Origin of the sequence: Sphingomicrobium lutaoense (assembly GCF_014195685.1) — a bacterium.
Classification (GTDB): domain Bacteria; phylum Pseudomonadota; class Alphaproteobacteria; order Sphingomonadales; family Sphingomonadaceae; genus Sphingomicrobium; species Sphingomicrobium lutaoense.
This window is the reverse complement of the sequence record NZ_JACICF010000001.1, coordinates 957,676-1,397,467: the sequence shown is the minus strand read 5'-3', so window position 1 is coordinate 1,397,467 and position 439,792 is coordinate 957,676. Positions and strand designations below refer to the sequence as shown.

Genomic DNA, 439,792 nt, shown 5'->3' with positions numbered 1-439,792 from the left:
CAGGGCCGAGCCCGAGAACAACCAAAACGCGCCCTCTCCGGGCCTGAGCGATTTCACGCTGCCCTCGGCTGCTGCCGCGGCGCAGCATTCGCGCGTCGAGAGCGTCTCCCTGCCTCCTGCCGAGCGGCAGGAGCCGCGGCGTCCGGCCTCGTCGCGACTAGCGGGGATCGACGAGGCGCTCGAACGGCTCCCCGCGCAGGGTTCGCAGCCGCGCACCGAAGTCCCGCCTGCGCCGCGTCCGCGCTACGAGCCGCCGCCCGCGCCGCGCCCGCGCTTCGAGGCGCCGCGCGCGGAACCGCAACGCGCTGCGCCGCAGCCCGCACCGCAGCCCGATATCGGGGTGGCGGGCACCTATTGGGTGCAGCTGGCGGGCGGATCGCGCAAGGACGCCATGCCCTATGAATGGCGGCGGATTTCGCGGCAGGCAGGCAATGTTCTCAATGGCCAGACCGGCCATGTCACGCAGGGGGTCGATTTCTTCCGCCTGCTGGTCGGGCCTTTCCGGTCCGATGACGAAGCGCAGGAAATGGTCAACAAGCTGCGCGCCGAGGGTGTCGACAGTTTTACATGGCAACGGCGCCCCGCGCTGCTCCGGATCGAGAAAATCGGGAGTTGATGCGCGCGCTGGGGGCACTGGCCGCGGATCCCGCACGATCGCGCGGCCGTCGGCATTGCGAGGATGATCGCGGCCCGCGCGGCCCGCGCGATGCCTTCCAGCGTGATCGCGACCGGATCATCCATTCGGTGGCCTTTCGCCGCTTGCGTCACAAGACGCAGGTTTTCGCCGCGCCCGATGGCGACCATTTCCGCGTCCGCCTGACCCACAGCCTCGAAGTCGCGCAGATCGGCAGGGCGATGGCGCGCACGCTGGGGCTCAACGAGGATCTGACCGAGGCGCTGTGCCTCGCGCACGACCTTGGCCATCCGCCGTTCGGCCATGGCGGCGAGGATGCACTCGAGCGCGAACTGGAGAGCGCGGGGGGCTTTGACCATAATGCCCATTCGCTTCGGTTGGTGACGCTGCTCGAGACGCCTTATCCGGGCTTCGACGGGCTCAATCTCACCTGGGAAATGCTCGAGGGGCTGGCCAAGCATAATGGCCCGATTTCGCAGCCGAGCTGGGCGATGGCCGAGGCCGACGCCGGGCACGGGCTGGAATTGGGAAGCTGGCCCTCGCTCGAAGCGCAGGTCGCGGCGATTGCCGACGATATCGCCTATGACAATCATGACGTGGACGACGGGTTGCGGGCGGGCATTCTCGATCTTGAGGCGCTGGTCGAAGGAGTGCCGCTGGTAAAACGGCACTGGGATGCGATCGAGGCGCGCCATCCGGGCATCGCGCCGCCCCGCAAGCAGGCGGCATTGGTCCGCGACATGATCGGAACGATGGTGAGCGACGTGCTGACCGAAACGAAGCGGCGGGTGCGTGAAGCGGGCGTCGAGACGCTGGACGATGTCCGGGCCGCGGGTCGCCAGCTGGCGGGTTTCTCACCCGAGATGGAAGCGCAGGAGCGGCAGCTGAAGCGCCATCTTTACGCGCATCTCTACGATAGCGAGGCGCTGCGGCCCATCCGCGTCGAGGCACAGCGGATCGTGGGCGACCTGGCACAGAAGTTGAAGGACGAGCCGGGACTGCTTCCCAAGGGCTGGCAGCGCGGCGAGGGCGAGGAAGCTTTGCTGCGCGGAATTGGCGATTATATTGCAGGCATGACCGACACTTTCGCCATCCGCCGCCACGAGGAGTGGATCGGGCCGGTGGACCTTCCGGACCGGTTCTAGGTGCGGATCGCACTCATCGGCGCAACGGGCCTGATCGGCCGGTCGCTGGTGCCCATGCTTGCCCGGCACGATCTCCTGACGCTGGGACGGCGAGAAAGTCTGCCTTTCATGCCGCATCATCGCGAGAAGGTCGGGCCGATCGAGGATTGGCCCGGGCTGCTCGAAGGCGACGGAGTTGATGTCGCCATCGCGGCGATCGGGACGACATGGGCGAAGGTGCGCGACTGGGAGAAGTTCGAGGCGATCGACCGTCATGGAGTGACCAGCTTTGCGGAAGGAGCGCGACGCGCAGGCGCGCGGCAACTGATCGTGATCTCCTCGGCGCTCGCCGATGCCGACAGTCGCAATCGCTATCTTGCGATCAAGGGTCGGATGGAAGCCGATGTGCGCAAGCTCGGGTTCGAGCGGGTCGATGTCGTGAGGCCCGGCCTTTTGCGTGGAAAGCGGGGAAGCGACCGCAGACCGGGCGAACGGTTCGGCATTCTCATTTCGCCGCTGCTCAACCTCCTGCTGCGCGGACCGTTGGAGAAATATCAGGCAATCGATGCCGAGCAGGTCGCGCGCGCCGTCGCGGCGCTGGTGGGCAAGGCCGGTGGCGGCGTCTTCATCCATCACAATCGCGAGTTGAAGGCGCTGGGGGAATGATCCGGCCCTTCTCGGCGCGACGTCCGATCATCATGGGCGCGATCTTCGGTTCCTATCTGGGACTGTTCCTGTGGGGAATGTTGCTGGTGGCGCGCGACATGGTACCGAGCGGACCGGCCTGGGCGCTGCCCCTCATGATATTGGTCTATGGTGCCTTCATCGTTCCGGTCGCCGCGCTGGGGCTTCTTCTTTTCGGATTGCCCGCCGCGCGCGCGGTGGGCGGCGACTTTCGTGCGCCATGGCTTCCGCTGGCGGCGGTCGTGATGGGAGCGATCGCGGGCAATCTGCTGGTCGCGGGCGTGCTGATCCTCACTACCGGGAGATGGGGGACGCCGGGGGGAATCGATCCCCTGGGACCGGGTACGCTGATCGGGGCGGCGACGGGCCTCGCCTTCTGGTGGTTCGAGCGACAGTGGCGTGCCGACGACGCCGATCGGCGCCAGCGCGAGGGCGAGTGGAGCGGTGATTTCGACCCCGACGACCTATAAAAAAGGGGATTTTTCGTACATTTTGCCCACACAACTATTCTGGAGCGGAAAAACTTTCATGATGCCAACGGTCGCCTCCAAGCGGCACACCGTTCTGTTTTCGGACGATTAATTCCTAGGTTTGAACGACTCGTTTAACTTATGTTATACGGCGGGGTCTTTTGCGGAAGGGGCAGCGAAGATGTTTATGGCATTGGCGATGCTGGCGGCGGCAAGCGAAACGGACAAGAAGGTGGAGACCGACTGGGGCATTCGCCTGGTCGGGCGACCCGAATATGTCGATCCCGCCCTTGCGCCCATTCCGGCGGCATTCGACCTTGGTGCGGTGGCCAGTCTTGGCGGACAATATGGCCGCGTGACGAGCCTGCGCCGAAGCCCCGAGCATAACCGGCGCGTTGGCGGGGTTCCCAACAGCCATCACATCCGTGGCCGGGCGATCGACATCGCGCGGCGGGCAGGCGTGACCCATGGCCAGATCGATGCCGCCTATCGCCGTGCGGGATACCGGCTGATCGAAAGCCTCGACGAAGGCGATCATAGCCATTTCGCCTTCGGCGACCCGCTGGCGCCGCGGCCCAGCGTGCAGATCGTCGGCGGGAACGAACCGACCAAATGGCGGATCATCACGCCGCCGTCGTCGGGACGCTGAAGCTTCCATCTCTTTGCACGGGTGACGAATGGCGAGGGCTGCGCTAGAGGCGCGCCTGACCTTGAATCGCTTTGGAAAAATCCATGTCGCTTTATGCCCGTTTCGCCACCGCGCTGGACGCCATTCTCGATGACCTGACCGCCGCGGGGACGCTGCCTGCCGACCTGCCGCGCAAGAATGTCTCGGTCGAGCCGCCGCGCGATGCCTCGCATGGCGACCTTGCCACCAATGCGGCGATGGTGCTGGCCAAGCCCGCCGGGACCAATCCGCGCGCGCTTGCGGGCGAGATCGCTTCGCGGCTGGAGAAGGTAGAGGGCGTGACCGCGGTCGAGATCGCCGGGCCGGGCTTCATCAACATCCGCCTCGACGAGGTCGCGTGGCGCGACGAACTGGCGGCGATCCATGCCGCCGGTGCCGATTACGGGCGCAGCCGCACCGGTGAGGGCGAAGCGGTCAATATCGAATATGTCTCGGCCAATCCGACCGGCCCGATGCACATGGGCCATTGCCGCGGCGCGGTGGTGGGCGATGCGCTGGCGAGCCTGCTCGAATGGGCGGGCTATCGCGTGGTGCGCGAATATTATGTCAACGATGCAGGCAGCCAGGTCGATACGCTCGCCCGCTCGGCGCACCTGCGTTACCGCGAGGCATTGGGCGAGGACGTGGGCGAGATCCCCGAGGGCCTTTATCCCGGTGACTATCTGAAGCCCGTCGGCGCGATGCTCGCCGAGGAATATGGCGACCGCTGGGTGGGCAAGGCCGAGAGCGAGTGGCTGCCCCTGTTCAAGAAGCGCACCGTCGCCGCGATGATGGATCTCATCCGCGTGGACCTCGCGCTGCTCGGCATCCATCACGACGTCTTCGCGTCCGAAGCCGAACTGCAGGAAGCGGGCAAGGTCGACGAGGCGATGCGCACGCTCATGGACAAGGGGCTGGTCTATGAAGGCACGCTGGAGCCGCCCAAGGGCGAGGTTCCCGACGATTGGGAACCGGTCGAACTGACGCTGTTCCGCTCGACCCGCTTCGGCGACGACCAGGACCGGCCGATGAAGAAGTCGGACGGCAGCTGGACCTATTTCGGCGCCGATGCCGCCTATCACCTCCAGAAGGCGAAAGGGGTCGATCATCTCGTCAACATCTGGGGCGCCGATCATGCCGGGACGGTGAAGCGCGTCCAGTCGGCGGTCACCGCGCTCACCGACGGCAAGGTCGATCTCGACGTCAAGCTCGTCCAGATGGTCAAGCTGATGCGCGCGGGCGAACCGATCAAGATGTCCAAGCGGTCGGGCAATTTCGTCACGCTGGCCGACGTGGTGCGCGAAGTGGGCAAGGACGTGGTGCGCTTCATGATGCTCACCCGCAAGGCCGACGCGATGCTCGAATTCGACTTTGCCAAGGTGGTCGAGGCTTCGAAGGACAATCCGGTCTTCTATGTCCAATATGCCCATGCGCGCATTTCGTCCCTGCATCGCAAGGCCAAGGCTCTGGGGCTCGACAAGGGCGAAGCCGACCTTTCGCTGCTCGACGGCGAGGAACTGGCTCTGGTGCAGAAGGCCGCGCAATTCCCGCGCATCGTCGAGCAGGCCGCGCTAGCGCATGAGCCGCACCGCATCGCCTTCTATCTCTACGACCTTGCCGCGGCGCTGCATGCGGCGTGGAATCGCGGTAACGACCATCCCGAAAAACGCTTCCTCATCGAGGACAATCCCGAAGTGAGCAGATCGCGTCTGGCATTGGCGCGCGGCATCGGGCAGGTTCTTCGCAACGGGCTCAAGATCATGGGGGTCGAGGCCGCCGAGGAGATGCGCTGATGGTCGAGACGCGGACGGGCTATGACGAGGATCGGCTTCCCTGGCTGGAAGCGGTCGACGACGAGGATGCGCCGCGCGCGATCAGCGCCGGCAAGATGACCGCCTTCATCGCGGTCGTCCTGGTCGCCATGGGTCTGGTTGCCGCGACCATGTTCTGGCTCGGGCGCAATGACGAAACGGTGGGCGGGGCTCCCGAACTCATCGCCGCGCCCGACACGCCGATCAAGGTCAAGCCCGACGATCCGGGCGGTCTCGACGTCGACGGCGACAGCGAAACCGCCTTCGCCACCTCGGCGGGCGAGGAGCCCGATGCGCGGATCGACGAGGAGAAGCTGGTCGAGGCACCGGTAATCGCGGTCAAGGAACCCGCGCCGGCACCGCCCAAGCCCGCTCCGCGCGCCGCGCCGAGCGAGCCCGAACCCGCTGCTCCCGCCGCCGCCGCGCCAAGCGGGCCGCAAGTGCAGCTGGGGGCCTATTCGACGCTGGCCAAGGCCGAAACCGGCTGGGTGCTGCTGTCGAGCAATTTCCCCGAAGTGGCGGCCCTGAAGAAGAATATCGTCGAGGCGCGCGTCAACGGGCGCAAGCTCTACCGCCTGCGTGCCGTGGCGCCTGACCGGGCCGCGGCGCAGGCCGCCTGCGATGCCTTGAAGGCTGACGGCGAAAGCTGCGTTCCGGTGAATTGATGCGCGCTGCGATCTACGGGCTTTCGGGCCCCAAACTGACCGACGCCGAACGATCCTTTCTGAAGGATGCCGATCCGCAGGGGATCATCCTCTTCGCGCGCAATTGCGAGACGCCCGACCAGCTCCGGCGGCTGACCGACGATCTGCGCTCGCTTTCGGGCCGCGACAATCTGGCTATCCTCATCGACCAGGAAGGCGGTCGGGTAGCGCGGATGAAAGCGCCGTCCTGGCCTCTTTTTCCGCCGATGGGCGACTTTGCGAAACTCTATGCCCGCGCGCCGTCGAGCGCGATCGAGGCGGCGCGGGTCAATGCCCGTGCACTGGGCCTCATGCTCCGCGAGGTGGGGATCAATGTCGATGCGCTGCCGCTTCTCGATGTTCGCCAGCCCGATGCCGACGAGATCATCGGCGACCGCGCGCTGGGTGACGATCCGATGCAGGTGGCGGCGCTGGGCCGGGCCGTGCTCGACGGGCTGGCATCGGCAGGCGTGTCGGGGATCGTCAAGCATATCCCGGGGCATGGCCGCGCCCTGGTCGACAGCCACAAGGAATTGCCCGTGGTCGAAGCGACGGGCCCGGAATTGGATGCCGATCTCCAGCCCTTCGAGACGCTCAACTGGGCGCCGGTGGGGATGATGGCGCATGTCGTCTATAGCTGCTGGGATCCCGACCACCCCGCCAGCCAGTCCGAAACGGTGATCCGCGATATCGTGCGCGGGCGCATCGGTTTTACCGGCTGGCTGATGAGCGACGATATCGGGATGGAAGCACTCGATGGCGACATGGGCGCGCGTGCGATGGGCGTGCTGCGGGCAGGCTGCGATAGCGCGCTCCATTGTTCAGGCAAGATGGACGAGATGGAGTTGATCGCGGGCCATGTGCCGCCTGCCAGCGCGGCCAATGTGAAGCGCATGGAAGCCGCACTCGACTGGGCCGGGCAACGGCTGGTCGAGGACGAGCGCGAACCCGACCTTGCGGCGAGCATGGCCAAGCGCGACGAACTGCTGGCGCTGGCCTGAAAATGCGCTAGGCTGGCGGCATGGGGGAGCCCTTATTCGCCAGCGAACGCAGCCGCGAGGGACAGCTGCATCTCGACCTAGACGGGTGGGAAGGTCCGCTTGACCTTTTGCTCAGCCTCGCGCGCAACCAGAAGGTCGATCTGACCCAGATCTCGATCCTCGACCTCGTCGAGCAATATCTGGCTTTCGTCGAGAAGGCCAAGGAAGTGAAGCTCGAGCTGGCGGCCGACTATCTCGTGATGGCGGCCTGGCTGGCCTATCTCAAGAGCTGCCTTCTCCTTCCCAAGGATCCCGAAGCCGATCCCAGCCCCGAGGAACTGGCGCTTCGCCTGCAGCAGCGGCTGATGCGGCTCGACGCGATGCGCGATGCGGGGGCGCGCCTGCTCGCGCGGGACCGAGTGGGGCGCGATGTCTTCGTGCGCGGGGCGCCCGAGGGTTTGAAGCTCATCCGCCGCGCGGCCTGGCAGTCGAGCGCCTTCGATCTCTATGCCGCCTATGGTCGCGTCCGGGCGCGCACCCAGCCCGCGGTGCACATGGTCCATGACCGGCGCGTGATGACGCTCGAGGATGCGATTCACCGGGTTCAGCAGATGCTCGGCATCGCGGTCGAATGGACCACGCTCGAAGCCTTTCTGCCCGCGACCGACGACCCCGCTTTCCGCAAGTCCTGTCTTGCCTCTTCCTTCCTCGCCGCGCTCGAACTGGCGCGGCAGGGCAAGCTGGCGCTCGAGCAGGAGGAAGCCTTTTCGGATATCCGGGTGAAGGCTGCCTGATGGAAGACGTCACCCGCGCGGTCGAGGCAATTCTCTTCGCCAGCGAGGAGCCGCTCAGCGTGGAGGCGATCGAGGGGCATGTCGGCGAAAATCTCGCGGTCGAGGGCGCGGTGAAAGAGGCGCTCGGCGCGCTTGCCGAACATTATGAGGGGCGCGGCATCGAATTGGTGGAGCGGGGCGGCCGCTGGCATTTCCAGACCGCGCCCGATCTTTCGCACCACCTTCGACGCGAGCGCGAGGAGCCGCGGCGGTTGAGCCGGGCGGCGACCGAGACGCTGGCGATCATCGCTTATCACGAGCCGGTGACCCGCGCCGAGATCGAAGCGATTCGCGGTGTGCAGATTTCCAAGGGGACGCTCGACGTGCTGATGGAAGCCGAGTGGGTCCGCACTGCCGGACGGCGCGAGACGCCGGGACGACCGCTGCAATATGCGACCACTCGCGAATTCCTCACCCATTTCGGGCTGGGCAGCCGCCGCAACCTGCCGGGGATCGACGATCTCAAGGCGGCGGGGCTGCTCGATCCGCTCGACGAAGAAGCGCTGCAACTCGAACTGGAATCGGACGAGACGCTGGCAAGTGAGGACGAAGAGGACTAAGTTCTCCGGCAACTGCATTTTCGGAGATTAGTCATGAGCCAGATCGGCCTCCCCGGTATCCTTATCCTGGCATTGCTGCTGCTGCTCCTGTTTGGGCGCAACCGCTTTTCCAACATGATGGGCGATGTTGCCAAGGGTTTGAAAAACTTCAAGAAAGGCCTGTCCGACGAGGATGAGGCCGCCAATCACCAGGCGCCGCCGCGCCAGCTGCCGCGCGAGGACAAGGCCATCGATGCCCAAGTGACGGGCGAACGCGAGCGCGAACAGCGGTAGGAAAGACGGGCCGATGTTCGGCGTCGACGGTGTCGAAATCCTTGTCGTGGCGATCGCCGCGCTGCTTGTCATCGGACCCAAGGACCTGCCGCTCGCGATGCGGACGGTCGGTCGCTGGGTGGGCAAGGTGCGCGGCTATGCCCGCCATTTCAACGCCGGGATCGACGCGGTGATGCGCGAAGCCGAACTGGAAGCGATGGAAAAGGAATGGCGCGAGCAGAATGCCCGCATCATGGCCAAATATCCGCAGGTCGAAAGCGGCGACCCCGGCACAAGCGGGGACGTGCCGCATGGCGAAGATGGCAAGGGTCAGACGCGCCTTCCGCTTGACGAGGAAGCCGACAAAAGGCCGCCCGGGGAGCGCGAGCTTCCGTGAAAGATCTCGATAATACCAAGGCGCCGCTACTCGACCATCTGATCGAGTTGCGAAAAAGGCTGCTGCTGGTGGTGGCGACGCTGTTCGTGACCTTTTTCGCCTGTCTCTATTTCGCCAAGCCGATCTTCGCGATGCTGGTGCAGCCCCTGCTCGAGGCAGGGCAGGGGCGGCTCGTCTTCATCGACCTGTTCGAAGCCTTTTTCGTGGAGATGAAGGTCGCTTTCTTCGCGTCGCTGATGATCACCTTCCCGGTGCTGGCGACCCAATTGTGGCGCTTTGTCGCGCCGGGCCTCTATGCGCGCGAGAAGAAGGCATTCCTGCCCTTTCTCTTGCTCACGCCCTTCTTTTTCGCGGGCGGCGCAGCCTTTGCCTATTTCATTGCGATGCCCTGGGCGCTGCATTTCCTCCTCGGCTTCGAGGGCAATATCGGCGGGGTCGAGCGCGAGGCGCTGCCGGGCGTGGGCAATTACCTGTCCTTCGTGACGCGCTTCCTGTTCGGCTTCGGGGTCGCTTTCCTACTGCCGATCCTCATTCTCGTTCTCGAGCGGGCAGGTCTGGTCACGCGCGAGCAGCTGGTGCGGGGGCGGCGTTATGCGCTGGTCGCCGCATTCCTTCTCGGCGCGATCCTGACCCCGCCGGACGCGGTGAGCCAGGTGATGCTCGCGCTACCGCTCTATGCGCTCTACGAGGGCGCGATCCTTGCCATCCGCCTGACGCGGCCGCGTCGCGAAGCCGAGGCCGCCTCGCAGGACGAAGCACTCTCTTAGCTGGAAGGATTTCTCTCGGGATTTCGGGCAAAAAAGTGGGCCCGAAATCGCCACCGGGGGGGGGGAGGGTTGGCAATTCCGGGCCCATGTAGTTGGATAGCGAGAGCGGGGGGGCAAAAGGTCACTATCCGTGTGATTAAACGCCCATTTTTCGGGGACGGTTCCTTGGAAAAGTGAATTTTTTTTGACAGGGCCGTAACGATCCCGCTTTCCTCTAATTTTCGGGGAAAATCGGGAGGTCCACGGCATAGCTGCCGAGCCGCTTGTCCAGGGGCGAACGCAGCTGCCGCGCCAACCCCGCGACGATGCGATCGAATTGCAGCCGCTGTGTGTCGTCATCGGCATCGTCGACCAGCGCCTCGCTGGCGATGGTGAGGCGGGCGGTAAGCTCGGTCACCTTGCGCAAGCTGATCTCGATCGGGGTCGGCTGGTTCTTGTTGATGATATATTCGACCACCTCGGTAATGAGGAAGGCCGCCGCGACGGCCACGTCCTGCGTGGTCGATACCGCGTCGAGTTCGAGATCGAAGGCCGAGCTGGCGCTGCCCGGGGGAGCGCTCGACCGCAGGCTCGACGCCAGTTCGGTGACGAGGGGGCGCATCTGGATTCCGCGGCTTTCCTCGACTTCGGCAAAATGGTTGCGGTGGACAACCGCGAGCGCCTCGACTCGGCGGCCGATGCCCGCGTAGGCGGCCTGTGCTTCGCCGCCTTCGGCGCCCCGCGAATGGATGTTCAGCAAAGAGGCCACGACCTGGAGATTGTTCTTCACCCGGTGATGGACCTCGCGCACAAGCTTGCGCTGGCCTTCGAGTGCGCTGGCAGTGACCTGCTCGGACTGTTCGATGCGGCCGACGGTGTGGACGAAGGCATCGCCGAGATCGCGGATCTCGGTCGCGGGACCGAGACGGGCGGGCAGGTCGAAGCGATGTTCGTCGGGATCGTAATTGGCGACCGCGCGGCGCAATTTGCGCAGGGGCCGGATGAGAAGGCGGTCCATCAGGAGCCAGCTCAGGAGCAGGGCGATGGCGAACATCAGGACCGGAAGGAAGATGAGCAGCCGGTCCGACACGGTAAGGTCGGCGACATCGACTGCCATATGCGCCTTCAGTCGGCCGCTTGCGATGTCGCTGCTGCCGGTGCGCTGTTCGCCCGAGATGATCGCCCCGTCGCCGATGAGGGTGAGCGAGCCGTTGCGTCCCGCGAGTGTCATCATGTCGATGCCCGGCGCGGCGGCTTCGACCGTGTCGCGCAGCTGGTCGATGGGTACGAGGCTGGTGGCGCTGCCGCCGGGAACGCCGACGCGGGTGACGACGCCGTCACCATCTTCGGCGAGCCAGACCGCGATTCCGCCTGCGGGTACATCCTCACCGCGGCGCACTTCGCCGATTTCGCTGTCGTTGCACAATTGCCGGCCGTCGGCGGAAGTGAGGATGAAACGCTGGCTGAGCGCGGGGGTGATTTCGAGCGATTTGGCCGCCGCGGTGCAGGGGTCGGAGGTGTTGGCGGCAAAGGCGCCGTTGGCCGCGACGCGAAGCGCCAGGGCGTTGCGCGCGATGAGGGCATCGACGGCGCGGGCCGCGCTGACCATCTTGCCATCGGCCTGGCCGAGGATTGCGCGCTGGGTCTGGCGCACCTCGCTGACCGCGGACCATGTCAGCAGCGCCCCGATCGGCGCGAGCGCAATCGTCAGGTAGAGCAGCAGTTTGACCGGCGTCGAAAGGGCCGCCGCGCTTGCTGCAAGGCGCGAAGTCATCGAAGGACGCCCGTCCTAGCTGAGCTTGCCGAGAAGGTCCTTGAACTCATCGGGAATTTCTTCGCGAAGGGTATCATCATAGACCGAACGCAAAGCCCGGCCCACCGGGTCCGGACTTTGTGCAGCCTTTTTCGAAGTCCCCTTTTTCCCGTCGGAAGAAGTGGCACGCCGAGCCTCATCACTTTTCTTGCCACTCAACCCATCTTCCCCTTCGCGCGGGTACTCGCGCGCCATAAACCGCTCCATTACGAACGCGAACCCTGTGGCGGGCGCGCAAAATCGCGTGTCACTAAAACCATTGCGACAGCAAGGTCAACGCAAAGGCTTCAGGCGGTGAAACCAAAGTCCGCCTGCTTTGTTCCATATCCGAACGAGGCGGTGCCGGGGTGGGTCGCATCAGCGCAACAACTTGGCCCCAGCCTACTTGAAACATTGCCGCGAGGGTCCCAAAACAGCCCGGACGGTGCCTGAGGAGATTAGTATGTCGCTTGGTGATAAGCTCGCCCCCCACCTGCCTTTCCTGCGTCGTTATGCGCGCGCATTGACCGGCAGCCAGCAGCATGGCGACAATTTCGTTCGCAGCACGCTGGAAACGATTATCGCCAGCCCCGAGGATTTTCCTTCCGACGTCGATCCCCGGCTCGGTCTCTACCGGACGTTCCACGCCATCTGGTCGACCGCGCATCTCGAAGATAGCGGCGAGCCCGGCGGCGACGATGCCGAAAGCATCGCGCAGGCGCGCCTTTCGCGGATCACCCCGCTGTCGCGCCAGGCGCTTCTCCTCACCAGCCTCGAAGGCTTCTCCAACGAGGACACGGCCTATCTGATCGACGTGCCCGCCGAGGATGTCGAAAAGCTGGTGTCCGAAGCGACCAAGGAAATCGAGCGCCAAACCCATGCCGATGTCCTCATTATCGAGGACGAGCCGATCATCGCGATGGATATCGAGACGATCGTCCGCGACCTGGGGCATAATGTCACGGGCGTTGCGGTGACTCGCGACGAAGCGGTGGCGCAGGCCAAGGCCGACCGGCCGAGCCTCGTTCTGGCCGACATCCAGCTCGCCGACGACAGTTCGGGCATCGATGCGGTCAAGGACATCCTCAAGGACTTCAAGGTGCCGGTGATCTTCATCACCGCCTTCCCCGAACGTCTCCTGACGGGTTCGCGTCCCGAGCCGACCTTCCTGATCACCAAGCCTTTCCAGAGGGCAACCGTGAAAGCGGCGATCAGCCAGGCGCTCTTCTTCGACGCGGCCACCGTTCCCGCCTAAGGGTCTTTTCGCACGCAAATCCTTGTGAAGGTGGCCATGGCTACCTACATTCATTTCGCTGTCATGATGATCGCGTAACATGGCGCCCATGTCGCGACGCCACAGTTTGGGGGTTTCCTTGGCCAAGAAAAATCCTGCAGAGCCGCCGGCGGAAAGTCGCCCGGATCCGGTTCCCTTGCCGGATGACGAATTCAAGGAGCAGTTGGCGCAGGTCATTCCGCACCTGCGTGCGTTCGGCCGCAGCCTTTCGGGCAATCGCGATACCGCCGACGACCTGGTCCAGGAAACGCTTCTGAAGGCATGGGCGGCGCGCAAGCGCTTTCAGGCCGGCACCAATATGCGCGCATGGACCTTCATCATCCTTCGCAATCTCTTTCTCAGCCAGATGCGCCGGGCGCGCTTCAAGGGCGAGTGGGACGATGTCACCGCCGCCAAGATCCTCGCCGCACCGGCCGCGCAGGACAAGCATGTGGACCTGGGCGATATGCAGCGCGCATTGCTCCAGCTTCCCCAGCCGCAGCGCGAAGCGCTCATTCTCGTCGGGGCGGGTGGCTTTGCCTATGAAGAAGCGGCGCAGATCTGCGGTTGTGCGGTGGGGACGATCAAGAGCCGCGTCGCGCGTGGCCGCGTCGCGCTCGACAATCTGCTCGAATCCAACGACCTGCCTTCGCGCCGCCAGCAGGGCGGCGATCCCGAGCGTTCGGCGCTCGAATCGATCATGAACGAGGTCGACCAGCTGTCGGGCGACAGCGAGAATTAACCGCTACAGGCGTTCAGCTTTTCGAGAAGGTGCGCGAAAGGGTCTTCGCGGTCGTCCACTTCGGGCTCCGCGAAGGCGCGGTGCAATGCGGCCGCGATACAGGCATCAGAGGGTTCAGCTTCGATGCGGATGACGCTTTCAGCGTTCTCAGAACCCTTCCCTGCCACCAAGGCGCTTTCCTGTTCCATTCTCGGACATAACGACCCAAAGCCGTTCAGGTTTCGCCTTTGCGTCAAATCGTGCATCAGCGAAGGATGAATCGTTCCGAACGCCTCCACGCCCTCGAAAGAGCGCGGGAAAACGCGCCTTTTCTGCGCGGTGCGGCGTCGCGCTGGCCCGAATGTGTCGACCTATTTGTCGAACAGGGGCCCGATGTCGCGCTGGCAGGGTTCGAAATCGACGGAAATCTGCCGCTTTCAGCGCAATTGCGGCGCCGCCGCGATGCCTTGGCGCTTGTCACCGCGCTTGCCGACCTGTCGGGCGACTGGACGCTCGAACAGGTGACGCGCAGCCTGTCCGATTTTGCCGACGGAGCGATCGACCGGGCGTTGGGCGCGGCAATCGACGAGCGGGTGCCGGGCGCGCCACTTCTCGGCTTTTCGGTGATTGCGCTGGGCAAATTGGGGAGCCGCGAGCTCAACTACAGTTCGGACATCGATCTCATCCTTCTTTACGATCCCGATCATCTGCCGAGGCGCGAGAAGGACGATGCGGGCGAGAGCGCGGTGCGGATCGCGCGGCGTTTCGTGCAACTGCTCCAGGAACGCGATGCCGATGGCTATGTCGCGAGGGTCGATCTGCGCCTGCGCCCCGCCAGTGAAGTCACGCCCATCGCCTTGCCGGTCAATGCCGCCATTTCGCATTATGAAAGCCAGGCACTCGGCTGGGAGCGGGCGGCCTTCATCCGCGCCCGCGCGGCGGGTGGCGACATGGCGCTGGGACAGCGGTTCTTGGAGTCGATCCAGCCTTTCATCTGGCGGCGGGCCATCGATTATGGCGTGATCGAGGAAATCCGCCGCGTGGGGCAGCGCATCCGCGACCATTATGCGGGCGGGCAGAATTTCGGGCCGGGCTATGATCTCAAGCGGGGCCGTGGAGGCATCCGCGAAGTCGAATTCTTCCTCCAGGCCCAGCAGCTGATCCATGGTGGACGCGATCCGTCGCTTCGCCAGCCCGCGACGCTCGACGCCGCGGCGGCGCTGCGGCTGGCGGGGCATCTCGACGGGCATGGAGCAGAGGTGCTTTCCAATGCCTATCGGGCGCTGCGTAGCGCCGAACATCGGGTACAGATGATCGGCGACAAGCAGACGCACGAACTGCCCAAGCGCGAGGAAGCGCTCGACGCGGTGGCGCGGCTCGACGGCTGCGGCGATGGCAAGGCCTTCATCGAGAGCCTGCGGCCCCATGTCCATGAGATCGCACAGCGGTTCGACCGAATCGTTGCCGACGGCCCCGCTCACCTTCCCGCCAATCCCGAGCGGCTCGCCGAGGCGCTGAAGCGCTATGGCCTCGATGATCCCGAGGCGGCGGTGCGCCTTATCGGCAACTGGCGCTCGGGGCGGGTGCGCTCCCTGCGCTCGGGCCCGGCGCGCGCGGCCTTCGAGGCGATGCTGCCAACCATGGTCGAGGCAATCGCGGCGGCGCCCGACCCCGTCCATGCGCTCAACCGCTTTGCCGACATCGTAGAGGGCATCCCGAGCGGGATCAATTTCTACCGGCTGATCGAGGCGCGCCCCGAACTGGCGCGGCTGCTCGCGCGGATCCTGTCGCACGCGCCCGCGCTGGCGCAGCAATTGGGGCGGCGTCCTTCGCTGCTCGACGGGCTGCTCGACCGCTCGACTTTCGACCCCTTGCCCGATGCCGAGAGCTTTGCCGAGACATTGGAAGAGGAAACCGCGCCGCTCGAATATGACCTCGCGCTCGACCGGGCGCGCGCGCTGGTAGGGGAGAAAAGGTTCGCGCTGGGGGTGCAGCTTATCGACGGCAAGGCCGACCCGCTCGAGATCGCGGCGGGCTATTCGCGCGTTGCCGAGGGCGCGATCCAGGCGCTGGCGGCGCGCACGATCCGCGAATTCGAAATCCAGCATGGCCGGTTCGACAATGACGGGCTGGTGATCCTTGGGCTGGGAAGGCTCGGAGGCGAGACGCTCACCTTCGCTTCCGATCTCGACATCATCTTCCTTTTCGACGCGCCGACCGGGGAAGCCTCGAACGGGGCGCGTCCCCTGGGCCCGAGCGACTATTACAACCGGCTGGCGAGCCGCATCATCTCGGCGTTGAGCGTGCCGACCGCCGCCGGGCCTTTGTACGAAGTCGACACGCGGCTGCGTCCGCAGGGCGTGAAGGGCAGCCTCGCGACATCGATCCATGCCTTCCATGCCTATCAGCTGCGCGAAGCCTGGACCTGGGAGCATATGGCGCTCACCCGTGCGCGGCCGGTGTTCGGCTCGGCCGCCGCGCAGCAGAAGGCCTGCGAAGTGCTGGCCGATATCTTCGGCGCCGAGCGCGACCCCGCGAAGACCATCGCCGATGCCGCCGCGATGCGCGAGGAGATGGCGCAGCACAAGCCGCCGCGCGGCAAGCTCGACCTCAAGCTGGGGCCTGGCGGTCTAGTCGATGGCGAATTCGCCATCCACACCCGCCAGCTCATCAGCCGCGAAGGGCTCGATCCCGATCTCGAAGTCGTGATCAACGCTCTCCATGCAAGGGAATTGGCGCCCGACAGCCTGCTCGACGACATGAAATTGCTGACCGGGATGCTGGTGATCCTGCGGCTGGTCGCGCCCGATACGCGCGGGCCGTCGCGCAGTGCGCGGGAGCTTCTGGCCGAGTTGACCGGTTATCCCGATTGGAAAGCGCTCATGGCAGCGCATGATGCGGCGCGATCGCGGATCGCGGACTATTGGAAACAGGTGAAGGAAGATCGATGATCAAGGAAGGTGAGCGGGCTCCCGCTGTGACCATCAAGACCGTGCGCGGGGACGAGATCCGGGCCGACCGTCCGGGGATGCCGCTGGTCGTCTATTTCTACCCCAGGGACGATACGCCGGGCTGCACCACCGAGGCCAAGGATTTCACCGAACATCTCGCTTCCTTCGAGGAAGCGGGAGTGCGCGTCGTCGGAGTGAGCCGCGACAGCGAGGAAAAACACCGCAGGTTCATCGACAAGCATGACCTGTCGGTGCCACTGGCGAGTGACGAGAAAGGCAAGATTTCGGACGCGTTCGGGACCTGGGACCTCAAGAAGTTCATGGGCCGCGAATTCATGGGCATGATCCGATCGACCTTCCTCATCGACCGAGAAGGAAAGGTCGTGCGCGCCTGGCCCAAGGTGCGGGTGAAGGGCCATGTCGAGGAGGTGCTCGAAGCCGCGCGATCGCTCTAGCGGGCAGGGGCATCGCAACCCACTTGGAAAAGCCCGCCGTCTCATGCTAGCGCGGCGCGCGACCATATTATCGAAGGATCATCACGTGGCCGAATTCACGCTTCCCGCCAATTCCAAGATCATGAAGGGCCGGAAATATGCGGCGCAGGAAGGCAGCCGGCTGAAGCAGTTCAAGATCTATCGCTACGATCCCGATACCGGCGCCAATCCGCGCTACGACACCTATACCATCGATCTCGACAAGTGCGGCCCGATGGTTCTCGACGCGATCATCAAGATCAAGAACGAGATCGACCCGACGCTGACCTTCCGCCGTTCGTGCCGCGAAGGTATCTGCGGTTCGTGCGCGATGAACATGGAAGGCAAGAACGGGCTGGCCTGCACCACCGCAATCGAGGATTACAAGGGCACGATCACGATCACGCCACTGCCGCACATGGAAGTGGTCAAGGACCTCGTTCCCGACTTCACCCATTTCTACGCCCAATATGCGAGCGTGCAGCCCTGGCTCCAGTCCGCGACGCCCGAACCCTCGGGCCGCGAGCGGCTGCAGGCCCCCGAGGACCGTGCCAAGCTCGACGGGCTCTACGAATGCATCCTATGCGCCTGCTGCTCGACCAGCTGCCCCTCCTACTGGTGGAATTCGGACCGTTTCCTCGGTCCGGCGGCGCTGCTCGCGGCCTATCGCTGGCTCGCCGACAGCCGCGATGAAGCGACCGGTGACCGGCTCGACTATCTCAACGATGCCTATCGCCTCTATCGCTGCCACACGATCATGAACTGCGCCAATGCGTGCCCCAAGGGTCTCAACCCTGCCAAGGCGATCGCCGAGACCAAGAAGCTGATCGCCGAGCGCGCGGCTTGACCGAGGCGCGGGTTCCCGCGGGGGCCGAGCCGCACCCCGACCATGACGGCTGGTATTGGTGGGGTGGCTGGCGCGATCCTGACAGTTTTGCCGCGCAGGTCGGCCCGATGCTGTTTCGCCCGGGCGAGAAGGAAGGCACCGGCGTGGTGCGGATGTTCCCCGAGGAACGCCATCTCAATCCCGGCGGATCGATCCATGGCGGCTGCGTGATGAGCTTCATCGACATGGCGCTGTTCGCGGGCGCTTTCTGCGCGGGGATGGAGCGGGCGCATTATGTCACGCTTGACTGCCATACGCGCTTTCTCGCGCGGGGGCGCGCGGGCAGTCCGCTCGATGCCCATGTCACCATGCTGCGCCAGACGCCGGGCGGACTGGTCTTTCTTTCGGGCCATGTCGAGCAGGACGGACAGCCGCGCTATGCCTTCAGCGGCAGCCTGAAGCGGGTGCGCGATCCCCGGGAAAAGGGCGATGACGACCGTAAGTGATGCCTATCGTGCGCTGGTCGCCGCGGGCGAATTGAAGCCCGATGCCGACCAGGAGCGCGCCGCGCACGCCCTTGACCGATTTGCTGCCGACCTGGGGCGGACGCGCAAGGGCTTTCTTTCGCGATTGTTCGGACGCGAGACCCCCGCGCCCTGCGGGGTCTATATGTGGGGCGGAGTGGGGCGCGGCAAATCCATGCTGATGGATCTTGCCTATGAAGCGATTCCGGCGAGCCCCAAGCGGCGGGCCCATTTCCATGCCTTCATGCTCGAGGTACACATGCGGTTGAAGGCGCTGCGCGACCAGGGCGCCGAGGATCCGCTGATCCGCGCCGCCGAGGAAATCGCGTCCGAGGCGCGCTTCCTCGCTTTCGACGAGATGCAGGTCACCAACACCGCCGACGCGATGATCATGGGGCGGCTGTTCACCGCGCTGATCGACGAGGGCGTAGGGATCATCACCACATCGAACCGGCCGCCTGCCGATCTTTACAAGGACGGGCTCAACCGCGAGCTGTTCCTGCCCTTCATCCGGCTCATCGAGGCGCAGATGAAGGTGATCGAGCTCGACGGGCCGACCGACTATCGGCTCGACCGGATGAAGGGGCTCGACCTGTGGCACGTGCCCAACGGGCCCGAGGCCACCGAGAAATTATCCGAAGCCTTCTTCCGCCTGACCGACCATGAAGTGCGGCGCGAGGAAGTGCCCTCGATGGAGCTGGACGTGGGCGCGGGGCGCAGCCTCCATGTCCCGAAGGCATTGAAGGGCGTGGCGGTGTTCAGTTTCAAGCGACTGTGCGGGCAGCCGCGGGGCGCCGCGGACTATCTGGCGATCGCGCAGAATTTCCACACGGTGATCATCGTTGGCATCCCGGTGATGGGGCCTGAAATGCGCAACGAGGCAGCGCGTTTCGTTACGTTGATCGATGCGCTCTACGAGCATCGCGTGAAGCTGCTGGCCTCGGCCGACGCCGAGCCATCGGGGCTCTATCCCGCGGGCGACGGCAGTTTCGAATTCGAGCGGACCGTGAGCCGCCTCGAGGAAATGCAGAGCCGCGATTATCTCGAGGCCGGGCACGGACAAGCCGAGGACCAATGAAAAGGGCCGCCCCCCGGGCACGGGGGACGGCCCTCATGAAGGGCGGTTGCACTCGCCCTTTTAAAGGATCGCGTTGAGCACTTCGCGGACGATCCGCGTGGTCGGGTCGACGCGGTAGATGTAATTGTTGTCGTAGATGTAGCGATCGCGCGGATCGAGATCATAATGACGACGCAGGTCGCGCGGGATGCGGTCATAGGCGGTGTAGCCCGAGAAGGTGCGATCGAAGCGATAGCCCTGCTCGTACATCTTCTTCGCCTGGCCCGGCGGCATGCAGCCATTATGCTTCTTGGCGAGGCCGGGAGGGCAGGCCTTCATGGCATGACCCTTCATCTTGTGGCCCTTGTGCATCTGGGCATGGTTCGCCTTGCCTGCCTTGGCGTGCGAGGGCGGACCGGCCAGCGCCGGAGTGGTCGCAAAGGCGAGGGCGGCCCCGCCGAGAATGAGAAACTTGTTCATCACGAAACTTCTCCTGTTTCTTTTGCCCTTTTTTACGTTTCAATCGCTGAATTGTTGCTGACCAGTCCGGTCAGGGAGGCCTTAACCATCTCGCCTCGTCGGCCTTGGCCGTCAGCTGGTCGATAACCGCGCACTTTCAGGGGTTTGACGCGGAAGGCGGGATCGGCTGAAAAGAGGGGGGTGAGGCGCCCATCCCGGCGCTGACGGGAGAACTTTCATGCTTGCACCCATCCTGGCCCTCTTTCTTTTCGCCGCGCATCCCGGCCATGACGGCGGTCTCGAGGAAGTGCCTACTCAGACGGCTTTGGAGCATGCGGCCTGGATGGAAGGACGCTGGGTCGGGACCGGCATGGGGGGCGATGTGGAGGAAGTCTGGTCGCCGGCGCAGGGCGGGCAGATGGTCGGGCATCTCACCTATGCGCGCGACGGCAAGGTCATCTTCTACGAGCTGATGCTGCTTCGCCCCTCCGAGGGCGCGCTCGAAATGCTGGTCAAGCATTTCGACGGCGATTTCACCGCCTGGGAGGAAAAGGACGAGTGGATCCGCTTCGCGCCTGAAACCACCGATCCCGGCGTGCTGCTGTTCAAGGGGCTGACCATCTTCCACGATGCGGGGCGGATGGACGCGACGGTGCGGATGAAACAGGCCGACGGAAGCGTGAAGGACGTCCTTTTCCAGCTCGAACGCGCCGAATAGCCCTTTTGTCGATGCCCTTGGTGCGCTGGTCGATGGCTGGCGGCCTGACCCTGCTCGGCAGGACGCGGCCATGCTATGAGCCTTCCGACAAGCCCGCGTGGCCCCCTCGCGGGCAGGAAGGAGAGGGCATATGATGGCACCGGCAATCCTGGTCGCCGTCCTGGGACTGGCGACAGCCCAGGCGGACGCGGTGGACGGCAAGCGACAGTTGGAGCGGCTGGAGACACAAGATCCCGCCTATTTCTCGGATCCGGTCTGTCCGGGCATCGGCGGACTGCCCGCCGATCTTGCCGTCGCGGTGCTCGGGGAAGCGCGCTCGCTGCTCGATCAGAATGGCGTCGAAACCGGGGCCGACGGACAGTGCGAGCCCAACCTTTTCATCATCGTCACGCCCGATACCGGCGAAGCGGTGAAATCGCTGAAGCGCAGCCAGCCGACGGTGTTCAACAACATGTCGGCCCCCGACGTGCGCCGCCTGACCGACGGGAGCGCGCCGGTGCGCGCTTTCCGCAGTTCGATCCTGCGCGGGGCCGACGGGCGGTCGATCCAGACCGGCGGCGACCAGGTGCATGGCCAGTCGGGCGCACGGGGCGGAGAACAGTTGAGCGTGACCAGCTCCTCGCGGATCAGCGGCACGACCCGGCGCGATGTCGAACAGAGCTTCGTCTATATCGAGGCCGAAGCGATCAAGGGCCTCACGCTGCGGCAGATCGGCCATTATGCCGCGATGGTGGGGACGCTTCCGCTGGCCTCGTCGCGGCTGGACGATATCGACCAGCCGTCTATCCTGACGCTGTTCAGCGATCCCGACGATCGGCAGGCCGAAGCGACCGCGTTTGACAAGGCTCTGCTGGCCGCCGCGCGCTGAGGGTAAATCCGCCCGCAAATTGACTGCAAAAAGGGCAATGCCGGTTGCCCTTCCACCAGTGCGCCGCTAGGTGCAGCGCAACACGGCGCGATGCGCCCGATTCAAGAGGTGGAAGGACCCCCATGGCTCGCAAGAAAATCGCTCTGATCGGTGCCGGCATGATCGGCGGCACGCTCGCCCATCTGGCCGCCAAGAAGGTGATGGGGGACATCGTCCTGTTCGACATCGCCGAGGGTCTGCCGCAGGGCAAGGCATTGGACCTGTCGCAATGCGGTCCGGTCGAGGGTTTCGACGCCAAGATCACCGGCACCAACGATTATGCCGACATCGCCGGCGCCGACGTGGTGATCGTCACCGCGGGCGTTCCGCGCAAGCCCGGCATGAGCCGCGATGACCTTCTCGGCATCAATTTGAAGGTAATGAAAGCGGTCGGCGAAGGCATCAAGAACAATTGCCCCGATGCTTTCGTCATCTGCATCACCAACCCCCTGGACGCGATGGTCTGGGCGCTGCGCGAATTTTCAGGGCTCCCGCACAACAAGGTCGTCGGCATGGCGGGCGTGCTCGACAGCGCGCGCTTCGCGACCTTCCTCGCCTGGGAATTCGATGTCTCGGTGAAGGATGTGAACGCCTTCGTGCTGGGCGGGCATGGCGACACGATGGTGCCGGTGCTGAGCTATTCGACGGTCAACGGTATTCCGGTCAACGACCTCGCCAAGATCAAGGGCATCAGCGAAGAGCGCATCGACGACATCGTCCAGCGCACCCGCGGCGGCGGCGGCGAGATCGTCGGCCTCCTGAAGACCGGCAGCGCCTATTACGCCCCGGCTACCAGCGCGATCGCGATGGCCGAGGCCTATCTGGGCGACCAGAAGCGCGTCCTGCCCTGCGCGGCCTATGTCGAAGGCAAGTACGGCGTCGACGGTCTTTATGTCGGCGTGCCCGCGATGATCGGCGCCAATGGCATCGAGGACGTGATCGAGATCGAACTGTCGGACGAAGAGAAGAAGAATCTCGGCGTCTCGATCGATGCGGTCGAAGAACTGGTGGATGCCTGCAAGAAGCTCGACGAAAGCCTCGCCTGATCCACTGCCCTTGGCCCCGGCTGGCCCCTGCTGAACAGATTTCGGAGAAGAAGTAGATGAGCATTCTCGTCGACAAGAATACCAAGGTCATCACCCAGGGGATGACCGGCGACACCGGCACTTTCCACACCCAGCAGGCCATGGATTATGGCACGCAGATGGTGGCGGGCGTGACGCCCGGCAAAGGCGGCACCGAGCATCTGGGCCTGCCGGTTTTCGATACCGTTGCCGAAGCGCGCGACGCGACCGGCGCCGATGCCTCGGTCATCTATGTCCCGCCGCCCTTCGCCGCGGATTCCATCCTCGAAGCCATTGCCGCCGAAATCCCGCTGATCGTCGCGATCACCGAGGGCATCCCGGTGCTCGACATGGTCAAGGTCAAGCGCGCGCTGGAAGGCTCCAAGTCGCGCCTCATCGGGCCCAACTGCCCGGGCGTGCTGACGCCGGGCGAATGCAAGATCGGCATCATGCCGGGCAAGATCTTTAAGAAGGGCAGTGTCGGCGTGGTCTCGCGCTCGGGCACGCTCACTTATGAAGCGGTGTTCCAGACCACCAATGAAGGCCTTGGCCAGACCACTGCGGTCGGCATTGGCGGCGATCCCGTCAACGGCACCAACTTCATCGACGTGCTCGAGCTCTTCCTCGCCGACGATGCGACGGAAAGCATCATCATGATCGGTGAAATCGGCGGCGACGCCGAAGAGCAGGCCGCGCAATTCCTCGCCGACGAAGCGAAGAAGGGCCGCTCCAAGCCGACCGTCGGCTTCATCGCGGGTCGCACTGCGCCTCCGGGTCGCCGCATGGGCCATGCCGGCGCGATCGTCTCGGGCGGCAAGGGCGGTGCCGAGGACAAGATCGCCGCAATGGAAGCAGCGGGCATCCGCGTATCGCCGAGCCCGTCGGAACTGGGAACGACTCTCAAGGCGCTGTTGAACGGCTAGGGAACCGGTCGATAGCCCCCGTCATTCGCTAATGTAGCGAGGAAGGCGAATTATGGACGCGATGAGCGTGGAGCGTGAGGAAGGTCCGAGCTGGCAGCGGGACAATTGGCCGCTGTCGGTACTCGACGATGTGAACCTGGGCCTCGACCCGACGCAGGCGGTCATCGAGCAGGCGCGCGAACAGGCCGCCGACGCGATCGTCCGCGCGGGCGGCGGCTCGCTTGACGATCCGGCGGTGCAGCATGCTGCCGATGCCTCGAACCGGGCGATGATGCTCATCCGCACCTATCGCGTGCGCGGGCACCTGGCCGCGCGGCTCGATCCGCTGGGCCTCAGCCACCATGATTTTCCCAAGGAACTGACCCCCGAATATCACGGCTTCACCAACCTCGAGGAAGAAGTGTGGCTAGGCGGGGTGCTCGGCTTCGACCGCGCGACGATCCGCCAGATCGTCGGGGTGCTGCAGAATAATTACTGCGGCACGGTCGGTACCGAATATATGCATATCAACGACCTGGAGGAGCGTCGCTTCATCCAGGACCGGGTCGAAGGCAAGGATGCCGAGATCCATTTCACCCCCGAGGGCAAGCAGGCGATCCTGCAGAAGGTCATCGAGGCGGAGGAATGGGAAAAATTCCTCGCCAAGAAATATGTCGGGACCAAGCGGTTCGGGCTCGACGGCGGCGAAAGCGCGATCCCTGCCCTCGAAGCGGTGATCAAATATGGTGGCCAGCTCGGCGTCACCGAGATGACCATCGGCATGGCGCATCGCGGGCGTTTGAACGTGCTCGCCAATGTCATGGGCAAGCCCTACCGCGCGATCTTCCATGAATTCGCTGGCGGAGCGACCAATCCCGCCGATGTCGGCGGCTCGGGCGACGTCAAATACCATCTCGGCACTTCATCGGACCGCGAGTTCGACGGCAACAAGGTGCATCTCTCGCTGGTCCCCAATCCTTCGCATCTCGAGGCGGTGGACCCGGTGGTGCTGGGCAAGTGCCGCGCGGTGATGACGCTGCGCGGGGACAAGCATGGCAAGACCGTCATGCCGATCCTGCTGCACGGCGATGCGGCCTTCGCCGGACAGGGCGTGGTCGCCGAATGCCTGATGATGAGCGGGCTTCAGGGCTATGCCACGGGCGGCACGATCCACTTCATCATCAACAACCAGGTGGGCTTCACCACGAGCCCGCAGTTCGCGCGCTCCTCGCCCTATCCCTCGGACATCGCCAAGTCGATCCAGGCGCCGATCCTCCACGTCAATGCCGACGATCCCGAAGCGGTGACCTGGTGCTGCAAGCTGGCGATCGAATATCGCCAGACCTTCGGCCGCGACATCGTGATCGACATGTGGTGCTATCGCCGTTTCGGCCATAACGAGGGCGACGAACCCAAATTCACCCAGCCGCTCATGTATGACGCGATCCGTTCGCAGCCGCCGATCAGCAAGATCTATTCGGAGCGGCTGATCGAGGAAGGCGTGGTCGACCAGGGCTGGATCGACGGCGTGCGCCAGCAATTCATCAGCCATCTCGACGAGGAGTTCGAGGCGGGCAAGGCCTATGAGCCCGACAAGGCCGACTGGTTCGGCGGACGCTGGTCGAAGCTGCGCCTGCCCGACGAGGATGTCTCGGGGCGGCGCAATACCGGCACCGCGATCGATGCCGAGACCTACGACAAATTGGCCGATGTCCTCACCCACGTCCCCGAGGACCTGGCGATCCACAAGACCTTGAAGCGCATCCTCGCGGCCAAGAAGAAAGTGCTCGAGGAAGGCGAAGGGATCGACTGGGCGACCGGCGAGGCGCTGGCGTTCGGTAGCCTGCTTCTCGACGGGATGGGCGTCCGCCTTTCGGGACAGGATTCCGGGCGCGGCACCTTCTCGCAGCGTCATGCCGCATGGCTCGACCAGCAGACCGGCGAGAAATTCATTCCCTTGCGCGAGATGCGCACCGGTGGCCCCCGTTTCGAGGTGCGCGACAGCCCGCTTTCGGAATTCGGCGTGCTCGGCTTCGAATATGGCTTTTCGATCGCCGACCCGATGACCCTGGTGCTGTGGGAAGCGCAGTTCGGTGATTTCGCCAATGGCGCGCAGGTGATGATCGACCAGTTCATCTCCAGCGGCGAAGCCAAGTGGCTGCGCGCCTCGGGCCTCACCATGCTCTTGCCGCACGGCTATGAAGGGCAGGGGCCCGAACATTCCTCGGCGCGCCTCGAGCGCTATCTGCAGCTGTGCGCCGAAGACAATATGCAGGTGTGCAATATCACCACGCCCGCCAATTATTTCCATGTGCTTCGCCGCCAGATGATGCGCGATTTCCGCAAGCCGCTCATCATCATGACGCCCAAGTCGCTGCTCCGGCACAAGCTGGCGGTGTCGAGCCGCGAGGAATTCATCGGCGAAGGGCATTTCTTCCGCATCAAGTCGGATCTCAATCCGCCCGCGCCCGAAAAGACGCGGCGCCTCGTGCTTTGCTCGGGCAAGGTTGCCTATGACCTCATCGAGGAACGCGACAAGCTCGGGCTCGACGATGTGCAGATCGTGCGGATCGAGCAGCTCTATCCCTTCCCCAGCGAGCCGCTGGTCAAACGCCTCGAGGCGATGACCAACCTCGAGGAAGTGATCTGGGCGCAGGAAGAGCCGAAGAACCAGGGCAGCTGGTTCTTCGTCGAACCCTATCTGGAAGAATGTCTCGGCGAGGCCGGGTTCAAGGGCATGCGGCCCCGTTATGCGGGGCGCGCGGCGTCGGCTTCGCCCGCCACCGGGCTTGCCACGCGCCATGCCAAGCAGCAGGCAGCCTTGATTGCCGAGGCTTTGGGGCATAGCAGCCCCGATACGAAGTAAGAGAAAAGGAACGTCATGGCCACCGAGGTCAAGGTCCCCACGCTGGGCGAATCGATTACCGAAGCCACTGTCGGCGAATGGCTCAAGCAGCCGGGCGATGCGGTTGAGGCCGACGAGGCGATCGCCAGCCTCGAAACCGACAAGGTGTCGGTTGACGTGCCTTCCCCCGTCGCGGGCGTGATGGGCGAGCAGAAATTCTCCGAGGGCGACACCGTCGAGGTCGGCACCGTCATCGCGACGATCAAGGATGGCGAAGCCGCCGAAGCGCCCGCCGCCAAGGCCGAGCATGAGCCGGGACCCGGTGAGAATATCGCGGTCGAGGACGAGGTCGCCGAGGACAATGAAGAAATGGAACATGGCGCGGGCACCGAGCCCGTGACCTTGTCGCCCGCGGTGCGCCGCGCGGTCCTCGAACATGGCGTCGATCCCTCCAAGATCAGCGGCACCGGCAAGGACGGGCGCATCACCAAGGATGACGTGATCGCGGCCGCCAAGGCCAAGGACGCCGCCCCCAAGGCCGACAAGCCTGCCGCCACGCCTGCGCCCGCCGCGCAGCCCGCGCAGAAGCCGTCGCCTTCGGCCAAGGGCGTGTCGGGCGAGCGGCGCGAGGAGCGGGTCAAGATGAGCCGCCTTCGCCAGACCATCGCCAAGCGCCTCAAGGATGCGCAGAACACCGCGGCGCTGCTCACCACCTTCAACGATGTCGACATGACCGCGGTGATGGAAGCGCGCGCCAAATATAAGGACGAGTTCGCCAAGAAGCATGGCATCCGTCTCGGCTTCATGGGCTTCTTCACCAAGGCCGTCGCGCTGGCCGCCAAGGACGTGCCCTCGGTCAATGCCCGCATCGACGGGGACGAGATCGTCTATCACGACTATCTCGATGTCTCGGTCGCGGTATCGGCGCCCAAGGGGCTGGTCGTGCCGGTCATCCGCTCGGCCGACCGGATGAGCTTCGCCGAAATCGAGACGACCATCGCCGACTTCGGCGAGCGCGCCAAGGAAGGCACGCTCAGCATGGAGGAAATGCAGGGGGGGACCTTCACCATCTCGAATGGCGGAGTGTTCGGCAGCCTGCTTTCGACCCCGATCATCAACCCGCCCCAGTCGGCGGTGCTCGGCATGCACCGGATCGAGGAGCGCCCCGTCGCGGTGAATGGCGAAGTCAAGATCCGCCCGATGATGTATCTCGCGCTGAGCTATGACCACCGGCTGGTCGATGGCCGCGAAGCGGTGACCTTCCTCGTCCGGATCAAGGAAGCGATCGAGGATCCCACGCGCCTGTTGATTGACCTTTAGGGCAGGCCCATTTGGCAATTGCACGGCGGGCCGCTAGTGACGCCCGCGAACGACATGGATCGGCGCCGCGACGCGCCAGAGGGAAATGAGAATGGCTGAATTCGACTATGACGTCCTGGTGATCGGTGCCGGACCCGGCGGTTATGTGGCGGCAATCCGCGCCGCGCAGCTGGGGCTCAAGACCGCTTGTGCCGAAGGGCGCGAGACGCTGGGCGGGACCTGCCTCAACGTCGGCTGCATTCCCTCCAAGGCGATGCTGCATGCGTCCGAATATTATGACGCCGCGGCGAACGGCACGATGGAGAGCATGGGCGTGGAAGTGAAGCCCAAGCTCAACCTCGACAAGATGCACGGCCAGCGCCGCGATGCGGTCAAGCAGCTGACCGGCGGGATCGAATTCCTGTTCAAGAAGAACAAGGTCGACTGGCTCAAGGGCTATGCCACCTTCAAGGACGCGCACAGCGTCGAAGTCGCCGGCAAGACCGTGACCGCCAAGAATATCGTGATTGCGACAGGTTCGTCGGTGACCCCCCTTCCGGGCGTGGAAATCGATGAGAAGATCATTGTCTCCTCGACTGGCGCGCTCGAACTCGAGAAAGTGCCCGAGCACATGGTCGTCATCGGCGGCGGCGTGATCGGCCTCGAACTCGGCAGCGTGTGGCGCCGTTTGGGCGCCAAGGTGACCTGCGTCGAGTTTCTCGACCAGATCCTGCCCGGCATGGACGACGATATCCGCAAGGAAGCGCACAAGATCTTCAAGAAGCAGGGCATCGACTTCAAGCTTTCGACCAAGGTGACCGCGGTCGAGGTCAAGGGCAAGAAGGCGACGCTGACGATGGAGCCTGCCAAGGGCGGCGACAGCGAGACGCTGGAAGCCGACTGCGTGCTCGTCGCGATCGGGCGTCGCCCGAACACGGAAGGCCTGGGCCTCGAAGCCATCGGGCTGGAAGTCAACAAGCGCGGCCAGATCGAAACCGATCATGACTTCCGCACCAAGGTCGACGGCGTCTGGGCGATCGGCGATGTCGTGCCGGGCCCCATGCTTGCCCACAAGGCCGAGGATGAAGGCATTGCCGTGGCCGAGAATATCGCGGGCCTGACGGGCATCGTGAACCACGACATCATTCCGGGCGTGGTCTACACTTTCCCCGAAATCGCGGGCGTTGGCCTGACCGAAGCCGAGGCGAAGGAAAAATATGGCGAGGTCAAGGTCGGCAAGTTCCCGATGCTTGCCAACAGTCGTGCCAAGACCAATCACGAACCCGATGGTTCGGTGAAGATCATCGCCGATGCCAAGACCGATCGCGTGGTCGGCGTGTGGTGCATCGCGGTACCTGCCGGCACCATGATCGCGCAGGCTGCCCAGGCAATGGAATTCGGCGCAACGAGCGAGGATATCGCCTATACCTGCCACGCACATCCGACGCATTCGGAAGCGATCAAGGAAGCGGCGATGGCAGTTCAGGGCAAGCCCATCCACATCTAGCGGACTTGGCAAATGGGCTCCCGCCGCTCTAGCAAGAGGGGCGAGGAGCATTGCCGATGATCAATCGCAAGAGACTGCGTAAATGGCACCTCTGGCTGGGATGGCTGGTCGGGGTGCCATTTCTCATCTGGACCGTCTCGGGCCTCGTGATGGTCTGGAAGCCGATCGAGGAAGTGCGCGGCACCGACCTGATCGCGCCTGCAACCGCCTTCCAGCTTGAAAGCGAACCCGTCCTGCCTGCAGCGGCGCGGGGCGTTCCCATCGAGGGCGCGCGGATCGAGCATCGCATGGGCGGGCCGCGCTGGGTCGTGGGATTGAGCGACGGGTCCGAACGGCTCGCCGATCCTGCGACGGGGCAATGGCTACCGGCCTACGGCGCCGACGAAGCTTCGGCCGAAGTGATGGCGCGTTACCAGGGCGACAGCCGCATCCGGAGCGTTTCGCGCACCGATCCCGACGACCCGCCGATGGACTGGCGCCGCCCGGTCGCGGCGTGGCAGGTCGAGATGGAGAATGGCGACCGCTTCTATGTCGACGAAGCGACCGGGGCGATCAGCGCGCGGCGCACCAGCTGGTGGCGGGTGTTCGACTTTTTCTGGGGGCTGCACATCATGGACCTCCAGACCCGCGAGGACACCTCGAACCTTTGGATCAAGAGCTTTGCGATCTTCTCGATCGTGATGACCGTGCTCGCGCTCATCCTCCTGCCCATGTCGACGGGCCGCAAGAAGCGCCGCAAGCGGCGATCAGCCGGCGAATAAGCGAGCGAGCCAGCCCCGAGGCGGCGGCGATGCGGGGCGCGCCTGCGGGCCGCAGTCGAGACAGCGCAGCTGGATCGTCGGACCCGACAGCATTTCCTCGACATCGGCGAGCGCCTGGCGAACCAGCGCTTCGGGGGCGGGCGCGAGCAGCGCGAAGGCATCGGCGGAGCGCTCGGCGTGCGCGTCGCTGGCGAATATTCCGAGAAGGCTGTCGGCAAAGGGGCTCTTTCGCTCGATATAGAAAAGCTCGCCATCCTCATCGTCTGCCAGCTCACGGGCGAGCGCGATGGCCTCGTCCATTCCGCCGAAGCGGTCGATCAGGCCGACCTGATGCGCCGATCCGCCATCCCATACGCGGCCACCGCCGATTGCGTCGACCCGTTCGACCGGAAGGTCGCGCGCCTCCGAAACAATGGTCAGGAAGCGTTTGTAGACATCCTCGACGCCAGCCTGGAGAAAAGCATTGGCCGCGGGCGAGAGGCCTTCGAGAAGATCGGGCTGGCCCGACAGTGGGGTGGTGGCCACGCCGTCCGCGCCGATTCCCAGCTTTTCGAGGCTTCCCTCGAAGCTCGGCAGCATGGCGAAGACGCCGATCGAGCCAGTGATGCTCGAGGGTTCGGCAACGATCTTGTCGGCGGCAGTGGCGACCCAATAGCCGCCCGAAGCCGCGACGTTGCCGAAGCTGGCAACCACCGGAACGCCCTTGGCCTTCACCGCGAGAATGGCCTGGCGGATGCGCTCCGAAGCGAGGGCCGAGCCGCCCGGGCTATCGATGCGGACGATCAAGGCGTCGAGATCGCGCTGCGCGGCGGCCTCTTCGATTGCCATGGCGATGCTCGCGCCTGCCGCGGTGCCGGGGCCGGCGGTGCCATCGACGATCGTGCCCGCGACCGTCACCACGCCGATCTTGCCCGAAGGCTTTTCGACCATGCGCGCGGCATAATCCTCGACGAGGGTGTGGCGGAAACCGCCCTTGCCATCCTCGCCGCCCAGTTCGGCGAGGCGCTTTACATAATCGGTGCGGCTGGCCAGTTGGTCGACCAGCCCCGCCATGAGCGCCGCGCGGCTGAGGTCGCCGTCGGCGGCCTCGATCATGCCGACCGGGTCGTCGAGCGCGAGATCGAGCTGTGCCTTGGGACGCGCGGCCGCGACATCCTCGCGCCAGCTTTCGAGAAGCGCGCCCGCCAACTGGCGGCGGTTGGCGCGCGATTCCTCGCTCATGTCCGAGCGGGTATAGGGTTCGACCGCGCTCTTATAGTCGCCCGCCCGGTAGACATTGGCGGTGACGCCGATCCGGTCGAAGAATTCGCCATAATAGAGGCTGCTCCCGCCGGGGCCGGCAAAGGCCACCGCGCCCATCGGGTTGAGCCAGATTTCGCTGGCATGGGAGGCAAGCTGGTAGGCATCGTCCGAATAGGCAGTGGCGAAGGCGATCACCGGCTTGTCGTCCTTGCGCAATTCCTCGATCGCGTCCGCCAGTTCGCCAAGCGCCGCCTGGCCGCCGCCCAGGAAACCGTCGAGATCGAGCGCGACCGCCTTGATGCGGTCGTCCTCGCGCGCTTCGCGGAGTGCCTCGACAAGGGTGCGCAGACGATATTCGCCCGCCCGGTTCGACAGGCCCGTCGCCATCAGGAGGGGATCGGGCGCCGAAGGCTCCTCGACCACCACGCCGTCGAGATCGACCCAGAGCACGCCTTCGCGCACCTGCGCGGGGGCTGCGGACAGCGCGACATAGAGAAGGCCGAAGAAAAGGATCATGAAGATGAGCACCAGCCCGTCCTTGATCCCGACCAGCAATTTCCACAATGCGCGCGCGAATGACATTGAATGGGCCTCTCTTCCGGTGTTGGGCACAAGATAGGGAGGCGGGGGCGTTGCGCCACCCTTATTCGCTGGACGGCGGGGGCAATGGCCGATAGCGGGTCGGGACGATGAGCGGAGCGGACACTTCCCTTCACGGATGGAAGCGCGAACTTCGCGCCACGCTGCAGCTTGCCTGGCCGCTCATTCTCGCCAATCTGACGATGGCCTCGATCCAGGCAATCGACACTTTTTTCCTCGGCCGCCTCGGGGCGCATGAACTGGCGGCGGCGGCTCTGGCGCTCAACCTCGCCTTTGCGCTCAACCTCATCGCACTCGGGCTGATCACCGCGGCATCGCCGATGATGGCGAGCGCGCTCGGGCGCGGGCGGGGACGCGTGAAGGAAGTGCGGCGCAGCTTCCGCCAGTCGCTTTGGCTCGCCGTCACCATCACCATCCCGATCTGGCTTCTGCTCATCAATGCCGAGACGCTGATCGGCTGGCTGGGGCAGGAGCCCGAACTGGCGCGCGATGCGCAGGTCTTCCTCTGGGGCTATCTGTGGTCGACCTTTTTCTTTCTCCTGTTCAACGCGCTGCGCAATTTCCTTGCCGCGCTCGAACGGCCGGGCTGGATGCTGCTCATTTCCATTTCGGGCATCCCGATCAACAGCCTGCTCGATTACGGGCTGATCTTCGGCGGTTTCGGGCTGCCCGCGCTGGGCCTGTTCGGTGCAGGGCTGGCCTCGACGATCACCTGGATGCTGATGGTCGGCGCGATGCTCTTCGTGGTGCTGCGCGACCGGCAGTTCCGCCGTTTCCACTTGCTCGCGCGGCTGTGGCGGCCCGACTGGCCGCGTTATCGCACGATGTGGGCGCTGGGTCTGCCGATCGGGCTCGCAATGGGGTTCGAAGGCGGGGTCTTCTCGGCGGCGGCCTATCTGATGGGGCTGGTCGGTGCCGACGAGCTTGCCGCCCACGCCATTGCGCTCCAGATCGCGGCGCTGTCCTTCATGGTGCCCTGGGGCATTGCCCAGGCCGCGACCGTGCGTGTCGGGATCATGGCGGGGCGCGGCGACAAGGCCGGCATTTCGCGGGCGGGCTGGACGGCATGGACGCTGGGCGTCGGCTTCATGAGCGTGATGGCGATCTTCCTCTGGCTGTTCCCGCGCGAACTCATCGGCCTGTTCCTTGCCGACACGCCCGAAAATGCGCATGTGCTCGCGCTCGGGGCATCCTTCCTCGTGGTCGCCGCCATCTTCCAGATCGTCGATGGTGCGCAGGTCGTGGGCGCAGGCGTGCTGCGCGGGCTGCACGACACTAAGATCCCGATGGTCTTCACCTTCGTCGGCTATTGGTTGATCGGCATCGGGGTCGGCGCCTGGCTCGCCTTCGAGGCGGGATGGGATGGCGTCGGTATCTGGACCGGGCTGGCCGTGGGTCTCGCGATCGTCGCGATCCTCATGCTCGCTCGCTGGATGATGCGGGAAAAGCTGGGCCTGACGCAGCCGCGCTGAGCGTCAAAAAATTTCGCGTGCGAACCGTTGACTCCGCTCGCCCTCCATCCCACATCCGCCGCGACGTTGGCACTCTCTTTGGAAGAGTGCCAGTCGTGAACATTGGACCAACACTAGAACAGAAGAGGGGCCCCATGGGTTTCAAACCGCTTCACGACCGTGTCCTCGTCCGCCGTGTCGAGGCCGAAGAAAAGACCGCTGGCGGGATCATCATCCCCGATAGCGCCAAGGAAAAGCCGCAGGAAGGCGAAGTCGTCGCCGTCGGTTCGGGTGCGCGCGCCGAAAACGGCACCGTCACGCCGCTCGACGTCAAGGCCGGTGACAAGATCCTGTTCGGCAAGTGGTCGGGCACCGAAATCAAGCTCGACGGCGAAGATCTCATCATCATGAAGGAAAGCGACATTCTCGGCGTCATGGCCTGAGGCGCCCGCTTTTCCCAATCTCCCAATTCACTGACAGAAAGGCATTCGAAATGGCTGCCAAAGACGTAAAATTCTCCCGCGATGCGCGCGAGCGCATCATGAAGGGCGTCGACATCCTCGCCGACGCCGTGAAGGTCACGCTCGGCCCCAAGGGTCGCAATGTCGTGATCGACAAGTCGTTCGGCGCGCCGCGCATCACCAAGGACGGTGTTTCGGTCGCCAAGGAAATCGAACTCAAGGACAAGTTCGAGAACATGGGCGCACAGATGCTGCGCGAAGTCGCCTCCAAGACCAACGACGTTGCCGGTGACGGCACCACCACCGCCACGGTGCTGGCCCAGTCGATCGTCCAGGAAGGCATGAAGTCGGTTGCCGCCGGTATGAACCCGATGGATCTGAAACGTGGCATCGACCTCGCGGTCGGCAAGGTTGTCGAAGACCTCAAGGGCCGTTCGAAGCCCGTCGCCGGTTCGGAAGAAATCGCGCAGGTCGGCATCATCTCGGCCAATGGCGACCGTGAAGTCGGCGAGAAGATCGCCGAAGCCATGGAAAAGGTCGGCAAGGAAGGCGTGATCACCGTCGAGGAAGCCAAGGGTCTCGAATTCGAACTCGACGTCGTCGAGGGCATGCAGTTCGACCGCGGCTATCTGTCGCCTTACTTCATCACCGATCCGGAGAAGATGCAGGTCGAACTCAACGATCCCTACATCCTCATCCACGAGAAGAAGCTCTCGAACCTCCAGGCGATGCTTCCGATCCTCGAAAATGTCGTGCAGTCGGGTCGCCCGCTGCTGATCATTGCCGAGGACATCGAAGGCGAAGCGCTTGCGACGCTGGTCGTCAACAAGCTGCGCGGCGGTCTCAAGGTTGCCGCGGTCAAGGCTCCGGGCTTCGGCGATCGCCGCAAGGCGATGCTCGAGGATATCGCCATCCTGACGGGCGGCGAGATGATCTCGGAAGACCTCGGCATCAAGCTCGAGAATGTCACGCTCAACATGCTGGGCACCGCCAAGCGCGTCACCATCGACAAGGATAACACCACCATCGTCGACGGTGCGGGCGAGAAGGACCAGATCGAAGGCCGTACCGCCGCGATCCGCCAGCAGATTGAGAACACCACCAGCGACTATGACCGCGAGAAGCTGCAGGAACGTCTTGCCAAGCTCGCGGGCGGCGTGGCCGTCATCAAGGTCGGCGGTGCCACCGAAGTCGAGGTGAAGGAACGCAAGGACCGTGTCGACGACGCGCTCCACGCGACCCGCGCCGCGGTCGAGGAAGGCATCGTTCCGGGCGGCGGTACCGCGCTGCTTTACGCCACCTCGGCTCTCGACGGCCTCAAGGGTGACAATGACGACCAGACCCGCGGCATCGACATCGTTCGCCGCGCGCTGCAGGCGCCGGTTCGCCAGATCGCCCAGAATGCGGGCTTCGACGGCGCCGTCGTCGCGGGCAAGCTGATCGACGGCAACGACCCGACGATGGGCTTCAATGCCGCCAACGACCAGTATGAAAACCTGGTCGCTTCGGGCGTCATCGATCCGACCAAGGTCGTTCGCACCGCGCTGCAGGATGCCGCGTCGGTCGCGGGCCTGCTCATCACCACCGAAGCGACCGTGGCCGAGCTGCCCGAGGACAAGTCCTCGGCTCCGGCCATGCCGGGTGGCATGGGCGGCATGGGCGGCATGGACTTCTAAGTCCTGCCCGTTCAGCCAGTCTGACAAAGGGAAAGGCCGGGGTTTTTGCCCCGGCCTTTTTCTATGGGGCTTCCTGCCCGTTTCCGATCCCGTCCGCTTCGGCATCGAGCCGGTCGAGCATCGCCTCGGCCTCGTCGAGCTTCTGAACTTCCTCGTCGGTCGGGCGATCGACCGAGCCGGAGCAGGAGGCAAGCAGGACCGCTGCGGGGAAAAGGGGGAGGAATGCGGGTTTCATGGGCAGTCAACGTGTCAGGCAATGAAAAAGGGCCGCCCGGCAGTGCCGGGCGACCCTTTCGAAAAGCGATAAGCTTGGAAAAGCTTACATTTCGCCTTCGACTTCGGCTTCCACTTCAGCAGCGGCAGCGTCGGTCTCAGCGGCAGCTTCAGCAGCTGCGCCTTCCATGGCGTCCATGGCGTTGTCGGCCATCATGTCCGCTTCGTCAGCGGCATTGTCGACGGCTTCGCCAGCGACGGCCATGTCGTTTTCCATCGCTTCTTCAGTCTGGGTTTCGCAGGCAGCGAGGCCGAGTGCGAGAACCGAAACGGTCAGTGCAACCTTCTTCATGATACTTCATTCCTTGCATTGCGTGCCCGCTCACCGCGCGCACAAGGCAGAGCCTGCCGTCATCGGGCAGGCCTGCGGGTGCAAATAGACGGTTCATTGCAGTCACGCAATCGTCATTTTTGTCAGTGGCCGGTTGAGAAATTCACCGAGCGGCAACTTCGCGCGGGTGATTGACGGACATAAAGACTTGTTTATATGATTATCCGATGAGCGGGGGTGGAAGACTTTCGACACTTTTTCAGGCGCTTGCCGATCCCACCCGCTTGCGCATCCTCTCGCTCGTCCGCTCAATGGAGCTGGCAGTGGGCGAACTGGCGGGTGCACTGGGGCAGAGCCAGCCGCGCGTGTCGCGCCACTTGCGGATCCTCGAGGAAGCCGGATTGATCCGCCGCCGAAGGGAAGGGGCCTGGGTGTTCGTCGAAATGGGTGATTCGGCGCTCACCGGGCCGCTCGCCGAACTGATCGACGAAGCCACCAACGAGGAAGATCGGCGCCGTTTTGCCGAGGATGCGGCGCGGCTGGAGGCGGTGCGCGACGAACGCGCCGAGGCCGCCGAGCGATGGTTCGCCGAGAAAGCGGGCGAGTGGGACCAACTCCGTTCGCTCCATGTCGAGGAAGCGCGGATGGAAAGCGCCATCGCCCGGGCACTGGGACCCGGGCCGTTGGGCCGCCTCGTCGACATCGGGACCGGCACGGGGCGCATGATCCAGCTGTTCTCGGCGCGGGCGAGCGAGGCCATCGGTATCGACCGGAGCACCGAGATGCTTCGGCTCGCGCGGGTCAAGCTCGACGCAGCGGGCGTCACCAATGCCAGTCTGCGCCAGGGCGACATGTTCGCGCTGCCGCTCCGCGATGCCTCGGCCGACTGCGTCATCCTGCACCTTGTCCTTCATTATGCCGAGAACCCCGCCAAGGCGATCAGCGAAGCGGCGCGTATTCTCAAGCCCGGCGGGCAGATGCTGATCGCAGATTTCGCCCCCCATGATCATGAGGAATTGCGCAAGGTTCATCGCCATCGTCGGCTGGGCTTTTCCGACCGCGCCATGGCCGACTGGCTCGCCGCCGCAGGGCTCGAAGGCGACGATCCGGTCAAGCTGGAGGGTGGCCAATTGACGGTGAGCATCTGGCGCGCCGAGCAGCCGGGTCGCCGCGACGGCGGAAGGAGAGCGGCATGAATCTTACTTCCACGCCCGCACCCGCGCCCTTGTTCGAGCGCTGCCATGGCGACATCGACGTGAGCTTCGAATTCTTCCCGCCGCGCAGCGAAGCGATGCAGGAGCGGCTGTGGCAGTCGATCGGCAGGCTGGCGCCGCTCGAGCCGCGTTTCGTGTCGGTCACCTATGGTGCGGGCGGCTCCACCCGCGAGCGTACCCATTCGACCGTCAAGCGCATCCTCGAGGAAACCGACCTCACGCCTGCCGCGCATCTCACCTGCGTCGATGCCAGCCGCGAGGAAGTGCAGGAAGTCGCGCGCGACTATTGGGATGCGGGGGTGCGCCATATCGTCGCGCTGCGCGGCGATCCGCCTGATGGCCAGCCGTTCAGCGCGCATCCCGACGGCTATGCCAATGCCGCCGAACTGGTCGCGGGCCTCAAGGAAGTGGCCGATTTCGACATTTCGGTCGCCGCCTATCCCGAAGGCCATCCCGAAGCGCGCAGCGCCGATGCCGACCTCGATCACCTGCTGCGCAAGATCGACGCGGGGGCCGAGCGGGCAATCACGCAATTCTTCTTTTCCGCCGATGCCTTCTTCCGGCTGCGCGATGCGCTGGCGGCGAGGGGCCGCAACATCGAGCTGGTGCCCGGCGTCCTGCCCGTTACCAATGTCGAACGGACGCGCGAATTCGCGCGCAAATGCGGGTCGGCCATTCCCGACTGGCTCGACCAAAAGTTCGAGGGGCTCGATGCGCTTCCCGATGCGCGGCGGCTGGTCGCGGCGACGGTGGCGACCGAGATGTGCGGGCGACTCTATGCGGGCGGGGTGCGCCATTTCCATTTCTACACGCTCAACCGGGCGAGCCTCAGCTGGACCATCTGCCATATGCTGGGGGTCAAGGGGTGAGCGCCGCCCGACGCTTCCGCGACATGGCCGCGCGGCGGGTGTTGGTGAAGGACGGCGCCTATGGCACCGCGATCCAGTCACTGGGGTTGGGCGAAGCGGATTTCGCGGGCGACGTCGCGACCAACGGGCCGCAGCAGGGCAATAACGACCTTCTCAACCTCACCGCCCCCGAAGCGGTCGAGCAGATCTGTCGCGGCTTTGCCGAAGCCGGAGCGCATGTCCTTGCCACCAACAGCTTCAACGCCAATGCGATCAGCCAGGCCGATTATGGCGCGGGTCACCTGGTGGGCGACGTCAACCGCTCCGCGGCGGCGATCACGCGGCGCATCGCCGACGAATTCTCCAGCGCCGATGCGCCCCGCTTCGTCGCGGGAGCGGTCGGGCCGACCAACAAGACCCTGTCGCTTTCCCCCGACGTATCCGATCCCGCCTATCGCGAGATCGACTTCGACGAGCTGGTCGCAGTCTATGCCGAGCAGGTCGAGGCGCTCGCCCAAGGCGGAGTGGATTTCATCCTCATCGAGACGATCTTCGACACGCTCAACGCCAAGGCGGCGATCGTGGCGGTGCGCGAAGTCGAGGAAAAGCTGGGCGGGTCGCTGCCGATGATGCTGTCGATGACGCTCACTGACCTGTCGGGGCGCAACCTGTCGGGCCATACGGTCGAGGCATTCTGGGCGATGGTCGCCCATGCCGAGCCCTTGACCATCGGGCTCAACTGCAGCTTCGGCGCTCATGCGCTTCGCCCGCATCTCAAGGCCTTGAGCGGCCGGGCGTCGGGGCTTGTCATGGCCTATGCCAATGCCGGGCTTCCCAATGATCTGGGCGAATATGAGGAAGGCCCCGAACAGACCGCCGCACAGGTCGCCGAATGGCTCGACGAAGGGCTGGTCAATGTCGTGGGGGGCTGTTGCGGGACGACCGCCGAACATATCGCGGCGATCGCCGAGGTGGCCGGAAAGGCCCGTCCCCGCGAGCCGCGGCCTGCCGACCCCGCATTGTGGCTCGCAGGGCAATCGCCGCTTCGGGTGGCGTCATGAGCCGGATCGACCCGCCTGCCGCCGACCAGGTCGCGAGCCGCTTCGTGATGATCGGCGAGCGCACCAATGTCACGGGCTCGGCACGTTTTCGAAAGTTGATCAGCCAGGGTGATTATGATGCTGCGGTGGAAGTCGCCCGGACGCAGGTCGCCAATGGCGCGCAGATCATCGACGTGAATATGGACGAAGCGCTGCTCGACAGCGAGCAGGCAATGACCATCTTCCTCAAGCGCATCGCCGCCGAACCCGACATCGCCGCCGTGCCGGTGATGATCGACAGTTCACGCTGGTCGGTGATCGAGGCCGGGCTGAAGGTCGTGCCGGGCAAGCCGATCGTCAATTCGATCAGCCTCAAGGAAGGGGAGGAGGCTTTCCTCGACCTGGCGCGCAAGGTGCGGAACCATGGCGCGGCGGTGGTGGTCATGGCCTTCGATGAGAAAGGACAGGCCGACACCCGGGCGCGCAAGGTGGAAATCTGCCAGCGGGCCTATCGGCTTTTGACCGGGGACGGATTTCCGGCCGAGGACATCATCTTCGATCCCAATATCTTCGCGGTGGCAACCGGGATCGACGAGCATCGCCGCTATGCGGTCGATTTCATCGATGCGTGCCGCGATCTGAAAAAGCTCTGCCCCGGGGCGCATCTGTCGGGCGGGCTCTCCAACTTGAGTTTCTCCTTCCGCGGCAATGAAGTGGTGCGCCGCGCGTTGCACAGCGTCTTTCTCTATCATGCCATTCCCGCCGGGCTGGACATGGCGATTGTCAATGCCGGGCAGCTCGACGTCTATGACGAGATCGACCCCCAGCTCCGCAATGCGTGCGAGGCGGTGATTTTCGACCGCGATTCCGGGGCGACCGAGCGGCTCGTGGGCCTGGCGCAGGAAAGCGCCGGCAGTGGCACCAAGGAGGAGGGACAGGACGAGGCGTGGCGCGATGCGCCGGTGGGCGAGCGGCTGACCCATGCGCTCGTCCGAGGCATCGACCGCCATGTCGTCGAAGATGTCGAGGAAGCGCGGCAGGCGATGGGGCGCGCGATCCTGGTCATCGAGGGGCCGCTGATGGACGGGATGAACCGCGTCGGCGACCTTTTCGGCTCGGGCCAGATGTTCCTGCCGCAGGTGGTGAAATCGGCGCGGGTGATGAAGAAAGCGGTCGCCCAGCTTCTTCCACATATCGAGGCCGAAAGCGATGGCGGCGCGCGCTCGGGCAAGGGGCGGATCGTGATGGCGACGGTGAAAGGCGATGTGCACGACATCGGCAAGAATATCGTCGGCGTGGTGCTGCAATGTAATGGCTATGAGATTATCGACCTCGGGGTGATGGTCGGCTGGCCCGACATCCTGGCCGCGGCGAAACGGCATGATGCCGACATGATCGGCCTGTCGGGCCTCATCACGCCCAGCCTCGATGAAATGGTCGCCAATGCGAGCGAAATGGAACGCGAGGGCCTGTCGATCCCCTTGCTGATCGGCGGCGCGACCACCAGCCGGGTGCATACCGCGCTCAAGATCGCGCCCGAATATTCGGGTCCGGTCGTGCATGTGAACGATGCCAGCCGCGCGGTCGGGGTGGCGGGAAAGCTGATGGGGGACGAGCGTGCGCCTTTCGCCAGCGAGGTGGGCGAGGAATATGCGGCGATCCGCGAAGGGCGGGCAAAGCGCGGCAAGAGCCCGCTCCTCCCTCTTTCCGAAGCGCGTTCGAATGCGGCGCCGATCGACGAAGCGGACAAGGCTCCGCCGCCGCGCGAAGCGGGTCCGCATCGGTTCGACCGTTGGCCGCTCGGCGATCTGCGGCGCTTCATCGACTGGACACCTTTCTTCCGCAGCTGGGAATTGCACGGCACCTATCCCGCCATCCTCGAGGACGTGGTGGTAGGGGCAAGCGCGCGCGAGCTCCATTCCGATGCGCAGGCGATGCTCGACCGGTTGATCGAAGAGGAATGGCTGACTGCGCGCGGCGTCGCCGCGATCTGGCCCGCGCATCGCGATGGCGACGATATCATCGCGGACGGGACGCGTTTGCCCATGCTGCGCCAGCAGGTGAAGAAGCGCGAAGGACGTAGCAATGACTGCCTCGCCGATTTCATCGCCGAAAAGGACGACCATCTCGGCGGCTTCGCGGTGGCAATCCACGGAGCCGCCGAGAAGGCCCGTGCCTTCGAGAGCCAGGGCGATGATTACCAGGCGATCCTCTTGAAGGCGCTCGCCGACCGGCTGGCCGAAGCCTTTGCCGAGCGGCTGCACGCCCATGTGCGCACCCGATTGTGGGGTTATGCGCCCGAGGAGCATCTGACCAACGAGCAGTTGATCGCGGAGAAATATCAGGGGATCCGGCCGGCGCCGGGCTATCCGGCCTGTCCCGATCATAGCCTCAAGCCACTGCTGTTCGAGCTACTCGGCGGTGATCCTGCGGGCATCGAATTGACCGAGACCTTCGCGATGTGGCCTGCCAGCGCGGTGAGCGGCTTCTATCTTGCGCATCCACAGGCGCGCTATTTCGGGGTGGCGCGGATCGGGGAAGACCAGCTGGCTGATTATGCGCGGCGGTGCGGCGTCGAGGTCGAGGAAGCCCGCGAGATGCTGCGCGCCAATCTCGACGATGGGGCCGCGGCAAGCTAGGGGCGCGGCATGTTGATGCGCCTGCTACTGATTCTGGCTGCTTTTTTCACTGCCCTTCCTGCCGCCGCGCAGGACACGCATCTCGTTCCGCAGCTGCTCGCCGAAGGGCCGCTGCCTCTTGAAGGCGGCGAAGTGACGCTGGCGCTGCATTTCAAGACCGAGCCCGGCTGGCATGGCTATTGGCTCAACCCCGGCGATGCGGGGCTGCCGCTCAGCGTCGATTGGACCCTGCCGGAAGGCGCGTCGATCTCCGACTTCCAATATCCGACGCCCGTGCGCTTCGATGCCTTCGGGCTGGTGAACTATGTCTACAAGAAGGACCATGCGCTGCTCGCGACCCTGCGGGTGCCCCAAGCGCCTGCGGGCGCCCTGACGATCCGGGGCGAAGGGCGCTGGCTCGCCTGCACCGACAAGGTCTGCGTGCCCGAAAAGGGGAGTTTCTCGCTGGTTCTTCCGGTAGGCGAAGGTCCCGACCGCAGCGCCGAGTTCGACCAGTTCCGTCGCAAGCTGCCTCGCCCGATCGCCACTCCCGCGACTTTCGAGGCCCAAGGCGATCGCCTGTCGCTTGCCATTCCGGTGCCCGCCAGCCTCGAAATCGGCAAGCCCGAGATCTTCATCGCCGAAAATGGAGTGGTCGATTATGCCGCGCCCTACCGCTTCCGGCGCGTGGGCGACCAGTTGGTGGCCGACCTGGTCCGAAAGGGCGAAGCGGTGCCCGAGAGCGTCAGCGGCGTGCTTGCCATCGACGGGGGGCAGGGACTGTCCTTCACGGCCATGCCGGGCGACGTGCCGGGCGGCGGAAAGTCGGTCGGCGAAGCGGGGCTGGCGGTTGTCCTCATCGCGATCGCGGGGGCGCTGGTCGGCGGCATGCTTCTCAACCTCATGCCCTGCGTCTTTCCCATCCTTGCGATGAAGGCGGTGCACCTCGGGCGCGCGGGCGGCGATCCGCGCGAGGCACGGCGCGATGCGCTCGGCTATCTGGCCGGTGCGGTAATCGGGACCGCTTCGCTGGGCCTTCTGCTTCTGGCGATCCGCGCGGGAGGCAATGCCGCGGGCTGGGCCTTCCAGCTGCAGGACCCGCGAACCATCTTCATCCTGCTGCTTCTGGCCGCGGCGATCACCTTCAATCTTGCGGGGCTGTTCCGACTGCCGGTGCTGGCGGGTAATGTGCGTACCAGTGGCAGTGTCGGCACCGGTGCGCTGGCCGCCTTCGTCGCGACGCCCTGCGCGGGGCCGTTCCTGGGGGCGGCGCTCGGGACCGCGCTCATTCTTCCTGCCATGGGCGCGCTCGGCGTGTTTGCCGCGCTCGGGCTTGGCCTTGCTCTTCCCTTCGTGCTGGTCGCTTTTGTCCCGGCGCTTCGCCGCCGCCTGCCGAGCCCCGGTCCGTGGATGGCGCGCTTCCAGCGCTGGCTGGCGATTCCCATGGCAGCGACCGTGGCCGCGACGCTGTGGCTGCTGTGGCGGTTGAGCGGTGAGACGGCGCTCTGGCTGGGCGTCGCGGCAGTGCTGCTGCTCGGCCTGCTTTTATGGCTGTCGAACAAGGCGCGCTGGCTCGGCTGGGCAGCGCTGGTCGCGGGGCTTGCCATGGCGACAGGCGGCGCGATGCTCCTGCCGGATCGGCCCTCCGCCGAAAGCCGCATTCCCGAAGGCACTCTCGCCTGGAGCGAGGAAGCGGTCGCGAAGGCGCGAAACGAGGGCAAGACCGTCTTCGTCTATTTCACCGCCGACTGGTGCCTGACCTGCAAGGCCAATGAAGCCGGCGCGATTCAGCGCGATGCGGTGCAGGAAGTGTTCGACGAGGCGGGAGTGGTCACCTTCGTCGGCGACTGGACCGATGGCGATCCGGCGATCACCCGCTTCCTCGAGGAAAGGGGACGCGCGGCGGTGCCACTCTACCTCTGGTATGCGCCGGGAGCGGAGGAGCCCGAGGAACTGCCCCAGATCCTCACGCCCTCCATGCTCATCAGCCGCGCTCAGTCGCGCGAATAGACTTTCCGTCCGCCGACCCAGGACTGGAGCACCTGCGTTTCGGCCAGTGCATCGGCATCGACTGCCGTGGGATCGCGGTCGACGATGATGAAATCGGCATATTGGCCTGCCTCGAGGCTGCCGAACTTCTTTTCGGCAAACCCGGCATGGGCCGCGCCCGTGGTGAAGGCGGCAAGCGCCTGTCCGAAGCTCAATTTTTCGTTCGCGAGCCATCCGCCCTGCGGCTGGCCCTTGGCGTCCTCGCGGCTGATGGCGACCTTCAGCCCGACAAAGGGGTTGGGATGTTCGACCGGAAAGTCCGAACCGAAGGCCAGCCGTGCGCCGGAATCGAGGATCGATTTCCAGGCATAGGCGGCGCCCAGCCGGTCGGGGCCGAGGCGCTTTTCAGCCATCTGCCAGTCCGAGCTCTGGTGGACGGGCTGCATCGATGCGATGATCCCCGCCCGGGCGATGCGCGGCAGGTCGGCAGGGTCGAGGATCTGGACATGCTCGATCCGGTGGCGGGCATTGTCGCCGCCGCCCAGCCGTTCGAAAATGCCGATCACCGTGTCGTTGGCGGCATCGCCGATCGCGTGGATCGCCATCTGGAAACCGCGGCTGGCCCCGGTGATCGCCTGCTGTTCGAGGAGCGGCATCGGCGTGACCGGTAGGCCGCTGCTGGCCGGAGCATCCTCATAAGGCTGCTTGAGGAGCGCGCCGCGTGAACCGAGCGCGCCGTCCGAGTAAAGCTTGATGCCGCCCATCCGCAGCTTGCCGTCATAGAGCCAGGGCGTGGGGCCGGTGCCCGCGATGGTCAGCGCGGGCTCGAGCCCGCCCGAATAGCTCATGATGCGGAGCTTGAGGCTGCCTCGGTCGCCCGCACGGCGCATCGCGTGCCAGTCGCCTACGGCGGTACCCATGTCGGCGACCGCGGTGAGGCCATGGGACAATGCGAATTGCTGCGCCGCCGCCAAGGCAAGGTCGAGCGTGGCGGCATCGTTCTGTGGAACCGCCTTCGCCACCAACTGCTCGGCGGTGTCGATGAACAGGCCGGTGGGCTGGCCGTCCTCGCCCATCACCATTTCGCCCCCTTCGGGAACGGTGGACGCGGCAGTGACGCCCGCGGCTTTCATCGCCGCGCTATTGGCGATGGCGGCATGGCCGTCGACGCGGCCCAGCCAGACCGGGCGATCGGGAACGACCGCGTCGAGGTCGCTGGCGCGCGGCATCCGCCCGTCGGCGAACAATTCCTGGTTCCAGCCACGACCGGTAATCCAGGGAAGGTCGGGGTTGGCCGCCGCATAGTCGGCGACCCGCTGCTTAAGCTCGGCAATCGAGGCGGTTCCCGTGAGGTCGAGCTGCATGGTCGCAAGGCCCAGGCCGATGACATGGCCATGCGCATCGATGAGGCCCGGCATCATCGTGCGCCCTTCCATGTCGAGCACGAAATCGGCCTCGGGCCGTTCCACGCCTTGAGCAACGAGCTGCACGACCTTGCCGTCGTCGGAGACGAGGAGAGCGTCGAACCGTTCGATCCGTCCCTCTTCGTCGGCGCGCAGGCCGTTCACATTATCATAGAGCGTGTCGGCGCTGGCAGGCGCCGCAAGGGCGACGAGGGCGACGGTGGCAAGCAGAGTACGCATGAGGATCTTCCCGGACGATAGTTGAGCTTTGCGCCCCGCATAGCATTGTCGGCGCGATGCGGAAGGGCTAGGCGCAAGCCTTATGAGCGTAACCATCGACGATATCCGCGCCGCCGCCGCCCGCATCGAGGGTCAGGTGGTCAGGACGCCCATGAACCTGAGCCGCACCCTTTCCGACATCGCGGGAGCGGAAATCTGGCTCAAGTTTGAGAATCTCCAGTTCACCGCCGCCTACAAGGAGCGGGGCGCGCTCAACAAGCTGTTGCAGCTCACCGATGATGAGAAGAAGCGCGGCGTGATCGCGGCTTCGGCGGGCAATCATGCGCAGGCGGTCGCCTATCATGGTGCGCGCCTCGGCATCCCGGTCACCATCGTGATGCCCGAGCCCACGCCCACCATCAAGGTCGTCCAGACCGAACAGCATGGCGCGCATGTCGTCCTGCACGGGCGGGTCTATGACGATGCCTATGCCCATGCCCGCTCGCTCGAGGAAGAGGGCGGGCTGGTGTTCGTCCATCCTTTCGACGATCCCGAGGTGATCGCGGGGCAGGGGACCATTGCGCTCGAGATGCTCGAGGCCGCGCCCGACCTCGATTGCCTCGTCGTGCCGATCGGCGGCGGCGGGCTGATGAGCGGGATCGCCACCGCCGCCAAGGCGATCAGGCCCGATATCGAGATGATCGGGGTCGAGGCGCTGATGTTTCCGGCGATGAAGAATGTCATCGAAGGCAATGCGCTCGAACTGGGCGGAGACACGCTGGCCGAAGGGATCGCGGTCAAGGACCCGGGCTATCTCACCCGCGAGATCATCCGCGAGAAGGTGAAGCGGATCGACCTCGTTCCCGAGGCCGCGATCGAGCATGCCGTCGCTCTACTGGTCGGAATCGAGAAGACCGTGGTCGAAGGCGCGGGCGCGGCGGGGCTGGCGGCGATTCTCGAGGAGCCCGACAAATATCGCGGCCGCAAGGTCGGCACCGTTCTGTGCGGCGGTAATATCGACAGCCATCTGCTCGCCAATGTGCTGGTCCGCGAACTGGTGCGTTGCGGGCGCATCGCGCGGCTGCGCATCGCGGCGCAGGATCGTCCGGGCGCGCTGGCGGCGATCACCCGCATTTTCCACGAATGCGGGGTCAATATCATCGAGACCAACCATCACCGCGTGTTCACCGCGCTGCCCGCCAAGGATTCGCTGATCGAAGTGGAATGCGAAGCGCGCGACAGCGAAGCGATCGACCAGCTGATCGAGCGGCTTCGCGCCGCCGAGTTCAAGGTCGAACGCACCACCATCATGCGCGACTGACCGACTTCCTGCCGAGCCTTGCGCTGTCCGAAAGCGGGACAGGCAGCCGGATTAACGCTGAAAAGCGGGCCCATCCGCTTTTCAAATGCGTTTCGACCCCGCATAGGCTATTAAGGAACTGGTAACCAATTGGCAGGAGTCGACCGGCGGTGAGCGCACCATTTCGCTTTCCGAAATTCTTCGTCACCAATCCTGCGCCTTGTCCCTATCTCGAGGGGAAGGTGGAGCGAAAGGTGTTTACCGAGCTCAATGGTCGCCATGCCGCCGAACTCAACGAAGCTCTGGGCCGGATCGGTTTTCGCCGCTCGCAGTCGGTCGCCTACCGGCCGTCCTGCGTTGAATGTTCGGCCTGCGTCTCGGTGCGCGTGCGCACCGCCGATTTCGCGCCGACCCGATCGCAGCGCCGCCTCATTCGCCGCAATGCCGATATCGAGGTGACCGCCTGCAAGCCCTGGACGACCGACGAGCAATATCAGCTTCTCCAGCACTATCTCGCGCATCGTCATCCCGGCGGCGGAATGGCCGAGATGGACGAGCATGATTATGCCGACATGGTCGAGCAGACGCCGGTCCAGACCTATGTGGTCGAATATCGCGAGCCTGCAGGCGAGGACGGCCAGCCGGGCAAGCTGATCGGGGCTTGCCTGTCGGACCAGCAGGGCGACGGCCTGTCGATGATCTACAGTTTCTTCGATACCGGTCCCGACGCGCGCCAGGGCCTCGGCAACTATATCATCCTCGACCATATCCTGCGCGCCAAGCGGGCGGGGCTTCCCTATGTCTATCTCGGTTATTGGGTCGAGGGATCGGACCGCATGGCCTACAAGGCCAAGTTCCGCCCGCTCGAAAGGCTTGGCCGCGATGGCTGGCGCCCCATGGAAGAACCGCGCTCCGCCGATCCTGCCGAACGGCGCAAGGACCTGCCGGCAAGGACACCGAGCCAGCGGACGCTGCCGCTTAAATAAACTTCTTGCGGTTGCTAACGGTCCGGGTCACGCGCTCATAGGGTCAAAAAGAAAGGGCGGCGTTCCCCCCGGACGCCGCCCTTAGCCCCATTGGCTCCCGCCAGACTTTCTAATTCTTTCAGGCCGCCGCTTCGTCGGCGCCCTTGTCTTCTTCCTGGTCGCGCAGCACATAGCCGCGGCCCCAGACCGTCTCGATATAATTGTCGCCCCCGCAAGCGAGGCTCAATTTCTTGCGAAGCTTGCAGATGAAGACGTCGATGATCTTGAGTTCGGGCTCGTCCATCCCGCCATAGAGATGGTTGAGGAACATTTCCTTGGTGAGCGTGGTGCCCTTGCGGAGCGAGAGAAGCTCCAGCATCGCATATTCCTTGCCCGTAAGGTGGACGCGGTTGCCATCCACTTCGACCGTCTTGGCATCGAGGTTGACCGCCAGCTTGCCGGTGCGGATGACCGACTGCGAATGGCCCTTCGAACGGCGGACGATCGCGTGGATGCGGGCAACGAGTTCGTCGCGGTGGAAAGGCTTGGTGACATAATCGTCGGCGCCGAAGCCCAGCGCGCGCACCTTGGAATCCATTTCGCCGATGCCCGACAGGATGAGGACCGGCGTCTGCACCTTGGCGGTGCGCAGTTTCTTCAGGACGTCATAACCGTGCATATCGGGCAGGTTGAGGTCGAGAAGAATGATGTCGTAATCGTAGAGCTTGCCCAGATCGAGGCCCTCTTCGCCCAGATCGGTGGTGTAGGTGTTGAAGCCTTCGGTCGACAACATGAGCTCAATGCTCTGCGCGATCGTGGCCTCATCTTCGATCAGGAGTACCCGCATCTGTTCTTTCCCCCGTTACTGCGCCCGACTTCAGCACCGGTTCGTGCAAAATCCCTGCGGGCCTTTAACGACGTCTAAGCGTCCATTAACCATGACCTATCTGGCGGCAAAAGGTTAACAAAGGTTGAAAAGGTTAATTTTTGTTCTTTTTGCGGGGGCGTGACCCCAAAGACTCAGTTTCGATCAAGGCTTGTCTGTAGGGAAACGCCATGCGAGGGCGCGTTCCATGTCCCTGGAAGACCATATTCTTTTCGTCGATGCCGACGTCATTTTGCTCGACAAGCCCGCGGGCCTGCCGGTCGATGCACCCCGCAAGGGCGGCGACAGCATCGAGGCGCGGATCGATGAATTGCGCCTCAACTACAAGCGGCCGCCGGTTGCGATGCACCGGCTCGACCAGGACACGTCGGGCTGCCTGCTTTTTGCCCGCCACCAGCCGGCGCGGCGCTGGTTCCAGCAGGTGTTCGAACAGCATCTTGCCGAGAAAAGCTATGTCGCGCTGGTTGGCGGCGAAGTCGGCGAGGAGGAAGGGGTGATTGAACTTCCGCTGTCCAAGCAGTCGAGCGCCGAGAGTGGCTGGAAGATGGTGGGCGATCCCGATGGAAAGCCCGCGCGGACGCGCTGGCGCAGGCTTGCGGTGCGCGAGGACAGAAGCCTTGTCCTTTTCATGCCGCTGACGGGGCGCACCCATCAGATCCGCGTGCATGCGCGCGAGGGGCTGGGCCATGGCATCATCGGCGACCGCGTCTACGGCTATCCCGGCGGCGAGATGATGCTCCACGCCTGGAAGCTGACGGTGCCGCGCAAGAAAGGCGATCCGCTGGAAGGCGTCGCGCCGCTGCCCGAGCGCTTTGCGGAATGGAAGAATGATGTCGCCGGATGAGGTGCGCATCCCCGAGGAAGCGCTGAGCGAGACCTTCCTCGCGGGGACCGGGCCGGGCGGTCAGCATGCCAACACCTCGGAAACGGGCGTCCAGCTTCGTGTCCGGCTGGCGGCTTTGGGGCTGGCGCCGCGCGTCCTCAATCGCTTGCGCCATATCGCGGGGAGCAAGGTCACCAAGGACCGGGCCGATATCATCATCACCTGCAAGGCCTCGCGCAGCCAGGACAGCAATCGGGAGGAAGCGCGCGCGCGGCTTGCCGAGATGATTGCCAAGGCCCATGTGCAGCCCAAGAAGCGCAGGAAAACGAAACCGAGCCGTGCCGCCAAGGCCAAGCGCGTCGACGCCAAGGTGAAGCGCGGGCAGACCAAGAAATTGCGCGGGAAGGTGCAGCACTGATGTATGATTTCGCGATCGACACGAGCGACAAGGCCGCCATGTATGACGAGTTGGCAAAGGCGCTCGAGGCGCTCGTCACCGGTGAGAAGGACGGCATCGCCAACATGGCCAATGCCTCGGCACTGATCTGGGAAACACTGCCCGACCTCAACTGGGCGGGCTTTTACCGCAATGTCGGCGGCGAACTGGTGCTGGGGCCTTTCCAGGGGCGCGCGGCCTGCATCCGCATTCCCTTCGGCAAGGGCGTGTGCGGCATGGCGGCCCAGACGGGCGAGGTGCAGCGCGTCGCCGATGTCCATGCCTTCTCAGGACATATCGCCTGCGATTCTGCTTCGAACAGCGAACTGGTGGTGCCGCTCGTCAAGGATGGCGAATTGATCGGCGTGCTCGATCTCGACAGTCCCAAGCCCGACCGGTTCGACGAGGATGACGAGGCAGGCTGCGTTCGGCTGGCCGAAGTGCTGGTCGGCGCGTTCTAGCTCAATTCCTCGATCCGGTCGTCGTCCATCCCGCCCGGGATGAGGAGGACGGGGCAGGGCAGGTCGCCCGCGCCTTCACCGGTGAAATATTTGACGATCGGCCCCGGATTGGCACCGGGCGCGGCGCCAAGCACCAGCGCGGCGACATCGTCGCGCTCGGCGATTTCCTTGCAGATGACCTTGATGCTGTCGCCCGATCGGACGGTGATCTTGGGCTTGACGCCGGTTTCCTCGACCAGTTCGCCCACCGTCGAAGCGATGGTGGCCTCGAGGCGTAGCCGTTCTTCTTCTTCCATTGCTGCCTGTACGCCGCCCCAGGCCGCGAAATCCTGCGGCTCGACCACGGCGAGCACTTCGACCTTGCGGTCGGTCTTGGCAGCGCGGCGCGCGGCGAAGCGGAGCGCGAGACGGGCCTCGGGCGCTTCTTTCATGATCACCAGATAGGTGTTCGACACGCATGGCCCTCCTTTTGCCCCCGACTGCCGGTCAGGCTGCGCGAAAAGCGCGGCGCGTGCAAGCGTGGAGCGTCCACGGGCCTTGACCGCACCGCCCCTGATGCGCTTGTGGGATGCCGATCAACAAGGGAAAGAATCTTCACGATGGCCACCGAACTCAAAATGCCTGCCTTGTCTCCGACGATGGAGGAAGGAACGCTTGCCAAATGGCTGGTCAAGGAAGGCGACGAGGTGGCCTCGGGCGATCTCCTCGCCGAGATCGAGACCGACAAGGCGACGATGGAATTCGAGGCGGTCGACGAAGGCACCGTGCTCAAGATCCTCGTCGAGGAAGGCACTGACAATGTCGCCGTCGGCACGGTCATCGCGATGCTGGGCGAGGAAGGCGAGAGCGTCGATGCGCCCGCCGCCGCGCCTGCCAAGCAAGAGAAGAAGGAAGAGAAGGCCGAGGCCCAGCCCGCGCAGAAGGGCTATGGTCGCGACGAAGCGCCCAAGCCCGAGAAAAAGGCCGTTCCCGCCGAGGCCGAAGGCGTCAAGGCGCCCGCCGCGCCGCGCAAGGACGGCGAACGGGTGAAGGCCTCGCCGCTGGCACGCCGCCTCGCCGAAGCGCAGGGCATCGACCTCACCAACATCAAGGGTTCGGGACCGGGTGGACGGATCGTTCGCGCCGATCTTGGCGACAAGGCAGGCGGAGCCGCCGCTGCGCCGCAGAAAGCCGCCGCACCCACGCCGCAGGCACAGACGGTCGATCCGGGCGACATTCCGCACAGCGTCGAGAAGCTGTCGAACATGCGCAAGACGATCGCGCGCCGCCTGACCGAAGCGAAGCAACAGATCCCGCACATCTATCTCACCGTCGATATCCGGCTCGACAAGCTTCTGAAGCTGCGCAGCGAAATGAATGCGGGCCTCGAAAGCCGCGGCATCAAGCTGTCGGTCAACGACATGCTCATCAAGGCGCTGGGCGTCGCGTTGATGGAAGTGCCCGAATGCAATGTCAGCTTCGGCGACGGCGAACTCATCAAATATGAGCGCGCCGATGTCTCGGTCGCGGTGAGCATCCCGGGCGGCCTCATTACCCCGATCATCGTCGGGGCCAATGACAAGTCGCTGTCGAAAATCTCGACCGAGATGAAGGAGCTGGCCGAGCGTGCCAAGGAAGGCAAGTTGCAGCCGCACGAATATCAGGGCGGCACCGCGAGCCTTTCGAACATGGGCATGTTCGGGATCAAGCAGTTCGATGCGGTGATCAATCCGCCCCAGGCGATGATCATGGCGATCAGCGCGGGCGAAAAGCGGCCCTATGTCATCGACGACAGCCTGCAGATCGCGACGGTGATGAGCGCCACCGGCAGCTTCGACCACCGCGCCATCGACGGCGCTGACGGCGCGCGGCTGATGAAAGTCTTCAAGGAACTGGTCGAGAATCCGCTGGGAATGGTGGCGTAGCAGGTCGGAAGGACGCCCGCTGTGCCTGAACCCCTCATCCGCGTCACGGCGATGCCGTCCGACACCAATCCCTATGGCGGGATTTTCGGCGGCTGGCTGATGAGCCAGATGGCGCTTGCGGCGGGCTCGCTCGCCTCGCGCCATTCGAAGGGCAAGGCGGTTGTGGTCGCCGCGACCGACCTCGAATTTCCCGGTGCGATGGAAGTGGGCGATGAACTCAGCGTCTATGCCGAAATGGAGCGCGAGGGGCGGACCTCGATGACCATCCGCGCCCGCGCGCTCGGGCGCGAGCGCGACGGCGAGGCCGAGCAGGAGGTCGCCAGCGGCCTTTTCACCTTCGTGGCGGTCGATGCCGACAATCGCAAGCGGCCCGTCCGCGATGGCTGAAGACCGGTGACGAAGGAGCTGTTGCGGGTGCTGGTGGCAGCGCTGGCTGCCGCGGCCCTGGTCCCCTTGCTCTTTCTCGCGCTCGACCAGTTCGGCGAATGGCAAAGCATCGGCGGCGATGATCTTGTCTTTGCCTATTCGCTCGCGGGGCCGTTCGCGCTCGCGGTCTGCATATTGCTGGCCTGGCCTGCCTATCGTTTCGCGCCGCGCGCATCGAGCGCGGCGGGGCGGCTGTTGTTCACGACGGCCATTTGCCTTATCGGGCCGGTCCTCATCCTCTATCCGCTGGTCGGGGAGTTTCCCTGGAAAGGCGGATTGGCGGGAGGGGCGAGCGCCATCATCTTCGTTCTCACCTTCCGTTTCGCGGATCGCCGGTCCGCAGGTCCAGATTTAGACAGGAGTTCGCCAAGTGGCTGACAATTACGATCTCATCGTCCTCGGCTCGGGGCCCGGCGGCTATGTTGCGGCGATCCGCGCGTCGCAGCTCGGCCTCAAGACCGCGATCGTCGAGCGCGAAAGCCTCGGCGGCATCTGTCTCAACTGGGGCTGCATTCCCACCAAGGCGCTGCTCCGCTCGGGCGAGGTGCTCCACAATATGAAGCATGCCGAGAAATATGGCCTGAAGGCCGAGGGCGTGGGCATGGACCTCGACAAGGTCGTCGCGCGCAGCCGCGCGGTCGCCAAGCAATTGAACCAGGGCGTCACCGGCCTGATGAAGAAGAACAAGATCGACGTCCACATGGGCACCGGCCATATCGACGGCGTCGGCAAGCTCACCATCACCGACGACAAGGGCAAGAAGAGCCAGCTTGCCGCCAAGCATATCATCGTCGCCACCGGCGCGCGGGCACGCGACCTGCCTTTCGCCAAGGCCGACGGGGAGCGCATCTGGACCTATCGCCACGCGATGGTACCCAAGGAAATGCCCAAGGACCTGCTGGTCATCGGCTCGGGCGCGATCGGAATCGAATTCGCGAGCTTCTACAATGACATGGGCGCCAATGTGACCGTCGTCGAGATGCTCGACCGGATCGTGCCGGTCGAGGATGACGATATTTCCGCCGAACTCGCCAAGAGCCTCAAGAAGCAGGGCATGGAAATCATGGCGGGCGCGGGGGTCGAGGACCTCAAGGCCGGAAAGTCGGGCGTCACCGCCAAGATCAAGGATGCCAAGGGCAAGGTCGAGGAGCGCAAATTCTCCCACTGCATCGTCGCCATCGGCATCCTGCCCAACACCGAGAATATCGGCCTCGACAAGCTCAAGGTGAAGACCACCAAGGGGCATATCGACACCGACGCCATGTGCCGCACTAATGTGAAGGGCATCTGGGCGATCGGCGATGTCACCGCGCCGCCCTGGCTGGCGCACAAGGCGAGCCATGAAGGCATCATCTGCGTCGAGGCGATCGCGCAGGAAATGGGCAACAAGGATGTTCATCCCCACGCGATGGACGTGAAGAATATCCCGGGCTGCACCTATTGCCATCCGCAGGTCGCCTCGGTGGGCATGACCGAGAAGGCCGCCAAGGAAGCGGGACACAAGGTCAAGGTCGGTAAATTCCCCTTCATCGGCAATGGCAAGGCGATCGCGCTGGGCGAGACCGAGGGCTTTATCAAGACCGTGTTCGATGCCGAGACGGGCGAACTCCTTGGCGCGCACATGATCGGCGCCGAAGTCACCGAACTCATCCAGGGTTATACCGTGGGCAAGCAGGCCGAACTGGTGGAAGAGGATTTCATGAACACCGTCTTCCCGCATCCCACGCTGAGCGAGATGATGCATGAAAGCGTCCTCGCGGCCTATGGGCGGGTGTTGCACATCTGACGCTTGCCGTTCCCGTCGCGCGGATTAATCTCATGTCCGCGTAACTGGGGAACTGCCATGCGATTTGCGATTCTGCTGGCGCTCGGCGCTGCTGTGCCGGGTGCCGCTGCCGCCGACACCTATATCACTGCCGACCGCTATCTCGACGTCGAGCGGGGGCGCTATGTCGAGCGCCCGCTCATCCGCGTCGGTGACGACGGGCGCATCCGTTCGATCGGGACCGGCGAGCCGCCGCCGCTATCGCGCGAGGACCGTCATATCGACCATGCCGGCAAGACGCTCCTGCCGGGCTTTATCGACATGCATGTCCATCTCGACAGGCCCGCCAATATCGGCGGCTATCGCGGCTACCAATATACTGACAGCTTCTGGCCGATCACGGCGGTCCCGGCGGGCGAAGCGATGCTCAAGCTGGGCTTCACCACGGTGCGCCAGGTCGGCAGTACCCAGCGCGCCGCGATCGGGCTGAAGCAGGCGATCGAGGATGGCTATGTCGTCGGCCCGCGGATCGTCCCGGCAGGCTATTCGCTGGGCGCGACCGGCGGGCATTGCGATAGCACTTTTCTTCCCCCCAGCCTCGAGAAGGATGGCAAGGAAGAGGGGATTGGCGACGGCGTCGACGAGCTACGCTACCAGGTCCGGCGCCAGCGCAAGTTCGGCGCCGAGGTAATCAAGGTCTGCGCTACCGGCGGGGTCTTCTCGATGAATACCGAACCCGGGCAGCCGCAGCTTTCCGAAGAGGAATTGCGCGCGATCGCCGACGAGGCGCATCAGTGGGGCGTGCGCGCGGCGGCGCATGCGCATGGCGCCGAGGGAATTAAGCGCGCGATCCGCGCGGGCATCGACACGATCGAACATGCCAGCCTCGTCGATGACGAAGGCATCCGCCTAGCCGCCAGCCGCGCTCGACCGGTGTGGTTCTCGATGGATATCCGCAACACCGACTATACCCAGTCCGAGGGGCGCAAAAACGGCGTGCTCGAGGTCAATCTTCGCAAGGACCGCGACATCGCGCAGGCGCAGCGGGACAATTTCCGCAAGGCGCACGAAGCGGGCGTACGGATGGTGTTCGGATCCGATGTCGGCGTGATGCCGCCGAGCTGGGTGCCGGGGCAATTCTCGGTGATGACCGAATATGGAATGACTCCGCTCGAAGCGATCCGCGCGGCGACCCTCAACGGCGCCGAGGCGCTGGGCCGCAGCGCGGATGTCGGCACGATCAAGGTCGGCCGCTATGCCGACATGGTGGTGGTCGCGGGCGATCCCTTGCGCGACATCAAGGCAGTCGAGAATGTCGAGGCGGTGATCAAGGGCGGAACGCCTGTGGAGGAGATGGTCCCTTGGGCCTTGCAGCGTCAGTAAGCCGAATTTTCGCTGCAGGGCTTGCCCTCGGGCGGGCGGCGGCGGCAGGTGCTGACGTATGCAGATAGTGTGGGACGTCGGGCTGGTTGCGCTTTTTTCTATAGCTACATCTTTCCTCTTGCTGGTAAAATTACATCGGCAATTGAGCCTTTTGATCGGGGGGCGAATCTATCAGGAACTTTCGCAGAACTGGCCGGTGGGCGTTCACGCCAAATATCGTGCAAGCCCTAAAGAGTGGGTTTTGCATATTGCACTCTTCGGTTTGGTTGGGATCGCCGTAGGACTACTGGTCTATCTGGAGCAGCAATACCTAGTCGCTCTCGTGGTCGGCGTGTTCGCAGCCCTCATTTTTTTACTCCTCATAAAGGAGATCACGAGAAACTTCCCCGAGGAGGAGAAGCGGAATCGAGCCATTTTCGAGAGCCAAAAACCAAGCTGAGGCGCTGGGGCGCAGCGGTCATGTCCCCGCGATCGAGGTCGGCCGCTATGCCGACATGGTGGTCGTCGCGGGCGATCCCTTGCGCGACATCACGGCAGTCGAGCATATCGAGGCGGTAATCTAGGGCGGAACGCCCGTGGAGGAGATGGTCCCTTGGGCCTTGCAGCATCAGTAAACCGGATTTTTGCCGCGGGGCTTGCCCTCGCGATGGGCAGCGCGGCGATGGCCGAGCCGATCGTCATCCATGCCGGACGGCTGATCGCCGTGCCGGGTGAGGGCGTCCAAGGCCCTTCGACCATCATCGTCGAGGACGGGCGCATCCGCTCGGTGAGCGCGGGGCATCAGCCCGCGCCCGAGGGGGCACGGCTGATCGACCTCGGCGACAAGACCGTGCTGCCGGGCCTCATCGACAGCCATGTCCACCTCTCAAGCGACGAGGGCGGGGTGGCGCGCGCGATGCAGTCGATGGAGCGCTCGGACGGTTGGTTCGCGCTCAATGCCTATGCCAATGGCATGAAGACGCTGCGCGCCGGTTTCACCACGGTGCGTAACCTTGGCGATGGCACGGGCGCGACGCTCGCGCTGGCGAAGGCGGTCGAGGACGGGATGGTGCAGGGACCGCGCATCGTCGATGCGGGCGTCAGCCTTTCGGCGACCACCGGTCATATGGACGGCGCGCTCGGCTGGCGCGACGAATTCCGCCCCCTGTTCGAGGAGAAGGGCAATACCTGCGACGGTCCGGCGCAATGCCGCCGTGCGGTGCGATTGCAGGTCGCACGCGGGGCCGACGTCATCAAGTTTGCGTCGACCGGCGGGGTCAACAGCCGGATCGGCGCGGGGCTGGGCGCCCAGATGTTCGAGGACGAGGCCCGCGCGATCGTCGAGACTGCGCGCCTCTATGACAAGGAAGTGGCGGTCCATGCCCATGGCGCGGACGGCATTCTCCTTGCGCTCAAGCTCGGGGTGGACAGCATCGAGCATGGCACGATCCTTACCGAGGAAGTGATCGACGCCTGGGCGCGGTCGGACACCTATTATGTTCCCACGCTTTCGACCGTGAACGGCTACAAGGAGCGGCTGGCCGCCAATGCGGGCGCCTATTCGCCCGACGTGCTCGCCAAGATCCGCTGGCGCATCGACATCACCGGAAAATCATTGCAGCAGCTGGTGCCGCGCGGCGTGAAGATCGCCTTCGGCACCGATGCGGGCGTGTCCAAGCATGGCCGCAACGCCGATGAATTCGAACTGATGGTCGCCAACGGGATGACGATGGAAGGCGCGCTCGTCGCGGCGACGGTCAATGCCGCCGACCTCTTGGGTCTTTCGGACGAAATCGGGACGATCGAGGCAGGCAAGAGCGCCGACATCATCGCGGTGAGCGGCGACCCGCTCGTCGACCCGGCGGCGTTCCGGTCGGTGCCCTTCGTGATGGCGCGGGGCGTGGTGGTCGAATGACCGAGGCGCCCTGCCGGCCCTAAGTGGCCGGATTGCGCTCACTTTCCGCCGCGCCTGCTGTTGACGCGATGCAGCATATCTCTTAATGGGCCGCTCGTCCGCGCCGGTGGTGTGATTCCGTCGTGCGCTGGAACATTTGAGCTGAACATTGTTCCGCCAGGACGAACTGAAGGGCAGCCGCCCGGGAAACCGGGAGGGCCACGTCCTTCATTTGGCCTATCGGAAACAAAGTAACCGCCGGGAGATGCCCGGCAACAGAAAGGTGAAGGCTTCATGCCGACGATTAACCAGCTGGTCCGCAAGGGCCGCACCCAGCAGAAGACCAAGTCCAAGGTCCCTGCGATGGAGCAGAACCCGCAGAAGCGCGGCGTCTGCACCCGCGTCTACACGACGACCCCGAAAAAGCCGAACTCGGCGCTTCGCAAGGTGGCCAAGGTGCGCCTGACCAACCAGCGCGAAGTCATCAGCTATATTCCGGGCGAGGGCCACAACCTCCAGGAGCATAGCGTGGTGCTGATCCGCGGCGGCCGTGTGCGCGACCTTCCGGGTGTGCGTTACCACGTTCTGCGCGGCGTCCTCGACACCCAGGGTGTGAAGGACCGTCGTCAGTCCCGTTCGAAATATGGTGCCAAGCGCCCCAAGTAAGCTGGTTTCGTCGGACGCGCCGCCCGATGGCTGGCGCGCCGCTCGCAAAAGGAATTCAATATGTCCCGTCGTCGTCGCCCAGAGAAGCGCGTCATTCTTCCCGATCCCAAGTTCGGTGATCTCGTCCTGTCGAAGTTCATGAACAACATCATGCTCGACGGTAAGAAGTCGGTTGCCGAGCGCATCGTCTATGGCGCGCTCGACAATGTCGAAGCGCGGATGAAGGCCGAGCCGCTGAACGTGTTCCACGAGGCGCTCAACAACATCAAGCCGCAGGTCGAAGTGCGTTCGCGCCGTGTCGGCGGCGCGACCTACCAGGTCCCCGTCGAAGTGCGCCCCGAGCGCGCCCAGGCCCTCGCGATCCGCTGGCTCATCTCGGCCGCGCGCAACCGCGCCGAGAAGACCATGGCCGCACGCCTGTCGGGCGAGCTGATGGACGCTTCGCAGAACCGCGGAAATGCGGTGAAGAAGCGCGAAGACACGCACCGCATGGCCGAAGCGAACCGCGCCTTCAGCCACTACCGTTGGTAAAACAGACTGTCATGGCCGCCTGCCCGCCGGGCGGGCGGTCATAACCCCCAGAAGGAATTTATCATGGCCCGCAGCCATCCCATCGAGCGCTACCGCAACATCGGTATCATGGCGCATATCGACGCCGGCAAGACCACCACGACCGAGCGTATCCTTTACTACACCGGCAAGTCCTACAAGATCGGCGAAGTCCATGACGGCGCCGCGACGATGGACTGGATGGAGCAGGAGCAGGAGCGTGGCATCACGATCACCTCTGCTGCGACCACGACTTTCTGGACCGTGAAGGATGGCGATGAGACGGGCGAAGAGCACCGCATCAATATCATCGACACCCCGGGCCACGTCGACTTCACCATCGAAGTCGAGCGTTCGCTGCGCGTGCTCGACGGCGCAGTCGCGGTGTTCGACGGCGTTGCCGGCGTGGAGCCGCAGTCGGAAACGGTGTGGCGCCAGGCGGACAAGTACAAGGTTCCGCGGATGTGCTTCATCAACAAGCTCGACCGTACCGGTGCCGATTTCTATTATTGCGTCAACTCGATCGTCGATCGTCTCGGCGCGAACCCGCTGGTTCTGACCCTGCCGATCGGTAGCGAAGACCAGCTCAAGGGTGTCGTCGACCTCGTCAAGAACCGCGCGATCGTCTGGAAGGACGAAAGCCTCGGCGCAGAATTCGTCTATGAAGACATTCCCGCCGACCTCGCCGACAAGGCGGCCGAATATCGCGAGAAGCTCATCGAGACCGCCGTCGAGCAGGACGACGATGTCATGATGGCCTATCTCGAAGGTGAAATTCCCGACCCGGCGACGCTCAAGAAGCTGATCCGCAAGGGGACGCTGGCGCGCGCCTTCGTTCCCGTGCTGTGCGGTTCGGCCTTCAAGAATAAGGGCGTCCAGCCGCTGCTCGACGCAGTTGTCGACTATATGCCTTCGCCGATCGACGTTCCGCCGATCGAAGGCGTGATCCCGGGCAGCGAAGACAAGACCGCCACCCGTCCGAGTTCGGACGAGGAGCCCTTCGCGGCGCTGGCGTTCAAGATCATGAACGACCCCTTCGTGGGCTCGCTCACCTTCGCCCGCATCTATTCGGGCAAGCTGTCGAAGGGCAGCGTGCTCAACACGGTGAAGGACAAGAAGGAAAAGATCGGCCGCATGCTGCTGATGCATTCCAACAACCGCGAAGACATCGAGGAAGCCTATGCGGGCGACATCGTCGCGATCGCGGGCCTCAAGGACACCACGACTGGCGACACGCTGTGCGCGCCGTCGGCTCCGATCATCCTCGAGCGCATGGAATTCCCGGATCCGGTGATCGAGCTTTCGGTCGAACCCAAGACCAAGGCCGACCAGGAAAAGATGGGCGTCGCGCTCAACCGTCTCGCGGCCGAGGATCCCTCCTTCCGCGTGTCGACCGACCATGAATCGGGCCAGACCATCATCAAGGGCATGGGCGAATTGCACCTCGACATTCTCGTCGACCGCATGAAGCGCGAGTTCAAGGTCGAGGCCAATGTCGGCGCTCCGCAGGTCGCCTATCGCGAGTCGCTCGCGAAGCCGGTCGAACTGACCTACACCCACAAGAAGCAGTCTGGTGGTTCGGGCCAGTTCGGTGAAGTGAAGGTCGCGCTGACCCCGGGCGAACGCGGGTCGGGCATCACCTTCACCGACAGCGTCAAGGGCGGCAACATTCCGAAGGAATATATTCCGTCAGTCGAAAAGGGCATGCGCGAGACCGCCGAGACCGGCGCGCTCATCGGCTTCCCGATCATCGACTTCGACATCGAATTGCTGGACGGCAAATATCACGATGTCGACTCGTCGGCGCTGGCGTTCGAAATCACGGGCCGTGCGGCCATGCGCGAAGCGGCCCAGAAGGCCGGCATCAAGCTGCTCGAACCGGTGATGAAGGTTGAAGTCGTCACGCCCGAGGATTACCTGGGCGACGTGATCGGCGACTTGAACAGCCGTCGTGGCCAGATCCAGGGCACGGACAGCCGCGGCAATGCGCAGGTCGTGACGGCCCATGTGCCGCTGGCCAACATGTTCGGCTATATCAACGAGCTGCGTAGCTTCACTTCGGGCCGTGCCCAGTACAGCATGCAATTCTCTCATTATGAGGAAGTGCCGCAGAATGTTGCCGACGAATTGAAGGCAAAGCTGGCGTAACGGGAAATTAGGCGTTATGGGCGCGCTCGCAACGGGCGTCGTCCGTCACCATTAAGACAAGAAGAGGCGTATAATGGCGAAGGCAAAATTTGAGCGGAACAAACCGCACGTCAACATCGGCACCATCGGTCACGTCGACCATGGCAAGACGTCGCTCACCGCGGCGATCACCAAGACGCTGGCGGAAGCCGGCAAGTCGGAAGCGGTCGATTTCGCGAACATCGACAAGGCTCCGGAAGAGCGCGAGCGCGGCATCACCATCTCGACGGCGCACGTCGAATATGAAACCGACAAGCGTCACTATGCGCACGTCGACTGCCCGGGCCACGCCGACTATGTGAAGAACATGATCACCGGTGCTGCCCAGATGGACGGCGCGATCCTCGTGGTTTCGGCCGCTGACGGCCCCATGCCGCAGACCAAGGAGCACATCCTGCTCGCCAAGCAGGTCGGCGTTCCGACCATGGTCGTGTGGCTCAACAAGGTCGACCAGGTCGACGATCCCGAACTGCTCGAGCTCGTCGAACTCGAAATCCGCGAAGAACTTTCGAAGCGCGACTTCGACGGCGACAACATTCCGATCATCGCGGGTTCGGCCCTTGCTGCCCTCGAAGACAGCAACCGTGAAATCGGCCAGGACGCGATCCTGAAGCTCATGGACGCCGTCGACGAGTGGATCCCCGAGCCGGATCGTCCGCTCGACAAGGACTTCCTGATGCCGATCGAAGACGTGTTCTCGATCTCGGGTCGCGGTACGGTGGTCACCGGCCGTGTCGAAACCGGCATCGTCAACGTTGGCGACGAAGTCGAAATCGTCGGCATCAAGGACACCACCAAGACGACCGTCACCGGCGTCGAAATGTTCCGCAAGCTGCTCGACCAGGGCCAGGCTGGCGACAACATCGGTGCGCTGATCCGCGGCGTCGGTCGTGACGAAGTCGAGCGCGGCCAGGTTCTGGCCAAGCCGGGTTCGATCACCCCGCACACCGACTTCGAAGCCGAAGTCTATGTCCTGTCGAAGGACGAAGGCGGCCGTCACACGCCGTTCTTCGCCAACTACCGTCCGCAGTTCTACTTCCGCACGACCGACGTGACGGGCGAAGTGGTCCTGCCGGAAGGTACGGAAATGGTCATGCCGGGCGACAATGTCTCGCTGGGTGTCAAGCTGATCGCTCCGATCGCTATGGACCAGGGTCTTCGCTTCGCCATCCGTGAAGGCGGTCGTACCGTCGGCGCGGGGGTTGTCGGCAAGATCACGAAGTAATATAGGGCGCGTGGCCGCGGGGGCCGCTGATTCGTCAGCACCTTCGCGGCCCGGCCTTTACAGGTTTAAAGTAAGGCTGCGTTCAGGCCTCCACGGTTAAGAACGCGGCCTTCCTTTTTGAGTTTAATTTGGTTGGCCTCCGACGTCTTTCGGACGGGGCTTGGCTCTTTCGCATCGGTAAGTGGACATGGAAACGCAGAATATCCGGATTCGTCTCAAGGCTTTTGATCATCGTGTGCTCGATCAGGCTACTGGGGACATTGCAGACACGGCCCGTCGTACGGGCGCTCTGATCCGCGGGCCCATTCCGCTGCCGACGCGCATCGAGAAGTTCACCGTGAACCGCTCGCCGCATATCGACAAGAAGTCGCGCGAGCAGTTCGAGGTCCGCACCTACAAGCGTCTGCTCGACATCGTCCAGCCGACGCCGCAGACGGTCGACGCTCTGATGAAGCTCGATCTCGCCGCGGGTGTAGACGTGGAGATCAAGCTGGCCTAAAGGGCTGGCACCGCGAGCAGATTCGCTCGCACGGTCCTGATCGTAAGGACCGACGCCGGAGCAAAATCCGGCAACGGATCAAAGGGATACCGGGCAGCAACTTTCCAACGGAAATGCGCTGCGGTCTGCGTCCCCCGCATCCTGCACTCCATGCAGGAATGGCCCAAGCGGGGCACGCATTGTTTCACGGGTCGGCATGCCCCCATCCCAATGGTGGGAGAGGGGCCTCTGTGAAGGAGTGTGGATCATGCGCACTGGCGTGATCGCGAAAAAGATGGGGATGACGAGGCTGTTCCAGGAAGACGGTCGGCATGTGCCGGTCACCGTTCTCCAGCTGGACGAGCTTCAGGTCGTCGGTCGTCGCGAACAAGATAAAGATGGTTACACCGCTGTCGCGCTCGGCGCGGGCAAGGCGAAGGCGAAGAATGTCGCCAAGCCGCAGCGTGCTGCATTCGGCAAGGCCGAAGTCGAACCCAAGCAGAAGGTCGTGGAGTTCCGCGTCGCCGAGGATGCTCTCCTCGACGTCGGCACGGAAATCACCGCTGATCATTTCGCACCGGGCCAGAAGGTCGATATCCAGGGCGTGACCCAGGGTAAGGGCTTTGCCGGCGCGATGAAGCGCTGGGGCTTCGGTGGTCTTCGCGCCACCCACGGCGTGTCGATCTCGCACCGTTCGCACGGTTCGACGGGTAACCGCCAGGATCCGGGCCGCGTCTTCAAAGGCAAGAAGATGGCCGGCCACATGGGCGCGCGCAATCGCACCCAGCAGAATCTCGAAATCGTCCGCACCGATGCCGAGCGCGGCCTGCTTTTCGTCAAGGGCTCGGTGCCCGGCTCGAAGGGTGGCTGGCTGATGGTCACCGACGCAGTGAAGCTGCCGCGGAACGAGAATGCGCCTTACCCGGCCGGCATCAAGCAGGCTGCCAAGGCGGAAACCAAGAACGAAGCTGCCGAGGCTCCGGCCGATAACGCGCCGGCGGCCGACGAAAGCAAGGAAGGCTAAGCGATGAAGGTCAAGGTTCAGACCCTCGACGCGAAGGCGGGTGGCGACATCCAGCTCGACAAGGAAATTTTCGGTGTCGAGCCGCGTGAAGACATCCTCCACCGCGTGGTCACCTGGCAGCTCACCAACCGCCGGGCACCCGCCCGCGCGACGCGTGAGCGCAGCGATGTCGCCCGCACGGGCAAGAAATATGGTCGCCAGAAGGGCGGCGGTACGGCTCGCCACGGCGATCGCCGCGCCCCGATCTTCATCGGCGGTGGTAAGGCTCACGGCGCTCGCGCCCGCGTCTTCACCTCGAGCCTCAACAAGAAGGTTCGTGCGCTCGGCCTGAAGATGGCGCTGTCGTCGAAGGCCAAGGATGGCAAGCTGATCGTGCTCGACAATCTCGACATGGACGGCGAAGCCAAGACCAAGGCGCTGCAGGCGAAGCTCGGCAAGCTCGGCTTCGGCAAGACCGCGCTGGTGGTCGATGGCGAAGCAGTCAACGTCGGCTTCGCTCGCGCTTCGGCCAACCTCGAAGGCATCAACCTGATGCCGGCGATGGGCGCCAACGTGTACGACATTCTCCGCCACGAGACGCTGGTCCTGACCCGCGCCGGGCTGGAAAAGCTGGAGGCCCGTTTCAATGGCTAAGCAGCAGAAGAAAGCCGTCCAGGACCGTCATTACGACATCGTCCTGGCACCGCACATCACCGAGAAGGCAACCATGGCTTCCGAGCATGGTGCCGTGGTGTTCAAGGTCGCCAACGACGCGACCAAGCCGCAGATCAAGGAAGCGGTCGAAGCCTTGTATGACGTGACCGTCACCAAGGTGAACACGATCGTGACCAAGGGCAAGTCGAAGCGCTGGCGGGGTCGCCCCTACAAGCGCTCGGACGAGAAGAAAGCGATCGTGACGCTGGCCGAAGGCCAGATGATCGATATCACGAGCGGGGTCTAACCGATGGCACTCAAAGCATATAAGCCGACGAGCCCGGCCCGCCGTGGCCTGATCCTCGTCGACCGTTCGCAGCTCTACAAGGGCAAGCCGGTCAAGTCGCTCACCAAGGGCAAGACCAAGACCGGTGGCCGCAACAACAAGGGCCATGTCACTTCGCGTGGCATCGGCGGCGGTCACAAGCAGAAGTACCGCCTGGTGGACTTCAAGCGTCGCAAATGGGACGTCGAAGGCACGATCGAACGGATCGAATATGATCCCAACCGTTCGGCCTACATCGCGCTCATTTCCTACCCGGACGGCGAGCAGGCCTACATCATCGCGCCGCAGCGCGTTGCTCCGGGCGACAAGATCGTCGCCGGCGAGAAGGTCGACGTGAAGCCGGGCAATGCGATGCTTATCGGCCAGATGCCGATCGGCACGATCGTCCACAACATCGAGCTGAAGCCCGGCAAGGGCGCCCAGATCGCTCGCGCCGCCGGCACCTATTGCCAGGTGGTGGGCCGCGACAAGGGCATGGTGATCGTTCGCATGAACTCGGGCGAGCAGCGCTACATCCGCTCGGATTGCATGGCGACGGTCGGTGCGGTGTCGAACCCGGACAATTCGAACACGACCCTGGCCAAGGCTGGCCGCAACCGGTGGCGCGGCAAGCGTCCGCTGACCCGCGGCGTCGCCAAGAACCCGGTCGATCACCCGCACGGTGGTGGTGAAGGCCGCACGTCGGGCGGTCGTCATCCGGTCACCCCGTGGGGCAAGCCCACCAAGGGCGCCCGGACCCGCAAGAACAAAGCGACGGACAAGTTCATCATCCGTTCGCGCCACGCGAAGAAGAAGAGGTAAGCGACCATGGCTCGTTCCGTTTGGAAAGGTCCTTTCGTCGAACTGTCGCTCCTGAAGAAGGCGGAAGCCGCTCAGGAAGATGGCGGGCGCAAGCCGATCAAGACCTGGTCGCGTCGTTCGACCATCTTGCCCCAGTTCGTGGGGCTGACGTTCAACGTCTACAACGGCAAGAAATTCGTGCCGGTCTCCGTCTCGGAAGAGATGGTGGGCATGAAGCTTGGTGAATTCGCGCCGACGCGCTTTTTCCCGGGCCACGCCGCCGACAAGAAGGGTAAGCGCTAATGTCGAAGCCCAAATCGCCTCGCAAGGTTGGTGAGAAGGAAGCTCTCGCCGTCGGCACCATGATCCGTGGGTCGGCGCAGAAGCTCAACCTCGTTGCCGGCCTCATCCGCGGCCGCAAGGTCGAGGACGCGCTGAACATCCTCAAATTCTCCACCAAGGGAATGAGCGAGGATGTCTACAAGGTGCTCGCCTCGGCGGTGGCCAATGCCGAAAACAACCACAATCTGGACGTCGACGCGCTCGTCGTGGCGGAAGCCAGCGTGGGCAAGTCGATCACCATGAAGCGTTTCGCGACCCGGGCGCGCGGCCGGTCCACCCGGATCACCAAGCCGTTCAGCCGCCTGCGTGTCGTCGTTCGTGAGCAGGAAGAAGCCTAATGGGTCAGAAAAGCTCCCCCGTCGGCCTGCGTCTGCAGATCAACCGCACCTGGGACTCGCGCTGGTTCGCCGAGGGTCAGGATTATGGCAAGCAGCTGCTTGAAGATCTGAAGATCCGCCGGTTCATCATGAAGACGCTGCCCCAGGCGGCGATTTCGAAGGTCGTGATCGAACGCCCGGCCAAGATGTGCCGCATTTCGATCTATGCCGCGCGTCCCGGTGTCATCATCGGCAAGAAGGGCGCCGACATCGAGAAGCTGAAGAAGACTCTGTCGAAGATGACGGATTCGGAAATCAGCCTCAACATCGTCGAGATCCGCAAGCCGGAAATCGATGCCCGCCTGGTTGCCCAGGGTGTTGCCGACCAGCTCGAGCGCCGCGTGGCGTTCCGCCGGGCCATGAAGCGTGCCGTCCAGTCGGCTCTGCGTCTTGGCGCCGAAGGCATCCGGATCACCTGCTCGGGTCGTCTCGGCGGTGCCGAAATCGCGCGGACCGAATGGTATCGCGAAGGTCGTGTGCCGCTGCACACGCTGCGCGGTAATGTCGATTATGCCGAGGCCGAAGCGCACACCGCTTACGGCGTCTGCGGGATCAAGTGCTGGGTCTTCAAGGGTGAGATCCTCGGCCACGACCCGCTGGCGCAGGACCGCCTCATGATGGAAGCGCAGACTTCGGGTGTCCGCCCGGCGCGCGACCGCCGCTAAGGAACGAATGAGATGCTGCAACCGAAGCGCACCAAATTCCGCAAGGCTTTCAAGGGCCGCATCCATGGCAATGCCAAGGGTGGCACCGAGCTGAACTTCGGCGCCTACGGCCTCAAGGCCATGGAACCGGAGCGAATCACCGCTCGCCAGATCGAGGCGGCTCGCCGCGCGATCACGCGCCACATGCGCCGCCAGGGCCGTCTGTGGATCCGCATTTTCCCGGATGTTCCGGTTTCGAAGAAGCCGGCCGAAGTCCGCATGGGTAAGGGCAAGGGCAGCCCCGAATTCTGGGTCGCCCGCGTCAAGCCCGGCCGGATCCTGTTTGAACTGGACGGTGTTTCCGGCCCGCTGGCGAAAGCCGCTTTCGAGCGCGCCGCCGAGAAGCTGCCGATCAAGACCAAGGTGGTTGCCCGCCTTGGCGAAAGCCTGATCGAAGGGAATTGAGCATGAAGATCGACGATCTCAAGGCAAAGACCGACGACCAGCTGGCCGAAGAGCTGACGCAGCTGAAGAAGGAGCAGTTCAACCTGCGCTTCCAGGCCGCGACCAACCAGCTGGAAAAGCCTGCCCGTGTTCGCGAAGTGCGTCGCACCATCGCGCAGATCAAGACGCTGCAGGGCGAGCGCGCACGCGCCGCGGCCAAGGCGTAGGAGAAGACAAGATGCCCAAACGCATCCTCACCGGGACCGTGGTGTCCGACAAAGGTGACAAGACCGTCACGGTGCTTGTCGAGCGCCGGGTGAAGCACCCGCTCTACGGCAAGATCATCAAGCGGTCGAAAAAGTATCACGCCCATGACGAGAAGAATGAATTCTCGATGGGCGAGACGGTGCGCATCGAAGAGTGCAAGCCGATTTCGAAGTCCAAGAGCTGGACGGTTCTCGATCGTGTCAGCGCGGCTCCGGCCGGCGCTGGTGCCGAGGCCTAGAGCTGCCCGTTAGTTAGGAAGGATCTGACATGATTCAGATGCAATCGACCCTCGACGTGGCGGACAATTCAGGCGCCAAGCGCGTCCAGTGCATCAAGGTGCTGGGTGGCTCGAAGCGTCGGACTGCCTCGGTCGGCGACATCATCGTGGTGTCCGTCAAGGAAGCCGCTCCGCGCGGCAAGGTGAAAAAAGGTGACGTGCATCGTGCCGTCATCGTGCGCACCGCCAAGGATATCCGCCGGAAGGATGGCTCGGTCATCCGCTTCGACGGCAATGCCGCGGTGCTGGTGAACAAGAATGAGGAACCGATCGGCACCCGTATCTTCGGCCCGGTCGTGCGTGAACTTCGTGCCAAGAAGCACATGAAGATCATCAGCCTCGCTCCGGAGGTGCTGTAATGGCTGGGAAGATCAAGAAGGGTGATACCGTGGTCGTCCTGTCCGGCAAGGACAAGGGCAAGACCGGCGAAGTGACCCGGGTGCTGCCCAAGGAAGGCAAGCTGATTGTCGACGGCGTGAACATCATCACCCGTCACAAGAAGCCGACGCAGCTCGATCCCAATGGCGGGCTCGAGAAGCGCGAGGCGCCGCTGTACGCCTCGAAGGTCGCGATTGCCGACCCCAAGGATGGCAAGCCGACCCGTGTCCGTTTCGACACCGACAAGGACGGCAAGAAGGTTCGCGTCGCTGCGCGTTCCGGGGAGAAGATCGATGGCTGATTACACGCCGCGTCTGAAGAAGGACTATGACGAGCGCATCGTGAAGGCGATGACCGAGAAGTTCGGTTATGCCAACCGTCACGAAGTGCCGAAGATCGAGAAGATCGTCATCAACATGGGTGTCGGCGAAGCCACCCAGGACAAGAAGAAGGTCGAAGCTGCGGCCGCCGAAATGGAAAAGATCGCGGGCCAGAAGCCGGTGATCACCAAGGCGAAGAAGTCGATCGCGCAGTTCAAGCTGCGTGAGGGCATGCCGATCGGCGTGAAGGTTACCCTTCGCCGCGAACGCATGTACGAATTTCTCGACCGGCTCGTGACCATTGCGCTGCCGCGCGTGCGCGACTTCCGGGGCCTCAACCCCAAGTCGTTCGATGGCCGCGGCAACTATGCCATGGGCATGAAAGAGCAGATCGTCTTCCCCGAGATCAACTATGACGACGTCGATCAGGTCCGGGGCATGGACATCATCGTAACCACGACCGCCAAGACGGACGAAGAAGCGCGCGAACTGCTGCGTCTCTTCAACTTCCCGTTCCCGGCGGAAAATGCGGAGAAGGAGGCTGCCTAACCAGGTGGTCTCTCTCCCAGGAAGGAAGAGAACTTAAGTCATGGCGAAACTGAGTTCCGTGAACAAGAACGAGAAGCGCAAGAAGCTGGTCAAGCAGACGGCGCCCAAATATGCGAAGCTGAAGGCGATCGCGAACGACAAGTCGCTCGACGATACCGAGCGCCTGATCGCTCGTCTGAAGATGGCCGAATTGCCCCGCAACGGCAATCCGACCCGCGTCCGCAACCGCTGCGAGCTCACCGGCCGCAGCCGTGGTTACTATCGCAAGTTCCGTCTCTCGCGGATCATGCTTCGGGAACTGGCCAACAAGGGCCTCCTCCCCGGCGTGACCAAGTCGAGCTGGTAAGGGGTAAATAGGATGGCAATGACCGATCCCCTGGGTGATATGCTCACCCGCATCCGCAACGGCCAGCAGGCGCGCAAGGACTCGATCCTCTCGCCCGCTTCCAAGCTGCGTGCCCACGTCCTCGACGTGCTGCAGCGCGAAGGCTATATCCGCGGCTATTCGGAAGAAGAGCTGGCGGGTCAGAACGGCCTGCGGATCGAACTGAAATATTTCGAAGGCCAGCCGGCCATTCAGCATGTCGCGCGCGTCTCCAAGCCGGGTCGCCGGGTCTATTCGGGCTCCAAGGAGCTTCCGCGGATCCGCAACGGCCTTGGCATCACGATCGTGTCGACCCCGCGCGGTGTCCTCTCGGACGCCGAAGCCCGGGAGCAGAATGTCGGCGGCGAAGTGCTGGCGGAGGTGTTCTAATGTCCCGTATCGGCAAGAAACCGGTCGCGCTTCCTTCGGGCGTCACGACCAGCAAGGACGGCCAGACCCTGACCGTCAAGGGCCCCAAGGGCACGCTGTCGATGACCATGATGGACGACCTCATCACCTATGACGTCAAGGACGACGAGATTTCGGTCCAGCCGCTGACCAAGTCGCAGCGGGGCCGCCAGGTCTGGGGGATGCAGCGCACGCTCGTCCAGAACCTCGTCACCGGCGTCACCGAGGGCTATACCAAGACGCTCGAGATTTCGGGTGTCGGTTATCGCGCCAAGGTGCAGGGCAAGACGCTCAACATGCAGCTCGGCTTCTCGCACGATGTCAACATCGACATCCCCGAGGGCATCGAGGTCAAGACCCCCGACGCCACCACGGTGGAAGTCAGCGGCATCGACAAGCAGAAAGTCGGTCACTTCGCGGCGGAAATCCGCAAGTGGCGTAAGCCGGAACCCTACAAGGGCAAGGGCATCAAATATCGCGGGGAATATGTTTTCCGCAAAGAAGGCAAGAAGAAGTAAGCCATGGCGAAACTCTCTCTCTTCGAACGCCGTCGTCGTCGGGTCCGCTCGACGATCAAGGCACGCGCCGCGGGTCGTCCCCGTCTCAGCGTCCATCGTTCGGGCAAGCATATCTATGCGCAGCTCATCGACGATGCCGCGGGCAAGACGATCGCCGCTTCCTCGAGTCTCGACAAGGACGTCAAGCTCTCGTCGGGCGCTACCACCGATGCCGCGGCCGCGGTTGGCAAGGCGCTCGCCGCCAAGGCCAAGAAGGCCGGTGTCGACAAGGTCGTGTTCGACCGTGGCGGCTTCCTGTTCCATGGCCGGGTGAAAGCCCTTGCCGACGCCGCCCGTGAAGGCGGCCTGGAGTTCTAATGATGGCTGACGAAAAGCAGACCGAAGAAAAGACTGCGGAAACGCCGCAGGTCACGGAAACGCCCGAGGTTGCGGCGGCGCAGGCCGAAGCCAATCTCGAGAATGCCGGCGAGAAAGCCGAAGCCCAGGTCAATCGCGGCAACCGCGGTGGCCGTGGCGGCGGTCGCGGCGGACGCGACAATCGTGGCGGTGGCCGCGGTCGTGGTCGCGGGCGCGACAACCGTCGCGAGGACGAAGGCGAAGAGCTCATCGAGAAGCTCGTCCACATCAACCGCGTCTCGAAGACCGTGAAGGGCGGCAAGCGCTTCGGCTTCGCTGCGCTGGTCGTCGTGGGCGACGGCAAGGGCCGGGCCGGTTTCGGCCATGGCAAGGCGCGCGAAGTGCCGGAAGCCATCAACAAGGCGACCGCCGCGGCCAAGAAGGCCATGGTCCGTGTCCCGCTCAAGGATGGCCGCACGCTGCACCATGACGGCAAGGGCCATTTCGGTGCCGGCAAGGTGGTCGTTCGCTCGGCGCCTCCGGGTACCGGCATCATCGCCGGTGGTCCGATGCGTGCCGTGTTCGAAAGCCTTGGCGTTGCCGACGTGGTGACCAAGTCGAACGGCACTGCCAACCCCTTCAACATGATCCGCGCGACCTTCGAGGCGCTCAAGGATCAGACCAGCCCGCGCTCGGTTGCCCAGCGCCGTGGCAAGAAGGTCGCTGACCTTCTCGGCCGTGGCGGCATGGAAAAGGCCGAAGCGGAAGCCACCGCCGACGCGGTGACGGAGTAAGGCAATGGCTAAGAAAGATACCAAGAAGATCACGATCACGCAGACCGGTTCGCCGATCCGCCGTGACAAGACCCAGCGCGCGACTCTCGTCGGCCTGGGCCTCAACAAGATGCATCGCAGCGTCACCGTCGAAGCCACTCCCGAAGTGCTCGGCCAGGTGAAAAAGGTGCATCACCTGGTTTCCGTCGAGGAAGCCTGAACCCCATCCATGGAGCCTCGCGGTGCGGGGCTCCTTCCCATCAGCGCGAAAACAGCGAAAGCGAGTGCAGCACATGACCATCAAGATCAACGACCTCAGAGATAACGAAGGCGCCCGCAAGGACCGCATGCGCGTCGGACGCGGCATCGGTTCGGGCAAGGGCAAGACCGCGGCGCGCGGCCAGAAGGGCCAGAAGAGCCGTTCGGGCGTCAGCATCGACGGTTTCGCCGGTGGCCAGATGCCGCTCCACATGCGGATGCCGAAGCGCGGCTTCAACAATCCGTTCGGCAAGGACTATGCCATCGTCAATGTGGGCGCGGTCCAGAAGGCCATCGACGAGAAGAAGCTCGACGCCAAGAAGGATCTCGATCACGCGGCCCTGAAGGCTGCCGGCCTCGCCCGTGGCGGCAAGGACGGCGTGCGCCTCCTCGGCAAGGGCGAGATCAAGGCCAAGGCCAAGTTCGTCGTCGCCGGCGCCTCGAAGGGCGCGATCGAAGCGGTCGAGAAGGCCGGTGGTTCGGTCGAAGTGCTCAAGTCCGCGTCGCCCGCCGAGAAGGCAGAGGCGAAGAAGGGCAAGGGCGGCAAGGCCAAGAAGGCCGACGCCTGAGCATTTAAGCCGCCTGGGGGGTTCGCAAGCGCCCCCGGCACACTATATCAGGCGGCGGGGGGCGGAAACGCTGCTCGCCGCCTGTTTGATTTATACAAGGTTTGACGCATGGCTTCCGCCGCCGAACAACTCGCATCCAACATCAGCCTGTCCAGCTTCAACAAGGCCACCGAGCTCAAGAAGCGGCTGTGGTTCACGCTGGGCGCGCTGGTGCTCTTCCGTTTCCTTTCCTTCGTTCCCATCCCGGGCATCGATCCGCGCGCCATGGCCGCGCTGTTCGACACCCAGCGGGGCGGGGTCCTGGATTTCTTCAACACCTTCTCGGGCGGCAGCCTCGAGCGCATGAGCATCATCGCCCTGGGCGTGATGCCCTACATCACGGCCTCGATCGTGGTGCAGCTCGGCGCGGCCCTGCACGAGCCGTGGAAGGCGCTGAAAAAGGAAGGCGAGACGGGGCGCAAGAAGCTCAACCAATATACCCGCTACCTCACCGTCCTCCTGACGACGGTGCAGGGCTATTTCATCGCCACCGGCCTCGAAAGCCTCGGCGACGCGCAGAGCATCGCGGCGGTGGTCGATCCGGGCTTCCTGTTCCGCGTCACCGCAACGGTCAGCCTCGTCGGCGGCACGCTGTTCCTCATGTGGCTGGGTGAACAGATCACCAGCCGCGGCATCGGCAACGGCGTTTCGCTGATCATCATGGCGGGCATCGTGGCGACCCTGCCGCAGGCACTCGCCCAGCTGTTCGAAGGCGGCCGTTCGGGTACCCTCGATCCGCTGCTCATCATGTCGATCGTCGTCGGCGTGACCGCGCTCATCCTCCTCATCTGCTTCGTCGAGCGGGCCCAGCGCCGCGTCCTCGTGCAATATCCCAAGCGGGCGCAGGCGCGCGGCGGGATGCAGCAGGAGCGCAGCCACCTGCCGATCAAGATCAACACCGCGGGCGTCATTCCGCCGATCTTCGCATCCTCGCTCCTGCTGATGCCGCTGACGGTGCTGCAGATGGCCGGCGACACCGCCGATCCCAATGCGGCGAGCAACGACTTCCTCACCACGGTGAGCTTCTATCTGTCGCACGGCAGCCCGCTTTACCTGTTCCTCTACGGGGCCGGCATCGCTTTCTTCTGCTTCTTCTACGCGGCGGTGCAGTTCAACAGCGAGGACGTGGCGGAAAATCTCAAGCGCGCGGGCGGCTTCATCCCGGGCATCCGTCCCGGCAAGGCGACCGAACAATATTTCGATTATCTGCTCAACCGCATCACCACCGTGGGCGCGGTCTATCTGGTGGTCGTCTGTCTGATCCCGGAAATCGCCTTCAGCCAGGCGGGCATTCCCTTCTATCTTGGCGGCACGAGCTTTCTCATCGTCGTCAACGTGACGATGGATTTCGTGAGCCAGGTGCAGAGCCACTTGATTGCCCATCAATATGGCGATCTGATCAAGAAGGCGAAGTTGAAGGGCGGGCGCCGCCGTTAGGGCGCCTGCCGCGTTAAAGGGGATCGACGCAGATGGACATCATCCTGTTGGGACCGCCGGGCGCCGGCAAGGGCACGCAGGCCAAGCGTCTGGTCGCGACGCGCGGCATGGTGCAGCTTTCGACCGGCGACATGCTGCGCGGCGCCATCAAGGCAGGCACGCCCGTCGGCATGCAGGCCAAGGAAGTGATGGCGCGCGGCGAACTGGTTTCCGACGCGATCGTCTCGGCGCTCATCGGCGAACATCTCGACGAAGCCAATGGCGGCGCGATCTTCGACGGCTATCCCCGCACGCGCCACCAGGCCGAAGCGCTCGAAATGCTGCTCGCCGACCGCAGCCGTGAACTTAGCCATGTGATCGAGCTGGTCGTCGACGAGGACGCGCTGGTCGAGCGGATCTGCGGGCGCTTCACCTGCGCCAAGTGCGGCGAGCTTTATCACGATGTTTCCAAGCGCCCCGAAAAGGATGGCGTCTGCGATGTCTGCGGCTCGACCGAGTTCAAGCGCCGTCCCGACGACAATGAGGAAACCGTGCGCAAGCGCATGGAGGAATATCGCGCCAAGACCGCGCCGATCCTGCCTTTCTACGAAGAACAGGGCCTCGTGCGAAAGGTCGACGGCATGGGCACGGTCGAAGCGGTCGCCGCCGAGATCGACGCACTCCTCGACGCCTGAAACGCTTCCTTCCCGATTCCGTTCGCTCCCGCTGTCGCTGGACAGCAGGCCGGATTGCAGCCTAACTCTTTCTCTTCGGCATCCGGAGAGTGAATATGCGCGCTGCTTGTCTGTCCCTGGCCTTCCTGCTGGCCGCGCCGGCGCAGGCCGAAATCGTCAGCCAGAATGCCAATGCCTTCCACGTGCGGCACAGCGTCCAGGTCGTGGTGCCTCCCGAGCAAGCCTATGCCCTGCTCACCACACCTTCGCGTTGGTGGGATCCCGAACATAGCTATTCGGGCGACAGCGCCAATCTCCTGCTCGACTTGCGGCCCGGCGGCTGCTTTTGCGAACGGCTTCCCGACAGCGGCGGCTTCGTCGAACATCTGCGCCTCGTTCAGCTGAAACCAGGCGAAGCGCTGGTCTTTACCGGCGGACTGGGGCCGCTCACCTTCGAAGCGGCGACAGGAACGATGGTCTGGTCGGTGGAAAAGATCGCGGGCGGCTCGCGGATCAGCCTCGACTATCGCGCCTTCGGCTTTCCCAAGGGCAATGGCGCGGCACTCGCCGGACCGGTCGACCGGGTGCTGGGAGAGCAGATGAAAAGGCTGCGGCGGCAGGCGGCGGCGGGCAATCGCCGCGACATTCCCTAGTCGTCGAGACTGCGGCGAAGCGTGATGAAGCGAAAGCCCGGCCGCTTGCCTTCGGCGGGATAATCGGCGCAATCGACCTCTTCCCAATGCTCCATGCCGCGCAGGTCGGGCATGAAGACATCGCCCTCGACCTCGGCCAGCACCTCGGTCAATTCGATCCGGTCGGCATGAGGCTCGAACATCTCGAAAATCGCCGCCCCGCCGATCACGAAGACAGGGTCTTCGCCTGCCAGGTCCAGCGCGGCCTGCGCCGAATGGGCAATCTCGACGCCCGGCGCGTCCCAGTCGGACGAACGGGTGAGGACGATATGGCGCCGCCCCGGCAACAGGCCCGGCAGGCTCTCGAAGGTCTTGCGCCCCATGATCATCGCGCTGCCCATGGTGAGCTTCTTGAACCGCTTCAGGTCCTCGGGAAGGTGCCAGGGAAGATCATTGTCCTTGCCGATGACGCCGTTGAGCGCGCGGGCGAGGATGAGCGTGATGGGCTGACGGTTCATGGCGGGCTATGTGAACCTTTGCGCGGCCAAAGGGAAGGGGTAGGGGAGAGGCCATGACACAGCGCCTCGGCCAATATCTCGACCGCGTCCGCGAACAGCTGGGCAAGGATGTGGTGGTCACCGACCCCGATCTTATCCTCCCCTGGCTCACTGACTGGCGGGGTCGTTGGACGGGGCGCTCGCCCGCCCTGCTCGAACCGCGCGAAACGCGCCATGTCTCGGTGATGCTCGCGCTCGCCAGCGAATTGGGCCAGCCCATCGTCACCCAGGGCGGCAACAGCTCGATGGTCGGCGGCGCGACGCCGGATGACAGCGGCGACCAGCTGATCCTGTCCACACGCCGCATGAACGCGATCCGCGCGATCGATGCCAAACGCCGCGTGGCCGTGGCCGAAGCCGGGACCATCCTCGAAACCCTGCATGAGGAAGCCCGGGCGCATGACCTCCGCTTCCCGCTGACGTTGGGCGCGAAGGGAAGCGCGACGATCGGCGGACTCGCCTCGACCAATGCCGGCGGGACGCAGGTTCTGCGCTTCGGAACGATGCGCGGGCTGGTCGAGGGCGTGGAAGCGGTGCTCCCCGACGGCAGCGTCCATGACGGCCTCTCGGGTCTCAAGAAGGACAATCGCGGGTTCAGCCTCGACCAATTGCTGATCGGTGCCGAAGGGACGCTGGGCGTGATCACCGCGGCGCGGCTCAAGCTGGTGCCCTTGCCCCGGGGCCGAACCACCATCTGGGCCGCATTGGCCGATCTCGATCATGCCCTCGATCTGCTGACCCGTCTCCAGGACGGGCTCGGGGACAGGCTGGAGGGGTTCGAGGTCCTGCCTCACGACAGCCTTGTCGCCGCCATGGAGCATCTCGGCATCGCTTCGCCGATCGGCACTGTAAGCCCATGGTATGCGCTCGTCGAAATCGCCTATCCGCAGGCAGGTGAGGGACGGGAGAAGGTTGAGGCATTGCTGGCGGCGGCTCTCGAAGCAAATATCATCGGCGATGCCGTGGTCGCCGCCAACGAAAGCCAGTCGCAGGCGCTCTGGCGCATCCGCGACAGCCTATCGGATGCCGAGAAGGCGCATTATGGCATGGCGACGCAGCATGACATCTCGGTGCCCGTCGCCGACATTCCCGCCTTCATGGCCAAGGTGCGCGAGGCCGTCGAGGCGCGCTGGCCCGGCAGCCAGGTGTCGGGCTACGGCCATCTCGGCGATGGCAATATCCACCTCCATGTGCGCGCGATGGAACGCGCCCGCGAAGACTGGCGCCAAGCCGAAGGCGAGGAGATCGAGCGCTTCGTGCATGACATCGTCATCGCACATGGCGGCTCGATCAGCGCCGAGCATGGCATCGGCGTGATGAAGCGCGACGAACTGGCCCGCCTCGGCGAACCCGCCCGGCTCATGGCCCTTCGCGCCGTCAAGGTGGCTCTCGACCCCGCAGGCATCATGAACCCGGGCAAGCTCATTCCCTGACAAAAGCGCGAAGCGGCCCGCGAACTATCCGGGCATCGTTTGAAAATGGTGCGCCCGGCGTAAAAAAGATGGGCACTCAATTCATCGGGAAATTCTAGTCCGGAGGCGAAAATAATGTTCGCTTAGCGCCCCAGAATAATCTGCGGCGCGGGTGGACCGCGACCTGCCCAAGGAACCCGTCATAAAGGCGTTCGTTCTCCTCACCCGATGTGCAGGAGTATTGCGATGGCGCAAGTGGATGGCGACGCTGCCCATGTCCGGCGTCCGGCCAGCGCAAGATCGCCTCAAGCAGTGATCGAAATCCCATGACCGAACTATTGTCGGCGCTGCCTGCCGATCTCATGGAGAAAGCTTGCCGCTTGCTGGAGCGAGCCAACAAAGCATCCACGTCCATCGCCGCGGCCGAAAGCTGCACCGGTGGTCTGCTGGCATCGCTGATGACCGATGTGCCCGATTATAGCGGCATCTTCGAGCGAGGGTTCGTTGCCTATAGCAATGACGCCAAGATCGAGATGCTCGGCGTGAAACGCGAAACCCTCGACCGGTTCGGAGCCGTCAGCCGTCAGGCCGCCATCGAGATGGCGAAAGGCGCGCTGGACAATTCGCAGGCCGCCCTTGCTGTCGCGATCACCGGTTTCGCGGGACCGGGCGAGGAGGATGAAGAAGAAGGTCTCGTCCATGTCGCGGCGACCGACCGCGAAGGCGGCATGCGGCACGGCGAATGGCATCATGGAAAAGTGGGCCGCGCGGCGGTGCGCATCGCCAGCATCGCCCATGCCCTGGAATTGCTCGAAGCCCTGCTTGAGAAGCCCGGAAGCAAGGCCGAATAGCCGCCTTTCTCGCACTGGTGGAATGACTGGCTAGCCGTCAAGAAAAAGCGGGCCCCGATTTGCCCGGGACCCGCTTTCCCTTCATCGCAATCAAACGATTTAGAGGTTTTCGGCGTTATCGCCGCCTTTGCGGTTTTCGCGGTCGCGCCCATCCGAATGGTTCGGATCGCGCGATTCCTGCTTCTGCAATTTCATGTTGGGATTGCTGCTCCCGCGATTTTCTTTCTTCGCCTGGGCGTTACCCGTTTCACTGGACATTGATACTCTCCTTCTGCCTCGAAAAACGAGGGAGGGAGCCCGTTGTTTCCACGGCCTGCCGACGATGAAGACCGGCCGCCCGCGAGAGCGCTGGCCCGGTCACGGCATGGACGTGGCATCAGGATGGGAAGGGAGGATTGGAATCATGCTCCCCGCGTCATCGGCAAGGCCGGGGCCAATCCCTCAAACCTATTCAGGCTATGCTGCTTTCCCGATGGCAGGGTCAGTCATCGGTCAGCACCACGAACAGGAGCGTTATTGCGGAGGCCATCGCGTACATGAACGCACCTTCCATCGAGCCGGTGCCCAACTGGGTCTGCCACATCTGGAAGAATGCGGCTCCGAAGGTCATGAAAAAGCCGAACCAGACTAGAAGGGCCAGCCCCGCTGCCATGATGCCCGCTCGTTTGGCATCATGATATTCCGCCGCCGATGCGGCCCTGGCTCTGAAAAGGTCCCAGCCGCCCTTGATGCCGAAGAACGCCACGGCAAACTCGCCCAGCAACACTAGTCCCAGGGCGATCCACGCCAGGAGCGGGTTGGCCGTCGTGATGAAAGCGGTACGGGAATAGACTTCATGGTCGGTGCCCGACAGGACATAGTTCAAGGCGAGATGCGCTGCATCGACATTAGCGATATTCTGCAACGCATAGAAAAGTGCGTGAAGCCCGATTGCAAGGACCAGCGCTGCCTTGGTCAAGCGGATCATGTCTACCCCCATTTCGACCGTTTCCCTTGCCCCGGTTAATAACATGGAACAATGAATTGTCGAGTTGGATCGCGACCTCGGTCGATGGCGTTGCGCTCCATCGACATTGCGTGCTGGAGAATCCGTTTGCATATCTTGGAGGTATGGTGCGCCCGGCAGGATTCGAACCTGCGACCACATGCTTAGAAGGCACGTGCTCTATCCAGCTGAGCTACGGGCGCGCGCCGACGGGCATAGCCATCAAATGTCGCGCTTTCCACCCCGTCAGAAAGTCGTTTCGGGTCGTTCACGATCCAGCAATCCGGCGAGGCGCATCGAACCGGCTTTACAGGCAGCCTTGGGAAAGGTTCGATGATGCGAGTCGCCTTGATTGCCGCCACTTTGGCGCTCGGGGGCTGTGCCAGCCTCCAACCTGCACAAATGCAGCTTCCTTCTTCACTGGCCGGCCAGTCTGCCGAGCCCGTTCTGGGCATCGATGGCTGGACCCACGGCCGTTTCCGCTTCGCCGGATATTCTGGCGGCTACGAGCGCTCGGAGACACGGCTGCGCTTCTTCAACGCCGACCGCCGCGCGGCCCATGCCGATTTCACCATCGAGGGTCCGATGCTCAGCGGAATGGTCGATGCCCGTTGCCGGATGCGCGAGCGCGCCCTGACGCTGGGCAGCGCGAGTTTCGTTACCAGTCCGATGGCCTATCGCTGCGACTTCCTCGTCGATGGACGCTCCTTCCCGGCGCGCTTCGAACTGCAGGAAAGCGCGGACGGCATCGGCGGAATGCTCGCACAGCATGAACGGCGCGGCGAAATCGCGCTGGGCGGAGAAATACTCGCTTTTCGCTCGGTGCATGGCGTGAAAGGTAGCCCGCTCACCACCGAGACGCCGATCGGCTATCTCTTCTATCGCGACGGAGAGCCGGTGGGCGCAATCGAACTCAACGGCACGCCGCGCCTGATCAGCGCGCCTGCGCTCGATCCCGGCGTGAAGCGGACGATGGCGATCGCCTCGATGGCGCTGGCACTGTTGTGGGATCCAGCCGACAGCCAACTCTAGGGAAAGGTCAGAAGACCTTTTCGAAGAGGCCCTCGAACAGTCGCCGTCCGTCCATGTTGCCGTGGGCTTTTTCGATGGCGCGTTCGGGGTGCGGCATCATGCCGAGGACATTGCCCTTCGCGTTGAGGATGCCCGCGATGCCCCGCGCCGAACCGTTGATGTCGTCGAGATAGCGGAACGCCACCTGGCCTTCGCCCTCGATCCGGTCGAGCACGTCGGCATCGGTCTGGTAGTTGCCGTCATGATGCGCGACGGGGACATGGATGGTCTCGCCCTCGTCATAGCCATGGGTGAAGACCGACCGGGCATTCTCGACGCGCAGCGCGGCGTCGCGGCAAGTGAAATGCATCGACTTGTTGCGCATCAGCGCCCCGGGCAGCAGCCCCGTTTCGGTGAGGATCTGGAAACCGTTGCACACGCCCAGCACCGGCGTGCCGCGCTCGGCGGCTTCGCGAACCACGGCGATGATCGGCGAACGCGCCGCCATCGCGCCCGAGCGCAGATAGTCGCCATAGGAAAATCCGCCCGGAATCGCGATGAAATCCACGCCTGCGGGCAGGTCGCTGTCGCGGTGCCAGACCATCTCGGGCGCGCGGCCCGATACGCTCTCGATCGCGGACGCCATGTCGCGGTCGCAATTGGAGCCCGGGAAGACGATGACCGCGCTTTTCATCAGTCGACCATCTCGATCGCGTAATTTTCGATGACGGTGTTGGCGAGAAGCTTGCGGCACATCGCGTCGACATCATCCTCGCTCGCGCCCTCGGCAAGGTCGAGCTCGATCACCTTGCCCGCGCGCACGTCCTCGACGCCGGAAAAGCCCAGTCCCTCGAGAGCGTGGTGGATCGCCTTGCCCTGCGGATCGAGCACGCCGTTCTTAAGGGTGATGGTGACACGCGCCTTCATGTTGCTTTCCCTCCAGCTGTTGCGCCGCCTATGGCGGGAGAGGCCAGCGCTGGCAAGCTTTACCCAATAATAACCATTTGAGAGCAGGGTTTACGCTCGTTCGGCGTCTACGCGCCAAAGAGGGAGGGAGCGTACCATGCTGGTTGGCCTTTCAGCGATGATCTTCATCGCCTTGTTCGGGTGGGGCTCGGCATATTTCGGTTGGGCGGACCCCAATGGCAAAGTGCAGCTTGCGCTCGCCACGTCGTTCGTCCTGGGCATCATCGCCGGCTACAAGAGCAATAGCTGACGCGCGCGCCGTTTGGCGCTAAGCCCGCCCGATGCTGGCGATTCCACCTTATGGAGAAGTGTTGCGCCTTTCGCCTCTCAGGGACGAAGGGCGTTTGCGCATTCACATGCCTTTTCATAACGATGTCACGGGACGCCCCGGCTATCTGCACGGCGGCGCGATCGCGGGTCTCTTGGAATTCACCGCCTTCGCGACGCTGGTCGAGGCCATCGGCGAGGATGGCATTGAGATGAAGCCCGTCACGATCACGGTGGACTATATGCGCGGCGGCCTTCACGTCGACACCTATGCCGAGGCTCATATCGAACGGCTGGGACGGCGCATCGCCAATGTCACGGTCAACGCCTGGCAGAAGGAGCCCGAAACGCCGATCGCCTCGGCACGGATCAACTTTCTCCTGTCGCGCCCTGAACGAAGCTAGTCCTTACCAAGGTGGCGCGCGTGGAAGGACGGCCTGCCGAACAGTTCGTCCATCACTGCCTGCCGTTTCATGTAGAAGCCCACGTCATGTTCGTCGGTCATTCCGATGCCGCCGTGCATCTGGACGGCTTCCTGCACCGCGAGACGCGCGACACTGCCTGCCTTGGCCTTGGCCACCGCGGTGAAACGCTCGGCATCCCCATGTTCCTCGTCGATGAGCTGCGCGGCCTTCAAGGTCGCGGCACGCGCGATCTCGATCTCGCTGTAGAGATGCGCCGCACGGTGCTGCAGGGCCTGGAAGCTGCCGATTTCCCGCCCGAACTGCTTGCGTTCCCTCAGATAGTCGTTGGTCATGGCGAAAGCGCCCGCGGCGATGCCCACAAGTTCGGATGCTGCGCCCGCGCGTCCGGCGCGTAGCGCGCGGCGTAGCAGGTTCCAGCCGCCATCGACTTCGCCGATCACCGCATCGGCATCGACTGCGACTTCGTCGAAGTCGAGCCGCGCTGCTTTGGAGGAATCGGCCAGCGTGACATTTTCCAGTTCGAGGCCTTTCGCGTCCCTGGGCACGGCGAACAGGGTAATGCCCTCGCGCTCTCCGGCCGATCCGCCGCTACGTGCCGCGACGATGAAGAAATCGGCGCTGCGACCATGGACGACGAATTGCTTGCTCCCGTTCAGGGTGAAGCCGTTGCCCGAACGGCGCGCTTCCATCGCGGTCCCGGCGGGATCGTGACGCGGCCCTTCGTCGAGGGCGATGGCGGCGACCGTCTTGCCCTCGACGATCCCCGGAAACCATCGCTCGGCATGCGGCGTGCCTTCGATCGCGCGCACCGCGGTGACGGCGGTCGTGAGGAAAGGCGAGGGGGTAAGATTGCGCCCGATCTCCTCGAGCACGACATTGGCCTCGACCTGGCCGAGCCCGCTTCCGCCCGCGCTTTCGGGGATGAGGATGCCGGAAAGGCCGAGCTGGCCGAACCGTTCCCATAGCCCATGGCCGAAGCCGTCGGGGCAGCCCTTGTCGCGCCAGTGACGCAGCTGGGTCTCGATCCGCCCTTCGTCGGCCATGAAGGGTCGGACCGTGTCGAGCAGCATCTGCTGGTCGTCATTCAGTTTGAGCATGCGATCAGGCTCCCGGAAGCTGGAGAATATGTTTGGCGACGATGCCCAGCTGGATTTCGCTGGTGCCGCCTTCGATCGAATTTGCCTTGGTGCGCAGCCAGTCGCGCGCGGTCTTGCCTTCGCGGCTCCGCTCGCTTTCCCATTCGAGCGCATCGGACCCACCCGCGCGCAGCAAAAGCTCGTGGCGACGCTTGTTGAGCTCAGTCCCGGCATATTTCATCAGCGAGGGTTCGGCGGGATGCGCTTCGCCCGCCTTGAGCTTGTCGATGAAATGTTCGCTCATCGCCTGGAAGGCTAGGGCATCGACATCGAAACGGGCCAGGTCGGCGGCCAGCAAGGGATCGTCACCCACATCGAGCGCCTCGGACAGGAGCGAGGAGCCTGCGCTGCCGCCCAGCCCCATGCCGCTGATCATCTCGCGCTCATGGCCGAGCAGATATTTGGCGACTGTCCAGCCCTTGTTCTCTTCATGGACAAGCTGGTCCTTGGGGACTTTCACATTATCGAAAAAGGTCTCGCAGAAGGGCGAATAGCCGCTGATCAGCTTGATCGGCCTGGTCGAGACGCCCGGGCTTTCCATGTCGAACAAGAGAAAGCTGATCCCGCCATGCTTGCTCTCGTTGGAAGTGCGGACGAGGCAGAAGATCCAGTCGGCTTCGTCGGCATAGGATGTCCAGACCTTCTGGCCGTTGACGAGATAATGATCGCCCTTGTCCTCGGCGCGGGTCTGCAGGCCAGCCAGATCGCTCCCCGCGCCCGGCTCGGAATAGCCTTGGCACCAGCGGATCTCGCCTCGCGCGATTTCGGGAAGGAAGCGCTGCTTCTGCGCCTCGGTCCCATATTTCAAGAGCGCCGGCCCCAGCATCGAGATGCCGAAGCTGGTGAGCGGCACGCGCGCCCCGATCGCCGCCATCTCCTCCTTGAGGATCTTGGTCTCTGACGGGCTCAATCCGCCGCCGCCATATTCGCTTGGCCAGTCGGGAACGGTCCAGCCGCGACCCGCCATCGCCTCGAGCCATTGGCGCTGCGCGTCGGACGCGAATTTGAAATTCCGCCCGCCCCAGCAGGCATCCTTCTCGCTTCGCATCGGGGTGCGCATCTCGGGCGAGCAATTGGCTTCCAGCCATGCCCTTGTCTCTGCGCGGAACGTCTCGTCGTCGGCCATTGCCCTTGCCCTTCCTCATCGGGGGATTTAGCCCGTTTTAGATAGCTACCGACCGAACAGGCAACATGGGGATTGGACGATGGATTTTGACCTTACGGAAAGGCAGGCTTTTTTCCGCGATTCGGTCAAATCCTTCATCGACCGGCACGTCCGCCCGCGAGTCGACGACTATCATGCCCAGATTGCTGAGGGGGATCGCTGGCAGCCGCTTTCCGTCATCGAGGATTTGAAGCCCAAGGCGCGCGAAGCCGGGCTGTGGAACCTCTTCATGCCCCCCGGCGGTGCGCTTCAGCATGTCGATGAAAGTTTCGCCTTCGAGGGCGAACAGCTCACCAATCTCGAATATGCGCTGTGCGCCGAGGAAATGGGGCGCATCCTCTGGTCGGCCGAGGTCTTCAACTGTTCGGCACCCGATACGGGCAATATGGAAGTGCTGCATCGCTACGGCACCCGCGAACAGAAGGAAGAATGGCTCGCCCCGCTGATGCGTGGCGAAATCCGCTCGGCCTTTCTGATGACCGAGCCGGGCGTGGCTTCCTCCGATGCCACCAACATCGAATCTTCGATCGAGCGCGATGGCGACGAATATGTCATCAACGGCCGCAAATGGTGGTCGAGCGGAGCGGGCGATCCGCGCTGCAAGGTGGCGATCCTGATGGGCAAGACCGACCCCGAGGCGCATCGCTACCGCCAGCAGTCGATGGTGCTGATGCCGATGGATGCGAAGGGCGTCACCATCCATCGCGCGCTGACGGTGTTCGGCTATGACGATGCCCCGCACGGCCATATGGAAATCAGCCTCGACAATGTCCGCATCCCCGCCTCCAACATGCTGCTGGGCGAAGGGCGAGGCTTCGAAATCGCCCAGGGGCGCCTCGGGCCGGGGCGCATCCACCATTGCATGCGCACCATCGGCGCCGCCGAAGAAGCACTCGAACTGATGGTTAGGCGGCTCCAGTCACGCACCGCCTTCGGCAAGCGGATCGCCGAACATTCGATCTGGGAACAGCGCGTCGCCGAAGCGCGGACCGAGATCGACTGCACGCGCCTTCTCTGCCTCAAGGCCGCCGACATGATGGACAAGGCGGGCAACAAGGAAGCCAAGGCCGAGATCGCGATGATCAAGGTCAAGGCGCCGAACATGGCGCTCAAGGTCATCGACGATGCCATCCAGGCCTTTGGCGGCGCGGGCGTGTCGCAGGACACGCCGCTCGCGCATAGCTGGGCGGGGATCCGCACGCTGCGGCTCGCCGACGGTCCCGACGAAGTCCACAACCGCACCATCGCACGGCTCGAATATGCCAAGCATGCGGAGAAAGAGGGATGAGCGGCCTTTTCGACCTTCAGGGCAGGACCGCGATCATTACCGGCTCTTCGCGCGGCATCGGGAGGGCCATCGCGGAGGCGCTCGCCGCGCAAGGCGCCAATGTCGTCATCTCGAGCCGCAAGCAGGATGCCTGCGATGATGTCGCCACCGCAATCAGCGACGAGCATGGCAAGGGACGGGCGATCGCGGTCGCCGCTAACATCTCCTCGAAGGAGGCCCTGCAAAACCTCGTCGAGCGCACGCGCGAGGCGTTCGGGCGGATCGATATCCTCGTCTGCAACGCTGCCTCCAATCCCTATTACGGGCCGATGGCGGGCATCTCCGACGAACAGTTCGAGAAGATCCTTTCGAACAATATCATCTCGAACCATTGGCTGATCCAGATGGCCGCGCCCGACATGCTCGACCGCGAAGACGGTTCGATCATCATCATTTCCTCGATCGGTGGGCTGACCAGCTCGACCACTATCGGCGCCTACAACATCTCCAAGGCCGCCGACTTCCAGCTCGCGCGCAACCTTGCCGCCGAATATGGCCCCAAGGGCGTTCGCGTGAACTGCATCGCGCCGGGCCTCATCCGCACCGATTTCGCCCGCGCGCTGTGGGAAAATCCCGATACGCTCAAAACGGTGACGCGCCACACGCCGATGCGGCGGATCGGCGAGCCCGAGGAAATCGCGGGTGCAGCGGTCTATCTCGCCAGCCCGGCCTCTTCCTTCATGACGGGGCAGGCGCTGGTGGTCGATGGCGGCAGCACGATCGGAGTGGGGCTGTGAGGCTCGAAGGCAAAATCGCCATCATCACCGGTGCCGGATCGGGCATCGGCAAGGCCACCGCCGATCTCTTTCGACAGGAAGGGGCGACGGTCGTCGGCGCGGACCTTCACGGAGCGGATACCCGATGCGACGCAGGCAGCGAAGCCGATGTCGCGGCGCTGATCGACGAAGTGGTGACCCGGCATGGCGGCCTCGACATCTTCTTCGCCAATGCGGGCATTTCAGGCGGCCTCGACAGCATTTTCGAACAGGATGAAAAGGCCTGGGCCGAGATCCTGCGGGTCAATACGATCGGCCCGGCGATGGCGATCAAGCATGCCGCCCCGCACATGAAAGAAAGGGGCGGGGGGTCGATCATCGCCACTGCCTCGGTCGCGGGGCTGCGCTCGGGGGCGGGCGGCCCTGCCTATACCGCTTCCAAGGCGGCGGTGATCAACCTCGTCAAGGTCGGAGCCCAGCAGCTCACCGGATCGAACGTGCGGGTCAATGCGATCTGCCCCGGCCTTATCGAGACGGGCATGACCCAGTTCGTCTATGAACGCGCGCGGGCAAAGGGGAAGGAAGACCGATTGGGTCATCTCAATCCCCTCCAGCGCGGCGGCGAACCCATCGAGATCGCCCGCGCCGCCCTGTTCCTCGCGTCCGACGAGGCATCCTATGTCAACGGCCATGCGTTGGTCGTGGACGGGGGATTGTCCTCTTCGCACCCTTTCAACCTGCAGGCCTATGGCCGCACCGCAATCTAACGACCGGAGACACTCCATGACCGACCCGATCAGTTCCGAAACGCACGGCGATATCCGCATCATCTGGAGCGACAATCCGCCCGTCAACGCTTTGGGCGCGGCGGTCCGCCAGGGCCTCGTGCGCGAGATCGAGGCCGCCGAAAAGGACGATGCGGTCAATGCCGTGGTGATCGCCTGCAAGGGACGCACCTTCTTCGCGGGCGCCGACATCACCGAATTCGGCAAGCCGCCGGTGATGCCCTGGCTTCCCGATGTCGTGGACCGGATCGAGAATTGCACCAAGCCGGTCGTCGCCGCGATCCACGGCACCGCGCTCGGCGGCGGCTGCGAAGTGGCATTGGGCTGTCATTATCGCGTGGCGCTGCCCAGCGCCAAGCTGGGCTTTCCCGAAGTCAATCTCGGCTTGCTGCCGGGCGCGGGGGGCACGCAGCGCGCGCCGCGCGTCGCGGGTGTCGAACTGGCGCTCCAGATGGCGACCTCCGGCAAACCGATCAGCGCCGAGAAGGCGCATGACGCGGGTCTGGTCGACCGGCTGGTCGAAGGCGATCTCGTTCAGCATGCGGTCGCCTATGCCGAAGAAGTGAAGGATATCCGCCCGCTGCCCAAATCGTCCGAACGCGACGACAAGGTCCGCAATGTCGATCCCGCGCTGTTCGACGAATATAAAAAGGCCAATGCCAAGCTCTTCCGCGGCGATGTCGCGCCTCAGGCCAACCTCGAATGCATCCGCACCGCGACCGAGAAGCCCTATGAAGAGGGCGTGAAGATCGAGCGCATGAAGTTCATGGAACTGATGAGCGGAGAGCAAGCGAGGGCACGCCAATATTTCTTCTTCGCCGAGCGCAAGGCCGCCAAGATCGAAGGCGTCGGCGAGGATGTAACTCCGCGCGAGATCAGCCGTGTCGGCGTCATCGGCGCGGGCACGATGGGCGGCGGCATCTCGATGAACTTCCTTTCGGCGGGCATTCCGGTGACCATCGTCGAGATGAACCAGGAAGCGCTCGATCGCGGCACCGCGGTGATGCAGAAGAATTACCAGTCGACCGCGAAGAAAGGACGCATGACCGAAGAGCAGGTCGAACAGGCGATGGGCCTTCTCGATCCCACGCTCGATTTCGACAAATTGTCCGAATGCGACCTCATCATCGAAGCGGTCTATGAGAATATGGACGTGAAGAAGGAGATTTTCTCGCGTCTCGACAAAATTGCGAAAAAGGGCGCGATCCTCGCCTCCAACACTTCCTATCTCGACATCAACGAGATCGCGTCGGTCACCGATCGGCCCGGGGACGTGGTGGGCCTCCATTTCTTCTCGCCCGCCAACATCATGAAGCTTCTCGAAGTGGTGCGCGGTGACAGGACCGCGGACGATGTGCTGGTCACCGCGATGGCGCTGGCGAAAAAGATCCGAAAGGTCGCGGTGGTCGCGGGCGTCTGCTACGGCTTCATCGGCAACCGCATGCTCATTCCGCGCCAGAAGCAGGCCGAACAATTGCTTCTGGAAGGCGCGACCCCCCAGCAGATCGACAAGGTTCATGTCGAATTCGGCATGCCCATGGGGCCGTTCCAGATGGCCGATCTCGCGGGCGTGGACATCGGCTGGCACCGCGACCCCGAACGGATCGAAAGCATTCGCGACGCGCTCTGCGCGATCGACCGCTGGGGCCAGAAGAAAGGCGCGGGCTTCTACGATTATGACGAGAACCGCCGACCCTCGCCCAGCGGCAAGGTGCAGAGCATCATCGACGAATTCGCTGCCAGGAAGGGCGTCGAGAAACGCGAGATTTCCGACCAGGAAATTGTCGAGCGAACGCTCTACACCATGGTCAACGAAGGCGCGAAGATCCTCGAGGAAGGCAAAGCGCAGCGCGCGTCGGATATCGATGTGGTGTGGGTCTATGGCTATGGATGGCCGGTCTATCGCGGCGGCCCGATGTATTGGGCGGATTCGGAAGGCCTCGACAAGATCGTCGATGGCCTGAAGCGACAGGAAGAACGGCTTGGCGACGACTGGAGCTTTTCCGAACTGCTCCTCGACAAGGCCGAAAAGGGCGAGAAGTTCACCCGCTAGCAGGACAGAAAAGCCCCTCTTCCGCCGTTCGGCGCGAAGAGGGGCTTTCCACTGGTGCCGCTTTATGTTTGTGTGCCGCTCGATCATCGTGGCGGAGGCGTAGTCAATGCAGAGATATTCGGCCCTGGCGGCATTTTTCCACTGGCTTTCCGCCATCCTGGTGCTGGCCCTTCTCTATACGGGCTACATGTTCCACCAATTCTACGAGAAGGGCACGCCCGAGCGCGCCGAGCAGTTCCTGTGGCACAAGTCGCTCGGTATTCTTCTCCTCCTCGTGGCGCTGCTGCGCGTCGCGACCCGCTTCATGGCACCGCCGCCGGCCTTGCCCGCCGGACTGCCCGCGCCCGAAAAGCTCCTTGCGCGCACCAGCCATACCCTTCTCTATTTCTTCATCCTGTTCATCCCGCTCACCGGCCTCATCAAGATCAGCCCCGACGGCGGCATGACCGATCTCGTCTTCGGCGTGCAATTCCCGCTGATCCCGGGCGTGAGCGAAGGTCTCTCCGACATCAGCGGCACGATCCACGAATATATCGTCTGGCTGTTCGCGGTGCTGCTGGTCGTCCATGTGCTAGCGGCACTCTATCACCACGGGCGGCGCACCGCGGCGGCCGGAAGGATGTGGCCCGCCCGCTGAGCGACTGGTTTGCGCGCTGCAAGCTTGCGCTGCCAAAAATAGTTGCTAGCCTGAAACAATGTGGGGAACGGCAACACCTGATGCGCTGGCGCATCGCCTGGGCGCGCTCATCGACGAGATCGATCTCGGGCGCGACGATGATCGCGCCGCACGGCAGCAGCGTGCCATGCTTGGCGCCATCGGTCGCGCCGAACCCGCCACGTTGGGCGAGATCGCCGAAGCCACCGATCGCGGCGCACCGGCTCTCAGCCGCGCGGTCGAAATGGCGGTGCAGGCGGGCCTCGTCGATCGCCGACAGGATCCCGAGAACCGCCGCCGCCTACAGCTTCGCCTTACCGAGCAGGGCCGCCTTGCCCTACAGCAGGGGGCAACCAACGCCGGGCCGCTGGCCGCGCGCCTGTCACGGCTGGCGCAATCCGAGCTGCGCGCCATCGAACGGGCGGTCGAAATCCTCGAACGCATGGCCTGACGCCCAGCACGTTCGCCTTACTGCTGCCCCATTCACGCTGCATTGCAGCATCGCGCAGCTTGCCCTATGGGGCGGCCACATTCCCAGACGGATACAGATTATGAACCTTCGCAACGTGGCGATCATCGCCCACGTCGATCATGGCAAGACCACGCTCGTCGACCAGCTTTTCCGCCAATCCGGCACCTTCCGCGACAATCAGCGCGTCGAGGAACGGGCCATGGATTCGAACGAACTCGAAAAGGAGCGCGGGATCACCATTCTCGCCAAGTGCACGTCGGTCGAATGGCAGGGCACGCGCATCAACATCGTCGATACGCCGGGTCACGCCGACTTCGGCGCCGAGGTGGAGCGCATCCTCTCGATGGTCGACGGGGTCATCCTTCTCGTCGATGCCGCCGAAGGCCCGATGCCGCAGACCAAGTTCGTCACCGGCAAGGCGCTCGGCCTCGGTCTCAAGCCCATCGTCGTGGTCAACAAGATCGACCGGCCCGACGCACGCGCATCCGAAGTGCTCGACGAAGTGTTCGAACTCTTCCTCAATCTCGACGCGAGCGATGAACAGCTCGATTTCCCCGTGCTCTACGCTTCGGGCCGCTCGGGTTATGCCGGGCGCACCGACGATGTGCGCGAAGGCGACCTGACGCCGCTGTTCGAAACCATCGTCGGCCATGTGCCTGCGCCGGGTCTCGATGAGACGGGTGAGTTCAAGATGCTCGCCACTCTGCTCGACCGCGACAATTTCCTCGGCCGTATCCTGACCGGCCGTATCGAAAGCGGCACGCTCAAGGTCGGCGATCCCATTCGCGCGCTCGACGTCAACGGTAACAAGGTCGAGGACGCGCGCTGCACCAAGCTGTTCGCTTTCGAAGGCCTCGAGCGCGTTCCCGTCGAGGAAGCCAAGGCAGGCCAGATCGTCGCCATCGCGGGGATGATCAACGCCACCGTCTCGAACACCATTGGCGAACCGGGCATCAAGGAACCGCTGCCCGCGCGCGAAATCGATCCGCCCACGCTCAGCATGACCTTCGCCGTTAACGACAGCCCCTATGCGGGCCAGGATGGCGACAAGGTGCAGAGCCGCGTGATCCGCGACCGCCTCGAGCGTGAAGCCGAGACCAATGTGGCGATCCGCGTTTCGGAAAGCGCCGAACGCGACGCCTTCGAAGTGGCGGGCCGGGGCGAACTGCAGCTCGGCGTGCTCATCGAGAATATGCGCCGCGAAGGCTTCGAACTGTCGATCTCGCGTCCGCGCGTTCTCTTCCGCGAAGGCCCCGAAGGCCGCGAGGAGCCCTATGAAACCGTGGTCGTCGACGTCGATGACGAATTCTCGGGCACCGTCGTCGAGAAGATGGCGCTCCGCAAGGCCGAGATGCTCGACATGCGCCCCTCGGGCGGCGGCAAGACCCGTCTTACCTTCAGCGCCCCCTCGCGCGGTCTCATCGGCTATCATGGCGAATTCCTGTCCGACACGCGCGGCACGGGCATCATGAACCGCGTGTTCGAGAAATATGGCCCCTACAAGGGCAAGATCAGCGGCCGCCAGAACGGCGTTCTCATCTCGATGGATAAGGGCCAGGCGATCGCCTATGCGCTCAACGCGCTCGAAGATCGCGGCACGCTGTTCATCTCGCCCGGCGATGCCCTCTACCAGGGCATGGTGATCGGCGAGAATGCCAAGCCGCAGGACCTCGAGGTCAATGCCCAGAAGTCCAAGCAGCTCACCAACTTCCGTTCGTCGGGCAAGGATGAAGGCATCCGTCTCACTCCGCCGCGCAAGATGACGCTCGAACAGGCGATCGCCTATATCCAGGACGATGAACTGGTCGAGGTGACGCCCAAGTCGATCCGCATCCGCAAGCGGCACCTGTGCCCCCACGAGCGCAAGAAAGCGGCCCGCAAACTCGAGGACGCATGAGGCAATGGCGGGGCCCGGACGGGTCCCGCCATGTCTGTCGCGAAAAACGGGGCGTCGATGAAGCGCCCCAAACCAGCGACAAAAACACTTTAAAATCAAAGAGTTGCACAGTTCGTCTCAAATCGAGAACGGCTGGTCATATGTAAAACTTGCGTTCATCGGCGAACTCTATATTGGGTCGCAACAGGAAAGAGCGAGTGGCTATCCGTCCCGTGGAGGGTGACGATAGCCGAGGGCGAGACGGAAAGTTCCGATCGACGCCGCCTACGGACCGGGAGGGTTCCTCAGGCGTCGGGAAGACTGGCCGCACAGTTTAGAGCGAAAATTGAAACGATTTTGGGGTGCTGGCCTCGTGCCGGCAGTCGCAGCCATGTTTGCCGTGACCGCGGGGGAAAGCGGGGCGATGGCGCAGACGATGCAGAATATTCCGATGGTCCAGGCCATGTTCGACCGGCAGGAAATTGCCGAAGAAATCATCGAGGAAAGCCTCGAAGACGAACAGCCCGCGACCCTTCCGGAACTTGTCGAAGAATATAAGACCGGCGAAAAGCTCGACGAAGAAGGTCGCTGCCTTGCCAATGCGGTCTATTTCGAAGCCCGGGGCGAAAGTCTCGAAGGCCAGCTGGCGGTGGCGGACGTGGTCCTCAACCGCGCGGCCTCGAACAAATATCCCTCGAGCTGGTGCGACGTCGTGAAACAGCGCGCGCAGTTCAGCTTCGTGCAGAACCGCCGCTTCCCGCGCATCACCGAGAACAAGGCCTGGGAAACCGCCAAGGCGGTTGCGCGCATCGCGATGGACGATGCCCATGAAATCGTCCCCTCGGACGTGCTCTGGTATCATGCCGATTATGTCGCGCCCAGCTGGGGCAAACGCCTCAGCAAGGTCGCCAAGGTTGGCGTCCATATCTTCTACCGCGCCTGATTTTTCGCGCGCTGCGATCGGCTGGATGGCTTTCTAGAGGTCCAGCGATCGCAGCCGCAGCGAATTGGCGATCACCGATACCGATGACAGGCTCATCGCCGCGGCCGCGATCATGGGGCTGAGCAATATCCCCAGCCAGGGATAGAGCACCCCTGCCGCGACCGGCACGCCCGCCGCATTATAGACAAAAGCGAAAAACAGGTTCTGGCGGATGTTGCGCATCGTCGCGCGACTGAGCCGGTGCGCTTGCGCCAGTCCCGCCAGGTCTCCCTTCACCAGCGTCATTCCCGCACTTTCGATCGCCACGTCGGTGCCGGTGCCCATCGCCACGCCCACGTCGGCGGCGGCCAGCGCAGGGGCATCGTTGATACCGTCACCCGCCATTGCCACGCGCCGTCCCTCGGCCTTCAATTTTTCGACGATCCGCTGCTTGTCCTCGGGCGAGACATTGGCATGCACTTCGTCGATCCCTACCTGCCGCGCGACCGCCCGCGCGGTGCCCTCGCTGTCGCCGGTCAGCATCACGACCTTGATCGAGGCTTGGTGCAGCTTCTCGATCGCTTCGGCGCTGGTGGGCTTCACCGGGTCGGCAACCCCGATAATGCCTGCGGGACGGCCGTCGACCGCTACGAACATCACGGTCTGGCCTTCGCTCCGGCCCTTGGCGGCATGGATCGCGAGATCGGGGTCGAGACCGCCATGCGCTTCCATCATCTTCTCGTTGCCGATGGCGACGCGATTACCGTCGACCGTGGCTTCGGCACCCTTGCCCGTCACCGACTGAAATTCGCCCGCCGCGCTGAAGCTCAGCGCCCGATCGCGCGCCCCGCGCACGATTGCCTCGGCCAGCGGATGCTCGCTGCTCATCTCGGTCGCCGCAGCGAGGCGCAGAAGCACGTCCTCGTCCTGCCCCTCGACCGCCTTCACCTGCACCAGCTTCGGACGCCCCTCGGTCAGTGTTCCGGTCTTGTCGACGATTAGCGTGTCGATCTTCTCGAAGGTCTCGAGCGCTTCGGCATTCTTGACGAGGATGCCATGCTGCGCGCCCTTGCCGGTGCCCGTCATGATCGACATGGGCGTCGCCAGTCCCAAGGCGCAGGGGCAGGCAATAATGAGTACCGCGACTGCATTGACGAGGCCGTAGGCGAGGGCGGGCGCGGGCCCGAACATCGCCCAGACGATGAAGCTGGCGATGGCGATCAGCACCACGGCGGGAACGAATATTCCCGCCACCTGGTCGGCGAGCCGCTGGATCGGCGCCCGGCTGCGCTGCGCTTCGGCGACCATCTGCACGATCTTGGACAGCATCGTGTCCTTGCCGACCTTGTCGGCGCGCATGATGAAGCTGCCGGTGCCATTGACCGTCGCGCCGGTCACGGCATCGCCTGCTTCCTTCCTCACCGGCACCGGTTCGCCCGTGAGCATGGATTCATCGACGCTGCTAACCCCGTCCTCGACGAGGCCGTCGACGGGTACCTTGTCGCCCGGTCGCACGCGGAGCCGGTCGCCCGATACCACCTCATCGAGAGGCACTTCGCGCTCCTCGCCGCCCGGAAACAGCTTGAGCGCGGTGGGCGGCGCCAGTTCGAGGAGCGCGCGCAACGCTCCCGAGGTCGCGCCCCGTGCCTTGAGTTCGAGTACCTGTCCCAAGAGGACGAGCGTAGTGATCACCGCGGCCGCCTCGAAATAGACGCCCACGCGCCCGCTATGGTCCTGGAAGCCGGGCGGGAACAGCTGCGGGGCCAGCGTTGCGACCACGCTGAAGGCATAGGCAATCGCCACTCCGATCCCGATCAATGTGAACATGTTGAGGTTCATCGTGCGGATCGACTGCACGGCACGCACGAAGAAGGGCCACGCACCCCAGAGGACCACCGGCGTCGCCAGGATCAGTTGCAGCCACTGTGCCCAGGCCGGCTCGACCAGCTCGGCAAAGGGCTGTCCCGGGATCATGTCGCCCATCGCATAGACGAACAGCGGCAGCGTGAGGATCGCGCTCACCCAGAAGCGCCGCCGCATGTCGATCAGTTCGGGATCGGGCCCCATGTCGAGGCTGACCATTTCCGGCTCGAGCGCCATTCCGCAGATCGGACAGCTGCCGGGCCCGACCTGCCGGATCTGGGGATGCATCGGACAGGTGTAGATCGTGCCTTCGGGAACATGCTCGCTGTCGGACTCCGCATCGCCCAGATAGCGCTCGGGATCGGCGCGGAACTTGTCATGACAATTGGCCGAACAGAAATGATAGCGGGTGCCGTCATGGACATGGTGCAGGCTGTCGGCAGGATCGACGGTCATGCCGCACACCGGATCCACGGCTTCGGCCTTGGCAGCTGCGCCCGGAAGGTCGTTCATATCGACACCCTTTCCGCCCCGCGCGCATCCCCTCCGCAGAACCGACGCGCGCGCTTCTCCTACTCCTTACGGCATAGGATTACAGTTCACTCGGATATTCTCGGCCCCGAATTTCACTCGAGTCAATGATTTCCGGCCGGCGGAACAGAACTCCAGTTATCGGCAGAAGCGGTCCGCACGTCCCGTTTTCACGGTGAACAGCGGCCAGCCGAACCTCTCAGGCCCGGCACGCTCTGCAGTGGATTGCGATGATTGGAAGTGGATGCCCCACGAGGATTCGAACCTCGATTGACGGATTCAGAGTCCGTAGTCTTACCATTAGACGATGGGGCAACGCCGGGCGCGCAGATAGGAAGACGGCGGGCGGCTGTCAACGCCTGATCGGCCCTTGGTTGCCTCAAAGCCCGAAATCAGCGTAAAACGTCCGCAGGTCAGCCGTCGCCACCGATGATTCCGGCGATGGTGCAGTTTTGATTGGAATAAGTCATGGCGCAGGACGCCAGCCCGTCACCAAGGCCGCGCGCGCCGCGGCGCCGCCCTCGGAATATCCCGCAAAAGCGGCCTTATGAGCGCAGCTATGGCGCGCTCGATCTGGGCACCAACAATTGCCGCCTGCTCATTGCACGGCCCAATGGCGAGGGCTTCACCGTCATCGACGCCTTTTCGCGGATCGTCCGGCTGGGCGAGGGGCTGACCAGCAGCGGCCGCCTGTCCGACCAGGCGATGGACCGCGCGGTCGCCGCGCTCGGCATCTGCGCGCAGAAACTCAAGCGTCGCAAGGTCAGCATCGCCCGCTCGGTCGCGACCGAGGCGTGCCGCCGCGCCGCCAACGGGCGCGATTTCATCGAACGGGTGCGCCGCGAAACGGGCATCGCGCTCGACATCATCCCGCCCCAGGAAGAAGCGCGGCTCGCCGTGCTCGGCTGTCACAAGCTCCTGGGGCCGGGCGAGGGACCGGCGGTCATCTTCGACATCGGCGGCGGTTCGACCGAACTGGTGCTGGTCGAGCCCGATGGCGACGAGCCCAAGATCCGCGCCTGGTGGAGCGCGCCCTGGGGCGTGGTCTCGCTCACCGAAAGCGAAGGGCGCGAGGCCCTCGAAGGCCCGGACCGCACCGCCGCCTATGCGCGGATGCGCGAACGGGCGCGGCGCGGCTTCTCGCGCTTCGCCGAATGGCTGCCCCGCGACCGCGAGGACATCCGCCTCCTCGGCACCTCGGGAACGGTCACCACCTTGGCTTCGGTCTATCTCGCGCTTCCCAGCTACGATCGCCGCGCGGTCGATGGGCTGCACGTGCCCATCGGCGCGATGCGCGAGATCTCGACCCTCATCAGCGAACTGGATTTTACGGGCCGCGCCGCCTTGCCCTGCATCGGGGAGGAGCGCGCGGACCTTGTGGTCGCAGGCTGCGCCATCCTCGAAGCCATTCTCGACATCTGGCCTGCCGCCGAATTGGGCATCGCCGACCGCGGCATCCGCGAAGGCATATTGCGCTCGCTGATGGCCCGCGACGGGTACCGGCTGTGAGCAGGGGCGGGCGTGGCGGCAAGGGCGGCAAGGAGCGCGTCCGCACGGCGCGCAAGCGCAGCGCATCCTCGACCCGCTGGCTCCAGCGCCAGCTCAACGATCCTTATGTGAAGAAGGCCAAGGCCGAGGGCTATCGCAGCCGCGCGGCCTACAAGCTCATCGAGCTCGACGAACGCTTCGGGCTCCTGAAGGGCGTCGAGGGCGTGGTCGATCTCGGCATCGCGCCCGGCGGCTGGGCACAGGTCGTCCGCCAGAAGGCGCCCAAGGCGCGCGTCGCGGGCATCGACCTTCTCGAAACCGATCCGATCGACGGGGTCGAGATCCTGCAGATGGATTTCATGGACGATGCCGCCCCCGGCCGCTTGCGCGAAGCGCTCGGCGGTCCCGCCGATCTCGTCCTGTCCGACATGGCGGCGAATACGGTCGGCCATGCCCAGACCGATCATCTGCGCACCATGGGGCTGGTCGAGGCAGGCCTGCTCTTCGCCACCGAGGTCTTGCGCCCCGGCGGCGCCTATGTCGCCAAGGTGCTGGCAGGCGGTGCCGACAACCATCTGGTCGCCGAACTGAAGCGCCATTTCCGCACCGTGAAGCATGCCAAGCCACCGGCCAGCCGCAAGGGTTCGAGCGAATGGTATGTCGTGGCCCAGGGCTTCAAGGGCCGCGAGGAAGAGGCCTAGCTCTCGCCGTTCGAGCGCCGCGCCGCGGCAATCGCCGCCTTGTAGCTGTCATAGCCCTCGGCGGCGGGGATCACGCGGTTGCCGATCACGAAGGTCGGCGTTCCCGAAGCATTCACCAGGTTGGCCAGCTCGTAATTCTTCTGCAGCTCCGAATCGTAGCGCGGATCGTCGAGCGGCACGTCGCCCAATCCCGCTGCCTGAAGCGCCTTCTTGATATTCTCGGCATTGGGGCCGCCCAGCTCGAACAATTTGTCGTGGAACTGGTGGAACTTGCCCGCATCGGACGCGGCCAGCGACGCCTTGGCGGCAACCACGCTGTTGGGGCCCAGCACGGGCAGTTCGCGATAGACGACCTTGAGATCGGGCATTTCCTTGATCAGCCGTTCGATCTCGGGCTTGGTCTGCCGGCAATAGCCGCAGGCATAATCGAAAAATTCGACCATCACGACTTGCGGGTCTTCGGCACCCTTGAAACTCGATCCGTAAGGCGTCTCGAACAGGTCGCGATTGGCATCGATCAGCGGCGCGAACTGCCGGTCGCGCAGAACATCGCCCGCCTCGAGCAGCATTTCGGGCTGGTCGAGCAGCGTCTCGCGCACCAGCCGGTCGCCGAGCAACTCGGGCGCAAGGAAATAGCCTGTCGCTCCGACCAGCAGAGCACCGATCAGGCCGCCTACCAGTCCCGCCCCCAGAAGCGATTTCGCCATCAACGCTTGTCCTTCATTTTCTCGACCAGATGCTCGCTGGTCATCATGATATCCTGTGCGCGGATCCAGTCGGCGCTGCCCGCGGGAATGCCGTTCATCGCGCGCTTGGCCGAGACCATGGCAAGGCGGTGCTGACCCAGCATCTGCTGCCTCTCGGCGCTGGCCAGCGAAGCGCGCGCTTCATCGCCCTCTGCCGAATAGATGACGCCCAGCTGATACCAGGCAAAGGGATTCTGCCGGTCGCGCACCACCGCTGCCTTCAGGAGCCGCTTGGCTTCCTCATAATGCTCGCGCTGCTCGGTCGCGATCAGTGCATGGCCGAAGGTCGTCGCGATGAGCGGCTGGTCAGGCGCCAGCTCGGTCGCGCGGCGCAGCGCGGGAAGCGCTTCCTCGGGACGGCCGTTCTCCAGCAGGAACTGACCCTTCATTTCCAGGATATAGGGATCGTCGGGATATTGCGCGTCGAGCGCCTCGACTTCGGCCAGCGATGCCTCGGGGCGAACCCCGCGATGATAGGCATAGGCACGCGCATAGCGCGCTTCGAGGCTGTTGTTGCCATGCGGAAATTCGCGCAGCGCCCGATCGGGATTGACGAAGCCCAGGAGCTTGGCACGGATGCGCTGGAAACGCGCTTCCAGGTGGGGATCGACCGGGCGGTCCCACGCGGGGTCCTTTTCATAGACGTCGGTCAGCGCGGCGACGCGCTCGCGCGACAGGGGATGGGTGCGGTTGTAGCTGTCTTCCTGCGGAATGTTCAGCCGATATTCCTGGTTTTCGAGCTTGCGGAAGAATTCGATGCTGCCCCGGCCCGAAATTCCGGCTTCGCCAAGATAGCGCGCACCGGCCTGGTCGGCGCTGGCTTCCTGTGCACGGGTGAAGGCAAGGAACTGCCCCATCGCGGCGCGCTGGCCCGCGGCCATGATGCCCATGCCCGCATCGCCCGCGCCCGCGGCCATTGCGGCCGCGCCGAGCAGGAGCGAGATGATGGTGATGTTGGTCGCCTGTCCGACGCCTTCGCCGAAGCGGATGATATGCCCGCCCGCGACATGGCCCAGCTCATGGGCGATCACGCCCTGGACCTGGTTCACATTGTCGGCCTCGATGATGAGGCCCGAATGGATATAGACGATCTGTCCGCCCGCGACGAAGGCATTGATGCTGTCATCGTTGAGAAGGACGATCTCGACATTCTCGGGCCGAAGCCCCGCCGCCTCGATGAGCGGCGCGCTGATGTCGGCGAACAGCGCCTCGGTCTCGGCATCCCTGAGGACCGACTGGGCATAAGCGGGTCGCGCCACCAGCGCGCTGAACAGCAGCAAGGCTGCCATCGACTGGAGCATCAGGCGAAAGAAACGGGACATTCCCGAATTTTCACACGAGATGGATGAATGGCAAGTGAAGCGCGCGCCCGGACGCCAGGGTGCCAGGCGCGCGCCCGATGTCATTATCCGAAGGTCCGCTGCCACCAACCGGTGCGGCGCGGCTCGTCCTTGGCGTCCGATCCGTCCTTGCCCTTGGCGCCATCCTCGTTGGCGGCGGCCTTGTCTTCCTTGGGCTTCGACTTGGCGGCCGGCTTGGACTTGGCGGCGGGCTTGGGCTTTTCCTCGACCTTCGGCGCGTCCTCCTCCTTGGCCTTCTTCGCCGGCGCCTTGCGACGCTTGGGCTTGTCCTCGGACTTGTCCTCGCTCTTGTCGGCAAAAGCCTTGTCCTCGCTCGCGGTCTCGGCCTTCTTGGCGCGCGGACGGCGGCGGGTCTTGGGCTTTTCTTCCTTTTCCTCGCCGGCGTCGGCCCGGTCGTCGGCCTTGTCCTCGGCCTTCTCCTCGCTCTTGGGCTTGCGCGAACGCGACCGCTTGGGCTTTTCATCGCCCGCATCGTCGCTGCCATCGGCATCGGCCTTCTCGGCGGCGGCCTTCCTGCGGCGCGAAGGCTTGGGCTTGGCCTTGGGCTCTTCGCTGTCTTGCCCATCGCGGTCCTGCTGTTCGGCTTCCCCGGCCTCGGCAGGCGCGTCGCCCTCTTCCTGGCGCTCGCCCTGCTGCTCTTCACCGCGACCGCGACCACGGCGACGGCCCCGACCGCCACGACGACGGCGGCGGCGCGGACGGCTTTCGCGCTCTTCCTCTTCTTCCTCGGCGTCGGGCGCTTCGAGATCCTCGGTTTCCTCGACCTCGGGTTCGGCTTCGCTGGGGCGCGACCTGGCCTGCTGCGGCTTGGGCGGCCGCGGTCCCTGGCTCTCGACGCTCATCTTGGCGCCTTCGAACGCCTCGTCGATCGCGACTTCGACGGTCACGCCGTAGCGCTGTTCGACCTCGGCCAGTTCGGCACGCTTCTTGTTAAGAAGGAAGATCGCGGCTTCATGCCCGGCACGAAGAAGGATGCGATTGCCTTTCCCGCGCGCGGCTTCGTCCTCGATCATGCGCAGCGCGGAAAGACCCGAGGAAGAGGCAGTGCGCATCAGGCCGGTGCCGTCGCAATGCGGGCAGCTGTGCGTCGAGGCCTCGAGCACGCCGGTGCGCAGGCGCTGGCGGCTCATTTCCATCAGGCCGAAGGAACTGATGCGCCCAACCTGGATGCGCGCCCGGTCGTTCTTCAGAGCTTCCTTCATCGCCTTCTCGACCTTCCGGCCATGGCTGTTCTGTTCCATGTCGATGAAGTCGATGACGATAAGGCCCGCCATGTCGCGCAGGCGCAACTGGCGCGCGATCTCGGCGGCGGCTTCCAGGTTGGTCTGGAAAGCCGTCTGCTCGATATTGTGCTCGCGGGTCGAACGACCCGAGTTGATGTCGATCGACACCAGGGCCTCGGTCGGGTTGATGACCAGATAGCCCCCCGACTTCAGCTGCACGACCGGGTTGTACATGCCCGACAGCTGGTCCTCGATGCCATATTTCTGAAAGATGGGAGTGGGGTCGTCATACTGCTTCACCCGCTTGACGTGGCTGGGCATCAGCAACTTCATGAAGCGGCGGGCGGCGGTATAGCCTTCCTCGCCTTCGACCAGCACTTCGTCGATCTCGCGCGAATAAAGGTCGCGGATCGCCCGCTTCACCAGGTCGCTGTCGCGATAGATGAGCGCGGGCGCGGCGCTTTTCAGCGTCTTCTCGCGGATTTCGTCCCACAGGCGCGCAAGATAGTCGAAATCGCGCTTGATCTCGGTCTTGGTGCGGCTGAGGCCCGCGGTGCGGACGATCAGCCCCATCGAGGACGGCAGCTTGAGGTCCGACATGATCTGCTTGAGGCGCTTGCGGTCCTTGCCGTTCGAAATCTTGCGCGAGATGCCGCCACCATGGCTGGTGTTGGGCATGAGCACGCAATAACGGCCCGCAAGGCTCAGATAGGTGGTCAGCGCGGCACCCTTGTTGCCCCGCTCTTCCTTGACGACCTGCACGAGCAGCACCTGGCGGCGCTGGATGACGTCCTGGATCTTGTAGCGACGGCGTAGCGCCTGGCGCTTCTTGCGCACTTCGTTGACGGCGCTTTCATCGACGGGCGAGGCATCCGAACCGGTACCGGCCTCGTCGAGCTCGCCGTTTTCCTCGGCGCCTTCCTCGTCATGCTCGTCCTCGTCCTCGGCATTGCGCAGGCGCTCTTCCTCGGCGGCATGCTCGGCCTCTTCGGCGAGCAGCGCTTCGCGGTCGGACTTGGGGATCTGGTAATAGTCGGGATGGATTTCGCTGAAAGCGAGGAAGCCGTGCCGGTTGCCGCCATAATCGACGAAGGCGGCCTGAAGCGAGGGTTCGACCCGCGTGACCTTGGCTAGATAAACATTTCCCTTGAGCTGTTTATGCTCGGAGGATTCGAAATCAAACTCCTCGATACGGTTTCCATTGGTGACGGCGACCCGGGTTTCTTCCGGGTGGCGCGCGTCGATTAGCATGCGCGTGGACATCGAAAATTCTCCATGCGCGCGGCGGGACCAGAGCCTCGCGGCGCGCGATTGAAACGGCCCCGGGCGCGATTTTGGCGCTGTCCGGGGCGGATTGTCTGAAAATGTCTGCTGCTGCTGCATCTGCCATCGCCGGAGAGGCGGCGAATGACGCACGGCTCTGCGGGAATGCGAGCTCGATTCGTGCGTCCTGTGACATCATGCAGCGTCAACCTTGTCATCCATGGTCCGGAAATCGGCCATGGCACTGCCGGTATCGGAATAACCGGTTGCTCCACCGCCTAGCACCGGGCGCGCCATGCCGCAATAACGTCTCGCCATTGCGCTTGCCCTTTGCGGCAGGCTTGCGCATCAAACGGGGCATGACCCGCCGTCTCCTCCTGGCCGCCTTCATTGTTGGGGCCGCCGTGCTTGCCTTCATTTTCTGGCCGCGCTTCGAGGGTGCCCCGTCGCGCCCGCTCGCCGAGGAAGCGCTGGTGGGTGAAGCGCGGCAGGGCGGTCTCACCGTCGCGCTCCCCGAAGCGGTCGGCAATGTCGAGATCAGCGATGCACGGCTCCCGGGCCAGCCCCTTGTGCTCATCGATCCCGGTCATGGCGGTGTCGATGGCGGCGCGACCGGGCTGGGGGGAAGGCTGGTCGAGAAACGCCTCACGCTGGCAATGGCCCGCGAAGTGCGCGAACGGCTGGTCGAGCGCGGCCGCGTGCGCACCGCGCTCACCCGCGACGGCGACGACCGGCTCACTCTCGAACAGCGCGCGGCGATCGCGCGGCGTATCGGCGCCGACCTGTTCGTCTCGATCCACATGGACAGCGCGCCCAATCCCGAAGCGGTCGGCGTGACGCTCTATGCCTTGTCCGATGTCGCCTCGAGCGAGGAAGCCGCCGACCTTGCTGCTGCCGAGGCGCGGCGCATCGGCCCGGTCGTCAGCACCGACGACAGCCTCGTCGAGGCGTTGCTCACCGATCTTGCCCTGCGCGAGCAGATGGAGGCCTCGCACGCCTTCGCCCGCCGCGTGCTGCGCCGTGCACGCGGTTCGGTGCCATTGCGGCCCACCCCGGTGCAATCGGCCAATTTTCACGTGCTTCGCCGCGCCCAGGTGCCCGGCATCCTTGTCGAGGCGGGCTATCTCACCAACCAGGCCGATGCCGAACGGCTGGCCGAAGCCGAAGGCCGCGCAACGCTCGTTCGCGCGCTCGCCGACGCGATCGAGGCCGATTTGGCGACCCGACAGGCACGCTGACGCTTTTCGGGCGAGAGGTTTGGCGTTACAGGCGATGCGAAGAACGTGATGAAGATCCCTTCGATACCCCTGCCCGACATGGAGGCGTTCAACGCCCGCGTACATGCGCGGCTCGATCCCTGGCGCGAAAAACGCTGGCTGCGCTGGGCCTTCTGGCTGGGCTTCGCGGGGCTCATGGCCTTGTCGATTCTCTGGATCGTCTTTTCGCATGACGTGATGAGCGAGGAGGAAATCCTCGCCTATCGCCCGGCGCTTCCGACGATGGTGCGCGGTGACAGCGGCGAACCGATCGCCACCTATGCCCGCCAGCGCCGCGTCGAACTGGCCTATGACGATTATCCCGAAATGGTGGTGCAGGCCTTCATCTCGGCCGAGGACAAGACCTTCTTCTCGCACGGCGGGATCGACTATCCGGGCCTTGCCGCCGCGGTGCTCGAATTCATCCGCAAGGAAGCTACCGGGGGCGGACGTTCGCGCGGTTCCTCCACCATCACCCAGCAGGTTGCCAAGAACCTCTCGGGCGACGATGAATATTCGGTGCTGCGCAAGGCGCGCGAAGCGGTGCTCGCTTTCCGCATCGAGGACACGCTCTCGAAGGAAGAAATTCTCAGCCTCTATCTCAACGAGATCTTCCTTGGCCGGAACGCCTATGGCGTGCAGGCTGCCGCGCGCGCCTATTTCGACAAGGATGTCGGCGAACTCGACCTGCACGAAGCGGCCTATCTTGCAGCGATCCCCAAGGGTCCGGCCAATTATCACCCCGTTCGCAACAAGCAGCGCGCGACCAACCGCCGCAACTATGTCCTGCGCGAAATGGAAAAGAACGGCTTCATCAGCGAAGCCGAGCGCGCCCGAGCCGCCGCCACCGAACTGACTGCCATCCCCACCGGAAGCGCGCGTCCCTTCAAGGAAAGGGGCGGCTATTTCCTCGAGGAAGTGAGGCGCAAGCTGCTCGCCGACTATGGCGAGGAAGCCGAAGATGGCCCCAACAGCGTCTATGCCGGGGGCCTGTGGGTCCGCACTTCGATGAATGTCGAAATGCAGGAAGCCGCCGCCGCCGCGATGCGCGAGCAACTGGCACGGTTCGATGGCCCCAAGGGCTGGCGCGATCTCGGCTTGTCAATCGACATGGACCAGGACTGGGAAAGCCAGCTTCGGCTCGCTCGGGTCGGCACCGGCTTTTCCGACTGGCGCAAGGCGGTGGTCCTCCGCCGCGACCGCTCGGTGGCGACCATCGGCTTCACCGACGGCAGCACCGCGACCCTGCCGCGCAGCGCGGCCTCGATGCCGGTGCGCGGGCGCGGCGGCCTTGCCTTCGACCAGTTCCGCCCGGGCATGATCATCGTCGTGAAGGACGAAGGCGACGGGCGCTATGCGCTGCGCTCGATCCCCGAGGTGAGCGGCGGCTTCGTCGCCGAGCAGGTCGATACCGGCCGCGTGCTCGCGATGGTCGGCGGCTTCGATGTCGAAGGATCGCCCTATAACCGCGCCACCCAAGCCAAGCGCCAGCCGGGCTCGGCCTTCAAGCCGATCGTCTATGTCACCGCGCTCGAAAACGGCTTCACGCCCGCTACGCTCATCCCCGACGAGCCTTTCTGCGTCTGGCAGGGCGCGCAACTGGGTGACAAATGTTTCCGCAACTTCGATGGCCGCTATTCGGGGCCCAAGACGCTGCGCTGGGGGGTCGAGCAGTCGCGCAACCTGATGACCATCCGCGCGGCCAGCCAGACCGGCATGGACAAGGTCGTCGAAACCGCCGCCAAGCTCGGGCTGGGCGACCATCCGCGCTATCTCTCGATCGCGCTCGGCGCGGGCGAAGTCACCGTGCAGGGCCTCACCAACGCCTATGCCATACTCGCCAACCATGGCCGCGAGGTGAAGCCGAGCATTATCGATTTCGTGCAGGACCGCTCGGGCAAGGTCATCTACCGCGCCGACAATCGCTGCGCCGCGATGGAACGGTGCAACATGGCCGAATATGACGGCCGGCCCATGCCCCGCCCGCCCGAGCGCGGCCGCCAGCTCATCGACCCTCAGGCCGCCTACCAGATGGTGCATATCCTCGAAGGCGTGGTCGAGCGCGGCACCGCGGTGCGGCTCGCCAGCCTCGAGCGCCCCCTGTTCGGCAAGACCGGCACCACGTCGGGCCCGACCAATGTCTGGTTCGTCGGCGGCACCCCCGACATCGTGACCGGCACCTATATCGGCTATGACGACAACCGCAGCCTTGGCCGCTACGCGCAGGGCGGAAGCACTGCCGCGCCAGTCTTCCAGATGTTCGCCGAAAAGGCCTTGAAGGACCATCCCAAGACCCCCTTCGTCGCCGCGCCCGGCATCCGCATGGTGCGGATCGACCGGCTCACCGGCGAACGGGTGTTCGGCACCTTCCCGACGACGGTCGAACGGCGTTCGGCGGTGATCTGGGAAGCCTTTAAGCCCGAGACCGAGCCGCGCCGCACCTTCCGCCGCCGCGAAGAGGAAGCCGAGGAAGCCGAGGAGGCGCCCGTCGCGCCCGCTCCGGTGGTCACGCGCCCGGTTCGGCCCAAGACGCCCGAACCGCCTGACGAAGCCGAATTCTTGCAAAGGCAAGGCGGGATTTACTAGGGGCTTCTCCCAAGCGCCCGATTTTACGAAAGAAGCATGTTATGCGCGCCGAAGCGCAAGCCTTTTCAGACCAGATTCAAGCTGCCACCGCGCTGCTTCGCCGTTTCCTCGACTGGGACAATGCGAAAAAGCGGCTCGAGGAGTTGAATGCGAAGGTCGAAGACCCGACGCTCTGGGACGATCCCAAGGCAGCGCAGGCGCTCATGCGCGAACGCGGCCGTCTTGACGAGGCGATCAAGGCCACCCAGGCGATCGAGAAGGAACTGGCCGACACGGTCGAATTGATGGAAATGGCCGAGGCCGAAGGCGACAGCGCGCTCGTCGACGAAGCCGTCGCGAGCCTCGAAAAGCTCGCCGCCAAGGCCGAGAAGGACAAGGTCGCGGCGCTGCTCGCGGGCGAAGCCGATGCCAACAATGCCTATGTCGAGGTCCATGCCGGGGCAGGGGGCACCGAAAGCCAGGACTGGGCCGAGATGCTCCAGCGCATGTATGCGCGCTGGGCCGAACGGCATGGCATGAAGGTCGAGGTGATCGATTATCATGCGGGCGAACAGGCGGGCATCAAGTCGGCGACGCTCCTCCTCAAGGGCGAGAATGCCTATGGCTATGTAAAGACCGAAAGCGGGGTGCATCGCCTCGTTCGCATCAGCCCCTATGATTCCTCGGCGCGCCGCCACACCAGCTTTTCCAGCGTCTGGGTCTATCCCGAGGTCGACGACGACATCGAGATCGATATCGTCGAAAGCGATCTGCGCATCGACACCTACCGTGCCTCGGGCGCGGGCGGGCAGCATATCAACACCACCGACAGCGCGGTGCGCATCACCCACTTGCCGACCAATATCGTGGTCGCCAGCCAGTCGCAGCGTTCGCAGCACAAGAACAAGGCCGAGGCGATGAAGCAGCTGAAGGCGCGCCTCTACGAAGCCGAGCTGCAACGGCGCGAGGAAGAGGCCAATGCCGCCAATGCCTCCAAGACCGACATCGGCTGGGGTCACCAGATCCGTTCCTATGTCCTCCAGCCCTACCAGTTGGTGAAGGATCTGCGCACCGGGGTGACGTCGACTTCGCCCAGCGACGTGCTCGACGGCGATCTCGACAAGTTCATGGCGGCGGCCCTGTCGCAGCGCGTGACCGGCGAGAAGGTCGAGGTCGAGGATGTCGACTAGGGCCTTCGGGACCCTTCTGCTTGCCTCGTTGGCGCTCGCTTCCTGCCGCGCCGAAACCCCGACCGATGCGCCGCGCTTCCCCGATGCCCGGCGCGACGTCGCCCCGATCGTGTCGGACAGCTTCTCCACCGAGGACGCGCGCGACCGGCTGGGCGAGGCCGAACTGGTGATGGAACTGGCAGGCGTCGCGCCCGGCATGGTGGTCGCCGATATCGGCGCGGGCGAAGGCTATTATACCGTCCGTCTCGCCCGCGCGGTGGGCGAGGAGGGGCGCGTCCTCGCGCAGGACATCCAGCGCGACGTGCGCGACCAGCTCGCGCGGCGCGTACAGCGTGAGGATCTCGAAAATGTCGCGGTCCGGCTGGGGGCCGCGAACGACCCGCGCCTCCCGGCCCGCAGCTTCGATCGCATCTTCCTCGTCCATATGTATCACGAGGTCGCCGAGCCCTATGAATTCCTCTGGCACCTGCGCGCGGGGCTCAAGCCCGGCGGACAGGTGATCGTCGTCGACGCCGACCGCCCGATCAAGCGCCACGGCATGCCCCCCGAACTGCTCGACTGCGAATTCGCCGCGCTCGGCCTGCGCCGCGTCTCCACCGCCGAAATCAACGGCACACAGGCCTATTTTGCGGCCTTCGAGATCGGCGGCCCGCGCCCGGCGCCCGAAGACATCGAGCCCTGCTCCTAACCGCTTGAACATCGGCGGGGGCGCGCTAGGCTGATCCCATGCGTCAATATCTCGATCTCATGCAGCGAATCCTCGACGAGGGCGCCGCGCAGGACGACCGCACGGGCGTCGGCACTCTTTCCGTTTTCGGCGCGCAGATGCGCTTCGACCTGTCAAAAGGCTTTCCCCTTCTCACCACCAAGAAATTGCACCTGCGCTCGATCATTGTCGAGCTTCTCTGGTTCCTTCAGGGCGACACCAATGTCGAGTATCTGCAGGAACGGGGAGTGAGCATCTGGGACGAATGGGCGGACGAGAATGGCGACCTCGGCCCGGTCTATGGAAAGCAATGGCGCCGATGGGAAACCGCGCGCGGCGAGACGGTCGACCAGATCAGCGAACTGGTGAAGCTCATCAAGCGCGATCCCGCGTCGCGTCGCCAGATCGTCAGTGCCTGGAATCCCGGCGAACTCGACCAGATGGCGCTGGCGCCCTGCCACTGCCTTTTCCAGACCCATGTCGCGAACGGGAGATTGTCGCTGCAGCTCTACCAGCGCTCGGCCGACCTTTTCCTCGGCGTTCCCTTCAACATCGCTTCCTATGCGCTCCTCACGCACATGCTGGCGCGCGAATGCGGGCTCGAACCCGGCGACTTCGTGTGGACCGGCGGCGATGTACATCTCTATTCGAACCATCTCGAACAGGCGCGCGAACAATTGACGCGCGAACCGCGCAAATTGCCCACGCTGGTGATCGCCGATCGCGGGCAGGGATTGTTCGATTACCAGCCCGACGATTTCCGCTTCAAGGATTACGATCCGCATCCTCATATCAAGGCACCCGTCGCGGTTTGACAACGGCTCGCCGCGCCTTTGTGAGAGGGGCAGGGGCCAGGCGGCGGCACCGAACCATGGCCGGTGCGTTACAAGCGGCATCACAGTCAGGAGATGCCTCATGGTCCGCAAGTTGATGTCGGTTTTCGCAATCGGAAGCCTGATGGCCCTGTCGGCCTGCAATACGGTGCAGGGCGCGGGCAAGGATATCGAATCCGCTGGCAAGTGCGGTGAAGACGTCCTGGAAGGTCGCGACTGCTAGGCTCGAGTTCTGGTCTTCCCTCAACCCCGCGAACAGCCCCTCGTTCGCGGGGTTTCTTTTTGCCCCCTCCGGTCGTTCATGCGCGGTAAAGCCGTCTCCCGCCCTAATCGCCCGCGCTGCTCAGAATGCAATCTGACTGGACAGGCCGCGAATTCTCGCCAATGTCGCTTTCAGAAGCACTCGTTCGGATAGGAGACCCACCATGGTTCGCAAGATGCTCACCCTGGCGCTGATCGGCGGAACGCTCGCCGTCGCCGCTTGCAACACCGTCCGCGGCGCTGGCCAGGACCTGCAATCGGCCGCCAACGCCACCGAGGACGCGATCAACTAGCTTCGCGACAAGCGAAAACAAAAAGGCCCCGCCAACCACTCCGGTCGGCGGGGCCTTTTCTTTACCTGCAAGGTCGAAGGGGGGGGCAAAGGCGCCCCCCTCTTCCTTATTCCTCGTTCAGATAATCACCGGCATCGGCGTCGGTGCCTTCGCCCGAGGGCACGACTTCGGCCAGCGGATCCTCGACCTTGTCGGCCGGGTCCTTGTTGAGCTCGGTTTCATGCTCTTCCTGCGCGGTCTGCGCAGCGACCATCGCGTCCTGCAGCTTCTTCTGCTGGGCGCGAAGCGCGGCATCGCGGCTCGAGGCGGCGATGCGCATCCGGTTCATGCCCGCGCCGGTACCCGCCGGGATAAGGCGGCCGACGATGACATTTTCCTTGAGGCCGTTGAGCGTGTCCGACTTGCCCTGCACCGCGGCTTCGGTGAGCACCCGGGTCGTTTCCTGGAAGGAAGCGGCCGAGATGAAGCTGCGGGTCTGGAGCGAGGCCTTGGTGATGCCGAGGAGGATGGGCGTGCCCTGTGCCTTCTTCTTGCGCGGGGCAAGCTTGGCATTGGCCTCTTCCATTTCCTCGCGATCGACCTGTTCGCCGGCCAGCAGGGTGGTGTCCCCGCCGTCGGTGATCTCGACCTTTTGCAGCATCTGGCGAACGATCACCTCGATGTGCTTGTCGTTGATCTTCACGCCCTGCAGTCGATAGACTTCCTGAATCTCGTTGACGAGATATTCGGCCAGCGCCTCGACGCCCATGACTTCGAGGATGTCATGCGGGTCGGGCGAACCGGCAACCAGATTGTCGCCCTTCTTCACGAAGTCGCCTTCCTGGACGTCGATGACCTTCGCCTTGGGGATCAGATATTCGACCGGATCGCCGCCATCCTCGGGGATGATGGCAACCTTGCGCTTGGCCTTGTAGTCCCGGATGAAGGTGAACTTGCCCGACACCTTGGCGATGACCGAATTGTCCTTGGGCTTGCGCGCCTCGAACAGCTCGGCGACCCGCGGCAGACCACCGGTGATGTCGCGCGTCTTGGCGGCTTCACGGGGCATACGGGCAAGCACGGTACCGGCTTCGACCTTCTGGCCGTCCTCGACCGCGATGATCGCGCCCGGCGCCAGGCGATAGACACCGGCTTCCTCGTCCTTCTCACCGGTAAGGGTGAGGCGGGGACGAAGATCGTCCTTCTTCTTCTTGGTCTGGTCCTCGGTGACGACGCGCTGCGAGATGCCGGTCGACTCGTCGGTCTGCTCGGCGAGCGTCTGCCCGTCGATCAGGTCCTGATAGGTCACCACGCCCGCACGCTCGGTGATGACCGGGCTGAACGAGGGATCCCATTCGGCGATACGGTCCCCGCGCGAGACGACATGGCCGTTCTCGAACAGGAGGTGCGCACCGTAGGGGATCTTGTGGGTCGACAGTTCGCGGCCATCCATGTCGAGGATCGCCAGTTCGCCCGAGCGGCTCAGCGACAGGTGACGCCCCTTGGCATCCTCGATGAGCGGCATGTCCCGATATTCGAGCTTGCCGTCCACCGGCGCTTCGAGGTTCGACTGTTCGTTGAGCTGCGCCGCGCCGCCGATGTGGAAGGTCCGCATCGTCAGCTGGGTGCCGGGCTCGCCGATCGACTGGGCGGCGATGACGCCGACGGCTTCGCCGATATTGACCGGCGTACCGCGGGCAAGGTCACGGCCATAGCATTTGCCGCACACGCCCTGCTTGCTTTCGCAAACGAGCGGCGAACGGATCTGCATGGTCTGGATGCCCATCTCGTCGATGTCGCGAACCATCGCTTCGTCGAGCAGCGTTCCCGCCTTGATCGAGACCTTCTCGGTCTTGGGATCGACGATGTCCTCGGCGGTGGTGCGACCCAGCACGCGCTCGGCAAGCGAGGCGATGGTGGTGCCGCCCTGCACGATGGCGCGCATCTCGAGCGAGTTGGAGGTCTTGCAGTCCTCCTCGATCACGACGCAGTCCTGACTCACGTCCACGAGACGACGGGTAAGATAACCCGAGTTCGCGGTCTTGAGCGCGGTATCGGCAAGACCCTTGCGGGCACCGTGGGTCGAGTTGAAATACTCGAGAACGGTGAGGCCTTCCTTGAAGTTCGAGATGATCGGCGTTTCGATGATCTCGCCCGACGGCTTGGCCATCAGGCCGCGCATGCCGGCCAGCTGCTTGATCTGGGCCTGCGAGCCACGCGCACCGGAATGGGCCATCATGTAGATCGAGTTGACGGGCGCTTCGCGGCCATCCTCGCCTCGCGGCGTGGCCTTGATCTCGTCCATCATCTCGCTCGCGACCTGGTCGCCGCAGCGGCTCCAGGCGTCGATGACCTTGTTGTATTTTTCCTGCTGCGTGATCAGGCCGTCCTGATACTGCTGCTCATAGTCGGCAACCAGCGCACGCGTGTCGCTGACCAGCTTTTCCTTGGCTTCGGGGATGATCATGTCATCCATGCCGAAGGAGATGCCGGCCTTGAAGGCGTGACGGAAGCCGAGGCTCATGATGTGGTCGGCAAAGATGACCGTCTCTTTCTGGCCGGTGTGGCGATAGACGGTATCGATGACGTCGCCGATTTCCTTCTTGGTGAGCAGGCGGTTGACCGTTTCGAACGGCACCTTGTGGCTCTTGGGAAGGGTCTCCCCGAGAAGCATGCGGCCCGGGGTGGTCTCGAAGCGCTGCATCGTGACCTTGCCATCCTCGCCCGTCTGCGGGACGCGCGCGATGATCTTGGAGTGCAGCGTAACCGCGCCGACGTTCAGTGCCTGGTGCACTTCGGTCATGTCGGTGAACATCGAGCCTTCGCCCGGCTCGCCGTCCTTTTCCATCGACAGATAGTAAAGGCCCAGCACCATGTCCTGCGAAGGCACGATGATCGGCTTGCCGTTGGCGGGCGAGAGGATGTTGTTGGTGCTCATCATCAGAACGCGCGCTTCCAGCTGGGCCTCGAGGCTCAGCGGGACGTGCACGGCCATCTGGTCACCGTCGAAGTCGGCGTTGAAGGCGGCGCAGACCAGCGGGTGAAGCTGGATCGCCTTGCCTTCGATCAGAACCGGTTCGAACGCCTGGATGCCGAGGCGGTGAAGCGTCGGGGCGCGGTTCAGAAGCACCGGATGCTCGCGGATCACCTCGTCAAGGATGTCCCAGACTTCCTTGCGTTCCTTCTCGACCCACTTCTTCGCCTGCTTCAGGGTCATCGAGAGACCCTTGGCATCGAGGCGCGAATAGATGAACGGCTTGAACAGTTCGAGCGCCATCTTCTTGGGCAGGCCGCACTGGTGCAGCTTGAGTTCGGGGCCGGTCACGATGACCGAACGGCCCGAATAGTCGACGCGCTTGCCGAGCAGGTTCTGGCGGAAGCGGCCCTGCTTGCCCTTGAGCATGTCGCTCAAGGACTTCAGCGGACGCTTGTTCGCACCGGTGATCGTGCGGCCGCGGCGGCCGTTGTCGAACAGCGCATCGACCGATTCCTGCAGCATGCGCTTTTCGTTGCGCACGATGATGTCGGGAGCGCGCAGCTCCATCAGGCGCTTCAGACGGTTGTTGCGGTTGATCACGCGGCGGTAGAGATCGTTCAGGTCCGACGTCGCGAAGCGGCCACCGTCGAGCGGCACCAGCGGGCGCAGGTCGGGCGGAATGACCGGGATCACCTCGAGGATCATCCATTCGGGACGGTTGCCGCTCTCGATGAAGCTTTCGACGACCTTGAGACGCTTGATGATCTTCTTGGGCTTGAGCGTGGACTTGGTTTCCTCGAGCTCCTGGAGCAGGTCTTCGCGTTCCTGCTCGAGGTCGAGGTCCATCAGCATGGTGCGGACCGCCTCGGCGCCGATCCCGGCCGAGAAGGCGTCCTCGCCATATTCGTCCTGCGCTTCGAGAAGCTCGTCCTCGGTCAAAAGCTGGAACTTCTCGAGCGGGGTAAGGCCCGGCTCGATGACGACATAGCTTTCGAAATACAGCACGCGCTCGAGCTGCTTCAACTGCATGTCGAGAAGCAGGCCGATGCGGCTCGGCAGCGACTTCAGGAACCAGATGTGGGCGACCGGCGCGGCCAGTTCGATATGGCCCATGCGTTCGCGGCGGACCTTCGAGACCGTGACTTCGACACCGCACTTCTCGCAGACGATGCCCTTGTACTTCATGCGCTTGTACTTGCCGCACAGGCATTCGTAATCCTTGATCGGGCCGAAGATGCGCGCGCAGAACAGGCCGTCGCGTTCAGGCTTGAACGTCCGGTAGTTGATCGTTTCGGGCTTCTTGATCTCGCCGAAGCTCCACGAACGGATGCGGTCGGGCGACGCGATGCCGATACGGATCTGGTCGAAGGTCTCGGGCTTGGAGACCGGATTTGCGAAGTTGGTCAGTTCGTTCATTCTTCACTTCCCTTAGCGCTGGGAAAATCTTTTCGGGGCTGACGGATCGAGCGCATTTTCCATCGAACCCAAATCAAAAGCGGGAGGGTGGGGGAGCCGGCGGCCATCGCGGCGCCGACACCCCTCCGGTCTCCTATTCGGCAGCGATCGCCGGCGTTTCGCCATCCTCGTCGTCGCCATCGCTATGGCTCTCAAGGTCGACGCTCATGCCCAGCGAGCGCATTTCCTTGACGAGGACGTTGAAGCTTTCCGGAATGCCGGCTTCGAACGTGTCGTCGCCCTTGACGATGGCTTCGTAGACCTTGGTACGGCCCACCACGTCGTCCGACTTCACGGTCAGCATTTCCTGCAGGGTGTAGGCGGCGCCATAGGCCTGCAGGGCCCAGACTTCCATTTCCCCGAAGCGCTGGCCACCGAACTGCGCCTTGCCGCCCAGCGGCTGCTGGGTCACGAGGCTGTACGGTCCGATCGAACGGGCGTGGATCTTGTCGTCGACGAGGTGGTGCAGCTTGAGCATGTAGATATAGCCCACGGTCACCTTGCGATCGAACGGCTCGCCGGTGCGGCCGTCGAAGAGCGTGACCTGGCCCGACCGGTCGAGACCGGCCTTCTCGAGCATGTCCGCGACATCTTCCTGGCGCGCGCCGTCGAAGACCGGGGTGCCCATCGGCACGCCGCCCACGAGGTTCTGCGCCAGTTCCATGACCTTCTCGTCGCTGCGGCCTTCGATCGCCTTGGCATATTTGTCGCCATAGACGTCGATGAGCTTCTGCTTGACGGTCTTGATGTCCTTGTCGCCGAGATCCTTGCCCTTGGCATGCATCTCCTCGAGCATCTCAGCGATCTGCCGACCGAGGCCGCGCGCGGCCCAGCCGAGATGGGTTTCGAAGATCTGCCCGACGTTCATGCGCGACGGCACGCCCAGCGGATTGAGCACGATGTCGGCATGGGTGCCGTCCTCGAGGAAAGGCATGTCCTCGACCGGAAGGATCCGGCTGATGACACCCTTGTTCCCGTGGCGGCCGGCCATCTTGTCGCCCGGCTGCAGCTTGCGCTTCACCGCGACGAAGACCTTGACCATCTTGAGGACGCCCGGCGGCAGTTCGTCGCCCGCTTCCAGCTTCTGGATGCGGTCTTCGAGCTTGGCATCGATGACGCCGACGGCGTCGTCATACTGCGCCTTGACGGCTTCGAGGTCGGCCTGCCGTTCGTCGGACTTGACGGCAATCTTCCACCAGTCCTTCTGATCGACTTCGGCGAGCATCGCCTTGGTCAGCTTGGCACCCTTCTTGATGCCCTTGGGCACCGCGGTGGCCGTCTGGCCGACGAGCATTTCCTCGAGACGCTTGTAGGTCGCGCGGTTGAGAATTGCCTTCTCGTCATGCGCGTCCTTCTTGAGACGGTCCTTCTCTTCGCTCTGGATCGCCCGCGTACGGTCATCGATGTCGATGCCGTGGCGGTTGAAGGTGCGAACGTCGACGACCGTGCCGGCCACGCCCGGCGGCAGGCGAAGCGAGGTGTCGCGCACGTCGCTGGCCTTTTCGCCGAAGATGGCGCGCAGCAGCTTCTCTTCGGGCGTCATCGGGCTCTCGCCCTTGGGCGTGATCTTGCCGCACAGGATGTCGCCCGGCTCCACTTCGGCGCCGATATAGACGATGCCCGCTTCGTCGAGGTTGCGCAGCGCTTCCTCGCCGACATTGGGAATGTCGCGGGTGATGTCCTCGGGTCCGAGCTTGGTGTCGCGCGCCATGACCTCGAATTCCTCGATGTGGATCGAGGTGAAGACGTCATCCTTCACGATGCGTTCGGAGATGAGGATCGAGTCCTCGTAGTTGTACCCGTTCCACGGCATGAAAGCGACGAGCACGTTGCGGCCCAGCGCCAGTTCGCCGAACTCGGTCGAGGGGCCGTCGGCGATGATCTCGCCGCGCTCGACTTCCTCGCCCACCTTCACCAGCGGACGCTGGTTGATGCAGGTGTTCTGGTTCGACCGCTGGAACTTGTGCAGCGTGTAGATGTCGACGCCGCTTTCGCCCGGGTGGATGTCCTCGGTGACGCGCACGACGATACGCGTCGCGTCGACCTGGTCGATCACGCCCGCGCGGCGCGCCGAGATGGCGGCACCCGAATCGCGCGCCACCGTTTCCTCCATGCCGGTCCCGACGAGCGGGGCATCGGCCTGGACCAGCGGCACTGCCTGGCGCTGCATGTTCGAACCCATGAGCGCGCGGTTGGCGTCATCGTTCTCGAGGAAAGGAATGAGCGAGGCCGCGACCGACACCAGCTGCTTGGGGCTGACGTCCATCAGGGTGATCTGCTCGCGCTGCGCCATCAGGAATTCGCCGGCCTGGCGGCTCGACACGATTTCCTCGACGAAGCTGCCGTCCTCGTTCAGTTCGGCGTTCGCCTGCGCGATGGTGTGCTTCTGCTCTTCCATCGCCGACAGGTAGATGACCTCGTTGGTCACCTTGTTGTCGACCACCTTGCGATACGGCGTCTCGATGAAGCCATATTTGTTCACCCGGCTGAAGCTGGCGAGCGAGTTGATGAGGCCGATGTTCGGACCTTCAGGCGTCTCGATCGGGCAGATACGGCCATAATGGGTGGGGTGGACGTCGCGCACTTCGAAGCCCGCGCGCTCACGCGTGAGACCGCCCGGCCCCAATGCCGAGACACGGCGCTTGTGGGTGACTTCGGACAGGGGGTTGGTCTGGTCCATGAACTGCGACAGCTGCGAGGAGCCGAAGAATTCGCGAACCGCGGCCACCGCCGGCTTGGCGTTGATGAGGTCGTTGGGCATGACCGTCGACACGTCGACCGAGCTCATGCGCTCCTTGACCGCGCGCTCCATGCGCAGAAGGCCGACGCGATACTGGTTTTCCAGAAGCTCGCCCACCGAACGCACGCGGCGGTTGGCGAGATTGTCGATATCGTCGATTTCGCCCTTGCCGTCCTTGAGGTCGACCAGCGTCTTGACCACCGCGAGGATGTCCTCGCGGCGAAGCGTCGTCACGGTGTCCTCGGCATCGAGGTCGAGACGCATGTTGAGCTTCACGCGGCCCACGGCCGACAGGTCATAGCGCTCGGGATCGAAGAACAGGCCGAAGAACAGCGCATCGGCGGTCTCGCGGGTGGGCGGCTCGCCCGGGCGCATGACGCGATAGATATCGGCCAGCGCCTGGTCGGTATCCTCGGCCTTGTCGGCCATCAGCGTGTTGCGGATCCAGGGACCGGTGTTCACATAATCGATGTCGAGCAGTTCGAGGCGGTCGATACCGGCCTTGTCGAGCTTCTCGAGATTTTCGGCCGAGACTTCCTCGCCCGCCTCGATGTAGATCTCGCCCGTCTTCTCGTTGATGAGATCGTAGGCGGAGAAGCGGCCGAAGATTTCCTCGGTCGGGATGATGAGGTTCTTGAGACCGTCCTTCTCGGCGGCCTTGGCCTTGCGGGGCGTGATCTTCTGCCCGGCTTCGAAGACCACTTCACCCGACTTGGCATCGACAATGTCGAAAGCGGGCTTCATGCCGCGCCATGCTTCGGGGTTGAAGGGGATTTCCCAGCCGTTCTTGCCGCGGACATAGGTCACGCGGTCGTAGAAATGCTCGAGGATTTCCTCGCTGTTGAGGCCCAGCGCGTAGAGCAGGGTCGTGACCGGCAGCTTGCGCTTGCGGTCGATGCGGACGTTGACGATGTCCTTGGCGTCGAATTCGAAATCGAGCCACGAACCGCGATAGGGAATGACGCGCGCGGCGAAGAGATATTTGCCGCTCGAATGGGTCTTGCCGCGATCATGATCGAACAGCACGCCCGGCGACCGGTGCATCTGGGAAACGATGACGCGTTCGGTGCCGTTGACGATGAAGGTGCCGTTATGGGTCATGAGCGGCATGTCGCCCATGTAGACATCCTGTTCCTTGATATCGATCACCGACTTGGCATCGGTATCGGGGTCGATCTCGAAGGAGGTGAGGCGCAGGGTGACGCGCATCGGCGCGGCATAGGTCAGGCCGCGCTGACGGCATTCCTCGGTGTCGAACTTGGGATCCTCGAGCTCATAGCCGTCGAAGTCGAGATGCGCGGTGCCGGCGAAATCCTGGATCGGGAAAACCGAACGAAGCGTCTTTTCCAGCCCCGAGACATAGCCCGTTTCCTTGTCGGAACGGAGGAACTGCTCATAGCTTTCGCGCTGAACCTCGATGAGGTTCGGCATTTCCGAGATTTCGTGGATGTTTCCGAAGATTTTGCGGATACGGCGAGATTTGGTCGAGGTGCCCCGGGTGGTCGGCACGTCTTTCGCTTTGGTAGCCATCTGTTTCCCTGCGCTTCGCGAGGACGCACGAACGGGTCGCGGGCCTTCGCATTCAAAGTCCGGCGCGGCTCCTGTTGACCCTTCATCATTCGTTCGGATCGTGCGCTCTCAATCGATCCGTGGCCCGAAGAAGGCAGGAAGGCCCCGGGCGCACGACAAGCCGTGCGGCGGAGCCACATGTGTTGGATTGCTCCTATTTACCGATTTTCGCGTGCGATGCAAGGGGATAGGGCCGACACGCGGCAAATATGCGCGGAAGGGAAATCGGGGCGACCTCTGGGGGGTGGGCCGCCCCGGCACCAACTGGGTTGGCCGGTGCAAGTGCCCGGCAGCGCCGGACCGGTCTCGACATCTAGTCAATTGCGCCGACAAGGCGAGGGCGCCCGCCGCACGCCCGCCTCGGGCAGGCGTGAACGGAGGGCATCCTAACGGGCGATGACCATCGCCCCGCTTCATGATAAGGAAGCCAGTTCGAGAATCGGCTGCGACAGGGGCGGACGATGGGCGATAAAATCAGGTTCGGCTGGCTGGCGGCAGTGGCGTTGCTGCTCATGCTATTCCCCTGTGAGGCCCGCGCCTCGGTCACGCCGCTCTTCACTGACAGCGCGCCGCTCGAAGTCACGATCGAAGGCCCCATCCTCAAGCTCTACAACCGCGCGCGCACGGCGGGACAGCGCCACCCCGCACTCCTGCGCACGGCCGGGGAAAGCCATCGCATCATTCTCTCGGCGCGCGGCCTGTCGCGCCGCAACGAGGCGGCCTGCGAATTCCCGCCGCTACGCGTCACCTTCGTCCAGAAACCCGAGCCGGGCTCGCTCTTCCACCGCCAGTCGAGCATCAAGCTCGTCACCCACTGCCAGGATAGCGGCCATTTCGAACAATTGCTGCTCAAGGAATATGCCGCCTACCGCCTCTACAATGTCCTCACCGACCGCAGCCTCAAGGTGCGACTGGCGCGGATCCGCTACATGGACGGCGGCCGCGAGCGGGCCCACCGCTACGGTTTCTTCATCGAGGACATCGATGATGCGGCCAAGCGTCTCGGCGGGGTGGAGATCGACCGCGGCTCGGTGTCGCCCAATGCCGTCTCGCGCCCTGACGGAGCGCGCTATATGCTGTTCCAATATATGATCGGCAATGTCGACTGGTCGATCTACACCGGGCCCAGCGGACGGAGCTGCTGTCACAATTCGAAGCTTGTCGGCCCGACCAAGACGTCCGGCGCCGACCTCATTCCCATCCCCTATGATTTCGACGGGACGGGATGGGTCGCTCCGCCCTATTCGGAGCCGCCCGAGGGTCTTCGCCTCGGCGATATCCGCCAGCGCCGCTATCGCGGCTTCTGCGCCTATAACGAGCTGGTGCGCGAACAGGTCGGCGACTTCCTCCGCGCCCGCCCCGCACTCGAGGCCGAACTGGCCTCGATCCCGGGCGTCGACCAGCGCACGCTGCGCCGCATGATGTCCTATCTCGACGGTTTCTATGACGACCTTTCGGGCCGCGGGCTCGAGAGAAACATGCTCAAGGACTGTCGGCCTTGACCTCGGACTCGGTCGGCTTGTTGTTCCTCAGATAGCGGTGAGTGCCCTTGATACCGCCATAGTCGTTGGCCCAGAGCAAGAGGAACACATAGTTGAAGAAGACCGACATCACGACCGCGATCTCGATTGCGCCGATGCCGGCACTCAGGCCGATCCCGATGGCGAGCAGGATGTAGAGCGCATCGCCCGAACTCTTGAGCGTATTGCGAAAGCGCACGCCGCCGACGATCCCCGCGAGCGAGAAGGCCAGGGCCAGCGAATTGTGGACGATGACGACGATCGCCGTCACCGCGATCGGCAGGATGATGATCGTCTCGACCAGCGACTGGTCATATTCCTTGCGGTCGCGGCACGCCATGTAGGTCCAGCTCACCGGCAGAATGGTCAGGAGCGCGCCGACTTCGGCGATGGTCAGCCAGAACAGGCTGCCGAGGAAATTGTTGACGCGCGGCGCGCCGATTTCGATCGCGACCAGGGGATCGTCGGGCTTCACGCCGCCGATCAGCGCTTCGGCGCCGCCGATGGGAAGATAGTTCTGGACCGAAGGGTAGAGGGTGGCAACGGTGATCACGACCGCGGTGACGACGAGATAGTAGATCGTCAGTTTGACCATCAACTTCCAGACGCGCATGCGATCCCCCTATGCTTGGATAACGGGGGATTTACAGCAATTTTCGCAATTGCTCCAGATTAACAAAAAAGGGCGGCCCCGAAAGGCCGCCCTTCTCCAGTTCGCGAAGCGGGCAATGCCCGGCCTCCGCGATCAAATCGTTGAAGCGATTTACTTGAGCTCGACGGTGCCGCCGGCTTCTTCGATCTTCTTCTTGATTTCTTCGGCTTCGTCCTTCGAAGCACCTTCCTTGAGGGGCTTCGGAGCGCCTTCGACGAGCGCCTTGGCTTCGCCAAGACCGAGGCCCGTGATCGCACGGACTTCCTTGATGACGTTGATCTTCTTGCCACCGTCGCCGGTGAGAATCACGTCGAACTCGTCCTTTTCTTCAGCAGCGGCTTCGCCACCACCAGCAGCCGGGCCGGCAACGGCGACGGCAGCCGAGGCCGAAACGCCCCACTTATCTTCGAGCATCTTTGCGAGCTCGGCAGCTTCGAGAACGCTCAGTTCCGAAAGCTGGTCAACAATCTTTTCCAGATCAGCCATTTACTTAACTCCTAAAGGGCACTCGGGCCCAGTTCTTCCGTGTGTTGAAACAAACCTGTTCAGGCTGCGGCCTTGGCGCTCAGGACGCGGGCAAGCATGCCGCCCGGTTCCTTGGCGATCCGCGCGATCTTGGTCGCCGGGGCCTGGATAAGGCCAACCAGCGTGCCACGCAGTTCGTCGAGCGACGGCAGTTCGGCCAGTGCCTTGATCCCGCTGACGTCGAGAACGGTTTCGCCCATGGCGCCGCCGAGGATTTCGAATTTCTCGTTACCCTTGGCGAACTCCACTGCCACCTTGGCGGCGGCAACGGGGTCGGACGAAGTCGCCAGTGCCGTGGGACCCGTAAGGAGGTCGCCGATCGGCTTGTACTGGCTGTCTTCCAGCGCGATCAGGGCAAGCCGGTTCTTCGCAACCTTGAACTGGGCACCTGCGTCGCGCATCTTGGCGCGAAGTTCCGACGACTGCTCGACCGTCAACCCGTGGTTACGGGTGACAACGACCACGCCGGTCTCCGCAAAGACACTCTTCAGCTCGGCAACCAGATCGGCTTTTTGCGAACGATCCATGCCATACTCCTAATCGTTCCCCCTGCCGGACCATTCCGGCAAGGGTTTGGACCAACGGGAAAAGACCCCGCGAGGGGCTTCACGTCAGTCCGGTTGTCCGTGGGGCTGGATCAAACACGACGGAAAGGGCGCTAAAGGCCGTCCGTCTTGTATTCCTCATTCCCCGTCTAGGCTGCCAATTAAGACCCCGAAGGGTCAGCAACTGTCTCGGACGAGAACGCCGCCCGGAGGCGACGGTCGGGGCGCTCTCTACCGTCTCCGCCGCCCAAGTCAACCCTCGCGCGAGCTTCGATGCCCTCGATACGAAAAAGGCCGGAGCGTTTCCGCCCCGGCCCTTCTCGTTTGACAGTCAGGTCAGGCTCAGACGCCTTCGATCTCGCTGAGATCGATCTTGAGGCCCGGGCCCATAGTCGAGGTGAGAGCCACCTTCTTCACATATTTGCCCTTGGCGCCCGACGGCTTGGCCTTGACGATCGCTCCGACGAAAGCGTCGAAATTCTCGCGAATGTCGCCTTCGGAGAAGCTCGACTTGCCGATGCCGGCATGGACGATGCCCTGCTTCTCGACGCGGAACTGCACTTCGCCGCCCTTGGCCGCTTCGACCGCGGCCGCCGGGTTCGGGGTGACCGTGCCCAGCTTGGGGTTCGGCATCAGGCCCTTGGGGCCCAGCACCTTACCGAGGCGACCGACGATCCCCATCATGTCCGGCGTCGCGATGACGCGGTCATAGTCGAGATTGCCGTTCTGCATGTCTTCCATCAGGTCCTCGGCACCGACCTTGTCGGCACCCGCCTTTTTGGCTTCCTCGGCCTTGTCGCCCTTGGCGAACACCGCGACCTTGACTTCCTTGCCGGTGCCCTTGGGCAGCGCGACGACGCCGCGCACCATCTGGTCGGCATGGCGCGGATCGACGCCGAGGTTCATCGCGATTTCGACGGTCTCGTCGAACTTCGCGCTGGCGGCCTCCTTGAGGAGCTTGATCGCCTGGTCGACGCCATAGATGGTGTCGTTGTCGAACTTTTCGGCAAGGGCCTTCTGCTTCTTGGTCAGCTTCGCCATGATTTAGCCCTCCACCACTTCGAGGCCCATAGCGCGTGCCGAGCCTTCGATAATCTTGGTCGCCGCATCAATGTCGTTGGCATTGAGGTCGGCCATCTTCTGTTCGGCGATTTCCTTCACCTTCGAACGGGCAATGGTGCCGGCGCTTTCCTTGCCGGGTTCGCTCGAACCCTTCTTGAGCTTCGCGGCGCGCTTCAGGAGGAAGCTCGCGGGCGGCGTCTTGGTGGTGAAGGAGAAGCTGCGATCCGCATAGACCGTGATGGTCGTCGGGATCGGCATGTTCTTTTCCATGTCCTGCGTGGCGGCATTGAAGGCCTTGCAGAATTCCATGATGTTGACGCCGCGCTGACCCAGAGCCGGGCCGATGGGCGGGGAGGGGTTGGCGACGCCCGAGGGCACCTGCAACTTGATATAACCGGTGATCTTCTTGGCCATGCCAGAAGGTCCTTTCTTTCATCCTGTCGCCCCGGCATTGCCGAGGCTCTGACTAAGCGGTGCAAACGGCAGCCCGAAGGCGCCTCCCGCGCGAAATGCCTGTCCGTTGGAGGGACAAGACCGCGCGCCCCTAGCAGCACAGCCACTCCGCCGCAAGTCTCCCGGAGACTATTGCCCCGCGCAGCGCATGCGCGCATGATCGCAAGGTCCGGGAGGAGATGCGTCAGTGGCCAAGAGCGGGAAAGGCGAAAACGCCCTCCTCGAGGCCGAGGTCATCGGTCGCATGGGGATCCTGCCCAGCTTCTTTTCCTCGGGCATCACCCCCGCCGTCACCGCCGAATTGTGGAAATTCGCCTGCTCGGCCTATCTCGACAATCCCTTGCCCGCCGCCTTCAAGGAACGGCTGTTCGTCCATCTCTCGCGCCATTGCAATGCGCGCTACTGCCTCATCCGCCACGTCGGCTTCCTGATCGGCAAGGGCAAGGTCGCGGGCGCCGACGAAGAACCCGCGCAGACCATCGAACAGGTGCTCGATCTGCTCGACCTCCCGCTCGAGCCGAGCGACGTGGAACTCGACGAAGCGATCCGCCGCCTCCGCACGCAGGAACGCGGCGACATCCTCTATCCGCCGGGCAGCCAGGCCGAAAGCGACCTCTTCATCCTGTCGAGCAAGATGTTCGTCGATCCCATGCACGCGGCCCGCGCCAAGGAAGCGGTGCGCCATGCGATGGGGGCGAAGGACGCCGACTTTCTCATGGCGATGCTCGCTTTCGTGCGCACCGCGCATTACTGGACCCTGCTTCATCCCGAGATCGCGGTCGAACCCGACATGGCGGCGATCCTCGAGGAACGTCCCGACCTTGCCGAGGCGATTGCCGCGCGGCCGCGCGCCGGCGAGAGCGACCTCGTGCGAAGGCTGCGCGCCGAAATCGACACGCTCGTCCAGCAGGAGGACGACCGGGCACAGCTACGCAAGGTGATCGCCGACCGCGAAGCCGCCTATGACCGGCTTGCATTGCTCAACCGCGAGCTCAATCACCGCGTCAAGAATCTCTTCTCGGTGATCAGCGGCCTCATCCGGCAAAGTGCCAAGGGGCAGGGCGACAGCGAGGATTGGGCCGAACGGATCCAGGCGCGCGTGACCGCGCTCGGCGCGGCCCATTCGGTAACCAGCGACGACGAACAGATGCGCCCCGTGCCGCTCGACGAACTCGTCCATGCGGTGCTCGAACCCTATCGCAACGAGGAAAGACTGCTCGTCAGGGGCGGCCCATCGATGCTGGTGACGCGCGGCCAGCTCACGCCGCTCGGCATGGTGCTTCACGAACTCGCCACCAACGCCGCCAAATATGGCGGTCTCTCGCCGGGCGCGGGAGAAGATGGACAGGTCGCGATTGCCTGGCGGAGCCTGGGCGAAGACCTCATCGTCGAATGGCAGGAACAAGCGCGCACCATCGGCGCCAAGGAGAAAGACGGGCCAGGTTTCGGCAGCCGCCTCATCGAAGGCTCGGTGCGCCAGCTCGGTGGGACCATCCGGCGCGACATGCGCGAAGGCGCGCTCGACGTTTCGATCCGTATCCCGGGCCTCAAGGGCGAACCCGCGCAAGCCGGCGGGGATGGCGGCGCCTAGGGTGATCGGTCACCTGCGCGGCCCCGTGCTTGCGGCATATCGCCATGTCGTAGCGGCCAATTGAGGAGACAGTCCCGCTTCCACGCGTTGGTCAGGCAAATTCATGGAAGGAGTATCCCCAATGAGTATCCTGAAAACGCTGACCGACACCACCTTCGACTCGGTCGAGGGCTATCGCATGGCCGCCGAGAAGGCCAATGACCCCAAGCTCAAGTCGATCCTCTCCGAACAGGCGAGGAAGCGCGAAGCGCTGGTGACGCGCCTCAATGGCGAACTGCAGCGCAATGGCGAGGAACTGGTCACCAAGGGCACCACGGCGGGTGCGCTCCACCGGACCTGGATGGAAATTGCCGACATGTTCGAAAATGGTGACGAAGCTGCCGCCGAACGCGTCGAGGAAGGCGAGGACTATCTGTGCAAGAAGTTCGAAGCGGCGCTCGAAAGCCCCGATCTTCCCGAAAGCCAGCGGGCGCTCGTGCGCGAAGCCTATAGTGAGGTGAAGGAAGGCGAACGCCTCACCAACATGCTCGAAGCGCAATATGACTGATCGGGCCTATGCCTGAACGAAGAAGGGCCGGAGCATCGCTGCTCCGGCTTTTTTTTCTGTCTGCGCTAGTGCGCGGATTATTTGATCAGTTCGACCTGGTCGAATTCGAGTTCGACCGGCGTCGCACGGCCGAAGATCGACACCGAGACCTTCACGCGGCCACGGTCGAAATCCAGTTCCTCGACCAGCCCCGAGAAACTCGCGAAGGGCCCTTCGAGCACTTTGACATTGTCGCCGATCTCGTAATCGACGCTGATCTTCTGCTTGGGCGCACCGGCGGTTTCTTCCTTGGTGTCCAGCATCCGGTTGGCCTGGGCATTCGGAATCGGCTGGGGCTTGCCATTGTTGCCGAGGAAGCCCGTGACCTTGGGGGTGTTCTTCACGAGGTGGAAGACATCGTCGGTCATGGTCAGCTTGGCGAGCACATAGCCCGGCATGAACTTGCGCTCGGTCTGGACCTTCTTGCCGCGCTTGATCTCGGTGACCGTTTCGGTCGGCACTTCGACGCGCTCGACGCCCTGTTCGAGGCCGAGGCGCTTGGCTTCCGACAGGATCGCGTCGCGCACCTTGTTTTCAAAACCCGAATAGGCGTGGATGATGTACCAGCGGGACATGATATTCCTTACCGTTTGAAGGCTTAGCCGAGCAGGCTGATCAGCGAGCGGACAATCCAGCTGAACAGCGAATCGGTGCCGAAGAAGAATAGGGCCAGCAGCGAGGTCATGATCAGGACCATGATCGCCGTGGTGATGGTTTCCTTGCGGGTCGGCCAGACGACCTTTCGGGTCTCGGCCCGGACCTGCCGGATGAATTCGCCGGGATTGGTTTTCGCCACCTGTCTCGTCCGTTCAAAAGTTTGCGCGGCTTTCGGGTAGGGCTCTTCCCCCGCCGCCGACCGGGTCGGTGCGGGGACTGGAGACCATCCATGTCCGCATGGGGCAGCGATGTAGCGGCGCCGGGGCCGGATTGCAAGGCGTTCGGCGGGCAAAAGCGCGCCGCTCCGCCCCCGTGCGGGGCGGTCCCTCAGGCGAAGGCGCGGGCGCATATCGGAAAGATGGCCTGGCAGGGGCAGCAGGATTCGAACCCGCGACCCTCGGTTTTGGAGACCGATGCTCTACCAACTGAGCTATACCCCTAGGCCGGATGCGGCTCCTACGCCGAAGGAGCCACCCGATTCAAGCCCTCACGTCAGGCAGCGACGTCGAAAGGCTGGATTTCACCCGAAAGGTAGAGATTGCGCGCCTTGGTGCGTGACAATTTGCCCGACGAGGTGCGGGGCAGGGTGCGCGGCGGGACCAGTTCGACGATCGGCGAGATGCCGGTGATCGACCGGATGCGCTCGCGGATGTCGTCGCGCAGGCGGACCCGCTCTTCGCTGTCGGAAATGCGGCAATGGACGAGCACGGCGGGGGTTTCCTCGCCGCTCGGGCCGGTGATCGCAAAGGCCGCGATGTCGCCCGACTTGAAGCCCGGCAATTGCTCGACCGCCCATTCGATGTCCTGCGGCCAATGGTTCTTGCCGTTGATGATGATCATGTCCTTGGCGCGGCCGACGATGAAGATATAGCCGTCCGACAGATATCCCATGTCGCCGGTGTCGAGCCAGCCGTCCTCGCTGAGGCATGCCTTGGTCGCTTCCTCGTCGCGGAAATAGCCTTCCATGATCGAGGAGCCGCGCACGAACACCTTGCCGACTTCATGGTCGGGAAGGATGCGGCCCGCTTCGTCGCGGATCTCGATTTCCATGCCCTCGACGGCCTTGCCGCAATTGACGATCGCGCGATAACGCTGGGGCCGACCATCGTCGGCCGGGGCGGGATTGCCGCCCGCCAATTTCTCTTCCTCGACCAGCTCGATGCGGATGCCTTCGCCCGGCGGCATCAGCGACACCGCCAGCGTGGCTTCGGCAAGGCCGTAGCTCGGGCAGAAGGCCGAGGCGGGGAAGCCCGCGCCATCGAAAGCATCGACGAAAGCCTGCATCACGTCGGGACGGATCATGTCCGCACCATTGCCCGCGATGCGCCAGCGCGACAGGTCGAAACGGTCGGCCGACTTGGTCTGGCTCGACATGCGGCGCGCGCAGATGTCGTAGCCGAAGGTCGGCGAATAGGAGAGGCTGGTGCCGGGATTGCGGCTGATGAGATCGAGCCAGGCAAGCGGGCGACGCGCGAAATCCTCGGTCTTCTGGTAATCGACCGAAATCTGGTTGGCGAGCGGCGAGAGCATGCAGCCCACCAGCCCCATGTCATGATACCAGGGCAGCCAGCTGATCACCCGGTCGCTGTCCTGCACGTCGAGGCCGAGGCCATGCGCGCGCAGATTGTTGAGAAGCGCCCGATGGGTCACCGCCACGCCATGCGGGAAGCGGGTCGAGCCGGAGCTGTATTGCAGATAGCCGATGGCATCGGGGTCGGCTTCGGGAAGCGGGGTATTGCCCACTTCGATCGCATCGAGGCTTTCCCAGCTGCGATGCGCAACGCCGCGTTTCTCGGCGGCGGGCAGGGTGAAGCTTTCCATGCTCTCGGGATAGAGGAACAGCTGCGGGTCGCTCGATCCCAGCATGACGTCGAGCTGCTCGGTATAGGCATCGCGCCCGCCGAAGCTCGTCGGCAAGGGCAGCGGCACGGGCCACAGGCCGGCATAGACCGCCCCGAAGAAGCAGGCAGCGAAATCGGCGCCCGTCTCGGCGACCAGCGCGACCCGGTCACCGGGCTCGAGGCCCAGCGACATGAAACGCTGGGCATGGTCCAGCGCATCCTCGCGCAGCTCCGAATAGGGATAGGCCCGCAAGAGCGTTCCCCGGGCATCGTGGAAATTCATCCCGCGACGGCCCTTCGCGGCATAGTCGAGCGCTTCGCCGAGCGTCTCGAAATCCGCAATGCGGCGCGGCAGGCTGTCGGTCGTGGGGGTTGCGCCTTCGGGCGCAAGATCGCTGTCGGCCTGAAGATGAAGATCGGACACGCGAAAATCCTGGTCTGTTGCTCCAAATGGGGATGGACTATCAATTCCCCATGACCCGCTTTGCGGTTCGCTTTGCCTGATGCGAGGCGACTATGGCACAAACAAGGCGATATGCGCGAAGGATCAAGGCGAAAAGGCCAAAAACCGCCATTGGGCGAAGAGGCATTGCGTGAAATGGCGCTGCGCTACGTCGGCCGCTACGCCACCAGCCGCGCCAAGCTTGCTGCCTATCTCGCCCGCAAGCTGCGCGAACGCGGCTGGGAAGGCGAAGGCGACCCACCGATCGACAGCCTCGTCGAACGCTTCACCGAACTCGGCTATGTCGACGATGCCGCCTTCGCCGCCAACAAGGCCCGCAGCCTCACCGCGCGGGGCTATGGCGCGCGCCGCCTCGGCGATGCCCTCTACGCCGCCGGCATCGCGGAAAGCGACGCCGAAGAAGCGAACCGCATCGCCGAATCGCAAAAGATCGACGCCGCATTGGCCTTCGCTCGCCGTCGCCGTTTCGGTCCCTACGCCCAAAAACGCGAGACCGACCCCGCCCGCCGCGAGAAACAGGTCGCCGCGATGCTCCGCGCCGGCCACCCCTACGGAATCGTACGAAAAATCCTCGATCTCTCTCCGGGCGCAGCCGTTAACTCCGCGGATTTGTTGGAAAATTAATCCACGTCACTAACGTGGAGCAACCGTTGTGTCGGTTCCCCGACATTGCGATTTTTGCTAAGATAACCGGGGCAAAAAGGTAGACTCGGTATCGTGTTTTCAAATGAACAAGAGCAAGTCAACGCGTCGCAACCTCAAGTAGCCGATGACGAAGGCATCGAAGTCGAAGGCCATGTCAAATGGTTCGATGCGACACGCGGTTTCGGGTTTATCGTCAGCGAAGCCATCGAAGGCGACATCCTCCTCCATTTCTCGGTCCTGCGCGAACATGGCCGCCGAAGCGTCCCCGAAGGCGCGAAGGTCACGGTCATCGCGGTCCGCCAGGAGCGCGGTCTCCAGGCCCGCGAAGTGCTCGACATCGACCTCACGAGCGCGGTCCAGCCGCGCGCCCCATCTCCCCCTTCCGCCGAGCGCGCGGATCGCGTAGCGCTGAGCGAGAGTGCCGGCGATTTCGAGGAGGTGGAAGTCAAATGGTTCAATCGCGTGCGTGGCTACGGGTTCGTCAACCGGATCGGCGATCTGGACACCGACATCTTCGTACACATGGAAACGGTGCGCCAGGCCGACATGGCCGATCTTCAGCCGGGGGACCGGGTGGAAGCGCGCGTGGCCAAGGGGCAGAAGGGCCTCACCGCGGTCGAACTCCGCGACCTCTGATCGCACTTCTCCTCGCCGCTCTCGTCAGCGCGCCCGCCGCCGCCTGCCGCGGCCCCGACGACAGCAGCATCCCGGCATCGCCCGCAGGTCTCGACCAGACCCTCGTCACCATCACCACCGGCGAAGGTGAGAGCCACCAGTTCACCGCCGAGATCGCGCGCACCCCGGCCGAACAGGCGCGCGGCCTCATGTTCCGCGACGAGCTGGCCCCCGATCGCGGCATGATCTTCCTCTACGAGGTCCCGCAGAACGCCAGCTTCTGGATGAAGAATACCTATATCCCGCTCGACATGATCTTCATCCGCCCCGACGGCACGATCGCCAACATCGCCGAGAATACGGTGCCGCTGCAACTCGAACCCTATGTCTCGCTCGAACCCGTGACGGCGGTGTTCGAGATCGCGGGCGGCCGATCGGCCGAACTGGGCATCAAGACAGGCGACCGGGTGAGCTGGCGATAAAGTCGCCTTGCCTTGGCCCGCGCGACAGGGCAAAGGCACTCGCATTATGGGAATGTTCGCCAATCTCTTCACCTGGTGGAACGGGGCCAGCCTCGGCACCACGATCGTCACCCGCTTTCGCGGCGAGCAAGTCGGACGCGACGACGCCGGCAATATCTATTACCGCCACCGCGACAATGAAGACCGCCGCTGGGTCATCTACAACGGCAGCAATGATTCGAGCCGCGTTCCCCCCGCTTGGAACGCCTGGCTGCGCGGCACGATCGACGATGTGCCGGAAAAGGTGATGCCGCCCCGGCGTCCCTTCCAGAAGGATCCGCGTCCCAACCTCACGGGCACGCCCGATGCCTACCGGCCCAGGGGATCGCTTCTCAACACGGGCGAACGCGCGGCAGCCACCGGCGACTATGAAGCCTGGAAGCCTGAATAAGCCTTTCCTGCTGGCGCTGGCGGCGCTCACCCTCGGCGCGTGCGACAATCGCCCGCCCGAGCGCGGCAATGTCATGGACATCGATACCGCCGAGGACAGCGCGCCCGAGCCCGTTTCCTCGCTCGAAGGCGTTACTCCGCTGGCCGAGCGGGTCGCCGTCCTGGGCTTCCTCAACAAGCGCAACGGCCTCACCCGCGATCTCGAGATGCGGCCGGGACAGCTCATCCGCATCGGCGAGGACGTGATCGTCCGGCTTCGCGCCTGCGAAACCACCGCGCCCTGGGAAAGCCAGCAACTGACCGGCGCCTTCGTGCAGGTCGATGTGAAGCCTCGCCGCTCGAACGACTTCGAGCGGATATTCTCGGGCTGGCTCTACAAGGAAAGTCCGTCACTCAACGTGGTCGAGCACCCGGTCTATGACGTCTGGGTCAAGAGCTGCACGATGAGCTGGCCCGACGGTCCCTCGCCGCCCGCGGGTGTCCGCTCGAGCGCGAGTTCGTCGAGCCGATCGAACGATGGCGGCGAAGCCACCCCGGCCGAAGAGGCACCTGCGCCCGAGGCACCTGCCGACACTCCCGCGCCGCCCAGCGACAGCGCTGCCGAAAGCCTCGAGAGATAATCCTCGCGCGACACGTCGATCGCGCCCAGCGAGGCCAGATGGCTGGTCATGAACTGGCAGTCGAGCAGGCTGAACCCGCCCACTTTCAACCGCGCCACCAGCCAGGCCAGCGCGACTTTGGAGGCATCGGTTTCGCGGCTGAACATGGATTCGCCGAAAAAGGCGCCGCCCAGCCGCACGCCGTAAAGCCCGCCGACCAGCGCATCGCCATTCCAGCATTCGACCGAATGGGCATGGCCCGCGGCATGGAGCCCGGTCACCGCCCGCGCGATCACCGGATTGATCCAGGTCTCGTCACGGTCGGCGCAGCCTTCGAGCACTTGGTCGAAGGCGCGGTCATGGGTGACGCGGAAATGGTCGCTGCGAATGCGCTTGGCGAGGCTTCTGGACAAATGGAACCGGTCGAGCGGAAGGATTGCCCGTTCGCGCGGCTCGACCCAGAAGATGTCGCTCGCGTCCCGGCTGTCGGCCATCGGGAAAATGCCGGCGGCATAGCCGCGCAATAGAAGCCGGGGATCAAGCGTCTCGGTCACCCCGTCTCCTTACAGGATTTCGCGAACCTTGTCCTGCGGCCGGGCCAGCACCACGCCCTTGTCGGTTTCCACGAGCGGTCGTTCGATGATGATCGGCTGGGCGACCATCGCATCGAGCACCTTGTCGGCGGGGCTGTCGGGACCGAGGCCCAATTCCTTCACCTCGGGCTGTTTCATCCGCAGACCCTCGGCAGGCGTCATCCCGGCGCGCTCGTACATTCGCTTCAATTCGGCCCTGGACGGCGTGTCCTTGAGATATTCGATCACCTCGACCTCATAGCCTTCCTCCTCGAGGATGGCCTTGGTCTTGCGTGCGGTGCCGCAGCGCGGGTTGAAAAGCATCCTAGCTTTCATGCGATTTCCACTTTGCTGATGATCTCGACCGCTTCCTCGCGCCGGTCCCACGGCACGAAGATATGGTCATGGTGAAAGGCAGCGACCATGTTGCAGGGAATGCCTTTCTCGGCGAGCGCTCCCGACACCGCGGCAGTGAGGCCCACGCCGTCGAGCGCGCTGTGAAGGCCCAGGCTGATCTTGGCCCAGCCACCGTTGTGATCGAGCCCGACCGCTTCGAGGATCGAGGAAAGCGCGATCACGCTCGCACCTTCCTCTTCGGCAAAGGTCGCTACCGGCACAAGGCCGCGCGGCCAGCCCTCGCCCATCGGGATGGTGGCGAAACCATGCTCTTCCTCGGCCAGCCGGGGTTGAAGCTCGCTCACCCCTGCTGCTGGTCCTTGAGCCATTGTTCGAGCCATTTGATCGTATAGTCGCCGGTCTGAAAGGCCTCGGTCTCGATGATTTCCTGGTGCAGCGGGACATTGGTCTTCATGCCCCCGCCCGACACCACGAATTCCTCGAGCGCGCGCTTGAGACGCAGGATGCAGCCTTCGCGATTGCGGCCATAGACGATCAGCTTGCCGATCATGCTATCGTAATAGGGCGGCACCGAATAGCCGGCGTAAAGCCCGCTATCGACGCGCACATGCATCCCGCCCGGTGCGACATAGCGATCGACCTTGCCCGGCGAGGGCGCGAAGGTCTTGGGATCCTCGGCATTGATGCGACACTCGATCGCATGGCCGTGCAGGACGATATCCTCCTGCTGGACGGTCAGGCCGTCGCCCTGCGCGACATGGATCTGTTCGCGCACCAGGTCGATGCCCGAAATCATCTCGGTGACCGGATGCTCGACCTGCAGGCGGGTATTCATCTCGATGAAATAGAATTCGCCATTCTCGTAGAGGAATTCGATCGTGCCCGCACCGCGATAGCCCATGTCGGCCATTGCCTTGCGCACGCGCTCGCCCATCTGTTCGCGCTGCTCGGCGCTGATGACGGGGGAGGGGGCTTCCTCGATGACCTTCTGGTGACGCCGCTGGATCGAACAGTCGCGCTCGCCGATATGGATGGCGCCGCCATTGCCGTCGCCGAACACCTGGAATTCGATATGGCGCGGGTCGCCCAGATATTTTTCCATATAGACCGTGGGGTCGCCAAAGGCCGCCTTGGCTTCCGAGGAGGCCTGGCTCATCAGGCTTTCCATCTGGTCTTCGGATGGCACCACCTTCATGCCGCGACCGCCGCCGCCCGATGCCGCCTTGATCAGCACCGGATAGCCGATTTCGGCGGCCAGCTTCTTGGCTTCCTCGACGCTTTCGATCGCGCCGTCCGAACCGGGCACCAGCGGGAGGCCGAGCTTGGCGGCCGTGCGCTTGGCCTCGACCTTGTCGCCCATCACCCGGATATGTTCGGGCTTGGGGCCGACCCAGATGATGTCATGGCTCTCGACGATCTCGGCGAACTGGGCGTTTTCCGAAAGAAAGCCGTAGCCCGGATGGATCGCGTCGGCATGGGTCACCTCGGCGGCCGAGATGATGTTGGCGATGTTGAGATAGCTCTGCCCGGCGGGCGGCGGGCCGATGCAGACCGTCTCGTCGGCGAGGCGGACATGCATGGCATCGGCGTCGGCGGTCGAATGGACCGCTACCGTCTTGATGCCCATTTCATGGCAGGCGCGGTGAATGCGCAGCGCGATCTCGCCGCGGTTCGCGATGAGGAGTTTCTTGATGGCCATCTTGTCTAGCCGATGATGACGAGGGGCTGTTCGAATTCGACCGGCTGGGCGTCGGCGACGATGATCTTCTTGACCGTGCCCGAACGCGGAGCGGTGATCGGGTTCATCACCTTCATCGCCTCGACGATCAGCAAGGTGTCGCCTTCCGACACGCTGTCGCCTTCGCTGATGAAAGGCTTGGCGCCCGGCTCGGGCGACAGATAGGCGGTGCCGACCATCGGCGACAGGACGGGCTCGCCGCCATGGTCCTCGCTCGCCTGCGTTGCCTCGGCGGGTGCGGACGACGCGCCTTGCGCGGGGGCGGGTGCCGATGCGGCGGGGGCCGCCGCGGGCGGGGCCGCATAGACCGCGGGGGCCGCGGCGGCGGCTTCGCGCCGGACGCGGATCTTGCGGTCGCCGTCCTCGACTTCGATTTCGGTCAGCTCGTTATCTGCGAGAAGTTCTGCGAGTTCGCGGACCAGCGCGCCGTCAACGCGCATGCCGTCCGATTTTTTCTTGGCTTCTGCCATGTCTCAATCCCTGTTGCCTATGGGGCGATGAGGCGCCTGTTGTCAGAGGCGGCTCGCCGCGTCCAGTCCCAGAATATAGCTATCGGCCCCGAAGCCCGAAATCGTCCCCTTGCAAACCGGGGCGATCAGGCTGCGCCGGCGAAAGTCCTCGCGCCGGGCCGTATTGGTCAGATGGACCTCGATGACCGGCACGTCGATCGCCGCCACGGCATCGCGCAACGCCACCGAGGTATGGGTGAATCCCCCGGCGTTGAGGAGCACGGCTTTGACGCCATCATCCTCGGCCTCGTAGAGCCAGTCGATGAGATGACCCTCATGGTTCGATTGGCGCATCGTCACCCCGACATCGAGCGCGGACGCCCGGTCGGAGATGCGGTTGTTGATCTCCTCGAGGCTTTCCTTGCCGTACAATTCGGGCTGGCGGCGACCGAGGCGATCGAGGTTGGGGCCGTGAAGGACCAAAATCATCGGTAGCGAAGTCATCGATAGCTCCTATATGAGGCCCGAAGCCATTCGTGAAGGACCTAGGAATGACCCAAGATCCCGGCAAAGGGGTGATGATCAACGGAGAACATCGGCGCGTTGCCGAGGGCACCAGCATTGCCCAGATGATCGCCGACATCGGCCTCGACCCGGCGAAGGTCGCGGTCGAGCGCAATCTGGAAATCGTCCCGCGCTCGACCTTCGGCGAGGTCATGGTCGAGGATGGCGACGAATTTGAAATTGTCCATTTCGTAGGCGGGGGTTGATCCATTGACCGATAGCTGGACCGTAGCAGGTCACACGTTTCGCAGCCGACTGATCGTCGGCACCGGCAAATATAAGGACTTCGAGCAGAATGCCGCCGCGCTCGAGGCGTCGGGGGCGGAAATCGTCACCGTCGCGGTGCGCCGCGTCAATGTCTCGGATCCATCGAAGCCCGTCCTCCAGGACTATATCGACCCCAAAAAGGTCACCTATCTTCCCAACACCGCGGGCTGCTTCACTGCCGACGAAGCGATCCGCACGCTGCGCCTCGCCCGCGAAGCCGGCGGCTGGGATTTGGTGAAGCTCGAGGTGCTGGGCGAGGCCAAGACCCTCTATCCCGACATGCGCGAGACACTAAAGGCCACCGAAGTCCTTGCAAAAGAAGGATTTAAACCGATGGTCTATTGCGTCGACGATCCCATCGCCGCAAAGCAATTGGAGGAATCCGGTGCAGTCGCCGTCATGCCCTTGGGCGCCCCCATCGGCTCGGGCCTCGGCATCCAGAACCGTGTCACCATCCGCCTCATCGTCGAAGGCGCGAAGGTCCCGGTCCTCGTCGACGCCGGCGTCGGCGCGGCCTCCGATGCCGCGGTGGCGATGGAACTTGGGTGCGACGGCGTCCTCATGAACACCGCCATCGCCGAAGCCAAGGATCCCGTCCGCATGGCCCGCGCGATGAAACTCGCGGTCGAGGCGGGGCGTGACAGCTATCTCGCGGGACGGATGGCAAAACGCCGCTATGCCGATCCGTCGAGCCCGCTTGCCGGCCTCATCTAGCGCCGTCCCGCCCAGCCGCCCCTGTCCGTCGCCGAACCGAGGCACCCGGCTCCTTCGGGCCGCGTTGATCCATCAAACGCAATTCGAAAGGAGTATTCAGATGGGTGAACTTGGTGAAAAGCTCAAAGGCCATGGCAACAAGCATATGGGCGATGCCAAGCAGGCGGTCGGCGAGATGACCGACAACGAGCGACTGGAAGCCGAAGGCAAACGCCAGGAGCTCAAGGGCCGAGGCCAGAATGTGAAAGGCGAGATCGAAGGCGCGTTGGGCAACGACGTCTGATCGGCTATCGACCCGATGCGAAGGGGCCGCTTTCGAGCGGCCCCTTTTTTATGCCTTGCCCTTGATCGAGCCGAGGGTCGCGGCGTTTGTGACGATCTCGATGTCGGTGAGGCAATGGATGAGGCGAATGCCCTTTGCATCCTTCGCTTCGGCGAAGGCCTTCCTGAATCCATCCGTATTCTCGACGCGCCATCCCTTGCCGCCAAAGGCTTCGGCAAATTTGACGAAGTCCGGGTTGCCGGGGCCGAGATCGGTCGCGCTGATCCGGTCGGGATATTCGCGTTCCTGGTGCATGCGGATGGTGCCATAGCTGCCATTATCCACGACCACGACAAGCAGATCGGCGCCTTGTGCAGCGGCGGTCGCCAATTCCTGCCCGTTCATCAGGAAGTCGCCGTCGCCCGCCACGCAGATGACGGGCCGATCCTTGAAGCGGATCGCGGCCGCGACCGCGGCGGGCAGGCCATAGCCCATCGTACCGCTCGTGGGAGCCAGCTGTGTCGACTGGGGGCCATAGTGCCAATAGCGGTGCCACCAGCCGGAGAAATTGCCTGCGCCGTTGCAGATGATGCTGTTGGCGGGAAGCGCCTCGCGCATCGCCGCGACACAGGGGCCTAGGTCGAGCGCCACGCCCTCGCGGTCCTTCGGCGTGGACCATTCGAGCCATTCGGCATGGGCCTGTTCGCCCGCGCTGAAAGGAACGAGATCGGGATCGTGCCAGTCTGCGAGCATTTCGGCAAATTCGCCCATGTCCGCGCAGATCGGCAGGTCGGGGCGATAGACACGCCCCAGTTCGTTGGGATCGGGATGGACATGGACCAGAAGCTGGTCCGGATGGTCGGGCGTGATCAGCGTATAGCCGTCCGTCGTCGCTTCGCCGAGCCGCGCTCCCACCGCGATCAGGAGATCGGCTTCGCGGATGCGTTTTTGCAGCGCGGGATTGGGGCCGTAGCCGAGTTGGCCCGCATAGACCGGACTTCGATTGTCGATGGCATCCTGGCGGCGGAAGGCGGCGGCGACCGGGATGCCGTACCGCCGAGCGAAGGTCGCGAAATAGCTGCCGGCCTTGGGGCACCAGTCGGCACCGCCGACGATTGCCACCGGTGCGGCTGCGTCCTTCAGAAGGTCGAACAGTGCTCCGACCGCGCCTGCACAGGGCGGCTGGGCGATGGGCGCGATCGCGGGGCGATCAGTCGCCTCGACCTCGTCGCGAAGCATGTCCTCGGGAATTTCGAGAACCACCGGGCCGGGACGCCCGCTCGTGGCCACGCGGAAGGCCCGCGCGACATATTCGGGAATGCGCCGGGCATCATCGATCCGCGCAGCCCATTTGGCGATGGGCGCGAAGAAGGCCGGCATGTCGATTTCCTGGAAGCCCTCGCGGTCCTTGTCGCCGCGGTCGGGCCCGCCGATGAAGAGGATCATCGGGGTCGAATCCTGGAAAGCGACATGCACGCCGCCGGTCGCGTTGGTCGCTCCCGGCCCGCGGGTGACGAAGGCGATGCCGGGGCGGCGGGTCATCCGCCCGTCGGCATCCGCCATGTAGGACACTCCGCCTTCCTGGCGGCAGACGACCACGTCGATCGCCTTTTCGTCATGCAGGGCATCGAGAACGGCGAGAAAGCTTTCGCCCGGCACGGTGAAGAGCCGATCGACGCCTTGCGCCTTGAGTTGGTCGACGAGAATCCGTCCGCCGGTGCGGGTCGTGGTGCTGGTCATGCGCGCTGGCTTAGCGCGCTCGCCCGGTGGGGAAAAGCCAAAGCCCGCCCCGGACCGCAAAAGGGCGGTCCCGGGGCCTGGCGGATCAGAAGGTCAGGCGTTCGCCGCTCTTGATCCAGCGCGAATAGTTGGACGGGCGAGTCGCGTAGATGGCCTGCTGGGCATTGCAGGGCGCGCCCTTTGGCGCCTCGACATCATGCTCGGCAGTGCCGATCGAGAAAGCGACGCGCGGGGCATGGGCGGCCGTAAATTGGCTGAGCACCATTTCCATTTCGTCGCTGTCGGCGAGCAAGGTCACGCTTCCCGCACTGGGATCGACCGATACGATAGTTCCATGCAGCATTTCATTTCCCTCTTTCCTTGGCATCAACTGGCGCCGGCTTTCGTGGGGGACGGGAACCGGCAGTGCCTGGCGGGCTGGGGCCTCGCGTCACGGGATTGCCCGCCAGACACGAAGAGAATGAAGCGCGAGGGCGTAACGACTACAATTGTTTTTCGACGGGTCGACGAGCAGGCGTGCAGGTTCAGCGAACGGCCATCGGGATCGACGAACGGCGAGGAGTTTTCATCTGCCGTTCAGCCAGAGGATCGGGCAAAGAAAAAGGGCAGCCCCGAAAGGCCGCCCTTTCCCTGTTGTTCGCGAAAAAGACTTATTCTTCGTCCGGAGTCGCGCCTTCGACTTCGACTTCGGGAACTTCGACGGTGACTTCCTCGGTGCCCACGTCGACATCGGCCACGTCGGCATCGACATCAGGCAGTTCGCCGCCATCGACCGAGACATCGACATCGGGTGCTTCGACATCGCCCTGGGCGCTGAAGTCGATGATGTCGAATGCCCACAGAAGCAGGAACAGGACCACGGCGGCCAGCACCACCCACAAAAGCGTCTTGCTGCTATTATTCTCGTTCATGTTGCTCCCCTTTCAGGATTGGAAGTTGGGAACCCAACGATGATTGCCCCACAAGGTTCCGCTAGCGAAACGGCTTAACTCATATGGATGGCTTTGGTCACCTGATAAGTTTCGAGACCTTCCTTGCCGCCTTCCGATCCGAAGCCCGAATCCTTCACGCCGCCGAAGGGCGCATCGGCCGAGGAAATGGCGAAATTGTTGATTCCGACCATCCCGGCCTCGATCCGGTCGCCGAGAATATTTGCGCGACGCAAGTTTTCGGTGAACGCAAATGCGGCGAGCCCGTAGGGCAGACGATTGGCCTGCTCCAAGGCCTCGTCCATGTCCTTGAACGGCCGCGCGACCGCGACCGGGCCGAAGGGTTCGTTCGACATGATGTCGGCCTCGAGCGGCACATCGGCGAGCAGAGTCGGCTGGTAGAAGAAGCCGTTGCCGCCGCGTTCACCGCCGGCCAGCACCTTCGCTCCCTTGTCACGCGCATCGTTGACGAGCTGCTCGATCGCGTCGGGGCGGCGTGCATTGGCGAGGGGCCCCATCTGGGTAGCCTCGTTGAGACCGTCGCCAACCTTCACCTGGCCCGTGCGCTCGGCAAAGCCCTTGATGAAATCGTCGTAGATGCTCTCCTGGACGTAGAAACGGGTGGGCGAGACGCAGACCTGGCCCGCGTTGCGGAATTTCTGCGGCACCAGCTTGTCGAGCGTGGCATCGAGATCGACATCGTCGAACACGAGGACCGGCGCATGGCCGCCCAGTTCGAGCGTCAGGCGCTTCACGCCGTCGGCGGCAAGTTTCATCAGATGCTTGCCGACCGGGATCGAGCCGGTGAAGCTGATCTTGCGCACGATGTCCGAGCCGATGAGATGACGGCTGACCATGTCGGGCACGCCGTGGACGAGCTGGAAGACGCCCTGCGGCAGCCCCGCATCCTCGAGCGCCCTGGCGACCGCCTGGGTGCAGGCCGGAGTTTCCTCGGGCGGCTTGGAAATTACGCTGCAACCCGCGGCCAGCGCGGCGGCGACTTTCTTCGCGAGAAGATAAATAGGGAAATTCCACGGCGTGAAGGTGGCTACCACGCCGACGGGCTGGCGGATGACGATCGAGCGCTGGCCGGTCGGGCGGACGAGCGTGCGGCCATAGTCGCGCTTGGCTTCCTCGGCATACCAGTCGAACATCTGCGCCGCGCCATAGACCTCTGCGACGGCTTCCTTGACCGGCTTTCCCTGTTCCTGGGTGAGCAGGGCGCCAATGTCCTTGGCATTTTTCTTCAGATAGCTGGCGGCCTTGTGGAGGATCGCCGCGCGATTATCGACATCGGTATCGCGCCAGCCCGGGAAGGCCCGTTGCGCCGCGTCGAGCGCATGGTCGAGATCCTCCTTTGTCGCGAGCGGCAGGCTTGCGATCGTCTGGGCGGTGGCGGGATTGACGACTTCATGGCAGTCGCGGCCTTCGCCCGCCTGCCATGCGCCATCGATGAAGAGCTTGAGATCGTTCTGATAGGTCATGCTTGCCAGATAGGGCCGATCAGCGCGGGTTGAAAGGGGCTAGGGCGAAGCGTAGGTGGGTGAAGAACAGCCAAATCAGGAGCCTTTCGATGACCAAAGCCGAACTTGTCGCCAAGATGCAGGAAAACAAAGCCTGGGTGGATGGCAAGAAAGTGAAGATCGATTTCGCCGACCAGGGCGTGGTCATGCTCGACGGGGTCAAAGGGCAGGTCACCGAGGAAGACGGCGATGCCGACACCACTATCCTCGTCACCTGGGAAGACTGGCAGGCGATGGCAAGCGGCGAACTCGATGGCATGACCGCCTTCATGACCGGCAAGCTCAAGGTCGAGGGCGATATGTCGAACGCGATGCAGCTGCAGGGCGTCCTCGCCAAACTGCGCGGCTGACGCGCGGACCCTCGCGATTGCCTGGAGACGGGGCGCTGCCTTTGCGCGAGGCAGCGCCCCTTTTTCGTACGGTTCACGAGCCTGGCGATGCGAAAGCGCGGATCGGTGGTTGACGATTTCCAGCGCACCGTCCTAGGCCCTGTCGCGACAAGGAGACGCGCCTCATGAAGAAGATTTACGACAGTGCCGAAGCAGCTCTCGATGGCCTGCTGCGGGACGGATTGTTGATCGCTGCGGGGGGCTTCGGCCTGTGCGGCATCCCCGAACGGCTGCTCGACGCGATCCGGGACAGCGGAGTGAAGGACCTGACCTTCGTTTCCAACAATGCCGGAATCGACAATGAGGGCATCGGCAAGCTCCTGCGGACGCGGCAGGTGCGCAAGATGATCTCTTCCTATGTCGGCGAGAACAAGGAGTTCGAGCGGCAGTTTCTTTCCAAGGAACTCGAAGTCGAATTCTGCCCGCAGGGAACGCTCGCCGAGCGCATGCGCGCGGGCGGGGCGGGCATTCCGGCCTTCTACACCAAGACCGGCGTCGGCACGGTCGTGGCCGAGGGCAAGGAGCATAAGGAATTCGACGGCGAGACCTATGTGATGGAAAGGGGCATCAACGCCGATCTTTCGATCATCAAGGGCTGGAAGGCCGACGAGGCGGGCAATCTGATGTTCCGCAAGACCGCGCGCAATTTCAACCAGCCCGCGGCGACCTGCGGCAAGGTCTGCGTCGCCGAGGTCGAGGAAATCGTGCCGGTCGGCAGCCTCGACCCCGACTGCATCCATCTGCCGAGCATCTATGTGAACCGGCTGATCTGCGGTGCGCCCTATGACAAGAAGATCGAATTCGTGACGACGCGCGAGCGCGAAGAGGCGTGACGCCTCGCGAAGGCCCGAAATGAAATGAGTGAGGAGTCCGAATAATGCCCTGGGATCGCAACCAAATGGCCGCGCGCGCCGCACAGGAACTGGAGGACGGTTTCTACGTCAACCTCGGGATCGGCATTCCGACGCTGGTCGCCAACTATATTCCCGTAGGCAAGACCGTCACGCTCCAGTCGGAGAACGGGATGCTGGGGATCGGCCCCTTTCCCTATCCCGACGAGGTCGATGCAGACCTTATCAACGCGGGCAAGCAGACGATCAGCGAGCTTGCCTCTTCCTCCTATTTTTCTTCGGACCAGAGCTTCGCGATGATCCGCGGCGGGCATATCGACCTCACCGTGCTGGGCGCGATGGAAGTCAGCCAGGATGGCGACATCGCCAACTGGATGATCCCGGGCAAGATGATCAAGGGCATGGGCGGCGCGATGGACCTCGTCGCGGGGGTGAAGAAGATCATCGTCGTAATGGACCATGTCTCAAAGTCGGGGAGCCCCAAATTCATTCCCGAATGCAGCCTTCCGCTCACCGGCAAGAATGTGGTGGACCTGATCATCACCGACCTGGGCGTCTTCCGCCGCAAGGATCATGACAGCCCCTTCCAGCTGGTCGAGCTGGCGCCCGGCGTGACCGAGGACGAGATCGCCGAAAAGACCACCGCAGCCTATGAGGTCGCCCTTTGAGGCTGTGGCCGCTTCTGGGCGCTTGTGCGCTGGCAGGCTGCGGAGCGGCCGAGGAAGCGGTGATTGACGGGTCGAGCGACGAGGCCTTCGTCGCCAGCGCGGCGGCGGCCCGTTCCGAACTGTCGCTCGAGGAGCGGCTGATTTTCGACAAGGCGATCCAGACCGTGGGATCGCGCCGCCATGGAGCGGACGATGTCGATGCGCTGCGGCGCACGACCTTCGACGGAATGACGGGGGCGCAAGTGGTTGCCGATGCCCGCGCCCGGGGATTGGGAGATTAGGATGCGAAGCTTGCGCAGCCATGCGCCGGGCGGGCCGGAAACACTGACCCTCGATACGGTGGACGATCCTGCGCCCGGACCGGGCGAACTGCTCGTTCGCGTGCGGGCGGCGGCGATCAATTATCCCGACGTCCTCATCATTCAGGATCTGTACCAGATGCGTCCGCCGCGTCCCTTTGCGCCCGGCGGCGAAATTGCCGGCACGGTCGAGGCAGTGGGCGAGGGCGTCGAAGGATGGAGCGAAGGCGACCGGCTGATCGCGGTGCCAGGCTTCGGTGGGCTTTCAGAAAAGATCGTCATTTCCGCCAAAATCGCGATCCCGCTGCCGGAATCGCGCAGCTTCCGCGAAGGCGCGGCGATGATGCTGACCTACGCGACTTCGATCCATGCGCTCTACGACCGGGGGCGGCTGGCGGAAGGCGAAACGCTTCTCGTGCTGGGTGCTGCAGGCGGAGTGGGCCTGGCCGCGATCGAACTGGCGAAGGCCAAGGGCGCGCGGGTCATCGCGGGCGTTTCCAACCCCGAAAAGGCGCGGGCGGCGCGCGATGCGGGGGCCGATGATTGCGTCATCTATCCGCGCGGGCCGTTCGACAAGGATGATCGCAAGAAGTTGAGCGAGCGGTTCAAGGAAGCGGTCGGACCCAAGGGCGCCGACGTGATCTTCGACCCTGTCGGCGGCGACTATACCGAAGCGGCGTTGCGGGCGATCGCCTGGGAAGGCCGTTATCTGGTCGTCGGTTTTCCGGCCGGCATTCCCAAACTGCCTCTCAACCTGACGCTATTGAAGAGCTGCGATGTGTGCGGCGTTTTCTGGGGCGCCTTCGCGGCCCGTGATCCCCAGGCCAATGCAGCGCATGTCGAGACCTTGTTCCGCCTCTGGGACGAAGGACGGATCAGCCCGCGCGTGACCGGCACCTTCCCGTTGGAAAAGGGCGGGGAGGCAATTGCCGCGATGGCGGCGCGCAAGGCGATCGGAAAGCTCGTCGTGACGATGGACTAGCCCCGCTCGGCAAATTGATTTCAGACAACGAAAAAGGGCCAGCCCGAATGGGGGCTGGCCCTCTTCATTTGGCCCTAGCGGACCGCTCGCTTAGCCGCGTTCCTCAACAGGCGGCGGGGGCGGCGGCGGCGGGGGCGGTGGAGGCGGCGGGCACATCTCGCTCGCCAGGATCACCGACCCGTCCGGGCACGTCTGCGTCGCCGGAGGCGGCGGAGGCGGCGGGGGCGGAGGCGGAGGCGGCGGGGGAGGCGGCGGAGCCGCGAAGTTGTAGACCAGGCTGCCCAGCAAGCTGTGCGAGCGCAGGCCCTGCGCGTCGAGGCGCGTGCCACCCACGTCATATTCGAAATCGGCGGTGTTGAAGAAACGATACTTCACGCCGACGTCGAGATTGGGGCTGACGGCCTTCCGGACTTCAGCGAGGATCTGCCAGGCGAAAGCGCCATCGTCCTCATCGAAGGCCGTGTCCTGGGCCAGGGCCACGTCATGGCTGACGCGGGCATAGCCGGCACCGCCACCGATCGAGGCGCTCCAACCATCGTCATTGCCAAAATCGAGCAGCAGGTTCGCCATCGCCGACAGGGTGGTCATGTCGCCATTGACCGGACCCGAGGTGAAATCGGCAACTGCCAGCGAATATTCGGCGGCATCGGTATCGGCCTTCTTGTAGCCAAGTTCGATTTCGCCGCGGACCGGACCGAAGTCGTAACCGGTGCGCAGATCGAAATCGGCACCCCGTTCATAGTCGAAAACGACGCCGTTGGACGTAATGGCCGTGCCATCATCGACATCGATGTCGAGATCCTCGACCTGCATCACGCCGCCATCGACACCGATGTACCAGCTCCCGTCGCGCGCCTGTGCGGGCGAGGCGAGAACGGTCGTCGTTGCCAAAGCGGCCAGTAAGACCTTCTTCATAAGCTTAACCCCTCTAACCAGAGTCTTCGTTGTACTCCCCCTCGGCAACCCGCCATCGCCTGATTGGTTGCAAACTGATCTTGGTTAATTTTCGTCTCACCCGCGAACAGCGTCGATTCATCGCATTATTCGACCAGTCTTTTGCCGACTGTGGCTCCAAAGCCTCGGCCCGCGGGCTTGCCGCGGACACAAAAAAGGGCCGGTCCGAAGACCGACCCTTTCCTGTTTTGACGTCCGTTACCGGACCGTCCGCTTAACCGCGCTCTTCGACAGGCGGCGGGGGCGGCGGCGGCGGCGGCGGCGGCGGCGGCGGGCACTGCTCGCTCGCCAGGATCACCGAACCGTCCGGGCACGTCTGCGTCGCCGGCGGCGGCGGCGGAGGCGGCGGGGGCGGCGGGGGAGGCGGCGGGGGCGGCGGTGCAGCGAAGTTGTACACCAGACTGCCCAGCAGGCTGTGCGAACGCATGCCGTCGCCGGCCAGAGCAACACCACCGAGGTCGTAATCGAAGTCGGAGGTGTTGAAGAAGCGGTACTTCACGCCGACGTCGAGGTTCGGGCTGACGGCCTTGCGGACTTCAGCGAGAACCTGCCAGGCGAAGGCACCATCGTCTTCGTCGAATGCGAAGTCCTGGGTCAGCGCAACGTCATGGCTGATACGGGCCATGCCGATACCGCCACCGAGCGAAGCGTTCCAACCGTCATCTTCACCGAAGTCGAGCAGGACGTTGACCATGGCCGACAGCATCGACATGTCGCCATTGGCCTGCAGAATGCCGAAACGAGTAAAGCTCTCCGGAAGGTCGAGGTTCACGAAGCTATTGTCGGCTTCCTTGTAACCCAGTTCCAGTTCACCGCGAACGGCACCGAAATCGTAACCGGCCTTGAGATCGAAATCCGCGCCCGTGTCATAATCGAGGATCATGCCGTCGCTGTAGACGTCAAGACCGTCGACGACGTCGAAGTTCGTGTCTTCGACCACCATCACGCCGCCATCAAGACCGACGTACCACGTGTTGTCGCGAGCGACAGCAGGCGTGGCAAGCACGGTCGTGGTAGCGAGCGCTGCAATCAATGCTTTTTGCATACTCTTACCCCTCTTCATTAGGTCCACCCCCAACCAAACGGAGGCGAACGGGTTCCCTGGCCGCGGACATAGCAGATTCTGGCGGAATTGCCGTTGTTTTTTTACCACACATACCCGCATTCGTTTCGGCGCATGTATGAAATCTTCCTTTGTCCTTTCCAGCGGCTGCCCTTATCTAAGCATTGTTATGAAGATCAGTCACCGGATTTTTTCGCTTATCGCCGCCGTCGGTCTTCCGATGGTACCTGCCGCCGCGCAGCAGGCTGCGCCGCCGCAAATGTCCACCCTGCCTTCGATGGCACCCGCGCCAGTCAATGCCGAAGTGCTCGACTGGACCAGTGACGCCGATGGGTTGGCCGCGGCTAACCATTTGATCGCATTGCTGGAAAAGGCGCATATCGAAGGCTTTACCCAGGGTCCGGTGATGGCCGCGCAGGCCCGGGCGGCTCTGGCGCAGGCATCACTCGCCAATTCCGTAGCGGCGGCAAATGCCAACCGTTATCTGACCGATGCCTTCCTCGATTATGCGGAATTTTTACAGGCACCTGTGTCTTCCGTGCTATATGGCGACGACTGGGCGCGTCCGCCGCGCCTTTCCCGTAGCGTCATTTTGCGCAACGGACATGCGGTTCCCTCGCTCGAAGCACTGGTGAAACGCACGACGCGAATCAATCCGATCTATGCCGCTCTCAAGGAAGCGGCGCTTGGCGCCGAACTCGACGCCGATGCGAAGAACAAGGTGATCGCCAGCCTCAACCGCGCGCGGGCCTTCCCCGATCGCGGTCGCTTCGTTCTGGTCGACAGCGCGACCCAGCGGCTGTGGATGGTCGAGAATGGCCATGTCGTCGACCATATGAAGGTAGTCGTCGGCAAGGCCGAGGATCCCTATCTGCACACGCCCGAGATCTCGAGCGTCATCTATTATTCGACGCACAATCCCTATTGGCACGTGCCCAAGCACCTGGTGCGCGGCTATCTGGCCGATGGCGTCCTTCGCGAAGGCGTGCGCTATCTCGAGCGCAATGGATATGAAGTGCTCGCCTCGCTGAGCGAGAATGCGCCGGTGATCGACCCCTCGACGGTCAATTGGAAGGAAGTGAAGAAGACCGGCAACCTCGCGGTTCGCCAGCTTCCGAGCGAAAGCAACTCGATGGGCGACATCAAGTTCAACTTCGCCAATCCCGAGGGCATCTATCTGCACGACACGCCCAAGAAGGAATATTTCGGCTATACCGAGCGCGACCTGTCGAACGGCTGCATCCGTCTCGAGGACGCCTTCCGCTTTGCGCGTTGGCTCTGGAAGGGCCAGGGCGTGCCGCAGGTTGCCGAGACCGAGAAGCATCTCGTGATTCCCGAGCCGGTGCCGGTGTTCGTTTCCTATCTGACCGCGCATGCGATGGACGGCCAGCTGGTGTTCGCCAAGGACATCTACCGGCGCGACGCGCAGACGCTGGCGCAGGTCGCCGCGCTGAACCAGCGTGCGGGGGTGGGCGTGCAGGCCGCGACCGCGCCGCAGCCTGCCGCGCAGCCTGCGACTCAAGGGGCGCCCGCGCCGACGGTGCGCTAGATCATCCATTGCGAACGGCGCTCCCGCGCCCTATCTCGCTCCTGACGTAAGGGAAGGGAGCCTGATGGCACAGTTTGACGAGCGGGAGCGCGCATTCGAGACCAAGTTCGCGCGCGACGAGGAAATGCAGTTCAAGATCACGGCCCGGCGCAACCGGCTGCTGGGCATGTGGGCGGCCGAGAAGATGGGCCTGTCGGACGTCGAAGCCGAGGCCTATGCCAAGGACGTGGTGCGCGCCGACTTCGAGGAAGCGGGCGACGAAGACGTCATTCGCAAGGTGCTCGGCGACCTGACCTCGGCGGGTGTCGAGATCGAGGATGCCGATATCCGCGAAGCGCTCGAGCACAAGGCCGTCGAAGCACGCCGCCACTTCATCGAGAGCATGGACTGATCCCATGCCGATGGCCGCCGACGATATCATCGCCCTCATCAAGGCCGCGATTCCCGACGCCGAAGTCGAGATGACCGATCTTGCCGGCGACAATGACCATTGGGCGGCGGTCGTCGTCAGCGACAGCTTCAAGGGAATGCCCCGCGTGCGCCAGCACCAGAAAGTCTATGCCGCGCTCGGGGGACGCATGGGGGGCGAGCTGCACGCTTTGCAGCTGACCACGAAAACCAGAGACGAGGGCCAATAGCCCCGGCAAGGAATGATTATGAGCGATGTGAAGGAACGGATCGACCAGTTGGTGAAGGACAATGATGTCGTCCTTTTCATGAAGGGGTCGAAGCTTTTCCCCCAGTGCGGCTTTTCGAGCCGCGCGGTGGCGATCCTCGACCGTAGCAATGTCGAATTCGAAACCGTCGACGTGCTGCAGGACCAGGAAATCCGTCAGGGCATCAAGGAATATTCGGACTGGCCGACCATCCCCCAGCTTTACGTGAAGGGCGAATTCGTCGGCGGATCGGACATCATGATGGAAATGTTTGAAAGCGGCGAACTGCAGGCGCTGTTGTCGGTCGAGAAAGCCTGACGGCGAGGGGCTGACGAGCCCGCGACATTGCCGGAAAAAGAAAAAGGACGGTGAAGCAAGACCAGAAAATTGCTTCACCGTCCTTTTTGCTGGTTTGTGGAACCAGTGTGTGGACAGCCAATACATTGCACACCCCGTGCCAATTTTGAAAAACCCCGAAAAACTGCGCTAAATAAGTTTGGGATCGAGCAGGCTGCGCGCCTACCCGTAAAAAATCCCGACAGATTTGCCGCACTAGCCGTCGCGAGCCATTTGGATTCGCGGGCTCGCGGGTCTAGGTTGCTCCTCGAAGGACAGGAAGAGCACGAGGGACCCTTATGAAGACGATGATTTTCGCATGCCTGGCATCGGCCGCTATGGCCATGCCGCTCGCCGCCCAGGACAAGGAAGTGGTCAAGGAAGTCGAAGAGGTCGAGATCGTCTCGAAAGGCGACCACGATCCGCTCGGCGCGCTCGAGGAAAGCGAAATGGACGGCAAGAAGCATGTCGTCATCAAAAAGGAAATCCGGAAGGGCGAGGGCGCCAAGGAAGGCGCAATGGAAGCCCGGGCACGCCGGATGATGTCCGACTGCGCCGGGCGCAGCTTCGAGACCGAGGCGATGGTCAAGAATGAGGCAGGCGAGGTCCGCAAGACCCGCATCAAGCTGTGCGGTGACAAGGATAATGACGATGCCTGGGTCGAGACGCTGATCAGCGCCAAGAAGAAGATCGCGCTGGCCGAAGAGATCAGCGAGGAAAGCCGCGCCGCGATCATTGCCGACCTCGATGCGGAAATCAGCCGGACGATCGCCGACGAAGACGGCTAACGGTCCGCTCTTTTCGACCAACGGCGGGACTCTCTGTTTACAGCTGTAATCGTTTCGGTTACATCTGTAATCGAAAAAGGGAGGTCCGATGGACAAGCGAGTAAGCGAAGCCGAGTGGGAAATCATGGAGGCGCTGTGGGCGTCGCCGGAACCGCTGACTGCCGCCGATGTATCGGTAAAGGTGCCCGAAGAGCGCCAGTGGAGCCTTGCGACGGTCAAGACCATGCTGTCGCGGCTCGCGGCCAAGGGCGCGGTCACCCATCGCCGGCAGGGGCGTCGCTATCTCTATTCTGCCGCGGTCGATCGTGCCGCCGCCGTCGGCCATGAGTCGCGCCGGCTCGTCGACCGGATGTTCGGCGGCCGCCTGTCGCCGATGGTCGCTCGCCTTGCCGAGGATGATGCGCTTTCTCCCGAGGATGTGGAGGAAATCGAACAGCTGTTGAAGGAGCTCCGCAAATGAGTGCCTGGCTGGTCGATACGCTCATCGCCACCAGCGGGCTGATGATCCTCGTCCTCCTGGTTCGCGAACCGGTGCGCCGCCATTTCGGGGCGGGAGCGGCTTATGCGCTCTGGGCCATTCCGGCGGCGCGCGCGCTGATGCCCACGCTTACCGAAACCGTCGAGCGCACGGTGCCGATGCTGCCCGCCGCGAGCGAAGCCACGGGAGCGGTCGCTCCGCAATATCTCCCGATCGTAGCCGCGCAGGTCGCGCAAGGTTCGGGCCAGCCCGCTCTCATAGATAGTATCGGTGGCTGGCCGGTCCTGCTGGCGATGATCTGGGTGTCGGGTGCGCTCGGACTCTTCACCAACCGGCTGATCGCCTACCACCGGATGCGTCGCGAGATTCTCGCTTCTTCGCGCACGCTGGCCCGGGTGGGCGGGGTGCGGATCGTGCGCAGCGATGCCGCGCAAGGACCGCTTGCCTTTGGTATCATCGACCGGGTGATTGCCGTTCCCCCCGGCTTTACCGCCGATTTCACTCCGCGCGAGCGCCGTTTGGCGCTTGCCCATGAACTCGCTCACCACCGGTCGGGCGATCTTCATGTCAACATGTTCGCTTTCGTCTTTCTCTCTCTCCAGTGGTTCAATCCGCTTGCCTGGATTTCCTACGCCGCTTTCCGCTTCGACCAGGAAGCCGCGTGCGATGCCCGGGTACTGGAAAAGACGGGGCCTGGGCCCTCCGAGGACCGCGCGTCCTATGGTCGGGCCATTGCCAAGGCCGCTTCGGGCCGGGCGCTGCTGTTCGCCAGCGCGCTCGATCGTCCTGATACCCTCAAACGGAGATTGAAAAGCATGATGAACCATCATTCGACGGGGCAGCGCCTCGCGGGACGCCTGATCGTCCTCGGCGCGCTGGGCTTGGCCTTGCCGCTGACCGCGACCAAGGCGGTATCCTTCATCGACGTGCCGGTGGCGCCGACCCCGGTCGAGCGCGCCGCGCTTCCCGCCGCTGCCAGCGTTGCGCCTGCCGCACCGGTGGTTCCCGCGGTCGCCGTGCAGCCCGTGGCACCGGTTGCTCCCGAGCCTGCACCGGCCCCCGAGGCGCATTCCCACGATCACAAGATCGAGCGCCATTTCGTCGTGGATGGAAAGCGCATGAAATATAGCGAAATGACCCCCGAGCAGCGTGAGGAGTTCGACCGCGGCCTCGCAGAAATGCGCAAGGCGCTCGCGGAAATGCGGTCGGAGCGGGGCGAGATGCGCCGGGAAATGCGCGAATCGATGCGCCAGGTCCAGATCGACAGGGTGAAGGCGCGCCGTGACCTCGACGAAGCGCGGCAGGAAATCGAGAAGGAAATTCGCATCGTCGAGCGCGATGCAGACAAGCTGCGGGCTAACGGCAAGGATCCCAAGATGATCATCATGTCGCTGCGCACCGCGCAGGACGCGCTCGACGGCATGGACATGGACAAGATCATCGACGACGCGATGAAGTCGGTCGATCTGGATGTCGTCGAAACCAGTCTCGATGCTGCCGAAGCGGGCCTTCGCCACTCGATCGAGAAGATGGAGCGCGCCCGCCAGCAATAGGCTCGAAGCGGCGCAATCGGCCAAATGGCCTTTGCGTGGCAGGGGCGTCCATGGCAGGGAGAGGCCGTGGATGCCCCTTATTCATCGCTGGAAGCGCTGCGCCCCGGGATCGCGCGCCTGCTCGCCCGCAATCCTTCCCCCTATACCTATAGTGGAACGCAGACCTATCTGGTCGGTGACAAGGATGCGGTGATCGTCGTCGACCCCGGCCCCGACATGGACGAGCATGTCGATGCGATCGTCGAGGCAATCGGAAAGCGCGAACTGGTGGCGATCAGTTGCACCCACACGCACCGCGACCACAGCCCGGCATCGCGCCCGCTCAAGGAGCGGCTCGGCGCACCCATCATCGGCTGCGCGCCACTGTCGATCGAGGCGACGGGACCGCGCGCCGATGCGTCCTTCGACAGCGATTATGCCCCCGACCGCATCCTCGAGGATGGCGAGAGCCTGCGCGCCGGGTCGGTCGAGATGGTGGCGGTCGCCACTCCCGGCCACACGTCGAACCATCTTTGCTATGCCGCCGACGGGGCCCTGCTTACCGGAGATCATGTGATGGGCTGGTCCACCACGGTGGTCGTGCCGCCCGACGGGGACATGGAAGATTATATGGCCAGCCTGGAAAAGCTGCGCCAGCGCGACGACCAGGTCTATTATCCCGCCCATGGCCCCGCCATCGAGAAGCCCCAGCGCCTCGTCCGGCACATGATCGGGCATCGCCTCCAGCGCGAACGGCAGATCGTCAACCGGCTCAAGGCAGGCGATCGGTCGATCGAAGAGCTGGTCGCCAATTGCTATCCCGGCCTCGACGAGCGGCTGGTCCCGGCGGCGGGAGGATCGGTGCATGCCCATCTCGTCTTTCTCGAGCGCAAGGGCATGGTGAGAAAGAGCGGCGAGGAGTGGGAAGCGGCCTGACCCTCTGGTCAAGCGGCCCTGCGATAGCCATATAGCCCGCGTAACCACAGTGGAGGATCATTCGTGAACGCACCCCAACGCCCGCCCCAGGGGGAAGAGTTGCTGGCTGAAATCCAGCGGCTCAAGGAAGAGCGGAATGCGGTGATCCTTGCCCATTATTACCAGAAACCCGAAATCCAGGACCTCGCCGATTTCGTCGGGGACAGCCTCGATCTTTCGCGCAAGGCCGCGGCGACCGATGCCGAGGTGATTGCCTTTTGCGGCGTGCGCTTCATGGCGGAGACGGCCAAGATCCTCTCGCCCGAGAAAATCGTCATCCTTCCCGACATGGATGCCGGATGCAGCCTCGAGGACAGCTGCCCGCCCGACCAGTTCAAGGCCTTTCGCGATGCGCATCCCGACCATATCGCGCTGACCTACATCAATTGTTCGGCCGAAGTGAAAGCCCTGTCGGACATCATCGTCACCTCATCCTCGGCGCAGGTCATCCTCGACCAGATTCCCAAGGACCAGAAGATCATCTTCGGGCCCGATCGCCATCTCGGCGGCTATCTCTCGCGCAAGTCGGGACGCGACATGCTGCTCTGGCCGGGTATCTGCATCGTCCACCAGGCGTTCAGCGAAACCGAATTGTTGAAGCTCAAGGCCGAGCATCCCGATGCGCCGGTCGCCGCGCATCCCGAATGCCCGCCGCACATTATCGATCATGCCGATCATGTCGGCTCGACCAGTTCGATTCTTCATTTTGCCAAGACCAACCCTTCGGAGGTGATCATCATCGCCACCGAGCCGCACATCATCCACCAGATGGAAAAGGCCGCGCCCGAGAAGACCTTCATCGGTGCACCCGGCGGCGACGGGAACTGCAATTGCAACATGTGCCCCTACATGGCGCTCAACACACTCGAGAAGCTCTATGTCGCGCTGCGTGACCTCGAACCGCGGATCGAAATGTCCGAGGAGCTGATGGACGCCGCGCGCAAGCCCCTCGAGCGCATGCTCGACATGGCGGGCCGCACGGTCGGCCAAGGCGACGTCGGCCAGCCCCAGATGCGCTGATCCGGCGCGAAGCGCGCGGGCCTAGCGCCCGCGATGCTTCTTCGGGCTTCCCTTGCGGTGCGGCTTTCCGCCGGGCCGCCCCTTGTTGGCACGGTGCACGGGCTTGATCTGCCCGCGATGCGCAGGCTGGTGCGGGCTCGGCGAACTGCCATGCGGCGCGGGTTCGATCACCACGCCCGCATCATCCTCTCCGCCCTTGCGTCCGGTGCGCTGGAGCGCTTCGGCAAAGCGGTCGGCGATCGCCACCGGGATCTGGAAATAGGTCTCGTTGGGAGCGATGCGGATCGCACCGATCTCATTCTTGGTGACATGACCGCGACGGCAGATGAGGGGGAGAAGCCAGCGCGGATCGGCATTCTGCCGGCGACCGATGTTCATCCTGAACCAGACGCAATCGTCGAAGCCCTCGCGCCGCTTCTTCTCGGGAGGCTGGTCGCCCTTGCGGCCACCCAGCAGTTCCTCGGGCGCAGGCAGTTTCGAGCGATGTGCGGCAATCAGCGATAGAGCGATTTCCTCTGCCGACTGTTTTTCAAGGAGCGCCTTGGCCATTTCGCGATCGGCGTCGGATGCCTCGACCGGCTCCGCCAGTTTCTCGAGAAGACGCTCGCGGTCGCGCTCCTTGATCATCTCCGCCGAGGGGGGCTCGATCCACTTGGCGGGGATCTTGGCGGCGCGCAGCATGGAATCGACGCGGCGGCGGCGCGGATAGGGGACGATCAGGATCGCAGTGCCCTTTTTCCCGGCGCGGCCCGTGCGGCCCGAACGATGCTGCAGCACCTCGGCATCACGGGGCAATTCGACATGGATGACGAGGCTGAGGCTCGGCAAATCGATGCCGCGCGCGGCTACGTCGGTCGCCACGCACACGCGAGCCCGGCGGTCGCGGAGCGCCTGCATCGCATGGTTGCGCTCCGACTGCGAATGTTCGCCCGAGATTGCCACTGCCGAAAAGCCCCGCTCGACGAGGATGGCGTGCAGATGCCGGACATTTTCGCGCGTCGCGCAGAAAAGGATCGCGGTCTCGGCTTCGTGGAAACGGAGGAGATTGACGACCGCATGCTCGATTTCGGCGGGCGAGACGGTGACGCACTGATATTCGATGTCGCCATGGCCCCGGTCCTCGCCGATGGTCGAGATGCGCATCGCGTCCTTCTGGTAGCGCTTGGCCAGCGCCACGATCGGGCGGGGCAAGGTCGCCGAGAAGAGATAGGTGAGGCGCTGGTCGGGCGTCGCGTCGAGGATTTCTTCCAAGTCCTCGCGAAAACCCATGTCGAGCATCTCGTCAGCTTCGTCGAGCACCGCGACCTTGAGCGCCGACAGGTCAAGCGCGCCGCGTTCGAGATGGTCGCGCAGGCGCCCGGGCGTGCCGACGACGATATGCGCGCCGTGCCGCAGGTTGCGCCGCTCGCGGGAGGGATCCATGCCGCCGACGCAGGTTGCCACTGCCGCCCCGGCCTTTTCATAAAGCCACGACAATTCGCGGCTGACCTGCAGCGCGAGTTCGCGGGTCGGTGCGATGACGAGCGCGACCGGCGCGCCGGGCCGCGGCAGCCGGTCATGCTCGCCGAGCAATTGGTCCGCCATGGCGAGGCCGAAAGCGACGGTCTTGCCCGAACCGGTCTGCGCCGAAACGATGAGATCGCGACCCCGCGCCTCGGGGCGGGTCACCGCAGCCTGGACGGGGGTCAGCGCGTCATAGCCGCGCGCGGAGAGGGCTTCGGACAGAAGCGCTGGGAGGTGAGGAATTTTCATGAGGGCGCCCCCATGGTCGCAAGTGAGTGTTTTCACAAGCAGAATCGCAAAACAAAACGCTCCCGGACCTGAATCCGGGAGCGTTTCGGGAGCAACGGATCAGGCACCGATGTGAACGGTGGTGCCGATATTGGTCATCGCATAGATGTTCTTGGCGAAATCCTTGGGCAGGCGAATGCAGCCTGCGCTCGCCGGATAGCCGGGGTTATGGCCGGCATGCAGCGCGATGCCATATTGGTCGATCATCTGCATGTAGGGCATCGGCGCGTTGTCATACTTCTTCGAATAATGCATCGGCTTCTTCAGCCAGACAGGGAAGATCCCGGTCGGCGTGATCTTGCCTTCCTTGGCGGTCGAAACCGATGCGGCACCGACGAGCGTGTCGCCGCGATAGGCAAAGGCCATCTGCTTTTCGAGCGACACCACGATCCGCGGCTCGCCCTTCGCGCCCTTGTCGTTCCAGACATATTGGTTGGGCTTGAGCGAGGTGCGGTCGAACTTCTTCACGAAATCGGCATAGGCGTCCTGTGCCAATTCCGCCGACGCGGCCTTGGCCTCGGGGGTTTCAATCGTGTTGGCTCCGGTGAGAGCACTGGCGGGGGCGGTCAGGGTGAGCGCGCCCGCTGCCAGCGCAAGGGCTAGCATCTTCATGGGAACGGTCTTTCCAAATCTAAATTCGCTTTGCCTTTACAACGGCCTGGCTGCGAGTCGGGTTCCTGACTTCCGTCGCATTAATCGTGCGGATATGTCGCTTTGCCTTAACGGATGCTTACGCGCCGAAAGGCACCGAAAGGCGGGATTTTCTTGCTCGTCATGGCGCGGGATGGTGGCGGTCGAGATGCTTGCGGATGATGCGCAGATTGCGGCTGTTCGAGCGGAAGAAGAAGTCGGGAACCACCCCGATTACGGGTATCGCGCCCAATAGCATGTCGAAGCCGGTGTTGAGGCTCATCCGCGCCATTTGCCACTTGCTGAGGCCGAGGTTTCGCGCTTCCCAGATGATATAGCTGCCGAGCGCGGTGGCCGAGAGCGTGCCGACCCCCGGAATGAGGCTGAGGATCGCGTCCAGGCCGAGGGGCTGGTTGATACCCGGCACGACGACCAGCCGTTCGAGCAGTTTTTCGAGCGCTTCGACGCGGCGGCGGATCGCGGCGGGATCGGTGCGGCCGGAAAAGGCGCCGGGTCGGGGGGCGGAATCATCGGTCACGGGGCATTCTCCGGGCTGAGCGGTCCCTTGAGCCCCATCAGCGGATGGCGGGCAAGGCTATTGGGCGAAAAGCCCGTCACATAAGGCCCCACAAGCGCCCAGCGAACCGGCGCTGCGATGGGGATGAACAGTTCGGCCTCGTCGAGCATCATCGCCGCACGGGTCAGGAGATCGTGCCGCTCCTCCACGGTGGGAGCGGCGCGGGCATCGTCCATGAGCGCGTCGGCGTCCTTGCTGCAAAGGCGCACCGAACCGCAGCGGAAGAAGCGGATGAACCATTCGCCTGAACGTGAGGGCGCGACCTGGTCGATGAGCGTGAAATCGGCATCGGCCCGGTCCTCGACGCGGCGCGCCTCGACGCCGATACGGCCCCAATCGGTGCTGAGGCGATTGAAAAGCATGTCGCCGCCCGGGCCATCGGGCAGGTGCAGCGCGACCTGCAGGACCGGCCCGCCTTCCGATTGCGCATCATCATCGACAAGGCTGCGCAGATTGCGCGCCAGCATGTCCTGCCGTTCGGTCAGCGGCAGTTCGAGCCAAGCCGGGGGCTGGGCCGCCTGTTCGATATCGAGACCCGCCTGCAGGATGCGCGCTCTTGGCACCAATCCGGGCACCGCGAGATCGGCGAGAAAGGCCTCGCGATCGATCGCGCGCGATAGGATCGACCGTATCGAGGGATCGGCCAGAGGTCCCTTTTCGCGGCGCGGGAGCAGGCCGAACAGGCCAAGCACCGGATCGAAGCGCAACTCGCCGCGGCTGAGATCGGCGCCTCGTGCCAGCGGAAGGTCAGTGAAGGTCCCGCCCAGCACCAGCTCGACGCTTCCCGCCGAGAACAGCCCGACGGCGCGCTGCGCGCTCGCGGCGGTCAGGTGCAGCATTTCCTCGCGCATTTCGTCGGTGCGCCGATTGGGGACGAGGCGGCTGAGATGAAGCGCATTGGCATCGTCGTCAGCTTCCGAAAGAAGGAAAGGGCCGGCGCCAACCTCGCCCTTGAGGATCGCCATTTCGGGCTGGGCGAGAAGCGATAGAAGGTCGGGGCGGGGGGAGGAGAGCCTCAGCTCGATCACCCGGTCGGTCATCGCGACCACATCCTCGACGACGCCCATCGTGTCGTGGAGCGGATTGCGCCGCGCTGCGATCTGGCGACGCAGCGCGCGGGCCACGTCATCGGCCTCGATCGGTTCGCCGTCGGGCCAGCTACCCGAGGCCAGCCGGAAAATATAGCTGCGACCATCGTCGGACACATGCCAACGCTCGGCCAGCGCGCCCTCGATCTGGCCACGCGCATCGAAGCGCACCAGTCCCTGCGCCAGTGCGCCCAACAGATATTCGTCGCCACGGTCCGCTCGCCCGGTAGCGGGATCGGTCAACTCGGCCCGCTCGTCGATCAGCGCGATATGCGTCTCGCCCGGATTGTCGTCGCCGCACGATGCGAGCGACAGGGCCAGGATAGGCAGAAGGAACTTCGTGGGCGTGCGGAGCATCTATCCTACCTACTCTTCAATGGTCATTCAGCAAGGGGGGTGGATTATTGGCCGAACTGTATTACATATATAAAACGGTTGGCCAATGCCAGCTTGACCCGGCAACAAGGACAGGAGCACAGGCGCGCGATGGGATTTTTCTTCAACCGGAAGGAAAATGACGCGCCTCCGCCCTGGCACCTTCCCGAATATGACGGCGAATGGCAGGGCGCGGGTGACAGCGGACCTGCGCCCGGCGCTGACGGCGGCGACACGCCGCCGCCGCAAACTTCCTCGCGGCGCCACTGGTGGCGCTGGGGATTCGGTATCGTCTCGCTTCTTTTTCTCGCGACGCTCATCTGGCTGATCGTGACTGCTCCGCTCGGCCGCGCGCTCGAGCCGCTCGACGATCCCGCGATGCTGTTCGTGAGCGCCGATGGCCAGCCGATCGCCCGGCGCGGGGCAATCAAGGACGAGCCGGTCGATGCCGCCAGCCTTCCGGACCATGTGACAGGGGCGTTCATCGCCATCGAGGATCGTCGCTTCCGCGACCATTGGGGCATCGATCCCTATGGCATCGGTCGCGCGGCGGTCGCCAATGCCAAGGCAGGCGGGGTGACCCAAGGCGGATCGACCATCACCCAGCAACTTGCCAAGACAAGCTTTCTTTCCGCCGAACGGTCGATCGAGCGCAAGGCGCAGGAAGCGATCATCGCGCTCTGGCTCGAAGCATGGCTGAGCAAGGACGAGATCCTGTCGCGCTATCTTTCGTCCATCTATTTCGGCGACGGCGTCTACGGCCTGCGTGCAGCGTCCCGCCATTATTTCGGATCGGAACCCGAAGAGCTTTCCATCGGCCAGGCCGCGATGCTGGCGGGCATCGTCAAGGCGCCTTCGCGGCTTGCGCCCACACGCGACCTTTCCGGTGCGCGGGAGCGGGCCGAGCTGGTGGTGGACGCGATGGTCGACGAACAGATCATCACGCCTGACGAAGCCGCGGCGGTCCGACCCGCAAGGCCGACAGGGCAGGGGGCGAGCCTGCCTAGCGGGACCTATTTCGCGGATTGGGCCGCCAAGCGCGCGGCGCGCGCGCTGACGCCCGACTATGGATTGGTCCGCGTGCCCACCACGCTCGATTCGCGGCTGCAAAGGATCGCGGTGCGAAGCGTGATCAACGCGCCGATCGGCGATGCGCAGATCGCCTTCGTCGCGATGCGCCCCACGGGTGAAGTGGTCGCGATGGTCGGCGGCCGCAGCTACAAGAAATCGCCCTTCAACCGCGCGACGCAGGCCAAGCGCCAGCCGGGCAGCGCCTTCAAGGCACTCGTCTATCTCGCGGCGCTGCGTTCGGGGTGGTCGCCCGACGACATGATCGACGATTCGCCGATCAGCATCGATGGGTGGACCCCTTCGAACAGCGACGGGCGTTATCGCGGGCCAATCAGCCTGCGCGAAGCCTTCGCCCGCTCGTCCAACGCCGCAACGGTGCGTCTCGCGCAGGAGGTCGGACGTGACCGTATCATCCGTACCGCGCGCGAACTGGGTATTACGTCAAAGTTGAACGACAGCCCCAGCCTCGCCCTGGGGACCGCGGGGATCAGTCTTCTCGAAATGACTGCCGCCTATGCAGCCATCTACTCGGGAAGCTACCCGGTCGAAGCCGCCGCGCTTCAGGCCGAAACCCCGGCCGCGGCCGCCGCGAGCGGCCGGATGCTCCATCGCCAGGCGCGGATGCATCCCCATGAGGAGTGGGAGCCGATGCTCGACCTTCTCTATGCAGCGGCCAACCATGGTACCGGACGCCGTGCGGCCTTGCGCGTTCCCACCTTCGGCAAGACCGGCACGACGCAGGAAAATCGCGACGCGGTGTTCATCGGTTTCGCGGGCAATCTCGTGGTCGGCGTGTGGGTCGGCCATGACGACAATGAATCGCTCGGTCGCATGTCGGGCGGGGACGCGCCCGCGCGCGTGTTCCGTAATTTCATGCAGGCGGCCCTGCAGGTCGATGGCTCGCGCGGACCGCGACTGCCTCGCGATTTCCGACCCGCACCGCCGCCGCCGCCGCCCGTCCTGCCCGCGCCGATCGAAGAGCATCGGTCCAGTCCACTCGGCCGGATTGCGCGGGAGATTGAAAAGATCTTCCTGGGGCTCTAGGCAAGCCGGATTCGGTTCTCGAAAAATTTTTCGTGGTTAACGCGAAAATACCGGTCGCTTTAAAACTTTATCAACTCCTTGGCGCGTATCTGGAAGCATCCAACGCGGGGAAACTCTCGTCGGGATCACGGGGCCAACCCCCGCGAATTTGTGGAGCCAAAGGAGACCAGTCATGGCGAAGTTTGTTAAGCTGATTAAGAACACTGAAGGTGCCACCGCGATTGAATACGGCCTGATTGCCGCTCTGATCGCCGTTGCCGCTATCGGCGCGATGCAGGGCATCGGTGACTCGCTCAGCGCGACCTTCACTGACGTTTCGAACGAACTCTAAGTCGTTCGAACACGAAGGACCAAGGACGGCGTCGCCCCCGGGCGGCGCCGTCTTCTTTTGTGCGCCAGAGACAGGCGGCATGCCTGCCAGACGGGCGCATGAACCGGAAACGAAAAAGTGCGCCGCTTCCGAGAAGAAGCGGCGCCCTTTTTGGTGAATGGTGGAGCCGAGGGGGATCGAACCCCTGACCTCTACAATGCCATTGTAGCGCTCTCCCAGCTGAGCTACGGCCCCACGGTCGAGGCGCCCTTTAGGAAATATTCCGGTGCTTGCAAACGGAAAATTTCACGACCGGCGCATCGAAATCAATTTTCGTCGTCATCCTCGTCGCTGGTCTTGGCAACCTTGAGGTCGTCATCGCCGGTGTCGAGGTCGACTTCATCATCGGCGCTGGGCTCATCGTCCTCATCGACGTCGAGATCGTCGGCCGCGAGATCGTCGTCCTTCTTCTTCTTGTCGTCATCCGATTCGAAGGGCATCGGCTGCTTCGACTTGAGCACCGGCTCCGGAATCCATGCTTCGCCGCATTCAATGCAGGTCACCGGATCTTCCTTGCCGAGATCGTAAAAGCGGGTCGAACATTTGGGGCAGGTCCGCTTCGAACCCCATTCGGGTTTGACCATGAACATCGTCCTTGTCTGGGTTATGCGATAAATGGATTACCGCCAATCGGCGCGCGCCTTGCCATAGGGCGGGGGCGCTGTCAAAGCATTGGCCCATGTCATCCCCATCCCAGTCTTCCGCACCGCTCGTGATCGCCGTCGACGGTCCCGCCGCCAGCGGCAAGGGCACGATCGCCAAGGCGCTGGCGCGCCATTTCGACCTTCCGCACATGGACACGGGGCTTCTCTACCGCTCGGTCGCCCTCTCGCTGTGGCGCTTCGGCGGAGATGCCGGCAATCCCTTCGAAGCGGTCCGTGCCGCGGGCGAAATCGACAAGATCGATCCCGACGACGAGGAATTGCGCAGCGAAACCGTGGGGGAACTGGCCAGCCGGGTGTCGGCCTATCCGGCGGTCCGAAAGGCCCTTTTCGAGCGCCAGCGCGCCTTTGCCGCGCAGGATGGCGGGGCAGTCCTAGACGGGCGCGACATCGGGACGGTGATCGCTCCCGAAGCGCGGGCCAAGCTGTTCGTCACGGCCAGCCCCGACGTCCGCGCGATGCGCCGCTTCAAGGAATTGGGGGCACGCGGCGTCGAGGTGCATTATGAGGAGGTGCTGGCCGACATCGTGGCACGCGATGCGCGCGATGCGGACCGGGCCGCGGCGCCTCTCCTGAAGGCCGAGGATGCGGACTTGCTGGACACGTCCGATCTCTCTATAGAGCGCGCTGTCCAACGGGCGATCGCGCTCGTGGAAGCCCGTCTCCAGGCGAGCGCGTAGGGTTTTCAAGGAGTTCGCTCCGGCCCTGACGCGCTTTTTCGCTTGTTTTCACTTCCACGACCTTTCGCAACCGGGGATGCGATGGCGGGATGGGCCCGTCCTCGCAATCAGGGTTTGACCAAGACCGCTTGCGGAAGGCGCTTCATGGTGAAGCACCGGCGGCCGAACCTAGAGACGAAAGACATATTTTTATGGCCGATACGGCATTTCCTACCCGCGACGAGTTCGCGGAACTTCTCAATGAAAAACTTGGTGGTGAAGACGAAGGCTTTGAAGGCAAGGTCGTCACCGGCAAGGTCACCGGCATCGAAAACGACCTCGCGGTCATCGATGTTGGCCTGAAATCCGAAGGCCGCGTGCCGCTGCGTGAATTCGCGGCGCCGGGCCAGAAGGCCGATCTCAGCGTCGGCGACGAAGTCGAAGTCTATGTCGACCGCGTCGAAAATGCCCAGGGCGAAGCCATGCTGTCGCGCGACCGTGCGCGCCGTGAAGCCGCCTGGGACACGCTCGAAAAGGAATTCGAAGGCGATGCCCGCGTCGAAGGCACGATCTTCGGCCGCGTGAAGGGCGGCTTCACCGTCGATCTCGGCGGCGCCGTGGCCTTCCTGCCGGGCAGCCAGGTGGACATTCGCCCGGTGCGCGATGTCACCCCGCTGATGGACATCCCCCAGCCGTTCCAGATCCTCAAGATGGATCGCCGCCGCGGCAACATCGTCGTGTCGCGCCGCGCCATCCTCGAGGAAACCCGCGCCGAACAGCGCAGCGACCTCATCCAGTCGCTGCATGAAGGCCAGGTCATCGAAGGCGTGGTCAAGAACATCACCGACTATGGTGCCTTCGTCGACCTCGGCGGCATCGACGGTCTGCTGCACGTCACCGACATCAGCTACAAGCGCGTCGGCCACCCGTCCGAAGTCCTCAACATCGGCGACAAGGTGAAGGTGCAGATCATCCGCATCAACCGCGAGACCCAGCGCATCAGCCTCGGCATGAAGCAGCTGGAAGCCGATCCCTGGGAAGGCGCGGTCGCCAAATATCCGGTCGATGGCCTGTTCAAGGGCCGCGTGACGAACATCACCGAATATGGTGCCTTCGTCGAACTGGAACCGGGCATCGAAGGCCTCGTCCATGTTTCGGAAATGAGCTGGACCAAGAAGAACGTCCACCCGGGCAAGATCGTCTCGACCAGCCAGGAAGTCGACGTGAAGGTTCTCGAGGTCGACGAGGAAAAGCGTCGCATCTCGCTTGGCCTCAAGCAGGCCCAGTCGAACCCCTGGAGCGACTTTGCGGAGAAGTTCCCGGTCGGCACCGAAGTCGAAGGCGAAGTCAAGAACGCCACCGAATTCGGCCTGTTCATCGGCCTTCCGGGCGATGTCGACGGCATGGTTCACATGTCGGATATCGCTTGGGGCGTGTCGGGCGAGGAAGCGCTTGGCCTTCACCACAAGGGTGAGCAGGTCAAGGCTGTGGTCCTCGACGTCGATGTCGAGAAGGAACGCATCAGCCTCGGCATGAAGCAGCTCGAGCGCGGCGGCGTCACCGCCGACGGTTCGAGTGTCAAGAAGGGCGACATCGCCACCGTCAACGTCCTCGACGTGCGCGACGGCGGTCTCGAAGTGCAGGCCGGCGAAGATGGCCCGATCGGCTTCATCCGCCGTTCGGACCTCGGCCGCGACCGCGACGAGCAGCGTCCGGAGCGCTTCCAGGTCGGCCAGAAGTTCGATGCCATGGTCACCGGTTTCGACCGGTCGAAGAAGCCGAACTTCTCGATCAAGGCGCTGCAGATCTCCGAAGAGAAGCAGGCCGTTGCGCAATATGGTTCGTCGGACTCGGGCGCTTCGCTCGGCGACATCCTTGGTGAAGCCCTGAAGCAGAAGGGCGGCGATGAAGCTTCGACCGAAGCCAAGAAGCCGGCCAAGAAGGCTGCCGCCAAGAAGGCCGACACGGCCGACGAAGGCGAGGAAAAGCCGAAGAAGGCAGCTGCCAAGAAGGCGGACAAGGCCAACGAGGGCGAGGAAAAGCCCAAGAAAGCTGCTGCCAAGAAGACGACCAAGAAGGAAAAGGCCGACGACGCCGAATAAGCGATCGGTTCCGGTCTGAAAAAGTGGGGCGGCGTGCGAAGGTACGCCGCCCCTTTTCCTTTGGAGCGGCCCGGGATGGAAAAATGCCGCCGCTGGTCGAAAAAGCCTGCCCCAATGGGGTTGCGCCGCCCATTTTTTCCTGACAATCCTAGACCTTAGTTCCGGCCGCTTCGACAGGCCGTTTTTTTGCAAGAGAATTCCCCGGGGGGCCCGATGATCCGTTCCGAACTGGTGCAGAAGATTTGCCATGATTTTCCCGATCTCACCCAGCGTGAGGTCGAAGGCGTCGTCAGCGCCCTGTTCGACAGCATCACCGATCAACTCGCCGAAGGCGGCCGCGTGGAGCTGCGCGGTTTCGGGGCCTTCTCCACCCGTCAGCGCGATGCGCGCGTCGGTCGCAACCCGCGCACGGGCGAGCCGGTCGACGTTGCGGCCAAGCGCGTGCCCTATTTCAAGCCGGGCAAGGAAATGCGCGAGCGGTTAAATCTCGGCGCGAGCGCGAACGACGATTAAGCGCCGCGCCTTCTTTGGCTGGCTCTGCTGGCGAGAGGCTGCAAGCGGACGTGGCGGAATGGTAGACGCTGCCGACTTAAAATCGGCTTTCCGAAAGGAAGTGCGGGTTCAAGTCCCGCCGTCCGCACCAGCCTGCTGAAGAGCAGCAACTGTGGATAATTAATTAAACATTTTGCATTAGCCCCGCGGGGGTGACCAGGAAGAAGCTTCTATCTTCGCTCAATGCGAAGGTGCCCCGCACGGGGCGTGTGCCGCGCGACATGTTCGTGCTGGGCATTCTCGTCAGTGCGGTTGCACTGCTGATGTGGAACGGGAGCTATTTCTTCGGCTATCTCAGCCGTGCCGAGGGCGGTTTCACGGGCGAACTCCAGATTTCCTCGACGACATTGACGCTCAATGTCGCGCTGATCCTGTTCGGCTGGCGTTATTATGTCGATCTCCAGCAGGAAATCGCCAAGCGTGCCGAAAGCGAGGAGCGGGCCGCGATTATGGCCTCGACCGACGGCATGACCGGGCTTCTCAACCGGCGCGGATTTTCCGAGCGCGCCGAATTGCTGCGCGAAACGGCGATGAACGAGGGGCTGCAACTCGCGGTCATCTCGATGCAGCTCAACCGTTTCAAGCAGGTCAACGACCGGCATGGCTTCGACGTTGGCGACGAACTGTTGCGGCGGATCGCCACCTCATTGTCCGACACGGTCGGGCCCGAACGGGCCTTGGCACGTATCAGCGGTGATGAATTTGCCGTCATCTCGACAATCCAGGCTGACGGCCGCGAGGAAGCCAATGCGCTTGCGGGGGCGATGCTGGGCGTTGCGACCGCCCCGATCATGATCGACAAGACCCTCGTCAATGTCGGGGCGTTCATCGGCATCGCAGCGGCGGGCCCCGAAGAGGTGGGCGTGCGCGATCTCCTGCGCCGCGCCGATATCGCCCAGGCGCATGGACGGCAGGGCCGAATGGCGCGCCCCGTCTGGTTCAACGATGCGATGGAGCGCGAACTGTTCGTCCATAACGAGATCGAGCAGGGCATCCGCGCGGGCCTCGGACATGGCCAGTTCCTGCCCTATTTCGAGCCGCAGGTGGATCTCAAGACGGGGCAGATTCGCGGCTTCGAGGTGCTGGCGCGCTGGCATCATCCCATTTCGGGCGTGGTCCAGCCCGGCCGTTTCATTCCGGTCGCCGAAGAGCATGGCCTCATCGACCAGCTGTCGGAGGAAATCTTCCGCCAGGCGCTTTCGCATGCCGCCGACTGGCCGAGCGACATCCAGCTGTCGATCAACATCTCACCGAGCCAGCTCGCCGACAGCTGGATCGCGCAGAAACTCGTACGCATCCTCACCGAAACCGGTTTTCCCGCCAACCGCCTCACGGTGGAAATCACCGAAAGCTCGCTTTTCTCCGATCTCGAAATGGCGCGGGCGATCGTCAACAGCCTCAAGAACCAGGGCATCCGCCTCGCGCTCGACGATTTCGGGACCGGTTTCTCGTCGCTGTCGCACCTTCGTGAACTGCCGTTCAATTCGATCAAGATGGATCGCACCTTCGTGCGCACCATTCACGAGGATCGCGAAGCCGAGGCAATCGTGCGCGCGGTCACCACGCTCGCCGAGGCGATCAAGATCCCCGTGACGGTCGAAGGCATCGAAAATGCCGAGACGCATGAGAAGGTCAGCACTCTCGGCTGCACGCTTGGCCAGGGCTGGTTCTTCGGCAAGCCGGTTCCGGCCCATCAGGCCGACCAGCTCCTGCGCACCAGCGACACGCCGGACGTCTCGACCCCGGCAGCCAAAAGCGCATCGGCCTGACATCGATGTCCTGATACGGGACAGGAGGCACCAACTCGGGCCCGGCCCGTTCCTTCATGGTAAAAGCAATGTTAAGCCCTTGCCATGGAACTCGCGACACGCCGCTCTTTCGACCTATTCGTACGCCGCCTTCGGCAGGCGTGCCGCGCTGCCTTTGTCGCCGCGTCCGAACGCCGCGCCCGGAAAAGCGAGGCGGGCGATGATGTCCGTCTGTTCATGACCACCTTTGCGGGCGGTTTTCTTTTCATGAGTCTGATGCTCGCCTAGTCCGCCACGCGGTGCAGCCGCCACCCGAACCATGCCGATACGACCGTCGCAACCGCGACGATGAGCAGGCTGTCGGCCACGGTCACCCCTAGCTGTACCGACAAGGTGAGGATGAGCGTCGCCAGCACCATCAAACCGCTGTTCACGATATTGTTGGCGGCAATGGTGCGCGCGGTCTCGTTCTTGCCGACATGGGTGGTGAGATAGGCATAAAGAGGCACCACGAACATTCCCCCCATCGCGGCCACGCCGAACAGGTCGAGGATGACCAGCCCGCCGTGCGGGTGCGAGAGGAATTGCGAAATGCTGAGCAGGCCTTCCTGGCCCGGGTCGAACGCACGTACGCGGCGGTAGAGATCGAGCACGAACAGACCCATCAGTAGCGCGGAAAGCGGGCTGTACCGCGCACTCACCTTGCCGCGCAGAAGCCGGTTCACCAGCACCGAGCCGGTCGCAACGCCGACCGAGAAAGCGCCGAGGAAGATGGTCGCGACCTGCTGGTCGGCCTGCAGCGCATTCTTGACCAGTGGCGGGAATTGCGCGGCGAGCACCGCGCCCATCGCCCAGAAGAAGCTGATCGAGATGATTGCGAGCCGCACCCGGGGGCGGTGCATCGAGGTCCGGACAAGGGCGATCGATGACCGAAGGACGTTCCAGTCCATCGGCGCATCCGCCATGTCCTTCTCAGGCGGGGCAGGGGGGATGGCGCCTGCCGCCAGTCGTCCCAGTAGCGCGATGAACACCACCAGCCCCGCACCCCAGAAGGCATGAAGGCTGCCATCGGGTTCGGCGACGATCACCAGCCCACCCGCGATCGTGCCGAGAAGAATGGCGAGATAAGTGCCCGCTTCGACCAGTCCGGTCCCACCCAGCACTTCGCCCTTTTCGAGATGCTGAGGAAGGACCGCATATTTGATCGGGCCGAAGATCGTCGATTGCAGCCCCGTGGCGAATAGCATCGCAAGCAGCAGGGTGACATTTTGAAGCAGGAGGCCCGCCGCGCCGAGCGCCATGATGAGAATTTCGGCATTCTTGACCCGCCGGACGATCATCGCCTTGTCATGGCTGTCGGCGAATTGGCCCGCGAAGGCCGAGAAAAGGAAAAAGGGCAGGATGAACAGTCCGCCCGCCAGTGCACTGAAGGTCGCTTCGCGCGTGGCATCGCCATAGATGCCGTAGATCACCAGCAGGACCATCGCGGTGCGATAGAGATTGTCGTTGAATGCACCCGCGAACTGGGTGGCGAACAGCGGAGCGAACCGCCGCGTGCGCATGAGGTGCATGCTGTCCTGCATCAGGCGCGGGCCGGACCTGTCATGGCGAACTGCACGATCGGACCCCCTTCCTGCCAATGCGCCGACCAGACATAACAGCCGCGCGCCTGCCAGCAACGGCAAAATCTTTTGGCCTTTCCGTGCCAATCGAATAGGCAGGAGTGCATGCTGACGCTGCCCAACATCCTGACCCTGTCCCGCATCCTCGCGGTACCGATCCTTGTCTGGCTGCTCTGGAAGCCCAGCCCGATCGACTATGCGATCACTTTCATCCTCTATTCGATCGTCGGCTTTACCGACTATTTCGACGGCTATCTCGCACGGGCGCATGGACAGATCAGCCGGCTGGGCCAATTTCTCGATCCCATCGCCGACAAGATCATGGTGGTCGCGGTGATCATCATGCTGGTCGCCACGCGGCGCGTCGCCGACGAGCCCGAGCCGGTGATCGCGGGACTGTCGATCATTCCCGCACTGGTGATCCTTCTTCGCGAAATCATCGTGTCGGGGCTGCGCGAATTTCTGGGCCCGCTCAATGTCTCGGTTCCGGTCAGCCGCCTCGCAAAATGGAAGACGACGCTGCAGCTCGTGGCGCTCGGCGCACTCATCCTCGGCGGGGCCATACCCGCGCATTATTGGATCCATCAGGTCGGCATCGCCAGCCTGTGGGGCGCCGCGATCCTCACCCTCATCACGGGCTACGACTATCTGCGCGTCGGCCTCAAGCACATGGACTGATTCGACAAAGCGGCAAGATCGACTAGTCTTTCCCGGGCCGTGACGGCCCCGGAGAGAAATGATGCATCGACGCGATGTGGATATGCTCGATCCGGCGCGCACCTATTGGGTGCCCGCAGTAACTGCGCCGCGCCGCGACTGGGCGGGCGCGCCGGGTTGCCGCAAAGGCGCGCGCTTCCTCGTGGACCGGCGGTCGCTAAAGCCCAGCCGCACGCGTTTCCCGACCTTCGACAGCCGCCCCGAATGTCTGCGCTGGATCATGGAGCATCGCGCCGCGCTCAATCTTTCGCTGCCCGAAGCGCCGGTCGCGGCGGTGCGGCTCGACCGCTGGCTACTCGGCCTCGACCAATTGGGCAGTGAGCGTCCGTAGGGTTTCCGCCAGCATCTGGAATTCCTCTTCGCGCGGACTGTTGCGGCGCCAGGCCAGCGCCACCTTGCGCGCGGCATTGGCGGTATCGAGGGGGCGCGCCTCGATCCCCGTGTGATCGAGGATGCCCGCACGCAGCGCCATTTCGGGCACGAAGGTCAGCCCGAGACCATTGTCGACCATCTGCACCAGCGTATGGAGCGAAGTGCCCATCATCGCCGCCGAGGCGCGGATTTCAGGGCGGTTGCACGCCGACAGGGCATGGTCCTTCAGGCAATGGCCGTCCTCGAGCAAGAGGAGGCGCCCTTCCTCAATCTCGTCGGGGTGGATCGCCTTGACGTCGGGGGCTTCGCCCGCGGGAAAGGCGACGAACAGCCGATCATCGAAAATCGCCGCCTGTTCGACATCACCGCATGCATAAGGCATTGCGAGCAACACGCAGTCGAGCCGACCGCTGTGCAGCGCTTCGCACGCCGCCTGGCTGGTTTCCTCGCGCAGGAACAGCTTCAACTCGGGCCAGTTGGAGCGCAGGCGCGGCAAAAGGCTGGGCAGGATGAAGGGCGCGATGGTGGGGATGACGCCCATCCGCAACTCGCCCGACAGGGGCTTGCCCTCGGCGCGGGCAAGGGCGGCCAGCGCCTCGGTTTCGGCCAGCACCTGGCGCGCCTTGTCGGCGATCTTGTTGCCCAGCGGGGTGAAGCGGACCACGCGCCGCGTGCGCTCGACCAGCGTGGTGCCCAGCAGCGATTCCAGTTCGCGGATGCCTGCCGAAAGCGTGCTCTGCGTGACGAACACATGCTCGGCGGCGCGGCCGAAATGTCCATGTTCGCGCAGCGCCACCAGATATTGCAGCTGCTTGATCGTCGGTAGGTGCACAATCATCGATTTATCCTGTCAGCGCCATCGATATAATCGTCTTGAACGATAAGCAACGCCTACCTACATCGCCTCGGCAACCACGATGCTGCGTTGCAGCAAATCATGAAAACCGAAAGAAACAGGAGTGAGCATGCTTAGCGTTGGCGACAAGATTCCCGCCCTCAAGATTCCCGTTCAGCAGGGGACGTCGCAGCTTCCCGCCGATGAAATGTACGACCTCGGCGAAACCGATGGAAAGTGGAAGATCCTGTTCTACTGGCCCAAGGACTTCACCTTCGTCTGTCCGACCGAAATCGTCGGCTATGGCGAGCTGAAGGACGATTTCGCCGACCGTGATGCCGTGCTGATCGGCGCTTCGACCGACACCAGCCATGTCCACTTCGCATGGCGCCGTTCGGACGAGCAGCTGGCCAATGCCGACTTCCCCTGGCTGGCCGACAACAGCAAGAAGCTCGCCGAAGCTCTCGGCATCCTCAACGAGGAAGAAGGCGTGGCCTATCGCGCGACCTTCATCATCGACCCGGACAATGTGATCCAGCATGTCACGGTCAATGGCCTTAACGTTGGCCGCAATCCCACCGAGACGCTGCGCGTTCTCGATGCGCTGCAGACCGACGAACTGTGTCCCTGCAACTGGACCGAAGGCGAAGAGGTTCTCAAACCCGCCGCCGCCTGATCCAGCCGTGGCGGGGAGGCGGATTTCTCCCCCCAGACCCCCCGCGTCCCCGCCACATTTTTTTGCGAAAACCCGCTTTTCCCGACCGTCCTTGCCACAAGGGAGCCGTGCCCATGTCCGCCCTCAAGGCGCTTACCGAGAATTTTCCGTCCTACGCCAAGGATCTGAAGCTCAACCTGTCCAGCCTTCTCAACGACCAGTCGCTTGCCGAGGAGCGCAAGCTCGGGCTCATCCTCGCCTGTGCGCATGGCAGCGGTTACAAGCCGCTCGTCGATGCCGCCGAAGCCGAAGTTGCCGATCGTCTCGATCCCAAGTTTGCCGATGCCGCTCGCGGCGCGGCGGCGGTGATGGCGATGAACAATGTCTATTATCGCTTCACCCATCTTGCCGGGAACGAGGAATATGCCGCGATGCCTGCGCGCCTGCGCATGAATTTCATCGCAACGCATGGTGTCGAAAAGGTCGATTTCGAGCTGTTCAGCGTGGCGGTGTCGGCAATGAACGGCTGCGGCCTATGCATCGACAGCCATGAAAAGATCCTCGTCCAGCATGGCATAAAAGCCGACGCGATCCAGACAGCGGTGCGCATCGCCTCGGTCATGAAAGCGATTGCGACGGTGCATCCAACGCTTTGATTTCGCAAAGGAAAGCCGCGTCTTATCGGGCGCGGCTTTTCTTGTGCGCTGCGGATGCCTACATTGACAGGTGTAAGGCAGAGAAAAGGAACTTCCTTGGCTAACGGGCTGATCGCCTATCTGGACAGCATCAAGGCACGCGACCCTGCGGCGCGCAGCCGTTGGGAAGTGCTTTTCTATCCCGGTGTCCTCGCACTGGGGCTGCATCGCCTCGCCAACTGGCTGTGGGGCGGAAGGCTCTATTTCCTGGCGCGGATGGTCAATCATCTCAGCCGGGCGATCACGGCGATCGACATCCATCCCGGCGCCCGGATCGGGCGAAACCTGTTCATCGACCATGGCTTCACGGTGATCGGCGAAACCGCCGACATCGGCGACCGCGTCACCATCTACCAATGCGTCACGCTGGGCGGCACAAGCCCTTTCGACGGCATCGGTGGCAAGCGCCACCCGACTCTGGAGGATGACGTGGTGGTGGGTTCGGGGGCGCAGATTCTCGGCCCGATCACGGTCGGCAAGGGAGCGCGCGTCGGCGCCAATGCGGTCGTCACCAAGAATGTCGCGCCGGGCGCGACGATGGTCGGCCCCGTCGCGCGGCCCATTCCGGTGGATGCCGAAACGAGCAGCGGGTTCGTGCCCTATGGCACGCCTTGCGAGGAACTGACCGATCCCGTGCAGGCCAAGCTGTGCGAGCTCGAGCGCGAGATCGAGCGATTGCGCGCTCAGATCAAGGCCGCGCGCGATGCCGCGGAAGAACGGCGGAGTCGCAGCGCTTGAGCGTCGTGACGCTGTTCCCCCGACGGCCTGACCGGCAGCCGGCGGCATCTTTCGACCGACGCGAATTCATGACGATCATCGACCTTTACGGGCGGATGGTCGCGGCGGGTCATTGGCGCGACTATGCCATCCGCATGGAAGCCGATGTCGCAGTGTTCGCGGCTTTTCGCCGGACGTCGGAAAATCCCGAAATCCGCATCGAAAAACGCCCCGCGCTTTCACGAAAGCAGGGGGCGTTCGCCTTGATTGCCGAGCATGGGCAGACGCTCAAGCGGGGCCATGAGCTCCATCAGGTGCTGGCCCCGCTCGAACGGCGGCTCATGCGCTTGGTTCGGGACTAGCCTCCGCCACCGCAAGACGGCTGGGATGCGGCAGCCGCGCTTGCCATCCTTCGGGCAGCCTGGCGATAATCGACGACCGGGCCTGGTGCCAGAATGCCGACAGAAGCAGCAGCGCCGACCCGATCACCAGCGCGGTGAGCGCGATGTTGAGTTCGATCGCGCCGAACTGTTCGAACATGTCCGACAGGGCCCAGATCACATAGGCCAGCCCCGAGACGAGAAGCGCGCGCCGGTCGATTGCCAGAGCCGCGATACCGAGAGCGATGTAGAGCGCAATGACGAGCAGACCTTCGCCGATCGTCGCATGCCCGTCATTCAGTCCAAGGAGGGTGAAGACCGGGTGGACAATCATCGGCGCGGCAAGAAGATGCAGCCAGAATGCGACATCAGAGCGGCGCGTAACTCGGCCCGGATCGCTCATGTCCCAGCGCATCGCATAGGCGAAGATGCCGAGGCCGAGCAGCAGTACCACGGTCAGCATCACCGTCTTGAGAGCTTCATCGCCGATCGACCCCGCAAGTACGCCCGCGGTGATACCCGCGACGATCCCCGCCACAGCTGCGGCCCCGGCGGCCACGGTGATCGGCACGCGGAAGGTCTTCCAATGCAGCCAGGCCGCGCCTGCGGTGATTGCCGCGGCGAGGGCGGCAAGGAAGCCGCCGATCTGCTCGCTGGGCTCGGCAATCGAGGCCGCCACGATGACGGCCAGAAGGCTACCGACCGCCCAGAATGTCCCGCCGACAAAGGCGAGCATGAGGAGAATGGAAGGAAGCGCCATGCGTCGCTTGGCGGTGAAATAGGTCGCCAGCCCCCAAGCGGCTGCAGCCACCGCGGCACCGGCAAGCGGGGAGGGGCCGCCACCGGGCAGGGCGAAATTCAATCCCTGTCCGATCGCCTGTCCGATCCAGCCCACCGCTACGAGAAGGATGATGCTGGCCAGCGCCACGAAGATGTCGTTGAAGCCCGTGATCAGGCGGAAATGTTCTTCGTCGACCGCGGGCGCGGAGCGCTGCGCGGCAACGAAAGCGCGTAGCGAATTGGCGGCTTCGCGATTGATCGCTCCGGCCGCCACGGCGTCGTCGAGTTCCTGCTGGCTATACATGCATGCTCTCCCGGGGAAGTTGGAGAGAGCATAGACAGAGGTGTATTAATGTGTCAATACAGCAGGGCAATAAGGGCGGCCGGTGCCGTCCCGTAAATGGGGGGACTGGGTGACGACACCGGCCTTACTGTTAGCGGCAGCGATAGCGCTTGGACTTGAGGCCCTTTTCCACTTCGCGGCCGAGAAGCGCGCCGACGGCAGCGCCGATGATCGTGCCGGTGGCCCGTTCGCCGCGCGTATCGATCGCGCGACCGATGAGCGCGCCGCTGGCCGCGCCGAAGAGCATGCCGGTGGTGCCGTTGGTCCGCTTGCAGCGATAATAGCCGCGGCGGTCCTGCCATACCGGGCCGTCATAATAGCGCGACTGGCGCTCGTAACGGTCATGGTCGGCAAAGGCCGGAGTCGCGGCCATCGGCGCAGTCAGCGTGGCGGCGGAAATGGCGATCAACATGGCATTCTTCATGGGAGGTCTCCCTTGGTTAAACTTCACTGGCAACAGGCGTGCGCCTTTGATGCTGAACCGCTGGCAACAGGGATGTCAGATTAACCGAGGGGAGCATGGTTAACGATGAAGCGTTGCGGATCGGGGGGTGAGAAGAAAGGCCTGGTATGTGCAATCTTTACAGCATGACCGCGAGCGTCGATGCGATGCGCCAATTGTTCGGTCCCTTCAAAGGCGACCGCGCCAATTTGCTGGCTTTTCCGGAAATCTATCCTGGCCAGAAGGCCCCCGTCCTGCACCGCGAGGAAAGCGAACTGACCTATTCGTTGATGACCTGGGGTTTTCCCGGCCCGCAGGCGGCGAAAGGCAGGCCGGTAACGAACGTGCGCAATCTTACCTCGCCCTTCTGGCGATCGGCGCTCAACAACCCCGAACGGCGCTGCCTTGTGCCGGTCACGCGCTTCTGCGAATGGAGCCAGGCCCCCGATCCCGCCACCGGGCGAAAGGTCAAGCATTGGTTCGGAACCGGCGAGGCCAAGGGCGGGGAAGACCCGCTGTTCGCCTTTGCCGGAATCTGGCGGCCGGGCGGGGAAGAAAATTACATGGCATTCCTGACCTGTGCCCCCAACAGGATCGTGGGCGAGGTGCATCCCAAGGCCATGCCCGTGATGCTGGCGCCCCGCGACCATGACCGCTGGCTCGAAGGAGGGTTCGAGGATGTCGAAGCCCTTGCGCAGCCTTACCCCGACACCGACATGATCCAGATCAGCTAGGAGGCCCGAAAGATGGCGACGAAGAAGAAGAAAGAGGTCGGCGACGCCGTGGCAGACGCCGGTACGGCCGAAGAGGTGAAGCCCAAGAAAGCCAAGAAAACCAAGAAGGCCAAGAAAGAGAAGAAGAAGGCCAAGAAGGAAAAGAAGGTCCGCGTCGCCGTCGCGATCGAGGAAGAGACCGAAGGCACCAGCGAGAAGAAGGGCAAAAAAGGCAAGATCAAGGAAGAGGGATTGGATGCGCTCGGCAAGCTGGCCGACCATCCCCTCGTTGCCGATCTCGTCGCGGCAGGCGCGGTGGCTGCGGTCGGCGCCCTGGCAGAAAAGAAGGTCACCAGCGCGCGGGGCAAGTCCACCGGCTCGAAGGAAGCGCTCAAATTGGCCGGTGCGGCAGCTGCGGCGGCGATTGGCAAGCGGCTGATGGCCGAATTCGAGGAAGCAAAAGCCCGCCGCGAGGAAAGCGACGACGACGAGAATTGATCAGGCCGGGCGGCGTAAAAGGGTAAGGCGCGCGCGCCCCACCTTGCGCTCGGCCTCGAGGGCAAACCCGCCCGGTTCGCAGCTCTCCTTGGCGTCGGTCTCGACCGCCATCCAGCCGCCGGGCGCGAGCCAGTCGGCCTTTTCGACCGCTTCGATCACTGCGCTGCCGCTTCCCGGCGCATAAGGCGGGTCGGCAAGCACTAGGTCGTAGGGCCGCCCCGACAAGGGCGGGAGCGCCGCGGCCGAAAGCTGGCGCACCTCGGCGAGATGGCCGATCTGCAAGGTCGCAAGATTGGCGCGGATGGCGGCGATTGCGGCCCGGTCGGTCTCGACGAACACCGCCTTGGCCGCGCCGCGTGACAGCGCTTCGATGCCGAGCGCGCCCGAACCCGCATAAAGGTCGGCCACCCACAATTCCCCCATGCTCCCGATCCGGCTGGTCACCATCGAGAAAAGCGTTTCGCGCGTGCGGTCCGCGGTCGGGCGGGTCGCACGACCTTCGGGGGCCGCAAGAGGTCGGCCCCGATATTGTCCGGCGATGACCCTCACAGGGTCTTCCGGTAACGGAACAGCGCGTTGCGTTCGACTTCGCCGATCTGGCCCGGCTGCATTCCGCCCAGCTGGAAGGGTCCATAGCTCGTCCGGATGAGGCGCGAGACCTGCAGGCCGAGATGCGCGAGCACGTTGCGCACTTCGCGGTTCTTGCCTTCCTTGAGGCTGAGTTCGATCCAGCAGTTGCGCCCGGTCCGCCGCTCCAGATTGGCGTCGATCGGGCCATAGCGAACGCCGTCCACGGTCACGCCCTCGGCAAGTTCTTCAAGTTGCGCCTGGCTGACGGTGCCGAAAGCACGGGCGCGATAGCTGCGCACTACGCCGGTGGATGGCAATTCCATCTGCCGCTTGAACTCGCCATCATTGGTGAGGAGCAGCAGGCCCTCGGTATTATAGTCGAGTCGACCGATCGGCATCAGGCGCGGCAGCCCTTCGGGCAGCACGTCATAGATGGTCTTGCGCCCCTTGGGATCGCGTGCGGCGGTCAGGCAGAGGTTGGGCTTGTAGAAAAGGTAGAGCCGGGTCGCCTTGGGCTTCTCGACCGGTTTTCCGTCGACCGTCACCCCCTCGATCGTCTCCAAGAGGGTCGCGGGCGTTTCGACCCGGGTGCCGTTGATCGCGATCCGGCCGTCGGCGATCATCCGCTCGACTTCGCGACGCGATGCCACGCCCGCGCGAGCGAGCAGCTTGGCGATCCGCTGCGGTCCGGTCTCGCGCGGGGCAGGCGCGCTCCGCGGCGCGCGACTTTTTTTATCGGTCGGGGGCTTCCGGCGGGAACCGCCGGGCCGCTTCTGGCGCTTATCCTGTGTCACGGGTCTGGCTCTTAGGGGACATGGTGCTGTTCGGAAAGAAAAAGCGGCTGATCAAGCGCGTGCTCATCGTCGAGGATGAGCCGTTGGTGGCGTTTGACAATGAACAGCGGCTCGAACGGCTGGGCTATGAGGTCGTGGGAACGCGCGACAATTATGACGATGCGATCGCCGACCTGGAGCAAAGCGAAGTCGACCTGGTCCTTTGCGACGTCAAGCTGGCGAGCGAGAAGAGCGGCATCGACGTCGCCGCCGCGGCGCATGAAGCCGGAGTGCCCGTTCTCTTCGCGACCGGCAATCCGCCCAAGCAATGTGCCGCCTATGCGCTCGGTTCGCTGGTAAAGCCCTATAGCGACCGGCAATTGCGCGATGCGATCGACACGGTCGATCGCCTGCTCGCGGGCGAATCTCCCAAGGCGCCGACCGGCCTCACGCTTTATTCGGACGCCTGAATGCCGATTTCCCTGTCGATGAGGTCGTGAAAACGAGTCATGCCTGCCTCCAGCGTGCCGACCAGCATTTCGGTCTGAACCCCGCCATCGACCCCCGCCTGGCACAGTGCCGCCGCGCCGAAATCCTCCTTCCCGAAGGTGCCTTCATCGAGCAGTCGCCAGCTCTTCTCCCAGCGCGGCGCGAATTCGCCCGGGTCGGCATCGCCGGGGACGAGCATGAAATTCTCGACCCGGCAGCGATTGACCTTGCGGCCCGGCATCACGACCAGAAGATTGGCATAGTCGGGGCTGACCACCAGCACGCCGTTAGGGAAGATCTGGTAGGTGAAGGTTGCGACTTCGCGAACCTGCTGCCAGTCGCTCGTATCGACCTGCGCGGCATATTCGGTGCGTCCGACGGCAAATCGCTGATGGTCGCCCATGACGTCGCCCGTCGCGACCGCATCGGCGAAGTATTCGGCGATCGTGTCTTGGTGCAGCCGCTTGACATGATAGCTTTCAAGAAACGCGTCCATCACCATCTTCCAATTGGCTTTCACGCGGTGCGTGCGCCTCTTGTAGAGTGCCATGTCGCCCAGTCCGAGCGCTTCGAGATCCTCGCATAGCGCATCGAGGCGCGAGAAATCGGGATCTTTGCCGAACGCTCCCCAGATGATGTCGCCACATTCATGCGCGGCGTAGCGCACGAGATTGTGATCATCCTTGCACAGACCCGGAAAGCTGTCCTGCCGGGGCAGGCCCGCAAGGCTTCCGTCCGAACGATAGACCCAGGCGTGATAGGGGCATACGATCTTGCGTGCGGGAATCGGGCGCCGCTCATCGACGAGGCGGGTCCCGCGATGCGCGCAGCTATTGGCCAGCACATGGACCTCGCCCTCGGAATCGCGGGTGATCACGAGCGGCCGTCGATAATCGTCATGCGCGACCGCCATGTCGGGATGGGGCAAGAGCGCGGAGGGAATGAGCGGTACCGGCCGCTTGCCGAAAATCAGCTCCCGCTCCAGCTCGTGCCTTGCCTGATCGGTATAGCGGGCAGTCGACAGGCGATGGATTTCCTCGCCCTGCCATGTCTCGCCCCGCGCGAGGGCTTCGGCCAGGGCAACTTGTCCTTCGGTGGGGTGACGAGCGGGCTTGGGGACGGCCATGCACATGATGGTGCGCCTCCTCTTTTTATAACGCAAGTCAAGTTTTGCGAAAATCAGGTCAAGTTGCGTTCAGCCTCTTTCCCCTAGCGCACAAGCTGCTAGCGTCGGCATCGCCGGCGACAGCCGAAAACAGCGCATGGCCATGACAAGGGAGCCCTTATGACGGCAGAAGCGAAGACCAAACCGGGCTGGCGGACGCTGGCGCGTTCGATCCGTCACAAGAAGACGGGCTATATGCTCCTGTTCGGTTTTGCGGCTGGCCTGCCTTATGCGCTTCTTCTTGGCACGCTTTACGCCTGGCTCTCGGACGCCCAGGTCGATCTGGAAACGATGGGCGTCTTCTCGCTCATCGGCCTGGCCTATGCCTTCAAATTTCTCTGGTCGCCCGCGCTCGACCGGGTCGACATTCCGATCCTGCGCAAGCTGGGCAAGCGCAAGCAGTGGATCGTCACCGCGCAACTTCTCCTGGGCGCGATCCTCGTCATTCTCTCGACGCTCAATCCGCAGACCGCGCTTGGCTGGTTTTCGCTGCTTGCGGGGCTCGGGGCCTTCGCTTCGGCGACGCAGGATGTCGTGATCGATGCGTGGCGCGTCGATGTCGCCGACGAAGTGGCGACGATCGACATTCTCTCGACCGTCTACCAGATGGGCTATCGCCTGGCAGCGCTGGCGGGTGGCGCGCTCGCACTGTTCATGGCGCAGCGGCTCGGCTGGCCCGTGACCTATGCGGCCTTCGGCGGGACGATGCTGGTCGTCGGCGCGCTCGGCCTGTTCGCGCCCGACGCGGAACGCAGCGCCGAGCGGATCGAGGAGGAGCGCAAGGAACTCTCGACCCTGCGCGAAGCGGGGCAGATCCACCCCTCAGTGCGCAAATGGGCATTGCTCGCGATCGCGCTATTATGGGGTTGGGCGCTCCTCAATGTCGGCATCTTCATGGTGCGCTCGCTCGGCTCGGACCCCGGAACCCGTCCCGACAGCGTCGCCTTCATCGCGACGCAGGGACCGCTCATCGTCATCGCCACGGTGGTTATCCCGGCGCTTATCGCGGCCTGGCTCAATGGCCTACGGAAGAAGGGCCGCCATGTCCTCACCGAGGCCATGCCCGCGCAATCGAGCGCCGACCGTGCGCTCGATTTCGGCTATCGCGCGCTCGTGCTCCCGCTTGCCGAAATCATCGGTCGGCTCGGCTGGGCGACGATCATCGTCATCGGACTGGTCCTGACCTATCGCATCACCGACGCGATCTGGGGCAGCTTCGCCTATCCTTTCTACCTGGGCGAACTCCAATATTCGAAGGACGAGGTCGCGGTGGCGTCCAAATTCTTCGGGGTCGGCGCGCTGATGCTCGGGCTGGTACTCGGCGGCATTCTGCTCACGCTGATCGGGCGCATGGCGGCTCTCACGCTTGGCGCCGTGCTCGCGGCCGCGACCAATCTTCTCTACGCCGATCTCGCGATAGGCGGGGCGACCATGCAGGCCGTGTCCGACGCCACGGGCTTCAGCTGGCTGGTGACCAACCTCGGCGGCGATCCGCGCCTTGCCAAGCTCATGATGGCCATTGCGGGCGAAAATATCGCGGTCGGTCTCGCGGGGGCGGCCTTCGTCGCTTACCTCTCCTCGATCGTCGCGAAGGGCTATAGCGCGGTGCAATATGCCCTCTTGTCGTCGCTTACCCTGCTCGTCGGCACGCTGGGGCGCGGCGCACTCGGCCAGATGATCGAGGAACGGGGCTATTATTATGTCTTCGTGCTGACCATGGCGATCGGCGGCATCGCGGTGGTGCTGTGCCTCGTCGAATGGTGGCGCCAGCACAAGATCGGCCTCGCCGAACGCAACGCCCCGCCGCCCGAACCCGAATTCGCCTAGTCGGGCAGGGTGCCGTTGGCCTCGAGAACTTCGCCCGCAAGGTAAAGCGAGCCGAAGACCAACACGGCGTGGTCACCGGCGATGTCGGTCGACAGCAGAGAAATGGCTTGCTCCGCATCGCTCGCCGTCCCGACGTGCTCGATGCCCAAGATCCGTCGGGCCTCGTCCGCGAGCATGGCCGGCTCATGATGCTCATGGCTGTGGATGGGGAGGGCCGTCACGCCCTCCACTAGTCCCTCGAAAGGAGCAAGCAGTACGGACGGATCGCGGTTCGCCAGCAATCCGAAGACGAGGTGCAGCTTCCTGCCGTCGAAGAAACGCGCCAGCGCCCTTGCCGCATCCTCATTATGCCCGCCGTCGAGCCATAATTCATGGTTCGGAAGAAGCCCTGCAAGGTTGCCCTTGTCGAGTTTCTGGAGACGCGCGGGCCAGCTTGCCCGCTCGGTCATGGACGCGACCGCTTCAGGCTCGATCGAAAGTGCGTCCTGATATTGAAGCATCGCCGCGGCAAGACCCGCATTGGCAAATTGATGCGCGCCTTCAAGGCGAGGCAGCGGCAGAGTGAGGTTTGTCTTCCCTTCGAAAACAAGTTCTGCGCCCACTCGTTCGATATCCCAGTCGCGGCCTTGGATGACGGGTTTCGCGCCCACTGACAGGGCATGATCGACGATCAGGCTTTCGATCTCGGGGGGATAGGATTGCATCACCAGCGGCACCCCGCGCTTGGCAATCCCCGCTTTTTCCAACGCGATCCTGTCGAGCCGGTCGCCAAGAAAAGCCTGATGATCGAGGCCGAGCCCGGCAATCCCCGTTGCGGCAGGCGCCGGAATGACATTGGTCGCATCGAGCCGACCACCCAATCCTACTTCAATGAGGCAGGCGTCGGCAGGCGTCCGGGAGAAGGCGAGAAAAGCCGCCGCGGTGCTGATCTCGAAAAAGCTCGCTTTCATGCCTGCGGCGGCGTCGATCACCTCTTCGAGCAAGTCGGCCAGCGGCGCGTCGCCGATCAATTCGCCAGCCAGGCGGATCCGCTCGTTGAAGCGGACGAGATGCGGTGATGTAAAGACATGGACCGGACGCCCGCCCGCTTCGAATGCAGCACGCAGGAATGCAATGGTCGAGCCCTTGCCGTTGGTTCCCGCGACATGGAAGACCGGTGGCAAGCGGTCCTGCGGATCATTAAGCCGACGGCACAATTCGCCAATCCGCTCGAGCCCGAGGATATCGCCGCCCATGCCCAGGGCTGACAGCCGGTCGAGCTGCGCCTGCACGCCCCCATGGGACGAGCGCGCGCCGTCGGCCATCAGGCGGCGTCCTTGTTCCCGGTCAGATAGCCGACGAGACCGGCGAGCTTTTCCTTCAGCGCATGGCGATGCACGACCATGTCGATCATGCCATGCTCGAGCAGATATTCGGCGCGCTGGAAGCCCTCGGGCAATTTCTCGCGGATGGTCTGCTCGATGACGCGCTGGCCGGCAAATCCGATCAATGCGCCGGGTTCGGCGATCTGCACGTCGCCCAGCATCGCGTAGCTGGCGGTGACGCCCCCGGTGGTCGGGTCGGTGAGGACGACGATGTACGGGAGGCCCGCATCCTTCATTTCCTGGAGCGCGACCGTGGTCTTGGGCATCTGCATCAGCGACAGGATGCCTTCCTGCATGCGTGCGCCGCCCGCGGCGGTGAACAGGATGTAGGGACGTTTCGCCTCGATCGCGGCACGCAGGCCGGCGACCACGGCGGCACCCACCGCGATGCCCATCGACCCGCCCATGAAAGCGAAGTCCTGTACGCCGACGACGACCGGCCGCCCGTCGATCTTGCCCTTGGCATTGATGAGGGCGTCCTTGCGCTGGGTCTTGGCGCGGGCCTGTTTCATGCGGTCAGTATATTTCTTGGTATCGCGGAACTTGAGCGGGTCCTCGCGGACCTCAGGGCTCGGCAACTCTTCCCACTTGCCGTCGTCGAACAGCAGTTCGAACCGCTCCTTCACGCCGATGCGATCATGGAAATCGCAGCGCGGGCAGACATGGGCATTGCCTTCCCATTCGCGCAGGAACACCATGGCATCGCACTTCTTGCACTTGTGCCACAGCTGGTCCTCGGCCTGCCGCTTGGGCAGAAAGGGAATGCCATTGCGAACCTTGTCGATCCAGCTCATCTCTTACCTCAACTGTTGATCGGGGTGCGGGTAGACCGGGGAAGGGCGGCCTGTCTACAGCGTCGCGGCAATTTCGCGCAGTGCGCGGTCGGGATCCTCGGCCTGCGTCACGGGCCGTCCGATGACCAGGATCGATGCGCCATCGTCCATCGCCCGGCGCGGGGTGACCACGCGCTTCTGGTCGGCGCTGGCCGAGCCCTCGGGCCGCACGCCCGGAACAACGAAAAAGCCATCGTCCCACCATTTGCGAACCTGCCCCACTTCGCGGCCCGAACAGACGATGCCGTCGAGCCCGGATTCGCGCGCCAGCCGGGCCAGCCGTTCGACCTGGCCGTCCTGGTCGTCCTTGCAGCCCACCGCTGCCAGATCGTCGCTGTCGAGACTGGTAAGCACGGTCACGCCGACGACTTTGGTGCCCTCTGGCGCCGCGGCCTTGGCGTCTTCCATCATCGCGCGGCCCCCGCCCGCATGGACGGTGAGGATTGCCGGGACGAGCGGCGACATCGCGTGGATCGCCTTGGCGACCGTGTTGGGAATGTCGTGAAACTTGAGATCGAGGAAGATGGGCAGGCCCAGTTCGGCCATCTCCATCACGCCCCTGCGCCCGTTGTGGACGAAGAATTCCAGCCCCAGTTTGAGCCCGCCGGCATGGCGGAGCACCGCCGAGCCGATGGCCCGGGCGCGTTCCATGTCGGGCGTGTCGATCGCAACGTAAACTGGTCCGGACATCAATTGGCCTCGAAGGGGCTGGAGGGCTGGGGCGCGCTTTCGCGGGGCGGCGCGGAAGGCGGGCGAGGGGTCATCGGTGCCTGCACCACGTTGCGCTCGGTAAGCTCGAGCCGCCGCCGCAGCCGCCACAGGCGCGCGCGGTAATAGAACATCGTCGGCAGGAAGCCCGCGGCAAAGACGAGGCCGAGCAGGATGGGCAATTTGATCGCCATCCGTAGGTCGCCCCACAGGTCGACCATCACGTCATGCCAGTTGGCGGTCGCGAAAATGGCGATCGCGACGGCAAGGATCACCCAGAAGATGGTTTTCAGAAATTGCATGTCGGCGTGCCTCCCTTGGCCCCGCATTAGGCGCAAGCGGCGCATGTTTCCAGTCATGCGGTTCGTCGCACGGAGGATTCGCCCCGTCCGCCCCCTCGCAATTGCCATCTTGCTTCGCGGGCCGGTCTTTGCCACCGGAAAAGGCAGGGAGAGGGAGTGCAAAATGTCATGATGAAACGCCGTGCGTTTCTAGGGGCCGGCGGCCTGGTTGCCGCAGCCGGGTTGGCACTTGCCTTGCCCCAGCACTCCAGTGGCAGTGACACTCCGCCCGCGCCTCCGCCCATTCGGGCCGAAGCGAGCATCGCCGCGCCCGTTCACCAGCACCAGATCGACTATGACCGCTTCGACCGGCGCCTCCGGCAGCTGATGGAAAAGCCCTATATGGTCGGCATGGCGGTGGGCGTCGTCGAAAATGGCGAGATCACCTTCCTCAAGGGCTATGGCGTCACCGAGGCGGGAAGCGACGAGCCGGTCACACCCGAAACCGTCTTCCGCTGGGCCAGCGTGTCCAAGGGCGTGGCGGGCAGCCTCGCCGCCAAGCTCGCCGACGAAGGCAAGTTGCGCCTCGATGAAAGCATTGCCCGCTATTCGGCCAATCTCCTGCTCCCCGAAGGCGCCCAGCGCCAGGCGCGGATCGAGGACGTGCTTTCCCACCGGCTCGGCCTGTGGCGCAATGCCTATGACGACCGGCTCGAGGACGGGCAGGACCCCGACCAGATCCGCCGCGACCTGATGGGTACCCAGCTGACCTGCGCGCCCGGTACCTGCTGGTCCTACCAGAATGTCGCTTTCGATGCGGCCACCGACGTGGTCGAGAAAATCACGGGCCGCACCTATGCGACCGCGGTGAAGAACGAGCTGTTCCGTCCCTTGGGGATGCGCTCGGCCTCGCTCGACCGTGAAGGGCTCGTCAATTCGCCGAATTGGGCGCGTCCGCACAGCGCAGGACGACGTCCGCTTGAAGTGCAGGAAGCCTATTATCGCGTTCCGGCCGCAGGCGGGGTGAACAGCAATATCAAGGATCTGGCGACCTGGCTCCAGGCGCAGATGGGCCTCTTCCCCGATGTCCTGTCAGGCAAGGCCTTGTCGCTGGCGCATGAACCGCGCGTCGCCACGCCCAACGAAAATCGCCGCTTGCGCAACTTCCGCGAACGTGTCGGCGATCCGCGCTACGGCCTCGGCTGGCGCATCTACGACTATGCGGGTCGACGGCTCGTTGGCCATCGCGGCGGGGTGGATGGCTATCGCTCGCTCATCCTTTTCGATCCCGAGATGAAGACCGGCGTGGTCGCGATGTGGAACAGCAATGCGGGCAAGCCCACCGGTCTCCAGTTCGAGCTCATGGACCTTGCCTACCAGCTCGAACATCGCGACTGGCTGGAGATCGACAAGGGCTGATCCTCCGTAATTGCAACTTCGACGCCTCCCAAGGCGTTGAAAGAGCATGAAAACATTGATCCCCGCATTCGCCGCGGCAAGCCTTGTGCTTGCCGCTCCCTCCACCGCCACCCAGCAATCCGATGCGAACGCCTCGCCTCAATGGGGCGTGAGCCTTCCGTCGGGCCCCTTCGCGGGCAAGCGCGACCAGCAGATGCTCGCCGCCCAGATCATGCTCGCAGCGGCCCAGCATTCGCCAGGCGTGATCGATGGCTACCCCGGCGGCAATAGCGAGCGGGCGATCCGTTCCTTCCAGAAAGCCAAGGGCCTCGACGTCACCGGCAAGCTCGACGACAAGACCCTGTCGGCGCTCCGCAGCAACACGGGCAGCCCGCTTCTCGAAAAATATGAAATCAGCGCCGAGGATGCCTCGGGCGATTTCCGTTCGCCGGCTTCCTCGATGAAGAAAATGGCCGAGACCGGCCGCGTCGGTTATGCCTCGCTGAGCGAGAAGCTCGCCGAGAAATTTGGCATGAGCGAGGGCCTTCTGAAGGCGCTCAACCCGGGCGTGAAATATGGCGAAGGAAAGAGCATCGTCGTGGTCGCCCAGCAGCCGGGCAGCATCGGCGATGTCGCGCGGATCGAGATCGAGGGATCGGCCAACGAACTGCGCGCCTTTGACGAGGACGGAAAGATCCTCGCATCCTTCCCCGCCACCGTAGGGTCGAGCGAATTTCCCAGTCCCTCGGGCTCGATGACGGTCAATGCCGTCGCGCCGGAAGCCAATTACACCTTCGACCCGTCCGACCAGCAATGGGGAGGGGACGAGACCCTGGTCATCCCCGCGGGCCCGAACAATCCGGTCGGCGGCATCTGGATCGATCTTGCCAAGGATGGCTATGGCATCCACGGCTCGTCCGATCCGGCCAAGATCGGCAAGACCGCCAGCCATGGCTGCGTGCGCTTGACCAATTGGGATGCACAGCGGCTCGCCAAGGCGGTCAGCCAAGGAACCAAGGTCGAATTCCTCTAAGCCCGCCGCGCCCCTTTGCCGTCGCGCGAATCGGGCCGGAATAAGGCAGTATTTTTTGCCTTCGAGGGGCCTGCCTTTGCCGGGCAGGCCCCCTTTCTTTGGTTCGCTCGCGTAAAGGAATCCCGAAATTGGCAGATTTTTGCGTTTTTTTCGGTTTTCCTTTAAGATGGTTTCCATCGAGAGAAGCACACTTCCCCCCAGGCTTCATGCCATGCGCCGCGACCGCGGCTTTTTGTTGTGCGACTTTCCCACAGTGACAGGTCGCGTTCCGGGCGTTCATGCCCGACTGCCTGTCTGAAGCCACGCCAACGCGAGCCCGCCCGGGTTCGCGTTTTTTGTTTGAGGAGAAGCCATTTGGCCCACCAGACCGAATTCCTGATCGACCGTATGAAAGAGGAACGCGCCAAGGCAAAAGCTGCGACGCTGGTACGCGTAAGGGCCCTGCACGAGCGCGCCGCGCGCAGTTGGGAAAAACTGGCGAACCGGGCGATTGCCGCCGACAAACTTCGCGCCGCCGAGGAACAGCGCAAGGCCAAGATGCGCGCCGAAGCCGAGGCCAAGAAGGAAGGCGAACTCGCGCAGGCCTGACGCCTTTTCATCGCTGAACAGGACAAGGCGGGCGGACCGAAAGGTCGGCCCGCTTTCCTTTTGGGCAAAGGAGGGCTTGCCCGAGCGGGACGGCTGGGCGATGCGTGGGTCGATGAAAGGGGTGAAGATCTTCGCGGGCCTCATCGCCCTGATGGGCTGGACCGCTCTCCTGCTGCAGGCATGGCTGCTCGTCGGCCAGATGGGCCTCGGCGAGGGGCTGTGGCGCTTCCTCGGCTATTTCACCATTCTCACCAATATCGGCGTCGCCGTCGTCGCCAGTCTCCTCGCGCTCGGCCATCGAGGCGCATTGACGCGAGCCCGCGCGCGGCTCGTCTTCACCGCCGCCATCATTTTCGTCGGCGCGGCCTATTGGGCGCTGCTCGCAGGCCTGTGGCAGCCCACGGGCTGGCAACTGGTCGCCGACATCATCCTCCACACGCTCCAGCCGATCCTCTTCGCTTTGCTCTGGTGGCGAATGCATGACGGCAATCTGCGCACTCGTGACGCTGCCGCAGCAATGGGCTGGCCGCTTGGCTATGCAGGTTACGCCCTGCTGCGAGGCGCGAATGACGACTGGTATGCCTATTGGTTTCTCGACCCCGAACAGCAGGGCCTGGGCGGGATGTCGGTCAGCCTGCTCGCCCTCAGCTTCGCCTTCTTCCTGCTGGCATGGGGAATGTCCCGGCTGCCCCCTTACGCGAGGTCGCCCAACTGAGGCGGATCAGCCCGCGCTGACGAAACTGTCCAGCACTCGCTTCTTCCCGGCATGCTCGAACTCAACTTCAAGCTTGTTGCCTTCGATCGCCTCGACCGTCCCGTATCCGAACTTCTCGTGAAACACGCGTTGGCCCACTTCCAGGTCGCCGCGGCCCTTGTTGCCGAGGCTGACGGCGCTTCCCTTGGCTTCGATGGGGCCTTTGGCGGAGCGGATGCGGTCGGCGCGGCTAGCGGCTGAGCCGCTGCTGTTCATCGCGCGCTGGAAGCCGGGGCCACGGCGGCCGGGACGGGCGACATGGGCGAAGGGATCGTCATGTTCGCTCCACTGCGCGCGCCACAGACTTTCACCGCCCGACATGGTGGTTTCTTCCTCGACATGATCCTCGGGAAGCTCTTCGACGAAGCGCGAGGGAATGGAACTGGTCCACTGGCCATAAATGCGGCGGTTGGCGGCATGGAAGATGATGGCCTTTTCACGCGCGCGGGTGATCGCGACATAGGCAAGGCGGCGCTCTTCCTCGAGGCTCGCCAGCCCGCCTTCGTCGAGCGCGCGCTGCGACGGGAACAGCCCTTCCTCCCAGCCGGCAAGGAAAACCAGCGGGAATTCCAGGCCCTTGGCGGCATGGATGGTCATGATCGTCACCCGTTCGCCGTCCTTGCTGGCGTCATTGTCCATCACCAGGCTGACATGCTCGAGGAAAGCCTCGAGCGTCTCATATTCCTCCATCGCGCGGGTAAGTTCGGAAAGGTTGTCGAGACGCCCCGCCGCCTCGGCCGACTTGTCCGCCTGCAGCATCGCCGTATAGCCCGATTCATCGAGGATGATCCGCGCCAGCTCGGCATGGGGAAGCTCGCCCGCCATCTGTCGCCAGCGCGCGATATCGCCCACGAAACGGGCCAGCGCATTGCGCGCCGCGGGTCGCAATTCGTCGGTGTCGAGGATGTTCGCCGCCGCCATCAGCAGGGGCTCGCCCGCCGCCCGCGCATAGCGGTGGATGGTCGCCACGGCCTTGTCGCCCAGCCCGCGCTTGGGCGTATTGACGATCCGGTCGAACGCCAGGTCGTCGGCAGGCTGGTTGACGAGGCGGAGGTAAGCGATGGCGTCGCGGATCTCGGCGCGCTCGTAGAAACGGAAACCGCCGATGATCTGATAGTCGATCCCGATCGCGATGAAGCGGTCTTCGAACTCGCGCGTCTGGTGCTGCGCGCGTACGAGGATCGCGCAATCGTTGAGGCTGCCGCCTTTCGAGACATGGTTCTCGATTTCCTCGCCGACGCGCCGCGCTTCCTCGGGGCCGTCCCAGACACCGATCACGCGGACCTTCTCGCCCATGCCCGCCTCGGTCCACAATTCTTTGCCCAGCCGGCCCGAATTATGCGCGATCACTCCGCCTGCCGCGGCGAGAATATGGCCGGTCGAGCGGTAATTCTGCTCGAGCCGGATGATCGTGGCGTCGGGAAAATCCTTCTCGAAACGGAGGATGTTGGCCACTTCGGCCCCGCGCCACGAATAGATCGACTGGTCGTCATCACCCACGCAGCAGATATTGTTGCGCGGCGCGGCGAGCAGCTTGAGCCATTCATACTGGCTCGCATTGGTATCCTGATATTCGTCCACGAGGATGTAGCGGAACCGGTCGCGATAGCTTTCCAGCACATCGGGATGCGCCTTGAAGATGGTCAGCATATGCAAAAGCAGGTCGCCGAAATCGGCGGCATTCACCGCGCGCAGCCGCTCCTGATATTGGGCATAGAGTTCCTGCCCCTTGCCATTGGCATAGGCCTCCGCATCGGCGGCGCTCACCTTGTCTGGGGTGAGGCCCTTGTTCTTCCACTGGTCGATCAGGCCGGCCAGCTGGCGCGCGGGAAAGCGCTTGTCATCCACATTGGCCGCCTGGATGAGCTGCTTCAGAAGGCGCAGTTGGTCGTCGGGGTCGATGATCGTGAAATTGGATTGCAGCCCCACCAGCTCGGCATGGACGCGCAGCATCCGCGCGCACACCGCGTGAAAGGTGCCGAGATAGAGCATGCCCTCCACCGCGCCGCCGGTGATCTGCGAGATGCGCTCCTTCATCTCGCGCGCGGCCTTGTTGGTAAAGGTCACCGCGAGGATCTGGCTCGGCCAGGCAAGGCGGCTGGCGATGAGATGCGCAAGCCGCGCCGTGAGCGCGGCGGTCTTGCCCGTTCCGGCCCCGGCCAGCATCAGCACCGGCCCCTCGGTCGTGAGCACGGCTTCGCGCTGGGGCGGGTTCAGTCCCTTGATATAGGGCGGTTCGGACTGGGGAACGGGAGGGGCGGATTCGGTCACGCGTGAACAGGTAGGGAACATCGCTTGGCGGGGCAAGCGGGGAGGCGTAAGAAAGCGGCATGACGAAGATGCTCGAAGGGGGATGCCATTGCGGCGCGGTGCGCTACCGGCTCGACGCCGCGGCAGTGCGGCGCCAGGCGATCTGCCACTGCCGCGATTGCCAGCGCCATTCGGGCGCGCCGATGGTCGCATGGGCCCTCGTCGATGAAGGCGGCCTCTCGGTCACGGGCGATCCGGGCGAGCATTGCTCCTCGCCCGGGGTGCGCTGGCAATTCTGCCCGCGCTGCGGAACCGGCCTGTTCTATCGGAACGCATCCTCCGAAGGACGCATCGACGTGCAGGCGATGACTTTCGATGATCCGGGCGAACTTCCCGATCCCGTCGCGCGGGTGCAGATGGCGGAGGCGGTGCATTGGGTGCGCAACCTCGACCATATTCCCGCTCACGATCGCTTCCCCGACAGTTGATCCGTCCGCGATTCGAATCGATTCCCGGCGTGATTCGGGTTGCGAATCGGCTGGCCCCGGGCTAGGGGCGCGGCTGAAATGGCGGCATGCTCCCGAACGGGCCCGCTTATCCACGATATCCCCGTTTTCCACAGGCAATTTGCTGGAAATTCGCGTTGTATCGCAGGGATTTCCGCCTCATATTGAAACTGTGATCGGGACGAAGCGCCCGGCCTTCCCCAGGGAAGGAAGGGAACGCAAGTTCCGATCTCCGCCGGCAGGCGACTGGGTTGCCATTCAACCCGCACTGCTCCTCCGGGAGCGGAGGTGGGGGCAGCCAAAGACCAGCCGGTCAGAGGCGCCGGAAGAGCTGGATCTTCCTGACGCGAAACGCGGTGTTCCTCCGGGGATGCAGGCGGCGCGAAGGAAACCAGCCCAAGAAGGGCCGCCGAAAACCTGATGGCTGCGAATGTCTTCGGATGTTCGGGCCGGACGGAGCGGAAGACAAGCGGGGCATCCTCCGGGATGTCGGCGCGGTCGGAAGCGAAGACCGGCTCCTTCGGGAGGACATCGGGAAGGAAGCGACGCCTGAGCGGGTGCGCAAGGATCGTGGAGATGTTGTTCTTCGGAACAATGATGAAGCGAACACCGGCAGATCCTCGGCTCGGCGCAGTGGGGACCAGCAGCGATGCTGGTCCCCATTTCTTTTGGGCGCTGGGCAGAAGGGCCCGCCTCGTCGAAACACACTGGGCGCGCCTTCCAGGCTGGGGTAAATTGGCCTTCCACAAGCGTGAAAGGGGACCGTCATGAAACTGATCGCATGGAGCTTGGCCGCGTCGCTGGCCGTTTCGAGTGCTGCCCAGGCGGAACCTGCAAATATCGCCGCCGCTGTCGCCAACGATGACCGGATCGACGAAAATGAAGCGCGCGACGCGGAGCGGATGCCGGTCGAGGTGCTGAGCTGGGCAGGTCTCGAGAAAGGCGACCGCGTGCTCGATCTCTTCGGCGGCAATCTCTACTGGGGTGAAATCATCGCGCCTGCCGTGGGTGAAGAGGGCCATCTCACCATCTGGCAGCCGACCCAATTCTTCCAGCCCGGCGCACGCGAGGCGGCAGGCGCCTTTTTCGGCAGCCAGCCCAATGTGAGCATCGTCTCCACGCCCTTCGAGGGCATCACGCTGGGCGAGGACGCCTATGACTTCATCCTCGTCAATCTCAACGTCCACGACTTCTGGTGGTCGAGCGAAAGGTTCGGCATTCCCGAAATGGACCCCGACCGCATCGCTGTCGAACTGGCCGATGCCCTCGCTCCCGGCGGGCGCTTGCTGGTGATCGACCATCGCGGCAATGCGGGAGAGGATGTCCGCGCGCAAGTCGAGGCCACGCATCGTATCGATCCCGATGTCGTCGCCGCTCTGTTCGGTCGTGCGGGCCTTCGGCTGATGGAAACGAGCGATCTTCTCGCCAACCCCGAGGACGACCGTTCGGTGAGCGTGTTCGACGAAAAGGTGCGCGGCAATACAGACCGCTTCATGCACCTCTACGTCAAACCCGAATAGGCAGGCTAGGGCGCGTCAGCGCGCCGCGATTTCGCGCACCTTGTCCGAATAGATGCGACCGACAGGCTGTTCGGTGCCGTCGGCGAGGCGGGCGACCCAACGCCCCGACGAATTGCGAGCGAACCCCGCGATGAAATCGCGCCGGACCAGCGCCGATCGGTGCAGCCGGACGAACATCTTGGGATCGAGCCCCTGTTCGAGCGCGGTCATCGAATGGTGGATGAGCCAGCTCTTGGGGCCGACATGAAGGCGCATATAGTCGCGCTCGGCCGAAACCCGCTCGATGTCGCAGGCCGCGATGCGGACGAGGCCCGACAGGTCGGACGCCCAGAATTCTTCGAGATATTCGCTTTCGCTTTCGCGCTTGGCACTGTCGCCTTCTTCCTCGCGCGCGGCCAGCGCGGCGCGGGCGCGCTGGATCGCGGTATCGAGGCGGGTCTGCTCGACCGGCTTCATCAGATAATCGACCGCCGCGACTTCGAAAGCGGCCACCGCGAACTGGTCGAAGGCGGTGACGAAGACGACCGCGGGGGCATTGTCCTGCCGCGAAAGTTTGCGCGCCACCTCGATCCCGTCAGGCCCCGGCATGGCGATGTCGAGAAGCAGTACATCGGGTTCGAGCTCGGCGGTCTTGGCAACGGCCTCGTCGCCATCCTCGGCGACCCCGACCAGCTTCACGCCGTCCATCCGGCCAAGCAGGATTTCGAGCCGTTCGGAAGCCAGTGGTTCGTCATCGGCAATGAGGACCTTGAGCGGTTCAGTCATCATCTTCCTCTTCGACTGTGGAGGGTACGGCCAGCGATACCTTGAAGCCGCCTTCGATGGGTCCGAAACGGCAATCGGCGGCACTGCCGAACTGCGCGGCGAGACGCTGGCAGACATTGGTCAGGCCCGTCCCGGTGCCCGCCGGTCGCGGGCGGCTCGACACCTGGCAGCCTTCGGGCATGCTGTTGACGATGTCGATCTGGACGCGGCCGTCGAACAGCCGCTCGGCATGGATCTTGATCGTCACATTGGCGCGGGTGGTCGAGACGCCATATTTGATCGCATTCTCGACGATCGGCTGGAGAATGAGCGCGGGTACGCGCGTTTTCGCCACATCGTCAGGCACTTCGATCTCGACCGTCAGCCGCTCGGGAAAGCGCGCTTTTTCGATTTCGAGATAGAGCCGCTGCAGATCGATTTCCTCGGCCAGCGTGACATTCTCCGCCGGATCGAGCGACAGCGAAGTGCGGAAGAAGGTCGACAGTGCCATCAGCATGCTTTCGGCCCGCTCGTGGCGCCCGCTCATGATCAGCGAGGAAAGGCTGTTGAGCGTGTTGAACAGGAAATGCGGATTGACCTGGTAACGCAGCGCGCGGACCTGCGCGGCCTGCTCGGCGGCTTCGGCTTCGGCGAGCCTGCGCCGCGATACCGCGACCTGTCCCGCCGAAACGCCCGCGATATATACCGCGCTCCACGCCGCGAAAAAGAAGAGCCAGACCACTGCGGCATCGGCGGCAAAGCGCACCTTTTCGTTGGTGCCCAATTCATTGAGCTTGGGCAGGGTGAATACGAGCGGCTCGCCGCTGTTGCGCTCGATCTTGATCTCGCGCCCCTTCTGCACGATTACCGCGCCTTCGCGCGCCTGAACCCGATATTCGGCCTTGGTGTCGCTATTGAGCGGCGCGGCGATCAGGATAGCGATGCCCTGGAGGATCGCCGCGCTGATCGAGGCGATGGTCGCGACGATTGCCCGACGGCGCGTCCCGCTCCCCTCGCGAACCGAGTGGATGACGAGATAGATGCCGAAAGTCAGCACCATCCCGCTCAGCATCGTCGGCGCGCGGTTCATCACGACGCCCGAAAAATCGCCCGACAGGCCCGCGCGCACGAGCACGGTGACAAGGTAGATCAGCCAGAAGACCAGGATCGTCTTGATGGCAAAGCCCAGCCCGCCATAGGGGTGACCGGCCTCGGCGGGCTTGATGGACGAATGGCGCATGATTCTGCCTTACTCCTCCGGGTCGTTTCGCACCATAAGCGCAGCGCACATTGGTAGAAGGGGTCGTGCCGCTGGTCGATAAGGCGCGCGGAACAGCGTGGCAGCACCATCCGTTACAGGGAAAATCGCCTGTAGCCGGAGAGGAATATCCCATGAGCCATCACGACCGCCACGTCAGCGCCGATGAGCCTAGCAAGGAACTTGAGGAAAAGGTCAAACGCCACCCCGAGGATGAAAATGTGAAGGTTGATCTGGGCAGCGATGAATCGATGGATGCTTCCGATCCGCCCTCGGTCGTCCAGCCGGGTAGCGACCATGAGGAAGATCTGCCCCGCCCGCACAAGAAATAGGGGCGAACGGCCAAACGATGCGCCGACGCAACGAAAATCGGCGCATCGTTGCCAAAATCCCACAGGGCGCCGACAAGTGGCGCATCTCCGCCCTTTGCGGTTGCATGGGGTGCAAGCCTTTGATTCAATTCGAATCGGGTGGGGCCCCTGGTTAACCGTCGGTCAACCATGGGGGGTCTATGATCTCATCCGGGCAAAAGGAGATGAGAGCATGTCGGAGAATGGCAACAATAACGGCTCGAGTATGAACGCTGGCGGCGCGATGCTGATCAGCGAAATGAAGGAATTTGCGAGTTTCGACAAGGCGACGCAGCGCTATATCCGCCGTTCGCTGGACGTGGGCATCGGCCGGACCGATCCGATCGCGACCTGGGCGCGCGACGAGATCGAAGCCGCTTCGATCACCGCGCAGGGCCGTTTCTACAAGCAACTCGAACATCTGCGCCTGCAGATCCCCGATGACAGCGGGCTCGACATGCTCGAACCCTTCCTCGGGATGCTGACGACGCTGGCGGCGTTCGATCTCGGGCAGGACCGCCTGCCGAACTTCGCCTCGTTCCGCTTTCTCTACGAGCGCCTGCTGGGCGCGGCGGTGCGGCCCTGGCTGCCTGCGGCTTTCTGTTCGGCGGCAGCACTTCCGCACCTCCACCCCGACACGCGCCGCGTGCTTCTCCAGTCGATCAGCGAAAGCGCCGCGACCGCGCCGGGCTGGTCCACGCGCGAACCGGTCTTCTGGCCGGAATGGGTCGAAAAGGTCGACGTGGCCGCGGCCTAAAGCGGAAAGTAGCTTTCCAACTCCTTCAATGTCCGATCAGGCGAGCGGTGGTGAACGAACACCCCGCTCGCTTTTTCTTCCCAGGGCTGGCGCGCTTTCAGCCGGTCATCCACCAGGACATCGCCCGGCGATCCGAAGCGCCATTTGTCCCGCGCCATGCAGGTGATGAGCTTGAGGTCGGGAAAATGCCGCGCGGCCCAGACTTCCTTTTGCGGCGCCGCCCAATTTCCCATCGGCAGTCCGGTCAGGAGCACCGGCGAGAGATGCCGAACCCGTTCGACCATCTCGGCGGCGCCCGGAAGCAAGTCGAGTTCGGCATAGAAGCCCTCGGTCCGCGCCAGCGCTTTCCAGAAACCGCCCAGTCCGCGCTGCTTCTCCAGCGCGCGCGGCGACAGCCCCGTGGCCCGTTCGACGCCCTTGTCGAAATCGGCCAGCACGCCATCTACATCGAGAAACAATTGCCGCGTCACAGCCATCCCGGCTCCGCCTCGAAGGGGTGGGGCATATGCGTCTCGGTCCACCCCGCTTCCTTGATCAGCCGGTTGGAATCGACCGGCTTGCAACCCGATGCGGGATCCAGGGACCAGGTCACATGGTAGATCGAACCGTCGGGCCGGTCGCAATCGCCGTCGACGCTCACCACCAGGGCCTCGATCCCGCGCTTGTCATCGGCATGGCCGACGACCTTGAAAGACGCAGGCGAGGGGGGCGCGGTCGGTTTGCCGCTCCGGCCCCAATGGGTCACATGATGGGCGATGACCTTGGAATAGCGTGGGGGAAAGGCCGCGAGCAGCCGTTCGCGGTCATCTTCTTTCAGGATCCAGCCAACCGGACGCGCCATCAGCCGCGCGCCTCCAGCTCGGCGACCAGGCCCTGCGCATAGGCAATGAGACTGTCGTCGCGCGCGCCCATCACCATCAGCACATCTCCTGGCTCGGCTTCGCGCACCATGCGCGCGGCGATGACATCGCGGTCGGCGATATGGGTGGCATCGCCCCCGGCCTGGCGGATGGCATCGGCCAGCCATCCCGATCCGCGGCTGCGGTCCACCGTTCCGCCCTGGTAGACGGGGTCCGAAAGGTAGAGGCAGTCACCATCTTTGAGGTGACGCGCGAAGACCCTCGCCAGTTCCTCGCCCATCTGGCGAAGCGGTCCATAGCCGTGCGGCTGGAACATGATCCGCAGCCGGTGATCCTTCATCGTCTCGAGGGTCGCGGCGACCTTGTCGGGATTGTGCCCGAAATCGTCATAGACCTGCACGCCGCCGCTCTCGCCGATCAGTTCGAGCCGCCGCTTGAGGCCCGCAAACCGGGCTAGCGACGCCGCCGCAGGGGCAAGCGGCACCCCCAGCGCATGGACCGCCGCGAGCGCGGCAAGCGCGTTCGATGCATTGTGCCTGCCTCGCATCGGCAGGGCGACGGCAATCCGCTCGCCGTCGACCGAGACAATGAAGTTGGTGCCCATGTCGCCAAGATTGAGATCTTCGCCCTTGAGATCGGCGTCCTCGGCGTCGAAGCCGAAGGTGACCAGATTGTCGCGCCCTTCCGCAAGAGCCGCGCTTTCCTCGTCGTCGAGATTGACCACACCCTTCTTGGCGGCGTCGAGAAAGCCGCCGAATAATGAGCGTAATTCCTCCATCGACTTGTGGTCGAGGCTGATGTTGTTCACCAGCGCGATGGTCGGGCGATAATAAGCGATCGACCCGTCGCTTTCATCGACCTCGGATACGAACAGTTCGGGATCGCCTGCCAGCGCACTGGCAAACGGCGCCGATGGCGATGCGAAATTCTTCATCACCGCGCCGTTCATCACCGTCGGTTGGCGTCCGGCGGCGACCAGCATCCAGGCGATCATGCCCGTCACGGTCGACTTGCCCGAGGTACCCCCGACCGCGATCGACCGGTCCGCGCCGTTCAGAAGTTCGGCGAGAAGGTCGGGCCGCGTCATGCGCGGCAGTTCATGTTCGCGCGCTGCCACCATGTCGGGAACGCTGTCCTCGACCGCCGCCGAGGCGACCATCGTCATGCCTTCGCGCACTCCCGATCCGTCCTGGGGAAAGAGCTCGATGCCGAGCGACCTGAGATAATCGAACTTGGGCGCGGTACGCCCCGCATCGAGCGAGCGGTCCGAGCCCGAAACCCGCATGCCGCGGGCGCGAAGGATCGCAGCGAGCGGCAACATGCCGCTGCCGCCGATTCCGCAGAAGAAATAGTGGTTGGTCATCGCTGCTGCCCTATGCGATTGCTACCGCGCTTACAACGGAGGGACCTTTGAAGATTGCCGTCGTCGCGCCGAGCTGCCCGATTGATCCGACTGCCGCTGACAAGGCGCGCGAGCGGGCTGCGGCGATGGGTGCCGAGCTGTTCGTCCACGACCAATGTTTCGCGTCCGACGGCCACTTCGCAGGGCCCGACGAACAAAGGCTCGCCGCGCTGCGCGACGTGATGGCCGACGAAACCATCCATGCCGTCTGGATGGCGCGCGGGGGCTATGGCTCCAACCGCATCGCCGAGCGGGCGGTCGAGGACCTCCCATCCGCCGCAAGGCAAAAGCTCTACATGGGCTATTCCGATGCGGGTTTCCTGCTCGCCGCCTTGTGCAAATCGGGTTGCCAGGCCGTGCATGGCCCGATGGTGCAGGACGGCGTTCGCGATGACGGTGAGGCGGCGCTCGAGCGGGCGCTGGCGTGGATGGTGCGCCGCCATCCCGCCGCGCTCGAACCGGGCCTTCGCGAAGGCAAGCCCGCGATGGCCTTCAACCTCACCGTGCTTTCGCATCTGCTCGGTACCGCGCTCGAACCCGATTTCACGGGCGTCGACCTGATGGTCGAGGAGGTGGCCGAGCATGACTATCGGATCGACCGGGCGATGTTCCATGTCACGGGGCAGGCCTCGGTCCGCAAGGTCGCCCGCCTGCGGCGCGGAAGGATGAGCGACATTCCCGAAAATGACCGCCCGTTCGGAAGCGAGCCCGCGGCCATCTTTTCGGACTGGTGCCGCCGCTCCGGCATCGTCGATGGCGGCAGTGCCGAGATCGGGCACGACGCCGACAACCGGGTGGTTCCTTTCCCTCTCTGATCCCCCAGAGGCGAAAAAAAGCGATGAATGGCCGTCATTGCCCTTGCGGAGTGCCTCGGGGACTGCTCTATTTCCCTCCGAACTTAACAGGGAGGGCCAGTAGTAATGGCAGAGAAGAGAAAAGCTGGTGGTGGTCTTGCGCGTCCGGTGACCCCGTCGCCCGAATTGGCGGCAATCGTTGGACCCAATCCGCTGCCGCGCAGCGAAGTCGTGTCGAAGGTGTGGGCCCACATCAAGGCCAACAACCTCCAGAATCCGCAGAATAAGCGGGAAATTCTGGCTGACGACAAGCTGCAGAAGGTGTTCGGCACCGACCGCTGCACCATGTTCGAAATGAACAAACATCTGTCGAAGCATCTCAGCTAGGCAGTTCGTCCCTTCACAGGGATGATGGGAAAATGGGGTCGCGGCCTAGGCTGCGGCCCTTTTTTTGCCGCGAATCGAAGCGCAGGCACGCAGGCCCTAGCGGCACATCGACCATCCCGCCGGCCGCCCCGCGGCCATGTCGAAATGGAAATGGTCGGCATGAGCCTCGTTATAATCGGGCGAAAGCACGGTTCTGAACAGGTCGCACGCTCCGTCGCGCACCTCGCGCAAGAAGCGCGCTTCGCGGCCGTCGCCCGGCCAGTCCCGCACAATAGGGATCGTGGCTCCGCTCTCCATCCGGAACCCCGCGATATCGACCGCATCGGCGGTGGCATGTTCGCTAAAGGGGCCCTCGTCTCGGCCATAGAGACGACGGCAGGAAAAACTCCCGAAATGGTCGATCGCGACCACCCGTTCGCCGAAATGCTTTTGGGCCGCGGGCTGGAGCGTCTCGCGCTCCCACAAAGCGAGTGCCGCCGCGACCGGGCATGAAGTCACCAATCGCCCATAAGCAAGGCGCGTACCCTCCGCCGATCCGATCTCGATCCCGTCCTCATAGCCGCAGGCCGGTTCGGACAGGCGGCGCGGCGGGGCAGGGCGGTCGCCGGTCCTGGCCTTGGCGAGCAGCGACCGGCAATGCGGCGCATCGTCCGCAAGCGCGGCAAGCTTGTCATCGGTAAAGGCGCCCACCGGATCGCCGAGTGAAAGCGGCGTCCAGGGGAAATATTCGGGATGTTCGGCCTCGAAAGCCCTGAACCGGTCCCAGCCCAGATAGAGCACGCCCGATACCAGCAGCAGGACCAGCAAGCAGCCCCATCGCTTCGTCCGGGCCTCAGGCGCGGATGGCACTGGTCAGCGGTTCGGCAGTGACGGGATAGCCGATGCCTTCGGGGATCACGACATGGTCGACGCCCTCTTTCTTCTCGACCCAGGGCGTGATCGGTTCGATGGGATGGCGCGCCGCATCCTCGAACAGCTCTTCAAGCGTCCGGAACTGCGCAATCCTTTCAAGATTGCGTTTGGTGGGGAAGATCGCGCTGGCTTCGCCTGCCTCGATCCGGTCGAGCATCGCACGTGCGCTGGTCCAGCAGGCCTCGCAGATTTCCTCGTCCTGGAGGCCTTTGACACGGGCACCCTCGGGCGCGCGGGCAAGGTAGAAGAAAGTGTCGAAACGCCGCTCGACATTGAACTTGGGTAGCCAGCGGGCAAAGGGAACGAGCGCTTCCAGGTTCCGGCCCAGCGACAGGCCGACCTCTTCCTCGGTCTCGCGGATCGCGGCGATCCGGAAGGCGGCATCGTCGAACGGACTGCCCTCGGCGGCTTCCTCATCTTCGGGATCGACCCGCCCGCCAGGCCAGACCCAGGCACCTGCGGCAAAGGCCATTGCCCGCGTGCGCCGGACCATCAGCATCTCGGGCGGCCCGGCCTCGGTTTCACGAAGCAGGATCAAGGTGGCGGCAGGTCGGACGGGGCGTTGGGTCATCGGGCTATATTTGCGTGCGGCAGGCAAAAGAAAAGGCCGGACCTTGTCGGGACCGGCCTTCTTGCTTGCAAATGGGGTCGTCTATTGTTCGACGACCACGTCCGCTTCGTCGATGGCATCGCCCATGGCTTCACCCATGTCGTCCACCTGCTCGGCACGTTCCTCGAGCTGGTCGGCGCGTTCTTCCGCAGCATCGGCCATTTCCTCGAGCTGGTCGGCACGCTCTTCATAGCGTTCCTCGACATCCTCGGCGAGCGCATCATCGCCTTCGCCACCGCAAGCGGCAAGCGCGAGAGCAAAACTGGCGGGCAAGCTGATCATCAAGCGTTTCATCGTGGGTCCCCTCTGACCTGGAGCGCGATCAAACGCTCGATTGAAAGAAATTGGCCGGGCGCACCCGAAGGTGCACCCGGCCAACCTGTACGCAGTTACATGCCTTCGACGTCGGCCGTCGCGCCGCCATCGGCGTTGACGTCGGCTTCATCGATGGCTTCTTCCATCTTTTCGCCGCGCTCTTCGGCACGGTCGGCAGCGGCTTCAAGGCGCTCTTCCTCGGCTTCGCTGGTGGCGTTGTCCGCCATGTCTTCGAGGGCGTCGGCCTGGGCTTCACCGGCATCTTCATATTCGTCGCCCAGCGCATCGTCACCCGAACCGCCGCAAGCGGCCAGAGCCAGGGACGCAGCACCAACAATCGCAAAACTGACTTTTTTCATGATATTTCCCTCTAGTTATTCAAGCTGTTGGACATCTCGCTTGCCGCTTTTTCATCGGCTTCGCGTGATACGGTTTCAAGATTGTCGATGGTCTCGTCATAGCCATCTTCAATCTCGATGGTCTGGTCGCCGGGCACTTCGCCACATGCGGCGAGAGGCAGCGCAAGCGCTGCGATGGCGACCGCGGGCATACCGCAATTACTGCGCGGCATCGCCCTCGGCGACTTCTTCAAGATGTTCGCCATGATCCTCGACCTTCTCGGCGGCGTCTTCATACGCTTCTTCCGCCTGCTCGGTCGTGGCGTTATCGGCAGCATCTTCAAGCATTTCGACCTGGTCTTCGGTTTCCTCGGCGACCACGTCGCCCGCTTCGTCCTCGGCCGGGTTGCACGCGGCGAGCGCGAAAGCGGATGCCGTCATGATGGCGATCGAAAATTTCTTCATTTCAGTCCCTCTCGTATCAGCGGGGCTAGTTTTCCTCCCCCTTCAAGGCGTTTCCAACGAAACGCGAAGGGCATGGTTCCCCCCGAAACGATGCAGGCTGCATCTTGCGCGGACGAAGCGCAATCCCTATCTCTGGAGGTGCCGGTTTTCCGGCTATGTCGGTAGAGTATCGAGTGGAATAGGCATATCGGACCCGGGGGGCAGTACCCCGGCGCCTCCACCACCAGCCGCGAGGCCTTCGAAGGCCCGGACGCGGTTGCTGATGGGGGCGAAACAGGATCGACGAATGCAGTAAAGGCTCGGTTGCCGATCGGTATGAGACCACCGCGACGGCTCATTTTCACAAGTGCCAACGATAACGAGGCGCTCGCTATTGCTGCGTAACCGACGGTCTAACGACTAAGGTTACAAGGTATTAAGCGCGGTCGGACCCCACCGGGCAACAGAAGGGGATTCCAGCGGTCCGGAGGGTACCGGGCAACAGAAACCCTCCACTTTCCATCACGACAGGCAGGCGCCCCTCAGGCGAGGCTGAGCGGCAGATCCTCGTCATCATCGTCATCAAAGGCGAGGACGAGCAGGATTGCCCCGATCAATATGCCTGCGCCGATGATCCAGTAGATTTCGTCATGGCCATCATCGTCATGCACCTGGACGGTTGCGCTGCTGCTGGCCATCACCGGCACTGCCGCCGCCGGGCGCACCGAGGCATTGGCGCTGCTCACGACCATCGCCGACATCATCGCCACGCCGCTCGCCGCTGCGAGAATTTTTTTCACCATGACCTTCGTCCCCTGCAATCTTCCTCTCGAAGCCGCGCGTTATACAAAAAATTAACACAGGTGAACATCCCCCTTTGGAAGATTGCCGGTCGTCAAGGCAAAGAGGCAGCGGGCGGGGCGCACGAAACAGCCATTGCCACCCCGCCAAACCCGGTCCATCGTCCCCGCCGAACACCTGGATCCAGTGGAGACCCTGCGATGACACGACGGCCTTTCCTTCTTGCTACCATGCTGCTTGCGGGAACGGCCCATGCCGCGCCCGTGCCCGCCGACCAGTTAATGAGGCCGCCCGAAAATGCCGATCGCTTCGTGATCGTTTCGGAAAGCAATACGCATGGCGACGAATGGCGCTGGGTGCGCGAGGACGGCGCCATCGCCTTCCGCAAGGCACAGAGCCTGCGCGGCTGGATCACCCAGACCGACGCGGCGGTGACTCTCTGCGAGGATCGCCGTCCCTGCGCGATCACGATCCGCGGCATCACCCCTGCGGGGGATGCGGCCGAAAGCCTGCGAAGCAATGACGGACGGCTCGTCTGGGATTCGGGCGCCGATCGCGGCTCCGCCGAAGATGGCGAAGGTTTCTATCTGTCGCGCGGAGGGCCGCAGTCGATGCTCGGCCTGCTCGCCGAATATCTGGTCCGGGAAAGTGGCGAGGTCGATCTCCTGCCGTCGGGCAAGGCGCGCCTTGTCGAAGGCCCGGTGGTTCCCATCGAGGACAGCGACGGCGATGTCCGTGCGCGGCTAATGTTCATCGAAGGGCTTCAGGCCACGCCCGTGCCGATCTGGCTCGACGAGCAGGGCCGCCACTTCGCGACCATCGACTATATGGGCTTGATGCGCGCAGGCTATGAGGAACATTTCCTCGCGCTTCAGCAAGTGCAGGAAGAGGCTGCTGCCCAGGCCACCGCCGATATCGCCAAGCGCTTTCTGACCGAGGAAGCGCGCGCGCCCGTGCTCATCGACAATGTCGCGATGTTCGATGCCGATCGCGGGCAATTTCTCGAAGGCCGCTCGGTGCTGGTGAAGGATGGCCGCATCGCCGCCATCGGCCTTGCCGGATCGCTTACTCTTCCCGAAGGCGCGCGGCGCATCGACGGTGCGGGCAAGACGCTCACACCGGGCCTGTGGGACGCGCACAAGCATTTCTCGAACGGCTATGACCTGCTCGCCAATGTCGCAACCGGGATGACGGGCATCCGCAGCCCCGGCAACGGCCTGCGCGAACTACTCGGCGCGACCGAAGCGCGCGCCGAAGGCCGGATCGTCGCGCCCGAAATCTATGGCACGATCATCATCGACCAGAAGCATCCCCTATCGGCGCAGGGCGCCGACCTGGTTTCAAGCGAGGAAGAAGCGATCGCGGCGGTCCGGAAATCCGCCGAGAACGGGCTGTGGGGCGTAAAATTCTACACCTCGATGAAGCCCGAATGGATTGCCCCCGCTGCCGCCGAGGCCCATCGCCTCGGCCTCAACGTGCTCGGTCATGTCCCCGCCACCATGCGCCCTTCCGAAGCGGTGAAGGCGGGCTATGACGAAGTCACCCATCTCAACTTCATCATCATGGAAGACTTGCCCAGAAGTGTGGTCGATGTCTCGAACACCGCCGCACGCTTCGAAGGGCCCGCCCAATATGCCAAGGACGTCGATCTCGACAGCCCGGTGATGCGCGATTTCTTCGCTCTCCTGAAGGAAAAGGGCACCTGGGTCGATCCCACCATCATGCTCTTCGAAGGGAGCTTCACCTATACCGATCCCCAGCTGGCCCCGGCCTACCAACCCTATGCCGGCACCCTGCCCGCGGTATTCGAGCGCAGCCTGACGGCAGGCGGCTATCCCTTGTTCGGCGACGTCACCCGCGACGACATGCGCGCCAGCTACAAGAAGATGCTCGACCTCATCGGCAAGCTCTACGAGCATGACATTCCGATCGTCGCCGGGACCGATGGCTACGGTCTCGAACTGGTGCGCGAGATCGAGCTGTATGAACAGGCGGGGATGAGCAAGGCCGCGGCGCTTCAGACCGCTACCATCAACGTCGCCCGGCTCGTCGGCGTCGACGATCGCACCGGCTCGATCGCGGTGGGCAAGGAAGCCGACCTCCTGCTCGTCGACGGTGATGTCAGCGAGGATCTCGGCGCGCTCCGCCGCGTGGTGACGGTGATCAGCGACGGCTATGTCATGGATGGCGACGACTTGCGCCGTGCAGCGGGCTTTTCGGGCATGCCCCAGTAGGAAAACGGGCGCCGCTTCCCTCGTAGAAGCGGCGCCCCCTTTGATCGCTCAGGCTGGCGTCAGGGCCGCTTCTTCAATTCGGCCAGAATGTCGGCCAGCAGGTCCTTTTCGCTCGGACCGGCAGGCTTCTTCTCTTCTTCCTTCGCCGTGAAGCGGTTCACCTGCCGCACCATGATGAAGATGATGAAGGCGAGGATGAGGAAGTTGATTACCACCGTGATGAACTGGCCCCAGCCCATCACCGCTGCACCCGCTTCCTTGAGGTCGGCATAGCTGTTGGGATTGCCTTCGAACCCTTCGGGAATCGGCCCCAACAGGGTGAAATAGTTGGAAAAATCGACGCCGCCGAACAGGGCGCCGACAACCGGCATGATGATGTCGTCGGTCAAGCTGGCGGTGATCAGCGCGAAGGCCCCGCCAATGATGACCGCGACGGCCAGGTCGATGACGTTGCCCTTCGCGATGAAGGCCTTGAATTCCTTGAGCATGGATGATCCCCCCGATGATATCCCTTGGAAAATCCATCTTAGGTCATTCGCCCGTCATTGAAAGGGGCGGGCAAAATACCTACCTATCATGGTAATACAGTCATCTTTGGGGGAATGATTCCATGACCATGTTTCGACGTTACGGGCTTCTCGCCCCGGTTGCCGCGCTGAGCCTCACGGGCTGCGGCCTCAACAGTGTGCCGACCGCCGAGGAACAGGTGAATGCCGAGTTCGGTAACCTGCAGGCCGAATATCAGCGCCGCAACGACCTGATCGGCAATCTCGTCGAGACGGTGAAGGCCGCTGCAGGCAGCGAAGAGGATATCCTCACCCAGGTCGTCGAAGCGCGCAGCCGCGCCACCAGCGTCCAGCTTTCACCCGACCAGCTGTCCGATCCCGATGCGGTGCGCACCTATGCCAATGCGCAGGCCCAATTGGCCGGAGCGCGCAGCCTCATCGGCAATGTCATCATGGAACGCTATCCGCAGCTCCAGTCGCAGCAGCGCTATTCGGACCTGATGGTCCAGCTCGAAGGCACCGAAAACAGCATTCTCGTTGCGCGACGCGACTATAACGAGGCGGTCCGCTCCTATAACACCACGATCCGCACTTTCCCTGACGCGATCGGTGCCAAGATCTTCTACGATGCGGAGCCCAAGGTCCCGTTCGAAGCCGCCGAAGGCGCGACCGAGGCCCCGACCGTCGATTTCGGTGAATAGGCCGCTCGGCGCCTTGCTTGCGGGCTGGGCGCTGCTTCTGGCAGCGCTCGGCCAGCCTGCATATGCGCAGGATATCGACTTTCCGCCGACGCCCGAGAACAGTTGGATCCTCGACCAGGGCCAGTTTCTCACCGATGCCGAGGAACTCGCGCTCAACCGCAAATTGCAGGCCAGCTTTGATGCCAGCGGGCGGCCCATCTACATCGTCACCGTTCCCAACCTCCAGGGCCGCACCATCGAGGAATATGGCTATCGGCTGGGGCGCGAATGGGGGATCGGCGATGCCGAGGAGGACAATGGCGTCCTCCTGACGATCGCGCGCGAAGAGCGGCGGATGCGCATCGACACGGGCTATGGCGCCCGTGTTTTCCTTCCTGACATCATCGCGGGCAGGATCATCCGTAACGACATTACGCCGCTGTTCAAGCAGGGGCAGTTCGCCGCCGGCATCGATGCAGGCGTGGACAGCATGCTCGAAGCTCTCGCACTCAGCCCCGAGGAAGCGCAGCGGCGCGCCGACGAACTGGCGGCGCAGCGTGACGAGATGTCGGGCGACGCCAAGGGCGCGGCGGCGATGGGTGTCATCGTCAATATTCTCGTCTTCATGTTCATCTTTCTCGCCATCGCGCGCCGCGCGGGCGGGAAGCGCTACAAGGGCAAGAAGGGACGCCGCCGTCGCGGCCGCGGGATGGACGCGGGCGACATGGCGGTCTTTCTTTGGGGCCTCGACGCCATCACCCGCTCGGCGACGCGGGGCGGAGGAGGCTTCGGTGGCGGTTTCGGCGGCGGGGGCGGCGGCTTCGGAGGCGGCTTCGGGGGCGGTTCCTTTGGCGGCGGCGGCGCATCGGGGGGATGGTAATGCAGAAATTGTCCGCGGAAGATCATCGCCGCGTTTCCGAAGCGATCGCGCTCGCCGAGGAAAAATCGGACGGCGAGATCATCGCCGTGACCACCGATTATTCGGATCGCTACCATGACGTCGCGCTCCACTGGTCGGCGCTCGGCGCATTCCTCGTCATCGGCCTGATGGCGCTTTTTCCGACCTGGCTCGAACGAATTTACGGCTGGCTGTTCGACAGCTGGTCCGATCCCTCGCTTCAGGGGCTTTTGACGCTGCTTCTGGGCCTCGCGCTCGCGACCTTTCTTCTCGTCCTCTTCCTGATGCGCTGGATGCCGCTGCGGATGGCGCTGACCCCTGGATCGACCAAGACGCGAAGGGTCCGTCGCAAGGCGATCCAGGTCTATAAATCGGGCGCGGAACGGCGCACCATCGGGCGAACCGGCATCCTCATCTACCTGTCGCTGGGCGAACATCGCGCCGAGATCGTCCATGACGATGCCATTACCGAGGTCGTCGAACCCGACGCCTGGGCCGAAGCGATGATCGCGTTGCTCGGCCCGGTAAAGGAGGGGCGCATCGTCGACGGCATCAGCGCTGCTATCGCCGAAATCGGCGAAGTGCTCGCGCAGCATTTCCCCAAGTCGTCCGACGACACCAACGAAATCCCGGACAAGCTGATCGAGCTATGAGCGACGAAATTGCATGGAAGGGCCGTTATCTGGAGATGCGGCAGAAAGACGGCTGGGAGTTCGTCACCCGCACCAGCGGGATGAGCGCGGTGGTGATCATTGCCGAGATCGACGACCATCTCCTTCTCGTCGAGCAATTCCGTGTCCCCGTGGGCCGCAACTGCCTCGAACTGCCCGCGGGTCTGATCGGCGACGATGATGGCAAGGAAGACAGTGTCGAGGATGCCGCCGCGCGCGAACTGGAGGAGGAGACCGGCTACCGCCCGGGCCGGATCCAGCGCTTGGGCGAATTCTATTCCTCCTCGGGCGTGATGGGCGAAAGCTTCCACCTCGTGCGCGCCCATGACTGCGTGAAAGTGGGCGAGGGCGGGGGAACCGACAGCGAGGACATCACCGTTCACAAGGTCCCCTTGAGCGAAGTTTCGCGCTTCATCGAGCGCAAACGGCAGGAGAATGTCGGCATGGATGTCCGCCTCATGTGCTGGACCTGATGTCGTTCGTCGAACGATGCATGGAATATTCAGGCGGCTTTTCCTAAGCCTGCCGTCAAACTTTTGAATGCGGAGGAAATTTTGAAGAAACTTTTGCTTGCAACAGGCTCGATCCTGGGCCTCTCGGCTTGCGGCACGATCGGCGAAGACGCCGCGGTCATGTCGGCCGAAGCGATTGCCGTCGCCGCCGCTGACCGGATGGAAGCCGAGGCCGAGGCACAGAACCCCGTCCTCGCCGAATGGACCGGCCCCTATGGCGGCGTGCCCCAGTGGCAGGACTATGAAGTCTCGATGATCGACGACGCCTATCCGGTCGCGATCAATGCCTATCTCGCCGAAATCGAAGCGATCGCCAACAATCCGGCGGCGCCGACCTTCGCCAACACCATCGACGCGCTCGAACTGTCGGGCGAACTTCTCGACCGGGTGAATGCGATCAGCGGCCTCTACTCCAGCAACCTTTCCACCCCCGAGGTGCAGGAACTGGAAGCCAAGTGGAGCCCCCGCCTGTCGGCTGCCTATGACAAGGTCACGCTCAATCCCAAGCTGTTCGCGCGCATCAAGGAACTCTATGAGAAGCGCAATGCGCTCAACCTCAGCGCGCAGCAGGAACGGGTGCTCACGCGCCGCTATGAAAGCTATGTGCGCAACGGCGCGCTGCTCGACGCGGCAGGCAAGGAGCAGCTCTCGGCCTATAACCAGGAACTGGCAGGCCTCTTCTCCGAATTTTCCAAGCGTGTTCTCGCTGACGAAAGCACCTATACCGCAGTGCCCGAAGCGCGCATGGCCGGGGTTCCCGACGATGTGAAGAGCGCGGCGCGCACGCTCGCCCAAAGCGAAGGGCTGGGCGATGGCATGTATGCCATCAAGAACACCCGTTCGATGGTCGATCCGGTGCTTACCGGCGCGACCGACCGCAAGCTTCGCGAAGAAGTGTGGCGCGATTTCGTCAATCGCGGCGACAATGGCGATGGCAATGACACCAATGCGCTCATCGCCAAGATCGTGAAGCTGCGCGCCGAGCGCGCCGACCTTCTCGGCTACGAAAGCCACGCCCACTGGCGGATGCAGGACACCATGGCCAAGACCCCGTCGCGCGCCATGGACCTGATGATGCGCGTCTGGCCCGCAGCGGTCGCGCGCGTCGACGAGGAAGTCGAGGAAATGATGCCCTTCGCCAAGGCCGACGGCCTCAGCGAGATCAAGCCCTGGGACTATCTCTACTATCTCGAGAAGCTACGCGAAGCGAAATATGACCTCTCGGCCGACGAGCTGAAGCCCTATTTCGAGCTGAACAACATGGTCGAAGGCATGTTCTGGTCCGCCGAACAGCTTTACGACATCAAGCTCACGGAGAATACGGGAACGGTGCCGGTCTATCACCCGGACATCCGCACCTTCGATGTGTCCAATGCGAAGACGGGCGAGAACATCGGCCTCTTCTATTTCGACACCTTCGCTCGCGACGGCAAGCGCTCGGGCGCGTGGATGAACACCTTCCGCTTCTCGACCAAGCTCGAAGGCGACGAGCCGGGCCTGTTCACCAACAACAATAATTTCAACAAGCCCGCTCCCGGCGAACCGGTGCTCATCAGCCTGGATGACGCCAAGACGCTGTGGCACGAATTCGGCCATGCCATCCATTATATGCTGGTCGACGTGGACTATCCCTCGCTTGCGGGGCAGCAGCGCGACTTCGTCGAATATCCGAGCCAAGTGAATGAGAATTGGCTGCTCTCGGAGCCGATCCTCAAGCGTTTCGCCGTGCATTACCAGACCGGTGAGCCGATGCCGGCCGAACTGCTTCAGAAGATCGAGGCTTCCTCCACCTTCGGGCAGGGCTATGCGACGGTGCAATATCTCTCGTCGGCGCTGGTCGACATGGCGCTCCATACCGATCCCGACGGGGTCGAGGACATCGACGCCTTCGAACGGGAAACGCTCGCCTTGCTCGATATGCCCGAGGAAACGGTGATGCGGCACCGCCTGCCGCAGTTCAATCACCTCTTCTCCTCGGATGCCTATTCGGCGGGTTATTACAGCTATCTCTGGTCGGAAACGATGGACGCCGATACCTGGGCGGCCTTCGAAGCGGCAGGCGACGTCTATGATCGCAAGATCGCAGATGCCTTCCGCATCCATATCCTCTCGACCGGCAATGCGACCGACCGCGCCGAGGCCTATCGGGCCTTCCGCGGCCGCGATCCGGACGTGCGGGCGCTGCTCGAACGGCGGGGCTTCCCCACCGGCGAGTAAGCCTGTCTTCTAAAGAGTGGCTTTCTGGGCCTCGGACCATCCTAGCTCTGCCAGGGGTTCGAGGCCCTTTACCATCTGGGCCGCATGCGCGCTCGAGGCATTGCCTCGCGCAAGGCGGCCCTTGATGCCATGGAGAATGGCCGCCAGCCGGAAAAGGTTGAAGACGACCAGATAATCCTTGCCGGGCAAGCGCTCCCGCCCGGTGCGCTCGCAATAAAGCTCGACATATTCCTCTTCCGAAGGGATGCCGAGCTGCGCGAGGTCGAGACCCTTCAGCCCGGTGAAGATCCCCGCGGGCATGCGATACATCATCAGATGATAGGTGAAATCGGCAACGGGATCGCCCAGCGTCGACAATTCCCAGTCGAGCACCGCCAGCACCTCGGGGCGCTCATGATGGTAGATCATGTTGTCACAGCGAAAATCGCCATGGGTGATCCGCACCGGCTCGTCGCGCTCGGGCAGGTGATCGCGCAGCCACGCCACCAGCCGGTCCATCGCCTTGATCCGCCCGGCCTCCGCGTCACCTTCATATTGCGCTGACCAGCGCGCGACCTGCCGCGCGACATAATCCTTGCCCTTGCCATAATCGCCCAGTCCGGCTTTCTCGGGATCGATCGAATGGAGCCGCGCGATTACTCCGTTCATGGCGTCGAAATGCGCCCTGCGGGGGGCAGGGTCCATGTCGGGAAAGCTTGCTTCCCAAATGATCCGCCCATCGACCATGTCCATCATGAAGAAAGGCGTCCCGATCACGCTTTCGTCTTCGCAAAGGCCATGGACGCGCGGAACCGGAAAATCCTGCTCGCCCAGCGCCTTCATGACCCGATATTCGCGCTCGACCGCATGCGCGCCTGGAAGCAGCTTTCCCGGCGGCTTCCGGCGTAACACATAGGCACCGTGCGGCGTCTCGACGCGATAGGTGGGATTGGACTGGCCGCCCTTGAACTGGCGAACGGTGAGCGGCCCCGAAAAGCCCTCGACATTCGCTTCCATCCAGCGGGCCAGCCCCGCCTCGTCGAAGCGGAGCCGGTCCGAAACCGGACGGGTGCCGCTATTGGCCTCGGTGCGATCCATGCCCTCTGGTTAGACCAGCCACTGCCTGAACGATAGGCCGCTTGATGCGTTGACGGGACATGCGAACATTCATCCATCTTTCCGACGTCCATTTCGGGATTCACGAACAGCCGATCGTCGAAGCGGTCGAAGGCCTCATCGAGAAAACCGAGGCGGACATGGTGATCTGCGCGGGCGATCTCACCCAGTGGGCCGACCCCGAGGAGTTCGAGATGGCACGCTCCTGGATCGACAAGATCGAGGGCTGGGGCCACGAAGTCCTCGTCGTTCCCGGCAATCACGACGTTCCCTCGAGCGACCTCGTCCAGCGCTTCATCAAGCCGCATTCGCGCTGGGACAGATTCATGGGCGAGGACCGCAATCCCTGGCTCGAACGCGATGGCCTTGCGATCCTCGGGCTCAACACCGCGCGCGGGCTGGTGGTGAAGAATGGCAAGATTTCCGATGACCAGATCGCCCTGATGCGCGAACGTTTCGCGACGGCATCCGCCGACGCTTTACGCGTCCTCGTCTGCCATCATCCCCTGTGGAAGCTCCCGCGCGGCGACGAGCGCGGCGACGCCATTCAGAACCAGGCGGCAGCGGTGGCCGCGACCGACGATGCAGGCATCGACCTCATCCTCACCGGCCACAACCATACTTCGAGCGTCCATCGCACCCTCGACCTGCCGCGCGGCGACGGCAGCGCGCTTGCCATCCAGGCGGGTACGGCCTTTTCCACCCGCATCCGGACCGAGCCGCCCAGCTTCAACATCATCCACGCCAATCGCCTCGACTGCGCGATCCGCGTGATGGGCTGGGATGGCGACCATTATGTCGAGCGGCGCCAGCACCGCTATGTGCGCGAGCATGACGAAGCGCATTGGCAGCCTACCGAGGCCAGTGCGGCGAGCGTGATCGCCCAATTGGCGCAGGAAGCCGAATGATCGCTGCGCCCGCTTGTCACTACCGGTGTGGAAGCCCTAGGGACGGCCCGTGAATCATCGGGGAGAGCATATGGGCATGGCGCAATTCGACCTGGCCGACTTCGTCGATCGGGTCCTGGCCGAGGATCTGGGGTCGGGCGGCGACGTGACCTCGGCAAGCACCATCGACCGCGATGCGCGTTTCGAGGCGATCATGGATAGCCGTGAAGCCATCGTCGTCGCGGGCATCGACATCGCCATCGCCTTCTTCCGCAAGCTCGACCCCGAGGTGCGGATCGAGAAACTGGTCGAGGATGGCGACGCGGTTCCGGCGGGGCAGGACCTGATGCGGCTCGCGGGCAATGCCCGGGCAATGCTCGCCGCCGAACGATCAGCGCTCAACACCATGCAGCATATGTCGGGTATCGCCACCGTCACGCGCCAATATGTCGATGCGATCGCCGGGACGGGCGCGACGCTTCTCGATACGCGCAAGACGCTTCCCGGCATGCGCCTCCTCGACAAATATGCCTCGCGCATGGGCGGCGCTTCCAATCACCGGATGCGCATGGACGATGGCCTCCTCGTCAAGGACAACCATATCGCGGTGAACGGCGGCGACGTCGCCGTCACCGTCCGGCGCGCCAAGGCCGCCGACCATGGTCTCGAAGTCCAGGTCGAGGTGGACCGCATCGACCAGATCGAACCCGCGCTGAAGGCGGGCGCCGACCGGCTACTGCTCGACAATATGGGGCCCGAGACGCTGAAAGAGGCGGTTGCCCTGGTCGCGGGACGGGTGCCGCTCGAAGCCTCGGGCGGCGTGCGGCTCGACACGATCCGCGCCATCGCCGAAAGCGGCGTGGACTATATTTCGGTGGGGCGGATCACCCAGTCGGCTCCGGCCGTCGATATCGGTCTCGATTACGCGCTTCAGCAATTGCCGTAGGAAAGTCACGGCCTTATAGCGAGGCGAAGAATTCAGGAGAGTGTTTTGTTCAAGGGTCTCAAGCCCATCATGTACAATGGCCGCGAGGTGTGGCCACTGATCGAGGGCGGCAAGGGCGTCAGCGCCACCAATCATGCCAGTTCGGGTGCCTGGGCTGCCGCCGGTGGCATCGGCACGGTCAGCGCGGTCAATGCCGACAGCTATGATGCCGAAGGGCGCATCATTCCGCAGGTCTATGAGGAAATGACGCGCCGCGGTCGGCATGAGGAATTGCTCAAATATGCCATCGACGGCGCCACCGCGCAGGTCGAACGCGCCTATGACATCGCCTCGGGCCGCGGTGCGATCAACATCAACGTGCTGTGGGAAATGGGCGGCGCGCAGCGCGTGCTCCACGGCGTTCTCGAACGGTGCAAGGGGCTGATCGACGGCGTCACCTGCGGCGCGGGCATGCCCTACAAATTGTCCGAGATCGCACAGCAATATGGCGTGAAATATCTGCCGATCGTTTCCTCGGGCCGCGCTTTCCGTGCGCTGTGGAAACGCGCCTATTCCAAATTTTCCGAGGGTCTGGCCGGGGTGGTCTATGAAGATCCCTGGCTGGCGGGCGGCCATAACGGCCTGTCCAACGCCGAAGACCCCAAGAAGCCGCAGGATCCCTATCCGCGCGTCGCTGAACTGCGCAAGATGATGCGCGCCGAAGGCGTTTCCGAAGACGTGCCGATCATCATGGCAGGCGGCGTCTGGCGGCTCGACGAGTGGAACGACTGGATCGACAATGAGGAACTGGGCAGCATCGCCTTCCAGTTCGGTACCCGGCCGCTCCTCACGCAGGAAAGCCCCATTCCGCCCGAGTGGAAGGCCAAGCTGATGACGCTCGAGGAAGGCGACGTGCTGTTGCACAAATTCTCGCCGACGGGTTTCTATTCCTCGGCGGTTCGCAACAGCTTCCTGCGCAATCTGGAAGCGCGCTCGCAGCGCCAGATCGCCTTCACCAAGGAAGAGGTGGGCGACCACAAGTTCGCGCTCGACGTGGGCGTGGGCAACCGCAAGAACTTCTTCGTCACCAAGGGCGACCTCCAGCATGCCCGCGAATGGTATGGCGCGGGCTATACCGAGGCGATGAAGACCCCCGAGGACACGCTCGTTTTCGTCACGCCCGAGGAAATGAAGGAAATCCGCAAGGACCAGGCCGATTGCATGGGCTGCCTGTCGCAGTGCAGCTTCTCGAGCTGGGCCGACAATGAGAAGAATTCGACGGGTCGTCTCGCCGATCCGCGCTCCTTCTGCATCCAGAAGACGCTGCAGGACATCGCTCATGGCGGTCCGGTCGATCAGAACCTCATGTTCGCGGGCCACTCGGCCTTCCGCTTCAAGACCGATCCCTTCTATTCGAACGGGTTCGTGCCGACCGTGAAGCAGCTCGTGGACCGGATCCTGACCGGCGCATGATGCGCGCTCTTGCCCTTCTCGTCGCGGCGGTTCTGTCGCTCGCGCTTCCGGCTTCCGCGCAGGACCGGACGGTGCCCTATTGGGCCTCGATCTCGAGCGGCAAGGCCATGATGCGAACCGGTCCGGGCCGCACCTATCCCGGCGTCTGGATCTACCAGCGGCGCAACCTGCCGGTGCGGGTGCTCCAGCGTCACGACAATTGGCGCAAGATCGAAGGCCCCGAAGGCGCGGTCGGCTGGATGGCGGTGTCGCTGCTCGCGGACCGCCGAACCGGCATGGTGATCGGCGATGCGCCCGTGAACATCCGTCTCGATGCCGAGGCGGGCAGTCCCGTGCGCTACCGCGCCGAGCCGGGGGTGGTGGGCATTCTTGGCGAATGCGATGGTTCTTCCTGCCGGATCGAACTGGGCGACAAGGAAGGCTGGATCGCGCAAGACGCTCTGTGGGGCGTCGACAAGGGCGAACGTTTCGACTGAAAATGAAAAGGGCGGCCGTGAAAGGCCGCCCCCCTCATGTCATCGGTGCCGCGTTCAGGACGACGGCATCGACATTTCGCGATATTCGACGCGCTTGACGCTGATTTCCTCGCCCTTGTCGCTCGTCGTCACCATGCTCTCGCCGACCGCGACATCGCTGACGGTCCAGCAGACGGTGCCCTCCTCGGTCATCGCGCTGGTGAAGCAGGCCTTGTCGTCGACCATTTCATAGGTCCCGTGATCGGCATGTTCGCCATCGGCGGTCTCGGCGATGTAATTGCCGTCGTTGTCGATCGATTCGATATAGCTGACATCGTCACGCGTGAATTCCCAGGTCGTGCCTGCCAGCGACATCATCTCGGTCTCGGTCGTGGCCGCCGCTTCGTTGAGGACATTTTCCTCTTCGACCGTCACGTCGCTGCTCTCGGCACAGGCCGCCAATGTGGCCGCGCCGGCCAGGATGATCCACTTCTTCATGTCATGCTCCCCTGCTTCAGTGAAGCGGCGGCTCTAGCAGAAAATGGCTCTGTCGGGGAGTCGACGGTTCAGAAGAGCATCCGGGCCATCCACAGCGCCATGCCGACCATCATCAGATTTTCCGTCAGGCTGATGAAGCCGAGCGGTACGTTCGACGACCCGCCGACGCATGCGCATTTGAGCTCGCGCTTCTCGACATAGACCGCCTTGAAGACGCTGATTGCGCCAATCGTGCCGATGAACAATGCGATGGGCACCGACAGCCAGTTGAGAAGATGGCCGACCATCAGCAGCCCCGCGAACCCTTCGAGAAAGGGATAGAGCGTCGCATAGGGCACCCAGCGCTTGGCCAGCAGGTCGTAGTTGAGGAACATCGAGGAGAACTTCTCGACATCCTGCAACTTGAGGAGCGCCAGCACCACCATCGACAGCGAAATGAACCATTCGGCGGCACGGATGGTCAGGGGATTGCCATAGACGAAGGTCGAAAGCGACAGCGCCGCCAGCCCGGTCATCGCGAACAATGCAATCACCGGCCGATAGCTGGTCTTGCCCGCTTCGCGGACCTTGAGCCCCAGGTGGCGGCGCAAATCCTCATAACCCCCGATGCGCGCCCCGCCGATGAAGATCTGCGGCGTCGTCCGGACGCCATGTTCGGCCTTGAAGGCATCGGTTTGTTCGGCGGTGGTGAGGGGGTGATCCTCGACCTGGTACCCCTTGGATTTAAGAAGGTGCAGCGCCTTGAGGCCATAGGGGCAGACATGGCCGGGCTTGACCATCCGGTAGATGCGCGCGGTCCGTGCGCTGATGAGTTCATGGTGCGTCATGACAGTCGGGTCCCTTTCGAAAAAGACTTCAGGCTGTCCATCGCCATAACTCCGGTACCATGGTACGGAGTCAAGAATGGAAAATCACAGCATCGGTTCTCTTGCCCGCGCGGCAGGCATCGGGGTCGAGACCGTTCGCTTCTACCAGCGCAAGGGGCTTCTCGATGTTCCCCCGCGCGCAGGCTCGATCCGCCGCTATGGCGCCGACCATCTCGACCGGCTGCGCTTCATCCGCCGCGCCAAGGAAGCCGGCTTCACGCTGGGCCAGATCGGCGAACTGATCGCGCTCGACCGCAGCCGCGACCGTGCGCGCATCCTCGAACTGGCCAGCGAAAGGGTCGCCGCGCTCGATGCCGAGATCGCGCAAAAGATAAAGGCCCGCGATCGCCTCGCGGACCTTTCTTCCGAATGCGGCTCGGGCAGGGCCGGACCCTGCCCGATCATCGAGGCCTTTCTCTAGGCCATCTCGACCGCGATCGCGGTGGCTTCGCCGCCGCCGATGCACAGGCTCGCGACACCCTTCTTGAGGCCGCGCTTCTTCATGGCGTTGAGCAGGGTGACGAGAATGCGCGTACCGCTCGCACCGATCGGGTGGCCGAGCGCGGTGCCGCCGCCGTTCACGTTGATCTTCTCATGCGGAATGCCGAGGTCGCGCATCGCGAACATGGCGACGCAGGCAAAGGCCTCGTTGACTTCCCAAAGCTCGACTTCGTCCACGCCCCAGCCAGCCTTCTTGAGCACCTTCTCGATGGCACCGATCGGCGCGACGGTGAACTGGCTCGGCTCCTGCGCATGGGCCGCAGTGGCGACGATGGTCGCAACGGGCTCCTTGCCCGCGGCCTTGGCCGCTTCGCTCGAGGTCACGACCACGGCCGCCGCCCCGTCGGAAATCGAGGAGGAGGTCGCCGCGGTGATCGTGCCGTCCTTGGCAAAGGCGGGGCGCAGGGTGGGGATCTTGTCGGGCTTGCCGCGACCCGGCGCTTCGTCGGTATCGACCACCACATCGCCCTTGCGGGTGCTGATCGTCACCGGAACGACTTCGCCTTCGAAATCGCCTTCGGCGATCGCACGGTTGGCGCGGGCGAGGCTTTCGATCGAATAGGCGTCCATTTCCTCGCGGGTGAGCTGATATTCGTCGGCGGTGCACTGGGCGAAGCTGCCCATTGCCCGGCCTTCCTCGTAGGCATCCTCGAGCCCGTCGAGGAACATATGGTCATAAGCGGTATCATGGCCGAGCCGCGCGCCCGAGCGATGCTTCTTGAGGAGGTAGGGCGCGTTGGTCATCGATTCCATGCCGCCCGCGACGATGGTCGTGGCATTGCCGGCGCGGATCGCCTCGTCGGCCTGGATGACGGTCTGCATTCCCGAACCGCACACCTTGTTCACCGTGGTGGCCTGCACCGACTTGGGTAGTCCGGCCTTCAGCGCCGCCTGCCGAGCCGGTGCCTGTCCGAGGCCCGCGGGAAGCACGCAGCCCATGTAGATGCGGTCGATCTCATCGCCCTCGACCCCGGCCCGCTCGACCGCGGCCTTGACCGCCGTGGCACCAAGGTCGGTCGCACTGACATCGGCAAGGACGCCCTGCATCGAGCCCATCGGGGTGCGCGCATAGGAAAGGATGACGGTCTGGGTCATGGAATCGGGTCTCCGCTAAATCGTGTTGCAGTGCACATAGGCCCGAGGCCGCCGAGGTTCAATTGCCGGTCGGGCGGGCAGGGGTCTAGCCAACGTCTTGTCGCCGCGAGCCAAGCGGTGCTAGGCGGCGCAGCGAACAGGAGAATTTGCACCATGAACGACATGCCCGGCCTCGATTTCCAGCTTGGCGAAATGGCCGAAACCATTCGCGACACCACGCGCCGTTTCGCGATGGACAGGATCGAACCCATCGGCGCCGAAATCGACGAGAACGACCGTTTCCCGGTCGAGCTCTGGCCCCAACTGGGCGAACTGGGTCTCCACGGCATCACCGTCAGCGAGGAAGACGGCGGGCTGGGTCTCGGCTATCTCGAACATGTCATCGCACAGGAAGAAATCGCGCGGGCCTCGGCCTCGGTGGGACTTTCCTACGGCGCGCACACCAATCTGTGCATCAACCAGATCGCCAAATGGGCCAGCCCCGAGCAGAAGGCCAAATATCTGCCCAAGCTCATCTCGGGCGAACATGTCGGCAGCCTCGCGATGAGCGAAGCGGGTGCGGGCTCCGACGTCGTCGGCATGAAGCTCAAGGCCGAAAAGGTCGATGGCGGCTACCGCCTCAACGGCACGAAGTTCTGGATCACCAATGCCACCCATGCCGACACGCTGGTGGTCTATGCCAAGACCGGCGACGGCTCACGGGGCATCACCACCTTCCTCGTCGAAAAGGGCGATGAAGGCTTCTCGATCGGCCAGAAGATCGACAAGGTCGGCATGCGCGGCAGTCCGACCGCCGAACTGGTGTTCGACGACTGCTTCCTGCCTGAAGATCGAGTGATGGGCCCGCTCAACGGCGGCGTCGCGGTGCTCATGAGCGGCCTCGACTATGAGCGCACGGTGCTCTCGGGCATCCAGCTCGGCATCATGCAAGCCTGCCTCGATGTTGTGCTTCCCTATGTCCGGGAGCGCAAGCAGTTCGGCCAGCCGATCGGCAGCTTCCAGCTTATCCAGGCCAAGATCGCCGACATGTATGTCGCGCTCAATTCGGCGCGCGCCTATGTCTATACGGTCGCCCGGAATTGCGACGCGGGCAAGACCACGCGCTTCGACGCGGCGGGCGCGATCCTTCTCGCGTCCGAAAGCGCCTTCAAGGTCGCGGGCGAAGCGGTGCAGGCTTTGGGCGGCGCTGGCTACACCAAGGATTGGCCCGTCGAACGCTATATGCGCGACGCCAAGCTGCTCGACATCGGTGCGGGGACCAACGAGATCCGCCGCATGTTGATCGGGCGCGAACTGGTCGGCGCGGGCAACTAGTCGCCCGCGGCCACTTCCTCGGCCTGCTGCAAGTCGCACCGCACCGCCGGATTGAAGGGCGCGAAGACCCCGTTGGGATTTTCGCGATAGATCCAGACATGGCGGTCGTAATGCGGCTCGAACATGTGCGCTTCGTCGATCTCGGTCTCGGGATCGTCCGCCATCGCGTCCCACGCAACGCCGTGGAATGACGGCGGGCCGTCATGTCCCAGCGCATGCCAGGCTTCCTGGAAGACGAGATTTTCCACCGCCACCAGTTCGAGGCTCCCGTCCGCCTGAGGTTCGTAGATCAGGATCGACGGGTTCAGGAAATCGGTGTGGGTGCCGTTGCCGTTGACCCGCGGATTGGGCGGTTCGGAAATGCCGAGGAGGTCGGGCCGGAAATAATGGATGCCCATCGCGCCGAGCGCGGGGTCGCGGCCCATGTGCACGGCGGTCTCGCACATGTTCATCGGATCCGGAACATAGCCCTCGGCCAGCGCGACATTGATATCCTTGAACCGTTCGGTCGCTGCCTTCACCGCTTCCAGGCTGGGTTCGCCGGGATCGGCCAGGGCAGGGGAGACGCAGGACAGGGCGCCGAGGGCGCCGATCAACACCATCTTGTGCATGATCAGATGCTCCCTTCTTCGACAATCGAAGAGGGAATGGAATTAAACATGGATCAGCTTTCTTGGCAATGCCCGGGCGGTGCACGGCGCATCGTGCCCGAAGCGAATCCGATGGCGAGCGGGATTAACCTGTGTTATTTTCCGCGCTTCCGATGAAGGAGCAGCGCGATGCGGCATTTTCTTTGTCTGCTGGCCTCCACCAGCCTGTTTGCCTGTTCGGCCGAAAACGACATTGGCGCGGGCGGCGGCGATGCCTCGCTTCGCGAAGCGGCGCTCAAGTTCGACGGTGCCGATGCCACTGGCGAAGCGGCACGGATCGCTCATGGCGAAAGATTGGCATCGGTGCTCGGCTGCAAGGGATGTCACCGGCCCAATCTGCAAGGCGGCAACATGGGCGAATTCGAGGCCGAACTCGACGGCATCTACGCCTCCAACCTCACCACCGAATTGCCCAAGATGGACGACCGCGCGTTACGCCGCCTGCTGGTCAAGGGCATCCACCCGATGCGCGGGGAAATGTGGCTCATGCCCTCGGGGGTCATCAGCCGCGTGAGCGACCCCGATCTCGATGCGCTCATCGCCTATTTGCGCACGCTCGAGGAAGCGGGCAAGCCGACGCCGCCCACGCGCCTCACCGACATCACGCGCGAAATGGTGGAAACCGGCGAACTGTCACGCAGCAGCGCGCAAGTGCGCCAGTTCGCCGAGGCGCAGATGCCCGACCTCGGGTCCGAGCATCGCTGGGGCCGCTACCTCACATCCACTACCTGCGCCGAATGTCACGGCCCCTCGCTCGAAGGGACCGGCGACTTCGCGCCCGACCTCGCGATCGCGGCGGCCTATTCGGACGATGAATTGCGCAAGCTCCTCACCGAAGGGGTAGGCAAGGATGGCCGCGACCTCGGGCTGATGAGCTTCGTCGGGGTCGAGCATTTCTCGCACCTTACCGAGCGCGAACGCGATGCGATCATCGCCTATGTGAAGGCCCGCGCCGCTCGCGCCGGCGAACCGCCGCGCACCGCCACCGCGCCGCAATAAGGCTTGATCCCCGTCAATGCCCGTAGGGCTGCGCCAAGGCTAGGGTCGCGGGCACGAAGGGGAGGTGGAAAATGAAGAATGGGATCGCCATCATCGTCGCGGTCGGCCTGGCCGCCGCCGGATGCAACTATGCACTCGAGGACCGCGCCATCCCCTTGGCGCAGGCCAGTTTCGACGGAGCGTCGGGCAATCCGGTCCGCCACGGCGAACGGCTCGGCACCGTGCTCGGCTGCAACAGCTGCCATGGCGCCGATTATCAGGGCGGCTCCTATTCGGACGATCCCGACGGCGGGTTCATCTTCGCCTCCAACCTCACGCGCCGGGTTTCGGCACTCGGCGACCGCGAACTCGAAGCCTTGCTCCGTGAAGGTGTCCATCCGCGCCGCGACGCGCTCTGGTACATGCCCGCTCGCACCCTTCAACGGCTGTCCGACCGCGACATGAAGGCGCTCATTGCCTTCCTGCGCACGCTCCGCCCGGCAGGTCGCGACTGGCCCTTGCCCGCCGACGGCCCGGCGACCGAAGCGCTGCTCGGCTATGGCATTCTCGACAAGGGGCCGGCGCAGGTGAAACGCTATGCCGAGCATATGCCTCCCGACCGGGGCGCCGCGCTTGCCAAGGGCCGTTACATCGCCGCGGTGACCTGCGCCGAATGCCATGGCGCGGCTCTGGGCGGCGGGACAGCGGCGCCTCCCATCGACCGCATCGCTGAGAAGGGGCGCGAGCAACTGGCGATGGTCCTGCGCACCGGCACCCGTCCCGATGGCAGCGCGCATGGCGTGATGCGCTATGTCGCGGCGCGCAACCTCTCCGCGCTCACCGAGCGTGAAAATGAGGCGCTGCTCGACTATCTGATGACGCTCGGCGACGCGCGGGTCAGCGAATAGCTTGGAAAGCCCTTGCCGAGCCGCTAGTCAGCTTGGCCATGAGTGCACCGACGCTGGACAGCAAGATCGATCTTTCCGCGCCCGACGCCGTCGCGCGGGCCAAACATAACCGTGAACTCGCCGAGCGGCTGCGCGCCGATGTCGCCGAGGCCGCCAAGGGCGGTCCCGAACGGCATCGCGAACGCCATGTCTCGCGCGGCAAGCTCCTCCCGAGGGAGCGCGTCGAACGGCTCCTCGACCCGGGCTCGCCTTTCCTCGAGATCGGTCAGCTCGCGGCCTGCGACATGTATGGCGGCGAAGTGCCGGGCGCGGGGATGATTGCGGGCATCGGCCGCGTGTCGGGACGGCAGGCGATGATCGTCTGCAACGATGCCACCGTGAAGGGCGGCACCTATTATCCGATGACGGTGAAGAAGCATCTGCGCGCGCAGGAAATCGCGATGCAGAACCGCTTGCCCTGCATCTATCTCGTCGATTCCGGCGGTGCGAACCTGCCGCACCAGGCCGAGGTCTTTCCCGACCGCGACCATTTCGGGCGGATCTTCTACAACCAGGCCAATCTTTCGGCGCAGGGCATCGCCCAGGTCGCCTGCGTGATGGGCAGCTGCACCGCGGGCGGCGCCTATGTGCCGGCGATGAGCGATGAAAGCGTCATCGTGAAGGAACAGGGCACCATCTTCCTCGCGGGCCCGCCGCTCGTGAAGGCCGCGACTGGCGAGGAAATTTCGGCCGAGGATCTCGGCGGCGGCGCGCTCCACGCGAAGAAATCGGGCGTGGTCGACCATCTTGCCGAGAATGACGAACATGCGCTGACCATCGTTCGCGACATCCTCTCGACCGTGCCCCAGGGCGCGAAGAACGACGATCTCAACTATCGCGAACCGCGCCCGCCCAAATATGACCCCGAGGAACTCTATTCGATCATCCCCGAGGACGTGCGCGCGCCCTATGACGTGCATGAGGTGATCGCCCGGCTGGTCGACGGCAGCGAGTTCAACGAGTTCAAGGCTCTTTACGGCCCCTCACTGGTCTGCGGCTTTGCCCATATCCACGGGTTGCCGGTCGCGATCCTCGCCAACAATGGCGTGCTTTTCTCCGAAAGCGCGCGCAAGGGCGCGCACTTCATCGAGCTGGCGGCGCACCGCAAGATCCCGCTGCTTTTCCTCCAAAACATCTCGGGCTTCATGGTCGGCGGCAAATATGAAGCCGAAGGCATCGCCAAGCATGGCGCCAAGCTGGTCACGGCGGTGGCGACCGCGCAGGTGCCCAAGATCACCGTCCTCATCGGCGGCAGCTTCGGCGCGGGCAATTATGGCATGGCGGGACGCGCCTACAGCCCCAATTTCCTCTTCACCTGGCCTAACAGCCGCATCTCGGTGATGGGCGGCGAACAGGCCGCCTCGGTGCTCGCCACGGTCCATCGCGACGCCGACAAGTGGACGCCCGAGGAGGCCGAGGAATTCAAGAACCCCATCCGCCAGAAATATGAGGATGAAGGCAATCCCTGGCACGCCACCGCGCGGCTCTGGGACGATGGCATCATCGACCCGGCGCAGACCCGCGACGTGCTCGGCCTCGCCTTTGCCGCCTGCCTCAACGCGCCCGTTCCCGACCAGCCGAAGTTCGGCATTTTCAGGATGTAGCAAAATGATCGCCAGCCTCTTGATCGCATCGATGCCACCCCCCGCCGAGGGGGCCTATCCCTACGCCATCCTCGATACGGCGAAGGTCGTCATCGAAGCGGTCGCGACGGGCGATGCCGTCACCGCCTCGGCGCTCATGGAGGAAGATGCGCAGCTCATCGTCGTCGACGAGCGGGAAGCGGGGCAGCCGCGCGTACGCATCCGCACGATGACCGCGCTGCTCGACCATCTCGAACCCGCGCCCGACCATCATGAACCGCTCGGCATGCCCAAGGTGCTGCAGGACGGCGGGCTGGCGCAGGTCTGGGTGCCCTATGCCTTCTACGTCGGGGGCGAGCGCCGCCATTGCGGTACCAACAATCTCACGCTCGTCCAGCGCGGCATGACCTGGAAGGTCGCGACCATCAGCATGACCATGGTCCCGCCCGACCGCTGCGCCGATATCGCCAGGGAGGAGCGCTGATCCTCAGCCCGCAACCGATAGGAGACGAAAGCCATGTTGACGACCGCATTGATCGCGCTGACCGCCGCCACGCAGGCCCAACCGTCCCGATGCGAACTCGTCCTCGAAGGGGCCAATGTCTTCACCGGTTCAGGCTTTGTAAAGCGCGATCTCGCCCTGTCCGGCGGGCGCTTCGTCGCCGACGTCCCCCAGGATGCCGAGCGGATCGACGCCGCACGCTGGACCCTCCTCCCGCCGATCGCCGATGTGCATACCCACATGATCGACCAGCCGCGCCCCGGCGGCGCACGCGGCCATTCGGACTATCTCGACCAGGGCATCTATTATGTCCTCAACCCCAACAATATCCGTTTCGACGACGCTCTTCCCGCCAGTGCCGCAACCGTTGACGGCAGCTATACGGGCGGCGGACTGACCGGCCCCGGCGGCCACCCGCGTCCCCTGTATGAAAACCTGGTCGATTGGGGCGTCTACCGGATGAAAAAGGAAGATCTCGCCGGAAAGGCCTATCATGAGGTCGCCAGCGATGCCGATGCCAGGGCCGCGGTCGCCGAGGTCAAGCGGCAGGGCGCAAGCCATATCAAGCTCTACCTCACTCACCATGACCAGCCCGACAGCGACGGTCTGACCCCCGACAATTTCCGCTCGGCGGTGCGTCATGCCAAGGCAGCGGGTCTTCACCCCATCGTCCATGTCAACAGCCGCGCGGACTTCCGCCTCGCGGTTGAGGAAGATGTCTTCGCGCTCGTCCATATGCCCGGCGCCTGGCCGCGCGGCGAAGCCGAGGAACGGCTGATGCTCACGCCCGAGGATGCGCGCATCGCGGCGGACAATGGCGTGTTCGTCATCCCCACGCTGGCGGTCGGCTTTAACGCGCTGTTCGGCGAGGATCTGGAAGCCGCGAGGGACATCTGGCGGCATAATCTGAAGCTGATGAAGGACGCTGGTGTGCGTTTCGGCGCGGGCGCGGATCGCGGCGGTGCCACCGCGCTATCCGAACTGGCGGTGCTTCACTCCACCGGCCTTTTCTCGGGCGAGGAACTGGTCGAAATCGCCACCACCAACGGGATCGAGATTGCGCTGCCCGACCGCGAGGTCGGTCGGCTCGGACCCGGGCAGGAAGCGAGCTTCATCGTGATGGGCTTCAACCCCGCCGAAAGCTGGTACAGTTGGTCGAACCCGCTCGGCGGAATGCGCGGCGGAGTGACCGTTCGCGGCGACATCTTCCCCGAAAGCTGCGCCCCCTAGACCGCGGGCGCTGCGCCCGATAAGCGAGGCCCATGTTTGAAAAGCTCCTGATTGCCAATCGCGGCGAGATCGCCTGCCGGGTCATGCGCACCGCGCACGCCATGGGGATCGCCACGGTCGCTGTCTATTCGGAAGCCGATGCCAAGGCGCTCCATGTCCGCATGGCCGACGAAGCGGTCTGCATCGGCCCCGCGCCCAGCGCGCAAAGCTATCTCAAGGGCGACAGGATCATCGCGGCGGCGAAGGAAGCGGGCGCAGAAGCCATCCATCCCGGCTATGGCTTTCTCTCGGAAAATGCCGATTTCGCGCAGGCGGTCATCGACGCAGGGCTGATCTGGGTCGGCCCGAAGCCCGAAAGCATCCGCGCCATGGGCCTCAAGGATGCTGCGAAAAAACTCATGGCCGACGCCGGCGTCCCGGTGACGCCGGGCTATATGGGCGAGGACCAGTCCCCCGACCATCTGGCAAAGCAAGCCGACAAGATCGGCTACCCCGTCCTCATCAAGGCGGTCGCGGGCGGCGGCGGCAAGGGGATGCGCAAGGTCGACGATCCCAAGGCCTTCAAGGACGCGCTCGCCAGCGTGAAGCGCGAAGCCACCAGCAGCTTCGGCAATGATGTCGTCATTCTGGAAAAATGGATCGAAAGCCCGCGCCATATCGAGGTGCAACTGTTCGGCGACAGTCATGGCAATGTCGTCCACCTGTTCGAACGCGACTGCTCGCTCCAGCGCCGCCACCAGAAAGTGATCGAGGAAGCGCCCGCGCCCGGCATGGACGAGGAAACGCGTCAGGCCGTCTGCGCCGCGGCGGTCCGCGCGGGCCAGGCCGTCGACTATGAAGGCGCGGGAACGGTCGAATTCATCGCCGATGCCTCCGAAGGGCTGCGCGCCGACCGCATCTGGTTCATGGAAATGAACACCCGCCTGCAGGTCGAACATCCCGTCACCGAGGAAATCACCGGCGTCGATCTTGTCGAATGGCAGCTGCGCGCTGCCGCGGGCGAGAAGGTTCCGCTCGCACAGGAGGAACTGTCGATCAACGGTCATGCCATCGAGGCGCGGCTCTATGCCGAGGATCCCTCGACGGGTTTCCTTCCCTCGACCGGGCGGCTCGACCATTTCGACCTGGGCGAAATGGGCCGGATCGAAACCGGGGTCGAGGAAGGCGATGAAGTCAGCCCCCATTACGACCCCATGATCGCCAAGCTCATCCATCATGGCGAAACGCGGAGCGATGCCATCGAGGGCCTCGCGACCATCCTCGACAATCTCGAGGTCTGGCCGGTGCGCACCAACGCGGCGTTTCTCTCGCGCGCGGTGACTCATCCTCAATTCGTCGAGGCCGACCTCGACACCAGCTTCATCGCCGATCATGAGGATGACCTCATTCCGGGCAGCGCGCCGGACCATCTCGTCTGGAAAGCCGCCGCGATGATCGCGCTCGCCGAGGAAGAGCCTTCGCCGCTCGCGGGTTTCCGGCTCAATCGCGACGCCGCTTCGCGGGTGGCGCTGACGCACCGGGGCGACACGCGAAATATCACCTTGCGCGAAGGCGACCATTTCGCCGCGGCCTCGGGATTTCGCGATGACGCGCGGGTCGTGGTCTTCTACGAAGGCGAAGCGACCGAATTCGCATTGGGCATCCGGGGATCGGGCGCTGCGGCGGCGGGTGACGGCGCGATCGTCGCACCGATGCCGGGCAAGGTCACCAGCGTCGACGTCGCCGAAGGCGACAAGGTCGAGAAGGGGCAGCGCTTGCTGACCCTCGAAGCGATGAAGATGGAACATGGGTTGACCGCGCCGTTCGACGGCGTCGTCAGCGAATTGAGCGCCAGCGAAGGACAACAGGTCCAGGTCGATGCGCTGCTCGCAAAAGTGGAGAAACAGGCATGAATGTCGAAGGTGTCGCAGCAGTCGTAACGGGAGGCGCGTCGGGCCTCGGTGAAGCCACCGCCCGCAAATTGGCCGCGAAGGGAGCGAAGGTCGCGATCTTCGATCGCAACGCCGACGCCGGACAGAAAGTCGCCGACGATATCGGCGGCACTTTCTGCGAAGTCGATGTGACCAGCGACGACAGCGTGAAGGCGGGCTTCGAAAAGGCCCGCGCCGCCAACGGACAGGAACGCATCCTCGTCAATTGCGCGGGCGTCGCCAATGCTGCCAAGACGGTCGGCACCAACAAGGAGACCGGCGAACGGCTGCTCTACCCGATGGTGCAGTTCGAACTGGCGATCAACATCAATCTCATCGGCTCCTTCCGCTGTATCGCCCATTCGGCGCAGGGCATGGTGGGTCTCGAACCGATGGAAGACGGTGAACGCGGCTGCATCATCAATACTGCCAGCGTCGCGGCCGAGGACGGCCAGATCGGCCAGGCTGCCTATTCGGCTTCGAAGGGCGGCGTACTGGCGATGGCGCTGCCGATCGCGCGCGACCTGATGAATGACGGGGTGCGCGTGAACACCATCCTGCCAGGCGTGTTCAAGACCCCGATGGTCGCGATGATGCCCGAAAAGGTGCAGGACGCCCTGGGCGCGCAGGTGCCTTTCCCCAAGCGCCTCGGCAAGGCCGAGGAATATGCCGATCTCGCCGCCTTCATCTGCGAAACCCCTTATCTCAATGCGGAATCGATCCGGCTCGACGGTGGCATCCGCATGGCCCCGCGCTAGGGCGCGGCCGCAAAGGGTGGCGGAGCCCCGCATCCACATCGCCAGCGCCGTGCTGGCCGAACAGTTGGGCGAAGCGGCGCGTGAAGCGGGCGCCGCCATTCTCGAGGTGGTCCGCAAGGGCTTCACCGCGCAAAAGAAGATCGACGCCTCGCCCGTCACCGATGCCGACCATGCCGCCGAGGCGGTGGTGCTGGCGGCGCTCGCCCGCCACGCGCCTGGCGTGCCGGTGGTCGCCGAGGAGCAGTTCGCCAAGGGCATCGTCCCCGATCATGGCAGCAGCTTCTTCCTCGTCGATCCGCTCGACGGCACCAAGAGCTTCATCAAGGGCGGCGACGATTATACGGTGAACATCGGCCTCATCGAGGACGGCATTCCCAGCCTCGGCGCGATCTACGCGCCCGCTACCGATCGGCTGTGGATCGCGCATCATGGCGGAAAGGCGATCTGCGAGGACGAGGCGGGCCGCCGCACCGTCCATGTGCGGGAGCGCGCTTCGCCGATGGTCGCGCTCGCCAGCAAGAACCATTTCACCCAAGGCGCCGCCGACTATCTCGAACGCGCCTTCCCGGGCGAAGCGATCGAACAGCGCGCAGTGGGCTCCAGCTTGAAGTTCGGCATCCTCGCCAGCGGCGACGCCGATATCTACCCCCGCCTCGGGCCGACCTCGGAATGGGATACCGCCGCGGGTCATGCCATCCTCATCGCCGCGGGCGGCCGGTGCGACGGCCCCGATGGCCAGCCGCTCCGATATGGCAAGAAATCCTATTTCAACCCCGGTTTCTGCGCGACCTCGGGTTGGGAAGCCCCGCCTATTGCATCCTATATGGAGCCTTTTGGCGGCGGAGGCGATCTGCCGCAGGGGGTCTGAGCGGCTTCAGTCCAGATTGCCGCGCCAGGTCGCCAATTCGACATAGATGCGCGCATCGTCAGCCAATGGCCGCGCGGTCGGCCGGGCGCGGCGGATTTCCTCGACCCTTTCCCGGGCTCTCGCAATCCGCTGGCGGGTTTCGGCCACTTCCTCGGAAGAAGGATGTTCGCGGGCCAGCTGGTCGGAAAGAATCTGGCATTGCTCGAGCGCAGTCTCCAGCTCGGCCAGCCAGCGCGCGCGCCGCTCGGCGCCGCAGATCATGGGGTCAAGAATGTTCATCGTCGCCCTGCTAGGGGGACGCGGTATCCGCTCCCTTGCTAATTCATCCATATCGGACTCACCCACTGGGCAAGCCGATCCGATTTGCCTAGGGTTCGCTCGCTCGGTTCACATAGGGGCCCCGAATTGCTTGGCGTCCCTCACCAATATGGAACAGGTCCATGAACCAGCTTTCCTATGCCACGGGCACGCGCCGTCCGATCCAGATGATTGCCGACGACGACCGGCAAAGCCGCGAGGTCGCCCGTTTCATCCGCGAGGCCGGTCATCCTCTTGGCCCGGTCTATCGTTTCGACGATGTCGATGCCGCCATGCTGTCGGGGCCGGTGTGGATCGAGATCACGCGCGAGGATCCCGACCGGCTGGAACGCTTCGTCACCGCTTTCAACAGGGCTGACACCGCTCGCCCCGCGACCATCGTCGCACCCAAACCGCTTCTCGACCTTCTTGCCGCGCGCATCGATTCCCCCGATGTCGAACTGGCGATCGCCCCTGAAAGGGAGGAAAGGCTGGTCGCACTGGCCCTGATGGCCGCACGCGAGAACAGCTCGGTTCATGACGTGGGCCGCCAAGGCGAAGGCGAACGGCTGCGCCAGCTTTCGGAAGAGGTCGCCCGCATCGCCGCCACGCTCTCGCGCATGACCGAGCCTCCCTCGCCGCGCAGCGGCCTCTCGGCGCCCGCGCCCGGCGGTAACGTGCCCGATGTTCGAGCCGAACAGGTCCGCGCCGCGATCCGCGCGCGCCGCCTGCGCGAAGAGTTTTTCGACAAGGATCTGTTCGCCGATCCGGCCTGGGACATGCTGCTCGACCTGCTCGCCGCGGAAATCGCGCAGCACCGCGTACCCGTATCCTCGCTGTGCATCGCCGCATCGGTGCCCGCGACCACCGCGCTCCGCTGGATGAAGGCGATGACCGACAAGGGCATCTTCGTGCGCCGTGCCGATCCTCATGACGGTCGCCGCATCTTCATCGAACTCAGCCCTGAGGCCAGCGCGTCGATGCGCCGCTATTTCGCTGCCCTGGACGGTCAGCTCGCGGCCTGATCTTTGCCAAAGCGTTTGCATTGCCTTCAATGCGATTGCGTAACGACTTTGTGAATCGCGCGAATTGCATTATCCTGCCGGCCGATGGGGGAGGGGACATGCGCATTCGCCTGATGAAGATGCTGCTTGTCATCGCGGCTGGCCTGCAGGCCCTGTTCTACGGGCTACAGAATATCGTCAATCTCGACGAGGCCTATGGCTATGTCGCGGCGGTCTTCGCGATGGAAGGCCATGAAGCCTATCCCGACAGCCTCATCGCCCCGATCACCAGCCCCACGATCGTCTGGATCGCGCTCGGCACGATCATCTTCCTCGAAATCGCTGCCGGCCTCCTCGCGCTCATCGGCGCAGTGCGCATGGGCATGTCGCACCATGGCACGGTGAGCGCGTTCAACGCCTCGAAACGCCCGGCGATCATCGGTTTGGGGCTGATGCTGTTCATCTGGCTGGGCCTCTTCCTCGCCATTGGCGGGGCGCTGTTCCAGATGTGGCAGACCCCGCTGGGGCAGGCCTCGATGGACGGCGCCTTCATCTACGCGGTGACCAGCGGGCTGGTCCTCGCCATCGTCACCCAGCCCGAACCGCCCCATGCCGACCGCATACCGCACGAGCGGCAATTGCCCCATTGAACTCGCTGGACGAACCTGCCAAATGGCAGCCGCCGGAGGGCGGTTAGCTCAGTTGGTAGAGCATCTCGTTTACACCGAGAGGGTCGGCGGTTCGAGCCCGTCACCGCCCACCATTTTCCCCGATAATCTGCGGCTCAACGCAATGTGCGGAGCATTTCGTCCAGGCCCTTCTCGATGGCGCCATAGCCCTCCTCGGGCAGCGCCTCGCGCACTTGGCGATCGACCAGCAGGATCTTCGACGCCACCGCTTCATAGGCGCTGCCTCCCGCATCGGTGAGGTAGAGATGCGCCAGCCGCCCGTCGGCGTCGGAGGCCTCGCGCCGCAGCAGCCCCCGATCGATCAGGGTGCGCACCGACCGGCTGACCACGCCCTTGTCCATCGGCGTGATCGCGACCACTTCATTGGCGGTCCGCCCCGGCCGGTCGGCGACCGCCGCCATGACCCGCCATTCGGACAGGGTCAGATCGCCTTCCTCGCGCGCGATCGAGGTAATGCGGCGCGATAGCCGGTCGGCAAGGAGGATGAGTTTGTAGGGCAGGAAGCCATCCAGCCGGATCACCTCGCCGCTCGAATTGACTCCCATGGGCCGTCCCTCTATAAAGTTGTCAAAACAACTTGTTGTAATTTGCAACAAGGTGACAGGCCGGACGCCTCAGGGCAAGTCCCCTCGACAATTCAGGAGAAAGACATGGCAGATCTGTTCGACAATCCCATCGGGCTCAATGGCTTCGAATTCGTGGAATTCACCGCTCCGGAAAAGGGACTGCTCGAACCGGTCTTCAAGGCCATGGGCTTCACCCACATCGCCGACCATCGCTCCAAGGACGTGCAGCTCTGGCGGCAGGGCGGCATCAACCTTCTCGCCAATTACGAACCGGGCAGCGCGGCCTCCTTCTTCGCGCAGGAACATGGCCCGGGTGCCTGCGCCATGGCATTTCGCGTCCATGACGCGGCGGCTGCCTATGCCGGACTCATTGAACGCGGCGCGCAGCCCGTCGAAAGCGAAGTGGGCCCGATGGAGCTCTACATCCCGGCGATCAAGGGCATTGGCGGGGCGCATATCTATCTGGTCGATCGCTACCGCGACGAGGAACGCGACGGCCTTACCATCTACGATGTGGATTTCGACTATCTCGAAGGGGTCGATCGTAACCCCGTCGGCGCGGGCTTCCTGCGCATCGATCACCTCACCCACAATGTCTATAATGGCCGTATGGCCTTTTGGGCCGACTATTACGAACGGCTCTTCAACTTCCAGGAAATCCGCTATTTCGACATCAAGGGCGAATATACCGGCCTGACCTCGAAGGCGCTCACCGCGCCCGACGGCAAGATCCGCATCCCGCTCAACGAGGAAGGCGAAGGGGGCAAGGGTCAGATCGAGGAATATCTGCGCGAATTCAATGGCGAGGGGATCCAGCATATCGCGCTCATATGCGACGATCTCGTGTCCTGCTGGGACCGCCTCAAGGAATTTGGCGTGCCCTTCATGACCGCCCCGCCCGAAACCTATTACGAGATGCTCGACGAACGGCTTCCCGGCCATGGCGAGGATGTCGAGGCGCTCAAGACGCGCGGCATCCTGCTCGACGGCACCATCGAGAATGGCCAGCCCCGCCTGCTTCTGCAAATCTTTGCCGAAGCGCAGGTGGGCCCGGTCTTCTTCGAATTCATCCAGCGCAAGGGCGACGAAGGCTTCGGCGAAGGCAATTTCAAGGCGCTGTTCGAATCGATGGAACGCGACCAGATCAAGCGCGGCGCGCTCAAGGTCGAGGAAGACCAGCCCGCCTGAGGCGACGGCATCACCGGCGCCGCGGCACTTCTCGCGGCGCCGGTCGTTGAGCTTGCATGATCATCCCTGATCCACAGGATCTCCTGCGCGTCGCCACCTTCGGGCTCGCTTCCTACGCGCTTCTCATCTTCTTTCTCCGCCTCGGCGGCAAACGCAGCCTCGCCAAACTCAACGCCTTCGATCTGGTCGTGACCGTGGCGGTCGGCTCGGTGCTCGCGGGCATCCTCACCGGCACCAACCTCTCGCTGGGGCAGGGCATCGCTGCTTTCGTCTTCCTCCTCGCGATGCAGACGCTCGTGACTTGGCTTTCGGTGCGCTCGCACAAGTTCCAGACGATGATCCGGGCCTGTCCGCGTGTCCTCCTGCGCGACGGCGTGATCGACGAAGACGCATTGCGAGAAGAAAGGCTGACGCGCGGCGAACTGCTCCAGGTGCTGCGTTCGGGCGGCTATGGCCGGCTCGACGAGGTCGCGGCAGTGGTGCTCGAAACGAACGGCACCTTCAACACCATCCCGAAGCGCGACGGCCGCGGCGAACTCGAAACCCTGTCCAACGTCCGCGGCGCGGGCGTCAGCGACGGCGAAACCCGTTCGCGCTAGAGCGCGCGCACCAGCGTCTCCGCCGCCGCCATCCAGGGCGGATCCTTGACCACGCTTTGCCGCGCGCCGGCGCCGGGCGGAAGGATGAGCAGCTGGTCGCCCTCGCGCCCGATCAACCGCCCGAAGATGAACCGCCCCGCGGGACGGGGGACGAGCACGTCGCGGTTGAGCGCGCTGGCATAATCCTCCTGCGCAAGCTTGCGGCACCAGATGGCATCGCCCGCCCGATAATCGCCGATCCCCGCATCCACCGTAACCGCCACGATGTCGCCCGAAGGGCTGGGCGGAACCACGATCCCCGCCTTGCGCGGCGCCTGCGCTCCCGAAGGGCCCAGCGTCGCCGCCACCGCGACATCCTCGCGCTCGGGATGATCTACCAACAGGCTCGCATCGACCCCCAGCGCACCGGCAATGCGGTTGAGCCAATCCACCGACAGCGTGCGCATCCCGGTCTCGAGCCGCCCCACCGTCTGCGGCGTCGTCGGCGGCTCGCAGGCGCGTGCCACGTCATCCAGCGTCATCCCCTTCGCTTTCCTCACTTCCCTGATCCGACTGATCACCGCCCGAGCCCCTTCCGTTGAATATCTATTAACCGATTTGGTTTTTCTTCTGTCCTACAGATGCGCCAACATGGCAAGCCCCTTTCTCTAATTCGAGGGAAGGAAAGGCTGGCCATGCAAAAAGGATCGACGGTGCGGATGCTCGAGGAACGCGCAATCGAAGGTGAAACCGTCGGGGGCAGGCGCCGCGCCCGCGCGCGCAGCGTGACGGTCAACCGGCTCGAAAGCCCGCTCGGCTGGCTCCATTCGCGCGGCCATATCTCCGATCGCCAATATGATGCGGGCGAAAGGCTGCGTTCCGACTGGGAGCGAAGCCAGCTTTCGCAGCGTGTCACCATGGCCTGGGATGCCGCACCGGTCGCGCGCGGTCGCGGCGGTGCGGGCGGCGGCGTCGACCTGTCGAACAGCGCGCTCGATGCCCGTGCCCGGTTCGAAAAGGCGGTCGCTGCCGCCGGACCGGGCCTCAAGAATATCCTCTGGCGGATCGTCTGCGCGGGCGAGGGGATGCGTGAGGCCGAGACCGCGCTCGGCTGGCCCGCCCGCGCGGGCAAGCTAATACTGACCCTCGCGCTCGACCGGGTCGCCGATTTCTATCGTATCCGGTGATCGCCAACGCCTTATTGACGGCGATTTGACGCAGGCGCCACGCCCCGCCGATGGGCGTTTCACCCCTCTCTCCTAGGCGTGAAAGCGACCGGTTCTCCCCAGTTCCGGTGTTCCGCGATCAAAGGAGAGAGGGAAATGAACAAGTTGATTCCGATGCTGGGCGCCGCCGCCTTCATGGCCGTGCCTGCCGCCGCACAGGACGAGGTCACCATCTATGGCGACGAAGGCCTGCCGACTGCCGAGGTGTTTCACTATGATCTCGACCTGTCGAGTAGCGAGGATGTCTCGCTTCTGAAGTGGCGCATCAAGAGCGCGGCGCGCGATCTCTGCATCAGCGGCAATGTCGAACCGATGGGCATGAAGGCCGCCCAGCGCGTCTGCTACAACCATGCCAAGAATGACGGCCTCGGACAGCTCGACCGGCTCCAGGAAGCCCGTTTGGCCGGCAATGTCATTGCCGCCAAGGCCGCCATCGTTCTTCGCGCGCGCTGACTTCCCGCTCGCTGCGGAAGAGCGCGGCCGGGAGGCGGGTCTCCGGATCCGCCTCCCGGCTTTTCTTTGAATCCCACCGGGCTGACGATGATCGCAGGAGCATCGCGCCGCTTCGTCGAAGAAGTGCGGCCTTGGGCTCGCCGAGCCGCTATCTCTCCTTTCCTTGCCCGCTTTTCCCGCTGGATCGGCGGGCCCGAAGACAGGGAGTCACATGGGCGCATTGGTTCAAGGAAAGTCCGTGCCGTCCCGCGGCGAACGCTGGCAGGTCCACCTGATCGGCAGTTTCCGCCTCACCGATCTTCACCATCAAAGCGATGCTACGCCGGGCAGCCGGAAGGCCTGCGCGGTGCTCGCCTATCTCGCCAGCCGCCCGGGCGAAACCATCGCCCGCGAACGGCTTGCCGGGCTTCTATGGGGCGACCGTGCCGAGCCGCAGGCCCGCGCCAGCCTGCGCCAGGCGATCTTCGATATCCGCCGCGCCTCCGACCGCGAGGCCGCCCCGATCGTCGCCGACCGCTTCCACGTCCGCCTCGACCAGCACAATGTCCGGATGGGCGGGCTGCATGATGCCGAACGGGCCGACAGCGAATGGCAGCCTTTCGAGGATCTCGATGGCATCAGTCCCGAATTCGACGATTGGCTTTCCTATGAACGGATGCGCATCCGCGACATGGTCGTTGCCGCCGCGGTGCGTGAACTGCGCGGTGCGCTGTCAGCAGGACTGGGGGGACGGATGGTCGCGCTGGTGCGCCGCCTCCAGCGCCTCGAGCCTCTTAACGAGGAATTCGTCCGCTATGCGATGCTCGCGCACTATCAGGCGGGGCAAAGCGCGCAGGTCGAACGCGATTATCGCGACTATTGCGCACGGCTCGAACGCGAACTGGCGGTATCGCCCTCGGGGGCGACCCGCCAGTTGCGTGACGAATTGATGGCGGCATTGGCCCGGCAGGTGCCCGCCCACCGGGTTGAGCCCGCCCGCAGTTAGCTTTCCTTCTTATATTCCTTCTCGAGGCCCTTCTTGGGGCCACCCTGGCCGTCTTCCTGGTAATCGACGGCATCGAAATTCTCGGTGTCGAGCGCGTCGATGCGATCCTTGTTGAGAAGGGCAGGGGCTTCTTCGTTGGCGGTATCGCCCTTTTTGTCGCTCTTCTTGTCCGTGTCGGTCATGTGAAAAACTCCTTTCGCATCACCAACCGGCCAGACGCGCGCCATGTTCCGAACGAAAAAGGCCGCCCGGGATGGTCCCGGACGGCCTCTTTTCCAGTCGGCGAAAGAAGCGCTTAGGCTTCTTCCTTGCCTTCCTCGTCGCCGGTTTCGCCAGCTTCCTCGGCAGTTTCGCCTTCGGGAGCGGCTTCGACCATTTCGACTTCCTCGGCCGCCGGACCTTCGGCAGGCTCGATCTCGCCTTCCTCGGTCACGACCTGGCCGGGCTCGAGCACGGGCTCTTCGCCTTCGCTGCCGATGATGGCAGCCTGTTCTTCCTCGAACATCTGCGCGAGGATATCGACGCCCTGCGCCTGCAGTTCGGCTTCCTCGGGCGAACGGGCGACATTGGCCTTGACCGTCACCTGCACTTCGGGGTGCAGGACGATGGTCACGTCGTGCATGCCGATCGACTTGATCGGACGCACGAGCTGGACCTGGCTCTTCTCGATGGAAAAGCCCTTGTCGGCCATCCCGGCGACCATGTCGCGGGTCGAGACCGAACCGTAGAGCTGGCCGGTGTTCGAAGCCTGGCGAATCAGGATCAGCGTGGTGCCTTCCATCTTCTTGGCTTCGGCTTCGGCAGCGGTGCGCTTCTCGGCATTTTCGGCTTCGATACGCTCGCGGTTGGCTTCGAAGATGGCCTTGTTCGCGGCATTGGCGCGAAGGGCCTTCTTGTTGGGCAGGAGATAGTTGCGGGCATAGCCATTCTTGACGGTGACGACGTCACCGATGGCGCCCAGCTTCTCGACGCGTTCAAGCAGGATCACATCCATGGGTCAGTCCTCCTTACTTCACGATGTAGGGCAGGAGGCCGATGTGACGCGCGCGCTTGATCGCCTTGGCGAGTTCGCGCTGCTTCTTGGCCGAAACTGCGGTGATGCGCGACGGGACGATCTTGCCACGCTCGGAGATGAACCCTTGGAGCAGGCGGACGTCCTTATAGTCGATGACCGGCGCTTCGTTGCCCGAGAAGGGGCAGCTCTTGCGACGACGGAAAAAGGGTCGTGCCATGATTAATTCCCCCGCTTGCCGCGACGTCCGTCACGGTCGTTCTTGCGCATCATCGCCGACGGGCCTTCTTCATGGGCGTCGACCTTGATGGTCATGTAACGGACGATGTCCTCGTTGATGCGGGTTTGGCGTTCCAGCTCGGCAATCGCCTCGGCCGGAGTGTCCAGACGCATCATCACGAAGTGCGCCTTGCGGTTCTTCTGGATCTTGTAGGCGAGGCTCTTGAGGCCCCAGCTCTCGGTTTCGACTACCTTGCCGCCATTGTCGGCGATGATCTTGGAAGCGTCTTCCGTCAGCGTGTCGACCTGTGCCTGGGCAAGGTCCTGACGCGCGAGGAAGACATGCTCGTAAAACGGCATGAACATTCTCTCTTTTTGGCCGATCGCTGACGCCGCACCATGCGAAACGCCCCTCCGGCTGTCGTCTTCACTTCATGCAGAAAGTCCCCGCGGAATCGCTCCCGCGGTGATCTGCAGGCGCGCCATTGCCGGAATTGCCGAGAAATGGCAAGTCCTTGGAATGGAAAGCCTGCGCGGCAACAGGGCGATCGAGCGCGATCCGTTCGAAGATCTCAGCCTTCCCGGCTGGGTCTATCATGACGAACGCTTCTTCGAGGCGGAAAAGGCCGCTTTCCTCCGCGTCGCGCCGCAGATCGTCTGCCACGAAAGCGAGATCGCGCATCCCGGCGACTGGCGAAAGCTCGATTATCTCGGCGCCAGCATCATCGTCATGCGCGGCGACGATGGAAAGGTGCGCGCCTTTCACAATCTCTGCCGCCATCGCGGATCGCGCCTCGTCGATGACGAAGGCGGTTGCGCGCGCGTCCTGACCTGCCCCTATCATGGCTGGAGCTATGGCCGCGACGGCGCGCTGCGCGGAGTGCCCCATCGCGACGACTATCCCGATCTCGACGCGGACGGGTTGGCGTTGAAGCCCGTCGCGCTCGAAGAGTGGCACGGCTTTTTCTTCGTAACGCTCGAACCCGGCGCGCCGGGCGTTGCCGAGATGATGGCACCATACAAACAGGAGATCGCGCCCTACCGCCTTGCCGACCTGGAACCGATCGGCCGCGTCACGCTGCGCCCGCGCCGCCTCAACTGGAAGACCATCGCCGACAATTATTCGGACGGTCTGCACATCCCGGTCGGCCATCCGGGCCTCACCCGTCTTTTCGGCAAGAGCTATGCGATCGAAGCGAACGATCTTGTCGACAAGATGGAAGGCGATCTGCGCGACACGCCCTCGGCCAATCTCTCCGAACGCGCCTATCAGCATTTCCTGCCCGACACGCCGCACCTCCCGACCAGCCACCGGCGCAAATGGCTCTACTTCAAGCTGTTTCCCAACGTGGCCTTCGACATCTACCCCGACCAGGTCGATTTCATGCAGTTCCTCCCCGTCAGCGCGACCGAAACGGTGATCCGCGAAATCAGCTATGCGCTTCCCGACGAGCGGCGCGAGATGAAGGCCGCGCGCTATCTCAACTGGCGCATCAACCGGCAGGTCAATGCCGAGGACACTTTGCTCATCGAGCGCGTGCAGGCGGGCATGGAAGATGATGCCTATGAGCCGGGCCCGCTGGGGAAAAGCGAAGTCTGCCTGCGCAGTTTCGCGACCCGCCTGCGCCGCCTCCTGCCGCAGGCCCGCCTGCCGGAGCCCCCGAAACTGAAGGAGAATGGACCATGAGCAACCGCTTCGAAGGCAAGAACGTGCTGGTCACCGGGGGTACCAACGGCATCGGCCTCGCCACCGCCGCGCGGATCGCGAGCGAAGGGGGCAAGGTCGCGGTGACCGGCACCAGCGAAGCCAGCCTCGACCGCGCACGGCCGCATCTGCCCGACGATGCGCTGCTCATCGTCAACGATGCCGCCGATCCTGCCGCCGCCGGCGCGCTTGCCAGCGAGATGAAGGAACGCTTCGGCACGCTCGACGCGGTCTATCTCAATGCCGGCTATGGCGGCCAGACCCCGGTCGGCGACACCAGCGCCGAGGATTTCGACCATATGATGAACGTCAATGTCCGCGGCCCCGTTCTCCAGATGAACGAGCTCTCGCCTCTCATGAAGGATGGCGGCGCGGTGCTGATGACCAGTTCGGTCGCGCCCCACGCGGGCATGGCGGCTGGCTCGGTCTATGCCGCCACCAAGGCCAGCAACGCCTCGATGGCGCGCAACTGGGCGCGCGAACTGGCGCCGCGCGGAATCCGCGTCAACGCGGTCGCGCCCGGCCCCATCGAAACCGGCTTCTTCGACCGCTATGCCGAGGAAAGCGGGATGGGCGAGGAGGATATGGAGGGCGTCGCCGAATGGATCCTCGGCTCGGTCCCGCTCGCTCGCTGGGGCAAGCCCGACGAGGTCGCGGCGGTCGCCGCATTCCTGCTCTCCGACGAGGCCTCCTATGTCACGGGCAGCGAATATATGGTCGATGGCGGCATGACGATGCGCTGATGCCTTGCGCTCGGCTGCGCTCCGGTCTAGCTCCCCGCCCGAACTAGGGGAGCCACTATGCGTGCATTCATCTTTCCGGGTCAGGGCAGCCAGAAAGTCGGCATGGGTGTCGAACTGGTCGGTGCCAGCAGCGCCGCCCGCGACACCTTCGGCGAAGTCGACGAGGCACTGGGCCAGCATCTCTTCAAGCTGATGGCCGAAGGTCCCGCCGACGAGCTGACCATGACCGCCAACGCCCAACCCGCGATCATGGCCCATTCGATCGCCGTCCTGCGCACGATGGGCATCGACCTGGCCGACAAGGGCGATTTCGTCGCGGGCCACAGCCTCGGCGAATATTCGGCGCTGTGCGGCGCCGATACGTTCGACCTTGCCGACACCGCCCGCCTTCTTCGCATCCGCGGCAACGCGATGCAGGAAGCGGTGCCCGTGGGCATGGGCGCGATGGCCGCGCTGCTCGGCGTCGACATCGCCAAGGCAGAGGAAATCGCCGCAGCCTGCTCGGAAGGCGAAGTCTGCGAAGTCGCAAACGACAATGACCCAGGGCAGGTGGTGCTCTCGGGCCATGCCGGGGCAATCGACCGGGTGGTCGAACGGGCCAGGGAAATGGGCGCCAAGCGCGCGATCAAGCTGCCCGTTTCGGCGCCTTTCCATTGCAGCCTGATGAAGCCCGCTGCCGATCGCATGGCGGTCGCGCTTTCCGAGGCGGGAATGCGCCCGCCCTCGGCGGCGCTCTATGCCAATGTCACCGCCGAACCGGTGCGCGAAGTGGATGTCATCCGCGACAATCTGGTGCGCCAGGTCACGGGCCGCGTACGCTGGCGCGAAAGCGTCGCCGCGATGGCCGATGCGGGCGTCACCCAATTCGTCGAACTGGGCGGCAAGGTGCTCGGGCCGATGGTCAAGAAGATCGTCCCCGACGCCGAAACGGTCAGCATCGTGAGCATGGACGATATCGAAGCGTTCGCGAAGGAGCTTTAGGAAGATGTTTTCACTCGAAGGTAAGACCGCTCTCGTCACCGGCGCATCGGGCGGCCTCGGATCGGCCATCGCCAAGGCGCTTGCCAATCAGGGCGCACGCCTCGCTCTGTCGGGCTCCAATGCCGAAAAGCTCGAGAAATTCGCGAAGGAATTGGGCGGCGACCATGTCACCCTCGTCGCCAACCTGTCGGATGCCGAAGAGGTGGACGGACTCGTCCCGCGCGCCGTCGAAGCGCTCGGCAAGCTCGACATCCTCGTCAACAATGCCGGCATCACCCGCGACAATCTGGCGATGCGGATGAAGGACGAGGAATGGCAGGACGTCATCAAGGTCAATCTGGAAGCCAGCTTCCGCCTGATGCGCGCCGCGGTGAAGCCGATGATGCGCGCCCGCGGCGGCCGCATCGTCAACATCTCCTCGGTGGTCGGACAGACCGGCAATCCGGGCCAGATGAACTATGTCGCCTCCAAGGCGGGCCTCGTCGGCATGTCGAAGGCGCTCGCGCAGGAAGTCGCCAGCCGCAACATCACGGTAAATTGCGTCGCGCCGGGCTTCATGACCTCGGCGATGACCGACGCGCTCGATGACAAGCAGCGCGAAGCGATCCTTTCGAAAATCCCGATGGGTGCCATGGGCAGCGGCGAGGATATCGGCGCGGCGGTCGCCTACCTCGCTTCGGACGAGGCAGGATATGTCACCGGCCAGACGATCCACGTCAACGGCGGCATGGCCATGCCCTGATCGAGGGGGAGCGTATCAGAATCCCAGCTTGATCGAATGTTCGAGGCAACGCTGGTAATCGAACCGTTCCCGTTCCTCGGTTGACACCGGCGGATACTGCAGCACCGTGATATGCGCTGCATGTTCGCGGCCGCGATCGTCCTTGACCCGTTCGAAGGCGACCCGGTGCTTTCGAGCGAGATTTTCCAGTCCGCTGCTTTTCAGATCGTTCACCGTGACGAGCAATTCCTCGCCACCCTCGTCAGGCTTGATGATCCCGACATGGTGCTTGCTGTTGTAGGCGGTGATAAATCCATATTCGATCATGACGGCCATCTCCTTGGCTGGGGGCAATGCGCTAGGCGGAGAAAGCAACGAATTACAGCGTCTAGCTGACAGTTCGGCCTATAGCCGAAAATGATAAAAAACACAATCTGCGTTAACTTGCTGGATTATCGTTTCGTCGCATTTCGGCTCGGCGAAGCGTCATGGCGAGCGCCGCCAGGAGCGTGATCTGACCGAGCGGCAAGGACGCGGCGATGGCCAGCGGCCGGGCGAACAGGGGCGCTGCCCACAGGAGCGCGATGAAGCTCCGGTCATAGGGCAGGGCACCCTGCCGCTCGACATCGCGCCACAGGAAAAAGGTCGCGACCAGCAGTAGCACCAGGTCATAATCGAGGAGATAAGGCGTCGCGAGCAGCGATGCGATCGCCGTGCCCGCTGCGGTCAGATCGGGTCGCGCCCGTCGCGCCAGCCAGACGACCGCGACGATGGCGATGAGCGTCACGAGCGCCTGCACGCCATAGGCCAGCCAGACCGGCCCGCCGAGCATGCGCACCCCGGCGAAGGCCGACATGATCTTGAACCATCCGGTGCGCCCTTCCTCGAGGATGATCGCGCGCGTGACCGGCAGGCTGTCGACGAAGGCCTGCCAGACGGGCCATCCCCAGACAAGCAGCGTCACCGCGATGAGAAGCAGGCTCGACAGCGCCGCTCCCGCGATCGCCCGCCACGCTCCAAGAGCAAGGAGGAGAGGGGGAAGGATGAGCGCGAATTGCGGCTTGTAGACCAATGCTCCGAACAAAAGCCCCGCGACGAACGGACGACGGTCTAGCAACAGCAGTCCGCCTCCCATCAGCAGCGCGGTGAGAAAGCCGTTATGCCCATGCGCGATGCAGATGAAAGTCGCCGGAGCGGCGACGAGATAAAGCCACGCTCCACGCCTTTGGGTCGTGCGGCGCAAAAGGAGGCCAAGCCCGCCGAGCGTCATTCCCTGCCACAGGAACAATGCGGGCAGATAGGGCAGCGCCCCGATCATCAGCGCGACGAGAAGGAAGGGCGGGGGATAGTGCCACCCATAAAGATCGACCCTGTCCGAGCCATGCACCGCCTGCTGGACGAGGCCGTGCGCGGTCCAGTCCCACACTTCCGCCGCCTGTCCGTCGAGGACCATCCGGCCCGCCGCGTACAGCTGGCTGAAATCGGTGCCGAGCGGCCTGCCCATCCAGTCGATCGTGCCCCGGGCGGTCAGGAAAATGGCCAGGAGGACAAGCGCCTGCGCGGCCAGCAACAGCCAGGCGATCCGCGCCGTCCGCTCGGCTGTCAGCCATGATCCGCTGCGCAAAGCCTCGATCATTTCGTCCCCCCAACGATGGATCGACCCTAGCACGGTCCCCCGGCCTTGTCGTTCGCAAAGGGCCACCTATATCGCCCCTGAACAATGCTTGGGGCTCGCCTGTCCGGTGGGTGCCCAACAGGGGTGTAAGAGAGGGAATGGAAATATGGCCAAAGTGATTGGTATCGACCTTGGCACCACGAACAGTGCGGTTGCCGTGATGGAAGGCGGCAAGCCCAAGGTCATCGAGAATAGCGAAGGTGCGCGCACCACGCCGTCGATCGTCGCCTTCACCAAGGATGGCGAGCGTCTTGTCGGACAGCCGGCCAAGCGCCAGGCCGTCACCAATCCGGACAATACGGTTTTCGCCGTGAAGCGCCTCATCGGGCGCCGTTTCGATGACCCGATCACCAAGAAGGATACCGAGCTGGTCCCCTATGAAATCGTCAAGGGGCCCAATGGCGATGCATGGGTCAAGGCCGGCGGCGAGGAATATTCGCCCAGCCAGATTTCGGCTTTCACGCTCCAGAAGATGAAGGAAACCGCCGAGGCATATCTCGGCGAGACCGTGACCCAGGCGGTGATTACCGTGCCTGCCTATTTCAACGACGCCCAGCGCCAGGCGACCAAGGACGCGGGCAAGATCGCGGGCCTCGAAGTGCTGCGCATCATCAACGAACCGACAGCGGCCGCGCTCGCCTATGGCATGGACAAGGAAGACGGCAAGACGATCGCCGTCTACGACCTTGGCGGCGGCACCTTCGACATCTCGATCCTCGAGATCGGCGATGGCGTCTTCGAGGTGAAGTCGACCAATGGCGACACCTTCCTCGGGGGTGAGGATTTCGACGCCGCGATCGTCGAATATCTCGCCGACAAGTTCAGGGAGAAGGAGAATATCGACCTTCGCAAGGACCGCCTCGCGCTCCAGCGCCTCAAGGAAGCGGCCGAAAAGGCGAAGATCGAACTCTCCTCGGCGCAGACCACGGAGGTCAACCAGCCCTTCATCACCGCGCGCATGGAAGGCGGCAGCTCGACCCCGCTGCACCTCGTCGAACCCATTTCGCGCGCCGACCTGGAAAAGCTCGTCGGCGATCTCGTCAAGAAGACACTCGAGCCGACCAAGAAGGCGCTGAAGGACGCGGGCATCAAGGTCGACGAAGTCGATGAAGTCGTGCTCGTCGGCGGCATGACCCGCATGCCGCTGGTTCGCGAAACCGTCGAGAAATTCTTCGGCAAGAAGCCGCACACCGGCGTAAACCCCGACGAAGTCGTTGCAATGGGCGCCGCCATCCAGGCGGGCGTGCTCCAGGGCGACGTCAAGGACGTGCTGCTTCTCGACGTCACTCCGCTGTCGCTCGGCATCGAGACGCTCGGCGGGGTGTTCACCCGAATGATCGACCGCAACACGACCATCCCCACGAAGAAGTCGCAGACCTTCTCGACCGCCGAGGACAATCAGAATGCGGTGACGATCCGGGTCTTCCAGGGCGAACGCGAAATGGCGGCCGACAACAAGCTTCTCGGCCAGTTCGACCTCGTCGGCATCCCGCCCGCACAGCGCGGCGTGCCGCAGATCGAAGTCACTTTCGACATCGACGCCAACGGCATCGTCAACGTCAGTGCCAAGGACAAGGGCACCGGCAAGGAACAGCAGATCCGCATCCAGGCATCGGGCGGCCTTTCCGAGGATGACATCGAGAAGATGGTCAAGGAAGCCGAACAGTTCGCCGAGGAAGACAAGAAGCGCAAGGAAGGCGCGGAAGCCAAGAACCAGGCCGAAAGCCTCATCCACGCGACCGAAAAGCAGCTTTCCGAGCATGGCGACAAGGTTGACGAAGCGACCCGCACCGAGATCGAGAATGCGGTGAAGGAAGCCAAGGAAGCCGTCGAGGCCAATGATGTCGATGCCATGAAGACCAAGACCGAAGCGCTTGCCCAGGCGGGCATGAAGCTCGGCCAGGCCATCTATGAGCAGGAGCAGGCGGCAGGCGGCCCCGAAGCGGGCGAAAGCGCTGCCGACGATGCCTCGACCGAAGGGTCGGCGGACGACGAGGAAGTCGTCGACGCCGAATATTCGGAAGTCGATGAAGACGAAAAGGCGTAATGTGGTGAAGGCGGCGCCGGGCGATTTCGCGCCCGGCGCCGCATGCCCTTCGGGGGCGGGGGATTAGCGGGCCATGGTCCAGACCGATTATTATGAACTGCTGGGCGTGTCGCGCGATGCCGACGGCGCGACGATCAAGAGCGCCTATCGGCGGCTGGCGAAGCAATATCATCCCGACCGCCACGGCGGCTGCAAGGAAAACGAGGCCAAGTTCAAGGCCGTCAATGAGGCCTATGACTGCCTGAAGGACCCGCAGAAGCGCGCGGCCTACGACCGTTTTGGCAAGGCGGCCTTCGAAAATGGCGGCCCCGGCCACGATCCCTTCGGCGGAGGAAATCCCGACTTTTCCGACATTTTCTCGTCGATCTTCGGCGATTTCATGGATGGTCAGCGCGGCGGGCGCGGGCGCGGCGGCAATGTCGGCCGCGGTTCGGACCTGCGCTACGATCTCGACCTCACGCTCGAAGAGGCCTTCGCAGGCAGCGAGAAGACCATCACCGTCAATGCGCTCGCGACCTGCGAGCCGTGCGAAGGCAATGGCTCGCGCGGTTCCTCGGTGCCCCAGACGTGCCAGAGCTGCGGCGGCGCGGGTCGCGTGCGCGCGCAGCAAGGCTTCTTCCTCGTCGAACGCACCTGCGCGACTTGCCAGGGCTCGGGCCAGACGGTCTCCGATCCCTGTCCCGCCTGCGACGGCGAGGGCCGCTCGCTCAAGAAGCGCAAGATCAACGTCAACATTCCAGCGGGCGTCGACGAGGGCACCCGCATCCGCGTCGCGGGCGAAGGTGAAGCGGGCGTGCGCGGCTCGCCCAGCGGCGACCTTTATCTCTTCATCCACATGAAGCGGCACCCGATCTTCCACCGCGACGGCACCACGCTGATCGCCGAATGCCCGGTCAGCTTCACCACCGCGGCGCTGGGCGGAGAGATCAGCGTGCCGGGCGTCGATGGCGAGAAGATCGAAATCAGGATTCCCGCCGGAACCCAGTCGGGCGAGACGATCCGCCGCCGCGGCGCGGGGATGAGCGTCCTGCAGGGACGCGGGCGCGGCGACATGGTCGCCCGCATCCTCGTCGAGACCCCGACCAAGCTGTCGAAGGAGCAGAAGGACCTTCTCTGCCAGTTCCGCGAGACCGAGACGGGCGACGAATGCCCGCAGGCGAAGAGCTTCTTCAGCCGCATCGCGGGCCTCTTCGACAAATAGGGAACAGGCCGCGTTCCGACATCGTTACGCTCCTGTAAAAAACAGGGGACTTCGATCATGCGTCATATCGCTCCGGCTCTCGCCGCTCTTGCCATGCTGTCCGCGCCCGCCGGGGCGCAGGACCGTTTCGCCGACAGGGTTATCGAGGTGCGCGAAGTCGCGCCCGGCGTCGCGGTGATGTTCGGGCAGGGCGGCAATATCGGGGTCAGCCATGGCGAGGATGGCGTGGTGCTCATCGACGACCAGTTCGCGGGCCTCACCGACAAGATCCTCGCCGCGGTGGACGACCTCGGCCATGGCCCGGTGCGCTTCGTCCTCAACACCCATTATCATGGCGATCACACCGGCGGGAACGAGAATCTCGGCAAGGCGGGTGCGATCATCATGGCGCACCACAATGTCCGCGCGCGCCTCGCCGAAGCACTGGAAGAAGGCGAGGGGACGGGCGGCCTACCGGTGCTCACCTTCGCCTCGGGGGTCAATCTCCACTGGAATGGCGAGGAAATCCACATCTTCCACGTCCACCATGCCCATACCGACGGCGACAGCATCGTTGGTTTCCGAAACGCCAATGTCGTCCACATGGGCGACACTTTCTTCAACAAGGTCACCTGGCCCTATATCGACTTGACCGCGGGCGGATCGATCGACGGCCTCATCGCCACCGCCAAGCGCGTCCTCGACCATAGCGATGCCGAAACCGTGATTATCCCGGGCCACGGCCCGCTCGCCGACCGCGCCGATCTTGCCGCCTATCACGACATGCTCGTCGCGCTGCGCGACCGGGTGCAGCAGGGCGTGGACAATGGCGAGACGCTCGATGAGTTGCAGGCGCGCAATCTCACCGCCGGATACGAAGTGGGCGAAGGCTTTATCACCGGCCCCAAGTTCATCGAGGCGGTCTACAAAAGCCTCACCGGAAGCACCGACTACAAGCCGCGCTGAGGATCAGCCTTAGCGAAGGAATTCCTTCAACCGCCGGCTCATCGATTCGAGCGTATAGGGTTTCTGCATCACGGTCCGGCCGGCATGCTTCTCGGGCATCTTGGCCTGCGCGCCATATCCGGTGGCAAAGAGGAAGGGCACGCCCTTCTTCTCGAGTACGTCGGCAATGGCAAAGCTGAAGCGGTCGCCAAGGTTGATGTCGAGCAAGGCGAAGCTCGGAAGCTTGCGGTCGATCGCCGCAAGCGCGCCATCGACCGTCGCCTCGGTCACCACGCTGCGCGCGCCCAGCCGCTCGAGAATGTCCTCGGCATCGAGCGCGATGATGAGGCTGTCCTCGACCAGCAGCACGTCCTTTCCGTTGAGCAAGGTCGAATCCACCGGCTCCTTCGGCGCGCCTGGCCGCGAGGAGGTCATCGGCGGCAGCGGCGCATCCCGTTCGGCTTCGGTCGGGATCGAGACATGGTGCGCGGGAATGACGAAATGCGCCTGCAATCCATCTTGGTGATAGTTGAGCGCGGCCTTCCCGCCGAGGTCGTAGGGAACGCTATGCCCGATGATGGTGGTGCCGAACCCCTTGCGCTTGGGCGGGGTAACCTTGGGCCCGTCCTTCTCGATCCAGTCGATAAGAAGATTGCCCTCATCGTCGCGCTGCCAGCTGATATCGACACGGCCCTTGGTCGACAGGCTGCCATATTTGGCGCTGTTGGTGACCAGTTCGTGGATGACCAGCGCCATGGTCGAATAGGCCTGCGGCTTCAGAAGGACCGGTTCGCCATGCACATCAACCTGGTCTTTCTGCTTGTCGAGAAAGGCCGCGATCTCGGCATCGATCAGCTGGCGGAAGCGCGCCGGACCCCAGACCTCGTCGGTGATCTGGTTGTGCGCGCGCGCCAGCGCATGGACGCGCCCGTCGATCAGCGAAACGAACTCCTCGACGCTGGTACCCTTCTCGGGCTTCGACTGGCGGATGAGCCCGCGGATGAGCGACAGGATATTGCGCACGCGGTGATTGAGTTCGGCGATCAGCACTTCCTGCCGGTCCGAAGCCGCCTTGCGCTCCTGATTGGCTTCGTCCGACATGCGCAGCACCACTTCGATCAGCGTGGCGCGAAGGGTGTCGGCGACCCGCAATTCGCTATCGGTCCAAGGTATGCTGCGCCCCTCGACCAGCTGCTTCCATTCGGCAAAGCTTTCGCGCGGCGTCAAGCGCGCGCCGTTGGGGCCATATTCGATCGGTTTTTCGGGATTGCCTGCCCAGCGCATCGAGCGCACACGCTCGCCCCGGAACAGCACGACATAATCGCGCGGCACCCGGCTGATCGGGATCGACAAGAGCCCGCTCGCCGCCATGCTCTCCTCCCTGGCCGAAGGCAGGATCGAAGCGATATGGTCGGTTGCGAAAACCTCGCCCGCGGCAGTCGTATTCAAGGTGCGGATGATCCGCGCGAACTGCTCGGTATCGGGGGTCTGGCCCGAAAAGGCATAGCTGCCGTTGATCCATACACCCACGCCGTCGGCGGGAATGGCATCGGTGATGATGTCGGCGAGCCAGTCAGGATCCTTGAGCATTCCCTCGTCGGAGGCCACGGCGCCCAACAGCCGGTCGGAGACGTCGCGCGCGCGCCGTTCGTAGGCGGCGATTTCCTTGCGTTCGCGGGTCTCGATCCGCATCGCGAACAATTGGGCGAACAGTTCGGCCACCGACCGCCGCTCGAAGCTCGGGCAGCGCGGCGTATAATGGTGGCAGGCAATCAGCCCCCACAATTCCCCCTCGACCACGATCGAAATCGACATGGAGGAGGAGACCCCCATGTTCCGCAGATATTCGATATGAATGGGCGAGACCGCGCGCAGCACCGACAGCGACAGGTCGAGCGGCTTGCCGCCCGGTCCCTGTTCGGGAAGGATCGGCACCGGCTCGGCATCGATGTCGGTGATCACCCGCAGGAGCGAGCGCAAGTAGAGTGCACGCGCCTGCTTGGGAATGTCCGAAGGCGGATAATGGAGGCCAAGAAAGCTGCCGATCCCGTTTCGCGCCGCTTCGGCGACCACTTCGCCCGATCCGTCCTCGTCGAAGCGATAGACCATCACCCGGTCGAAGCCGGTGAGGGCGCGGATCTGCCGTGCGCCTTCGCGGAAAAAGGCATCCATGTCCTCGGCATCGTCGAGCCGCACCATCATCGACCGTACGGTGCCGGTGGCGTCGCCATAATCCTTCTCGCTCGACGGCTCGCCCTCGACGATGATCTGCCCGTCGGACATGTGGATGGCGACATCGAACCTTTGTTCGCTCGCTTCGGAAAGCTGCTTGTTGAACAGCCGTTCGATTGCATTCTCGCTGCGCAGCAGGGCCAGCCGGTTGCGAAGGCTGTGGATCGCATCGCCGCTGAGGATCTGGCTTGCAGGACTGCCGATCAAATCATCGGGGCTGGTGTCGAAGAATTCGCCGATATTGGCCGAACAGCGGGCAACCATCCAGTCCGTGGACAGCGCCAGCAGAAAGCCCACCGGCTGGATCGCGCCCAGCAGGTGAATGGGCTCGCGATCGCAATTGGTCAGATCGACCGTACCGAACTCTTCCGCCTTGTTCATTCGTCCCCGCTTGCGCAAACCCGGGCCGCATCGAAAAACGCCCCGAAAGTCGCGCGCGCCGCATCGACTGCCAGGTCCATTCGTCCCGATGGATAGAGATTGTCCTCGAGAATCGCAACGAATTCGCCCCAGCGCATGGGAGAGCGGTGTGAAAGGAACCGGGCGGGAAAGCCCGCGCCCACCGCCGGACCGAGCAGCTTGCCGCCCAGCCGCGACCCTTCGAGCACATAGGCCGCTCCCAGAAGCGCGGCATCGCCGTCAAGTTCGGGCGCGGGCACGGGCGAGGGCAACGCCATGCCCATTTCCCGCACGTCCTCGACCAGGAGATGTCCGCGCCGCATCTCTTCCCAGCAGGGAAGGAGCCGCCCGATCCCGCTTCGGGTCAACGCCTGCTCGACAGGCAGATAAGCGGCGGCATGCGCGCTCAGGAAAGCGGCATAACCCCCTTTCGAGGACAGGTCGTAGCGGGAAAAATGCGCGTCGAGCCGCTCATGGGCCGACCGCGTCGCGGACTTGAGGGCTGCGCGCGCGCTCAATCCGCCGTCGCCCCTTCGCCGAACACCCGCTCGAAGATCGTGTCGACCCGGCGAAGGTGATAGTCGAGGTCGAAACTTTCCTCGAGCTTTTCGGGCGCGATGCGCTCGGTCACGTCGCGATCGGCCTTGAGCAGGTCAAGCAGTTGCAGCTCGCCATCCGACTGCCACACCTTCATCGCGTTTCGCTGGACGATCGCATAGGCATCCTCGCGGCTCAGCCCCGCCTGCGTCAGCGCCAGCAGCACCCGCTGAGAATGGATGAGCCCGCCCATGCGGTCCATATTCTTCATCATCCGCTCGGGGTAGACGAGCAGTTTGTCCATCACCCCGGTCAGCCGCGCGAGCGCGAAATCCAGCGTGATGGTGGCATCGGGACCGATGAAACGCTCGACCGAGGAATGCGAGATGTCCCGCTCGTGCCAAAGTGCGACATTCTCCATCGCGGGCACCACGGCGGAGCGTACCATGCGCGCCAGCCCGGTGAGATTTTCGGTGAGGATGGGATTGCGCTTGTGCGGCATCGCCGAGGAGCCCTTCTGCCCCTTGGAGAAATATTCCTCGGCCTCGAGCACTTCGGTGCGCTGGAGATGGCGAACCTCGACCGCAAGCCGCTCGATCGACGAGGCGATCACGCCCAGCGTGGCGAAGAAGGCGGCGTGGCGGTCGCGCGGAATGACCTGCGTCGAGGTCGGCTCGGGGGTCAGTCCCAATTCCTTCGCGACATGCTCCTCGACCCGCGGGTCGACATTGGCAAAGGTGCCGACCGCGCCCGAAATCGCGCAGGTGGCGATTTCCTCGCGCGCCGCCTTGAGGCGGGAAAGGTTGCGGTCGAACTCGGCATAGGCCTGCGCCATCTTCAGCCCGAAGGTCACCGGCTCGGCATGGATGCCATGGCTGCGCCCGATCGTCGGGGTTAGCTTGTGCTCGAACGCCCGCCGCTTGAGCACCTCGAGCAATTGTTCGAGATCGGCGATGAGGATGTCGGCGGCCTGCGTCAGCTGCACCGCAAGGCTGGTGTCGAGAACGTCCGAAGAGGTCATCCCCTGGTGCAGCCAGCGCCGCTCGGGACCCAGCTTTTCGCCCGCCCAGGTCAGGAAGGCGATGACGTCATGCTTGGTGACCTTCTCGATCTCGTCGATCGCCTCGACATCGATCTCGCCGATTGCATTGTCGTCATAGGCCTTGCGGATCGTCGCCGCGTCCTCGGCGGGGATCATCCCGATTTTCCCCATCGCCTCGGCGGCGAAAACCTCGATCTGCCACCAGATGAAAAAGCGGTTCTTGGCCTCCCAGATGGCGGTCATCTCGGGGCGGGCGTAGCGGGGGACCATGCGAATCCTCGTTCTGGCTGTGGGTTCGCCGCGCGCCTAGCAGCGCCAGCCTCCGCTTACAATCAGATCAGCCCCTCGGCGCGCAGCGACACGCGCCCGCCGCCCGCGACGATGACATGGTCATGCACCGCGATCTTCATGTGCCGCGCCGCGTCGGTCAGCTCTCGGGTGAGGCAGATATCCTGCGGGCTGGGCTGGGGATCGCCCGACGGATGGTTGTGGACGAGGATGAGGCCGGTCGCGCCCAAGGCAATCGCGCGGGCAATGATCTCGCGCACATGGACCGAACTTTCATCGACCGAGCCGGTCCACATCGCCTCGTTGGCGATGAGCATGTTCTTGGCGTTGAGAAAGAGGACGCGCACTTCCTCGGTCGCGCGGTGCGCCATGGTCGCCTGCAGATAATCGCCCAGTGCATCGAAATTGGTAAGGAGCGGCCGCCCCTCGATTTTGGTCTCGAGCAGCCGCCGCGCGCTCGCTTCGGCGATCTTGAGCGTGCCGATCACCCCCTCGGACAGTCCCTCGCGGCGAAGCGTGTCGGCATCGGCGCCCAGGAGGCGCCCGATATCCCCGAACTTGGCCAGCAGTTCCTTGGCGAGCCCCTTGGTATCGCGCCGCGGAATCGCGAGCGCGAGGAGATATTCGACGAGTTCATGGTCGTGGAGAGCCTTTTCGCCCCCCTCGAACAGACGCATACGCAATCGGGCGCGATGCCCCTTGTTGGGGTTGTCAGCCATTTCGATTGCTTAGGGACGGGACGGGTGCCAATCAAGTTCGCTTCGGGAACGGAACGGACAGGCGGGATTTAAGCCTTTTGTGAGTGACGAGGGTGAAATCCAGCCGCGCCGGCGCGGCCGCAAAAGGCGCGCCGCCAAACGAACGGCGGTCGTGCTCCTACTCGTCATGCTCATTGCCGCGCTCGTCGCCTGGACCCAGCGCCGCCCGATCGTCGACGATCTCATCGCCGACCAGCTCGCCAACAAGGACGTTCCCGCCAGCTACGATCTCGAACGGGTGGGCCTGCGCACCCAGCGCATCCGCAACCTCCGGCTCGGCGATCCCGCCGATCCCGACCTCGTTGCCGATTTCGTCGAACTGAAGACCCGCATCAGCCTGTTCGGCGAAGTCAGCGTCTATCGCGTCAAGGCCCGCGGCGTGCGCGCCCGCGCACGGCTGCTCGAGGATGGCACGCTCACTTTCGGCGCGATCGACCGCTTGCTGCCCGAACCCAGCGGCAAGCCCTTCACCCTCCCGGACCTCTCGGTCGATCTTGCCGATTCGCGCCTCGCGCTCATCACACCTTACGGTCCGGTGGGCATCGCCGCGCACGGCGTCGGCAATTTGAGCGGCGGCTTCAAGGGCAAGCTCGCCGCCTCGGCGCCCGACATGGAATTCGGCGCCTGCGAAAGCGACGGTGCCCGCGCGCTTCTCGACGTCGCGATCGCGGCGCGCCGGATCAGCCTGGATGGCCCCGTGCGCGCCGCGCAACTGGCCTGCGGCAAGGCCTTCTCGCTCGCCGCGCCCATCGTCGAACTCGACGCCACGGTCAGCGAAGGCTTCGACCGCTTCTACGATTCGCGTGCGCTTCTCTCGGCACGGCGCCTTGCTACAGGCGGCATCGCGGCAGGGGACGTGCGCGCCCGGCTGACTGCCGAAGGCCCGCTCGATGAACTCAAGGGCCAGTATCGCCTGCGCGGCCAGGCCAGCCGCGAGGATCTCGCCACGGTCCGGCGCCTGACCTCCTCGGGCGCATGGCGCGCCAATCTGAAAAAGGGCACCTATCTGTTCGAAGGACGCGCCGCCGCAAGCGACGCCGCGGTCGATGCCGCGCTGCTCGGCAATATGGTCGATGCGGTGAGCGGTCTTCGCAAAACCCCGCTCGAACCCATCGGCGCCAAGCTCGCCCGCGCCCTTCAGCGCAATCTCGCGGGCTTCGACGCCGATCTCGCTTTCCGCGTCGAGCAGGGCGAGGATGCCTTCAACGCAAGGCTCACGCGCTTCGAGGCGCGCGCCGACGCGGGCGCCCGCCTCGCGCTCGACGGCATCGCGATGTGGGACGGGCGCGCGCTGCGCATGACCGGACCGCTGCGCCTCTCGGGGGGCGATCTTCCCCAGATGCGCCTCATCCTCGATGACCCGCCGGGCCCCGATGGTCCCAGCGGCATCCTCGAAACCGCGCCCTACACCGCGGGCAATGCCAGCATCGACCTCGACCGGCTGCGTTTCCGCCAGCAGGCATCGGGAACGATCCTCTTCAATGGGCGGGCCCGCCTGTCCGGCCCCTTCTCGGGCGGGCGTATCGAAGGTGTCGAACTGCCGCTCGCCGGACGCATCGCCCCCGACGGCAGCTTCCGCATTGCCGAGGGCTGCACCCCGGTCGCCTTCCGCAGCCTGCGCGCCAGCGGCTTGCGCCTGGGGCCGGGCCGGATGTCGCTCTGCGCGAAGAACGGCGCAATCGTGCGTGGCAGCGGTCGCGGAGTCGATATCGGCTTCACCAGCGGCAATATCCGCCTCCGCGGCCAGCTGGGGGGCAATCCCTTTGCGCTCGATGCCGAGCGGGGCGAACTGGTCGGCGGCGAATATTTCCGCTTGGCCAATGTCAATGCGGTGATGGGAAGCGCGACCAGCCCCGTCCGCCTGACGGGCGAGGAAGTGAAAGGCACCTTCGACGGCCCCGGCGTCAATGGCACCATCGCGGGCGGCACCGCGATCATCGGCGACGTGCCGCTCGAATTGAGCGAGATCCTCGGCATCTGGCAGGTGATCGACGGCGAACTGTCGATTGTCGGCGACCTCACGGTCAGCGACCGTGCCGAGGAAGTGCGTTTCTACCCGCTCATCAGCGAGGATGTTGTCTTCACCCTCATCGACGACCAGATCGAGGCGACGGGGAGCCTGCTGCATCCCTATAGCGGGCGGCACATCATGGATGTCGCCATCCACCATTCGCTCGACACCGGCCTCGGCGAAGCCGATTTGAAGGTGCCGGGCATCCGTTTCGACGAAGGGCTCCAGCCCGAGGAACTCACGCCGCTCACGCAGGGCGTGATCGCGCTCGTCACCGCCGATGTCGAAGGCGTGGGGCGCATCGCCTGGGGCGGCCCCGAAGTCGTCTCGACCGGTACCTTCGACATAAGTGATGCCGATTTCGCGGCCAGCTTCGGCCCGGTCGAAGGGCTCGACACGCGGATCGTGTTCACCGATCTCCTCAATCTCGTCACCGGCCCCGGCCAGCGCCTCACCGTCGATCTCGTCAACCCCGGTATTCCCGTCAATGACGGGGTGGTCACCTACCAGCTTCTCCCGGGCCAGTTGGTGAAGGTGGAGCGCGGGCTCTGGCCCTTCATGGGCGGCCAGCTCATCCTGCGCGAAACCATCCTCAACTTCGGCGCGCCCGCCGACAAGCGGCTGACCTTCGAACTCATCGCCTTCGACAGCGCCTTGTTCGTCGAACGGCTCGAATTCGACAATACGGTCAGGATGACCGGCATCTTCGACGGCGTCATTCCGACCATCTTCGACGAGGATGGCGGGCGGCTGGTCGGCGGGCGCCTCGATGCGCGCGAAGGCGGCGGCACGATCGAATATGTCGGATCGCTCGGCAAGCTGAGCCTCGGCCCGCGCCTTGCCGCCAGCGTGCTGCGCTCGATCGCCTATGAAAAGATGATCGTCCGCCTCGACGGCGATCTCGATGGCGAATTCGCAACCCGCATGGACATCGACGGGGTGCGGCTGGGCGAAACCACGGCCGCGCGCATCGTTCGCCAGGTCAGCAACATCCCGGTCAATCTCAACGTCACGATCAGCGGTCCCTTCCGCGCGCTCATCGCCACCATGCGCAGCTTCGATGATCCCAAGCCGCTCATCGCCGACGTGCTGCCCGGGCCGCTCGAGAATATTCCGGATGCGCTCATCGAGACCCGCCGTCTGCGGCACGAAAAGGATAGCGAACCCGCGCCCGATCGCGCCGAAGACCAACCATTGCCCGACGTCCGTAAGGAGGACATGCCATGAAGAAACACCTATTGCTGGCAGGCCCTGCGCTTGCCCTGGGAGGCTGCATCACCGTCGATCCCCCCGACAAGCCGATCGACATCAATCTGAATGTCCGCGTCGAACAGGAAGTGCTCGTGCGTCTCGACCGCGAGGTCGATACGCTCATCACCGATAATCCCGACGCCTTCCCGACCGCGCCCGAGCAGGTACCCGACGAACCGCGGGAGACGCCCGAGTGATCGGCGCTCTCTTCCTCCTTGCCGCCCAGTCCGCCACGCCCGCCGGGCTGGTCGGGGAAGCGATCGCCAAGGGCCAGGTGGGCGAGCGCTATGACGGCTATCTCGATTTCGTCGCCACGCCCGAGGATGCGCTGCGCCGTGCGGTGCGCGACATCAACATCCGTCGCCGCCTGCTCTACGGCCAGCTTGCCGAGCGCCGCTCGGTCGCTCCGCGCGAAGTCGGGATTACCGCGGGATGCAACCTCATGGCGCGCACGCCCGAAAAAGGCTGGTACCAGCTTCCCGAAGGCTGGCAGCGCCGCGCTCCCGGCCAGCCTGTCGCATTGCCCGACTATTGCGGCGCGGTGGCGGGCGGAGCGCGCTAGGCGCCCGCACTCGGCCTTGCGGTGCGGCATGACGGTGCGCCCGCGCCATGATAGGGCCGTCCAGACGGTTGACACTCTCATGCCCCCTTCATAAAGGGGCGGCGCCTAGGCGGGCTTGTTCGAAGCCATGCTCCCCGCGCCAGCCTTTTTCGCAAGGGTTGGCGCATCTCTCAAGGAGGCGGACATGGACGAGAAAAAGCCCGATACGGCACCGGTGAAGACTCCCGAGGATGAACGCATCGATTCGCTCGAAGAGCGGCTTCGAAGCGCGCAGGCGCGGGAGATGGAGCGGACGGGATCGAAACAGCCCAAGCCCGACGAGAACGAACGGCTGGGCAATCGGGTCTTCTCGCTGCTGATCGGTGGCCTGATAGGCGGCACGGTGATCGGATATGCGGCGGACCGCATCTTCGGCACGGGCAATTTGCTGCTGGTCGTCGGGATGGTCCTCGGGATCCTCGGCGGCTTTTACAGCATCATCAGAGTGGCCAGCAAATAGCTGGTCGGACATGGTTTTTTAGCGCGGGACGACAAAGTGGCAGAAGAATCGGGCAAAATCGATCCGATGCACCAGTTCGAGGTGACGCCCCTGTTTGGCCAGGAGTGGGAGATCGCGGGCTACGCCATCCCCTTCACCAACAGTGCATTGTGGATGGCGCTCACGCTGCTCGTCCTCTGGCTGTTCATGCTCGGCGGGATGAAGCGCGAACTGATCCCCGGCCGCTGGCAGATGGCGGTCGAAGGGGTGACCGGCTTCATCAGCGACATGGTCGACAGCAATATCGGCGAAAAGGGCAGGAAATATGTGCCCTACATCTTCTCGCTGTTCATGTTCATCCTGTTCGCCAACATGCTCGGCATGCTGCCCACCGCGCTGGTCGGCGTCCATGCCTTCACGGTCACCAGTCACCTCACCGTCACCGCGATCCTCGCCATGGCGACCTTCCTCATCGTCCTGGTGGTCGGCTTCGGAACGCATGGCATCAAGTTCTTCGGCCTGTTCGTGCCGCACGGCACGCCGCTCGTGATGATCCCGATCATCTTCGTCATCGAACTGATCAGCTTCCTCGTGCGCCCCTTCAGCCTCGCGGTTCGTCTGTTCGTGGCGATGACCGCGGGCCATGTGCTACTGAAGGTGCTGGCCGGCTTCGTGATCAATGCCGGCGCGGCCGGCGCGGCCACTGCGGCTTTCGTCTCGGTGCCCAGTTTCATCCTGATGATCGGCATCAGCCTCCTCGAGGTGCTGATCGCCTTCATCCAGGCCTATGTTTTCGCTCTGCTCGCATCTTCCTATCTCAACGATGCGATCAATCTTCACTAATCGAATTTTCAACTAGGAGTTTTTCAACATGGACGCAGAAGCCGCAAAATTGATCGGTGCCGGTCTGGCCGCCATCGGTGTTGGCATGGCCGCGCTGGGTGTGGGTAACATCTGGGGCAGCTTCCTCTCGAGCGCGCTGCGCAACCCGGCAGCCGCCGACGGCCAGCAGGGCCGCCTCCTCATCGGCTTCGCCGTGACCGAACTTCTCGGCCTGCTGGCGTTCGTCGTTGCGATGATCCTCCTCTTCGTCGTCTAACCACTACGAACTGGATACAAGGGGTCGGCACATGCCGCAGATTGCCCAAATCGGCGAAATCTACGCATCGCAGCTGTTCTGGCTGGCGATCTTCTTCGGGCTGTCCGTCATCGTCATCGGCTACGGCATGCTGCCCAAGGTGCTGTCGACGGTGGAAATGCGCGACAGCCAGATCGCCGCTGACCTCAAGGAGGCAGAGGCCGCTCAGGCACGCGCCGACGCGCTGGAAGACGGCTATCGCGAAGCGATGGACCGGAGCCGCGCCGAAGCGAGCCGCCTGACGGCCGAAGCCAAGGCAACCGCCGCCAAGAAGACCGAGGCCAGCCTCAAGCGCGCCGAGACCAGCATCAACAAGAAGCTGGACGAGGCCGCCGAGGCGCTCGCGGCGGCCCGTGCCGCGGCGATGGCCGAGATCGAGGATGTCGCAGCGCAGGCCGCGGCGGACATGGTCGGCAAGGTTACGCCGCTCGCCGTCGACGAAAAGGCCGCCCGCCAGGCGGTGGCCAAGGAGCTGAACCATGGTTGAGCTGATGCTCGCCGCCGAAGGCGCCGGCTATTTCACCGACGGCGCGGTCTGGGTCGCCTTGTCGATGGCAGTCGTCATCGGCCTGATGATCTGGAAGAAAGTGCCGAGCGCGGTCGGCAAGGCACTCGACGTCAAGATCGAGGAGATCAAGGCGCAGCTCGACGAAGCGAAAAAGCTCCGCGAGGAAGCCGAGGCGCTCAAGGCCGAATATGAAGCCAAGGCCAAGGCCGCCGAAAAGGATGCCGCCGCGATCGTCGCCCGCGCCGAGCAGGATGCCGACGCGATCGTCGCCAAGGCTGCTGCCGACGCCAAGGACATGGTCGCCCGCAAGAAGGCGATGGCCGAAGCCAAGATCGCGTCCGAACAGCGCGCGGCGATTGCCGAACTGAAGGCGATCACCGCCAACGCGGCCACCGCGGCAGCCGCGCGCATCATCGCCGAAAAGAACGACGAGAAGGCTGACGCCGCGCTGGTTGAAGACGCCATCGCCAAGCTCTGACGGCTTCACTGCATCACCAACGGAAAAGGCCCGGCATCACGCCGGGCCTCTTTTGATTCGGCCAACGATATCTCGCCTAGGGAGTGTTCTCGGTGAGAAGGTCGTAGGTCGCGACCATCTCGTCCTTCTGGTTGAAGATCTCGACCGCCCATTTGACCACGCCGGTTTCGTCCGACTTGATCGACTTGGACCGCACGGTCAGCTCGACCCGCATGCTATCGCCGGGATAGAGCGGAGTGAGGAAGCGCAGGTTCTCGAGGCCCGTATTGGCCAGCACGGGGCCGGGGTCGGGATGGACGAACAGCCCGGCGGCAAAGCTGAGGATAAGATAGCCATGTGCGACCCGCCCCTCGAATATGGGCGAGGCCTTGGCGGCTTCCTCGTCCATATGGGCGTAGAAATTGTCGCCCGTGAACTCGGCGAAATGCTCGATATCCTCGACCGTCACCGTCCGGCTCTCGGTCTTGAGCGTGTCGCCGATTTCCAATTCGCTCATCTTGAGCCTGAAGGGATGGGTGTCGATCAGCCGCTTGGGTCCGCCGGGCACATATTGATCGCTGATCGCCGCGATCATGTCGGGCGTCGACTGGATCGCGGTGCGCTGCATGTAATGTTTCACTCCGCGGATCCCGCCCATTTCCTCCGACCCGCCCGCACGGCCCGGCCCGCCATGGACGAGTACCGGAAGCGGAGAACCATGACCGGTCGATTCGCGGCCATTGTGACGGTTGATCACCAGCATCCGCCCGTGAAAGGCCGCCGCGCCGCGAATGAAGCGTCCCGCCAGTTCGCGGTCATTGCTGAACAGCGAAAGCGCCAGGCTCCCCTGGCCGCGATTGGCGAGCGCGATCGCATCCTCGACGTCCTGGTAGGGCATCACGGTGGCGACCGGCCCGAAGGCCTCGACATCATGCACAGCATCGGCGCTCCAGGGATCGTCGGCGCGCAACAGCACGGGCGAAATCGCGGCGCCGCCCTCGGGGCCGACCTCGGCCTCGGGATCGCCATGCACGATCCGCGCACCGCCCGCGACCAGTTCGGCCACCTTGGCGCGCACATCGTCGCGCTGTGACCGGCTGACAAGGCAGCCCAGCTGCGTTTCCTTCTCGCGCGGATCGCCGATGGTCATCGCCGCCAATTTCTCGCGGATCGCCTTCTCGACCGCGTCGAGATGCTCGGCGGGCGCCATCACGCGGCGGATCGCGGTGCATTTCTGCCCCGCCTTAACCGTCATCTCGGTGACGACCTCGCGGATGAACAGGTCGAACTCCGGCGTGCCGGGCGCAGCATCGAGCCCCAGCATCGAGGCATTGAGGCTGTCCTGCTCGGCGATGAAGCGCACGCTCTCGCGCAGCACGGTAGGATGGTTCTTGAGCTTGCCCGCGGTCTGCGCCGAGCCGGTGAAGCTGACGATGTCCTGACCATTCAGATGTTCGAACAGGTCGCCGACCCCGCCGACGATCAGCTGCACCGCCCCGTCGGGAAGCACGCCCGTCTCGATGAGGATGCGGAACGCCGCTTCGGTGAGATAGCTGGTCGCGGTCGCGGGCTTCACGATGCACGGCATTCCCGCAAGCAGCGTCGGCGCCATCTTCTCGAGCATCCCCCAGACGGGGAAGTTGAAGGCGTTGATATGTACCGCCGCGCCCTGCATCGGGCTAAGGATGTGCTGGCCGACGAAATTGCCTTCCTTCGACAGGGGTTCGAGCGCCCCGTCGAGCAGGACCTTGGCATCCGGGAGTTCCTTGCGACCCTTCGACGAATAGCTGAGCAGCGTCAGCGCACCCCCGTCGATGTCGATCCAGCCGTCCTTGCGCGTCGCGCCCGAATGGGGATTGAGCGCATATAGCTCCTCTTTTCGCTCCATGATGGCGAGACCGAGCGACTTCAGCATCCAGGCCCGCTCATGGAAAGTCATCGCCCGCAGCGCCGGTCCGCCGACCTTGCGCGCATGGTCGAGCATGGCCTTGAAATCCAGGCCGTCCGAACCGGTCCGCGCGACTTCGCTTCCGTCGATGGCGCTGGGGATCGGGCGCAGATCGCCCGCACCGCACACCCATTCGCCGCGCGCATAATTCATCAGTTCGATCGTTTTCATCACTTGGCCTTTCTGACTGCCCGAATGCCCTAGCCAACGGGCGGGGGCAGGGGCAACCGCCTTCGCGGAAGGGACCGTTTCGGACGGAGAGGTAATCTTCCGGACAGCATGGCGACCTAACCCCTCGGGCACCCGCAATCCAATGCTCGGATGGGAGAATGTTGCCGATGAAAGCTCGTGAAGAGCGCGTACCCACGATGGTACCGGCGCGATTGCGAAAGGGCACGGACTGGCATGACGCCACGATCCTCAACCTCTCGGCCAACGGCCTCATGTTCCATTGCCAGGAACCCTATTCGCGCGGGCATTTCCTCGAGATCCGCCGAGGTCGCCACGTCATCGTCGCGCAGGTGATGTGGAGCGAGGCGGGCAAGGTCGGCGCCCGCACGCAGGACGAACTGGAAGTCTTCGCGATCATCAACGACCGCCCGGCGCGGCGGCGCAGCTTCGGCCTGGCGGTCGATCGCCGCCACGAACGGCGCCCGCCCAGCGGTGAGCGCAGCCGTCAGCAGGCGCGGATGTTCGAATATGCGGTCGCGGGCCTTCTCGCCGTGACGGCCTCGGTCGCCGCCTTCACGATGGTCCAGCAATTCTTCGCTTCGCCGGTCAGCCGGATCGAGGCCGCGCTGGCTAGCGTCCGCTGAAACTCGGCTCGCGCTTTTCAAGGAAGGCGGCCACGCCCTCGCGATAATCCTCGGTGAAACCGAGCCGCCGCATCTCGTCGCGCTGAAGGTCGAGTTCCTCGTCGAGCGTCCGGCTCCAGCTGGTGCGGATCATCTTCTTGATCGCCGCCAGCCCCAGCGGCGGCAACGAGGCGAGCTTCTTCGCGACCTTCTCGACTTCCCCGTCGAGCTGTTCGTCATCGACCGCTTTCCAGATAAGGCCCCAGCGCTCGGCATCCTCGGCCATCAGCGGCTGGCCGGTCAGCGCAAGACCAAGCGCGCGCTGCTGGCCGACAAGGCGCGGCAGGTGCCAGCTGCCCCCGCTGTCGGGAATGAGACCCAGCGCCGAGAAACTCTGGATGAACTTGGCCGAACGCGCCGCGAAGATTATGTCGCACGCCAGCGCGATATTTGCGCCCGCGCCCGCTGCCACGCCATTGACCTTGGCGATTACCGGCTGCTCGATCGTCGCGAGTAGGCGGATGAGCGGGTTCCAGCATTGCTCGACCGTCTCGCCCAGGTCGACCGCTTCGCCGGGCGCGACATTGCGATCGTTGAGATCCTGCCCCGCGCAGAAACCGCGACCCTCGCCGGTCAGGATCACCACCCGGGCATCGCCGAGCGACCCGAATGCCGCCTGCAACTCGCCATGCATGTCGCGGGTAAAGCTGTTGAGCCGGTCGGGCCGGTTCAAGGTGATGGTCACCACATGACCGTCTCTCTCGGTGCGAATCGTCTCCATCCTCGGCTCCCCCTCGTCCATCGGTCGCTACGTCTTGCGGGCGATTTGCCGACCATGCGCGCCCGCGTCTAGTGTCGATCCTCCAAAAAGGGCGGAGGCGAGGGGACGGGCAGGGGGCTCGTCCGGGGTCCTCCCGCCGGTTTGGAAGGCATGATGATGACGCCCCAATTTCTCTTCGATGTCGCCAGTCCAAATGCCTATCTCGTTCACCGCGTCCTGCCCGAGGTGGAGGCGCGCAGCGGACGCTGGTTCGACTATGTCCCGGTGCTTCTTGGCGGGCTGTTCAAATTGAGCGGAAACCGCGCACCGATGGTCGCCTTTGCTGAGGTGCCGAAGAAGCTCGATTATGAACGGCTGGAATTCCACCGCTTCATGGACCGGCACGGCATCGACAATTTCCGCTGGAACCCCGACTTTCCCGTGAACAGCGTGATGGCGATGCGCACCGTCTGCGCCGCGAAAGAGGAGGAGCGGGCCGACCTCGCCGAGGCGCTGTTCCATTTCATGTGGGAAGAGCCGCGCAAGCTCGACGATCCCGAACGGCTCCACGCTTCGCTCGCCGAGGCCGGGCTCGATGCCGACCGCCTGATCGAAGCGACCGCCGACCAGGCGGTGAAGGACCGGCTGCGCGCCCATACCGAGGCGGCTTATGAAAAAGGCGCCTTTGGCGTGCCCGCCTTCCTGCTCGGCGATGATCTCTATTTCGGCAAGGACCGGCTCGGCCAGGTCGAGGAGGCGCTCGCCCAGCGCTGAGGGCGCATGGTTAACGCCTTTTTTACCACGCATCGCCAAAAGGGCAGGCAAGCGAAATGCTCAGATGCTCGAAAAGGCGGCCATGCAGCTTCGGAACCTATTTGCCACACTCTCACTCGCAGGCGCGCTTTTCGCTGCGCCGGGCGAAGCGAGCGCGCAGGGCAAGTCGCAGGGCGCCAAGGTCAAGGTGAAGGTCCTCAAGCCGCTTTCGCTCACTTCGCTGCAGGACCTGGATTTCGGCACGGTCGCGGTGCCCACGATCGCTTCGCCGGTCACCATCAGCATCGGGCAGGACGGAACGCTCGATTGTCCGGCTCCGCTTGCCTGCAGCGGGGTGGCGATGCCCGCGCTCTATAATGTCAAAGGCTCGAAGGAGGCCGCGGTCATCGTCACCATCGTCGCCAATGATCTCGTCAATCCGATCGACGGCTCGCGGCTCGCGTTCACGCCCGACGGTCCCGACCGGATCCAATTGCCCAACAATGGCAACAAGGGCCTCGACTTCGCGGTCGGCGGCGCGATCCGCATCGAACCCGATTCCTCGGGCGACTATGAGGGCACGATCGAAGTCGTCGTGGATTATGAATGACCCGTCCCGCATGGGCTGAAGGGGGCCTTCGGATCGGATTGAAAATCCCCCGTTTCATGCCTATCTAGGCGCCATGTACACGACCGAACTGGACAAGCAGCCCAAGCGCAACGTCACCGCCATCGACGGCGCCGAGGATCCCGCGCTGGTGGAGGAATTCGAACGGCGCGTCGCCGCCGACGAATTCATCGAACCCAAGGACTGGATGCCCGAGGCCTATCGAAAGACCCTCGTCCGCCAGATTTCGCAGCACGCCCATTCGGAAATCGTCGGCATGCTTCCCGAAGGCAACTGGATCACCCGCGCGCCGTCGCTGCGGCGCAAGGCGATCCTCCTCGCCAAGGTGCAGGACGAAGCCGGGCACGGCCTCTATCTCTATTGCGCCGCCGAGACGCTCGGCACCAGCCGCGAGGAGATGGTCGAGGCTCTCCATTCGGGCAAGGCGAAGTACAGCACCATCTTCAACTATCCTACGCTCACCTGGGCGGATATCGCCGCGATCGGCTGGCTGGTCGACGGCGCGGCGATCATGAACCAGGTTCCCCTGCAGCGCACCAGCTACGGCCCCTATGCCCGCGCGATGGTCCGCGTCTGCAAGGAGGAAAGCTTCCACCAGCGCCAGGGCTATGAAGCGATGATCGCGCTCGCCAACGGCACCGGGGAACAGCGCCGCATGGCGCAGGACGCGCTCAATCGCTGGTGGTGGCCCAGCCTCATGATGTTCGGCCCGCCCGACGACAAGTCGCCCAATACCGAACGCTCGATGCGCTGGCGCATCAAGCGCGAGACCAATGACGAACTGCGGCAGAAATTCGTCGACATCACCGTTCCGCAGGCCGAATTCCTCGGCCTCACCGTTCCCGATTCCGACCTCGCCTGGAACGAGGAAAAGGGCGGCTACGACTTCGGCGAGATCGACTGGGAGGAATTCTATGCCGTGGTGCGCGGCGAAGGCCCCGTCGCCAAGGAGCGGATGAAGGCCCGCCGCGATGCCTGGGAAAAGAATGCCTGGGTCCGCGAGGCCGCCGACGCCCATGCCGCCAGGAAACGCGCCGCGAAGGTCGCCTGACACTTGCCTTCGCTTCGGGCAGGGGCGTAAAGCTCCGCGCCATCCACGGTCACAAGGGAGACGCGCATGACCGGCCATGACTGGCCCCTCTGGGAAGTTTTCGTCCGCGCCAAGGGCGGATTGGCCCATCGCCATGTCGGATCGGTCCACGCGCCGGACGAGGAAATGGCGCTCCACCACGCCCGCGACACCTATACCCGCCGCATGGAAGGCGTCAGCCTCTGGGTGGTCAAGTCGAACGACATCGTCGCTTCCGATCCCGACGAAGCGGGCCAGACCTTCGAACCCGCGCGCGACAAGGTCTATCGCCACCCGACCTTCTACGAGATCCCTGACGAGGTGAAGCATATCTGATGTCCAGCCCGCCGATCATCGACAAGAAGGACGTCGCCGCCGCCAAGGCGCGTGACGGCAAGGACGAAGGCGCCTTCGACGCGCCCGTCACCCGCGAACGCGACCAGGCCAGCGTCGACTATCTCCTCGAACTGGGCGACGATGCGCTGATCCTCGGACAACGGCTCGGCGAATGGTGCGGCCACGCGCCCAGCGTCGAAGTCGATCTCAGCCTCGCCAACATGGGCCTCGACCTCATCGGACAGGCCACCAATTGGCTCGGCGCGGCCGCCGAGTGCCTCGACGGCAAGGATGCCGACGCGCTGGCCTTCCACCGCGACGTGCTCGACTTCAAGAACTGCCTGATGGTCGAACAGCCCAATGGCGATTTCGCCCAGACGATGGCGCGCCAATTCCTCTTCTCGACCTGGCAGCATATGCTCCTCGAACGGCTCACCGGCTCGAGCGACCAGCAGGTCCGCGAAATCGCCGCCAAGAGCGTCAAGGAAGTCGCCTACCATCGCGAACTGGCATCGGACTGGGTGATCCGTCTCGGCGACGGCACCGAGGAAAGCGCCCGCCGAATGGCCGACGGCCTCGACTGGAACTGGCGCTTCATCCCCGAACTGTTCGAAGTCACGAAGGAGCGCGAGGAACTCATCGAACGCGGCATCGCGGCCGACCCGCGCGAGTTCGAGGACGACTATCGCGCCGCGCTCGCGAACATTCTCGCCGAAGCGCAGCTCGAAGCTCCCGCCGACCAGCGCCCGATCCTCGGCGGCCGCCGCGGCCATCACAGCGAACATCTCGGCCATCTTCTCGCGGTAATGCAGTTCCTGCCGCGCACCTATCCGGACGCCAAGTGGTAGCATGAGCGAACATTTCCACGAACTTACGGTCGCGGAGATCACTCCCGAGACCGAGGACGCCAATTCGGTCCGCTTCGCCGTGCCCGAGGAATTGGCCGAGACCTTCGCCTTCAAGGCGGGCCAGCATCTCACGCTGAAGGCGACGATCGACGGCGAGGAAGTCCGCCGCAACTATTCGCTCTGCGTCGCGCCGCACGAAGGCCAGCTGAAGGTCACGGTGAAACGGATCGCTGGCGGGGTCTTTTCCAACTGGGTGGGCGACCATCTGAAGGAAGGTGACCGTCTCGACGTCCTGCCCCCGCACGGCTCCTTCACTTATGATTTCGACGAGTCCGCGCCGCCGCGCCATTATGTTGCCTTCGCCGGCGGTTCGGGCATCACCCCGATCATGAGCCTCCTGCGCACCGCGCTCGCCCGCGAGCCCGAGGCGCGCTTCACGCTCTTCTACGGCAACCGCGATTCCTCGAGCGTCATTTTCCTCGACCAATTGAGCGACCTCAAGGACCGCTACATGGGCCGGTTCGAACTGTTCCACTTCCTCTCGGAGGAAGCGGGCGATGTCGACCTGTTCAACGGCATGCTCGACCGCGAGACCTGCGATGCGGTGATCGAGGATCTCGTCCGCGACCCCAAGGCGGTCGAATCCTATTTCATCTGCGGCCCGGGCCCGATGATGGACGCCGCCGAAGCCGCGCTCCTCGATGCCGGGGTGGACAAGCCGCGCATCCATATCGAACGATTCACCGCGGGCCGTCCTTCGGCGGCGGTCGCCGCCCAATTGGCGCAGGCCAAGCAACAGGCCTCGGGCACCCACATGTGGGTCACGCTCGACGGCCGCGCGCGCAAGGTCGAATTCAACGGCGACAATATCCTCGACAGCGCTCGCGAAGCGGGTCTGCCCGCGCCCTTCGCCTGCAAGGCCGGGGTCTGCGCCACCTGCCGCGCCCGCGTCACCGAAGGCGATGTCGAGATGGGCGCGCGCTACGGCCTCACCGACGAGGAAATCGCCGCGGGCTATATTCTCACCTGCCAATCCGTCCCGAAGGGAGACGGGGTCAAGGTCGATTACGACGCGTGAGGGCTTTGCGGATCGGCCAATTTCCGGCTAAGCCCCGCCCATGCTGAGCGAACCTGACACGCGCGCCCCGATGCTGGGCAGCCTTCCCGAGATCGAAACCGACGCCTTGCTGCGCCTCATCGCGATGGCGATGGAGGACGAACGCCCCGAGAAGATCGACGTCGGGGTCGGGGTCTATCGCACCAGCGACGGCGCCACGCCCATTCTCTCGGCAGTCAAGAAGGCCGAGAAGCGCCTCTGGGAAAGCCAAGAGAGCAAGGGCTATCTTGGCATGAAGGGCGACAAGCTCTTCCCCGAACTCTTGAAACCCGTGGTGTTCGGCAGCCATGCCGACGATCCCGCGCTGATGGGCCTCCAGACGCCGGGCGGCTGCGGCGCACTCACCCTGGGCTTCAAGCTGGTGAAGGCCGCGCGCCCCGACGCCCGCGTCCTCGTCGGCACGCCGACCTGGGCCAATCACGAACCGCTCATCCGCGGCGCCGGGCTCGAGATCGTCACCTATCCCTATTATCGCAAGGAAGAGACGCGGATCGACTTCGACGCGATGGTCGAGGCGTTCGAAAATGCCCGGCCCGGCGATGTCGCGCTGCTCCATGGCTGCTGCCACAATCCGACCGGTGCCGATTTCGACCACGGCCAATGGGCCAAGGTGCGCGCGATCATCGCCGACAAGGGCATCCTGCCTTTCGTCGATATCGCCTACCAGGGCCTTGGCGACGGTTTCGAGGAAGATGGCGCGGGGCTTCAGGGGCTGATGGGTGCGGTCGACGAAATCATCGTCTCGCAAAGCTGCGACAAGAATTTCGGCGTCTATCGCGACCGCGTCGGCTGCCTCTTCTTCAAGGCCGGCAGTCCCGAGGCCTCGGCCCGGGCGATGGACCATGTCATGCAGCTCGCCCGCGAAATGTGGTCGATGCCGCCCGATCATGGCGCGGCGGCGGTGCGCATCGTCCTGGAAAATGACGATCTTCGCCAGGAATGGCTCGACGAAGTCGCCAGCATGCGCGCCCGCATCAACCAGCTTCGCCGCCGCATCGCCGCCTGCGATTCGCGGCTCGCCTATATCGAGGATCAGAAGGGGATGTTCTCGATGCTTCCGCTCACTCCCGCGCAAGTCGACAAGCTGCGCGAGGACCATGCCATCTACATGGCCGACAGCGGCCGCTTCAACGTGGTCGGCCTCTCGGACGACGACGTCGACCGCTTCTGCAAGGCGGTTCTGGAGGCAATGGATGGCTGAGGTGATGGAGAAAGGCGCCGACACCAAAAGCGAACCCGCCTTTAGCTGGGAAGATGTCGCTCGGCTGGTGCTCACCAGCCGCGAGATGGACCGGCTCGAGGAAGAGGAGCTCGTTCCCGCCCGCAAGGTCCTCTACCAATTCTCGGCGCGCGGCCATGACATGGCGCAGGTCATCCTCGGCCTGCATCTTCGCGACGGCGATGCGGCGTGCGGCTATTACCGCTCGCGCCCGATGCTGCTGGCCCTGGGCGTGAAGCTTGCCGACGCGCTTGGCTCCGGAATGGGCCGCGAAGGTGGCTATTCGGATGGCCGCGATATCGGGGTGGTGTTCAACTATCCCAATCCCGGCGGCTGCCACGCGCTGCCGATGTGCGGCGGGGTAGGGGCGCAATATACGCCCGCTGCCGGCTGGGCGCAGGCGATCACCTACAAGGCCCGCGTGCTCGGCGAAGAGGATGATGGCGCGATCGCGGTGGTGCTCGGGGGCGACGCCAGCTGCTCGACCGGCGGCTTCTGGTCGGCGCTCACCATCGCCACCACGCAGAAACTGCCCTTACTCTTCTATATTGAGGACAATGGCTACGGCATCTCGGTGCCCTCGACCTACCAGACGCCGGGCCAGGACATCGCCGCCAACCTCGCCAGCTTCAGGAATCTCGAAATCTTCAACGGCGACGGGACCGAGCCCGAAGAGGCCGCCGACCTCATCGGCAAGGCGGTCGCCCATGTGCGCGGTCGCAAGGGTCCGGCGCTGCTTCGCCTTACCGTTCCGCGCCTCGAGGGCCATTCGGCGCAGGATACCCAGACCTACAAGAGCGAAGAGGAAATCGCCGCCGAATGGGCACGCGATCCCTTGCCCAAGCTCAAGGCCCTCAACAACAATCTCGACTGGGACCGGATCGAGGCATCGGTCGCCAGCGAAGTCGACAAGGCCCGCGAAGAGGCGGAGGCGCGCGGCGTCTCGGACCCCGAAGACGTGACCGGCCATGTCTATTTCGAAGGCGAACATGCCAAGGTCGGCGGGCAGGCGGGCCTGGGCCTCGATGGCACCCATGAGGATCCGCGCCCCGAGGGCCAGCGCATCAACATGGTCACCGCCATCCGCAAGGTGCTCGACCAGGAATTGGAAGCCAATCCGAAGATGAGCGTTTTCGGCGAGGATGTCGGCCCCAAGGGCGGCGTCCATGCGGTGACGCTCGGCCTCCAGGAAAAGTTCGGCCATGACCGCGTCTTCGACACCTCATTAAACGAGGAAGGCATCGTCGGGCGCGCGGTCGGGATGGCGATGGCGGGGCTGCTTCCCGTTCCCGAGATCCAGTTTCGCAAATATGCCGAGCCCGCGACCGAACAGATTAACGATTGCGGCACGATCCGCTGGCGCACCCACAACCGCTTCGCCGCGCCGATGGTGCTGCGCATTCCCGGCGGCTTCTTCAAATGCGGCGATCCCTGGCACAGCCAGACCAACGAGGTGCAGTTCGTCCACAATCCGGGCTGGCGCGTCGCGGTCCCGTCCAATGCCGAAGATGCGGTCGGGCTCCTGCGCATGGCGCTGCGCGGCAACGATCCGACCATCTTCTTCGAACATCGCGCGATGCTCGACGACAGCTGGGCACGCCGTCCCTGGCCGGGCGATCATTATGTCCTGCCTTTCGGGCGGGCGAAGAAGACGATGGAAGGCGACCGCATCACCATCGTCAGCTGGGGTGCGATGGTCCCGCGCTGCGAAGCCGCCGCCAAGGATATGGGCGGCGAAGTCATCGACCTTCGCACGCTGATGCCCTGGGACAAGGAAATGGTGCTCGAAAGCGTCGCGAAGACGCATCGCTGCCTGATCGTCCATGAAGACCTGCGTACCGGCGGCTTCGGCGCCGAGATCGCCGCGGTGGTCGCCGACGAGGCCTTCCTCGATCTCGACGCGCCGGTCGAACGGGTGACGATGCCCGACATTCCCAGCCCGCATCATCCCAAGCTGCTCGAAGCCGCGGTGCCGGGCGTGGAGGATATTCGCGCCAGGATCGAAGAAATGCTGGAGTTCTGATGAGCATGATCGACGTTCTGGTTCCCGAGGAACAGGAAGGCACCAAGGCGGTCGTCCGCGGCTGGCTCAAGCAGGTCGGCGACAGCGTCAGAGAGAATGACCCGCTGGTCGAACTGGAAACCGACAAGGTCACGCAGGAAGTTCCTGCGCCGGCGGCAGGCATACTCGCCGAAATCCTTCTCGACAGCGATGCCGAGGCCGAACCGGGCGCGCTGCTCGCCCGCATCGACACCGAGGGCAAGGCCGCCGCCGCGGCTGCGCCTTCGCCGGAAACGAAGGAAGAAGCGCCCGAGCCCGCGCCTGCCGCTCCCACCGGCGGTTTGGTGGACAAGGCCGCGATCCAGAAGGAAACACGCCTTTCGCCCGCGGTGCGCCGCGCCTGTCTCCAGCATGACCTCGATCCGTCCTGCCTCGAAGGCACGGGACGCGGGGGCAGGGTGACGCTCGAGGACGTGAAGCGCGTCATTGCCGAAGGCCCGGCCATCGCGGTCTCCTCGGCTCCGTTCAGCGCCGAGGACATCCCGCACGACCGGATGCGCCGCACCATTGCCGAAAACATGGTCCGCGCCGTCAGCGACGCTCCCCATGTCACCGCGCTCTTCGAATGCGATTTCTCGGCGGTCGCCGAGCACAAGGCGGCGATGAAGGTCAAGGGCGTCAAGCTCTCCTACACCGCCTATATCGTGAAGGCCGCCGCCGAGGCGATGGCCGCCGCTCCCGCGATCAACGGTCGCTGGGAAGAGGATCGCATCGCCATTTCGCCCACCATCGACATCGGCGTGGGCACCGCGCTCGGCGAAAAGGGGCTGGTGGTCCCGGTGGTCAAGGACGCAGACTCGCTTTCGCTGAAGGACGTGGGCGCGCGCCTCGACGATCTCACGACCCGCGCCCGCGAAGGCCGGCTTGACCGCAAGGACGTGGCGGGCGGCAGCTTCACTATCTCTAACCACGGCGTCTCGGGCAGCCTTCTCGCCGCGCCGATCATCCTCCACCAGGGACAGGCCGCGATCCTCGGCGTGGGCAAGCTTGAAAAGCGCGTGGTGGTCCGCGAACTCGACGGGCAGGACGTGATGGTGATCCGCCCGATGGCCTATGTCACGCTGACGATCGACCATCGCGTCGTCGATGGTCACCAGACCAATGCTTGGCTCTCGCGATTCGTCGAGATTATGGAGAATTGGCCACAGGCCTGAACTAATTTGGGCCACACCCCTGAATCAATTGCCGATTATCCGTGCATCTTGCGGGACGTGCGGTTGACTCCTTTGTCCATAAGGGCAAAGGGCAATGATGTGTGGGGGTCACACTAAAACCCAGTTTGGCATGATGAAGCGGCGACGTTTCACACGCATGTCATAAAATCTGCCTAGCGGGCGCGGCGACGCGAACGAAACGGGCGCGGATATCGATTTTTCTATGCGGGGAATTTTCAACCATGAAGAAGTTTAGCTTCCTGTTGGCGGCAAGTGCGCTTTCCGCCGGTTCGATGATCGTGGCGGCGCCTGCCGCCGCGCAGCAGACCACCTCGGGCATCCAGGGTGACGTTCGCGCCGAAGACGGCAGCGTCATTTCGGGCGCCACCGTGGTCGTCACCGACACGCGCACCGGCGCCTCCAGCACGCTGAGGACCGAAGGCCAGGGCCGCTTCGCTGCCTCGAACCTTCCGACGGGCGGGCCTTACACGGTCACCGTCACCGCCGACGGCTACCAGGGCCAGACGGTCAACGACCTCTTCATCAATCTTTCGGGTGCGACCTCGCTCTCCTTCGAACTGACCGCCGTTTCGGGCGACGTCAGCTCGGAAGCCATCATCATCACCGGCGCCCGCGCCAGTGAAACCGTGCTCGCCATCGGGCCGGGCCAGTCGATCGGCACCGAGACGCTCGAAGCGCTCCCGACCATCACCCGCGACATTCGCGACTTCATCCGCATCGATCCGCGCGTCAGCCTCGACCGCGCCAACGAAGTCGATCGCATCAGCTGCCTCGGCGGCAACGACCGTTCGAACGTCTTCACCGTCGACGGCATCGCCCAGGCCGACGTGTTCGGCCTCAATGGCACCCCCTTTGCATCGCGTAACTCGCTTCCGCTGCCCTTCGACGCGGTGAAGGAAACCGCGATCGAATTCGCGCCCTTCGACGTGGAATATGGCAACTTCACGGGCTGCGCCATCAACGTGGTGACCAAGTCGGGCACCAATGAGTTCCACGGCTCGGCCTTCTTCACCTTCCGCAACGAAGACCTGCGCGGCGACACCGCCGGCGGCGAAAGCTTCATTCCCGCCGAATTCGAGGAAAAGCGCTGGGGCGCCACTCTCGGCGGCCCGATCATCAAGGATCGCCTCTTCTTCTTCCTCGGTTATGAAGAAGCCGACACCGGCGACAGCGTCAACGAAGGTCCGGTTGGCGCGGGCTTCCCGAACGAACTCAACTTCGTCACCGAAGCCCAGTTCAACGAGTTCAGCCAGATCGTCCGCGACGTCTATGGCCGCGAAACCGGCGGTATCGTTCGTTCGACCCCGGAAATGAACGAGCGCTATTTCGCTCGCGTCGATGCCTACATCACCGACGATCACCGCCTCGAAGGCACCTACCAGAAGCTTGAAGAGCTTAACGTCGAAGCGGATTATGGCGGCAACGCCTACACCGGCTACAACAGCTTCGAAGCCGAAGGCACCAACAGCGACTATTATTCGCTCCGCTTCTTCTCCGACTGGACCGACAATTTCTCGACCGAACTGCGCTGGTCGCGCGCCGAGGTCGGTGACGTCCAGGGCCCTGTCGGCGGCGGCGAAGCCCAGTCCGACAATCCCAAGCCGCGCCTTGCCGTCGCGGTCGCGACGCCCGAATGCGGCACTTCCGACGCGCCGACGCCCGACGCACCGGGCTGTGAAATCGGCTATCTGACGGACGGCCCGGGCATCTTCCGCTCGGCCAACCAGCTCGACACCGTCGTCGAACAGTGGAAGGCCGCGGCGAACCTGCGTGCCGGCAATCACTTCTTCACCATCGGTGCCGAACGCAACAAGCTCGACGTGTTCAACCTCTTCGCGATCAACGCGACGGGCACGCTCTACTTCCGCGACTTCGATGCACTTCGCGAAGGCCTGTTGAACACCGGCCGCGACTTCTTCCCGGATGCCGAGGAAACCTTTGTCGGCTCGGGCTACGGCGCGGACATCAATGCCACCCCGACCGGTGACATCAATGAGGCCGCCGCCGAATGGAGCCGCACCATCTGGTCGGGCTACATCCAAGACGACTGGGCGATCAACGACCAGCTCAACCTGCTGTTCGGCACCCGCGTCGATTTCTATTCGGGCAGCCGTCCGAAGGAAAATCCCAACTTTGTCGAGCGCTATGGCTTCTCGAACGCCACCAGCTTCGATGACATCGACGCCGTCTGGCTGCCGCGTGCCGCCTTCACCTACAATTTCGACAATGACGGCACCTTCTATTCGACTCAGCTCAAGGGCGGCGTCGGCATCTTCTCGGGCGGTGATCCGACCGTGTGGTTCTCGAACGCCTTCTCGAACAACGGCTTCTCGACCGGTCTCGGCACCGAACGTTTCGCCGATTGCTCGGGCGAACCGATGGTCGATGGCCGCATCGACGTGGTCACCAACGGCCAGTTCACCGGCTTCCCCGACTGTATCCGTGCCAATGGTTCGGATTCCGCGGCTCGCGGCCTCGCCGATACCCAGTCGACCGATCCGAACATCAAGATCCCGACGGTTCTTCGCATGAACCTCGGTCTCTCGACTCGCTTCGGTGACGGTTCGGGCGGCTTCTTCGACGATTGGTCGGTCAACCTCGACTATATCTATAGCCGCTTCCGGAACCCCTACAACTTCGTCGATCTCTCGCAGGTCATCGATCCCGATGAAGGCCTCGGCGGCTTCACCGTCGACGGTCGTCCGATCTATCGTCCGATCGACCCGACCCAGTCGGGCTGTAATGCGCAGCTCGTTTCGGCGGGCACCCCGCCTGTCTGGACGGGTGTCACCGACGACTGCTTCGGGACGCGTCGCGACGACGAGATCATGCTGACCAACGCCGATGGCTATGACAGCCACACCGCCTCGGTCATCCTGCGCAAGCGGTTCAACGGCGGCGTCTTCACCGACGGCGGCCGCGTGTTCCTCAACCTCGGCTATGCCTATACCGACGCCGACGAACGCCGCACCAACGACAATTCGACCGCGACCTCGGGCTATGACCGTACCGCCGCGTTCGATCGCCAGGACCCGGCCATCCGGACCTCGACCTACCAGAACACCCACAACTTCACTGCTGCGGTGAACTTCAAGGAAGAGTTCTTCGACGACTTCGAAACCAGCTTCGGCATGGTCTTCCGTGGTCGTTCGGGCCGTCCGTACAGCCTGACCTTCGATGGTGGCGGCGTGTTCAACGACAGCTCGTCGGGCAGCGATAATGCCCTGCTCTACGTGCCCTTCGGCATCAACGATCCAAACCTGTCGCCCAACAGCGATCCCAACGCGGTCGCCCAGCTGGTTGACTATGTCGCCAATTCGGGCTGCGACTTCGAGTTCGGCAAGTCGATCGAAGGCAATAGCTGCCGCAACGACTGGTTCTTCGACCTCGATCTGCGCTTGAGCCAGGAAATCCCGGGCCCGGCGCGCCTGTTCGGCGTCAATGACCGTGTCGAACTGTTCATCGACTTCGACAATTTCCTCAACTTCCTCGACGGTAGCTGGAATGCCCTGCGCACCCGCGACCGCCTCGTTGACGTCGTGGATGTCGAGATCGACGACCAGGGTCGTTATGAAATCACCGGCTTCAATCCGGATGATGACAATGACGTCCTCGAAAGCGCCTCGGTCTGGCGCGCCCAGGTCGGCATCAAATACGAGTTCTAATCCTCGCTTGATCCGATGGAAAAAGCCCCCGTCCGGCACTCGCCGGGCGGGGGTTTTTCATGTGTCACAGGTAAGAAAGGGTAGGGGTCAGCCCGATCCCCGCGCGGCGAAGCGATGCACCCCCGCCGAAATCGCGAGGCCGAGCAGCGCCGCCACCGCATCGACAATGATATCGCGCAGGTCGAAGCTGCGATGCGGCATTATCCATTGAAAGGTTTCATCGACGATCCCCACCGCCAGCACTGCGGCGAAGACCAGAGGTTCGGGGGTCGCGACCGTCAGGCCCCGCGCCGCCCGCTCGCGCAGCGCCTCGCGCATCAACAGGGCAACCCCCGCATATTCGATGAGATGCGACCGCTCGGCAGGCGTGACGATCCGCAACAGGCTCATCCCGATCACCAGCAATAGCGCCAGTGCGAGCGCCACGCCCAATGCCCGCCGCTTCCGGCCTACGCCGAAAAGGAAGAGGAGCGAGGCGAAAATGGCAGGCGCCAGCACGATGAGATGCTTTTCACGCGCCGGAACCTGGGCAAGCGCGCCAGCGAAAAAGGTGGTCGAGAAAATGACCGCGATCAGCCCCAGCGCGCCCCACCAGAGGCGTTTCTCGATGATCGCGGGGTCATGCACTCCCATGTCCCGTTCCTAACGGGCAAGAAGCGTTCGGCCAAATATATGAAAGGCCGACACCCTTGAGGAGTGCCGGCCTTCGCTTGTGCCGTTGATGCGAAATCCGCTCGACTAGAGGTCGGTGCGGAACCGCTTGGAGACGCCGATTCCCACGCGCTTGATCGTCTCGTCGAACTCATTGTCGTTCGACCGGCGCCAGATCACGTCGCCCCGCGCTTCGAATTCCCAGTCGTTGCCCGCGTCATAAGTGAGGGTGAGCGCGGGATTGACGCTGCTGTCGTGCCGCACTTCGCCGATGTCGGTCAGCCGCTCGGGATAGCGCCACATGCGATAGCGAAGCGCCCCGCCGATCTCGAGGTCGCGGCTCAGCGGGATCTCGATCCCCGTCCCGAAGGTCCAGCGGCGATAGTCGCGCCGGTCGACCTCGGCATCATTTTCGTCATAGCGGATATAGGTCACGAGGTCGCTGCCGTCGTAGAAACGATAGCGATAATCGGTCGCCGCTTCGAAACCTTCGCCATGGGTGTCGTCATTGTCATATTCGCGCCAGCGATAGCCGCCCCGCAGCCGTACGCGATGCGGCCCCTGGCTCCAGCGCACGCCCGAACGGATGCGCGACTGGGAGGCATTGCTCGATTCCAGCGTGGTGAGATCGAAATCGTGTCGCACTTGCACGTCGACGCGCACGCGCCGCGACAGGTAGTTGGAATAGGTCAGCCACACCCCGGTGTAGTGATCGTCTTCTTCTTCATCGTCATAATAGGTGATGTAGCGGCTGCCCGCGCCCACCCGGAAACGATGCTCGTCGCGGCGGATGTCGAATTCGGCATCGCCGCCGATCGACACGCCCGAACGGTCCTGGTTCTCGAAACCGTCCGAGGTGCGTCCGTCGGCGGCCACCAGCAGCGCTTCTACGTCGACGGTCAGCCGCTCATATTCGCGCGCCTGGGCGGGGCTTGCGAGCGCGCCCATGCCGGCAAAGGCAATGATGGTCAGGCCAATTTTGCTGTTCACGTTTCTTCTCCACCCTAATTCCATGTCGGAGGCCGCTTTCGGCAGGCGATCAATGCGGCCAGCCAAGTCCGCTCCGGTTTCCGCGCGGAATGGTGGGAAGTCGTGCGCGTTGGTCATATTCGTTACTGCTTTCAATTCGGACGAGACGTCCCGCATCGAAGGTCCAGACCGTATCGGCGGTCCGGAAATCCTGGGGATCGTCGCTGATGGTGAAAATGGTTGCGGAATAATTGGCGATGAAGCGGCGCACCTTGGCACTCTGCACATCATCGAGCGCGCTGCAGGGCCGGTCGAGCAGCAGGATGGGGGGATTGCCCGCCAGACCGCGGACAATGCGCACCAGCTGGCGGATGTCGGCAGGCAGGTTCGCGCCGCCTTCGGTCAGCCAATGGTCGAGGCCGTCGGGCAGCCGCGAGATATAGCTGTCGAGGCCCACGCCTTCGATCAGATAGTTCAGTTCCTCGTCCGACAGGCTGCGCCGCCGGTAGCTGAGGTTGCGGCGCAAGGTGCCGCGCATCAGGTGCAGGTCGGGACTGATATAGCCGATCTTCTTCCACACCGTGTCGACCCGGCAGTCGGCGAGATCCTGCTTGCCCACCATCACCTGGCCCTCGTCGAGAACCGCCATCTTGGTGACCGCGTCGAGAACCGCCTGCCGCGCTCCGCCATCGGGTCCGACCAGCGCGGCATGCTGCCCCGCAGGAAGCGATGCGGTGAAATCGGTCAGCGTATCGCCGATGGTCACGCCCTCGAAGGCAATGGTCGCACGGTTGTGGACCAGCTTGTCCTCCCCGTCGCCGGTCAGCAGCCGCGAACGGCTGTTGAGGAAATCCTCGAGTTTGCTGCGCGAAATCTCGGCACGCCGCCAATAATCGTGGCTGAGCGAGAGATTGGTGACGAAACCCTGCATCAACCGCGCCGCAATCAGCGCCGCGACGATGGTACCAAGGTCGGTCATGCCCTGCTGAAGCAGGTAGAAGCCCACGAATAGCGCGCCCACCAGCGCGCCCCAGCTCATCAGCGCCGAGATGCCGCGCAGGCTCCCGCGCCACCAGGCTTCCTGCATCAGCGCCTTGGTCAGCCCGTAATTCTGACGACGCAGCCGCGCATCCTCGCCGCCCATGCGGCCAAAGAGCTGCACCGTCGCCAGCGCATGGACCTGCTCGTCGATATTGCTGGTCAGCGTCGACCGGCGCCGCCGCACCCGCGCGGTCAGTTTCTGCAACCGCCGCCCGGCAAGAAGCGAGAAAACCGCGCCGGTAACGAGGAAAAGGCTGATCACCCCGGCGATCGCCAGGCTGAAATTGGCAATCACGCCAAGGCTCACGATCAGCGAAAGACCCGCGATGATCCCGCGCCCGATCCCCCGGCTCAGCCAGGTGCGAAGCATGGTAAGATCGCCCGTCAGCCTGAGGATGAGGCTGCCGCGCGAACGGTGGCGGATCTGGTCGGGCATCATCGCCGCCATGTGACGATAAAGGCGCACGCGCAGCCGCTGGACAATGAGGAAACCGATCTCCTCGGGCACCGTGAATTCGAGCATGCGAAGTCCCGCATGGAGGATCGCCGTGACCGCCAGCAGCCCGCCGATCTCGACGGGCGTGAGCGGCCAGTTCGAACCGCCGTCAAGCGCCAGCACGAACTCGCGTAGAAGAACGAGCAGCGCAGCGATCGAAGCCGCGTAGGCAATGCCCACCGCCGCGAAGGCGAGGATATCGCTCGGCCGGAACAGCTTGCGATATTGAAGGAGGTGCCGTTCGCTCATGTGTTGGCGACCAGCGGAATGACCTCCGCCCCTTCATTTTCATCGTCGAGGTCGGCCCCAAACGGCTCGCCGCAATCGCCAAGGCAAAGCTGCCCGGTGCATCCGCAAACGCTCGATTGTTCGTCGGTCACCGGCGGCAGCGACAGGATCGCGCCGATGCAATTGGGATCGCTCAGCTGTTCCTTGCGATAGACCGGCACCGGCACCAGCGCCTCGGCCTCGCGGATGAGCAGCTCCGAAGCAGTCAGCTTGCCCGACAGGCCGATGACACGATAACCGAACATCTCGGCACGCCCGATGCCAAGCCCGCCGCCCATCGCATCGCCCGCGGCGAAGAAGATCTCGTCGATGAGCGACTTGAAGGTCTCGGTCCCGAGCAGCTTCAGATTCTGTTCCTGGTAAAGCCCGTCCGCGACCTCGAGCAGGATGACGTCGAGATTCTGCTGCGACAGGTGCGTCACCAGTTCGATGGTGATCGCCTCGATATCGGCGATCGGAAGCTTGTAGGTCGCCGAATATCCCGCATCGGTGAAATCGACCGTGCAGGTCGCGCCGCTATCGACCATCTGCCAATAGTCGCCGCCCGAACCCGTTCCGGTCACCTTGGCCACACCGACGCGATAGCCCGCGCGCGTCAGACCCTGCACCATCGCGAGGTTGGTGGTGGTCTTGCCGCTGTTCATCGAGGTGCCGAGCACGCAGATGGTCTTGGGCCGCGTATTGTCGTCGAAGGCATGGTCGAGCCGCACGCGGAAATCGTGCAAATTGAGCGGCTTGCCATCGGCATTGGCGATAAGGCCCAGCGGAAGGATTTCGGTCGCGGGCTTGATCGAGCTGTTCTTGCTCAGCATGTCGCCGGCCACGCCGCCCACCGCGACGAGATGCGTCGGGCCGAGGTCGCCCGGCACTTCGGCTTCGAACTGGTCGGTGGCATAGCGGTCGCCATATGCAACGATGATGAGGTCGCCCGGCGTCAGATTGGCCTTGCGCCCATTGGTCAGCTCGATGCGCCGCTGGTAACGGATGCGCTCCACTCGCGCGAGAACGAGGTCGCCCGTGCGCGGCCGGATCGGGCCGGACAGCAGGGTTTCCATCGCTTCGATGGGCACGCGGCGGGTGGTGAAGGCACGCTTGGCCCGCGCCAGGTCGCAACGGGTGAGGGGGGCGACGGTCCGCTTGCGGGCGCCATTCCATTTTTTCGCTTTTTTCGGACGTTCGGTTTCACCGGTCCTGTGCGACTGGAATTTGTCGCCACCAAATTCGTTCATGGCCAAAGCCCCGAGCTAGCGACCATTGCCTTTTGAGGGGTCTGGCCAAGTCTTGAAAATCAATGTCGAAATATGCCGTTAAGACAGTTTTGTCTAACCTGCAATTAACGGATGTCTAATAACGGGACAGCGGAGACGAACTCCGATTGTCCAGCAAAATCAATTGTTTAAGATAAATTACTAAATCAGGTCAACTCGGCTTCGGCGGCCGGATCGGTTGGACGTTACGGAAATTGCGAACGCGCAAGGGTCCGTTGCGATCCACGACGCGAGTCCAAAATGTCGATTTTTGCAAAAATGGCGCACCCGACAGGATTCGAACCTGTGGCCTCTGCCTTCGGAGGGCAGCGCTCTATCCAGCTGAGCTACGGGTGCATCCCGAGGATGGTTTTGCGCCTACAGCGGCCCTCGCTTCGACGCAAGACCTCCCGTGCCTACCAGCGGATCCACCGCGCCAGCCCATAGCGGCCTGCAAGCGCCATCGCCGCAACGATCGCGACATGGCCGAGCGTCAAATGCGCCAACCCGTCATAATTGCACTCGAGCGTGACCGCGAATGCCCCCACCGATCCGGCGCTCAAGCCCGCGAACAGACCCGCGCGCTCGGGCAGCACCGGGGCCCCACGCCGCAACCGCAATCCCAGCACGGCAAAGGTGACGATGCTCGCGCCCAGCCCGAAAGACAGGCAGCGAAGCGCGGCCCCGGTCGAGGTCGGCGCATGGTTGCCAAGCAGATATTCGATGAGGCTGATCGCGGGCAGGAGGCCGATCGCGCCGACCATCCACAGCGCGCCGCCCTGGCTTCCGCCCACCGCCGGCTGGGCAAGGCGGGTCGCCGCCCATCCCGAGGCAAGCGCGCCGAGGCCGAACAGTCCCGCTGACAGGAGAACCAGCGGCGAGGGCCGGCCCGCGGCGATGTCGAGCCGCAGTCCCGACAGCCACAGGATGACGATCACGCTTCCCAGCGCCGCCACGCCCGCCGCGAGACGGCCCTGCGCCATGGTCATCGGCGAGGTGGCGTCATGCTCCTCGACCAGCCGGTCGATCAGATGTTCGGACTTCATCTCATTCACTCTCCACAAGCGCGGCCAACCTCTTGAGACCGCGATGAATATTGACCTTGACCAGCGATTCCGACTGGCCCGTGATCCGCGCTGCTTCGCGGATCGACCGGCCCTCGATGCGGGTCAGGGTGATGGCCTGCGCCTGGCCTTCGGGAATATGGATGAGCAGCCGGTCGAGGCTCAGCCGCGCCAGCACCGGCTCCTCGTCGCTCGGGACGCTCGGCACCGCATCCACATCCTCGTCGGGAAGCCGCTCGAGCTTGCGCAACTGGTCGATCCAGCGATAGCGCGCGATCGCCGCAAGCCAGGGATAGAAGGGCCGCCGCGCGTCATAGCTTGCCCGTTTGACGTGCAGCCCGATCAATGTCTCCTGTACGAGATCGTCGATCATGTGCGCAGCGATGCGCCGCGCAAAGAAGCGCCGGAGCCAATGCGTCGCGCCCGACAGGGCGGCGCGATAGGCCTGCTTGTCGCCGCGCTGGCTCATCGCCATCAGGCGGCGCATATCCTCTTCGGCAAGGATCATTGCGCCCATCTCCGAGCAATGAGATGGTCGAGCGAAAGCCGCCCTGGCCCGAGGGCAAGGATCACCAGCCCCATCGCGATCCAGCCCATGTGCGGCACCCACCAGGCATCGGGATAGACGAAGATCTGGATCACCATCGTCATCGCGACAAGGCCCGCGGCGGCAATCCGGCTGGCCAACCCGACCAGCAGCAGGAGGGGCAGGAGATGTTCGGCGGCGGTGGCCATATAGGCGGCCCATTCGGGAGGCAGCGGAACCCCCGAATATTCCTCCTCGAACAGGAAGAAGGTCGTGTCGCTCAGCGTGAAAAGGCTGCCTTCCTCGACCTTGGTGCGCCCCGACTGCCAGAAGATCGCGCCCAGCGCGATGCGAGTGAACAGCAGCAGGAAATCGCGCACCCATGGCTGTTCGGCAAAAGCGACCCAGCGTTGATGGAGCGCGCGCATCACACCCCCTCCACCAGCGGCCGCAAGGCACCCGTTTGCACCAGCAGGGTCACCGCCGGCGCATCCAACTCGAACAGTTCGCCCATCACGCATCCGTTGCGGGCCGCGCGCACCGCCCGGGCCACCGCGTCGCTCACTTGCGCCACGCGCTGCTCGCTCGCGGGGCGGGTGACGAGCAGCCATGGCTCGCCCGTGGCGGGCATGCCCTCCCACGCGAAAACCTCGGGCCTGCGAAGCGCGACCAGACGCGCCGCGGGATGCAGCGCAACGCGCGCCGCCACCAATTGCTCGGGGCTTTGACCGGCGATCGACTGCATCTCGATGGCTGGAGCTTCGGCTGCGCCATAAGCCTCGAGCATCGCCCATTCGGCATCGGCAAGGTCGGCAATCGCCGGATCGTCGATCCGCTCGGCAAAGTCCGCGCCAATGAGGCGCAACGGCCGCGCGCGCGGCGCGTCGTTACGCAGATAGCGTTCCGCCAGCGCATGAAAGGCCTCGCCGCCCATCGCTTGGCGGGTCAGCGGGAAACTGTCCTCCAATGCCTTGTAACGGGCATGGCTGATGGTGTTGGCATGGGCGCGCAGCGCCCGCAGCGCGGCTGCCCTCGGCGCGGCGAACAGGCCGTCGCGATAGGCGGCGGGTCCCTTGGCGATCAACTCGGACATGGCGTGCTGCTGCTCATGCGGCATGGGCAAGGCTCCGTTCGCAAATGGCGTCGGCCCGCGCGGCCTCGGCGGCCAGTTCCGCAAAGGCGGGCAGGGCATTGTCGCGCTCGACCAGCACCGGGCGCGGCCCGATCCGCGCGAGCAGCCGTTCGAGCAGTGCCCAGCATTCCTCGCTCACCGGCGATCCATGATCGTCGATCGCCAATCGCTCCTTTCCATGCTCCTCGATGGCATGGCCCGCGACATGCACTTCGCCGACCGCCGCTCCGTCGATCGCGTCGAGGTAAGCCACGGCATCGATGCCCAGGTTGATCGACTGGACGATCACGTTGTTGACGTCGAGGATCAGCCCGCATCCCGTCCGGCGCACCAACTCGGAAAGGAACTGCTCCTCGGAATATTCATCCCCCGCGAAAGCGATCATCCGCGAGGGATTCTCGACCAGCATCGCCCGGCCAAGCCGCTCCTGCACGATCGCGACCTGCGCCGCGAAATGATCGAGACTCGCCCTGGTCATCGGCAAGGGGAGGAGGTCGGGAAAATGCTCGCCCGACAGGCTCGACCAGCTCAGATGGTCGGATACCAACGCGGGTTCGTAGCGCTCGCAGAGCGCGGCGAGCCGGTCGAGTTCGGCAAGATCCACACCGTCGGGATCGCCCAGCGACAGGCCCACCGAATGGAAGCTGACGGGGACCGCTTCGCGCACTGCTTCGAGCCAGCGATGCATCGGTCCTCCCGCCATCATGTAATTCTGTGGGTGGACTTCCACCCACCGAGGTCCGGCGCCGCGCGCCGCCGCATCGAGAAATTGGGCGAAATGCGCGGACTTCAGGCCAATTCCTCCACTCGGTGGTGGGGGCGGGTGCACGGCGCCGGTCACGGGCTTGTTTCCCTTGGGGCCTTTAGGCCTTGGGGACCGGCTTCTTGTTGCCGGCCTTGGGCTTCAACGAACCGCCCATGTCCTCGCAGGTGCCGGCCTTCACATATTTCCAGGCATCGCCCTGGTAATCGACCTTCGAGGTGCCGGCACAGCTGGTGCCGGGTCCGGCGGCGCAGTCATTCTTGCCGGCCTTGGCCACGCCATAGCATTTTTCCTTGGCGGCCTTGTCGCCATGATGATCGGCAGCGGCCGGAGCGGCCCCGACACTGGCAAGCGCGACGAGCGCCGAAGCGGCGGAAATGGCAGCAATCTGTTTCATCTTGTTCTTTCCTTTTTTGGGATGGTGGGTGCCAGGACGATAAGGATCAGGCCGGCAGGCCCGGGTCATTATTGTCCTGTTCGGTCAGCGTTCCGCCTGCCTCCGTGCAGGCCTGTTCGCCACCCTTGACCAGTTTCCAGGCATTGCCCTGGTAATCGACCGTCGAGGTTCCCGCGCAGCTGGTGCCCGGTCCGGCGGCACAATCGTTCTCGCCCGCCTTGGCAATGCCATAGCATTTGACTTCGTCTCCGGATGCCTCGGTCATCTCGGCATCGGCCATGTCGTTGGCAGGTGCGGGATTGGCCGTTTCACCGGCCTCCGGCGCGTCGGCTTCGCACGCGGCAAGAAGCGCCGACGCGGCGGCAATGGCTGTGATGGATTTCATCGATGGTCTCCCCAAGAGCCCGCGGGGCCGCAGGATCGCGCCTCGCCATGAGGCTATTCGCCGCGCCCGGTGCCGAGGTTACACCCGATCCCTCCCCGCCGCCATCGCAATCGTGATCGTCCGGCTTATGTTGCACTGCCGTTGTTGCGCCTGCTAGATGCAGCATGGTTGCAGCAAGGAGTGCGTCATGCCCGGTCCCAAGGTCGTCATCAAGAAATATGCAAACCGGCGTCTCTATGACACCGAGAGCTCGGCCTATATCACGCTCGACACGCTCGCGAAGATGATCCGCGAAGGCCGCGATGTCGAGGTGATCGACGCCAAGTCGGGCGAGGATATCACGCACCAGGTCATGACCCAGATCATCGTCGATGAAGAGGCCGCGGGCGCCAATCTCCTGCCGGTCAACTTCCTCAAGGAACTCATCGGCCTTTACGGTGGCTCGATGCAGGGCGCGGTCCCCAATTATCTCGAAGCCGCGATGGACGCCTTCAAGAAGCAGCAGGCGGCGATGATGGGCGGCGCTTTTGATCCCTCGATGTTCGCCGACATGGCGAAGCGCAACATGGAGATGTTCGGCTCGGCCTTCTCGGCGGGCAGCGCGGGCGGCCGAACCGACGACAGGGACGACAGCGACGAAGTCGCCAAGCTCAAGGCCGAACTCGCGGCTCTCAAGGCCAAGGTCGACAAGCTCTAAGCCTTAAAATCGCGCTTTTTCTTGACCGCGCGCGGCGGAAGGTCTCTTCTGTTCCGCAACGCTCCGGCACGGTGCGGGGCGAGTTGCAGGAGCGACGGGCATGGCGAAAAAAACCGAGGACAAGTTCGACAAGTTCACCAAGGTGGCGATGAGCCCCGAAGTCATCGCGGCGGGCCTCACCGCCGCGGCCGCGGCCATCGCCGCAAGTCCCAAGGCACGCAAGAAAATCCACGACGCCAGCGTCGAAGCTGCCGAAAGCGCGGGCAAGGCCGCGACCGCCGCCGCGACCAGCACCGCAAAGCTGGGCGCGATCATCGCCGAAGCGGTCGCCGACGCCGCCCAGCGCGTCCTCTCGGGCCAATGGCTCGACGAGGAAGACGCGGGCAAGAAGAAACCCGCCGCGAAAAAGACGACCGCGAAGAAGAAAACAACCACCAGGAAATCGACGGCGACGAAGAAGACCACCGCCAAGAAAGCGGCACCCAAAAAGACTGCGGCCAAGTCAAAGACGGCGACGAGCGCCAAGCCCGCTCCCCGTCGCAAACCCGCCGCCAAGGGCAGCGCCACGCGCGGGCGCCGCTCGACCACCGCGAAAAAGAGCCCACCGAAGAAAAGCTGACGCTGGCATCTGGCCCGCCGCCGTGTCATGGGGCGGGCCATGAATGATTCCTCCTCGATTGCTGCGATCATCCTTGCTGCCGGCATCGGCAGCCGGATGAAGTCGCGCACCCACAAGGTGCTCCACCCGATCGCGGGCAAACCGATGATCGATCATCTCCTCGACAGCGTCGATGCCCTCGCACCCGCAAAAAGCGTCGTGGTCGTTGGCAAGTGGCGCGAACAGATCGAGCAGGCACTCACCGGCCGCCCGGTCGATTTCGCGGTGCAGGAAGAACAATTGGGCACCGGCCATGCCGTGCAGCAGGCCGCGCCAGGTCTCGCCGACCATGACGGCCCCGTGCTTCTTCTCTTCGGCGATGTCCCGATGGTCTCGCCCGCCACCATGCGCCGCATGGTCGAGCGGCTCGAGCAGGATGACGACCCGGGCATCGTCGTGCTCGCTTTCGAACCCGAAGACACCAAGGCCTATGGCCGCGTCATCCTCGGCGAAGGCGACCGCGTCGCCCGCATGGTCGAACATAAGGACGCCAACGAACAGGAACGGGCGTGCCGCCTGTGCAATTCGGGCATGATGGCGGTCCAGTGCCGCGATCTCTTCCAATGGCTGGGCAAGGTCGGAAACGACAACGCCGCGGGCGAATATTATCTCCCCGACATCGTCATGATCGCCAAGGAAGAAGGCCGCTCGCCGGTCGCGATCACCGCGGGCGAAGCCGAAGTCACCGGCATCAACAGCCGCGCCGAACTCGCCGCCGCCGAAGCGCAATATCAGGAGCTCGCCCGCGCCGACGCAATGGCTGCGGGCGTCACACTGCGCGCTCCCGAAACCGTCTTCTTCAGCCATGACACCGAACTTGGCCCCGACGTCGTCGTCGAACCCCATGTCGTCTTTGGCCCGGGCGTGAAGGTGGGCGAGGGTGCCCGTATCCGCGCTTTCTCGCACCTCGAAGGCGCCATCGTGGGCAAGGATTGCGAAGTCGGCCCCTATGCCCGCCTCCGCCCCGGAGCAGTGATGGAACAAGGCGCCAAGGTCGGCAATTTCGTCGAGATGAAGAAATCGACGCTGGGGGCGGGCGCCAAGGCCAACCATCTGACCTATCTGGGCGACGCGACCATCGGGGCAGGGGCCAATGTCGGCGCCGGCACGATCACCTGCAATTATGACGGCTTCAACAAGAGTACGACGCATATCGGGGAAGGCGCCTTCATCGGCTCCAACACCTCGCTCGTCGCTCCGGTCACGATCGGCAAGGGCGCGATCGTCGGTGCAGGCAGCGTCATCACCAGCGACGTTTCCGTCGACGCGATCGCCGTCGCGCGCGGGGACCAGAAGGAATTACCGGGCAAGGCCGCCAGTTTTCGCGACCGTGCCCGCGCAAGAAAAGGGAAATAATCTATGTGCGGAATTGTCGGCATCATCGGCAAGGAGGAAGTCTCCCAGCGCCTGTTCGACGGTCTGAAGCGGCTCGAGTATCGCGGCTATGACAGCGCGGGCATCTGCACGCTCGGCGAAGAGGGTTTTGCCCGCCGCCGCGCCGAAGGAAAGCTCGCCAATCTGCGCGAGGTGCTCGAGGGCGATCCCCTGCCGGGCACGCTGGGCATCGCGCACACCCGCTGGGCGACCCATGGCGCGCCCAACGTCCCCAACGCCCACCCGCATATCGCGGGCAATGTCGCGCTGGTGGTCAATGGCATCATCGAGAATTTCAAACCGCTGCGCGACGAATTGATTGCCGACGGCCGCGAATTCCTCTCCGAAACCGACAGCGAGGTGGTCGCCCATCTCGTCGACCGCGAAATCGAGAAAGGCGCCAGCCCGCAAGACGCGGTCGCGGCCATCCTTTCGCGCCTCCACGGCGCTTTCGCGATTGCCTTTCTCTTCCACGACCATCCCGACCGGATGATCGGCGCACGGCGCGGCGCTCCGCTCACCGTGGGCTGCGGCGAAGGCGAGAATTATCTCGGCTCGGACGCGATCGCGCTCGCTCCGCTGACGCAGAAGATCGCCTATCTCGAAGATGGCGACTGGGTGGTGGTCACCCGCGATGATTTCCAGATCTACGACGCCGACAACCAGCCCGTCAGCCGCGAAGTGGTCGAAAGCGGTGCCTCGGCCAGCGCGGTCGAAAAAGGCAATTACCGCCACTTCATGCAGAAGGAAATCTTCGAGCAGCCCGCGGTCGTCGCCAACACCTTGTCATCCTATGTGCGCCCCTACGACGGCAAGGTCGCGCTGCCCGACAATGATCTCGATCTTTCGGCGATCGACCGCGTTACCATCGTCGCCTGCGGGACCAGCTTCTATGCCGGCATGGTCGCCAAATATTGGATCGAACAGTTCGCGCGCGTTCCCGTGGACATCGATGTCGCGTCCGAATTCCGCTACCGCGACCCGGTTCTCGAAAAGGGCAGCCTTGCGCTGTTCATCTCGCAATCGGGCGAAACCGCCGACACGCTCGCCGCGCTCGAACATAGCCGCGCCTGCGGCCAGATCATCGCAGCGGTGGTCAATGTCCCGACAAGCGCGATGGCCCGCGAAGCCGATCTTCTCCTGCCCACCCATGCCGGTCCCGAAATCGGGGTCGCTTCGACCAAGGCCTTCACTTGCCAGCTCGCGGTGCTCGCCGCCTTCGCCGCCAACCTCGCCCGCGCCAAGGGCAAGCTGTCGGAAGAGGAAGAGCGCGAAATCGTCAAGCATCTCCAGGAAGCGCCCGAAGCGATCAACGATGCGCTCGGCCATGACGACGATATCCAGGCGATGGCGCATCTCGTCGCCCCGGCGCGTGATGTCCTCTACCTCGGACGCGGACCCGACTATCCGCTCGCGCTCGAAGGCGCCCTGAAACTCAAGGAAATCAGCTACATCCACGCCGAAGGCTATGCCGCAGGCGAGATGAAGCATGGCCCGATCGCGCTCATCGACGATGCGGTGCCGGTGATCGTGCTCGCCCCCTCGGGCCCGCTTTTCGAAAAGACCGTGTCGAACATGCAGGAAGTTCGGGCGCGCGGCGGCAAGATCATCTTCATCTCGGACGCCAAGGGGCTGGCCGAAGCGGGCGACGGCTGCGTCGCCACCATCGAGATGCCCGAAGCGCATCCGCTCATCCAGCCGATCGTCTATGCGGTGCCGGTGCAATTGCTCGCCTATCATGTCGCGGTGCTCAAGGGCACCGACGTCGACCAGCCGCGCAACCTCGCGAAAAGCGTTACGGTCGAATAGCTGACTTGGGGGCGAGCGTTCCGGCGCTCGCCCCTTGTTCCTCGGCATCGCTTCGGGGGCGTCTCTTTTTGGTCCGCTTCGGCACTCTCGCGCCTGTCCATGCGTATGACAGGGGCAAGAGAGGAGGGCCGATGATCACGACCGAAGCATTCCAGTTCAAGGGCAGGGACGGTAATCTGCTTGACGGGCGGCTCGAACGGCCGCGCTACGGCGCGCCGCGCGCGGTCGCCATCTTCGCCCATTGCTTCACCTGCGGAAAGGACAGCCGCGCCGCGACCTTCATCACCCGCGCGCTCGCCGCGCAGGGCGTGATGGTGCTGCGCTTCGATTTCGCCGGATTGGGCGGCAGCGGCGGCGATTTCTCGGGTTTCGCGACGCAGGTTTCCGATCTCGAATGCGCCGCGCAGGCGCTCCGCGACGAAGGCCATGAACCCACTTTGCTCGTCGGGCACAGCCTTGGCGGCGCGGCGGCGATTGCCGCGGCGGGGCGCATCGGTTCGATCCGCGCGGTAGCGGCGATCGGCGCGCCCTCGGACACCGACCATGTGCTTCGCCATCTCGGCGATGCGCTCGAAGAGGTCGAGGTCGAAGGCGAAGCGGTGGTGCGGATCGCGGGCCGCGAATTCTGCGTGAAGAAACAGTTCATCGAGGAAACGCGCGGCCAGTTGCAGTCCGATGCGCTCGAAAATCTCGGCAAGGCGCTGCTCATCCTCCACTCGCCCACCGACGAACTGGTCGGGCTCGACCATGCGCGCAGGAATTTCGAAGCGGCCAAACATCCCAAGAGCTTCGTCGCGCTCGACGGTGCCGACCATCTTTTGATCGACGATCGCAATGCCCGCTATGCCGCCGACGTGATCGCCGCTTGGGCCAGTCGCTACATCCCGACGATGGACGAAAGCGCCGCAGATAAGCCCTTCAAGGGCGTGGTGCGGGTCGAAACCGCGGGCGGCAAGTTCGCCCAGCATGTCATCACTCCCAGCCACCAGTTCATCGCCGACGAACCCGAAAGCTTCGGGGGCAATGACGACGGGCCCACGCCCTACGACCTGCTGCTCGGCGCGCTTGGCACTTGTACCGCGATGACTATCCAGATGTATGCCCGGCGAAAGAAAATCGCTCTCGACCATGTGAGGGTCGAACTGGAACATAGCCGCGACCATGCCGAGGACACGAAAAGCGATGTCGAGGAAGGGGCCGAACGTATCGAAGCGATTGACAAGTCGATCGAATTGAAGGGCGATTTCACGCAGGAGCAGCATGACCGCATGATCGAGATTTCAGCCAAATGCCCGGTGCACCGCACGCTCATGGGCGACCTCCACATCCACACCACGGTGGTAAAATGAAGATCGACGGCGGCTGCCATTGCGGCGCGGTGCGCTTTTCCGCCGAGGTCGGCCAGCCCCCGATCCCCGCGCTATCGTGCAACTGCTCGATCTGCTCGATGACCGGTTTCGTCCATGTCATCGTTCCCCATGCCGACTTCACACTCGAAAAAGGTGAGGATGCGCTCGCTTCCTACCGCTTCGGGTCGGGCCAGGCCGAACATCTCTTCTGCCGCCATTGCGGCATCAAGAGCTTCTACCAGCCGCGCAGCCATCCCGATGCCTATAGCGTCAATGCCAATTGTCTCGATGACGCGCCGCGCATGCGGGTGAGCTTTTTCGACGGTCGCAACTGGGAAGAGGCCAAACAGGCTCTCGACGGGGGCGAGGACGCTGAGTAGGGCAGGGAAGGTGACTCACCGCCCGCTCCGCCTCTCGCTATCGACCGCCGCGCTCCAGCAGAATTGGCGCTGGCTGGCTGACCGCGCGGGCGTCCCCGCTGCGGCGGCGATCAAGTCCGACGGCTATGGCCTCGGCGCCGCCGGGGTCGCCGAACGGCTGTTCGAGGTGGGCGCGCGCGATTTCTTCGTCTCGACCTGGGACGAGGCCGAGGCGCTAGGACCCTTGCCCGAAGGCAGCCGGCTCGCCGTGCTCCACGGGCTCGGCCCCGACGATGCCCCCGCCGCGTCGCAAGGCGCCGCACGGCCCGTTCTCAACAGCGTGCAGCAGGTGCAGCGCTGGCGCGCCGCATTCGGGGACCGCCCCTGCGACGTGATGGTCGATACCGGCATGAACCGGCTAGGCCTGTCGATGGACGAACTGGATGCGCTGGACGGGCTCCAGATCGACATGCTCCACAGCCATCTCGCCTGCGCCGACGAAGACCATCGAATGAACGCCGCCCAGCTTGCCCGCTTTTCCGAAGCGAAGCAAAAGGTGAAGGCACGCCGCTACAGCCTCGCCAATTCGGCGGGCATCTGCCTTGGCCGCGACTATAGTTTCGACATGGTCCGTCCCGGCCTCGCGCTCTACGGCGGTATCCCCCGCGCCGAAGCGAAGGGGCAGATCCGCGCCGTGGTCACTCCCGAAGCGCAGGTGCTGCAGGTCCGCACGCTCAAGGCGGGCGAAACCGTCGGCTATGGCGCGACCTTTACCGCCGAACGCGACACGCCCGTCGCGATCCTCAACATCGGCTATGCCGATGGATATTGGCGCAACCTCACGGGCAGGGGCCATGCCCGCATGGGCGACACGCTTCTCCCGCTCATCGGTCGGGTCTCGATGGACCTGGTCGCGGTCGACATAAGCCGCGGCGGCGACTGGCGCGAAGGCGACTGGATGGCGCTCGACTTCGACCTGCCGAAGATCGCCGCCGACGCGGGCGTCTCCCAATATGAAATGCTCACCGGCCTCGGCAGCCGCTACGAACGGCGCTGGGACTGACGCTTTCCGGGCGGCGGCGTCTTCTTCTTGTAACGGCACAGATCGACGACCTCGCAGCGCCAGCATTCGGGCGTCCGCGCCTTGCACACATAACGCCCGTGCAGGATCAGCCAGTGATGCGCTCCCCGCCGGAACGGCGCAGGCGTCCTCCTGTCGAGCTTCTTCTCCACCGCCAGCACCGTCTTGCCGGGCGCCAGCCCCGTGCGGTTCCCCACCCGGAAGATATGCGTATCGACCGCAAAGGTCTCCTGCCCGAACGCGCAGTTGAGAACCACATTGGCAGTCTTGCGACCCACTCCCGGCAATTTCTCCAGGCTCTCGCGATCCTGCGGCACCTCGCCCCCGAATTCCTCGACCAGGATTCGTGCCGCCTTGATGACGTTCTTGGCCTTCTGGTTATACAGCCCGATCGTCTTGATATGCTCCTTCAACCCCTCTTCCCCGAGGTCGAGCATCTCCTGCGGCGTCCGCACCTTCTCGAACAGCGCCCGCGTCGCCTTGTTCACCCCGACATCGGTCGACTGCGCCGACAGCGCCACCGCCACCACCAGCTGGTAGGGATTGCCATATTCCAGCTCGGTCTCGGGCTCGGGATTGGCCTCCGCCAGCCGCCGGTAGAATTCGAAAATCTCGCCCTTCTTCACGCGCCCTCGATCACGTCGCGCATCGAATAGAGGCCCGGCTCCCTGCCGATGAGGAACTGCGCCGCCCGGATCGCCCCGCGCGCAAAGATCGCGCGGTCCTCGGCCCGGTGCGACAGGATCAGCCGCTCCTGCGGCCCGAGGAACAGCACGTCATGGTCGCCCGCTACCGTGCCCCCGCGCACCGCGGCATAGCCTATCTCGCCGGTCTCGCGCGACAAACCGGTCCCGCAGCGCCCCAGCTCCTCGCGCGCATCCTCCGCACGCCCGCGCTCGACCGCGCTGCCCAGGTGCAAGGCAGTTCCCGACGGCGCATCGGCCTTCATGCGGTGATGCGCCTCGACAATCTCGACATCCCAATCCTCGCGCCCCAGCACCGCCGCCGCCCGCTCGACAAGATCGGCCAGCAAGGCAACGCCCAGCGAGGTATTCGGCGCATAAAGCACCGCCACATCCTCCGCCGCGCTCTTCAAGAGGTCGTGATGCCCCTCATCGAGCCCGGTCGTCCCCACGAGCAGCGGAATGTCCGCGCTAATCGCCCGGTCGATGCTTCCCCGCAGCCCGGCGGGCGCGGAAAAGTCGATCAGCACATCCGCCCCGTCCTCGACGATCTCGGCATCGAGGTCAGGCGCGATTTCGGCGATGGCACGGCCCATGCGGCCATCGGGAGCAAAGAGCGCGATTTTCATGGCCCTAGCTGTGGCGCAGCCCCGGGCGGAGTGCAAGCATCCTCCCGGGGCCGCTTCACATGAGCCGCATCAGTCGCGGAAATGCAGTTCCTGCAACAGCACCGAGCCCATCACTTTGCGATATTCGGCGCGATTGCCGCTTTCGGCGGCAAGCTGCTTGGCGCTCCGCTTCATCTGGGCGCGAAAGGCCTTGGAGCGCCGCTCGCCCTCGGCCGCATCGGGCATGCTCGAGAATTTGGTGATGAGGAAGATATCCCCCTCGTCGGGCCGCCCATGGACGTTGCTCAGGATCTTGTAATCGCTGATCCAGCCCTGCGACTTGGCATAGTCGTTGAAGGCCCGCCAATCGGTCGCCAGCCACTCGGCATAGCGCAGCCCCTGGCCGTCCGCGACATCGATAGTTGCCACTTCCCAATATTCTCCGCCCCTCAGGGGCGTCTCGTCCTGCGCGGCGGCAGGCACGCCAAAGGTCATCGTTGCCGCCCCCAATGCGGCCAGCATCAGCTTCTTCATGGTCAGTCTCCATGTGGCCGGTCCCCCCTGGGTCCGGCTTCTCTTTTCAGGAAACGGCGGTCGCCCTTCCCGGGCAGACTTGAACCAACGCAACCGGAGAATGGCAGGCGTCGTTCCTAACCTGCGTTAACCACAGCTGGCAGGAAAAGTCCAGTTTTCGGGAGAATTCAGGCCTCGGGCAGGAATCGCCGCGCCACGTCGCGCGCCAACCGGGCAGGGCGCTTCGATGCCGCGTCGAGACAGCACCACACGCTCTTGGCCTCGGCCACCACCTCTTCGCCGCGCTTGATCACCGTGGTGAAGAAGAAGCGCGCGCCCTGCATCTTCTCGGCGACCACGTCGGCGACGACATTGTCCTCGAGAAAGGTCGGGCGCCGATAGTCGATCTCATGCTTGAGCGCGACCCACAGATGCTTGGCCACCGCTTCGGGCGGGGCAAGGCTCTCCCAATAGCGCACGACCGCTTCCTGAACCCATTGGAGGTACACCGAATTGTTGACATGGCCCATATGGTCGATGTCGCCGGCCTCGATGCCGATGGGATGATGATACGCCTCAACCATGCGGGTGAAGATGGCATCGCTGACATTGTTGTCAATAGCAGGGCGGTTGGAGCGAAGCGAAAAGTCTGCGAAACGAGGGGCATGCAGCAGATTTCCAACATCGTGATCCTCACGGGCGCGGGCGTCAGCGCCGAAAGCGGGCTGGCCACCTTCCGTGGCCCCGACGGCCTGTGGGAGGGCCAGCGCGTCGAGGATGTCGCCACGCCCGGTGCCTTCGTCGCCGATCCGCACCTCGTTCAGCGCTTCTATGACGAACGGCGCGCCAGTCTTGCTTCGGTCGCCCCCAATGCCGCGCATGAAGCGCTCGCCCGGCTCGATGAAGAATGGCCGGGCGAATTGCTGCTCGTCACCCAGAATGTCGATGACCTGCACGAAAGGGCAGGGACGAAGCGCCTTCTCCACATGCATGGCGAACTCAAAAGCGCCTGGTGCCTTGCCTGCGACACCCGCTCGCAAAGTCCCGATCGGCTGCTCGACTTTCCGCCCTGTCCGCAGTGCAATGAAAAGATGCTGCGCCCCGACATCGTCTGGTTCGGCGAGATGCCCTACGGGATGGAGCGGATCGAAAGTGCGCTGATGCAGGCCGATCTGTTCGTCTCGATCGGCACGTCGGGCGCGGTCTATCCCGCCGCGGGTTTCGTCCAGACCGCCAGGTATCGCGGCGCCCAAACGGTCGAGATCAATCTCGAACCCAGCGCGGGCAGCATCTATTTCGACGAAAGCCGGATGGGCAGGGCGACCGAGCTGGTTCCCCCTTTCGTCGAGGAACTGCTCGGTCGCCCGCCGGCCTAGTCGTCGGCCCGGTCGCGGGGCGCGCGGAAACGCACCTTGCGCCCGTCGACCTTGCCCTTGACCCGGCCATCGGCCCCGATCCTCAGGTCGAAACGGGCACCGTCGCTTTCGCGAACGCCTTTCAATCGACGTGTCCCGCTCGCTTCGCGCTGCACTTCATAGCGGACGGTCTGGCCATCCATCTCCATCGTGCGGGTCTCGCCCGAAAGGCTCGCGGCCATCACCAACAGGGTCGTGAACATCTTGCATATTCCTTGCACTCATGGGTCCGCGGACCATCCGCGGGCCATGGGCAGGGCAATTCACGAAATGTGCCAATCCGGACGAACAAAGGAATATCAGCGTCTTAATACGCCAACACGCTTGTCGAGGGTCCGGCGTTGGTGAAATATGCTTGGGAAATCGCGCCGACCCGCGGCGGATTTCACGAAGTCCATTCGAGGCCGATGTCCTCGTAGAGCCCGCGATCCTCTTCCCAGCGCGGATCGACCTTCACATGAAGGAAGAGGTGGACCTTGCGTCCCAGATGCTCGGCGATTTCCTTGCGCGCGGCTTCGCCGATCGACTTCAGCTTCGATCCGCCCTTGCCCAGCACGATGCCTTTCTGGCTGTCGCGGGCAATGCGGATCTGCTGGTGGATCGCGGTCGAACCGTCGCGCCGCTCCTCCCATTTCTCGGTGACCACCGCGCTTGCATAAGGCAGTTCCTGGTGAAGCTGGGCATAGATCTGCTCGCGGGTCAGCTCGGCGGCGATCATCCGGTCGGTGGCATCGGATAATTGGTCCTCGGGGAAATGCCAGGGGCCTTCGGGCATCTTCTCGGCCAGGTGCACCTTGAGGTCGCTCACCCCTTCGCCGCTGGTCGCCGAAACGAAGAAGACCGCTTCGGGGTGGAGCCGCTCCGACAGGCCTTGCGCCAGTTCGAGAAGCGCGGGCTTTTTCACAAGGTCGGTCTTGTTGATGACGAGGATCTTGGGCTCGGGGCGCCGCTCGACGCCTTCGACCAGCATTCGCGCCTTCTTGTTCATCCCGGAGGAGGCATCGATCATCACCACCAGCCGGTCCGCATCCTCGGCGCCTTCCCAGGCAGCCTTGACCATCGCCCGGTCGAGCCGCCGGCCCGGAACGAAAATGCCCGGCGTGTCGAGCAGCAGGATCTGCGTATCCTCGTGGATGGCGATGCCCATCAGCCGGGTGCGCGTGGTCTGCGCCTTGGGGCTGGTGATCGCCACTTTCTGCCCGACGAGCGCATTGACTAGCGTGGACTTGCCGGCATTGGGGGCACCGAGGATCGCGACGAGGCCGCATTTGGTCATTTCAACTGCTCCAGCAATGCCGCGGCTGCGGCGGTTTCGGCTTCCTGCTTGCTCGCGCCCTCGGCTTCGGCTTCGCGCCCGCCCGATAATGTCACCCGGACGCGGAAAACCGGCGCATGGTGCGGGCCGGACTTGCCGACCATCTCGTAGCGCGGCACCCCGATCCGACGCGCCGCGGCCAGTTCCTGCAGGCCGTTCTTGGGATGGATCGGCGCCTTTCGCTGTTCGTCGAGAAATTCGCCCCAATGAGTACGGACGAAATCCCGGCAGGCATCGAGCCCGGCGTCGAGATAAAGCGCGCCCAAGAGCGCCTCGACTACATCGCCGATGACATTGTCGCTCGTCTCGGCACGGCCCTCGCGGGCCTGGCGCGACAGGCGGATATGGCGCGGCAGGTCGATTGCCCGGCCCACTTCGGCGCAGGTCTCGCGGCTCACCAGTCCCGAATAGCGCCGGTTCATCTTGCCTTCGGCTTCGTCGGGAAAGCGGTGGTAGAGCCATTCGGCCATCAGGATGCCGAGCACGCGGTCGCCGAGGAATTCGAGCCGCTGGTAGCTGGTTTCGCCCTGGCGGCTGCCATGGGTCAGCGCGCGTTCGAACAGCGCTTCGTCGCCGGGCACATGGCTCAGCAGTTCCTTCGCGACCTCGGCGGCGGGACGCAGCATCAGTAACTGATCCCGATGCGGCTGCCGCGCAGCGCGCTGAACCAGGTCCAGGGCAGGAGAAGGCTCGCACTCCCGTCGGTGGACCAGAAATTCATCTCGGCGCGGCCCATCAGGTTCTCGACCGGCACCGGCCCCAGCCCCCCGACCGCTCCGGCGAAGCGGCTGTCGCCGCTATCGTCGCGATTGTCGCCCATCAGAAAGACATGGCCTTGCGGCACGGTGAAGGGCCCGGCTTCGTCGCCGGGCGTCGCTGCCTGGTCGAGCACGACATAGCTTTTGCCGTTGGGAAGGGTCTCGCGATAGGCGGGATAGCGGCAGATCTGCGTCTCGCCCGGCCCGGGCTCGACGAACTGGCTCGCTCCCGGCACCACCTTGCACGGACTGTTGGGGCTGATCGTCAGCGCGAAATCGCGCAGCCGCTCGCGCGGCACCGCCTCGCCATTGAGAATGAGCGTGCCGCCGCGCGTCTCGACCGTGTCTCCCGGAAGGCCGATCACCCTTTTCACCACCACGCGGCCTTCGACCACGGGCGAATGAAAGACCGCGACATCGCCGCGCTCGGGCAGGCTCTCGAAAATCCTTCCCTCGAAATCGGGAATGCCGAGGGGGAAGCTGTAGCGCGAATAGCCATAGGGCCATTTGGACACGAACAGATAGTCGCCCACCCACATGGTCGGCAGCATCGATCCCGACGGGATCATGAAGGGCGCGACGAGGAAGGTACGCAGCACATAGGCGAAAAACGCCAGGAGCAGCAGGAATTTCAGGACCGAGCCCTTTTTCGGCTCCGCGGCATCTTTGTCAGTCATCGTGCGCGCTTGAACGCCAGCGCGCGGCGAAGGTCAAGCGGGGATGGCATTTGCCCGCCCCTTCGCTAAGACGGGCGCGATGACTGATTCCCCCGATACCGCCGCCGCCTGGCGCGCCATAAGCGACCATGAAAGCTCGGCGCTCGCCGACCTTTTCGAAAAGGACGAAACGCGGCTCGACCGGCTCGGCCTGTCGGTCGCGGGCATGAGCTTCGACTGGTCCAAGACCCATCTCGACGAGGGCCTGGTAAGCGCGTTCGAAACGCTCGCCGCGGCCATGGATTTCGACGCGCGCCGCCGCGCGCTCTTCGCGGGCGAGATCGTCAATCCTTCGGAAAAGCGCTCGGCCACCCATGTCGCCGAACGGGGGCAGGGCGCGCCCGAGGATAATGAAATGGCCGCGCGCTTCCGCACGCGGATGCGCCAGCTCCTCGACGCGGTCGAGGCCGAAGCCTTCGGCGAGATCGATGCGATCCTCCATATCGGCATCGGCGGTTCGGCGCTCGGTCCCGCGCTCGCGGTCGATGCGCTGGGACGCGGCGGCACGCGGGTCGAACTGCGCACCGTCGCCAATATCGACGGCGAGGCGATGGACGAGGCATTGGACGGCCTCGATCCCGAAAGCACGCTCATCGTCGCGGTTTCGAAAAGCTTCACCACCACCGAAACGCTTACCAATCTCGACGCCGCGCTCGAATGGCTCGAAGGCTGCGGCGTGGAAGACCCGATGGGGCAGGTGATCGCGGTCACCGCCAATCCCGACAAGGCGCTCGAACGCGGCGTCGACGAAACCCGCATCCTGCCCTTCGCCGATACGGTGGGCGGGCGCTATTCGCTCTGGTCCTCGGTGGGCATCTCGATCGCGCTCGCGCTCGGCTGGGACGCCTTCGAGGCGATGCTCGAAGGCGCGGCCGAAATGGACCGCCATTTCAAGCTCGCGCCGCTCGCCCAGAACGCGCCCTTCCTCGCCGCCGCCGCCGATCTCTATTATGTTCACTATCGCGGCGCCCAAACCCGCGCGGTCTTCGCCTACGACGAACGCCTCCGGCTATTAGTCCCCTATCTTCAACAACTTGTGATGGAATCCAACGGAAAGTCCGTCACCCTCGACAGCAATCCGCTCGACCGTCCGACTTCCCCCATCGTCTGGGGCGGCACCGGCACCGACGCTCAGCACGCGGTCTTCCAATTGCTTCACCAGGGCAGCCATCTCGTGCCCGTGGAATTCCTCGCCGTAATCGAAAATGAAGACAGCCAGGATCCCCGCCAGCACCGCCAGCTTCTCCTCAACGCCTTCGCCCAGGGCGCGGCGTTGATGGCGGGGCGGTCCAGCGACGATGCCGCGCGCCATTATCCCGGCGACCGGCCTTCGACCACCATCCTCCTCGACCGCCTCGATCCCCGCACACTTGGCTCGCTCATTGCATTCTACGAACATCGCACCTTCGCCGAAGCCGCATTGCTCGGCATCAATCCCTTCGACCAGTTCGGGGTCGAACTGGGCAAGGAAATGGCGCGCGCGATCGACGATCCCGAAGCGCGCGAGGGCTTCGATCCATCGACCCGCGCCCTCATCGACAAGGCAGGACTTTAAAGCATGGCCCAGCATTTCGACCTCTTCGTCATCGGCGCGGGATCGGGCGGGGTCCGGGCGGCGCGCATCGCTGCCAGCCATGGCGCCAAAGTGGCGATTGCCGAGGAATATCGGGTCGGCGGCACCTGCGTCATTCGCGGCTGCGTTCCCAAGAAGCTGCTCGTCTATGGCGCGCATTTCGCCGAGGATCTCGAGGATTGCGCCCGCTTCGGCTGGGACATCGAGGCCAGGAGCTTCGACTGGGCCAAGCTGCGCGACAATGTCGCCGCCGAGGTCGACCGGCTCGAAGGCCTTTACCAGCAGACGCTTGCCAATAATGACATCACCCTGTTCGAGGCGCGAGCGACCCTGAAGGGGGGCAAGGAAATTGCCCTCTCGACCGGCGAGACGGTGACGGCGGAAAAGATCCTCATCGCCGTTGGCGCGCGACCCTTTGTCCCGAACGTGCCGGGTGCAGAGCATGCGATCGTCTCGAACGATGTCTTCAGCCTGCCGGAAATCCCGAAGCGGGTGGCCATCGCGGGCGGTGGTTATATCGCCAACGAATTTGCAGGCATCTTCAACGAGCTCGGATCGAAGGTCACGATCGTCAATCGTTCGGACAAGATCCTGCGAGGTTATGATGAATCGATGCGCGAGCGGCTACTGCACATCTCGCTTACCAAGGGCATTGCCTTTGCCTTCAACTCGACCTTCCGGAAGATCGAGAAGCAGGATGACGGCAGCCTGCACCTGTCGATGGACGGGTGCGACGACATGCATGTCGATGCCTTGCTGTTCGCGACGGGCCGGATCCCCAATACGGAGAATCTCGGCCTCGAGACGCTGGGCGTCGAGACGGGCGAGCGGGGCGAGATCAAGGTGGACGAATATAGCCGCACCAATATCGACCACGTCTTCGCAGTGGGCGACGTCACCGACCGGGTCCAATTGACGCCCGTCGCCATCCGCGAAGGCCATGCCTTTGCCGACACGCAGTTCGGCGGGATTGATCGCACGGTCGATTATGACAATATTCCCAACGCGGTCTTCAGCCATCCGCCGATCGCGGGCGTTGGCATGACCGAAAGCGAAGCGCGCCAGGCCTTCGGCAACCAGGTCAAGACCTACACGAGCGATTTCCGCGCAATGAAAAATGTGCTTGCCGGGCGCAACGAGCGCTCGCTCTACAAGCTGGTCGTCCACCCCACCGACGACCGTGTCGTTGGTATCCATATGATCGGCCCCGAGGCCCCCGAAATCCTGCAGGCCGCGGCAATCGCGGTGAAGGCGGGCCTCAAGAAGCAGCAGTTCGACGACACGATCGCGCTGCATCCGACCATGTCGGAAGAATTGGTGTTGATGCGCTGATGCATGACGTCGTTGTCATCGGAGCGGGGCATAACGGGCTGGTCTGCAGCTATTATCTCGCCAGGAAAGGCCTCAAGGTTGCGCTGATCGAGGCGGCCGAGACGGTCGGCGGCGCGGCGGTCACCGACGAATTCCACCCGGGCTTCCGCAATTCGGCCGCAAGCTACACGGTCAGCCTGCTCCAGCCCAAGGTCATCGCCGACATGGAATTGGAGCGCCACGGCCTCGAGGTCGTGCTGCGCAAGGTGGACAATTTCCTTCCGGGCGGGGGGCACCGCTATCTGCTGGCGGGGCGCGACGGCCTCACGCGAAGCGAACTGGCGCGGCATCACCGAGCCGACGGCCCCGCCTACGACCGCTATATCGCGGAGCTGGAACTGGTCGTCGGCATCATCCGCAAATGGCTCTTGAAGGCGCCGGTCGACGTGGGGAGGGGGCTGGCCGGGCTTCCCGACCTCATTCGACTGGGCAAGGATCTTTACGGCCTCGACACGCGCGAAGTCGAAATCCTGCACCGCTATTTCACCAAGAGCGCGGGCGAGATCCTCGACGGCCATTTCGAAGGCGAGATGGCCAAGGCGCTGTTCGGCTTCGACGGGATCGTCGGCAATTTCGCATCGCCCTATGACGCGGGGACCGGCTATGTCCTTCTCCACCACCTGTTCGGCGAAGCCGCGGGAGTCGAGGGTGCCTGGGGTCATGCCATCGGCGGCATGGGCGCAATCACGCAAGCCATGGCCCGCGCCTGCCGCGAAGCGGGCGTGGACATCGTCCTCGGCACACCGGTGAGCGAGATCATCATCGCCAACGATGCTACAGCTGGTGTGGTCGCGGGCGGCAAGGCGTGGCGCGCCGACAAGGTGGTCGCGGGGGTCAATCCGCGCCTCCTCTTCAAGGAACTGGTCCCCGATGAGGCCGTCGAGCGGCGCGTGTCGCGGCATTTTGCCAACTGGGCTTGCGAGAGCGCGACCTTCCGGATGAATGTCGCGCTGGACCGGCTGCCCAATTTCACTGCCCTTCCGGGGCGGGGCGACCATCTGACCGCGGGCATCATCATCGGACCGAGCCTCGATTATATGGAAAAGGCGCATGCCAGCGCGGTTCTCGACGGCTGGAGCCGCGAGCCGGTGGTCGAGATGCTGCTGCCTTCGACGCTGGACGCCACGCTGGCACCGCGGGGCAAGCATGTCGCCAGCCTGTTCTGCCAGCATTTCCGTTATTCGCTGCCCGACGGGAAGCAATGGGACGATGTTCGCGAGGAAGCCGCCGACCATGTCATCCGTACCGTTGATCGCCATGCGCCGGGCTTTGCCGACAGCGTGGTGGCGCGGCAGATCCATTCGCCGCTCGACCTCGAACGGCGCTTCGGGCTGGTGGGCGGCGACATCTTTCATGGCAAGATGGGGCTTGATCAATTGTTCAATGCGCGGCCGATGATCGGCGCGTCGGATTACCGGATGCCGCTGGCCGGCCTCTATCTGTGCGGGTCGGGTGCGCATCCGGGCGGCGGCGTGACGGGTGCTCCCGGCCATAATGCGGCCCGGGCAGTGATCGCCGACAGCCGCAAGTGGAAGCGCGGGTCATGAGCGCCCATCCGCTCGAAGGCCTCAGGGTTCTCGACCTGTCGCGGGTTCTTGCAGGGCCCTGGTGCACGCAGCTGCTCGCTGACCTCGGCGCCGATGTCATCAAGGTCGAAAAGCCGGGCGCGGGCGACGACACGCGCCATTGGGGCCCGCCTTGGCATGAACATGGCGAGGAGCGGGTCGCCGCTTATTTCCTTGCCGCCAATCGCGGCAAGAAATCGGTCGCCATCGATTTCTCGCAAGCGGAGGGCGCCGAGATCGTTCGCCGCATGGCCGCCGACGCCGACGTACTGGTCGAGAATTACAAGGTCGGCGGGTTGGCGCGTTTCGGCCTTGACGCCGAGAGCTTGCGCAAGGTCAATCCGCGCCTGATCTATGCTTCGGTCACGGGGTTTGGGCAGGACGGTCCTTATGCCGACCGCGCGGGCTATGATTATATGATCCAGGCGATGGGCGGGATGATGAGCGTCACCGGCCTTCCCGACGAGCTGGAAAATGGCGGCCCGCTGCGCGTGGGCGTGGCGATCGCCGACATCTTCACCGGCATGTACACCGCCAGCGCGATCCTCGCCGCGCTGCACGAGCGCGACATGACGGGCGAGGGCGCGGTCATCGACATGGCGCTGTTCGACACCCAGCTCGCGGTGCTCGCCAACCAGGCTTCGAACGCCATGGTATCGGGCAAGGACCCCGTGCGGCAGGGTAACAGCCATCCCAATATCGTGCCCTATCAGCCCTTCGCGACGCGCGACCGGCCGATCGTCGTCGCGGTGGGCAATGACCGCCAGTTCGCCAAGCTCGCCGCCATCTGTGGCCATCCCGAATGGGCCGAGGACGAGCGGTTCGCGACCAACGCGGCGCGGGTCGCCCACCGCGAAGCGATCGTCGCCAAGGTCGGCGCGGTGCTGGCCGACCGCTCCTCGGACGAATGGCTCGATGCCCTGCTCGAGGCCGGCATTCCCGCCGGTCCGATCAACTCGATTTCGGAGGCGCTTGCCGACCCGCAGGCCGCGCATCGCGGGGCGCGTCAGGAGCGGGGAACAGGCGCACTGGGCGCGGTGCCGATGGTGGGTTCGCCGATCCGCCTCGGTGGCATGCGCGCCGATGCCCGGCTCGCACCGCCCGCGCTGGGCGAACATAGCGACGAGGAATTGCGCGCCTATCTGAGCCCGCAGGCGCTTCGCCAGCTGCGCGCAAAGGGCGTGATCGGCTGATCCCTATTCGATTTCGTCGCGGCCATAGCGCGACTTGAGGAAACGGCCATGGGTCTCGAGCCCGGCGATGTCGCGGCGCGCCAGTTCCTCGCCCAGTTCCTCGAGCGCCTTGCGCCCTGCGGCTAGCCCGTCGGTGAGGCGTTCGTCGACGCTCATTCCCTCGCCGTCGATACTGTCGCGATAGCCCGCGGGCACCTGCGCATAGCGCTCGATGAGGCCCGGCAGGTGATCGGACATCAGGCGGCGCGCTTCGCGGGCCTGCGGATCGCCTTCGTCGAGCCGCTTGAGGATCGCGCCGAGGTCGGAAAGCTGGCTGCTGATCTGGTCCACCTCGGCCTGCGCAGGCGCGGGGAGGGCGCGGCGGGTGCGGTAGAGATAGCGGTCGAAACGGGCGACCATCTCGGCATTAGGCAGTTCGGCGGGCACGGGCGGGCCGCCACGCTTCTCGCTCGGCCAGAAGGCCATAAGTGCGGCGACCCCGATGGCGAGGCCCACCGCCGCGAGGAAGCCGAACATGCCGATGGGAATGAACAGCCCTATTCCGATGGTAAGGAGACTGATGAGGCCGACGGCCACCCCGATCCGGGCGAGCCTGCCGCCTACATCGCCCGCCACGCGGCGCAATTCGCGTTGCCGCGCCGCATCGAGATTGCCCGCGCGCGCGTCCATGCGCTCGGCGATCCGTTCGTAGCGGGCCAGCGTCTGGTCGGTCTTGCGCGACGCGACTAGCGCCCGCTCGATACCGGCGGTAGCGCGTTCGATCGTGCGGGTCTGGTCGGTGAAACTCATCAGCTATCCAGATCGAAGGGCGACTTCTGCTGTTCGATCTTGGCCTGCTCGATGCCTTCGGCACGGGCGATATAGCCCTTCGATTTCTTCATCTCGCCTTCGAGCACGTTGACCGTGGTCTTCATATTATCGAGCGCCTGCAGCTTGAAGGTGTCGATCTGGTCCATCGTGTCATAGATGTTCTGGAAGGCGCGCTGCAGTGTCTCGACCGGGATGGTCGATGAAGCCGCCTGCTCGTGGATCGCGCCGGTCTGGTTCTTGAGCATGGTGCCGGTGCTGTCGATCATGTTGGCGGTGGTCGTGTTGAGCGCGCCGATCTGTTCGAGCACCAGCTTCTGGTTCGACATTGCCTGCGCGACGGTGACCGCGGTACGCAACGCCGAAACGGTGGTAGTCGAGGCGCGGTCGACGCCCTTCACCAGCTCGACATTGTTCTTCTTCACGAGATCGAGCGCGAGATAGCCCTGCACCGTCACTGCCATTTGGGTAAGCAGGTCCTGCGTGCGCTGGCGCGTATAGAAAAGCGCGCTTTCGCGGATGGCCTTGGCCTTGGCGGGGTCGGTCGCGTCGAGCTCATTGGCCTTGGCCTCGAGTTCGGCATCGAGCGTCTTGGAGATGTGGATCATCTGCTCGAGGCGGTGCATCGTCTTCCACAGGCCCGCCCGTTCGGTGTCGATGGCGGCATTGTCCATCAACAGTTCGTCCTTGCCATTGGCAAGCCGCGACAGGATCGCGCTGATATGGCTCTGCGCCGAGCGATATTTGTCGAAATAGCGGTTGATGCTCTTGCCGAAGGGGATGATGCCGAGAAGCTTGCGGCCGGTGAAGTGCCGACTGTTCTCGCTGGGATCGAGCGCTTCGACCGTGCGGCGAAGCTCGGTGAGATCGGCGCCGATGCCGGTATCGCTGTCGATCGCCTTCACGGGGCGGTCGAGGAAGCGGCTCGACGCGCCGGCGGCCTCGGAGATTTCCTTGCGGCCCATGCCGGTGAGCTGGTCGACCTTCTTGCCGAACTCGGGGCTGTTGGCATCGAGCGAAGCCAGTTCGTTGACGAAGCTCTCGACCTTCTTGCCCAGTTCGTCCTTTTCCTCTTCCTTGAGAGGAACAAGCCCCGCCGCCTGGTCGGCGGAGATGGGCTGGAGCGCGTCGGGCGGATCAAGTGTCAGCTTGGTCTTCGTCTCGGTCGTGGGTTCGGTCGCCATATTCTTCCTTCCTTCGCACGCTGCCGCCGCAAGACTGTCCGTTGGCACCCCGGATGGCAAGCGTCAAACTGTATTAGGAATGTAAGACGCCAAGGCCCGCTTCGCAAGCCAAATTGGCGGGTCGGACATGGTTAGGACTTTGTCAACCATGCCGCTCAACGGTTCGCACACCCTGTTTGGATAGAAGGCCTTCTGATCGGACAAAAGTCCCCGGGAGTTTTGCATGTTGAAAGCATTCAAGAGCCTTTTGAATGACAAGCGCGGAAATGTGCTGGTCATCGTCGGCGCGTCGATGCCGCTGCTGGTCGGTTCGGCCGGTCTCGCGACCGACACGATCCAGTGGGTGACGTGGAAACGCCAACTGCAGCGCGCAGCCGACTCCGCGGCCTTCGCGGGCGTCTATGCCGATATGCAGGGGCAGGACATCCCGCTCGCGATCGACAAGGATATCACGCACAACAACACGACGGGTATCGCGCTGCTTTCCGCGCCGTCGATCAGCTATCCCGCCGATACCGCGACCTACCAGAATGCGGTCCAGGTCGAACTGGAAATCCAGAAGCGACTGAGCTTTTCCTCGCTCTTCCTCGCCGATCCGCCGGTGATCCGCGCCAGCGCGACCGCGGCGGTGGTGCCGACCGGCGAATATTGCGTGGTGAGCCTCGAGAATACGCCCACGACGGGCATTACCGCGACAGGTTCCTCGAGCCTCAGTCTCGGTTGCGGGATGATTACCAACTCCACCTCGCTCGATGCGGCGGTGGCCAAGGGCTCGTCGAGCGTGACCGCCTCGCCGATCGCCGCCGTGGGCGGGATCGATACGACCGGTAACTGGGGTTCGGGTACCGACTTCCTGCCCTTCACCGTGGCGCAGGAAGACCCGTTCGAAAGCGTAACCGCCAATCCGCCTTGGTCTTGCGCCAATGGCAAACTTTCGGTGAAGCCGGGCGTGACGGTCACGGTGACCAACGACAGCAGTGATCCGACCAAGAATTGCTATACTGCGATGGACATCAAGGGCGAAGTCAATTTCGAACCCGGCGTCTATTACATCTCGGGCGGCGATTTCACTGCCAACTCGAGCGCCGATATCAACGCGCCCAACGGCGTGACCTTCGTCATGACCAATGTCAGCAGCGGCCCGCTCGCGCCGATCGGCAATGTCGATTTCAACGGCAGCGCGGAGATCACGATCGAGGCACCGGATACGGGGCCGTTCAAGGGCATCGCCATCTACCAGGACCGCCGCGCGACCAGCACGGCCTCGGCCTCGGCGTCGAGCCCGAACAAGATCAACGGGAACAGCGACTCGCATTTCCGCGGCGCATTCTATTTTCCCAAGCAGCAGGTGACCTTTACCGGAACCGCCGGCATGTCGACCGCCTGCGTGCAGATGGTCGCCCGCCGCGTCTATTTCAGCGGCAACAGCGCGATCTCGAACAGCTGCCCGGCGGGGAGCGGGTCGGGCGCATTCAAGGGGCGGCACGTCCGCCTGGTGGGGTAAACGCATGAAGATGTTCGACATCCTCCGCGACGAGCGCGGCACTTCGGTGGTCGAGATGGGGATGCTGGCCCCGGTGCTGGCGACTCTCATCATCGGCACGTCGGACCTCGCGCTCGCCTATTCGGAAAAGCTCCGGCTCGAGCAAGCCTCGCAAAGCGCCATCGAAAAGGTCATGCAGCGCAATTCGGATGCGGGGACGACCATTCTCACGCTCAAGGTCGAAGCCTCGCAGCAGGCCAATGTCCCGATCACGCAGGTGGACGTGGATTACTGGCTTGAATGCAACGGCACGCGACAGGGCCAGTATGACGTGACTTGCCCGACCGGCCAGACCTATGCCCGCTATCTGCAGGTGTCGATCGAAAGCGAATATGACCCGATGTTCCCGGCCAAGCTGTTCGGGGCCAACGACCGGGGCAAATATCCCATCCACGGTCAGGCAGGGATCCGCACGCAATGATCGGTAAGAACCAAATCCTGCGTAACGAAGAGGGTGCCGTCGTCGTCGAATTCGCGCTGGCCCTGCCGGTGATGATCCTTTTCGTCTTCGGCCTGTTCCAGCTTGCGCTGGTCTTCCAGGCCAATTCAGGCGTCCAGCATGCACTGGGCGAGGCGGCGCGTTTCGCCACCATCTATCCCACGCCCACCGATTCGGACATCCAGCAGCGCGTGGTCGAAAGCGATTTCGGAACGCATAACGGCAAGCTCGAGCAGGCCACGGTGGTCACCGACATGACCGGTGACTTCAAGACCATCAGTATCAGCTATACCCAGCCGACCGACTTCATCTTCTTCGAAGGCCCGACGGTCGATATCCAGAAATCGAAGCGAGTCTACGTCGCCAAATAAGGCTCAGGCGCGCGTCGCGAAAAAATCGGCAATCGCCTGTTTCACTTCGTCCGAGGTGAGCCGTTCCGCGAAATGGGCGTTTTCCTTGGTCATCCGCTCGCCGATCTCGCTGCGATCGGCGGCGCGGAGCAATGCCTGCGTCTGACGCATCGCTTCGGCGGGCTTGGCGAGAATAGTCGCGATGAGGCGATCGAACTCATCGTCGAGCCCGCCCTTGTCGGCGACATGGCTGGCGAGCCCCATCGAAAGGGCCTCGTCGGCACCGAAATCTTCCCCGAGCAGGAGATAGCGGGCCGCGCGACGCCGCCCGCCCAGTCGCGGCAGGATGAGCGAACTGGCGGCCTCGGGGACAAGGCCCAGATCGACGAAAGGCATCTTGAAGCGGCAGCCGCGTTCGGCCAGCACCAGGTCGCAATGGAACAGCATCGTGGTGCCGATCCCGATGGCGTTCCCCTGGACGCCCGCGAGAATGGGAATTTCATTGGCTGCCATGGCCGCGAGGAAGCGCCACACCGGCACATCCTCATGGCCGCCCGGCTGGGGCATTTCCTTGAGGAAATCCATGAGGTCATTGCCCGCGGTGAAGTCTTCCCCCTGACCGCGGATGGTGATCAGCCGCATCCCGGGGTCATCGGCCGCGCCTTCGACCGCGTCGGCCAGCGCGGCATACATGCCGACGGTAATCGCGTTGCGCGCCTCGGGGCGCTTCAGGGTAATGGCGAGAACCGCGCCTTCGTGAGTCCGTTCGACGCTGACTTGCTCGCTCATCGCTATTCCTTCCGAATCGGGTGACGCCCGCTTCCTCAATCGCTATCGCTTATGGTCAACAAGCGCCACCTGGGAGCCGATCATGAAATTCTTCGCCGACACCGCCGACATCGACGCCATCCGCGAGCTTGCCGACACCGGCCTGCTCGATGGCGTGACCACCAATCCTTCGCTCATCAAGAAGGCCGGTCGGGACATCATCGAGGTTACGAAGGAAATCTGCGGCCTGACCGACGGTCCGGTTTCGGCCGAAGTGGTCGCGACCGAGCATGACGAAATGATGCGCGAGGCCGAAGTGCTGCGCAAGATCGCCGACAATATCGCGATCAAGGTCCCTCTGACCCCGGCGGGGCTCAAGACCTGCAAGAAGCTCACGAGCGATGGCACGATGGTCAATGTCACGCTCTGCTTCTCGGCCAACCAGGCGCTGCTCGCGGCCAAGGCGGGTGCGACCTTCATCTCGCCCTTCGTCGGGCGGCATGACGATGTGGGCTATCCCGGAATCGAGCTGATCGCCGATATCCGGATGATCTACGACAATTACGATTTCCCCACCCAGATCCTGGTGGCGAGCGTGCGCAACCCCGTTCACATCCATGATTCGGCCAAGCTTGGCGCCGACGTGATGACCGCGCCGCCCGAGGTGATCTGGAAGATGTTCAACCATCCTCTCACAGACAAGGGACTGGCTGCCTTCCTCAAGGATTGGGAAGCCACCGGGCAGAAAATCGGTTAACGAATTCTTCCCGCAAAAGCGCCAATTTCTTAACCTTGCCGCGCTAAGGCAGGGCGCATGGGACGGGTCATCTCTTTCGAAGGGGAAGGCGTGGCGAAGCTGCGCCATCGCCTGGGCGAAGCCGAAGAAGCGCGCGCCAATCTCGCGGCCTTTGCCGCCGGGCATCATGCCGCCACCGCGGCGATCCATGCGGCGGTGGTCGAAGCGGCTTCCCGCGTCGATCTTGCCGAACTGGCTGAAACGGTCACGCAGCGCTGGCCCGCGATCCTCGGGGTCGATGCCTGCGCCTTCGCGCTGATCATCAGCGGCGAGGGATTCCGCTTCGACCGGAAGGGCGTGTTCAGCGTCGAACCGCAATGGATCCGCAGCGCGGGCGAAGGCGATGAAATCCAGCTTTCGTCCGAACGTCGCGGCGATCCGCTGTTCGGCGAAGCGTCGGGCCAACTGCGCTCGCAGGCAGTGATCCGCATTTCCGGCCCGGCGAGCGTCGAGGGCGTGCTGCTGCTCGGTCAATCGTCGGACGATCCGGTGGGCAGCCCCGAAGGCAATGAACTGCTCTGCTTTCTTGGCCGCGCGCTTGGCGCTATGATCGGGCGGTGCATCGCGACCAAATAGAAGGGGAGGGGCATCCCGCACGGGCGCTTGCCGCGCGCTGGGGAGACCATCTCGCGCATGACCGGCGGCGAAGCCCGCATACGGTGCGCGCCTATGTCGCGACCGCGCATCGCTTCATCACCTTTCTGGGAGACCATCGCGGCGAGGAAGTGGGTCGCTTCGCGCTTCTCACGCTGCAGCCCGCCGATCTTCGCGCCTATCTTGCCGACCGGCGGGCAGGCGGCCTCGGCAACAGCTCGGCCGCGCGCGAATTGTCGGCGGTGCGGGCTTTCCTGACTTTTGCCGCCGAAGAGCAGGGCGAGACGCCGCAAGTTCCCCGCACCCGCGCGCCGCGACGGCGCAAGACGCTTCCCCGCGCGGCATCGCCCGAAGATGCTCTCGCGCTTGCCGAGGACAGTCGCGACGGCGCCTTGACCGATTGGGTGGGTCGCCGCGATCTCGCCATCCTCCTGCTTCTCTACGGATCGGGACTGCGGATCGCTGAGGCGATGGCGCTCGATGCGGGCCTGTTACCGCTGGGCGACACGCTTCGCGTCCGGGGCAAGGGCGGGAAGGAGAGGGTGGTGCCGGTTCTGCCCGCGGTGCGCCAGGCAATCGAGGAATATGCCGCTGCTTGCCCATGGCCCTTGGGAGCCCATGACCCGCTGTTCCGCGGCGCCCGGGGCGGGCGCCTCTCCGCCGACATGCTGCGCCGCTCGGTCCGCGCTGCCCGTGCGCGGCTGGGGCTTCCCGATAGCCTGACGCCCCATGCCTTGCGGCACAGTTTCGCCACCCACCTGCTGGCCGGGGGCGCGGACCTGCGCTCGCTTCAGGAACTGCTGGGCCATGCCAGCCTGTCCTCGACGCAAATCTATACTGATGTCGATGCCGCGCGCTTGCTCGACGTCTATCGGAATGCCCATCCGCGCGCATGAAATGGCCCCGGCGCCATCGTGGGGAAAAGCGCCGGGGCGGTCAAAAGAACCGACCGAATGACCAGAAAGGGTCGGGCCCGGCGGACAGGGAAAGCGGGTACGCGGCCATCCGCGTCCGGCGGGCATGAACGGCTTTGTCCGGCGCCTCTTAACGCCGATTTAAAGAGCCGTTGCGGCTATTTCGTCGCTCCAGAAAAGACCGGAAATCCTAGTCTTTCCGCTCCATTTGGGACCGTTTTTTGAAGGCCCGGCGATGGGTGAAGATACGGAACACATAAGCGACCGCCAGCACGACGATAATCGCGGTGGATGCGGGGCCGAGATAATCGTCGATCTCGGCGAAATTCTCGCCCAGCTTGTATCCGGCCGCGGCGAGTAGCGCGGTCCAGCCGGCGGTGCCGATGGTCGAGGCGATGACAAAGGTCTTGAAGCGCATCTTGAGAAGCCCCGCGGGCACCGAAACGAGGCTGCGGACAGTCGGCAGCATGCGACCCAGAAAGACGAAGAAGCTGCCATGGCGCGCGAACCATTTTTCCGCTCGCTCGATGTCGGTCCAGCTCAAGGTCAGCCAATGTCCCCACCGTTCGATGAAAGGGCGAAAGCGCTGGATGCCTAGGGCGCGGGCCACGAGGTACCAGAAGATATTGCCGAGCATCGCGCCCGCCGTGCCTGCCACGACCACCCAGGCGAAGGACAATTGGCCCTGGCCCGAGCGGATGCCCGCGATCGACATGATCAGTTCGGACGGAATGGGCGGAAAGACGGTTTCGAGGAACATCAGGAAGGCGATGCCCAGATAACCCGCCTGCTCGATCAGCGTGACGACCCATTCGCTCATTGCGGCAGCTTCGCCTCGATTGCGTCCCAGATGAGCGCGGGGGTGTCGGTGCCGTTGAACTTGTCCATCGCGACGATGCCCGTCGGCGAGGTCACGTTGATCTCGGTGAGATAGCCCGCGATGACGTCGATCCCCACGAACAGGAGGCCGCGCCGCTTGAGCTCGGGGGCGAGCGCTGCGCAGATTTCCCTCTCGCGCTCGGTCAGGTCGACCTTGTGCGCCGAGCCGCCTGCCGCGAGGTTGGAGCGGATCTCGCCCTTGCCCGGAATGCGGTTGATCGCTCCTGCGGGTTCGCCGTCGACGAGGATGATCCGCTTGTCCCCCTTGCTGACGTCGGGAAGGAAGGCCTGCGCGATATAGGGCTCTTTCCAGATCGAACCGAACAGTTCGGCCAGGGAAGTGAGGTTGGCACCGTCGCTGCCGATCCGGAACACGCCTTCGCCCGCCTTGCCGTGAAGCGGCTTCAGAACGATGTCGCCATGGCGTTCGAGAAAGTCGCGCACAGCATCCAGCGAACGGGTGATCATCGTCGGCGGCATATATTTGGCGAAATCGAGCACGAACAGCTTCTCGGGCGCATCGCGCACGCTTGCAGGGTCATTGACCACCAGCGTTTCGCCCTTGAGCCGTTCGAGAAGATAGGTCGCGGTGACATAGCCGATGTCGAAGGGGGGGTCCTGCCGCATCAGGACGACATCGACATCCTTGCCGAGATCCACTTCGATCCGCTCGCCTGCGCTGAAATGGTCGCCGCGCGTGGCCGAGACCGTGACGGGGCGCGCTCCGCTCGCACGGACGCGGCCCTGGTCGTAGGTGAGGGCGCCCGGCTGATATTCCAGGAGGCGATGCCCGCGGCGCTGCGCTTCGAGCATCAGGGCGAAAGTCGAATCGCCGCCAATGTCGATCGATTCGATCGGGTCCATCTGTACCGCTACGGTCAAGGTCATGGGCATTGCCGGTAGGGTCTCGAAGGCGATTTGTCACCCATGCCAGACATTTTCCAGATGGCGGGGTCGCTGCCATGGCGCACAGAAGATGGCGTCGATGCGGATCGCGGCGGAAGGCCGGGTATAGCGCGGCGCGAGAAGCTCCACCGCCGAGGCGACCCGGCGCAGCGCGAAGGCGTCGAGCAGCAATTGGGCATCGATGATCCGCGCCCGGGTCTTTACCTCGATGAAAGCGAGCGTCCGGCCGCGCCGGGCGATAAGGTCCACTTCGCCGCGCGGGGTGCGCACGCGCTGGTCGTGGATGCGCCAGCCCTTGAGGCGAAGCCACAGGGCGGCGACCTGCTCGCCGCGACGCCCGCGCCGTTCGGCTTCGTGCCGCGTCACTCGCCGCTTCTTTCGAGCGCGCGGGCATAAGCGCGCTTGCGCGGAATGCCGAGTTTGGCGGCAACCTCGGCGGCCGCACGGCTGGGCGAGAGGCGCGACAGCGCTTCGTCGATGGCTTCGTCGAGATCGTCTTCGCTTGCCGCTTCGGGAGGGGCGGGCGGCGCGATCACGATGACGATTTCGCCCTTGGGGCCCTGCTCGCGGTAGCGTTCGGCCAATTCGCCGAGCGATCCGCTCACCACCTCCTCGTGCAGCTTGCTGATTTCGCGGACCACGGCGGCTTCGCGCGGGCCCAGGCCCTCGTCCAGATCGGCGAGACAGGCACCGAGGCGCGGGCCGCTTTCGAAGAGAAGGAGGCTCGCGGGAACCGAAGCGATCGCGGCGATGGCGTCGCGACGGGCCTTCTGTTTTGCAGGAAGGAAGCCGCAGAAAAGGAAACGGTCGGTCGGCAGCCCGGCCAGCGTGAGCGCGGCGATGGGAGCGCTCGGCCCCGGGATCGTCTGCACCGACAGGCCCCGCTGCCGAGCGGCTCGCACCAGCTTGTAGCCCGGGTCGGAGATGAGCGGCGTTCCCGCATCGCTGACCAGCGCGACGGCTTCGCCCGCGATGCGGTCCAGCATCTCCTCGCGCAGCCGCTCGTCGCTATGGTCGTTATAGGCGCGCATCGGCACCTTCGCCCCGATGTGATTCAAGAGCTTGGCGGTCACACGCTTGTCCTCGGCGAGGATCAGGTCGGCATGGCTGAGCGTTTCGGCGGCGCGAGGGCTCAAATCGGAGAGATTGCCGATTGGCGTCGCCACGATATAAAGGCCGGGGGGCAGGTTCTTATTCATATGATCGAAGGTGTCATGGCATTGTCTCCCAAATCTCCGCAAGCACGTCGTCACTTCCTCCTCGGTGTCATGGCCGCAGGGACCCTCGCGCTGGCCGGCTGCCAGACCGCGCCCAAGCCGACCGAGGAGCCTGCGACCAGCGCACCGCCGCCGACCGCCAAGCCCACTCCGCGCGCGGTCGAACGCAACGAGGTGGCGCTGCTGGTGCCGCTGTCGGGCGACAATGCGGGGGTCGGCACCTCAATCGCCAATGCCGCCAAGATGGCGCTCATCGACATGGACACGCAGGCGCTCCGCCTGACCATCTACGACACCGCCGGGCCGGGCGGCGCGCGCGCCGCGGTCAATGATGCGCTTGGCGCGGGTAGCGGCCTCATTCTCGGACCGCTCCTGTCGGAAAATGTCCGCGCGGTTTCGCCCGCCGCGCGCCAGGCAGGCGTGCCGGTGATTGCCTTCTCGAACGATGAAGAGGTCGCCGGTGATGGCGTCTATATCCTCGGTTTCACGCCCTCGCAGTCGATCGCCCGCTCGGTGAGCTGGGCCAAGGCGCAGGGCGCCAAGGAATATTCGGCGCTCGTCCCGTCGGGCGAATATGGCCAGCGCGCCAGCCGCGCCTTCCTCCGCTCGGTCGATGCCGCCAATGGCAATGTGCGCGCCCTGGAAGTCTATAACCGCCAGCGCGCGGCGATCGACGCGGCGGTCGACAAGGTCAAGGCGCGCGGCCCGGTCGATGCCATCCTGATCGCCGATTCGGGCCGGATCGCCAGCTATGCCGCTTCGCGCCTGCAGCTTGGCGGGCAGTTGATGGGCACCGAGCTCTGGGCCGCCGAAGACAATCTGGGGCAGACCCGTGCACTCCAGGGCGCGATCTATGCCGCGGTTCCCGACAACCGGTTCGACCAGCTCGTGGCCCGCTATCGCGCGCGCTACAATGTCGCGCCCTTCCGCCTTGCCAGCCTTGGCTATGACGCGATGCTTCTGGCGGTGCGCGCTTCGTCCAACTGGCCTGCAGGGCGTCCCTTCCCGCGCGAAATCCTGCGCGACCGCGACGGATTTGGCGGGGTCGACGGCATCTTCCGCTTCGACCGTTCAGGCGTTGCACAGCGCGCCCTTGAGGTGCGCCGCGTCACCGCCAGCGGAATCCAGACCGCCGACGCCGCACCAAGCGCTTTCTAGGCGGCGATTTCCGCCAGCACCCGGTCGAGCAGCAATTTGCCCGGCCGGGTCAGCCGCAGCCGCTCGTCGCGGGTAAGAAGCCCCAGCCGCTCGATCCGGGCGACCGCTTCCTCGTCGACGATCTTCTCGACCCCGATGCGCCGGGCAAGCGCGTCGGGTTCGATCCCTTCGTCGAGCCTCAGGCCCATCACCAATGCTTCATGCGCGGCCTCGAGCGGGGACAGCGGAGCTTCCTCGACGATGCCATGGCCGTTGCGCTGGACCGCCGACAGGAAATTCTCGGGCTTCCGATGACGCATGGTGCGCTGGCCGAGCCGTCGGCCATGTGCGCCGGGTCCGATGCCCGCATAGTCGTGATAATGCCAATAGGTGCGGTTGTGGCGGCTTTCGGCGCCGAGCCGCGCATGATTGGAGATTTCATATGCAGGAAGGCCCGCTTCCTCGGTCATCGCCTGCGTCAGTTCGAAGAGTTCGGCGCTTTCTTCCTCGCCCAGTGGTGTGAAATCGCCCTTGCGCACCATCGTCTCGAAGCGCGTGCCGGGCTCGATGGTGAGCTGGTAGAGCGACAGATGCTCGGTCCCCAGAGAGAGCGCTCGCCCGAGGCTCTTTTCCCAGGCCTGCCGCGTGTCGCCCGGAAGTGCGTAGATGAGGTCGAAGCTCACGCGCGGCACGGCGCGCTGCGCGGCGTCGAGCGCCGCCAGCCCCTCGCTTGCCGAATGGGCGCGACCGAGGAAATGGAGCGCCTCATCGTCGAAACTCTGGAGGCCGAGGCTGATCCGGTTGACCTCCGCACGAGCAAGTTCGTCGAAGCGGCGCGCCTCGGCGCTGTTGGGATTGGCCTCGAGCGTGATCTCGATGTCGGATTCGGCGGGCCAATGACCGGTGGCGGCGTCGATCAGCGCGGCCACGGTCGCCGGATCCATCAGTGACGGGGTGCCGCCCCCGAAGAAGATGCTGTGGAGGCGGCGGCCCGGCAGGAGGCGCGCTTCATGCGCGAGATCGGCGAGCAAGGCTTCGCGCCATTCGGCCTGGTCCACCTCTTCGCGGACGTGACTGTTGAAATCGCAATAGGGGCACTTCTGGACGCAGAAGGGCCAGTGAACATAAAGCGCGAGCGGATCGCCGCTCATGACTTCAGCCAGGTCACCAGCTTGTCGAACGCATCGGCACGGTGGCTGATCGCATGCTTCTGGTCAGGATCGATCTCGGCGAAGGTCCGGTCCATGCCGCGTGCGATGAACATCGGGTCATAGCCGAAGCCTTTGTCGCCGCGCGGCGGCCAGGTGAGGGTGCCGTGCACCTTGCCCTCGAAACTTTCGACCCGGCCATCGGGCCAGGCGAGCGACAAGGCGCAGACGAAATGGGCATCATGACCGGCGTCCTCACCCCTGGCCTCGACCGCGTCCCACACCTTCTTCATCGCGCGGTTGAAATCGCGATTGCCATCGGCATCCTCGGCCCAGCGCGCCGAACGGATGCCCGGATCGCCTTGGAGCGCGTCGACCGACAGGCCGCTGTCGTCGGCGAGCGCGGGCAGCCCCGACAGGTCGGCGGCCTGCCGCGCCTTCAGTTCGGCATTGTCGACGAAGGTAACGCCGGTTTCCTCGGGGTCGGGCAGGCCCAGTTCGGCGGCTCCGACGCACGCGATACCGAGCGGCTCCATCAGCGCGCGGATTTCGCGCAGCTTGCCTTCGTTATGGGTGGCGATGACCAGCTTTTCCCCGATGCGGTTCATGATGCGCTGGCCTTGCGCTGGGCTTCGAAAATCTCGGTGCAGCCCATCTTGGCGAGCCGCATGAGGCGCAGCAGCCCCTCATCGTCGAACCGCTCGCCCTCGGCGCTGATCTGTGCCTCGACGATCTTGCCATCGCCCGTCAGCACGAAATTGCCGTCCGACCCGGCATTGCTGTCCTCGACATAGTCGAGGTCGAGCACCGGCGTGCCGTCATAGATGCCGCAGCTGACCGCTGCGACCTGCGTCTCGATCGGGTCCTCGCCGATGGCACCGGCCTGCATCAGCTTGTCGACCGCCATGCGCATTGCAACCCAGGCGCCCGAAATCGACGCGGTGCGCGTGCCGCCATCGGCCTGGATGACGTCGCAATCGACGGTGATCTGCCGTTCGCCGAGCTTCTGGAGATCGACCACCGCGCGCAGCGACCGGCCGATGAGGCGCTGGATTTCCTGGGTGCGGCCCGACTGCTTGCCGCGTGCTGCTTCGCGGTTGCCGCGGGTGTGGGTCGAACGGGGCAGCATTCCATATTCGGCGGTCACCCAGCCCGAACCCTTGCCCCGCAGCCAGGGCGGAAGCCGTTCTTCGACCGAAGCGGTCACCAGCACGCGCGTATCGCCAAAGCTGATGAGGCAGCTTCCCTCGGCATGCTTGGTGAAGCCGGGTTCGATCGTCAGTTCGCGCAGTTGATCGGGGGCGCGGCCGGATGGGCGCATGGATTGGTCTCCTATTTCAGTTGCCAGAGGCCCTAGCGCCGCTAGGGTGCCAAAGAAAGGGAGAGCGTGATGGTGAAAGCGATACTCGCGGCAATCGGCCCAATTCTTCTGGCAGGCTGTGCGACCATTCCGTCCGCACCCAAGGCGCCTGACGTCATCACCTACGCCACCGAACCCTGCTTCGGCCGCTGTCCCGTCTATCGGCTGACCGTATCCTCGGACGGGGTGGCGGTGTTCGAAGGTAAGGCCAATACGCTCGTCACGGGGCGGCGCACCTTCGTCGTGAAGGAAGAGGAATATCAGGCCTTCAAGGCGATGCTTGAACCCCATCGCCCGGTCGGCGAACGGATTATCCGCCCGGGCAGCGAGGAATGCCGCAATGCGGCGACCGATCACCCGGGCGTCGACATCCGCTGGGCGACCGAGGACCGCTCGGATCATCTGTCGGCTTATTATGGCTGCGACATGGACCTCAATCGCGACATGTACGAAGCGCTGATGCGTGCGCCTTACGAACTGCCCATGACCATCTACATCGGCCAATATTGAGCATCGGCGAAGCAATCCCTACATCCGCGCCATGAGCGAACCCATCGGGCAATTGACGGACCGCATGCGCGAGATCTTCGGGCAGGTTGTGGACCGCTATATCGACAGCGGCGCGCCGGTCGGCTCGAAGGTGATCGCCGAAAAGGTCAATCTTTCCCCGGCTTCGATCCGCGGAGTGATGCAGCAGCTCGAGGAGCGCGGGCTGCTTACCCATCCGCACACTTCGGCGGGGCGCGTGCCGACCGAGATGGGGCTACGGCTGTTCGTCGACGGGATCATGCAAGCCTCACTCCCGCAGAAGCGGATGCGGCAGCGGATCGAGGCGGAGATCGAGGGACGGCCTGTCGAGGAAGCCTTGCGCGCCGCCACCCAGACCTTGTCGGGCCTGTCGGAATGCGCGGGCGTAGTCACCGCGCCGACGCAGGAAGTGCGCCTCAAGCAATTGGCATTCGTCCAGCTCGACGAGGGCAGGGCGCTTGCGGTGCTGGTGGGCGATGACGGCTCGGTCGAGAATCGCGTCGTGCCCATTCCGCCCGGCACCAGCAGCTTCGCGCTCGCCGAAGTGGGCAATTATGCCACGCAGAAGCTGGCGGGCCTAACTTTGTCCGAAGCCTCGCAGCGGCTTCGCCGCGACATAGCCGCGCACAAGGATGCGGTCGACCATGCCGCCGCTGAACTGGTCGCGGCGGGGCTGGCGGACTGGAGCCGCGACGGGGACAACCGGCCGGTGCTGATTGTCCGCGGCCAGGCCAATCTCATCGACGAATCGGCGGCGGCGGATCTTGAACGGGTGCGCCTGCTGCTCGAGGAACTGGAAGACCGGCAGGAAATCGCCCGATTGCTCGACGGAGCGCGCGACGGCGAAGGCGTGCGGATCTTCATCGGCAGCGAAAACCGGATGTTTGCCTTGTCGGGATCGAGCGTCATTGCCAAGCCTTATCGCGGCGTCGATGGCGAAGTGATCGGCGTAATCGGCGTGATCGGACCCACCAGATTAAATTATGCGCGGGTCGTTCCCATGGTGGACTTCACCGCAGAAGCCCTTACGAGACGGATGTCATGACTGAAGACGAAAAAGATTTGCACGAAGAAGCCGAGGAAATCCGCGAGGAAACTGCGGAGGAGGCCCCCGAACTGGCCGAGCACGACCGTGTCGCCGAACTCGAGAAGCAGCTCGAGGAAGCGCAGCAGAAGACGCTCTATGCCGCCGCCGAGGTGCAGAATGTGCGTCGCCGGCTCGAACAGGAGAAGGCCGACGCGACCAAGTTCGCGGTAACCGCCTTCGCGCGCGACATGCTCAGCGTGAAGGATCATCTCGAACGGGCGCTCGGCCATGTGCCGGACGAAGCCCGCGAAGGGCGCGCCGCCAATTTCATCGAGGGTATCGAGGCGACCTTGCGCGAAATGGACGCCATCTTCGCTCGGCAGGGCATCGAACGGGTGGCCGCAAAGGGCCTGCCGCTCGACCCCAATCTTCACCAGGCCATGGTCGAAATTCCCACCGACGAAGCCGAACCCGGCACGGTCGTCGAGGAAATGCAGAGCGGTTACACGCTGAAGGGCCGCCTGCTGCGTCCCGCCATGGTCGGCGTCGCGAAACAGCCCTGACCCCCGAACTGGAAACCAGCTTCGTGCGCATCGCCCGGTTGATGGGCGGTGCGCGCGATGACTGGTGGGTGATCGGCTCGGCGGCGGTCCTCCTGCATGGCTCCGATCCGGGCGGCGTGGCGGATGTCGATATTCTCCTGTCCGAGAAGGACGCGCTGAAGCTCCTCGAACCGCGCGGCATTCCGATCGCAGCGGGCATGAGCGATGGTCTTTTCCGGTCGGCGCTGTTCGCGCGCTGGGACGGGACGCCGCTTCCATGCGAATTCATGGCGGGATTCCAATTCTGCCAGCGCGGCGATTGGCAGCGCGTCTGGCCTAGAAGTCGCGAATGGGTCGAGGTGGCCGGCGAGAAGCTGTTCGTGCCTTCGCGCGATGAGTTGCGAACGCTGCTGCTGGGCTTTGGACGCGGCAAGGATGTGCAGCGCGCCGCCTGCCTTTAGATCACGCTGCGCTTCTGCGCCTTCTCCTTGGTCGCAAGGCTGAACCGCGCTTCACTCTGCGGCTTGCCCGCGACCAGGTCGGCCGCGATGCGGCCCACCGCAGGGCCATGCTTGAAGCCATGGCCCGAACCTCCGCCGACGAGGATGAGATTGGGGTGGGCAGGGTGGCGGTCGATCAGGAAATCGCCGTTCGAACTATTTTCATATTGGCAGACCCGTGCATCGACGAGCCGCGCGCCCTTGAGCGCGGGGAAGCGGCGGTCGCGAAAGGCGATGATGTCGGCCAGGGCTTCTTTGCTCGGTCGGCGTGACTGGCTGTCGGGATCGACCGGCTCGCCATGGCGATCATGCGCGAACTTGACCCCGCGCTCCTCCAGATCGGGGAAACCATAATAGAGATCGCCGCCATTGAAATCGGCCCATCCGGGCAGATGCGCGGGGCCGAAGCGCCGGTCGCCATCGGGCGCCGCGAAAAAGAAAACTTCCTGCCGCGTGGGAGTGATGCGTCCGCCGAGCAGGGTGGGGAAGAGCTTGGGGAGCCAGGGCCCCGCCGCAACGACGAAGCTGTCGGCCTCGACCCGTGTGCCATCGGAAAGCGCGATGGCCTCGACCGCGCCATCGAAAGCGCAGAGCGGCATGGCTTTGCCGCGCCGATAGTCGAGGCCGCTCGCGATCATCTCGGCGACCAGCGTCTGCACCCCACGGCGCGCCATCAGCGCGCCGAATCCCGGTTCGAAAACACCCGTGTCGACGCCATCGAAATCGATCATCGGAAAGCGCTTTGCCATTTCGGCGCGACCGAGCGCCTCGGTGGGCCGGCCCAATTCGGCATGGGCGTCGAGAATGTCGCGGAAATAGTCGGGCTCGCCCGCCGCGAAAAAGAGGACGCCATGCGGGTGGAAAATGGGCAGGAGCGCCCGTTCGCTCAGCGCCTTCCAATCCGCGAGGCTCTCGATCGCCATCCGGCTGTAGATCCGGTCGCGGCCATAGCCGGCGCGGGTCATGCGGCTTTCGCCTCCGCTGCTCGCCAGCATGTTGGCAGGGCCATGAGCGTCGATCAGGGTCACGCGGTAACCCGCGCCCATCAGCGCCCTGGCGGTCCAGCTTCCGAAAACGCCCGCGCCGATCACCGCGACATGGCCTGCGCTGGTACGGGTGCGGGCATGCAAAACGGCCGGAGCAAGCGCCCCGGCCGTCATGCCGCCGACAAGCTGGCGGCGAGTGAGGGAAAGCTTCCCGCAGGATGCTTTCCCCGCCACCCGATCAGAAACGCTTGCGAAGCGTGACGCCGATGGTGCGCGGCTGTCCGACGCTGTGCGCCAGACGGGCGCGCCCACCACGTTCACGGTCGAACGACAGGAGCGTGTTCTCGTCGAAGACATTCTTCGCATAGACGATGAAATCGAGGCCATCGACGAACTCGAGACCCGCCGACAGGTCCACCAACTGGTAAGACGGCAGTTCGAGATCGACCACGGTCACTTCGTTTCCGGTCTGGCCGTTGTAGGGCAGGCCGTGGCCGAAGCTGCGCGGATTGCTTTCCTGGTCGGCCGGCTGGGTGAAGCGCGAACCGACATGCTGGAAGGTCACCGACACATAGCCGTCGGCATTACGAAGCACGGGCGCCGAGTAGGTGGCGGTGGCCGCCATCTGGAACTCGGGAACGCTCGGCAAGCGGTTGCCTTCGCGAATACCGGTGTTGCTGGCCAGCGGTTCGGGCAGCGTCGAGTCGAACTCGGCACTGACGTAGCTGCCGGCAAGCGACAGATCGAGGCCAGGCGCAGGCGAAGCCGAGAATTCGGCTTCGATGCCCGTGGTGTGCGCCTTGTCGACGTTGAACACGATACGCGAGGAGCAGCTGCCCGCATCGAGGGTCGTCTGCAGGTCGCGGATCTCGGTGTGGAAGATCGCCGAGTTGAAGGTCACGCCGCGCGACGAATATTTGACCCCGGCTTCATAGTTCCACAGCGTCTCGTCCTCGTAGGACTGGAAGCCGCCGAACAGCGCCTCGTCCTCGGGCGAGCAGAGCGTGACGTTGAGCGGGTCGTTGACGCCGCCCAGACGGAAGCCCTTCGAGGCCTGGAGGTTGAGGTTGAGATTGTCCGTCGCCGCATAGGTGAGGATGAAACGCGGGCTGAAGCCGTCCGACGAAGTGCGGTCGAATTCATTGTCTCCGTTGGCAAAGAGGCCGCCCGAGTTGAATTCACGCTCTTCCTCGAAGTCGTAATAGCGACCGCCGACCGTCGCGGTCAGCTGGCCGAACTCGTAGCTGGCTTCGCCGAACACTGCCTTCTGCTTGATGTCGTAGGGCAGGTCGGCCGCATAGGGGCTGTCTACCGGAGCGACGCCATTGGCGACCGCCGCCGAGGTGCCGGGCCCGAAGGCCGCATCGACGAAGGCGTCATAGCCCGGAGTGGGCAGGCGCTGCTGGTAGAAGCGGTCGGTGGTCGAATAGAAGCCGCCGAGAACCCACTGGAAGGGCCCGGCACCGGTCGAGCCGACACGCAGTTCCTGCGTCCACTGCTCAAGATCGGTGGTGTCGCGAAGGTTCGAGGGAATGCTCACCGCTGCGTCGGGGAAGCCAAGGTCCACCGAGACCGAGCCGGTCAGCGCCGAGGCATCGCGCGACACCAGGATGTCGCGGTTGGTGTAGCTGGTCACCGAGGTCAGCTCGACCCCGCCCAGGTCCACGCTGGCGGTAAGGTCGGCCAGCAGGAACTCGTCCTTGAAGCCTTCCTTGAGCTTCAGATACTGCCTGCGCTCGCCGAAATCGACCGGGGGAGCGGTATATTCGTTGGCGTAGAGATTGTAGATCTCCTGCCGGTTGAAGCCGTCGGTCTTGATTTCCTGATAAACGACGCGCGGGGTGATGCGGATGGTGTCGCTCGGCTCGAAGAGGACCGACACGCGGCCGCCGATGCGCGAACCGTCATTGATGTTGAGTTCGCCCGCCGGGCCGATCGCGTCGATGAAGCCCGGATAGCGCTGGTAATAGCCGACCACGCGCATCGCTGCGGTATCGCCCATCGGGATGTTGATCGCGCCCTTGATATGGCCACCTTCGCCGCCATTGTGGACGGTGTTGAAATTGGCTTCGACAATGCCTTCGGACGAACCGATCTTGGGCTGGTTGGTGATGTAGCGAAGCGTGCCGCCGACGCTGCCCGAACCGAACAGAGTGCCTTGCGGGCCGCGCAGCGTTTCGACGCGGTTGAGGTCGAACAGGTCAATGTCGGGCGTGAACAGCGACAGCGAGATCACCGATTCATCGAGATAGATGCCGACCTGTTCCTTGACGCCCGGTTGGTCGCGAACGACCTGGCCCGCGGACACGCCGCGCACCGACACCTGGCTCTGGCCCGGTCCGAGGTTCTGGATCGAAAGACCGGCGACATTGCGCGAGAGGTCTTCGACCGTCGAGGCATTGGCGCGCTCGATGTCTTCCTGCGTCTTGGCGTCGATCGAGAAGGGAACGTCCTGCACCGTCGACGCGCGCTTGGTCGCGGTGACGACGATCACGTCGGGCTGCTGGTCGTCAGGCTGGTTGGCTGCCTGCGCTTCGGCTTCCTCGGTGGTCTGCGCCGCGGCGGGCTGTGCCAGCAGCGCCATCGCCGCGGTGCCGGTAAACAGAGCGGTCGAATAATGACGGATGTTTTTCATATGGAACCCCTTCCTTCGAATGTGGGCGCAACATGAATCAATTGGCCTAGCGGGGAAAGCGGAAGCGAAAGCCCGCTTATGTTGTTTTGCCGACAGTGACTTTTCGGTGACACCGGCGAGCGGCGGACCCTTTTCGACCTTAGAACGGTAGAATGTCGCGGGGTGGCGGGTCCTGCTGCATCACGCGCCCCCGATCGGCGAGGAAGCGGTGCCGGACGATCTCCGCTTGCTGCTCGATCCCGTAGCCCGAGAAAGGCAGGTCGGGACGCAAATGATAGCGATAACGGCAGAAGGGGTGACGCGCGAGGAGGAGATAATAGCGCCCGCCCTGCTGGCACTGCCAGACGTGGGTCATCTCGTGGATGAAAAGGCCCTGCGCCCCCAGCGGTTCGCGCGAGAAATCCTCCGACCAGGCGCGACCCTCGGGGTGGAAATGGATATGGCCCATCGGTGCCATCACCACGCCGCGCGGCTGGAAGGGCCACCATTTGCGGCGAACGAGCCGCACTTGCGCAAGATCGATGGCATCGCCGAAGATGCTCCGCGAAATCTCCACTTCGCCGGGGGTGAGGGGGCGGCTGTCAGTCATGAAGGCTGTGATCGGGACAGGCAGAGGCGCAGGCGATACGCACGGGGCCTTGTCGCGCCGCTCGCGGTTCGGAAGGAAACTGCCTTGCCATTCGCTCTCCGTCTTGGCCTCGCTGCATGCTTGCCGCTACGGCATCGCCATGCTGGCCGTCATTTGGTTCACGAGCAAGGCTTGCCGTCCGCAAAGGACGCGGCTAGGGGCGTAACCAAATTCTAACAAGAAGTTTAATGGAGGACCCTTTATGAGCGATACTGCCGAGCGCGTTAAGAAGATCGTCGTCGAACATCTGGGCGTGGATGCCGACAAGGTGACCGAAGATGCGAGCTTCATCGATGATCTGGGCGCGGACAGCCTCGACATCGTCGAGCTGGTGATGGCTTTCGAAGAAGAATTCGGCGTCGAGATTCCCGACGATGCGGCCGAGAACATCACGACCGTCAAGGACGCGAACGAATATATCGAGAAGAACAAGGGCTAACCGCCCGGCCCCATCAGCCCTGAGTCAGTCGAGGGGCCGTCAAGGGATATCGACAGGCTCGACACCTCGCTGAAGGGGAGTCGGGCCTGTCCTTTTTCCGGAGGATTACAATGCGCCGTGTTGTCGTGACGGGATTGGGTCTTGTGACGCCGCTGGGTGGCGACGTCGAGACCAGTTGGCAGAACATCCTGGCATCCAAGTCGGGTGCCGGAAAGATCACCAGGTTCGATGCGTCGGATCACAAGTGCCAGATCGCTTGCGAGGTCAAACCCAAGGATCATGAATTCGGGTTCGATCCCGACAAGCGGGTCGACCACAAGATCCAGCGCCAGGTCGATCCCTTCATCGTCTATGGCATCGATGCCGCCGGCCAGGCGATCGAGGATGCCGGCCTCGAGGACATGAGCGACGAGATGAAGCTCCGTGCGGGCTGCTCGATCGGGTCGGGCATCGGCGGGCTTCCGGGCATCGAATCCGAAAGCCTCGTTCTTCACGAGCGCGGCCCGGGCCGCGTCAGCCCCCATTTCGTGCACGGCCGCCTGATCAACCTCATCTCGGGGCAGGTCAGCATCAAATATGGTCTCAAGGGTCCCAACCATTCGGTCGTCACCGCCTGCTCGACGGGCGCGCATTCGATCGGCGATGCGGCGCGGATGATCCGCGAAGACGATGCCGACATCATGCTGGCGGGCGGCGCCGAAGCGACCATCTGCCCGATCGGCATTGCCGGTTTCGCGCAGGCCCGTGCGCTCAACAGCTCCTATAACGACCGCCCCGAAGAGGCGAGCCGCCCCTATGACAAGGATCGCGACGGCTTCGTCATGGGCGAAGGCGCGGGCGTCCTCGTCCTCGAGGAATATGAGCATGCCAAGGCGCGCGGTGCCAAAATCTATGCCGAGGTCGTGGGCTATGGCCTGTCGGGCGACGCCTATCATGTCACCGCGCCGCATCCCGACGGCGACGGCGCCTACCGCTCGATGGAAATGGCGCTGAAGAAAGCGGGAATGAGCGTCGGCGACATCGACTATATCAACGCGCATGGCACTTCGACCATGGCCGACACGATCGAACTGGGCGCGGTGCGCCGCCTGTTCGGCAACCAGCTCGGCAACATGTCGATGAGCTCGACCAAGTCGGCGATCGGCCATCTCCTCGGCGGCGCGGGTGCGGTCGAAAGCATTTTCTGCATCCTCGCGATCCGCGACCAGATCGTTCCGCCCACGCTCAACCTCGACAATCCAGACGAGGGCACTGACGGGGTCGATCTCGTTCCGCACAAGGCGCGCGAGCGCGAAGTGCGCGCGGTTCTCAACAACAGCTTCGGCTTCGGCGGCACCAACGCCAGCCTGATCATGAAGAAGGTGTGAGGAAACTACTTCTCCTGGTCCTCATCCTGGCAGGGCTGGCTGGCCTCTATCTCGGGATCAACTGGTGGGGCGGCGGCCCCACCGATGAGGACCGCACAATCATCGTCGCCGAAGGCACGACGCTGAACGGTCTGGGCGAGCAGCTGCGGAGCGAAGGCTATCTGTCGCTGCCCGCAACCGTCTGGAAGGTGGGAACCCGCTTCCTCGCCAGCGGCAATCCGATCCGCGCGGGCGAATTCGAAATTCCGAAAGGCGCCAGCGCGGCCCGGATCATCGACATTCTCCAGCATGGACGCACCGTGCAACGGCAGGTGACGATCCCCGAAGGCATGCCCTCGATCCTCGTGCAGGAACGAGTGCAGGCGCTTCCCTTCATGTCGGGCGAGGCGCCGCTTCCCGAAGAAGGCAGCGTGCTTCCCCAGACCTACAGCTACCAGCGCGGTGAAAGCCGTGCGGCGCTGATCAGGCGGATGCAGGAGGCGATGACCCGGACGCTCGACGAACTCTGGCCGAGCCGGACCGAGCGCAGCGTGGTCAATTCGCGCGAGGAAGCGGTCACGCTCGCTTCGATCGTCGAGAAGGAAACCGCCAAGCCCGAAGAACGTCGCATGGTCGCGGGGGTCTATTCCAATCGCGTCCGGGCGGGGATGCGCCTCGATGCCGATCCGACGGTCATCTATCCGGTGACCAAGGGCAAGCCGCTCGGGCGTCGCATCCTTCGCTCCGAACTCGACGATGTGAACGATTACAACACCTACCGGATGACCGGGCTTCCCAAGGGACCGATCGCCAATCCGGGCCGCGCCAGCATCGCCGCGGTGCTCGATCCCGCGCCGACCGACGCGCTCTATTTCGTGGCCGACGGGACAGGTGGGCATATCTTCGCGGATACGCTCGAGGAGCATAACCGCAATGTCGCCAAATGGTATGAACTGCGCCGCAAGCGCGGAGAAATGTAGGGCGGCCTAGCCGTTCAGCGCATCGACGCGCACATAGCCGACTTTGCGATCTTCTCCGCCATAACCCCAGGCCCAGCCGCCACGGCTATCGAGCATGGCAAAGGGTGCGCCTTCATCGAGGCGAGCGACCCGCTCGCTATTTTCGTCGGGAGATTGATGGAGATCTGCCGCGCTGGAGAGCGTCTTCGAACGCGGCGCGGCGAAATGGGAAGCGATGACACGGCCCGCGAGGGCAACGTCGGCCAGGTCCTTGCGATAGGCATGGCGAGCGGGATCGGGCCGCTCGCCCATCTTGGTCAGCGGGAAGCTGCGCCTAATGGGTGACGAGTTCGCGGCCATGCTCGGCGGAGCGGCTGGCACTGCCGTTGCTTGGCTCTTCATTGCGGAAATGTCTTCTGAATCCTTCAAGGAAATCGGCCCCGTCACTGGTCTGGACGATGAAGATATTTCTCCGGTCGTCCTGGTCGCGTTCGCGGCGCAGATAGCCGAGGCCGCCTAGCGTATTCAAGGCGCGAGTGACCACCGGTTTCGATACCCCCAATTTTCTTGCCAATCCGCGCACCGTATGTGGTCCGGGCGTCAGATAAACCATCATCAGCAAGGCCATTTGCCGGTTGGTCAGATCAGGTGCACCCGAACGAACATAGTCCATGAGCGCGCGCATCCAGCTGGTAAGCGAGAGTTCGCTCATCGCATCCTCGTTCCAAATTCAACGTGTCGGTAGAAAAACCGCTCGGCTCACAAAATGTTGCAAAGCCGCAAGATTTTCACCCGTGCATGCCAACGGCCTGCCGCGGGGAAGAGAGTCAATCGCGCGCGAATCGCTCCTCGAGCATTGCCATCGCCGCGCGCAGGCCCAGTGCTTCGCCGCCCTTGGGTCGGCCCGGCTTGGCGGCGGGTTGCCATGCGAAGGTGTCGAAATGCGCCCAGGGCGTTTCCTCGGGCACGAAGCGGCGGAGGAAGAGGGCAGCCGTGATCGACCCGGCGAAAGGCGAGGTCGCGCTGTTCACCATGTCGGCCAGAGTGGATTTGAGCATTTCGTCATAGCCATCCCACAGCGGCAGCCGCCAGATCGGATCGCTGACCTTCTGCGATGCCGAAATCAGGTCCGACGCCAATTGCTCGTCATTGGCGAACATGGCGGGAAGGTCGGGGCCGAGGGCAACGCGCGCCGCGCCCGTCAGCGTCGCGAAGTCGATGATCATCGCGGCTTCGTCTTCGACGGCCTTGGTCAGCGCATCGCCGAGGATCAGGCGCCCTTCCGCATCGGTATTGTCGATCTCGACCTTGAGGCCCTTGCGCGTATCAAGAACGTCGCCCGGGCGGAAGCTGTCGCCCGATACGGCATTCTCCACCGCCGGAACGAGCAGGTGGAGACGCACCGGCAGGCGCCGCTCCATCACCAGCTTGGCGAGCGCGATGGCATGGGCGGCACCGCCCATGTCCTTCTTCATCAGGCGCATGCCCTTGCCACTCTTGATGTCGAGCCCGCCGCTGTCGAAAACCACGCCCTTGCCGACGATCGCCAGGCGAGGCGCATCGGGACGACCCCATTCGAGTTCGACGAGGCGCGGAGCGCGCTCCTTCGTGGCGGCGCGGCCCACCGCATGCACCATCGGATAGCCGCTTTCTAGTTCACCGCCCCTGGTGACGCTGACCGTCGCGCCATGCGCTTCGGCGAGTTGGCGCGCGCGCTCTTCGATCTGGGCGGGCCCCATGTCCTCCGCGGGCGTGTCGACCATGTCGCGCACCAGCGTTACCGCTTCGGCGGTCTGCCGCGTCCGTTCGATTTCGTTGACGTCCTTGGTCAGGAGGACACGCTTGCCTGCCGTGTCGGAGGGGTTGGAGCGATAATCGTCGAAGCGGTGCTGGGCGAGCAGCCAGCCGAGCATCGCGGGCCCCGGCTGCCGGTCATCGGCGAGGCGATATGTGCCTTCGGGCAGCGCTTCGCCGAGCTTGGCCAGGCACCATGGCGACAGTTCCTGAACATTCGCGACCGTCGACACGACCGACCAGTCATCGTCATTCTCGCCCGGCAGGATCAGATAGGCATAGCCCGTCTCGCCGTCATAGCGATTGGCATCGAGCAACGCGCGGATCCGCTGCGGCTGCTCCTTGCGCCAGTCCTGGAAACTGTCGCTGTCGACAAGGTGGACGATATGGGCGGGCTGGCCTTGATCGGCGGCAAGAAGTTCGGTCATGCGCCTTCATCTAGGGCGACCGGCGGCGCTTTGCCAGAGGGCGCACGGCGGCGCCCCGTCGCGATCAGGCGAGCGGTGCTCCGTAGAGGTCATGCTCGTCGGCATCCTCGACTTCGACGCGGACGAAATCACCCTGCTTGAGGTGGCCCGCATCGCGAAGATGGACTTCGCCGTCGATCTCGGGCGCATCGGCCTTCGACCGGCCCGACGCGCCGCCCGTTTCGGCGTCCACCGCGTCGATGATGACGTCCAAGCTGGTGCCGATCTTCCTCTGGAGCTTGGCCGCCGAAATGCGCGCCGACACTTCCATGATGCGCGCGTAGCGCTCTTCCTTCACTTCCTCGGGCACCGCGCCCGGAAGCGCATTGGCTGCCGCGCCTTCGACGGGTTCGAAGCGGAAGGCGCCGACCCGGTCGAGCTGCGCTTCCTCCAGCCAGTCGAGCAGATATTGGAAATCTTCCTCGGTCTCGCCCGGGAAGCCCACGACGAAGCTCGACCGCACCGCGATGTCGGGGCAGATCTCGCGCCAGTTCTTGAGCCGTTCGAGCACCTTGGCTTCGTTCGCCGGGCGCTTCATCGCCTTCAGCACCTTGGGCGCGGCATGCTGGAAGGGAATGTCGAGATAGGGCGTCAGCTTGCCTTCGGCCATCAACGGAATGACCCGGTCCACATGGGGATAGGGATAGACATAGTGCAGCCGCACCCAGGGCTGCTCGCCCTCGGGAGTGCGAAGCGCGCCCAGCCCGGCCGCCAAGTCGGTCATATGGGCGCGCACCTCGCCATCCTTCCAGGGCCAGGCCTGGTGCTTGAGATCGAGGCCATAGGCCGAGGTATCCTGGCTGATGACCAGCAATTCCTTCGTGCCCGCCGCGACCAGCTTCTCGGCTTCGCGCAGCACCGCGTCGGGCCGGCGGCTGACAAGATCGCCGCGGATCGACGGGATGATGCAGAAGGCGCAGCGGTGATTGCAGCCCTCGGAAATCTTCACATAGCTGTAATGGCGCGGCGTCAGCTTGGCTTCGGGCTGCGGCACCAGGTCGACATAGGGGCTGACCTGCGGCGGCGCGGCGTCATGGACGGCCTCGACCACCTGCTCATATTGCTGGGGCCCGGTTACCGCGAGGACATTGGGATATTTGGCGCGGATGAGATCGGCGTCATTGCCCATGCAGCCCGTCACCACCACGCGGCCATTTTCCGCGATCGCCTCGCCGATCGCCTCGAGGCTCTCTTCCTTGGCGCTGTCGAGAAAGCCGCAGGTGTTGACCAGCACGACATCGGCCCCGGCATAGTCGGGGCTCATCTGATAGCCGTCGGCGCGCAGCTTGGTCAGGATCCGCTCGCTATCGACGAGCGCCTTGGGACAGCCGAGGCTGACCATGCCGACCTTGGGCGGGGAGGGGAGTTTCGTAGCCATGTGCGCGCGGCCCCTAGACGCTCTTCGGGGCGAAATCTAGGCGCTGCTTGGGCGCAGGCCGTCTTTTTTCTTTTGGCGTCGGGGGCTTAGCCCACCTTGCACGGCGGGAATGCGAAGCCCGGAATGATCTCGATGATGCGATCGCCTTCCTCGAGTTTCTTGGCTTCCTCTTCCCAGAAACCGATCGTTCGGCCGCCGCGCAGAATGCGCACGCCCAGCCCGATCGCGACTTCCGACAAGGATTTGCCGACCTCGAATTTCTCGATCGTGCGTTCATGGAGGCGCACGCGGCCGGTCGCCGAGGCAAGGTCGGCGAGATAGTCCGAAATCCCCGCGCCATGCGCCGAGCCGGCAAGCAGCAGGCCTGCGAAGCTGGTCGGGTTGATCACCGTGGTCGCACCCGCGGCGCGGGCGGGAAATTCATTGTCCTCGGCGCGCACCGCAAGGCTGATCGGCAGGTTGGGGCAAAGATGCCGGGCCGTCAGGCAGATGAGGATCGAGGTATCGTCGCGGCCCGCCGAAATGATCATCGTCGCGGCCTGGCGCAGGCGCACCTGCTCCATCGTCGCATCGCGCGTGGCATCGGCCTGGAGCACGATACAGCCCAATTGCTCGGCCTTGGCGAGCGCCTCGGGATTCTGGTCGATGACCACGATCTTGCGCGGGTCTTCGCCGCGGGCAATCAATTCACTGACCGCTTCCGAACCGCTGGTGCCATAGCCGGCAACCACGATGTGCTTCTCAAGCGTTTTCTGGAGGCGTCGCATAATCCATTTGTCCCAGCTTCTCTTGATCACGAACGAATAGGCGGTCCCGGCGAGGATCAGGATGAAGAAGATCCGCGCAGGCGTCACCATCAGAGCGTCGAACAGCCTTGCGCGCTCGGTCACGGGGACGATGTCGCCATAGCCCGTCGTGGTCGCCGAAATCATGGTGAAATAGATGACGTCCGCAAAGCTCATCTCGCCATCGACCTGGTCGACGAACGCATCGCGTTCGAACCAGTGGACGGCGATAATGAAGGCAAGCAGGAGAAGCAGGAGACCAGCCCTGATGCTCAACTGCGCGCCGACGCTCAGCGGCGATTTCTGCCGTAACAGCGCGGGCGCTTGCGCAAGACGCGGTTTGCGGCGTTCCATGGCCGCCATTTAGGCCTTCGCCCGCAAGTTGCAAAGGGCAGCCGTTCGGGCGGCCCGTTTCGGCACAATCGGCTCAGGCATCGATGGCATCTTCATCGAGGCTTTTCGCTTCGTCCTGGATGAAGCGGAAGCGGTGTTCGGGGTTCTTGCCCATCAGCCGGTCGACCAGATCCTTGACCGGCTGACGGTCCTGATATTCGGCCGGAAGGGTGATGCGGATAAGGCTGCGCGTCGCCGGGTCCATGGTGGTTTCCTTGAGCTGCGCCGGGTTCATCTCGCCAAGACCCTTGAAGCGCGCGACATCGACCTTCTTGCCCTTGAATTCCTTCTCCTCCAGTTCGCGGCGGTGCGCATCGTCGCGGGCATAGAGCGACTTGGACCCCGAGGTGAGGCGGTAGAGCGGCGGCTGCGCGAGGTAGAGATGACCCTGCCGGACAAGGTCGGGCATCTCCTGGAAGAAGAAAGTCATCAACAGGGTCGCGATATGGGCGCCGTCCACATCGGCGTCGGTCATGATGATGATGCGCTCGTAGCGGAGCTGGTCGGCATCGAACTTGTCGCGCGTTCCGGCACCCAGCGCCTGGACGAGATCGGAAATTTCCGCATTGGCGCGGATTTTCTCGGGCGTGGCGCTCGCGACGTTGAGGATCTTGCCGCGAATGGGGAGGATCGCCTGCGTCTTGCGGTCGCGCGCCTGCTTGGCGCTGCCGCCTGCCGAATCCCCTTCGACGATGAACAGTTCGGTGCCGTCGGCATCGTCATTGGCACAGTCGGTGAGCTTGCCGGGCAGGCGCAGCTTGCGCGCGCTGGTCGCGGTCTTGCGCTTCACTTCGCGCTCGGCCTTGCGCTTCAGGCGCTCGTCCACCCGCTCCATCACCGCGCCGAGCAGCGCGCGCCCGCGATCCATATTGTCGGCGAGATAATGGTCGAAATGGTCGCGCACCGCGGTCTCGACGAAGCGCGCCGCTTCGGTCGAGGTCAGCCGGTCCTTTGTCTGCGACTGGAAATGCGGATTGCGGATGAACACCGACAGCATTGCCTCGATCCCGCCGAACAGGTCGTCGGCGGTGATCTTGGCGGCCTTCTTCTCGCCGACCAGCTCGCCAAAGGCACGCAGCCCCTTGGTCAGCGCGGCGCGAAGACCCGCTTCATGGGTGCCGCCGTCGGGGGTCGGAATGGTATTGCAATAATAGCTCTGGCTTCCCTCGGACCAGACCGGCCAGGCGACTGCCCATTCGACCTTGCCTTCGCCATCGGGAAAATCCTGCGTCCCAGCGAAGGGCGGGGTAGTGATGCATTCGCGCCCTTCGAGTTGGGCCGCGAGATGGTCCGCAAGGCCGTTCTCGAACTTGAAGGTCGCGCTCTCCGGCACCTCGTCGGAGGCAAGCGAGGGCGCGCATTTCCAGCGGATCTCGACACCCGCGAACAGATAGGCCTTGGAGCGGGCAAGATCGTGCAATCGCTTGGGATTGAACTTCGCATCCTTGCCGAAAATCTCGGGATCGGGGGTGAAGGCGACGGTGGTGCCGCGGCGGTTGGGGGCAGCGCCCACTTCCTCGAGCTTGCCCGTCGCATGACCCTTCGAAAAACTCTGGCGATAAAGCTTCTTGTCGCGCGCCACCTCGACCAGCGTGTCGGTGGAGAGCGCATTGACCACGCTGACGCCCACACCATGCAGGCCGCCGCTGGTGGCATAGGCCTTGCCCTCGAACTTGCCGCCCGAATGGAGGGTGGTGAGGATGACCTCGAGGGCCGACTTGTCCTTGAACTTGGGATGCGGATCGACCGGGATACCGCGCCCGTTGTCGGTGACGGTCAGCCGATTGCCTTCGTCCAGCTCGACCTCGATGCGGCTGGCATGACCCGCCACCGCTTCGTCCATCGCATTGTCGATGACCTCGGCGGCGAGGTGATGCAGCGCCCGTGCGTCGGTGCCGCCGATATACATGCCGGGACGCCGACGAACGGGCTCCAGGCCTTCGAGAACCTCGATGGCGGAGGCGTCATAATCGTCGGGCGTCTTGTGGTTTTCGGATTCGAACAGATCGGACATTTGACCATTGCTATAGGGGCGCATCGAGGCGGCTGCCAAGCATCTTGAAATCGCGCATGCTTCACCCATCTTTTTCGCGCCGGATGCCTCGACGGGTCCGGCGGCGGCTGGGAAACGGCCGATGATTGGCCTGACCTCCGCCTCAAGTTGCTCAAATAGGAGGACAAAAACCATGCGTAGTGCATTTGATTTTTCGCCCTTCCGCCGGTCGACGATCGGATTTGATCGACTGTTCGATCTGCTCGAAGACAGCGGTATCGGGGAAGCCAGCGAGAATTACCCGCCCTTCGATCTCGTGAAGGTGCGCGACGACGAATATCGCATCGACCTCGCCGTCGCGGGCTTCAAGCGGGACGAAATCGACATCACGGCCCAGCAGAACCAGCTGATCGTCAAGGGGCGCAAGTCCGGCGACGAGGGCCATGATTATATTCACCGCGGGATCGCGCTGCGCGCGTTCGAGCGGCGCTTCGGGCTTGCCGACCATGTGCAGGTGACCGACGCCGATCTGGAAAACGGTCTTCTGTCGATCAGCCTCAAGCGGGAAATCCCCGAGGCAATGAAGCCCAAGAAGATCGAGATCGGCGGCAAGTCCGGCCAGTCCGAGCAAAAGGCCATCGAGATGCAGGCGGAGGAAAAGGAAACCGCCTGACGGGCCTTGCTCGCTCGAAAAGAAAAGCCCCGGTCAGCTTCGGCTGCCGGGGCTTTTTCCTTGGGTCAGCGGACGCGCGGGCCGCCGAAGGGCAGGGGCGGCGGCGGGCGACGATCGCGCCGTGGCAGCTGCGCCTGGTAGGCGACCCCGCAATGCTCGACGCAATAAGGGAAGCCCGGATTGGCCTTTTCGCCGCAAAAATGGAAATCGGGCTCGCCCGGATGCCCCATCGGCCAGCGGCAGATGCGGTCGTTGAGGTCGAGGATCGACGTCTTGTCGGCCACTTCTTCCGACGGCTTGGCCGGAATGAGGCGACGCGGCGGCGCGGGCGGGATCGGGGCCTGCTGGTCCGACGGGCCCTGGCGGATGAAGCCGCCGGGTCCGACCGAGCGATATTGGAGATTTTCCTCCTTGCCCTTTTTTTCTTCCTTCGGGGCAGGCGCGGCACTTCCGGCGGCTGCCCTGGGTGCGGGCTCGGGCTTGGCCGCGGGCTTGGGCGCCGCAGCCTTCTTGGGCGCCGCCGCCTTCTTCGGCGCGGCCTTCTTGGCAGTCGTCTTGGCCTTGGGCTTGGCGGCTGCCTTCTTCGCCTTGTCGCCCGATTTCACCGGCGAAGGGCGCGACTGCAGGCCCAGGCGATGCGCCTTGCCGATGACGGCATTGCGGCTCACCCCCCCGAGGTCCTCGGCGATCTGGCTGGCCGTATTTCCGTCGGCCCACATTTTCTTCAGGCGGTCGATCCGCTCTTCTGTCCAGGACATGGTCAATCCTATTGTCTCGCTCGGCGACAGCCTCTAGGGCCAAGCGCCGTGAATGAAAAGACACCCAATTGGGCAGTGAAGGCCCCGGGCGATCCTCTTCTAGATGGGGTGAATTGGGGCGGTCTCAAGACCCTCTATATCAAGGAAGTGCGCCGCTTCTTCAAGGTGCAGACGCAAACCGTCTGGGCTCCGGCGGTCACGACGCTTCTCTACATGGTCATTTTCACCATCGCGCTGGGGCGGGGCGACCGCATGGTGATGGGCGTTCCCTTCGCCGAATTCCTCGCGCCGGGCCTCATCGTCATGGCGATGATCCAAAATGCCTTCGCCAACGCTAGCTTCTCGCTGCTTGTCGGCAAGATCCAGGGCACGATCGTCGATTATCTCATGCCGCCTTTGTCGATCGGCGAACTCATCACCGGTCTGGTCGGGGCCTCGGTGACGCGTGCCTTCATGGTCGGCGGCGCGGTCTGGCTGGTGATGGCGCTGTGGCCTGACGTCGATGTGACGCCGGTCGGGCTGGCATGGGTATTGTGGTTCGGGCTGATGGGTTCGCTGATGCTGTCCTTCCTCGGCCTTCTCACCTCGATCTGGGCAGAGAAGTTCGATCATGCCGCGGCGGTCACCAATTTCGTCGTCGCGCCGCTCGCGCTTCTGTCGGGCACCTTCTATTCGGTCCGCGCGCTGCCCGAATTCTTCCAGCTGGTGAGCCATGCGAACCCCTTCTTCTACGTCATTTCGGGCTTTCGCTACGGCTTCCTCGGCGTGAGTGATTCGCCGGTCGTCGTGGGCGCTATTGGACTGGCGATCTTCAACCTCATTCTTTTCGCAATCTGCTTCTCGGTGCTGAAATCCGGCTGGAAAATCAAAAGCTAGCGCCTGATTTTGCTTCGCTGAACGTTACATAACAGCAACATTCAGGCTCGTCTCAGGGCGGCTGCGCCATCCTTCGTTCATCATGTTTCGAATGAAGGAGTAGACATCATGCGCAAGTTTCTGACGGCCGCCGCCGCGCTTGGCATCGCCGCAGGCATGACCGCGGTCCCGGCTTCGGCCGAGGCTCAGCGCGGTTATGGCTACGAACAGAGCCGCTACGGCTACGATTATGGCTACGACAGGGCCCATGCCCGCAGCCATGACCAGGCCCGCCGCCTGCAGCGCGAAGTGAGCGAGATCCGCCGCGACATCAATTATTTCAGCCGGACGGGCGCGCTGCGTCACAAGGATGCGCGCAAGCTCGACAAGGAAGCGCGCAAGCTGCAGCGCAAGATCAACTATTATGGCCACCGCATCATGTCCTATCGCGACATCCGCAAGGTGCGTCATGACATCCATGAACTGCGGTCGGACCTGCGCAAGGAACTGCGCGACGGTCGCCGCGGCCGCTACGGCTACGACCGTTATGACCGCTATGACGACGACCGCTATCACGATCATCGCGAACATGACCGCCGCAAATGGCGTCGTCATCGCGACAGGGACTAAGCCTCGCCAAGGCACTCGTGCGAGGATTGGGGGAAGGGCGCTCCTTGACGGGGCGCCCTTTTCACGTCCGGAAAAGTTTTTCCGGGCCCAAGGCGCGGCCCGCACTTTCATCTCTTCCCGGGCATCGGTATAGGCAGGCCCCGGGCGGGCTCCTTACGGGACCGCCCTTGCCATGCCACCATCGAAAGAAGAGGTATTTCCATGACCATCACTCCGCTCATGCCTGTCTATCCGCGTTGCGATGTCAGGCCGGTCAGGGGTGAAGGGCCCTATCTCTATGGCGAGCAGGGCGAGAAATATCTCGATTTCGCGAGCGGCATCGCGGTCAACCTGCTCGGCCATGGCCATCCGCATCTGACCAAAGCGATCCAGGACCAGGCCGCCAAGCTGATGCATGTCTCGAACCTCTATGGCAGCCCGCAGGGCGAATCCTATGCCCAGCGGCTCGTCGACCTGAGCTTCGCCGACACGGTTTTCTTCACCAATTCGGGCGCCGAAAGCGTCGAATGCATGATCAAGGTCATGCGCCGCTACCATGTGGTCGAAGGCAATCCCCACAAGAAGGAAATCATCACCTTCAAGAATGCCTTCCACGGCCGCACCATGGCGACCATCAGCGCCGCCAACCAGGAAAAGCTGCACGACGGTTTCGAACCGCTCCTGCCGGGCTTCACCTATGTCGAGTTCGACAATCTCGACGCCGCGCGCGAAGCGATCAGCGAAAATACCGCGGGCTTCATGGTCGAACCGATCCAGGGCGAAGGCGGCATCCGTCCGGCCTCGAAAGAATTCATGCAGGGGCTCCGCAAGCTCGCGGACGAGCATGGCATCTTGCTTGGCCTCGACGAGGTGCAGTGCGGCGTCGCGCGCACCGGCACCTTCTACGCCTATGAACAATATGGGATCGAGCCCGACGTGCTGGCCTCGGCCAAGGGCCTTGGCGGCGGCTTCCCGCTCGGCGCCTGCCTTGCCACCGAAAAGGCCGCGCAGGGGATGGTCTTCGGCACCCATGGCTCGACCTATGGCGGCAATCCGCTCGCCATGGCGGCGGGCGAAGCGGTGCTCGACGTGGTCGCCAAGGACGAATTTCTCGATCAGGTGAAGACGATGGGCGAACGGCTCCGCAGCGGGCTCGAACAGATGATCGGCAACCATCCCGACATGTTCGAAAGCGTGCGCGGCATGGGCCTCATGCTCGGCATCCGGATGAAGACCGATCCGCGCGCCTTCGTCGGCTGGCTGCGCGGGCGCGGGCTTCTTGCGGTGGCGGCCGGCGACAATGTCATGCGCGTCCTTCCCCCGCTTAACATCGGGGAAGAGCATGTCCGCGAATTCATCGACGGCCTTTCGAAGGCTGCGAGCGAATATGAGAAGCCGGAAGATCAATAATGGCTGACGGCGACGCCGCCCTCGACAGCGACACGACGCTCGGCGCGATCCTCCCCAACCGGGGAGCGCGCGGGCGCCTTTGCCGGATCGACGCGACGCTCGACAAGATCCTCGCCAATCACGGCTATCCGCCGCCGATCGAGAAACTGCTCGCCGAAGCGCTGGCGATGACCGCGCTCCTGGGATCGCTTCTCAAGGATACCGACGGACAGCTGACGATCCAGGCGCAGACCGAGAATGGCATCATCGACCTTCTCGTCTGCGACTATCATGGCGGCGAATTGCGCGGCTATGTCCGCCACGATGCCAAGCGGCTGGCCGAGGCGCCGCCCGAACCCACGCTCTTCTCCTTGTTCGGCAAGGGCTATCTGGCGATTACCTTCGACCAGCCCGCGACCAAGGAACGCTATCAGGGCGTGGTGCCGCTCGAAGGCGAAAGCCTTGCGCAGGCCGCCGAAAGCTTCTTCGCCCAGTCCGAGCAGATCCCCTCGGTCGTGCGCCTTGCCGCTGCGAAGGACAATGAAGGCTGGGTCGCGGGCGGGCTGATGTTCCAGCATCTACCCGAGGGCGAGGAAGGCCGCGACCGCCTCCATACCAAGCTCGACCATCCCGACTGGCCGCATGTCGCCATCCTTGCCGGATCGGTGAAGGATGACGAGCTGGTCGATCGCTCGCTGGCGCTCGATGCGCTCCTTTGGCGCCTCTTCCACGAAGAGGATGAAGTGCGCATTCTCCAGTCGATCCCGCTTTCCAAGGGCTGCCGCTGCGATACCGACTATATTCGTTCGGTGATCGCCCGTTTCCCGGCCTCGGAACGGGCCGAAATGGTCGACAAGGACGGGATGATCCGGGTCGATTGCGCCTTCTGCGCGACCAGCTTTCCCATTTCGCCGGAAAGCATCGATTAAGAGAGCGCACTTTAACCCAGCGCCCATTCGTCCTATCTATGGCCCATGAAACGGGCCTTCCCCGCCATCGCCGGCATGCTGCTCCTTGCCGCTGCGGTCCCTGCCTTGTCGCAGGACAGCCGCGGCGCGCTTGGCCGTGTCGTGGCGGGCCAGTGGGAATTGTCCGAGCCCGGCAGCGAACGCGACAGCGTGCGCATGTGCATCGCCGACCCCACCATGCTCGCGCAGGTCGCGCATCGCGGGCGCCAGTGCACGCGGGTGACCATTTCGGAAGGTCCGGGCGAAGCGCTCATCCATTATACCTGCACCGGCGCGGGCTTCGGCCGCGCCTCGATGCAGGTGGTGACGCCTCGCTCGCTCCGGATCGAGACGCAGGGCATCCTCCGCTCCACGCCTTTCCACCGGGTCTATCACGCCCGCCGCACCGGCGATTGCCGCTAGGCTTGTTCGCCGGGGCACAGTGGCGCTAAGGGGCGCCGTCATGACGCAACGCAGCAAAGCCATCGTCCTTCTTTCGGGAGGCCTTGATTCCATGGTCTGCGCGGGCCTCGCCCGCGAGGCCGGCCATGACGTGCATGCGCTGACCATCGACTATCACCAGCGCCACCGCATCGAACTCGATGCGGCGAAGCGCATTGCCGAGACCGTCGGGGTGGCCGACCATGTCGTGCTTCCGCTCGACCTGTCGGTGTTCGGGGGCTCGGCGCTCACCGACGATATCGACGTGCCCAAGGACGGTGTGGGCGAGGATATCCCGGTCACCTATGTGCCCGCGCGCAACACGGTCTTCCTCTCGCTCTGCCTCGCCTTTGCCGAGGCGCGCGGGGCGCGCGACATCTATATCGGCGTCAACAGCCTCGACTATTCGGGCTATCCCGACTGCCGCCCGCAATTCATTTCCGCTTTCCAGCAGCTTGCTACGCTTGCCACCAAGGCAGGCGACGAAGGCGAGACCTTCCGCATCAACGCGCCCCTGCAGGAGATGACCAAGGCCGACATCGCGCTTGAAGCGCAGCGGCTCGGCCTCGACGCGGGGATGAGCTGGTCCTGCTACGACCCCGCGCCCGGCGGGCTGCATTGCGGCACCTGCGACAGCTGCCGTCTCCGGCGCGCGGGCTATGAACAGGCGGGGATCCCCGATCCGACCCGCTACGCCGCCGCGCCATGAGCTACGCGGTCAAGGAAATCTTCCTCACCCTCCAGGGCGAAGGCATGCAGAGCGGCGCACGCGCGGTGTTCCTGCGCTTTGCCGGGTGCAACCTGTGGACCGGGCGCGAACAGGATCGGGACAAGGCGATCTGCCAGTTCTGCGACACCGACTTCGTCGGCACCGACGGCGTGAACGGCGGCAAATATGCGACCGCCGATGCGCTCGCCGAAAAGGTCGAATCGCTCTGGGAGGGCGAAAAGGGCCACCGGCTGGTGGTGATCACGGGCGGGGAGCCGCTCCTGCAACTCGACAGTGATCTCATCGATGCGCTCCACCGGCACGGCTTCCGCATCGCGGTCGAAAGCAATGGCACCATCGCGGCACCCGAAGGCATCGACTGGCTGTGCATCAGTCCCAAGGCCGGGTCCGATCTGGTTCAGCGTTCGGGCAATGAACTGAAGCTGGTGTGGCCGCAGGAAGGGATCGACCTGAACGCCATCGAGGCCATGGCCTTCGACCATTTCCTCGTCCAGCCGATGGATTGCGCCGACGCCGAGGCAGCGAAGAAAGCCGCCATCGACCTCGTCATGCAGCGCCCCAAATGGCGCCTCACGCTCCAGACCCACAAGCTTCTGGGCCTCCAATAGGGAAGGGGCCGTCTGCCCGGCCTATTCCCCTTCATTCTCCACTTCGGGCATCGGCAGGCCGGCATCGCTGTCGGTAGCCGCGTCGATCGCGGTCACATCGGCGCTTACGCCGACCGTATTGGCGACGACATCGGCATCATTTCCGATCGTGGCCATTTCATCGTCCTGCCCGCAGGCAGCGAGAAGGAGAAAGGGCAGGGCAAGGGCAATCCGCATCGTGAATTCCTTTATCAAAGAGGCGGGAGGATAGAGCGACCGCTCATGCGCCTCAAGCGGGCGTCAGCCGCTCAAGGAAAGTCGGGAGATGCGCCTTCAGCGCGCGGTCAAGCGGTGCCATGTCCGCGCCTTTTCCGAGCGCCTTGAGGCTGGTCACTCCAAATTCGGCGATGCCGCACGGAACGATGCCGCCGAAATGGGCAAGGTCAGGTGCCACGTTGATCGAAAAGCCATGCAGCGTGACCCAGCGTTTCACCCTGACGCCGATCGCGCCGATCTTGGCTTCCTCCGCGCCATTGCCGACCCACAGTCCGATGCGCCCTTCCTCGCGCCGCGCGGTGACGCCCACCTCGCCCAGCGCATCGATCATCCAGCCTTCGAGGCAATGGACGAAATGGCGGATGTCCTTGCCCCGCCGACCAAGATCGAGATTGAGATAGCCGACCCTCTGTCCCGGCCCATGATAGGTATAGCGCCCGCCGCGCCCCGCTTCGTAAACGGGAAATTGCATCGGGTTCATCAGTTCGCTCGGATCGGCGCTCGTCCCCGCGGTGAATAGCGGCGGATGCTCGAGCAACCAGACGCGCTCGCTCGCTTCGCCCGCCTGGATCGCCGCGACCCGGCCTTCCATGTCGGCAAGGGCCTCGTCATAGGGGACGAGCCCTTCGCTCACCTGCCATTCCACATCGTCGATCATGGCCGCTCCTCTGCTATGAAGCGGGGGCAAGAGCAAGGGCGTTGCCATGACGCCGCGCGACTGCCATCTGGTGCGTCAAGCAAAAGGGGGAATGAAGAATGAGGCATCTGTCGATCAGCAAGGCCTGGGACGAAACCCGCGCCATCCTGGGACGCGACGGACAGCTCATGATGGTCGTGGCGGCCGCGCTCATCGCGCTCCCGGCGGCGCTCCAGGTGACGTTGAACCCCGACCAGGCCGCAGGCACGCCGGCCGAAAACTCGGGGCTGGTGGTCCTTCTCTCTTTCGTGGCGGCGATCATCACTTTCATCGGCACGCTGGCGATTACCCATCTCGCCTTGTCGTCCGGCTCGACCGTTGCCGAAGCGATCAGGGTCGGCGCCCGCCGCTTCTTCCCCGTGTTCGTAGCGGCGCTGCTCTGGGTGATCCCGATGATGCTCCTCTTCATGCTCGTCCTCGGCGCAATGGTCGGTCCCGAGGCCCTCGAAAGCGGCGATCCGCAGCAGATCGGCCAGGCGCTCGACGGCACCGAACTCCTCGTCCTTCTCTTCCTGATGCTCGCTTTCTTCTATGTCGGGGTGCGCATGTTCCTCATCACGCCGGTCGCGGTGGCAGAGAAGAAGGGGCCGGTCGCGATCCTCAAGAAGAGCTGGCAGCTTACCAGCGGCCATTTCTGGCGGCTGTTCGCGCTGCTCCTGATGTTCGCGGTCGCGGCGATGATCGTCCTGATTACTGTCGGCGTGATGATCGGTCTCCTGACCACGCTCGCTTTCGGGGAAGTGACGCCCTGGTCGCTACCCGCTGCCCTGCTGGGCCTGTTCACGGGCTTCGTGCAGGCCGCGCTCACGGTCATCCTCATGACGATGAGTGCGCGCATCTACGCGCATCTCGCGGCGGAGCCCACCGTCCCGCACGCCAGCGCCGACTAGGACCAGCGCGCGAGCGGCGGCAGGCTCATCAGGATCGCGTCGATATTGCCGCCGGTCTTGAGGCCGAACAACGTGCCCCGGTCGTAGAGCAGGTTGAACTCGACATAGCGGCCCCGGAAATCGAGCAGCCGCTTCATGTCTTCATCGTCATGCTCGCTGTTCATCCGCTTGCGCACGATCTGCGGGAAGATGTCGAGAAAGGCTTCTCCGACATCCTTGGTGAAAGCGAAATTGGGTTCGAACAAATCGCCCGCCGCATCGAGCCGGTCATAGAATATGCCGCCCACGCCGCGCGCCACTCCGCGATGCGGTAGCCAGAAATATTCCTCCGCCCATTTGGAAAATCGATCATAATAAGTCGGATCGTGCGCCGCGCAGGCCGCGCGCAGCCGCGCATGGAAAGCCTCGGTATCTTCCTCATAGGGGATGGCGGGGTTCAAGTCGGCACCCCCGCCGAACCAGCGTTTTCCGGTGACGAGGTACCTCAGGTTCATGTGGACCGCCGGAACATGCGGGTTCTTCATATGGGCGACAAGGCTGATGCCCGTGGCGAAAAAGCTCGGATTTTCCTCGGTGCCGGGGATCGAGGTCGCGAACTCGGGATTGAAATAGCCGCCGACGGTCGAGACATTCACGCCCACTTTCTCGAACACCTCGCCCGTCATCTGCCCGCGCACGCCCCCGCCGCCGGGCGAGCCGTCCTCGTTCTGCCGCTCCCACGGAATGAAGGCGAACTCGGCATCGGAACCGGCTTCGCGCTCGATCGCGGTAAAGGCATCGCAGATTCGCGTGCGTAGCGATTCGAACCAGTCGCGGGCGGCCTGTTGCTGATCGTCGAGCGGTTTCATGCGGGAAGCTTTCCTGTCTGTCGAAGCGCCTCGGCTGCGGCAATCGACGCGGCCGTGGCAAGATTGAACGAACGCACGTCGGCGCGGATCGGGATGCGGATGCGCTCGTCACATTGCTCGGCGACATCCCCGGGTACGCCCGCGCTTTCGCGGCCGAACATGAGCACATCATTTTCGGCAAAGCGAAATTCGTAAAGCCCCGCACGCGCACGGGTCGTGGCGAGTATGAGGCGGGCGCCATCCAACTGCTTGAGAAAGGACGCGAAATCGCGGTGTCGCACCACTTCGACATGGTCGATATAGTCCATCGCGGTGCGTCGCACGCGCTTGTCGTCCCATTCGAAACCGAGGGGTTCGATCAAGTCGACCGCCACGCCGAGACACGCCCCGAGGCGCATCACCGCGCCGACATTTCCGGCAATTTCAGGCTGATATAGTGCTATTCGCATGGGCCGCGCGATAGCCGCGCAAGCGGGCCTGCCGCAAGTTCCCCAATTTTCACCGTTTGCATTAGGTGGTCGAGACGCTATCAGGCGCGCCAAGCCGTTTGGTGTCCACGCCAAACGGAATCGATGCGCGCAGCCTTCCGCGGCGTGCAAGACGCGAAATAATGGGATGAGCATGGCCACGCTGGAACAGAGCGAAACCACCGCCGAACAGGAAGACGGCGTCCGTCGTCGCGATTTCATCAATATTGCCGCTGTCAGCTTCGCCGGGGTCGGCGGGGTGGCCGCCGTGGCGCCGCTGGTGATGCAGATGGCACCCGACGCCGACGTGCGCGCACTGGCCTCGATCGAGGTCGATGTCTCGAAGATCGAGAAAGGGCAGGCGATCAAGACCAGCTGGCGCAAGCAGCCGGTCTTCATCCGCAACCTCACCGAGGAAGAGATCGCCCAGGCCGACGCGGTGCCGCTTTCGGCGCTGCGCGACAAGGAAACGCTCAAGGAGCGGACCGCCTCGGGCAAGGAAAACTGGCTCATCACGCTGGGCGTCTGCACCCATCTGGGCTGCGTGCCGCTGGGCGTTGGCGAAGGCGAGAACCGCGGTGACTATGGCGGCTATTTCTGCCCCTGCCACGGTTCGCACTACGACACCGCGGGTCGCATCCGCAAAGGCCCCGCGCCGACCAACCTGGTCGTGCCGGAATTTGAATTTACCTCCGATACCGTCGTCCGGATCGGCTAAGCGATAGGGGATAGGACCAGATGAGCTTCGCCTGGGCAAAGCCTTACGAACCCAAGACAGCGCTCGGCCAGTGGGTCGACGAGCGCCTTCCGCTTCCGCGCCTCGTCTATGGCGCGGTCGGCGGTGGCTATCCGGTGCCGCGCAACCTCAACTATGCCTGGAACTTCGGTGTCCTGGCCGGCGTGTTCCTGATGATCCAGATCATCACCGGGATCGTGCTGGCGATGCATTATTATGCCTCGGTCGACGGCGCCTTCGCCTCGATCGAACATATCATGCGCGACGTGAACGCGGGCTGGTTCCTGCGCTATGCGCACGCCAACGGCGCCAGCTTCTTCTTCATCGTGGTCTATATCCACATCTTCCGAGGCCTCTTCTACGGCTCATACAAGGCGCCGCGCGAACTGGTCTGGATGCTCGGCCTCGTCGTCTATCTCCTGATGATGGCCACGGCCTTCATGGGCTATGTGCTTCCCTGGGGACAGATGAGCTATTGGGGCGCGCAGGTGATTACCGGCTTCTTTTCCGCCTTCCCGGTGGTGGGTGAGCCGCTGCGGGTCTGGCTGCTGGGCGGGTTCGCGCCCGACCAGGCCGCGATCACGCGCTTCTTCTCGCTTCACTATCTCCTGCCTTTCGTGATCGCCGGCGTGGTGATCCTCAAGACCTGGGCGCTGCATATCCCGGGTTCGTCGAACCCGACGGGCGTCGATGTGAAGACCGAGAAGGACACGCTGCCCTTCCATCCCTTCTACACCGCGAAGGACGGCTGGTTCATCCTCCTCGTGCTGATGGCCTATGTCACGGTCACCTTCTTCATGCCGAACGCGCTGGGCCATGCCGACAACTATATCGAGGCCAACCCGCTCGCGACCCCGGCGCACATCGTTCCCGAATGGTATTTCTGGCCCTTCTACGCGATCCTGCGCGCCTTCACCGTCGATTTCATCATCCCGGCGAAGCTGTGGGGCGTGGTGGCGATGTTCTCGTCGATCCTGCTGCTCTTCTTCCTGCCGTGGCTGGATCGTTCGCCGGTTCGCTCGGGCCATTATCGCCCGCTGTTCAAGCTGTTCTTTTGGATTTTCGTCGCTGACATCGTGCTTCTCGCGATCTGCGGCGTGATGCCCGCCGAACAGCCCTGGGTGGCGCTGAGCCAGATCGGCACCGCTTATTATTTCGCCCACTTCCTCATCATCCTGCCGATCATCTCGAAGATCGAAACGCCGCTGCCGCTCCCCAGCTCGATCAGCGCGTCGGTCCTCCACGGCGAGGCCGAGGAAAGTGCTCCCTACGGGCTCGCCAAAAGCCAGCCTGCAAACGCTTAAGGAAACGTCAGACCCATGGTTCGCATCATCGGATTTCTCGTCGGCCTCGGCTTTGTGGGCGTGCTCGTCATTTCGCTGTTCACCGACCTGAGCGGCTATTTCAACGAGCCGCCGCAGGAATCGGCCGAATATAAGTATCATCTCGAACCCAAGGAGGTGGATTTCTCCTCCGACGGTCCGTTCGGCCGGTTCGACGATGCCCAGTTGCAGCGCGGCTACCAGGTCTATCGCGAAGTGTGCGCGGCCTGCCACGGCCTGCAATATGTCGCGTTCCGCAACCTCGAGGAAATCGGCTACACCCCCGAACAGGTGAAGTCGCTCGCGGCCAACGAATGGGAAGTGCCCACCATCGATCCCGAACTGGGCGAGGAAACCACCCGTGCGGCGATCCCCTCGGACACTTTCCCCAATCCCTATCCCAATGCGATCGCGGCGCGCGCGGCGAACAACAATGCATATCCGCCTGATCTTTCGCTGATCGTGAAGGCCCGCGAGGGCGGTGCGCCCTACATCTACTCGCTGCTGACGGGCTATCAGGAGCCCTCGAAGAAGCTGCTCGCGGAATTCCCGAGCGCGGCTCCGGGCACGGGTCTCTACCACAACCCCTATTTCGCCAATCTCAACATCGCCATGCCGCCGCCCATCACGAGCGATGGCCAGGTGACCTATGGCGAAGGCGCTCCCGAAGCGACGGTCGAGCAGATGGCGAAGGACGTGACGGCCTTCCTGATCTGGACCGCCGAACCGCGCATGGAAAGCCGCAAGCGTGCGGGCATCGCGATCCTCATCTTCCTGTCGATCGCGACCCTCCTGGCCTTCCTCGCCTATCGGAACGTCTGGGCCGAAGCCAAGCGTCAGGTCGCTCCCAAGGGTCCGCTGGATCCGGAGAATATGGCCAAGCGCGAGCAGGCCAAGGCCGAAGCCGCCGAAGAAGGCCGCGGCGTCGAGGGTTGATGGCGTGACCAGCGCCAACGATGACCTCAAGGCGCTGGTCCGCACCATCCCGGACTTTCCCAAGCCCGGCATCCAGTTTCGCGATCTCACGACCCTCCTGCTCGATGCGGGAGGGTTTCGTGCGACCATCGAACGGCTCGTCGACAGCGTCGAGACCAAGGTCGATCTCGTCGCCGCCATCGACGCGCGCGGTTTCGCCATCGGCGGAGCGATGGCGGAGAAGATGGGGGCAGGGCTGCTGCTCATCCGCAAGGACGGCAAATTACCCGGCGCGACGATCGCCGAGGATTATGCGCTCGAATATGGCACCGACCGGCTCGCGATGCATGTCGATGCCATCGCGGCAGGGTCCAACGTGGTGCTGGTCGACGACCTCATCGCCACTGGCGGCACCGCCCGCGCGGCGGCACGGCTTGTCGCCCGCGCAGGCGGCCATCTCGTTGGCGCACGCTTCATCATTGACCTGCCCGATCTCGGCGGCAGCGCGGCGCTGCGCCGTGTCGGCGTCGAGGCGATCAGCCTGATGGAATTTCCCGGAAGCTAGTCGCCCGACGGGCGGCGCATCACCATCACGATCGAACGGTAGCGCATGACCAGTTCGTTATGCTGGTTGTGGACGAAAACGTCGGTCCACAAGGTGCCCCGCTCGGGACGCGAGCGCGAGGGGCGCATATCCACGACTTCGCTCGACACGCGGATCGTATCGCCGGGATAGACGGGCTTGAGCCAGCGCAATTCGTCGAGGCCGGGCGATCCCACGCCCATCAGCTTCTTCTCGGTCCAGCAATCGACGATCAGGCGCATCACCATCGCGCCGGTGTGCCAGCCCGAGGCCGCGATCCGGCCGAAGGGCGTCTTCGCCGCCGCCTCGTCATCGAGGTGGAAGGGCTGGGGATCATATTTGCGCGCGAATTCGAGCACTTCCTCGCGAGTCACTTCATGCTCGCCGCATTCGATCCGGTCGCCGACCGAGATATCCTCGAACCAGGTAGTCATACGTTGAACTTGAACAGCATGATGTCGCCATCCTTCACGACATATTCCTTGCCTTCCTGGCGCAGCTTGCCGGCTTCGCGTGCCGCGCTTTCGCCGCCCAGCGAGACATAGTCGTCATAGGCGATCGTCTCGGCCCGGATGAAGCCCCGTTCGAAATCGCTGTGGATCTCGCCTGCGGCCTGCGGTGCCTTGGCGCCTTTCTCGACCGTCCAGGCCCGCGATTCCTTGGGACCGGCGGTGAAGAAGGTATGAAGGTTGAGAAGGTCGTAACCCGCGCGGATGATGCGATTGAGGCCGGTTTCCTCCAGCCCCATTTCCTTCAGGAACTCCAGCCGCTCGTCCATGTCCATGCCGACCATGTCGGCTTCGATGGCCGCCGATACGATCACCGCTTCGGCGCCCTCGGCCTTCGCCTTGGCGAAGACCTTTTCCGAATATTCGTTGCCGCTCGCGGCATCTTCCTCGTTGACGTTGCAGACGTACAGCACGGGCTTGGCAGTGAGGAGCTGTGCCTGCTCGAACAGCCGCGCTTCCTCATCGTCATTGGGCTGGGTGAGGCGGGCAGGCTTGCCGTCGCGCAAAAGGTCGAGCGCCTGGCCGAGAACGCTGGCCATGATCTTGGCTTCCTTGTCCCCGCCGGTCGCGCGCTTCTGCGCGTTGGGGACGCGCTTCTCGAGGCTTTCGAGGTCGGCAAGCAGCAATTCGGTCTCGACCACTTCGGCATCGGCGATCGGATCGACATGGTTCGACACATGCTGGATGTCGTCATCCTCGAAACAGCGCAGGACGTGGACGATCGCATCGACTTCGCGGATGTTGGCAAGGAACTGGTTGCCCAGCCCTTCGCCCTGGCTCGCGCCCTTCACCAGCCCGGCGATGTCGACGAAGGCCAGCTGGGTAGGGACGACCTTGGCCGACTTGGCGATCGAAGCGATCGTGTCGAGCCGCGCATCGGGCACCGATACTTGGCCGACATTGGGTTCGATGGTGCAGAAGGGATAGTTGGCCGCCTGCGCCGCCTGCGTCTCGGTGAGGGCGTTGAACAGGGTGGACTTGCCCACGTTGGGCAGCCCGACGATACCGCATTTGAAACCCATGGGTCTTCCGTCAATAATTGAAAAGTCGCGCTGCGCCTTAAGGGGTTAGGCCCGCATCGGCAATGTCTTGCGGAACGTCAGGCGAAGTTGAAGCTGATCGAGAGCCGCTCTTCCTTGCCGCGATGGGGCAGCACCTCGTGCCGCAGCCAGCTTTCCCAGAGAAGCAGCTTGCCCGGGCTGGGGCGCACGTCGACGAAGGGGCGCAGATGTTCGGGCGCATTCTCGTCGCGCATCGGCGCGGCCATCATCATCGGCAGGCGGGGATCCTCGAAACGGATCGCGCCCGCCTTGTCGGGCACCTCGACATAAAGTGTGCCGGACAGGATCGAATGGGGATGGATATGCGCCCCATGCACCGCGCCGGGCTTCATCAGATTGACCCACAGGCTGTCGAGCCTGGGTTTCACTTCCCATGCCAGCGACTTGGCAAATTCGCGCGCATGACGACCGAGTAGCCGCGCAAGATCGCCAAAGGCGGGATCGCGCATCGGCAGATCGTCGAGCGAGGCATAGCTGGTATAGCCCTTATAGCCTTTCTCGCGGCTCCACTTTCGTCCCGCACGGTCGTCCTCGGCCAGCATCCGGATCGAATGGGCAAGCTCGGCCAGCAATTCCTCGTCGCCAAGATCGGCTTCGTAGAGAGGGGTGGCGAACAGATGCTTCATGGCTGGCACCGCAAGGCGACATCGTTCATGAAGCGCACATCGTCCCCCTCGGCAAGCCGCTCGGCCTCGGCGGCAATCGCGCCGATGAGGCCAGTGAGTGGCTCGATCTCGCTCTTGGCATAATTGCCCAGCACATGGCCGGTCACCCGGTCCTTCGATCCGGGATGGCCGATACCGATGCGGATGCGGCGGAAATCCCGCCCCAGATGCTTGTCGATCGAGCGCAGCCCGTTATGGCCGGCGACCCCGCCACCCTGCTTCACCTTGATCTTCATCGGGGCAAGGTCGAGTTCGTCGTGAAAGACCGTCAGCGCCTCGGGGCCGAGCTTGAAGAAATCGAGCGCGGCGCGCACCGATCCCCCGCTTTCGTTCATATAGGTCTGGGGCTTCAAAAGCAGCACCTTGTGCCGCCCGATCCGGCCCTCGCGCACCAGCCCGCGAAACTTCTTCGTCTCGCTCGAAAAGCCATGGACCTCGGCGATCGCATCGACCGCCATGAAGCCGACATTGTGCCGGTGCAGCGCATATTTCTCGCCCGGATTCCCGAGCCCCACCCAGATTTGCATGGCCTGTCCTTAGACAAGAAAAAGGCCGCCGCCCACCCATGGGACGACGGCCTTCTTTCTCATGCCGTGAATGGCGGGAGGCTTATTCGCCGTCCTTGGCTTCGGCGTCGCCTTCGGCTTCGCCTTCACCTTCACCTTCAGCGCCTTCGGCTTCTTCGCCTTCGACGCCTTCTTCATCCTCGGCTTCTTCTTCCTCGGTCGACTTCATCGCCGACGGCGCGACGACTGTGGCAATGGTGAAGTCGCGATCGTCGATCGCGCTTTCCGAACCTTCCGGCAGGGTGACCGCCGAAATGTGGATCGAATCGCCGATGTCGAGGCCGTCGAGGCTGATCTCGATTTCGTCGGGGATGGCGGTCGCGTCGCAATTGAGCTCCAGCTCGTGGCGAACCACGTTGAGAACGCCGCCGCGCTTGAGACCCTCGGACTGTTCCTCGCCGACGAAGCGGACCGGCACGTTCACGGTGACCTTCGCACCCTTCGAGATGCGGAAGAAGTCGACGTGGATCGGGCGGCTGCTCACGGGGTGGAACTGCACGTCCTTGGGAAGCGTCTGCTGGCTCTTGCCGTCCAGCTCGATGCTCACGAGGCTGTTCATGAAGTGGCCGGTCTTCAGCATCTTCATGAGTAGTTTTTCTTCAACGTGGATCCCGACGGGATCCTTCTTGCCGCCGTAGATCACGGCAGGCACCCGGCCTTCGCGGCGAAGATGGCGGGAGGCTCCCTTGCCAGCCCGTTCGCGCGCTTCGGCGGGCAGCGTCAGCTGATCGCTCATTGCATTATCTCCAAAAGACTTTGTTATCGCCTTGCCACGCCTCCAGGGATGACCATGGCAACAGGCTCGCGCGCCTATAGGTGGGAGAGGGGGCGATTGCAAGCGAAGAGCAGGATGCCGACCCGCCCCGAAGGGCCGGCCGGCACCCTGCCTGAAAGCGCTTCGCGATCAGTCGTCGATGCGCGTCACCGTATAGCCCTTGTCCTCGAGCATATCGACCACGCTGCCTTCACCGGCAAGATGGCCCGCGCCGACCGCGACGAGGATGGTGCCCGGCTGCTCGAGCCGCGCGCCCAGCCATTCGGTCCAGTTGGCATTGCGCCGCGTCAGGAGGGCCGCTTCCAATTCCTCCGACATCTGCGCCTCGATGAAGGTCGCCTCGATCGCATCGACATCGCCGACCGTCCAGGCGTTGAGCATGTTGCCGAACATCTTCTTGGCTTCCTCGGCATCATCGAGCGCGCTGGCGAGGAATTCGCGCTGCGTCTCCTCGCTCAGGCTGTCGAAGAAGCCGAGCTGCTCGCGGACCGTCTCCAGTTCGCCGATCGGTTTGCCCTTCTTCTTGAAGGTCTCGCGCAGCACCGCCTCGACGCCATCTTCGGGCGACAGGCCATATTCGCGCATGATCACCTGCGTCAGGGTGAAGGCCGCGAACCAGGTCTCCATCATGTCGAATGCCTGTGCAGGCACGCCGCTCTTGGAAATCAGCTCGTCCAGCCGCGCATGCCGGTCCTCGGGGACCCGCTCCTTGAGCGGCGGCAGGCCCGGCGTGATCGCCAGTTCCATGATGAGCGGCTGCAGCTTGGCGGCATCCTCGGGCCCGGCATTGACCTCGAGGATGAGCTGGTCGGCAGCTTCGATCACCTGCTCGATGGTGCTCGTCTTCCAATTGTGGTTCTTCGGCAGCAAGTGGATCGTGCCGAGCATGTAGATGGTCGTGTCCTCGTCGGCGAGCTTCCACACGGCGGGATCGACGACCGGAACAGCCTCGGCCGCCACCGCGGCGGGCGCCGCGGCAGGCGCAGGCGGATTGGCGGTCGCACATGCCGACAGCACAAGAGCGATCGTGGCGGTGGCAGTGCGGGTGATCATGCGTTTCATCGAATTCTCCAGGGAAAAAGGTCAGCGGTTCGGACGATCGGAATGGGACAGGTGCAAAGGCTAGCCTGCTTGGCCGACTTACGGAAGGCGGCAAAAAGGTGGGGGCGAGGGGCCTCTCATCGACGCAGCGCCTTGCGCACCAGGTAGGCGCCGAAGGAAACGGGCAAAGTCTCAAAATATGGGGTCCAAGCATCCACATTCTTTCCAATCGGCGGAAAAGTCAGCGTCCGCTTGACCAAGGCGGCGCGTCCCTGCAAAGCGCCAAGCCATGTTAAGCTTCCAGGACCTCATCCTCACCCTGCACCGCTATTGGGGCGAAAAGGGCTGCGCCCTCCTGCAACCCTATGACCTGGAAATGGGCGCGGGGACCTTCCATCCCGCCACCGTGCTTCGCGCGCTCGGGCCCGAACCGTGGCGCGCTGCCTATGTACAGCCGTGCCGCCGCCCGACCGATGGCCGCTATGGCGAAAATCCGAACCGGCTGGGCCATTATTACCAATATCAGGTGATGCTGAAGCCCAGTCCCGAGGATCTGCAGGACCTCTATCTCGGCAGCCTCGATGCCATCGGCATCGACCCGCTCAAGCATGACATCCGCTTCGTCGAGGACGATTGGGAAAGCCCGACGCTCGGCGCATGGGGATTGGGCTGGGAAGTCTGGTGCGACGGGATGGAAGTCACCCAGTTCACCTATTTCCAGCAGGTCGGCGGCTTCGACTGCAAGCCCGTGTCGGGCGAGCTGACCTACGGGCTCGAACGGCTCGCCATGTATATCCAGGGCGTCGACAATGTCTTCGACCTCAAGTTCAACGACCATGGCACCAGCTATGGCGACGTCTTCCTCGAAAATGAAAAACAGATGTCCAAGTGGCACTTCGAGGTCGCCGATACCGACGCGCTGTTCGGTGCCTTCAAGAAGGCCGCTGCCGAAGCCGAGAACAGCCTGAAGGCAGGCGTGCCGATCGCCGCCTATGAACAGGCGATCAAGGCCAGCCACATCTTCAACACTTTGCAGGCGAGGGGCGTCATCTCGGTCGCCGAACGCCAGGCCTATATCGGCCGCGTCCGCGACCTTGCCAAAGGCGCCTGCGCGGCATGGGTGGATCATATGGGGTATGAGGCATGAGCGATTTCCTGCTCGAACTCTTCTCGGAGGAAATCCCCGCCCGCATGCAGGCGCGCGCTCGCGCCGACCTTGCGCGTCTCTTTACCGAACGGCTTGCCGAACATGGCCTGAAGGCCGGCGCGATCACCACTTATTCGACCCCGCGCCGCCTCGCGCTCATCGCCTCCGACCTGCCCGAAGGCACCGAGCCGGTGCGCGAGGAAACCAAGGGGCCGCCCACCAGCGCGCCCGACCAGGCCGTGGACGGCTTCTGCCGCAAGATGGGCCTGTCGCGCGACGATCTCGAAGTGCGCGACCTCAAGGGCCGCGAGACCTATTTCGCGATCGTCGATCGCCCGGGCCGCAAGAGCGCCGAGATTCTCGGTCCCGCCGTCGCCGCGATCGTCCGCGATTTTCCCTGGCCCAAGTCGATGCGCTGGGGGCCTTCCTCGCTGTCGAGCGAAAGCCTGCGCTGGGTGCGCCCGCTCCATCACGTCATCGCGCTCTTCGGCGATGACATCGTCCCGGTCGAGCTGCCGGGCGTGACCTGCGGGGCGGCGACGCTTGGCCATCGCTTCCACCATCCGGGCGAAATCACCATCGGCGGCGCGCACGACTATGTCGAAAAGCTGCGCATGGCCCATGTCATCGTCGACCAGGAAGAGCGCGAGAAGATCATCCGCGACGGCGCGCGTGACGCCGCGGCCAGGGCCGGCTTCGACCTTATCGAGGACGAAGGGCTGGTGATCGAGAATGCGGGCCTCACCGAATGGCCGGTCCCGCTGCTCGGTCGCTTCGACAAGGACTTTCTCGACGTCCCCGAAGAGGTGATCCAGCTCACCGCGCGCACCGACCAGAAATATTTCGTGATGCGCGGCAAGGACGGCAAGCTCGCCAATGCCTTCGTCTGCACCGCCAATATCGACAGCAAGGAGCCGCAGGCAGTCGTCGCGGGGAACGAACGCGTTCTCGCTGCAAGGCTCAGCGACGCGCGCTTCTTCTGGGAAAACGACCTCAAGGTCCCGCTCGAAAGCCTCGGTGCCAAACTAAGCGACATCGTCTTTCACGAAAAGCTCGGCACGGTCGCCGACAAGGTCGAACGGGTCGCCAGGCTCGCTCGCTGGCTGGCCGAGGAAGGGGTGGTCAAGGCCGACCCCGACCAAGTCGAACGCGCCGCGCGCCTTGCCAAGAACGATCTCGTCACCGGCATGGTCGGCGAATTTCCCGAACTTCAGGGGATCATCGGCGGCTATCTCGCTCGCGCACAGGGCGAAGACGAAGCCGTCGCCGATGCCGTGCGCGACCATTACAAGCCTGTGGGGCAGGGCGATGAAGTCCCCACCGCAGCCGTCACCGTCGCCGTCAGCCTCGCCGACAAGCTCGACAGCCTGCGTGCCTTCTTCGGCATCGACGAGAAGCCCACGGGCTCGAAGGATCCCTTCGCTCTCCGCCGCTCGGCGCTGGGCGCGATCCGGCTCGTCACCGAGAATAATCTGCGCCTGCCCATCGGCGAAGGCGAGCTTCTCGAATTCTTCGCTGACCGCCTCAAGGTCCAGCAGAAGGAAGCGGGCGTCCGGCACGACCTCATCGACGCGGTGTTCGCGCTCGGCGGCGAGGATGATCTCGTTCGCCTGCTCGCCCGGGTGAAGGCGCTCCAGTCCTTCGTCGAAACCGACGAGGGCGCTGACCTGCTGGCGGGCTACAAGCGTGCCGCCAACATCCTCAAGAAGGAAGGCTATGAAGGGGCAGGGGCCGTGCCCGGCCATCTCGTCCAGGATGGCGAGGAAGATCCCCTCGTGCTGGTTTCCGACGGCCTCGAGGAAGTGGTCGCGAAGATGGATGTAAACGACCTCGAACCCGCCGAACGGACGCTTGCCGACGCCATCGTCAAGGCATCGCCCGTCGCCGCGCAGGCGCTCGAGGAAGAGGATTACACTCGCGCGATGGAAGCGCTCGCTTCGCTACGCGGCCCGATCGACGACTTTTTCGACAATGTCATCGTCAATGCCGATGATGCCGACGTGCGAAAGCGGCGCCTCGCGCTGCTGGCCCGCTTCCGCGGAGCCGTCGAGCAGGTCGCCGCTTTCTCGAAGATCGAAGGCTAGACCGCCGGGTCGTCGACGCCCTTGGCCTTGAGCGCGGCGGCCCGCAGGCTGTCGCGTTCGCGCCATTCCTGTTCGGATGCCTTGTAATCGGCTTCGAGCGCTTCGCGCCGCTCCTTCTCGGTGCGATAGCGTTCCTTCCACTTGCGACCGCCACCGGCCATCAGGAAGAAGCCGACCAGCAGGCCGAGCACGAAAACCAGTCCGACGATGATCCACTGATCGGGTGTGAAATTAAGCATCGAATTCCCTCCGTTTGGGGACAGACGCTCAGCCTATCATTTCGTTCCCAAAACGGAAACCGCCGCCACCCGGAGCGCGGGCGACGGCGGTCCTTCCCCCCACCAGGGAAGTCCGTTTTCTACCGGTTGATGAAGTTGTCGCTGATCGCGCAGGCTGCGGGCCCGAGGATCACGATGAACAGCACCGGAAGAATGAACAGGATGAGCGGGATGGTCATGATGGCCGGAAGGCGCGCGGCCTTTTCCTCGGCGCGCATCATGCGCTCGTTGCGGAATTCCGCCGACAGGACGCGCAGCGCGGAAGCGAGCGGCGTACCATATTTCTCGGTCTGGATCATGGTCGTCACGACGCCGCGAATGGCCTCGAGATCGACACGGCGAGCAAGATGCTCGAACGCCTGGCGACGCTCGGCAAGGAAGCCCAGCTCGATCGCGGTCAAGCCGAATTCGTCACCCAGTTCGGGATAGGCACGGCCCAGTTCCTTCGATACGCGATTGAAGGCGGCATCGACCGTCAGGCCCGCTTCAGCGCAGATGACCAGAAGGTCGAGCGCGTCGGGAAGACCCTTGCGGATGGCGTCCGACCGCTTGGAGATCTTGTTCTTCAGCCAGATGTCCGGGGCCTTGTAGGCGCCGAGGATGGTGAAGGCAGTCACGCCATATTTCTTGATCCAGCCCCATTCGGGAAAATAATCGACGAGGTAGACCACCACCACCGCGGTAAGGCCCAGCACGACGGGCAGCACAAAACGCGCGAAGATGATGAAATAGGCCAGTTCCTTCGAACGGATACCCGCCTGCATCAGCTTTTCCTGGGTGACCTTGATCTGGTCTTCCTGGAGCATGCGGAACTGCGACAGGATCGAGCGCACCCGATCGGCTGCCTGGTTCTGGTGGTTGAGCTTCTTGCGCTTGTTGGTCGAGGCGACGATGCCGGCCTTGAGCTGTTCGCGCCGGGCGTTGAGCGCCTTGACGCGCTTGGCCATCGGATCCTTGACCGTCGTGGCGGCATAGATGGCGGTGAGCACCGCCAGCGCGGCCACCGCCGAAAGGATCGTCGCGACGAGGATCACGTCCACGCCCAGCAGGGTCGGATTGCCTGCAAGGGCAGCGAGCGTCTGGATGATGAAGGGGTGGGTCATGGCTTCCATCTTCTCCGCCTCAAATCTCGAAGTTGACCATCTTGGCCATCATGAAGACGCCGATCGACATCCACACCAGGCCGCCGATGCCCGCGACCATCAGCCGCTCGTCGGAGAAGAAACCGGCCATGTAGCCAGGGTTCATCATGTAGACGAGCGCGAACACGATGAAGGGCAGGGCGCCCACGATCATCGCCGAGGCCTTCGATTCCGAGCTCATCGCGCGGATCTTGAGCTTCATCTGCATGCGCTTGCGCAGCACGTCGGCCAGGTTCGACAGCGTCTCGGCAAGGTTGCCGCCGGTCTCGCGCTGGATCGCCAGCGTGATGACGAAGAACTGGAACTCGGGCGTGCCGAGGCGGTCGGCGGTATCCTGAAGCGCCGATTCCATCGTCCGGCCGATCTTCATCTTCTCGGCCACTTCCTTGAACTCGAGGCCGACGGGGCCCGGGATTTCGCTCGCCACGATGCCTAGCGTCTCGGTGATCGGAAGGCCCGAACGCAGGCCACGCACCATCAGCTCGATGGCATCGGGGAAATTGTTGTTGAACTGGACCATCCGCTTCTTGATGAGACGGCCGATCACGAAATGCGGCACCCCGACACCGAAGGCGAGGCCCGCCGCCGCGGCGAAATAGATGGGCGCGCCGCGCAGCCACAGCCCCAGCGTCGCGACCGCGAACAGGCCGAGCGTCGCGGTCATATATTTGGAGAGGCTGATGTCCTTGCCGGTCTGCTGGAGGCGCTGCTTCATCAGCGCCGGGCGCGGCATGAGGCTGCTGGCGAAGCCGTCCATCTTGGACTGGCGCTCGGCCATCAGCTTGCGGATCTGCAGCTGGGCACTGGCCTTCAGCGCGCCGCCCTCGGCATGGCGCTGCAACATGCTTTCCATGCGCCGCTTGTAGGTCTTCTGCGGGCTCGACCCGTTGATGACCACCCAAGCGGTCGCCACCAGCGCGATGATTCCGGCGAAGATGATGAAAAGCAGCATGGTCAGCGTCTTTCGTGGCTGGGGCGGGAAGGGCGAACCCTTCCCGGTCCCCGGTTGACGTTAGGCGGCTTCGGCCTTGGGCTTCGACAGCATCGACTTCAGATTGTCGACGAGCGACTTGGCCCCGCCTTCGATCTTCGCACCTCCCTCGGCACCTTCCTCGCTCGCATGAGTGAGGACCATGTTCGACAGCTGGACGAACGGCGCGGCGGTCTTGCCGGTGGCAATTTCGGCCAGCGGCTTGCCGAGCTTGGCAGCCTGCGCGGCGGTCTTCGCGTCGAACGGGAAGACGATGTCCACGCTGCGCTCGATCGACTGCTCGAAATCCTTGCGGCTGATCTCGAGCGCGCCGCCCGAAGGCACGCGATTGGCGGCCACGATGACCTTGGTCTGCGGCGCATTGGACTTGAGCCAGGCAAGCACCCGGATCGTGTCGCGCGTCGCCGCCAGCGTCAGTTCGCTGGTCACCACCGCGACATGGGCGTCATGCACCATGTGCGGATATTGGATCAGCATGTGACGCGGCAGGTCGATGACGGTCGCCTCGAAGGCATTCTTCATCTCTTCCTGGAGCTGGAAGAAAGCCGTGCCGTCGGTGACCAGCGGCGCGTTGATCGGCGCTTCGGCCGACAGGACCGAAAGCCGCTCGTTGGCACGCACCATGGCACGTTCGATGAACAGGCCGTCGATGCGGCTCGGATTCTCGATCGCGTCGGTGAGGCCGCGTCCGGGTTCGAGGTCGAGGCTAAGCGCGCCGGTGCCGAAATGGACATCGAGGTCCAGGAGGGCAGTCGAGCGCTCGGCCTTCTCGCCCAGCATCCAGGCAAGGCTGGTCGCGATGGTCGAGGACCCGACCCCGCCGCGAACGCCGATCACGGCGGTCATGACATTGGGCTTCTCGACCTGCGCTTCGCCGCGCGGGCCCGACAGGATCGACTGGGCATGGGCGAAGGTCTCGCGCAGCTGGTCGACCGTGAAGGGCTTGAGCAGATAGTCGTGGATGCCGCTCGCGACGAGGTCGCGATAGAGGCGGACATCGTTGACCTGACCCGCCGCGATGACGATCGTGCCGGGCTCGCACACTTCGGCGAGGGCATTGATGTCATTGAGCGGATCGGCGCTTTCGCTGAGGTCGACGAACAGCACGTTGGGGCTGGCCGAGACCGAGAGGGACTGGACCGCATTACGCAGCCCGCCCATGTTGACCTTCTCCGGCGACCAGCCATGCTCGACCGCCACGGGGCGGAGCATGTCGGCCGTTTCTTCGTCGCAAACGAATGCCGTGAAAGGTTCACGAAGCCCTGCGCGGGCCTGGAAAGGCGCGTTCATTATTTCCCTCCTCCGCTGCTGCCACCCTTGCCACCGGAGGCACCGCCGGTGCTGATGTCCTGCAGGCCGTCCTGGCCGGTGGGCGTGGCATCACGATACGATTGGACGGCACGGGTGGACGTCCGGTTGTCGACGGTCGAGGCACCCGAGCGACCCCGCACGAGGTCTTCGGGATTGGCGACCATCGCGGCCAGGTTCGAATTGACCGAACAGCCGTAATTGGGCGTCTGGCGATTGTTCCAGGTCGGGGTGCTATGCTCCGACCAGTTCGGGCAGTTGGGCACGCTGGCCCGGGCGCGGCTGACGACCACGCGAACCGAATTGGACGGAACTTCACCCTGCGTCACAGGCGCACCCTGCGACAGGAGAAGACCGTAGCGACCCGCGATCCGTGCCACATCATCGCGCGCCCCATAGGCCGAGCTGTCGACATAGACACTGTCGCCATAGCCAAGCCCGAGCGTCGCGAACCAGGCGTCGAGACGCCGTTCCTCGCTCTCGGGAATGTTGCCGCCGGGAGCGGCCACGTCGAAGGCATAGTTGGTATATTCGATCACCGGGACATTGACCGCCGCGGAACCGCGGGCGGGCTCGTCCATCGCCGTGTGATTTGCACATGCCGCGCTAAGGGCGACCAGCGGCAGGATCATCCATTTCTTGTCCATCATGCTGTCCTTCCAGAACACGGTGTTGCTCACAGTCCGAAGCCGGGCTGCGGAGCAGCCGAGGCGACGGGTCCCGAAATGGCCGGCTGGCCAGGGACATTGCGCGGTGCGACGACGGCATCGCCGGCATTATGGTCGACACCCGAACGGCCGTAGAAAGTGCGGCCCTCGATGTTGCGCTGCGCGTCGGTCGGATTGCGATATCCGTCGTTCGGCAGGGCCATCCGGTTCGACACCGGCTGGACCAGGTAAGGCGTGACGATGATCACCAGCTCGGTCTCGCTCTTGCGATAGCTGTTCGAACGGAACAGCGCGCCGAGGATCGGGATGTCACCGAGGAACGGTGCTTTCTCGATCGAATTGGTGTTCGAATTGCGCAGGAGGCCCGCGATCATGAAGCTCTGGCCCGAACCCAGCTCGACCGTGGTTTCGGCACGGCGGGTGGTGAAGGCAGGGACTTCGAAGCCGTTGAGGCGGATCGAACCCTCGTTCGACAGTTCGCTCACCTCGGGGCGCACGCGCATCGAGATGCGGCCATCGGCCAGCACATAGGGCGTGAAAGCAAGGCCGACACCATATTGCTTATATTCGATCGAGATCGAACCGAGGTCCTGGCTGATCGGGATCGGGAATTCACCACCGGCGAGGAAGCTGGCGGTTTCGCCCGAAAGCGCGGTCAGGTTGGGCTCGGCCAGCGTGGTGACGAGGCCGTCATTCTCGGCAAGGTCGAGCGTGGAGATGAGATCCAGCCCGAAGAGCTTGCCCGCGATGCCCGCAGTCGCCCCGGCGCCCGTGCCCTGCACGGAGAAGGGGTTGCTCGCGACAAGGCCGGTGCCCTGGCTGAAGCCGAACTGGGCGCCATTGGTGCCATCCTGCGCGAACAGGTTGAAACCGAAGGACTTGACCAGCGAACGGTTCACTTCCGCGATGCGGACCTTGAGATTGACCTGCAGCGGGGTCGCCTGGCGCAGGCGGCTCACCACTTCGACTTCGCTGCCGACATAGGCCGACACCAGTCGCTCGGCTTCCTCGGCATCGGTGGGCGAGGCCACGGTGCCGGTCAGCAGCATCAGGTTGTTCATCGGCGTCGCGCGGATGTTCGCCTCGGGCATGGCGAGACGGAGCATCTCGTCGACCGAAGCCACGTTGCGACCCACCTGGACGCGGGCGGCATAGACGATGCGGCCATTGTCGCCGGTGGCGTAGAGCGTGGTCTCGCCGCTGCCCTTGCCAAAGACATAGAGCTGGCGGTTCGAACGGACCTGCACATCGGCAATGGCGTCATTGGCGATGAACACGTCGCTCATTGCAGCGGGCAGGCGAACGAGCGTGCCGGTTCCCTGGCTGAGCGTCAGCGTCTCGGTGGGCTGCACGGCGGCAGACTGGGCGTAGGCGGGCTGGGCCGCGACGGGCGCGGTGGCGATGGCCACCGCGGCCAGCGCGATGCCGCCAAGGTTGCGTGTGATCTTCGACATCTTAGCGAGCTCCCACAGGAACGACGGTGACATTGTTGCCGCGCGCGATGCGGACCGACGGGCCCGAGGCATAGACGGGGGCTGCCGAAGCAGGGCCCTCGCCCGCAGTGGGGGCTGACGAAGCGGCCGGTGCGGCGGCGACGGGCGGCAGGCTGGAACGCTGAAAGCGCGAGACCTGGCCGCCGGTGGTGAAGGTCGGGTTGGTATCGACCGGCCGGTTCGCCACGGCGAGGAGCATGCGACGCTCTTCGTCGGGATTGGCCGCATCGGCGATATCGACTTCACCGCTGGCAATGGCACGTTCGAGTTCGGCGGTATTGTCGGCGATCGAGCGCAGAGCGAGGCTCAGCTGGCCGATCGACTGGGCAACCGCGATCTTCTCGGCGATCTTCGGCGTGACTTCGATCGTCACGGTCGACGACTGGATGACCTGGACCTTGCCCGATTCATCCTTGGCTTCCGAAGTGCGCTGGTCGGTGGCGAGCACGCGCAGGTTGCGGACGATCGTTTCCGACACCTTGAGGGTGGGACCCGCGTCGCTCGCGACTTCCTGCGTCAGGACCATGTCGACCCGGTCACCCGGAAAGACGAAGCCCGCGACCCCCGAGGTAGCCGAAACCGGAACCGTAATGGCGCGCATGCCCGGGCCGAGCGCCGCGGCGAGAAAGCCACGATCTTCGGGACCGACGAGCGAACCGCGCGTGATCGGCTGACCGGCCGAGATGGCGGTGCGCACGACCTTGCCGATCATGTCGGAGGCGTTGGCGCCTTCGCTACCCTCGGTGAAATAGGCACCCTGGACGAGTTCCTTGGGCCATGCCTGGTAGCTCAGGGCTTCGGCATCGATGATCGTGCCGACCGGAAGAGGCTTCTTTGCCACCAGGACCTTGGGCCCCGCCGGCATGACCGGCGCAGCGTTGGCCTGCTGGGCTCCCGCCCCCGCGAAAATGTTTTTGGCCATGACCGCGGCGACCGCCGCAATGACCAATGCTCCTACGAGCAGCAGAATCTTTTTTCCATTCATGGCGTTATCGCCTCCCCAGGTGGGTCCCCTCAATGCTGCCTAGTCATCCGGCAAATTGGTTAAAAAAACGTTGGGCGAGGTTCCAAAGCGCGCCGATGGCGATGGCGACGCCATAAGGTACTTTGACTTTCCCTTCCTTTTTCAAGGATTTGTGCCGCGCCCAGTAGATTAGGGTGAGAATCCCGCCCGCGATCGACATGATGACGAGGAACCTCAGATTGCCGACCGGCGAAAACCAGAGCGCCAGTGCCGCGGCCAGTTTGACGTCGCCTCCGCCCATCATCCCGACGGCAAAGGCGCCGAACAGGACGAAGAAGACGAGCAGCGCGATCCCGATCCGCATCATCGCATCGGGCCAGACAGGCAGCCCGACCGACCACCAGAAAAGCGGCGCCATCAGCGCCACGATCACGACCAGGCGGTTCTCGATGGTGAAGGTCCGGGTGTCGCGCCAGGCCGCCCAGATCAGGATCAGGGCCAGCGCACCGGTCAGAAAATCGGTTAGCATCGCATTCATCATGATCTTGGGTGTAGACGGCGAGGCTTTCCAAACCGTAACCAAGCCTGCGCATGACTGCAGTTTCCGATCTTGACGCCATCATCGCGGGCGGCGGCATCGCCGGGGCCAGCCTCGGCGCGCGCCTCGTCGCCGCCGGAATGACGGTCGTCCTCCTCGAACGCGAAGAGCATTGCGGAATGCACGCGACGGGCCGCTCGGCGGCTTTCTGGCAGGCCAGCCTCGGAGGCGATTCGCCCGAACGCCGCTTGAGCCTCGCCTCCAGGCCCCTGTTCGAACAGGGCTGGCCGGGCGCCGAGGTGCCGCTCCTGCGCACGCGCGGCGCGATCCATCTCACCGGCCCGTGCGGAGAGGATTTTCCGGCCACCGGCTCGCTCGAAGGCGCCGATGCCCCGCGCCGCCTGTCGCGCGCCGAGCTCGACGGGAAGATCGAAGGGCTGCGCGACCAGTGGACCGGAGGCTGGTGGGAGGAAAGCTGCGCCGACATCGACGTCGCGGCCTTCCACGCCGCTTGCCTCAAGGCCTTTCGCCAAGGCGGTGGCCAAGTCGTCACCGACGCCGAATTGCTGGAAGCGAACCGCAGCGAGGGTAGCTGGATCGTCCGAACGTCACAGGGCGACTATTGCGCGCCCCTGCTCGTCAATGCGGCAGGCGCATGGGGCGACATCATTGCCGCGCGCGCGGGCGTGGAGCCGCTCGGCCTCGAACCCAGACGACGCAGCGTGGTCCAGCTGCGGATCGGCAAGACCGGCCTTCGCGACACGCCCTTCGTCACCGACCTCCACGAAAGCTTCTATTTCAAGGGCGAAGGGGACAATAGCGTCTGGGTCTGCCCGCTCGACCAGACCCCAAGCCAGCCCTGCGACAGCGCTCCCGAGGAACTCGACATCGCCACCGCGATCGACCGATTCCAGAATGCCATCGACTGGCCGGTCGAAGCGGTCGAGCGGCGCTGGTCGGGGCTGCGCACATTCGCACCGGGCGACGGCATGGTCTTCGGATTCGACGATCGCGCGGAAGGCTTCTTCTGGTGCGTGGGGCAGGGGGGCATGGGCATCCAGACCGCTCCGGCCTATTCGCTGCTCTGCTCGGCGCTCATCCGCGGCGAACCCCTTGATCCGCTGCTCGAAGGCGTGACCGCGGCCGACTTCAAGCCGCGCCGCTCGCGCTAGCGCAGCTTCTCCGCTTCGGCGCAGGCAAGCTGGTCGGCCCGCTCATTCTCGGGATGGCCGGCATGGCCCTTCACCCAATGCCAGTTGATCTCATGCCGCTCGGCCGCATCGGCAAGCCGCTGCCACAGTTCGGCATTCTTGACGGGCTTCTTCGCGGCGGTCTTCCAGCCGTTGCGGCGCCAGCCGTGGATCCACTTGGTGATGCCGTCGCGCACATAGACGCTGTCGGTGGTGAGATCGACCGCGCAGGGCTTCTTGAGCGCCTCAAGCGCGGCGATCGCCGCCATCAACTCCATGCGATTGTTGGTGCTATCGCGCTCGCCCCCGGACAGTTCGCGCTCCTCGCCGTTCCAGCGCAGGATCGCGCCCCAGCCACCGGGCCCCGGATTGCCCTTGCAGGCGCCGTCGGTGAAAATCGCGACCTTGGGAAGCATCAAATCGTCAGGCAACCAGTTGGCGGGGAAGCTTGAAGGTCATGCCCTCGGGCTCATGCTCGGCTTCTTCCTCGGTCAGTTCGAACCGCTCGCCCAGCGCATCGACCACTTCGCGGACCAGCACTTCGGGTGCAGAGGCACCGGCGGTGATACCGACCTTGGCGGGCGTGCCCAGCCAATCCCAGTCGATATCCGCGCCGCGCTCGATCAGGCGCGCAGGAACACCCAGCCGCTCGGCCACTTCGGCAAGGCGGCGGCTGTTCGAACTGTTGGGTGCGCCGATCACCAGCATCCGTTCGACCTGCGGCGCGATCGCCTTGACCGCGGCCTGCCGGTTCGAGGTCGCATAGCAGATGTCCTCGCCGCGCGGGCTCTCGATCTGCGGGAAACGCTCTTTCAAGATCTCGATGATCGCCGCGGTGTCGTCGACCGACAGGGTGGTCTGGGTGAGGAAGCCGAGCTCGGCGCCTTCCTTGACGCTCACCGTGCGCGCATCCTCCTCGGTCTCGATCAGTTGCATGCAGCCCCCGGGGACCTGTCCGAAGGTGCCGATCACCTCGGGATGCCCGGCATGACCGATGAACAGGATGTGCCGACCCTTCTCGACCATCCGCTCTGCCTGGCGATGCACCTTGCTGACCAGGGGGCAGGTCGCGTCGACATAGTCGAGCCCGCGCGCCTCGGCCTTGTCGGGCACCGCCTTGGGAACCCCATGGGCCGAAAAGACGACGGGCCGCCCTTCGGGAACCGCATCCAGTTCCTCGACGAATACCGCGCCCAGACCGCGCAGGCGGTCGACCACGAAACGGTTGTGGACGATCTCGTGGCGCACATAGACGGGCGGGCCATAACGCTCGAGCGCCAGTTCGACGATCTTGATCGCCCGGTCGACGCCAGCACAGAAGCCGCGCGGAGCGGCAATGAGAATATGCAATGGAGGCTTGTTCATTTGCCGCCTGATGTAAGCGATTGCTTGCAGGGTTTGAAGGCGCTTCCTATGGATGGCGCAAATTCTTTTCCAAAGAGGTCCACGCCTTATGCGCCGTACACTTGCTCCCATTCTCCTTGCCACCCTTCTTGCTGCCTGTTCGCGCGAAGGGCAGATCGGCAATGGCGGCATCTATACGGCGCGCTCGGCCTGCCCGCAGGTCGCCATCCCCGCGGGCACCGGCGACATCACGCTCTTCAACCCCGCCGACAGCCGCTCGGCCGACGCGATCGACGTCTCGGCGACGATCACCAACCTGCGCGGCACCTGCTCGGAAGGCGAGGGCATCGTCGCCTCGACCGCCACCTTCGACGTGGTCGCTTCGCGCCGCGACGCGGGTCCCGCCCGCCAGGTAGTGCTGCCGACCTTCAATGTCGCGATGCAGGGCGGCGAAAGCGTCGTCGCCAAGCGGGTCGGCCAGGTCGTGCTCGACTTCCCGGCAGGTGCGCTTCGTACCCAGACCTCGGCGACCGCGACGATCCGCGTCGATCTCGCCGCCGTCACTCTCCCGCCCGAGGTCCGCGCCGAACTTACCCGCCGCCGCAAGCCCGGGGATGTCGATGCCGCGGTCGATCCGCTGACCATCCCCTCGGTCCGGGATGCGGTCGCGCGCGCCACCTTCGAACAGCTCGTCGGCTTCCAGCTCAGCCCCGACCAGCTGCGCTACAACGTCACGCGCTAACATTTCACCGTTCCCCTGGCGGATGGCGCATTGACAGCGCGCGCGCACGGGGGGCAATGCGGAGGCTGTCACCGGCACCGGGAATCGGGGCCGGGCGGCCGTACGGGAGAGTGCCAGGCCATGCCGGGCCGCCGAAGGAGCAACCGCCCCCGGAATCTCTCAGGCAAAAGGACCGTACGCGCCTGACAGTCTGGAAAGCGTTCCGCAAAGGGACCGCCGAAGGGGTATGCCCGGTTCTCACCCGGGAGAAGCTCTCAGGCCACAACGACAGACTGGGGGTGGAGCGACGGCATTTCGCCTTCGCCTCGACCCTTTTGGAGCGCGCCGTTGACACAAGCCGAACTTCTTCCCCTCGACGAATGGCACAAGGCGCAGGGCGCCCGCATGGTGCCATTCGCGGGATATATGATGCCCGTCCAATATGAAGGTATCATCGCCGAACATCTGTGGACCCGCGAACATGCGGGCCTCTTCGACGTCAGTCACATGGGGCAGATCCTGCTCGAAGGCGACAACGTGGATGCCGCGCTCGAACGGCTGATGCCCGGCGATTTCGCCATCCTGATGGACGGGCGGCTACGCTATTCGATGCTGCTCAACGAGGAAGGCGGGATTATCGACGATCTGATGGTCACCCGCAGGGGCGATCATTTCTACCTGGTCGTCAATGGCGCGACCAAGGCAGGCGACATCGAGAACCTGAAGGCGCGCCTTTCCGACGAAATTCGCCTCACGCACATGACGGGCCAGGCGCTCCTTGCTCTGCAGGGACCGCGGGCCGCCGACGTTCTCGCCGCGCTCGCTCCAGAGGTCGCGGACCTGTCCTTCATGCAGGGAATGCATTGCCGGATCGCGGGCGTCGAAGCCTGGGTCAGTCGCTCGGGCTATACCGGCGAGGACGGCTTTGAAATCTCGATGGCCAACGAAGATGCGGCAACCATCGCCGATGCGCTCGTCGCTGACGAACGCGTCCGCCCGGTGGGGCTGGGCGCGCGCGATTCGCTTCGCCTCGAAGCGGGCCTCCCGCTCTACGGCCACGACCTCGACGAGGAAGTCACGCCGGTGATGGCGGGACTGAATTTTGCGATCGGAAAGCGCCGCCGCGAAGAAGGCGGTTTCGCGGGCGACCGGCGGATCATGGCCGAACTGGCCGACGGTCCCGCTGCCTGCCGCGTCGGCATTCTGGTCGAAGGGCGCCAGCCGGTTCGCGAAGGCGCGGAAATCCTCGATGACGAAGGCAATGAAGTGGGCAGGATCACTTCGGGCGGCCATTCACCGTCGCTCGGTCGGCCGATCGCGATGGGCTATGTCGCCGCACCTCTTTCGCAAGCCGGAACCCATCTCAAGGTCGAACAGCGCGGCAAGCTCTTCTCGGCCGAGGTCACGCCGATGCCTTTCGTGCCGCACCGCTACCACCGCAAACAGGGGAAATAGGAAATGAGCCTTTACTTCACCAAGGAACATGAATGGCTTCGCGTCGATGGCGATGTCGCCGTCGTGGGCATCTCGAAGCACGCCGCCGAAGCGCTCGGTGACATCGTCTTTGCCGAAACCCCCGAAGCAGGCCGCGACCTTTCGAAAGGCGATGACGCCGCGGTGGTCGAATCGGTGAAGGCTGCTTCGGACGTCTATGCCCCGGCATCGGGCGAGGTTCTCGAAGGCAATGAAGCGCTCGCCGACAATCCGGGCCTCGTCAACGAGGATCCCGAAGGCGAGGGCTGGTTCTTCAAGATGAAGCTCGCCAACCAGGGCGAACTCGATGGCATGATGGACGAAGCCGCCTATCGCGCCTGGTGCGAAACGCTCTGACCATGACGCCGCCCTCCCAGCCCCATTGGAAAGCGGCGGATTATGCCCGCGACGGTGCGTTCGTGCCCCGTCTGGGTGCGGCGGTGCTCGAGCTTCTCGACCCGCAGTCCGGCGAGGAGATCCTCGACGTGGGCTGCGGCGACGGAGCGCTCACCGCGCAGATCGCCGCTGCGGGCGCGAAGGTTCTCGGCATCGATCCCAGCGCCGAGATGGTCGCCGCCGCCCGCACGCGCGGGCTGGATGTCGAACAGGTGGGCGCTGCCGAGATGGACTATGAAAACCGCTTCAACGCGGCTTTCTCCAACGCCGCGCTCCACTGGATCAAGGACCGCGACGGGGCCGCCGACGCCATCTACCGCGCGCTGCGCCCCGGCGCGCGATTCGTCGGCGAAATGGGCGGTATGGGCAATCTTGCTCACCTCCTCGGCGCGATCGAAAGCGAAGCCGAGGCGCGCGGCTATGCGATCGGCGAGGGCGCATCCAACTGGTATCCTTCCCCCGCGGGGCTGGCGGCGGTCTATTCGCGCGCCGGGTTCGTCGAGATCGACGCCCATCTGTTCGACCGACCGACGCCGCTCGACCATGGCGTCGAAGGCTGGATCCGCACCTTCCGTTCGGGATGGCTCGACGAGATCGGCATGCCTGAGGCCGAACGTCCCGATTTCACCGCTTCGGTTGCCGACCGCTTCGGCAGCGACGAGGCCGACTATGTCCGCCTGCGTTTTACCATGAGGAAAGCTGATTGATGCGCTACCTGCCGCTGTCCGATGCGGACCGCCGAGACATGCTCGACGTCATCGGTGCGAAGAGCATCGATGACCTGTTCGTCGATGTCCCCGCCGAGGCCCGTCTCGACGGCCCGATCCGCGACCTGCCGATGCACGCCACCGAAATGGCGGTCGAACGCGAAATGCGCCGGATGGCGGACAAGAATCTGGCTGCGGGCGACACGCCTTTCTTCCTCGGGGCAGGGGCCTATCGCCACCATGTCCCCGCCAGCGTCGACCATCTGATCCAGCGCGGCGAATTTCTGACCGCCTACACGCCCTACCAGCCCGAAATCGCGCAGGGCACGCTGCAGATGCTGTTCGAATTCCAGACCCAGGTGGCAAGGCTCTACGGCTGCGAAATCGCCAATGCCTCGATGTATGACGGCTCGACCGCCTGCTGGGAGGCGATCGTGATGGCGCGACGCATCACCCGGCGCGGCAAGGCATTGCTCTCCTCGGGCCTGCATCCCCATTATGTCTCGGTCGCCGAAACGATGGCGCGCTTCACCCGCGACCAGCTCGTTACCTCGGCTCCGCGCCTCGAAGCCGGCACCGATACGAAGGCGCTCATCGACGCGATCGACGGCGATACCAGCTGCGTCGTTGTCCAATATCCCGACATCCTCGGGCGGATCGACGATTTCACCGCGCTCGCCGAGGCCTGCCAGGCCAACAAGTCGCTGCTCATCGTCGTCAACACCGAGCCCGTCGCTCTGGGCCTCATCAAGTCGCCGGGCGAAATGGGCGCCGACATCGTGGTGGGCGAGGGGCAGTCGCTCGGCGTCGGCCTCCAGTTCGGCGGTCCCTATGTCGGCCTCTTCGCCTGCAAGGAAAAATATGTCCGGCAGATGCCCGGCAGGCTCGCCGGCCAGACGGTGGACGCAGAGGGCAAGCGCGGCTTCGTGCTCACCCTTTCGACCCGCGAACAGCATATCCGCCGCGAAAAGGCGACCAGCAATATCTGCACTAATTCAGGGCTTTGCGCGCTGGCCTTCTCGATCCATCTCAGCTTGCTCGGAGGCAAGGGTCTCGGCGATCTCGCTGCGCGCAACCATGCCCGGGCAGTGACGGTGGCCGACCGGCTCTCGGCCTTGCCGGGCGTCAGCCTCGTCAACGAAAGCTTCTTCAACGAATTCACGCTCGAACTGCCGGTCGAGGCCCGCCCCGCGGTCCGCGCAATGGCCGACAAGGGCGTGCTCGGCGGCATTTCGCTGGGCCGTCTCTATCCCGACCATGACGAATTGCACAAAGGCCTCGTCGTCGCAGTCACCGAAACGGTCACCGACGAGGATATCGACGCCCTCGAAGGCGCGCTTGGGGAGGTCATCTGATGGCGAACAATCCTTCCGGCTGGGCGCCCAAAAGCCCCGAAGTGGCAGAAGGCCATGACGTGGAAACCGTGACCGGCAACCGCGCCCTCATGCTCGAGGAGCCGCTGCTCTTCGAAATCGGCGCCACCGACCAGTGCGGCGTCGACATCGATCCGGCGGGCAATGCGCCCACCCGTCTGGGGGGGCTCGAACGCGGCAGCGTCGATCTTCCGGGCCTTTCGGAGCCCCAGGCAGTGCGCCACTACACCCGCCTCTCCCGCCAGAATTACGGCATCGACCTCGGCGTCTTCCCGCTGGGTTCGTGCACGATGAAGCACAACCCGCGGCTCAACGAGAAAGTGGCGCGGCTCCCGGGCTTTGCCGATGTCCACCCGCTCCAGCCGGTCGATACGGTGCAGGGCGCGCTCGAATGTATCGAGAAGCTGGGAGACTGGCTGATCAAGCTCACCGGCATGCACAGCGTCGCGATGAGCCCCAAGGCAGGCGCACATGGCGAACTGTGCGGCCTTCTGTGCATCCGCGCCGCGCTCGAGGCGAGGGGAGATGCCCGCAAAGTCGTGCTCGTCCCCGAAAGCGCGCATGGCACCAATCCCGCTACTGCGGCCTTCTGCGGCTATCGCGTGGAAAATATCCCCGCCAATGACGCGGGCCGCGTCGATCTCGATGCCTTGAAGGCGCGGCTCGGCCCCGATGTCGCGGCGGTGATGATCACCAATCCCAACACCTGCGGCCTGTTCGAACCCGACATGAAGGCGATTTCGGACGCGGTGCATACGGCGGGCGCGCTCGTCTATTGCGACGGCGCGAACTTCAACGCCATCGTCGGCCGCGTGCGGCCCGGCGACCTCGGCATCGACGCAATGCACATCAACCTGCACAAGACCTTCTCCACCCCGCATGGTGGTGGCGGCCCGGGCGCGGGCCCGGTGGTGCTGTCGGAAGCGGTCGCGCCTTATGCCCCGCTGCCTTACGTGCGCAAGTCGGGCGACGGCTATGAGCTGGTCGAAGAGGAAAATGCCGGCGACAGCGACAGCTTCGGACGGATGGTCGCCTTCCACGGCCAGATGGGCATGTTCACCCGCGCGCTCGCTTATATGCTCAGCCATGGCGCCGACGGCTTGAAGCAGGTCGCCGAGGACGCGGTGCTCAACGCCAATTATGTCCTTCGCCGCATGGAGGATCTGCTCGATGCGCCCTACGCCCATTCGGGGCCGTGCATGCACGAAGCGATCTTCTCCGACCGCGGCTTTGCCGAGGGACTTTCAACCCTCGATCTCGCCAAGGGCCTCATCGACGAGGGCTTCCATCCGATGACCATGTATTTCCCGCTGGTCGTCCATGGCGCGATGCTGGTCGAACCCACCGAAACCGAGTCGCGCGATGGCCTCGACCAGTTCATCACGGCCTTCCGCCATGTCGCGAAGCGCGCGCGCGAAGGCGACGAAACGCTCAAGCAGGCGCCGCTCTATGCACCGAGGCGGCGCCTCGACGAAACCCTCGCGGCGCGTCAGCCCGTGCTCGCCTACAAGACCCCGGCACCCGACGGCAGCTCGACCGGCCTCGGCGCCAAATACGGAGGCGGCTGATGGATTGGGGCCTGCTGTTCGGCGCGGTCAACATCATCGCGCTCATCGGCTGGGGGCTGCTTTTCGTCGCCCGGCGCGGGCCCTTGCTCCATTCGACGATCCTCTATCTCGGGGTCACGCTGCTGTCGGCCATCTATGCCGCCGCTTTCGCCGGCCTCCTTTTGACCGATGGGCTGGGAGAAGGCGGCTTCGGCTCGATCGCTGATATCCGCGCTTTGTTCGCCAGCGACGCGGGCATCGTCATCGGCTGGACCCACTATCTCGCCTTCGACCTGTTCGTCGGCCTGTGGATCGCCCGCGAAGCCGACCAGCGCGGTTTCTCGCGCCTCGCGCAGGTGCCTGTCCTCGCCTTGACGCTGATGGCGGGCCCGGCCGGGCTTCTCCTCTGGATGCTCCTTCGTGGTAGAAAGAAGATTCGCCGTGGCTGATCCCATCCCTCCCTATGAAATGAGCGACCTTGGCGATGCCGACAAGCGCGAGGCTCCCGCGGCGGCGCGCAATGTCGGCTTCATCGGCGACGTGCTGGAGGACTGGCTCCCCGAAAAAGGCCTCGTCCTCGAACTGTCGAGCGGGACGGGCGAACATGCCCTCGCTTTCTCGCGCCGCTTTCCCGCTCTCGATTGGCAGCCGAGCGATGTCGATCCCGCCGCGCTGCGATCGATCGCGGCATGGCGTGCCGAGGGTCCGGAAAATCTCCTGCCGCCGATCGAGATCGACGCATCGAAGCGCGACTGGGGCATCGATCATGCCGACGCGATTCTCTCGGTGAACATGGCGCACATCAGCCCCTGGTCAGCGACCGAAGGGCTGGTAGGTGGTGCCGCCCGCCTGCTGCCCAAGGGCGCGCCGCTCATTTTCTACGGCCCCTGGCTTGCCGCCGATGTGGAGACCGCGCCCAGCAATCTCGCCTTCGACCAAAGCCTCAAGGCCCGCGATCCCCGCTGGGGCCTGCGGACGGTCGAAAGCCTGGCCGAACTGGCCGAAAAACACGGCCTTTCCTTTGCCGAAAGGCGGCTGATGCCATCGAACAATATGATGCTGCTTTTCCGCGCCGGAGAGTGAGGCGAGGGGCCACCTTTAAGCAAGAATTTACCCCTTTCCCTTAATCGTCAGGGCATGGACGAGAGTAATCCGAACCAGAATCGGCGCCAGCAGCGCAGCCAGGTCCTGATGACCGCACAGCTTGAGCTGTCGGGAACGACCCGCGACGTGAAGCTGCGCAATCTCTCCGCCGAAGGCGCGTTAGTCGAAGGCGAGGGGCTCCCCGTGGAGGGCAGCGAACTCATCTTCCGCAAGGGCGCGATCAAGGCGCCGGGCCGCATCGCCTGGGTCAACAACAACCGGGCAGGCATCGCCTTCGCGACCAGCCTGCATCCCGACGAACTGCTCCGCCACGTCCCGCGCCCCAAGCCGCGCATCGAACCGCGCTTCCAGCGCCCGCCGATCCGCAATGGCGACCTGACGCCCGCCGAACGGCGCGCTGCCGAAAACTGGGTGTGGAGCGACCCGATCGAACCGCTCAAGCGCTAGGGCAGGGCGGCGTCGTCGACGCCGTGCATTCCGACGACATTGAAGTAGGTAGAAGGCTTAGCCAGCCTTGCGAAGCGTCTCGCGCTGTTCGCCGAGCCAGCTCACCAGCCCGCTCAGCGGCATGAGGCTGTTGAAGGTCACGCCGACAAAATCGTCCTCGGCCCATTTCACCACGCCCGCCACTGGCGTCATGCCGGGAAGCGTGACGACGATATCCTCGTTGATCGCCGGGCGCGGTGCCACATCGAGCTTGATCCCGCCCTGGCTGACATCCACCCCGATCGCTTCGTGCCGCTTGCCGCCGATATGCACGACGACCGGGCAGTTGATCTCGACGCGCGGCATGCGCGGGCGCGGGCCTTCCATCGAGTGGGAGAGGATGTCAATGACATCGATGCTCTTATCGAAAGCCACGCCGACATTATCGCCCTCGACCCAGCTCACCGTCCCATCGACATGCTGACCGCACTTGAGTTCGACGGTCAGCTCGGCACCGACTTCCAGCGAGCGATAGGCGCGCATCTTCATGCCGCCCGCGCTGATATTCTTGATAAGGCACAATTCCCTCTGTCCATCGACTAGGATCGATCCCACGCGAAACAGGGTCATGTGTCGCACGCCCTTGCGGCGGTCGGCGCCTGCGTCGGCAGGGACATCGGAGGTCAGGGAATAGACTGTCGTTTCGACGTCCTGGCGGTCCAATTCCATAGTGCGGCCTCAACAAATCGACAGGTGCGGGGGGGTCTCGCGCCTTCCTTTGCTTCGGACCTTACATGGAGGGCGTTACCAGTTCCTTTACGTTGCAGAGAGGAACCGATCCGATCTGGACCAGTGGCGGAATGAAATTTGCCTTTTGTCTCCAAATGCTTAGGCTGAAGGGGAAGGAGAGGCGCGATGCACATGCTGGCTCCGGCCCTGATGGCAACGCTCATGCTGGCGCTTCCTTCCTACTCGCCCACCACTCCACCGCCGAGCCGCGCCGGCCCGCTGGATCTGGCGGAAGAGCAGGTTCCGGTCCTGTTCGAGCGCGACCGGCAGGAGCGCATGACCGTCCCCGTCACCATGGGTGAACGGGAGCTTCGCTTCATGGTCGATACCGGTGCCGAGCATAGCGCCATCTCCGCCGAGCTGGCGAGCGAGATGGGGCTCGAGCGAGGCCAGCCGCACCGCGTCATCAGCTTTGCGGGCGAACGCATCGTCCCCTCGGTGACGGTGGACGATCTCACCTTTTCCGACCGCCAATTGTCGAGCGTCGCCCTGCTGGCCTTCCGCAAGGCCGCGCTGGGCAGCGACGGCATTATCGGGATCGACCGGCTCGACGGCCAGATGGTCCGCTTCGATTTCGAGGCAGGGCAGATGCAGCTGATGCCCAGCCCCAAGCGCAAGGCCCGCGACCGCAAGGCGATGGGCGTCATTCTCAAGGAGCGCGACGGCCGGATGATCATCTCCGAAGCCGAATATGGCCGCCGCAAACTCGGGGTGGTGATCGACACCGGCAGCAGCATCACCATCGGCAACCAGGCGCTTCGCGAACGCATTTCGGAGCGCGAATTCGCCGAATTCCTCCATCTCAACATGCTCACCGTCACGGGCGATCTCGTGCCGATCCGCTACGGCCAGATCGAAAATGTGCGCATCGGCAAGATGCAGTTCGATACTTTCCCGGTGGCCTTCGCCCTCAACGAACCCTTCGACCGGCTGGGCATGAGCAAGCGTCCCGCGATCATCCTCGGGATGGACGTGCTGCGCTCCTTCGGTTCGCTTACCATTGACTTCGGTCGGCGGACCGCGCTCTTTACCGCGCGCAAGGGCGATCCCTTGCAGCCCCGCGACTATTGGTCGATCGGCGTCGTGCGCCAGGGCAGCCCCAAGGGACGCCTCTGATCCGCGATTGATGGGAAAAATTGGCTGGTGAGCCGTGCTGGGCTCGAACCAGCGACCTACTGATTAAAAGTCAGTTGCTCTACCAACTGAGCTAACGGCCCTCACCAGCCGTGGGCGTCGTTAGCGGGGCTTGCCGCCCTCATCAAGCACTGTCTGGCTTTTTTTCCGGCATCGCGCGGCGCAGCCGATATTCCATCTGCGCCAGCGTCAGTGGCCCCGCCACTTTCCACCTGGGAGCGATCGTCGCCAGCGGCACCAGCGCGAAGGGACGCGACGCGAGCCCCGGATGGGGAATGGTCAATCCCCGCGCCGCATAGCGCCCCCCGCTCCATGCAAGAATGTCGAGATCGAGTACCCGCTCGCCCCAGCGCCGCCCGGCACGCCGCCCGAACCTGCGCTCGATCGCTTTCAACGCGCGCAGCATCGCATCAGGTTCGAGCGTGCTTTCGATGATCGCCGCGGCATTGGCGAAGTCGCGCCCCGCGCCGCCCATCGCCGGGTTGGTGAGGATAGGGGAGGCATCGAATAGCGAGAATTCGCCGTCGAGCGCGGCGATCGCACCTTCGACCACCGCGGTGGGACGGCCATAAGCGATGTGCCGCCGATTGGATCCGATGCCGATCGCATAGAGATGCGCGGCCTTGCGTGTTGCCCTCGTCATGGCGCCCGCTTAAGCCCATCGCATGCATGATGTAAGCCCTGCCGACCTCTCGCCGCTGCCGGGAAGCGAACCGCCGCGCGATTGCCCCCTGTGTCCGCGCCTCGTGGATTACCGCATGGCGTGCCGGGCCGAGCATCCGGGCTGGTACAACGCCCCCGTGCCCGCCTTCGGCGATCCGAAGGCCCAGCTCGCGATCGTCGGCCTCGCTCCGGGTAAGCATGGTGCCAACCGCACGGGCCGCCCCTTCACCGGCGACTATGCGGGCGACCTCCTGTTCGACACGCTCCGCACGCTAGGTCTGTCGAGCGGCGACTATGACTCGCGCATCGACGATGGCGTGCAATTCCACGGAGCCATCATCATCAATGCGGTCAAATGCCTTCCGCCCGAAAACAAGCCAACTGGCCAGGAAATCCAGAACTGCCGCACTTTCTTCGAAGAGCAGCTGGCGTCGCTCAGGAATGTCCGGACGATCCTCGCTCTGGGAAAGATCGCGCATGACGCGGCCTGCCGCGCCCTGGGTCTCACCCTGTCGCGCGCCAAGTTCGGTCATGGCGCGGTGCACCAGGGGCCGAACGGCCTGCGCCTCGTCGATAGCTATCATTGCAGCCGCTATAACCAGAATACCGGCAGGCTCACCGACCAGATGTTCCTCGAAGCCATGCAGAAGGCCGCGGCCCACCCGATGAAGGGCGAACGCGCCGACCGTCTCGTCACCGACCGGCTCGTGCTGCGCCGTGCCCGCCCCGACGATCTCGACGCGCTCCACGCCATCTTCACCGACAAGGAGACGATGGCGCACTGGTCCACTCCGCCACACCGCTCGATCGAGGAAAGCCGCGCCTGGCTCGACAGCATGATCCATGCCGACCCCGTGGCAGGCGATGATTTCATCATCGAAAAGGACGGCGAGGTCGTCGGCAAGATCGGCCCATGGAAGCTGCCCGAATTCGGCATCCTCCTGCGCCGCGACCTATGGGGACAGGGCCTCGGGCAGGAAGCCGGCGAAACCCTCATCGACTATCTGCGCGGGCGCGGCGTCCCGCACCTCGTCGCCGATGTCGACCCCGACAACAAGGGCTCGATCCGCCTCATGGAAAAGCTCGGCTTCACGCGCTCGGGCTACAAGGAAAAGGCGATGCAGCATGGCAACCGCTGGGTTGACAGCCTCTTCCTCCGCCGCGACCTCTGATCAATCGAGGGCGCGCATCGCCTCATAGTCATGATGGCGGAAAAGCAGCGCGAGCATGATGACCCGCGCATCGACCCGTTCGCCCGCTTCGCTCTCGGCGCGATAGACGCCCACCAACCGCTCCTCACCCTTGCGGAACAGGGCGCGAAGCTCCCCAAGCCGCCCACCGGCGGGCCTCGGCGCGGGAGAAATGGTCGCAATCGTCTCGCTTCCATGCTCGAGCCGTAACGCCCGGTCGAGCAGCGCATCGGCAAGCGTGGTGCCATCGCCCGCACTCGAGGGCGAAAGGCTCCAATCCTCCTCGCCCGCGACCGTCATCAAAAATGGCGCTCGCCGACCCGCCCCGAGAACCAGCGGAAGATCGAGTCGCGCCAGCAGTTCGCCATGCGCATCCTCGACTTCGAACGAGCCGCCCTTCAGATCCCGCTCACGCACCAGCCGCCCCACGGGGACACCCCCGGCATCGCGAAGTTCGCAAGAGGCAAGATAAGGCGCGCGCCGCAGCGAAGTGCTCAGGAGCGCCTGCCCATCCCTAACCAGAGTGAAGCAAAAGCGCGGCCACCAGCCCGACCCTGTCTTGCGGACCGTCAGCTGGAAGGGCGCGCACATCGCTCAGATATCCTCGACCAGCCGCTTGTAGAGTTCGGGACGGCGGTCGCGGAAGAAGCCGAACGCCGCGCGATGCTTCTTCGCCGCCTGAAGGTCGAGCTCGGCAACCAGCACGCCCGTTTCCTTCGCACCGAACTCGGCCAGGATGTCGCCCCGCTCGTCGCAGATGAAGCTGTGGCCGTAGAATTTCTGCCCGCATTCGTCGCCGATCCGGTTGGCGGCGACCACCGGAACCACGTTGGAGACCGCATGGCCGATCATCGCGCGCCGCCACAGGCGGCTGGTGTCGAGGTCGGGGTCATGCGGCTCCGAACCGATCGCGGTCGGATAGAAAAGCAGGTCGGCCCCCATCAGCATCATCGCCCGCGCGGTCTCGGGATACCATTGGTCCCAGCAGATGCCGACGCCCAGCGTCGTGCCGTCTGGCCCGCCCCAAACCTTGAACCCCGTGTTGCCCGGGCGGAAATAGAATTTCTCCTCATATCCGGGCCCGTCGGGAATATGGCTCTTGCGATAGACGCCGGCGACCTTGCCGTCCGGCCCGATCATCGCGAGCGAATTATAATGATGTGGCCCGTCCGCCTCGAAAAAGCTGGTGGGAATGAAGATATCCAGCTCGTCGGCCAGCTTCTGCATCGCCTTGACCGAGGGATGCTCGGCGGTGCGTTTGGCCGTGGCGAAATGCTCCTCGTCCTCGACCCGGCAGAAATAAGGCCCCTCGAAAAGTTCGGGCGGCAGCACGACCTTCGCGCCCTTGCCCGCCGCTTCGCGCACCAGTTCGGAAACCGCCGCGATATTCTCGTCGATCTTTCCACCCAGTTCGAGCTGGAGAGCGGATACGGTCAGCTTGGTCATTCGGGCACCTGCTGCGAAATACAGTGAAAACTTCCCCCGCCGGTGAGGATATGGTCGGCACGAAGGCCGACGACCTCATGATCGGGGAAAAGACTCGTGATCGCCGCCACCGCGGCATCGTCATTGGCTGCACCATAGACGGGAACGACCACCGCGGCATTGCCGATCAGGAAGTTCATATAGCTTGCCGGCACGATCTTTCCATCGCGCTCGACCTTGCCGGGCGCGGGGATGGCGGTCACGTCGAGATCGGCCTCGAGGAGCCGTTCGGCGGCATCGGCATAGGCCTGCTCGTTGGGATCTTCCTCGCCATCGGGCTCGGGGATCGCGACCTTTCCGGGCGCCACGAAGCGCGCGAGATTGTCGACATGGCCGTCGGTATGGTCGTTCCTGAGACCCTTGCCCAGCCACACGATCCGTGTCGCACCGAGGTCGCGCTTCAACCGCTCCTCGATCTCCTCGCGCGTGAGGTCCGGATTGCGATTGGGATTGAGGAGGCACTCCTCGGTGGTGATGAAAGTGCCGCTGCCGTCGCCATCGACCGCCCCGCCTTCGAGCACCCAGTCCGCCTTGGCAAAGCGAAGCCCGCTGCCCTTGGCCAGCCGGTCGGCAATATCGTCATCGCCTTCCAGCTCATATTTGCCGCCCCAGCCATTGAAGCGGAATGCCTGCGCGAGGCTGTCATCGCCCGAACCGACGATCACCGGCCCCGTATCGCGTAGCCAGATGTCGCCGAACGGCTCGACCGTCACGGTAGCGAAGGGGCAGAGGCGCTTGGCCTCTTCGGCCGCTTCCTCATTGGCGGCGACCAGGCGGATTTCCTCGCCCTTGCCATCGGCATGGAGCGCGCGGGCCAGCGCCGCGACTTCGGCCTGCGCTTCCGGAAGATCGTCTTCCCACAGGTCGGCATGGCTCGGAAATCCGATCCACATCCAGCGGTGAGGGGCCCATTCGGGCAAGGGGGGCTTATTCATGGCGCGCCGATACCAATTGCGACCCTCGACGCCAAGCGGACATCGCCGTCCTGCGCCGCTGGCCAGATCCACCACGGGACGCTCGGCCATCCACGCCTTGCGCTTTCACCAACGAAAAAGGGCGGCCCCGTCGGGGACCGCCCTTTTTCATTTTCTCGCTGCCGATTAGCGCGAGTAGAATTCGACGACCAGGTTCGGTTCCATGCGGACCGGATAAGGAACTTCGTCCAGCGTCGGGACGCGGGTGAAGGTCACCTTGTCAGTGCCGTCGGGAACGACATAGTCGGGAATGTCACGCTCGGCGAGGCTCTGCGCTTCCATGACCAGCGCCATTTCCTTGGCCTTGTCGCCCAGCGAAATGACGTCGTTCACGTCGCAGCGACGCGAGGCGATGTTGCACTTCACGCCGTTGACGCGGATGTGGCCATGGCTGACCAGCTGGCGCGCCGCCCAGATGGTGGGGGCGAACTTGGCGCGATAGACGATCATGTCGAGACGGCGCTCGAGCAGGCCGATGAGGTTCTGACCCGCGTCGCCCTTCATGCGGCTCGCTTCGACGAAGGTGCGCTTGAACTGCTTTTCGGTCACGTCGCCATAATAGCCCTTGAGCTTCTGCTTGGCGCGCAGCTGGATGCCGAAGTCCGACATCTTGCCCTTGCGGCGCTGGCCATGCTGGCCCGGACCATATTCGCGGCGGTTGACGGGGCTCTTGGGACGTCCGAAGACGTTTTCGCCCATGCGGCGATCGAGCTTATACTTGGCGCTGGTGCGCTTCGACATTTTCCATACTCCAATTTGCTTCTTCAGATATGTCCGGACCGCACCACCGGGCCAGGGGCCAGGCGCGATCACCGCTTCACCGGACATGCGGGATCAATTGCGAGCGCGCGACTAGCCGAGGCGGGGGCGCGGGTCAAGCGTTGCGGGGCGGCGCGCGCTTTGGCATGGGATCAGGCCATGAGCCATATCACCGACCCCGCCGATTGCCAGACCATGACCGAGGTGCGCGAAGGCGTCGATGATATCGACCGCCGGATCGTCGCGCTTCTCCATCGCCGCTTCGGCTATATGGACGCGGCCGCGCGCATCAAGACCGAACGCACCGCGGTGCGCGACGAATGGCGAAAGGCCGATGTGAAAGCGAAGGTCCGCGAAGAAGGCGAGCGGCTCGGTCTCGACGTCGATCTTCTCGACCGTCTCTACGAGGATCTGATCGAGACCTCGATCGCCCACGAACTGGCTCGCTGGGACGGCATCCGCGCCTGACGGCGAGGCTCAATCCTCGCGGGGCGCGCTTTCGATGGTGCGAAGCATCCCGCGCAATGCATTGATTTCACGGCTCGACCAGCCGGGCTTGGTCATCAGCGTTCGGATCGTCCGCCGGGTCGCCTGCGCGCGCTCGGGCGGGAAGAAATAGCCCTTTCGATCAAGCGATTCCTCGAACTGGCCAATGAGGCCCTCGAGTTCGCCCATCGGGGCAGGGGGTTCTTCCTCGCGCACGGTGGGCTGGGCAAGATCGGCTCCGCGCGACCATTCATAGGCCAGGAGGATCACCGCCTGGGCAAGGTTGAGGCTTCCGAACTCGGGATTGATCGGCACCGTGACGATCCGCGTCGACAATGCCACGTCCTCCGTCGAAAGACCCGACCGCTCGCGCCCAAACAGGATCGCCGACCGTCCCTCGGAGCGGCGGATCTCGTCCGCCATTTCCTCGGGGCCGACCACCGGCACATGGACGTCCCGCCGCCGCACGGTCGATGCATAGACCTGGCTGCAATCGGCCACTGCCTCGGCGGTGGTGTCGAACACCTCGGCCTTTTCGAGAACGATATCGGCCTTGCTCGCCGCCGGACCGGCCTCGGGATTGGGCCATCCGTCGCGCGGATTGACGATCCGCATCTCGGTCAGCCCGAAATTGAGCATCGCGCGCGCCGCCTTGCCGATATTCTGGCCCAGCTGCGGTTCGACGAGAACGATGACGGGCGGTTTAGCCATCCTCGTCAACCGAGCCCGCGATTTCGGCGAAATCGCCCGCTTCTTTGAAGTCGCGATAGACGCTGGCAAAGCGTATATAGGCCACGCTGTCGAGCGTCTTGAGCCCCTCCATCACCGCTTCGCCGATCGCCTCGGCGGTCACGTCGTCGCCCTGCGTCTCCAACTGGCGCTGGATCGAATTGACCAGTCGCTCGATCTCGCCCTCGGAAATGTCGCGCTTGCGGCAGGCATGCTGGATCGCCGCCTGCAATTTGGCCTGCTCGAACGGCTCCCGCTTGCCGTCCTTCTTGACCACCGTGAGATCGCGCAGCTGCACCCGCTCGAAGGTGGTGAAACGCGCGCCGCACGCTTCGCACTGCCGCCGCCGCCGGATCGCCGCGCCATCCTCGGACGGGCGGCTGTCCTTCACCTGGCTGCTGTCATTGGTGCAGAAAGGGCAACGCAAGGATCAGTCCTCGTAGATCGGAAAGCGCGCGCACAGCGCCTCGACCTTGGCCTTGACCGCCGCCTCGACCGAAGCATCGCCCTGGCCGTCGGTCGCGGCCACGCCATGCAGCACGTCCGCCACCATGTCGCCGATCTCGCGGAATTCCTCTTCGCCGAAGCCCCGCGTGGTGCCTGCCGGGCTGCCGACGCGAATACCGCTCGTCTTCATCGGCGGCAGCGGATCGAAGGGCACGCCATTCTTGTTGCAGGTGATGCCCGCGCGCTCGAGCGCTTCGTCGGCATCGCGCCCCGTAATGCCCAGCGGCCTCAGATCGACCAGCGCGACATGGGTGTCGGTGCCCCCCGCCACCAGATCCGCGCCCCGCTCCTGCAGCCGCGCCGCCAGCACCTGCGCATTGCGGATGACCGCCCGGCTATAGGTCTTGAACTCGGGCTGCAGCGCTTCGCCGAACGCCACCGCCTTGGCCGCGATCACATGCATCAGCGGCCCGCCCTGGAGGCCCGGAAAGACCGCCGAGTTGATCTTCTTCGCCAGCGCATCGTCATTGGTGAGGATCATCCCCCCGCGCGGCCCGCGCAGCGTCTTGTGCGTCGTGGTCGTCACCACATGGGCATGGGGCAGGGGAGAAGGATGCTCGCCCGCCGCAACGAGCCCCGCGAAATGCGCCATGTCCACATGGAGGATCGCGCCCACCTCGTCCGCAATGTCGCGGAACCGCTCGAAGTCGATATGGCGCGGATAGGCGCTCCCGCCCGCGATGATCAGCTTGGGCCGATGCTCCTTCGCCAGCCGCTCGACCTCGTCATAATCGATGAGATGCGTGTCCTCGCACACGCCATATTGGACGGCATTGAACCATTTGCCCGACTGAGCAGGCTTGGCACCATGGGTAAGGTGGCCACCGGCATCGAGGCTCATCCCCATGATCGTGTCGCCCGGCTGCAGAAGCGCGAGATTCACCGCACCATTGGCCTGCGCGCCCGAATGGGGCTGCACATTGGCATGCGCGCAATCGAACAGTTGCCTGGCCCGCTCGATGGCCAGGCTCTCGACCGAATCCGAAGGCGCGCAGCCCTGATAATAGCGCCGCCCCGGATAGCCCTCGGCATATTTGTTGGTCAGCACCGATCCCTGCGCTTCGAGAACCGCTTTCGAAACAATATTTTCCGACGCGATCAGCTCGATCTGCGTCTGCTGCCGCTTCAACTCGGCGGCGATGGCGTCGGCGATGTCGGGATCGCCCTGGCGAAGGTCGCCGCTGAAGAAATCACGGCTGCGAATGTCGGGAAAGGCAGTGGCCACGCGGGTTCCTAGCTGAGTTTGTCGACGCGGCGCTGGTGGCGACCGCCTTCGAAGGGAGTGTCGAGAAAGGCGGTGACGATCGCCTTGGCCATGTCGGCGCCGATCAGCCGCTCGCCCATGGCAATGACATTAGCGTCGTTGTGCTGGCGCGCCAGAACCGCCGACAATGGCTCGTCCACCCGCGCGCAGCGGCAGGCGGGGTTGCGGTTGACGGCAATCGAAATGCCGATGCCCGAGCCGCAAATGGCAATGCCACGCTCGGCTTTTCCGGCCGCGACGTGATCGGCAAGCTTGCGGCCATAATCGGGATAATCGACGCTTTCGGCACTGTCGGGGCCGAGGTCATCGACCTCATGGCCTTGTTCGCGCAACCATTCGACAAGTGTGGTCTTCAATGCCAGTCCGGCATGATCGGAAGAAATGGCGATATGCATGGCCCGTTCCTAATGAAGCGAAGGGGGATTCGCCACCCCGAACCCGCCCGGGGCGACAATCTTTTGCAATGCACGCTTCCCCTTGGCGCAGCCCTGCTGACAGCCTCCTCATTCTATCCTAGAAGCCCGGGCCGGGAAGAGGGGAGTTTCATGTCGGATCGCTGGATCAAGAGCCTCAAGGGGCCGGCCGCCGCGCTGCCGGACGATTTTCGCATCTGCATCGTCGATGCGGGTTCGGTCGGCGGGCTTCACCGCCGGTGGCACCAACTTCGTCCCTGGCTCGACCGGATCGGCTTCGACCCGCTCGACGAACGGGCCGACGATCCGAGTATCTACAAGACGCTGCTCGGCGACCGCGAAGGCGAAGCCACGCTCCACATCACGCGCCGCGAAACGATGAGCTCGACGCTCCGTCCGGACCGAAATTTCTTCTCGCCCTTCTGGAAAAAGCCCGATCATGTCGAGATCGTGCGCGAACTCACCGCGCCGATGGCCCGCCTAGACGATCTACTCGAAGGTCGCTCGCGCCAGCCGCAGGCGATCAAGATCGACGTGCAGGGCGGTGAAATGGCGATCCTCAAGGGCGCATCGCGTATCCTACGGGATTCGCTCATCCTCGCCGAGGTCGAATGCAGCTTCGCCGCCCGCTACGAAGGCCAGGCCACGATCGACGAGGTCATCGCGCATATGCGCGGCCATGGCTTCATCCCCGCCGCGATCGGGCGGATCAAGAATTACCGCTACCGCAATTCACATGGCGTCGACGACGCCAGCCTGGGCGGCGGCATCCGTGCGGGACGGCTCGGCTTTTGCGACATGGTCTTCCTGCGCGATCCCGAGAGCCTGTGGAGCCGCATCGCCGAGGGGAAGGACGATCCGCTCGCGGCAATCATGCTGCTCCTCGTCTATGGCAAGGCCGATATCGCGGCGGCGACCTTCGACCGCTCGGAGGACCAGCTGCCCGACAAGGCGCGCGAGGCGCTACGCCGCTTCTTCAAATCGCTGCAAGGCAATGGCGGCCTTCGCCAGCGCATCCACTGGGCGATCGACCAGCTTTCGCGAGGAGTCTAGGCGGCGGCTTCGCGTTCGAGGTCGAGCCGGCCCCAGATCTCGACCAGCGCCTTCACCAGCTGGTCCATCATCTGCTCGCTATGGCACGGCCCCGGCGTGAAGCGCAGCCGCTCGGTCCCGCGCGGGACGGTGGGAAAATTGATGGGCTGCACATAGACGCCATATTCGGCCAGCAGGATGTCGCTGATACGCTTGGCCTTGACCGGACAACCGACCAGCAGCGGGACGATATGCGTCACGCTCGGCATTACCGGCAGTCCCGCCGTGCGGAACTTGTCCTTCAAGAGCGCCGCGCCCGCCTGCTGCGCTTCGCGCTCCTCGGAGGATTGCTTCAGGTGCCGCACGCTCGCCAGCGCACCGCCCACCAGCACAGGCGAAAGCGAGGTGGTGAAGATGAAGCCCGGCGCATAGCTGCGGATGCAGTCGATGATCGTCTTGTCGGCCGCGACATAGCCGCCCATCACCCCGAACGCCTTGCCCAGCGTGCCTTCGATCAGCGTGATCCGGTCGGCGACCCCGTCGCGCTCGGAAATTCCGCCGCCACGTGCGCCATACATGCCCACGGCATGCACTTCGTCGAGATAGGTGAGCGCACCATATCGGTCGGCCAGGTCGCAGATCTCGGCGATCGGCGCGATGTCGCCGTCCATCGAATAGACGCTCTCGAAAGCAATGAGCTTGGGCGTCTCGGCGGGCACTTCCATCAACAGCTGCTCGAGATGCTCGAGATCATTGTGCCGGAATACGCGCTTCTCGCAGCCCGAGTTGCGGATCCCCGCGATCATCGAGGCATGGTTGAGCTCGTCCGAAAAGATGACGCAGCCCGGCAGCAGCTTGCCGAGCGTCGACAAGGCCGCTTCGTTCGAGACATAGCCCGAGGTGAAGAGAAGCGCGGCTTCCTTGCCATGCAGATCGGCCAGCTCTTCTTCCAGCTCGACATGGAGATGGGTGTTGCCGCCGATGTTGCGCGTGCCGCCCGAACCCGCGCCGACGCTGTGCAGCGCCTCTTCCATCGCCTCGACGACCTTGTCGTGCTGGCCCATGCCCAGATAGTCGTTCGAACACCAGACGGTGATCGGCTTGGGGCCGTTATGCCCGTGAAAGCAACGCGCATTGGGATAGGCGCCCTTGGTGCGCAGGATGTCGATGAAGACGCGATAGCGCCCCTCGTCATGCAAGCGCTCGATCGCTGCCTTGAAGATAGAATTATAATCCACTGCCCGTCGCTCTACTTCCGCTTTCGAGGCGCCCTTTAAAGGGCTTTGCCCAATTTATCAAAGGGTGAGCATCTCGGTAAGGCCAAAGCGTTCCAGCGCGGGCCGCAGCGCCTCGGGCGCAGGGCCGGTGAAAATCGCTTTTCCCGAAGGCGCGCCGGCGGGCCAGTCCTGCCCGCGAGTGAGATGCGCGATGCGCCGGGCGATGCCCTGGCTCCCGTCGATGAAGTCGGTGCCGGGAAAGGCCTTGGCCAGATGGTCGGCGAGCAAGGGGAAATGGGTGCAGGCCAGCACCACCACGTCGATCTTCTCGCCATGTTCCTTCTCGAACAGCGGGCGTGCGGCCTCGGCGGCTTCCTCTTCGCTCACTTCTTCGCCCGCCAGCCGCCGTTCGGCCAATTCGACCAGCTGCGCCGAACCATGGCGAAGCACGATGCAATCCTCGGCGAACTGCGCGCTCAGATCATCGACATAAGGCTGGCGCACCGTCGCTTCGGTGCCCAGCACGCCGATCACTCGGCTTTTCGACCGTTCGGCGGCGGGCTTGATCGCCGGAACAGTGCCCACCACCGGAATGTCGAGCGCGGCGCGCACATGGTCGAGCGCGATGGTGCTCGCGGTATTGCAGGCGATCACGACGAGGCGCGGATGCACGCGCTCGGTCAACCGCCCCAAAAGCGCGGGAACGCGCGCGGCAATCTCGCCTTCGCTGCGGGTGCCATAGGGAAAGGCGGCATTGTCGGCGGCATAGACGATCGGCGCATGGGGAAGGAGCGCACGGGTCGGGCCGAGAATGGACAGCCCCCCGATCCCCGAATCGAAAAATAGCAGCGGTGCATCCATGCCCCCTGCTTTGGGGATGCGCGGGCCAATCCGCAACATTGCGCTGTCGGCTGCATCGCTCTAGGCAATCTGCCATGGCCGTCACCGAATATCTGCCTGCCCTGGCGCTGGGCTATCTGCTCGGATCGATTCCCTTCGGGCTCCTGCTCGCCGCGATGCTGGGCAAGGGCGACCTGCGCACTATCGGCTCGGGCAATATCGGCGCGACCAATGCCTTGCGTGCCGGAGGAAAAGGACTGGGTGCCGCCGTCCTCTTCCTCGATGCGCTCAAAGGCGCGGCCGCGGTACTCATTGCCCGCCACTTCCTTCCCGATGGGCCGATGGAACATGGCGCCGAAATCTTCGCCGCCACCGGGGCCTTCGTCGGCCATCTCTATCCCGTCTGGCTCAAGTTCAAGGGTGGCAAGGGCGTGGCGACCTTCTTCGGAATCCTGATTGCCCTTCTTCCCGTCGCGGCGCTGGTCGCCGCGCTGGTGTGGGTGGGGCTGTTCCTAATCACCCGCATTTCCTCGGTTGGTGGGCTGGGCTCGGCGATCAGTGCGCCCATGACTGCCGCCTTTATGGGCGCCGAACCCTATTTCGGCATGTTGCTCGGTTTCACGCTTCTCATCCTGTGGAAGCATCGCGACAATATCCGCCGGCTCCGCGCCGGAGAGGAGAAGCGCTTCTCGGCGCGCCGCGAAGAAACAAGGGCAACGGGTGACCAGCGGCCTTCTTGACCGGGTTCGGTTGATCCGCACCCCAGTGCAGCTCGCGCTTCTCGAACTCGATCTGGCCGGGCGGCTCGACCGCCATGCCGGGGCAAAAGCCAGCTTGCGAACAATGGACTTGACCGCCACATGAGGGGCCGGATCATCGCGCGTATACACGTGTAAGGACGCCTCGAATTGAAACTTGTCATCGTCGAATCGCCCGCCAAGGCGAAGACCATCGAAAAATATCTCGGTCCGGGCCACAAGGTGCTCGCCAGCTATGGTCATGTCCGCGATCTCCCCGCCAAGGACGGCTCGGTCGACCCCGATGCCGACTTCGCGATGAAATGGACGCAGAATTCGGACAAGACCAAGCAGATGAAGGCGATCACCGACGCCGCCAAGTCGGCCGAAGCCCTCATCCTCGCGACTGACCCTGATCGCGAAGGCGAAGCGATCAGCTGGCACGTCCAGGAACTTCTCACGCGCAAGAAGGCGCTCCCCGCCGAGGTCGAGCGCGTCACCTTCAACGCGATTACCAAGAATGCCGTGACGCAGGCGATGACCCAGCCGCGCGCGCTCGATACCGACCTTATCGACGCCTACCGCGCCCGCCGCGCGCTCGACTATCTCGTCGGCTTCACCTTGTCGCCGATCCTCTGGCGCAAGCTGCCGGGCGCCCGCTCGGCGGGCCGTGTCCAGTCGGTCGCGCTGCGCTTGATCGTCGACCGCGAACGCGAAATCGAAACCTTCGACCCGCGCGAATATTGGCAGGTCGGCGCGACCTTCGAAAGCGACGGCACGCCCTTTTCGGCTCGCCTCGTCCGCTTCGACGGCAAGAAGATTGACCGCCTCACCATCGGCACCAGGGCCGAGGCCGACGCGGCGAGGCACGCCGTCGAGGAAGGCCATTTCACGGTCGAAAGCGTCGAGACCAAGCCTCTCACCCGCAATCCGCCGCCCCCCTTCACCACCTCGACGCTCCAGCAGGAAGCTGCGCGCAAGCTCGGCTTCTCTGCCAGCCACACAATGCGCCTGGCGCAGGGCCTCTACGAGGACGGCGCGATTACCTATATGCGCACCGACGGCGTCCAGATGGCCGGCGAGGCCCTGTCCGCCGCGCGCAAGGCGGTCGCCGAACGCTATGACGCGGGCTACCTCCCGGACAAGCCGCGCCAGTACAAGTCGAAGGCCAAGAATGCGCAGGAAGCGCATGAAGCCATCCGGCCCACCAACTTCTCGCGCGACGCGGCAGGGCAGGGCGATGCCGCTCGCCTCTACCGCCTGATCTACAACCGCGCGCTGGCCAGCCAGATGGCCGCCGCCCGGCTCGAGCGCACCACCGCCGAACTCACTGACGGAGCGGGCCGCTGCGTGCTTCGTGCCACCGGCCAGGTGGTCAAGTTCCCGGGCTTCATCGCGCTCTACGAGGAAGGCCGCGACGACAGCACCGACGAGGAAGAAGGCCGCATGCCCACGCTGCGCAAGGGCGATGCGCCGCGCAAGGAAAAGGTCGAGGCCACCCAGCATTTCACCCAGCCGCCGCCGCGCTTCTCCGAAGCCAGCCTCGTCAAGCGGCTCGAGGAACTCGGCATCGGCCGTCCCTCGACCTATGCCGCGACGCTCCAGACCTTGAAGGACCGCGACTATGTCCGGCTGGAGAAGAACCGCTTCATTCCCGAGGAATCGGGGCGCCTCGTCACTGCCTTCCTCGAACGCTTCTTCGAACGTTATGTGTCTTATGACTATACCGCCGAACTCGAAGAGGAACTGGACGATGTCTCGGGCGGCCGGCTCGACTGGCAGCGGCTGCTCCACGACTTCTGGCGCGACTTCAAGCCCAAGGCAGGCGAGGTCATGGACCAGAAGCCGAGCGACATTACCGCCGCGCTCGACGAATTTCTCGCGCCCTGGCTCTTCCCGGAAAAGGACGACGGCTCCGACCCGCGCCTCTGCCCCAAGTGCGGCGAAGGCAAGCTGAGCCTTCGCGGCGGCAAGTTCGGCGCTTTCGTCGCCTGCTCCAACTATCCCGACTGCAAGTTCACGCGCCCCTTCGGCGTGCGCGGCGAAGAGGCGCAGGAAGGTCCCGCCGAGCTGGGCGAGGGGATCGAGATCAAGGTCGGCCGCTTCGGCCCCTATGTCGAACAGGAAGTGGACGGAGAGAAGAAGCGCGCCTCGATTCCCAAGGATGTCGACCGCTCGACGGTCGATCTCGAAATGGCAAAGAAGCTGCTTTCGCTCCCCCGCACGGTGGGCGAGCATCCCGAGACCGGCAAGCCGATCACCGCCTCGATCGGGCGCTACGGCCCCTATGTCGCGCATGACAGCACCTATGGCCGCCTTTCCTCGACCGAGGAGGTGTTCGAGGTCGGGATGAACGCGGCGGTCGCCAAGCTCGCCGAGGCCAAGGCCCGCAAGGGCGGCTCTCGCGGCGCACGCGAGCCCATCGCGGTGCTCGGCAAGCACCCGACCAGCGAAGGCGAGGTGAAGGTGATGGAAGGCCGCTACGGTCCCTATGTCACCGACGGCAACACCAATGCCACCTTGCCCAAGGGAAGTGAGCCCAAGGACGTCACGCTCGAAGAGGCGATCCGCCTCATCGACGAACGCGCCGCCAAGGGCCCCGCGAAGAAAAAGCGCAAGGCTACGAAGAAGAAGGCTCCGGCGAAGAAGAAGCCCGCGACAAAGGACGCCTAGCCGGGCGTCCCGCAGGCGCGGCAGGCGGGGTCGGCGACAAGGGTGATCGCTTTCCAGCGAGCGCGCACCCCGTCGAACAGGTGAAGCGTGCCTGCATCCGAAGGGCCGATCCCCGCGAGGTGGCGGATCGCCAGCATCGCGGCGAAATGGCCCATCGTCCCGGTGAGCGCGCCGAGCACGCCCAGTTCGGCGCAATTGTCGCAGTCGTCGCTGTCGAAGGCCTCGCCCACGAAACAGCGATAGCAGGGCTGCCCGGTCAGGAGCGCCGCCTGCCCCTGGAATTGTGCCGCCGCCCCCGAAACGAGCGGCAAGCCCAGCTTGACAGCCATGTCGCTCACGATCAGGCGCGTGCGGAAATTGTCGCTGCCGTCGATTACCAGGTCGTGCCCGCTTAACAGGTTTTCGGCATTGTCCTCGTCAACCCGTTGATCAACCGCCACAATCTCGATGTGGGGATTTCGCTCGGCGGCAAAGCGCGCAGCCAGTTCGGCCTTGGACCTGCCCACATCTTCGCTGCGGTAGAGCGGCTGGCGTGCAAGGTTCGAAACATCGACCTGATCGTCATCGACGATATGGATGCGTCCCACGCCCGCTCCGGCGAGCGAGGGAAGCGCGCCCGCACCGATCCCGCCCGCTCCGACAAGCAGGACCGAGGAAGATTTCAGCCGCTGCTGCCCGGCACCCCCGAACTGCGGCAGGACGATGTGCCGCGCATAACGGTCAAGCTCATCGTCGCTGAAGGTCATTTGGTCCCGGTCGATCCGAACCCGCCATGCCCCCGCTCGGTATCGTCGAGTTCGGAAACCTCGTCAAACCGGGCAAGCGTGACTTCGGCGGGCACCAGCTGGGCGATCCGCTCGCCGCGCTTCACTTCGAAGGCCTCGGGGCCATGATTGATCAGCAGCACCTTCAACTCGCCGCGATAATCGCTGTCGATCGTGCCGGGCGTGTTGGGAACGGTGATGCCATGCTTGAAGGCCAGCCCCGAACGGGGGCGCACCTGGATCTCATATCCCTCGGGGATCGCCACGCGGAAACCGGTGGCGACCGGATGCCGCTCGCCCGGCGCGATGGTCACGTCTTCGGCGGACACCACGTCCATCCCCGCCGCGCCGGGCGTGGCATATTGGGGAAGGGGAAGACCCTCGCCATGGGGCAGGCGGGCGATCTGGATCGAAATTGCCATATGTTATGAAATCCTGTCGATAAGCATTTGTGCAACCTGGGCTTTCGTCATCGCTCCCATGTCGGTCACCCCGTCCCTGGTGACGATATGGACGCGGTTGTGATCGCTTCCCATGACGTCGCCCGACACATCGTTGGCGACGATCCAGTCGGCCTTCTTGCGCTCCAGCTTGGCGGTCGCATTGGCGATGACATCGTCGGTCTCGGCGGCAAAGCCGATGAGGAGGCCGGGACGGTCGGGGCGCTCGCCCAATTCCCTGAGGATGTCGGGATTGGCCTCGAACTGCAGTTCGGGCGGCCCGTCGCCTTTCTTCAACTTCGAAGCGCTGGCCGCCACGCGCCAGTCGGCGACCGCGGCGACCATGAAGGCAATATCGGCGGGAAGCGCGGCTATCACCGCGTCGCGCATCTGGACTGCCGTCATGACGTCAACGCGCGTCACGCCGAAGGGCGTGGGCAGCGAAACCGGACCCGCGACCAGCGTCACCCGCGCTCCCGCGCGTGCAGCGGCGGCGGCAATGGCAAAGCCCTGCTTGCCCGAAGAGCGGTTGGCAAGGACGCGCACCGGATCGATGGGCTCGTGCGTCGGTCCGGCCGTGACCAGCACATGCTTGCCCGCAAGCGGCCCTTCGCTTCCCGCCAGCGGCGGAGCGGTCTCGCCCGTGTGGGGCAGCGCCGCGAGGATCGCCTCGGGATCGGGCAGGCGGCCCGGCCCATATTCGCCGCACGCCATCGGTCCTTCGTCAGGATCGATGACGCTGACCCCGTCAGCCTTCAACTGCGCGATATTGCGCTGCGTCGCGGGATGCTCCCACATCTTCACATTCATCGCGGGCGCGATGGTGACGGGCTTGTCGGTGGCCAGGAGAAGGGTGGTGGCAAGATCGGTGGCCAGCCCCGCCGCCATCTTGGCGATGAGATCGGCGGTCGCCGGACAGACCAGCACATGGTCGGCTGCGCGGCTGAGCTCGATATGCCCCATCTCCACTTCGTCCTTGAGATCCCAGAGCGAGGTATAGACCGGGCTCTCGGCCAGCGCGGCAAGGCTCATCGGCGTGACGAAATGCTGCGCGCCCTCGGTCAGGACGGGGGTGACTTCATGCCCCGCCTTGCGCGCATGGCGCACCAGTTCGGCTGCCTTGTAGGCCGCGATGCCCCCGCCGATGATGAGAAGGATGCGCGCCATCTTCCGCCTATCCCAGCCACCAGGCCATGCCCGCCGCGCCCGCCGCACCGGCGATGAGGGCAGTGAGAAGATAACCGAAGCCGCGCGGCCGCTCAATCATCGTGACTTCAGGCAGCGGGGGCGGGGGAGGCGCCGCGCCCGGCGTCGGATAGGAGGCCTCGATCCGCTGGAGAAGCGAGGGCAGGCGACCCAGCGCATCGATCGTCTCGTTGATGCGGTCGGCCAGCGCGGTCTCGGGGCCCAGCTCGGTGCGCATCCATTCCTTGAGGAAAGGCTCGGCGGCTTCCCACATGTTGATGTCGGGATCGAGCGCGGTGGCCACGCCTTCCTCCATCACCATCGTCTTCTGGAGAAGGAGGAGATGGGGCTGGGTCACCATGTCGAAATCGCGCGTGATCGCGAACAGTCCCTCGAGCATCCGCCCGACGCTGATGTCCTTGACGGGCAGGCCGCGCATCGGCTCGCCCACCGCGCGCAGCGCCGTGGCGAATTCCTCGACATTGTGATGCGGCGGCACATATTGCGCCTCGAAATGGATCTCGGCGACGCGGCGATAATTGCCGGTGATGAGGCCGTAGAGGATCTCGGCAAGCCACAGCCGCGCCTGCCGGTTGATCCGTCCCATGATGCCGAAATCGACCGCCGCCAGTCGCCCGTCGGGAAGCGCGAACAGATTGCCCTGGTGAAGGTCGGCATGGAAAAAGCCATCGACCACCGCTTGGCGCAGGAAAGCGCGGACAAGGATTACTGCCAGCGAGGGAAGGTCATGCCCCGCCGCGATCAGTTCGTCGCGCTTGGTGAGCTTGATCCCGTCGATCCAGTCCATCGTGAGGACGCGGCGCGCAGTGCGGGTCCAGTCGATTTCGGGAACGAAGAAGCCGGGTTCGGCGACCATATTCTCGCGCAGTTCGGACGCCGAGGCGGCTTCGCGCTGCAAGTCGAGTTCGCGGCGCGTCCATTGCTTGAAATAGGCGATGACCTGGCGCGGGCGCAGCCGCTCGGCTTCGCCGCCCAGCGTCTCTACATGGGCCGCTGCCCATTCATAGGTCTCGATCGCCTCGGCAAAGACATCCTCGATGCCGGGCCGAAGCACTTTCACCGCGACATCGCGCCCCTCGACGGTGACCGCGCGATGCACCTGCGCGATCGAGGCCGCACCCACGGGCTCCTCGCTGAATGAGGAAAAGATCGTTTCCAGCGGTGCTTCCAAGGCGCTTTCGACCGCTTTCTTGACCTCGGGAAATGGCGCGGGCGGCAGATTGTCCTGCAACTGGAGAAGGTTCGCCGCGGCTTCCTCGCCGACCAGGTCGGGCCGCGTCGCCAGCGCCTGCCCCAGCTTGATCGCCGCAGGACCGATCTGCTTCAGCGCGGCGGCATAGTCGGGTGTTTCGGGCTGGCGCGTTCCGAACCGCGCGATGCGCACCAGGCGTCGAACCCCCGGCGGGGTGAGGGGATCGCGCTCGATCCCCCGTAGCGCGCCATGCCGCGCAAGCGTCCGGCCCCATTTGAGAAGGCGCCACAGATGCGTCGGTGCAGAAGCCATGCGCCTAGATCTTCCACCCCGAATGGATGGCGACCAACCCGCCGAGAATCGGCTGGTGCCGGACCTGCGTGAAACCCGCTTCCTCGATCATCGCGGCAAATTCGCCCATGCGCGGGAAACGGCGGATCGATTCGACCAGATATTGATAGCTGTCGGCATCGCCAGCCACCGCCTTGCCGACGCGCGGAATGACATTGTCGGCATAGGCTTCGTAAAGTTCGCCGAACCCCGGCCATTCGCTGGTCGAGAATTCGAGGCAGAAGAACCGCCCCCCGCGCTTCAGCACGCGATGCGCTTCGCGAAGCGCCGCGGGAATATCGGTGACGTTCCGGATGCCGAAGGCGATCGTATAGGCGTTGAACTGTTCATCGCCGAACGACAGCTTCTCGGCATTCTCGACCTGCCATGTCAGCCGGTCGAGGTTGCGCTTCTCGGCCCGCTCCATTCCCACCGCCAGCATGTCGGGATTGATGTCGCTCACCGTCACGTCCGCGCCCCGCGCGGCCATGCGGAAGGCGATGTCGCCGGTCCCGCCCGCCATGTCGAGAACGCGCTCGCCGGGCCGCGGCTGCACCTTGGCCACGAACCGGTCCTTCCACAGCCGGTGCATTCCGCCCGACATCAGGTCGTTCATGACATCGTAGCGGCGTGCGACCGAGGAAAAGACCCCGCCGACCCGCCGCGTCTTCTCCTCGCGGCTGACGATCTCGTCGCCGAAATGGACTTCATCGCTCATGGCAAGTGGCCCTAGCAGGGGTTGGCGAGGGTGGGAACGCCCCTTATCTCCACTTTCACCCATGCCCGAACTTCCCGAAGTCGAAACCACCGTGCGCGGACTGGAGCGCGTCATGCTCGGGCGCAGCATCGCCCGGGTCGAGCTGCATCGCCCGGACCTTCGCCGTCCCTTCCCGCAAGACCTCGGCCAGCGCCTCACGGGCGCCACCGCCAGCTCCTTTTCGCGCCGCGCCAAATATGGCCTGATCGGCACCGACCGGGGTGACACGCTCATCTTCCACCTCGGCATGTCGGGCCGCTGGCGCATCGACCCCGACGATATCGGCAAGCATGACCATCTCGTCCTCACGCTCGGCGATGGCCGCCGCCTCAGCCTCAACGATCCCCGCCGCTTCGGCTCGGTCGAGCTCCTGCCCACAGACCGCCTCGATGACTATCCCGGCTTCGAGGGAATGGGCCCCGAACCTGTCGGCGCCCCGCTCACCGGAGCGATGCTCCGCGAACGGCTCGAAGGAAAGACCGTCGCGATCAAGCTCGCTCTCCTCGACCAGCGCGTCGTCGCGGGCCTCGGCAACATCTATGTCTGCGAAGCGCTTTACCGCGCGGGCATCGCGCCGGGCCGCAAGGCGGGCTCCATCGGCAAGGCCCGCCTCGATGCGCTCGCCGGCCATATCCAGGACGTGCTCGAAGAAGCGATCGCCGCAGGCGGCTCGACCCTCCGCGACTATTCGGCCCCCGATGGAGAGCTCGGCTATTTCCCGGAACGCTTCGATGTCTATGGCCGCGAAGGCCAGCCCTGCCGCACCGATGGCTGCGACCGTGAAGTGCGCCGCCGCGTGCAAGGTGGCCGCTCGACCTTTTATTGTGCGCATTGCCAGCGCTAGAATGCTTGACCTTGGTTGCGACCACCGCTAGGGGAGCGCCAGAACGCGCGGCCCCTTCGTGGCGGCCCGCTTTTTTTCTTTGATTGAACAGATAGTTGAGGTCCTATTCATGGCGAACACGCCGCAAGCCCGTAAGCGCATCCGTCGCAACGCGCGCCGCGCCGAAGTCAATGGCGCGCGCGTCAGCCGTATCCGTACCTTCATCAAGCGAGTCGAACTGGCTCTCGAAGGCGGCAAGAAGGACGAGGCCTTCGATGCCCTTAAGGCTGCACAGCCCGAAATCGCACGCGGCGTCGCCAAGGGCGTGATGCACAAGAACACTGCCGCGCGGAAGATCAGCCGCCTGGCAAAGCGGGTGAAGGCGCTGGGCTGATCGCCCCCTTCGCGAACGACTTTTGACGGGCCGCCGGAACCCTCCGGTGGCCCGTTTTCTTTGGGTTAAATCAAAAAGTCAGCTTTTCCCGCGATTCGCGTCCCAAAGCCCCTCCAAACACCTCTCAAAAGTCGCGAAAATCGGGCTTTTCTCCATTTTTCGCGGCTTTCCGCTGTCAAGACTCTTTATTTCGGATTTATGAAAAAAAGCGACTTGAAACGCGGCCCTTCGCGAACTTAAAAAGATCACTCCGGCGGCGAAAACTCGCCCCGGGGGGCAAGATAGAGTGTGTGATTTTCGACGCCGCGGCACCCTGCTGCGCGTAACGGATCCGCTTTGTCTTCAACGGACGAGAAGGAGGCGCAGGCCAGTGCAGGGCAATGAAGACGGTATGCGCCAAGACGATGCACAAGCGATCGCAGAACCGCTTGATGCCGCTTGGGAAAATATCCGTACCGGGCTTCGTCGCGACATCGGTGCCCGCACCTTCGACGGCTGGCTGAAGCCTGCCGAACTCGGTCGTTTCGATGCCGAATCGGGAATCGTCGAAATCCAGATGCCGAGCCAGTTCATGGCCGATTGGGTCAGCAGCCATTTCGGCGACCGACTCAAGCTCGCCTGGACCACGGCACTTCCGCTCGTGCGCGACGTGAAGATCGTCGCCGCGGCCGATGCTCCCCGGCCTTCGCCCCTATTGATTCTCGAGGACACGCCAACGGCTGAAGAACATTCGGCCACCGTGAGCGCGGGCGGCGAGCGTGATCCTTCCGCGCCCAATTTCGATGCCCGCTACCGGTTCGACACTTTCGTCATCGGCAAGGCCAACGAAGTCGCGGCCACCGCGGCCAAGACGCTCGCCTCGACCGAAAAGGTCGGCTTCAACCCGCTGTTCATCCATGGCGGCACGGGTCGCGGCAAGACGCACCTCCTGCATGCCATCGGCCAGGCCTTCCTCGAATCGCATCCGGGCAAGTCGGTCGTCTCGATGTCGGCCGAAAAATTCATGGTCGAGTTCGTCCGGGCGCTGAAGCAGAATGACACGATCGGCTTCAAGCAGCGCCTGCGCAGCGCCGATCTGCTGCTCATCGACGATGTGCAGTTCATCGCGGGCAAGGATTCGACCCAGGAAGAATTCTTCCACACGATGAACGAGATCATCAACGCGGGTCGCCGTCTCGTCATCACCTCGGACCGTGCGCCGCAGGATCTCGACGGCATCGCGCCGCGTATCCTCTCGCGCCTGTCCTGGGGGCTGGTCGCCGACATCAACCCGGCGGATTACGAACTGCGCCTCAACATCATCGAGGCCAAGCTCGAAGCGCTTCCGGGCGTCGACATGCCGCGCGCGGTGGTCGAATTCCTCGCTCGCCGGATCACCAACTCGATCCGCGAACTCGAAGGTGCGCTCAACCGCATCGCGGCCTATGCGATGATGACCGGCCGCGACATCGACGTTCCCTTCGTCGAGGAAGTGCTCGCCAACGTGCTGCGCGCCAATCAGCGCCGCATCTCGATCGACGAGATCCAGACGCAGGTCGCCGAACATTTCCGCATCCGCAAGGCCGAGATGTCGAGCGCGCGCCGCGCCCGCGAGGTCGCGCGTCCGCGCCAGGTCGCGATGTATCTGTCGAAACAGCTCACGCCCAAGTCGCTTCCCGACATCGGGCGCCGCTTCGGTGGCCGCGACCACACCACGGTGATCCACGCGGTCAAGCAGATCGAGCGGCTGCGCGCCGCCGACAGCGAACTCGACGCCGACATCCGCCTTCTGACGCGGCAGCTCGAAGGCTGAAACTCTAGTCCGTTCCAGTCCCCAACTGGACAAGGGAAGGCCCGCCCGGAGAATTGATCCGGACGGGCCTTTCTTTTTGCCCGGATGCGTTTCGGCAGAACGAGGCCCGAACGGGAAAAGAAAAAGGGCCCGCAAGGCACCTGTCCTTGCGAGCCCATTGTCTCGTCTCGATCCGATCCGGCCCTAGTCGTCTTTTTCGGGGCGAACCGTGATCTTGACCGTTTCGCCATTGTTGCCCGGGAAATCGGTGAACATGGCGGTGATCAGGTTGGGAACCAGCGAACCCAATTCGTCGGTCCGGCTACGCGCCTTGGCGCTGCCTTCGAAGATCGCTTCGCCGGTTTCGGCGCGGCGGATGTCGAGTTCGAGTTCCGAACGATATTCGGTGTAGCTGCGGATATGGTCGCGGCCCCAGGGCGAATACCAGAAGGGATCGTCCCAGCCATAGCTGTAGGGCAGGCGACGACCATAATAATGGTGCCGCGCGTAGAGCGGGCGATACCGCCAGCGATAGAAGGGATCGTAGAAGGCGCGGCGCTGGTAGGCCCAGCGGTCGAAATAGGGGTCGGAGACGACCCGCTCGCGGCCCTCGTCGACATCATAGCCGAGCTGGACGATCATCGTGGCTTCCTCGGCGCTCGCAGCCGGGCGATAGCCCTCTTCCTGCATTTCCTTGGAGACCATTTCGGCATAACGGCTGAATTCGAGCCCGCCCTTTTCGGCGGGATCCATCGGCACGACGAAGAAGCTTTCGCCATTGGGCGGCGGCATGGCTTCGAACCTGCTCACCTTGGTGGGCAGGCCGGTGGCGCACGCCGACAGGCCGAGAATGGCAACGCTGGCGAGCGCGGAAGTGAACAGTCTACGCATGACTTATCCTTGCGCTAAATCCTTGATTGATCAAGCTTATAGCACAGTTCGCCGTGAACAGGGCATGAAGCCGCAATGTCGGGTTAACGACGCAGCCCCACTGCTCGATAGGCTGCCGCCAGCGTCGGCTGCGCCAGCGTGCGCGCTTTCTCGGCGCCCTCGTCAAGAATGCGGTCGAGTTCGTCCTGGTCGTTGCGAAGTTCCACGAGTCGCTCGCGAAGCGGCGACAGCATCGCCACCAGTGCATCGGCAAGCAGCGGCTTGAACTCGCCGAAACCCTTGCCCGCATGTTCGGCTAGCACCGCTTCGACCGGCCGGTCCTCGATCGCCGCAAGGATGCCGACGAGGTTGCGCGCCTCGTGCCGCTCATTGAGGCCCTCGGGCGTCTCTGGCAGCGGCTCGGGGTCGGTCCTCGCCTTGCGTACCTTCTGGACGATGAGATCGTCATCGTCGGTAAGGTTGATCCGCGTCATGTCGCTTTCGGCTGACTTGGACATCTTCTCGCTGCCGTTGCGAAGGCTCATCACGCGCGCCGCCGCGCCGCCACCGATATAGGGCTGGGGAGGGGTGAAGAGTTCGACGCCATTGTGATGGTTGAACGCCTCGGCAATGTCGCGCGCCAGCTCGATATGCTGCTTCTGGTCCTCGCCCACCGGCACATGGGTGGCATTGTAGAGAAGCACGTCGGCGGCCTGCAGCACGGGATAGGTGAAGAGGCCGACGCTCGCCTTTTCGCGATTCTTGCCCGACTTGGCCTTGAACTGGGTCATCCGGCTGAGCCAGCCCATGCGCGCGGTGCAGCCCAGGATCCACGCCAGCTCGGGATGCGCGGGGACGTCCGAATGGGCAAAGAGGATCGATTTCTTGGGATCGATCCCGCTGGCGATCAGCGCCGCCGCCATCTCGCGCACATTGGCGCGCAGCTTGGCGGGATCGACATCGACCGTGATGGCATGGAGATCGGCAAGGAAGAAAAGGCACTCTGCCTCGTCCTGCATCCGCACCCAGCGCAGGATCGCGCCGAGAAGGTTGCCGAGGTGCAGATCCCCGGTGGGCTGGATTCCCGAAACGACGCGCATCTTATCCGGCATTGTCGACTTTCTTCTTGCGCAGGAGGATGAGGATATCCTCCTTGTCCATCGCGCCCGTGAACCAGGCAAGGGTGAGGTAGACGATGCCGCCCGCGCCGACCAGCGCCAGCGTCCCCACGACCCGCTTGCCCGCCGAGGCATCGAAATAGCCTTCGAGCCGCCCTTGCAGCAGGATGATCACCGCGGCCATCGCGGCGGCGGCGAACAATTGCTTCACCAGCCGCCAGACGAGCCAGCGCTCGAAATGAAAATGCCCCTTGGCGGCAAGGATGACATAAAGCGCGATGGCATTGAGCCAGGCCCCCACCGCGGTCGAGATGGGAAGGACGATGATGCCCAACTCGTCGATGAACATGAAATTGGCAACGACGCCCATGAACAGGGTGACGAGCGCGACAATCACCGGCGTGCGGACATTCTTGCGCGCATAGAAGCCCGGGGCCAGCACCTTGATCATCACATAGGCAGGCAGGCCCGCGACGAGGATCGCCAGCACTTCGCCGGCATTGGCGGCGTCCTGCGCGGTGAACTCGCCGCCTTCGAACAGCACGGTCATGATCGGGATCGCCGCGACCGACAGGCCGATCGCCGCGGGAATGGTCAGCAGCATCGCCAGTTCGGTCGCGCGGCCCTGCACATTGGCTGCCTGCTTCAATTCAGCCTTCTCGATATGGCGGCTGATCGCGGGCAGGATGGCAGTGGAGATCGCCGCCCCGACCAGCGCGAGCGGCAGCTGGTTGAGCCGGTCGGCTTGCTGGAGATAGACCATGCTGCCCGTTGGCAGGACGGTCGCGAAATAGGTGTAGAAGACCTGGCTGATATAATAGCCCCCCGCACCCAGCGTGGCGGGCAGGATGATGATCAGCAGTTCCTTGACGCGCGGCGTCATCTTGGGCGGCCGCAGTTTGAGGGTGAGGCCCGCACGCTTGGTCGCGATGACCAGCAGCGCCAGTTGCAGGACCCCGCCTGCCAAGACGCCCCATGTCATTGCCCGGGCCGTGGTCACTCCGCCTTCTGGAAAAAGCAGCAACGCGATCACCAGCGCGACATTGAGAAGAGCGGGCGCGAAGGCCGCGGCGGTAAAGCGCGACAGGCTGTTCAATATGCCGCTGAACAGCGACACCATCGAGATGAAGATGAGATAGGGAAAGACGATCCGGCCCAGTTCGACCGCGAAGGAATAGCGCGCGGGATCGTCGGTCCAGTTATCGCTCACCACCAAGATCACCACCGCGGGCATCGCGATGACGAAGATGGCGGTGACGATGATGAGGACCGGCAGGAACACCGCCTGCACTTCCTCGGCAAATCGCTTGGCCTCGGAAAGATCGTCCCCCTTCTCGCAATAGCGCGCGAAAAGAGGGACGAAGCCTTGGGAGAATGCCCCTTCGCCAAACAGGCGGCGCAAGAGGTTAGGAAGCTGAAAGGCCCAGTAGAAAATGTCCGCCGCCGCGCTCGCCCCCATGATGCGGGCGAAGATCATCTCGCGGACGAAGCCGAGGATCCGGCTGACGAGGGTCAATCCGCCGATCGTCCCCCCGGCCTTGACGAGGTTCATGGCCCCAGCGTTCCCTTAGAGGTCAGGCGTCGGCCGTTTCCGAGCCGCCATTGGTGCTGCTCGGGGCCTGCTGGGCCTGCATCTGCTGCAGGTAGGTGGAACGGAAGTCGATCGGCTCGAGCATCAGCGGCGCAAAGCCCGCATTGCCCACCGCCTCGGCAACGATCTGCCGCGCGAAGGGGAAGAGCATCGTCGGCGCTTCGACATAGAAGAAGGGATGCAGCTGCTCTTCCGAGATATTTCGGAAGCCGTAGAGACCCGCATAGGTCAGATCGACGATGAAGTGCGTGCCTTCTTCCGAAGCCGCCTTGGCCTCGATCTTGAGGATGACTTCACGAACGCCTTCGCCCGCCGGTTCGACGGCGATGTTGAAATTGACGTCGATGCGCGGCTGGTTCTTCCACTGGTAGACCGTCGGGCTCGACGGGTTCTCGACCGAGAGATCCTTCACATATTGCGCAAGATTGGCCATCTGAGGCGCATTTTCGGGATTGTCGCCCTCGGGCTGCTGCGGCTGGGGCGGGGTTTCGTTCTCGGCCATCGGAAAAATCCTGTCTTTTTGAGATGAATGCTGCCCCTCTCGGGCAGCCATGATAAGATGCGCCGCGACTAGCAGTAGGGGCGACACGGCGCAACATCGAGGCGGCTGGGCCGTTCATCTCTTTGAAAAGCGCTGCCAGGCATCTTATGTAGGATCGCGAATTGCTCGTTTGAATCGGATTGGACATTTCTTTGACCGCTCTTGTTATCCTCGCCCTTGTCGCTCTTTTCGTTGGCCTGCGCCTCTACAGCGTGCTGGGCGAGCGGACCGGCCATGAACAGACCGTCAAGGCGGCCGAGCCCGACGCCCCGCTGGATGCGCCGGTGCGCGACGAGCGGATGAGCCCCGACTCGGTGGGTCAGGACGATGCGGGCACCGCCTATCTCCCGCTCGCGGGCCCCGGCGTCCGCGCCTTGCTCGCCGCCGATCCGGGCTTCGATGTCGCGCGTTTCCTCGACGGTGCCGAACAGGCCTATCGCATGATCCTCGAGGCTTTCTGGAAGGGCGATCTCGAAGAAGTGCGCCCGCTCGTCGACGACAATGTCTACGAGGCCTTCGCGGGCGCGGTCGAGGCTCGCAAGGCTGAGGGGCTTACCCTCGACAACCGCCTCGTCGCGATCGACCAGTCGCTGATCGCCGCGGCCCGCCTCGAAGACCGGGTCGCCGAAGTCACCGTCCGCTTCGAAGCCGACATCGCCGCGGTCACCCGCAATGCCGATGGCGAAGTGGTGGCCGGCTCGCTCAGCGACGCCGTCCAGACCCGCGACCGCTGGACCTTCCGCCGCGACATTTCCGCGAGCGATCCGAACTGGATCCTCGTCGAGACCGACGAAGAGGAATGAGGGGCCTCAAGGCAGCCGCTCTCGCTGCCAGTCTCCTTCTAGCTGCCTGCGCCCCGCGTACCGCCGTCACCAGCGCCGCCACGCCCGTCGTGCCCGTGAATGCACTCGCGGCAGGAGTGCAACTCGCCGCCGCGATGCCGGTGGCCAGCCAGACTGCAGCACAGGCGCTGACCGCCTTCCGGAAAAGCTGCCCCAGGCTCGTGCGCCGCGAGGATGCATCGGGCCTCACCCGTCCCGAGGAATGGTTGCCGCTCTGCGAGGAAGCCGAGCGCATTTCCCCCGCCGACGCCGCTCGCTTTTTCGCTACCCGCTTCGCCTGGGTCGAGGTCGGTGGCGGCACTGCCTTCGCGACGGGCTATTTCGAACCGGAAATCGCCGGTTGCCGACGCCCCCGTCCGGGCTGCACCACCCCCATCTATTCGCTCCCGCCGGATCTGATCCGAGGCCAATTCAGCGACGCAAGCGGGGAAGGGCGAGGCCGCTATGACGAGAATGGCAATTTCGTCCTCTATCATGACCGCGCCGCGATCGATGCGGGCGCGCTTGCCGGACGCGGGCTCGAACTCGCCTGGGCGGTCGATCCGGTCGAACTCTTCTTCCTTCACATCCAGGGGTCGGGCCGCGTTCGCATGGACGACGGTTCGGTGCTGCGCATCGGCTATGCGGGCCAGAACGGGCGCAGCTATGTCGCGATCGGCAAGCTCCTGCGCGAACGCGGCCTGATGGAGCCCGGCACCATCACGATGGAAAGCCTTCAGGCTTGGCTGCGCGAGGACCCGGTGCGGGGAGCCGCGCTGATGGCCGAAAATCCCTCCTACATCTTCTTCCGTGTCCTCGAAGGCGAGGGGCCGCTCGGCGCTCTCGAAGTCCCGGTGACGGGCCGCACCACGGTCGCAGCCGATCCGAAATTCGTCCCCTTGGGCGCGCCTGTCTGGCTCGACATGGACAGCGATGTCGCCGACGGGCTGTGGGTCGCGCAGGATACCGGCGGGGCGATCAAGGGCGCGAACCGCTTCGACACTTTCTGGGGCGCGGGCAGCGAGGCGCGCCGCATCGCCGGGGCCATGTCCTCGTCGGGACGCGCGCTCGTCCTTCTTCCCAAGTCCGCCGCGGCCCGTGCGCAAGCTCGGCGATGACGAAGCCGAGCTCTGGGCCAGGGTGGTGGCCACGGTAGAGCCGCTGTCGCGCGATCCCGCGACCCGCGATACTCCGCCGCCCGCATCACCACCGCCGCGCGCCGCACCGCTTCGCCGCCGCCCGGTTGCATCTCCGCCACCTGCGCCCCCTCCGCGCAAGGCTCCACTCGACGCCTCGACGCTCGACGGGGGGTGGGACCGGCGCCTGCGCGGCGGAAAGGTCGCGCCCGATCGCGTGCTCGACCTTCATGGCCACAGTCTCGATCGCGCGTGGGAAGCGATTGACCGGGGCCTCGACGATGCCATCCGGCAGGGCGAACGCCTCGTCCTTCTCATCACCGGCCATGCGCCGCGCGGCGAACCCCCCGTGAAGCGGGGCCGGATCCGCGCCGCGGTTAACGACTGGCTCGCCGCTTCGCGCCATGCCGACCATATCGCGGCGGTGCGCGGCGCGGCCCCCGCGCACGGAGGACGCGGCGCGATCTACGTGGTGCTGCGCCGCCGCCGCTGACCCCGGCTATCCACGCTTCCTTAACCTTCTCCGTTTAGGCCTCGACCCTGAAAAAGGGGGAAAAGCGGACCCGCCGGGACCGCCAGATCGGGGCAGAATTCGCGAAGTGAAGAACCAAGGGGCAGCACAGAAGATTTCCAACGTCATCCTCTCGGGGCTGGCGGGTGTTGCCTCGTTCATCTTCTCGCTTGCCGCGTTCCTCACCATCTCGACCTTCAACCAGCAATTGCTGGCATCGCTGATCGCCGGCGCCTTCTGCCTGCTCGTCAGCTATATCGCCTCCGAACGCCCCAACAGTGAAAGCGCCCGGGCAATGAGCGCGCTGGGCGACCGGCTTCTCGCGGTCGAGGATGGCGATTACACCAGCCCCGCACCCGAGGCGCTGCGCAAGTCGATGCCCGAGGTCGCCAAGGCCGTGGACAATCTCTTCGGAGAGGTGCGTGCCTCGATCGAAAGCGCGCATGCACTCGGCATGTACGACCCGGTCACCTCGCTTCCCAACCGGCTCCATTTCCGCGCCGAGGCCGATCGCAAGATCGCCGACATGGAAGAAGGGTCCAAGGCCGCGATGATCTTCGTCGATCTCGACCGCTTCAAGGCCGTCAACGACAGCCTCGGCCACGCACGGGGCGACCAGCTTCTCACCATGGTCGCCAACCGGCTTCGCGTGGTGACCGCTGCGGAAGACGAAGGCCAGAAGGGCAATGACCGTCCGCTCGTGGCGCGGCTAGCGGGCGACGAATTCACCATCTTCTTCCCCAATGTGGTCAGTGACACACAGGTCGAACGGCTCGCCCGGCGGCTCGCGCTCGCGATCGCCGAGCCTTTCGAACTGCAAGGCCACAGCATCGACATCGGCGCGTCGATCGGGGTGGCGCTCCATCCCACCCATGGCCGCAACATCGAATCGTTGATGCGCGCCGCCGACATTGCCATGTATCATGCCAAGTCGAAGGGTGGCGGCCGCCACGCTTTCTTTAGCGACGATCTGCTCAAGGCCTATCAGGCCAAGGTCGATACCGAGCGCGACCTCACCGCCGCGCTCGCCAATGGCGAATTCACTCTCGCGCTCCAGCCCCAGGTCGATCTCAAGAATGGCTCGATCAGCGGTGCCGAGGCGCTCTTGCGTTGGCAGCATCCGCGTGACGGCGAACGCGCGCCCGCCACCTTCATCGGTGTCGCGGAAACCTGCGGCGTCATTTCCGAGATCGGCGACTGGGTGATGAGCGAATGCGCGGCGCTGCTCTCGCAATGGGAAGATGATGGCTCGGCGCCGCGCCTTGCCTTCAACATCAGCCCGCGCCAGCTCGACCGGGCCGATTTCTTCGACCGGCTGTGCGCGATCTTCGATGCCCGCGACATTCCGCTGTCGCGCATCGAACTCGAATTTACCGAGACCGCCGCGATGCAGGTCAACCGCGAACAGATCGCCCAGATCGCGGCACTCCGCGCGGCAGGGGCCAGCATCGCGATCGACGATTTCGGCACGGGCTATTCGAACATCGCGCGGCTGCGCGCGATGCCGCTCGACCGGGTCAAGCTCGATCCCTCGCTCTGCGCCGACATCGAGGAGAATGAACAGGCGCGCGAAGTGGTGCAGGCGGTGGTGACGCTCATCCATGCGGTCGGCGCGGAAATCGTCGCCGAATCGATCGAAACCAGCGCCCAGGCCGATATCCTGCGCGCGATGGGCGTCCGCACCGTGCAGGGCTTCGTGTTCGCTCCGCCGATGCATGCCGACGAATTTTTCGACTGGGTGGAAAATGCGCGCATTCCCACGCCGGGATCGCGCGACGTCGCCTAGGCGAAGAAGATTTCCAGGCAGCGGCGGTAGATCATCGACAATTTCTCGATATCCGCGACCGCGGCCCGCTCGCCGACCTTGTGCATTGTCGCATTAGGCAGGCCGAACTCGGCCACGGGACACAGCTTGTGGAGGAAACGTCCGTCCGATGTGCCGCCCCCGGTCGACAGGCGCGGGCGAATGCCCACTTCCTGCTCGATCGCGTCCGCCAGCGTCTCGGTCAGCTTGCCTTCGGGGGTGAGGAAGGCCTCGCCGCTGATCTTGGCCAGCACTTTGGTGCCAGGCGCGATTTCCTCGGCCATCTCCTCGATCCGCCGGACGAGATCCTCGCCTTTCTGCAAGTCATTGAACCGGATGTTGAACTGCGCGCTCGCCTTGCCCGGAATGACATTGGTGGTGCCGTCGCCCCCGCCGATTGCGGTGAACTCGAGATTCGAGGGCTGGAACATGTCGGTCCCCTCGTCGAGCTCCATCGCGTCGAGCGCGGCGACCAGACGCGCCATCTTGGGCAGCGGATTGTCGGCCAGTTGGGGATAGGCGACATGGCCCTGGTGTCCTTCAAGCGTCAGCCAGACATTGACCGACCCGCGCCGCCCGTTCTTGACCGTATCGCCGAGCCGTTCCTGCGAGGAAGGCTCGCCGATCAGGCAATAGTCGAGGCCGATCGACCGCTCCTCCAGCCAGTCGACGATCGCCCGCGTGCCATGCACCGCAGGGCCTTCCTCGTCGCCGGTAATAAGGAGCGACAGCGTGCCTTTGTCCTGTTGCCATCCGTCGAGAGCGGCGACGAAGGCGCCGAGCGCGCCCTTCATGTCGGTCGCGCCGCGTCCGATCAGCTGTCCGTCCTCGATGCGCGGAACGAAGGGATCGCCGTCCCAGCCTTCACCGGGAGGGACGACATCGACATGGCCGGCAAAGGCCAGGTGGGGGCCATTGCCCGCACCCTTGCGGATCGCGATCAGATTCTCGACCGGGCCGTCGGGCCGCTCGCCGCTCACGAGATGGTGGCATTCGAACCCCATGGGCTCGAGCCATTCGGTCATCAGCGTCAGTGTGCCCGCTTCATGGGGCGTGATGCTCGGGCAGGCGATGAGGCGCGACGTCAGGTCAACGGGGTCGAGCGCCACTATTTCTGCTCCGGCTCATATTCTTCGATCACCCAGGGCTCTTCCTGCGCCAGCTCGATCCACTCGACGACATGGGGATGGCGCACCACCGCATCGCCATAGGCCGCGGCAAAGCGGGGCAGGGGGACCTGGTAGGTGACGAAGCGGGTGACGACGGGGGCGAACATCATGTCCACCGCGGTCCAGCGCCCGAACAGGAAATCGCCGTCGCTGCCGTAGAGCGCGCGCGCCTGCGCCCACAATTCCATGATCCGCATGATATCGGCCTTCACCTCGTCCGAAATCGGGTGGTTCTCGACCTTGCGGCGGACATTCATGGGCAGTTCGCGTCGCAGCGCGGCAAAGCTGCTGTGCATCTCGGCGGCCATCGAACGGGCCATGCCGCGCGCCGCCCGGTCCTCGGGCCAGTAGATTTCCTGCCCATGGGCATCGGCGCAGCTCTCGATGATGGCTAGGCTGTCCCAGATCACCGTGTCGCCATCCCACAAGACGGGCACCTTGCCCGACGAAGGCGCGAATTCATTGCCGCCGCGCCGCTCGTCCCAATCCTTGTCGAACAAGGGAACCACCAGCTCCTCGAACTCGACATTGGCCGCCTTCAGCGCCAGCCAGCCCCGCATCGACCAGCTCGAATAGGCGCGGTTGCCGATGATCAGTTTCATGGAAAATGGCTCCTATTTGGCAGTGATGGCGTCGAGGATCTCGCTTCTTAAATCCGCGATGCCCTGTCCGGTTTCCGAAGAGGTCGCGAAAATCCGCGGATGGCAGGCCGGATGCTTGGCCGCCTCGGCGGTCACCTCGGCCAGCGTATTTTCCAACAGCGAAGGCTTCACCTTGTCCGCCTTGGTCATCACCAGGTGATAGCTAACCGCCGCACCGTCCAGCATCCGCATCACTTCGCGGTCGATGTCCTTCAACCCCCGCCGCGCATCAATGAGCAACATGGTACGCTTGAGAACCGGCCGCCCGCGAAGGTAGCCGTTCACCACGCCCCGCCATTTCTGGACGACCTTCAAGGGCGCCTTGGCAAAGCCATAGCCCGGCATGTCGACCAGCCGAAGCTGCACCGGATCGCCGACATCGAAGATGTTGAGTTCCTGCGTTCGCCCCGGCGTCACCGACGCGCGCGCCAGCTTCTTGCGACCGGTGAGCTCGTTGAGGAGAGTCGATTTGCCCACGTTCGACCGCCCGGCAAAGGCGATCTCGGGAACCGTCGGCTCGGGCAGGAACTTGAGCTGGGGGGCCGAGAGGAGAAATTCCACCCGGCCCGTCAGCAGCTTGCGCGCCTGTTCCGCGAACGCCTCGTTCATCCCTTCTGAGCGGCGTGTTCGCTCGCTTCCTGTTCCTTGTCGTAGCGGTAGTAGAGCCACTTCTGCTGCGCGATCGTGAGGATGTTCGAGACCACCCAGTAAAGCTGCAGGCCCGCCGCGAAGGGCGCCATGATGACCATCAGCACCCACGGCATGATACCGAACACCTGCTTCTGCACCGGATCGGTCATCGGCTGCGGGTTGAGCTTGAACTGCAGCCACATGGTGATCCCGAGGAGGATCGGCAGGATGCCGATGGCGATCCAGCTAGGCGGCGTGAAGTCGAGCAGCCCGAAGAGATTGACCGGCGTGAGCGGGTCGGGCGCCGACAGGTCCTGAAGCCAAAGCACAAAGGGCTGGTGACGCATCTCGACCGACACGAGCAGCACCTTGTAGAGCGCGTAGAAGATCGGGATCTGGAGGAGGATGGGCAGACAGCCCGCCGCCGGATTGATCTTCTCTTCCTTGTAGAGCTTGAGCATTTCCTGCTGCAGGCGCGGCTTGTCTTCCTTGTAGCGGTCCTGGAGCGCCTTCAGCTTGGGCTGGATACGGCGCATCCCCGCCATCGAGCGGAACTGCTTGTTGGCGATCGGGTATAGGACCAGTCGCACGAGGAAGGTGAGGCAGATGATTGCCACGCCGAAATTGCCCGTGACGTGGAACAGCCAGCGCAACAGGTCGAAGATCGGGCGCATGAACCATTCGAACCAGCCCCAGTCGATCGCCTTGGAAATGCGGACGACGCCCTCGTCCTCGTAGCGGTCGAGAAATTCTTTTTCCTTGGCGCCTGCGAACAGGCGGGTCGTCCCCGACTTGGCCTGTCCCGGCGCGATCAGCATGGGCTCGCTGACATAATCGACCTGATATCCGCCCGAAGGAACCGCGCGCATATTGGCGGTGACCGATTCTCCTTTTCCGGGAATGATCGCGGTCAGCCAATATTTGTCAGTGAAGCCGACCCAGCCATCGGTGGTGGTGAAGCGCTGGCGACCTTCCTCGTCGAGCGTTTCATAGTCGATGTCATATTCGGCGGCGTCATTGAAAACGCCCATCGGACCGAGATGCACGGTCCAGAAGCTCTGGTCGCTGGTGGCCTGGGCGCGGCGCGCGGTGGCATAGGGGCGCACCGCGATCGCGCCTTCGCCTCGATTCTCGACGCGGCGCTCGATGGTGAAGAGATAGCCGTCATCAACGCTGATGGTCTGGATGAAACGCTGGCCGGTGCCATTTTCCCAAGTGAGGGTGAGCGGCTTTTCGGGCGTCAGCCGGTCGGCCGAGGCCTGCCAGACAGTCGAGGGGCCCGGCGTCTCGACGCCTTCGCCGGTCCAGCCGGCTTCGGCGAAATAGGCTTTGGGCGTCCCCGCGGGCGAGAGCAGGCGGATCGCCTCGCTATTCTTCTTCTGGTCGTAGCGGTGGCGCACGAGGCTGAGATCGTCGATGCGCGCGCCCTGCAGGTTGATCGAACCCTTGAGGAGCGGCGTGTCGATGGGAACGCGTCCGCCTTCGGCAAGCGCCTGATCGACCGTGCGCGGCTGGGCGGCGACTGGGGCATCCGTGCCGCCCGGCGCATCGGCAATCTGTTCCTGCGGCGGCTGCTCGGCCGGCAGTTCCTCGGTCGAGGTCGGGAAGAAGATCGACCAGCCAATCAGCACGATGGCACTGAGCACGATGGCGAGGATCAGGTTACGGTTATCTTGCAAGACGGATGTCCTTGTTCTTACGGAACCGGGTCATGACCCTGTCCCCCCCAGGGATGGCAGCGTGCGATGCGTTTGACGGCAAGCCAGCCGCCTTTCAAGGCCCCATAGCGTTCCAGAGCCGTGATGGCATAGGCCGAGCAGCTCGGCTGGAACCGGCACGTGGGGGGCAGGATGCGCGAGGGGCCTTTCTGCCACCCGCGCGTCATGAGAATGAGGAGCCGCGCGATCATCGGCGCGCGATTTTTCCGAGCGCGGAAACAAGCTCGTCGCGAAGCTGGCCGAAATCGCGCTCGATCCCCGCCTGTCGGCCGATCAGCACATGGTCGGCGCCCGCCATCCCGGCGACCGGGAGAACCTCGCGCACGAGTTCGCGGAAACGGCGCTTCATCCGATTGCGGACGACGGCTTTGCCGACCTTCTTGGAAACGGTGAGGCCGTAGCGCATCGCCGGATCGTCATCGCCGCGGGCGCGGACCAGCAGCACGAAGCCGGGCATGGCTACGCGCTTGCCGCGGTTGGCGGCGAGGAAATCGCTGCGTCGGGTAAGCCGGATTAGGCGCTGAGCTTCTTGCGGCCCTTGGCGCGGCGGTTGGCCAGGATCTTGCGCCCGTTTGCCGTCGACATGCGAAGACGGAAGCCGTGACGGCGGTTGCGGACGAGATTGCTCGGCTGGAAAGTGCGCTTCATCGCTCATGCCTCGAAAACTAAATGAAAAAGGGCCGCTTCGCGCGGCCGCCGTTGGGGGCGCCACTAGAGGGTGGGGGCGTCAAAGTCAATCGCTCTCGCCCGCTTTTTTGGCAGCGAGGCGACGCTTCTTTTCCTTAAGGATCGCTTCGCGGCGAAGCGCGCTCCGGCGGCGAAGGCCCCAGTCGGTCCAGCGGCCCACCTCGGGATAGCGTCGTTTGAGGCGGGCATAGAGCCGCTGCGCCCAGCGGCTGGTGCGAAGGACCATCGCCAGTCCCGCGGCAAAGACGACGACTCCCCCCGGCCCCGGAATGGCGCCCACCGCAGGGGAGACGAGGATGAGCATAATCCCGCACGCGAAGACGATTTCGCGCAGCGGTGTCTGGTCAATCCATTTCTTCCCGGGCCCGGCCATGGGGTGCGATGTGGCCACGCAGCAGGGCTGGCGCAAGAGGGAAAGTGACGGGCGGTTGCCTTTCGGCCCGGAACCGATATGCATCCATGCTGCCGAGCTAGAGGGAACATGTTCCATCCGACCCGCGACGCCATGAAGGCTCGCTGATGGTCGCCACCGTCATCACTGTCGCTTATCTGGGCCTCGAAGCGCGCAGCGTCGAGGGGCAGGTGCAACTCTCGAGCGGTCTTCCCGCCTTCGTCATCGTGGGCCTTCCCGACAAGGCGGTCGCCGAAAGCCGCGAACGCGTGCGCGCGGCATTGACGGTGGTGGGGCTGGCCTTCGCGCCCAAGCGCATCGTGGTGAACCTGTCGCCCGCCGACCTTCCCAAGGAAGGCTCGGGCGCCAAGCTCCTCCCCGAGGCAGCTGGCGCCATGCGCCTGTCGCCCCGCGCCTATCGCCGCCTGCTCAAGGGGCGCACCATCGCCGAACTGGCAGGAGTCGAAACCGTCGGCCGCATCCATGCCGCCGAGGCGCTCAGTTACCGCCACCAGCCTCCGCGCAACGGACGGGCATCGTATGGGGGCAGGGGCGCGGAAGATTGCATCGCGGCCCATGCTTCGCTAACGGCTGGCGCGCTGGTCCTGCCTCCGTGGCGGAATTGGTAGACGCGCTCGACTCAAAATCGAGTTCCTTTGGAGTGTCGGTTCGAGTCCGACCGGAGGTACCAGCAATTGTCGGGGCATGACGGGCTCCAAGGCTCGCGAAACGCTCTTCCGTGGCGCGGGGCTTGCCGATAGGGTCGGCCGATGGACGCCAAGACCGATCCCCTCACGATCCAGCAGAAACAGCAGCACATGCTCGAGGTGAAGCGCGTGCGCCTTCTCGCCGCGATCGCGCTCCTCGCCGGACTCGGATTTCTCATCGCCTTGCCCTTCGCCTTGCGCGCGGGCGCCGAATTCTTTCTTCCGGTCACCGGCGCGCTGGTTATCTCGATCGCGCTGGTACCGCTGCTCGAATGGCTGGAGAAGCATCGCTTCCCCAGCTGGCTCGCCAGCCTGTCGAGCGTCGTCCTGTTCATCGGCTTCGCCAGCTTCGTTGTCGCCTCGATCGTGCTTCCCGCGATTGACTGGTTCGCGCTCATCCCCGAACGGATCGACCGGGTGACCACCACGCTCGCCCCGATCATCGAATTCTATACCGCGATCGAACAGTTCATCGAGAATACCCTCGGCCAGGTCTCGGGCTTCGATTCGGCGCAGGCAGTGCGAATCGAGACGCCCAATTCGATTCTCGATCTCATCGCCACTTCGGCGCCGTTCGCGCTCATCCAGATCTTCTTCGCCTTGCTCCTCATCTTCTTCTTCCTGTCGGGCTGGACCGCGATGCGCGAGCGCACGATTACGAGCCGCGGCAGCTTCGAAGGCGCGCTCACGACCGCGCGCGTGATCGGGCAAGTGGTGGAGGACACCTCGACCTATATCGCCACAATTACCTTCGTAAATCTCTCGCTTGGGGCGGTGACCGCGCTGGTGCTGTGGGCGCTGGGCATGGATTCGCCGGTGATGTGGGGCGGGATCGTCGCGGTCCTCAACTTCATTCCCTATCTCGGGCCGATCGCCGCCTCGATCCTGTTGGGACTGGGCGGGCTCGTCACCTTCGTCGATCCCTGGGCCGCGCTTCTGCCTCCGCTGATCTTCATTGGCCTGCATACGGTCGAGGCGAATCTGATCACGCCGCTGCTGGTCGGCAAGCGCGTCCATATCTCGCCGCTCTTCATCCTCCTGTCGCTCAGTTTCTGGGCCTGGGTGTGGGGAACGACGGGCGCCTTGCTGGCGATTCCCCTGCTCATCATTATGAAGACGATCTTCTCCGCGACGGGCACGCCGGACATTGCCGGCTTCCTTTTCGAAGACGGGACACTGACCCATATCGGAGAAGATGACGAAAAAGATCATTGAACCCGTTGACAGGGTAGAAGGCCTCTTCTAACTGCCCGCCACGACGACGCACGCGGGTGTAGCTCAGTTGGTTAGAGCGCCGGCCTGTCACGCCGGAGGTCGCGGGTTCAAGTCCCGTCACTCGCGCCACTTTTCAAGAGGTGGCTGACGCGTCGTAAAGGAGGCTTCGGCCTCCTTTTTCGTATCTTCTCCATGACCGTTCGTCGAAGCGCGTTGGCCGTTCGTCGGCCCGCGCGATATGGAGCGAGGCAGCAAGTTCCTCACAGGAGTGTTGCCCCATGAAACATTCGCTATCGATCATCGCTGCGGCCTGCCTCGTCGTCGCGCCTGCCGCTGCCCATGCCTCGGGCAAGACCGGCGCCGACGGCAAGCGACCGACTTCCGCCTGGACGTCGAAGGAGCGGGTCTCACTGGCCGTCACCTCGCCGGTCTCCGAAAAAGCGAAAGTCAAGCGGTGGGTGAAGCCCGAGCGCTCGGTCGACGACAGCAATCAGCGCTGCTCGATGCCGCCGCTGATGCGGCTCGGCAATGCGGTAGCGGCCTTCATGGGCTGGATGGCGGTCTGACGCTCTTTACGGCGCCCGTCAGGAGCGCGGCGGGTCGAAACGGCCATGTTCCATCCAAAAGAGCAGGCGCTTCAGGGGCAGGATCCAGACGAGCCCCATGACCAGGTAGAAGACCGCCTGCACGAGGACAGGCCAGGTGCCGATGGTCGGCGCGAAATGGGCGATCGCGCCCACCCACAACAGGATCCAGGCGAGAATCGCGAAGATGCCGACGAGGTTGCGGTTCTTGGGCCGGGCCATCAGTCGAAAAACTCGATGCCGCGCGGGCTGCAGAAGGCGTGGAGAGGCACGTCCCACGGCTCGCTGGGCAAGTCGCGTTCTAGCCGCTGCACCTTCCAGCCGATACCGACCAGCCTTGCGCCATCATCGACGAGGCGCGCCAGTACCCGATCATAATGGCCCTTGCCCTGGCCGAGCCGCGCCCCGCCATTGCCGCAGGCAACAAGGGGGACGAGGACGAGGTCGGGCTTGACCAGCGGCGCGTCGTCGGCGGGTTGGCGGATCTGGTGGGGGCCGGGCATGACCGGGTCGCCTGCTCGGAACAGGAATTGCTCGTCGTCGCCGGTGAAGGTCGGATAGGCGATGGTGCGCCCCTTTCTGGCCGCGCGGGCAAGGCAGACCTCGGGACTGATCTCGCTGCCGATCGCGGCATAGCCGGCGATGATCTCGGCGGCATCGACCAGATCGGCAAGCCGGTCGGCAAGCTGGGCCTCGAGTGCGAGGCGGGTGTCGGTTTCAAGGGACGCGACGAACTTCATCCGCGCGAGGCGGGCTTCTTTTCGCAATCTGGCCTTTTTGGCCGAAGGTGACGGGACCGCCATGGTCGTTTGCCTCTGTATCCTCTGACGCCAGAACGTCAGGTGGGCGCCATATATCCCAAGCCAGGGCTCGGGTAGGGACAGCTCCCTAGGAAGTAATTAGCCTCAGGGATAGTCGAACGCTCGTATCAGGCAGTGCCCGTCGAACCGCGATTTAGGCACCTTGCCCCTCACTCTCAAGGCCATTCGCCAAAGATTCGAGCCATGTGACCAACCCTTCGGCGCGTTCGAGGAGCGCCGCGTCGATTTGCGCCTCGGCGGGCGGCGGGGGCGGGGCGGCCTCGGGCTGCTTCTCGAGCATCTGGTCGGCGAGCAGGAGCGAGGCGAAGAAGAATTGGCGCGATTCGGACAGGGTGCCCAGCCCGGCGAGCGCTTCGCGGCATTTCTCGTCGACCAGCGCGCCCGCCTTGCGCAAGCTGTCTTCCTCGCCGTCGCGGCAGCGGACCTCATAGTTGCGCCCGGCAATGGTGAGCTCGACCATGCTCATGACGACTGGCCTTCCATCAAGCTGTCGAGTTCCTCGATCACCCGGGCGACTTCGCGGCGAAGCGCGCTATCGTCGGCAGGGGCGGGCGAGGGGGGCTCGGCCTGGGTGTCGCGCTTTCGGGCCAGCGCGGCCTCGATCCGCGACAATGCACGGTCGGCTCGATCGAGATAGTTGTGCAGCAGCTCTTGAGACATGGTCTTAACTGTTAGGCCTTCGCTTGGCCTGCTGCAAGCCGATGCGAACGGCGACGAAAACGCCCTGACCGGTTCCCAAGCGGGTGGTTGACGCACCCCGTTGGGGTGGCGATAGGCGGTTGGGCCGATGGGCCGCCGATTCTCTGCCGGGTGGCCGCGCGCCAACAGGGAGTGATCATGCCGACCCGTCGCCGTCTAGCCAATGCCATCCGCGCCCTCAGCATGGATGCGGTCCAGGCCGCCAATAGTGGCCATCCAGGAATGCCGATGGGGATGGCCGATGCCGCCACTGCCCTGTTCAGCGACCATCTCAAATTCGATCCCGCCGATCCTTATTGGCCTGATCGCGACCGCTTCGTCCTGTCGGCCGGCCATGGTTCGATGCTCATTTATTCGCTGCTCTACCTGACGGGCTATGAGCAGCCGACGATCGAGGACATCAAGAATTTCCGCAGCCTCCAGAGCCCCTGTGCGGGCCATCCGGAGAATTTCATGCTGCCGGGCGTCGAAACCACCACAGGCCCGCTCGGGCAGGGGCTGGCCACCGCGGTCGGCATGGCAATCGCCGAACGCCATCTCAATGCCCATTACGGCAGCGATCTCGTCAATCATCACACCTATGTGATCGCGGGCGACGGCTGCCTGATGGAAGGCATCAACCATGAAGCCGTGGGGCTGGCCGGCCATCTGGGCCTCGGTCGCCTCATCGTGCTTTGGGACGACAACCAGATCACCATCGACGGCCCCACCGATCTCAGCCGCACCGAGGACGTCATGGCCCGCCACAAGGCGATGGGCTGGCAGGTGCTCGAATGCGACGGGATGCGCCCGCAAAGCGTGTCGGACGCGATCGAGGAAGCCAAGGGCTCGCACAAGCCTTCGCTCATCCGCTGCAAGACCATTATCGGCTATGGCGCGCCGACCAAGCAGGGGACGGCTGCCACCCATGGCGCTCCGCTCGGCGAAGAGGAAATCGCCGCAGCCCGCGAAGCGCTCGGCTGGGACGCACCGCCCTTCGAGATTCCCGAGGAGGAACTTCAGGCATGGCGCGCGATGGGCGAAAAGGGCGCCGCGGCGCGCAAGGCCTGGCACGAACGGGTCGAAGCCTCGCCCAAGGGCCGCGAACTGTTGAACCGCCTGTCGGGCGCGCTCGACCATGACTGGCTCGAACCGCTGGTGGAAAAGCTGATCTCCGATGCGCCCAAGGTGGCGACCCGCAAGGCCAGCGAAATCGCGCTCGATGCGATCAATGCGGTCAATCCCTCGACCATCGGCGGGTCGGCCGACCTGACCGGATCGAACAATACCAAGGCAGGCGGCATCCAGCCGCTCGATGCCAACAATTATGGCGGACGCTATATCTATTATGGCATCCGCGAATTCGGCATGGCCTCGGCGATGAACGGGATGGCGCTGCACGGCGGCGTGCTTCCCTATGGCGGCACCTTCCTCGTCTTTTCCGATTACAGCCGCGGCGCGATCCGCCTCGGGGCGCTGCAGGGCGCCAAGGCCATCCATGTCATGACCCATGATTCGATCGGGCTTGGCGAGGATGGCCCCACCCATCAGCCGATCGAACATCTCCAGAGCCTGCGCGCGATGCCGGGCCTCACCGTCTATCGCCCCTGCGATGCGGTCGAGACCGCCGAATGCTGGGCCGACGCGATGAAGCAGTCGGGGCCGAGCCTCATTGCGCTGTCGCGTCAGGGCCTGCCCGCGATGCGCACCGAAAAGGCCGAAGGCAATCTCTCGGCCAAGGGCGCCTATCGCCTCAAGGCCGCGGGCGCCGAGAGGCGCGTCATCCTCATCGCCACCGGCAGTGAAGTGCATGTCGCGATGGAAGTCGCCGAAAAGCTCGAAGCCGAAGGCATCGGCGCCGACGTCATCTCGATGGTCTCGACCGACAAGTTCGACGCCCAGAGCGCGGCCTATCGGGGTGACATTCTTCCCGACGTGTCGAACAAGGAAATCCTGCGCGTTTCGATCGAGGCGGGCACCACCTTCGGCTGGGAACGCTATACCGGCATTCACGGCATGAATTTCGGGATCGACCGCTTCGGCGCCTCGGCTCCCGCCCCCGACCTTTTCGAAAAATTCGGCCTCACCAGCGAGGCCATCACCCCCAAGATTCTGGAGCGATTGAACAATGACTAAAGTCGCCATCAACGGTTTTGGCCGCATCGGCCGCCTGGTTGCCCGCGCGATCCTCGAGCGCGATGACCATGATCTCGATCTCGTGGCCATCAATGACCTGGCCGACGCCGAATCCAATGCGCTCCTGTTCCAATATGATTCGACCCATGGCCGCTTCCCCGGCTCGGTCGAAGTCGAAGGCGACTGCATCAAGGTCAACGGCAAGAGCATCGTGGTCACCAAGGAACGCGACCCCGGCAAGCTGCCGCATGGCGACATGGGCGTGGACATCGTCCTCGAATGCACCGGCTTCTTCCAGAGCCACGACGCCGCCAAGCCGCATCTCGACGCGGGCGCCAAGCGCGTGCTCATTTCCGCTCCCGCCAAGGGCGTGTCCAAGACGGTCGTCTATGGCGTCAACCATGACAGCCTGACCGCCGAGGATGTCATCGTCTCGAATGCCAGCTGCACCACCAACTGCCTCGCGCCGGTGGCCAAGGTTCTCCATGACACGGTGGGCATCGAGCGCGGTTTCATGACCACGGTCCACAGCTACACCAACGACCAGCGCATGCTCGACCAGATGCATGGCGACATGCGCCGGGCGCGCGGCGGGGCGCAGAACATGATCCCGACCACCACCGGCGCGGCGCGCGCGGTGGGCCTCGTGCTCCCCGAACTCAACGGCAAGCTCGACGGTTCGTCGGTGCGCGTGCCGACCCCCAATGTCTCGCTCATCGATCTCGTTTTCCAGCCAGGGCGCGACACGAGCGTCGAGGAACTCAATGGCGCGCTGAAGGCGGCCGCCGAGGGCGCGATGAAAGGCGTCCTCGACTTTACCGACCAGCCGCTCGTCTCGAGCGACTTTAACCATCATCCCGCCAGCTCGACGGTCGACAGCCTCGAAACCGCGGTGATGGAAGGCAAGCTCGCCCGCGTGGTCAGCTGGTATGACAATGAGTGGGGCTTCTCGAACCGCATGATCGACACCGCCGGTGTCATGGCCAAGCTGATCTGATTGCCATGACCGGTTTCCGGACGCTCGACGATCTGCCCGCCGACCTTCGCGGCAAGCGCGTCCTCGTGCGCGCCGACCTCAATGTCCCGATGGCGGACGGCGACGTCAGCGACGACACGCGGCTACGCGCGGTCCTTCCGACCATCGCCGAGTTGAGCGACAAGGGCGCGATCGTGCTTCTGCTGTCGCACTTCCGGCGACCCGAGGGCCGCGTTCGTCCGGACATGTCCACCGCGCTTCTCGTCAGCCCGCTCGCCGAGCTGACCGGGCGCTCGGTGAAGTTCATCGAGGATTGCCAGGGCCCCGAGGCCCAGCGCGCCGCGAGCATCATGCTGCCCGGTAACATCGGCATCCTCGAAAACACCCGCTTCCACGCAGGCGAGACCGACAACGACCCCGCGCTGGGACAGGCGATGGCGCAACTGGGCGACTTTTACGTCAACGACGCCTTTTCGGTCGCCCACCGCGCCCATGCCTCCACAGTCGGCGTCACCCACCATCTCCCGTCCTTCGCGGGCCGCGCGATGGAAGCCGAACTCAAGGCGCTCGACGCCGCGCTCGGCAATCCCGAGCACCCGGTCGCCGCCGTGGTCGGCGGGGCCAAGGTCTCGACCAAGCTCAGTGTCCTTCACAATCTGGTCGGCAAGGTCGATCATCTGATCATCGGCGGCGGCATGGCCAACACCTTCCTTGCCGCGCGCGGTGTCGATGTGGGCAAGTCGCTATGCGAAAAGGACCTGATCGACGAAGCCAACAGCATCTTCGACAAGGCCGACAAGGCGGACTGCACCATCCACTTGCCATATGACGTGGTGGTCGCCGCCGAATTCGCGCCCAATCCCGCCAGCATGCGCACAGTCAACGTGCACGAAGTCGCACCCGACGAGATGATTCTCGACATCGGCCCGGCGGCGGTCGAGGCGCTGGGCGATGCGATCAAGAATTGCCGTACGCTGGTCTGGAACGGCCCGCTCGGCGCCTTCGAGACCGAGCCCTTCGACGCGGCGACCGTCGCGCTCGCGCGTACCGCCGCCGCCCTCACCGAGGAAGGGACGCTCGTTTCGGTCGCCGGTGGCGGCGATACGGTTGCGGCGCTCAACCATGCCGGTGTGGCGAAGGACTTCAGCTTCGTCTCGACCGCTGGCGGCGCGTTCCTCGAATGGATGGAAGGCCGGGAGCTTCCGGCGGTTGCGGCCCTCCGCCGCTAGCCAGCTGCCCGCTCGGATAGAGACATGGCCGATTTCCAATCCTCGATCGAAGCTGCCGAACATTCGCTGATGCGCGCATGGCAGCGCGGTGACCGGCGCCAGATGAAGGCGCTCCTGCATCGTGACTTCCGTCTCGTCGTGGGCGCACGCCCGAGCCAGCTTCTCGACCGGGCCAGCTGGCTCCAGTCGGTCGGCGAGACCTTCTCGAACGGCGCCTATCGCTTCGATGATGTCTATGTGCGCCGCCATGGCAAGTCCGCGCTGTTCGCCGCGCGGGCCGAACTCGAACTGAACCTGCAGGGCGAGGAATGGAGCGGACTTTTCTGGTTGGTCGATTTGTGGCGCAAGGGCGGCCTGCGCCGCAACTGGCGTCTTTCGGAACGTATCCTTTCGCGCCCCGAGGCCGACGAGCAGGTCCCCGCCGCGCTGCGCGAACTCCAGCTCTGGCGTTAGCCGCCGCCTAACCGTCCCGGCGATGCTCGGGATTGGGCCAGCCGGGCTTGGAACCATCGTCCCAGTCAGTGCGCACATTGCCGATCGGCGGGATCCCGCCCGCGTCCTTCAGCATCCTCGCCATGTGCATCAGGTTGAACGCCATGAAGGTGGTGTTGCGCTGGGTGAAGACATTGTCGAAACCCGCGCGTCCGCCTTCGTCCAGCTCGTCGCCATAGGAAGGGCCGGGCCCCGCTTCGCCGATCCAGCCGCAATCGGCCTGCGGCGGAATGGTGTAGCCGACATGGCTCATCGAATAGAGCACTCCCATGCCGACATGCTTGATGCCATCCTCGTTGCCGGTGACCACGCAGCCCCCGACCTTGCCGTAGAAGCGATATTGGCCCTTCTCGTTGGTCTGGCCCGAATGGGCGTATAGCTTCTCGATGAACGCCTGCGCGAGCGAGCTTTTCTCGCCCAGCCAGATGGGCGTCCCGAGGACAAGGATATCCGCCTCCAGCACGCGGTCGCTGATCGCGGGCCAGTCGTCATGGTCCCAGCCATGCTCGGTCATGTCGGGATAGACGCCGGGCGCAAGCCGGTATCGCGACAGCCGCAGGCGATCGACCTCGACCCCCTGGCTCTCGAAAATCTCTGCGACCACGTCGAGAAGCGTATCGGTATGGCTCTTCTCCGGAGGCGGTTTCAGCGTGGCATTGACGATGATTGCCTTGAGGCCCGAAAAGTCGGCTTTCGACTGGTCGCAAATCTGCTGCTGTTGCTGGCTGAGGCTGGTCATTTCCGATCCCCTTCGCACAGGTCAGCGAGGCAGCCTGTCGATGGTTCCGGACAAGGCTCCAAATGGCCGGTTGCGCCTTTGCCTGGCCCTCGCTAGTGGCACGCGCATACGTATGCACCTAGCGGGGAAAGCAAGAGCATGACCGATCCGAAGATGATGGCCCAGATGGTGGGCGGCGCCGGTTTCATCGCGGCACTCGACCAGTCGGGCGGTTCGACGCCCAAGGCGCTGGCCGCCTACGGCATCGGCGAGGATGCGTGGAACAGCGAAGAGGAAATGTTCGCGCTCATCCACCAGATGCGCAGCCGGATCGTCACCGCTCCCAGCTTTTCCGGGCAGAAGGTTCTCGGCGCGATCCTCTTCGAAAAGACGATGGAAGGCGATGCCGACGGCAAGCCCGTGCCTCAGCTTCTGTGGGAACGGGGCGTGGTGCCCTTCCTCAAGGTCGACAAGGGCCTCGAGGAAGAAACCGACGGCGTCCAGATGATGAAGCCGATGCCCGAACTCGACGCCATGTGCCAGCGCGCCAAATCGAAGGGCGTGTTCGGCACCAAGATGCGCTCGGTCATCCATGAAGCGAATGCCGACGGCATTGCCCGCAATGTCGATCAGCAGTTCCAGTTCGCCCGGCAGATCATCGCCAACGGCCTCGTTCCGATCGTCGAACCCGAAGTCAGCCTCAAGAGCGCGACGCGTGAGCAGGCCGACCGGCTCGTGCTCGAACATATCCTGCGCAATCTCGACGCGCTTCCCGATGGCGAGCGGGTGATGCTCAAGCTGTCGCTTCCGGTCGAGGACGATCTCTATGCCCCGCTGGTGGCCCATCCGCGCGTCATTCGGGTGGTCGCGCTGTCGGGCGGCTATGAGCGTGACGAAGCTAATGCAAAGCTGTCGCGCAACCGGGGCATGATCGCCAGCTTCAGCCGCGCGCTGCTGCAGGATCTTCGCGCCGACATGAACGACGAGGAATTCGACAAGGCGCTGGGCTCGGCGATCGATTCGATCTACGCCGCGTCGGTCTGCAACGGCTGACGCTTCCGCATGGACGAAAGGCCCGCTAAGGGCGGCGCATGACCGACGAATTCGATTATTCGATCTTTGCGCCGCCGCTGCGCGAGCATCCCTGCCAGCTCTACCTCATCAGCCCGCAGGACGTGGGCGGCGATTTTCCCGCGCGGCTGCGCGCGGCGGTGGAGCATGAAGCCGTCGCCGCCTTCCAGCTGCGCGTCAAAGGGATGGGGAGCCATGAGCTCGCACGGCTCGCCGAGCCTCTGCGGCAGATCTGCGCCGACAGCGACACCGCCTTCATCGTCAATGACGATGTCGCCATGGCCAAGCGCCTCGATGCCGACGGCGTGCATCTGGGCCAGGAGGATGGCGACGTGAAGGAAGCCCGCGCCGAACTGGGCCCTACCCGGCAGATCGGCGTTACGTGCCACGCCAGCCGCCATCTCGCGATGGAGGCAGGGGAGCGCGGAGCGGATTATGTCGCGTTCGGTGCATTCCATCCCAGCCCGACCAAGCCAAGCGAACATCGCCCCGAGCCGGGCATCCTGAGCTGGTGGACCAGCCTTTTCGAACTGCCCTGCGTGGCGATCGGGGGCATCACGCCCGATAATGCCGCTCCGCTCGTCAAGGCGGGCGCCGATTTCCTCGCGGTCAGCTCGGCCATCTGGGGCTCGGATGATCCCGCTCGCGCCGTCGCGGCCTTCGAGGATGTGCTGAAGGGATAAATGCCGCCGCTTCCGCGTTGGTGCCGAAACGAATGGCACCATCAAGGGAGCGTAGCATGCCCAAGAAACTGATCCTGTCCCTGTTCGGACTCGGCACCATCCTCGCCAGCGGGGGTATGCTTCTTAGCCCCGTCGACAGCGCGGTGGCCAGTCCGCAACCCGCCACCGCAACCGGTAACAGTACCACTGCCAAGGCCAAGGCCGCGAAGCTGCCGGGCAAGGCCGAAACCTCGAGTATCCGCGGTGAAATCATCCACGCCCAGGTCCTGCTCGATGTTGCGGGCTTTTCGCCCGGGGTGATCGATGGCCTCGAAGGCAAGAATCTCGCCAAGGCGCTGCGCGGCTACCAGGAAGCCAAGGGGCTCGAGGTGACCGGCAAACTCGACACGCCGACACGCCAGTCGCTGCTCACCGACCCCCGGAAGCATTATCGCAAACTCAGAATCGACCGGTCGATCGTCGATGGCGAGTTCGTCCGGCCCTTTCCCGACGATCCGGCCGAACAGGCCGACCTCGACGCTCTCAACTACCGCAACCTTCTCGAGGAAGTGGCCGAGCGTTTCCACACCACTTATGACGTGATCATCGCGCTCAATGGCCCGAAGGCGAAGATCGGGATCGGCCGCGAACTCTACCTTCCTAACGTGCTGCCAAGCTCGCGCGATTTCGGCGACGATTGGGCGGGCGCCGAATATAACGACTGGTTCAACGCGATGAACGTCAGCGCCGATCTGCCGCAAGGCGATCGCATCATCGTCGATGAAAGCGAAGGCACGCTTCGGGTGTTCGACGCCGAGGACCGGCTGATCGCCCAGTTCCCGGTGACGACCGGCTCGGAAAACGACCCGCTGCCGCTCGGCGACTGGAAAGCGACCACCTATGCCTTCATGCCGCCCTTCAGCTACCAGCCGAAGCTCTTCTGGGACGTTCCCGACAGCGAGGAAGAACAGAAGCTACCGCCGGGCCCCAACGGCCCCGTGGGCATCGCCTGGCTTGATCTCACCAAGGAACATTATGGCATCCACGGCACGCCCGAGCCTTCGACGATCGGCTATGCGCAAAGCCATGGCTGTATCCGGATGACCAATTGGGACGTGCTCAAGCTCGCGCGGATGATGAAGCCCGGCTTCGAGGCCGAATTCGTGGCATGATCCGTTCGCTCCTCCTTGTCCTGATTACCGCAGTGCTGACCTCGATCGGTTGGATGGTCTGGAACGGGAAGGAAGTAAGGATCACGCCTGCCAATCCCGATCCCGTCCATGACGCCGAATTCGAGCCCGCCGCCGAGCGAACGCTCGACCGCGGCGACACCTTGCGGCTCGATCCCGACGCCGACCCGCCCACCATGGCCGCGCCCTCGGTCGAGATCGGGCCATCGGGGCTGGCGGTGCCGGTCGCAGGCGTCGCGCCCGAGGATCTGGTCGATACCTTCACCCAGGCGAGGGCAGGGGGCGCACGCCGCCATGACGCCATCGACATCATGGCCGAGAAGGGACGCCGCGTGGTCTCGGCATCGAGCGGCATCGTCGAAAAGATCTATTTCTCGAAGGGCGGCGGCGGAAAGAGCGTCTATGTCCGTTCGAAGGACAAGCGCTGGATCTATTATTATGCCCATCTCGACCGCTATGCGCGCGGGCTGAAGGAGGGGCAGCGGGTCAAGCGGGGCACGCCGCTCGGGCGCGTCGGCTCGTCCGGCAATGCCAGCAAGCGGGCGCCGCATCTCCATTTCGCCATCCACCGGATGGAGCCAGAAGAGGGCTGGTGGGAAGGCCGGCCGGTCAATCCCTATCCCTTGCTTGCGGGGAGGGCTTCAACAGGCTAGTGGGCGCCCCAACGCGGGGGACCTGTCTCCCGCGCGGCTCTTTTCACTTGTCATGGCATATAGGCGGATCGCAAATGAAGATCAGCGGTGTGGACATTCGTCCCGGCAATATCATCGAATATGAAGGCGGCATCTGGAAGGCCGTCAAAATCCAGCATACCCAGCCCGGCAAGGGCGGGGCCTATATGCAGGTCGAACTCAAGAACCTCATCGACGGACGCAAGAACAACGTCCGTTTCCGGTCGGCCGAAACGGTCGAACGCGTTCGCCTCGACACCAAGGATTTCCAGTTCCTCTTCGCCGATGGCGAGGAACTGACCTTCATGGACAAGGAAAATTACGAGCAGATCGTCCTTCAGCGCGACCTTCTCGGCGACCAGGCCGCTTTCTTGCAGGACGGCATGGACGTCATCATGGAGCTTTATGACGAAAAGCCCATCAGCGTTCAGCTCCCCGACCAGATCGAAGCCGAGATCGTCGAGGCCGATGCCGTCGTGAAGGGGCAGACCGCTTCGTCGAGCTACAAACCCGCCGTCCTCGACAATGGCGTGCGCATCATGGTCCCGCCGCACATCGGCGCCGGCACCCGCGTCATCGTCGACACCCGCGATTCCAGCTATGTGAAGCGGGCCGACTGATGCGCCGGCTGTTCCTGTTGGCAGGGGCGGCGATGCTGGCCGGGTGCGATTTCGGAACCGCACCCGCCAACCTCGCTTCGCCAGAGGAAAGGGACGATGCCGCGGTCGAAGCCAGCGGCAAGGCAGTCTCCTCCTATGGGAACGGCGTCGTGACCCTCGAAAGCAGGGGCACGGTCGAGGAAAGCGTCGAGCGGGTCGAAAAGGCCCTCGAAGATGCGGGCATCGCGCTCATTGCCAAGGTCGATCACAGCGCCAATGCAGGGGGCGTCGATCTCGAACTCGCTCCCGCCACCACGCTCTATTTCGGCAAGCCCGAGGTGGGCACCCACCTCATGCAGCAGTCGCCCGAAGCCGCGCTCGATCTTCCGCAGCGCATGGCAATCTACCAGGACCATGATGGCCGCGTGATCATCGCCTATAACGATCCCGTCTGGCTCGCCACGCGCCACGACGTCACCGGCCAGGAAGAACGGCTGAAGAATATCTCCAGCGCGCTGGAAACGCTGGCCCATGCCGCCGCCGGCACCCAGAAGCCCGCTAGCAAGGAAAAGAAGAAGTAATGGTTTCCCACTCCGGCCTGATCACCGTAATGAACAGGGCGGCGCGCAAGGCCGCCCCGCGCCTGCGCCGCGACTATGGCGAAGTCGAGCAGCTCCAGGTCTCCAAGAAAGGCCCGGCCGACTTCGTCTCGATGGCCGACCAGCGCGCCGAGCGCACCATCGTCGAGGAACTGCAGCACGCGCGCCCCGACTGGGGCATCGTCATGGAAGAAGGCGGCACCATCGAGGGCGACCCCGCCAAGCCGCGCTGGATCGTCGATCCGCTCGACGGCACCTCGAACTTCCTCCACGGCATTCCGCATTTCGCCATCTCGATCGCGGTCGAGGACCGCAAGCCCAATGGCGAAGGCGAGATCACCCACGCACTCGTCTACCAGCCGCTTACCGACGAAAGCTTCTGGGCCGAGAAGGGCAGGGGCGCATGGCTCCACGATGCCCGGCTGCGCGTTTCGGCGCGCCGCCACCTCGATGAGGCGCTCGTCGGTACCGGCATGCCGCACTTCGGTCGCGGCAATGTCGCCAACTGGACGCGTATCTATGGCGCGATCGCTCCCGAAGTCTCAGGCATCCGTCGCTTCGGCGCGGCGAGCCTCGATCTCGCCTGGGTCGCGGCGGGCCGGATGGACGGCTTCTGGGAAGACGATCTCGACATCTGGGATGTTGCTGCGGGCCTTCTCCTCGTCAAGGAAGCGGGCGGTTTCGTCACCGATTATCGCGGGCAGGACCGGATGATCGCACGCCGCGAATTCCTTGCCGCCAATGGCGAATTGCACAGCAAGCTGCACAAGCTCGTCGCCCGCTCGCTGCGCTGATCGGGAAAATAAGGGGCAATCACGCCCTTTAGGCGGTTGATAGGTCGGATTGGCTGTCCTAAAGCGCGGCCATCCTTTGTCACTCTCGGGAGCCACCCCCTTGGCCGACGTCGCCGCCGGATATTTGCCGATCCTTCTCTTCCTCGCCGTCGCATTGGCGTTGTCGAGCGCATTCGTCGGCCTGCCGATGCTGGTTAGCCGCCTGACCGGCGCGCATCGGCCCGACCCCGAGAAGCTGTCCGAATATGAATGTGGCTTCCCCGCCTTCGAGGACAGCCGTGACCAGTTTGACGTGCGATTCTATCTCGTCGCCATCCTGTTCATCATCTTCGATCTCGAAGTCGCCTTCCTCTTCCCCTGGGCGGTCAGCCTGATGGGCACCGGCTGGGCGGCGTGGATCGCGATGATGATCTTTCTTACCGAACTGGCCCTCGGCCTTGTCTATGCCTGGCAGAAGGGAGCGCTCGAATGGGAGTGATGCTCGACCCCGCGGCCAATCCGCACCCGACCGAAGAGGAACTGGCGCGCGCCGCCGGACTGGTCCCGGGCTCGCCCGAGATGAAGCAGTTCGAGGAAATGCAGCGCGAGCTGGACGAGAAGGGCTTTCTCGTCACCACGACCGAGGACCTCTTCAAATGGGCCCGTACCGGCAGCCTGTGGTGGATGACCTTCGGCCTCGCTTGCTGCGCGGTCGAAATGATCCATGTGAACATGCCCCGCTACGACCTTGAACGTTTCGGCGTCGCTCCGCGCGCTTCGCCGCGCCAGTCCGACGTGATGATCGTCGCTGGGACACTGTGCAACAAGATGGCGCCCGCGCTCCGCAAGGTCTACGACCAGATGTCGGAGCCGCGCTACGTCATCTCGATGGGCAGCTGTGCCAATGGCGGCGGCTATTACCATTATAGCTACAGCGTCGTTCGCGGCTGCGACCGGATCGTGCCGGTGGATATCTATGTCCCGGGCTGCCCGCCGACCGCCGAAGCGCTGCTCTACGGCATCCTCCAGTTGCAGCGGAAGATCCGCCGCGAAGGGACGATCGAACGGTGACCAGTCCTGCTCCCATCATCGCCCCGCGCGAAGGCTTTCTCGACGATTATCGCAAGGCCATCGGCGCTGCCTTCGTCGATGCCAAGGATCATGCCGACGAGCTGACCATCACGCTCAACCGCGATGGCCTGGTCGAGGCCGCGCGCATCCTGCGCGACGATTTCGGATATCAGCAGCTGATGGAAATCGCAGGCTGCGACTATCCGCAGCGGCCCGAGCGGTTCGAGGTGAATTATCACTTCCTCTCGGTCACGCACAACCATCGCGTGCGCCTCAAGGTCATGACCGACGAGGAGCAGCCGGTTCCCAGCCTCACGGGTCTGTGGCCGGTCGCGGGCTGGCTCGAACGCGAGGTGTTCGACCTATACGGCGTCAATTTCTCGGGCAATCCCGACCTTCGCCGCATCCTCACCGACTATGGCTTCGAAGGCCATCCGCTGCGCAAGGACTTCCCGATGACGGGCTATGTCGAACTGCGCTATTCCGAAGAGGAAAAGCGGGTGATCTACGAACCCGTCGACCTGCCCCAGGATTTCCGCACCTTCGACTTCCTCATGCCGTGGGAAGGCCCTGAATATCGCCTCCCCGGTGATGAAAAGGCCGAAGGTCAGGCGCCCGGCGCGCCGACTCCGGGCGAAAAGCGTGGCGAACCCGAGGTCAAGGCCAAGGCAGGCCCCGGCGATCCCAAGACCACCGACGAAAAATCGGACACGGGTGCAGGCGAGCCGACCAATGAAAAGGCGCAGGAAGAAGCGCGCGATCCGGTTGCCGACAAGGCCGGCCATGCGGGCGGCAAGATGACCGATGAGGACGCGCCCGAAACCCGCGAAGATGCGCCGGTCGATCCGCGCAAGGAGGATGGTGAGTGACCACTCGCGTCGAAATCCAGACCTTCCCCGACGAACGGGCGATCCCGATGGGCGACAAGCCCACTCCGGGCGACGAAACGGTCTCCAACTATACGATCAACTTCGGCCCGCAGCATCCCGCTGCGCACGGCGTGCTGCGTCTGATCATGGAGCTGGACGGCGAAATCGTCGAGCGCGTCGATCCCCATGTCGGCTTGCTGCATCGCGGTACCGAGAAGCTGATCGAATATAAGACCTACGCGCAGGCGCTGCCTTATTTCGATCGCCTCGATTATTGCAGCCCCATGTGCATGGAGCACAGCTACGTGCTCGCCGTGGAAAAGCTGATGGGCCTCGAAGTGCCGCTTCGCGCCCAGTACATCCGCGTGCTGATGGCGGAATTGACCCGCATTTCCAATCACATGCTCAACCTTGGCAGCCATATCATGGACGTCGGCGCGATGACGCCCAACCTGTGGCTCTTCGAGGTGCGCGAAGACACGATGCAGCTTTACGAAGCCGTGTCGGGCGCGCGCATGCATGCCAATTATTTCCGCGTCGGCGGGGTGCACCAGGACATTCCGGAAATTGTGCTCGCGCAGATGAGCGAATTTCTCGACAAGCGCATGCCGCTGTTCGAGGACGCGATCAGCCTCGTCGCCGACAACCGCATCTTCAAGCAGCGCAATGTCGATATCGGCGTGGTCAGCAAGGAAGATGCGCTCGCATGGGGCTTCTCGGGCCCGATGATCCGCGCGGCGGGCATTCCCTGGGATCTGCGCAAGTCGCAGCCCTATGAGGTCTATGACCGCATGGAATTCGACGTGCCGGTCGGCACCAAGGGCGATTGCTACGACCGTTTCATGGTCCGCGTCGAAGAGGTGCGCCAGTCGGCGCGCATCATGCGCCAGTGCCTGAAGGAAATGCCCGAAGGCCCGATCGGCAGCCTCGACCGCAAGGTCTTCCCGCCCAAGCGCGGCGAGATGAAGCAGTCGATGGAAGCGCTGATCCACCACTTCAAGCTTTACACCGAGGGCTATCACGTGCCCGCGGGCGAGGTCTATGTCGCGACCGAAAGCCCCAAGGGCGAGTTCGGCGTCTATCTCGTCGCCGACGGCACCAACAAACCCTATCGCTGCAAGATCCGGCCGACCGCGTTCAGCCACCTGCAGGCGATGGATTTCATGATGAGAGGCCACATGCTCGCCGACACCACTGCGGTGCTCAGCGCGATCGACGTGGTCTTCGGGGAGTGTGATCGGTGAATCTGCGCGCTCTCATCAATCGATGGTACAGCGGTGGTGTTGAGTATCCCGGTGGTTCGTTGACAGAATACACCGTGAGCATGCCGCCATTGGCTTTTGCCGTCCTGAGCTATTTCTTGTTTGAAGAGAGCAATGTCGCAGAAGGCTGGATGGGTGTCGCGCTGCAAGTGCTGGCCATTCTATCGGCCCTCCTTTCGATTACGTCTCTTGTTTACGGCGTTCGGCTTTGGGCGGCCAAACTAAAGGGCCACCCGACAAAGAAGGAAAAGCGCTTCCTGTCGAAGGAATATCACGATGGCTAATCGTCATTTTGCCGCCGATACGCCCGAACTGCGCGCGCAGTGGGGCGAATTCGCATGGGACGAGATTTCCCTGGCCGCGGCCGAGAAGATTCTCGCCAAATATCCCGCCGGTCGCCAGGCGTCGGCCTGCTTGCCCTTTCTCGATCTTGCCCAACGGCAGGTCGGGCGGATGACCGATACGCAGGGCTGGCTGCCCATTCCGGTGATCGAATTCGTCGCGCGCGAACTGTCGATGCCCGTCGTGCGCGTGATGGAAGTGGCGAGCTTCTACACCATGTATAACCTCGTCCCGGTCGGCAAATATCATGTCCAGGTGTGCGGCACGACGCCCTGCATGCTGCGCGGCGCCGAGAGCATCATCGCGGCCTGCCAGGCGCGCGGCATGAAGAAGGGCGCGACCACCGACGACGGCATGTTCACGCTGACCGAGGTCGAATGCATGGGCACTTGCGCCAACGCGCCGATGTTCCAGATCAACGACGACAATTATGAGGACCTGACGCCCGAAAGCGCGGGCGCGATCCTCGATGCGCTGGCGGCGGGGCAGGAGCCCAAGACCGGATCGCAGGTCGGCCGCGTGTCGAGCGAGCCCGAAGGCGGGCCCACGACCCTCAAGAAGATGGCCGAACGCAATTACGATTATCGGGGGCAATGGTAATGCAGCAGCTCCTCAAGATCGGCATCGCCATCCTCGCGATCATCGTCGCCTGGAAGATTCTCAAGGGTCTTATCGGGCTGGCAATCGGCGTGCTTCTCGCCGTCGCGCTTTATGCCGGCGCCACCAAATTGTTGGAGAAGAAGTGATGAGCGGCATCACCAGCCTCACCGACAAGGACCGGATCTTCACCAACGTCTATGGCTTCCAGTCGCCCTGGCTCAAGGAAGCGCAGGCGCGCGGCGATTGGGACGATACCGCCAAGCTCATGCAGCTTGGCCAGGACGCGATCATCGAGATCGTCAAGGAATCGGGCCTTCGCGGTCGCGGCGGCGCGGGCTTCCCGACCGGCGTGAAATGGGGCTTCATGCCCAAGGAACCGACGCCGGGCCGTCCCAACTTCCTCGTCATCAATGCCGACGAATCCGAGCCTGGCTCGTGCAAGGACCGCGAGATCATCCGCCACGATCCGCACAAACTGATCGAAGGCGCGCTCCTGTCGAGCTTCGCGATGCGCGCACGCGCCGCCTACATCTACATTCGCGGCGAATATATCCAGGAAGCGATCGCGATGCAGCGCGCGATCGACGAAGCCTATGAAGCGGGCCTTCTTGGCAAGAATGCCGCCGGTTCTGGCTATGATTTCGATCTTTTCCTGCACCGGGGCGCGGGCGCCTATATCTGCGGCGAAGAAACCGCGATGCTCGAAAGCCTCGAGGGCAAGAAGGGCCAGCCGCGCCTGAAGCCGCCTTTCCCGGCGGGAGCGGGCCTCTATGGCTGCCCGACCACGGTCAACAATGTCGAAAGCATCGCGGTGGTCCCCACGATCCTGCGTCGCGGCGCGGCATGGTTCAAGAGCTTCGGGCGCGAGAATAACGCCGGCACCAAGCTCTTCCAGATCTCGGGCCATGTCGAAAAGCCCTGCGTGGTCGAAGAAGCGATGAGCATTCCCTTCCGCGAACTCATCGAGAAGCATTGCGGCGGTATCACCGGGGGGTGGGACAATCTGCTCGCGGTCATTCCCGGCGGTTCGTCGGTCCCGCTGGTCCCCGCCAAGGACATCATGGACTGCCCGATGGACTTCGATGGCCTGAAGGACCAGGGCTCGGGTCTCGGCACCGCGGCGGTGATCGTGATGGACAAGTCCACCGACATCGTGAAGGCGATCAGCCGGATTTCCTATTTCTACAAGCATGAAAGCTGCGGCCAGTGCACGCCGTGCCGCGAAGGCACGGGCTGGATGTGGCGCACCATGGAAAAGCTGCGCGAAGGCGATGCCGAGATCGGCACCATCGACCGCTTGCTCGATGTGACCAAGCAAGTCGAAGGCCACACCATCTGCGCATTGGGTGACGCCGCCGCCTGGCCGATCCAGGGCCTCATCCGCCACTTCCGACCCGAAATCGAACGCCGGATCGCCGAACGCGGCGATCGGCTGGAGGCTGCTGAATAATGCCTAAAGTCACCGTAGATGGCGTCGAATTGGACGTGCCCGATGGCGCAACCGTCCTCCAGGCGTGCGAGCTGGCGGGTAAGGAAATCCCCCGTTTCTGCTATCACGAACGGCTGAGCATCGCCGGCAACTGCCGCATGTGCCTCGTCGAGGTGAAGCCCGGCCCGCCCAAGCCGCAGGCCAGCTGCGCGCTGCCCGCCGCCGAAGGCCAGGAAATCCGCACCGACACCCCGATGGTCAAGAAGGCCCGCGAAGGGGTGATGGAATTCCTCCTCATCAACCACCCGCTCGATTGCCCGATCTGCGACCAGGGCGGCGAATGCGACTTGCAGGACCAGGCCATGGCCTATGGCCGCGGGACCTCGCGCTATGATGAAAACAAGCGCGCGGTCGAAGACAAATATATGGGCCCCATCGTCAAGACGGCGATGACCCGTTGCATCCAGTGCACTCGCTGCGTCCGCTTCACCGAGGAAGTCGCGGGCACCGACGAGATGGGCATGTATTTCCGCGGCGAGGACGCGCAGATCACCACCTATCTCGAAAAGGCCGTGAAATCGGAGCTGTCGGGCAATGTGGTCGACCTCTGCCCGGTCGGCGCGCTCCTGTCGAAGCCCTATGCCTTCGAAGCGCGTCCCTGGGAGCTGAAGAAAGTGCCGGGCATCGACGTGATGGACGCGGTCGGCACCAACATCCGCATGGACGTCCGTGGCCGCCAGGTGATGCGCATCCTCCCGCGCATCAACGATGCGGTGAACGAGGAGTGGGCGCACGACAAGACGCGTCACAATGTAGATGCGCTCGTGCGGCGCCGCCTCGACCGTCCGTGGATCCGCGAGAATGGCAAGCTGCGCGCGGCCGACTGGGCCGGAGCGTTGCAGCTGTTCGCCGACCAGCTTTCGGAAGCCAAGAGCAAGGTTGCGGCGATCGCCGGTGACCTCGTCGACGCCGAGACCATGTTCGCCGCCAAGGCGCTGCTCACCCAGCAGCGCGGCAAATTGTTCGAGGGACGGCAGACGGGCCTTCGTTATGACGTGTCGAGCCTCGGCGCGGTGCGGTTCAACACGCCCATTGCCGACATCGAGAATGCCGATGTCATCTTCCTCGCGGGCACCAATTTGCGCTGGGAAGCGCCGCTGGTGAACACGCGCGTGCGCAAGGCGGTCAGGCGCGGCGCAAAGGTCTATGCGGTCGGCCCCGAAGTCGACCTGACTTATCCGGTCAGCTTCCTTGGCAATGACCTGTCGATCCTCGGCAAGCTGCCGAGCGACGTCACCGATGCCTTCGAACGGGCGGAGCGGCCCGTCTTCATCGCGGGGCCGGGCCTCCTGGCCGCGGGCGGGCAGGGGGATGCCCAGGCTGCAGCCCATGCCCTGAACGTCATTCGCGGCGACTGGAACGGCTTCAACGTGCTGCATACTGCCGCTTCGCGCATGGCGGGCCTGATGCTCGGTTATGCGCACGAGGATGGCCTCGAAGGCGTGAAGGCTGCCAAGCCCAAGCTGGTCCTGATGCTCGGCGCCGACGAACTGGCCGAGGATGCTTTTCCCAAGGCCTTCAAGGTCTATGTCGGCCATCATGGCGACAAGGGCGCGGCGCAGGCCGACTTGGTCCTGCCCGGCGCGTCCTATGCTGAAAAGCATGGCACCTATGTCAATATCGAAGGCCGGGTGCAGCGCGGCGAGAAGGCGGTCTTCGCCCCAGGCGATGCCCGCGAGGATTGGTCGATCTTCCGTGCCGTCTCCGAGCTTCTCGGTAAACCATTGAAATTCGATAACTTTGCGGAATTGCGCGCTGCCATGATCAAGGCCGTGCCCGAACTGGGCGTGGACGACGGCGTCGTGCTCGACCTGCCTTTCTCGCCGGCACAACTGGCGGCAAAGGGTGAAGGCGCGATCCGCTATCCCATCGACGATTTCTATCTCACCAACGCCATCTGCCGCGCCAGCCCGACGATGCAGCGCTGCTCGGCCGAACTCGTGCATGGCGAAACCTTCGCGGAGGCCGCGGAATGATCGCGCTTGTCCTCATCGTGGCGATTGTCGCTGCCTTGGTCCTGCTGGGATGGCTGATCCCGGGCGTGGGCGAATTCTTCTCGACCGCTTTCTGGGGCGGCGCGGTGCAGGGCTTCGAAGCGGCCGGTATGCAGCAAGACTGGGCCTATGGCCTGGGTACGCTCATCCACATTCTCCTCATCGCGCTTCCGCTGATGCTCGCGGTGGCGATGGTTATCTATACCGAGCGCAAGATCTGGGCGGCGATCGCTCTCCGGCGCGGACCCAACGTGGTCGGGCCGTGGGGGCTGCTGCAGAGCTTTGCCGACGGTCTGAAGGTCTTCCTCAAGGAAACCATCATTCCCTCGAGCGCGAACAAGGCGCTGTTCCTGATCGCGCCGGTGATCACTTTCACTGTCGCGCTGATCGTCTGGGCGGTGATCCCTTTCGACGTGGGCGTCGTGCTTGCGGACATCAATGTCGGCCTGCTCTACATCCTCGCCGCTTCGTCACTGGGCGTTTATGGCGTGATCATCGCGGGTTGGGCATCCAACTCCAAATATCCCTTCTTTTCGGCGCTACGCGCTGCCGCGCAGATGGTCAGCTACGAAGTCTCGATCGGCTTCGTCATCATGGGCGTGATCCTGTGGGCGGGGTCGATGAACCTTACCGCCATCATCCTGGGGCAGCAGGGCCATGTGCTCGGCCTTCTCAATGGCTATGGCTTCAACCCGCTGCTTTTCCCGATGGCAGTGGTCTTCTTCATCTCCTCGATGGCAGAGACCTTCCGTACGCCGTTCGACCTCGTCGAAGCGGAATCCGAGCTCGTGGCCGGTCACCAGACCGAATATTCGTCGATGAGCTTCGCGCTCTTCTGGCTCGGCGAATATGCCAATGTCATCCTGATGTGCGCGCTCAACGCGATCCTGTTCTGGGGCGGCTTCCTGCCTCCGGTGGATTGGGAACCGCTCTACGCCATCCCGGGCATCTTCTGGCTGTTCCTCAAGATGGGCATCTTCTTCTTCATGTTCGGTTGGGTGAAGGCGACCGTGCCGCGCTACCGCTATGACCAGCTGATGCGCCTTGGCTGGAAGATCTTTCTCCCGCTCAGCCTGGCGTTCGTTGCCCTGGTGTCGGGCTGGCTCATGTTCACCCGTTTCGAAGGAGGCGCGCTGTGATCGCCCGCACCCTCAAGGCCTTTACGCTGTGGGAATTCGTGAAAGCCCATGCGCTGACGCTGAAATATTTCTTCAAGCCCAAGGCGACGATCAACTTTCCCTATGAGAAAGCGCCGCAGAGCCCGCGTTTTCGCGGTGAGCATGTGCTGCGCCGCTATCCCAACGGGGAAGAGCGTTGCATCGCCTGCAAGCTTTGCGAAGCGATCTGCCCCGCGCAGGCCATCACCATCGAGGCCGATCCGCGCGAGGACGGTTCGCGCCGGACCACGCGCTACGACATCGACATGGTGAAATGCATCTATTGCGGGCTTTGCCAGGAAGCATGCCCGGTGGATGCGGTGGTGCAGGGGCCCAATCTCGAATTCGCCACCGAGACGCGTGAGGAACTGCTCTACGACAAGGCCAAGCTGCTGGAAAATGGTGACCAGTGGGAACAGGCCATCGCCGCCAATCTTGCCGCCGATGCGGCCTATCGATAGGGGCGCCCGAACGGGGATATCATGATCGGAATCTTTGCCTTCTACTTGTTCGCGACGCTGACCATCCTTTCGGGGATTCTGGTCATCTTCGCGCGCAACCCGGTGCACAGCGTGCTGTGGCTGATCGTCGCCTTCTTCAACGCGGCGGGGCTCATGCTCCTGCTCGGTGCCGAGTTCATCGCGCTGCTACTCGTGATGGTCTATGTCGGCGCGGTCGCGGTGCTGTTCCTGTTCATCGTGATGATGCTCGACATCGATTTCGCCAAGCTTCGCTCGGGCTTCACGCGCAATTTGCCGATCGGGCTGCTCATCGCGCTCGTCCTGCTGGCCGAGATGCTGATCGCGATCACCGCGGCCAATTCGGGTCCGCTGATCGGTGACCAGCCTGCCTCGACCGCTCAGTCCAACCTCAGCGCGATGGGCGAGCTGATGTACACCCGCTATCTCGTTCCATTCGAGCTGTCGGGCATCATCCTGCTTGTCGCGATGATCGGCGCGATCGTCCTCACGCACCGCGATCGCGGCGACGTGCGCGGCCAGAAAATCCATCACCAGGTGCGGCGCGATCCCGAAGAGGCGATCCGCATGACCACGCCCGAAAGCGGCAAGGGGGTCGAATTATGATCACGCTGGGCCATTATCTCGGCGTTGCCGCCATCCTGTTCGTTCTCGGCGTGCTGGGGATCTTCCTCAATCGCCGCAACGTCATCCTCATGCTGATGGCGATCGAACTCATCCTCCTCGCGGTGAACATCAACCTCGTTGCGTTCAGCGCCTATCTGGGCGACCTCACGGGGCAGGTCTTCGCCATGTTCGTCCTGACCGTCGCCGCTGCGGAAGCGGCGATCGGGCTGGCCATTCTTGTCATTTTCTTCCGTCGCCGCGGCTCGATCGCGGTTGACGATGCCAACCGGATGCGTGGCTGATGCAGACTTCGATCATCCTCATTGTCTTCCTGCCGCTGCTGGCCGCGATCGTCGCGGGCCTGGGCGGGCGGATCATCGGCAAGTTCGCCTCCAAGCTGGTGACGACCGGTGCGCTGTTCCTCAGCTGCATCCTGTCCTGGCCGATCTTCATCGGCTTCCTCACCGGTGCCGAGACCGAGACGGTCGTGCCCGTGCTCGACTGGATCCGTTCGGGCGACATGGTGGTCGACTGGGCGCTGCGGGTCGACACGCTGACTGCGGTAATGCTGGTCGTGGTGACGACCGTGTCGAGCCTCGTCCACCTCTACAGCTGGGGCTATATGGAGGAAGATCCCTCCCAGCCGCGCTTCTTCTCCTATCTGTCGCTCTTCACCTTCGCGATGCTGATGCTGGTGACGGCCGACAGCCTCGTCCAGATGTTCTTCGGTTGGGAAGGGGTCGGCCTCGCGTCCTACCTGCTGATCGGTTTCTGGTATCACAAGCCCAGCGCCAATGCCGCCGCGATGAAGGCCTTCGTGGTCAACCGTGTCGGCGATTTCGGTTTCTCGCTCGGCATTTTCGGCGTGTTCCTGGTGTTCGGAACGGTGTCGATCCCGGCGATCCTCGAGGCCGCTCCGGGCGCGGTCGGAACCGAGATCGGATTTGCCGGCATGCGCGTAGATACGCTGACGCTCTTGTGCCTTCTCCTGTTCGTCGGCGCGATGGGCAAGTCGGCCCAGCTTGGCCTTCACACCTGGCTCCCCGATGCGATGGAAGGCCCCACGCCGGTCAGCGCGCTCATCCATGCCGCGACCATGGTGACCGCGGGCGTGTTCATGGTCTGCCGCCTGTCGCCGCTGTTCGATGCCGCTCCCGGCGCGCTCGAAGTGGTGACCTATGTCGGTGCGGCGACCGCGCTGTTCGCCGCCACGGTGGGTACGGTGCAGAACGACATCAAGCGGGTGATCGCCTATTCGACCTGTTCGCAGCTCGGCTACATGTTCTTTGCCGCAGGCGTGGGCGCCTATGGCGCGGCGATGTTCCACCTCTTCACCCACGCTTTCTTCAAGGCGCTGCTGTTCCTTGGCGCGGGTTCGGTGATCCATGCGATGCACCACGAACAGGACATGCGCTATTATGGCGCGCTGCGTAAGGAAATCCCGCTGACCTTCTGGGCGATGATCTTCGGCACGCTGGCGATCACCGGCGTGGGCATCATCGGCATTTTCGGCTTCGCAGGCTTCTATTCGAAGGATGCGATCATCGAGAGCGCCTATGCCGCCGCGGTAATGGGCGGAGGCAATGTGTCGGCGGGCTTCGCTTTCGCAATCGCGCTGATCGCCGCCTTGCTCACCAGCTTCTACAGCTGGCGGCTCATCTTCCTCACTTTCTATGGCAAGGCGCGTTGGGCCTCTTCGGAGCATGTCCAACACGCGCTTCACGGCCATCACGAGGATGAAAGCGAAGTCGTGGCCGACCATGACAGCGCCGATGACCATCCGGTCGCGGTGCGCGAGGGCACGGGCGGCTACCACCCGCACGAAAGCCCCTGGTCGATGCTCGTCCCGCTGGGCGCGCTGACCATCGGTGCGATCTTCGCGGGTTATGCCTTCTATTATCCCTTCTTCGGGACCGAGGAAGGCGCGGCCTTCTGGGCGGGCAGCCTCGTGCACAATGCCGAACTGGTCGAAGCCGCGCACCATGTGCCTCTGTGGGTGAAGCTTTCGCCCGCGCTGGTGATGCTGATCGGCCTCGGGATCGCCTACAACAATTATATCCGCAAACCGAAAAACCCGGCCAAGTTCGTCGCCATGTTCGGCGGTCTGCACACCTTCCTGATGCACAAATGGTATTTCGATGAGCTCTACAATCTCATCTTCGTCAAACCGGCGATGTGGATCGGGCGCATCTTCTGGAAGCGCGGTGACGAGCAGACTATCGACCGCTTCGGTCCGCATGGCGCGGCCACGGCCGTGGGCTGGGGCAATCGCCTGACCGCAAGGCTGCAATCCGGTTATCTTTACAGTTACGCCCTTGTCATGCTGCTCGGCCTCATCGCCGCGGCAAGCTGGGCCTATTGGTGGGCGCGCTGATGGAGTTTCCCATTCTCTCGACCATGATCCTTCTCCCGCTGGTCGCGGGGGTCGCCGTCCTTTTTCAATCCGCGGCATCGGCGCGCTGGACCGCGCTCGTCACCACCCTGGCCCTGCTGGGGATGGGGATCGCGCTGTGGGCTGGCTTCGATCCGGACGGCGCGCGTTGGCAATATGTCGAACATGTCTCGCTGGGCGCAGGGGGCATCATGCCTGCTTGGGCGCTGGGCATCGACGGCATCGCCTTGCTGCTGATTGTCCTGTCGACCTTCCTCATGCCGATCTGCATCGGGGCGAGCTGGCGTTCGATCGAGAAGCGCGTGCCCGAATATATGAGCGCTTTCCTGCTGATGGAGGCGCTGATGATCGGCGTCTTCGCGGCGCAGGATCTCCTGCTCTTCTACATCTTCTTCGAAGGCGGCCTCATCCCGATGTATCTGATCATCGGCATCTGGGGCGGGGCCGATCGCATCAAGGCGGCGTATAAATTCTTCCTCTACACGCTGGCCGGTTCGGTGCTGATGCTGATTGCCATGCTCTACATGGTGATCAGCGCCGAGACGACCTCGATCCCCGAATTGATGGAAGCCGATTTCCCGGCGGGCGTTCAATGGTGGCTGTGGCTGGCCTTCTTCGCTTCTTTCGCGGTGAAGATGCCGATGTGGCCGGTGCATACCTGGCTTCCCGACGCACACGTCCAGGCGCCCACGGCGGGTTCGGTCATCCTGGCCGGTGTCCTCCTCAAGATGGGCGGCTATGGCTTCGTACGTTTCTCGCTGCCGATGTTCCCCGACGCCTCGGCGGAATTCGTTCCGCTGGTCTTCGTGTTGAGCGGCATCGCGGTCGTCTACACCAGCCTCGTCGCGCTGGTGCAGAAGGACATGAAGAAGCTCATCGCCTATTCGTCGGTCGCGCACATGGCGTTCGTGACTTTCGGCCTGTTCGCCTTCAACCGGCAGGGGATCGAAGGCGCGTTGGTGGTGATGCTCTCGCACGGCCTCGTCTCGGGCGCGCTCTTCCTGTGCGTCGGCGTGATCTATGACCGGCTGCATACCCGCGAGATCGCGCGCTATGGCGGCCTTGCCGACAATATGCCGATCTATGCGACGCTGTTTCTTCTCTTCACCATGGCGTCGATCGGCCTGCCGGGCACCTCGGGCTTCGTCGGCGAATTCCTTTCATTGGTCGGCACCTACGAAATGTCGAGCTGGGCGGCCGTGGTCGCGACCACCGGGATCATTCTCGGCGCTGCCTATATGCTCTTCCTCTACTGGCGGGTCTGCTACGGCACCCAGCGCAATGCCGACGCGGCAGCGATGCCCGATCTCGACATGCGTGAAATTTGGTTGCTCGTTCCCATCGCCCTCGTGGTGCTGTGGATGGGCATTTATCCGGAAAGCTTCCTTGAAGTGATGCGAAATGACGTGGGCTATCTGCTCGAACGGATCGAACACTCGGCGCCGCAGGGCGATGCCCATCTCGGCGCCGCCGCAGCTGCGGAAGGAGCAGGCGAATGACCTATAATTTCGCTGCCATCGTTCCCGAACTGATGCTCATCATCGGTGAGCCGATCCTCATGCTCACGGCATCGACGATGGGCCGCCGCGCGACCAAGATCACGACCTGGGGGACGGTCGCGCTGCTGATCGCGGCGACGATTGCGGCGCTGGTGGGAACCGAGCCGTCGAGTGCGGGTCCGCTGTTCGGCGGTCTCCTGTCGGCCGATCCCTTCGCGGTCTATGGCAAGGCGCTTATCTATCTCTCGGCCGCAGTCGCGATCATCGCGGCGAACAGCTGGTTCGCGCGCGACGATGAGCATGGGCCCGAATATCCGATCCTCATCCTGCTCGCGACCGTGGGGATGAGCGTGATGGTCTCGGCGACCAACATGATTACCCTCTATGTCGGTCTCGAGCTCAACAGCCTTTCTGCCTATATCCTCGCTTCCTACCGGCGCACCGATGCGCGTTCGGCCGAGGCGGGGCTTAAATATTTCGTGCTCGGCGCTCTGGCGAGCGGGATCCTGCTCTACGGCATCTCGCTTCTCTACGGCTTTACTGGCTCGACCCAGTTCAGCGCGATCGCAGCTGCGCTCGGCCGTGACGAAGCGATGGGGATCGGCCTGCTGCTTGGCCTGGTGTTCACCCTGTCGGGCCTTGCCTTCAAGATCAGCGCAGTGCCGTTCCACATGTGGACGCCCGATGTCTATGAAGGCTCGCCGACGCCGGTCACGACCTTCTTCGCTTCGGCACCCAAGGTGGCGGCGGTGCTGCTTGCCACGCGGGTCTGCATCGAAGCGTTGGGTCCGGCCATCGATGCGTGGCGCCAGATCATCATCTTCGCGGCCTTGGCCTCGATCTTCCTCGGCGCGATCGCGGCCTGGGGGCAGACCAACATCAAGCGCCTTCTTGCCTATTCCTCGATCAACAATATCGGCTTCGTCCTGATCGGCTTGGCGGCCGGCGGGGCTGCCGGGGTAAGCGCGGTGCTGTTCTACATGGCGATCTATGTCGTGATGACGCTCGGCGCCTTCCTCGTCGTGCTCAACCTGCGCAACGCGGCGGGTGAGCCGGTGGAAGCGATCGATGCCTTGAAAGGCCTGTCGTCACGCCGTCCGGGCATGGCGGCCGCGCTGGCGGTCTTCATGTTCAGCCTTGCGGGCATCCCGCCGCTGTTCGGCTTCTGGCCCAAGCTGATGGTCTTCAACGCTGCGGTCGAGCAGGGGCTGTTTGCGCTTGCCGTGGCGGGCATTCTCGGCACGGTCGTGGGCGCCTTCTACTATCTGAAGATCGTCAAGGTGATGTATTTCGACGAAGCCGAAGAGGAACTGCACTATGCATGCGGTAACCTCGAAGCGGCCTTCATCGGATTGTTCGCGCTGATCGTCTCGCCGCTGGGCTATCTGCTCATCGGGCCGATCGGCAGCGCCGCCGACAATGCTGCCGGAGCCTTGTTCTGAGCAAGATCCGTCTCGTCGAGGTCACCGGTTCGACCAATGCCGACCTCCTTGCCGATGTCGCGGCGGCGGAAGGCGACTGGCTGATAGCGCGGCGGCAGGATGCCGGTCGCGGTCGGCAGGGTCGCGAATGGCAGTCGATCGACGGCAATTTCCTCGGATCGACGCTGGTGCGGCTCCATGCGGGCGATCCGAGCCCGGCGACGCTTTCGCTGGTGGCGGGACTTGCGCTCGCCGATGCGGTGGAAGCCGCTGCTCCGCAGGCCGACATCCAGCTCAAATGGCCGAACGACCTGCTTCTCGACGGGAAAAAGGTGGCCGGAATCCTCGCCGAGCGGAGCGATGATCGTATCGTCATCGGTTTCGGGGTCAATCTGGCAGGTGCACCCGAGATCGAGGGTCGGCCCGCGACCAGTCTCAAGGATCATCTGAGCATGACGCCGCAGGCTTTTGCGCCGATCCTTGCCGGAAGCTTTGCGCGCTTGCTGGCAGCATGGCGCGGGGCCGATCCGGCATCGTTGGTGATGGCCTGGATCCAGAAAGCGCACCCCATCGGAAGCGAACTGGCGGTGCATGACAGCGAAGGCGGGGTGCAGCGCGGCCGTTTTGCCGGGCTGGAAGCCGACGGCGCATTGCGACTGGAGGATGCCAAGGGCGAAGTGACCATCGTGCGTGCCGGTGACGTCACGCTCGATTCGCCCGCTTCCGCAGGGTAGGAGAGGGGTCATGCTGCTCGCCATTGATGCCGGAAATACCAATATCGTCTTTGCCCTTTGCGACGGGGACGAGATCAAGGCGCGCTGGCGCATCGCCACCGACCCCCGCCGGACCGCCGACGAATATGCGGTCTGGCTTCAGCAGTTGCTCGGCCTTGAAGGCCTCGACTTCAAGGCAATCGACGCGGTCATCATCGGCACCGTGGTGCCCCGCGCGCTTCACAATCTTTCGACGCTGGCGAGGCGCTATTTCGAAGTCCAACCGCTGGTCGCGGGGCATGGCAAGGCGGCCTGGCCGATGAGCCTCGATGTGCCCGAGCCCGACAGCCTGGGCGCGGACCGGGGCCTCAACCTCGTTGCGGCCCATGCCGCGCATGAAGGCGACCTCATCATCGTGGATTTCGGTACCGCGACGACCTTCGACGTCTGCGACTTCAGCGGTGCCTACAAGGGCGGCGTCATCGCGCCCGGGATCAACCTCAGTCTCGATGCATTGGTGGGCAATACCGCCAAGCTTCCGCGCATCGCCATCGAGGAGCCTGATAACGACAGCGTGATCGGAACCACCACCCAAAGCCAGATGCTCATTGGCGTCTATTGGGGCTATGTCGCGATGATCGAAGGGCTGCTCGAACGGACCCGCCGCGAAATCGGCCGTCCCGTCACGGTGATTGCAACCGGAGGGCTCGCCGCCTTGTTCATGGAGCGTGACGGATTGTTCGACCATGTCGATTTTGAATTGACCATCAAGGGATTGATCATGCTGCACCGGCAGGCGGAGAGCCAATGACCCCCGGCGACGAGCTTCTCTTCTGTGCGCTCGGCGGTTCGGGCGAGATTGGCATGAACGTCAATCTTTACGGCTGTCGTGGCAAGTGGCTGATGGTCGATCTGGGCCTCACTTTTGCCGATCCCTATTATCCGGGCGTAGATCTCATCCTGCCCGACCTCGAATTCATCGAAGACCGCCAGGAGGAACTGGTGGGGATCGTGCTGACTCACGGCCATGAGGACCATATCGGGGCGATTCCCTATCTGGCGGACGAATTGAAAGTGCCGCTCTACGCGACGCCCTTTACCGCGGGCTTGATCCGC

At 64.1% G+C, this 439,792-nt stretch carries 483 protein-coding genes, 10 tRNA genes, 1 other RNA gene, 3 pseudogenes and 2 riboswitches (2 of these 499 running past the window's edge); of the genes and pseudogenes, 305 read left to right on the top strand and 192 right to left on the bottom strand.

All coding sequences use genetic code 11. The annotated features are described in order from the left end of the window. The 13 genes from FHS50_RS07005 to tatC form a co-directional block, all read left to right on the top strand. Positions 1–616 carry the 3' portion of an SPOR domain-containing protein gene (locus FHS50_RS07005; protein ID WP_183933615.1) on the top strand. It extends 986 nt beyond the left edge of the window, so only the last 616 of its 1,602 coding nucleotides appear in the window; its start codon lies off the left edge, out of view; the stop codon is at positions 614–616. Then, positions 616–1,779, top strand: a complete 1,164-nt coding sequence (locus tag FHS50_RS07000) for a deoxyguanosinetriphosphate triphosphohydrolase (protein ID WP_183933614.1) — start codon at positions 616–618, stop codon at positions 1,777–1,779. The genes FHS50_RS07005 and FHS50_RS07000 overlap by 1 nt, the downstream gene beginning before the upstream one ends. Next, positions 1,780–2,424: a Rossmann-fold NAD(P)-binding domain-containing protein gene (locus FHS50_RS06995; protein WP_183933613.1), complete on the top strand. Its 645-nt coding sequence runs from the start codon at positions 1,780–1,782 to the stop codon at positions 2,422–2,424. Beyond that, positions 2,421–2,912 (top strand): hypothetical protein, encoded by a 492-nt coding sequence (locus FHS50_RS06990; protein ID WP_183933612.1) that lies wholly within the window; start codon positions 2,421–2,423, stop codon positions 2,910–2,912. Before FHS50_RS06995 ends, FHS50_RS06990 begins: the two co-directional genes overlap by 4 nt. Before the next feature lie 181 nt (positions 2,913–3,093). After that, positions 3,094–3,561, top strand: coding sequence for a D-Ala-D-Ala carboxypeptidase family metallohydrolase (locus tag FHS50_RS06985; protein ID WP_221184840.1), 468 nt, complete (start codon positions 3,094–3,096; stop codon positions 3,559–3,561). Positions 3,562–3,644: 83 nt separating this feature from the next. Then, positions 3,645–5,372, top strand: a complete 1,728-nt coding sequence (gene argS / locus FHS50_RS06980) for an arginine--tRNA ligase (RefSeq protein WP_183933611.1) — start codon at positions 3,645–3,647, stop codon at positions 5,370–5,372. Next, entirely contained in the window at positions 5,372–6,055 is a 684-nt protein-coding gene (locus FHS50_RS06975) for an SPOR domain-containing protein (RefSeq protein WP_183933610.1), read from the top strand. The genes argS and FHS50_RS06975 overlap by 1 nt, the downstream gene beginning before the upstream one ends. Beyond that, a complete protein-coding gene (gene nagZ, locus FHS50_RS06970; protein WP_183933609.1) occupies positions 6,055–7,074 on the top strand; it encodes a beta-N-acetylhexosaminidase in 1,020 nt (339 codons plus the stop codon). Before FHS50_RS06975 ends, nagZ begins: the two co-directional genes overlap by 1 nt. Positions 7,075–7,094: 20 nt before the next feature. After that, positions 7,095–7,847, top strand: a complete 753-nt coding sequence (locus FHS50_RS06965) for a segregation and condensation protein A (protein ID WP_183933608.1) — start codon at positions 7,095–7,097, stop codon at positions 7,845–7,847. Continuing rightward, on the top strand, positions 7,847–8,446 hold the full coding sequence (scpB, locus tag FHS50_RS06960) for an SMC-Scp complex subunit ScpB (protein WP_183933607.1): 600 nt from the start codon (positions 7,847–7,849) through the stop codon (positions 8,444–8,446). The genes FHS50_RS06965 and scpB overlap by 1 nt, the downstream gene beginning before the upstream one ends. 33 nt (positions 8,447–8,479) lie before the next feature. Next, positions 8,480–8,719, top strand: a complete 240-nt coding sequence (locus FHS50_RS10850; RefSeq protein WP_183933606.1) for a twin-arginine translocase TatA/TatE family subunit — start codon at positions 8,480–8,482, stop codon at positions 8,717–8,719. A 13-nt stretch (positions 8,720–8,732) separates the two neighbouring features. Then, the gene (gene tatB / locus FHS50_RS06950) at positions 8,733–9,095 is read left to right on the top strand and encodes a Sec-independent protein translocase protein TatB (protein ID WP_183933605.1); all 363 of its coding nucleotides are present in this window, start codon (positions 8,733–8,735) and stop codon (positions 9,093–9,095) included. Next, entirely contained in the window at positions 9,092–9,862 is a 771-nt protein-coding gene (tatC, locus tag FHS50_RS06945) for a twin-arginine translocase subunit TatC (RefSeq protein ID WP_183933604.1), read from the top strand. Before tatB ends, tatC begins: the two co-directional genes overlap by 4 nt. Positions 9,863–10,076: 214 nt before the next feature. Here tatC and FHS50_RS06940 read toward each other — a convergent pair whose 3' ends face one another. Together FHS50_RS06940 and FHS50_RS06935 are read right to left on the bottom strand one after the other, a co-directional pair. After that, entirely contained in the window at positions 10,077–11,615 is a 1,539-nt protein-coding gene (locus FHS50_RS06940; protein WP_183933603.1) for a sensor histidine kinase, read from the bottom strand. 15 nt (positions 11,616–11,630) lie between these two features. Further along, on the bottom strand, positions 11,631–11,849 hold the full coding sequence (locus FHS50_RS06935; protein ID WP_183933602.1) for a NepR family anti-sigma factor: 219 nt from the start codon (positions 11,847–11,849) through the stop codon (positions 11,631–11,633). A gap of 247 nt (positions 11,850–12,096) precedes the next feature. Between FHS50_RS06935 and FHS50_RS06930 the strand changes: the two genes are divergently transcribed. Both FHS50_RS06930 and FHS50_RS06925 read left to right on the top strand, forming a co-directional pair. After that, positions 12,097–12,888, top strand: a complete 792-nt coding sequence (locus FHS50_RS06930) for a response regulator (protein ID WP_183933601.1) — start codon at positions 12,097–12,099, stop codon at positions 12,886–12,888. Between the two features lie 88 nt (positions 12,889–12,976). Next, positions 12,977–13,648 (top strand): sigma-70 family RNA polymerase sigma factor, encoded by a 672-nt coding sequence (locus tag FHS50_RS06925; protein WP_183933600.1) that lies wholly within the window; start codon positions 12,977–12,979, stop codon positions 13,646–13,648. Here the strand turns inward: FHS50_RS06925 and FHS50_RS06920 are convergent. Further along, positions 13,645–13,893 carry a hypothetical protein gene (locus tag FHS50_RS06920; RefSeq protein ID WP_183933599.1) on the bottom strand — a complete coding sequence of 83 codons (249 nt, stop codon included), beginning with the start codon at positions 13,891–13,893 and terminating at the stop codon, positions 13,645–13,647. The two genes, FHS50_RS06925 and FHS50_RS06920, sit on opposite strands and share 4 nt — an antisense overlap. 9 nt (positions 13,894–13,902) lie before the next feature. On the opposite strand from FHS50_RS06920, the gene glnE reads away from it, so the two are divergent. The 5 genes from glnE to zapE all read left to right on the top strand — a co-directional run bounded on the left by glnE (position 13,903) and on the right by zapE (position 19,479). Next, positions 13,903–16,578 carry a bifunctional [glutamate--ammonia ligase]-adenylyl-L-tyrosine phosphorylase/[glutamate--ammonia-ligase] adenylyltransferase gene (glnE, locus tag FHS50_RS06915; protein WP_183933598.1) on the top strand — a complete coding sequence of 892 codons (2,676 nt, stop codon included), beginning with the start codon at positions 13,903–13,905 and terminating at the stop codon, positions 16,576–16,578. Beyond that, positions 16,575–17,033, top strand: a complete 459-nt coding sequence (locus tag FHS50_RS06910; RefSeq protein WP_183933597.1) for a peroxiredoxin — start codon at positions 16,575–16,577, stop codon at positions 17,031–17,033. The genes glnE and FHS50_RS06910 overlap by 4 nt, the downstream gene beginning before the upstream one ends. Positions 17,034–17,118: 85 nt before the next feature. Beyond that, positions 17,119–17,898 carry a succinate dehydrogenase iron-sulfur subunit gene (locus FHS50_RS06905; protein ID WP_322597113.1) on the top strand — a complete coding sequence of 260 codons (780 nt, stop codon included), beginning with the start codon at positions 17,119–17,121 and terminating at the stop codon, positions 17,896–17,898. Then, entirely contained in the window at positions 17,895–18,383 is a 489-nt protein-coding gene (locus FHS50_RS06900) for a PaaI family thioesterase (protein WP_183933596.1), read from the top strand. The genes FHS50_RS06905 and FHS50_RS06900 overlap by 4 nt, the downstream gene beginning before the upstream one ends. Continuing rightward, positions 18,367–19,479: a cell division protein ZapE gene (zapE, locus tag FHS50_RS06895; protein WP_183933595.1), complete on the top strand. Its 1,113-nt coding sequence runs from the start codon at positions 18,367–18,369 to the stop codon at positions 19,477–19,479. The genes FHS50_RS06900 and zapE overlap by 17 nt, the downstream gene beginning before the upstream one ends. Positions 19,480–19,539: 60 nt before the next feature. On the opposite strand, the gene FHS50_RS06890 is transcribed toward zapE, so the two are convergent. Beyond that, complete coding sequence (locus FHS50_RS06890) at positions 19,540–19,941, bottom strand: hypothetical protein (RefSeq protein WP_221184839.1); 402 nt, start codon at positions 19,939–19,941, stop codon at positions 19,540–19,542. A gap of 214 nt (positions 19,942–20,155) precedes the next feature. On the opposite strand from FHS50_RS06890, the gene FHS50_RS06885 reads away from it, so the two are divergent. The 8 genes from FHS50_RS06885 to FHS50_RS06850 all read left to right on the top strand — a co-directional run bounded on the left by FHS50_RS06885 (position 20,156) and on the right by FHS50_RS06850 (position 29,920). Beyond that, complete coding sequence (locus FHS50_RS06885) at positions 20,156–20,635, top strand: DUF6265 family protein (RefSeq protein WP_183933594.1); 480 nt, start codon at positions 20,156–20,158, stop codon at positions 20,633–20,635. A 130-nt stretch (positions 20,636–20,765) separates the two neighbouring features. Continuing rightward, positions 20,766–21,503, top strand: a complete 738-nt coding sequence (locus tag FHS50_RS06880; protein WP_183933593.1) for a hypothetical protein — start codon at positions 20,766–20,768, stop codon at positions 21,501–21,503. A gap of 122 nt (positions 21,504–21,625) precedes the next feature. After that, a complete protein-coding gene (gene mdh, locus FHS50_RS06875; protein ID WP_183933592.1) occupies positions 21,626–22,588 on the top strand; it encodes a malate dehydrogenase in 963 nt (320 codons plus the stop codon). Positions 22,589–22,644: 56 nt separating this feature from the next. Beyond that, complete coding sequence (sucD, locus tag FHS50_RS06870) at positions 22,645–23,529, top strand: succinate--CoA ligase subunit alpha (protein WP_183933591.1); 885 nt, start codon at positions 22,645–22,647, stop codon at positions 23,527–23,529. Positions 23,530–23,590: 61 nt separating this feature from the next. Further along, positions 23,591–26,374 (top strand): 2-oxoglutarate dehydrogenase E1 component, encoded by a 2,784-nt coding sequence (locus FHS50_RS06865; RefSeq protein ID WP_246332986.1) that lies wholly within the window; start codon positions 23,591–23,593, stop codon positions 26,372–26,374. A gap of 15 nt (positions 26,375–26,389) precedes the next feature. Continuing rightward, complete coding sequence (odhB, locus tag FHS50_RS06860) at positions 26,390–27,673, top strand: 2-oxoglutarate dehydrogenase complex dihydrolipoyllysine-residue succinyltransferase (protein WP_183933589.1); 1,284 nt, start codon at positions 26,390–26,392, stop codon at positions 27,671–27,673. 91 nt (positions 27,674–27,764) lie between these two features. After that, entirely contained in the window at positions 27,765–29,159 is a 1,395-nt protein-coding gene (gene lpdA, locus FHS50_RS06855; RefSeq protein ID WP_183933588.1) for a dihydrolipoyl dehydrogenase, read from the top strand. A gap of 56 nt (positions 29,160–29,215) precedes the next feature. Then, entirely contained in the window at positions 29,216–29,920 is a 705-nt protein-coding gene (locus FHS50_RS06850) for a PepSY domain-containing protein (protein ID WP_183933587.1), read from the top strand. On the opposite strand, the gene sppA is transcribed toward FHS50_RS06850, so the two are convergent. Continuing rightward, the gene (gene sppA, locus FHS50_RS06845; protein WP_183933586.1) at positions 29,906–31,744 is read right to left on the bottom strand and encodes a signal peptide peptidase SppA; all 1,839 of its coding nucleotides are present in this window, start codon (positions 31,742–31,744) and stop codon (positions 29,906–29,908) included. The two genes, FHS50_RS06850 and sppA, sit on opposite strands and share 15 nt — an antisense overlap. Positions 31,745–31,851: 107 nt before the next feature. Between sppA and FHS50_RS06840 the strand changes: the two genes are divergently transcribed. The 3 genes from FHS50_RS06840 (at position 31,852) to groL (ending at position 35,350) form a co-directional block, all read left to right on the top strand. After that, a complete protein-coding gene (locus tag FHS50_RS06840; RefSeq protein WP_183933585.1) occupies positions 31,852–33,234 on the top strand; it encodes an MATE family efflux transporter in 1,383 nt (460 codons plus the stop codon). Between the two features lie 134 nt (positions 33,235–33,368). Then, positions 33,369–33,656: a co-chaperone GroES gene (gene groES / locus FHS50_RS06835; RefSeq protein ID WP_183933584.1), complete on the top strand. Its 288-nt coding sequence runs from the start codon at positions 33,369–33,371 to the stop codon at positions 33,654–33,656. A gap of 50 nt (positions 33,657–33,706) precedes the next feature. Next, positions 33,707–35,350 carry a chaperonin GroEL gene (gene groL / locus FHS50_RS06830; protein WP_183933583.1) on the top strand — a complete coding sequence of 548 codons (1,644 nt, stop codon included), beginning with the start codon at positions 33,707–33,709 and terminating at the stop codon, positions 35,348–35,350. A gap of 61 nt (positions 35,351–35,411) precedes the next feature. Here the strand turns inward: groL and FHS50_RS06825 are convergent, their stop codons facing one another. Together FHS50_RS06825 and FHS50_RS06820 are read right to left on the bottom strand one after the other, a co-directional pair. Beyond that, a complete protein-coding gene (locus tag FHS50_RS06825) occupies positions 35,412–35,585 on the bottom strand; it encodes a hypothetical protein (protein WP_183933582.1) in 174 nt (57 codons plus the stop codon). Positions 35,586–35,669: 84 nt separating this feature from the next. Further along, positions 35,670–35,915 carry a hypothetical protein gene (locus FHS50_RS06820; protein ID WP_183933581.1) on the bottom strand — a complete coding sequence of 82 codons (246 nt, stop codon included), beginning with the start codon at positions 35,913–35,915 and terminating at the stop codon, positions 35,670–35,672. Between the two features lie 206 nt (positions 35,916–36,121). Here FHS50_RS06820 and FHS50_RS06815 point away from each other — a divergent pair, with 206 nt between their 5' ends. The 5 genes from FHS50_RS06815 to FHS50_RS06795 are packed head-to-tail and all read left to right on the top strand — an operon-like array spanning position 36,122 to position 43,624. After that, the gene (locus tag FHS50_RS06815; protein WP_183933580.1) at positions 36,122–37,090 is read left to right on the top strand and encodes an ArsR/SmtB family transcription factor; all 969 of its coding nucleotides are present in this window, start codon (positions 36,122–36,124) and stop codon (positions 37,088–37,090) included. Then, positions 37,087–37,977 (top strand): methylenetetrahydrofolate reductase [NAD(P)H], encoded by an 891-nt coding sequence (metF, locus tag FHS50_RS06810; RefSeq protein ID WP_183933579.1) that lies wholly within the window; start codon positions 37,087–37,089, stop codon positions 37,975–37,977. The genes FHS50_RS06815 and metF overlap by 4 nt, the downstream gene beginning before the upstream one ends. Next, positions 37,974–39,017 carry a homocysteine S-methyltransferase family protein gene (locus FHS50_RS06805; RefSeq protein ID WP_407696053.1) on the top strand — a complete coding sequence of 348 codons (1,044 nt, stop codon included), beginning with the start codon at positions 37,974–37,976 and terminating at the stop codon, positions 39,015–39,017. The genes metF and FHS50_RS06805 overlap by 4 nt, the downstream gene beginning before the upstream one ends. Next, on the top strand, positions 39,014–41,635 hold the full coding sequence (gene metH / locus FHS50_RS06800; protein ID WP_183933578.1) for a methionine synthase: 2,622 nt from the start codon (positions 39,014–39,016) through the stop codon (positions 41,633–41,635). The genes FHS50_RS06805 and metH overlap by 4 nt, the downstream gene beginning before the upstream one ends. Before the next feature lie 9 nt (positions 41,636–41,644). Next, complete coding sequence (locus FHS50_RS06795; RefSeq protein WP_246332984.1) at positions 41,645–43,624, top strand: protein-disulfide reductase DsbD family protein; 1,980 nt, start codon at positions 41,645–41,647, stop codon at positions 43,622–43,624. On the opposite strand, the gene FHS50_RS06790 is transcribed toward FHS50_RS06795, so the two are convergent. Next, positions 43,609–45,246 carry an amidohydrolase gene (locus FHS50_RS06790; RefSeq protein ID WP_183933577.1) on the bottom strand — a complete coding sequence of 546 codons (1,638 nt, stop codon included), beginning with the start codon at positions 45,244–45,246 and terminating at the stop codon, positions 43,609–43,611. The genes FHS50_RS06795 and FHS50_RS06790 overlap by 16 nt on opposite strands. Positions 45,247–45,328: 82 nt before the next feature. Here FHS50_RS06790 and FHS50_RS06785 point away from each other — a divergent pair, with 82 nt between their 5' ends. Together FHS50_RS06785 and FHS50_RS06780 are read left to right on the top strand one after the other, a co-directional pair. Then, positions 45,329–46,546 carry a threonine ammonia-lyase gene (locus FHS50_RS06785; RefSeq protein ID WP_183933576.1) on the top strand — a complete coding sequence of 406 codons (1,218 nt, stop codon included), beginning with the start codon at positions 45,329–45,331 and terminating at the stop codon, positions 46,544–46,546. 149 nt (positions 46,547–46,695) lie between these two features. After that, a complete protein-coding gene (locus tag FHS50_RS06780; RefSeq protein ID WP_183933575.1) occupies positions 46,696–47,511 on the top strand; it encodes an arginyltransferase in 816 nt (271 codons plus the stop codon). 118 nt (positions 47,512–47,629) lie between these two features. Here FHS50_RS06780 and ctrA read toward each other — a convergent pair whose 3' ends face one another. Continuing rightward, a complete protein-coding gene (gene ctrA, locus FHS50_RS06775; RefSeq protein ID WP_183933574.1) occupies positions 47,630–48,337 on the bottom strand; it encodes a response regulator transcription factor CtrA in 708 nt (235 codons plus the stop codon). 226 nt (positions 48,338–48,563) lie between these two features. On the opposite strand from ctrA, the gene FHS50_RS06770 reads away from it, so the two are divergent. The 3 genes from FHS50_RS06770 to FHS50_RS06760 are packed head-to-tail and all read left to right on the top strand — an operon-like array spanning position 48,564 to position 50,096. After that, positions 48,564–49,220, top strand: coding sequence for an RluA family pseudouridine synthase (locus tag FHS50_RS06770; protein ID WP_183933573.1), 657 nt, complete (start codon positions 48,564–48,566; stop codon positions 49,218–49,220). After that, positions 49,204–49,617 carry an alternative ribosome rescue aminoacyl-tRNA hydrolase ArfB gene (gene arfB, locus FHS50_RS06765; RefSeq protein ID WP_246332982.1) on the top strand — a complete coding sequence of 138 codons (414 nt, stop codon included), beginning with the start codon at positions 49,204–49,206 and terminating at the stop codon, positions 49,615–49,617. Before FHS50_RS06770 ends, arfB begins: the two co-directional genes overlap by 17 nt. Beyond that, positions 49,617–50,096 carry a GAF domain-containing protein gene (locus FHS50_RS06760; protein WP_183933572.1) on the top strand — a complete coding sequence of 160 codons (480 nt, stop codon included), beginning with the start codon at positions 49,617–49,619 and terminating at the stop codon, positions 50,094–50,096. Before arfB ends, FHS50_RS06760 begins: the two co-directional genes overlap by 1 nt. Here the strand turns inward: FHS50_RS06760 and FHS50_RS06755 are convergent. Beyond that, positions 50,093–50,527: a universal stress protein gene (locus tag FHS50_RS06755; RefSeq protein WP_183933929.1), complete on the bottom strand. Its 435-nt coding sequence runs from the start codon at positions 50,525–50,527 to the stop codon at positions 50,093–50,095. The genes FHS50_RS06760 and FHS50_RS06755 overlap by 4 nt on opposite strands. A gap of 168 nt (positions 50,528–50,695) precedes the next feature. On the opposite strand from FHS50_RS06755, the gene FHS50_RS06750 reads away from it, so the two are divergent. From FHS50_RS06750 to FHS50_RS06580, 35 genes are all read left to right on the top strand, one after another. Next, entirely contained in the window at positions 50,696–52,000 is a 1,305-nt protein-coding gene (locus FHS50_RS06750) for a pyruvate dehydrogenase complex dihydrolipoamide acetyltransferase (protein ID WP_183933571.1), read from the top strand. Between the two features lie 51 nt (positions 52,001–52,051). Beyond that, positions 52,052–52,387, top strand: coding sequence for an acyl-CoA thioesterase (locus FHS50_RS06745; RefSeq protein ID WP_183933928.1), 336 nt, complete (start codon positions 52,052–52,054; stop codon positions 52,385–52,387). 6 nt (positions 52,388–52,393) lie between these two features. Beyond that, positions 52,394–52,804, top strand: a complete 411-nt coding sequence (locus FHS50_RS06740; RefSeq protein WP_183933570.1) for a hypothetical protein — start codon at positions 52,394–52,396, stop codon at positions 52,802–52,804. Next, positions 52,797–54,212, top strand: a complete 1,416-nt coding sequence (gene lpdA / locus FHS50_RS06735; protein ID WP_183933569.1) for a dihydrolipoyl dehydrogenase — start codon at positions 52,797–52,799, stop codon at positions 54,210–54,212. The genes FHS50_RS06740 and lpdA (FHS50_RS06735) overlap by 8 nt, the downstream gene beginning before the upstream one ends. Before the next feature lie 57 nt (positions 54,213–54,269). Beyond that, positions 54,270–55,574: a Xaa-Pro dipeptidase gene (locus FHS50_RS06730; protein ID WP_183933568.1), complete on the top strand. Its 1,305-nt coding sequence runs from the start codon at positions 54,270–54,272 to the stop codon at positions 55,572–55,574. A 58-nt stretch (positions 55,575–55,632) separates the two neighbouring features. Continuing rightward, positions 55,633–56,013 (top strand): hypothetical protein, encoded by a 381-nt coding sequence (locus FHS50_RS06725; protein ID WP_183933567.1) that lies wholly within the window; start codon positions 55,633–55,635, stop codon positions 56,011–56,013. A gap of 153 nt (positions 56,014–56,166) precedes the next feature. Then, on the top strand, positions 56,167–57,468 hold the full coding sequence (locus FHS50_RS06720) for an amidohydrolase family protein (RefSeq protein ID WP_246332980.1): 1,302 nt from the start codon (positions 56,167–56,169) through the stop codon (positions 57,466–57,468). Between the two features lie 273 nt (positions 57,469–57,741). Further along, on the top strand, positions 57,742–58,113 hold the full coding sequence (rpsL, locus tag FHS50_RS06715; RefSeq protein ID WP_183933566.1) for a 30S ribosomal protein S12: 372 nt from the start codon (positions 57,742–57,744) through the stop codon (positions 58,111–58,113). Positions 58,114–58,173: 60 nt separating this feature from the next. Continuing rightward, on the top strand, positions 58,174–58,644 hold the full coding sequence (gene rpsG / locus FHS50_RS06710) for a 30S ribosomal protein S7 (RefSeq protein WP_183933565.1): 471 nt from the start codon (positions 58,174–58,176) through the stop codon (positions 58,642–58,644). A gap of 63 nt (positions 58,645–58,707) precedes the next feature. Further along, positions 58,708–60,810: an elongation factor G gene (gene fusA / locus FHS50_RS06705; RefSeq protein ID WP_183933564.1), complete on the top strand. Its 2,103-nt coding sequence runs from the start codon at positions 58,708–58,710 to the stop codon at positions 60,808–60,810. Positions 60,811–60,883: 73 nt separating this feature from the next. Further along, the gene (gene tuf, locus FHS50_RS06700) at positions 60,884–62,074 is read left to right on the top strand and encodes an elongation factor Tu (protein ID WP_183933563.1); all 1,191 of its coding nucleotides are present in this window, start codon (positions 60,884–60,886) and stop codon (positions 62,072–62,074) included. 187 nt (positions 62,075–62,261) lie between these two features. Then, positions 62,262–62,573 (top strand): 30S ribosomal protein S10, encoded by a 312-nt coding sequence (gene rpsJ / locus FHS50_RS06695; RefSeq protein WP_044450118.1) that lies wholly within the window; start codon positions 62,262–62,264, stop codon positions 62,571–62,573. A 247-nt stretch (positions 62,574–62,820) separates the two neighbouring features. Then, the gene (gene rplC / locus FHS50_RS06690; RefSeq protein WP_183933562.1) at positions 62,821–63,576 is read left to right on the top strand and encodes a 50S ribosomal protein L3; all 756 of its coding nucleotides are present in this window, start codon (positions 62,821–62,823) and stop codon (positions 63,574–63,576) included. 3 nt (positions 63,577–63,579) lie between these two features. Beyond that, positions 63,580–64,209 carry a 50S ribosomal protein L4 gene (rplD, locus tag FHS50_RS06685; RefSeq protein ID WP_183933561.1) on the top strand — a complete coding sequence of 210 codons (630 nt, stop codon included), beginning with the start codon at positions 63,580–63,582 and terminating at the stop codon, positions 64,207–64,209. Further along, complete coding sequence (locus FHS50_RS06680; RefSeq protein ID WP_183933560.1) at positions 64,202–64,516, top strand: 50S ribosomal protein L23; 315 nt, start codon at positions 64,202–64,204, stop codon at positions 64,514–64,516. Before rplD ends, FHS50_RS06680 begins: the two co-directional genes overlap by 8 nt. Before the next feature lie 3 nt (positions 64,517–64,519). Further along, complete coding sequence (gene rplB / locus FHS50_RS06675) at positions 64,520–65,356, top strand: 50S ribosomal protein L2 (protein ID WP_183933559.1); 837 nt, start codon at positions 64,520–64,522, stop codon at positions 65,354–65,356. A gap of 6 nt (positions 65,357–65,362) precedes the next feature. Further along, positions 65,363–65,638, top strand: a complete 276-nt coding sequence (gene rpsS / locus FHS50_RS06670) for a 30S ribosomal protein S19 (RefSeq protein ID WP_183933558.1) — start codon at positions 65,363–65,365, stop codon at positions 65,636–65,638. Next, on the top strand, positions 65,638–66,015 hold the full coding sequence (gene rplV, locus FHS50_RS06665) for a 50S ribosomal protein L22 (protein ID WP_183933557.1): 378 nt from the start codon (positions 65,638–65,640) through the stop codon (positions 66,013–66,015). Before rpsS ends, rplV begins: the two co-directional genes overlap by 1 nt. Further along, positions 66,015–66,719, top strand: a complete 705-nt coding sequence (gene rpsC, locus FHS50_RS06660; protein WP_183933556.1) for a 30S ribosomal protein S3 — start codon at positions 66,015–66,017, stop codon at positions 66,717–66,719. The genes rplV and rpsC overlap by 1 nt, the downstream gene beginning before the upstream one ends. 12 nt (positions 66,720–66,731) lie before the next feature. Continuing rightward, positions 66,732–67,163, top strand: a complete 432-nt coding sequence (gene rplP / locus FHS50_RS06655; protein ID WP_183933555.1) for a 50S ribosomal protein L16 — start codon at positions 66,732–66,734, stop codon at positions 67,161–67,163. 2 nt (positions 67,164–67,165) lie between these two features. Continuing rightward, the gene (gene rpmC / locus FHS50_RS06650; protein ID WP_183933554.1) at positions 67,166–67,369 is read left to right on the top strand and encodes a 50S ribosomal protein L29; all 204 of its coding nucleotides are present in this window, start codon (positions 67,166–67,168) and stop codon (positions 67,367–67,369) included. 11 nt (positions 67,370–67,380) lie between these two features. Further along, positions 67,381–67,647: a 30S ribosomal protein S17 gene (rpsQ, locus tag FHS50_RS06645; RefSeq protein WP_183933553.1), complete on the top strand. Its 267-nt coding sequence runs from the start codon at positions 67,381–67,383 to the stop codon at positions 67,645–67,647. 29 nt (positions 67,648–67,676) lie between these two features. Then, complete coding sequence (gene rplN / locus FHS50_RS06640; RefSeq protein ID WP_183933552.1) at positions 67,677–68,045, top strand: 50S ribosomal protein L14; 369 nt, start codon at positions 67,677–67,679, stop codon at positions 68,043–68,045. Further along, on the top strand, positions 68,045–68,365 hold the full coding sequence (rplX, locus tag FHS50_RS06635; RefSeq protein WP_183933551.1) for a 50S ribosomal protein L24: 321 nt from the start codon (positions 68,045–68,047) through the stop codon (positions 68,363–68,365). Before rplN ends, rplX begins: the two co-directional genes overlap by 1 nt. Next, positions 68,358–68,933: a 50S ribosomal protein L5 gene (gene rplE / locus FHS50_RS06630; RefSeq protein ID WP_183933550.1), complete on the top strand. Its 576-nt coding sequence runs from the start codon at positions 68,358–68,360 to the stop codon at positions 68,931–68,933. Before rplX ends, rplE begins: the two co-directional genes overlap by 8 nt. 40 nt (positions 68,934–68,973) lie before the next feature. Beyond that, complete coding sequence (gene rpsN, locus FHS50_RS06625) at positions 68,974–69,279, top strand: 30S ribosomal protein S14 (RefSeq protein ID WP_183933549.1); 306 nt, start codon at positions 68,974–68,976, stop codon at positions 69,277–69,279. Positions 69,280–69,291: 12 nt separating this feature from the next. Further along, positions 69,292–69,687: a 30S ribosomal protein S8 gene (gene rpsH, locus FHS50_RS06620; RefSeq protein WP_183933548.1), complete on the top strand. Its 396-nt coding sequence runs from the start codon at positions 69,292–69,294 to the stop codon at positions 69,685–69,687. Continuing rightward, positions 69,687–70,223, top strand: a complete 537-nt coding sequence (rplF, locus tag FHS50_RS06615) for a 50S ribosomal protein L6 (protein ID WP_183933547.1) — start codon at positions 69,687–69,689, stop codon at positions 70,221–70,223. Before rpsH ends, rplF begins: the two co-directional genes overlap by 1 nt. Before the next feature lie 3 nt (positions 70,224–70,226). Continuing rightward, a complete protein-coding gene (gene rplR, locus FHS50_RS06610; protein ID WP_183933546.1) occupies positions 70,227–70,580 on the top strand; it encodes a 50S ribosomal protein L18 in 354 nt (117 codons plus the stop codon). Next, a complete protein-coding gene (rpsE, locus tag FHS50_RS06605) occupies positions 70,580–71,353 on the top strand; it encodes a 30S ribosomal protein S5 (RefSeq protein ID WP_221184838.1) in 774 nt (257 codons plus the stop codon). Before rplR ends, rpsE begins: the two co-directional genes overlap by 1 nt. Positions 71,354–71,357: 4 nt before the next feature. After that, positions 71,358–71,552 (top strand): 50S ribosomal protein L30, encoded by a 195-nt coding sequence (rpmD, locus tag FHS50_RS06600; protein ID WP_183933545.1) that lies wholly within the window; start codon positions 71,358–71,360, stop codon positions 71,550–71,552. A 73-nt stretch (positions 71,553–71,625) separates the two neighbouring features. Beyond that, positions 71,626–72,159, top strand: coding sequence for a 50S ribosomal protein L15 (rplO, locus tag FHS50_RS06595; protein ID WP_183933544.1), 534 nt, complete (start codon positions 71,626–71,628; stop codon positions 72,157–72,159). Positions 72,160–72,267: 108 nt separating this feature from the next. After that, complete coding sequence (gene secY, locus FHS50_RS06590; protein ID WP_183933543.1) at positions 72,268–73,635, top strand: preprotein translocase subunit SecY; 1,368 nt, start codon at positions 72,268–72,270, stop codon at positions 73,633–73,635. Positions 73,636–73,667: 32 nt separating this feature from the next. Next, a complete protein-coding gene (locus tag FHS50_RS06585; RefSeq protein ID WP_183933542.1) occupies positions 73,668–74,309 on the top strand; it encodes an adenylate kinase in 642 nt (213 codons plus the stop codon). A gap of 95 nt (positions 74,310–74,404) precedes the next feature. Next, complete coding sequence (locus tag FHS50_RS06580) at positions 74,405–74,941, top strand: SRPBCC family protein (protein ID WP_183933541.1); 537 nt, start codon at positions 74,405–74,407, stop codon at positions 74,939–74,941. Here the strand turns inward: FHS50_RS06580 and FHS50_RS06575 are convergent. Then, a complete protein-coding gene (locus FHS50_RS06575; RefSeq protein ID WP_183933540.1) occupies positions 74,938–75,438 on the bottom strand; it encodes a dihydrofolate reductase in 501 nt (166 codons plus the stop codon). The two genes, FHS50_RS06580 and FHS50_RS06575, sit on opposite strands and share 4 nt — an antisense overlap. 53 nt (positions 75,439–75,491) lie before the next feature. On the opposite strand from FHS50_RS06575, the gene FHS50_RS06570 reads away from it, so the two are divergent. Together FHS50_RS06570 and FHS50_RS06565 are read left to right on the top strand one after the other, a co-directional pair. Continuing rightward, positions 75,492–76,910 (top strand): FAD-binding oxidoreductase, encoded by a 1,419-nt coding sequence (locus FHS50_RS06570; protein ID WP_183933539.1) that lies wholly within the window; start codon positions 75,492–75,494, stop codon positions 76,908–76,910. Positions 76,911–77,215: 305 nt separating this feature from the next. Then, positions 77,216–77,740, top strand: coding sequence for a CinA family protein (locus FHS50_RS06565; protein WP_183933538.1), 525 nt, complete (start codon positions 77,216–77,218; stop codon positions 77,738–77,740). 99 nt (positions 77,741–77,839) lie between these two features. Here the strand turns inward: FHS50_RS06565 and FHS50_RS06560 are convergent, their stop codons facing one another. The 3 genes from FHS50_RS06560 to FHS50_RS06550 form a co-directional block, all read right to left on the bottom strand. After that, positions 77,840–77,998: a hypothetical protein gene (locus FHS50_RS06560; RefSeq protein ID WP_183933537.1), complete on the bottom strand. Its 159-nt coding sequence runs from the start codon at positions 77,996–77,998 to the stop codon at positions 77,840–77,842. Positions 77,999–78,221: 223 nt separating this feature from the next. Next, positions 78,222–78,707, bottom strand: a complete 486-nt coding sequence (locus tag FHS50_RS06555) for a DUF2165 family protein (protein WP_183933536.1) — start codon at positions 78,705–78,707, stop codon at positions 78,222–78,224. 144 nt (positions 78,708–78,851) lie between these two features. Further along, positions 78,852–78,928, bottom strand: a tRNA-Arg gene (locus FHS50_RS06550). 130 nt (positions 78,929–79,058) lie between these two features. Between FHS50_RS06550 and FHS50_RS06545 the strand changes: the two genes are divergently transcribed. Then, positions 79,059–79,757, top strand: coding sequence for a VV20781 family protein (locus FHS50_RS06545; protein ID WP_183933535.1), 699 nt, complete (start codon positions 79,059–79,061; stop codon positions 79,755–79,757). Positions 79,758–79,764: 7 nt separating this feature from the next. Here the strand turns inward: FHS50_RS06545 and purQ are convergent, their stop codons facing one another. Both purQ and purS read right to left on the bottom strand, forming a co-directional pair. Next, the gene (gene purQ, locus FHS50_RS06540) at positions 79,765–80,430 is read right to left on the bottom strand and encodes a phosphoribosylformylglycinamidine synthase subunit PurQ (RefSeq protein ID WP_183933534.1); all 666 of its coding nucleotides are present in this window, start codon (positions 80,428–80,430) and stop codon (positions 79,765–79,767) included. After that, a complete protein-coding gene (gene purS / locus FHS50_RS06535; protein ID WP_183933533.1) occupies positions 80,430–80,663 on the bottom strand; it encodes a phosphoribosylformylglycinamidine synthase subunit PurS in 234 nt (77 codons plus the stop codon). Before purS ends, purQ begins: the two co-directional genes overlap by 1 nt. Before the next feature lie 136 nt (positions 80,664–80,799). Here purS and FHS50_RS06530 point away from each other — a divergent pair, with 136 nt between their 5' ends. Both FHS50_RS06530 and FHS50_RS06525 read left to right on the top strand, forming a co-directional pair. Further along, positions 80,800–80,952 carry a hypothetical protein gene (locus FHS50_RS06530; protein ID WP_183933532.1) on the top strand — a complete coding sequence of 51 codons (153 nt, stop codon included), beginning with the start codon at positions 80,800–80,802 and terminating at the stop codon, positions 80,950–80,952. 31 nt (positions 80,953–80,983) lie between these two features. Continuing rightward, the gene (locus FHS50_RS06525) at positions 80,984–81,373 is read left to right on the top strand and encodes a PaaI family thioesterase (protein ID WP_183933531.1); all 390 of its coding nucleotides are present in this window, start codon (positions 80,984–80,986) and stop codon (positions 81,371–81,373) included. On the opposite strand, the gene FHS50_RS06520 is transcribed toward FHS50_RS06525, so the two are convergent. Together FHS50_RS06520 and FHS50_RS06515 are read right to left on the bottom strand one after the other, a co-directional pair. Beyond that, entirely contained in the window at positions 81,370–82,491 is a 1,122-nt protein-coding gene (locus FHS50_RS06520) for an acyl-CoA dehydrogenase family protein (RefSeq protein WP_183933530.1), read from the bottom strand. The two genes, FHS50_RS06525 and FHS50_RS06520, sit on opposite strands and share 4 nt — an antisense overlap. A 4-nt stretch (positions 82,492–82,495) precedes the next feature. Beyond that, positions 82,496–83,656 (bottom strand): acyl-CoA dehydrogenase family protein, encoded by a 1,161-nt coding sequence (locus FHS50_RS06515; protein WP_183933529.1) that lies wholly within the window; start codon positions 83,654–83,656, stop codon positions 82,496–82,498. A gap of 79 nt (positions 83,657–83,735) precedes the next feature. Between FHS50_RS06515 and FHS50_RS06510 the strand changes: the two genes are divergently transcribed. The 8 genes from FHS50_RS06510 (at position 83,736) to FHS50_RS06475 (ending at position 92,522) form a co-directional block, all read left to right on the top strand. Further along, positions 83,736–84,983, top strand: a complete 1,248-nt coding sequence (locus tag FHS50_RS06510; RefSeq protein ID WP_183933528.1) for an acyl-CoA dehydrogenase family protein — start codon at positions 83,736–83,738, stop codon at positions 84,981–84,983. Then, positions 84,980–85,759: an SDR family NAD(P)-dependent oxidoreductase gene (locus tag FHS50_RS06505; RefSeq protein WP_183933527.1), complete on the top strand. Its 780-nt coding sequence runs from the start codon at positions 84,980–84,982 to the stop codon at positions 85,757–85,759. Before FHS50_RS06510 ends, FHS50_RS06505 begins: the two co-directional genes overlap by 4 nt. Continuing rightward, positions 85,756–86,505 (top strand): SDR family NAD(P)-dependent oxidoreductase, encoded by a 750-nt coding sequence (locus FHS50_RS06500; RefSeq protein WP_183933526.1) that lies wholly within the window; start codon positions 85,756–85,758, stop codon positions 86,503–86,505. Before FHS50_RS06505 ends, FHS50_RS06500 begins: the two co-directional genes overlap by 4 nt. Before the next feature lie 16 nt (positions 86,506–86,521). Continuing rightward, positions 86,522–88,576: a 3-hydroxyacyl-CoA dehydrogenase NAD-binding domain-containing protein gene (locus tag FHS50_RS06495; protein ID WP_183933525.1), complete on the top strand. Its 2,055-nt coding sequence runs from the start codon at positions 86,522–86,524 to the stop codon at positions 88,574–88,576. 106 nt (positions 88,577–88,682) lie between these two features. Beyond that, positions 88,683–89,213 (top strand): cytochrome b, encoded by a 531-nt coding sequence (locus FHS50_RS06490; protein ID WP_183933524.1) that lies wholly within the window; start codon positions 88,683–88,685, stop codon positions 89,211–89,213. A 58-nt stretch (positions 89,214–89,271) separates the two neighbouring features. Beyond that, entirely contained in the window at positions 89,272–89,682 is a 411-nt protein-coding gene (locus FHS50_RS06485) for a MarR family transcriptional regulator (RefSeq protein WP_183933523.1), read from the top strand. Between the two features lie 100 nt (positions 89,683–89,782). Further along, complete coding sequence (typA, locus tag FHS50_RS06480; protein ID WP_183933522.1) at positions 89,783–91,600, top strand: translational GTPase TypA; 1,818 nt, start codon at positions 89,783–89,785, stop codon at positions 91,598–91,600. Positions 91,601–91,970: 370 nt separating this feature from the next. Then, positions 91,971–92,522, top strand: a complete 552-nt coding sequence (locus FHS50_RS06475) for a cell wall hydrolase (protein ID WP_183933521.1) — start codon at positions 91,971–91,973, stop codon at positions 92,520–92,522. A 33-nt stretch (positions 92,523–92,555) separates the two neighbouring features. Here the strand turns inward: FHS50_RS06475 and FHS50_RS06470 are convergent, their stop codons facing one another. Continuing rightward, positions 92,556–94,877 carry a heavy metal translocating P-type ATPase gene (locus FHS50_RS06470; RefSeq protein ID WP_183933520.1) on the bottom strand — a complete coding sequence of 774 codons (2,322 nt, stop codon included), beginning with the start codon at positions 94,875–94,877 and terminating at the stop codon, positions 92,556–92,558. Positions 94,878–95,136: 259 nt separating this feature from the next. Next, positions 95,137–95,210 (bottom strand) — tRNA-Gln (locus FHS50_RS06465). A 153-nt stretch (positions 95,211–95,363) separates the two neighbouring features. Here FHS50_RS06465 and FHS50_RS06460 point away from each other — a divergent pair. After that, positions 95,364–96,404 carry a Ppx/GppA phosphatase family protein gene (locus FHS50_RS06460; protein ID WP_183933519.1) on the top strand — a complete coding sequence of 347 codons (1,041 nt, stop codon included), beginning with the start codon at positions 95,364–95,366 and terminating at the stop codon, positions 96,402–96,404. Then, positions 96,401–97,084 (top strand): RlmE family RNA methyltransferase, encoded by a 684-nt coding sequence (locus FHS50_RS06455; RefSeq protein WP_183933518.1) that lies wholly within the window; start codon positions 96,401–96,403, stop codon positions 97,082–97,084. Before FHS50_RS06460 ends, FHS50_RS06455 begins: the two co-directional genes overlap by 4 nt. Here FHS50_RS06455 and FHS50_RS06450 read toward each other — a convergent pair. The 3 genes from FHS50_RS06450 to FHS50_RS06440 all read right to left on the bottom strand — a co-directional run bounded on the left by FHS50_RS06450 (position 97,081) and on the right by FHS50_RS06440 (position 101,677). After that, a complete protein-coding gene (locus FHS50_RS06450) occupies positions 97,081–97,791 on the bottom strand; it encodes a DsbA family protein (RefSeq protein WP_183933517.1) in 711 nt (236 codons plus the stop codon). The genes FHS50_RS06455 and FHS50_RS06450 overlap by 4 nt on opposite strands. Beyond that, a complete protein-coding gene (locus tag FHS50_RS06445) occupies positions 97,791–99,152 on the bottom strand; it encodes a M48 family metalloprotease (protein ID WP_183933516.1) in 1,362 nt (453 codons plus the stop codon). The genes FHS50_RS06450 and FHS50_RS06445 overlap by 1 nt, the downstream gene beginning before the upstream one ends. A gap of 83 nt (positions 99,153–99,235) precedes the next feature. Beyond that, entirely contained in the window at positions 99,236–101,677 is a 2,442-nt protein-coding gene (locus tag FHS50_RS06440; protein ID WP_183933515.1) for an Rne/Rng family ribonuclease, read from the bottom strand. Between the two features lie 359 nt (positions 101,678–102,036). Between FHS50_RS06440 and FHS50_RS06435 the strand changes: the two genes are divergently transcribed. The 7 genes from FHS50_RS06435 (at position 102,037) to FHS50_RS06405 (ending at position 108,781) form a co-directional block, all read left to right on the top strand. Next, complete coding sequence (locus FHS50_RS06435) at positions 102,037–102,915, top strand: N-acetylmuramoyl-L-alanine amidase family protein (RefSeq protein WP_183933514.1); 879 nt, start codon at positions 102,037–102,039, stop codon at positions 102,913–102,915. A 48-nt stretch (positions 102,916–102,963) separates the two neighbouring features. Next, positions 102,964–105,519: a penicillin-binding protein 1A gene (locus FHS50_RS06430; RefSeq protein WP_246333083.1), complete on the top strand. Its 2,556-nt coding sequence runs from the start codon at positions 102,964–102,966 to the stop codon at positions 105,517–105,519. A 41-nt stretch (positions 105,520–105,560) separates the two neighbouring features. Then, on the top strand, positions 105,561–106,688 hold the full coding sequence (prfB, locus tag FHS50_RS06425) for a peptide chain release factor 2 (RefSeq protein ID WP_183933513.1): 1,128 nt from the start codon (positions 105,561–105,563) through the stop codon (positions 106,686–106,688). Beyond that, positions 106,678–107,376 carry a class I SAM-dependent methyltransferase gene (locus FHS50_RS06420; RefSeq protein ID WP_183933512.1) on the top strand — a complete coding sequence of 233 codons (699 nt, stop codon included), beginning with the start codon at positions 106,678–106,680 and terminating at the stop codon, positions 107,374–107,376. Before prfB ends, FHS50_RS06420 begins: the two co-directional genes overlap by 11 nt. 38 nt (positions 107,377–107,414) lie before the next feature. Continuing rightward, positions 107,415–108,209: a thymidylate synthase gene (locus FHS50_RS06415; protein WP_183933511.1), complete on the top strand. Its 795-nt coding sequence runs from the start codon at positions 107,415–107,417 to the stop codon at positions 108,207–108,209. Between the two features lie 100 nt (positions 108,210–108,309). Continuing rightward, the gene (locus FHS50_RS06410; RefSeq protein WP_183933510.1) at positions 108,310–108,450 is read left to right on the top strand and encodes an entericidin A/B family lipoprotein; all 141 of its coding nucleotides are present in this window, start codon (positions 108,310–108,312) and stop codon (positions 108,448–108,450) included. Between the two features lie 202 nt (positions 108,451–108,652). Beyond that, a complete protein-coding gene (locus tag FHS50_RS06405) occupies positions 108,653–108,781 on the top strand; it encodes an entericidin EcnA/B family protein (RefSeq protein ID WP_183933509.1) in 129 nt (42 codons plus the stop codon). 106 nt (positions 108,782–108,887) lie between these two features. Here the strand turns inward: FHS50_RS06405 and rpoC are convergent, their stop codons facing one another. Further along, complete coding sequence (rpoC, locus tag FHS50_RS06400) at positions 108,888–113,153, bottom strand: DNA-directed RNA polymerase subunit beta' (protein WP_183933508.1); 4,266 nt, start codon at positions 113,151–113,153, stop codon at positions 108,888–108,890. Positions 113,154–113,286: 133 nt separating this feature from the next. Then, a complete protein-coding gene (gene rpoB / locus FHS50_RS06395; RefSeq protein WP_183933507.1) occupies positions 113,287–117,462 on the bottom strand; it encodes a DNA-directed RNA polymerase subunit beta in 4,176 nt (1,391 codons plus the stop codon). Positions 117,463–117,962: 500 nt separating this feature from the next. On the opposite strand from rpoB, the gene FHS50_RS06390 reads away from it, so the two are divergent. Beyond that, entirely contained in the window at positions 117,963–119,003 is a 1,041-nt protein-coding gene (locus FHS50_RS06390; protein ID WP_183933506.1) for a hypothetical protein, read from the top strand. Here the strand turns inward: FHS50_RS06390 and FHS50_RS06385 are convergent. From FHS50_RS06385 to rplK, 5 genes are all read right to left on the bottom strand, one after another. Continuing rightward, positions 118,984–119,634 carry a DUF4956 domain-containing protein gene (locus FHS50_RS06385; protein ID WP_183933505.1) on the bottom strand — a complete coding sequence of 217 codons (651 nt, stop codon included), beginning with the start codon at positions 119,632–119,634 and terminating at the stop codon, positions 118,984–118,986. The two genes, FHS50_RS06390 and FHS50_RS06385, sit on opposite strands and share 20 nt — an antisense overlap. A 150-nt stretch (positions 119,635–119,784) precedes the next feature. Next, complete coding sequence (gene rplL, locus FHS50_RS06380) at positions 119,785–120,159, bottom strand: 50S ribosomal protein L7/L12 (protein WP_183933504.1); 375 nt, start codon at positions 120,157–120,159, stop codon at positions 119,785–119,787. Positions 120,160–120,218: 59 nt separating this feature from the next. Then, on the bottom strand, positions 120,219–120,725 hold the full coding sequence (gene rplJ, locus FHS50_RS06375) for a 50S ribosomal protein L10 (RefSeq protein ID WP_183933503.1): 507 nt from the start codon (positions 120,723–120,725) through the stop codon (positions 120,219–120,221). 360 nt (positions 120,726–121,085) lie between these two features. After that, positions 121,086–121,784: a 50S ribosomal protein L1 gene (gene rplA, locus FHS50_RS06370; protein WP_183933502.1), complete on the bottom strand. Its 699-nt coding sequence runs from the start codon at positions 121,782–121,784 to the stop codon at positions 121,086–121,088. Positions 121,785–121,787: 3 nt separating this feature from the next. Continuing rightward, positions 121,788–122,219, bottom strand: coding sequence for a 50S ribosomal protein L11 (rplK, locus tag FHS50_RS06365; RefSeq protein WP_183933501.1), 432 nt, complete (start codon positions 122,217–122,219; stop codon positions 121,788–121,790). Positions 122,220–122,445: 226 nt separating this feature from the next. Between rplK and FHS50_RS10845 the strand changes: the two genes are divergently transcribed. Then, positions 122,446–123,849: a sensor histidine kinase gene (locus FHS50_RS10845; protein ID WP_183933500.1), complete on the top strand. Its 1,404-nt coding sequence runs from the start codon at positions 122,446–122,448 to the stop codon at positions 123,847–123,849. A gap of 121 nt (positions 123,850–123,970) precedes the next feature. Continuing rightward, positions 123,971–124,396 (top strand): ferritin-like domain-containing protein, encoded by a 426-nt coding sequence (locus FHS50_RS06355; RefSeq protein ID WP_246332976.1) that lies wholly within the window; start codon positions 123,971–123,973, stop codon positions 124,394–124,396. 77 nt (positions 124,397–124,473) lie between these two features. On the opposite strand, the gene nusG is transcribed toward FHS50_RS06355, so the two are convergent. The 4 genes from nusG to FHS50_RS06335 all read right to left on the bottom strand — a co-directional run bounded on the left by nusG (position 124,474) and on the right by FHS50_RS06335 (position 127,357). Next, positions 124,474–125,010 carry a transcription termination/antitermination protein NusG gene (nusG, locus tag FHS50_RS06350; RefSeq protein ID WP_183933498.1) on the bottom strand — a complete coding sequence of 179 codons (537 nt, stop codon included), beginning with the start codon at positions 125,008–125,010 and terminating at the stop codon, positions 124,474–124,476. A 23-nt stretch (positions 125,011–125,033) separates the two neighbouring features. Beyond that, on the bottom strand, positions 125,034–125,231 hold the full coding sequence (secE, locus tag FHS50_RS10735) for a preprotein translocase subunit SecE (RefSeq protein ID WP_183933497.1): 198 nt from the start codon (positions 125,229–125,231) through the stop codon (positions 125,034–125,036). Between the two features lie 225 nt (positions 125,232–125,456). Then, positions 125,457–125,532: transfer RNA gene (locus FHS50_RS06340), tRNA-Trp, on the bottom strand. A 52-nt stretch (positions 125,533–125,584) separates the two neighbouring features. After that, positions 125,585–127,357 (bottom strand): fatty acyl-AMP ligase, encoded by a 1,773-nt coding sequence (locus FHS50_RS06335; RefSeq protein ID WP_183933496.1) that lies wholly within the window; start codon positions 127,355–127,357, stop codon positions 125,585–125,587. 174 nt (positions 127,358–127,531) lie between these two features. Here FHS50_RS06335 and FHS50_RS06330 point away from each other — a divergent pair, with 174 nt between their 5' ends. The 5 genes and pseudogenes from FHS50_RS06330 to FHS50_RS06310 form a co-directional block, all read left to right on the top strand. Then, positions 127,532–128,020, top strand: coding sequence for a regulatory protein RecX (locus FHS50_RS06330; protein WP_246332975.1), 489 nt, complete (start codon positions 127,532–127,534; stop codon positions 128,018–128,020). A 93-nt stretch (positions 128,021–128,113) separates the two neighbouring features. Next, positions 128,114–128,677, top strand: a complete 564-nt coding sequence (locus tag FHS50_RS10840; protein ID WP_183933494.1) for a cold-shock protein — start codon at positions 128,114–128,116, stop codon at positions 128,675–128,677. Beyond that, complete coding sequence (locus FHS50_RS10785; protein ID WP_183933924.1) at positions 128,674–129,138, top strand: DUF192 domain-containing protein; 465 nt, start codon at positions 128,674–128,676, stop codon at positions 129,136–129,138. Before FHS50_RS10840 ends, FHS50_RS10785 begins: the two co-directional genes overlap by 4 nt. 46 nt (positions 129,139–129,184) lie before the next feature. Further along, positions 129,185–129,568 (top strand): NADH:ubiquinone oxidoreductase subunit NDUFA12, encoded by a 384-nt coding sequence (locus FHS50_RS06315; protein ID WP_183933493.1) that lies wholly within the window; start codon positions 129,185–129,187, stop codon positions 129,566–129,568. Then, positions 129,483–129,947, top strand: a pseudogene (locus FHS50_RS06310) (DUF2155 domain-containing protein); the annotation flags it as partial. The gene FHS50_RS06315 and the pseudogene FHS50_RS06310, both read left to right, overlap by 86 nt. A 35-nt stretch (positions 129,948–129,982) precedes the next feature. Here the strand turns inward: FHS50_RS06310 and aat are convergent. From aat to aroQ, 6 genes are read right to left on the bottom strand one after another with little or no spacing between them, the layout of a single operon-like run. Next, positions 129,983–130,720 carry a leucyl/phenylalanyl-tRNA--protein transferase gene (aat, locus tag FHS50_RS06305; RefSeq protein WP_183933492.1) on the bottom strand — a complete coding sequence of 246 codons (738 nt, stop codon included), beginning with the start codon at positions 130,718–130,720 and terminating at the stop codon, positions 129,983–129,985. A gap of 9 nt (positions 130,721–130,729) precedes the next feature. Next, entirely contained in the window at positions 130,730–131,074 is a 345-nt protein-coding gene (locus tag FHS50_RS06300) for an ArsC/Spx/MgsR family protein (RefSeq protein WP_183933491.1), read from the bottom strand. After that, a complete protein-coding gene (locus FHS50_RS06295) occupies positions 131,071–131,439 on the bottom strand; it encodes an ACT domain-containing protein (protein ID WP_265569187.1) in 369 nt (122 codons plus the stop codon). The genes FHS50_RS06300 and FHS50_RS06295 overlap by 4 nt, the downstream gene beginning before the upstream one ends. After that, entirely contained in the window at positions 131,436–132,794 is a 1,359-nt protein-coding gene (gene accC, locus FHS50_RS06290) for an acetyl-CoA carboxylase biotin carboxylase subunit (RefSeq protein WP_183933489.1), read from the bottom strand. The genes FHS50_RS06295 and accC overlap by 4 nt, the downstream gene beginning before the upstream one ends. 5 nt (positions 132,795–132,799) lie before the next feature. Continuing rightward, a complete protein-coding gene (gene accB / locus FHS50_RS06285) occupies positions 132,800–133,303 on the bottom strand; it encodes an acetyl-CoA carboxylase biotin carboxyl carrier protein (RefSeq protein ID WP_246332973.1) in 504 nt (167 codons plus the stop codon). A 42-nt stretch (positions 133,304–133,345) separates the two neighbouring features. Then, positions 133,346–133,786, bottom strand: a complete 441-nt coding sequence (gene aroQ, locus FHS50_RS06280; RefSeq protein WP_183933488.1) for a type II 3-dehydroquinate dehydratase — start codon at positions 133,784–133,786, stop codon at positions 133,346–133,348. A gap of 47 nt (positions 133,787–133,833) precedes the next feature. Between aroQ and thiS the strand changes: the two genes are divergently transcribed. The 3 genes from thiS to FHS50_RS06265 all read left to right on the top strand — a co-directional run bounded on the left by thiS (position 133,834) and on the right by FHS50_RS06265 (position 135,110). Continuing rightward, entirely contained in the window at positions 133,834–134,052 is a 219-nt protein-coding gene (gene thiS / locus FHS50_RS10835; RefSeq protein WP_183933487.1) for a sulfur carrier protein ThiS, read from the top strand. Between the two features lie 4 nt (positions 134,053–134,056). Then, positions 134,057–134,827 carry a bifunctional sulfur carrier protein/thiazole synthase protein gene (locus FHS50_RS06270; RefSeq protein WP_183933486.1) on the top strand — a complete coding sequence of 257 codons (771 nt, stop codon included), beginning with the start codon at positions 134,057–134,059 and terminating at the stop codon, positions 134,825–134,827. 100 nt (positions 134,828–134,927) lie between these two features. Further along, positions 134,928–135,110 carry a CsbD family protein gene (locus tag FHS50_RS06265; protein WP_183933485.1) on the top strand — a complete coding sequence of 61 codons (183 nt, stop codon included), beginning with the start codon at positions 134,928–134,930 and terminating at the stop codon, positions 135,108–135,110. Between the two features lie 48 nt (positions 135,111–135,158). Here FHS50_RS06265 and FHS50_RS06260 read toward each other — a convergent pair whose 3' ends face one another. The 4 genes from FHS50_RS06260 to FHS50_RS06245 all read right to left on the bottom strand — a co-directional run bounded on the left by FHS50_RS06260 (position 135,159) and on the right by FHS50_RS06245 (position 139,242). Beyond that, a complete protein-coding gene (locus FHS50_RS06260) occupies positions 135,159–136,829 on the bottom strand; it encodes a thiamine pyrophosphate-binding protein (protein ID WP_183933484.1) in 1,671 nt (556 codons plus the stop codon). 85 nt (positions 136,830–136,914) lie between these two features. Continuing rightward, the gene (locus FHS50_RS06255) at positions 136,915–137,172 is read right to left on the bottom strand and encodes a hypothetical protein (RefSeq protein ID WP_183933483.1); all 258 of its coding nucleotides are present in this window, start codon (positions 137,170–137,172) and stop codon (positions 136,915–136,917) included. A 307-nt stretch (positions 137,173–137,479) separates the two neighbouring features. After that, positions 137,480–137,740: a hypothetical protein gene (locus FHS50_RS06250; protein ID WP_183933482.1), complete on the bottom strand. Its 261-nt coding sequence runs from the start codon at positions 137,738–137,740 to the stop codon at positions 137,480–137,482. Positions 137,741–137,814: 74 nt separating this feature from the next. Next, positions 137,815–139,242 (bottom strand): NAD-dependent succinate-semialdehyde dehydrogenase, encoded by a 1,428-nt coding sequence (locus tag FHS50_RS06245; protein ID WP_183933481.1) that lies wholly within the window; start codon positions 139,240–139,242, stop codon positions 137,815–137,817. Between the two features lie 89 nt (positions 139,243–139,331). Here FHS50_RS06245 and FHS50_RS06240 point away from each other — a divergent pair, with 89 nt between their 5' ends. From FHS50_RS06240 to FHS50_RS06220, 5 genes are all read left to right on the top strand, one after another. Continuing rightward, positions 139,332–139,631: an SCP2 sterol-binding domain-containing protein gene (locus tag FHS50_RS06240; protein ID WP_183933480.1), complete on the top strand. Its 300-nt coding sequence runs from the start codon at positions 139,332–139,334 to the stop codon at positions 139,629–139,631. 164 nt (positions 139,632–139,795) lie between these two features. Continuing rightward, positions 139,796–140,503, top strand: coding sequence for a CoA transferase subunit A (locus FHS50_RS06235; protein WP_183933479.1), 708 nt, complete (start codon positions 139,796–139,798; stop codon positions 140,501–140,503). Between the two features lie 44 nt (positions 140,504–140,547). Continuing rightward, positions 140,548–141,189, top strand: coding sequence for a 3-oxoacid CoA-transferase subunit B (locus tag FHS50_RS06230; protein WP_183933478.1), 642 nt, complete (start codon positions 140,548–140,550; stop codon positions 141,187–141,189). Next, complete coding sequence (locus FHS50_RS06225) at positions 141,186–141,470, top strand: hypothetical protein (RefSeq protein ID WP_183933477.1); 285 nt, start codon at positions 141,186–141,188, stop codon at positions 141,468–141,470. Before FHS50_RS06230 ends, FHS50_RS06225 begins: the two co-directional genes overlap by 4 nt. Before the next feature lies 1 nt (position 141,471). After that, the gene (locus tag FHS50_RS06220) at positions 141,472–142,470 is read left to right on the top strand and encodes an NADPH:quinone oxidoreductase family protein (protein ID WP_183933476.1); all 999 of its coding nucleotides are present in this window, start codon (positions 141,472–141,474) and stop codon (positions 142,468–142,470) included. 90 nt (positions 142,471–142,560) lie between these two features. Here FHS50_RS06220 and FHS50_RS06215 read toward each other — a convergent pair whose 3' ends face one another. Further along, entirely contained in the window at positions 142,561–143,385 is an 825-nt protein-coding gene (locus FHS50_RS06215; protein WP_183933475.1) for an outer membrane protein, read from the bottom strand. Positions 143,386–143,638: 253 nt separating this feature from the next. After that, positions 143,639–144,469 (bottom strand): outer membrane protein, encoded by an 831-nt coding sequence (locus FHS50_RS06210; protein ID WP_183933474.1) that lies wholly within the window; start codon positions 144,467–144,469, stop codon positions 143,639–143,641. A gap of 295 nt (positions 144,470–144,764) precedes the next feature. On the opposite strand from FHS50_RS06210, the gene FHS50_RS06205 reads away from it, so the two are divergent. From FHS50_RS06205 to nadA, 9 genes are all read left to right on the top strand, one after another. After that, positions 144,765–146,036 (top strand): L,D-transpeptidase family protein, encoded by a 1,272-nt coding sequence (locus FHS50_RS06205; protein WP_183933473.1) that lies wholly within the window; start codon positions 144,765–144,767, stop codon positions 146,034–146,036. Between the two features lie 64 nt (positions 146,037–146,100). Continuing rightward, positions 146,101–146,427 carry a DUF1476 domain-containing protein gene (locus tag FHS50_RS06200; RefSeq protein WP_183933472.1) on the top strand — a complete coding sequence of 109 codons (327 nt, stop codon included), beginning with the start codon at positions 146,101–146,103 and terminating at the stop codon, positions 146,425–146,427. A gap of 4 nt (positions 146,428–146,431) precedes the next feature. Next, a complete protein-coding gene (locus FHS50_RS06195) occupies positions 146,432–146,674 on the top strand; it encodes a BolA family protein (protein ID WP_183933471.1) in 243 nt (80 codons plus the stop codon). Between the two features lie 18 nt (positions 146,675–146,692). Continuing rightward, positions 146,693–147,010, top strand: a complete 318-nt coding sequence (grxD, locus tag FHS50_RS06190; protein WP_183933470.1) for a Grx4 family monothiol glutaredoxin — start codon at positions 146,693–146,695, stop codon at positions 147,008–147,010. Between the two features lie 317 nt (positions 147,011–147,327). Next, positions 147,328–147,816 (top strand): hypothetical protein, encoded by a 489-nt coding sequence (locus tag FHS50_RS06185; protein ID WP_183933469.1) that lies wholly within the window; start codon positions 147,328–147,330, stop codon positions 147,814–147,816. Between the two features lie 88 nt (positions 147,817–147,904). Further along, complete coding sequence (locus FHS50_RS06180; protein ID WP_183933468.1) at positions 147,905–148,276, top strand: BlaI/MecI/CopY family transcriptional regulator; 372 nt, start codon at positions 147,905–147,907, stop codon at positions 148,274–148,276. Further along, entirely contained in the window at positions 148,273–149,847 is a 1,575-nt protein-coding gene (locus FHS50_RS06175; RefSeq protein ID WP_183933467.1) for a M56 family metallopeptidase, read from the top strand. The genes FHS50_RS06180 and FHS50_RS06175 overlap by 4 nt, the downstream gene beginning before the upstream one ends. A gap of 24 nt (positions 149,848–149,871) precedes the next feature. Further along, the gene (locus FHS50_RS06170) at positions 149,872–150,762 is read left to right on the top strand and encodes an MBL fold metallo-hydrolase (RefSeq protein ID WP_183933466.1); all 891 of its coding nucleotides are present in this window, start codon (positions 149,872–149,874) and stop codon (positions 150,760–150,762) included. A gap of 63 nt (positions 150,763–150,825) precedes the next feature. Continuing rightward, positions 150,826–151,821, top strand: a complete 996-nt coding sequence (gene nadA / locus FHS50_RS06165) for a quinolinate synthase NadA (protein WP_183933465.1) — start codon at positions 150,826–150,828, stop codon at positions 151,819–151,821. Positions 151,822–151,842: 21 nt separating this feature from the next. On the opposite strand, the gene FHS50_RS06160 is transcribed toward nadA, so the two are convergent. The 4 genes from FHS50_RS06160 to FHS50_RS06145 form a co-directional block, all read right to left on the bottom strand. After that, positions 151,843–153,573, bottom strand: a complete 1,731-nt coding sequence (locus tag FHS50_RS06160; RefSeq protein ID WP_183933464.1) for a DEAD/DEAH box helicase — start codon at positions 153,571–153,573, stop codon at positions 151,843–151,845. 99 nt (positions 153,574–153,672) lie between these two features. After that, a complete protein-coding gene (locus FHS50_RS06155; protein WP_246332972.1) occupies positions 153,673–154,224 on the bottom strand; it encodes a L,D-transpeptidase family protein in 552 nt (183 codons plus the stop codon). 160 nt (positions 154,225–154,384) lie between these two features. Next, entirely contained in the window at positions 154,385–154,780 is a 396-nt protein-coding gene (locus FHS50_RS06150) for a DUF4112 domain-containing protein (protein ID WP_183933463.1), read from the bottom strand. Then, positions 154,777–156,264: an ABC transporter substrate-binding protein gene (locus FHS50_RS06145; protein ID WP_183933462.1), complete on the bottom strand. Its 1,488-nt coding sequence runs from the start codon at positions 156,262–156,264 to the stop codon at positions 154,777–154,779. Before FHS50_RS06145 ends, FHS50_RS06150 begins: the two co-directional genes overlap by 4 nt. Before the next feature lie 129 nt (positions 156,265–156,393). Between FHS50_RS06145 and FHS50_RS06140 the strand changes: the two genes are divergently transcribed. Next, complete coding sequence (locus tag FHS50_RS06140) at positions 156,394–158,397, top strand: transglycosylase domain-containing protein (RefSeq protein ID WP_183933461.1); 2,004 nt, start codon at positions 156,394–156,396, stop codon at positions 158,395–158,397. Between the two features lie 172 nt (positions 158,398–158,569). Then, the gene (locus tag FHS50_RS06135; protein ID WP_183933460.1) at positions 158,570–158,728 is read left to right on the top strand and encodes a Flp family type IVb pilin; all 159 of its coding nucleotides are present in this window, start codon (positions 158,570–158,572) and stop codon (positions 158,726–158,728) included. Positions 158,729–158,886: 158 nt separating this feature from the next. On the opposite strand, the gene FHS50_RS06130 is transcribed toward FHS50_RS06135, so the two are convergent. Both FHS50_RS06130 and FHS50_RS06125 read right to left on the bottom strand, forming a co-directional pair. Beyond that, positions 158,887–158,962: transfer RNA gene (locus FHS50_RS06130), tRNA-Ala, on the bottom strand. Positions 158,963–159,033: 71 nt separating this feature from the next. Next, complete coding sequence (locus FHS50_RS06125; RefSeq protein WP_183933459.1) at positions 159,034–159,351, bottom strand: FYDLN acid domain-containing protein; 318 nt, start codon at positions 159,349–159,351, stop codon at positions 159,034–159,036. Positions 159,352–159,446: 95 nt separating this feature from the next. Between FHS50_RS06125 and FHS50_RS06120 the strand changes: the two genes are divergently transcribed. From FHS50_RS06120 to FHS50_RS06100, 5 genes and pseudogenes are all read left to right on the top strand, one after another. Further along, positions 159,447–160,109, top strand: a complete 663-nt coding sequence (locus FHS50_RS06120; RefSeq protein WP_183933458.1) for a (d)CMP kinase — start codon at positions 159,447–159,449, stop codon at positions 160,107–160,109. A gap of 191 nt (positions 160,110–160,300) precedes the next feature. Continuing rightward, positions 160,301–161,986: pseudogene (rpsA, locus tag FHS50_RS06115) on the top strand (30S ribosomal protein S1); the annotation flags it as partial. A gap of 417 nt (positions 161,987–162,403) precedes the next feature. Continuing rightward, positions 162,404–162,703 (top strand): integration host factor subunit beta, encoded by a 300-nt coding sequence (locus FHS50_RS06110; RefSeq protein WP_183933456.1) that lies wholly within the window; start codon positions 162,404–162,406, stop codon positions 162,701–162,703. A gap of 44 nt (positions 162,704–162,747) precedes the next feature. Beyond that, positions 162,748–162,833, top strand: a tRNA-Leu gene (locus FHS50_RS06105). Positions 162,834–162,894: 61 nt separating this feature from the next. Continuing rightward, a complete protein-coding gene (locus FHS50_RS06100) occupies positions 162,895–164,511 on the top strand; it encodes a putative bifunctional diguanylate cyclase/phosphodiesterase (protein WP_183933455.1) in 1,617 nt (538 codons plus the stop codon). Between the two features lie 263 nt (positions 164,512–164,774). On the opposite strand, the gene FHS50_RS06095 is transcribed toward FHS50_RS06100, so the two are convergent. After that, positions 164,775–166,073, bottom strand: coding sequence for an MFS transporter (locus tag FHS50_RS06095; protein WP_183933454.1), 1,299 nt, complete (start codon positions 166,071–166,073; stop codon positions 164,775–164,777). 144 nt (positions 166,074–166,217) lie between these two features. Between FHS50_RS06095 and pgsA the strand changes: the two genes are divergently transcribed. Both pgsA and FHS50_RS06085 read left to right on the top strand, forming a co-directional pair. Then, a complete protein-coding gene (gene pgsA / locus FHS50_RS06090; protein WP_183933453.1) occupies positions 166,218–166,790 on the top strand; it encodes a CDP-diacylglycerol--glycerol-3-phosphate 3-phosphatidyltransferase in 573 nt (190 codons plus the stop codon). 58 nt (positions 166,791–166,848) lie between these two features. After that, positions 166,849–167,160: a hypothetical protein gene (locus FHS50_RS06085; RefSeq protein ID WP_183933452.1), complete on the top strand. Its 312-nt coding sequence runs from the start codon at positions 166,849–166,851 to the stop codon at positions 167,158–167,160. On the opposite strand, the gene FHS50_RS06080 is transcribed toward FHS50_RS06085, so the two are convergent. Continuing rightward, complete coding sequence (locus FHS50_RS06080; protein WP_183933451.1) at positions 167,122–168,039, bottom strand: hydrogen peroxide-inducible genes activator; 918 nt, start codon at positions 168,037–168,039, stop codon at positions 167,122–167,124. The two genes, FHS50_RS06085 and FHS50_RS06080, sit on opposite strands and share 39 nt — an antisense overlap. Positions 168,040–168,166: 127 nt before the next feature. Here FHS50_RS06080 and FHS50_RS06075 point away from each other — a divergent pair, with 127 nt between their 5' ends. The 4 genes from FHS50_RS06075 (at position 168,167) to FHS50_RS06060 (ending at position 170,465) form a co-directional block, all read left to right on the top strand. Then, a complete protein-coding gene (locus FHS50_RS06075; protein ID WP_183933450.1) occupies positions 168,167–168,712 on the top strand; it encodes a peroxiredoxin in 546 nt (181 codons plus the stop codon). Positions 168,713–168,825: 113 nt separating this feature from the next. Continuing rightward, the gene (locus FHS50_RS06070) at positions 168,826–169,347 is read left to right on the top strand and encodes a carboxymuconolactone decarboxylase family protein (protein WP_183933449.1); all 522 of its coding nucleotides are present in this window, start codon (positions 168,826–168,828) and stop codon (positions 169,345–169,347) included. 96 nt (positions 169,348–169,443) lie between these two features. Continuing rightward, positions 169,444–170,124 carry a serine O-acetyltransferase EpsC gene (gene epsC / locus FHS50_RS06065; protein ID WP_183933448.1) on the top strand — a complete coding sequence of 227 codons (681 nt, stop codon included), beginning with the start codon at positions 169,444–169,446 and terminating at the stop codon, positions 170,122–170,124. Then, on the top strand, positions 170,121–170,465 hold the full coding sequence (locus FHS50_RS06060; RefSeq protein ID WP_183933447.1) for a DUF2794 domain-containing protein: 345 nt from the start codon (positions 170,121–170,123) through the stop codon (positions 170,463–170,465). Before epsC ends, FHS50_RS06060 begins: the two co-directional genes overlap by 4 nt. On the opposite strand, the gene FHS50_RS06055 is transcribed toward FHS50_RS06060, so the two are convergent. After that, positions 170,443–171,567, bottom strand: coding sequence for a hypothetical protein (locus FHS50_RS06055; protein WP_183933446.1), 1,125 nt, complete (start codon positions 171,565–171,567; stop codon positions 170,443–170,445). The two genes, FHS50_RS06060 and FHS50_RS06055, sit on opposite strands and share 23 nt — an antisense overlap. Before the next feature lie 130 nt (positions 171,568–171,697). Continuing rightward, a complete protein-coding gene (locus tag FHS50_RS06050; protein ID WP_183933445.1) occupies positions 171,698–172,030 on the bottom strand; it encodes a glycine zipper 2TM domain-containing protein in 333 nt (110 codons plus the stop codon). 146 nt (positions 172,031–172,176) lie between these two features. Here FHS50_RS06050 and FHS50_RS06045 point away from each other — a divergent pair, with 146 nt between their 5' ends. Further along, positions 172,177–172,782: an SOS response-associated peptidase gene (locus FHS50_RS06045; protein ID WP_183933444.1), complete on the top strand. Its 606-nt coding sequence runs from the start codon at positions 172,177–172,179 to the stop codon at positions 172,780–172,782. A 12-nt stretch (positions 172,783–172,794) separates the two neighbouring features. Further along, positions 172,795–173,259: a hypothetical protein gene (locus tag FHS50_RS06040; RefSeq protein ID WP_183933443.1), complete on the top strand. Its 465-nt coding sequence runs from the start codon at positions 172,795–172,797 to the stop codon at positions 173,257–173,259. Here the strand turns inward: FHS50_RS06040 and rsmD are convergent, their stop codons facing one another. Continuing rightward, the gene (gene rsmD / locus FHS50_RS06035; protein WP_183933442.1) at positions 173,260–173,808 is read right to left on the bottom strand and encodes a 16S rRNA (guanine(966)-N(2))-methyltransferase RsmD; all 549 of its coding nucleotides are present in this window, start codon (positions 173,806–173,808) and stop codon (positions 173,260–173,262) included. After that, the gene (locus tag FHS50_RS10705; protein ID WP_183933441.1) at positions 173,805–174,623 is read right to left on the bottom strand and encodes a pseudouridine synthase; all 819 of its coding nucleotides are present in this window, start codon (positions 174,621–174,623) and stop codon (positions 173,805–173,807) included. Before FHS50_RS10705 ends, rsmD begins: the two co-directional genes overlap by 4 nt. A 20-nt stretch (positions 174,624–174,643) precedes the next feature. On the opposite strand from FHS50_RS10705, the gene FHS50_RS06025 reads away from it, so the two are divergent. Then, the gene (locus tag FHS50_RS06025) at positions 174,644–175,072 is read left to right on the top strand and encodes a response regulator (RefSeq protein ID WP_183933440.1); all 429 of its coding nucleotides are present in this window, start codon (positions 174,644–174,646) and stop codon (positions 175,070–175,072) included. On the opposite strand, the gene FHS50_RS06020 is transcribed toward FHS50_RS06025, so the two are convergent. Further along, the gene (locus FHS50_RS06020; RefSeq protein WP_183933439.1) at positions 175,057–176,223 is read right to left on the bottom strand and encodes an aromatic ring-hydroxylating oxygenase subunit alpha; all 1,167 of its coding nucleotides are present in this window, start codon (positions 176,221–176,223) and stop codon (positions 175,057–175,059) included. The two genes, FHS50_RS06025 and FHS50_RS06020, sit on opposite strands and share 16 nt — an antisense overlap. A 153-nt stretch (positions 176,224–176,376) precedes the next feature. On the opposite strand from FHS50_RS06020, the gene FHS50_RS06015 reads away from it, so the two are divergent. Continuing rightward, positions 176,377–178,083 (top strand): AmpG family muropeptide MFS transporter, encoded by a 1,707-nt coding sequence (locus tag FHS50_RS06015; RefSeq protein ID WP_183933438.1) that lies wholly within the window; start codon positions 176,377–176,379, stop codon positions 178,081–178,083. Here FHS50_RS06015 and FHS50_RS06010 read toward each other — a convergent pair. From FHS50_RS06010 to FHS50_RS05995, 4 genes are read right to left on the bottom strand one after another with little or no spacing between them, the layout of a single operon-like run. Beyond that, on the bottom strand, positions 178,080–179,387 hold the full coding sequence (locus FHS50_RS06010; protein ID WP_183933437.1) for a bifunctional folylpolyglutamate synthase/dihydrofolate synthase: 1,308 nt from the start codon (positions 179,385–179,387) through the stop codon (positions 178,080–178,082). The two genes, FHS50_RS06015 and FHS50_RS06010, sit on opposite strands and share 4 nt — an antisense overlap. Further along, positions 179,387–180,241, bottom strand: coding sequence for an acetyl-CoA carboxylase, carboxyltransferase subunit beta (accD, locus tag FHS50_RS06005; RefSeq protein WP_183933436.1), 855 nt, complete (start codon positions 180,239–180,241; stop codon positions 179,387–179,389). Before accD ends, FHS50_RS06010 begins: the two co-directional genes overlap by 1 nt. A gap of 54 nt (positions 180,242–180,295) precedes the next feature. After that, positions 180,296–180,970, bottom strand: coding sequence for an orotidine-5'-phosphate decarboxylase (gene pyrF / locus FHS50_RS06000; protein ID WP_183933435.1), 675 nt, complete (start codon positions 180,968–180,970; stop codon positions 180,296–180,298). Then, on the bottom strand, positions 180,970–181,290 hold the full coding sequence (locus FHS50_RS05995) for a hypothetical protein (protein ID WP_183933434.1): 321 nt from the start codon (positions 181,288–181,290) through the stop codon (positions 180,970–180,972). Before FHS50_RS05995 ends, pyrF begins: the two co-directional genes overlap by 1 nt. 168 nt (positions 181,291–181,458) lie before the next feature. Here FHS50_RS05995 and FHS50_RS05990 point away from each other — a divergent pair, with 168 nt between their 5' ends. From FHS50_RS05990 to FHS50_RS05975, 4 genes are all read left to right on the top strand, one after another. Beyond that, on the top strand, positions 181,459–182,688 hold the full coding sequence (locus FHS50_RS05990) for a serine hydrolase domain-containing protein (RefSeq protein WP_183933433.1): 1,230 nt from the start codon (positions 181,459–181,461) through the stop codon (positions 182,686–182,688). A 46-nt stretch (positions 182,689–182,734) separates the two neighbouring features. Continuing rightward, positions 182,735–183,700, top strand: a complete 966-nt coding sequence (locus FHS50_RS05985) for a L,D-transpeptidase family protein (protein ID WP_246332968.1) — start codon at positions 182,735–182,737, stop codon at positions 183,698–183,700. A gap of 354 nt (positions 183,701–184,054) precedes the next feature. Then, positions 184,055–184,288: a hypothetical protein gene (locus tag FHS50_RS05980; RefSeq protein WP_183933432.1), complete on the top strand. Its 234-nt coding sequence runs from the start codon at positions 184,055–184,057 to the stop codon at positions 184,286–184,288. A gap of 76 nt (positions 184,289–184,364) precedes the next feature. Next, complete coding sequence (locus FHS50_RS05975) at positions 184,365–185,003, top strand: Pr6Pr family membrane protein (RefSeq protein ID WP_183933431.1); 639 nt, start codon at positions 184,365–184,367, stop codon at positions 185,001–185,003. 6 nt (positions 185,004–185,009) lie between these two features. On the opposite strand, the gene FHS50_RS05970 is transcribed toward FHS50_RS05975, so the two are convergent. Next, the gene (locus tag FHS50_RS05970; RefSeq protein ID WP_456115179.1) at positions 185,010–187,313 is read right to left on the bottom strand and encodes a UvrD-helicase domain-containing protein; all 2,304 of its coding nucleotides are present in this window, start codon (positions 187,311–187,313) and stop codon (positions 185,010–185,012) included. Between the two features lie 59 nt (positions 187,314–187,372). Here FHS50_RS05970 and FHS50_RS05965 point away from each other — a divergent pair, with 59 nt between their 5' ends. Together FHS50_RS05965 and FHS50_RS05960 are read left to right on the top strand one after the other, a co-directional pair. Continuing rightward, positions 187,373–187,780, top strand: a complete 408-nt coding sequence (locus tag FHS50_RS05965; protein ID WP_183933429.1) for a GFA family protein — start codon at positions 187,373–187,375, stop codon at positions 187,778–187,780. 785 nt (positions 187,781–188,565) lie between these two features. Beyond that, positions 188,566–189,318, top strand: a complete 753-nt coding sequence (locus FHS50_RS05960; RefSeq protein ID WP_183933428.1) for a class I SAM-dependent methyltransferase — start codon at positions 188,566–188,568, stop codon at positions 189,316–189,318. A 15-nt stretch (positions 189,319–189,333) separates the two neighbouring features. Here FHS50_RS05960 and FHS50_RS05955 read toward each other — a convergent pair whose 3' ends face one another. Further along, positions 189,334–190,086: a LytR/AlgR family response regulator transcription factor gene (locus tag FHS50_RS05955; protein WP_322597111.1), complete on the bottom strand. Its 753-nt coding sequence runs from the start codon at positions 190,084–190,086 to the stop codon at positions 189,334–189,336. Beyond that, positions 190,076–191,302 carry a sensor histidine kinase gene (locus FHS50_RS05950; RefSeq protein ID WP_183933427.1) on the bottom strand — a complete coding sequence of 409 codons (1,227 nt, stop codon included), beginning with the start codon at positions 191,300–191,302 and terminating at the stop codon, positions 190,076–190,078. Before FHS50_RS05950 ends, FHS50_RS05955 begins: the two co-directional genes overlap by 11 nt. Positions 191,303–191,454: 152 nt before the next feature. On the opposite strand from FHS50_RS05950, the gene FHS50_RS05945 reads away from it, so the two are divergent. Continuing rightward, on the top strand, positions 191,455–191,652 hold the full coding sequence (locus FHS50_RS05945) for a hypothetical protein (protein ID WP_183933426.1): 198 nt from the start codon (positions 191,455–191,457) through the stop codon (positions 191,650–191,652). Positions 191,653–191,896: 244 nt separating this feature from the next. Continuing rightward, on the top strand, positions 191,897–192,427 hold the full coding sequence (locus FHS50_RS05940) for a hypothetical protein (RefSeq protein WP_183933425.1): 531 nt from the start codon (positions 191,897–191,899) through the stop codon (positions 192,425–192,427). Here FHS50_RS05940 and FHS50_RS05935 read toward each other — a convergent pair. Genes FHS50_RS05935 through FHS50_RS05925 form a run of 3 tightly spaced genes read right to left on the bottom strand, consistent with a single transcriptional unit; the run spans position 192,424 to position 194,650 of the window. After that, positions 192,424–192,903 carry an HAD family hydrolase gene (locus FHS50_RS05935; protein WP_183933424.1) on the bottom strand — a complete coding sequence of 160 codons (480 nt, stop codon included), beginning with the start codon at positions 192,901–192,903 and terminating at the stop codon, positions 192,424–192,426. The genes FHS50_RS05940 and FHS50_RS05935 overlap by 4 nt on opposite strands. After that, positions 192,894–193,268, bottom strand: a complete 375-nt coding sequence (locus FHS50_RS05930) for a hypothetical protein (RefSeq protein ID WP_183933423.1) — start codon at positions 193,266–193,268, stop codon at positions 192,894–192,896. The genes FHS50_RS05935 and FHS50_RS05930 overlap by 10 nt, the downstream gene beginning before the upstream one ends. Next, on the bottom strand, positions 193,268–194,650 hold the full coding sequence (locus FHS50_RS05925) for a UDP-N-acetylmuramate--L-alanine ligase (protein WP_183933422.1): 1,383 nt from the start codon (positions 194,648–194,650) through the stop codon (positions 193,268–193,270). The genes FHS50_RS05930 and FHS50_RS05925 overlap by 1 nt, the downstream gene beginning before the upstream one ends. Positions 194,651–194,697: 47 nt before the next feature. Between FHS50_RS05925 and FHS50_RS05920 the strand changes: the two genes are divergently transcribed. Next, positions 194,698–195,504 (top strand): LD-carboxypeptidase, encoded by an 807-nt coding sequence (locus FHS50_RS05920; protein ID WP_183933421.1) that lies wholly within the window; start codon positions 194,698–194,700, stop codon positions 195,502–195,504. 105 nt (positions 195,505–195,609) lie between these two features. Beyond that, a complete protein-coding gene (locus FHS50_RS05915) occupies positions 195,610–195,870 on the top strand; it encodes an SWIB/MDM2 domain-containing protein (RefSeq protein ID WP_183933420.1) in 261 nt (86 codons plus the stop codon). A gap of 96 nt (positions 195,871–195,966) precedes the next feature. On the opposite strand, the gene FHS50_RS05910 is transcribed toward FHS50_RS05915, so the two are convergent. The 6 genes from FHS50_RS05910 to FHS50_RS05885 all read right to left on the bottom strand — a co-directional run bounded on the left by FHS50_RS05910 (position 195,967) and on the right by FHS50_RS05885 (position 198,510). Then, positions 195,967–196,677 carry an extensin-like domain-containing protein gene (locus FHS50_RS05910; RefSeq protein ID WP_183933419.1) on the bottom strand — a complete coding sequence of 237 codons (711 nt, stop codon included), beginning with the start codon at positions 196,675–196,677 and terminating at the stop codon, positions 195,967–195,969. Between the two features lie 25 nt (positions 196,678–196,702). Continuing rightward, positions 196,703–197,353, bottom strand: coding sequence for an NUDIX hydrolase (locus FHS50_RS05905; protein ID WP_183933418.1), 651 nt, complete (start codon positions 197,351–197,353; stop codon positions 196,703–196,705). 81 nt (positions 197,354–197,434) lie between these two features. After that, positions 197,435–197,686: a hypothetical protein gene (locus FHS50_RS05900; protein WP_183933417.1), complete on the bottom strand. Its 252-nt coding sequence runs from the start codon at positions 197,684–197,686 to the stop codon at positions 197,435–197,437. Positions 197,687–197,781: 95 nt separating this feature from the next. Beyond that, the gene (locus FHS50_RS05895; protein WP_183933416.1) at positions 197,782–198,066 is read right to left on the bottom strand and encodes a hypothetical protein; all 285 of its coding nucleotides are present in this window, start codon (positions 198,064–198,066) and stop codon (positions 197,782–197,784) included. An 11-nt stretch (positions 198,067–198,077) separates the two neighbouring features. Further along, positions 198,078–198,278, bottom strand: a complete 201-nt coding sequence (locus FHS50_RS05890) for a hypothetical protein (RefSeq protein WP_183933415.1) — start codon at positions 198,276–198,278, stop codon at positions 198,078–198,080. After that, positions 198,265–198,510 (bottom strand): hypothetical protein, encoded by a 246-nt coding sequence (locus FHS50_RS05885; protein ID WP_183933414.1) that lies wholly within the window; start codon positions 198,508–198,510, stop codon positions 198,265–198,267. The genes FHS50_RS05890 and FHS50_RS05885 overlap by 14 nt, the downstream gene beginning before the upstream one ends. A 100-nt stretch (positions 198,511–198,610) precedes the next feature. Between FHS50_RS05885 and ssrA the strand changes: the two genes are divergently transcribed. Further along, positions 198,611–198,967, top strand: a transfer-messenger RNA (tmRNA) gene (ssrA, locus tag FHS50_RS05880). 64 nt (positions 198,968–199,031) lie between these two features. On the opposite strand, the gene FHS50_RS05875 is transcribed toward ssrA, so the two are convergent. Further along, the gene (locus tag FHS50_RS05875) at positions 199,032–199,292 is read right to left on the bottom strand and encodes a hypothetical protein (protein WP_183933413.1); all 261 of its coding nucleotides are present in this window, start codon (positions 199,290–199,292) and stop codon (positions 199,032–199,034) included. Between the two features lie 198 nt (positions 199,293–199,490). Here FHS50_RS05875 and FHS50_RS05870 point away from each other — a divergent pair, with 198 nt between their 5' ends. After that, positions 199,491–201,524: an amidohydrolase family protein gene (locus tag FHS50_RS05870; RefSeq protein ID WP_183933412.1), complete on the top strand. Its 2,034-nt coding sequence runs from the start codon at positions 199,491–199,493 to the stop codon at positions 201,522–201,524. A gap of 59 nt (positions 201,525–201,583) precedes the next feature. On the opposite strand, the gene mscL is transcribed toward FHS50_RS05870, so the two are convergent. After that, positions 201,584–202,012, bottom strand: a complete 429-nt coding sequence (gene mscL / locus FHS50_RS05865; RefSeq protein ID WP_183933411.1) for a large conductance mechanosensitive channel protein MscL — start codon at positions 202,010–202,012, stop codon at positions 201,584–201,586. Between the two features lie 122 nt (positions 202,013–202,134). On the opposite strand from mscL, the gene FHS50_RS05860 reads away from it, so the two are divergent. The 5 genes from FHS50_RS05860 (at position 202,135) to FHS50_RS05840 (ending at position 207,008) form a co-directional block, all read left to right on the top strand. Further along, on the top strand, positions 202,135–202,731 hold the full coding sequence (locus FHS50_RS05860; RefSeq protein WP_183933410.1) for a LemA family protein: 597 nt from the start codon (positions 202,135–202,137) through the stop codon (positions 202,729–202,731). Beyond that, positions 202,724–203,590, top strand: a complete 867-nt coding sequence (locus FHS50_RS05855; RefSeq protein WP_183933409.1) for a TPM domain-containing protein — start codon at positions 202,724–202,726, stop codon at positions 203,588–203,590. Before FHS50_RS05860 ends, FHS50_RS05855 begins: the two co-directional genes overlap by 8 nt. Then, positions 203,590–204,261, top strand: coding sequence for a TPM domain-containing protein (locus tag FHS50_RS05850; protein WP_183933408.1), 672 nt, complete (start codon positions 203,590–203,592; stop codon positions 204,259–204,261). Before FHS50_RS05855 ends, FHS50_RS05850 begins: the two co-directional genes overlap by 1 nt. Further along, a complete protein-coding gene (locus tag FHS50_RS05845) occupies positions 204,258–204,752 on the top strand; it encodes an NUDIX hydrolase (protein ID WP_183933407.1) in 495 nt (164 codons plus the stop codon). Before FHS50_RS05850 ends, FHS50_RS05845 begins: the two co-directional genes overlap by 4 nt. 81 nt (positions 204,753–204,833) lie before the next feature. Continuing rightward, a complete protein-coding gene (locus FHS50_RS05840) occupies positions 204,834–207,008 on the top strand; it encodes a M3 family metallopeptidase (RefSeq protein ID WP_246332964.1) in 2,175 nt (724 codons plus the stop codon). A gap of 9 nt (positions 207,009–207,017) precedes the next feature. On the opposite strand, the gene FHS50_RS05835 is transcribed toward FHS50_RS05840, so the two are convergent. Next, on the bottom strand, positions 207,018–208,085 hold the full coding sequence (locus FHS50_RS05835; protein WP_183933406.1) for a phosphotransferase family protein: 1,068 nt from the start codon (positions 208,083–208,085) through the stop codon (positions 207,018–207,020). Between the two features lie 59 nt (positions 208,086–208,144). Between FHS50_RS05835 and FHS50_RS05830 the strand changes: the two genes are divergently transcribed. The 4 genes from FHS50_RS05830 to FHS50_RS05815 all read left to right on the top strand — a co-directional run bounded on the left by FHS50_RS05830 (position 208,145) and on the right by FHS50_RS05815 (position 211,864). After that, a complete protein-coding gene (locus tag FHS50_RS05830; RefSeq protein WP_183933405.1) occupies positions 208,145–209,011 on the top strand; it encodes a metallophosphoesterase family protein in 867 nt (288 codons plus the stop codon). 76 nt (positions 209,012–209,087) lie between these two features. Continuing rightward, positions 209,088–209,936 carry a carboxylating nicotinate-nucleotide diphosphorylase gene (gene nadC, locus FHS50_RS05825; RefSeq protein WP_183933404.1) on the top strand — a complete coding sequence of 283 codons (849 nt, stop codon included), beginning with the start codon at positions 209,088–209,090 and terminating at the stop codon, positions 209,934–209,936. A gap of 45 nt (positions 209,937–209,981) precedes the next feature. Beyond that, positions 209,982–211,388: an NAD(P)H-dependent flavin oxidoreductase gene (locus FHS50_RS05820; RefSeq protein WP_183933403.1), complete on the top strand. Its 1,407-nt coding sequence runs from the start codon at positions 209,982–209,984 to the stop codon at positions 211,386–211,388. Continuing rightward, the gene (locus FHS50_RS05815; protein ID WP_183933402.1) at positions 211,385–211,864 is read left to right on the top strand and encodes an SH3 domain-containing protein; all 480 of its coding nucleotides are present in this window, start codon (positions 211,385–211,387) and stop codon (positions 211,862–211,864) included. Before FHS50_RS05820 ends, FHS50_RS05815 begins: the two co-directional genes overlap by 4 nt. Positions 211,865–211,918: 54 nt before the next feature. On the opposite strand, the gene FHS50_RS05810 is transcribed toward FHS50_RS05815, so the two are convergent. Next, complete coding sequence (locus FHS50_RS05810) at positions 211,919–212,341, bottom strand: hypothetical protein (RefSeq protein ID WP_183933401.1); 423 nt, start codon at positions 212,339–212,341, stop codon at positions 211,919–211,921. A 68-nt stretch (positions 212,342–212,409) separates the two neighbouring features. Next, positions 212,410–213,168 carry a glutaredoxin family protein gene (locus FHS50_RS05805; protein WP_246332962.1) on the bottom strand — a complete coding sequence of 253 codons (759 nt, stop codon included), beginning with the start codon at positions 213,166–213,168 and terminating at the stop codon, positions 212,410–212,412. Positions 213,169–213,244: 76 nt separating this feature from the next. Between FHS50_RS05805 and FHS50_RS05800 the strand changes: the two genes are divergently transcribed. Further along, positions 213,245–213,628: a MerR family transcriptional regulator gene (locus tag FHS50_RS05800; protein ID WP_183933400.1), complete on the top strand. Its 384-nt coding sequence runs from the start codon at positions 213,245–213,247 to the stop codon at positions 213,626–213,628. Here the strand turns inward: FHS50_RS05800 and FHS50_RS05795 are convergent. Continuing rightward, positions 213,625–214,803: a thiolase family protein gene (locus tag FHS50_RS05795; RefSeq protein ID WP_183933399.1), complete on the bottom strand. Its 1,179-nt coding sequence runs from the start codon at positions 214,801–214,803 to the stop codon at positions 213,625–213,627. The two genes, FHS50_RS05800 and FHS50_RS05795, sit on opposite strands and share 4 nt — an antisense overlap. 162 nt (positions 214,804–214,965) lie before the next feature. Between FHS50_RS05795 and FHS50_RS05790 the strand changes: the two genes are divergently transcribed. Then, on the top strand, positions 214,966–216,117 hold the full coding sequence (locus tag FHS50_RS05790; protein WP_183933917.1) for an acyl-CoA dehydrogenase family protein: 1,152 nt from the start codon (positions 214,966–214,968) through the stop codon (positions 216,115–216,117). Here the strand turns inward: FHS50_RS05790 and FHS50_RS05785 are convergent. Then, positions 216,114–216,728, bottom strand: a complete 615-nt coding sequence (locus tag FHS50_RS05785) for a hypothetical protein (RefSeq protein ID WP_221184836.1) — start codon at positions 216,726–216,728, stop codon at positions 216,114–216,116. The two genes, FHS50_RS05790 and FHS50_RS05785, sit on opposite strands and share 4 nt — an antisense overlap. Positions 216,729–216,896: 168 nt before the next feature. Between FHS50_RS05785 and FHS50_RS05780 the strand changes: the two genes are divergently transcribed. From FHS50_RS05780 to cysQ, 8 genes are all read left to right on the top strand, one after another. Further along, complete coding sequence (locus FHS50_RS05780; protein WP_183933398.1) at positions 216,897–217,766, top strand: c-type cytochrome; 870 nt, start codon at positions 216,897–216,899, stop codon at positions 217,764–217,766. A gap of 71 nt (positions 217,767–217,837) precedes the next feature. Then, complete coding sequence (locus FHS50_RS05775; protein WP_183933397.1) at positions 217,838–218,653, top strand: c-type cytochrome; 816 nt, start codon at positions 217,838–217,840, stop codon at positions 218,651–218,653. Positions 218,654–218,691: 38 nt separating this feature from the next. Next, entirely contained in the window at positions 218,692–220,296 is a 1,605-nt protein-coding gene (locus FHS50_RS05770) for a carboxyl transferase domain-containing protein (RefSeq protein WP_183933396.1), read from the top strand. A 4-nt stretch (positions 220,297–220,300) separates the two neighbouring features. Continuing rightward, a complete protein-coding gene (locus FHS50_RS05765) occupies positions 220,301–220,759 on the top strand; it encodes a hypothetical protein (RefSeq protein ID WP_183933395.1) in 459 nt (152 codons plus the stop codon). 33 nt (positions 220,760–220,792) lie between these two features. Further along, the gene (locus tag FHS50_RS05760; RefSeq protein ID WP_183933394.1) at positions 220,793–222,007 is read left to right on the top strand and encodes an amidohydrolase family protein; all 1,215 of its coding nucleotides are present in this window, start codon (positions 220,793–220,795) and stop codon (positions 222,005–222,007) included. 32 nt (positions 222,008–222,039) lie between these two features. Then, on the top strand, positions 222,040–223,899 hold the full coding sequence (locus FHS50_RS05755) for an acetyl-CoA carboxylase biotin carboxylase subunit (RefSeq protein WP_183933393.1): 1,860 nt from the start codon (positions 222,040–222,042) through the stop codon (positions 223,897–223,899). Continuing rightward, positions 223,896–224,675 (top strand): SDR family oxidoreductase, encoded by a 780-nt coding sequence (locus FHS50_RS05750; RefSeq protein ID WP_183933392.1) that lies wholly within the window; start codon positions 223,896–223,898, stop codon positions 224,673–224,675. Before FHS50_RS05755 ends, FHS50_RS05750 begins: the two co-directional genes overlap by 4 nt. 16 nt (positions 224,676–224,691) lie before the next feature. Further along, positions 224,692–225,543: a 3'(2'),5'-bisphosphate nucleotidase CysQ gene (gene cysQ / locus FHS50_RS05745; protein ID WP_221184835.1), complete on the top strand. Its 852-nt coding sequence runs from the start codon at positions 224,692–224,694 to the stop codon at positions 225,541–225,543. Positions 225,544–225,549: 6 nt separating this feature from the next. Here the strand turns inward: cysQ and FHS50_RS05740 are convergent, their stop codons facing one another. After that, positions 225,550–225,822, bottom strand: a complete 273-nt coding sequence (locus tag FHS50_RS05740) for a hypothetical protein (protein WP_183933390.1) — start codon at positions 225,820–225,822, stop codon at positions 225,550–225,552. Positions 225,823–225,983: 161 nt separating this feature from the next. On the opposite strand from FHS50_RS05740, the gene FHS50_RS05735 reads away from it, so the two are divergent. From FHS50_RS05735 to FHS50_RS05725, 3 genes are all read left to right on the top strand, one after another. Continuing rightward, a complete protein-coding gene (locus FHS50_RS05735; RefSeq protein ID WP_183933389.1) occupies positions 225,984–226,865 on the top strand; it encodes a MarR family transcriptional regulator in 882 nt (293 codons plus the stop codon). Between the two features lie 98 nt (positions 226,866–226,963). Further along, a complete protein-coding gene (locus FHS50_RS05730) occupies positions 226,964–227,494 on the top strand; it encodes a DUF2165 domain-containing protein (protein ID WP_183933388.1) in 531 nt (176 codons plus the stop codon). Positions 227,495–227,531: 37 nt separating this feature from the next. Beyond that, positions 227,532–227,607 (top strand) — tRNA-Val (locus FHS50_RS05725). Positions 227,608–227,628: 21 nt separating this feature from the next. On the opposite strand, the gene FHS50_RS05720 is transcribed toward FHS50_RS05725, so the two are convergent. Then, the gene (locus tag FHS50_RS05720) at positions 227,629–228,078 is read right to left on the bottom strand and encodes a MarR family winged helix-turn-helix transcriptional regulator (RefSeq protein ID WP_183933387.1); all 450 of its coding nucleotides are present in this window, start codon (positions 228,076–228,078) and stop codon (positions 227,629–227,631) included. A gap of 105 nt (positions 228,079–228,183) precedes the next feature. On the opposite strand from FHS50_RS05720, the gene hppD reads away from it, so the two are divergent. Further along, positions 228,184–229,287: a 4-hydroxyphenylpyruvate dioxygenase gene (gene hppD, locus FHS50_RS05715; RefSeq protein WP_183933386.1), complete on the top strand. Its 1,104-nt coding sequence runs from the start codon at positions 228,184–228,186 to the stop codon at positions 229,285–229,287. A gap of 56 nt (positions 229,288–229,343) precedes the next feature. Continuing rightward, the gene (locus FHS50_RS05710; RefSeq protein ID WP_183933385.1) at positions 229,344–229,886 is read left to right on the top strand and encodes a DUF421 domain-containing protein; all 543 of its coding nucleotides are present in this window, start codon (positions 229,344–229,346) and stop codon (positions 229,884–229,886) included. Here the strand turns inward: FHS50_RS05710 and FHS50_RS05705 are convergent. Next, positions 229,883–230,446, bottom strand: coding sequence for a helix-turn-helix domain-containing protein (locus tag FHS50_RS05705; protein WP_183933384.1), 564 nt, complete (start codon positions 230,444–230,446; stop codon positions 229,883–229,885). The two genes, FHS50_RS05710 and FHS50_RS05705, sit on opposite strands and share 4 nt — an antisense overlap. A 114-nt stretch (positions 230,447–230,560) precedes the next feature. Between FHS50_RS05705 and FHS50_RS05700 the strand changes: the two genes are divergently transcribed. The 3 genes from FHS50_RS05700 to FHS50_RS10830 all read left to right on the top strand — a co-directional run bounded on the left by FHS50_RS05700 (position 230,561) and on the right by FHS50_RS10830 (position 232,529). Continuing rightward, on the top strand, positions 230,561–231,052 hold the full coding sequence (locus tag FHS50_RS05700; protein ID WP_407696052.1) for a DUF6456 domain-containing protein: 492 nt from the start codon (positions 230,561–230,563) through the stop codon (positions 231,050–231,052). A gap of 135 nt (positions 231,053–231,187) precedes the next feature. After that, positions 231,188–231,544 carry a UrcA family protein gene (locus FHS50_RS05695; protein ID WP_183933383.1) on the top strand — a complete coding sequence of 119 codons (357 nt, stop codon included), beginning with the start codon at positions 231,188–231,190 and terminating at the stop codon, positions 231,542–231,544. Positions 231,545–231,782: 238 nt separating this feature from the next. After that, positions 231,783–232,529 carry an AfsR/SARP family transcriptional regulator gene (locus FHS50_RS10830; RefSeq protein ID WP_183933382.1) on the top strand — a complete coding sequence of 249 codons (747 nt, stop codon included), beginning with the start codon at positions 231,783–231,785 and terminating at the stop codon, positions 232,527–232,529. On the opposite strand, the gene FHS50_RS05685 is transcribed toward FHS50_RS10830, so the two are convergent. The 4 genes from FHS50_RS05685 to rpsF form a co-directional block, all read right to left on the bottom strand. Beyond that, the gene (locus FHS50_RS05685) at positions 232,526–232,711 is read right to left on the bottom strand and encodes a hypothetical protein (RefSeq protein WP_183933381.1); all 186 of its coding nucleotides are present in this window, start codon (positions 232,709–232,711) and stop codon (positions 232,526–232,528) included. The genes FHS50_RS10830 and FHS50_RS05685 overlap by 4 nt on opposite strands. Before the next feature lie 113 nt (positions 232,712–232,824). Then, a complete protein-coding gene (gene rplI / locus FHS50_RS05680) occupies positions 232,825–233,523 on the bottom strand; it encodes a 50S ribosomal protein L9 (RefSeq protein ID WP_183933380.1) in 699 nt (232 codons plus the stop codon). Between the two features lie 13 nt (positions 233,524–233,536). Next, the gene (rpsR, locus tag FHS50_RS05675; RefSeq protein WP_183933379.1) at positions 233,537–233,761 is read right to left on the bottom strand and encodes a 30S ribosomal protein S18; all 225 of its coding nucleotides are present in this window, start codon (positions 233,759–233,761) and stop codon (positions 233,537–233,539) included. Between the two features lie 2 nt (positions 233,762–233,763). Continuing rightward, positions 233,764–234,120 (bottom strand): 30S ribosomal protein S6, encoded by a 357-nt coding sequence (rpsF, locus tag FHS50_RS05670; protein ID WP_183933378.1) that lies wholly within the window; start codon positions 234,118–234,120, stop codon positions 233,764–233,766. A gap of 160 nt (positions 234,121–234,280) precedes the next feature. On the opposite strand from rpsF, the gene FHS50_RS05665 reads away from it, so the two are divergent. Genes FHS50_RS05665 through fabG form a run of 4 tightly spaced genes read left to right on the top strand, consistent with a single transcriptional unit; the run spans position 234,281 to position 237,931 of the window. Then, entirely contained in the window at positions 234,281–235,447 is a 1,167-nt protein-coding gene (locus FHS50_RS05665) for an aromatic ring-hydroxylating oxygenase subunit alpha (RefSeq protein WP_183933377.1), read from the top strand. After that, on the top strand, positions 235,444–236,208 hold the full coding sequence (locus tag FHS50_RS05660) for an SDR family oxidoreductase (RefSeq protein WP_183933376.1): 765 nt from the start codon (positions 235,444–235,446) through the stop codon (positions 236,206–236,208). The genes FHS50_RS05665 and FHS50_RS05660 overlap by 4 nt, the downstream gene beginning before the upstream one ends. Before the next feature lie 57 nt (positions 236,209–236,265). Then, a complete protein-coding gene (fabD, locus tag FHS50_RS05655) occupies positions 236,266–237,189 on the top strand; it encodes an ACP S-malonyltransferase (RefSeq protein WP_183933375.1) in 924 nt (307 codons plus the stop codon). A gap of 4 nt (positions 237,190–237,193) precedes the next feature. Then, a complete protein-coding gene (gene fabG, locus FHS50_RS05650; RefSeq protein WP_183933374.1) occupies positions 237,194–237,931 on the top strand; it encodes a 3-oxoacyl-[acyl-carrier-protein] reductase in 738 nt (245 codons plus the stop codon). A 15-nt stretch (positions 237,932–237,946) separates the two neighbouring features. Here fabG and FHS50_RS05645 read toward each other — a convergent pair whose 3' ends face one another. Both FHS50_RS05645 and FHS50_RS05640 read right to left on the bottom strand, forming a co-directional pair. After that, positions 237,947–238,246, bottom strand: a complete 300-nt coding sequence (locus tag FHS50_RS05645) for a cold shock domain-containing protein (protein ID WP_183933373.1) — start codon at positions 238,244–238,246, stop codon at positions 237,947–237,949. 103 nt (positions 238,247–238,349) lie between these two features. After that, entirely contained in the window at positions 238,350–239,546 is a 1,197-nt protein-coding gene (locus FHS50_RS05640; RefSeq protein ID WP_183933372.1) for a glycosyltransferase family 87 protein, read from the bottom strand. A gap of 145 nt (positions 239,547–239,691) precedes the next feature. Here FHS50_RS05640 and dnaK point away from each other — a divergent pair, with 145 nt between their 5' ends. The 3 genes from dnaK (at position 239,692) to FHS50_RS05625 (ending at position 243,778) form a co-directional block, all read left to right on the top strand. Then, positions 239,692–241,632 (top strand): molecular chaperone DnaK, encoded by a 1,941-nt coding sequence (gene dnaK / locus FHS50_RS05635; protein ID WP_183933371.1) that lies wholly within the window; start codon positions 239,692–239,694, stop codon positions 241,630–241,632. 73 nt (positions 241,633–241,705) lie between these two features. Beyond that, positions 241,706–242,833 carry a molecular chaperone DnaJ gene (gene dnaJ, locus FHS50_RS05630; RefSeq protein WP_183933370.1) on the top strand — a complete coding sequence of 376 codons (1,128 nt, stop codon included), beginning with the start codon at positions 241,706–241,708 and terminating at the stop codon, positions 242,831–242,833. Between the two features lie 57 nt (positions 242,834–242,890). Then, complete coding sequence (locus FHS50_RS05625; RefSeq protein WP_183933369.1) at positions 242,891–243,778, top strand: MBL fold metallo-hydrolase; 888 nt, start codon at positions 242,891–242,893, stop codon at positions 243,776–243,778. A gap of 9 nt (positions 243,779–243,787) precedes the next feature. Here the strand turns inward: FHS50_RS05625 and FHS50_RS05620 are convergent, their stop codons facing one another. From FHS50_RS05620 to radC, 4 genes are all read right to left on the bottom strand, one after another. Next, positions 243,788–246,370, bottom strand: a complete 2,583-nt coding sequence (locus FHS50_RS05620) for an HWE histidine kinase domain-containing protein (RefSeq protein WP_183933368.1) — start codon at positions 246,368–246,370, stop codon at positions 243,788–243,790. After that, on the bottom strand, positions 246,367–246,906 hold the full coding sequence (locus tag FHS50_RS05615; protein ID WP_183933367.1) for a biliverdin-producing heme oxygenase: 540 nt from the start codon (positions 246,904–246,906) through the stop codon (positions 246,367–246,369). Before FHS50_RS05615 ends, FHS50_RS05620 begins: the two co-directional genes overlap by 4 nt. Then, complete coding sequence (gene purB / locus FHS50_RS05610; protein WP_183933366.1) at positions 246,903–248,237, bottom strand: adenylosuccinate lyase; 1,335 nt, start codon at positions 248,235–248,237, stop codon at positions 246,903–246,905. Before purB ends, FHS50_RS05615 begins: the two co-directional genes overlap by 4 nt. Before the next feature lie 62 nt (positions 248,238–248,299). After that, positions 248,300–248,974: a RadC family protein gene (gene radC, locus FHS50_RS05605; protein WP_183933365.1), complete on the bottom strand. Its 675-nt coding sequence runs from the start codon at positions 248,972–248,974 to the stop codon at positions 248,300–248,302. A 151-nt stretch (positions 248,975–249,125) separates the two neighbouring features. Between radC and FHS50_RS10825 the strand changes: the two genes are divergently transcribed. From FHS50_RS10825 to FHS50_RS05565, 8 genes are all read left to right on the top strand, one after another. Beyond that, positions 249,126–252,251: an intermembrane phospholipid transport protein YdbH family protein gene (locus tag FHS50_RS10825; protein ID WP_183933364.1), complete on the top strand. Its 3,126-nt coding sequence runs from the start codon at positions 249,126–249,128 to the stop codon at positions 252,249–252,251. Further along, a complete protein-coding gene (locus tag FHS50_RS05595) occupies positions 252,248–252,472 on the top strand; it encodes a YnbE family lipoprotein (RefSeq protein ID WP_183933363.1) in 225 nt (74 codons plus the stop codon). Before FHS50_RS10825 ends, FHS50_RS05595 begins: the two co-directional genes overlap by 4 nt. Continuing rightward, the gene (locus tag FHS50_RS05590) at positions 252,469–252,837 is read left to right on the top strand and encodes a YdbL family probable chaperone protein (RefSeq protein ID WP_183933362.1); all 369 of its coding nucleotides are present in this window, start codon (positions 252,469–252,471) and stop codon (positions 252,835–252,837) included. The genes FHS50_RS05595 and FHS50_RS05590 overlap by 4 nt, the downstream gene beginning before the upstream one ends. Positions 252,838–253,021: 184 nt before the next feature. After that, a complete protein-coding gene (locus FHS50_RS05585; RefSeq protein WP_183933361.1) occupies positions 253,022–253,336 on the top strand; it encodes an AtpZ/AtpI family protein in 315 nt (104 codons plus the stop codon). Between the two features lie 36 nt (positions 253,337–253,372). After that, positions 253,373–254,158, top strand: coding sequence for a F0F1 ATP synthase subunit A (locus FHS50_RS05580; RefSeq protein ID WP_183933360.1), 786 nt, complete (start codon positions 253,373–253,375; stop codon positions 254,156–254,158). Between the two features lie 28 nt (positions 254,159–254,186). Further along, positions 254,187–254,414, top strand: coding sequence for a F0F1 ATP synthase subunit C (locus FHS50_RS05575; protein ID WP_183933359.1), 228 nt, complete (start codon positions 254,187–254,189; stop codon positions 254,412–254,414). A gap of 31 nt (positions 254,415–254,445) precedes the next feature. Beyond that, positions 254,446–254,940, top strand: coding sequence for a F0F1 ATP synthase subunit B family protein (locus tag FHS50_RS05570; protein ID WP_183933358.1), 495 nt, complete (start codon positions 254,446–254,448; stop codon positions 254,938–254,940). Next, the gene (locus FHS50_RS05565) at positions 254,933–255,439 is read left to right on the top strand and encodes a F0F1 ATP synthase subunit B family protein (protein WP_183933357.1); all 507 of its coding nucleotides are present in this window, start codon (positions 254,933–254,935) and stop codon (positions 255,437–255,439) included. The genes FHS50_RS05570 and FHS50_RS05565 overlap by 8 nt, the downstream gene beginning before the upstream one ends. 76 nt (positions 255,440–255,515) lie before the next feature. Here the strand turns inward: FHS50_RS05565 and paaZ are convergent, their stop codons facing one another. Beyond that, the gene (gene paaZ, locus FHS50_RS05560) at positions 255,516–257,537 is read right to left on the bottom strand and encodes a phenylacetic acid degradation bifunctional protein PaaZ (RefSeq protein WP_183933356.1); all 2,022 of its coding nucleotides are present in this window, start codon (positions 257,535–257,537) and stop codon (positions 255,516–255,518) included. Between the two features lie 167 nt (positions 257,538–257,704). Between paaZ and FHS50_RS05555 the strand changes: the two genes are divergently transcribed. Continuing rightward, on the top strand, positions 257,705–258,181 hold the full coding sequence (locus FHS50_RS05555; protein ID WP_183933355.1) for a PilZ domain-containing protein: 477 nt from the start codon (positions 257,705–257,707) through the stop codon (positions 258,179–258,181). On the opposite strand, the gene paaG is transcribed toward FHS50_RS05555, so the two are convergent. Further along, positions 258,168–258,941 carry a 2-(1,2-epoxy-1,2-dihydrophenyl)acetyl-CoA isomerase PaaG gene (paaG, locus tag FHS50_RS05550; RefSeq protein WP_183933354.1) on the bottom strand — a complete coding sequence of 258 codons (774 nt, stop codon included), beginning with the start codon at positions 258,939–258,941 and terminating at the stop codon, positions 258,168–258,170. The genes FHS50_RS05555 and paaG overlap by 14 nt on opposite strands. Before the next feature lie 150 nt (positions 258,942–259,091). On the opposite strand from paaG, the gene FHS50_RS05545 reads away from it, so the two are divergent. The 10 genes from FHS50_RS05545 (at position 259,092) to FHS50_RS05500 (ending at position 271,792) form a co-directional block, all read left to right on the top strand. Next, positions 259,092–259,694 (top strand): 2-hydroxychromene-2-carboxylate isomerase, encoded by a 603-nt coding sequence (locus tag FHS50_RS05545; RefSeq protein WP_221184833.1) that lies wholly within the window; start codon positions 259,092–259,094, stop codon positions 259,692–259,694. 82 nt (positions 259,695–259,776) lie between these two features. Next, complete coding sequence (locus FHS50_RS05540) at positions 259,777–260,283, top strand: DUF4402 domain-containing protein (protein WP_183933353.1); 507 nt, start codon at positions 259,777–259,779, stop codon at positions 260,281–260,283. Positions 260,284–260,356: 73 nt separating this feature from the next. Next, positions 260,357–261,352 carry a 1,2-phenylacetyl-CoA epoxidase subunit PaaA gene (gene paaA, locus FHS50_RS05535; protein ID WP_183933352.1) on the top strand — a complete coding sequence of 332 codons (996 nt, stop codon included), beginning with the start codon at positions 260,357–260,359 and terminating at the stop codon, positions 261,350–261,352. Positions 261,353–261,418: 66 nt separating this feature from the next. Beyond that, positions 261,419–261,706 (top strand): 1,2-phenylacetyl-CoA epoxidase subunit PaaB, encoded by a 288-nt coding sequence (gene paaB / locus FHS50_RS05530; protein ID WP_183933351.1) that lies wholly within the window; start codon positions 261,419–261,421, stop codon positions 261,704–261,706. Continuing rightward, on the top strand, positions 261,706–262,554 hold the full coding sequence (paaC, locus tag FHS50_RS05525; protein ID WP_183933350.1) for a 1,2-phenylacetyl-CoA epoxidase subunit PaaC: 849 nt from the start codon (positions 261,706–261,708) through the stop codon (positions 262,552–262,554). The genes paaB and paaC overlap by 1 nt, the downstream gene beginning before the upstream one ends. A gap of 1 nt (position 262,555) precedes the next feature. Beyond that, a complete protein-coding gene (locus tag FHS50_RS05520) occupies positions 262,556–263,632 on the top strand; it encodes a ferredoxin--NADP reductase (RefSeq protein ID WP_183933349.1) in 1,077 nt (358 codons plus the stop codon). 40 nt (positions 263,633–263,672) lie between these two features. Beyond that, complete coding sequence (locus FHS50_RS05515) at positions 263,673–264,872, top strand: amino acid aminotransferase (RefSeq protein WP_246332960.1); 1,200 nt, start codon at positions 263,673–263,675, stop codon at positions 264,870–264,872. After that, entirely contained in the window at positions 264,865–266,913 is a 2,049-nt protein-coding gene (locus FHS50_RS05510) for an alpha-ketoacid dehydrogenase subunit alpha/beta (protein ID WP_183933348.1), read from the top strand. Before FHS50_RS05515 ends, FHS50_RS05510 begins: the two co-directional genes overlap by 8 nt. Further along, positions 266,913–268,106, top strand: coding sequence for a dihydrolipoamide acetyltransferase family protein (locus tag FHS50_RS05505; RefSeq protein WP_221184832.1), 1,194 nt, complete (start codon positions 266,913–266,915; stop codon positions 268,104–268,106). The genes FHS50_RS05510 and FHS50_RS05505 overlap by 1 nt, the downstream gene beginning before the upstream one ends. Before the next feature lie 242 nt (positions 268,107–268,348). Beyond that, entirely contained in the window at positions 268,349–271,792 is a 3,444-nt protein-coding gene (locus tag FHS50_RS05500; RefSeq protein ID WP_183933347.1) for an outer membrane beta-barrel protein, read from the top strand. Between the two features lie 87 nt (positions 271,793–271,879). Here the strand turns inward: FHS50_RS05500 and FHS50_RS05495 are convergent, their stop codons facing one another. The 12 genes from FHS50_RS05495 to FHS50_RS05440 form a co-directional block, all read right to left on the bottom strand. Then, the gene (locus FHS50_RS05495; RefSeq protein WP_183933346.1) at positions 271,880–272,425 is read right to left on the bottom strand and encodes a VanZ family protein; all 546 of its coding nucleotides are present in this window, start codon (positions 272,423–272,425) and stop codon (positions 271,880–271,882) included. 105 nt (positions 272,426–272,530) lie between these two features. After that, a complete protein-coding gene (locus FHS50_RS05490) occupies positions 272,531–273,433 on the bottom strand; it encodes a hypothetical protein (protein WP_183933345.1) in 903 nt (300 codons plus the stop codon). A gap of 49 nt (positions 273,434–273,482) precedes the next feature. Further along, positions 273,483–275,198 (bottom strand): ABC transporter transmembrane domain-containing protein, encoded by a 1,716-nt coding sequence (locus tag FHS50_RS05485; protein ID WP_183933344.1) that lies wholly within the window; start codon positions 275,196–275,198, stop codon positions 273,483–273,485. Then, entirely contained in the window at positions 275,195–276,466 is a 1,272-nt protein-coding gene (locus tag FHS50_RS05480; protein WP_183933343.1) for an AAA family ATPase, read from the bottom strand. The genes FHS50_RS05485 and FHS50_RS05480 overlap by 4 nt, the downstream gene beginning before the upstream one ends. A gap of 298 nt (positions 276,467–276,764) precedes the next feature. Beyond that, a tRNA-Arg gene (locus FHS50_RS05475) sits at positions 276,765–276,841 on the bottom strand. A gap of 59 nt (positions 276,842–276,900) precedes the next feature. Then, positions 276,901–277,530, bottom strand: a complete 630-nt coding sequence (locus FHS50_RS05470; RefSeq protein WP_183933342.1) for an NrsF family protein — start codon at positions 277,528–277,530, stop codon at positions 276,901–276,903. Position 277,531: 1 nt separating this feature from the next. Beyond that, positions 277,532–278,056, bottom strand: a complete 525-nt coding sequence (locus FHS50_RS05465; RefSeq protein ID WP_183933341.1) for a sigma-70 family RNA polymerase sigma factor — start codon at positions 278,054–278,056, stop codon at positions 277,532–277,534. Next, entirely contained in the window at positions 278,053–278,502 is a 450-nt protein-coding gene (locus FHS50_RS05460) for a DoxX family protein (RefSeq protein ID WP_183933340.1), read from the bottom strand. The genes FHS50_RS05465 and FHS50_RS05460 overlap by 4 nt, the downstream gene beginning before the upstream one ends. Next, positions 278,502–279,167, bottom strand: coding sequence for an HvfC/BufC family peptide modification chaperone (locus FHS50_RS05455; protein WP_221184830.1), 666 nt, complete (start codon positions 279,165–279,167; stop codon positions 278,502–278,504). The genes FHS50_RS05460 and FHS50_RS05455 overlap by 1 nt, the downstream gene beginning before the upstream one ends. Positions 279,168–279,180: 13 nt before the next feature. Then, positions 279,181–280,035: an MNIO family bufferin maturase gene (gene bufB / locus FHS50_RS05450; RefSeq protein WP_183933911.1), complete on the bottom strand. Its 855-nt coding sequence runs from the start codon at positions 280,033–280,035 to the stop codon at positions 279,181–279,183. Between the two features lie 34 nt (positions 280,036–280,069). Continuing rightward, on the bottom strand, positions 280,070–280,366 hold the full coding sequence (locus FHS50_RS05445; RefSeq protein ID WP_183933338.1) for a BufA1 family periplasmic bufferin-type metallophore: 297 nt from the start codon (positions 280,364–280,366) through the stop codon (positions 280,070–280,072). A 46-nt stretch (positions 280,367–280,412) separates the two neighbouring features. After that, positions 280,413–280,646, bottom strand: coding sequence for a BufA1 family periplasmic bufferin-type metallophore (locus tag FHS50_RS05440; RefSeq protein ID WP_221184896.1), 234 nt, complete (start codon positions 280,644–280,646; stop codon positions 280,413–280,415). Positions 280,647–280,938: 292 nt separating this feature from the next. Here FHS50_RS05440 and phaR point away from each other — a divergent pair, with 292 nt between their 5' ends. The 7 genes from phaR (at position 280,939) to alr (ending at position 288,060) form a co-directional block, all read left to right on the top strand. Then, entirely contained in the window at positions 280,939–281,448 is a 510-nt protein-coding gene (phaR, locus tag FHS50_RS05435) for a polyhydroxyalkanoate synthesis repressor PhaR (protein ID WP_183933336.1), read from the top strand. Between the two features lie 100 nt (positions 281,449–281,548). Continuing rightward, positions 281,549–282,067, top strand: a complete 519-nt coding sequence (locus FHS50_RS05430; protein ID WP_183933335.1) for a hypothetical protein — start codon at positions 281,549–281,551, stop codon at positions 282,065–282,067. A gap of 39 nt (positions 282,068–282,106) precedes the next feature. After that, the gene (glmU, locus tag FHS50_RS05425) at positions 282,107–283,462 is read left to right on the top strand and encodes a bifunctional UDP-N-acetylglucosamine diphosphorylase/glucosamine-1-phosphate N-acetyltransferase GlmU (RefSeq protein ID WP_246332958.1); all 1,356 of its coding nucleotides are present in this window, start codon (positions 282,107–282,109) and stop codon (positions 283,460–283,462) included. 3 nt (positions 283,463–283,465) lie between these two features. Further along, entirely contained in the window at positions 283,466–285,289 is a 1,824-nt protein-coding gene (gene glmS, locus FHS50_RS05420; protein ID WP_183933333.1) for a glutamine--fructose-6-phosphate transaminase (isomerizing), read from the top strand. 131 nt (positions 285,290–285,420) lie between these two features. After that, positions 285,421–286,638, top strand: coding sequence for a bifunctional alpha/beta hydrolase/OsmC family protein (locus tag FHS50_RS05415; protein ID WP_183933332.1), 1,218 nt, complete (start codon positions 285,421–285,423; stop codon positions 286,636–286,638). Further along, positions 286,635–287,018: a GFA family protein gene (locus FHS50_RS05410; protein WP_183933331.1), complete on the top strand. Its 384-nt coding sequence runs from the start codon at positions 286,635–286,637 to the stop codon at positions 287,016–287,018. The genes FHS50_RS05415 and FHS50_RS05410 overlap by 4 nt, the downstream gene beginning before the upstream one ends. Positions 287,019–287,028: 10 nt before the next feature. After that, complete coding sequence (gene alr / locus FHS50_RS05405) at positions 287,029–288,060, top strand: alanine racemase (protein ID WP_183933330.1); 1,032 nt, start codon at positions 287,029–287,031, stop codon at positions 288,058–288,060. On the opposite strand, the gene nth is transcribed toward alr, so the two are convergent. The 4 genes from nth to FHS50_RS05385 all read right to left on the bottom strand — a co-directional run bounded on the left by nth (position 288,039) and on the right by FHS50_RS05385 (position 290,466). Further along, positions 288,039–288,704, bottom strand: a complete 666-nt coding sequence (gene nth, locus FHS50_RS05400) for an endonuclease III (protein WP_183933329.1) — start codon at positions 288,702–288,704, stop codon at positions 288,039–288,041. The genes alr and nth overlap by 22 nt on opposite strands. Beyond that, positions 288,701–289,390, bottom strand: a complete 690-nt coding sequence (dapB, locus tag FHS50_RS05395; protein ID WP_183933328.1) for a 4-hydroxy-tetrahydrodipicolinate reductase — start codon at positions 289,388–289,390, stop codon at positions 288,701–288,703. The genes nth and dapB overlap by 4 nt, the downstream gene beginning before the upstream one ends. A 69-nt stretch (positions 289,391–289,459) precedes the next feature. After that, a complete protein-coding gene (locus FHS50_RS05390; RefSeq protein ID WP_183933327.1) occupies positions 289,460–289,903 on the bottom strand; it encodes a hypothetical protein in 444 nt (147 codons plus the stop codon). A 167-nt stretch (positions 289,904–290,070) separates the two neighbouring features. Beyond that, positions 290,071–290,466 (bottom strand): acyl-CoA thioesterase, encoded by a 396-nt coding sequence (locus FHS50_RS05385; RefSeq protein ID WP_183933326.1) that lies wholly within the window; start codon positions 290,464–290,466, stop codon positions 290,071–290,073. 81 nt (positions 290,467–290,547) lie between these two features. On the opposite strand from FHS50_RS05385, the gene FHS50_RS05380 reads away from it, so the two are divergent. Further along, positions 290,548–291,258 (top strand): NAD-dependent deacylase, encoded by a 711-nt coding sequence (locus FHS50_RS05380; protein ID WP_183933325.1) that lies wholly within the window; start codon positions 290,548–290,550, stop codon positions 291,256–291,258. On the opposite strand, the gene FHS50_RS05375 is transcribed toward FHS50_RS05380, so the two are convergent. The 4 genes from FHS50_RS05375 to lepB form a co-directional block, all read right to left on the bottom strand. Then, a complete protein-coding gene (locus FHS50_RS05375) occupies positions 291,255–291,500 on the bottom strand; it encodes a hypothetical protein (RefSeq protein ID WP_183933324.1) in 246 nt (81 codons plus the stop codon). The genes FHS50_RS05380 and FHS50_RS05375 overlap by 4 nt on opposite strands. A gap of 182 nt (positions 291,501–291,682) precedes the next feature. Then, positions 291,683–292,573, bottom strand: a complete 891-nt coding sequence (era, locus tag FHS50_RS05370) for a GTPase Era (protein WP_183933323.1) — start codon at positions 292,571–292,573, stop codon at positions 291,683–291,685. After that, complete coding sequence (gene rnc, locus FHS50_RS05365) at positions 292,570–293,238, bottom strand: ribonuclease III (RefSeq protein ID WP_183933322.1); 669 nt, start codon at positions 293,236–293,238, stop codon at positions 292,570–292,572. The genes era and rnc overlap by 4 nt, the downstream gene beginning before the upstream one ends. Further along, the gene (gene lepB / locus FHS50_RS05360) at positions 293,238–294,047 is read right to left on the bottom strand and encodes a signal peptidase I (protein WP_183933321.1); all 810 of its coding nucleotides are present in this window, start codon (positions 294,045–294,047) and stop codon (positions 293,238–293,240) included. Before lepB ends, rnc begins: the two co-directional genes overlap by 1 nt. A 79-nt stretch (positions 294,048–294,126) precedes the next feature. Between lepB and pgi the strand changes: the two genes are divergently transcribed. Genes pgi through FHS50_RS05340 form a run of 4 tightly spaced genes read left to right on the top strand, consistent with a single transcriptional unit; the run spans position 294,127 to position 299,788 of the window. Next, the gene (pgi, locus tag FHS50_RS05355) at positions 294,127–295,641 is read left to right on the top strand and encodes a glucose-6-phosphate isomerase (protein ID WP_183933320.1); all 1,515 of its coding nucleotides are present in this window, start codon (positions 294,127–294,129) and stop codon (positions 295,639–295,641) included. A 3-nt stretch (positions 295,642–295,644) separates the two neighbouring features. Then, entirely contained in the window at positions 295,645–296,991 is a 1,347-nt protein-coding gene (gorA, locus tag FHS50_RS05350; RefSeq protein ID WP_183933319.1) for a glutathione-disulfide reductase, read from the top strand. Next, positions 296,991–298,577, top strand: a complete 1,587-nt coding sequence (locus FHS50_RS05345) for a phytoene desaturase family protein (RefSeq protein ID WP_183933318.1) — start codon at positions 296,991–296,993, stop codon at positions 298,575–298,577. The genes gorA and FHS50_RS05345 overlap by 1 nt, the downstream gene beginning before the upstream one ends. Beyond that, positions 298,574–299,788, top strand: a complete 1,215-nt coding sequence (locus tag FHS50_RS05340; protein ID WP_183933317.1) for a CaiB/BaiF CoA transferase family protein — start codon at positions 298,574–298,576, stop codon at positions 299,786–299,788. Before FHS50_RS05345 ends, FHS50_RS05340 begins: the two co-directional genes overlap by 4 nt. Before the next feature lie 3 nt (positions 299,789–299,791). Here the strand turns inward: FHS50_RS05340 and FHS50_RS05335 are convergent, their stop codons facing one another. Both FHS50_RS05335 and FHS50_RS05330 read right to left on the bottom strand, forming a co-directional pair. Continuing rightward, on the bottom strand, positions 299,792–300,577 hold the full coding sequence (locus FHS50_RS05335) for a hypothetical protein (protein WP_183933316.1): 786 nt from the start codon (positions 300,575–300,577) through the stop codon (positions 299,792–299,794). Continuing rightward, entirely contained in the window at positions 300,577–301,779 is a 1,203-nt protein-coding gene (locus tag FHS50_RS05330; RefSeq protein WP_183933315.1) for a toxic anion resistance protein, read from the bottom strand. The genes FHS50_RS05335 and FHS50_RS05330 overlap by 1 nt, the downstream gene beginning before the upstream one ends. 223 nt (positions 301,780–302,002) lie before the next feature. Here FHS50_RS05330 and FHS50_RS05325 point away from each other — a divergent pair, with 223 nt between their 5' ends. Genes FHS50_RS05325 through FHS50_RS05315 form a run of 3 tightly spaced genes read left to right on the top strand, consistent with a single transcriptional unit; the run spans position 302,003 to position 304,132 of the window. Next, entirely contained in the window at positions 302,003–303,283 is a 1,281-nt protein-coding gene (locus FHS50_RS05325) for a pilus assembly protein TadG-related protein (RefSeq protein WP_183933314.1), read from the top strand. Between the two features lie 4 nt (positions 303,284–303,287). Then, positions 303,288–303,743, top strand: coding sequence for a TadE/TadG family type IV pilus assembly protein (locus FHS50_RS05320; RefSeq protein WP_183933313.1), 456 nt, complete (start codon positions 303,288–303,290; stop codon positions 303,741–303,743). Continuing rightward, positions 303,740–304,132, top strand: a complete 393-nt coding sequence (locus tag FHS50_RS05315; protein WP_183933312.1) for a TadE/TadG family type IV pilus assembly protein — start codon at positions 303,740–303,742, stop codon at positions 304,130–304,132. The genes FHS50_RS05320 and FHS50_RS05315 overlap by 4 nt, the downstream gene beginning before the upstream one ends. Before the next feature lie 3 nt (positions 304,133–304,135). Here the strand turns inward: FHS50_RS05315 and FHS50_RS05310 are convergent, their stop codons facing one another. Continuing rightward, positions 304,136–304,900, bottom strand: a complete 765-nt coding sequence (locus FHS50_RS05310) for an enoyl-CoA hydratase-related protein (protein WP_183933311.1) — start codon at positions 304,898–304,900, stop codon at positions 304,136–304,138. 82 nt (positions 304,901–304,982) lie between these two features. On the opposite strand from FHS50_RS05310, the gene fsa reads away from it, so the two are divergent. The 3 genes from fsa (at position 304,983) to FHS50_RS05295 (ending at position 307,165) form a co-directional block, all read left to right on the top strand. Beyond that, complete coding sequence (gene fsa, locus FHS50_RS05305) at positions 304,983–305,636, top strand: fructose-6-phosphate aldolase (RefSeq protein ID WP_183933310.1); 654 nt, start codon at positions 304,983–304,985, stop codon at positions 305,634–305,636. 90 nt (positions 305,637–305,726) lie between these two features. After that, complete coding sequence (locus FHS50_RS05300) at positions 305,727–306,251, top strand: DUF484 domain-containing protein (RefSeq protein WP_183933309.1); 525 nt, start codon at positions 305,727–305,729, stop codon at positions 306,249–306,251. Next, entirely contained in the window at positions 306,233–307,165 is a 933-nt protein-coding gene (locus tag FHS50_RS05295) for a tyrosine recombinase XerC (protein ID WP_265569113.1), read from the top strand. The genes FHS50_RS05300 and FHS50_RS05295 overlap by 19 nt, the downstream gene beginning before the upstream one ends. A gap of 208 nt (positions 307,166–307,373) precedes the next feature. On the opposite strand, the gene FHS50_RS05290 is transcribed toward FHS50_RS05295, so the two are convergent. The 4 genes from FHS50_RS05290 to rsmI are packed head-to-tail and all read right to left on the bottom strand — an operon-like array spanning position 307,374 to position 310,167. Beyond that, positions 307,374–308,003 carry a DedA family protein gene (locus FHS50_RS05290; RefSeq protein WP_183933308.1) on the bottom strand — a complete coding sequence of 210 codons (630 nt, stop codon included), beginning with the start codon at positions 308,001–308,003 and terminating at the stop codon, positions 307,374–307,376. Beyond that, complete coding sequence (gene gshB / locus FHS50_RS05285) at positions 308,000–308,950, bottom strand: glutathione synthase (RefSeq protein WP_183933307.1); 951 nt, start codon at positions 308,948–308,950, stop codon at positions 308,000–308,002. The genes FHS50_RS05290 and gshB overlap by 4 nt, the downstream gene beginning before the upstream one ends. A gap of 33 nt (positions 308,951–308,983) precedes the next feature. Beyond that, the gene (locus FHS50_RS05280; RefSeq protein ID WP_183933306.1) at positions 308,984–309,334 is read right to left on the bottom strand and encodes a YraN family protein; all 351 of its coding nucleotides are present in this window, start codon (positions 309,332–309,334) and stop codon (positions 308,984–308,986) included. After that, a complete protein-coding gene (gene rsmI / locus FHS50_RS05275) occupies positions 309,331–310,167 on the bottom strand; it encodes a 16S rRNA (cytidine(1402)-2'-O)-methyltransferase (RefSeq protein WP_183933305.1) in 837 nt (278 codons plus the stop codon). The genes FHS50_RS05280 and rsmI overlap by 4 nt, the downstream gene beginning before the upstream one ends. Positions 310,168–310,236: 69 nt before the next feature. Between rsmI and FHS50_RS05270 the strand changes: the two genes are divergently transcribed. Next, the gene (locus FHS50_RS05270; RefSeq protein WP_246332956.1) at positions 310,237–311,343 is read left to right on the top strand and encodes a penicillin-binding protein activator; all 1,107 of its coding nucleotides are present in this window, start codon (positions 310,237–310,239) and stop codon (positions 311,341–311,343) included. On the opposite strand, the gene hemW is transcribed toward FHS50_RS05270, so the two are convergent. From hemW to rph, 3 genes are read right to left on the bottom strand one after another with little or no spacing between them, the layout of a single operon-like run. Next, a complete protein-coding gene (hemW, locus tag FHS50_RS05265) occupies positions 311,340–312,473 on the bottom strand; it encodes a radical SAM family heme chaperone HemW (RefSeq protein WP_183933304.1) in 1,134 nt (377 codons plus the stop codon). The two genes, FHS50_RS05270 and hemW, sit on opposite strands and share 4 nt — an antisense overlap. Beyond that, entirely contained in the window at positions 312,470–313,078 is a 609-nt protein-coding gene (rdgB, locus tag FHS50_RS05260) for an RdgB/HAM1 family non-canonical purine NTP pyrophosphatase (RefSeq protein WP_183933303.1), read from the bottom strand. The genes hemW and rdgB overlap by 4 nt, the downstream gene beginning before the upstream one ends. Beyond that, entirely contained in the window at positions 313,075–313,791 is a 717-nt protein-coding gene (gene rph, locus FHS50_RS05255; RefSeq protein WP_183933302.1) for a ribonuclease PH, read from the bottom strand. Before rph ends, rdgB begins: the two co-directional genes overlap by 4 nt. Positions 313,792–313,860: 69 nt before the next feature. On the opposite strand from rph, the gene FHS50_RS05250 reads away from it, so the two are divergent. Genes FHS50_RS05250 through FHS50_RS05235 form a run of 4 tightly spaced genes read left to right on the top strand, consistent with a single transcriptional unit; the run spans position 313,861 to position 316,388 of the window. Next, a complete protein-coding gene (locus tag FHS50_RS05250) occupies positions 313,861–314,340 on the top strand; it encodes a DUF6438 domain-containing protein (RefSeq protein WP_183933301.1) in 480 nt (159 codons plus the stop codon). Between the two features lie 31 nt (positions 314,341–314,371). Then, positions 314,372–315,403, top strand: coding sequence for a heat-inducible transcriptional repressor HrcA (hrcA, locus tag FHS50_RS05245; protein WP_183933300.1), 1,032 nt, complete (start codon positions 314,372–314,374; stop codon positions 315,401–315,403). Then, positions 315,400–315,948, top strand: coding sequence for a nucleotide exchange factor GrpE (grpE, locus tag FHS50_RS05240; RefSeq protein ID WP_183933299.1), 549 nt, complete (start codon positions 315,400–315,402; stop codon positions 315,946–315,948). The genes hrcA and grpE overlap by 4 nt, the downstream gene beginning before the upstream one ends. Positions 315,949–315,971: 23 nt before the next feature. Continuing rightward, positions 315,972–316,388, top strand: a complete 417-nt coding sequence (locus tag FHS50_RS05235) for a hypothetical protein (RefSeq protein WP_183933298.1) — start codon at positions 315,972–315,974, stop codon at positions 316,386–316,388. On the opposite strand, the gene FHS50_RS05230 is transcribed toward FHS50_RS05235, so the two are convergent. The 3 genes from FHS50_RS05230 to FHS50_RS05220 form a co-directional block, all read right to left on the bottom strand. After that, on the bottom strand, positions 316,385–317,557 hold the full coding sequence (locus tag FHS50_RS05230) for an FAD-dependent oxidoreductase (protein ID WP_183933297.1): 1,173 nt from the start codon (positions 317,555–317,557) through the stop codon (positions 316,385–316,387). The genes FHS50_RS05235 and FHS50_RS05230 overlap by 4 nt on opposite strands. Before the next feature lie 94 nt (positions 317,558–317,651). Continuing rightward, positions 317,652–320,048 (bottom strand): TonB-dependent receptor, encoded by a 2,397-nt coding sequence (locus FHS50_RS05225; RefSeq protein ID WP_183933296.1) that lies wholly within the window; start codon positions 320,046–320,048, stop codon positions 317,652–317,654. Positions 320,049–320,187: 139 nt separating this feature from the next. Next, positions 320,188–320,637 (bottom strand): vgr related protein, encoded by a 450-nt coding sequence (locus FHS50_RS05220; RefSeq protein ID WP_183933295.1) that lies wholly within the window; start codon positions 320,635–320,637, stop codon positions 320,188–320,190. Positions 320,638–320,878: 241 nt separating this feature from the next. Between FHS50_RS05220 and FHS50_RS05215 the strand changes: the two genes are divergently transcribed. From FHS50_RS05215 to mltG, 3 genes are all read left to right on the top strand, one after another. Beyond that, positions 320,879–321,115: an acyl carrier protein gene (locus tag FHS50_RS05215; RefSeq protein ID WP_183933294.1), complete on the top strand. Its 237-nt coding sequence runs from the start codon at positions 320,879–320,881 to the stop codon at positions 321,113–321,115. Positions 321,116–321,225: 110 nt separating this feature from the next. Further along, the gene (gene fabF, locus FHS50_RS05210) at positions 321,226–322,482 is read left to right on the top strand and encodes a beta-ketoacyl-ACP synthase II (protein ID WP_183933293.1); all 1,257 of its coding nucleotides are present in this window, start codon (positions 321,226–321,228) and stop codon (positions 322,480–322,482) included. Beyond that, positions 322,479–323,441 (top strand): endolytic transglycosylase MltG, encoded by a 963-nt coding sequence (gene mltG / locus FHS50_RS05205; RefSeq protein WP_183933292.1) that lies wholly within the window; start codon positions 322,479–322,481, stop codon positions 323,439–323,441. The genes fabF and mltG overlap by 4 nt, the downstream gene beginning before the upstream one ends. 6 nt (positions 323,442–323,447) lie before the next feature. On the opposite strand, the gene FHS50_RS05200 is transcribed toward mltG, so the two are convergent. From FHS50_RS05200 to parE, 6 genes are all read right to left on the bottom strand, one after another. Continuing rightward, complete coding sequence (locus FHS50_RS05200; RefSeq protein ID WP_183933291.1) at positions 323,448–323,732, bottom strand: SH3 domain-containing protein; 285 nt, start codon at positions 323,730–323,732, stop codon at positions 323,448–323,450. A 22-nt stretch (positions 323,733–323,754) separates the two neighbouring features. After that, a complete protein-coding gene (locus tag FHS50_RS05195; protein ID WP_246332955.1) occupies positions 323,755–324,132 on the bottom strand; it encodes a MarR family transcriptional regulator in 378 nt (125 codons plus the stop codon). A gap of 115 nt (positions 324,133–324,247) precedes the next feature. Then, the gene (locus tag FHS50_RS05190; RefSeq protein WP_183933290.1) at positions 324,248–325,642 is read right to left on the bottom strand and encodes a leucyl aminopeptidase family protein; all 1,395 of its coding nucleotides are present in this window, start codon (positions 325,640–325,642) and stop codon (positions 324,248–324,250) included. A gap of 64 nt (positions 325,643–325,706) precedes the next feature. Further along, positions 325,707–327,059, bottom strand: a complete 1,353-nt coding sequence (gene rimO / locus FHS50_RS05185; RefSeq protein ID WP_183933289.1) for a 30S ribosomal protein S12 methylthiotransferase RimO — start codon at positions 327,057–327,059, stop codon at positions 325,707–325,709. 86 nt (positions 327,060–327,145) lie between these two features. Further along, positions 327,146–328,207, bottom strand: a complete 1,062-nt coding sequence (locus FHS50_RS05180) for a potassium channel family protein (RefSeq protein WP_407696051.1) — start codon at positions 328,205–328,207, stop codon at positions 327,146–327,148. Between the two features lie 64 nt (positions 328,208–328,271). Then, positions 328,272–330,251: a DNA topoisomerase IV subunit B gene (gene parE / locus FHS50_RS05175; RefSeq protein WP_183933287.1), complete on the bottom strand. Its 1,980-nt coding sequence runs from the start codon at positions 330,249–330,251 to the stop codon at positions 328,272–328,274. Positions 330,252–330,423: 172 nt separating this feature from the next. Between parE and FHS50_RS05170 the strand changes: the two genes are divergently transcribed. Continuing rightward, the gene (locus FHS50_RS05170) at positions 330,424–330,903 is read left to right on the top strand and encodes an Hsp20 family protein (protein ID WP_183933286.1); all 480 of its coding nucleotides are present in this window, start codon (positions 330,424–330,426) and stop codon (positions 330,901–330,903) included. Between the two features lie 65 nt (positions 330,904–330,968). Here the strand turns inward: FHS50_RS05170 and FHS50_RS05165 are convergent, their stop codons facing one another. Further along, the gene (locus tag FHS50_RS05165) at positions 330,969–331,661 is read right to left on the bottom strand and encodes a GcrA family cell cycle regulator (RefSeq protein ID WP_183933285.1); all 693 of its coding nucleotides are present in this window, start codon (positions 331,659–331,661) and stop codon (positions 330,969–330,971) included. Positions 331,662–331,709: 48 nt separating this feature from the next. On the opposite strand from FHS50_RS05165, the gene FHS50_RS05160 reads away from it, so the two are divergent. The 7 genes from FHS50_RS05160 to queE all read left to right on the top strand — a co-directional run bounded on the left by FHS50_RS05160 (position 331,710) and on the right by queE (position 337,240). Next, positions 331,710–332,537, top strand: coding sequence for an ABC transporter permease (locus tag FHS50_RS05160; protein WP_265569092.1), 828 nt, complete (start codon positions 331,710–331,712; stop codon positions 332,535–332,537). Between the two features lie 108 nt (positions 332,538–332,645). Next, positions 332,646–333,146, top strand: a complete 501-nt coding sequence (locus FHS50_RS05155) for a hypothetical protein (RefSeq protein WP_183933284.1) — start codon at positions 332,646–332,648, stop codon at positions 333,144–333,146. A 201-nt stretch (positions 333,147–333,347) separates the two neighbouring features. After that, positions 333,348–334,535, top strand: coding sequence for an aspartate aminotransferase family protein (locus FHS50_RS05150; protein WP_183933283.1), 1,188 nt, complete (start codon positions 333,348–333,350; stop codon positions 334,533–334,535). Next, a complete protein-coding gene (gene hslO, locus FHS50_RS05145; RefSeq protein ID WP_183933282.1) occupies positions 334,535–335,443 on the top strand; it encodes an Hsp33 family molecular chaperone HslO in 909 nt (302 codons plus the stop codon). The genes FHS50_RS05150 and hslO overlap by 1 nt, the downstream gene beginning before the upstream one ends. Positions 335,444–335,488: 45 nt before the next feature. Beyond that, positions 335,489–335,884 (top strand): hypothetical protein, encoded by a 396-nt coding sequence (locus FHS50_RS05140; RefSeq protein WP_183933281.1) that lies wholly within the window; start codon positions 335,489–335,491, stop codon positions 335,882–335,884. Positions 335,885–335,924: 40 nt separating this feature from the next. Continuing rightward, the gene (gene queC / locus FHS50_RS05135; RefSeq protein WP_183933280.1) at positions 335,925–336,611 is read left to right on the top strand and encodes a 7-cyano-7-deazaguanine synthase QueC; all 687 of its coding nucleotides are present in this window, start codon (positions 335,925–335,927) and stop codon (positions 336,609–336,611) included. Further along, the gene (gene queE / locus FHS50_RS05130; protein ID WP_183933279.1) at positions 336,608–337,240 is read left to right on the top strand and encodes a 7-carboxy-7-deazaguanine synthase; all 633 of its coding nucleotides are present in this window, start codon (positions 336,608–336,610) and stop codon (positions 337,238–337,240) included. The genes queC and queE overlap by 4 nt, the downstream gene beginning before the upstream one ends. Before the next feature lie 21 nt (positions 337,241–337,261). Here queE and FHS50_RS05125 read toward each other — a convergent pair whose 3' ends face one another. Together FHS50_RS05125 and lipB are read right to left on the bottom strand one after the other, a co-directional pair. Further along, complete coding sequence (locus FHS50_RS05125; RefSeq protein WP_183933278.1) at positions 337,262–337,456, bottom strand: hypothetical protein; 195 nt, start codon at positions 337,454–337,456, stop codon at positions 337,262–337,264. A 52-nt stretch (positions 337,457–337,508) separates the two neighbouring features. Beyond that, positions 337,509–338,153, bottom strand: coding sequence for a lipoyl(octanoyl) transferase LipB (gene lipB / locus FHS50_RS05120; RefSeq protein ID WP_183933277.1), 645 nt, complete (start codon positions 338,151–338,153; stop codon positions 337,509–337,511). Between the two features lie 98 nt (positions 338,154–338,251). Between lipB and FHS50_RS05115 the strand changes: the two genes are divergently transcribed. After that, a complete protein-coding gene (locus FHS50_RS05115) occupies positions 338,252–339,082 on the top strand; it encodes a glycerophosphoryl diester phosphodiesterase membrane domain-containing protein (protein ID WP_183933276.1) in 831 nt (276 codons plus the stop codon). Here the strand turns inward: FHS50_RS05115 and hemF are convergent. Together hemF and FHS50_RS05105 are read right to left on the bottom strand one after the other, a co-directional pair. Further along, positions 339,079–339,930 carry an oxygen-dependent coproporphyrinogen oxidase gene (gene hemF / locus FHS50_RS05110; RefSeq protein WP_183933275.1) on the bottom strand — a complete coding sequence of 284 codons (852 nt, stop codon included), beginning with the start codon at positions 339,928–339,930 and terminating at the stop codon, positions 339,079–339,081. The two genes, FHS50_RS05115 and hemF, sit on opposite strands and share 4 nt — an antisense overlap. Further along, the gene (locus tag FHS50_RS05105; RefSeq protein ID WP_183933274.1) at positions 339,927–340,379 is read right to left on the bottom strand and encodes a tRNA (cytidine(34)-2'-O)-methyltransferase; all 453 of its coding nucleotides are present in this window, start codon (positions 340,377–340,379) and stop codon (positions 339,927–339,929) included. The genes hemF and FHS50_RS05105 overlap by 4 nt, the downstream gene beginning before the upstream one ends. A 172-nt stretch (positions 340,380–340,551) precedes the next feature. On the opposite strand from FHS50_RS05105, the gene petA reads away from it, so the two are divergent. The 4 genes from petA to FHS50_RS05085 are packed head-to-tail and all read left to right on the top strand — an operon-like array spanning position 340,552 to position 343,935. Further along, positions 340,552–341,115 (top strand): ubiquinol-cytochrome c reductase iron-sulfur subunit, encoded by a 564-nt coding sequence (gene petA, locus FHS50_RS05100; RefSeq protein ID WP_183933273.1) that lies wholly within the window; start codon positions 340,552–340,554, stop codon positions 341,113–341,115. A gap of 20 nt (positions 341,116–341,135) precedes the next feature. Then, the gene (locus FHS50_RS05095; RefSeq protein WP_183933272.1) at positions 341,136–342,437 is read left to right on the top strand and encodes a cytochrome b; all 1,302 of its coding nucleotides are present in this window, start codon (positions 341,136–341,138) and stop codon (positions 342,435–342,437) included. A 15-nt stretch (positions 342,438–342,452) separates the two neighbouring features. Continuing rightward, positions 342,453–343,391, top strand: a complete 939-nt coding sequence (locus tag FHS50_RS05090; protein ID WP_183933271.1) for a cytochrome c1 — start codon at positions 342,453–342,455, stop codon at positions 343,389–343,391. 4 nt (positions 343,392–343,395) lie between these two features. Continuing rightward, positions 343,396–343,935, top strand: a complete 540-nt coding sequence (locus FHS50_RS05085; RefSeq protein WP_183933270.1) for an adenine phosphoribosyltransferase — start codon at positions 343,396–343,398, stop codon at positions 343,933–343,935. On the opposite strand, the gene FHS50_RS05080 is transcribed toward FHS50_RS05085, so the two are convergent. The 6 genes from FHS50_RS05080 to FHS50_RS05055 form a co-directional block, all read right to left on the bottom strand. Next, positions 343,932–344,387, bottom strand: coding sequence for a MaoC family dehydratase (locus tag FHS50_RS05080; RefSeq protein ID WP_183933269.1), 456 nt, complete (start codon positions 344,385–344,387; stop codon positions 343,932–343,934). The two genes, FHS50_RS05085 and FHS50_RS05080, sit on opposite strands and share 4 nt — an antisense overlap. After that, complete coding sequence (gene ychF / locus FHS50_RS05075; RefSeq protein WP_183933268.1) at positions 344,384–345,484, bottom strand: redox-regulated ATPase YchF; 1,101 nt, start codon at positions 345,482–345,484, stop codon at positions 344,384–344,386. The genes FHS50_RS05080 and ychF overlap by 4 nt, the downstream gene beginning before the upstream one ends. A 77-nt stretch (positions 345,485–345,561) precedes the next feature. Next, complete coding sequence (locus FHS50_RS05070; protein ID WP_183933267.1) at positions 345,562–346,149, bottom strand: TIGR02466 family protein; 588 nt, start codon at positions 346,147–346,149, stop codon at positions 345,562–345,564. Continuing rightward, on the bottom strand, positions 346,146–346,715 hold the full coding sequence (pth, locus tag FHS50_RS05065) for an aminoacyl-tRNA hydrolase (protein WP_183933266.1): 570 nt from the start codon (positions 346,713–346,715) through the stop codon (positions 346,146–346,148). Before pth ends, FHS50_RS05070 begins: the two co-directional genes overlap by 4 nt. Before the next feature lie 82 nt (positions 346,716–346,797). Beyond that, positions 346,798–347,490 carry a 50S ribosomal protein L25/general stress protein Ctc gene (locus tag FHS50_RS05060; protein ID WP_183933265.1) on the bottom strand — a complete coding sequence of 231 codons (693 nt, stop codon included), beginning with the start codon at positions 347,488–347,490 and terminating at the stop codon, positions 346,798–346,800. Positions 347,491–347,658: 168 nt separating this feature from the next. After that, positions 347,659–348,591 carry a TraB/GumN family protein gene (locus FHS50_RS05055; RefSeq protein WP_183933264.1) on the bottom strand — a complete coding sequence of 311 codons (933 nt, stop codon included), beginning with the start codon at positions 348,589–348,591 and terminating at the stop codon, positions 347,659–347,661. 268 nt (positions 348,592–348,859) lie between these two features. Between FHS50_RS05055 and FHS50_RS05050 the strand changes: the two genes are divergently transcribed. After that, entirely contained in the window at positions 348,860–349,717 is an 858-nt protein-coding gene (locus FHS50_RS05050; RefSeq protein ID WP_183933263.1) for a glycine--tRNA ligase subunit alpha, read from the top strand. After that, positions 349,714–351,801 carry a glycine--tRNA ligase subunit beta gene (gene glyS, locus FHS50_RS05045; RefSeq protein ID WP_183933262.1) on the top strand — a complete coding sequence of 696 codons (2,088 nt, stop codon included), beginning with the start codon at positions 349,714–349,716 and terminating at the stop codon, positions 351,799–351,801. The genes FHS50_RS05050 and glyS overlap by 4 nt, the downstream gene beginning before the upstream one ends. Here the strand turns inward: glyS and FHS50_RS05040 are convergent. The 8 genes from FHS50_RS05040 to FHS50_RS05005 form a co-directional block, all read right to left on the bottom strand. Next, positions 351,798–352,040, bottom strand: a complete 243-nt coding sequence (locus FHS50_RS05040; RefSeq protein ID WP_183933261.1) for a hypothetical protein — start codon at positions 352,038–352,040, stop codon at positions 351,798–351,800. The genes glyS and FHS50_RS05040 overlap by 4 nt on opposite strands. Positions 352,041–352,159: 119 nt before the next feature. Next, complete coding sequence (locus FHS50_RS05035; RefSeq protein ID WP_246332954.1) at positions 352,160–353,191, bottom strand: type II secretion system F family protein; 1,032 nt, start codon at positions 353,189–353,191, stop codon at positions 352,160–352,162. A 10-nt stretch (positions 353,192–353,201) separates the two neighbouring features. Further along, on the bottom strand, positions 353,202–354,173 hold the full coding sequence (locus FHS50_RS05030; RefSeq protein ID WP_183933260.1) for a type II secretion system F family protein: 972 nt from the start codon (positions 354,171–354,173) through the stop codon (positions 353,202–353,204). Positions 354,174–354,233: 60 nt separating this feature from the next. Beyond that, positions 354,234–355,502: a pilus assembly protein CpaE gene (locus FHS50_RS05025; RefSeq protein WP_183933259.1), complete on the bottom strand. Its 1,269-nt coding sequence runs from the start codon at positions 355,500–355,502 to the stop codon at positions 354,234–354,236. Then, positions 355,502–356,200: a CpaD family pilus assembly protein gene (locus tag FHS50_RS05020; RefSeq protein WP_183933258.1), complete on the bottom strand. Its 699-nt coding sequence runs from the start codon at positions 356,198–356,200 to the stop codon at positions 355,502–355,504. The genes FHS50_RS05025 and FHS50_RS05020 overlap by 1 nt, the downstream gene beginning before the upstream one ends. Then, positions 356,197–357,642: a type II and III secretion system protein family protein gene (locus FHS50_RS05015; RefSeq protein WP_183933257.1), complete on the bottom strand. Its 1,446-nt coding sequence runs from the start codon at positions 357,640–357,642 to the stop codon at positions 356,197–356,199. The genes FHS50_RS05020 and FHS50_RS05015 overlap by 4 nt, the downstream gene beginning before the upstream one ends. A gap of 1 nt (position 357,643) precedes the next feature. After that, positions 357,644–358,666 carry a Flp pilus assembly protein CpaB gene (gene cpaB / locus FHS50_RS05010; RefSeq protein WP_183933256.1) on the bottom strand — a complete coding sequence of 341 codons (1,023 nt, stop codon included), beginning with the start codon at positions 358,664–358,666 and terminating at the stop codon, positions 357,644–357,646. 43 nt (positions 358,667–358,709) lie between these two features. After that, positions 358,710–359,186, bottom strand: a complete 477-nt coding sequence (locus FHS50_RS05005) for an A24 family peptidase (RefSeq protein ID WP_183933255.1) — start codon at positions 359,184–359,186, stop codon at positions 358,710–358,712. 50 nt (positions 359,187–359,236) lie between these two features. Here FHS50_RS05005 and FHS50_RS05000 point away from each other — a divergent pair, with 50 nt between their 5' ends. Beyond that, on the top strand, positions 359,237–360,355 hold the full coding sequence (locus tag FHS50_RS05000) for an NAD(P)/FAD-dependent oxidoreductase (protein ID WP_183933254.1): 1,119 nt from the start codon (positions 359,237–359,239) through the stop codon (positions 360,353–360,355). Here the strand turns inward: FHS50_RS05000 and rnhA are convergent. Both rnhA and ispH read right to left on the bottom strand, forming a co-directional pair. Next, complete coding sequence (rnhA, locus tag FHS50_RS04995) at positions 360,352–360,789, bottom strand: ribonuclease HI (RefSeq protein WP_183933253.1); 438 nt, start codon at positions 360,787–360,789, stop codon at positions 360,352–360,354. The genes FHS50_RS05000 and rnhA overlap by 4 nt on opposite strands. 7 nt (positions 360,790–360,796) lie before the next feature. Beyond that, positions 360,797–361,738 carry a 4-hydroxy-3-methylbut-2-enyl diphosphate reductase gene (gene ispH, locus FHS50_RS04990; RefSeq protein WP_183933252.1) on the bottom strand — a complete coding sequence of 314 codons (942 nt, stop codon included), beginning with the start codon at positions 361,736–361,738 and terminating at the stop codon, positions 360,797–360,799. A gap of 88 nt (positions 361,739–361,826) precedes the next feature. On the opposite strand from ispH, the gene FHS50_RS04985 reads away from it, so the two are divergent. From FHS50_RS04985 to FHS50_RS04945, 9 genes are all read left to right on the top strand, one after another. After that, positions 361,827–362,459, top strand: coding sequence for a hypothetical protein (locus FHS50_RS04985; RefSeq protein ID WP_183933251.1), 633 nt, complete (start codon positions 361,827–361,829; stop codon positions 362,457–362,459). A 93-nt stretch (positions 362,460–362,552) separates the two neighbouring features. Then, positions 362,553–362,644, top strand: a riboswitch (glycine riboswitch). A gap of 1 nt (position 362,645) precedes the next feature. Next, positions 362,646–362,734, top strand: a riboswitch (glycine riboswitch). A 52-nt stretch (positions 362,735–362,786) separates the two neighbouring features. After that, complete coding sequence (gene gcvT / locus FHS50_RS04980) at positions 362,787–363,893, top strand: glycine cleavage system aminomethyltransferase GcvT (protein WP_265569085.1); 1,107 nt, start codon at positions 362,787–362,789, stop codon at positions 363,891–363,893. Between the two features lie 3 nt (positions 363,894–363,896). After that, complete coding sequence (gcvH, locus tag FHS50_RS04975) at positions 363,897–364,268, top strand: glycine cleavage system protein GcvH (protein ID WP_183933250.1); 372 nt, start codon at positions 363,897–363,899, stop codon at positions 364,266–364,268. A gap of 2 nt (positions 364,269–364,270) precedes the next feature. Next, a complete protein-coding gene (locus tag FHS50_RS04970) occupies positions 364,271–365,014 on the top strand; it encodes a class I SAM-dependent methyltransferase (protein WP_246332953.1) in 744 nt (247 codons plus the stop codon). Then, on the top strand, positions 365,014–366,369 hold the full coding sequence (gene gcvPA / locus FHS50_RS04965) for an aminomethyl-transferring glycine dehydrogenase subunit GcvPA (protein WP_183933249.1): 1,356 nt from the start codon (positions 365,014–365,016) through the stop codon (positions 366,367–366,369). Before FHS50_RS04970 ends, gcvPA begins: the two co-directional genes overlap by 1 nt. Beyond that, positions 366,369–367,955, top strand: a complete 1,587-nt coding sequence (gene gcvPB, locus FHS50_RS04960) for an aminomethyl-transferring glycine dehydrogenase subunit GcvPB (RefSeq protein ID WP_183933248.1) — start codon at positions 366,369–366,371, stop codon at positions 367,953–367,955. The genes gcvPA and gcvPB overlap by 1 nt, the downstream gene beginning before the upstream one ends. Then, the gene (locus FHS50_RS04955) at positions 367,955–368,383 is read left to right on the top strand and encodes an ABA4-like family protein (protein WP_183933247.1); all 429 of its coding nucleotides are present in this window, start codon (positions 367,955–367,957) and stop codon (positions 368,381–368,383) included. The genes gcvPB and FHS50_RS04955 overlap by 1 nt, the downstream gene beginning before the upstream one ends. Further along, positions 368,376–369,017 carry a DUF938 domain-containing protein gene (locus FHS50_RS04950; protein WP_322597110.1) on the top strand — a complete coding sequence of 214 codons (642 nt, stop codon included), beginning with the start codon at positions 368,376–368,378 and terminating at the stop codon, positions 369,015–369,017. The genes FHS50_RS04955 and FHS50_RS04950 overlap by 8 nt, the downstream gene beginning before the upstream one ends. A gap of 54 nt (positions 369,018–369,071) precedes the next feature. Beyond that, positions 369,072–369,485: a PilZ domain-containing protein gene (locus FHS50_RS04945; RefSeq protein WP_183933246.1), complete on the top strand. Its 414-nt coding sequence runs from the start codon at positions 369,072–369,074 to the stop codon at positions 369,483–369,485. 57 nt (positions 369,486–369,542) lie between these two features. On the opposite strand, the gene FHS50_RS04940 is transcribed toward FHS50_RS04945, so the two are convergent. After that, the gene (locus FHS50_RS04940; protein ID WP_183933245.1) at positions 369,543–370,193 is read right to left on the bottom strand and encodes a PilZ domain-containing protein; all 651 of its coding nucleotides are present in this window, start codon (positions 370,191–370,193) and stop codon (positions 369,543–369,545) included. A gap of 186 nt (positions 370,194–370,379) precedes the next feature. On the opposite strand from FHS50_RS04940, the gene FHS50_RS04935 reads away from it, so the two are divergent. Beyond that, positions 370,380–371,369, top strand: coding sequence for an aspartyl protease family protein (locus FHS50_RS04935; protein WP_183933244.1), 990 nt, complete (start codon positions 370,380–370,382; stop codon positions 371,367–371,369). A gap of 25 nt (positions 371,370–371,394) precedes the next feature. On the opposite strand, the gene FHS50_RS04930 is transcribed toward FHS50_RS04935, so the two are convergent. After that, positions 371,395–371,470, bottom strand: a tRNA-Lys gene (locus tag FHS50_RS04930). Between the two features lie 41 nt (positions 371,471–371,511). Beyond that, positions 371,512–372,030, bottom strand: a complete 519-nt coding sequence (gene folK, locus FHS50_RS04925) for a 2-amino-4-hydroxy-6-hydroxymethyldihydropteridine diphosphokinase (protein ID WP_183933243.1) — start codon at positions 372,028–372,030, stop codon at positions 371,512–371,514. Between the two features lie 22 nt (positions 372,031–372,052). Here folK and FHS50_RS10690 point away from each other — a divergent pair. Further along, positions 372,053–372,709 (top strand): annotated as a pseudogene (locus FHS50_RS10690) (uracil-DNA glycosylase); the annotation flags it as partial. Continuing rightward, on the top strand, positions 372,692–373,222 hold the full coding sequence (locus FHS50_RS10685) for a GNAT family N-acetyltransferase (RefSeq protein ID WP_407696061.1): 531 nt from the start codon (positions 372,692–372,694) through the stop codon (positions 373,220–373,222). The pseudogene FHS50_RS10690 and the gene FHS50_RS10685, both read left to right, overlap by 18 nt. Here FHS50_RS10685 and FHS50_RS04915 read toward each other — a convergent pair whose 3' ends face one another. The 4 genes from FHS50_RS04915 to rpsD all read right to left on the bottom strand — a co-directional run bounded on the left by FHS50_RS04915 (position 373,223) and on the right by rpsD (position 376,440). Next, complete coding sequence (locus FHS50_RS04915) at positions 373,223–373,831, bottom strand: hypothetical protein (RefSeq protein ID WP_183933241.1); 609 nt, start codon at positions 373,829–373,831, stop codon at positions 373,223–373,225. Between the two features lie 3 nt (positions 373,832–373,834). After that, entirely contained in the window at positions 373,835–374,686 is an 852-nt protein-coding gene (aguB, locus tag FHS50_RS04910) for an N-carbamoylputrescine amidase (protein WP_183933240.1), read from the bottom strand. Then, positions 374,683–375,660 carry an agmatine deiminase family protein gene (locus FHS50_RS04905; protein ID WP_183933239.1) on the bottom strand — a complete coding sequence of 326 codons (978 nt, stop codon included), beginning with the start codon at positions 375,658–375,660 and terminating at the stop codon, positions 374,683–374,685. The genes aguB and FHS50_RS04905 overlap by 4 nt, the downstream gene beginning before the upstream one ends. A gap of 165 nt (positions 375,661–375,825) precedes the next feature. Further along, the gene (gene rpsD / locus FHS50_RS04900; RefSeq protein ID WP_183933238.1) at positions 375,826–376,440 is read right to left on the bottom strand and encodes a 30S ribosomal protein S4; all 615 of its coding nucleotides are present in this window, start codon (positions 376,438–376,440) and stop codon (positions 375,826–375,828) included. A gap of 177 nt (positions 376,441–376,617) precedes the next feature. Between rpsD and FHS50_RS04895 the strand changes: the two genes are divergently transcribed. Next, positions 376,618–376,926: a chorismate mutase gene (locus tag FHS50_RS04895; protein WP_183933237.1), complete on the top strand. Its 309-nt coding sequence runs from the start codon at positions 376,618–376,620 to the stop codon at positions 376,924–376,926. A gap of 9 nt (positions 376,927–376,935) precedes the next feature. Here FHS50_RS04895 and FHS50_RS04890 read toward each other — a convergent pair whose 3' ends face one another. From FHS50_RS04890 to rpiB, 4 genes are read right to left on the bottom strand one after another with little or no spacing between them, the layout of a single operon-like run. Further along, positions 376,936–377,655: an RNA methyltransferase gene (locus FHS50_RS04890; protein WP_183933236.1), complete on the bottom strand. Its 720-nt coding sequence runs from the start codon at positions 377,653–377,655 to the stop codon at positions 376,936–376,938. Continuing rightward, positions 377,648–378,100: a transcriptional regulator NrdR gene (gene nrdR, locus FHS50_RS04885; RefSeq protein ID WP_183933235.1), complete on the bottom strand. Its 453-nt coding sequence runs from the start codon at positions 378,098–378,100 to the stop codon at positions 377,648–377,650. The genes FHS50_RS04890 and nrdR overlap by 8 nt, the downstream gene beginning before the upstream one ends. A gap of 3 nt (positions 378,101–378,103) precedes the next feature. After that, positions 378,104–379,384 carry a serine hydroxymethyltransferase gene (gene glyA / locus FHS50_RS04880; protein WP_265569281.1) on the bottom strand — a complete coding sequence of 427 codons (1,281 nt, stop codon included), beginning with the start codon at positions 379,382–379,384 and terminating at the stop codon, positions 378,104–378,106. A gap of 29 nt (positions 379,385–379,413) precedes the next feature. Continuing rightward, positions 379,414–379,839: a ribose 5-phosphate isomerase B gene (gene rpiB / locus FHS50_RS04875; protein ID WP_183933233.1), complete on the bottom strand. Its 426-nt coding sequence runs from the start codon at positions 379,837–379,839 to the stop codon at positions 379,414–379,416. A gap of 150 nt (positions 379,840–379,989) precedes the next feature. Here rpiB and FHS50_RS04870 point away from each other — a divergent pair, with 150 nt between their 5' ends. Next, entirely contained in the window at positions 379,990–380,910 is a 921-nt protein-coding gene (locus tag FHS50_RS04870; RefSeq protein ID WP_183933232.1) for an FkbM family methyltransferase, read from the top strand. Here the strand turns inward: FHS50_RS04870 and hemA are convergent. Both hemA and murI read right to left on the bottom strand, forming a co-directional pair. Beyond that, a complete protein-coding gene (gene hemA / locus FHS50_RS04865) occupies positions 380,907–382,127 on the bottom strand; it encodes a 5-aminolevulinate synthase (RefSeq protein ID WP_183933231.1) in 1,221 nt (406 codons plus the stop codon). The genes FHS50_RS04870 and hemA overlap by 4 nt on opposite strands. Positions 382,128–382,184: 57 nt before the next feature. Further along, positions 382,185–382,967: a glutamate racemase gene (gene murI, locus FHS50_RS04860; RefSeq protein WP_183933230.1), complete on the bottom strand. Its 783-nt coding sequence runs from the start codon at positions 382,965–382,967 to the stop codon at positions 382,185–382,187. Positions 382,968–383,041: 74 nt separating this feature from the next. Between murI and plsY the strand changes: the two genes are divergently transcribed. Beyond that, positions 383,042–383,686, top strand: a complete 645-nt coding sequence (gene plsY / locus FHS50_RS04855) for a glycerol-3-phosphate 1-O-acyltransferase PlsY (RefSeq protein WP_183933229.1) — start codon at positions 383,042–383,044, stop codon at positions 383,684–383,686. Positions 383,687–383,854: 168 nt separating this feature from the next. Beyond that, a complete protein-coding gene (topA, locus tag FHS50_RS04850) occupies positions 383,855–386,356 on the top strand; it encodes a type I DNA topoisomerase (protein ID WP_183933228.1) in 2,502 nt (833 codons plus the stop codon). Here the strand turns inward: topA and FHS50_RS04845 are convergent. From FHS50_RS04845 to FHS50_RS04825, 5 genes are read right to left on the bottom strand one after another with little or no spacing between them, the layout of a single operon-like run. Beyond that, positions 386,353–387,102 carry a HesA/MoeB/ThiF family protein gene (locus FHS50_RS04845; RefSeq protein WP_183933227.1) on the bottom strand — a complete coding sequence of 250 codons (750 nt, stop codon included), beginning with the start codon at positions 387,100–387,102 and terminating at the stop codon, positions 386,353–386,355. The two genes, topA and FHS50_RS04845, sit on opposite strands and share 4 nt — an antisense overlap. Beyond that, positions 387,099–387,542: a dUTP diphosphatase gene (dut, locus tag FHS50_RS04840; protein ID WP_183933226.1), complete on the bottom strand. Its 444-nt coding sequence runs from the start codon at positions 387,540–387,542 to the stop codon at positions 387,099–387,101. Before dut ends, FHS50_RS04845 begins: the two co-directional genes overlap by 4 nt. A gap of 3 nt (positions 387,543–387,545) precedes the next feature. Further along, entirely contained in the window at positions 387,546–388,727 is a 1,182-nt protein-coding gene (gene coaBC / locus FHS50_RS04835; RefSeq protein WP_183933225.1) for a bifunctional phosphopantothenoylcysteine decarboxylase/phosphopantothenate--cysteine ligase CoaBC, read from the bottom strand. 7 nt (positions 388,728–388,734) lie between these two features. Continuing rightward, complete coding sequence (gene ubiB / locus FHS50_RS04830; RefSeq protein ID WP_183933224.1) at positions 388,735–390,270, bottom strand: 2-polyprenylphenol 6-hydroxylase; 1,536 nt, start codon at positions 390,268–390,270, stop codon at positions 388,735–388,737. Between the two features lie 4 nt (positions 390,271–390,274). Next, a complete protein-coding gene (locus FHS50_RS04825) occupies positions 390,275–391,006 on the bottom strand; it encodes a class I SAM-dependent methyltransferase (RefSeq protein WP_183933223.1) in 732 nt (243 codons plus the stop codon). 61 nt (positions 391,007–391,067) lie between these two features. Here FHS50_RS04825 and mutM point away from each other — a divergent pair, with 61 nt between their 5' ends. The 3 genes from mutM (at position 391,068) to dnaA (ending at position 394,054) form a co-directional block, all read left to right on the top strand. After that, complete coding sequence (gene mutM / locus FHS50_RS04820; RefSeq protein ID WP_183933222.1) at positions 391,068–391,889, top strand: bifunctional DNA-formamidopyrimidine glycosylase/DNA-(apurinic or apyrimidinic site) lyase; 822 nt, start codon at positions 391,068–391,070, stop codon at positions 391,887–391,889. A gap of 109 nt (positions 391,890–391,998) precedes the next feature. Next, complete coding sequence (gene rpsT, locus FHS50_RS04815; RefSeq protein ID WP_183933221.1) at positions 391,999–392,262, top strand: 30S ribosomal protein S20; 264 nt, start codon at positions 391,999–392,001, stop codon at positions 392,260–392,262. A 391-nt stretch (positions 392,263–392,653) separates the two neighbouring features. Further along, on the top strand, positions 392,654–394,054 hold the full coding sequence (gene dnaA, locus FHS50_RS04810) for a chromosomal replication initiator protein DnaA (RefSeq protein WP_183933902.1): 1,401 nt from the start codon (positions 392,654–392,656) through the stop codon (positions 394,052–394,054). Positions 394,055–394,237: 183 nt separating this feature from the next. On the opposite strand, the gene FHS50_RS04805 is transcribed toward dnaA, so the two are convergent. The 4 genes from FHS50_RS04805 to secB all read right to left on the bottom strand — a co-directional run bounded on the left by FHS50_RS04805 (position 394,238) and on the right by secB (position 398,114). Then, positions 394,238–394,924, bottom strand: coding sequence for a DUF4136 domain-containing protein (locus FHS50_RS04805; RefSeq protein ID WP_183933220.1), 687 nt, complete (start codon positions 394,922–394,924; stop codon positions 394,238–394,240). Between the two features lie 83 nt (positions 394,925–395,007). Then, complete coding sequence (gene trpS / locus FHS50_RS04800) at positions 395,008–396,003, bottom strand: tryptophan--tRNA ligase (RefSeq protein ID WP_183933901.1); 996 nt, start codon at positions 396,001–396,003, stop codon at positions 395,008–395,010. A 1-nt stretch (position 396,004) separates the two neighbouring features. Next, positions 396,005–397,573, bottom strand: a complete 1,569-nt coding sequence (murJ, locus tag FHS50_RS04795; RefSeq protein WP_183933219.1) for a murein biosynthesis integral membrane protein MurJ — start codon at positions 397,571–397,573, stop codon at positions 396,005–396,007. Positions 397,574–397,595: 22 nt separating this feature from the next. Beyond that, positions 397,596–398,114, bottom strand: a complete 519-nt coding sequence (gene secB / locus FHS50_RS04790) for a protein-export chaperone SecB (protein WP_183933218.1) — start codon at positions 398,112–398,114, stop codon at positions 397,596–397,598. A 191-nt stretch (positions 398,115–398,305) separates the two neighbouring features. Here secB and FHS50_RS04785 point away from each other — a divergent pair, with 191 nt between their 5' ends. The 4 genes from FHS50_RS04785 (at position 398,306) to FHS50_RS04775 (ending at position 402,407) form a co-directional block, all read left to right on the top strand. Further along, entirely contained in the window at positions 398,306–398,956 is a 651-nt protein-coding gene (locus FHS50_RS04785) for a Tim44/TimA family putative adaptor protein (RefSeq protein ID WP_183933217.1), read from the top strand. After that, positions 398,953–400,092, top strand: coding sequence for a murein transglycosylase A (mltA, locus tag FHS50_RS10680; protein ID WP_246332952.1), 1,140 nt, complete (start codon positions 398,953–398,955; stop codon positions 400,090–400,092). Before FHS50_RS04785 ends, mltA begins: the two co-directional genes overlap by 4 nt. Continuing rightward, positions 400,073–400,603: a Smr/MutS family protein gene (locus FHS50_RS04780; protein ID WP_265569058.1), complete on the top strand. Its 531-nt coding sequence runs from the start codon at positions 400,073–400,075 to the stop codon at positions 400,601–400,603. Before mltA ends, FHS50_RS04780 begins: the two co-directional genes overlap by 20 nt. Positions 400,604–400,709: 106 nt before the next feature. Then, complete coding sequence (locus FHS50_RS04775) at positions 400,710–402,407, top strand: putative bifunctional diguanylate cyclase/phosphodiesterase (RefSeq protein ID WP_183933215.1); 1,698 nt, start codon at positions 400,710–400,712, stop codon at positions 402,405–402,407. On the opposite strand, the gene dapE is transcribed toward FHS50_RS04775, so the two are convergent. The 8 genes from dapE to FHS50_RS04735 form a co-directional block, all read right to left on the bottom strand. Continuing rightward, positions 402,404–403,537, bottom strand: a complete 1,134-nt coding sequence (dapE, locus tag FHS50_RS04770; protein ID WP_183933900.1) for a succinyl-diaminopimelate desuccinylase — start codon at positions 403,535–403,537, stop codon at positions 402,404–402,406. The two genes, FHS50_RS04775 and dapE, sit on opposite strands and share 4 nt — an antisense overlap. Continuing rightward, positions 403,534–404,196: a glutathione S-transferase family protein gene (locus FHS50_RS04765; protein WP_183933214.1), complete on the bottom strand. Its 663-nt coding sequence runs from the start codon at positions 404,194–404,196 to the stop codon at positions 403,534–403,536. The genes dapE and FHS50_RS04765 overlap by 4 nt, the downstream gene beginning before the upstream one ends. A 12-nt stretch (positions 404,197–404,208) precedes the next feature. Beyond that, complete coding sequence (gene yihA / locus FHS50_RS04760; RefSeq protein WP_183933213.1) at positions 404,209–404,844, bottom strand: ribosome biogenesis GTP-binding protein YihA/YsxC; 636 nt, start codon at positions 404,842–404,844, stop codon at positions 404,209–404,211. Next, positions 404,841–406,544, bottom strand: a complete 1,704-nt coding sequence (gene yidC, locus FHS50_RS04755) for a membrane protein insertase YidC (protein WP_183933212.1) — start codon at positions 406,542–406,544, stop codon at positions 404,841–404,843. Before yidC ends, yihA begins: the two co-directional genes overlap by 4 nt. A 17-nt stretch (positions 406,545–406,561) precedes the next feature. After that, a complete protein-coding gene (gene yidD / locus FHS50_RS04750; protein WP_183933211.1) occupies positions 406,562–406,774 on the bottom strand; it encodes a membrane protein insertion efficiency factor YidD in 213 nt (70 codons plus the stop codon). Continuing rightward, complete coding sequence (rnpA, locus tag FHS50_RS04745) at positions 406,771–407,040, bottom strand: ribonuclease P protein component (RefSeq protein WP_407696050.1); 270 nt, start codon at positions 407,038–407,040, stop codon at positions 406,771–406,773. Before rnpA ends, yidD begins: the two co-directional genes overlap by 4 nt. A 56-nt stretch (positions 407,041–407,096) precedes the next feature. Beyond that, positions 407,097–407,231, bottom strand: a complete 135-nt coding sequence (gene rpmH / locus FHS50_RS04740; RefSeq protein ID WP_183933898.1) for a 50S ribosomal protein L34 — start codon at positions 407,229–407,231, stop codon at positions 407,097–407,099. Between the two features lie 85 nt (positions 407,232–407,316). Beyond that, on the bottom strand, positions 407,317–407,643 hold the full coding sequence (locus tag FHS50_RS04735) for a hypothetical protein (protein ID WP_183933210.1): 327 nt from the start codon (positions 407,641–407,643) through the stop codon (positions 407,317–407,319). A 146-nt stretch (positions 407,644–407,789) separates the two neighbouring features. Here FHS50_RS04735 and FHS50_RS10780 point away from each other — a divergent pair, with 146 nt between their 5' ends. From FHS50_RS10780 to FHS50_RS04710, 5 genes are all read left to right on the top strand, one after another. Continuing rightward, entirely contained in the window at positions 407,790–408,290 is a 501-nt protein-coding gene (locus FHS50_RS10780) for a magnesium chelatase domain-containing protein (protein ID WP_183933209.1), read from the top strand. Then, positions 408,269–408,352 (top strand) — tRNA-Leu (locus FHS50_RS04725). Before FHS50_RS10780 ends, FHS50_RS04725 begins: the two co-directional genes overlap by 22 nt. Before the next feature lie 79 nt (positions 408,353–408,431). Continuing rightward, complete coding sequence (locus FHS50_RS04720) at positions 408,432–409,583, top strand: AI-2E family transporter (protein ID WP_183933208.1); 1,152 nt, start codon at positions 408,432–408,434, stop codon at positions 409,581–409,583. 52 nt (positions 409,584–409,635) lie between these two features. Then, a tRNA-Asp gene (locus FHS50_RS04715) sits at positions 409,636–409,712 on the top strand. Positions 409,713–409,861: 149 nt separating this feature from the next. After that, positions 409,862–410,149, top strand: coding sequence for a hypothetical protein (locus tag FHS50_RS04710; RefSeq protein ID WP_183933207.1), 288 nt, complete (start codon positions 409,862–409,864; stop codon positions 410,147–410,149). Positions 410,150–410,167: 18 nt separating this feature from the next. On the opposite strand, the gene FHS50_RS04705 is transcribed toward FHS50_RS04710, so the two are convergent. From FHS50_RS04705 to FHS50_RS04690, 4 genes are all read right to left on the bottom strand, one after another. Continuing rightward, positions 410,168–410,389, bottom strand: a complete 222-nt coding sequence (locus FHS50_RS04705) for a DUF2842 domain-containing protein (protein WP_183933206.1) — start codon at positions 410,387–410,389, stop codon at positions 410,168–410,170. Further along, on the bottom strand, positions 410,389–410,934 hold the full coding sequence (locus FHS50_RS04700) for a 5-formyltetrahydrofolate cyclo-ligase (RefSeq protein ID WP_183933205.1): 546 nt from the start codon (positions 410,932–410,934) through the stop codon (positions 410,389–410,391). Before FHS50_RS04700 ends, FHS50_RS04705 begins: the two co-directional genes overlap by 1 nt. 187 nt (positions 410,935–411,121) lie before the next feature. Beyond that, positions 411,122–411,454, bottom strand: coding sequence for a cell division protein ZapA (locus tag FHS50_RS04695; RefSeq protein WP_183933204.1), 333 nt, complete (start codon positions 411,452–411,454; stop codon positions 411,122–411,124). Next, entirely contained in the window at positions 411,451–411,648 is a 198-nt protein-coding gene (locus FHS50_RS04690; protein WP_183933203.1) for a hypothetical protein, read from the bottom strand. The genes FHS50_RS04695 and FHS50_RS04690 overlap by 4 nt, the downstream gene beginning before the upstream one ends. 177 nt (positions 411,649–411,825) lie before the next feature. Here FHS50_RS04690 and tkt point away from each other — a divergent pair, with 177 nt between their 5' ends. Genes tkt through FHS50_RS04670 form a run of 4 tightly spaced genes read left to right on the top strand, consistent with a single transcriptional unit; the run spans position 411,826 to position 416,460 of the window. Beyond that, positions 411,826–413,802: a transketolase gene (gene tkt, locus FHS50_RS04685; protein ID WP_183933202.1), complete on the top strand. Its 1,977-nt coding sequence runs from the start codon at positions 411,826–411,828 to the stop codon at positions 413,800–413,802. Continuing rightward, a complete protein-coding gene (gene gap, locus FHS50_RS04680) occupies positions 413,795–414,799 on the top strand; it encodes a type I glyceraldehyde-3-phosphate dehydrogenase (RefSeq protein WP_183933201.1) in 1,005 nt (334 codons plus the stop codon). The genes tkt and gap overlap by 8 nt, the downstream gene beginning before the upstream one ends. Positions 414,800–414,804: 5 nt before the next feature. Continuing rightward, positions 414,805–416,007 carry a phosphoglycerate kinase gene (locus FHS50_RS04675; protein ID WP_183933200.1) on the top strand — a complete coding sequence of 401 codons (1,203 nt, stop codon included), beginning with the start codon at positions 414,805–414,807 and terminating at the stop codon, positions 416,005–416,007. 24 nt (positions 416,008–416,031) lie between these two features. Next, the gene (locus FHS50_RS04670; protein WP_183933199.1) at positions 416,032–416,460 is read left to right on the top strand and encodes a nuclear transport factor 2 family protein; all 429 of its coding nucleotides are present in this window, start codon (positions 416,032–416,034) and stop codon (positions 416,458–416,460) included. Between the two features lie 7 nt (positions 416,461–416,467). Here the strand turns inward: FHS50_RS04670 and FHS50_RS04665 are convergent, their stop codons facing one another. Then, on the bottom strand, positions 416,468–417,238 hold the full coding sequence (locus FHS50_RS04665; RefSeq protein WP_183933198.1) for a flavodoxin family protein: 771 nt from the start codon (positions 417,236–417,238) through the stop codon (positions 416,468–416,470). Positions 417,239–417,376: 138 nt separating this feature from the next. Between FHS50_RS04665 and FHS50_RS04660 the strand changes: the two genes are divergently transcribed. The 26 genes from FHS50_RS04660 to FHS50_RS04535 form a co-directional block, all read left to right on the top strand. Next, positions 417,377–418,270 carry a fructose bisphosphate aldolase gene (locus tag FHS50_RS04660; RefSeq protein WP_183933197.1) on the top strand — a complete coding sequence of 298 codons (894 nt, stop codon included), beginning with the start codon at positions 417,377–417,379 and terminating at the stop codon, positions 418,268–418,270. Between the two features lie 38 nt (positions 418,271–418,308). After that, the gene (gene thiE / locus FHS50_RS04655; protein WP_183933196.1) at positions 418,309–418,971 is read left to right on the top strand and encodes a thiamine phosphate synthase; all 663 of its coding nucleotides are present in this window, start codon (positions 418,309–418,311) and stop codon (positions 418,969–418,971) included. 56 nt (positions 418,972–419,027) lie between these two features. Then, entirely contained in the window at positions 419,028–420,122 is a 1,095-nt protein-coding gene (locus FHS50_RS04650) for a L,D-transpeptidase family protein (RefSeq protein ID WP_183933195.1), read from the top strand. Beyond that, positions 420,119–420,793, top strand: a complete 675-nt coding sequence (locus FHS50_RS04645) for a M23 family metallopeptidase (RefSeq protein WP_246332951.1) — start codon at positions 420,119–420,121, stop codon at positions 420,791–420,793. The genes FHS50_RS04650 and FHS50_RS04645 overlap by 4 nt, the downstream gene beginning before the upstream one ends. Before the next feature lie 74 nt (positions 420,794–420,867). Beyond that, entirely contained in the window at positions 420,868–421,431 is a 564-nt protein-coding gene (gene efp / locus FHS50_RS04640; protein WP_183933194.1) for an elongation factor P, read from the top strand. Continuing rightward, positions 421,431–421,991, top strand: a complete 561-nt coding sequence (locus tag FHS50_RS04635) for a DUF302 domain-containing protein (protein WP_183933193.1) — start codon at positions 421,431–421,433, stop codon at positions 421,989–421,991. Before efp ends, FHS50_RS04635 begins: the two co-directional genes overlap by 1 nt. Continuing rightward, on the top strand, positions 421,991–422,803 hold the full coding sequence (locus tag FHS50_RS04630) for an inositol monophosphatase family protein (protein WP_183933192.1): 813 nt from the start codon (positions 421,991–421,993) through the stop codon (positions 422,801–422,803). Before FHS50_RS04635 ends, FHS50_RS04630 begins: the two co-directional genes overlap by 1 nt. Before the next feature lie 100 nt (positions 422,804–422,903). Beyond that, positions 422,904–423,281 (top strand): NADH-quinone oxidoreductase subunit A, encoded by a 378-nt coding sequence (gene ndhC / locus FHS50_RS04625; RefSeq protein WP_183933191.1) that lies wholly within the window; start codon positions 422,904–422,906, stop codon positions 423,279–423,281. Next, positions 423,272–423,853, top strand: a complete 582-nt coding sequence (locus FHS50_RS04620) for a NuoB/complex I 20 kDa subunit family protein (protein WP_183933190.1) — start codon at positions 423,272–423,274, stop codon at positions 423,851–423,853. The genes ndhC and FHS50_RS04620 overlap by 10 nt, the downstream gene beginning before the upstream one ends. Beyond that, on the top strand, positions 423,850–424,722 hold the full coding sequence (locus FHS50_RS04615; RefSeq protein WP_183933189.1) for an NADH-quinone oxidoreductase subunit C: 873 nt from the start codon (positions 423,850–423,852) through the stop codon (positions 424,720–424,722). The genes FHS50_RS04620 and FHS50_RS04615 overlap by 4 nt, the downstream gene beginning before the upstream one ends. 47 nt (positions 424,723–424,769) lie before the next feature. Then, a complete protein-coding gene (locus FHS50_RS04610) occupies positions 424,770–425,966 on the top strand; it encodes an NADH-quinone oxidoreductase subunit D (RefSeq protein ID WP_183933896.1) in 1,197 nt (398 codons plus the stop codon). Continuing rightward, on the top strand, positions 425,963–426,268 hold the full coding sequence (locus tag FHS50_RS04605) for a hypothetical protein (protein ID WP_183933188.1): 306 nt from the start codon (positions 425,963–425,965) through the stop codon (positions 426,266–426,268). Before FHS50_RS04610 ends, FHS50_RS04605 begins: the two co-directional genes overlap by 4 nt. Beyond that, positions 426,261–426,926 carry a complex I 24 kDa subunit family protein gene (locus tag FHS50_RS04600; RefSeq protein WP_183933187.1) on the top strand — a complete coding sequence of 222 codons (666 nt, stop codon included), beginning with the start codon at positions 426,261–426,263 and terminating at the stop codon, positions 426,924–426,926. Before FHS50_RS04605 ends, FHS50_RS04600 begins: the two co-directional genes overlap by 8 nt. Then, entirely contained in the window at positions 426,926–427,072 is a 147-nt protein-coding gene (locus tag FHS50_RS04595) for a hypothetical protein (protein ID WP_183933186.1), read from the top strand. The genes FHS50_RS04600 and FHS50_RS04595 overlap by 1 nt, the downstream gene beginning before the upstream one ends. Further along, positions 427,072–428,376, top strand: coding sequence for an NADH-quinone oxidoreductase subunit NuoF (nuoF, locus tag FHS50_RS04590; protein ID WP_183933185.1), 1,305 nt, complete (start codon positions 427,072–427,074; stop codon positions 428,374–428,376). The genes FHS50_RS04595 and nuoF overlap by 1 nt, the downstream gene beginning before the upstream one ends. Then, a complete protein-coding gene (gene nuoG / locus FHS50_RS04585) occupies positions 428,376–430,391 on the top strand; it encodes an NADH-quinone oxidoreductase subunit NuoG (RefSeq protein ID WP_183933184.1) in 2,016 nt (671 codons plus the stop codon). The genes nuoF and nuoG overlap by 1 nt, the downstream gene beginning before the upstream one ends. Positions 430,392–430,519: 128 nt before the next feature. Beyond that, positions 430,520–431,548: an NADH-quinone oxidoreductase subunit NuoH gene (nuoH, locus tag FHS50_RS04580; protein ID WP_183933895.1), complete on the top strand. Its 1,029-nt coding sequence runs from the start codon at positions 430,520–430,522 to the stop codon at positions 431,546–431,548. Then, positions 431,545–432,027, top strand: coding sequence for an NADH-quinone oxidoreductase subunit NuoI (gene nuoI, locus FHS50_RS04575; RefSeq protein ID WP_265569043.1), 483 nt, complete (start codon positions 431,545–431,547; stop codon positions 432,025–432,027). Before nuoH ends, nuoI begins: the two co-directional genes overlap by 4 nt. A 21-nt stretch (positions 432,028–432,048) precedes the next feature. Next, entirely contained in the window at positions 432,049–432,651 is a 603-nt protein-coding gene (locus tag FHS50_RS04570; protein WP_183933183.1) for an NADH-quinone oxidoreductase subunit J, read from the top strand. Further along, positions 432,648–432,953: an NADH-quinone oxidoreductase subunit NuoK gene (gene nuoK / locus FHS50_RS04565; RefSeq protein WP_183933182.1), complete on the top strand. Its 306-nt coding sequence runs from the start codon at positions 432,648–432,650 to the stop codon at positions 432,951–432,953. Before FHS50_RS04570 ends, nuoK begins: the two co-directional genes overlap by 4 nt. Next, a complete protein-coding gene (gene nuoL / locus FHS50_RS04560; RefSeq protein WP_183933181.1) occupies positions 432,953–435,025 on the top strand; it encodes an NADH-quinone oxidoreductase subunit L in 2,073 nt (690 codons plus the stop codon). Before nuoK ends, nuoL begins: the two co-directional genes overlap by 1 nt. Next, positions 435,022–436,542, top strand: coding sequence for an NADH-quinone oxidoreductase subunit M (locus FHS50_RS04555; RefSeq protein WP_183933893.1), 1,521 nt, complete (start codon positions 435,022–435,024; stop codon positions 436,540–436,542). The genes nuoL and FHS50_RS04555 overlap by 4 nt, the downstream gene beginning before the upstream one ends. Next, entirely contained in the window at positions 436,539–437,984 is a 1,446-nt protein-coding gene (gene nuoN, locus FHS50_RS04550) for an NADH-quinone oxidoreductase subunit NuoN (RefSeq protein ID WP_183933180.1), read from the top strand. Before FHS50_RS04555 ends, nuoN begins: the two co-directional genes overlap by 4 nt. After that, positions 437,894–438,697 carry a biotin--[acetyl-CoA-carboxylase] ligase gene (locus FHS50_RS04545; protein ID WP_322597115.1) on the top strand — a complete coding sequence of 268 codons (804 nt, stop codon included), beginning with the start codon at positions 437,894–437,896 and terminating at the stop codon, positions 438,695–438,697. The genes nuoN and FHS50_RS04545 overlap by 91 nt, the downstream gene beginning before the upstream one ends. A gap of 10 nt (positions 438,698–438,707) precedes the next feature. Continuing rightward, a complete protein-coding gene (locus FHS50_RS04540; protein ID WP_183933179.1) occupies positions 438,708–439,487 on the top strand; it encodes a type III pantothenate kinase in 780 nt (259 codons plus the stop codon). Further along, positions 439,484–439,792: the 5' portion of a ribonuclease J gene (locus tag FHS50_RS04535; protein ID WP_183933178.1), read on the top strand. It continues 1,329 nt past the right edge of the window; the window shows 309 of its 1,638 coding nt (coding positions 1–309); it begins with the start codon at positions 439,484–439,486; the stop codon falls past the right edge of the window. Before FHS50_RS04540 ends, FHS50_RS04535 begins: the two co-directional genes overlap by 4 nt.

Excerpts from the sequence above, each read along its gene's own strand:
- FHS50_RS06180 (WP_183933468.1), top strand. The coding sequence starts at position 147,905 with ATGGACAAGCGAGTAAGCGAAGCCGAGTGGGAAATCATGGAGGCGCTG.
- FHS50_RS04695 (WP_183933204.1), bottom strand. The coding sequence starts at position 411,454 with ATGAGCATGGTCGAGCTCACCATTGCCGGGCGCAACTATGAGGTCCGC.
- FHS50_RS05320 (WP_183933313.1), top strand. The coding sequence starts at position 303,288 with ATGAAGATGTTCGACATCCTCCGCGACGAGCGCGGCACTTCGGTGGTC.
- scpB (WP_183933607.1), top strand. The coding sequence starts at position 7,847 with ATGGAAGACGTCACCCGCGCGGTCGAGGCAATTCTCTTCGCCAGCGAG.
- metF (WP_183933579.1), top strand. The coding sequence starts at position 37,087 with ATGAATCTTACTTCCACGCCCGCACCCGCGCCCTTGTTCGAGCGCTGC.
- ubiB (WP_183933224.1), bottom strand. The coding sequence starts at position 390,270 with ATGGCTTCTGCACCGACGCATCTGTGGCGCCTTCTCAAATGGGGCCGG.
- FHS50_RS06485 (WP_183933523.1), top strand. The coding sequence starts at position 89,272 with ATGTGGGGAACGGCAACACCTGATGCGCTGGCGCATCGCCTGGGCGCG.
- rpsT (WP_183933221.1), top strand. The coding sequence starts at position 391,999 with ATGGCGAACACGCCGCAAGCCCGTAAGCGCATCCGTCGCAACGCGCGC.
- FHS50_RS05720 (WP_183933387.1), bottom strand. The coding sequence starts at position 228,078 with ATGGGAGTCAATTCGAGCGGCGAGGTGATCCGGCTGGATGGCTTCCTG.
- FHS50_RS05740 (WP_183933390.1), bottom strand. The coding sequence starts at position 225,822 with ATGAACATTCTTGACCCCATGATCTGCGGCGCCGAGCGGCGCGCGCGC.
- FHS50_RS06085 (WP_183933452.1), top strand. The coding sequence starts at position 166,849 with ATGATGCATCGACGCGATGTGGATATGCTCGATCCGGCGCGCACCTAT.
- FHS50_RS04645 (WP_246332951.1), top strand. The coding sequence starts at position 420,119 with ATGATCCGTTCGCTCCTCCTTGTCCTGATTACCGCAGTGCTGACCTCG.
- FHS50_RS04620 (WP_183933190.1), top strand. The coding sequence starts at position 423,272 with ATGGGAGTGATGCTCGACCCCGCGGCCAATCCGCACCCGACCGAAGAG.
- fsa (WP_183933310.1), top strand. The coding sequence starts at position 304,983 with ATGAAATTCTTCGCCGACACCGCCGACATCGACGCCATCCGCGAGCTT.
- FHS50_RS05390 (WP_183933327.1), bottom strand. The coding sequence starts at position 289,903 with ATGAAGAAGCTGATGCTGGCCGCATTGGGGGCGGCAACGATGACCTTT.
- FHS50_RS06235 (WP_183933479.1), top strand. The coding sequence starts at position 139,796 with ATGAAGAAGATTTACGACAGTGCCGAAGCAGCTCTCGATGGCCTGCTG.
- FHS50_RS06330 (WP_246332975.1), top strand. The coding sequence starts at position 127,532 with ATGGCGCTGCGCTACGTCGGCCGCTACGCCACCAGCCGCGCCAAGCTT.
- FHS50_RS04660 (WP_183933197.1), top strand. The coding sequence starts at position 417,377 with ATGACCGATCCGAAGATGATGGCCCAGATGGTGGGCGGCGCCGGTTTC.
- FHS50_RS06045 (WP_183933444.1), top strand. The coding sequence starts at position 172,177 with ATGTGCAATCTTTACAGCATGACCGCGAGCGTCGATGCGATGCGCCAA.
- accD (WP_183933436.1), bottom strand. The coding sequence starts at position 180,241 with ATGAGCTGGATCGACAAGGTTCGCAATGGCATTCCCTTTCTGCCCAAG.
- rnc (WP_183933322.1), bottom strand. The coding sequence starts at position 293,238 with ATGCTGCGTCCCGCCGCCGAGGTCGCGAAGGAACTGCTGAGCCATGTG.
- FHS50_RS05965 (WP_183933429.1), top strand. The coding sequence starts at position 187,373 with ATGACGAAGATGCTCGAAGGGGGATGCCATTGCGGCGCGGTGCGCTAC.
- rplP (WP_183933555.1), top strand. The coding sequence starts at position 66,732 with ATGCTGCAACCGAAGCGCACCAAATTCCGCAAGGCTTTCAAGGGCCGC.
- rplJ (WP_183933503.1), bottom strand. The coding sequence starts at position 120,725 with ATGGATCGTTCGCAAAAAGCCGATCTGGTTGCCGAGCTGAAGAGTGTC.
- FHS50_RS06080 (WP_183933451.1), bottom strand. The coding sequence starts at position 168,039 with ATGATTGTGCACCTACCGACGATCAAGCAGCTGCAATATCTGGTGGCG.
- rpsE (WP_221184838.1), top strand. The coding sequence starts at position 70,580 with ATGATGGCTGACGAAAAGCAGACCGAAGAAAAGACTGCGGAAACGCCG.
- FHS50_RS05900 (WP_183933417.1), bottom strand. The coding sequence starts at position 197,686 with ATGAAACGCTTGATGATCAGCTTGCCCGCCAGTTTTGCTCTCGCGCTT.
- rpsH (WP_183933548.1), top strand. The coding sequence starts at position 69,292 with ATGGCAATGACCGATCCCCTGGGTGATATGCTCACCCGCATCCGCAAC.
- FHS50_RS06050 (WP_183933445.1), bottom strand. The coding sequence starts at position 172,030 with ATGAAGAATGCCATGTTGATCGCCATTTCCGCCGCCACGCTGACTGCG.
- FHS50_RS04675 (WP_183933200.1), top strand. The coding sequence starts at position 414,805 with ATGACCGGTTTCCGGACGCTCGACGATCTGCCCGCCGACCTTCGCGGC.
- FHS50_RS04720 (WP_183933208.1), top strand. The coding sequence starts at position 408,432 with ATGGACGCCAAGACCGATCCCCTCACGATCCAGCAGAAACAGCAGCAC.
- FHS50_RS10850 (WP_183933606.1), top strand. The coding sequence starts at position 8,480 with ATGAGCCAGATCGGCCTCCCCGGTATCCTTATCCTGGCATTGCTGCTG.
- mltA (WP_246332952.1), top strand. The coding sequence starts at position 398,953 with ATGAGGGGCCTCAAGGCAGCCGCTCTCGCTGCCAGTCTCCTTCTAGCT.
- FHS50_RS06575 (WP_183933540.1), bottom strand. The coding sequence starts at position 75,438 with ATGAACCGTCAGCCCATCACGCTCATCCTCGCCCGCGCGCTCAACGGC.
- FHS50_RS05805 (WP_246332962.1), bottom strand. The coding sequence starts at position 213,168 with ATGACGCACCATGAACTCATCAGCGCACGGACCGCGCGCATCTACCGG.
- FHS50_RS05220 (WP_183933295.1), bottom strand. The coding sequence starts at position 320,637 with ATGACTGACAGCCGCCCCCTCACCCCCGGCGAAGTGGAGATTTCGCGG.
- FHS50_RS04610 (WP_183933896.1), top strand. The coding sequence starts at position 424,770 with ATGGGCGACAAGCCCACTCCGGGCGACGAAACGGTCTCCAACTATACG.
- rpsR (WP_183933379.1), bottom strand. The coding sequence starts at position 233,761 with ATGGCACGACCCTTTTTCCGTCGTCGCAAGAGCTGCCCCTTCTCGGGC.
- FHS50_RS06300 (WP_183933491.1), bottom strand. The coding sequence starts at position 131,074 with ATGAAAGCTAGGATGCTTTTCAACCCGCGCTGCGGCACCGCACGCAAG.
- pgi (WP_183933320.1), top strand. The coding sequence starts at position 294,127 with ATGACTGATTCCCCCGATACCGCCGCCGCCTGGCGCGCCATAAGCGAC.
- FHS50_RS06745 (WP_183933928.1), top strand. The coding sequence starts at position 52,052 with ATGCCGTCCGACACCAATCCCTATGGCGGGATTTTCGGCGGCTGGCTG.
- gap (WP_183933201.1), top strand. The coding sequence starts at position 413,795 with ATGACTAAAGTCGCCATCAACGGTTTTGGCCGCATCGGCCGCCTGGTT.
- FHS50_RS06405 (WP_183933509.1), top strand. The coding sequence starts at position 108,653 with ATGGTTCGCAAGATGCTCACCCTGGCGCTGATCGGCGGAACGCTCGCC.
- fusA (WP_183933564.1), top strand. The coding sequence starts at position 58,708 with ATGGCCCGCAGCCATCCCATCGAGCGCTACCGCAACATCGGTATCATG.
- FHS50_RS06545 (WP_183933535.1), top strand. The coding sequence starts at position 79,059 with ATGATGCGAGTCGCCTTGATTGCCGCCACTTTGGCGCTCGGGGGCTGT.
- rsmI (WP_183933305.1), bottom strand. The coding sequence starts at position 310,167 with ATGAATAAGAACCTGCCCCCCGGCCTTTATATCGTGGCGACGCCAATC.
- FHS50_RS05485 (WP_183933344.1), bottom strand. The coding sequence starts at position 275,198 with ATGAGCGAACGGCACCTCCTTCAATATCGCAAGCTGTTCCGGCCGAGC.
- FHS50_RS06245 (WP_183933481.1), bottom strand. The coding sequence starts at position 139,242 with ATGACCTATCAGAACGATCTCAAGCTCTTCATCGATGGCGCATGGCAG.
- groES (WP_183933584.1), top strand. The coding sequence starts at position 33,369 with ATGGGTTTCAAACCGCTTCACGACCGTGTCCTCGTCCGCCGTGTCGAG.
- FHS50_RS05380 (WP_183933325.1), top strand. The coding sequence starts at position 290,548 with ATGCAGCAGATTTCCAACATCGTGATCCTCACGGGCGCGGGCGTCAGC.
- queC (WP_183933280.1), top strand. The coding sequence starts at position 335,925 with ATGACGCAACGCAGCAAAGCCATCGTCCTTCTTTCGGGAGGCCTTGAT.
- dnaJ (WP_183933370.1), top strand. The coding sequence starts at position 241,706 with ATGGTCCAGACCGATTATTATGAACTGCTGGGCGTGTCGCGCGATGCC.
- FHS50_RS04670 (WP_183933199.1), top strand. The coding sequence starts at position 416,032 with ATGGCCGATTTCCAATCCTCGATCGAAGCTGCCGAACATTCGCTGATG.
- FHS50_RS05090 (WP_183933271.1), top strand. The coding sequence starts at position 342,453 with ATGGTTCGCATCATCGGATTTCTCGTCGGCCTCGGCTTTGTGGGCGTG.
- FHS50_RS06815 (WP_183933580.1), top strand. The coding sequence starts at position 36,122 with ATGAGCGGGGGTGGAAGACTTTCGACACTTTTTCAGGCGCTTGCCGAT.
- FHS50_RS06430 (WP_246333083.1), top strand. The coding sequence starts at position 102,964 with ATGAAGATCCCTTCGATACCCCTGCCCGACATGGAGGCGTTCAACGCC.
- FHS50_RS06920 (WP_183933599.1), bottom strand. The coding sequence starts at position 13,893 with ATGCACGATTTGACGCAAAGGCGAAACCTGAACGGCTTTGGGTCGTTA.
- FHS50_RS06470 (WP_183933520.1), bottom strand. The coding sequence starts at position 94,877 with ATGAACGACCTTCCGGGCGCAGCTGCCAAGGCCGAAGCCGTGGATCCG.
- plsY (WP_183933229.1), top strand. The coding sequence starts at position 383,042 with ATGGCCGTCACCGAATATCTGCCTGCCCTGGCGCTGGGCTATCTGCTC.
- FHS50_RS06930 (WP_183933601.1), top strand. The coding sequence starts at position 12,097 with ATGTCGCTTGGTGATAAGCTCGCCCCCCACCTGCCTTTCCTGCGTCGT.
- rpsD (WP_183933238.1), bottom strand. The coding sequence starts at position 376,440 with ATGTCGAAGCGCACCAGCGCCAAGTATAAGCTCGATCGCCGCATGGGC.
- FHS50_RS06420 (WP_183933512.1), top strand. The coding sequence starts at position 106,678 with ATGTCGACTAGGGCCTTCGGGACCCTTCTGCTTGCCTCGTTGGCGCTC.
- paaB (WP_183933351.1), top strand. The coding sequence starts at position 261,419 with ATGACCGGCCATGACTGGCCCCTCTGGGAAGTTTTCGTCCGCGCCAAG.
- FHS50_RS05515 (WP_246332960.1), top strand. The coding sequence starts at position 263,673 with ATGCTGAGCGAACCTGACACGCGCGCCCCGATGCTGGGCAGCCTTCCC.
- FHS50_RS05310 (WP_183933311.1), bottom strand. The coding sequence starts at position 304,900 with ATGAGCGAGCAAGTCAGCGTCGAACGGACTCACGAAGGCGCGGTTCTC.
- groL (WP_183933583.1), top strand. The coding sequence starts at position 33,707 with ATGGCTGCCAAAGACGTAAAATTCTCCCGCGATGCGCGCGAGCGCATC.
- lipB (WP_183933277.1), bottom strand. The coding sequence starts at position 338,153 with ATGATCGACGATGTGGAATGGCAGGTGAGCGAAGGGCTCGTCCCCTAT.
- FHS50_RS05005 (WP_183933255.1), bottom strand. The coding sequence starts at position 359,186 with ATGATGAATGCGATGCTAACCGATTTTCTGACCGGTGCGCTGGCCCTG.
- paaA (WP_183933352.1), top strand. The coding sequence starts at position 260,357 with ATGTACACGACCGAACTGGACAAGCAGCCCAAGCGCAACGTCACCGCC.
- FHS50_RS06965 (WP_183933608.1), top strand. The coding sequence starts at position 7,095 with ATGGGGGAGCCCTTATTCGCCAGCGAACGCAGCCGCGAGGGACAGCTG.
- FHS50_RS06505 (WP_183933527.1), top strand. The coding sequence starts at position 84,980 with ATGAGCGGCCTTTTCGACCTTCAGGGCAGGACCGCGATCATTACCGGC.
- FHS50_RS06530 (WP_183933532.1), top strand. The coding sequence starts at position 80,800 with ATGCTGGTTGGCCTTTCAGCGATGATCTTCATCGCCTTGTTCGGGTGG.
- FHS50_RS05050 (WP_183933263.1), top strand. The coding sequence starts at position 348,860 with ATGTTAAGCTTCCAGGACCTCATCCTCACCCTGCACCGCTATTGGGGC.
- FHS50_RS05170 (WP_183933286.1), top strand. The coding sequence starts at position 330,424 with ATGCGTAGTGCATTTGATTTTTCGCCCTTCCGCCGGTCGACGATCGGA.
- rpsL (WP_183933566.1), top strand. The coding sequence starts at position 57,742 with ATGCCGACGATTAACCAGCTGGTCCGCAAGGGCCGCACCCAGCAGAAG.
- FHS50_RS04890 (WP_183933236.1), bottom strand. The coding sequence starts at position 377,655 with ATGGCTAAACCGCCCGTCATCGTTCTCGTCGAACCGCAGCTGGGCCAG.
- FHS50_RS05200 (WP_183933291.1), bottom strand. The coding sequence starts at position 323,732 with ATGGGCGAGCGGCCCGATCCCGCTCGCCATGCCTATCGCAAGGACCTG.
- rplD (WP_183933561.1), top strand. The coding sequence starts at position 63,580 with ATGAAGGTCAAGGTTCAGACCCTCGACGCGAAGGCGGGTGGCGACATC.
- FHS50_RS06010 (WP_183933437.1), bottom strand. The coding sequence starts at position 179,387 with ATGGCCGACGGCGCGCGCTCGTCCCATGGGGGCGTGCAGGCGCAGCTC.
- FHS50_RS04945 (WP_183933246.1), top strand. The coding sequence starts at position 369,072 with ATGGACGAGAGTAATCCGAACCAGAATCGGCGCCAGCAGCGCAGCCAG.
- grxD (WP_183933470.1), top strand. The coding sequence starts at position 146,693 with ATGAGCGATGTGAAGGAACGGATCGACCAGTTGGTGAAGGACAATGAT.
- FHS50_RS05695 (WP_183933383.1), top strand. The coding sequence starts at position 231,188 with ATGAACAAGTTGATTCCGATGCTGGGCGCCGCCGCCTTCATGGCCGTG.
- dnaA (WP_183933902.1), top strand. The coding sequence starts at position 392,654 with ATGCGCCAAGACGATGCACAAGCGATCGCAGAACCGCTTGATGCCGCT.
- FHS50_RS06510 (WP_183933528.1), top strand. The coding sequence starts at position 83,736 with ATGGATTTTGACCTTACGGAAAGGCAGGCTTTTTTCCGCGATTCGGTC.
- FHS50_RS05990 (WP_183933433.1), top strand. The coding sequence starts at position 181,459 with ATGATGAAACGCCGTGCGTTTCTAGGGGCCGGCGGCCTGGTTGCCGCA.
- tuf (WP_183933563.1), top strand. The coding sequence starts at position 60,884 with ATGGCGAAGGCAAAATTTGAGCGGAACAAACCGCACGTCAACATCGGC.
- FHS50_RS05080 (WP_183933269.1), bottom strand. The coding sequence starts at position 344,387 with ATGACTACCTGGTTCGAGGATATCTCGGTCGGCGACCGGATCGAATGC.
- FHS50_RS06910 (WP_183933597.1), top strand. The coding sequence starts at position 16,575 with ATGATCAAGGAAGGTGAGCGGGCTCCCGCTGTGACCATCAAGACCGTG.
- FHS50_RS05150 (WP_183933283.1), top strand. The coding sequence starts at position 333,348 with ATGACCATCACTCCGCTCATGCCTGTCTATCCGCGTTGCGATGTCAGG.
- FHS50_RS05850 (WP_183933408.1), top strand. The coding sequence starts at position 203,590 with ATGCAGAAATTGTCCGCGGAAGATCATCGCCGCGTTTCCGAAGCGATC.
- FHS50_RS05565 (WP_183933357.1), top strand. The coding sequence starts at position 254,933 with ATGGTTGAGCTGATGCTCGCCGCCGAAGGCGCCGGCTATTTCACCGAC.
- era (WP_183933323.1), bottom strand. The coding sequence starts at position 292,573 with ATGACCAAATGCGGCCTCGTCGCGATCCTCGGTGCCCCCAATGCCGGC.
- FHS50_RS05315 (WP_183933312.1), top strand. The coding sequence starts at position 303,740 with ATGATCGGTAAGAACCAAATCCTGCGTAACGAAGAGGGTGCCGTCGTC.
- hrcA (WP_183933300.1), top strand. The coding sequence starts at position 314,372 with ATGAGCGAACCCATCGGGCAATTGACGGACCGCATGCGCGAGATCTTC.
- dnaK (WP_183933371.1), top strand. The coding sequence starts at position 239,692 with ATGGCCAAAGTGATTGGTATCGACCTTGGCACCACGAACAGTGCGGTT.
- FHS50_RS06755 (WP_183933929.1), bottom strand. The coding sequence starts at position 50,527 with ATGAAAGAAGCGCCCGAGGCCCGTCTCGCGCTCCGCTTCGCCGCGCGC.
- FHS50_RS05195 (WP_246332955.1), bottom strand. The coding sequence starts at position 324,132 with ATGAGCGAACTCTCGCTTACCAGCTGGATGCGCGCGCTCATGGACTAT.
- FHS50_RS06825 (WP_183933582.1), bottom strand. The coding sequence starts at position 35,585 with ATGAAACCCGCATTCCTCCCCCTTTTCCCCGCAGCGGTCCTGCTTGCC.
- rplB (WP_183933559.1), top strand. The coding sequence starts at position 64,520 with ATGGCACTCAAAGCATATAAGCCGACGAGCCCGGCCCGCCGTGGCCTG.
- FHS50_RS04870 (WP_183933232.1), top strand. The coding sequence starts at position 379,990 with ATGTCGGATCGCTGGATCAAGAGCCTCAAGGGGCCGGCCGCCGCGCTG.
- FHS50_RS05140 (WP_183933281.1), top strand. The coding sequence starts at position 335,489 with ATGAAACGGGCCTTCCCCGCCATCGCCGGCATGCTGCTCCTTGCCGCT.
- purB (WP_183933366.1), bottom strand. The coding sequence starts at position 248,237 with ATGGTCCCCCGCTACGCCCGCCCCGAGATGACCGCCATCTGGGAGGCC.
- FHS50_RS06885 (WP_183933594.1), top strand. The coding sequence starts at position 20,156 with ATGCTTGCACCCATCCTGGCCCTCTTTCTTTTCGCCGCGCATCCCGGC.
- rplF (WP_183933547.1), top strand. The coding sequence starts at position 69,687 with ATGTCCCGTATCGGCAAGAAACCGGTCGCGCTTCCTTCGGGCGTCACG.
- rnhA (WP_183933253.1), bottom strand. The coding sequence starts at position 360,789 with ATGCTTCCCAAGGTCGCGATTTTCACCGACGGCGCCTGCAAGGGCAAT.
- FHS50_RS06975 (WP_183933610.1), top strand. The coding sequence starts at position 5,372 with ATGGTCGAGACGCGGACGGGCTATGACGAGGATCGGCTTCCCTGGCTG.
- FHS50_RS05890 (WP_183933415.1), bottom strand. The coding sequence starts at position 198,278 with ATGCCGCGCAGTAATTGCGGTATGCCCGCGGTCGCCATCGCAGCGCTT.
- FHS50_RS05870 (WP_183933412.1), top strand. The coding sequence starts at position 199,491 with ATGACACGACGGCCTTTCCTTCTTGCTACCATGCTGCTTGCGGGAACG.
- phaR (WP_183933336.1), top strand. The coding sequence starts at position 280,939 with ATGCCCGGTCCCAAGGTCGTCATCAAGAAATATGCAAACCGGCGTCTC.
- FHS50_RS05955 (WP_322597111.1), bottom strand. The coding sequence starts at position 190,086 with ATGATGACTGAACCGCTCAAGGTCCTCATTGCCGATGACGAACCACTG.
- FHS50_RS05105 (WP_183933274.1), bottom strand. The coding sequence starts at position 340,379 with ATGCGAATAGCACTATATCAGCCTGAAATTGCCGGAAATGTCGGCGCG.
- rpsS (WP_183933558.1), top strand. The coding sequence starts at position 65,363 with ATGGCTCGTTCCGTTTGGAAAGGTCCTTTCGTCGAACTGTCGCTCCTG.
- paaG (WP_183933354.1), bottom strand. The coding sequence starts at position 258,941 with ATGGAGACGATTCGCACCGAGAGAGACGGTCATGTGGTGACCATCACC.
- FHS50_RS05570 (WP_183933358.1), top strand. The coding sequence starts at position 254,446 with ATGCCGCAGATTGCCCAAATCGGCGAAATCTACGCATCGCAGCTGTTC.
- FHS50_RS06525 (WP_183933531.1), top strand. The coding sequence starts at position 80,984 with ATGCTGGCGATTCCACCTTATGGAGAAGTGTTGCGCCTTTCGCCTCTC.
- FHS50_RS05495 (WP_183933346.1), bottom strand. The coding sequence starts at position 272,425 with ATGGGAGTGCATGACCCCGCGATCATCGAGAAACGCCTCTGGTGGGGC.
- FHS50_RS05790 (WP_183933917.1), top strand. The coding sequence starts at position 214,966 with ATGCCCGGCCTCGATTTCCAGCTTGGCGAAATGGCCGAAACCATTCGC.
- thiS (WP_183933487.1), top strand. The coding sequence starts at position 133,834 with ATGACCCAAGATCCCGGCAAAGGGGTGATGATCAACGGAGAACATCGG.
- rnpA (WP_407696050.1), bottom strand. The coding sequence starts at position 407,040 with ATGCCCGGCTTCGTGCTGCTGGTCCGCGCCCGCGGCGATGACGATCCG.
- FHS50_RS06255 (WP_183933483.1), bottom strand. The coding sequence starts at position 137,172 with ATGCTGCATGGAACTATCGTATCGGTCGATCCCAGTGCGGGAAGCGTG.
- FHS50_RS05040 (WP_183933261.1), bottom strand. The coding sequence starts at position 352,040 with ATGCTTAATTTCACACCCGATCAGTGGATCATCGTCGGACTGGTTTTC.
- FHS50_RS04650 (WP_183933195.1), top strand. The coding sequence starts at position 419,028 with ATGCCCAAGAAACTGATCCTGTCCCTGTTCGGACTCGGCACCATCCTC.
- FHS50_RS04635 (WP_183933193.1), top strand. The coding sequence starts at position 421,431 with ATGCGCCGGCTGTTCCTGTTGGCAGGGGCGGCGATGCTGGCCGGGTGC.
- FHS50_RS05960 (WP_183933428.1), top strand. The coding sequence starts at position 188,566 with ATGAAACTGATCGCATGGAGCTTGGCCGCGTCGCTGGCCGTTTCGAGT.
- FHS50_RS06185 (WP_183933469.1), top strand. The coding sequence starts at position 147,328 with ATGAAGACGATGATTTTCGCATGCCTGGCATCGGCCGCTATGGCCATG.
- nadC (WP_183933404.1), top strand. The coding sequence starts at position 209,088 with ATGGCGCAATTCGACCTGGCCGACTTCGTCGATCGGGTCCTGGCCGAG.
- rpsG (WP_183933565.1), top strand. The coding sequence starts at position 58,174 with ATGTCCCGTCGTCGTCGCCCAGAGAAGCGCGTCATTCTTCCCGATCCC.
- rpmD (WP_183933545.1), top strand. The coding sequence starts at position 71,358 with ATGGCTAAGAAAGATACCAAGAAGATCACGATCACGCAGACCGGTTCG.
- FHS50_RS05215 (WP_183933294.1), top strand. The coding sequence starts at position 320,879 with ATGAGCGATACTGCCGAGCGCGTTAAGAAGATCGTCGTCGAACATCTG.
- FHS50_RS05545 (WP_221184833.1), top strand. The coding sequence starts at position 259,092 with ATGATGATGACGCCCCAATTTCTCTTCGATGTCGCCAGTCCAAATGCC.
- FHS50_RS06315 (WP_183933493.1), top strand. The coding sequence starts at position 129,185 with ATGGGAATGTTCGCCAATCTCTTCACCTGGTGGAACGGGGCCAGCCTC.
- FHS50_RS06040 (WP_183933443.1), top strand. The coding sequence starts at position 172,795 with ATGGCGACGAAGAAGAAGAAAGAGGTCGGCGACGCCGTGGCAGACGCC.
- FHS50_RS06205 (WP_183933473.1), top strand. The coding sequence starts at position 144,765 with ATGGCACCCGCGCCAGTCAATGCCGAAGTGCTCGACTGGACCAGTGAC.
- FHS50_RS05480 (WP_183933343.1), bottom strand. The coding sequence starts at position 276,466 with ATGAACGAATTTGGTGGCGACAAATTCCAGTCGCACAGGACCGGTGAA.
- FHS50_RS06490 (WP_183933524.1), top strand. The coding sequence starts at position 88,683 with ATGCAGAGATATTCGGCCCTGGCGGCATTTTTCCACTGGCTTTCCGCC.
- rplN (WP_183933552.1), top strand. The coding sequence starts at position 67,677 with ATGATTCAGATGCAATCGACCCTCGACGTGGCGGACAATTCAGGCGCC.
- FHS50_RS06785 (WP_183933576.1), top strand. The coding sequence starts at position 45,329 with ATGAGCGTAACCATCGACGATATCCGCGCCGCCGCCGCCCGCATCGAG.
- FHS50_RS05575 (WP_183933359.1), top strand. The coding sequence starts at position 254,187 with ATGGACGCAGAAGCCGCAAAATTGATCGGTGCCGGTCTGGCCGCCATC.
- FHS50_RS05915 (WP_183933420.1), top strand. The coding sequence starts at position 195,610 with ATGGCAGAGAAGAGAAAAGCTGGTGGTGGTCTTGCGCGTCCGGTGACC.
- FHS50_RS06760 (WP_183933572.1), top strand. The coding sequence starts at position 49,617 with ATGTATGATTTCGCGATCGACACGAGCGACAAGGCCGCCATGTATGAC.
- typA (WP_183933522.1), top strand. The coding sequence starts at position 89,783 with ATGAACCTTCGCAACGTGGCGATCATCGCCCACGTCGATCATGGCAAG.
- FHS50_RS06170 (WP_183933466.1), top strand. The coding sequence starts at position 149,872 with ATGGCCTTTGCGTGGCAGGGGCGTCCATGGCAGGGAGAGGCCGTGGAT.
- FHS50_RS05765 (WP_183933395.1), top strand. The coding sequence starts at position 220,301 with ATGATCGCCAGCCTCTTGATCGCATCGATGCCACCCCCCGCCGAGGGG.
- rplV (WP_183933557.1), top strand. The coding sequence starts at position 65,638 with ATGTCGAAGCCCAAATCGCCTCGCAAGGTTGGTGAGAAGGAAGCTCTC.
- FHS50_RS05470 (WP_183933342.1), bottom strand. The coding sequence starts at position 277,530 with ATGAAGTCCGAACATCTGATCGACCGGCTGGTCGAGGAGCATGACGCC.
- thiE (WP_183933196.1), top strand. The coding sequence starts at position 418,309 with ATGACCGACGAATTCGATTATTCGATCTTTGCGCCGCCGCTGCGCGAG.
- folK (WP_183933243.1), bottom strand. The coding sequence starts at position 372,030 with ATGACGAGGGCAACACGCAAGGCCGCGCATCTCTATGCGATCGGCATC.
- rpsN (WP_183933549.1), top strand. The coding sequence starts at position 68,974 with ATGGCGAAACTGAGTTCCGTGAACAAGAACGAGAAGCGCAAGAAGCTG.
- parE (WP_183933287.1), bottom strand. The coding sequence starts at position 330,251 with ATGTCCGATCTGTTCGAATCCGAAAACCACAAGACGCCCGACGATTAT.
- FHS50_RS05270 (WP_246332956.1), top strand. The coding sequence starts at position 310,237 with ATGGCCGCAGGGACCCTCGCGCTGGCCGGCTGCCAGACCGCGCCCAAG.
- FHS50_RS05875 (WP_183933413.1), bottom strand. The coding sequence starts at position 199,292 with ATGGTGAAAAAAATTCTCGCAGCGGCGAGCGGCGTGGCGATGATGTCG.
- FHS50_RS05030 (WP_183933260.1), bottom strand. The coding sequence starts at position 354,173 with ATGCTGCTTTTCATCATCTTCGCCGGAATCATCGCGCTGGTGGCGACC.
- FHS50_RS05375 (WP_183933324.1), bottom strand. The coding sequence starts at position 291,500 with ATGTTCACGACCCTGTTGGTGATGGCCGCGAGCCTTTCGGGCGAGACC.
- purS (WP_183933533.1), bottom strand. The coding sequence starts at position 80,663 with ATGAAGGCGCGTGTCACCATCACCCTTAAGAACGGCGTGCTCGATCCG.
- FHS50_RS06020 (WP_183933439.1), bottom strand. The coding sequence starts at position 176,223 with ATGTGCATGGCCGTCCCCAAGCCCGCTCGTCACCCCACCGAAGGACAA.
- accB (WP_246332973.1), bottom strand. The coding sequence starts at position 133,303 with ATGGCAGAAGCCAAGAAAAAATCGGACGGCATGCGCGTTGACGGCGCG.
- FHS50_RS06565 (WP_183933538.1), top strand. The coding sequence starts at position 77,216 with ATGACCGAACTATTGTCGGCGCTGCCTGCCGATCTCATGGAGAAAGCT.
- FHS50_RS05455 (WP_221184830.1), bottom strand. The coding sequence starts at position 279,167 with ATGTCCGAGTTGATCGCCAAGGGACCCGCCGCCTATCGCGACGGCCTG.
- hslO (WP_183933282.1), top strand. The coding sequence starts at position 334,535 with ATGGCTGACGGCGACGCCGCCCTCGACAGCGACACGACGCTCGGCGCG.
- nagZ (WP_183933609.1), top strand. The coding sequence starts at position 6,055 with ATGCGCGCTGCGATCTACGGGCTTTCGGGCCCCAAACTGACCGACGCC.
- mutM (WP_183933222.1), top strand. The coding sequence starts at position 391,068 with ATGCCCGAACTTCCCGAAGTCGAAACCACCGTGCGCGGACTGGAGCGC.
- FHS50_RS05780 (WP_183933398.1), top strand. The coding sequence starts at position 216,897 with ATGCGGCATTTTCTTTGTCTGCTGGCCTCCACCAGCCTGTTTGCCTGT.
- ychF (WP_183933268.1), bottom strand. The coding sequence starts at position 345,484 with ATGGGTTTCAAATGCGGTATCGTCGGGCTGCCCAACGTGGGCAAGTCC.
- argS (WP_183933611.1), top strand. The coding sequence starts at position 3,645 with ATGTCGCTTTATGCCCGTTTCGCCACCGCGCTGGACGCCATTCTCGAT.
- FHS50_RS05430 (WP_183933335.1), top strand. The coding sequence starts at position 281,549 with ATGGCGAAAAAAACCGAGGACAAGTTCGACAAGTTCACCAAGGTGGCG.
- aguB (WP_183933240.1), bottom strand. The coding sequence starts at position 374,686 with ATGACCAAGCTGACCGTATCCGCTCTCCAGCTCGAACTGGGTGGAAAG.
- FHS50_RS04690 (WP_183933203.1), bottom strand. The coding sequence starts at position 411,648 with ATGTCTCAAGAGCTGCTGCACAACTATCTCGATCGAGCCGACCGTGCA.
- pth (WP_183933266.1), bottom strand. The coding sequence starts at position 346,715 with ATGCAAATCTGGGTGGGGCTCGGGAATCCGGGCGAGAAATATGCGCTG.
- FHS50_RS06410 (WP_183933510.1), top strand. The coding sequence starts at position 108,310 with ATGGTCCGCAAGTTGATGTCGGTTTTCGCAATCGGAAGCCTGATGGCC.
- FHS50_RS06095 (WP_183933454.1), bottom strand. The coding sequence starts at position 166,073 with ATGCAGGACAGCATGCACCTCATGCGCACGCGGCGGTTCGCTCCGCTG.
- rplR (WP_183933546.1), top strand. The coding sequence starts at position 70,227 with ATGGCGAAACTCTCTCTCTTCGAACGCCGTCGTCGTCGGGTCCGCTCG.
- FHS50_RS05885 (WP_183933414.1), bottom strand. The coding sequence starts at position 198,510 with ATGAAGAAATTTTCGATCGCCATCATGACGGCATCCGCTTTCGCGCTC.
- FHS50_RS06260 (WP_183933484.1), bottom strand. The coding sequence starts at position 136,829 with ATGACCAGCACCACGACCCGCACCGGCGGACGGATTCTCGTCGACCAA.
- FHS50_RS06110 (WP_183933456.1), top strand. The coding sequence starts at position 162,404 with ATGATCCGTTCCGAACTGGTGCAGAAGATTTGCCATGATTTTCCCGAT.
- coaBC (WP_183933225.1), bottom strand. The coding sequence starts at position 388,727 with ATGGCGCGCATCCTTCTCATCATCGGCGGGGGCATCGCGGCCTACAAG.
- FHS50_RS06055 (WP_183933446.1), bottom strand. The coding sequence starts at position 171,567 with ATGTATAGCCAGCAGGAACTCGACGACGCCGTGGCGGCCGGAGCGATC.
- FHS50_RS05540 (WP_183933353.1), top strand. The coding sequence starts at position 259,777 with ATGCAGCTTCGGAACCTATTTGCCACACTCTCACTCGCAGGCGCGCTT.
- FHS50_RS06415 (WP_183933511.1), top strand. The coding sequence starts at position 107,415 with ATGCGTCAATATCTCGATCTCATGCAGCGAATCCTCGACGAGGGCGCC.
- FHS50_RS04665 (WP_183933198.1), bottom strand. The coding sequence starts at position 417,238 with ATGACCAGCCTCAGCCAGCAACAGCAGCAGATTTGCGACCAGTCGAAA.
- purQ (WP_183933534.1), bottom strand. The coding sequence starts at position 80,430 with ATGAAAAGCGCGGTCATCGTCTTCCCGGGCTCCAATTGCGACCGCGAC.
- FHS50_RS05585 (WP_183933361.1), top strand. The coding sequence starts at position 253,022 with ATGGACGAGAAAAAGCCCGATACGGCACCGGTGAAGACTCCCGAGGAT.
- ispH (WP_183933252.1), bottom strand. The coding sequence starts at position 361,738 with ATGAACAAGCCTCCATTGCATATTCTCATTGCCGCTCCGCGCGGCTTC.
- FHS50_RS06160 (WP_183933464.1), bottom strand. The coding sequence starts at position 153,573 with ATGAAAATTCCTCACCTCCCAGCGCTTCTGTCCGAAGCCCTCTCCGCG.
- FHS50_RS06990 (WP_183933612.1), top strand. The coding sequence starts at position 2,421 with ATGATCCGGCCCTTCTCGGCGCGACGTCCGATCATCATGGGCGCGATC.
- paaZ (WP_183933356.1), bottom strand. The coding sequence starts at position 257,537 with ATGAAAACGATCGAACTGATGAATTATGCGCGCGGCGAATGGGTGTGC.
- FHS50_RS05125 (WP_183933278.1), bottom strand. The coding sequence starts at position 337,456 with ATGCGGATTGCCCTTGCCCTGCCCTTTCTCCTTCTCGCTGCCTGCGGG.
- arfB (WP_246332982.1), top strand. The coding sequence starts at position 49,204 with ATGATGTCGCCGGATGAGGTGCGCATCCCCGAGGAAGCGCTGAGCGAG.
- FHS50_RS05730 (WP_183933388.1), top strand. The coding sequence starts at position 226,964 with ATGCGCATTCGCCTGATGAAGATGCTGCTTGTCATCGCGGCTGGCCTG.
- rplE (WP_183933550.1), top strand. The coding sequence starts at position 68,358 with ATGGCTGATTACACGCCGCGTCTGAAGAAGGACTATGACGAGCGCATC.
- FHS50_RS06210 (WP_183933474.1), bottom strand. The coding sequence starts at position 144,469 with ATGCAAAAAGCATTGATTGCAGCGCTCGCTACCACGACCGTGCTTGCC.
- FHS50_RS04570 (WP_183933183.1), top strand. The coding sequence starts at position 432,049 with ATGATCGGAATCTTTGCCTTCTACTTGTTCGCGACGCTGACCATCCTT.
- rpsF (WP_183933378.1), bottom strand. The coding sequence starts at position 234,120 with ATGCCGTTTTACGAGCATGTCTTCCTCGCGCGTCAGGACCTTGCCCAG.
- FHS50_RS05985 (WP_246332968.1), top strand. The coding sequence starts at position 182,735 with ATGAAAACATTGATCCCCGCATTCGCCGCGGCAAGCCTTGTGCTTGCC.
- FHS50_RS06680 (WP_183933560.1), top strand. The coding sequence starts at position 64,202 with ATGGCTAAGCAGCAGAAGAAAGCCGTCCAGGACCGTCATTACGACATC.
- FHS50_RS05700 (WP_407696052.1), top strand. The coding sequence starts at position 230,561 with ATGCAAAAAGGATCGACGGTGCGGATGCTCGAGGAACGCGCAATCGAA.
- prfB (WP_183933513.1), top strand. The coding sequence starts at position 105,561 with ATGCGCGCCGAAGCGCAAGCCTTTTCAGACCAGATTCAAGCTGCCACC.
- FHS50_RS06025 (WP_183933440.1), top strand. The coding sequence starts at position 174,644 with ATGGTGCTGTTCGGAAAGAAAAAGCGGCTGATCAAGCGCGTGCTCATC.
- FHS50_RS06560 (WP_183933537.1), bottom strand. The coding sequence starts at position 77,998 with ATGTCCAGTGAAACGGGTAACGCCCAGGCGAAGAAAGAAAATCGCGGG.
- FHS50_RS04955 (WP_183933247.1), top strand. The coding sequence starts at position 367,955 with ATGGATTGGGGCCTGCTGTTCGGCGCGGTCAACATCATCGCGCTCATC.
- FHS50_RS05930 (WP_183933423.1), bottom strand. The coding sequence starts at position 193,268 with ATGGCGCGTCCGGTTGGCTGGATCCTGAAAGAAGATGACCGCGAACGG.
- FHS50_RS04735 (WP_183933210.1), bottom strand. The coding sequence starts at position 407,643 with ATGGCCGGGCCCGGGAAGAAATGGATTGACCAGACACCGCTGCGCGAA.
- FHS50_RS06790 (WP_183933577.1), bottom strand. The coding sequence starts at position 45,246 with ATGCGTACTCTGCTTGCCACCGTCGCCCTCGTCGCCCTTGCGGCGCCT.
- FHS50_RS05800 (WP_183933400.1), top strand. The coding sequence starts at position 213,245 with ATGGAAAATCACAGCATCGGTTCTCTTGCCCGCGCGGCAGGCATCGGG.
- FHS50_RS05445 (WP_183933338.1), bottom strand. The coding sequence starts at position 280,366 with ATGAAACAGATTGCTGCCATTTCCGCCGCTTCGGCGCTCGTCGCGCTT.
- rdgB (WP_183933303.1), bottom strand. The coding sequence starts at position 313,078 with ATGAACCGCATCGGGGAAAAGCTGGTCATCGCCACCCATAACGAAGGC.
- FHS50_RS05055 (WP_183933264.1), bottom strand. The coding sequence starts at position 348,591 with ATGAAACGCATGATCACCCGCACTGCCACCGCCACGATCGCTCTTGTG.
- FHS50_RS06385 (WP_183933505.1), bottom strand. The coding sequence starts at position 119,634 with ATGCGCGTCTGGAAGTTGATGGTCAAACTGACGATCTACTATCTCGTC.
- FHS50_RS06220 (WP_183933476.1), top strand. The coding sequence starts at position 141,472 with ATGCGAAGCTTGCGCAGCCATGCGCCGGGCGGGCCGGAAACACTGACC.
- FHS50_RS06390 (WP_183933506.1), top strand. The coding sequence starts at position 117,963 with ATGGGCGATAAAATCAGGTTCGGCTGGCTGGCGGCAGTGGCGTTGCTG.
- FHS50_RS05335 (WP_183933316.1), bottom strand. The coding sequence starts at position 300,577 with ATGAGTTTCACCGACCAGACCCGCACGATCGAACGCGCTACCGCCGGT.
- fabG (WP_183933374.1), top strand. The coding sequence starts at position 237,194 with ATGTTTTCACTCGAAGGTAAGACCGCTCTCGTCACCGGCGCATCGGGC.
- FHS50_RS04705 (WP_183933206.1), bottom strand. The coding sequence starts at position 410,389 with ATGGCCCGGCCCAAGAACCGCAACCTCGTCGGCATCTTCGCGATTCTC.
- nuoL (WP_183933181.1), top strand. The coding sequence starts at position 432,953 with ATGCAGACTTCGATCATCCTCATTGTCTTCCTGCCGCTGCTGGCCGCG.
- zapE (WP_183933595.1), top strand. The coding sequence starts at position 18,367 with ATGACGACCGTAAGTGATGCCTATCGTGCGCTGGTCGCCGCGGGCGAA.
- FHS50_RS05835 (WP_183933406.1), bottom strand. The coding sequence starts at position 208,085 with ATGGATCGCACCGAGGCCAATAGCGGCACCCGTCCGGTTTCGGACCGG.
- rplX (WP_183933551.1), top strand. The coding sequence starts at position 68,045 with ATGGCTGGGAAGATCAAGAAGGGTGATACCGTGGTCGTCCTGTCCGGC.
- FHS50_RS05625 (WP_183933369.1), top strand. The coding sequence starts at position 242,891 with ATGCGTCATATCGCTCCGGCTCTCGCCGCTCTTGCCATGCTGTCCGCG.
- FHS50_RS06435 (WP_183933514.1), top strand. The coding sequence starts at position 102,037 with ATGACCCGCCGTCTCCTCCTGGCCGCCTTCATTGTTGGGGCCGCCGTG.
- nusG (WP_183933498.1), bottom strand. The coding sequence starts at position 125,010 with ATGTCCCGCTGGTACATCATCCACGCCTATTCGGGTTTTGAAAACAAG.
- FHS50_RS06175 (WP_183933467.1), top strand. The coding sequence starts at position 148,273 with ATGAGTGCCTGGCTGGTCGATACGCTCATCGCCACCAGCGGGCTGATG.
- FHS50_RS05290 (WP_183933308.1), bottom strand. The coding sequence starts at position 308,003 with ATGAGCGAATGGGTCGTCACGCTGATCGAGCAGGCGGGTTATCTGGGC.
- FHS50_RS06120 (WP_183933458.1), top strand. The coding sequence starts at position 159,447 with ATGTCATCCCCATCCCAGTCTTCCGCACCGCTCGTGATCGCCGTCGAC.
- FHS50_RS05935 (WP_183933424.1), bottom strand. The coding sequence starts at position 192,903 with ATGGCTGTGACGCGGCAATTGTTTCTCGATGTAGATGGCGTGCTGGCC.
- secB (WP_183933218.1), bottom strand. The coding sequence starts at position 398,114 with ATGGCCGAGAACGAAACCCCGCCCCAGCCGCAGCAGCCCGAGGGCGAC.
- FHS50_RS04915 (WP_183933241.1), bottom strand. The coding sequence starts at position 373,831 with ATGTGCGCGCCCTTCCAGCTGACGGTCCGCAAGACAGGGTCGGGCTGG.
- FHS50_RS04940 (WP_183933245.1), bottom strand. The coding sequence starts at position 370,193 with ATGGAATTGGACCGCCAGGACGTCGAAACGACAGTCTATTCCCTGACC.
- FHS50_RS04595 (WP_183933186.1), top strand. The coding sequence starts at position 426,926 with ATGCAGCAGCTCCTCAAGATCGGCATCGCCATCCTCGCGATCATCGTC.
- FHS50_RS05845 (WP_183933407.1), top strand. The coding sequence starts at position 204,258 with ATGAGCGACGAAATTGCATGGAAGGGCCGTTATCTGGAGATGCGGCAG.
- FHS50_RS06840 (WP_183933585.1), top strand. The coding sequence starts at position 31,852 with ATGAGCGGAGCGGACACTTCCCTTCACGGATGGAAGCGCGAACTTCGC.
- FHS50_RS05415 (WP_183933332.1), top strand. The coding sequence starts at position 285,421 with ATGATCACGACCGAAGCATTCCAGTTCAAGGGCAGGGACGGTAATCTG.
- FHS50_RS04970 (WP_246332953.1), top strand. The coding sequence starts at position 364,271 with ATGACGCCGCCCTCCCAGCCCCATTGGAAAGCGGCGGATTATGCCCGC.
- rpsJ (WP_044450118.1), top strand. The coding sequence starts at position 62,262 with ATGGAAACGCAGAATATCCGGATTCGTCTCAAGGCTTTTGATCATCGT.
- FHS50_RS06140 (WP_183933461.1), top strand. The coding sequence starts at position 156,394 with ATGGGATTTTTCTTCAACCGGAAGGAAAATGACGCGCCTCCGCCCTGG.
- FHS50_RS06135 (WP_183933460.1), top strand. The coding sequence starts at position 158,570 with ATGGCGAAGTTTGTTAAGCTGATTAAGAACACTGAAGGTGCCACCGCG.
- FHS50_RS06880 (WP_183933593.1), top strand. The coding sequence starts at position 20,766 with ATGATGGCACCGGCAATCCTGGTCGCCGTCCTGGGACTGGCGACAGCC.
- rpsQ (WP_183933553.1), top strand. The coding sequence starts at position 67,381 with ATGCCCAAACGCATCCTCACCGGGACCGTGGTGTCCGACAAAGGTGAC.
- cpaB (WP_183933256.1), bottom strand. The coding sequence starts at position 358,666 with ATGAATGGAAAAAAGATTCTGCTGCTCGTAGGAGCATTGGTCATTGCG.
- FHS50_RS05895 (WP_183933416.1), bottom strand. The coding sequence starts at position 198,066 with ATGAAAAAAGTCAGTTTTGCGATTGTTGGTGCTGCGTCCCTGGCTCTG.
- rpmC (WP_183933554.1), top strand. The coding sequence starts at position 67,166 with ATGAAGATCGACGATCTCAAGGCAAAGACCGACGACCAGCTGGCCGAA.
- metH (WP_183933578.1), top strand. The coding sequence starts at position 39,014 with ATGAGCCGGATCGACCCGCCTGCCGCCGACCAGGTCGCGAGCCGCTTC.
- FHS50_RS05060 (WP_183933265.1), bottom strand. The coding sequence starts at position 347,490 with ATGAGCGATCAGCTGACGCTGCCCGCCGAAGCGCGCGAACGGGCTGGC.
- efp (WP_183933194.1), top strand. The coding sequence starts at position 420,868 with ATGAAGATCAGCGGTGTGGACATTCGTCCCGGCAATATCATCGAATAT.
- glnE (WP_183933598.1), top strand. The coding sequence starts at position 13,903 with ATGAATCGTTCCGAACGCCTCCACGCCCTCGAAAGAGCGCGGGAAAAC.
- FHS50_RS06145 (WP_183933462.1), bottom strand. The coding sequence starts at position 156,264 with ATGCTCCGCACGCCCACGAAGTTCCTTCTGCCTATCCTGGCCCTGTCG.
- FHS50_RS05190 (WP_183933290.1), bottom strand. The coding sequence starts at position 325,642 with ATGACCGAACTTCTTGCCGCCGATCAAGGCCAGCCCGCCCATATCGTC.
- rplK (WP_183933501.1), bottom strand. The coding sequence starts at position 122,219 with ATGGCCAAGAAGATCACCGGTTATATCAAGTTGCAGGTGCCCTCGGGC.
- FHS50_RS06555 (WP_183933536.1), bottom strand. The coding sequence starts at position 78,707 with ATGATCCGCTTGACCAAGGCAGCGCTGGTCCTTGCAATCGGGCTTCAC.
- FHS50_RS04905 (WP_183933239.1), bottom strand. The coding sequence starts at position 375,660 with ATGAATAAGCCCCCCTTGCCCGAATGGGCCCCTCACCGCTGGATGTGG.
- FHS50_RS06125 (WP_183933459.1), bottom strand. The coding sequence starts at position 159,351 with ATGGTCAAACCCGAATGGGGTTCGAAGCGGACCTGCCCCAAATGTTCG.
- FHS50_RS06725 (WP_183933567.1), top strand. The coding sequence starts at position 55,633 with ATGCAGATAGTGTGGGACGTCGGGCTGGTTGCGCTTTTTTCTATAGCT.
- FHS50_RS05410 (WP_183933331.1), top strand. The coding sequence starts at position 286,635 with ATGAAGATCGACGGCGGCTGCCATTGCGGCGCGGTGCGCTTTTCCGCC.
- FHS50_RS06515 (WP_183933529.1), bottom strand. The coding sequence starts at position 83,656 with ATGGCCGACGACGAGACGTTCCGCGCAGAGACAAGGGCATGGCTGGAA.
- rimO (WP_183933289.1), bottom strand. The coding sequence starts at position 327,059 with ATGGCTACGAAACTCCCCTCCCCGCCCAAGGTCGGCATGGTCAGCCTC.
- FHS50_RS05520 (WP_183933349.1), top strand. The coding sequence starts at position 262,556 with ATGAGCGAACATTTCCACGAACTTACGGTCGCGGAGATCACTCCCGAG.
- FHS50_RS06015 (WP_183933438.1), top strand. The coding sequence starts at position 176,377 with ATGACGGCAGAAGCGAAGACCAAACCGGGCTGGCGGACGCTGGCGCGT.
- FHS50_RS06730 (WP_183933568.1), top strand. The coding sequence starts at position 54,270 with ATGCGATTTGCGATTCTGCTGGCGCTCGGCGCTGCTGTGCCGGGTGCC.
- FHS50_RS07000 (WP_183933614.1), top strand. The coding sequence starts at position 616 with ATGCGCGCGCTGGGGGCACTGGCCGCGGATCCCGCACGATCGCGCGGC.
- FHS50_RS05385 (WP_183933326.1), bottom strand. The coding sequence starts at position 290,466 with ATGGTTGAGGCGTATCATCATCCCATCGGCATCGAGGCCGGCGACATC.
- FHS50_RS06475 (WP_183933521.1), top strand. The coding sequence starts at position 91,971 with ATGTTTGCCGTGACCGCGGGGGAAAGCGGGGCGATGGCGCAGACGATG.
- FHS50_RS10685 (WP_407696061.1), top strand. The coding sequence starts at position 372,692 with ATGCAGAAGGCCGCGGCCCACCCGATGAAGGGCGAACGCGCCGACCGT.
- FHS50_RS05950 (WP_183933427.1), bottom strand. The coding sequence starts at position 191,302 with ATGCGCCATTCGTCCATCAAGCCCGCCGAGGCCGGTCACCCCTATGGC.
- fabF (WP_183933293.1), top strand. The coding sequence starts at position 321,226 with ATGCGCCGTGTTGTCGTGACGGGATTGGGTCTTGTGACGCCGCTGGGT.
- mscL (WP_183933411.1), bottom strand. The coding sequence starts at position 202,012 with ATGCTCAAGGAATTCAAGGCCTTCATCGCGAAGGGCAACGTCATCGAC.
- rpsC (WP_183933556.1), top strand. The coding sequence starts at position 66,015 with ATGGGTCAGAAAAGCTCCCCCGTCGGCCTGCGTCTGCAGATCAACCGC.
- FHS50_RS05685 (WP_183933381.1), bottom strand. The coding sequence starts at position 232,711 with ATGACCGACACGGACAAGAAGAGCGACAAAAAGGGCGATACCGCCAAC.
- sppA (WP_183933586.1), bottom strand. The coding sequence starts at position 31,744 with ATGTCATTCGCGCGCGCATTGTGGAAATTGCTGGTCGGGATCAAGGAC.
- hppD (WP_183933386.1), top strand. The coding sequence starts at position 228,184 with ATGGCAGATCTGTTCGACAATCCCATCGGGCTCAATGGCTTCGAATTC.
- lepB (WP_183933321.1), bottom strand. The coding sequence starts at position 294,047 with ATGACTGACAAAGATGCCGCGGAGCCGAAAAAGGGCTCGGTCCTGAAA.
- FHS50_RS05440 (WP_221184896.1), bottom strand. The coding sequence starts at position 280,646 with ATGGCCGATGCCGAGATGACCGAGGCATCCGGAGACGAAGTCAAATGC.
- FHS50_RS06820 (WP_183933581.1), bottom strand. The coding sequence starts at position 35,915 with ATGAAGAAGGTTGCACTGACCGTTTCGGTTCTCGCACTCGGCCTCGCT.
- FHS50_RS05735 (WP_183933389.1), top strand. The coding sequence starts at position 225,984 with ATGAACCAGCTTTCCTATGCCACGGGCACGCGCCGTCCGATCCAGATG.
- glmU (WP_246332958.1), top strand. The coding sequence starts at position 282,107 with ATGAATGATTCCTCCTCGATTGCTGCGATCATCCTTGCTGCCGGCATC.
- FHS50_RS06795 (WP_246332984.1), top strand. The coding sequence starts at position 41,645 with ATGTTGATGCGCCTGCTACTGATTCTGGCTGCTTTTTTCACTGCCCTT.
- FHS50_RS05330 (WP_183933315.1), bottom strand. The coding sequence starts at position 301,779 with ATGGCGACCGAACCCACGACCGAGACGAAGACCAAGCTGACACTTGAT.
- FHS50_RS06355 (WP_246332976.1), top strand. The coding sequence starts at position 123,971 with ATGAGTATCCTGAAAACGCTGACCGACACCACCTTCGACTCGGTCGAG.
- fabD (WP_183933375.1), top strand. The coding sequence starts at position 236,266 with ATGCGTGCATTCATCTTTCCGGGTCAGGGCAGCCAGAAAGTCGGCATG.
- FHS50_RS05000 (WP_183933254.1), top strand. The coding sequence starts at position 359,237 with ATGACTGCAGTTTCCGATCTTGACGCCATCATCGCGGGCGGCGGCATC.
- FHS50_RS06265 (WP_183933485.1), top strand. The coding sequence starts at position 134,928 with ATGGGTGAACTTGGTGAAAAGCTCAAAGGCCATGGCAACAAGCATATG.
- FHS50_RS04710 (WP_183933207.1), top strand. The coding sequence starts at position 409,862 with ATGAAACATTCGCTATCGATCATCGCTGCGGCCTGCCTCGTCGTCGCG.
- FHS50_RS05180 (WP_407696051.1), bottom strand. The coding sequence starts at position 328,207 with ATGGCGGCCATGGAACGCCGCAAACCGCGTCTTGCGCAAGCGCCCGCG.
- FHS50_RS04845 (WP_183933227.1), bottom strand. The coding sequence starts at position 387,102 with ATGACCTTCAGCGACGATGAGCTTGACCGTTATGCGCGGCACATCGTC.
- FHS50_RS05345 (WP_183933318.1), top strand. The coding sequence starts at position 296,991 with ATGCATGACGTCGTTGTCATCGGAGCGGGGCATAACGGGCTGGTCTGC.
- FHS50_RS06450 (WP_183933517.1), bottom strand. The coding sequence starts at position 97,791 with ATGGCGAAATCGCTTCTGGGGGCGGGACTGGTAGGCGGCCTGATCGGT.
- FHS50_RS05940 (WP_183933425.1), top strand. The coding sequence starts at position 191,897 with ATGAACGCTGGCGGCGCGATGCTGATCAGCGAAATGAAGGAATTTGCG.
- ctrA (WP_183933574.1), bottom strand. The coding sequence starts at position 48,337 with ATGCGGGTACTCCTGATCGAAGATGAGGCCACGATCGCGCAGAGCATT.
- FHS50_RS06460 (WP_183933519.1), top strand. The coding sequence starts at position 95,364 with ATGGCGCAGGACGCCAGCCCGTCACCAAGGCCGCGCGCGCCGCGGCGC.
- secY (WP_183933543.1), top strand. The coding sequence starts at position 72,268 with ATGGCTTCCGCCGCCGAACAACTCGCATCCAACATCAGCCTGTCCAGC.
- FHS50_RS05165 (WP_183933285.1), bottom strand. The coding sequence starts at position 331,661 with ATGTCCTGGACAGAAGAGCGGATCGACCGCCTGAAGAAAATGTGGGCC.
- FHS50_RS06070 (WP_183933449.1), top strand. The coding sequence starts at position 168,826 with ATGTCCGCCCTCAAGGCGCTTACCGAGAATTTTCCGTCCTACGCCAAG.
- FHS50_RS04825 (WP_183933223.1), bottom strand. The coding sequence starts at position 391,006 with ATGAGCGATGAAGTCCATTTCGGCGACGAGATCGTCAGCCGCGAGGAG.
- FHS50_RS06865 (WP_246332986.1), top strand. The coding sequence starts at position 23,591 with ATGAGCGTGGAGCGTGAGGAAGGTCCGAGCTGGCAGCGGGACAATTGG.
- FHS50_RS06195 (WP_183933471.1), top strand. The coding sequence starts at position 146,432 with ATGCCGATGGCCGCCGACGATATCATCGCCCTCATCAAGGCCGCGATT.
- rplI (WP_183933380.1), bottom strand. The coding sequence starts at position 233,523 with ATGGATGTGATCCTGCTTGAACGCGTCGAGAAGCTGGGCGCCATCGGT.
- accC (WP_183933489.1), bottom strand. The coding sequence starts at position 132,794 with ATGGCCATCAAGAAACTCCTCATCGCGAACCGCGGCGAGATCGCGCTG.
- FHS50_RS05465 (WP_183933341.1), bottom strand. The coding sequence starts at position 278,056 with ATGATCCTTGCCGAAGAGGATATGCGCCGCCTGATGGCGATGAGCCAG.
- yihA (WP_183933213.1), bottom strand. The coding sequence starts at position 404,844 with ATGAACGAGGCGTTCGCGGAACAGGCGCGCAAGCTGCTGACGGGCCGG.
- FHS50_RS06240 (WP_183933480.1), top strand. The coding sequence starts at position 139,332 with ATGACCAAAGCCGAACTTGTCGCCAAGATGCAGGAAAACAAAGCCTGG.
- FHS50_RS05070 (WP_183933267.1), bottom strand. The coding sequence starts at position 346,149 with ATGAAGCATCTGTTCGCCACCCCTCTCTACGAAGCCGATCTTGGCGAC.
- nuoK (WP_183933182.1), top strand. The coding sequence starts at position 432,648 with ATGATCACGCTGGGCCATTATCTCGGCGTTGCCGCCATCCTGTTCGTT.
- rpoB (WP_183933507.1), bottom strand. The coding sequence starts at position 117,462 with ATGGCTACCAAAGCGAAAGACGTGCCGACCACCCGGGGCACCTCGACC.
- rplL (WP_183933504.1), bottom strand. The coding sequence starts at position 120,159 with ATGGCTGATCTGGAAAAGATTGTTGACCAGCTTTCGGAACTGAGCGTT.
- FHS50_RS05945 (WP_183933426.1), top strand. The coding sequence starts at position 191,455 with ATGAGCCATCACGACCGCCACGTCAGCGCCGATGAGCCTAGCAAGGAA.
- glmS (WP_183933333.1), top strand. The coding sequence starts at position 283,466 with ATGTGCGGAATTGTCGGCATCATCGGCAAGGAGGAAGTCTCCCAGCGC.
- FHS50_RS05905 (WP_183933418.1), bottom strand. The coding sequence starts at position 197,353 with ATGACCCAACGCCCCGTCCGACCTGCCGCCACCTTGATCCTGCTTCGT.
- FHS50_RS04805 (WP_183933220.1), bottom strand. The coding sequence starts at position 394,924 with ATGCGTAGACTGTTCACTTCCGCGCTCGCCAGCGTTGCCATTCTCGGC.
- FHS50_RS05620 (WP_183933368.1), bottom strand. The coding sequence starts at position 246,370 with ATGAACAAGGCGGAAGAGTTCGGTACGGTCGATCTGACCAATTGCGAT.
- rplA (WP_183933502.1), bottom strand. The coding sequence starts at position 121,784 with ATGGCGAAGCTGACCAAGAAGCAGAAGGCCCTTGCCGAAAAGTTCGAC.
- nuoH (WP_183933895.1), top strand. The coding sequence starts at position 430,520 with ATGCAGCAAGACTGGGCCTATGGCCTGGGTACGCTCATCCACATTCTC.
- tkt (WP_183933202.1), top strand. The coding sequence starts at position 411,826 with ATGCCGACCCGTCGCCGTCTAGCCAATGCCATCCGCGCCCTCAGCATG.
- FHS50_RS05095 (WP_183933272.1), top strand. The coding sequence starts at position 341,136 with ATGAGCTTCGCCTGGGCAAAGCCTTACGAACCCAAGACAGCGCTCGGC.
- FHS50_RS05460 (WP_183933340.1), bottom strand. The coding sequence starts at position 278,502 with ATGCGCGCGCTCCATCAACGCTGGGTCGCTTTTGCCGAACAGCCATGG.
- gcvPA (WP_183933249.1), top strand. The coding sequence starts at position 365,014 with ATGCGCTACCTGCCGCTGTCCGATGCGGACCGCCGAGACATGCTCGAC.
- murJ (WP_183933219.1), bottom strand. The coding sequence starts at position 397,573 with ATGAACCTCGTCAAGGCCGGGGGGACGATCGGCGGATTGACCCTCGTC.
- FHS50_RS05595 (WP_183933363.1), top strand. The coding sequence starts at position 252,248 with ATGAAGAAACACCTATTGCTGGCAGGCCCTGCGCTTGCCCTGGGAGGC.
- gorA (WP_183933319.1), top strand. The coding sequence starts at position 295,645 with ATGGCCCAGCATTTCGACCTCTTCGTCATCGGCGCGGGATCGGGCGGG.
- petA (WP_183933273.1), top strand. The coding sequence starts at position 340,552 with ATGGCCACGCTGGAACAGAGCGAAACCACCGCCGAACAGGAAGACGGC.
- FHS50_RS05760 (WP_183933394.1), top strand. The coding sequence starts at position 220,793 with ATGTTGACGACCGCATTGATCGCGCTGACCGCCGCCACGCAGGCCCAA.
- dut (WP_183933226.1), bottom strand. The coding sequence starts at position 387,542 with ATGGCAATTTCGATCCAGATCGCCCGCCTGCCCCATGGCGAGGGTCTT.
- FHS50_RS05750 (WP_183933392.1), top strand. The coding sequence starts at position 223,896 with ATGAATGTCGAAGGTGTCGCAGCAGTCGTAACGGGAGGCGCGTCGGGC.
- FHS50_RS05225 (WP_183933296.1), bottom strand. The coding sequence starts at position 320,048 with ATGAAAAACATCCGTCATTATTCGACCGCTCTGTTTACCGGCACCGCG.
- rpmH (WP_183933898.1), bottom strand. The coding sequence starts at position 407,231 with ATGAAGCGCACTTTCCAGCCGAGCAATCTCGTCCGCAACCGCCGTCAC.
- grpE (WP_183933299.1), top strand. The coding sequence starts at position 315,400 with ATGACTGAAGACGAAAAAGATTTGCACGAAGAAGCCGAGGAAATCCGC.
- FHS50_RS05505 (WP_221184832.1), top strand. The coding sequence starts at position 266,913 with ATGAGCATGATCGACGTTCTGGTTCCCGAGGAACAGGAAGGCACCAAG.
- FHS50_RS05155 (WP_183933284.1), top strand. The coding sequence starts at position 332,646 with ATGCGCAAGTTTCTGACGGCCGCCGCCGCGCTTGGCATCGCCGCAGGC.
- rplO (WP_183933544.1), top strand. The coding sequence starts at position 71,626 with ATGACCATCAAGATCAACGACCTCAGAGATAACGAAGGCGCCCGCAAG.
- FHS50_RS05340 (WP_183933317.1), top strand. The coding sequence starts at position 298,574 with ATGAGCGCCCATCCGCTCGAAGGCCTCAGGGTTCTCGACCTGTCGCGG.
- paaC (WP_183933350.1), top strand. The coding sequence starts at position 261,706 with ATGTCCAGCCCGCCGATCATCGACAAGAAGGACGTCGCCGCCGCCAAG.
- queE (WP_183933279.1), top strand. The coding sequence starts at position 336,608 with ATGAGCTACGCGGTCAAGGAAATCTTCCTCACCCTCCAGGGCGAAGGC.
- radC (WP_183933365.1), bottom strand. The coding sequence starts at position 248,974 with ATGGCTGACAACCCCAACAAGGGGCATCGCGCCCGATTGCGTATGCGT.
- nuoG (WP_183933184.1), top strand. The coding sequence starts at position 428,376 with ATGCCTAAAGTCACCGTAGATGGCGTCGAATTGGACGTGCCCGATGGC.
- FHS50_RS05815 (WP_183933402.1), top strand. The coding sequence starts at position 211,385 with ATGATGCGCGCTCTTGCCCTTCTCGTCGCGGCGGTTCTGTCGCTCGCG.
- FHS50_RS06520 (WP_183933530.1), bottom strand. The coding sequence starts at position 82,491 with ATGCTCAAACTGAATGACGACCAGCAGATGCTGCTCGACACGGTCCGA.
- rph (WP_183933302.1), bottom strand. The coding sequence starts at position 313,791 with ATGCGCCCATCCGGCCGCGCCCCCGATCAACTGCGCGAACTGACGATC.
- FHS50_RS05830 (WP_183933405.1), top strand. The coding sequence starts at position 208,145 with ATGCGAACATTCATCCATCTTTCCGACGTCCATTTCGGGATTCACGAA.
- pgsA (WP_183933453.1), top strand. The coding sequence starts at position 166,218 with ATGCTGACGCTGCCCAACATCCTGACCCTGTCCCGCATCCTCGCGGTA.
- FHS50_RS06250 (WP_183933482.1), bottom strand. The coding sequence starts at position 137,740 with ATGAACGAGAATAATAGCAGCAAGACGCTTTTGTGGGTGGTGCTGGCC.
- FHS50_RS10780 (WP_183933209.1), top strand. The coding sequence starts at position 407,790 with ATGGTCGCCACCGTCATCACTGTCGCTTATCTGGGCCTCGAAGCGCGC.
- FHS50_RS05645 (WP_183933373.1), bottom strand. The coding sequence starts at position 238,246 with ATGGCCGTCATGATCGAATATGGATTTATCACCGCCTACAACAGCAAG.
- FHS50_RS06230 (WP_183933478.1), top strand. The coding sequence starts at position 140,548 with ATGCCCTGGGATCGCAACCAAATGGCCGCGCGCGCCGCACAGGAACTG.
- aroQ (WP_183933488.1), bottom strand. The coding sequence starts at position 133,786 with ATGACTTCGCTACCGATGATTTTGGTCCTTCACGGCCCCAACCTCGAT.
- FHS50_RS06570 (WP_183933539.1), top strand. The coding sequence starts at position 75,492 with ATGACACAGCGCCTCGGCCAATATCTCGACCGCGTCCGCGAACAGCTG.
- FHS50_RS05035 (WP_246332954.1), bottom strand. The coding sequence starts at position 353,191 with ATGGAAGCCATGACCCACCCCTTCATCATCCAGACGCTCGCTGCCCTT.
- FHS50_RS04985 (WP_183933251.1), top strand. The coding sequence starts at position 361,827 with ATGCGCCGTACACTTGCTCCCATTCTCCTTGCCACCCTTCTTGCTGCC.
- FHS50_RS06075 (WP_183933450.1), top strand. The coding sequence starts at position 168,167 with ATGCTTAGCGTTGGCGACAAGATTCCCGCCCTCAAGATTCCCGTTCAG.
- nuoF (WP_183933185.1), top strand. The coding sequence starts at position 427,072 with ATGAGCGGCATCACCAGCCTCACCGACAAGGACCGGATCTTCACCAAC.
- FHS50_RS05810 (WP_183933401.1), bottom strand. The coding sequence starts at position 212,341 with ATGAAGAAGTGGATCATCCTGGCCGGCGCGGCCACATTGGCGGCCTGT.
- yidD (WP_183933211.1), bottom strand. The coding sequence starts at position 406,774 with ATGATCGCGCGGCTCCTCATTCTCATGACGCGCGGGTGGCAGAAAGGC.
- FHS50_RS06585 (WP_183933542.1), top strand. The coding sequence starts at position 73,668 with ATGGACATCATCCTGTTGGGACCGCCGGGCGCCGGCAAGGGCACGCAG.
- FHS50_RS06215 (WP_183933475.1), bottom strand. The coding sequence starts at position 143,385 with ATGAAGAAGGTCTTACTGGCCGCTTTGGCAACGACGACCGTTCTCGCC.
- sucD (WP_183933591.1), top strand. The coding sequence starts at position 22,645 with ATGAGCATTCTCGTCGACAAGAATACCAAGGTCATCACCCAGGGGATG.
- FHS50_RS04630 (WP_183933192.1), top strand. The coding sequence starts at position 421,991 with ATGGTTTCCCACTCCGGCCTGATCACCGTAATGAACAGGGCGGCGCGC.
- FHS50_RS06985 (WP_221184840.1), top strand. The coding sequence starts at position 3,094 with ATGTTTATGGCATTGGCGATGCTGGCGGCGGCAAGCGAAACGGACAAG.
- FHS50_RS06155 (WP_246332972.1), bottom strand. The coding sequence starts at position 154,224 with ATGAAGATGCTAGCCCTTGCGCTGGCAGCGGGCGCGCTCACCCTGACC.
- FHS50_RS04895 (WP_183933237.1), top strand. The coding sequence starts at position 376,618 with ATGAGCCATATCACCGACCCCGCCGATTGCCAGACCATGACCGAGGTG.
- FHS50_RS06850 (WP_183933587.1), top strand. The coding sequence starts at position 29,216 with ATGATCAATCGCAAGAGACTGCGTAAATGGCACCTCTGGCTGGGATGG.
- FHS50_RS05665 (WP_183933377.1), top strand. The coding sequence starts at position 234,281 with ATGGAAAGCCTGCGCGGCAACAGGGCGATCGAGCGCGATCCGTTCGAA.
- FHS50_RS05640 (WP_183933372.1), bottom strand. The coding sequence starts at position 239,546 with ATGATCGAGGCTTTGCGCAGCGGATCATGGCTGACAGCCGAGCGGACG.
- murI (WP_183933230.1), bottom strand. The coding sequence starts at position 382,967 with ATGGATGCACCGCTGCTATTTTTCGATTCGGGGATCGGGGGGCTGTCC.
- FHS50_RS05500 (WP_183933347.1), top strand. The coding sequence starts at position 268,349 with ATGAAGAAGTTTAGCTTCCTGTTGGCGGCAAGTGCGCTTTCCGCCGGT.
- rplC (WP_183933562.1), top strand. The coding sequence starts at position 62,821 with ATGCGCACTGGCGTGATCGCGAAAAAGATGGGGATGACGAGGCTGTTC.
- tatB (WP_183933605.1), top strand. The coding sequence starts at position 8,733 with ATGTTCGGCGTCGACGGTGTCGAAATCCTTGTCGTGGCGATCGCCGCG.
- FHS50_RS05995 (WP_183933434.1), bottom strand. The coding sequence starts at position 181,290 with ATGCAATTTCTGAAAACCATCTTCTGGGTGATCCTTGCCGTCGCGATC.
- trpS (WP_183933901.1), bottom strand. The coding sequence starts at position 396,003 with ATGCGCGTCGTTTCGGGAATCCAGCCCACCGGGGATCTGCACCTCGGC.
- FHS50_RS05025 (WP_183933259.1), bottom strand. The coding sequence starts at position 355,502 with ATGAACGCGCCTTTCCAGGCCCGCGCAGGGCTTCGTGAACCTTTCACG.
- FHS50_RS04540 (WP_183933179.1), top strand. The coding sequence starts at position 438,708 with ATGCTGCTCGCCATTGATGCCGGAAATACCAATATCGTCTTTGCCCTT.
- dapB (WP_183933328.1), bottom strand. The coding sequence starts at position 289,390 with ATGAAAATCGCGCTCTTTGCTCCCGATGGCCGCATGGGCCGTGCCATC.
- gcvH (WP_183933250.1), top strand. The coding sequence starts at position 363,897 with ATGAGCCTTTACTTCACCAAGGAACATGAATGGCTTCGCGTCGATGGC.
- FHS50_RS05860 (WP_183933410.1), top strand. The coding sequence starts at position 202,135 with ATGACCATGTTTCGACGTTACGGGCTTCTCGCCCCGGTTGCCGCGCTG.
- FHS50_RS05770 (WP_183933396.1), top strand. The coding sequence starts at position 218,692 with ATGAGTGCACCGACGCTGGACAGCAAGATCGATCTTTCCGCGCCCGAC.
- hemF (WP_183933275.1), bottom strand. The coding sequence starts at position 339,930 with ATGAAACCGCTCGACGATCAGCAACAGGCCGCCCGCGACTGGTTCGAA.
- pyrF (WP_183933435.1), bottom strand. The coding sequence starts at position 180,970 with ATGTCCGGACCAGTTTACGTTGCGATCGACACGCCCGACATGGAACGC.
- FHS50_RS04765 (WP_183933214.1), bottom strand. The coding sequence starts at position 404,196 with ATGAAACTGATCATCGGCAACCGCGCCTATTCGAGCTGGTCGATGCGG.
- FHS50_RS05785 (WP_221184836.1), bottom strand. The coding sequence starts at position 216,728 with ATGCACAAGATGGTGTTGATCGGCGCCCTCGGCGCCCTGTCCTGCGTC.
- odhB (WP_183933589.1), top strand. The coding sequence starts at position 26,390 with ATGGCCACCGAGGTCAAGGTCCCCACGCTGGGCGAATCGATTACCGAA.
- gshB (WP_183933307.1), bottom strand. The coding sequence starts at position 308,950 with ATGACCTTGACCGTAGCGGTACAGATGGACCCGATCGAATCGATCGAC.
- FHS50_RS05925 (WP_183933422.1), bottom strand. The coding sequence starts at position 194,650 with ATGACCAACCACTATTTCTTCTGCGGAATCGGCGGCAGCGGCATGTTG.
- FHS50_RS06200 (WP_183933472.1), top strand. The coding sequence starts at position 146,101 with ATGGCACAGTTTGACGAGCGGGAGCGCGCATTCGAGACCAAGTTCGCG.
- FHS50_RS05660 (WP_183933376.1), top strand. The coding sequence starts at position 235,444 with ATGAGCAACCGCTTCGAAGGCAAGAACGTGCTGGTCACCGGGGGTACC.
- gcvPB (WP_183933248.1), top strand. The coding sequence starts at position 366,369 with ATGGCGAACAATCCTTCCGGCTGGGCGCCCAAAAGCCCCGAAGTGGCA.
- FHS50_RS05015 (WP_183933257.1), bottom strand. The coding sequence starts at position 357,642 with ATGTCGAAGATCACACGCAACCTTGGCGGCATCGCGCTGGCCGCGGTG.
- FHS50_RS05250 (WP_183933301.1), top strand. The coding sequence starts at position 313,861 with ATGGTGAAAGCGATACTCGCGGCAATCGGCCCAATTCTTCTGGCAGGC.
- FHS50_RS05510 (WP_183933348.1), top strand. The coding sequence starts at position 264,865 with ATGGCTGAGGTGATGGAGAAAGGCGCCGACACCAAAAGCGAACCCGCC.
- FHS50_RS05710 (WP_183933385.1), top strand. The coding sequence starts at position 229,344 with ATGATCATCCCTGATCCACAGGATCTCCTGCGCGTCGCCACCTTCGGG.
- FHS50_RS06580 (WP_183933541.1), top strand. The coding sequence starts at position 74,405 with ATGCGCGCTGCTTGTCTGTCCCTGGCCTTCCTGCTGGCCGCGCCGGCG.
- FHS50_RS06925 (WP_183933600.1), top strand. The coding sequence starts at position 12,977 with ATGTCGCGACGCCACAGTTTGGGGGTTTCCTTGGCCAAGAAAAATCCT.
- hemW (WP_183933304.1), bottom strand. The coding sequence starts at position 312,473 with ATGAGCGGCGATCCGCTCGCGCTTTATGTTCACTGGCCCTTCTGCGTC.
- glyS (WP_183933262.1), top strand. The coding sequence starts at position 349,714 with ATGAGCGATTTCCTGCTCGAACTCTTCTCGGAGGAAATCCCCGCCCGC.
- FHS50_RS06940 (WP_183933603.1), bottom strand. The coding sequence starts at position 11,615 with ATGACTTCGCGCCTTGCAGCAAGCGCGGCGGCCCTTTCGACGCCGGTC.
- FHS50_RS06935 (WP_183933602.1), bottom strand. The coding sequence starts at position 11,849 with ATGGCGCGCGAGTACCCGCGCGAAGGGGAAGATGGGTTGAGTGGCAAG.
- mdh (WP_183933592.1), top strand. The coding sequence starts at position 21,626 with ATGGCTCGCAAGAAAATCGCTCTGATCGGTGCCGGCATGATCGGCGGC.
- FHS50_RS04600 (WP_183933187.1), top strand. The coding sequence starts at position 426,261 with ATGGCTAATCGTCATTTTGCCGCCGATACGCCCGAACTGCGCGCGCAG.
- FHS50_RS05795 (WP_183933399.1), bottom strand. The coding sequence starts at position 214,803 with ATGACCCAGACCGTCATCCTTTCCTATGCGCGCACCCCGATGGGCTCG.
- FHS50_RS05755 (WP_183933393.1), top strand. The coding sequence starts at position 222,040 with ATGTTTGAAAAGCTCCTGATTGCCAATCGCGGCGAGATCGCCTGCCGG.
- FHS50_RS06445 (WP_183933516.1), bottom strand. The coding sequence starts at position 99,152 with ATGTCCCGTTTCTTTCGCCTGATGCTCCAGTCGATGGCAGCCTTGCTG.
- FHS50_RS05555 (WP_183933355.1), top strand. The coding sequence starts at position 257,705 with ATGAAAGCTCGTGAAGAGCGCGTACCCACGATGGTACCGGCGCGATTG.
- FHS50_RS06750 (WP_183933571.1), top strand. The coding sequence starts at position 50,696 with ATGGCCACCGAACTCAAAATGCCTGCCTTGTCTCCGACGATGGAGGAA.
- FHS50_RS06495 (WP_183933525.1), top strand. The coding sequence starts at position 86,522 with ATGACCGACCCGATCAGTTCCGAAACGCACGGCGATATCCGCATCATC.
- FHS50_RS05325 (WP_183933314.1), top strand. The coding sequence starts at position 302,003 with ATGTTGAAAGCATTCAAGAGCCTTTTGAATGACAAGCGCGGAAATGTG.
- FHS50_RS05775 (WP_183933397.1), top strand. The coding sequence starts at position 217,838 with ATGAAGAATGGGATCGCCATCATCGTCGCGGTCGGCCTGGCCGCCGCC.
- FHS50_RS06440 (WP_183933515.1), bottom strand. The coding sequence starts at position 101,677 with ATGTCCACGCGCATGCTAATCGACGCGCGCCACCCGGAAGAAACCCGG.
- FHS50_RS04935 (WP_183933244.1), top strand. The coding sequence starts at position 370,380 with ATGCACATGCTGGCTCCGGCCCTGATGGCAACGCTCATGCTGGCGCTT.
- FHS50_RS06770 (WP_183933573.1), top strand. The coding sequence starts at position 48,564 with ATGTCCCTGGAAGACCATATTCTTTTCGTCGATGCCGACGTCATTTTG.
- nuoN (WP_183933180.1), top strand. The coding sequence starts at position 436,539 with ATGACCTATAATTTCGCTGCCATCGTTCCCGAACTGATGCTCATCATC.
- lpdA (WP_183933588.1), top strand. The coding sequence starts at position 27,765 with ATGGCTGAATTCGACTATGACGTCCTGGTGATCGGTGCCGGACCCGGC.
- rpoC (WP_183933508.1), bottom strand. The coding sequence starts at position 113,153 with ATGAACGAACTGACCAACTTCGCAAATCCGGTCTCCAAGCCCGAGACC.
- rpiB (WP_183933233.1), bottom strand. The coding sequence starts at position 379,839 with ATGCATATCGCCATTTCTTCCGATCATGCCGGACTGGCATTGAAGACC.
- FHS50_RS05115 (WP_183933276.1), top strand. The coding sequence starts at position 338,252 with ATGAGGCATCTGTCGATCAGCAAGGCCTGGGACGAAACCCGCGCCATC.